The sequence below is a fragment of the Streptomyces sp. NBC_01314 genome (assembly GCF_041435215.1).
Lineage (GTDB): Bacteria > Actinomycetota > Actinomycetes > Streptomycetales > Streptomycetaceae > Streptomyces.
In genome coordinates this window covers 8,160,600-8,619,223 of record NZ_CP108394.1, presented here as the reverse complement: position 1 = coordinate 8,619,223, position 458,624 = coordinate 8,160,600, and the positions used below count along the sequence as shown (strand labels likewise).

396 protein-coding genes, 1 tRNA gene, 5 pseudogenes and 2 riboswitches (2 of these 404 cut by a window edge) are annotated in these 458,624 nt (G+C 70.7%); of the genes and pseudogenes, 179 read left to right on the top strand and 223 right to left on the bottom strand.

All coding sequences use genetic code 11. From position 1 onward, the window contains the following. The 7 genes from OG622_RS37875 to OG622_RS37845 all read right to left on the bottom strand — a co-directional run. Positions 1-309, bottom strand: partial view of a SigE family RNA polymerase sigma factor gene (locus OG622_RS37875; protein WP_371584348.1) — the 5' portion only. Its footprint begins 246 nt before the window's first position; 309 of the gene's 555 nt are visible here — the first part of the coding sequence; the start codon lies at positions 307-309; its stop codon lies off the left edge, out of view. A gap of 187 nt (positions 310-496) precedes the next feature. Continuing rightward, entirely contained in the window at positions 497-721 is a 225-nt protein-coding gene (locus tag OG622_RS37870; RefSeq protein ID WP_371581132.1) for a hypothetical protein, read from the bottom strand. A gap of 131 nt (positions 722-852) precedes the next feature. Further along, entirely contained in the window at positions 853-1,842 is a 990-nt protein-coding gene (gene dapD / locus OG622_RS37865) for a 2,3,4,5-tetrahydropyridine-2,6-dicarboxylate N-succinyltransferase (protein WP_371581131.1), read from the bottom strand. Between the two features lie 136 nt (positions 1,843-1,978). Further along, on the bottom strand, positions 1,979-2,950 hold the full coding sequence (locus OG622_RS37860) for a CU044_5270 family protein (protein WP_371581130.1): 972 nt from the start codon (positions 2,948-2,950) through the stop codon (positions 1,979-1,981). Between the two features lies 1 nt (position 2,951). After that, a complete protein-coding gene (locus tag OG622_RS37855; RefSeq protein WP_371581129.1) occupies positions 2,952-3,572 on the bottom strand; it encodes an RNA polymerase sigma factor in 621 nt (206 codons plus the stop codon). Positions 3,573-3,683: 111 nt separating this feature from the next. Beyond that, entirely contained in the window at positions 3,684-4,220 is a 537-nt protein-coding gene (locus OG622_RS37850) for a TetR/AcrR family transcriptional regulator (protein ID WP_371581128.1), read from the bottom strand. Then, positions 4,220-4,540 carry a multidrug efflux SMR transporter gene (locus OG622_RS37845; protein WP_371581127.1) on the bottom strand — a complete coding sequence of 107 codons (321 nt, stop codon included), beginning with the start codon at positions 4,538-4,540 and terminating at the stop codon, positions 4,220-4,222. The genes OG622_RS37850 and OG622_RS37845 overlap by 1 nt, the downstream gene beginning before the upstream one ends. 293 nt (positions 4,541-4,833) lie before the next feature. Between OG622_RS37845 and OG622_RS37840 the strand changes: the two genes are divergently transcribed. Beyond that, positions 4,834-5,739 (top strand): AbfB domain-containing protein, encoded by a 906-nt coding sequence (locus OG622_RS37840; RefSeq protein WP_371581126.1) that lies wholly within the window; start codon positions 4,834-4,836, stop codon positions 5,737-5,739. A gap of 69 nt (positions 5,740-5,808) precedes the next feature. On the opposite strand, the gene OG622_RS37835 is transcribed toward OG622_RS37840, so the two are convergent. From OG622_RS37835 to OG622_RS37800, 8 genes are read right to left on the bottom strand one after another with little or no spacing between them, the layout of a single operon-like run. Beyond that, positions 5,809-6,141, bottom strand: coding sequence for a metal-sulfur cluster assembly factor (locus OG622_RS37835; RefSeq protein WP_005477879.1), 333 nt, complete (start codon positions 6,139-6,141; stop codon positions 5,809-5,811). Further along, on the bottom strand, positions 6,138-6,608 hold the full coding sequence (gene sufU, locus OG622_RS37830; RefSeq protein ID WP_046704499.1) for a Fe-S cluster assembly sulfur transfer protein SufU: 471 nt from the start codon (positions 6,606-6,608) through the stop codon (positions 6,138-6,140). The genes OG622_RS37835 and sufU overlap by 4 nt, the downstream gene beginning before the upstream one ends. 16 nt (positions 6,609-6,624) lie before the next feature. Then, positions 6,625-7,881 (bottom strand): cysteine desulfurase, encoded by a 1,257-nt coding sequence (locus OG622_RS37825; RefSeq protein ID WP_371581125.1) that lies wholly within the window; start codon positions 7,879-7,881, stop codon positions 6,625-6,627. Then, positions 7,878-8,642: a Fe-S cluster assembly ATPase SufC gene (sufC, locus tag OG622_RS37820; RefSeq protein WP_371581124.1), complete on the bottom strand. Its 765-nt coding sequence runs from the start codon at positions 8,640-8,642 to the stop codon at positions 7,878-7,880. Before sufC ends, OG622_RS37825 begins: the two co-directional genes overlap by 4 nt. Before the next feature lie 7 nt (positions 8,643-8,649). Then, positions 8,650-8,979 carry a non-heme iron oxygenase ferredoxin subunit gene (locus OG622_RS37815; protein ID WP_371581123.1) on the bottom strand — a complete coding sequence of 110 codons (330 nt, stop codon included), beginning with the start codon at positions 8,977-8,979 and terminating at the stop codon, positions 8,650-8,652. Beyond that, complete coding sequence (sufD, locus tag OG622_RS37810; RefSeq protein ID WP_371581122.1) at positions 8,979-10,160, bottom strand: Fe-S cluster assembly protein SufD; 1,182 nt, start codon at positions 10,158-10,160, stop codon at positions 8,979-8,981. The genes OG622_RS37815 and sufD overlap by 1 nt, the downstream gene beginning before the upstream one ends. Before the next feature lie 60 nt (positions 10,161-10,220). Further along, positions 10,221-11,645, bottom strand: a complete 1,425-nt coding sequence (gene sufB / locus OG622_RS37805) for a Fe-S cluster assembly protein SufB (protein WP_371581121.1) — start codon at positions 11,643-11,645, stop codon at positions 10,221-10,223. Next, positions 11,642-12,376, bottom strand: a complete 735-nt coding sequence (locus OG622_RS37800) for a helix-turn-helix transcriptional regulator (protein WP_371581120.1) — start codon at positions 12,374-12,376, stop codon at positions 11,642-11,644. Before OG622_RS37800 ends, sufB begins: the two co-directional genes overlap by 4 nt. A gap of 161 nt (positions 12,377-12,537) precedes the next feature. Between OG622_RS37800 and OG622_RS37795 the strand changes: the two genes are divergently transcribed. From OG622_RS37795 to OG622_RS37780, 4 genes are all read left to right on the top strand, one after another. Next, the gene (locus OG622_RS37795; protein ID WP_371581119.1) at positions 12,538-13,371 is read left to right on the top strand and encodes an aminoglycoside N(3)-acetyltransferase; all 834 of its coding nucleotides are present in this window, start codon (positions 12,538-12,540) and stop codon (positions 13,369-13,371) included. A gap of 10 nt (positions 13,372-13,381) precedes the next feature. Further along, the gene (locus OG622_RS37790; protein ID WP_371581118.1) at positions 13,382-14,305 is read left to right on the top strand and encodes an ABC transporter ATP-binding protein; all 924 of its coding nucleotides are present in this window, start codon (positions 13,382-13,384) and stop codon (positions 14,303-14,305) included. Next, the gene (locus OG622_RS37785) at positions 14,302-15,081 is read left to right on the top strand and encodes an ABC transporter permease (protein WP_371581117.1); all 780 of its coding nucleotides are present in this window, start codon (positions 14,302-14,304) and stop codon (positions 15,079-15,081) included. Before OG622_RS37790 ends, OG622_RS37785 begins: the two co-directional genes overlap by 4 nt. Positions 15,082-15,206: 125 nt before the next feature. Continuing rightward, complete coding sequence (locus tag OG622_RS37780) at positions 15,207-16,220, top strand: heme A synthase (protein ID WP_371581116.1); 1,014 nt, start codon at positions 15,207-15,209, stop codon at positions 16,218-16,220. A gap of 27 nt (positions 16,221-16,247) precedes the next feature. On the opposite strand, the gene OG622_RS37775 is transcribed toward OG622_RS37780, so the two are convergent. The 4 genes from OG622_RS37775 to OG622_RS37760 form a co-directional block, all read right to left on the bottom strand. Further along, positions 16,248-17,015 (bottom strand): nucleotidyltransferase domain-containing protein, encoded by a 768-nt coding sequence (locus OG622_RS37775; protein ID WP_371581115.1) that lies wholly within the window; start codon positions 17,013-17,015, stop codon positions 16,248-16,250. A 44-nt stretch (positions 17,016-17,059) separates the two neighbouring features. Beyond that, positions 17,060-18,166: an amidohydrolase family protein gene (locus OG622_RS37770; RefSeq protein WP_371581114.1), complete on the bottom strand. Its 1,107-nt coding sequence runs from the start codon at positions 18,164-18,166 to the stop codon at positions 17,060-17,062. Positions 18,167-18,223: 57 nt separating this feature from the next. Further along, positions 18,224-18,586 (bottom strand): hypothetical protein, encoded by a 363-nt coding sequence (locus tag OG622_RS37765; protein ID WP_371581113.1) that lies wholly within the window; start codon positions 18,584-18,586, stop codon positions 18,224-18,226. Positions 18,587-18,748: 162 nt separating this feature from the next. Then, positions 18,749-19,738 (bottom strand): heme o synthase, encoded by a 990-nt coding sequence (locus tag OG622_RS37760; protein WP_371581112.1) that lies wholly within the window; start codon positions 19,736-19,738, stop codon positions 18,749-18,751. A 373-nt stretch (positions 19,739-20,111) separates the two neighbouring features. On the opposite strand from OG622_RS37760, the gene tkt reads away from it, so the two are divergent. From tkt to pgl, 5 genes are read left to right on the top strand one after another with little or no spacing between them, the layout of a single operon-like run. Continuing rightward, positions 20,112-22,199 (top strand): transketolase, encoded by a 2,088-nt coding sequence (gene tkt, locus OG622_RS37755; RefSeq protein WP_371581111.1) that lies wholly within the window; start codon positions 20,112-20,114, stop codon positions 22,197-22,199. A 34-nt stretch (positions 22,200-22,233) separates the two neighbouring features. Continuing rightward, positions 22,234-23,352 (top strand): transaldolase, encoded by a 1,119-nt coding sequence (gene tal, locus OG622_RS37750; RefSeq protein WP_371581110.1) that lies wholly within the window; start codon positions 22,234-22,236, stop codon positions 23,350-23,352. Continuing rightward, positions 23,349-24,881, top strand: a complete 1,533-nt coding sequence (gene zwf / locus OG622_RS37745; protein WP_371584347.1) for a glucose-6-phosphate dehydrogenase — start codon at positions 23,349-23,351, stop codon at positions 24,879-24,881. Before tal ends, zwf begins: the two co-directional genes overlap by 4 nt. Continuing rightward, positions 24,878-26,167 carry a glucose-6-phosphate dehydrogenase assembly protein OpcA gene (opcA, locus tag OG622_RS37740; RefSeq protein WP_371581109.1) on the top strand — a complete coding sequence of 430 codons (1,290 nt, stop codon included), beginning with the start codon at positions 24,878-24,880 and terminating at the stop codon, positions 26,165-26,167. The genes zwf and opcA overlap by 4 nt, the downstream gene beginning before the upstream one ends. After that, positions 26,164-26,946 carry a 6-phosphogluconolactonase gene (gene pgl, locus OG622_RS37735; protein ID WP_371581108.1) on the top strand — a complete coding sequence of 261 codons (783 nt, stop codon included), beginning with the start codon at positions 26,164-26,166 and terminating at the stop codon, positions 26,944-26,946. The genes opcA and pgl overlap by 4 nt, the downstream gene beginning before the upstream one ends. A gap of 250 nt (positions 26,947-27,196) precedes the next feature. Here pgl and OG622_RS37730 read toward each other — a convergent pair whose 3' ends face one another. After that, positions 27,197-28,561, bottom strand: a complete 1,365-nt coding sequence (locus OG622_RS37730; protein ID WP_371581107.1) for an MFS transporter — start codon at positions 28,559-28,561, stop codon at positions 27,197-27,199. A 526-nt stretch (positions 28,562-29,087) separates the two neighbouring features. Between OG622_RS37730 and OG622_RS37725 the strand changes: the two genes are divergently transcribed. The 13 genes from OG622_RS37725 to fabG all read left to right on the top strand — a co-directional run bounded on the left by OG622_RS37725 (position 29,088) and on the right by fabG (position 41,229). Further along, a complete protein-coding gene (locus OG622_RS37725; RefSeq protein ID WP_371581106.1) occupies positions 29,088-29,921 on the top strand; it encodes a class I fructose-bisphosphate aldolase family protein in 834 nt (277 codons plus the stop codon). Further along, positions 29,918-31,156 carry a 3-dehydroquinate synthase II family protein gene (locus OG622_RS37720; RefSeq protein WP_371581105.1) on the top strand — a complete coding sequence of 413 codons (1,239 nt, stop codon included), beginning with the start codon at positions 29,918-29,920 and terminating at the stop codon, positions 31,154-31,156. The genes OG622_RS37725 and OG622_RS37720 overlap by 4 nt, the downstream gene beginning before the upstream one ends. Positions 31,157-31,162: 6 nt before the next feature. After that, on the top strand, positions 31,163-32,575 hold the full coding sequence (locus OG622_RS37715) for a class I adenylate-forming enzyme family protein (RefSeq protein ID WP_371581104.1): 1,413 nt from the start codon (positions 31,163-31,165) through the stop codon (positions 32,573-32,575). Positions 32,576-32,716: 141 nt separating this feature from the next. Further along, positions 32,717-32,992: an acyl carrier protein gene (locus OG622_RS37710; protein WP_371581103.1), complete on the top strand. Its 276-nt coding sequence runs from the start codon at positions 32,717-32,719 to the stop codon at positions 32,990-32,992. Next, a complete protein-coding gene (locus OG622_RS37705; protein ID WP_371581102.1) occupies positions 32,989-33,306 on the top strand; it encodes an acyl carrier protein in 318 nt (105 codons plus the stop codon). The genes OG622_RS37710 and OG622_RS37705 overlap by 4 nt, the downstream gene beginning before the upstream one ends. Beyond that, a complete protein-coding gene (locus tag OG622_RS37700) occupies positions 33,296-34,507 on the top strand; it encodes a beta-ketoacyl synthase (RefSeq protein ID WP_371584346.1) in 1,212 nt (403 codons plus the stop codon). Before OG622_RS37705 ends, OG622_RS37700 begins: the two co-directional genes overlap by 11 nt. Beyond that, positions 34,504-35,409: a hypothetical protein gene (locus tag OG622_RS37695; protein WP_371581101.1), complete on the top strand. Its 906-nt coding sequence runs from the start codon at positions 34,504-34,506 to the stop codon at positions 35,407-35,409. The genes OG622_RS37700 and OG622_RS37695 overlap by 4 nt, the downstream gene beginning before the upstream one ends. Continuing rightward, entirely contained in the window at positions 35,396-37,120 is a 1,725-nt protein-coding gene (locus OG622_RS37690) for a class I adenylate-forming enzyme family protein (RefSeq protein WP_371581100.1), read from the top strand. The genes OG622_RS37695 and OG622_RS37690 overlap by 14 nt, the downstream gene beginning before the upstream one ends. Beyond that, entirely contained in the window at positions 37,117-37,671 is a 555-nt protein-coding gene (locus OG622_RS37685) for a hypothetical protein (protein WP_371581099.1), read from the top strand. The genes OG622_RS37690 and OG622_RS37685 overlap by 4 nt, the downstream gene beginning before the upstream one ends. A 3-nt stretch (positions 37,672-37,674) precedes the next feature. Continuing rightward, entirely contained in the window at positions 37,675-38,595 is a 921-nt protein-coding gene (locus OG622_RS37680; protein WP_371581098.1) for an NAD-dependent epimerase/dehydratase family protein, read from the top strand. After that, the gene (locus tag OG622_RS37675) at positions 38,592-38,915 is read left to right on the top strand and encodes a hypothetical protein (RefSeq protein ID WP_371581097.1); all 324 of its coding nucleotides are present in this window, start codon (positions 38,592-38,594) and stop codon (positions 38,913-38,915) included. Before OG622_RS37680 ends, OG622_RS37675 begins: the two co-directional genes overlap by 4 nt. After that, positions 38,912-40,513 carry an MFS transporter gene (locus tag OG622_RS37670; protein WP_371581096.1) on the top strand — a complete coding sequence of 534 codons (1,602 nt, stop codon included), beginning with the start codon at positions 38,912-38,914 and terminating at the stop codon, positions 40,511-40,513. The genes OG622_RS37675 and OG622_RS37670 overlap by 4 nt, the downstream gene beginning before the upstream one ends. Further along, the gene (gene fabG / locus OG622_RS37665; RefSeq protein ID WP_371581095.1) at positions 40,510-41,229 is read left to right on the top strand and encodes a 3-oxoacyl-ACP reductase FabG; all 720 of its coding nucleotides are present in this window, start codon (positions 40,510-40,512) and stop codon (positions 41,227-41,229) included. The genes OG622_RS37670 and fabG overlap by 4 nt, the downstream gene beginning before the upstream one ends. 79 nt (positions 41,230-41,308) lie before the next feature. Here fabG and pgi read toward each other — a convergent pair whose 3' ends face one another. From pgi to OG622_RS37585, 16 genes are all read right to left on the bottom strand, one after another. After that, positions 41,309-42,964, bottom strand: coding sequence for a glucose-6-phosphate isomerase (pgi, locus tag OG622_RS37660; protein ID WP_371581094.1), 1,656 nt, complete (start codon positions 42,962-42,964; stop codon positions 41,309-41,311). 70 nt (positions 42,965-43,034) lie between these two features. Continuing rightward, positions 43,035-44,297, bottom strand: coding sequence for an MFS transporter (locus tag OG622_RS37655; RefSeq protein ID WP_371581093.1), 1,263 nt, complete (start codon positions 44,295-44,297; stop codon positions 43,035-43,037). Positions 44,298-44,472: 175 nt separating this feature from the next. Beyond that, positions 44,473-44,808, bottom strand: coding sequence for an RNA polymerase-binding protein RbpA (locus OG622_RS37650; protein ID WP_003957010.1), 336 nt, complete (start codon positions 44,806-44,808; stop codon positions 44,473-44,475). Between the two features lie 228 nt (positions 44,809-45,036). Beyond that, positions 45,037-45,267: a preprotein translocase subunit SecG gene (gene secG, locus OG622_RS37645; RefSeq protein WP_029181151.1), complete on the bottom strand. Its 231-nt coding sequence runs from the start codon at positions 45,265-45,267 to the stop codon at positions 45,037-45,039. Between the two features lie 131 nt (positions 45,268-45,398). After that, the gene (tpiA, locus tag OG622_RS37640) at positions 45,399-46,187 is read right to left on the bottom strand and encodes a triose-phosphate isomerase (RefSeq protein ID WP_371581092.1); all 789 of its coding nucleotides are present in this window, start codon (positions 46,185-46,187) and stop codon (positions 45,399-45,401) included. A gap of 6 nt (positions 46,188-46,193) precedes the next feature. After that, positions 46,194-47,405 carry a phosphoglycerate kinase gene (gene pgk, locus OG622_RS37635; RefSeq protein WP_371581091.1) on the bottom strand — a complete coding sequence of 404 codons (1,212 nt, stop codon included), beginning with the start codon at positions 47,403-47,405 and terminating at the stop codon, positions 46,194-46,196. A gap of 134 nt (positions 47,406-47,539) precedes the next feature. Next, positions 47,540-48,550: a type I glyceraldehyde-3-phosphate dehydrogenase gene (gene gap / locus OG622_RS37630; RefSeq protein WP_371581090.1), complete on the bottom strand. Its 1,011-nt coding sequence runs from the start codon at positions 48,548-48,550 to the stop codon at positions 47,540-47,542. A gap of 268 nt (positions 48,551-48,818) precedes the next feature. Next, positions 48,819-51,773, bottom strand: a complete 2,955-nt coding sequence (locus OG622_RS37625) for a M14 family zinc carboxypeptidase (protein WP_371581089.1) — start codon at positions 51,771-51,773, stop codon at positions 48,819-48,821. Positions 51,774-51,951: 178 nt separating this feature from the next. Beyond that, positions 51,952-52,941 carry a DNA-binding protein WhiA gene (whiA, locus tag OG622_RS37620; protein WP_371581088.1) on the bottom strand — a complete coding sequence of 330 codons (990 nt, stop codon included), beginning with the start codon at positions 52,939-52,941 and terminating at the stop codon, positions 51,952-51,954. Beyond that, positions 52,932-54,002 carry a uridine diphosphate-N-acetylglucosamine-binding protein YvcK gene (gene yvcK, locus OG622_RS37615; RefSeq protein ID WP_371581087.1) on the bottom strand — a complete coding sequence of 357 codons (1,071 nt, stop codon included), beginning with the start codon at positions 54,000-54,002 and terminating at the stop codon, positions 52,932-52,934. Before yvcK ends, whiA begins: the two co-directional genes overlap by 10 nt. Beyond that, a complete protein-coding gene (gene rapZ, locus OG622_RS37610; RefSeq protein ID WP_371581086.1) occupies positions 53,999-54,898 on the bottom strand; it encodes an RNase adapter RapZ in 900 nt (299 codons plus the stop codon). Before rapZ ends, yvcK begins: the two co-directional genes overlap by 4 nt. A 167-nt stretch (positions 54,899-55,065) precedes the next feature. Beyond that, the gene (uvrC, locus tag OG622_RS37605) at positions 55,066-57,198 is read right to left on the bottom strand and encodes an excinuclease ABC subunit UvrC (protein WP_371581085.1); all 2,133 of its coding nucleotides are present in this window, start codon (positions 57,196-57,198) and stop codon (positions 55,066-55,068) included. A 160-nt stretch (positions 57,199-57,358) separates the two neighbouring features. Continuing rightward, positions 57,359-58,030: a response regulator gene (locus tag OG622_RS37600; RefSeq protein ID WP_371581084.1), complete on the bottom strand. Its 672-nt coding sequence runs from the start codon at positions 58,028-58,030 to the stop codon at positions 57,359-57,361. 307 nt (positions 58,031-58,337) lie between these two features. Beyond that, on the bottom strand, positions 58,338-61,034 hold the full coding sequence (locus OG622_RS37595; RefSeq protein WP_371584345.1) for a PAS domain S-box protein: 2,697 nt from the start codon (positions 61,032-61,034) through the stop codon (positions 58,338-58,340). Between the two features lie 135 nt (positions 61,035-61,169). Further along, positions 61,170-62,573: an ABC transporter substrate-binding protein gene (locus tag OG622_RS37590; RefSeq protein ID WP_371581083.1), complete on the bottom strand. Its 1,404-nt coding sequence runs from the start codon at positions 62,571-62,573 to the stop codon at positions 61,170-61,172. Beyond that, on the bottom strand, positions 62,570-63,964 hold the full coding sequence (locus OG622_RS37585; RefSeq protein WP_371581082.1) for an ABC transporter substrate-binding protein: 1,395 nt from the start codon (positions 63,962-63,964) through the stop codon (positions 62,570-62,572). Before OG622_RS37585 ends, OG622_RS37590 begins: the two co-directional genes overlap by 4 nt. A 205-nt stretch (positions 63,965-64,169) precedes the next feature. Here OG622_RS37585 and OG622_RS37580 point away from each other — a divergent pair, with 205 nt between their 5' ends. The 3 genes from OG622_RS37580 to OG622_RS37570 all read left to right on the top strand — a co-directional run bounded on the left by OG622_RS37580 (position 64,170) and on the right by OG622_RS37570 (position 66,757). Continuing rightward, a complete protein-coding gene (locus OG622_RS37580; protein WP_371581081.1) occupies positions 64,170-64,544 on the top strand; it encodes a response regulator in 375 nt (124 codons plus the stop codon). Between the two features lie 221 nt (positions 64,545-64,765). Next, the gene (locus OG622_RS37575) at positions 64,766-65,743 is read left to right on the top strand and encodes a hypothetical protein (RefSeq protein WP_371581080.1); all 978 of its coding nucleotides are present in this window, start codon (positions 64,766-64,768) and stop codon (positions 65,741-65,743) included. Positions 65,744-65,845: 102 nt separating this feature from the next. Beyond that, the gene (locus OG622_RS37570) at positions 65,846-66,757 is read left to right on the top strand and encodes a carbohydrate kinase (protein ID WP_371581079.1); all 912 of its coding nucleotides are present in this window, start codon (positions 65,846-65,848) and stop codon (positions 66,755-66,757) included. A gap of 84 nt (positions 66,758-66,841) precedes the next feature. On the opposite strand, the gene OG622_RS37565 is transcribed toward OG622_RS37570, so the two are convergent. Next, positions 66,842-67,693, bottom strand: coding sequence for a helix-turn-helix domain-containing protein (locus OG622_RS37565; protein WP_371581078.1), 852 nt, complete (start codon positions 67,691-67,693; stop codon positions 66,842-66,844). Positions 67,694-67,793: 100 nt separating this feature from the next. Between OG622_RS37565 and OG622_RS37560 the strand changes: the two genes are divergently transcribed. Beyond that, positions 67,794-68,366 carry a YceI family protein gene (locus OG622_RS37560; protein WP_371581077.1) on the top strand — a complete coding sequence of 191 codons (573 nt, stop codon included), beginning with the start codon at positions 67,794-67,796 and terminating at the stop codon, positions 68,364-68,366. A gap of 108 nt (positions 68,367-68,474) precedes the next feature. On the opposite strand, the gene uvrA is transcribed toward OG622_RS37560, so the two are convergent. Next, positions 68,475-71,534, bottom strand: a complete 3,060-nt coding sequence (gene uvrA / locus OG622_RS37555) for an excinuclease ABC subunit UvrA (protein ID WP_371581076.1) — start codon at positions 71,532-71,534, stop codon at positions 68,475-68,477. Positions 71,535-71,758: 224 nt separating this feature from the next. On the opposite strand from uvrA, the gene OG622_RS37550 reads away from it, so the two are divergent. Both OG622_RS37550 and OG622_RS37545 read left to right on the top strand, forming a co-directional pair. Next, positions 71,759-72,445, top strand: a complete 687-nt coding sequence (locus OG622_RS37550) for a maleylpyruvate isomerase family mycothiol-dependent enzyme (protein WP_371581075.1) — start codon at positions 71,759-71,761, stop codon at positions 72,443-72,445. Positions 72,446-72,454: 9 nt separating this feature from the next. After that, positions 72,455-73,108, top strand: coding sequence for an MBL fold metallo-hydrolase (locus OG622_RS37545; protein WP_371581074.1), 654 nt, complete (start codon positions 72,455-72,457; stop codon positions 73,106-73,108). 417 nt (positions 73,109-73,525) lie between these two features. Here the strand turns inward: OG622_RS37545 and OG622_RS37540 are convergent, their stop codons facing one another. Next, the gene (locus OG622_RS37540; RefSeq protein ID WP_327346547.1) at positions 73,526-73,771 is read right to left on the bottom strand and encodes a hypothetical protein; all 246 of its coding nucleotides are present in this window, start codon (positions 73,769-73,771) and stop codon (positions 73,526-73,528) included. Between the two features lie 319 nt (positions 73,772-74,090). Between OG622_RS37540 and OG622_RS37535 the strand changes: the two genes are divergently transcribed. The 10 genes and pseudogenes from OG622_RS37535 (at position 74,091) to OG622_RS37490 (ending at position 83,125) form a co-directional block, all read left to right on the top strand. Further along, complete coding sequence (locus OG622_RS37535) at positions 74,091-74,801, top strand: hypothetical protein (protein ID WP_371581073.1); 711 nt, start codon at positions 74,091-74,093, stop codon at positions 74,799-74,801. 25 nt (positions 74,802-74,826) lie between these two features. Further along, positions 74,827-75,723, top strand: a pseudogene (locus OG622_RS37530) (IS630 family transposase); the annotation flags it as partial. Positions 75,724-76,393: 670 nt separating this feature from the next. Then, positions 76,394-78,199: a reverse transcriptase domain-containing protein gene (locus OG622_RS37525; RefSeq protein ID WP_371572569.1), complete on the top strand. Its 1,806-nt coding sequence runs from the start codon at positions 76,394-76,396 to the stop codon at positions 78,197-78,199. Positions 78,200-78,273: 74 nt separating this feature from the next. Continuing rightward, a pseudogene (locus tag OG622_RS37520) lies at positions 78,274-78,474 on the top strand (IS630 family transposase); the annotation flags it as partial. An 8-nt stretch (positions 78,475-78,482) separates the two neighbouring features. Next, positions 78,483-79,118: a hypothetical protein gene (locus OG622_RS37515; protein ID WP_371581072.1), complete on the top strand. Its 636-nt coding sequence runs from the start codon at positions 78,483-78,485 to the stop codon at positions 79,116-79,118. 74 nt (positions 79,119-79,192) lie between these two features. Continuing rightward, a complete protein-coding gene (locus OG622_RS37510) occupies positions 79,193-79,972 on the top strand; it encodes a hypothetical protein (RefSeq protein ID WP_328839840.1) in 780 nt (259 codons plus the stop codon). Between the two features lie 57 nt (positions 79,973-80,029). Further along, positions 80,030-80,236, top strand: a pseudogene (locus tag OG622_RS37505) (hypothetical protein); the annotation flags it as partial. 296 nt (positions 80,237-80,532) lie between these two features. Continuing rightward, on the top strand, positions 80,533-81,432 hold the full coding sequence (locus OG622_RS37500; protein WP_371581071.1) for an ABC transporter substrate-binding protein: 900 nt from the start codon (positions 80,533-80,535) through the stop codon (positions 81,430-81,432). Then, positions 81,429-82,346 carry an amino acid ABC transporter permease gene (locus OG622_RS37495; RefSeq protein ID WP_371581070.1) on the top strand — a complete coding sequence of 306 codons (918 nt, stop codon included), beginning with the start codon at positions 81,429-81,431 and terminating at the stop codon, positions 82,344-82,346. The genes OG622_RS37500 and OG622_RS37495 overlap by 4 nt, the downstream gene beginning before the upstream one ends. Further along, positions 82,343-83,125 (top strand): amino acid ABC transporter ATP-binding protein, encoded by a 783-nt coding sequence (locus OG622_RS37490; RefSeq protein WP_371581069.1) that lies wholly within the window; start codon positions 82,343-82,345, stop codon positions 83,123-83,125. The genes OG622_RS37495 and OG622_RS37490 overlap by 4 nt, the downstream gene beginning before the upstream one ends. A gap of 88 nt (positions 83,126-83,213) precedes the next feature. Here the strand turns inward: OG622_RS37490 and aroQ are convergent, their stop codons facing one another. Beyond that, positions 83,214-83,687: a type II 3-dehydroquinate dehydratase gene (gene aroQ, locus OG622_RS37485; protein WP_371581068.1), complete on the bottom strand. Its 474-nt coding sequence runs from the start codon at positions 83,685-83,687 to the stop codon at positions 83,214-83,216. Positions 83,688-83,788: 101 nt separating this feature from the next. On the opposite strand from aroQ, the gene OG622_RS37480 reads away from it, so the two are divergent. Continuing rightward, positions 83,789-84,835: a S66 peptidase family protein gene (locus tag OG622_RS37480; RefSeq protein ID WP_371581067.1), complete on the top strand. Its 1,047-nt coding sequence runs from the start codon at positions 83,789-83,791 to the stop codon at positions 84,833-84,835. 124 nt (positions 84,836-84,959) lie between these two features. Next, positions 84,960-86,237 (top strand): MFS transporter, encoded by a 1,278-nt coding sequence (locus OG622_RS37475; RefSeq protein WP_371581066.1) that lies wholly within the window; start codon positions 84,960-84,962, stop codon positions 86,235-86,237. A 78-nt stretch (positions 86,238-86,315) separates the two neighbouring features. On the opposite strand, the gene OG622_RS37470 is transcribed toward OG622_RS37475, so the two are convergent. From OG622_RS37470 to OG622_RS37445, 6 genes are all read right to left on the bottom strand, one after another. Beyond that, on the bottom strand, positions 86,316-87,416 hold the full coding sequence (locus OG622_RS37470) for a calcium:proton antiporter (protein WP_371581065.1): 1,101 nt from the start codon (positions 87,414-87,416) through the stop codon (positions 86,316-86,318). Between the two features lie 109 nt (positions 87,417-87,525). After that, positions 87,526-88,533 carry a TerC family protein gene (locus tag OG622_RS37465; protein ID WP_371581064.1) on the bottom strand — a complete coding sequence of 336 codons (1,008 nt, stop codon included), beginning with the start codon at positions 88,531-88,533 and terminating at the stop codon, positions 87,526-87,528. 279 nt (positions 88,534-88,812) lie between these two features. Next, a complete protein-coding gene (locus tag OG622_RS37460; RefSeq protein WP_371581063.1) occupies positions 88,813-90,876 on the bottom strand; it encodes a TerD family protein in 2,064 nt (687 codons plus the stop codon). A gap of 46 nt (positions 90,877-90,922) precedes the next feature. Continuing rightward, positions 90,923-91,501 carry a TerD family protein gene (locus OG622_RS37455; RefSeq protein WP_351412277.1) on the bottom strand — a complete coding sequence of 193 codons (579 nt, stop codon included), beginning with the start codon at positions 91,499-91,501 and terminating at the stop codon, positions 90,923-90,925. Between the two features lie 170 nt (positions 91,502-91,671). After that, positions 91,672-93,801, bottom strand: coding sequence for an excinuclease ABC subunit UvrB (gene uvrB, locus OG622_RS37450; protein ID WP_371581062.1), 2,130 nt, complete (start codon positions 93,799-93,801; stop codon positions 91,672-91,674). A 40-nt stretch (positions 93,802-93,841) separates the two neighbouring features. Beyond that, positions 93,842-94,711, bottom strand: a complete 870-nt coding sequence (locus tag OG622_RS37445; RefSeq protein WP_371581061.1) for an MHYT domain-containing protein — start codon at positions 94,709-94,711, stop codon at positions 93,842-93,844. 280 nt (positions 94,712-94,991) lie between these two features. Between OG622_RS37445 and OG622_RS37440 the strand changes: the two genes are divergently transcribed. Next, complete coding sequence (locus OG622_RS37440; protein ID WP_371581060.1) at positions 94,992-95,864, top strand: glycerophosphodiester phosphodiesterase; 873 nt, start codon at positions 94,992-94,994, stop codon at positions 95,862-95,864. Between the two features lie 84 nt (positions 95,865-95,948). Continuing rightward, a complete protein-coding gene (locus tag OG622_RS37435) occupies positions 95,949-96,503 on the top strand; it encodes a methylated-DNA--[protein]-cysteine S-methyltransferase (RefSeq protein ID WP_371581059.1) in 555 nt (184 codons plus the stop codon). 133 nt (positions 96,504-96,636) lie between these two features. Here OG622_RS37435 and OG622_RS37430 read toward each other — a convergent pair whose 3' ends face one another. After that, positions 96,637-97,065 (bottom strand): VOC family protein, encoded by a 429-nt coding sequence (locus OG622_RS37430; protein ID WP_371581058.1) that lies wholly within the window; start codon positions 97,063-97,065, stop codon positions 96,637-96,639. A gap of 99 nt (positions 97,066-97,164) precedes the next feature. Between OG622_RS37430 and OG622_RS37425 the strand changes: the two genes are divergently transcribed. Then, a complete protein-coding gene (locus OG622_RS37425) occupies positions 97,165-98,070 on the top strand; it encodes a pseudouridine-5'-phosphate glycosidase (protein WP_371581057.1) in 906 nt (301 codons plus the stop codon). 1 nt (position 98,071) lies between these two features. Next, the gene (locus OG622_RS37420) at positions 98,072-98,974 is read left to right on the top strand and encodes a carbohydrate kinase family protein (RefSeq protein WP_371581056.1); all 903 of its coding nucleotides are present in this window, start codon (positions 98,072-98,074) and stop codon (positions 98,972-98,974) included. Between the two features lie 290 nt (positions 98,975-99,264). Here the strand turns inward: OG622_RS37420 and OG622_RS37415 are convergent, their stop codons facing one another. Continuing rightward, on the bottom strand, positions 99,265-100,062 hold the full coding sequence (locus OG622_RS37415; RefSeq protein WP_371581055.1) for a methyltransferase domain-containing protein: 798 nt from the start codon (positions 100,060-100,062) through the stop codon (positions 99,265-99,267). Positions 100,063-100,427: 365 nt separating this feature from the next. Between OG622_RS37415 and OG622_RS37410 the strand changes: the two genes are divergently transcribed. Continuing rightward, positions 100,428-101,555 (top strand): magnesium and cobalt transport protein CorA, encoded by a 1,128-nt coding sequence (locus tag OG622_RS37410; protein ID WP_371581054.1) that lies wholly within the window; start codon positions 100,428-100,430, stop codon positions 101,553-101,555. A 54-nt stretch (positions 101,556-101,609) separates the two neighbouring features. Here OG622_RS37410 and OG622_RS37405 read toward each other — a convergent pair whose 3' ends face one another. The 3 genes from OG622_RS37405 to OG622_RS37395 all read right to left on the bottom strand — a co-directional run bounded on the left by OG622_RS37405 (position 101,610) and on the right by OG622_RS37395 (position 103,089). Next, positions 101,610-102,038 carry a CBS domain-containing protein gene (locus OG622_RS37405; protein ID WP_371581053.1) on the bottom strand — a complete coding sequence of 143 codons (429 nt, stop codon included), beginning with the start codon at positions 102,036-102,038 and terminating at the stop codon, positions 101,610-101,612. A 136-nt stretch (positions 102,039-102,174) separates the two neighbouring features. After that, positions 102,175-102,300, bottom strand: a complete 126-nt coding sequence (locus OG622_RS37400) for a hypothetical protein (RefSeq protein WP_371581052.1) — start codon at positions 102,298-102,300, stop codon at positions 102,175-102,177. A gap of 147 nt (positions 102,301-102,447) precedes the next feature. Continuing rightward, positions 102,448-103,089, bottom strand: coding sequence for a uridine kinase (locus OG622_RS37395; protein ID WP_371581051.1), 642 nt, complete (start codon positions 103,087-103,089; stop codon positions 102,448-102,450). Positions 103,090-103,178: 89 nt separating this feature from the next. On the opposite strand from OG622_RS37395, the gene OG622_RS37390 reads away from it, so the two are divergent. From OG622_RS37390 to OG622_RS37380, 3 genes are all read left to right on the top strand, one after another. Then, positions 103,179-103,862: a DUF2293 domain-containing protein gene (locus OG622_RS37390; protein ID WP_371581050.1), complete on the top strand. Its 684-nt coding sequence runs from the start codon at positions 103,179-103,181 to the stop codon at positions 103,860-103,862. A gap of 167 nt (positions 103,863-104,029) precedes the next feature. Beyond that, positions 104,030-104,509 carry a DUF1772 domain-containing protein gene (locus tag OG622_RS37385; RefSeq protein ID WP_371581049.1) on the top strand — a complete coding sequence of 160 codons (480 nt, stop codon included), beginning with the start codon at positions 104,030-104,032 and terminating at the stop codon, positions 104,507-104,509. Positions 104,510-104,663: 154 nt separating this feature from the next. Continuing rightward, a complete protein-coding gene (locus tag OG622_RS37380) occupies positions 104,664-106,151 on the top strand; it encodes a glutamate synthase subunit beta (RefSeq protein ID WP_371581048.1) in 1,488 nt (495 codons plus the stop codon). Between the two features lie 208 nt (positions 106,152-106,359). On the opposite strand, the gene OG622_RS37375 is transcribed toward OG622_RS37380, so the two are convergent. Then, positions 106,360-106,914: a carboxymuconolactone decarboxylase family protein gene (locus OG622_RS37375; RefSeq protein ID WP_371584344.1), complete on the bottom strand. Its 555-nt coding sequence runs from the start codon at positions 106,912-106,914 to the stop codon at positions 106,360-106,362. 98 nt (positions 106,915-107,012) lie between these two features. Here OG622_RS37375 and OG622_RS37370 point away from each other — a divergent pair, with 98 nt between their 5' ends. Beyond that, the gene (locus OG622_RS37370) at positions 107,013-108,425 is read left to right on the top strand and encodes a PLP-dependent aminotransferase family protein (RefSeq protein WP_371581047.1); all 1,413 of its coding nucleotides are present in this window, start codon (positions 107,013-107,015) and stop codon (positions 108,423-108,425) included. Next, entirely contained in the window at positions 108,401-109,033 is a 633-nt protein-coding gene (locus OG622_RS37365; RefSeq protein ID WP_371581046.1) for a dual specificity protein phosphatase family protein, read from the top strand. Before OG622_RS37370 ends, OG622_RS37365 begins: the two co-directional genes overlap by 25 nt. Before the next feature lie 142 nt (positions 109,034-109,175). Here OG622_RS37365 and OG622_RS37360 read toward each other — a convergent pair whose 3' ends face one another. The 3 genes from OG622_RS37360 to OG622_RS37350 form a co-directional block, all read right to left on the bottom strand. Next, the gene (locus OG622_RS37360) at positions 109,176-109,991 is read right to left on the bottom strand and encodes an SAM-dependent methyltransferase (protein WP_371581045.1); all 816 of its coding nucleotides are present in this window, start codon (positions 109,989-109,991) and stop codon (positions 109,176-109,178) included. A 79-nt stretch (positions 109,992-110,070) separates the two neighbouring features. Further along, complete coding sequence (locus OG622_RS37355) at positions 110,071-110,349, bottom strand: DUF397 domain-containing protein (protein WP_371581044.1); 279 nt, start codon at positions 110,347-110,349, stop codon at positions 110,071-110,073. A gap of 9 nt (positions 110,350-110,358) precedes the next feature. Then, complete coding sequence (locus tag OG622_RS37350) at positions 110,359-111,219, bottom strand: helix-turn-helix domain-containing protein (RefSeq protein ID WP_371581043.1); 861 nt, start codon at positions 111,217-111,219, stop codon at positions 110,359-110,361. Between the two features lie 438 nt (positions 111,220-111,657). On the opposite strand from OG622_RS37350, the gene OG622_RS37345 reads away from it, so the two are divergent. From OG622_RS37345 to OG622_RS37335, 3 genes are all read left to right on the top strand, one after another. Next, positions 111,658-112,356: an ATP-binding protein gene (locus OG622_RS37345; protein ID WP_371581042.1), complete on the top strand. Its 699-nt coding sequence runs from the start codon at positions 111,658-111,660 to the stop codon at positions 112,354-112,356. Further along, positions 112,347-112,817 carry a hypothetical protein gene (locus OG622_RS37340; RefSeq protein WP_371581041.1) on the top strand — a complete coding sequence of 157 codons (471 nt, stop codon included), beginning with the start codon at positions 112,347-112,349 and terminating at the stop codon, positions 112,815-112,817. The genes OG622_RS37345 and OG622_RS37340 overlap by 10 nt, the downstream gene beginning before the upstream one ends. A gap of 319 nt (positions 112,818-113,136) precedes the next feature. Further along, complete coding sequence (locus tag OG622_RS37335; RefSeq protein ID WP_371581040.1) at positions 113,137-115,110, top strand: ABC transporter ATP-binding protein; 1,974 nt, start codon at positions 113,137-113,139, stop codon at positions 115,108-115,110. A gap of 2 nt (positions 115,111-115,112) precedes the next feature. Here OG622_RS37335 and OG622_RS37330 read toward each other — a convergent pair whose 3' ends face one another. The 5 genes from OG622_RS37330 to OG622_RS37310 form a co-directional block, all read right to left on the bottom strand. Then, the gene (locus OG622_RS37330) at positions 115,113-115,298 is read right to left on the bottom strand and encodes a hypothetical protein (protein ID WP_037693204.1); all 186 of its coding nucleotides are present in this window, start codon (positions 115,296-115,298) and stop codon (positions 115,113-115,115) included. Between the two features lie 493 nt (positions 115,299-115,791). Then, positions 115,792-117,201 carry an amidohydrolase gene (locus OG622_RS37325; protein WP_371581039.1) on the bottom strand — a complete coding sequence of 470 codons (1,410 nt, stop codon included), beginning with the start codon at positions 117,199-117,201 and terminating at the stop codon, positions 115,792-115,794. A gap of 231 nt (positions 117,202-117,432) precedes the next feature. Next, the gene (locus OG622_RS37320) at positions 117,433-119,415 is read right to left on the bottom strand and encodes an FUSC family protein (protein ID WP_371581038.1); all 1,983 of its coding nucleotides are present in this window, start codon (positions 119,413-119,415) and stop codon (positions 117,433-117,435) included. A gap of 730 nt (positions 119,416-120,145) precedes the next feature. Further along, positions 120,146-120,877: a hypothetical protein gene (locus tag OG622_RS37315; protein WP_371581037.1), complete on the bottom strand. Its 732-nt coding sequence runs from the start codon at positions 120,875-120,877 to the stop codon at positions 120,146-120,148. A gap of 97 nt (positions 120,878-120,974) precedes the next feature. Continuing rightward, a complete protein-coding gene (locus tag OG622_RS37310) occupies positions 120,975-121,778 on the bottom strand; it encodes a nucleotidyltransferase domain-containing protein (RefSeq protein ID WP_371584343.1) in 804 nt (267 codons plus the stop codon). 512 nt (positions 121,779-122,290) lie between these two features. Here OG622_RS37310 and OG622_RS37305 point away from each other — a divergent pair. Then, complete coding sequence (locus OG622_RS37305) at positions 122,291-123,040, top strand: SDR family oxidoreductase (RefSeq protein WP_371581036.1); 750 nt, start codon at positions 122,291-122,293, stop codon at positions 123,038-123,040. A gap of 254 nt (positions 123,041-123,294) precedes the next feature. Further along, positions 123,295-123,708 carry a RidA family protein gene (locus OG622_RS37300; RefSeq protein ID WP_371581035.1) on the top strand — a complete coding sequence of 138 codons (414 nt, stop codon included), beginning with the start codon at positions 123,295-123,297 and terminating at the stop codon, positions 123,706-123,708. 192 nt (positions 123,709-123,900) lie between these two features. Here OG622_RS37300 and OG622_RS37295 read toward each other — a convergent pair whose 3' ends face one another. After that, on the bottom strand, positions 123,901-124,644 hold the full coding sequence (locus OG622_RS37295; RefSeq protein ID WP_371581034.1) for an aspartate/glutamate racemase family protein: 744 nt from the start codon (positions 124,642-124,644) through the stop codon (positions 123,901-123,903). A 2-nt stretch (positions 124,645-124,646) separates the two neighbouring features. After that, entirely contained in the window at positions 124,647-126,125 is a 1,479-nt protein-coding gene (locus OG622_RS37290) for an NCS1 family nucleobase:cation symporter-1 (protein WP_371581033.1), read from the bottom strand. Between the two features lie 195 nt (positions 126,126-126,320). On the opposite strand from OG622_RS37290, the pseudogene OG622_RS37285 reads away from it, so the two are divergent. Further along, positions 126,321-126,983: pseudogene (locus OG622_RS37285) on the top strand (GntR family transcriptional regulator); the annotation flags it as partial. A 329-nt stretch (positions 126,984-127,312) separates the two neighbouring features. Here the strand turns inward: OG622_RS37285 and pip are convergent. Next, complete coding sequence (gene pip, locus OG622_RS37280) at positions 127,313-128,272, bottom strand: prolyl aminopeptidase (RefSeq protein ID WP_371581032.1); 960 nt, start codon at positions 128,270-128,272, stop codon at positions 127,313-127,315. Between the two features lie 84 nt (positions 128,273-128,356). Continuing rightward, the gene (locus tag OG622_RS37275) at positions 128,357-129,121 is read right to left on the bottom strand and encodes a uracil-DNA glycosylase (protein ID WP_371581031.1); all 765 of its coding nucleotides are present in this window, start codon (positions 129,119-129,121) and stop codon (positions 128,357-128,359) included. A gap of 64 nt (positions 129,122-129,185) precedes the next feature. Here OG622_RS37275 and OG622_RS37270 point away from each other — a divergent pair, with 64 nt between their 5' ends. Continuing rightward, positions 129,186-129,701: an RNA-binding S4 domain-containing protein gene (locus OG622_RS37270; RefSeq protein WP_371581030.1), complete on the top strand. Its 516-nt coding sequence runs from the start codon at positions 129,186-129,188 to the stop codon at positions 129,699-129,701. A gap of 190 nt (positions 129,702-129,891) precedes the next feature. On the opposite strand, the gene OG622_RS37265 is transcribed toward OG622_RS37270, so the two are convergent. From OG622_RS37265 to OG622_RS37255, 3 genes are all read right to left on the bottom strand, one after another. After that, entirely contained in the window at positions 129,892-130,386 is a 495-nt protein-coding gene (locus tag OG622_RS37265) for a DoxX family protein (protein WP_371581029.1), read from the bottom strand. A gap of 213 nt (positions 130,387-130,599) precedes the next feature. Continuing rightward, positions 130,600-131,292 (bottom strand): class I SAM-dependent methyltransferase, encoded by a 693-nt coding sequence (locus OG622_RS37260; protein WP_371581028.1) that lies wholly within the window; start codon positions 131,290-131,292, stop codon positions 130,600-130,602. Positions 131,293-131,388: 96 nt separating this feature from the next. Then, complete coding sequence (locus tag OG622_RS37255) at positions 131,389-132,378, bottom strand: acyltransferase domain-containing protein (protein ID WP_371584342.1); 990 nt, start codon at positions 132,376-132,378, stop codon at positions 131,389-131,391. A gap of 93 nt (positions 132,379-132,471) precedes the next feature. Here OG622_RS37255 and OG622_RS37250 point away from each other — a divergent pair, with 93 nt between their 5' ends. Next, positions 132,472-132,738: a DUF6343 family protein gene (locus OG622_RS37250; RefSeq protein WP_371581027.1), complete on the top strand. Its 267-nt coding sequence runs from the start codon at positions 132,472-132,474 to the stop codon at positions 132,736-132,738. Positions 132,739-132,759: 21 nt separating this feature from the next. Here OG622_RS37250 and OG622_RS37245 read toward each other — a convergent pair whose 3' ends face one another. The 5 genes from OG622_RS37245 to rpsA all read right to left on the bottom strand — a co-directional run bounded on the left by OG622_RS37245 (position 132,760) and on the right by rpsA (position 136,936). Then, the gene (locus OG622_RS37245; protein ID WP_086747400.1) at positions 132,760-133,140 is read right to left on the bottom strand and encodes a tetratricopeptide repeat protein; all 381 of its coding nucleotides are present in this window, start codon (positions 133,138-133,140) and stop codon (positions 132,760-132,762) included. A gap of 49 nt (positions 133,141-133,189) precedes the next feature. Beyond that, complete coding sequence (coaE, locus tag OG622_RS37240) at positions 133,190-133,819, bottom strand: dephospho-CoA kinase (RefSeq protein WP_371581026.1); 630 nt, start codon at positions 133,817-133,819, stop codon at positions 133,190-133,192. A 128-nt stretch (positions 133,820-133,947) separates the two neighbouring features. Next, on the bottom strand, positions 133,948-134,886 hold the full coding sequence (locus tag OG622_RS37235) for a PAC2 family protein (protein WP_371581025.1): 939 nt from the start codon (positions 134,884-134,886) through the stop codon (positions 133,948-133,950). A gap of 122 nt (positions 134,887-135,008) precedes the next feature. Next, positions 135,009-135,368 carry a hypothetical protein gene (locus OG622_RS37230; protein ID WP_371581024.1) on the bottom strand — a complete coding sequence of 120 codons (360 nt, stop codon included), beginning with the start codon at positions 135,366-135,368 and terminating at the stop codon, positions 135,009-135,011. A gap of 65 nt (positions 135,369-135,433) precedes the next feature. Continuing rightward, a complete protein-coding gene (gene rpsA / locus OG622_RS37225; protein WP_371581023.1) occupies positions 135,434-136,936 on the bottom strand; it encodes a 30S ribosomal protein S1 in 1,503 nt (500 codons plus the stop codon). 318 nt (positions 136,937-137,254) lie between these two features. Between rpsA and OG622_RS37220 the strand changes: the two genes are divergently transcribed. Both OG622_RS37220 and hrpB read left to right on the top strand, forming a co-directional pair. Continuing rightward, on the top strand, positions 137,255-138,172 hold the full coding sequence (locus OG622_RS37220) for a class I SAM-dependent methyltransferase (RefSeq protein WP_371581022.1): 918 nt from the start codon (positions 137,255-137,257) through the stop codon (positions 138,170-138,172). Positions 138,173-138,282: 110 nt separating this feature from the next. Then, positions 138,283-140,832 carry an ATP-dependent helicase HrpB gene (gene hrpB / locus OG622_RS37215; RefSeq protein WP_371581021.1) on the top strand — a complete coding sequence of 850 codons (2,550 nt, stop codon included), beginning with the start codon at positions 138,283-138,285 and terminating at the stop codon, positions 140,830-140,832. Here the strand turns inward: hrpB and OG622_RS37210 are convergent. From OG622_RS37210 to OG622_RS37200, 3 genes are all read right to left on the bottom strand, one after another. Continuing rightward, positions 140,822-141,814, bottom strand: a complete 993-nt coding sequence (locus OG622_RS37210) for a DUF3068 domain-containing protein (protein WP_371581020.1) — start codon at positions 141,812-141,814, stop codon at positions 140,822-140,824. The two genes, hrpB and OG622_RS37210, sit on opposite strands and share 11 nt — an antisense overlap. 53 nt (positions 141,815-141,867) lie before the next feature. Next, positions 141,868-142,002, bottom strand: coding sequence for an SPW_0924 family protein (locus OG622_RS37205; protein ID WP_371581019.1), 135 nt, complete (start codon positions 142,000-142,002; stop codon positions 141,868-141,870). 176 nt (positions 142,003-142,178) lie between these two features. Next, the gene (locus OG622_RS37200; RefSeq protein ID WP_371581018.1) at positions 142,179-143,951 is read right to left on the bottom strand and encodes a lytic transglycosylase domain-containing protein; all 1,773 of its coding nucleotides are present in this window, start codon (positions 143,949-143,951) and stop codon (positions 142,179-142,181) included. Positions 143,952-144,327: 376 nt separating this feature from the next. Between OG622_RS37200 and OG622_RS37195 the strand changes: the two genes are divergently transcribed. Then, on the top strand, positions 144,328-145,179 hold the full coding sequence (locus OG622_RS37195; protein WP_371581017.1) for a DUF4184 family protein: 852 nt from the start codon (positions 144,328-144,330) through the stop codon (positions 145,177-145,179). A 792-nt stretch (positions 145,180-145,971) separates the two neighbouring features. Here the strand turns inward: OG622_RS37195 and polA are convergent. Further along, positions 145,972-148,698: a DNA polymerase I gene (gene polA, locus OG622_RS37190; RefSeq protein ID WP_371581016.1), complete on the bottom strand. Its 2,727-nt coding sequence runs from the start codon at positions 148,696-148,698 to the stop codon at positions 145,972-145,974. A 274-nt stretch (positions 148,699-148,972) separates the two neighbouring features. Between polA and OG622_RS37185 the strand changes: the two genes are divergently transcribed. The 9 genes from OG622_RS37185 to OG622_RS37145 all read left to right on the top strand — a co-directional run bounded on the left by OG622_RS37185 (position 148,973) and on the right by OG622_RS37145 (position 158,970). Continuing rightward, complete coding sequence (locus OG622_RS37185; RefSeq protein ID WP_371581015.1) at positions 148,973-151,276, top strand: FdhF/YdeP family oxidoreductase; 2,304 nt, start codon at positions 148,973-148,975, stop codon at positions 151,274-151,276. A 67-nt stretch (positions 151,277-151,343) separates the two neighbouring features. Continuing rightward, positions 151,344-151,808 carry a PaaI family thioesterase gene (locus OG622_RS37180; RefSeq protein WP_371581014.1) on the top strand — a complete coding sequence of 155 codons (465 nt, stop codon included), beginning with the start codon at positions 151,344-151,346 and terminating at the stop codon, positions 151,806-151,808. Between the two features lie 103 nt (positions 151,809-151,911). Further along, on the top strand, positions 151,912-152,334 hold the full coding sequence (locus OG622_RS37175) for a hypothetical protein (RefSeq protein WP_371581013.1): 423 nt from the start codon (positions 151,912-151,914) through the stop codon (positions 152,332-152,334). Beyond that, positions 152,331-152,978: a Tat pathway signal sequence domain protein gene (locus OG622_RS37170; protein WP_371581012.1), complete on the top strand. Its 648-nt coding sequence runs from the start codon at positions 152,331-152,333 to the stop codon at positions 152,976-152,978. Before OG622_RS37175 ends, OG622_RS37170 begins: the two co-directional genes overlap by 4 nt. A gap of 280 nt (positions 152,979-153,258) precedes the next feature. Further along, positions 153,259-154,488 carry a branched-chain amino acid ABC transporter substrate-binding protein gene (locus OG622_RS37165; protein WP_371581011.1) on the top strand — a complete coding sequence of 410 codons (1,230 nt, stop codon included), beginning with the start codon at positions 153,259-153,261 and terminating at the stop codon, positions 154,486-154,488. A gap of 108 nt (positions 154,489-154,596) precedes the next feature. Continuing rightward, a complete protein-coding gene (locus OG622_RS37160; RefSeq protein ID WP_371581010.1) occupies positions 154,597-155,529 on the top strand; it encodes a branched-chain amino acid ABC transporter permease in 933 nt (310 codons plus the stop codon). Between the two features lie 5 nt (positions 155,530-155,534). After that, positions 155,535-157,361, top strand: a complete 1,827-nt coding sequence (locus OG622_RS37155; protein ID WP_371581009.1) for a branched-chain amino acid ABC transporter permease — start codon at positions 155,535-155,537, stop codon at positions 157,359-157,361. Positions 157,362-157,363: 2 nt separating this feature from the next. Further along, the gene (locus tag OG622_RS37150; RefSeq protein ID WP_371581008.1) at positions 157,364-158,257 is read left to right on the top strand and encodes an ABC transporter ATP-binding protein; all 894 of its coding nucleotides are present in this window, start codon (positions 157,364-157,366) and stop codon (positions 158,255-158,257) included. Further along, positions 158,254-158,970, top strand: a complete 717-nt coding sequence (locus tag OG622_RS37145) for an ABC transporter ATP-binding protein (protein ID WP_371581007.1) — start codon at positions 158,254-158,256, stop codon at positions 158,968-158,970. The genes OG622_RS37150 and OG622_RS37145 overlap by 4 nt, the downstream gene beginning before the upstream one ends. An 88-nt stretch (positions 158,971-159,058) precedes the next feature. Here OG622_RS37145 and OG622_RS37140 read toward each other — a convergent pair whose 3' ends face one another. Further along, positions 159,059-159,706, bottom strand: a complete 648-nt coding sequence (locus OG622_RS37140; RefSeq protein WP_371581006.1) for an ANTAR domain-containing response regulator — start codon at positions 159,704-159,706, stop codon at positions 159,059-159,061. Between the two features lie 96 nt (positions 159,707-159,802). On the opposite strand from OG622_RS37140, the gene OG622_RS37135 reads away from it, so the two are divergent. Together OG622_RS37135 and OG622_RS37130 are read left to right on the top strand one after the other, a co-directional pair. Then, a tRNA-Leu gene (locus OG622_RS37135) sits at positions 159,803-159,886 on the top strand. 80 nt (positions 159,887-159,966) lie between these two features. Next, positions 159,967-160,755, top strand: coding sequence for a helix-turn-helix domain-containing protein (locus OG622_RS37130; RefSeq protein WP_371581005.1), 789 nt, complete (start codon positions 159,967-159,969; stop codon positions 160,753-160,755). Between the two features lie 4 nt (positions 160,756-160,759). Here the strand turns inward: OG622_RS37130 and pyk are convergent, their stop codons facing one another. After that, positions 160,760-162,196, bottom strand: a complete 1,437-nt coding sequence (gene pyk, locus OG622_RS37125) for a pyruvate kinase (protein WP_371581004.1) — start codon at positions 162,194-162,196, stop codon at positions 160,760-160,762. Positions 162,197-162,337: 141 nt separating this feature from the next. After that, positions 162,338-163,054: an SIMPL domain-containing protein gene (locus OG622_RS37120; RefSeq protein ID WP_371581003.1), complete on the bottom strand. Its 717-nt coding sequence runs from the start codon at positions 163,052-163,054 to the stop codon at positions 162,338-162,340. Between the two features lie 187 nt (positions 163,055-163,241). On the opposite strand from OG622_RS37120, the gene OG622_RS37115 reads away from it, so the two are divergent. Beyond that, positions 163,242-165,050 (top strand): 5'-nucleotidase C-terminal domain-containing protein, encoded by a 1,809-nt coding sequence (locus OG622_RS37115; protein WP_371581002.1) that lies wholly within the window; start codon positions 163,242-163,244, stop codon positions 165,048-165,050. Here OG622_RS37115 and OG622_RS37110 read toward each other — a convergent pair. The 6 genes from OG622_RS37110 to OG622_RS37085 all read right to left on the bottom strand — a co-directional run bounded on the left by OG622_RS37110 (position 165,047) and on the right by OG622_RS37085 (position 173,028). Next, on the bottom strand, positions 165,047-166,210 hold the full coding sequence (locus OG622_RS37110; RefSeq protein WP_371581001.1) for a GDSL-type esterase/lipase family protein: 1,164 nt from the start codon (positions 166,208-166,210) through the stop codon (positions 165,047-165,049). The genes OG622_RS37115 and OG622_RS37110 overlap by 4 nt on opposite strands. 65 nt (positions 166,211-166,275) lie before the next feature. Further along, a complete protein-coding gene (locus tag OG622_RS37105; protein ID WP_371581000.1) occupies positions 166,276-167,718 on the bottom strand; it encodes a lysine N(6)-hydroxylase/L-ornithine N(5)-oxygenase family protein in 1,443 nt (480 codons plus the stop codon). After that, positions 167,715-169,160 (bottom strand): aspartate aminotransferase family protein, encoded by a 1,446-nt coding sequence (locus tag OG622_RS37100; protein ID WP_371580999.1) that lies wholly within the window; start codon positions 169,158-169,160, stop codon positions 167,715-167,717. Before OG622_RS37100 ends, OG622_RS37105 begins: the two co-directional genes overlap by 4 nt. Positions 169,161-169,368: 208 nt before the next feature. Continuing rightward, a complete protein-coding gene (gene pepN, locus OG622_RS37095; RefSeq protein WP_371580998.1) occupies positions 169,369-171,873 on the bottom strand; it encodes an aminopeptidase N in 2,505 nt (834 codons plus the stop codon). Between the two features lie 90 nt (positions 171,874-171,963). Continuing rightward, positions 171,964-172,560: a two-component system response regulator gene (locus OG622_RS37090; RefSeq protein ID WP_371580997.1), complete on the bottom strand. Its 597-nt coding sequence runs from the start codon at positions 172,558-172,560 to the stop codon at positions 171,964-171,966. A gap of 69 nt (positions 172,561-172,629) precedes the next feature. Then, positions 172,630-173,028, bottom strand: a complete 399-nt coding sequence (locus tag OG622_RS37085) for a chorismate mutase (RefSeq protein WP_371580996.1) — start codon at positions 173,026-173,028, stop codon at positions 172,630-172,632. Positions 173,029-173,111: 83 nt separating this feature from the next. Between OG622_RS37085 and OG622_RS37080 the strand changes: the two genes are divergently transcribed. Continuing rightward, the gene (locus tag OG622_RS37080) at positions 173,112-174,020 is read left to right on the top strand and encodes a hypothetical protein (protein ID WP_371580995.1); all 909 of its coding nucleotides are present in this window, start codon (positions 173,112-173,114) and stop codon (positions 174,018-174,020) included. 184 nt (positions 174,021-174,204) lie between these two features. On the opposite strand, the gene OG622_RS37075 is transcribed toward OG622_RS37080, so the two are convergent. Beyond that, positions 174,205-175,125: an SDR family oxidoreductase gene (locus OG622_RS37075; protein WP_371580994.1), complete on the bottom strand. Its 921-nt coding sequence runs from the start codon at positions 175,123-175,125 to the stop codon at positions 174,205-174,207. A 38-nt stretch (positions 175,126-175,163) separates the two neighbouring features. Then, positions 175,164-175,964: an SDR family oxidoreductase gene (locus OG622_RS37070; protein ID WP_371580993.1), complete on the bottom strand. Its 801-nt coding sequence runs from the start codon at positions 175,962-175,964 to the stop codon at positions 175,164-175,166. Between the two features lie 66 nt (positions 175,965-176,030). Between OG622_RS37070 and OG622_RS37065 the strand changes: the two genes are divergently transcribed. From OG622_RS37065 to OG622_RS37050, 4 genes are all read left to right on the top strand, one after another. After that, on the top strand, positions 176,031-176,849 hold the full coding sequence (locus tag OG622_RS37065) for an enoyl-CoA hydratase family protein (RefSeq protein ID WP_371580992.1): 819 nt from the start codon (positions 176,031-176,033) through the stop codon (positions 176,847-176,849). Beyond that, a complete protein-coding gene (locus OG622_RS37060; protein WP_371580991.1) occupies positions 176,842-177,687 on the top strand; it encodes a CoA transferase subunit A in 846 nt (281 codons plus the stop codon). The genes OG622_RS37065 and OG622_RS37060 overlap by 8 nt, the downstream gene beginning before the upstream one ends. Then, a complete protein-coding gene (locus OG622_RS37055) occupies positions 177,684-178,415 on the top strand; it encodes a CoA-transferase subunit beta (protein WP_371580990.1) in 732 nt (243 codons plus the stop codon). Before OG622_RS37060 ends, OG622_RS37055 begins: the two co-directional genes overlap by 4 nt. Before the next feature lie 107 nt (positions 178,416-178,522). Then, a complete protein-coding gene (locus OG622_RS37050) occupies positions 178,523-179,584 on the top strand; it encodes an NAD(P)H-dependent flavin oxidoreductase (RefSeq protein WP_371580989.1) in 1,062 nt (353 codons plus the stop codon). A 98-nt stretch (positions 179,585-179,682) separates the two neighbouring features. Here OG622_RS37050 and OG622_RS37045 read toward each other — a convergent pair whose 3' ends face one another. The 3 genes from OG622_RS37045 to OG622_RS37035 form a co-directional block, all read right to left on the bottom strand. After that, positions 179,683-180,840 carry an acetyl-CoA C-acetyltransferase gene (locus tag OG622_RS37045; protein WP_371580988.1) on the bottom strand — a complete coding sequence of 386 codons (1,158 nt, stop codon included), beginning with the start codon at positions 180,838-180,840 and terminating at the stop codon, positions 179,683-179,685. A 79-nt stretch (positions 180,841-180,919) separates the two neighbouring features. Further along, a complete protein-coding gene (locus tag OG622_RS37040; protein ID WP_371580987.1) occupies positions 180,920-181,546 on the bottom strand; it encodes a TetR/AcrR family transcriptional regulator in 627 nt (208 codons plus the stop codon). A gap of 14 nt (positions 181,547-181,560) precedes the next feature. After that, positions 181,561-182,349: an SDR family oxidoreductase gene (locus tag OG622_RS37035; protein ID WP_371580986.1), complete on the bottom strand. Its 789-nt coding sequence runs from the start codon at positions 182,347-182,349 to the stop codon at positions 181,561-181,563. Positions 182,350-182,423: 74 nt separating this feature from the next. On the opposite strand from OG622_RS37035, the gene OG622_RS37030 reads away from it, so the two are divergent. Both OG622_RS37030 and OG622_RS37025 read left to right on the top strand, forming a co-directional pair. Next, positions 182,424-183,563, top strand: a complete 1,140-nt coding sequence (locus OG622_RS37030; protein WP_371580985.1) for an acyl-CoA dehydrogenase family protein — start codon at positions 182,424-182,426, stop codon at positions 183,561-183,563. A 31-nt stretch (positions 183,564-183,594) separates the two neighbouring features. Then, positions 183,595-184,572 carry an acyl-CoA dehydrogenase family protein gene (locus OG622_RS37025; RefSeq protein ID WP_371580984.1) on the top strand — a complete coding sequence of 326 codons (978 nt, stop codon included), beginning with the start codon at positions 183,595-183,597 and terminating at the stop codon, positions 184,570-184,572. Here OG622_RS37025 and OG622_RS37020 read toward each other — a convergent pair. Further along, positions 184,550-184,774, bottom strand: a complete 225-nt coding sequence (locus OG622_RS37020) for a hypothetical protein (RefSeq protein WP_371584479.1) — start codon at positions 184,772-184,774, stop codon at positions 184,550-184,552. The genes OG622_RS37025 and OG622_RS37020 overlap by 23 nt on opposite strands. Positions 184,775-184,976: 202 nt before the next feature. On the opposite strand from OG622_RS37020, the gene OG622_RS37015 reads away from it, so the two are divergent. Beyond that, positions 184,977-185,906 (top strand): rhomboid family intramembrane serine protease, encoded by a 930-nt coding sequence (locus OG622_RS37015; protein ID WP_371580983.1) that lies wholly within the window; start codon positions 184,977-184,979, stop codon positions 185,904-185,906. A 195-nt stretch (positions 185,907-186,101) separates the two neighbouring features. Here OG622_RS37015 and OG622_RS37010 read toward each other — a convergent pair whose 3' ends face one another. The 3 genes from OG622_RS37010 to OG622_RS37000 form a co-directional block, all read right to left on the bottom strand. Next, positions 186,102-187,562, bottom strand: a complete 1,461-nt coding sequence (locus OG622_RS37010) for a glutamate synthase subunit beta (RefSeq protein ID WP_371580982.1) — start codon at positions 187,560-187,562, stop codon at positions 186,102-186,104. Further along, a complete protein-coding gene (gltB, locus tag OG622_RS37005) occupies positions 187,555-192,162 on the bottom strand; it encodes a glutamate synthase large subunit (RefSeq protein ID WP_371584341.1) in 4,608 nt (1,535 codons plus the stop codon). Before gltB ends, OG622_RS37010 begins: the two co-directional genes overlap by 8 nt. A gap of 402 nt (positions 192,163-192,564) precedes the next feature. Next, on the bottom strand, positions 192,565-193,293 hold the full coding sequence (locus OG622_RS37000) for a VIT1/CCC1 transporter family protein (RefSeq protein ID WP_371584340.1): 729 nt from the start codon (positions 193,291-193,293) through the stop codon (positions 192,565-192,567). 355 nt (positions 193,294-193,648) lie between these two features. Between OG622_RS37000 and OG622_RS36995 the strand changes: the two genes are divergently transcribed. The 6 genes from OG622_RS36995 to OG622_RS36970 all read left to right on the top strand — a co-directional run bounded on the left by OG622_RS36995 (position 193,649) and on the right by OG622_RS36970 (position 201,325). Next, the gene (locus tag OG622_RS36995; protein ID WP_371580981.1) at positions 193,649-194,752 is read left to right on the top strand and encodes an ADP-ribosylglycohydrolase family protein; all 1,104 of its coding nucleotides are present in this window, start codon (positions 193,649-193,651) and stop codon (positions 194,750-194,752) included. A 542-nt stretch (positions 194,753-195,294) separates the two neighbouring features. Continuing rightward, positions 195,295-196,608 carry an ADP-ribosylglycohydrolase family protein gene (locus OG622_RS36990; RefSeq protein WP_371584339.1) on the top strand — a complete coding sequence of 438 codons (1,314 nt, stop codon included), beginning with the start codon at positions 195,295-195,297 and terminating at the stop codon, positions 196,606-196,608. Between the two features lie 7 nt (positions 196,609-196,615). Then, entirely contained in the window at positions 196,616-197,782 is a 1,167-nt protein-coding gene (locus OG622_RS36985; RefSeq protein WP_371580980.1) for an ADP-ribosylglycohydrolase family protein, read from the top strand. Then, positions 197,779-199,281 (top strand): ADP-ribosylglycohydrolase family protein, encoded by a 1,503-nt coding sequence (locus tag OG622_RS36980; RefSeq protein WP_371580979.1) that lies wholly within the window; start codon positions 197,779-197,781, stop codon positions 199,279-199,281. Before OG622_RS36985 ends, OG622_RS36980 begins: the two co-directional genes overlap by 4 nt. After that, entirely contained in the window at positions 199,278-200,477 is a 1,200-nt protein-coding gene (locus OG622_RS36975; protein WP_371580978.1) for a CaiB/BaiF CoA transferase family protein, read from the top strand. The genes OG622_RS36980 and OG622_RS36975 overlap by 4 nt, the downstream gene beginning before the upstream one ends. Next, positions 200,474-201,325 (top strand): CoA ester lyase, encoded by an 852-nt coding sequence (locus OG622_RS36970; protein ID WP_371580977.1) that lies wholly within the window; start codon positions 200,474-200,476, stop codon positions 201,323-201,325. The genes OG622_RS36975 and OG622_RS36970 overlap by 4 nt, the downstream gene beginning before the upstream one ends. 288 nt (positions 201,326-201,613) lie before the next feature. Here the strand turns inward: OG622_RS36970 and lgt are convergent, their stop codons facing one another. The 11 genes from lgt to hisI all read right to left on the bottom strand — a co-directional run bounded on the left by lgt (position 201,614) and on the right by hisI (position 210,957). Further along, entirely contained in the window at positions 201,614-202,600 is a 987-nt protein-coding gene (lgt, locus tag OG622_RS36965; RefSeq protein ID WP_371580976.1) for a prolipoprotein diacylglyceryl transferase, read from the bottom strand. Between the two features lie 126 nt (positions 202,601-202,726). After that, positions 202,727-203,503 carry a DsbA family protein gene (locus tag OG622_RS36960; RefSeq protein ID WP_371580975.1) on the bottom strand — a complete coding sequence of 259 codons (777 nt, stop codon included), beginning with the start codon at positions 203,501-203,503 and terminating at the stop codon, positions 202,727-202,729. A 153-nt stretch (positions 203,504-203,656) separates the two neighbouring features. Then, on the bottom strand, positions 203,657-204,475 hold the full coding sequence (gene trpA, locus OG622_RS36955; protein WP_371580974.1) for a tryptophan synthase subunit alpha: 819 nt from the start codon (positions 204,473-204,475) through the stop codon (positions 203,657-203,659). Continuing rightward, positions 204,472-205,761 carry a tryptophan synthase subunit beta gene (gene trpB / locus OG622_RS36950; protein ID WP_371580973.1) on the bottom strand — a complete coding sequence of 430 codons (1,290 nt, stop codon included), beginning with the start codon at positions 205,759-205,761 and terminating at the stop codon, positions 204,472-204,474. Before trpB ends, trpA begins: the two co-directional genes overlap by 4 nt. A 247-nt stretch (positions 205,762-206,008) precedes the next feature. Continuing rightward, positions 206,009-206,188, bottom strand: coding sequence for a tryptophan biosynthesis modulator TrpM (gene trpM, locus OG622_RS36945; RefSeq protein ID WP_371584338.1), 180 nt, complete (start codon positions 206,186-206,188; stop codon positions 206,009-206,011). Positions 206,189-206,333: 145 nt separating this feature from the next. Further along, positions 206,334-207,143 carry an indole-3-glycerol phosphate synthase TrpC gene (gene trpC, locus OG622_RS36940; protein ID WP_371580972.1) on the bottom strand — a complete coding sequence of 270 codons (810 nt, stop codon included), beginning with the start codon at positions 207,141-207,143 and terminating at the stop codon, positions 206,334-206,336. A 172-nt stretch (positions 207,144-207,315) separates the two neighbouring features. Then, positions 207,316-207,813, bottom strand: a complete 498-nt coding sequence (locus OG622_RS36935) for a DUF2752 domain-containing protein (RefSeq protein ID WP_371580971.1) — start codon at positions 207,811-207,813, stop codon at positions 207,316-207,318. A 72-nt stretch (positions 207,814-207,885) separates the two neighbouring features. Then, positions 207,886-208,158: an HGxxPAAW family protein gene (locus OG622_RS36930; RefSeq protein ID WP_371580970.1), complete on the bottom strand. Its 273-nt coding sequence runs from the start codon at positions 208,156-208,158 to the stop codon at positions 207,886-207,888. 156 nt (positions 208,159-208,314) lie between these two features. Then, positions 208,315-208,968, bottom strand: a complete 654-nt coding sequence (locus OG622_RS36925; RefSeq protein WP_371580969.1) for a TIGR02234 family membrane protein — start codon at positions 208,966-208,968, stop codon at positions 208,315-208,317. A 52-nt stretch (positions 208,969-209,020) separates the two neighbouring features. Then, positions 209,021-210,499: an anthranilate synthase component I gene (locus OG622_RS36920; protein WP_371580968.1), complete on the bottom strand. Its 1,479-nt coding sequence runs from the start codon at positions 210,497-210,499 to the stop codon at positions 209,021-209,023. Positions 210,500-210,510: 11 nt separating this feature from the next. Further along, complete coding sequence (gene hisI / locus OG622_RS36915; RefSeq protein ID WP_371580967.1) at positions 210,511-210,957, bottom strand: phosphoribosyl-AMP cyclohydrolase; 447 nt, start codon at positions 210,955-210,957, stop codon at positions 210,511-210,513. A gap of 157 nt (positions 210,958-211,114) precedes the next feature. Between hisI and OG622_RS36910 the strand changes: the two genes are divergently transcribed. After that, positions 211,115-211,750 (top strand): TIGR03085 family metal-binding protein, encoded by a 636-nt coding sequence (locus OG622_RS36910; RefSeq protein WP_371580966.1) that lies wholly within the window; start codon positions 211,115-211,117, stop codon positions 211,748-211,750. A gap of 74 nt (positions 211,751-211,824) precedes the next feature. Here OG622_RS36910 and hisF read toward each other — a convergent pair whose 3' ends face one another. The 8 genes from hisF to hisD are packed head-to-tail and all read right to left on the bottom strand — an operon-like array spanning position 211,825 to position 217,611. Then, complete coding sequence (gene hisF, locus OG622_RS36905; RefSeq protein ID WP_371580965.1) at positions 211,825-212,580, bottom strand: imidazole glycerol phosphate synthase subunit HisF; 756 nt, start codon at positions 212,578-212,580, stop codon at positions 211,825-211,827. Positions 212,581-212,626: 46 nt separating this feature from the next. After that, positions 212,627-213,019: a RidA family protein gene (locus tag OG622_RS36900; protein WP_086746281.1), complete on the bottom strand. Its 393-nt coding sequence runs from the start codon at positions 213,017-213,019 to the stop codon at positions 212,627-212,629. 25 nt (positions 213,020-213,044) lie between these two features. Next, entirely contained in the window at positions 213,045-213,767 is a 723-nt protein-coding gene (gene priA / locus OG622_RS36895; RefSeq protein ID WP_371580964.1) for a bifunctional 1-(5-phosphoribosyl)-5-((5-phosphoribosylamino)methylideneamino)imidazole-4-carboxamide isomerase/phosphoribosylanthranilate isomerase PriA, read from the bottom strand. A 2-nt stretch (positions 213,768-213,769) separates the two neighbouring features. Next, positions 213,770-214,432 carry an imidazole glycerol phosphate synthase subunit HisH gene (gene hisH / locus OG622_RS36890; protein WP_371580963.1) on the bottom strand — a complete coding sequence of 221 codons (663 nt, stop codon included), beginning with the start codon at positions 214,430-214,432 and terminating at the stop codon, positions 213,770-213,772. Next, positions 214,423-214,587 (bottom strand): hypothetical protein, encoded by a 165-nt coding sequence (locus tag OG622_RS36885; RefSeq protein WP_371580962.1) that lies wholly within the window; start codon positions 214,585-214,587, stop codon positions 214,423-214,425. The genes hisH and OG622_RS36885 overlap by 10 nt, the downstream gene beginning before the upstream one ends. Continuing rightward, entirely contained in the window at positions 214,584-215,186 is a 603-nt protein-coding gene (gene hisB / locus OG622_RS36880) for an imidazoleglycerol-phosphate dehydratase HisB (protein WP_371580961.1), read from the bottom strand. The genes OG622_RS36885 and hisB overlap by 4 nt, the downstream gene beginning before the upstream one ends. Further along, a complete protein-coding gene (locus tag OG622_RS36875) occupies positions 215,183-216,292 on the bottom strand; it encodes a histidinol-phosphate transaminase (RefSeq protein ID WP_371580960.1) in 1,110 nt (369 codons plus the stop codon). The genes hisB and OG622_RS36875 overlap by 4 nt, the downstream gene beginning before the upstream one ends. Then, positions 216,289-217,611 (bottom strand): histidinol dehydrogenase, encoded by a 1,323-nt coding sequence (hisD, locus tag OG622_RS36870; protein ID WP_371580959.1) that lies wholly within the window; start codon positions 217,609-217,611, stop codon positions 216,289-216,291. Before hisD ends, OG622_RS36875 begins: the two co-directional genes overlap by 4 nt. A 183-nt stretch (positions 217,612-217,794) precedes the next feature. Between hisD and OG622_RS36865 the strand changes: the two genes are divergently transcribed. The 4 genes from OG622_RS36865 to ybaK all read left to right on the top strand — a co-directional run bounded on the left by OG622_RS36865 (position 217,795) and on the right by ybaK (position 221,925). Beyond that, positions 217,795-219,378 carry an oxidoreductase gene (locus OG622_RS36865; protein WP_371580958.1) on the top strand — a complete coding sequence of 528 codons (1,584 nt, stop codon included), beginning with the start codon at positions 217,795-217,797 and terminating at the stop codon, positions 219,376-219,378. A gap of 207 nt (positions 219,379-219,585) precedes the next feature. Next, positions 219,586-220,596, top strand: coding sequence for a hypothetical protein (locus tag OG622_RS36860; protein ID WP_371580957.1), 1,011 nt, complete (start codon positions 219,586-219,588; stop codon positions 220,594-220,596). A 70-nt stretch (positions 220,597-220,666) separates the two neighbouring features. Next, positions 220,667-221,407: an LON peptidase substrate-binding domain-containing protein gene (locus tag OG622_RS36855; RefSeq protein ID WP_371580956.1), complete on the top strand. Its 741-nt coding sequence runs from the start codon at positions 220,667-220,669 to the stop codon at positions 221,405-221,407. Between the two features lie 17 nt (positions 221,408-221,424). Continuing rightward, positions 221,425-221,925: a Cys-tRNA(Pro) deacylase gene (gene ybaK, locus OG622_RS36850; RefSeq protein ID WP_371580955.1), complete on the top strand. Its 501-nt coding sequence runs from the start codon at positions 221,425-221,427 to the stop codon at positions 221,923-221,925. Positions 221,926-222,158: 233 nt separating this feature from the next. Here ybaK and OG622_RS36845 read toward each other — a convergent pair whose 3' ends face one another. The 4 genes from OG622_RS36845 to OG622_RS36830 all read right to left on the bottom strand — a co-directional run bounded on the left by OG622_RS36845 (position 222,159) and on the right by OG622_RS36830 (position 226,188). Beyond that, complete coding sequence (locus tag OG622_RS36845; protein WP_371580954.1) at positions 222,159-222,830, bottom strand: DUF2567 domain-containing protein; 672 nt, start codon at positions 222,828-222,830, stop codon at positions 222,159-222,161. A 34-nt stretch (positions 222,831-222,864) separates the two neighbouring features. Then, positions 222,865-223,689: an ABC transporter permease gene (locus tag OG622_RS36840; RefSeq protein WP_371580953.1), complete on the bottom strand. Its 825-nt coding sequence runs from the start codon at positions 223,687-223,689 to the stop codon at positions 222,865-222,867. A 106-nt stretch (positions 223,690-223,795) separates the two neighbouring features. Continuing rightward, on the bottom strand, positions 223,796-224,821 hold the full coding sequence (locus OG622_RS36835) for an ABC transporter ATP-binding protein (RefSeq protein ID WP_371580952.1): 1,026 nt from the start codon (positions 224,819-224,821) through the stop codon (positions 223,796-223,798). A 143-nt stretch (positions 224,822-224,964) separates the two neighbouring features. Continuing rightward, positions 224,965-226,188 (bottom strand): NYN domain-containing protein, encoded by a 1,224-nt coding sequence (locus OG622_RS36830; protein ID WP_371580951.1) that lies wholly within the window; start codon positions 226,186-226,188, stop codon positions 224,965-224,967. A 242-nt stretch (positions 226,189-226,430) separates the two neighbouring features. Between OG622_RS36830 and OG622_RS36825 the strand changes: the two genes are divergently transcribed. After that, on the top strand, positions 226,431-226,595 hold the full coding sequence (locus OG622_RS36825; protein WP_086755445.1) for a hypothetical protein: 165 nt from the start codon (positions 226,431-226,433) through the stop codon (positions 226,593-226,595). A 104-nt stretch (positions 226,596-226,699) separates the two neighbouring features. Here OG622_RS36825 and dnaE read toward each other — a convergent pair whose 3' ends face one another. After that, positions 226,700-230,239, bottom strand: a complete 3,540-nt coding sequence (gene dnaE / locus OG622_RS36820; protein ID WP_371580950.1) for a DNA polymerase III subunit alpha — start codon at positions 230,237-230,239, stop codon at positions 226,700-226,702. A 213-nt stretch (positions 230,240-230,452) separates the two neighbouring features. Between dnaE and OG622_RS36815 the strand changes: the two genes are divergently transcribed. The 3 genes from OG622_RS36815 (at position 230,453) to OG622_RS36805 (ending at position 233,472) form a co-directional block, all read left to right on the top strand. Next, a complete protein-coding gene (locus OG622_RS36815; protein WP_371580949.1) occupies positions 230,453-231,787 on the top strand; it encodes a DUF2252 domain-containing protein in 1,335 nt (444 codons plus the stop codon). A 120-nt stretch (positions 231,788-231,907) separates the two neighbouring features. Further along, a complete protein-coding gene (locus OG622_RS36810) occupies positions 231,908-232,594 on the top strand; it encodes a hypothetical protein (protein ID WP_371580948.1) in 687 nt (228 codons plus the stop codon). Between the two features lie 77 nt (positions 232,595-232,671). Next, positions 232,672-233,472 (top strand): DsbA family protein, encoded by an 801-nt coding sequence (locus OG622_RS36805; protein ID WP_371580947.1) that lies wholly within the window; start codon positions 232,672-232,674, stop codon positions 233,470-233,472. A 126-nt stretch (positions 233,473-233,598) separates the two neighbouring features. On the opposite strand, the gene OG622_RS36800 is transcribed toward OG622_RS36805, so the two are convergent. Beyond that, positions 233,599-234,231, bottom strand: a complete 633-nt coding sequence (locus OG622_RS36800; protein ID WP_371580946.1) for a hypothetical protein — start codon at positions 234,229-234,231, stop codon at positions 233,599-233,601. Between the two features lie 301 nt (positions 234,232-234,532). On the opposite strand from OG622_RS36800, the gene OG622_RS36795 reads away from it, so the two are divergent. Together OG622_RS36795 and OG622_RS36790 are read left to right on the top strand one after the other, a co-directional pair. After that, entirely contained in the window at positions 234,533-238,027 is a 3,495-nt protein-coding gene (locus OG622_RS36795) for an AAA family ATPase (protein WP_371580945.1), read from the top strand. Between the two features lie 205 nt (positions 238,028-238,232). Continuing rightward, positions 238,233-239,909 carry an alkaline phosphatase gene (locus tag OG622_RS36790; RefSeq protein ID WP_371580944.1) on the top strand — a complete coding sequence of 559 codons (1,677 nt, stop codon included), beginning with the start codon at positions 238,233-238,235 and terminating at the stop codon, positions 239,907-239,909. Between the two features lie 63 nt (positions 239,910-239,972). On the opposite strand, the gene OG622_RS36785 is transcribed toward OG622_RS36790, so the two are convergent. Continuing rightward, the gene (locus tag OG622_RS36785; protein ID WP_371580943.1) at positions 239,973-240,611 is read right to left on the bottom strand and encodes a dienelactone hydrolase family protein; all 639 of its coding nucleotides are present in this window, start codon (positions 240,609-240,611) and stop codon (positions 239,973-239,975) included. Positions 240,612-240,649: 38 nt separating this feature from the next. On the opposite strand from OG622_RS36785, the gene OG622_RS36780 reads away from it, so the two are divergent. Further along, on the top strand, positions 240,650-241,774 hold the full coding sequence (locus tag OG622_RS36780) for a mechanosensitive ion channel family protein (RefSeq protein WP_371580942.1): 1,125 nt from the start codon (positions 240,650-240,652) through the stop codon (positions 241,772-241,774). A 107-nt stretch (positions 241,775-241,881) separates the two neighbouring features. On the opposite strand, the pseudogene OG622_RS36775 reads toward OG622_RS36780, so the two are convergent. From OG622_RS36775 to OG622_RS36755, 5 genes and pseudogenes are all read right to left on the bottom strand, one after another. Continuing rightward, positions 241,882-243,466 (bottom strand): annotated as a pseudogene (locus OG622_RS36775) (Na+/H+ antiporter). 73 nt (positions 243,467-243,539) lie between these two features. After that, the gene (locus OG622_RS36770) at positions 243,540-244,016 is read right to left on the bottom strand and encodes a GNAT family N-acetyltransferase (RefSeq protein ID WP_371580941.1); all 477 of its coding nucleotides are present in this window, start codon (positions 244,014-244,016) and stop codon (positions 243,540-243,542) included. Then, positions 244,013-244,957, bottom strand: coding sequence for an RluA family pseudouridine synthase (locus OG622_RS36765; RefSeq protein WP_371580940.1), 945 nt, complete (start codon positions 244,955-244,957; stop codon positions 244,013-244,015). Before OG622_RS36765 ends, OG622_RS36770 begins: the two co-directional genes overlap by 4 nt. Positions 244,958-245,033: 76 nt before the next feature. Continuing rightward, a complete protein-coding gene (gene lspA, locus OG622_RS36760; RefSeq protein WP_371580939.1) occupies positions 245,034-245,645 on the bottom strand; it encodes a signal peptidase II in 612 nt (203 codons plus the stop codon). An 81-nt stretch (positions 245,646-245,726) separates the two neighbouring features. After that, a complete protein-coding gene (locus OG622_RS36755) occupies positions 245,727-246,593 on the bottom strand; it encodes a TraR/DksA C4-type zinc finger protein (RefSeq protein ID WP_371580938.1) in 867 nt (288 codons plus the stop codon). A 638-nt stretch (positions 246,594-247,231) separates the two neighbouring features. On the opposite strand from OG622_RS36755, the gene ileS reads away from it, so the two are divergent. Further along, positions 247,232-250,375 (top strand): isoleucine--tRNA ligase, encoded by a 3,144-nt coding sequence (gene ileS, locus OG622_RS36750; protein WP_371580937.1) that lies wholly within the window; start codon positions 247,232-247,234, stop codon positions 250,373-250,375. A 322-nt stretch (positions 250,376-250,697) separates the two neighbouring features. On the opposite strand, the gene OG622_RS36745 is transcribed toward ileS, so the two are convergent. From OG622_RS36745 to rsmH, 16 genes are all read right to left on the bottom strand, one after another. Further along, positions 250,698-252,032 carry a DivIVA domain-containing protein gene (locus tag OG622_RS36745; protein WP_371580936.1) on the bottom strand — a complete coding sequence of 445 codons (1,335 nt, stop codon included), beginning with the start codon at positions 252,030-252,032 and terminating at the stop codon, positions 250,698-250,700. Between the two features lie 52 nt (positions 252,033-252,084). After that, complete coding sequence (locus tag OG622_RS36740) at positions 252,085-252,375, bottom strand: YggT family protein (RefSeq protein WP_371580935.1); 291 nt, start codon at positions 252,373-252,375, stop codon at positions 252,085-252,087. 50 nt (positions 252,376-252,425) lie between these two features. Continuing rightward, positions 252,426-253,067: a cell division protein SepF gene (locus OG622_RS36735; protein ID WP_371580934.1), complete on the bottom strand. Its 642-nt coding sequence runs from the start codon at positions 253,065-253,067 to the stop codon at positions 252,426-252,428. A gap of 129 nt (positions 253,068-253,196) precedes the next feature. Further along, positions 253,197-253,916, bottom strand: coding sequence for a YggS family pyridoxal phosphate-dependent enzyme (locus OG622_RS36730; protein WP_371580933.1), 720 nt, complete (start codon positions 253,914-253,916; stop codon positions 253,197-253,199). A 5-nt stretch (positions 253,917-253,921) separates the two neighbouring features. Further along, positions 253,922-254,650 carry a peptidoglycan editing factor PgeF gene (pgeF, locus tag OG622_RS36725; RefSeq protein ID WP_371580932.1) on the bottom strand — a complete coding sequence of 243 codons (729 nt, stop codon included), beginning with the start codon at positions 254,648-254,650 and terminating at the stop codon, positions 253,922-253,924. Continuing rightward, a complete protein-coding gene (gene ftsZ, locus OG622_RS36720; protein ID WP_371580931.1) occupies positions 254,647-255,837 on the bottom strand; it encodes a cell division protein FtsZ in 1,191 nt (396 codons plus the stop codon). The genes pgeF and ftsZ overlap by 4 nt, the downstream gene beginning before the upstream one ends. 279 nt (positions 255,838-256,116) lie before the next feature. Continuing rightward, positions 256,117-256,914 carry a cell division protein FtsQ/DivIB gene (locus tag OG622_RS36715; RefSeq protein WP_371580930.1) on the bottom strand — a complete coding sequence of 266 codons (798 nt, stop codon included), beginning with the start codon at positions 256,912-256,914 and terminating at the stop codon, positions 256,117-256,119. A 59-nt stretch (positions 256,915-256,973) separates the two neighbouring features. Continuing rightward, positions 256,974-258,071, bottom strand: a complete 1,098-nt coding sequence (murG, locus tag OG622_RS36710) for an undecaprenyldiphospho-muramoylpentapeptide beta-N-acetylglucosaminyltransferase (protein ID WP_371580929.1) — start codon at positions 258,069-258,071, stop codon at positions 256,974-256,976. A gap of 6 nt (positions 258,072-258,077) precedes the next feature. Next, complete coding sequence (gene ftsW / locus OG622_RS36705; protein ID WP_371580928.1) at positions 258,078-259,427, bottom strand: putative lipid II flippase FtsW; 1,350 nt, start codon at positions 259,425-259,427, stop codon at positions 258,078-258,080. Positions 259,428-259,515: 88 nt separating this feature from the next. Next, a complete protein-coding gene (gene murD, locus OG622_RS36700) occupies positions 259,516-260,943 on the bottom strand; it encodes a UDP-N-acetylmuramoyl-L-alanine--D-glutamate ligase (RefSeq protein ID WP_371580927.1) in 1,428 nt (475 codons plus the stop codon). Continuing rightward, complete coding sequence (mraY, locus tag OG622_RS36695) at positions 260,925-261,998, bottom strand: phospho-N-acetylmuramoyl-pentapeptide-transferase (protein WP_086750050.1); 1,074 nt, start codon at positions 261,996-261,998, stop codon at positions 260,925-260,927. The genes murD and mraY overlap by 19 nt, the downstream gene beginning before the upstream one ends. Next, positions 261,995-263,425 carry a UDP-N-acetylmuramoyl-tripeptide--D-alanyl-D-alanine ligase gene (gene murF, locus OG622_RS36690; RefSeq protein ID WP_371580926.1) on the bottom strand — a complete coding sequence of 477 codons (1,431 nt, stop codon included), beginning with the start codon at positions 263,423-263,425 and terminating at the stop codon, positions 261,995-261,997. Before murF ends, mraY begins: the two co-directional genes overlap by 4 nt. Positions 263,426-263,429: 4 nt before the next feature. Then, complete coding sequence (locus OG622_RS36685; protein WP_371580925.1) at positions 263,430-265,151, bottom strand: UDP-N-acetylmuramoyl-L-alanyl-D-glutamate--2,6-diaminopimelate ligase; 1,722 nt, start codon at positions 265,149-265,151, stop codon at positions 263,430-263,432. 62 nt (positions 265,152-265,213) lie between these two features. Then, positions 265,214-266,995 (bottom strand): peptidoglycan D,D-transpeptidase FtsI family protein, encoded by a 1,782-nt coding sequence (locus tag OG622_RS36680; protein ID WP_371584337.1) that lies wholly within the window; start codon positions 266,993-266,995, stop codon positions 265,214-265,216. A 191-nt stretch (positions 266,996-267,186) separates the two neighbouring features. Beyond that, positions 267,187-267,834 carry a hypothetical protein gene (locus tag OG622_RS36675; protein ID WP_371580924.1) on the bottom strand — a complete coding sequence of 216 codons (648 nt, stop codon included), beginning with the start codon at positions 267,832-267,834 and terminating at the stop codon, positions 267,187-267,189. Between the two features lie 110 nt (positions 267,835-267,944). Then, the gene (rsmH, locus tag OG622_RS36670; RefSeq protein WP_371580923.1) at positions 267,945-268,901 is read right to left on the bottom strand and encodes a 16S rRNA (cytosine(1402)-N(4))-methyltransferase RsmH; all 957 of its coding nucleotides are present in this window, start codon (positions 268,899-268,901) and stop codon (positions 267,945-267,947) included. A gap of 326 nt (positions 268,902-269,227) precedes the next feature. Here rsmH and OG622_RS36665 point away from each other — a divergent pair, with 326 nt between their 5' ends. The 4 genes from OG622_RS36665 to OG622_RS36650 all read left to right on the top strand — a co-directional run bounded on the left by OG622_RS36665 (position 269,228) and on the right by OG622_RS36650 (position 274,982). Beyond that, complete coding sequence (locus OG622_RS36665) at positions 269,228-269,773, top strand: beta-class carbonic anhydrase (protein ID WP_371580922.1); 546 nt, start codon at positions 269,228-269,230, stop codon at positions 269,771-269,773. A gap of 285 nt (positions 269,774-270,058) precedes the next feature. After that, entirely contained in the window at positions 270,059-271,099 is a 1,041-nt protein-coding gene (locus OG622_RS36660) for an AAA family ATPase (RefSeq protein WP_371580921.1), read from the top strand. Further along, complete coding sequence (locus tag OG622_RS36655) at positions 271,096-272,454, top strand: DUF58 domain-containing protein (RefSeq protein WP_371580920.1); 1,359 nt, start codon at positions 271,096-271,098, stop codon at positions 272,452-272,454. Before OG622_RS36660 ends, OG622_RS36655 begins: the two co-directional genes overlap by 4 nt. Beyond that, complete coding sequence (locus tag OG622_RS36650) at positions 272,451-274,982, top strand: DUF3488 and DUF4129 domain-containing transglutaminase family protein (protein ID WP_371580919.1); 2,532 nt, start codon at positions 272,451-272,453, stop codon at positions 274,980-274,982. Before OG622_RS36655 ends, OG622_RS36650 begins: the two co-directional genes overlap by 4 nt. A 326-nt stretch (positions 274,983-275,308) precedes the next feature. On the opposite strand, the gene OG622_RS36645 is transcribed toward OG622_RS36650, so the two are convergent. The 3 genes from OG622_RS36645 to OG622_RS36635 all read right to left on the bottom strand — a co-directional run bounded on the left by OG622_RS36645 (position 275,309) and on the right by OG622_RS36635 (position 277,491). After that, on the bottom strand, positions 275,309-275,707 hold the full coding sequence (locus tag OG622_RS36645) for a DUF3040 domain-containing protein (RefSeq protein WP_371580918.1): 399 nt from the start codon (positions 275,705-275,707) through the stop codon (positions 275,309-275,311). Between the two features lie 287 nt (positions 275,708-275,994). Then, positions 275,995-276,822 carry a methyltransferase gene (locus tag OG622_RS36640; protein ID WP_371580917.1) on the bottom strand — a complete coding sequence of 276 codons (828 nt, stop codon included), beginning with the start codon at positions 276,820-276,822 and terminating at the stop codon, positions 275,995-275,997. Between the two features lie 129 nt (positions 276,823-276,951). Next, a complete protein-coding gene (locus tag OG622_RS36635) occupies positions 276,952-277,491 on the bottom strand; it encodes an SAV_6107 family HEPN domain-containing protein (protein ID WP_371580916.1) in 540 nt (179 codons plus the stop codon). Positions 277,492-277,665: 174 nt separating this feature from the next. Here OG622_RS36635 and OG622_RS36630 point away from each other — a divergent pair, with 174 nt between their 5' ends. The 4 genes from OG622_RS36630 (at position 277,666) to OG622_RS36615 (ending at position 283,283) form a co-directional block, all read left to right on the top strand. Continuing rightward, on the top strand, positions 277,666-278,616 hold the full coding sequence (locus tag OG622_RS36630) for an ATP-binding cassette domain-containing protein (protein ID WP_371580915.1): 951 nt from the start codon (positions 277,666-277,668) through the stop codon (positions 278,614-278,616). Next, entirely contained in the window at positions 278,588-280,672 is a 2,085-nt protein-coding gene (locus OG622_RS36625) for a YhgE/Pip family protein (protein ID WP_371580914.1), read from the top strand. Before OG622_RS36630 ends, OG622_RS36625 begins: the two co-directional genes overlap by 29 nt. A gap of 35 nt (positions 280,673-280,707) precedes the next feature. Then, positions 280,708-281,340 carry a TetR/AcrR family transcriptional regulator gene (locus tag OG622_RS36620; protein WP_371580913.1) on the top strand — a complete coding sequence of 211 codons (633 nt, stop codon included), beginning with the start codon at positions 280,708-280,710 and terminating at the stop codon, positions 281,338-281,340. A gap of 428 nt (positions 281,341-281,768) precedes the next feature. After that, positions 281,769-283,283 carry a phytoene desaturase family protein gene (locus OG622_RS36615; protein ID WP_371580912.1) on the top strand — a complete coding sequence of 505 codons (1,515 nt, stop codon included), beginning with the start codon at positions 281,769-281,771 and terminating at the stop codon, positions 283,281-283,283. 33 nt (positions 283,284-283,316) lie between these two features. Here the strand turns inward: OG622_RS36615 and OG622_RS36610 are convergent, their stop codons facing one another. From OG622_RS36610 to OG622_RS36585, 6 genes are all read right to left on the bottom strand, one after another. Further along, positions 283,317-284,300, bottom strand: a complete 984-nt coding sequence (locus tag OG622_RS36610; RefSeq protein WP_371580911.1) for a hypothetical protein — start codon at positions 284,298-284,300, stop codon at positions 283,317-283,319. A gap of 56 nt (positions 284,301-284,356) precedes the next feature. Further along, complete coding sequence (gene metF / locus OG622_RS36605) at positions 284,357-285,280, bottom strand: methylenetetrahydrofolate reductase [NAD(P)H] (RefSeq protein ID WP_371580910.1); 924 nt, start codon at positions 285,278-285,280, stop codon at positions 284,357-284,359. A 111-nt stretch (positions 285,281-285,391) separates the two neighbouring features. Further along, the gene (thiE, locus tag OG622_RS36600) at positions 285,392-286,036 is read right to left on the bottom strand and encodes a thiamine phosphate synthase (RefSeq protein ID WP_371580909.1); all 645 of its coding nucleotides are present in this window, start codon (positions 286,034-286,036) and stop codon (positions 285,392-285,394) included. Between the two features lie 127 nt (positions 286,037-286,163). After that, complete coding sequence (locus OG622_RS36595) at positions 286,164-286,529, bottom strand: Rv2175c family DNA-binding protein (RefSeq protein ID WP_286257474.1); 366 nt, start codon at positions 286,527-286,529, stop codon at positions 286,164-286,166. A gap of 107 nt (positions 286,530-286,636) precedes the next feature. Beyond that, entirely contained in the window at positions 286,637-287,866 is a 1,230-nt protein-coding gene (locus OG622_RS36590; RefSeq protein WP_371580908.1) for an NAD(P)/FAD-dependent oxidoreductase, read from the bottom strand. Positions 287,867-287,923: 57 nt separating this feature from the next. After that, a complete protein-coding gene (locus OG622_RS36585) occupies positions 287,924-288,307 on the bottom strand; it encodes a hypothetical protein (protein WP_371580907.1) in 384 nt (127 codons plus the stop codon). Positions 288,308-288,359: 52 nt separating this feature from the next. Next, a riboswitch (TPP riboswitch) is annotated at positions 288,360-288,471 on the top strand. Here OG622_RS36585 and thiO point away from each other — a divergent pair. The 5 genes from thiO (at position 288,469) to OG622_RS36560 (ending at position 294,021) form a co-directional block, all read left to right on the top strand. After that, a complete protein-coding gene (gene thiO / locus OG622_RS36580) occupies positions 288,469-289,644 on the top strand; it encodes a glycine oxidase ThiO (protein WP_371580906.1) in 1,176 nt (391 codons plus the stop codon). It overlaps the preceding riboswitch by 3 nt. 14 nt (positions 289,645-289,658) lie before the next feature. Further along, positions 289,659-289,859 (top strand): sulfur carrier protein ThiS, encoded by a 201-nt coding sequence (gene thiS, locus OG622_RS36575; protein ID WP_371584336.1) that lies wholly within the window; start codon positions 289,659-289,661, stop codon positions 289,857-289,859. A gap of 4 nt (positions 289,860-289,863) precedes the next feature. Continuing rightward, complete coding sequence (locus OG622_RS36570; RefSeq protein WP_371580905.1) at positions 289,864-290,658, top strand: thiazole synthase; 795 nt, start codon at positions 289,864-289,866, stop codon at positions 290,656-290,658. 162 nt (positions 290,659-290,820) lie between these two features. Beyond that, positions 290,821-292,737: a Stk1 family PASTA domain-containing Ser/Thr kinase gene (gene pknB / locus OG622_RS36565; RefSeq protein WP_371580904.1), complete on the top strand. Its 1,917-nt coding sequence runs from the start codon at positions 290,821-290,823 to the stop codon at positions 292,735-292,737. A 372-nt stretch (positions 292,738-293,109) separates the two neighbouring features. Beyond that, positions 293,110-294,021 (top strand): deoxyribonuclease IV, encoded by a 912-nt coding sequence (locus OG622_RS36560; protein ID WP_371580903.1) that lies wholly within the window; start codon positions 293,110-293,112, stop codon positions 294,019-294,021. A gap of 46 nt (positions 294,022-294,067) precedes the next feature. Here OG622_RS36560 and OG622_RS36555 read toward each other — a convergent pair whose 3' ends face one another. Beyond that, entirely contained in the window at positions 294,068-294,715 is a 648-nt protein-coding gene (locus OG622_RS36555) for a sulfite oxidase-like oxidoreductase (RefSeq protein ID WP_371580902.1), read from the bottom strand. A 174-nt stretch (positions 294,716-294,889) separates the two neighbouring features. Here OG622_RS36555 and bfr point away from each other — a divergent pair, with 174 nt between their 5' ends. Continuing rightward, complete coding sequence (gene bfr, locus OG622_RS36550; protein WP_371580901.1) at positions 294,890-295,369, top strand: bacterioferritin; 480 nt, start codon at positions 294,890-294,892, stop codon at positions 295,367-295,369. Between the two features lie 24 nt (positions 295,370-295,393). Here the strand turns inward: bfr and OG622_RS36545 are convergent, their stop codons facing one another. The 3 genes from OG622_RS36545 to OG622_RS36535 form a co-directional block, all read right to left on the bottom strand. Beyond that, positions 295,394-295,636: a bacterioferritin-associated ferredoxin gene (locus tag OG622_RS36545; RefSeq protein ID WP_371580900.1), complete on the bottom strand. Its 243-nt coding sequence runs from the start codon at positions 295,634-295,636 to the stop codon at positions 295,394-295,396. A 163-nt stretch (positions 295,637-295,799) separates the two neighbouring features. Then, positions 295,800-297,149 (bottom strand): class II 3-deoxy-7-phosphoheptulonate synthase, encoded by a 1,350-nt coding sequence (locus OG622_RS36540; protein WP_371580899.1) that lies wholly within the window; start codon positions 297,147-297,149, stop codon positions 295,800-295,802. A gap of 110 nt (positions 297,150-297,259) precedes the next feature. Next, complete coding sequence (locus OG622_RS36535; protein WP_371580898.1) at positions 297,260-298,780, bottom strand: hypothetical protein; 1,521 nt, start codon at positions 298,778-298,780, stop codon at positions 297,260-297,262. Between the two features lie 120 nt (positions 298,781-298,900). Between OG622_RS36535 and OG622_RS36530 the strand changes: the two genes are divergently transcribed. Then, complete coding sequence (locus OG622_RS36530; RefSeq protein WP_371584335.1) at positions 298,901-298,978, top strand: trp operon leader peptide; 78 nt, start codon at positions 298,901-298,903, stop codon at positions 298,976-298,978. 118 nt (positions 298,979-299,096) lie between these two features. Further along, positions 299,097-300,959, top strand: coding sequence for an anthranilate synthase family protein (locus tag OG622_RS36525; RefSeq protein WP_371580897.1), 1,863 nt, complete (start codon positions 299,097-299,099; stop codon positions 300,957-300,959). Between the two features lie 190 nt (positions 300,960-301,149). Here the strand turns inward: OG622_RS36525 and OG622_RS36520 are convergent, their stop codons facing one another. The 4 genes from OG622_RS36520 to OG622_RS36505 form a co-directional block, all read right to left on the bottom strand. Further along, positions 301,150-302,178: a 6-phosphofructokinase gene (locus tag OG622_RS36520; RefSeq protein WP_371580896.1), complete on the bottom strand. Its 1,029-nt coding sequence runs from the start codon at positions 302,176-302,178 to the stop codon at positions 301,150-301,152. A 164-nt stretch (positions 302,179-302,342) separates the two neighbouring features. After that, the gene (locus OG622_RS36515) at positions 302,343-302,990 is read right to left on the bottom strand and encodes a response regulator (protein WP_371584334.1); all 648 of its coding nucleotides are present in this window, start codon (positions 302,988-302,990) and stop codon (positions 302,343-302,345) included. Positions 302,991-303,070: 80 nt separating this feature from the next. Next, positions 303,071-304,315 (bottom strand): MacS family sensor histidine kinase, encoded by a 1,245-nt coding sequence (macS, locus tag OG622_RS36510; RefSeq protein WP_371580895.1) that lies wholly within the window; start codon positions 304,313-304,315, stop codon positions 303,071-303,073. A 62-nt stretch (positions 304,316-304,377) separates the two neighbouring features. Next, entirely contained in the window at positions 304,378-305,190 is an 813-nt protein-coding gene (locus OG622_RS36505) for a lysophospholipid acyltransferase family protein (RefSeq protein ID WP_371580894.1), read from the bottom strand. Positions 305,191-305,465: 275 nt separating this feature from the next. Between OG622_RS36505 and OG622_RS36500 the strand changes: the two genes are divergently transcribed. From OG622_RS36500 to OG622_RS36485, 4 genes are all read left to right on the top strand, one after another. Next, positions 305,466-306,359, top strand: coding sequence for an alpha/beta hydrolase (locus OG622_RS36500; protein WP_371580893.1), 894 nt, complete (start codon positions 305,466-305,468; stop codon positions 306,357-306,359). Next, positions 306,352-307,083, top strand: a complete 732-nt coding sequence (locus tag OG622_RS36495) for a hypothetical protein (RefSeq protein ID WP_371580892.1) — start codon at positions 306,352-306,354, stop codon at positions 307,081-307,083. The genes OG622_RS36500 and OG622_RS36495 overlap by 8 nt, the downstream gene beginning before the upstream one ends. A 199-nt stretch (positions 307,084-307,282) precedes the next feature. Then, positions 307,283-307,906, top strand: a complete 624-nt coding sequence (locus OG622_RS36490) for an RNA polymerase sigma factor (protein WP_371580891.1) — start codon at positions 307,283-307,285, stop codon at positions 307,904-307,906. Beyond that, the gene (locus OG622_RS36485) at positions 307,899-308,969 is read left to right on the top strand and encodes a CU044_5270 family protein (protein ID WP_371580890.1); all 1,071 of its coding nucleotides are present in this window, start codon (positions 307,899-307,901) and stop codon (positions 308,967-308,969) included. Before OG622_RS36490 ends, OG622_RS36485 begins: the two co-directional genes overlap by 8 nt. Here OG622_RS36485 and OG622_RS36480 read toward each other — a convergent pair. From OG622_RS36480 to OG622_RS36455, 6 genes are all read right to left on the bottom strand, one after another. Then, positions 308,966-309,715, bottom strand: coding sequence for an endonuclease/exonuclease/phosphatase family protein (locus OG622_RS36480; RefSeq protein WP_371580889.1), 750 nt, complete (start codon positions 309,713-309,715; stop codon positions 308,966-308,968). The genes OG622_RS36485 and OG622_RS36480 overlap by 4 nt on opposite strands. A gap of 161 nt (positions 309,716-309,876) precedes the next feature. Continuing rightward, the gene (locus tag OG622_RS36475; protein WP_371580888.1) at positions 309,877-310,830 is read right to left on the bottom strand and encodes an ROK family glucokinase; all 954 of its coding nucleotides are present in this window, start codon (positions 310,828-310,830) and stop codon (positions 309,877-309,879) included. 95 nt (positions 310,831-310,925) lie between these two features. Beyond that, positions 310,926-311,465, bottom strand: coding sequence for a DUF5304 domain-containing protein (locus OG622_RS36470; protein WP_371580887.1), 540 nt, complete (start codon positions 311,463-311,465; stop codon positions 310,926-310,928). Between the two features lie 57 nt (positions 311,466-311,522). Continuing rightward, positions 311,523-312,710, bottom strand: a complete 1,188-nt coding sequence (locus OG622_RS36465; protein ID WP_371580886.1) for an ArsA family ATPase — start codon at positions 312,708-312,710, stop codon at positions 311,523-311,525. A 185-nt stretch (positions 312,711-312,895) separates the two neighbouring features. Next, complete coding sequence (locus tag OG622_RS36460; protein ID WP_371580885.1) at positions 312,896-313,336, bottom strand: SRPBCC family protein; 441 nt, start codon at positions 313,334-313,336, stop codon at positions 312,896-312,898. An 83-nt stretch (positions 313,337-313,419) separates the two neighbouring features. Continuing rightward, a complete protein-coding gene (locus tag OG622_RS36455) occupies positions 313,420-314,217 on the bottom strand; it encodes a metallophosphoesterase (protein ID WP_371580884.1) in 798 nt (265 codons plus the stop codon). Between the two features lie 313 nt (positions 314,218-314,530). Here OG622_RS36455 and OG622_RS36450 point away from each other — a divergent pair, with 313 nt between their 5' ends. Continuing rightward, a complete protein-coding gene (locus OG622_RS36450; protein ID WP_371580883.1) occupies positions 314,531-316,330 on the top strand; it encodes a long-chain fatty acid--CoA ligase in 1,800 nt (599 codons plus the stop codon). Between the two features lie 30 nt (positions 316,331-316,360). On the opposite strand, the gene OG622_RS36445 is transcribed toward OG622_RS36450, so the two are convergent. Together OG622_RS36445 and OG622_RS36440 are read right to left on the bottom strand one after the other, a co-directional pair. Continuing rightward, positions 316,361-317,947, bottom strand: a complete 1,587-nt coding sequence (locus OG622_RS36445) for a GMC oxidoreductase (RefSeq protein ID WP_371580882.1) — start codon at positions 317,945-317,947, stop codon at positions 316,361-316,363. Between the two features lie 194 nt (positions 317,948-318,141). Continuing rightward, positions 318,142-319,284 carry a glycosyltransferase family 4 protein gene (locus OG622_RS36440; protein WP_371580881.1) on the bottom strand — a complete coding sequence of 381 codons (1,143 nt, stop codon included), beginning with the start codon at positions 319,282-319,284 and terminating at the stop codon, positions 318,142-318,144. A 198-nt stretch (positions 319,285-319,482) separates the two neighbouring features. Here OG622_RS36440 and OG622_RS36435 point away from each other — a divergent pair, with 198 nt between their 5' ends. Next, positions 319,483-320,712 carry a glycosyltransferase 87 family protein gene (locus OG622_RS36435; protein ID WP_371584333.1) on the top strand — a complete coding sequence of 410 codons (1,230 nt, stop codon included), beginning with the start codon at positions 319,483-319,485 and terminating at the stop codon, positions 320,710-320,712. 98 nt (positions 320,713-320,810) lie between these two features. Here OG622_RS36435 and OG622_RS36430 read toward each other — a convergent pair whose 3' ends face one another. From OG622_RS36430 to OG622_RS36410, 5 genes are all read right to left on the bottom strand, one after another. Next, on the bottom strand, positions 320,811-322,055 hold the full coding sequence (locus OG622_RS36430) for a hypothetical protein (protein ID WP_371580880.1): 1,245 nt from the start codon (positions 322,053-322,055) through the stop codon (positions 320,811-320,813). A gap of 155 nt (positions 322,056-322,210) precedes the next feature. Next, complete coding sequence (locus OG622_RS36425) at positions 322,211-323,242, bottom strand: NlpC/P60 family protein (protein ID WP_371580879.1); 1,032 nt, start codon at positions 323,240-323,242, stop codon at positions 322,211-322,213. Positions 323,243-323,556: 314 nt separating this feature from the next. After that, a complete protein-coding gene (locus OG622_RS36420; protein WP_371584332.1) occupies positions 323,557-324,552 on the bottom strand; it encodes an NlpC/P60 family protein in 996 nt (331 codons plus the stop codon). Between the two features lie 301 nt (positions 324,553-324,853). Further along, positions 324,854-326,197, bottom strand: coding sequence for an NYN domain-containing protein (locus OG622_RS36415; RefSeq protein WP_371580878.1), 1,344 nt, complete (start codon positions 326,195-326,197; stop codon positions 324,854-324,856). A 70-nt stretch (positions 326,198-326,267) separates the two neighbouring features. Beyond that, on the bottom strand, positions 326,268-326,507 hold the full coding sequence (locus OG622_RS36410) for a hypothetical protein (protein WP_037693477.1): 240 nt from the start codon (positions 326,505-326,507) through the stop codon (positions 326,268-326,270). 198 nt (positions 326,508-326,705) lie between these two features. Between OG622_RS36410 and OG622_RS36405 the strand changes: the two genes are divergently transcribed. Both OG622_RS36405 and OG622_RS36400 read left to right on the top strand, forming a co-directional pair. After that, entirely contained in the window at positions 326,706-327,461 is a 756-nt protein-coding gene (locus OG622_RS36405; RefSeq protein ID WP_371580877.1) for a rhomboid family intramembrane serine protease, read from the top strand. Continuing rightward, positions 327,458-327,739 carry an Lrp/AsnC family transcriptional regulator gene (locus tag OG622_RS36400; protein ID WP_037693480.1) on the top strand — a complete coding sequence of 94 codons (282 nt, stop codon included), beginning with the start codon at positions 327,458-327,460 and terminating at the stop codon, positions 327,737-327,739. Before OG622_RS36405 ends, OG622_RS36400 begins: the two co-directional genes overlap by 4 nt. A gap of 219 nt (positions 327,740-327,958) precedes the next feature. Here the strand turns inward: OG622_RS36400 and OG622_RS36395 are convergent, their stop codons facing one another. The 6 genes from OG622_RS36395 to OG622_RS36370 form a co-directional block, all read right to left on the bottom strand. Further along, positions 327,959-329,320, bottom strand: a complete 1,362-nt coding sequence (locus tag OG622_RS36395) for an aminotransferase class V-fold PLP-dependent enzyme (protein WP_371580876.1) — start codon at positions 329,318-329,320, stop codon at positions 327,959-327,961. Between the two features lie 116 nt (positions 329,321-329,436). Continuing rightward, a riboswitch (SAM riboswitch) is annotated at positions 329,437-329,552 on the bottom strand. 194 nt (positions 329,553-329,746) lie between these two features. Then, positions 329,747-330,811, bottom strand: a complete 1,065-nt coding sequence (trpD, locus tag OG622_RS36390; protein WP_371580875.1) for an anthranilate phosphoribosyltransferase — start codon at positions 330,809-330,811, stop codon at positions 329,747-329,749. A gap of 155 nt (positions 330,812-330,966) precedes the next feature. Further along, complete coding sequence (locus OG622_RS36385; RefSeq protein ID WP_371580874.1) at positions 330,967-332,610, bottom strand: cytochrome bc complex cytochrome b subunit; 1,644 nt, start codon at positions 332,608-332,610, stop codon at positions 330,967-330,969. Beyond that, positions 332,607-333,662 carry a Rieske 2Fe-2S domain-containing protein gene (locus OG622_RS36380; protein ID WP_371580873.1) on the bottom strand — a complete coding sequence of 352 codons (1,056 nt, stop codon included), beginning with the start codon at positions 333,660-333,662 and terminating at the stop codon, positions 332,607-332,609. Before OG622_RS36380 ends, OG622_RS36385 begins: the two co-directional genes overlap by 4 nt. Then, positions 333,659-334,468: a c-type cytochrome gene (locus tag OG622_RS36375; RefSeq protein ID WP_371580872.1), complete on the bottom strand. Its 810-nt coding sequence runs from the start codon at positions 334,466-334,468 to the stop codon at positions 333,659-333,661. The genes OG622_RS36380 and OG622_RS36375 overlap by 4 nt, the downstream gene beginning before the upstream one ends. A 98-nt stretch (positions 334,469-334,566) precedes the next feature. Beyond that, positions 334,567-335,187 (bottom strand): heme-copper oxidase subunit III, encoded by a 621-nt coding sequence (locus OG622_RS36370; protein WP_371580871.1) that lies wholly within the window; start codon positions 335,185-335,187, stop codon positions 334,567-334,569. 165 nt (positions 335,188-335,352) lie between these two features. Here OG622_RS36370 and OG622_RS36365 point away from each other — a divergent pair, with 165 nt between their 5' ends. Then, positions 335,353-335,754 carry a hypothetical protein gene (locus OG622_RS36365; RefSeq protein ID WP_371580870.1) on the top strand — a complete coding sequence of 134 codons (402 nt, stop codon included), beginning with the start codon at positions 335,353-335,355 and terminating at the stop codon, positions 335,752-335,754. 33 nt (positions 335,755-335,787) lie between these two features. On the opposite strand, the gene OG622_RS36360 is transcribed toward OG622_RS36365, so the two are convergent. From OG622_RS36360 to coxB, 4 genes are all read right to left on the bottom strand, one after another. After that, positions 335,788-337,131, bottom strand: a complete 1,344-nt coding sequence (locus OG622_RS36360) for an Ig-like domain-containing protein (RefSeq protein ID WP_371580869.1) — start codon at positions 337,129-337,131, stop codon at positions 335,788-335,790. Between the two features lie 130 nt (positions 337,132-337,261). After that, positions 337,262-337,660: a cytochrome c oxidase subunit 4 gene (locus OG622_RS36355; RefSeq protein WP_371580868.1), complete on the bottom strand. Its 399-nt coding sequence runs from the start codon at positions 337,658-337,660 to the stop codon at positions 337,262-337,264. After that, on the bottom strand, positions 337,657-339,396 hold the full coding sequence (gene ctaD / locus OG622_RS36350) for a cytochrome c oxidase subunit I (RefSeq protein WP_371580867.1): 1,740 nt from the start codon (positions 339,394-339,396) through the stop codon (positions 337,657-337,659). The genes OG622_RS36355 and ctaD overlap by 4 nt, the downstream gene beginning before the upstream one ends. Beyond that, positions 339,393-340,352: a cytochrome c oxidase subunit II gene (gene coxB / locus OG622_RS36345; RefSeq protein WP_371580866.1), complete on the bottom strand. Its 960-nt coding sequence runs from the start codon at positions 340,350-340,352 to the stop codon at positions 339,393-339,395. The genes ctaD and coxB overlap by 4 nt, the downstream gene beginning before the upstream one ends. Before the next feature lie 305 nt (positions 340,353-340,657). Here coxB and OG622_RS36340 point away from each other — a divergent pair, with 305 nt between their 5' ends. Further along, a complete protein-coding gene (locus OG622_RS36340; protein ID WP_371580865.1) occupies positions 340,658-342,034 on the top strand; it encodes a cysteine desulfurase/sulfurtransferase TusA family protein in 1,377 nt (458 codons plus the stop codon). A 142-nt stretch (positions 342,035-342,176) separates the two neighbouring features. Here OG622_RS36340 and OG622_RS36335 read toward each other — a convergent pair whose 3' ends face one another. After that, positions 342,177-343,151, bottom strand: coding sequence for a carbohydrate kinase family protein (locus tag OG622_RS36335; RefSeq protein WP_371580864.1), 975 nt, complete (start codon positions 343,149-343,151; stop codon positions 342,177-342,179). A gap of 135 nt (positions 343,152-343,286) precedes the next feature. On the opposite strand from OG622_RS36335, the gene OG622_RS36330 reads away from it, so the two are divergent. Both OG622_RS36330 and OG622_RS36325 read left to right on the top strand, forming a co-directional pair. Further along, positions 343,287-343,496: a hypothetical protein gene (locus tag OG622_RS36330; RefSeq protein ID WP_371580863.1), complete on the top strand. Its 210-nt coding sequence runs from the start codon at positions 343,287-343,289 to the stop codon at positions 343,494-343,496. A gap of 85 nt (positions 343,497-343,581) precedes the next feature. Continuing rightward, entirely contained in the window at positions 343,582-345,336 is a 1,755-nt protein-coding gene (locus OG622_RS36325; protein ID WP_371580862.1) for a hypothetical protein, read from the top strand. 172 nt (positions 345,337-345,508) lie between these two features. Here the strand turns inward: OG622_RS36325 and OG622_RS36320 are convergent, their stop codons facing one another. Next, a complete protein-coding gene (locus OG622_RS36320) occupies positions 345,509-345,865 on the bottom strand; it encodes a HesB/IscA family protein (RefSeq protein ID WP_371580861.1) in 357 nt (118 codons plus the stop codon). Between the two features lie 349 nt (positions 345,866-346,214). Between OG622_RS36320 and nadA the strand changes: the two genes are divergently transcribed. Next, positions 346,215-347,399: a quinolinate synthase NadA gene (gene nadA, locus OG622_RS36315; protein WP_371580860.1), complete on the top strand. Its 1,185-nt coding sequence runs from the start codon at positions 346,215-346,217 to the stop codon at positions 347,397-347,399. 28 nt (positions 347,400-347,427) lie between these two features. Here nadA and OG622_RS36310 read toward each other — a convergent pair whose 3' ends face one another. The 6 genes from OG622_RS36310 to OG622_RS36285 form a co-directional block, all read right to left on the bottom strand. Beyond that, positions 347,428-349,680: a protein kinase gene (locus OG622_RS36310; RefSeq protein WP_371580859.1), complete on the bottom strand. Its 2,253-nt coding sequence runs from the start codon at positions 349,678-349,680 to the stop codon at positions 347,428-347,430. Between the two features lie 118 nt (positions 349,681-349,798). Further along, positions 349,799-352,930: an efflux RND transporter permease subunit gene (locus OG622_RS36305; protein WP_371580858.1), complete on the bottom strand. Its 3,132-nt coding sequence runs from the start codon at positions 352,928-352,930 to the stop codon at positions 349,799-349,801. A 203-nt stretch (positions 352,931-353,133) separates the two neighbouring features. After that, complete coding sequence (locus tag OG622_RS36300; protein ID WP_371580857.1) at positions 353,134-353,820, bottom strand: response regulator; 687 nt, start codon at positions 353,818-353,820, stop codon at positions 353,134-353,136. 22 nt (positions 353,821-353,842) lie between these two features. Then, complete coding sequence (locus tag OG622_RS36295) at positions 353,843-355,084, bottom strand: sensor histidine kinase (protein ID WP_371580856.1); 1,242 nt, start codon at positions 355,082-355,084, stop codon at positions 353,843-353,845. 160 nt (positions 355,085-355,244) lie between these two features. Beyond that, entirely contained in the window at positions 355,245-355,523 is a 279-nt protein-coding gene (locus tag OG622_RS36290) for a hypothetical protein (RefSeq protein WP_326583368.1), read from the bottom strand. Between the two features lie 27 nt (positions 355,524-355,550). Beyond that, entirely contained in the window at positions 355,551-356,351 is an 801-nt protein-coding gene (locus tag OG622_RS36285; protein WP_079081744.1) for a PspA/IM30 family protein, read from the bottom strand. A gap of 334 nt (positions 356,352-356,685) precedes the next feature. On the opposite strand from OG622_RS36285, the gene OG622_RS36280 reads away from it, so the two are divergent. Continuing rightward, positions 356,686-357,315 carry a DUF3043 domain-containing protein gene (locus tag OG622_RS36280; RefSeq protein ID WP_371580855.1) on the top strand — a complete coding sequence of 210 codons (630 nt, stop codon included), beginning with the start codon at positions 356,686-356,688 and terminating at the stop codon, positions 357,313-357,315. 158 nt (positions 357,316-357,473) lie between these two features. Next, the gene (locus OG622_RS36275) at positions 357,474-358,106 is read left to right on the top strand and encodes a class I SAM-dependent methyltransferase (protein WP_371580854.1); all 633 of its coding nucleotides are present in this window, start codon (positions 357,474-357,476) and stop codon (positions 358,104-358,106) included. Between the two features lie 284 nt (positions 358,107-358,390). Here OG622_RS36275 and OG622_RS36270 read toward each other — a convergent pair whose 3' ends face one another. Continuing rightward, on the bottom strand, positions 358,391-358,603 hold the full coding sequence (locus OG622_RS36270) for a hypothetical protein (RefSeq protein WP_371580853.1): 213 nt from the start codon (positions 358,601-358,603) through the stop codon (positions 358,391-358,393). A gap of 126 nt (positions 358,604-358,729) precedes the next feature. On the opposite strand from OG622_RS36270, the gene OG622_RS36265 reads away from it, so the two are divergent. Then, entirely contained in the window at positions 358,730-359,932 is a 1,203-nt protein-coding gene (locus tag OG622_RS36265) for a bifunctional adenosylcobinamide kinase/adenosylcobinamide-phosphate guanylyltransferase (protein WP_371580852.1), read from the top strand. Here OG622_RS36265 and OG622_RS36260 read toward each other — a convergent pair. After that, complete coding sequence (locus tag OG622_RS36260) at positions 359,921-360,880, bottom strand: class I SAM-dependent methyltransferase (RefSeq protein WP_371580851.1); 960 nt, start codon at positions 360,878-360,880, stop codon at positions 359,921-359,923. The genes OG622_RS36265 and OG622_RS36260 overlap by 12 nt on opposite strands. A 193-nt stretch (positions 360,881-361,073) precedes the next feature. Between OG622_RS36260 and cobT the strand changes: the two genes are divergently transcribed. Continuing rightward, on the top strand, positions 361,074-362,192 hold the full coding sequence (gene cobT, locus OG622_RS36255) for a nicotinate-nucleotide--dimethylbenzimidazole phosphoribosyltransferase (protein ID WP_371580850.1): 1,119 nt from the start codon (positions 361,074-361,076) through the stop codon (positions 362,190-362,192). 411 nt (positions 362,193-362,603) lie between these two features. On the opposite strand, the gene OG622_RS36250 is transcribed toward cobT, so the two are convergent. After that, on the bottom strand, positions 362,604-363,452 hold the full coding sequence (locus OG622_RS36250) for a hypothetical protein (protein ID WP_371580849.1): 849 nt from the start codon (positions 363,450-363,452) through the stop codon (positions 362,604-362,606). Positions 363,453-363,522: 70 nt separating this feature from the next. Here OG622_RS36250 and OG622_RS36245 point away from each other — a divergent pair, with 70 nt between their 5' ends. Next, a complete protein-coding gene (locus OG622_RS36245) occupies positions 363,523-364,365 on the top strand; it encodes an adenosylcobinamide-GDP ribazoletransferase (protein ID WP_371580848.1) in 843 nt (280 codons plus the stop codon). A gap of 35 nt (positions 364,366-364,400) precedes the next feature. Here OG622_RS36245 and OG622_RS36240 read toward each other — a convergent pair whose 3' ends face one another. Beyond that, a complete protein-coding gene (locus tag OG622_RS36240; protein ID WP_371580847.1) occupies positions 364,401-365,186 on the bottom strand; it encodes an endo alpha-1,4 polygalactosaminidase in 786 nt (261 codons plus the stop codon). A 466-nt stretch (positions 365,187-365,652) separates the two neighbouring features. Here OG622_RS36240 and OG622_RS36235 point away from each other — a divergent pair, with 466 nt between their 5' ends. The 7 genes from OG622_RS36235 (at position 365,653) to OG622_RS36205 (ending at position 376,565) form a co-directional block, all read left to right on the top strand. Next, entirely contained in the window at positions 365,653-367,200 is a 1,548-nt protein-coding gene (locus OG622_RS36235; protein ID WP_371580846.1) for a leucyl aminopeptidase, read from the top strand. 290 nt (positions 367,201-367,490) lie between these two features. Next, positions 367,491-368,879, top strand: a complete 1,389-nt coding sequence (gene lpdA / locus OG622_RS36230) for a dihydrolipoyl dehydrogenase (RefSeq protein ID WP_371580845.1) — start codon at positions 367,491-367,493, stop codon at positions 368,877-368,879. A gap of 59 nt (positions 368,880-368,938) precedes the next feature. After that, on the top strand, positions 368,939-370,702 hold the full coding sequence (gene sucB, locus OG622_RS36225) for a 2-oxoglutarate dehydrogenase, E2 component, dihydrolipoamide succinyltransferase (protein ID WP_371580844.1): 1,764 nt from the start codon (positions 368,939-368,941) through the stop codon (positions 370,700-370,702). A gap of 301 nt (positions 370,703-371,003) precedes the next feature. Beyond that, entirely contained in the window at positions 371,004-371,645 is a 642-nt protein-coding gene (locus tag OG622_RS36220) for a GntR family transcriptional regulator (protein ID WP_371580843.1), read from the top strand. Positions 371,646-372,084: 439 nt separating this feature from the next. After that, entirely contained in the window at positions 372,085-374,787 is a 2,703-nt protein-coding gene (aceE, locus tag OG622_RS36215; protein ID WP_371580842.1) for a pyruvate dehydrogenase (acetyl-transferring), homodimeric type, read from the top strand. A 156-nt stretch (positions 374,788-374,943) separates the two neighbouring features. Further along, entirely contained in the window at positions 374,944-375,933 is a 990-nt protein-coding gene (locus tag OG622_RS36210; protein WP_371580841.1) for a helix-turn-helix transcriptional regulator, read from the top strand. Between the two features lie 107 nt (positions 375,934-376,040). Beyond that, complete coding sequence (locus OG622_RS36205; RefSeq protein ID WP_371580840.1) at positions 376,041-376,565, top strand: DUF4240 domain-containing protein; 525 nt, start codon at positions 376,041-376,043, stop codon at positions 376,563-376,565. A 75-nt stretch (positions 376,566-376,640) separates the two neighbouring features. Here OG622_RS36205 and OG622_RS36200 read toward each other — a convergent pair whose 3' ends face one another. Both OG622_RS36200 and OG622_RS36195 read right to left on the bottom strand, forming a co-directional pair. Next, the gene (locus tag OG622_RS36200; protein WP_371580839.1) at positions 376,641-376,937 is read right to left on the bottom strand and encodes a hypothetical protein; all 297 of its coding nucleotides are present in this window, start codon (positions 376,935-376,937) and stop codon (positions 376,641-376,643) included. Between the two features lie 103 nt (positions 376,938-377,040). Next, on the bottom strand, positions 377,041-377,778 hold the full coding sequence (locus OG622_RS36195; RefSeq protein ID WP_371584331.1) for a peptidoglycan recognition protein: 738 nt from the start codon (positions 377,776-377,778) through the stop codon (positions 377,041-377,043). Positions 377,779-378,172: 394 nt separating this feature from the next. Here OG622_RS36195 and OG622_RS36190 point away from each other — a divergent pair, with 394 nt between their 5' ends. Continuing rightward, positions 378,173-379,357, top strand: a complete 1,185-nt coding sequence (locus OG622_RS36190) for a MarP family serine protease (protein WP_371580838.1) — start codon at positions 378,173-378,175, stop codon at positions 379,355-379,357. Between the two features lie 78 nt (positions 379,358-379,435). Here the strand turns inward: OG622_RS36190 and OG622_RS36185 are convergent, their stop codons facing one another. Beyond that, positions 379,436-379,924 carry an N-acetyltransferase family protein gene (locus OG622_RS36185; protein WP_371580837.1) on the bottom strand — a complete coding sequence of 163 codons (489 nt, stop codon included), beginning with the start codon at positions 379,922-379,924 and terminating at the stop codon, positions 379,436-379,438. A 136-nt stretch (positions 379,925-380,060) separates the two neighbouring features. Here OG622_RS36185 and OG622_RS36180 point away from each other — a divergent pair, with 136 nt between their 5' ends. Further along, positions 380,061-380,984, top strand: a complete 924-nt coding sequence (locus OG622_RS36180) for a TIGR01777 family oxidoreductase (RefSeq protein WP_371580836.1) — start codon at positions 380,061-380,063, stop codon at positions 380,982-380,984. Positions 380,985-381,446: 462 nt separating this feature from the next. Beyond that, positions 381,447-382,844 (top strand): NAD(P)/FAD-dependent oxidoreductase, encoded by a 1,398-nt coding sequence (locus OG622_RS36175; protein WP_371580835.1) that lies wholly within the window; start codon positions 381,447-381,449, stop codon positions 382,842-382,844. Positions 382,845-382,907: 63 nt separating this feature from the next. Here OG622_RS36175 and OG622_RS36170 read toward each other — a convergent pair whose 3' ends face one another. Beyond that, positions 382,908-384,347, bottom strand: a complete 1,440-nt coding sequence (locus OG622_RS36170; RefSeq protein ID WP_371580834.1) for a regulator — start codon at positions 384,345-384,347, stop codon at positions 382,908-382,910. A 446-nt stretch (positions 384,348-384,793) separates the two neighbouring features. Between OG622_RS36170 and lipB the strand changes: the two genes are divergently transcribed. From lipB to OG622_RS36150, 4 genes are all read left to right on the top strand, one after another. After that, the gene (lipB, locus tag OG622_RS36165; RefSeq protein WP_371580833.1) at positions 384,794-385,585 is read left to right on the top strand and encodes a lipoyl(octanoyl) transferase LipB; all 792 of its coding nucleotides are present in this window, start codon (positions 384,794-384,796) and stop codon (positions 385,583-385,585) included. A gap of 333 nt (positions 385,586-385,918) precedes the next feature. Further along, the gene (gene lipA / locus OG622_RS36160) at positions 385,919-386,884 is read left to right on the top strand and encodes a lipoyl synthase (protein ID WP_371580832.1); all 966 of its coding nucleotides are present in this window, start codon (positions 385,919-385,921) and stop codon (positions 386,882-386,884) included. A 281-nt stretch (positions 386,885-387,165) separates the two neighbouring features. Continuing rightward, positions 387,166-387,369 carry a hypothetical protein gene (locus OG622_RS36155; protein ID WP_371580831.1) on the top strand — a complete coding sequence of 68 codons (204 nt, stop codon included), beginning with the start codon at positions 387,166-387,168 and terminating at the stop codon, positions 387,367-387,369. Positions 387,370-387,526: 157 nt separating this feature from the next. Then, complete coding sequence (locus tag OG622_RS36150; protein WP_371580830.1) at positions 387,527-388,228, top strand: DUF4191 domain-containing protein; 702 nt, start codon at positions 387,527-387,529, stop codon at positions 388,226-388,228. Between the two features lie 74 nt (positions 388,229-388,302). Here the strand turns inward: OG622_RS36150 and OG622_RS36145 are convergent, their stop codons facing one another. After that, a complete protein-coding gene (locus OG622_RS36145) occupies positions 388,303-388,770 on the bottom strand; it encodes an RDD family protein (protein WP_371580829.1) in 468 nt (155 codons plus the stop codon). Between the two features lie 198 nt (positions 388,771-388,968). Between OG622_RS36145 and glnA the strand changes: the two genes are divergently transcribed. Further along, a complete protein-coding gene (gene glnA / locus OG622_RS36140; RefSeq protein ID WP_371580828.1) occupies positions 388,969-390,378 on the top strand; it encodes a type I glutamate--ammonia ligase in 1,410 nt (469 codons plus the stop codon). Positions 390,379-390,524: 146 nt separating this feature from the next. Next, a complete protein-coding gene (locus OG622_RS36135; protein ID WP_371580827.1) occupies positions 390,525-390,782 on the top strand; it encodes a hypothetical protein in 258 nt (85 codons plus the stop codon). Between the two features lie 254 nt (positions 390,783-391,036). Here OG622_RS36135 and OG622_RS36130 read toward each other — a convergent pair whose 3' ends face one another. Continuing rightward, a complete protein-coding gene (locus OG622_RS36130) occupies positions 391,037-391,330 on the bottom strand; it encodes a hypothetical protein (protein WP_371580826.1) in 294 nt (97 codons plus the stop codon). Positions 391,331-391,504: 174 nt separating this feature from the next. On the opposite strand from OG622_RS36130, the gene OG622_RS36125 reads away from it, so the two are divergent. Together OG622_RS36125 and OG622_RS36120 are read left to right on the top strand one after the other, a co-directional pair. Then, on the top strand, positions 391,505-392,452 hold the full coding sequence (locus OG622_RS36125; RefSeq protein WP_371580825.1) for a phosphotransferase family protein: 948 nt from the start codon (positions 391,505-391,507) through the stop codon (positions 392,450-392,452). A 374-nt stretch (positions 392,453-392,826) separates the two neighbouring features. Continuing rightward, positions 392,827-394,008 (top strand): winged helix DNA-binding domain-containing protein, encoded by a 1,182-nt coding sequence (locus tag OG622_RS36120; protein WP_371580824.1) that lies wholly within the window; start codon positions 392,827-392,829, stop codon positions 394,006-394,008. Positions 394,009-394,427: 419 nt separating this feature from the next. Here the strand turns inward: OG622_RS36120 and OG622_RS36115 are convergent, their stop codons facing one another. Together OG622_RS36115 and OG622_RS36110 are read right to left on the bottom strand one after the other, a co-directional pair. Further along, positions 394,428-395,075, bottom strand: a complete 648-nt coding sequence (locus OG622_RS36115) for a DUF4360 domain-containing protein (protein ID WP_371580823.1) — start codon at positions 395,073-395,075, stop codon at positions 394,428-394,430. Between the two features lie 262 nt (positions 395,076-395,337). Further along, positions 395,338-395,652: a hypothetical protein gene (locus OG622_RS36110; protein WP_371580822.1), complete on the bottom strand. Its 315-nt coding sequence runs from the start codon at positions 395,650-395,652 to the stop codon at positions 395,338-395,340. A gap of 176 nt (positions 395,653-395,828) precedes the next feature. Here OG622_RS36110 and OG622_RS36105 point away from each other — a divergent pair, with 176 nt between their 5' ends. The 7 genes from OG622_RS36105 (at position 395,829) to OG622_RS36075 (ending at position 403,427) form a co-directional block, all read left to right on the top strand. Beyond that, on the top strand, positions 395,829-396,188 hold the full coding sequence (locus OG622_RS36105) for an arsenate reductase family protein (protein WP_371580821.1): 360 nt from the start codon (positions 395,829-395,831) through the stop codon (positions 396,186-396,188). Between the two features lie 159 nt (positions 396,189-396,347). Further along, positions 396,348-397,046: a hypothetical protein gene (locus OG622_RS36100; RefSeq protein WP_371580820.1), complete on the top strand. Its 699-nt coding sequence runs from the start codon at positions 396,348-396,350 to the stop codon at positions 397,044-397,046. A 317-nt stretch (positions 397,047-397,363) separates the two neighbouring features. Continuing rightward, the gene (glnII, locus tag OG622_RS36095) at positions 397,364-398,392 is read left to right on the top strand and encodes a glutamine synthetase (RefSeq protein ID WP_371580819.1); all 1,029 of its coding nucleotides are present in this window, start codon (positions 397,364-397,366) and stop codon (positions 398,390-398,392) included. Between the two features lie 106 nt (positions 398,393-398,498). Further along, entirely contained in the window at positions 398,499-399,464 is a 966-nt protein-coding gene (locus tag OG622_RS36090; protein ID WP_371580818.1) for a hypothetical protein, read from the top strand. A 332-nt stretch (positions 399,465-399,796) separates the two neighbouring features. Then, positions 399,797-400,426 (top strand): winged helix-turn-helix domain-containing protein, encoded by a 630-nt coding sequence (locus tag OG622_RS36085; protein ID WP_371580817.1) that lies wholly within the window; start codon positions 399,797-399,799, stop codon positions 400,424-400,426. Positions 400,427-400,558: 132 nt separating this feature from the next. After that, entirely contained in the window at positions 400,559-401,581 is a 1,023-nt protein-coding gene (locus OG622_RS36080) for an NAD-dependent epimerase/dehydratase family protein (protein ID WP_371580816.1), read from the top strand. Positions 401,582-401,858: 277 nt separating this feature from the next. Continuing rightward, complete coding sequence (locus OG622_RS36075; RefSeq protein ID WP_371580815.1) at positions 401,859-403,427, top strand: DUF1996 domain-containing protein; 1,569 nt, start codon at positions 401,859-401,861, stop codon at positions 403,425-403,427. A gap of 105 nt (positions 403,428-403,532) precedes the next feature. Here the strand turns inward: OG622_RS36075 and OG622_RS36070 are convergent, their stop codons facing one another. After that, positions 403,533-403,979: a hypothetical protein gene (locus OG622_RS36070; RefSeq protein ID WP_371580814.1), complete on the bottom strand. Its 447-nt coding sequence runs from the start codon at positions 403,977-403,979 to the stop codon at positions 403,533-403,535. 115 nt (positions 403,980-404,094) lie between these two features. On the opposite strand from OG622_RS36070, the gene OG622_RS36065 reads away from it, so the two are divergent. The 3 genes from OG622_RS36065 to OG622_RS36055 all read left to right on the top strand — a co-directional run bounded on the left by OG622_RS36065 (position 404,095) and on the right by OG622_RS36055 (position 410,078). Then, positions 404,095-407,223 (top strand): alpha-N-acetylglucosaminidase, encoded by a 3,129-nt coding sequence (locus OG622_RS36065; protein WP_371580813.1) that lies wholly within the window; start codon positions 404,095-404,097, stop codon positions 407,221-407,223. Between the two features lie 141 nt (positions 407,224-407,364). Beyond that, positions 407,365-409,314, top strand: a complete 1,950-nt coding sequence (locus OG622_RS36060) for a hypothetical protein (protein WP_371580812.1) — start codon at positions 407,365-407,367, stop codon at positions 409,312-409,314. Between the two features lie 71 nt (positions 409,315-409,385). Continuing rightward, positions 409,386-410,078 (top strand): TetR/AcrR family transcriptional regulator, encoded by a 693-nt coding sequence (locus tag OG622_RS36055; protein ID WP_371580811.1) that lies wholly within the window; start codon positions 409,386-409,388, stop codon positions 410,076-410,078. Here the strand turns inward: OG622_RS36055 and OG622_RS36050 are convergent. The 5 genes from OG622_RS36050 to OG622_RS36030 all read right to left on the bottom strand — a co-directional run bounded on the left by OG622_RS36050 (position 410,075) and on the right by OG622_RS36030 (position 420,177). After that, positions 410,075-410,431 carry a 5-carboxymethyl-2-hydroxymuconate Delta-isomerase gene (locus OG622_RS36050; protein ID WP_371580810.1) on the bottom strand — a complete coding sequence of 119 codons (357 nt, stop codon included), beginning with the start codon at positions 410,429-410,431 and terminating at the stop codon, positions 410,075-410,077. The two genes, OG622_RS36055 and OG622_RS36050, sit on opposite strands and share 4 nt — an antisense overlap. 4 nt (positions 410,432-410,435) lie before the next feature. Beyond that, positions 410,436-412,043 carry a SpoIIE family protein phosphatase gene (locus OG622_RS36045; protein ID WP_371584330.1) on the bottom strand — a complete coding sequence of 536 codons (1,608 nt, stop codon included), beginning with the start codon at positions 412,041-412,043 and terminating at the stop codon, positions 410,436-410,438. 84 nt (positions 412,044-412,127) lie between these two features. Beyond that, positions 412,128-417,557, bottom strand: coding sequence for a pullulanase-type alpha-1,6-glucosidase (gene pulA, locus OG622_RS36040; protein WP_371580809.1), 5,430 nt, complete (start codon positions 417,555-417,557; stop codon positions 412,128-412,130). Between the two features lie 152 nt (positions 417,558-417,709). Further along, positions 417,710-419,092, bottom strand: a complete 1,383-nt coding sequence (locus OG622_RS36035; RefSeq protein ID WP_371580808.1) for an alpha-amylase family protein — start codon at positions 419,090-419,092, stop codon at positions 417,710-417,712. Between the two features lie 221 nt (positions 419,093-419,313). Next, a complete protein-coding gene (locus OG622_RS36030; RefSeq protein WP_371580807.1) occupies positions 419,314-420,177 on the bottom strand; it encodes an oxidoreductase in 864 nt (287 codons plus the stop codon). Positions 420,178-420,251: 74 nt separating this feature from the next. On the opposite strand from OG622_RS36030, the gene OG622_RS36025 reads away from it, so the two are divergent. After that, positions 420,252-420,905, top strand: a complete 654-nt coding sequence (locus tag OG622_RS36025; RefSeq protein WP_371580806.1) for a DNA-binding response regulator — start codon at positions 420,252-420,254, stop codon at positions 420,903-420,905. Between the two features lie 117 nt (positions 420,906-421,022). Here the strand turns inward: OG622_RS36025 and OG622_RS36020 are convergent, their stop codons facing one another. The 4 genes from OG622_RS36020 to OG622_RS36005 form a co-directional block, all read right to left on the bottom strand. Continuing rightward, positions 421,023-422,702 (bottom strand): glycoside hydrolase family 13 protein, encoded by a 1,680-nt coding sequence (locus OG622_RS36020; protein ID WP_371580805.1) that lies wholly within the window; start codon positions 422,700-422,702, stop codon positions 421,023-421,025. 193 nt (positions 422,703-422,895) lie between these two features. Further along, on the bottom strand, positions 422,896-423,807 hold the full coding sequence (locus tag OG622_RS36015) for a sugar ABC transporter permease (RefSeq protein ID WP_371580804.1): 912 nt from the start codon (positions 423,805-423,807) through the stop codon (positions 422,896-422,898). Positions 423,808-423,820: 13 nt separating this feature from the next. Beyond that, the gene (locus OG622_RS36010) at positions 423,821-424,825 is read right to left on the bottom strand and encodes a carbohydrate ABC transporter permease (RefSeq protein WP_371580803.1); all 1,005 of its coding nucleotides are present in this window, start codon (positions 424,823-424,825) and stop codon (positions 423,821-423,823) included. 144 nt (positions 424,826-424,969) lie between these two features. Then, a complete protein-coding gene (locus tag OG622_RS36005) occupies positions 424,970-426,241 on the bottom strand; it encodes an extracellular solute-binding protein (RefSeq protein WP_371580802.1) in 1,272 nt (423 codons plus the stop codon). A gap of 503 nt (positions 426,242-426,744) precedes the next feature. On the opposite strand from OG622_RS36005, the gene OG622_RS36000 reads away from it, so the two are divergent. Both OG622_RS36000 and OG622_RS35995 read left to right on the top strand, forming a co-directional pair. After that, entirely contained in the window at positions 426,745-427,779 is a 1,035-nt protein-coding gene (locus OG622_RS36000) for a LacI family DNA-binding transcriptional regulator (protein WP_371580801.1), read from the top strand. Positions 427,780-427,911: 132 nt separating this feature from the next. Further along, positions 427,912-428,775, top strand: coding sequence for a phosphatase PAP2 family protein (locus tag OG622_RS35995; protein ID WP_371580800.1), 864 nt, complete (start codon positions 427,912-427,914; stop codon positions 428,773-428,775). Here OG622_RS35995 and OG622_RS35990 read toward each other — a convergent pair. Then, a complete protein-coding gene (locus tag OG622_RS35990; protein ID WP_371580799.1) occupies positions 428,765-429,697 on the bottom strand; it encodes a LysR family transcriptional regulator in 933 nt (310 codons plus the stop codon). The genes OG622_RS35995 and OG622_RS35990 overlap by 11 nt on opposite strands. An 82-nt stretch (positions 429,698-429,779) precedes the next feature. Here OG622_RS35990 and OG622_RS35985 point away from each other — a divergent pair, with 82 nt between their 5' ends. Continuing rightward, positions 429,780-430,721 carry a DMT family transporter gene (locus OG622_RS35985; RefSeq protein WP_371584329.1) on the top strand — a complete coding sequence of 314 codons (942 nt, stop codon included), beginning with the start codon at positions 429,780-429,782 and terminating at the stop codon, positions 430,719-430,721. A gap of 27 nt (positions 430,722-430,748) precedes the next feature. Here the strand turns inward: OG622_RS35985 and OG622_RS35980 are convergent, their stop codons facing one another. Next, a complete protein-coding gene (locus tag OG622_RS35980) occupies positions 430,749-433,796 on the bottom strand; it encodes a bifunctional [glutamine synthetase] adenylyltransferase/[glutamine synthetase]-adenylyl-L-tyrosine phosphorylase (RefSeq protein WP_371580798.1) in 3,048 nt (1,015 codons plus the stop codon). Between the two features lie 253 nt (positions 433,797-434,049). Here OG622_RS35980 and OG622_RS35975 point away from each other — a divergent pair, with 253 nt between their 5' ends. The 3 genes from OG622_RS35975 to OG622_RS35965 all read left to right on the top strand — a co-directional run bounded on the left by OG622_RS35975 (position 434,050) and on the right by OG622_RS35965 (position 435,633). After that, entirely contained in the window at positions 434,050-434,481 is a 432-nt protein-coding gene (locus tag OG622_RS35975) for a hypothetical protein (protein WP_371580797.1), read from the top strand. A gap of 102 nt (positions 434,482-434,583) precedes the next feature. After that, on the top strand, positions 434,584-435,099 hold the full coding sequence (locus OG622_RS35970; RefSeq protein ID WP_371580796.1) for a pyridoxamine 5'-phosphate oxidase family protein: 516 nt from the start codon (positions 434,584-434,586) through the stop codon (positions 435,097-435,099). A gap of 81 nt (positions 435,100-435,180) precedes the next feature. Continuing rightward, positions 435,181-435,633, top strand: a complete 453-nt coding sequence (locus OG622_RS35965) for a VOC family protein (protein ID WP_371580795.1) — start codon at positions 435,181-435,183, stop codon at positions 435,631-435,633. Positions 435,634-435,677: 44 nt separating this feature from the next. Here the strand turns inward: OG622_RS35965 and OG622_RS35960 are convergent, their stop codons facing one another. Further along, positions 435,678-436,175: a hypothetical protein gene (locus tag OG622_RS35960; protein WP_371580794.1), complete on the bottom strand. Its 498-nt coding sequence runs from the start codon at positions 436,173-436,175 to the stop codon at positions 435,678-435,680. Between the two features lie 121 nt (positions 436,176-436,296). Next, positions 436,297-437,658 (bottom strand): glutamine synthetase family protein, encoded by a 1,362-nt coding sequence (locus tag OG622_RS35955; protein ID WP_005478482.1) that lies wholly within the window; start codon positions 437,656-437,658, stop codon positions 436,297-436,299. 405 nt (positions 437,659-438,063) lie between these two features. Here OG622_RS35955 and OG622_RS35950 point away from each other — a divergent pair, with 405 nt between their 5' ends. From OG622_RS35950 to OG622_RS35935, 4 genes are all read left to right on the top strand, one after another. Continuing rightward, a complete protein-coding gene (locus OG622_RS35950; RefSeq protein WP_371580793.1) occupies positions 438,064-438,723 on the top strand; it encodes a DUF3105 domain-containing protein in 660 nt (219 codons plus the stop codon). 27 nt (positions 438,724-438,750) lie between these two features. Beyond that, positions 438,751-439,371 (top strand): DUF305 domain-containing protein, encoded by a 621-nt coding sequence (locus tag OG622_RS35945; protein WP_371580792.1) that lies wholly within the window; start codon positions 438,751-438,753, stop codon positions 439,369-439,371. 227 nt (positions 439,372-439,598) lie between these two features. Beyond that, positions 439,599-441,527, top strand: coding sequence for a protease pro-enzyme activation domain-containing protein (locus OG622_RS35940; RefSeq protein WP_371580791.1), 1,929 nt, complete (start codon positions 439,599-439,601; stop codon positions 441,525-441,527). An 84-nt stretch (positions 441,528-441,611) separates the two neighbouring features. Next, complete coding sequence (locus OG622_RS35935; RefSeq protein WP_371580790.1) at positions 441,612-443,366, top strand: NAD+ synthase; 1,755 nt, start codon at positions 441,612-441,614, stop codon at positions 443,364-443,366. A 110-nt stretch (positions 443,367-443,476) separates the two neighbouring features. Here the strand turns inward: OG622_RS35935 and OG622_RS35930 are convergent, their stop codons facing one another. The 4 genes from OG622_RS35930 to OG622_RS35915 all read right to left on the bottom strand — a co-directional run bounded on the left by OG622_RS35930 (position 443,477) and on the right by OG622_RS35915 (position 448,405). Continuing rightward, on the bottom strand, positions 443,477-444,700 hold the full coding sequence (locus OG622_RS35930; protein WP_371580789.1) for an MFS transporter: 1,224 nt from the start codon (positions 444,698-444,700) through the stop codon (positions 443,477-443,479). A gap of 150 nt (positions 444,701-444,850) precedes the next feature. After that, positions 444,851-445,900, bottom strand: coding sequence for an endonuclease/exonuclease/phosphatase family protein (locus OG622_RS35925; RefSeq protein ID WP_371580788.1), 1,050 nt, complete (start codon positions 445,898-445,900; stop codon positions 444,851-444,853). A 184-nt stretch (positions 445,901-446,084) separates the two neighbouring features. Further along, positions 446,085-446,720 carry a TetR/AcrR family transcriptional regulator gene (locus OG622_RS35920; protein ID WP_371580787.1) on the bottom strand — a complete coding sequence of 212 codons (636 nt, stop codon included), beginning with the start codon at positions 446,718-446,720 and terminating at the stop codon, positions 446,085-446,087. Positions 446,721-446,827: 107 nt separating this feature from the next. Next, complete coding sequence (locus OG622_RS35915) at positions 446,828-448,405, bottom strand: MFS transporter (protein WP_371580786.1); 1,578 nt, start codon at positions 448,403-448,405, stop codon at positions 446,828-446,830. Positions 448,406-448,595: 190 nt separating this feature from the next. On the opposite strand from OG622_RS35915, the gene panB reads away from it, so the two are divergent. The 3 genes from panB to OG622_RS35900 all read left to right on the top strand — a co-directional run bounded on the left by panB (position 448,596) and on the right by OG622_RS35900 (position 451,491). Next, the gene (gene panB, locus OG622_RS35910) at positions 448,596-449,462 is read left to right on the top strand and encodes a 3-methyl-2-oxobutanoate hydroxymethyltransferase (protein WP_371580785.1); all 867 of its coding nucleotides are present in this window, start codon (positions 448,596-448,598) and stop codon (positions 449,460-449,462) included. Positions 449,463-449,620: 158 nt separating this feature from the next. Then, the gene (locus OG622_RS35905) at positions 449,621-450,646 is read left to right on the top strand and encodes an ATP-binding cassette domain-containing protein (RefSeq protein WP_371580784.1); all 1,026 of its coding nucleotides are present in this window, start codon (positions 449,621-449,623) and stop codon (positions 450,644-450,646) included. Then, entirely contained in the window at positions 450,643-451,491 is an 849-nt protein-coding gene (locus tag OG622_RS35900) for an ABC transporter permease (protein WP_371580783.1), read from the top strand. The genes OG622_RS35905 and OG622_RS35900 overlap by 4 nt, the downstream gene beginning before the upstream one ends. Before the next feature lie 35 nt (positions 451,492-451,526). Here the strand turns inward: OG622_RS35900 and OG622_RS35895 are convergent, their stop codons facing one another. After that, positions 451,527-454,973 carry a BTAD domain-containing putative transcriptional regulator gene (locus tag OG622_RS35895; RefSeq protein WP_371580782.1) on the bottom strand — a complete coding sequence of 1,149 codons (3,447 nt, stop codon included), beginning with the start codon at positions 454,971-454,973 and terminating at the stop codon, positions 451,527-451,529. Positions 454,974-455,084: 111 nt separating this feature from the next. Between OG622_RS35895 and OG622_RS35890 the strand changes: the two genes are divergently transcribed. Next, on the top strand, positions 455,085-456,488 hold the full coding sequence (locus OG622_RS35890; RefSeq protein ID WP_371580781.1) for a recombinase family protein: 1,404 nt from the start codon (positions 455,085-455,087) through the stop codon (positions 456,486-456,488). A gap of 149 nt (positions 456,489-456,637) precedes the next feature. Then, positions 456,638-457,435: a site-2 protease family protein gene (locus OG622_RS35885; protein WP_371580780.1), complete on the top strand. Its 798-nt coding sequence runs from the start codon at positions 456,638-456,640 to the stop codon at positions 457,433-457,435. 17 nt (positions 457,436-457,452) lie between these two features. Here OG622_RS35885 and OG622_RS35880 read toward each other — a convergent pair whose 3' ends face one another. The 3 genes from OG622_RS35880 to OG622_RS35870 form a co-directional block, all read right to left on the bottom strand. Beyond that, positions 457,453-457,635, bottom strand: a complete 183-nt coding sequence (locus OG622_RS35880; RefSeq protein WP_371580779.1) for a hypothetical protein — start codon at positions 457,633-457,635, stop codon at positions 457,453-457,455. A gap of 87 nt (positions 457,636-457,722) precedes the next feature. Then, positions 457,723-458,451 (bottom strand): NADPH-dependent F420 reductase, encoded by a 729-nt coding sequence (gene npdG, locus OG622_RS35875; protein WP_371580778.1) that lies wholly within the window; start codon positions 458,449-458,451, stop codon positions 457,723-457,725. Between the two features lie 51 nt (positions 458,452-458,502). Next, a protein-coding gene (locus OG622_RS35870) for a hypothetical protein (protein WP_371584478.1) crosses the window boundary here: on the bottom strand, positions 458,503-458,624 show its 3' portion. It continues 112 nt past the right edge of the window; the window shows 122 of its 234 coding nt (coding positions 113-234); the start codon falls outside the window, past its right edge; the stop codon is at positions 458,503-458,505.

Here is a 458,624-nt window from a genome sequence, read left to right as displayed (position 1 = left end):
CACGAGCCGCAGCTCCACACCGGCCGCCCCGTCGGCGGCGCCGTTCTCGGGCGGCTCGGCGACGGTCAGCTCCCGGCGCCGCCACTTCAGCCGCCACCGGCTGACCTGCTGCCGGTACAGGATCCGCCGTACGTACGCCTCCGGCTCGTCGATCCGCTGCCAGCGGCCGGCGGCCTTGATCAGCGCGTTCTGCAGCAGATCCTCGGCGGCGTGCCGGTCCCCGCCGCTCAGCAGCACGGCGGTCTTCAGCAGCGCCGACGACCGTCCGGCCACGAATTCCCGGAAGCTCTCCTGCCCCGCGGCATCCATCGTCACCTTCTCTTCCCTGGCGGGCCCTGTGTCCCGCCCCTGTGCTTTGTGTGACGCGCGGACCCGCGCCCGGCTATGTCACCCCGGAGAAGAAAAGCTGTGGGAGGGATCGTGGAGGGGGCGGAGAACGGTGCGGGCCCGTACGCGCGTGTGCGCGTACGGGCCCGGATTCCCGACGACGGCCGGGTCAGCCCCAGCGGTACCCGTCACCGAACAGCAGGGTGTGCTCCAGCACGTCCTCCATCGGGTCGTCGACCTGGCCGACGTTGACGAGCCCGATGCGGGGGCCGTTGTGCGAGGACCTGTTGGTCTCGTCCGCGTGCGCGGCCCCGGCGGGGAGCCAGCACAGCGTCGCCGCGGCCAGCACCCCCGTGACGACTCGCGCCACGGTCCTCGCCCGGTCGTTCCTCATCCCTCGGCCCCTCATCTCGTCGGCCCCTCATTTCGTCGGCTCGGCTTCTGATCGGACTCCGTGTCCGCCCGTTCATCTGCCTGGACCGTGCGAAGGTCACGCCGAGTAACCCGTACGTGGGGCCGTGGGACTCAGTTGTGGCTGTGAAGGATCTCGTTCAGGCCGCCCCAGACCGCGTTGTTCGGGCGGGCCTCGACCGTGCCGGTGACGGAGTTGCGGCGGAAGAGGATGTTCGAGGCGCCGGAGAGGTCGCGGGCCTTGACGACCTGACCGTCGGGCATGGTGACGCGGGTGCCGGCGGTGACGTAGAGGCCCGCCTCGACGACGCACTCGTCACCGAGGGCGATGCCGACGCCCGCCTCGGCGCCGATCAGGCAGCGTTCGCCGATGGCGATGATGACGTTGCCGCCGCCGGAGAGCGTGCCCATGGTGGAGGCGCCGCCGCCGATGTCCGAGCCGTCGCCGACGACGACACCGGCGGAGATCCGGCCCTCGACCATCGACGTGCCGAGGGTGCCCGCGTTGAAGTTGACGAAGCCCTCGTGCATGACCGTGGTGCCCTCGGCGAGGTGCGCGCCGAGGCGGACGCGGTCGGCGTCGGCGATCCGGACGCCCTTGGGGGCCACGTAGTCCGTCATCCGCGGGAACTTGTCGATGGACGTGACCTGGAGGTGCAGGCCCTCGGCGCGGGCGTTGAGCCGCACCTTCTCGATGTCGTCGACGGCGACCGGGCCGAGCGAGGTCCAGGCGACGTTGGCGAGGAGGCCGAAGACGCCGTCCAGGCTCTGGCCGTGCGGCTTGACCAGGCGGTGGGAGAGCAGGTGGAGGCGGAGGTAGGCGTCGTGCGTGTCGATCGGCTTCTCGTCGAGGGAGGAGATGACCGTGCGGACCGCGACGACCTCGACGCCCCGGCGCGAGTCCTGACCGAGCGCTGCGGTCGCGCCACCGCCCAGCATCTCCGCGGCCCGCTCGGCGGTCAGCCGCTCGGTGCCGGAGGGGCCCGGCTCGGCGGACAGCTCGGGCGCGGGGAACCAGGTGTCGAGAACGGTGCCGTCGGCGGCGATCGTGGCGAGGCCGGCGGCCACGGCGCCGGTGGTACGAGGAGCAGTCGTGTCGGTCATGAGGGCAACCTAACTGTCCGGGGGCTGTACGGGCCAACCCACGGCACGGGCGTCTCAGCGGCCGGGCACTTTACGGACATACGGTGCGGGCGGCCCGCCCACCCCCGTGGGACGGGCCGCCCGGACGCGAGGGGTGTCAGTTGCGTTCGCCCGGCTTGTCCACGACGGCGGTGTCGACGGTTACGCTGCCGCCAATCGTTCTGCCGTCCTGGATCCACTGACTACCGACGACCTGGTACGTCTCGGGGTCCATCAGCCACCGCGTACCGGAGTCCCCGCCGGTGCTCAGGCCGACGAGCTTCCTCCCGACCGCGTCCTCGACCAGGTGGTCGACGACGGAGAGGCCCGGCAGGGTGCCCAGCGCCCGGTACAGGCCGGCCAGGCCCTCGGGGGGCTTGACTTCGGCGTTCAGCAGTTTGCGGATCTCCTCGTAGTCGTTCTCCGCCTGAGTAGCGCCCCTCTGGTCCGTGATGGCGTTCTCCGCGCGCAAAGCCTTCAACGCTCCTTCGGCGTCGGTGGGCAGTGTGGACAGGGCGCGGTACATCTCGACCGGGGTACGGTCGGCGCCCTGCTCAGGGTCCGCGTCGTTGACGTTCACCTTGATCCGCTTGCCGAAGGGGTCACGCTGCTGGCTCGCGCGCTTGACGCCATCGAAGCGGATCCAGTTCTCGCCGAGGTACGACCACTCCCCGTACTCCTCCAGCGTCTTGGGGTCCAGCGCCGCAGCCTCGCCCTCGTCCGTGTCCTTGGTGTAGACCCACTGCTTCGCCCTCGGCTCCGGAACCGTCGGCTGCCCCTCCACGGCCCCCGCCGCCCGCTCCAGCAACTCCGCCGCGCCCATCCCCTTCAGGTCGGCCTCGGTCAGCGCCGCCGGTGCGGTCCACCCGTGGTTCTCCTCACCACCCACCAGCAACGACGCGGTCACCGCCACCACCGTCACCGCCGCCGCGACCTCGACGATGACGAACCTCGGCCGCGCCCACACCCGGCGCCCCCGTCCACCGGCCCGCGCCGTGTCCAGCAGCCGGGCGCGGCCGGGCGCCAGCCGGGCCCGGTCGGGGGCCGGTGCCCCGGCACGCAGCTCCCGCACTTCGGTCAGCTCATCCACGTCAGACCACCTCCGCCGCGTCACCGACGAACGCCGGATCGGCTCCCAATGCCGTACGCACCTTGCGCCGCGCGCGGTTGAGCCGCGAGCGGACCGTTCCCACCGGGATGTCCAGGGCCTGGGCGACCTCCTGATAGCCGAGGTCGGCCCAGGCGACGAGCAGCAGCACGTGCCGGTCCCCCGCCGGGAGCGCCGCCAGCGCCCCGGCGAGCGGTCCCTGCGCGGCCACCCGGCTGTCGGTCTCTTCGACCCAGGTCTGGCTCCAGGACGCCGCGACCGGGTCGTGGCCGGTGCGGGCCAGCGCCTTGAGGGCCCGCACCTCGGTTCGCCGGTGCTTGCCGATGAGGTTGCCCGCGATGCCGTACAACCAGGGGCGGGCGTTGGCGTGGGTCCGGTCGTAGCGGCCGCGGATGCGGAACGCCGTGAGGAAGGTGTCGGCGGTGAGGTCGTCGGCCATGCCGTCACCGAGCCGCCGGGCCACGTACCGGTGAATGTCCGGCGCGTAGCGGTCGTAGAGCCGCGCGAACAGCTCGGGCTGTTCCAGCGACTGGGCGACGACCTCGGCGTCGTCCTCTCCCTGCGTCTCTCCCTGCGCCTGTGCCTGCGGCGGTGGTCCGCTCACCAGGTTCTCCCCCTGCTCGTCACAAGCCCGCCCCTCTGCTCAGCCGTGTTCCTGTCACCTCCTGTTGCCCGATGGACCGAGAAAGGTTCACGCCGTGCGCCGCCGGGTTCCTCAGGGGATCACCCGTGCCAGCACCTCCCGCGCGTACTCCTCGTCGTAGGGCGCCCCCGTCAGCAGTACCTGCAGACAGATGCCGTCGATCAGGGCGACCAGCGCCCGCGCGGTCACCGGGTCGGTGCGGCGGGCGAGCGAGTCGGCGAAGGCCCGGCCCCACTCGTCGGCGACGGGCCGCAGGGCGGGCGTGCGCAGGGCGGCGAGGTAGAGCTCGTACTCCACCTCCAGGCCCGTCCGGTCACCGGCGAACCATTCGCCGCCCAGGGCGGCCAGTTCCGTGGCGAGGTCGGTGCCGGGGTCCCGCAGGGCGTCGCGTGCGGCGACGGTCTTCGCGAACCCCTCGTTGGCCTGCCGCAGGGCGGCGACCATCAGATCGTCGAGGGTCTTGAAGTGGTACGTCGTCGAGCCGAGCGGGACGTCCGCCTCGGCGGCGACGGTCCGGTGGCTGAGCCCGGCGATGCCCTTGTCTCCCACGACCCGGATCGCCGCGGCGATGATCCGCTGGCGCCGGTCGGGGTCGTAACGCCGGGCCATCAGTGGGCGCCTCCCAGGTTCAGCACCACCACTCCCGCGATGATCAGCACGATTCCGGCGACTTTGGGGACGCTCAGCCCCTCCCCGAAGAGCACCAGCCCGAGCGCGGCGACGGCGGCGGTGCCGACGCCGGACCAGATCGCGTACGCCGTGCCGATCGACATCGACTTCAGCGCCTGGGCGAGCAGGACGAAAGAGACGAGGTACCCCACACCGGTGACCAGCGAGGGCCACAACTTGCTGAACCCCTCGCTGTACTTCATGGCGGTGGTGGCGGCCACTTCGGCGGCTATGGCGCCGGCGAGCAACAGATATCCCATGTGTACGATCGTACACATCATGCGTACGGTTGTACACATCGGGTGTACAGGCGTACTTATGGGCGGAATTGGCCGCCCTCGACCGCCAAGAGGCCCTTCTTTCGGGGCCGTTCCGTTATGGAAGCGCTCACTGAAAGGGTCCCCGGGCGCCACTTGGTGAACTACTGTTTCAACGGTCAATCTCCCGGATGCGTGACGACCGCCAGGGTTTTCACACATCGGTGACACGTAACACCCTCCCTGATCCGCATGACGAATTCGCGTCCGCCTGGGCGACGCCGAGGGAACTGCGCATGCCGCCGACAAAGCCCGGACCTGATCCGGACCAGACCCCGCCCAACCTTCCGGTGCTCAGATCCGCGAAGGTGTGGGAGACGGGGGTCGCCCCGAACGACACCCGCATACCGGGCACGCGCCGCCTCTGGCTGGCCGGAGCCCTCGCCCTTGCCGTGGTCTCCTCCTGCGTGACCGCGATCACCCTGCAGGGCTCGGGACCTGACGACTCGTCAGAGAAGAACGGCCGTACCACGGCCGCCGACGACCGGGTCATCCCCACCGTCTCCCTCCCGCCCGAGTCGCCCCCCGCGACCTCGGCACCGGACGGCAAGAGCGGCCTGTCGGAACCGCAAGGCTCCGACGGAGACAAGGACAAGGACAAGGACTCCGGTTCCAAGGACTCCGACTCCTCCGACGACAAGCAGCAGGGCGGCTCGAAGCCGACCGCCGAGCCGTCGAAGACGACGTCACCCACGAAGCGGCCGTCCACCTCTACCTCCCGGCAGTCCGTCCAGGCGGTCAACTACTCGGACCGGTACTGGCATCTGAGCGGGGGCGCGATCCGGCTCGACTCGGTGGGCTCGTACAGCGGAAGCGAGACCCGGGAGGACTCGTCCTTCGCGGTCGTCTCCGGCCTCGCCAAATCCTCCTGCTACTCCTTCAAGATGTCGGACGGCCGCTATGTCCGGCATCAGAACTTCCGGCTCCGGGTCGGCAGCAACGACGGCTCGGAACTCTTCCGGCAGGACGCCACCTTCTGCCCCTCGCAGTCCCCGTACTCGGACGCCGTGATGCTCCAGTCGGTGAACTACCCCGACCGTTTTCTGCGCCACAAGAACTACGAGCTGGTGCTGGACCCGTACGGCTACAACACGACCGGCCGGCAGGACTTCTTCTTCCGCCTGGTGAAGGGTCTCGGCTGAACGGCGTGAAACCCGCACATGGGTGTGGCCCCCGGCGCATCGCCGGGGGCCACACCCATGTCACTGGTCTCAGACGTTGAACCCGAGCGCCCTGAGCTGCTCGCGACCGTCGTCGGTGATCTTGTCGGGGCCCCACGGGGGCATCCAGACCCAGTTGATGCGGAGTTCGTTGACGATGCCGTCCGTGGCGGACTTGGCCTGGTCCTCGATGACGTCCGTCAGCGGGCAGGCCGCGGAGGTCAGGGTCATGTCGATCGTCGCGATGTTCGCGTCGTCGATGTGGATGCCGTAGATGAGTCCGAGGTTGACGACGTCGATGCCCAGTTCCGGGTCCACTACGTCGTACAGGGCCTCGCGGACCTCCTCCTCGGAGGCCGGCTTCATCTCCAGGGTCTCGCTCATGCCGTCTTCCTTTCGACGTCGGCGTCGGCGCCCAGCGCCTGGGCCGTCGCGTCCTTCCACGCCATCCAGCTGAGGAGGGCGCACTTGACCCGGGCGGGGTATTTGGAGACACCGGCGAACGCGACCGCGTCCTCCAGCACCTCCTCCATCGCGTCGTCCGGCTCGATCTTCCCCTTGGACTGCATCAGCTCCAGGAAGGTCTCCTGGATCCGCCGCGCGTCCGCGAGGTCCTTACCGACGAGGAGGTCGTTCAGTACGGAGGCCGATGCCTGGCTGATCGAACAGCCCTGGCCCTCGTACGAGACGTCCCGCACGGTCGTGCCGTCGTACTTCACTCTCAGGGTGATCTCGTCGCCGCACGTGGGGTTCACGTGGTGCACCTCGGCGTCACCGTCCCGCAAGCCCCGCCCGTGCGGGTGCTTGTAGTGGTCCAGGATGACTTCCTGGTACATCGAATCCAGCTTCATGCGATCGCTCGTCCCCTCAGCCGAAGAAGTTCCGTACGTGCTCCAGGCCTTCGACCAGGGCGTCGACCTCGGCCGGGGTGGAGTACAGATAGAACGACGCTCGGGTGGTCGCGGGAATTCCGTAGCGCAGGCAGACGGGGCGGGCGCAGTGGTGGCCGACCCGGACCGCGATGCCCTGCTCGTCGAGGACCTGGCCCACGTCGTGCGGGTGGATGTCGCCGAGCGTGAAGGAGATCGCCGCGCCCCGGTCCTCGGCCGTGGGGGGGCCGATGATCCTGAGGTCCGGGACCTCCGCCAGCCGCTTCACCGCGTACTCGGTGATCGCGTGCTCGTGGGCGAGGATCTTGTCCATGCCGATCGAGTTCAGGTAGTCGATCGCCGCTCCCAGGCCGACCGCCTGCGCGATCGGCGGGGTACCCGCCTCGAACTTGTGCGGGGCGGGGGCGTACGTCGACGAGTGCATCGACACCGTCTCGATCATCTCGCCGCCGCCAAGGAACGGAGGCAGGTCCTCCAGAAGCTCCTGGCGGCCCCAGAGCACACCGATGCCCGTCGGACCGCACATCTTGTGGCCGGTGAAGGCCACGAAGTCGGCCTGGAGCGCCTGCACGTCCAGCGGCATGTGCGGCGCGGCCTGCGAGGCGTCGATGCAGACCAGCGCACCGACCTCCTGCGCCCGGCGCACTATCGCCTCGACGGGGTTGACGGTGCCGAGGATGTTGGAGACCAGCACGAAGGAGACGATCTTCGTCTTCTCCGTGATGACCTCTTCGATGTTGGAGAGGTCGAGGCGGCCGTCGTCGGTCAGCCCGAACCACTTCAGCTTCGCGCCCGTGCGCTGCGAGAGCAGCTGCCACGGCACGATGTTGGAGTGGTGCTCCATCTCCGTGATGACGATCTCGGTCTCGGCGTCCACCCGGTAGGGCTCGTCGGCCCAGCCGAGCATGTTCGCCACGAGGTTCAGCGACTCGGAGGCGTTCTTGGTGAAGATCACCTCGTTGCGGCTGGGCGCGTTGATGAACGCGGCGGCCTTGTCGCGCGCGCCCTCGTACAGCGCCGTGGCCTCCTCGGCGAGCACATGCACACCGCGGTGGACGTTGGCGTTGTAGCACTCGTAGTACTCGTTCAGGGCGTCCAGCACCTGGCGCGGCTTCTGCGAGGTCGCCGCGTTGTCCAGGTACACGAGCTTCTTACCGTCGTGGACCTGGCGGTCCAGGATGGGGAAGTCCTTGCGGATCGCCTCGGTGTCGAGGAGGCCCGGCAGCTGTGTCACGCGGATGCGCCACCCTTCACGTACTTGTCGTAGCCCTCGGCCTCGAGCTGGTCGGCGAGCTCCGGGCCGCCGGACTCGGCGATACGGCCGTTCGCGAACACGTGCACGTGGTCGGGCTTGATGTAGCGCAGGATGCGCGTGTAGTGGGTGATCAGCAGGGTGCCGACGTCACCGGTCTCGCGGACGCGGTTCACGCCCTCCGACACGATGCGCAGCGCGTCGACGTCCAGACCGGAGTCCGTCTCGTCGAGGATCGCGATCTTCGGCCGGAGCAGTTCGAGCTGGAGGATCTCGTGGCGCTTCTTCTCGCCGCCGGAGAAGCCCTCGTTGACGTTGCGCTCGGCGAAGGCGGGGTCCATGTTCAGGCGCTGCATGGCCTCCTTGACCTCCTTGACCCACAGGCGGAGCTTGGGGGCCTCGCCGCGGATGGCGGTGGCGGAGGTGCGCAGGAAGTTGGAGACCGAGACGCCGGGGATTTCGACCGGGTACTGCATCGCCAGGAACAGGCCCGCGCGTGCGCGCTCGTCGACGGACATCTCCAGGACGTCCTCGCCGTCGAGGGTGACGGTGCCGCTGGTGATCGTGTACTTCGGGTGGCCCGCGAGCGAGTAGGCGAGGGTCGACTTGCCGGAGCCGTTGGGGCCCATGATGGCGTGCGTCTCGCCCTGCTTCACGGTCAGGTCGACGCCCTTGAGGATCTCCTTCGTGGCGTTGTCGGCCTCGACGGTGACGTGCAGGTCGTGGATTTCAAGCGTTGCCATGGGTGCCTCAGGACTCCTGGGTGAGGGAGACGAGCACGTCGTCCCCTTCGATCTTTACGGGGTAAACGGGGACGGGGCGCGTCGCGGGAAGGCCGGACGGCTTGCCGGTTCTGAGGTCGAACGCGGAGCCGTGCAGCCAGCACTCGATCTGGCAGTCCTCCACCTCGCCCTCGGAGAGCGAGACGTTCGCGTGGGAGCAGATGTCGTGGATGGCGAACACCTCGCCCTCGGTCTGCACGACCGAGACCGGCGTGCCGTCGAGTTCCACCCGCTTCGGGGTGTCCTTCTCCAGCTCGCTCAGTCCACAGGCGCGTAGATACGTCGAAGAGGCAGTCATCAGACCGTTGCCTCCAGCTCCTCGTCGATCCGGACGAGAAGGCGTTCCTGGATGTCGTCCACGCCGATCTGCTGGACCAGCTCGGCGAAGAAGCCACGGACCACCAGGCGACGGGCCTCGTCGGCCGGGATGCCGCGGGCCATCAGGTAGAAGAGCTGCTCGTCGTCGAAGCGGCCGGTCGCGGAGGCGTGGCCGGCGCCGACGATCTCGCCGGTCTCGATCTCCAGGTTCGGCACCGAGTCGACCCGGGCGCCGTCCGTGAGGACCAGGTTCCGGTTCATCTCGTAGGTGTCGGTGCCCTCGGCCTTGGCCTCGATGAGCACGTCGCCGATCCACACCGCGTGGGCGCCCTCGCCCTGGAGCGCGCCCTTGTAGACGACGTTCGACTTGCAGTGCGGGAGGTTGTGGTCGACCAGGAGGCGGTGCTCCTGGTGCTGGCCGGCGTCCGTGAAGTACAGACCGAAGAGCTCGGCCTCGCCACCGGTGCCGGCGTAGGTCACGCGCGGGTGCAGTCGTACGACGTCGCCGCCGAAGGTGACCACGACGGATTTGAAGGAGGCGTCCCGGCCGATGAGGGCGTTGTGCTGGGCCACGTGCACGGCCGTGTCGTCCCAGTCCTGGACGGAGACGACGGTCAGTTTGGCGCCGTCGCCCAGGACGTAGTCGACGTTGGCGGCGGCCACGGCGTCACCGGTGTGGTCGAAGACGACGACGGCCTCGGCGAAGGCGCCCAGCTCGATCACCTGGTGGGCGAAGGACACCCCGCCCTCGCCGTGCACGGAGATGCGGACGGGCTCGGTGAGCACCGTGTCCTTGGGGACGGTGATCACACCGGCCTGCTCGAACGCCGAGTACGCCTGGGCGGCGACACGGTCCACCGGGGTGCCGGCCCGGCCGAGGCGTGGGTCGTCACGGCCGACCAGCTCGACGGTGACGCCCTCGGGGGCCTGGACGTCGACCTTCACGCCGTCGCCGGTGGCGACGGCGGTGCCGTCGTGCAGCCCGCGCAGCCGCTCCAGCGGGGTGAACCGCCACTCCTCCTCACGGCCGTGCGGGACCGGGAAGTCCGCCACGTCGAAGGACGGGGGCGCGCTCATGCGCGTGGCGACGGTCGATTCGGCGGCCACCGCGATCTGGCCCGCGGTGGTGGACCCCACGGGAATGTTCTGAGCCTCAGCCATGGCTGTCGGTCTGCTCTCTTCCTACGTCAAGAAATCTGGCTACTGCTGGGGAGGACGGTCTTAGCCGACCGCGCCTTCCATCTGCAGCTCGATCAGCCGGTTGAGCTCCAGCGCGTACTCCATGGGCAGCTCCTTGGCGATCGGCTCGACGAAGCCGCGCACGATCATCGCCATCGCCTCGAACTCGGTCATGCCACGGCTCATCAGGTAGAAGAGCTGATCGTCGCTGACCTTGGAGACGGTCGCCTCGTGACCCATGGACACGTCGTCCTCACGGACGTCGACGTACGGGTAGGTGTCGGAGCGGGAGATGGTGTCCACCAGCAGCGCGTCGCACAGCACGTTGGACTTGGAGCCGTGGGCGCCCTCGCCGATCTCGACGAGACCGCGGTAGGACGTACGGCCGCCACCGCGCGCCACGGACTTCGACACGATGTTCGAGGAGGTGTTCGGCGCCATGTGGACCATCTTGGAGCCGGCGTCCTGGTGCTGCCCCTCGCCCGCGAAGGCGATGGAGAGGGTCTCGCCCTTGGCGTGCTCGCCCATCAGGTAGACGGCCGGGTACTTCATGGTGACCTTGGAGCCGATGTTGCCGTCGATCCACTCCATGGTCGCGCCCTCGTACGCCACGGCGCGCTTGGTGACCAGGTTGTAGACGTTGTTCGACCAGTTCTGGATGGTCGTGTAGCGGCAGCGGGCGCCCTTCTTGACGATGATCTCGACGACCGCGGAGTGCAGGGAGTCCGACTTGTAGATCGGGGCCGTACAGCCCTCGACGTAGTGGACGTAGGCGTCCTCGTCGACGATGATCAGCGTCCGCTCGAACTGGCCCATGTTCTCCGTGTTGATACGGAAGTAGGCCTGGAGCGGGATCTCGACCTGCACGCCCTTCGGCACGTAGATGAAGGAGCCGCCCGACCACACCGCGGAGTTCAGCGACGCGAACTTGTTGTCGCCGACCGGGATGACGGTCCCGAAGTACTCCTTGAAGAGCTCCGGGTGCTGCTTCAGCGCGGTGTCGGTGTCGAGGAAGATGACGCCCTGCTCCTCCAGGTCCTCGCGGATCTGGTGGTAGACGACCTCGGACTCGTACTGCGCGGCGACACCGGCGACAAGGCGCTGCTTCTCCGCCTCGGGGATGCCGAGCCTGTCGTACGTGTTCTTGATGTCCTCGGGCAGGTCCTCCCAGGACTCCGCCTGCTTCTCCGTGGAGCGCACGAAGTACTTGATGTTGTCGAAGTCGATGCCCGACAGGTCCGAGCCCCAGTTCGGCATGGGCTTCTTGTCGAACAGGCGCAGGCCCTTGAGACGGAGCTTGGTCATCCACTCCGGCTCGTTCTTCTTGGCGGAGATGTCGCGGACGACGTCCTCGTTGATACCGCGCTTGGCAGAGGCACCGGCCACGTCGGAGTCGGCCCAGCCGTATTCGTAGTTGCCCAGACCCTCGAGCTCGGGGTGGGCAGTCTCCTCGATGGGGAGCGTCATGCGGGGTTCCTCCCGGCGGTACTTGCAGATGCGGTGTCGGTGGCTGTCTTGGAAATTCTGGGGATGAACGTCGTGCAGACGCCATCGCCGTGGGCGATGGTGGCCAGCCGCTGGACGTGCGTACCGAGCAGTTCGGCGAAGAGCTCGGTCTCGGCCTCACAGAGCTGCGGGAACTGCTCGGCCACATGGGCTACCGGGCAGTGGTGCTGGCAGAGCTGCTCACCCTGGTGGGGGTGGGGGGCACTGCGTGCCGTAGCAGCGTACCCGTCGGCGCTCAAGGCCTTGGCCAGGGCTTCGGTCCTGTTTTCGGGGTCCGCCGCCTCGACGGCCTCGCGGTAGGCGCCGCCCTGGGCGGCGACCCGGGAGCGGGCGAAGGCGGCGACCGCCTGCTCCCCGCCCTCCTGGTCCGCGATCCAGCGGAGCGCGTCCGCGGCGAGCTTGTCGTACGACTGGTCGAAGGCGTCCCGTCCGCAGTCCGTCAGGGCGAACACCTTGGCCGGGCGCCCGCGTGTACGAGCGCCGTAGACGCGCTGCTCGCGGGGCTGGACGACGTCGTCGCCGACGAGTGCGTCGAGGTGTCGGCGTACGGCCGCCTGGGTGAGCCCGAGGCGCCCGGCGAGGTCGGCCACGGTGGACGGGCCGTGGGACAGGATGGACCGCGCGACCCGGTTGCGTGTCGACCGCTCCCCGGTCGCGAGTTCCTCCTGCGGAGCCTCGCCAACGTTTTTCACAACGCCATTGTTGCGTAATTCCTCGGAGAGGGGCAAGCCGCGCCCGAACGAGCGGGCGGTGCCGTGCATCACTTAGGTAAACCTAAGCTGACCAGCGGAAACGATCATTGATCGATCAAACGGGTAGCGCCGCGAGGGCCGCTCCGGAAGACTGCCACACCATGTCGACAACCCCTCCCACCGGCCCTCTTGTCACCCGCGCGGGCTTGGCGGCGGACCTGCGCGCCGCCGGTGTCGAGCCCGGTGGGACCCTCCTCGTGCACTCCTCGCTCAGCGCGCTCGGCTGGGTCTGCGGAGGTGCCGGCACGGTCGTCCAGGCACTGCTCGACACCCTCGGTCCGGAGGGCACCCTCGTCGTCCCCAGCCAGACCGGCCATCTCTCGGACCCGGCGCTGTGGGCGTATCCGCCGGTGCCCGAGGAGTGGTGGGAGCCGATCCGGGCGAACATGCCCGCGTACGACCCGGCCACCACACCCACGCGTGGGGTCGGAGTGATCCCCGAGACGGTGCGGACCTGGCCGGGCGCCCTGCGCAGCGCGCACCCCCAGACGTCCTTCGCGGCGATCGGCGCGGGCGCGGCGGCGATCCTCGCGGACCACGCCCCCGACTGCCGCCTCGGCGAGCGCAGCCCCCTGGCCCGGCTGGAGAAGGCGGGTGCCCGGGTGCTCCTGCTCGGCGCGGGCTACGACTCCTGCACCAGCTTCCACCTGGCCGAGTACCGGATCCCCGCGCCGCTGGTCGAGGTCGGCCGGCCGGGCCCGGACGGCTGGGAGGTGGTGACCGAGGTGTCGATCGACTCGGACCGGTTCGACGAGCTGGGGTACGACTTCGAGCGCGACCACGGGATCCCGCGGACCAGGGTGGGCACGGCGGACGTACGTCTGTTCCCGGTGGCCGACGCGGTGGCGTACGCCGAGCGCTGGCTCCCGTTGCACCGTCCCCGTGAGGAGGAGATCTCCGGACCCGGCCGCCTCGGCACCCGGCCGCGTACCTAGACTCGGGCCCATGCGAAGTGACCCCGTGGTCCAGGTCCGGTCCCTGGTGAAACGGTACGGCGACAAGACCGCGGTGGACGGCCTGGACCTGGCGGCCGGGGTGGGCGTCACCGCCGTGCTCGGCCCCAACGGCGCGGGGAAGACGACCACGATCGAGACCTGCGAGGGCTACCGGAAGCCGGACTCCGGCTCGGTGTCCGTACTCGGCCTCGACCCGGCCCACGAGGCCGCCGCGCTGCGCCCCCGGATAGGTGTGATGCTCCAGTCCGGCGGTGTCTACTCCGGTGCCCGCGCCGACGAGATGCTCCGCCATGTGGCCAGGCTGCACGCCCACCCCCTCGACGTGGACTCCCTCGTCGAGCGCCTGGGCCTCGGCAGTTGCGGTCGTACGACCTACCGGCGGCTCTCCGGCGGCCAGCAGCAGCGGCTCGCCCTCGCGATGGCCGTGGTCGGCCGTCCCGAGCTGGTCTTCCTCGACGAACCGACCGCCGGCCTAGACCCGCAGGCCCGCCGGGCCACCTGGGAGCTGGTCCGGGACCTGCGCACGGACGGCGTCTCGGTCATCCTCACCACGCACTACATGGACGAGGCCGAGCAGCTCGCGGACGACGTCGCGATCATCGACGGCGGCAAGGTCATCGCCCAGGGCCCACCCGAGGAGCTGTGCCGGGGCGGCGCCGAGAACACCCTGCGCTTCACCGGCCGCCCGGCCCTCGACATCGGCTCCCTGCTCAAGGCCCTCCCGGCGGACTCCACCGCCGTCGAACTGACGCCCGGCGTCTACCGGGTGACCGGCAAGATCGACCCGCAGCTCCTCGCGACCGTCGCCTCCTGGTGCGCCCAGCACGGGGTGATGCCGGACCGGATCTCGGTGGAACGGCACACCCTCGAAGACGTCTTTCTGGAGCTGACCGGCAAGGAGTTGCGTTCATGAGCGCCAGTACGAGCACGGGCGCGTACACGCCGAAGCCGGGCGCCGCCCCCCTCCCCCGGATGATCGCGGCGCAGGCGGCCCTGGAGGCGAAGATGCTGCTGCGCAACGGCGAGCAGCTGCTCCTGACGGTCGTCATCCCGACCCTGCTGCTGGTGCTGTTCGGCTCGGTGGACATCGTCGACACGGGCGAGGGCAAGGCGGTCGACTTCCTGGCCCCCGGCGTCCTGGCGCTCGCCGTGATGTCGACGGCGTTCACCGGCCAGGCCATCGCCACCGGCTTCGAACGCCGCTACGGCGTCCTGAAGCGGCTGGCGGTCTCGCCGCTCCCCCGCTGGGGCCTGATGACCGCGAAGACGCTGTCCGTACTGGTCACGGAGATCCTCCAGGTCGTCCTGGTCACCGTGATCGCCTTCGCGATGGGCTGGTCCCCGCACGGCAACCCCTTCGCCGTGCTGCTCCTGCTGATCCTCGGTACGGCCGCCTTCTCGGGCCTCGGTCTGCTGATGGCGGGCACGCTGAAGGCGGAGGCGACGCTCGCGGCGGCGAACCTGGTCTTCCTGCTGCTGCTCGTGGGCGGTGGCGTCATCGTCCCGCTGGACAAGTTCCCCGACGCGGCGCAGAGCGTGCTCGGACTGCTGCCGATCTCGGCGCTGTCGGACGGGCTGCGGGACGTCCTCCAGCACGGCGGCGGGATGCCATGGGGCGACCTCGGGATCCTCGCCGTGTGGGCGGTGCTCGGGCTGGGCGCGGCGGCCCGCTTCTTCCGCTGGGAATGACGACACGCTTCCTCCGCCCCGATGCGGTGCCGGGTCCCCCCGGCCCGCGTGAGCGCCGGGTGCGGGGCGCCCGACGGGTGAAAGCCCCGACCCCTCGTGAATACGTGCACAAGCGGCGGCCTACCATGGTGCGCGTGCCGAAAGTGACCCGCGACGACCTCGTCTCCGCTGCGCGCAACCCGCTCGCCTTCATCGCCGAGCGCTGGACCCCGGACCCCAGAACGGTCCGGCGCGCGGCCCTCGCCGCCCTCGTCATGGCGGTGGCCATCGTGGTGACCGGCGGTGCCGTGCGGCTCACCGGGTCGGGCCTCGGCTGCCCGACCTGGCCCAAGTGCACCGACGACTCGCTCACCGCGACCCGGGCGATGGGCGTCCACGGCTACATCGAGTTCGGCAACCGCATGCTGACGTACGTGCTGTGCGCGGCGGTCGGCTGGGCGATCGTCGCCGCGCGCTCCCAGAAGCCGTTCCGGCGTGGCCTGACCAGGCTGGGCTGGACGCAGTTCTGGGTCGTCATGAGCAACGCGGTGCTCGGCGGCATCGTCGTGCTGGTCGGCCTCAACCCGTACACGGTGGCCGCGCACTTCCTGCTCTCCACCGCGCTCATCGCCGTCGCGGCCGTGATGTGGCACCGCACCGGCGAGGGCGACACCGCTCCGCGTCCGCTGGTCGGCAAGGCGGTGCGCCAGCTGGTGTGGGTCCTGGTGGGCGTCACGCTGCTGCTGATCGCGGTGGGCACGGTCGTCACGGGCGCCGGCCCGCACGCCGGTGACTCAAGCAAGGTCGAGCGCATCCCCCTGAACTGGGAGAACGTCACCAAGCTGCACGCGGTCCTGGCCTGGATCGTGGTGACGCTCGCCTTCGCCCTGTGGTTCGTCCTGAAGGCGGTCGACGCCCCGCGTGGGCCGCTGGACCGCACCCGCGACCTGTTCCTCGTCCTCCTCGCCCAGGGCGTCATCGGTTACGTCCAGTACTTCACCGACCTCCCCGAGGCCCTGGTCGGCGCCCACATGTTCGGCTCCTGCCTGGTGTGGATCGCCACCCTCCGGGTGCTGCTGGCCCTGCGCGAACGACCGGCGGACGAGGTGGACCTGCCGGAGCCGGCCGTCGCGGTGACCCCGGTGGCCGCGCGCGGCTGAGGCCTGGGCGGGCCTCCACCCGCAGAGTCAGCCGTACGTCCGTACGAGGTCGTCGATCGCCGGGCCGAGGAACAGCCGGGTCAGCTCGCCCCGGTACGGCACCTCCTCGGCCCGCTGCCCGTAGCGGCGGCGCCTGATGTCCTCGACCACCTCGACGGGTGCGCCCAGGGCGGGCAGCAGGTCCAGGGCCTCGCGCTTGGAGATCAGCCGGCCTTCGCGCAGGGTGACGGTGGCGCGGGCGAAGGTGAGCAGCCCGAAGTCGACCCAGACGTCCTGGTCCCAGAGGTGGGCCCGGTCGGCCAGCAGACGCCGGTACTCCCGCTGGTCGCGGACGACGAAGGCGTCCAGCTCTATGTCCGACACCGGCGGCAGCAGCGCCCCGGGCGGTTCGCCGTGCAGGACCAGGCCGAAGGTGTGCAGCTCACGCCGGGTGACCGGGGTGACCGTCCGCCGGAACAGCTGCCGGTGCGCCCAGGTGAGGTGCCTGCGCTCGGCGTCGCCCGCCGTGCCCGGGGTCAGATACGTGCAGTGCAGCTGGGCGGCGAGCGGCTCGTGACGCAGCCGGGCGTGCAGTCGCCCCGCCCGCCAGGCCGTCCGGGCGGTGACCGGACCGTCCAGGACGGCGATCAGGTCCAGGTCGCTGCGGCCCTCCTGGTAGTCGCCTCCGCCGAGGGAGCCATGGGCCCAGACGGCGAGCGGGGCGAGCTCCCTGAGTTCGTCGAGGAAGCGTTCGACCAGAGCCCGGGTGTCGGTGGCGGAGCCGGGTAAACCGGCGGTCGCGTCGCTGCGTGTCATACGCCCAGTCTGTACAGCGCGTGCGGGCGCCGTACACCCCACTGTCACTCCAGCCCGTACACCCGCCGCGCGTTCCCCGCCGCGATCAGCCCGGCCACGCGCTGCGCGTCCGCCAGTGACCAGGCGCCCTCCGACACCCAGGTCCCCAGCACCCGGGCCAGCGCCTCGCGAAACAGCCGGGCCCCGACCACGTGCAGCTCGGGCAGGCCGTGGGCGCCGCTGGAGAACAGCAGCTTGCCGAAGGGGGCGAGTTCGAGGACCTCGGCGAGTACGGCGGTGGCACGGGCGCCGGTGCGCACGAGTTCGGCGCCCAGGTCGACGTAGACGTGCGGGAACACACCGGCGAGGTGGGCCGCGTGGCGGTGGTACGGGTAGCCGTGCAGCAGGACCAGGTCGGTGCCGAGGCCCGCCGTGGCGCGGGCGAAGTCGGTGAGCAGGACGGGGTCGGTGGCGTCGATGTGCAGGCCCGGTTCGCCGAGACCCGCGTGGAGTTGGAGGGGGCGGCCCGAGGCGACGGCGATCCACAGCAGGTGGCGCAGGAGGACCGGGTCGGTGAGCGCGCCGCCGACCGGCCGGTGCGCGAGCCAGCGCCCCACCGCGCCCCGCACCTCTCCCGGGCCGGGCGGTTCGGGCGCGAACGCCAGGCCGTGCCGTACGCCCGCCACCGACGCGAAGGCGACGGCGTTCGCGGCGGCCGCGTGCACCGACTCGGCGAGATTGGCCAGGAACGACTCGATGGTGCCGGAGGTGTCGGCGACCTGTTCGGCGAGGAGTTCGAGGCGGACGATCTCGTGGGCGTCCGCGTTTCCGGTGGAGGCCATCTCGCCCGGCCCGGTGAGGTCGCCCGGCAGCCCCGTGTCGACGAGATAGGTCGTGATGCCGCTGCCCCGGAGCAGCCTGCGCCCCGCCTCCAGTACGCCCAGTTCGCGGCGCCGGGCCAGATAACGGGCCGGTGGGCAGTGCGGTTCCAGACCCAGGAGGGGCGGGCACCAGCGGCGTACGGCGAAGCCCGTCTGGGTGTCGAAGAAGGTGGTGCCGGGCGCCGGCGGGCCCTCACTGCGGGCGAGGTGGGCCTCGAAGGTGCCGAGGCCCAGCTCCGTTCGCAGTACTCCGTGGCAGTACTGGTCCACTAGGGACGGCGTTTCGATCATCGGGCTCCCCGAGGCTGGACCTGTGAACTCCCACAAGTCCTAACGGGCGAGCCGGGCTCAGGTGTTGCTGTTGCTCGGGCCGCCGACCTGGATTCCGGCCATCCGCGACCACTCGTACGGGCCGGTCTTCACCTTGGCGGCGAACTCGCCGTCGAAGTCCTCGTGGACGGTGACGCCGGACTTCTGCACGGCCGCCTCGGCGATGGCGTAGGTGGGGGCCACGAGGTCGCCCCAGCCGCCGTCCTCACCGACCAGGACGATGCGGGCTCCGAGTTGACCGATGTAGGCGACCTGGGCCTCGGCTCCGCCGTGGGCCTTCGTGAAAGAGGCGATCTGCTTCGCAAGCCTGGCCGCCCTGCGCTCGGCCTTGGCGGCCTGCCGGACGTCGGTGCCCTCGTCAACCTGCTTGGTGTCTGCCATGGCCAGGATGCTACCGATGGGTATGGACAGAGGCCACGGCAGGGCTGCGTGGCCTTGAACACGAAACCCGCGCCCCCTGTTCTTCAGGGGCGCGGGGCTGTTTCGATGTGCGGCTCCGCCGCGTGGGCGCGACGGGCCGCGAACCACCCGCGGCCGAAGGACTCAGCGCAGGAACGGGTCCACCGCCACTGCCACGAACAGCAGCGACACGTAGGTGATCGACCAGTGGAACAGGCGCATTTCCTTGAGCTTGCCGCCGGTCGCGCCGCTCTTCGCGCGGTTCTGCAGGGCGTGCGCCTCCCAGAGCCACCAGACGCCCGTCACCAGGGCCACCGACGTGTAGAACCAGCCCGTGTAACCGAGCGGGGTCAGCATCAGGGAGACCGCGACCATCACCCAGCTGTAGAGGACGATCTGCCGGGCGACCACCTGGTTGGAGGCGACCACCGGGAGCATCGGGACGCCGACGCGGGCGTAGTCGGCCTTCACCTTCATGGAGAGGGGCCAGTAGTGCGGCGGCGTCCAGAAGAAGATGACCAGGAAAAGGATCACCGCGGCCCACGACATCGAGTTCGTGACGGCGGACCAGCCGATGAGGACCGGCATGCAGCCGGCGATGCCGCCCCAGACGATGTTCTGGGACGTACGGCGTTTGAGGATCATCGTGTAGACGACGACGTAGAAGAGGAGCGCTCCGAGCGACAGCCAGGCGGACAGCCAGTTGACGAGGAGGCCGAACCAGGCGGTGGAGAGAACCGCCAGGGTGATGCCGAAGACAAGGCCCTCACGCGGGGTGACCAGGCCGGTGACCAGCGGGCGCTGCGAGGTGCGCTCCATGAGAGCGTCGATGTCGCGGTCGATGTACATGTTGAGCGCGTTGGCGCCGCCCGCGGAGAGGTAGCCGCCGATGGTGGTGGCGAGCACCAGCCAGAGGTCCGGGACACCCTGCTCGGCGAGGAACATCACCGGAACGGTGGTGATCAGCAGCAGTTCGATGATCCGCGGCTTCGTCAGCGCCACGAACCCCTTGACTCGGGCCCCGATCGGCCGCTGACCCCGGCTGCTGTTCGTGTTGCTCGCGCCCAGCTCCCCCAGTGCCTGAAGGGCCTGGGCGGTGCCCCCACCCGATGGACGGGATTCGACGGCCGTCACGCACACCCCTGACAGAGACTCCCAGCAAGCCTCCGGTTGTGAACTCCCCGTGACGGCTCGCGCGTACCACGCCACTGTAGACGTTGCCCAGAGCCGACCTTTCAAGGGGGTGCGGTCGTGTTGGGAGGGGCCGCGCGACGAGCCTCACGCACTTCGGTTGAGCAGTCGGATGAGCGGCTCCGTATTCAGATGTCGAACAGCGGAACCCCCTGGTCTCAGCATGCGAGCCACCGGTCGGGAGGCGGACCTGACACAGTCCCGGCAGTCTGGAACGACTCGAAAAAATGCGCGTTCCTACGGGGGTAGGCTCGACAACGGCCGGTGCCGTGAAGAACACCGGCACGAGACATGTGGAGAGGAGCCCTGACCCAGGGTGAGCACCAAGCCGACCACTACAGACCTCGCGTGGACCGCAGTGGACCAGCGGGCCGTCGACACCGCCCGTGTCCTGGCCGCCGACGCCGTACAGAGGGTCGGCAACGGCCATCCCGGTACGGCGATGAGCCTCGCGCCCGCCGCGTACACCCTTTTCCAGAAGGTGATGCGCCACGATCCCGCCGACCCCGACTGGGTGGGCCGTGACCGGTTCGTCCTGTCCGCCGGTCATTCCTCCCTGACCCTCTACATCCAGTTGTACCTGGGTGGTTTCGGCCTGGAGCTTCAGGACCTGGAGTCCTTCCGTACCTGGGGTTCGAAGACGCCGGGCCATCCGGAGTACGGGCACACCAGGGCCGTCGAGACGACGACCGGGCCGCTGGGGCAGGGTGTCGCCAACGCGGTGGGGATGGCGATGGCCGCCCGCTACGAGCGCGGCCTGTTCGATCCGCAGGCCGCTGTCGGTGATTCGCCGTTCGATCACCACATCTTCGTGATCGCCGGTGACGGCTGCCTGCAGGAGGGCATCTCCGCGGAGGCGTCCTCGCTGGCCGGTCACCAGAAGCTCGGCAATCTGGTCCTGCTGTGGGACGACAACCACATCTCGATCGAGGGTGACACCGAGACGGCTGTCTCCGAGGACACCGCCGGGCGGTACGAGGCCTACGGCTGGCATGTGCAGCGTGTGGAGCCGAAGGAGAACGGCGACCTCGACCCGGCCGCGCTGTACGCGGCGGTCGAGGCGGCGAAGGCGGTCACCGACCGGCCGTCGTTCATCGCGATGCGCTCGATCATCGCCTGGCCCGCCCCGAACGCGCAGAACACCGAGGCCGCGCACGGCTCGGCGCTCGGCGCGGACGAGGTCGCGGCCACCAAGCGGGTCCTGGGCTTCGATGCGGAGAAGAGCTTCGAGGTCTCCGATGAGGTCATCGCGCACACGCGCGCCCTGGGCGAGCGGGGCCGTGAGGCCCGTGCCGTCTGGGACAAGCAGCTCCAGGAGTGGCGCGACAACAACGCCGGGCGGGCCGCGGAGTTCGACCGGATCAGCGCGGGGGAGCTGCCCGCGGGCTGGCAGTCGCACCTGCCGGAGTTCGAGACGGGCAAGAGCGTCGCCACGCGTGCCGCGTCCGGCAAGGTCCTGCAGGCGCTCGGCACGGTGATCCCGGAGCTGTGGGGCGGCTCCGCCGACCTCGCCGGTTCGAACAACACCACGATCGACAAGACGTCGTCCTTCCTCCCGGCGGACAACCCGCTGCCGGAGGCGAACCCCTACGGCCGCACGATCCACTTCGGTATCCGTGAGCACGCCATGGCCGCGGAGATGAACGGCATCGCGCTGCACGGCAACACCCGCATCTTCGGCGGCACGTTCCTGGTGTTCTCCGACTACATGCGCAACGCCGTGCGCCTGTCCGCGCTGATGCACCTGCCGGTGACGTTCGTGTGGACACACGACTCCATCGGTCTGGGCGAGGACGGCCCCACCCACCAGCCCGTCGAACACCTCGCCGCGCTGCGCGCGATCCCGGGCCTGAACGTGGTCCGCCCGGCGGACGCCAACGAGACGGCGATCGCCTGGCGCGAGATCCTCAAGCGTTACACCAAGGAGTTCGGCAAGGGCGCCCCGCACGGCCTCGCGCTGACCCGTCAGGGCGTGCCGACGTACGAGGCCAACGAGGACGCCGCCAAGGGTGGTTACGTCCTGTTCGACGCCGAGGGCGGCGACGCCCAGGTCGTGCTGATCGCCACCGGGTCCGAGGTGCACGTGGCCGTGGAGGCCCGCGAGCAGCTCCAGGCGCAGGGCGTGCCCACGCGGGTCGTGTCCATGCCGTCCGTGGAGTGGTTCGAGGAGCAGGACCAGGGGTACCGGGACAGCGTTCTGCCGCCGTCCGTCAAGGCGCGTGTCGCGGTCGAGGCCGGTATCGGTCTGACCTGGCACCGGTACGTCGGCGACGCCGGTCGCATCGTCTCCCTGGAGCACTTCGGCGCTTCGGCCGACGGCAAGGTCCTCTTCCAGGAGTTCGGCTTCACCGCCGAGAACGTGGCCGCGGTCGCGCGGGAATCCCTCGCAGCCGCCCAGCGCTGACGCTCACACACGACACGTAGGAGATGGAATTTCCATGACAGACGCACTCAAGCGCCTCTCCGAGGAGGGCGTCGCGATCTGGCTGGACGACCTGTCGCGCAAGCGCATCACGTCCGGCAACCTCGCCGAGCTGCTCGACCAGCAGCACGTCGTGGGTGTCACCACCAACCCGTCGATCTTCCAGAAGGCGATCAGCAGCGGTGACGGCTACGAGCCGCAGGTCTCCGACCTCGCCGCCCGCAAGGTCACCGTCGAAGAGGCCATCCGCATGATCACGACGGCGGACGTCCGGGACGCCGCCGACATCCTGCGGCCGGTGTTCGACGCGACCGGTGGCCAGGACGGCCGGGTCTCCATCGAGGTCGACCCGCGCCTGGCGCACAACACCAAGGCGACGGTCGCCGAGGCCAAGCAGCTGGCCTGGCTCGTGGACCGCCCCAACACCCTGATCAAGATCCCGGCGACGCTGGGCGGTCTGCCGGCCATCACCGAGGTCATCGGTCTCGGCATCAGCGTCAACGTCACGCTGATCTTCTCGCTCGAGCGTTACCGCCAGGTCATGGACGCCTACCTCGCCGGCCTGGAGAAGGCCAAGGAGCGCGGCCTGGACCTGTCGAAGATCCACTCCGTGGCGTCCTTCTTCGTGTCCCGCGTGGACACCGAGATCGACAAGCGGATCGACGCGCTCGGCACCGACGAGGCCAAGGCCGCCCGCGGCAAGGCCGGCGTCGCCAACGCCCGCCTCGCCTACCAGGCGTACGAAGAGGTCTTCGACGGCAAGCGCTGGAGCGACCTGGAGAACGCGGGCGCCAACAAGCAGCGTCCGCTGTGGGCCTCGACCGGCGTCAAGGACCCGGCGTACAAGAGCACGCTGTACGTCGACGAGCTGGTCGCGCCGAACACGGTGAACACCATGCCGGAGGCCACGCTGGAGGCCACCGCGGCGAGCGGCGAGATCCGCGGCAACGCGATCGCCGGGACGTACGAGCAGTCGCGTGCCGAGCTGGACGCGGTCGAGAAGCTCGGGATCTCTTACGACGAGGTCGTCCAACTGCTGGAGGAAGAGGGCGTCGAGAAGTTCGAGGCCTCCTGGAACGACCTGCTCAAGTCGACCGAGGCGGAGCTTCGGCGCCTCGCACCCTCGGAGGGCTGAACACCTTGTCGAGCAGCAATCCGCTGCGTGACGCCGCGGACCGACGGCTCCCGCGTATCGCGGGGCCGTCGGGCCTGGTCATCTTCGGCGTCACAGGCGATTTGTCACGTAAAAAGCTGATGCCGGCCGTGTACGACCTCGCCAACCGCGGACTGCTGCCGCCGGGCTTCTCGCTCGTCGGCTTCGCACGCCGGGAGTGGGCCAACGAGGACTTCGCGCAGGAGGTGCACGACGCGGTCAAGGAGCACGCCCGGACGCCCTTTCGCGAGGAGGTCTGGCAGCAGCTCATCCAGGGCATGCGGTTCGTCCAGGGCACCTTCGACGACGACGAGTCCTTCGAGCGGCTGCGCGACACCATCGAGGAACTGGACAAGGCACAGGGCACGGGCGGCAACTTCGCCTTCTACCTCTCCGTGCCGCCGTCCGCGTTCCCGGTCGTCATCCAGCAGCTGAGGAAGCACGGGCTGGCCGATCAGTCGAGCGGTTCGTGGCGGCGCGCGGTCATCGAGAAGCCGTTCGGCCACGACCTGGCGTCGGCCGAGGACCTCAACTCGACCGTGGAAGAGGTCTTCGCCCCGGACCAGGTCTTCCGCATCGACCACTACCTCGGCAAGGAGACCGTCCAGAACATTCTGGCGCTCCGCTTCGCCAACACGATGTTCGAGCCGATCTGGAACCGGTCCTTCGTCGACCACGTGCAGATCACCATGGCCGAGGACATCGGTATCGGCGGCCGCGCCGGCTACTACGACGGCATCGGCGCCGCCCGTGACGTCATCCAGAACCACCTGCTCCAGCTGATGGCGCTGACCGCGATGGAGGAGCCCGCCTCCTTCGACGCGGACGCGCTCGCCGCCGAGAAGACCAAGGTGCTCGGCGCGGTGAAGCTGCCGAAGGACCTGGGCCGGGACACCGTGTTCGCGCAGTACGCGGCCGGCTGGCAGGGCGGCGAGAAGGTCATCGGCTACCTCGAAGAGGACGGCATCGACCGCAAGTCGAAGACCGACACCTACGCGGCGATCAAGGTCGAGGTCGACAACCGCCGCTGGGCGGGCGTCCCCTTCTATCTGCGGACGGGCAAGCGCCTGGGCCGCCGGGTCACCGAGATCGCGGTCGTCTTCCAGCGCGCCCCGCACTCCCCGTTCGACTCCACCGCCACCGAGGAGCTGGGCCAGAACGCGATCGTCATCCGCGTCCAGCCCGACGAGGGCGTGACGGTCCGCTTCGGCTCCAAGGTGCCCGGCACGTCGATGGAGATCCGGGACGTGTCGATGGACTTCGCCTACGGCGAGTCCTTCACCGAGTCGTCGCCCGAGGCGTACGAGCGCCTCATCCTGGACGTCCTTCTCGGCGACTCGAACCTCTTCCCGCGCACCGAGGAGGTCGAGCTGTCCTGGAAGATCCTCGACCCGATCGAGGAGTACTGGGACAGGAGCGGCAGGCCCGCGCAGTACCAGGCGGGCACGTGGGGTCCCGTCGAGGCGGACGAGATGCTCGAACGAGACGGACGGAGCTGGCGCCGGCCATGAAGACAGACCTCACGGACACCACGGCCAGCAAGATCAACAAGGCGCTGGTGAAGGCCCGCCGGGAGATAGGCACCCCGGCTGTCGGCATGGTGCTCACGCTGGTCATCGTGACGGACGAGGAGAACGCGTACGACGCGCTCAAGTCCGCCAACGACGCCTCCCGCGAGCACCCGTCGCGCACGATCGTGGTCATCAAGCGCGTCTCCCGCTCCCCCCGCGACCGCACGAAGTCCCGCCTCGACGCCGAGGTACGGGTGGGTGCGGACGCCGGCACCGGCGACACGGTCGTGCTGCGGCTGTACGGCGAGGTCGCGGACCACGCCCAGTCGGTGGTGCTTCCGCTGCTGCTGCCGGACGCGCCGGTCGTCGTCTGGTGGCCGGTCAACGCGCCGCTCGACCCGGCCCGCGATCCGCTGGGCGCGCTCGGCCAGCGTCGGGTCACCGACAGCTATGCCGCCGAGAAGCCCATCGACGAGCTGCGGACCCGCGCCGACAACTACGAGCCCGGCGACACGGATCTGGCCTGGACCCGGATCACCCCCTGGCGTTCCATGCTGGCCGCCGCGCTCGACCAGGTGGACTGCGAGGTCATCTCCGCGGAGGTGCAGGGCGAGCAGTACAACCCGAGCGTGGAGCTGCTGGCGATGTGGCTGGCGGACCGGCTCCACGTCCATGTACGGCGTGGGGTGTCGGCCGGGCCCGGCCTCAACGAGGTGCGGCTGCTGACCAGCGCCGGTCCCATCCGGCTGTACCGGCCCGCCGGGGGCCTCGCCCTTCTCACGCTGGAGAACCAGCCGGACCGGGCGGTCGCGTTGAAGCGCCGCGAGACGTCCGAGCTGCTGGCGGAGGAGCTGCGCAGGCTCGACCCCGACGACACCTATGCGTCGGCGCTGCGGTTCGGGGTGGACCGGCTGGGAGGCGCGGGGGCGTCGGGAGGTTCGGCGGGCAGTGCGCTCACGGCTGCCACGGCCGCGACGGCCGCTCCGGCAACCGCGTCGGCCGCCGCGGGCGGCGCTCCGGGGGCCTCTTCGGCTTCCGGCTCGGGCTTCGGCTCGGGTTCCGGCTCCGGCTCCGGCTCCGGCTCCGAGTTGGGTTCGGCCGTCGCCCCGGCTGCCGCTCCGGCCCGTACGTCCGCGCCCGCGTTGCCGTCGGCTGCCTCGTCGGGTTCGGTCGCTTCCCCGGGTTCCACGGGATCGGCCGGTTCCGCAGGGACGGCCGGTGACGATGACTACGAGCGGCCCACTCCGGCGCAGATGCCGCCGGTGAAGAAGGCGGCCGCGCCGTGAGTACTCCGCAGTTGGTCGTGCACCGCGACAAGGAGCTGATGGCTCAGGCCGCGGCGGCTCGGCTGATCACCAAGGTCGTGGACGCGCAGGCCTCGCGCGGCTACGCCTCGGTGGTCCTCACAGGTGGCCGCAACGGCAACGGACTGCTCGCCGCGCTGGCGGCGGCACCCGCCCGGGACGCGATCGACTGGGGCCGGCTGGACCTGTGGTGGGGTGACGAACGGTTCCTGCCCGAGGGCGACTCCGAGCGCAATGTCACCCAGGCCCGGGAGGCGCTGCTGGACTCGGTGCCGCTGGACCCGAAGCGCCTGCACGCCATGCCCGCGTCGGACGGGCCGTGGGGTGCCGATGTGGGCGCGGCGGCCGCCGCGTACGCGGAGGAGTTGGCGCGGGCGGCGGGGCCCGAGAACCATGGCTCGGTGCCGACGTTCGACGTGCTGATGCTGGGGGTCGGGCCGGACACCCATGTGGCCTCCCTCTTCCCCGAGTTGCCCGCCGTGCGGGAGACCGAGCGGACGGTGGTGGGCGTCCACGGCGCGCCGAAGCCGCCGCCGACGCGGGTCACGCTGACGCTGCCCGCGATCCGTGCGGCGCGTGAGGTGTGGCTTCTCGCCGCCGGTGAGGACAAGGCGCGGGCCGCGGCCATCGCGTTGTCCGGTGCGGGCGAGATCCAGGCTCCGGCAGCGGGCGCGTACGGGAGGTCGCGGACCTTGTGGCTGCTGGACGCGGCGGCGGCCTCGCAACTGCCCCGGTCGCTGTATCCACCGGCTTCGCCGTGACGGCTTGATCCGCCCCCGCCGCTCCTACCCGTTCCGGTCCTTGAGGGTTGCTGCCCCTTCGACCCGCGCAGGTGGGTTCGGTGGGTGCGGGTGGGTGGGGGCTGGTCGCGCAGTTCCCCCTGAAAGGCACGGGCCGCATCCCGTGCCTTTCGTCTTTCAGCGGTCCGGGGAACTGCGCTGCCAGCCCCACCCACCCGCACCCGTCGGCGAACCGCGACCCTCCCGGCTCTCGGCTCTCGGCTCTCGGCTCTCAGGCGGTGAACTCCTCCCCGCGGGTCTCCGGCAGCGCCAGCAGGCACAGCAGGCTCACCAGGCACAACCCACCCGTGTAGAAGCCGAGCACCAGCGGCGACGACCACTGGCTGTTCAACCACGTCGCGACGAGCGGAGCGAAGCCGCCGCCCAGCGTGTTGGCCAGGATGAACGCCGCCGACGCCCCGGTGTAGCGCAACCTCGCCGGGAACAGCTCCGCGAGAAACGCCGCCACCGGGGAGAACATCACGGCGAGCAGCATGAGCCCGACGGTGTACGCACCGGTGATGACGAGCGCGTTGCCCGAGCTGAGGGACGCGTACATGGGGACGGCCCACACGACGCAGCCGGCCGCGCCCGTCAGCATGACCGGCCGGCGTCCGATCCGGTCGGCGAGCCGGGCGACGGGCAGGGTGATCGCGATCCCGGCCGCCGCCCCGACGCTCGCGGCGGTGAGCATCGTGTTCTGGGGGATGCCGAGCGACTTCGGCCCGTAGGACAGGCTGTAGACGATCGTCAGGTAGTACACGGCCGAGCCGCCGATCGCCGCGCCCGTGCCGAGCAGCAGCCGGCCGGGGTACCGCGAGATGAGCGCACCGAGCGGGAAGCGCGCCGCGGGTGACGCCTCGGACTCCGCCGCCGAGGACGAGCCCTTGAACACCGGCGACTCCGACACCGTCGTCCGCACCCACAGCCCGACCAGCACGAGCACCGCGCTGAGCAGGAACGGCACGCGCCAGGCCCATTCGGTGAAGCCGTCGCGGCCCACGATGTTGAGGGTGGGGAGGATGACGGCGCTGGAGAGCAGGAAGCCGAGGGAGGGGCCGACGTTCGGGACGGCGGCGTACAGCGCGCGGCGACCGGGCGGGGCGTGCTCGGCGGCCAGCAGGACCGCGCCGCCCCACTCGCCGCCCATGCTGACGCCCTGCAGCAGCCGGAGGGTCACCAGGAGGACGGGGGCGAGGAGTCCGGCGCTCTCGTAGGTCGGGAGCAGGCCGACGCCGACCGTCGCGACGCCCATGAGCAGGAGGGACGCGACCAGGGCTCGCCGGCGGCCCAGCCGGTCGCCGATCGTGCCGAACAGGATGACGCCGAGGGGACGGGACAGGAAGGCCGCCGCGAAGGTGAGGAACGCGGCGAGGGTGGAGACGGTCGCGTTGCCGGAGGGGAAGAACGCGGGTCCGAGGACGAGTGCGGAGGCCGTGCCGTAGACGGCGAAGTCGTAGTACTCGATCGTCGTGCCGATGAGGCTGGCGGCGGCGACCTTGGGGGCCTTGCTCGGCTCGGCCGGCGACGAGGACGGTAACGCGACCTGTGCGGGGCCCACGGCCTCGGCGACGGTCTCGGAGGGGGATTCGGGCATGAGGGCTCACTTCCGGTACGCCCGGACACGAATGGTCCGGGCCCAGATGGGGACGGCCACGCATGAAACACGAACCGGAGTGCGGATGTCACCCTAGGCCGGGAAATTCGATTCCCACAAGGAAGGGTCGGAAAAGACCGACCGGAGATGTTCGTCGAATCATTTCGATGGCAGAGTAAGCGTCGATTACACGCGACAACGACATTTAAAGCGGGTAATCCCAGGTAATCCCATGTGATCCCGCTATGCGTGGGGACAGGTCGCCAGAATGCACCACGAACACCACCCTCGGACGCCGTCAACCCGGGGGATCCTGTCAAGTCGCTATCAAATATCTATGTGTTCACGCGCATAAAAATTTGCCGATGGTCACGCCTTGCCAACACCCGATCACCCACGAAATGCTGAAGTCCGGCAGAACTTGAAAGTTCTACGACCATCGTTTTTCGGACATGGAGACCGCATCGGGTCGTCGCGGTTCGACTTTCTGAAATGCGGCCCGCAGAGCCGGGAAGGCGCATTACCCATGCTGAAAACTGGCAAGCCATTACGCTGGAGAAGACTTTCGCTGACCGGCGACGACCGGCATTTGCTCATTCCGCTCGACCACAGTGTTTCGGACGGTCCGGTCGCCCCTGCGGGCCAGTGGGAGAACCTGCTGAGGGAGCTGGTGGCCGGCGGGGCCGACGGGATCATCGTCCACAAGGGACGCGCCCGCACGCTCGCCCCTGACCTCCTCAGGAACTGCGCGCTGGTGGTGCATCTGAGCGCCAGTACGGCCTGTTCCGCCGATGTCGACGCCAAGGTGCTGGTCGGCGATGTCGAGGAGGCGGTGGCACTCGGCGCGGACGCTGTCAGCGTCCATGTGAACATCGGCTCGGACACCGAGGGGCGGCAGCTCGCCGACCTGGGCGCGGTGGCCCGTTCGTGCGACACCTGGGGCATGCCGCTGATCGCGATGGTCTATCCGCGCGGCCCCCGGATCGAGAACCCGCACGATCCCGTTCTCCTCGCGCACGTCGTGAACGTCGCCGCCGATCTGGGCGCCGACATGGTGAAGACCACCGTCGCCCTGCCGCTCGACCGGATGGCCGAGGTGGTGGCCCACAGCCCCATCCCCGTCCTCGCGGCCGGCGGTCCACCGGACGGCTCCGACCTCATCGAGTACGGCACCGCCGTGATGGCGGCGGGCTGCCGGGGACTCGCCGTCGGCCGCCGGATCTTCTCCTCCCCCAACCCCGCCTCCCTGGTGTCGCGGCTCGCCGCGGTGGTGCACGGACACGCCGACGACGACCTCCGTGATCACATGAACATGACAACCCATACCCCTTACTCGACGATCGTGGCAGGTGTCGCATGAGATTCGCGTGGATCGATCTCCGTGAAGTCCCCCGTCCGCAGCTCCAGGCGGTGGTGGACGCTGCCGTCCACGCCCGGATGGCCGGAGTGGTCTCCGCCGACGCCGCGTTGCTGGGGACGCTGCCGCCGACGGTGACCCGGGTGCTGGTGTCCGGGGAGCCGACCGCCCCGGTCGCGAGGAAGGCCGGTGAGAAGGGCTCCGACAAGGGGGGCAAGGAGACCAAGGGCACGGGCGACGCCGCGCCCTCCGGCCCCGGCGAGGCCCTCGCCGGCACCGGGATCGACGTCGTACTGCGGAAGTTCACCACCCAGGACGAGCTGGACGCCCTCGCCGCGGAGAACCGGGCCGCCACCCGTGCGCCCGCCACGGGTGAGCCGGGCAGCCGTACGCCCGTCGCCGGATTCGTCGACGTACGGGACGACCGCACCCTCCAGCTGTCGTGCGTGGGCGCGATGGCACTGCCGTACACGCTGATCCACTTCGCCGATCCGACGAAGATCCCGCTGGAGATCGTGCTCGCGGCGGCCGAGTCGGCCGAGGGCAAGCTGGTGACGGTCGTCGGGGACCTGGAGGAGGCGGCCATCGTCTTCGACGTGCTCGAACGCGGCTCGGACGGCATCCTGTTCACGCCCCGCGGCGCCGACGACGTGTTCGCGCTGGCCCGTCTGCTGGAGGCGACGACACCGCAGCTGGAGCTGTCCACGCTGACGGTGGAGAGCATCCGGCACGTCGGGCTCGGCGACCGGGTGTGTGTGGACACCTGCTCGCACTTCGAGGAGGACGAGGGCATTCTCGTCGGCTCGTACTCGTCCGGTTTCGTGCTCTGCTGCAGCGAGACGCACCCGCTGCCGTACATGCCGACCCGGCCGTTCCGGGTCAACGCCGGCGCCCTGCACTCGTACACGCTGGGCCCCGACAACCGCACCAGCTACCTCAGCGAGGTCGGCTCCGGCAGCGTCCTGCTGGCGGTCGGCGCCGACGGCCGCACCCGGCGGGTGGTGGTCGGGCGGGCCAAGCTGGAGTCCCGGCCGCTGCTGGAGATCCGTACCCACGCGGAGGACGGGCGGCTGGTGAGCCTGACCGTGCAGGACGACTGGCACGTACGGGTGCTCGGACCGGGCGGCAAGGTCCTCAACGTCACCGAGTTGCGGACGGGCGACGAGCTGCTCGGCTATCTGGCGCAGGACAAGCGCCACGTGGGCCTGCCCATCGGCGAGTTCTGCAAGGAGGTCTGAGGCGTCATGGGCGAACTCGTGGCGGCCGCGGCCGGTGAGGACGGGATGGGCGTCCTGGTCCAGCGGCTGTTCGACGCACGGGACGACGGCCTGCCGTACCTGACGCATCAGCGGGAGACCGTCGGCCGGGGCGAGTTACGGGAGCGGGTGGCCAAGCAGGCCGCCGTGTTCGCCGGCTACGACATCGGGCCCGGCAGCACGGTGGGGCTGCGGACGCCGCCCAGTTTCACCCAGGTCGAGGTACTGCTCGCGCTGTGGCGGCTGGGCGCGCAGGTGATGCTGTTCGACTTCCGGCTGAAACCCGCCGAGGTGGACGCGCTCTGCGCCACCTGCCGTCCGCAGTTCATGGTCCGGGCCGGGTCCAACGTCCGGGCGGCGTTCGGCTTCCGGTCCGAGTACGAGGTCGCCACCGAGTGCCGCAGGGCCGGGCGGCCGGCCGACGGCGAACACCGGCTGGTCCAGTTCAGCTCGGGCTCCACCGGACGGCCGAAGGTGATCGGCAGGACCGCCGGGTCGATCGCCGCCGAGATCGAGTCGTTCGCGGCCGTTGCCGGCATGCCCGGCGAGGGCGACCGGCTGCTGCTGCTCAGCTCCACGGCGCACAGCTTCGGACTGCTCGGCGGGCTGCTGCACTCGCTGGCGGCGGGTGTCTCCGTGGTCTTCGCGCCCCGGGTCTCGGCCCGCGACATCCTGCGGACCTCGGCCGACCACCGGATCACCACCCTGTTCGGGGTGCCGATGCACTACGAACTGCTCGCCGCCGCCCTCGATCCGCCCGAGCTGCCCGCGCTGCGGACCGCCGTCTCGGGCGGCGAGCTGATGCCCCCCGAGGTCGCCGCGCGGTTCGCCGAACGGTACGGCGTCACGGTCGGCGAGGCCTACGGCACCACCGAGACCGGCATCGTCGCCATCGACGTCGGCGGCACACTGCGGCCCTCGGTCGGGCGGCCCGCGCCTGGTCTGCTGGTCCGGGAGCACCATGGCGAACTGGACGTCGCGCTCGGCGAGTCGCCGTATCTCTTCGACTCGGGCGGCACCCAGTACACGGACGGCTGGCTGCACACCCGTGACCGAGCCACGGTCGGCGCCGACGGAACGGTCACCGTGGGCGGTCGCACCGACTCCCTCGTCGTCATCGGCGGCCTCAAGGTCGACCTCACCGAGGTCGAGCACGTGCTCCGCGCGCACCCGGCCGTCGAACAGGCGGTTTTGGTCCACGAGGACGTGACCGAGGCGTACGTGGCGGTCGCCGCCGGGGCCGGGAGCCCGTCGGCGGAGGAGTTGCTGCGCTGGTGCCGGGAGCGGCTGGCCGACTACAAGCTGCCCCGCGTGATCCGGCTGATGGAGGCCCTGCCCCGCACGTCGAACGGGAAGCTGGTCCGCCAGGCGGCGACGTTGCGCGAGCGCTGCGCCGGGTAGTGCCGCCCGGTCGAGCCGCTGGGCGGGCCGGGGGCCTTTCGGCCGGTCGTCGTCCTCGGGTCGTCCGTGGCTTGTCGCGCGGTTCCCCGCGCCCCTTCGGGCGCGGACATCTTGCTGGATCCCCCACTGGAGCTACTTATCATGAGCACATCAACACTGGACGCCGAGATCCGTGAGTTCGTCCTGACCACCGTCATCGACGAGATGAACATCCTGCTGAGCCGTGACGGCATCACGGACGAGAGTCCGGTGACCGTCGGCGGGCTGGAGCTGGACTCCCTGAGTCTGATCGAGCTCACACTGCGGCTGGAGTCGCGGTTCGGCGTGGAGATCCCGGACACCGACATCGAGCCGTTGGCCTCGCTGACCCTCGGCGGGCTGGTCACCGAGGTCGTCGGGCGCGGGGCGAAGGCATGAGCGCGGACGCCCCCGCGTCACCGGTCACGGAAGCGTCCGCGCCGTCCGTCATCACCACCGGCACCGTCCGGGAACTGCTGTCCGACCGCAAGATCTTCCCCGGCGTCCCGGACGACCTCGGCGACGACGCCGAACTGGTCCTGGACTCCCTGGGGTTGGTGTGGCTGCTGCATGTGGTGGAGGAGCGGTACGGCCTGGTGGTGGAGCCCGGCGACGAGGACATCGCGGGCCTGACCTCGCTCCGCCGGCTCACCGAGTTCCTGAGCGCGGCCGGGGCGGGTGCGGTGGAGGGGGGTGACCGCGTTGACCGGTGACGTGACGGTGACGGGGTTCGGCGTGCGCACCGCCTTCGGCACGGGTGCGGACGCCCTCCGCCGCGGTGTCTTCGCCGGCGTCCCCTCCTTCGCCCCCACCACCCGCTTCGACACCGGCCCGTACCGTACGCCGATGGCCGCCGCCGCCCCCGACGGCCCCGACGCGGTCGAGGACTGGGCCCTGCGCCATGCCCTCGCACGCTGCGGAAGGGAGGCCCTCGACATGGCGGACCTGCCCCGGGGCACCGGGGCGGCGGTCCTGCTGGGCATCGCGGGCGACTGCACGAGCATCACCAGGTACTGGCGGGACGCGGCGGCGGTGCAGGGGGCCGACGAGAACGCCGGCGCCGTCGGGGACCGGGGCGCGGCGGCTGTCCGGCTCGCCGACGCCGTCCCCGCCCGGCTCGCCGAGTCGCTGGCCGGAGGCCTCGAACTGACCGGCCCCCGGCTCACGTTCACCAACGCCTGTGTCGCCTCCGCCGCTGCGATCATCCACGCCTGTCGGCTGATCTCGTCCGGCCGGATCGACGTGGCGGTGTGTGCCGGCGGCTACCTCGTGGAGGAGGAGACGTTCGGGAAGTTCGACTCGGGGCGGGCGTTGTCCCGTGACGGCATGGTGCGGCCGTTCAGCGCCGACCGCACCGGACTGCTGCTCGGCGACGGGGTCGCGGCCGTGGTGCTGGAGTCCGCCGAGCACGCGCGGCGGCGCGGGGCCCGCCCGCTGGCGGGCGTGGTCGGCTGGGGCGCGGCCACCGACGCCCACCACATCGCGCAGCCGCACCCGGAGGGCGTCGGCCTGGCCCGCGCGGCCCGGCAGGCGCTGCGGCTGGCCGGGGACCCCGACGGGTCGGGCCTCGGCTATGTCAACGCCCATGGCACCGGCACCAAGTACAACGACGGCGCCGAGACCCGGGGGCTGCGCGCCGCCCTCCCGGAGCGGGCCGAGTCGATCCCGGTCAGCTCCACCAAGAGCACCACCGGCCATCTGCTGGAGGCGGCCGGTGTCGTGGAGTTCGTGATCACGATGCTGGCCCTCATGGACGGTGTACTGCCGCCGACCGCCAACTTCACGCGGGCGGACCCGGAGTGCGACCTCGACTACGTGCCGAACCGGCCCCGGCAGGCCGACCTCCGCCGGGCCCTCACCATCAACGCCGCCTTCGGGGGCGCCAACACCGCACTCGTCCTGGAGCGGCCGTGACGACGACGGACAACAGCGGGAAAGCCGCACCGGCAAGCGGCGGGGAGGCGTCGGCCGAGAAGGCACCCCTGCGTTCGCCCCTCGGCGTCCTCACCACCGCCACCGCGACCCACGGCACCGGACGGGACGGCGACATCCGGCTGCCGCGCCTGCCGGGGTTCGTGGAGTCGGCGTTCAGCCCGATGGCGTACGAGGTCGCCGCGCGGTGTCTGACCGAGCGGCCGGGTGGGGGCACCTCCCGCTCGAGCGAAGCCGAGAGTGGGGGAGGCTCCCGTACGGCCGTCGCGCTGCTGAGCCTCATGGGTGACACCACCACGGCCGATCTGGCGAGCCGGCGGGTGGTGTCCGGGCGGGTCCACAACCCGCTGCTGTTCATGCAGTCCACCGCCAACTCCGTGCTGGGGCACATCAGCCGGGAGTTCGGGATCACCGGGCAGATGTTCAGCCTTTCCACCCTCGACGACCCGGTGACCGAACTGCTGGCCATGGCGGACCTCCTCCTGGAGGACCCGGAGCTGGACCAGGTCCTGGTGGTCGGCCTGGAACTGGGCGGCGGCGAGCGGCTGGCCGCCGTGCACCGGGAACTCTCCGCCGACACCGGCCGCCCGGTCCCGGACCTCCCCGAATCCGCCGCCCTGGCGGTGGCCGTCCTGCTGGGCCGCCCCGGTGCCGGCGCGCCCGTGACCATCCGTGCGACGCGGACGTACGACGGCGATCGGTCGGCGGCCTCCGCGCACCCCGGCAGCGTCCAGGGCCTGTTCGACCTGGCCGCCGCCCACCGGCGGCTGCTGCGGGACGGCGGCACCCACGTCCTGGTCACCGAACCCGGGACGCCCGCGTTCCTCCTCGACGCCGAACGGCTCCCGGAAAGAATCGAGACGGAGACCCATGCTCATCAGTAGGCAGGAGCGGGCGCGGATCTGCTCCGACACCGACCTCGGCGCCGGGAACGTCCTGCGGCGGCTGCGGGCGTACGAACGCCCGCTCGACGAGCCGGTGTTGCGGACCGACGGCACCTGGCGGGCACCGGACGGCAGCCGCCCCGAGGTGCTGACGCTCGGGCAGTTGTACGAGGTGGTCGAGACGTACGCGGGCTGGTACGCGGCCCGGGGCGTGCGGCCCCGGGACCCGGTGGCCGTCCACTCCTTCTCGGCCGTCGAGTTCGCGGTGAACTTCCTGGCGCTGACGTCACTGGGCGCCGTCCCGTCGTTCGTCAACGGCAATCTGTCCCCGGAGATCGCCCGGGAGTACGTCCGCCGGCAGGGCGCGGTGGGCGTCTTCACGGACGAGGCACACCGCGAGGTGTCGGCCGACGACGCCAAGGGTTCCGCAGGCAGTACCGGCCCGGGGTTCCGCGTGACCGCCGCCGACATCCGGCCGGAGCACCGCGCGTCGCTTCCGCCGTCGTACCCGTACCGGCACGACCCGTCCGACCCCGTGCTCATCTCCCACTCGTCCGGTACCACCGGCATGCCCAAGGGCGTGCCGCACACGCACCGGACGCTGATGTACGCCCAGGTGCACCGGCTGCGCTTCTCCACCGGCGCCGACATGGAGCGCACGCTGGTGGGACTGCCCGGCGCGCACAACGCGATGGTGGCGACGCTGCTGTACTGCCTGCTGCTGCGCACGGACATCAAGCTGCTCTCCAGCCAGCGCGGCACGGACGTGCTGGACGCCGTCGAGGAGTACCGGCCGACGACCGTGCTGGCCTTCGCCGGGACCTTCGGCGAGATGGCCGCGGAGGATCTGACGTCGCGTGATCTGTCCAGCGTGCAGGTGTGGTTCAACACGGGGGACGCGGCGCACGAGGCGCACATCCGGGCGCTCGTCCAGCACGGCAGCCGTACCGAGATCCGCCGCGACCTGAGCCGCGTCCGGGTCGACGGCTCGGTCTTCGTGGACGGGCTCGGTTCGTCGGAGGCCGGCTACTCCGTCTTCCACAACCGGCACACCAAGGACACCTCGGCCTACTCCCGCTGTGTCGGCAAGCCGATCAGCTTCGCCGAGGCCGCCGTGCTCGCCGAGGACGGCACCCCGCTGCCACCCGGGCAGATCGGGCGCCTGGGCCTCAGGTCGCCCACGCTCACACCCGGTTACTGGAACGACTCGCTCACCTGGAACCGGATGCGGCTCGGCGGCTACTGGCTCACCGGCGACCTCGCCCACCAGGACGAGCAGGGCAACTTCTACCACCTCGACCGGGTCCCGGACGCCGTCCGCACCCGCGCCGGGATCGTCTTCAGCACCCGCACCGAGGAACTGCTCCTGGCCGAGCTGCCCCGGCTCGCCGACTGCACGGTGGTCGGGGTCGCCCCCGACGGCGTACGCGCCGACTGGGACGGCGACGGCGAGGCCGAGGCGTACGCGCTGCTCCAACTCGTCGACGAGAGCGGAGCCGAGGACAGCGGTGAGGGCGACGACGAGGTGTGGACCGGGCGCGTCAACGCCGTGCTGACGGCCGCCGGGTTCCCGCCGGTGACCCGGGCGCTGCGGATGAAGCCCGAGGACGTGGCCAAGGGCGCCACCGGCAAGGTTCTCAAACGAGTGATGCGCGACCGGTTCGCCGCCGACATGGCCACCGCGGTCGCCGCCGAGGAGCAGCACGCATGAGCACGCACCCCGACGCCGACGGCGTCAATCACCGCGCCCGCGCGAGTGAGGCCTACCGGCTGTGGTGGCAGCACGACGCCAACTGGTACCAGGGGGTGGCCGCGCGGTTCGGGCAGGAGGTCGCCAACGAGATCAACGCGGAGGCGCTGGGAAAGGTCGCCCTGCACGTCGGGCAGCGGGTCGCCCGGCTGTACGGGCCGCTCCCGGACACCGGCGACCGCCGCAAGGACCTGGAGGAGCTGCGCCGCCGCTACGACGACTGCGGTGACCGGATGTTCCCGCCGGAACTGCGCAACGCCTCCACCGAGGTCGAGGACGACAACCTGATCGTGCTCACCCTGAAGCGGAACTTCGCGATCACCATGGTCCGGATGGCCGGTTCCCTGGAGGGCTACCGCTGCCCGTGCACCGCCATCCACGCCGGCTGGTCCGAGGGCCTCGGTGTGGCCCTCGCGGAGAACCGGGCCGAGAGCTGTCTACGGGACGGCGACAAGGCGTGCCGTCTGCTCATGCGTGTCTCCACCCCCGTCGCACCCGGTTCGGAGGGCTGAGGCATGCGCGTACTCGTCGCCGGGGCCACCGGAGTGGTCGGGCATCCGCTGGTGGGCGCGCTGCGGGCGCGGGGTCACCATGTGAGCGCGCTGGTACGGCAGGGCTCCCGGGGCCGGGCCCCCGAGGCGGACGAGGTGGTGGTCGCCGACGCCCTCGACCGTACGGCCGTGCTGTCGGCGGTGTCGGCCGCCCGGCCCGAGGTGGTCGTCCACCAGTTGTCGGCCCTGCGGCTGCTGCGCGACGACCCGCCGGGAGCCTTCGCCCTCACCGCGCGGCTGCGCACCGAGGGCACCGCCCACCTGGTCGAGGCGGCCCGCGCGGCGGGCGCGCGCCGGATGGTCGCCCAGTCCATCGCCTTCGCCGCCGCCCCGGCGGGCGAGCCGGTCCTCGACGAGGACGCGCCCCTGTACGTGGACGCCCCCGACCCCGGCTGGGCCTCGACGGTGCGGGCCGTCGCCGAGCTGGAGCGGCAGGTGACGGGCAGTGACATGGAGGGTGTGGTGCTGCGCTACGGCACGCTGTACGGCCCCCGCACTGCGTACGCCCGTACCGGCACAACCTCCGGGTCCGTCCTGGCCGGACGGCTCCCGCTGCCCGGCGGCGGGGCGGGAGTCATGTCGTTCCTGCACGTCGAGGACGCCGTGGGGGCGGCCGTGGTGGGCGTCGAGTCCGACGCCACCGGGGTGTTCCATGTGACGGACGACGACCCGGCCCCCGCCGCGCAGTGGCTGCCGCACCTCGCCCGGATGCTCGCCGCCCCCTCCCCGCGCACGGTCCCCGCGGCCCTCGCGCCCCGGCTTCTCGGCTGGTTCATGGCCCACCAGCTCACGTCCGCGCACGGCGCCGCCAACGACCGGGCCCGTACGGCACTGGGCTGGAAGCCGGCCAGACCGACCTGGCGTGACGGGCTGGGCCAGGAATGACCCGTGCCGATGACGCCCTCACCGTCTGTGTGATCGGCGCCGGTCCACACGGCCTGTCGGTGCTGGAGCGGATCCGCGCCGACGCCGGTGGGGCCGTGCGGCCGGTCGAGGTCCACACGGTCGCCTCCGAGGTGACCCTGTTCACCGACGACAACCACCTGGAACGGGTCTTCGGGCACCTGTCGCGTGCGGCTCCCGCCCTCGGGGTGCCGGTGGAGGGCCGTCGTCTCCGCAAAGCCATGCACGGACACGGATACGAAAACGGAAGCCGGGGCGAGGCCGTCGTGCGCGGTCGCGAGAACTACGGAGCAACGCTGTGACCACCGTGAGCCGGGCGACCGGGAAACCGGCCGCCGCACCCACCCGCTCCTGGCCCGTCCTCCTGGTCGTGGTCTGCGCGCAGATGCTGATCTGGCTGGACACCTCGATCCTCAACGTCGCCGTCACCACCCTCGCCGACCCGGTGAAGGGCCTGGGCGCTACCCCCGGCGAGCTGGAGTGGGTGGCGAGCGCCTACACCCTGGTCGTCGCCGGCACCCTCTTCGCGGGCGGCGCGCTGGCCGACCGTTTCGGCCCCCGGAACACGCTCGTCGCCGGGCTCGCGCTGATCGGTGTGGCCTCCGGCGCGGGCGCGTTCGTGGACAGCCCGGCGTGGCTGATCGTCGCGCGGGCCTTCATGGGTGCGGGCAGCGGTCTGCTCATGCCCGCGACGCTGACGGTCATCGTGCAGAGCACCCCGGAGGACAAACGCACCCGGGCGATCGCGATCTGGAGCTCGTCGAGCGGCCTCGGCGTGGCCGTCGGCCCCGTCGCGGGCGGGGCCCTGCTCAGCCAGTTCTGGTGGGGCTCGGTCTTCCTCGTCAACGTACCGATCGTGGCCCTGTGTCTGGTGGCGGTCGTGGCCGTCGTCCCCGACCTGGGCGGCTCCCACCGCCGGGTGCTCGATCTGCCGGGGCTGGGGCTTTCGGTGCTCGGCCTGGGCGGCGTGGTCTACGGCATCATCGAACTCGGCGGCGGCAGCACCTGGTACGGCCCGCACGTCCTCCTGCCCCTGGTGCTGGGCGGTGTCGTGCTGGCCGTCTTCGTCGCCGGTCAGCGCAGGTCCGCGACGCCGAGCCTGGATCTACGGCTCTTCCGGCAGCCCGGCTTCACGGCCGGCAGTGTGGTCCTGCTGATCGCCTTCATGGCCCTGGCCGGTCACCTGTTCTACGCGGCCTTCTATCTCCAGGGCCCCCGCGGCCTCTCCCCCGCCGACGCCGGAACCGTGATGATCGCCGCCGCCGTCGGCATCGTCCTGGGCAGCCAGGCCTCCCCGGCGCTGAGCCGCCTGCTGTCGGCCCGCTGGACGGTCGCGTCCGGCGTCCTGGCCACCGCCGCCACCTACGTCGCCTACGCCTGGCTCGACGGGCGCACCCCCCTGTGGACCGTCGCCGTACTGCTGTGGATCCAGGGCTTCGGCATGGGCCTGGTCGGCACCCCGGTCACCGCCGTGATGATGCGCGGGGTGCCGCCACAGCTCGCGGGCGCCGGTTCCGCCGTCAACAGCGTCACCCGGCAGGTCGGCGGCACCCTCGGGGTGGCGATGGCCGGCTCGATCCTCTCCGGCGTCTACCGGGACCGGATGGCCGACGCCGAACTGCCCGGCACCGCGCAGGGCCTGTCACCGGCCGGCGAGGAACAGGCCCGCACCTCCGCCGAGGCCGCCCGCTCCCTGGCCGACTCCCTGAACCTGCCCGAGTTGGCGACCACAGCCGACCGCGCCTTCCTCGACGCCATGTACGCCGCCACACTCTCCGTCGCCGTCCTCGCCCTCATCGGGTGCGCGGTGGCCGTCGTGGGTCTGCGCACCCGTGCGGCACCCGAAAACCGAGAACACACGAGGCCGTCGGACCCGGCACCGGAAGGACGGACGCGATGACACGGACGACGACAGCCCGTTCGGTCTTCGTCACCGGCGGGAACAGGGGCATCGGGCTCGCCGTCGCCCGCCGTTTCGCGGCGGCCGGGGACCGGGTCACGGTGACCTACCGAGGCGACGAGCCCCCTGCCTCCGAGGGATTCCTCGCCGTGCGGTGCGATGTGACGGACAGCGGGCAGGTCGACCTGGCCTTCAAGGAGGCCGAGGCCTCCCACGGGCCGGTCACCGTCCTGGTCGCCAACGCGGGCGCCGCCCAGGACCGGCTGCTGGTGCGGATGACCGAGGCGGACTTCACCTCCGTCGTCGACACCAACCTCACCGGAGCCTTCCGCGTCGCCCAGCGCGCGGTACGGGGCATGCTCCGCGCGGGCCACGGCCGTATCGTCCTGGTCTCCTCCACGGCCGCCCTGCGCGGCGCCCCCGGCCAGACCAACTACGCGGCGGCGAAGGCCGGCCTCGTCGGCTTCGCCCGCTCCCTCACCCAGGAACTCGGCCCCCGCGACATCACCTGCAACGTCGTCGCCCCCGGCCTCACCGAGACCGACATGAGCCGCGCCCTCACACCGGACCAGCGCCGTGAACTGCTGCGCGCCACCCCCGCCGGACGTCTGGGCACCCCCGAGGAGGTCGCCGAGGCGGTGGCCTTCCTGGCCGACGCCGGTTATGTACGCGGCGCCGTGATCCCGGTCGACGGGGGCGCCGGGCTGGGGCACTGAGGCCGGCACCGAGGCCGGGTGGGGAGGTGGACGTCGCGCGGCCGCCCGCTTCCCCACCCCGTACGCGCGCCCCGTACGGCTACCGCCGTCCGCGCAGCGCCCGGTACTTGGCGACCAGCGCCTTCGTGGACTCGTCGAGGCCCGGCACCTCCGCGCCCTCCGTCAGCGCCGGTTCCACCCGCTTGGCGAGGACCTTGCCCAGCTCGACGCCCCACTGGTCGAAGGAGTCGATGTTCCAGACGGCACCCTGTACGAACACCTTGTGCTCGTACAGCGCGATCAGCTGGCCGAGGACCGACGGGGTCAGCTCCTTCGCCAGGATCGTGGTCGTCGGGTGGTTCCCCTTGAACGTCTTGTGCGGCACCAGCTCGTCCGGCACCCCCTCCGCCCGCACCTCGTCCGGCGTCTTGCCGAAGGCCAGCGCCTGCGTCTGGGCGAAGAAGTTGGCCATGAGGAGGTCGTGCTGGGCCTTGAGCGTGTCACCGAGCTCGGCGACCGGCTCGGCGAAGCCGATGAAGTCCGCCGGGATCAGCTTGGTGCCCTGGTGGATCAACTGGTAGTACGCGTGCTGCCCGTTCGTCCCCGGCGTGCCCCACACCACCGGCCCGGTCTGCCACTCCACCGGCACCCCGTCCCGGTCCACGTACTTGCCGTTGGACTCCATGTCCAGCTGCTGCAGGTAGGCCGTGAACTTGGACAGGTAGTGGCTGTAGGGCAGCACCGCGTGGGACTGCGCGTCGTGGAAGTTGCCGTACCAGATCCCCAACAGGCCGAGGAGCAGCGGCACATTGGACTCGGCGGGCGCCGTCCGGAAGTGCTCGTCGACCACGTGGAATCCGTCGAGCATCTCCCGGAAGCGGTCCGGACCGATCGCGATCATCAGGGACAGCCCGATCGCCGAGTCGTACGAGTAGCGTCCGCCGACCCAGTCCCAGAACTCGAACATGTTGGCCGTGTCGATGCCGAAGTCCGACACCTTCTCGGCGTTCGTCGACAGCGCCACGAAGTGCTTGGCGACGGCGTCGGAGCCGGCCTTCAGCTCTGTGAGCAGCCAGTCGCGCGCGGAGGTGGCGTTGGTGATCGTCTCGATCGTGGTGAACGTCTTGGAGGCGATGACGAAGAGCGTCTCCGCCGCGTCCAGGTCCCGCACCGCCTCGTGCAGATCGGCGCCGTCCACGTTCGACACGAAGCGGACGGTCAGATCGCGGTCGGTGAAGGAGCGCAGCACCTCGTACGCCATCGCCGGGCCCAGGTCGGAGCCGCCGATGCCGATGTTGACGACGTTCTTGATGCGCCGCCCGGTGTGGCCGGTCCACTCGCCGGAGCGGATGCGCTCGGCGAAGCCGCCCATCCTGTCGAGAACGGCGTGCACACCCGGCACCACGTTCTCGCCGTCGACCTCGATCACCGCGTCGCAAGGGGCGCGCAACGCGGTGTGCAGGACGGCGCGGTCCTCGGTGGTGTTGATCTTCTCGCCGCGGAACATGGCGTCCCGCAGACCGAACACGTCGGCCGCGGCGGCCAGCTCACGCAGCAGCCGCAGCGTCTCGTCGGTGACCAGATGCTTGGAGTAGTCGACGTGCAGATTGCCGACCTCCAGCGTGTACCCGGCGCCGCGCCCCGGGTCGGCCGCGAACAGCTCGCGCAGCTGCACCTCACCCTGCTGCTCCCGGTGCTCGGCCAACGCGGCCCACTCGGGCGTCTGGTTGAGCCTGGTACGGCTTTCTGCGTTCATCTCGGACTTCAGCCTTCTTTCCTACCTGGTCCTGCGTACCTTGCCCCGCTGCCGGTCCCAACTTAATTGATCACGACGGAACACGAGCTGTCGTCCCCTGGTCGTCCGGCTCGACAACAGATACGTCCGCCTTGAGCGCCGGTATCAGCACGGCGACGGACAGGACGAAAAAGGCAGCGGCGAGCAACGCCGGCGTGTTCGCTCCCCAGAGCGTGGCGACCAGCCCGCCCAGCAGGGCGCCCAGCGGCGCCCCGGCCACCCCGACCGTCCGAAAGGCGGAGCCGACACGCCCGAGCAGGTCGACGGGCACCCGCTGCTGCATGAGAGTCGTGGTGTTGACGTTCCACACCATCCCCATGGCCCCGAAAACGGCGAGGCTCACCGCCAGCGTCACCAGGCTGCGCACCGAGCCCATCACGACGAGCGCCCCGATCTGCACCCCACCGGCCAGCAGCACGGCACGCACCCGCCCGACCCGGGCCACCAGCCGTCCGTTCACCGCACCCCCGGCGAGGCCGCCCACCGTGTACGCGGTCGTCACCGCCGCGAACCCGGCGTTGCCCGCGTCCAGCCGGCCGGTCACCAGCAGCACCAGCGTGGCGATGAGGGCGCCCATGCCGACGTTGCACAGCGCGGTCGCGGCGCACAGCCCGCGCAGGGCCCCGTCCCGCCACAGCGTCCGCAGCCCCGCGGCGATCTCCGCGCGCAGGGTGCTGCCCGCGGGACGGGGCTCCCGCTCGGGCGGGGCGGCGCCGAGCGAGGCCACGAGGGCGGCGGCGACGAGGTAGGTCAGCGCGTCCGCCGCGAAGGGGACGGCGGCTCCGGCGGCCAGCAGCAGGGGGACGAGTGGCGCGGCCACCAGCCCACCGGCGATCCGTTGGCCGGTCAGCAACCGGGTGTTGGCGCTGCCCAGGGCGTCCCGGCCCACCAGGGCGGGCAGCAGGGCCGTGGCCGCGTTGTCGAAGAGTGTCTGGAGTGTGGTCAGGGCGAAGGCGAGGGCGATCAGCAGAGCGATCGAGGCGTGGTCGAGGACCACGGCCACCGCGAAGCCCGCCACCAGCAGACCGCGCGTCACATCCACCGTCCACATGGCCCGCCGCCGGTCCACCCGGTCGGCGACGGCGCCGCCCAGCAGTCCGAAGAGGAGCCACGGCACATAACCACAGGCCGCGACCGAGGCGACGAGCAGCGGCTCGTCCGTCAACGTCACCGCGAGCAGCGGCAGCGCGGCCGTACGCAGCGCGTCCCCGAAGCTGGAGAGCACGGCCGCGCTCCACAGCCGTAAGAACGCTCCGCGGTAGGCGGCCGCCGCCCCCTCCTCAGCCCCCGCCATGCGTCCCCCTCACGATTCGTCGATGCACAAACCGTAGAGGGACCCACTGACAATCAGCCTGACCTGCGCAAACGCAAACATCGCGGGCATCACGGGCATCACGAGCCACCCGCCCGAACAACTGCGCCCGAACAACTGCGGCCGGGCACCCTCGGTGCCCGGCCGGTGTCGACTTCTAGATTTCACCCCGCAGTTTGGCGAGCGCCTCGGCGAGGATCGCCTCGCCGTCCGCGTCGCTGCGTCGCTCCCGCACATAGGCGAGGTGCGTCTTGTAGGGCTCGGTGCGCGGTGGGTCCGGTGGGTTGTCCCGGTCCTGTCCGGCCGGGAAGCCGCAGCGCGGGCAGTCCCAGGTGTCGGGGACCTGTGCGTCGCTGGCGAAACTCGGCTGGGTCTCGTGTCCGTTGGAGCACCAGAAGGAGATGCGAAGCCGGGGTGCGGACTCGCCGCGCTCGGCTTCGCCCATCGGCCCCGCCCCGACCCGGCTTCCTCGGATCGCGTTGCCACTTGCCACGGTCGTAACTCCCTGCGTGATGGTGCGGCGAGGCGAGTCGGCGTTTCGCTTCGCTGCGGCGCCTCAGTCTACGTAAGGCCCAACGCGCGTCCAGTGACTGGAGTTACATCCCGCCCACAGACGCAAGCCCCATGATAGGCCGCGTTCGAAGTCGCGTACCCAGCATGGGGCTTTACGTGCGGATTGGTGCGTCCGTGACGCCTTGTCTCGCCGATGTCGGTCTGACGGTCAGTTATTGACCTTCATGAGGATGCCGAGTACGACAATGCACGCGAACCACAGCAGACCGACCACGACGGTGATCCGGTCGAGGTTGCGCTCGGCGACCGAGGAGCCACCGACGGAGGACTGCATACCGCCACCGAACATGTCGGAGAGGCCGCCGCCCTTGCCCTTGTGCATCAGCACCAGCAGCATCATCAGCAGGCTGAACACGATCAGGGCGATCGAGAACCCCATAACCACGGCTGGACCAACTTCCTCGGATCTGGATAGACGACGGGAGGGCCGGGACCGGTCGGCGAGTTCGACACTCGCTTACTGGGCCTCGGCCCCCCGCAAGAGTACGACGTTACGCCGCTAAGGCCTACTCACTGGTCACGGAAGCGCACGATCTTGACGAACTCGTCGGCGTCCAGGGAGGCACCGCCGACGAGGGCGCCGTCGATGTCGGCCTTGGCCATGATCTCGGCGACGTTGCCGGCCTTGACCGAGCCGCCGTACTGGATACGGATCTGGTCGGCGGTCTCCTGGGAGTACAGCTCGGCCAGCTTGCCGCGGATGGCCGCGCAGACCTCCTGGGCGTCCTCGGCGCCGCAGACCTTGCCGGTGCCGATGGCCCAGACGGGCTCGTAGGCGATCACGACGGTCTCGGCGTGCTCGGCGGAGACGTCCTTGAGGCCGCCCTCGACCTGGGCGAGCGTGTGGGAGACGTGGTTGCCCGCCTCGCGGACCTCCAGTTCCTCACCGACGCACAGGATCGGGGTAAGGCCGTGCTTGTAGGCGGCCTTGACCTTGGCGTTGACGATCTCGTCGGTCTCGTCGTGGTACTGACGGCGCTCGGAGTGGCCGATCGCCACGAAGGTGCACTTGAGCTTGGCCAGCATCGGGCCGGAGATCTCGCCGGTGTAGGCGCCCGAGTCGTGGGCCGAGACGTCCTGGGCGCCGTACTTGATCTTGAGCTTGTCGCCGTCGACCAGGGTCTGGACCGAGCGCAGGTCGGTGAAGGGCGGCAGGACCGCGACCTCACAGGCCTCGTAGTCCTTGTCGGCGAGGGCGAAGGCGAGCTTCTGGACGTGCGCGATGGCCTCGAGGTGGTTGAGGTTCATCTTCCAGTTGCCGGCCATCAGGGGCAGGCGGCCCTGTTCCGTAGCGGTCATTGAGGGTCAGTCCTCCAGTGCGGCGAGCCCGGGGAGCGTCTTGCCCTCGAGGTATTCGAGGGAGGCGCCACCGCCGGTCGAGATGTGGCCGAATGCGTTCTCGTCGAAGCCCAGGATGCGCACGGCCGCGGCGGAGTCTCCGCCGCCGACGACCGTGAAGGCCTTGGAATCGAGGAGAGCCTGGGCGACCGCCTTGGTGCCCTCGGCGAAATCGGGGTGCTCGAAGACGCCCATGGGGCCGTTCCAGAAGACGGTGGCGGCGTCGGCGATCTTCGAGGCGTACAGCGCGCCGGACTCCGGACCGATGTCCAGGCCCATCCGGTCGGCCGGCATGGCGTCCGCGGCGACCGCGGCGGGATCGGCCGGAGCCTTGCTCTTCAGGTCCGGGAACGCGGGCGCGACGACGGTGTCGACGGGCAGGACCAGCTCGACACCGATCCGCTCCGCGCGCTCCACGTACTCGGTGACGGCGGCGAGCTGGTCCTCCTGCAGGAGGGAGCTGCCGATCTCGTAACCCTTGGCCTTGAGAAAGGTGTACGCCATGCCGCCACCGATGAGGATGCGGTCGGCCTTGCCGAGCAGCTGGTCGATGACGGCCAGCTTGTCGGACACCTTGGCGCCGCCGAGTGCGACCACGTAGGGGCGCTGGACGTCGTCGGTGAGCTTCTTCAGGACGCCGACCTCGGTGGCGATGAGGTACCCGGCGTAGTGCGGCAGACGGGCCGGCAGGTCGAAGACCGAGGCGTGCTTGCGGTGCACGGCGCCGAAGCCGTCGCCCACGTAGACGTCGGCGAGGGCGGCCAGCTGGTCCGCGAACGCGCCGCGCTCGGCGTCGTCCTTGGACGTCTCACCGGCGTTGAAGCGGAGGTTCTCGACGACCGCGACCCGGCCGTCGGTCAGGCCCTCGACCGTGGCGGCGGCGGACTCACCGACCGTGTCCGTCGCGAACGCCACGTCGGCGCCGAGGAGTTCACCGAGGCGCGCGGCGGCGGGGGCGAGGGAGAAGGCCGGGTCCGGGGCGCCCTTGGGGCGGCCCAGGTGGGAGGCGACGACGACGCGCGCGCCCGCCTCGGCCAGCGCCCTGACGGTGGGCAGCACGGCGCGGATGCGGCCGTCGTCGGTGATGGTCGTGCCGTCGAGAGGCACATTGAGGTCGGCGCGGACGAAGACCCGCTTGCCGGCGACTGGCTCGGCGAGGAGTTCGTCGATCGTCTTCATGGAGAGGGCTCCCGAGGAGGACTTGTGGTGCTCGTGATCGTAAGAGGCCGCATGGGTACGCGAGTCAGGGCCCGGGCGGCGCGTCCCTGCGCCGCACGAGCCCTGACTTCACATGGAGGTGCCTGCTCTGTCGGTCAGAGCTGCGCGCCGACGAAGACCGTGAGGTCGACGAGGCGGTTGGAGTAGCCCCACTCGTTGTCGTACCAGCCGAGGATCTTCACCGTGTTGCCCTCCTGGACCATGGTCAGGGAGGAGTCGAAGGTGCAGGAGGCCGGGTCGCCGACGATGTCCGAGGAGACGATCTCGTCCTCGGTGTAGGTCAGGTAGCCCTTGAGGTCGCCGTCGTCGGAGGCCTTCTTGAACGCGGCGTTGACCTCGTCCTTGGTGACCTCGCGCTGCAGCGTCACGACCAGGTCGGTGGCCGAGCCGGTCGGGACCGGGACGCGCATCGCGATGCCGTCGAGCTTGCCCTTGAGCTGCGGGAGGACCAGCGCGGTGGCCTTCGCGGCACCCGTGGTGGTCGGGATGATGTTCTCGGCGGCGGCGCGGGCGCGACGCAGGTCCGAGTGCGGGAAGTCCAGGATGCGCTGGTCGTTGGTGTACGCGTGGACCGTCGTCATCAGACCCTTGACGATGCCGAAGTTCTCGTCGAGGACCTTGGCCATCGGCGCCACACAGTTGGTGGTGCAGGAGGCGTTGGAGATGACGTGGTGGTTCGCCGGGTCGTACTTGTCCTGGTTGACGCCCATCACGATGGTGATGTCCTCGTCCTTGGCCGGAGCCGAGATGAGGACCTTCTTCGCGCCGCCTGCGAGGTGCTTCGCGGCGTCGGCCTTCTTCGTGAAGATGCCGGTGGACTCGATCACGATGTCGACGCCCAGGTCGCCCCACGGAATGTCCGCGGGGTTGCGCTCGGAGAGCACCTTGATGGTGTGGCCGTCCACGGTGATCGTGTCGGCGGTGTGCGACACCTCGGCCTTGAGACGGCCCAGGATGGTGTCGTACTTCAGGAGGTGTGCGGTGGTCGCGGTGTCACCCAGGTCGTTGACAGCCACGATCTCGATGTCAGCACCCTGCTCCAGCAGCGCGCGGAAGTAGTTACGACCGATGCGGCCAAAGCCGTTGATGCCTACGCGGATCGTCACGAACCGATCTCCTCGTGGTACGCCGGCTCAGTGCCGGCGAGCTGTATGGGATGTCCCCGACCGCCTACGACCCTACCTCCCCCGGGCCCGTCGAGTGACATCGAGATGCCCTATACATGCCGGTGCGGTCCGTACCCGTCGGTAGGGGTACGGACCGCCCTGGTTTTGCAAGCTGATTACCTTTTGAGCGGCCCCCCGATCATCTGATTCCAGACGTCCGGAGGGCCGCTCACGAGGCGTTCTCTCAGCCGTTCGACGCAGTCGGCGCTCAGTTCTTCAGAGCCGTCAGCGCCTTGCCGAGCAGTGCCTTGCGGTCGGCCGCCGCGGGGACCTGCTCCAGGCCGAAGCCCAGCAGCACCGTGTCGTCCGTGGTGACCGCGCCATAGGTCTTGAAGAGTTCACCCGACAGGCCCCAGTCCTTCACCACCGCCGGGCTGCCCGCGGGCGGGCCGGGGGTGCTCCAGGCACCGAGCGACGTCTCGAAGCCCTCGACCGCGCCGGGCGTGCCGCCGATGACGACGGTGGCGTTGTCGGCCAGGACTCCGCGACCGCCGGAGCCGGGGTCGGTGACGTAGCTGAGCGACACCTCGACCTTCTTCCCGGCGTACGCGGAGAGGTCGAACTCGACCTGCTGCCAGCCGTCCGAGGCCCCGGTGAAGCTGTTCCAGGAGCCGCTGGTGCCGCTGGGCGTGCAGCCCCCCGAGCCCAGGGTCAGGTACCGCTTCAGGGCCGGGTGGCCCTGGATGAAGTACCCGGCCTCGCACTCGACGGGCACGGTGGTGGAGGTGGCGCCGCCGGCCTCCGGCAGCGTCGTCCAGTCGTCCGCCCCGGCCGTGTGCGCCTCAAGGAGAGCGTGGTCGTAGCCCTCCTCCGTGCTCCATAGGAGCTGGGTGCGCAGGGCGGGCTTGTCGGCCGCGCTCACCGAGGTGAGGTCGATGGTGCGGGTGAGGCGGTTCCAGGCGTAGTCGGTGTGCGTGGCGGCCGCCATGGACGCGCCCTCGTACGGGCCGTACGGGTTGACGGTCCCGGGGTACTGGCCCGCGCCGGCGCTCTTGAACTGCGGGAACGTCTCCACGGGCAGGGCGTCCGAGGTGACGCCGAACGATCCGGCGGTGTTCAGCGGATTCCCGGGCGCGTCGCCGAGCGTCCCGGTGAAGCCGCCGAGCTTGGCGAGGCCCGCGAAGGCGGTGGCGTTCGGCAGGGAGGTACGGCTGTAGGCACCCAGGTAGTACTGGCTGAAGTCGTTCGACAGGGTGCCGCCGCCGAGGTCGACGGAGCCGCCGGCGCTCTCGCCCGCCTCGATCAGCTTGCCGCCCTCATTCAGGTAGGCGCGCAGTTCGAGCTGGGTGGCGATGCCGGGGCGGACGGCGCCCGTGTAGTGCACGACCTGCTTGAAGTGCTCCAGTACGCCGAGCGCGTCGGGGGCGCCCTGGGTCGCGACGTCCCAGACGAGCGCCTTCTTGCCGTTGGCCTTCAGCGCGTCGACGTAGGCCTGCGTCTGGGTCGCGGTCGCGCCCTCCTCGGCGACGACGAGCGTGTCGGCCTTGGGCCGTTCGGCGATCGTGTACGTGAAGCGCTCACTGGTGGTGGGCTTGCCGCTCTTCGTCTCGCCGGTGAACCAGACCTCGACCTTGTCGCCCGGCTCGCCGTCCCGCACCTTGGCCCGGTACTCGTCGAACCAGAGGTTGTCCTCGCCGCCGAACGTCTCACCGCCCTTCCAGGGCTTGAGCCTCTGGTCGTACGTACGGCCGCGGCTGTTGATCCGGTACTTCAGCTCCTTGTCCTCCACGGACTTGCGGGCGACGACGGAGATCTCCTGCTTCTTGCCGCGCGAGTACGACGTGCCGAAGGAGGCCGGGGTGAAGTCGGGGGCGTCGAGGCCGACCGAGGACTTCGGCCGGTCGGGAGTGACGGCGGACTCGGCGACGGAGAGCGCGAACGGGATGTTCTTCGCGAACTCCTGCTGGATCAGCTTCTCGTCGTCCGGGAACGTGAAGACGGAGGCGCAGTCCTCGGGCTTCCAGGCATCGCCCGGATCGATGTCCGACGCGGTCTGGCAGGTCGACATCTCGGGGGTGAACATCGCCGTGCCGTTGACGTTGGCCGCGTGGCCGTCCGCCTCACCGTTGGTGGTGTACAGCTCGGAGGAGAGCTGGGGGTGGTAGCCGGAGACCGCGGGGTTCTCCGGGGTACCGGCCAGCGCCTTGTAGAGCACGTCGTCCGGGGTGGGGCTGGCCACCTGCCAGCCGACCCCGTAGAGGATGAGTTCGGCGGCGGAGTGGTAGTTGATGCCGTACTCGAAGTCGATGCGCTTCTCGAAGGCGTCCAGGGCCTTTGTCTCGGGCTCCGAGTTGGGGCCGCCGCCGCGGTAGGTCTCGCTGGTGGGGAACGGGGACGAGCCCTCGTTGTCGTAGCCCCACTTGTAGGCGAAGTTGCGGTTGAGGTCGACGCCGTCGCCGACGGTGATGGCGTTGTCGCCGTTGACGTCCCGCACGTTCTTGCGCCACTGACGGTTGGCGGCGTCCCGGTGCGTGAAGTCGTAGCCGTCCGGGTTGGCGGAGATCACGAACCACAGCTCGGTGGAGTCGACGATCTTCTTGATCCGCTTGTCCGTCTTGTAGTTGTCCAGGTAGTGGTGCATCAGACGCCGGGTCATCTCCGGCGTGATCCACTCACGCGCGTGCTGGTTGGACATGTACAGCACGGACGGCTTGACGCCGTCCTTCGTCTTCTTCGCGTCCTTGGTCAGTTTGACCGCGAGGATGTCCTGCCCCTGAAGGGACTTGCCCAGGGAGACCACCTTGGCCAGGGAGGGGTTCTCCTGCCCCGTACGAAGGATCTCCTCCTTGAGGCCGCCGGCGCCGCTGTACGGGCGGTAGACCCCCTCGGCGGCGGCGTCCACACGCGCCTCCGCCTTGCGCGTGAGCTGGTGCTCCCTGAGCTCGACGCCCTGCTCCTCCAGAGCGTCCGCCTGCTTGTCGGTGAGGTAGACCTCCACCGACGCGGTGCCCTTCTCCGGCGCCTGCTCGCTGAGTTCGTGACCGTCCTGTCCGGCCGCGAGCAGCAGCGGTATCTGCTTCTTCGTCACCTCGGCGCGGAAGACCTTGACTTCCTCGGTGTCGGAACCGTCGTTCTCGGCAGCCTGGGCCAGCGGTGCGAGTCCCGCACCACCGCCCAGCAGGAGCGCGCCGGCGGCGAGGATCGATCTCGCTCTTCGTCTCATGAGCCCCCCTTGCGTGGTTCGCCCCACTAGCGAACAGACGCCAGGCTCATGTCAGATCTGAGCCAAGTCAAGGAGGCCTCACAGGCCAATCACGAAATTCACGCAGAAAGCGGAGAACCGGTGCCGACGGCCCCAAGTGGGCCTCGGCACCGGCGAGTTGAGCTCTTCTGGCGTCCTGTCACCCCACCAGGTTTTCGGCCATCTCCTCGGTGATGCTGGCCTCGGTCCCCGGGATGCCGATGTCCGACGCGCGCTTGTCGGCCATGGCCAGCAGCCGGCGGATCCGGCCCGCGACGGCGTCCTTGGTGAGCGGCGGGTCGGCGAGCGCGCCCAACTCCTCGAGGGAGGCCTGCTTGTGCTCCATGCGCAGCCGCCCGGCGGCCGCGAGGTGCTCGGGGACGTCGTCGGCGAGGATCTCCAGGGCTCGGCCCACGCGAGCACCGGCCGCGACGGCGGCGCGGGCCGAGCGGCGCAGGTTGGCGTCGTCGAAGTTGGCGAGCCGGTTCGCCGTGGCCCGGACCTCGCGGCGCATCCGCCGCTCCTCCCACGCCAGCACGGACTCATGGGCGCCGAGGCGGGTCAGGAGCGCGCCGATCGCGTCTCCGTCCCGTACGACGACCCGGTCCACGCCCCGTACCTCGCGGGCCTTCGCCGCGATCGACAGCCGCCGGGCGGCGCCGACCAGGGCGAGAGCCGCCTCCGGCCCCGGGCAGGTCACCTCCAGGGAGGACGAGCGGCCGGGCTCGGTGAGCGAGCCGTGGGCGAGGAACGCGCCGCGCCAGGCCGCCTCGGCATCGCAGGTGGCCCCGGAGACGACCTGCGGGGGCAGGCCGCGGATCGGCCGGCCCCGGCCGTCCACCAGGCCGGTCTGCCGGGCCAACTGGTCACCGCCGGCGACCACCCGGACGACGTAACGGGAACCGCGACGCAGTCCGCCGGGTGCCATCACGATCAGTTCGGAACTGTGGCCGAAGATCTCCAGGATGTCCCGCTTGAGTCTGCGGGCCGCCATCGCGGTGTCTAGCTCCGCCTCGATCACGATGCGTCCGCTCACCAGGTGCAGCCCGCCCGCGAACCGCAGGATCGCCGAGACCTCCGCCTTTCTGCAGCAGGTCCGGGTGACGGGTAGCCGGGAGATCTCGTCCTTCACCGCTGCCGTCATCGCCATGGGCCGATCCTTCCATGCATCCGAAAAATACGGTCGTACGCGGCGGCCAACAGCTCCGGGTCGTGCCGCGGAGATCCATCGGTCCGGGCCACCGGCGCCAGCTCGACCGCGGCGCCGAACCGTTTGGCGGCTTCGGTCAGGGAATCGCGGTCGGGCACGGCGGCCTCGTCGGCCAGCACCACGTCCAGGGCGAGTTTAGGGGCGTGTCGTCCCAAAACCTCCAAATGACGCTGCGGGGAGAAGCCATCGGTTTCTCCCGGCTGCGGGGCGAGGTTCAGCGACAGCACGAGTCGGGCCTTGGTCTCGGTGAGGGCGTCGAGCAGTTCGGGCACGAGCAGGTGCGGGATCACCGAGGAGAACCAGGAGCCGGGACCGAGCACCACCCAGTCGGCGTCGAGCACCGCCGCCACGGCCTCGGGCACGGCGGGCGGGTCGTGCGGCACGACGTGCACGGACTGCACCTCGCCGGGGGTGAGTGCCACGTTGGCCTGCCCCCGGACGGTGTCGACGTCGTCCGGGCGCGCCGGATCGTGCCCCTTGACCAGGGCCTGGAGCTCCAGCGGTACGGCCGACATGGGCAGCACACGGCCCTGGGCGCCCAGCAGCCTGCCGACCAGGTCGAGGGCCTGGACGTGGTCGCCGAGCTGCTCCCACAGGGCGACGATCAGCAGATTGCCGACCGCGTGTTCGTGCAGGTCCCCCTGGGACTGGAAGCGGTGCTGGATGACGCGGGCCCAGGTCTGGCCCCAGTCGTCGTCCCCGCACAGCGCGGCCAGCGCCTTGCGCAGGTCGCCGGGCGGCAGGACACCCAGCTCGTCCCGGAGGCGTCCGCTGGAGCCGCCGTCGTCGGCCACGGTGACGACGGCGGTGAGGTCGCCGGTGATCCGACGGAGGGCGGCGAGCGAGGCGGACAGGCCCATGCCGCCGCCGAGCGCGACGACCTTGGGCTGGGCGCCCCGGCGGCGCGGCCGGGCCCCGCGGGCCTCGGCTGGTCTGTTCGCGCGGCCCTCGGGGGCGACCCGGCGCAGCCTGCTCAGCCGCGCCGTGGTGCGTCCGGTCACTCGCGCCCCATGTCCCGGTGCACGACCACGGTCTCGACGCCCTGGGAGGCGAGGCGGGCGGCGAGCTTCTCGGAGGTGGCGACCGAGCGGTGCTTGCCGCCGGTGCAGCCGACCGCGATGGTCACGTACCGCTTGCCCTCGCGGCGGTAGCCGGCGGCGATCATCTGGAGCAGCTCGGTGTAGCGGTCGAGGAACTCCTTGGCGCCGGGCTGGTTGAAGACGTACGCGGAGACCTCCTCGTTGAGGCCGGTGTACGGGCGCAGCTCCGGGACCCAGTGCGGGTTGGGCAGGAAGCGCATGTCCACGACCAGGTCGGCGTCGACCGGGAGGCCGTACTTGAAGCCGAAGGACATGACGGTGGCCCGCAGCTCGGGTTCCTCGTCGCCGGCGAACTGGGCGTCCATCTTCGCGCGCAGCTCGTGCACGTTCAGGCTGGAGGTGTCGATGACCAGGTCGGCGTCGCCGCGCAGCTCGCGCAGCAGTTCCCGCTCGGCGGCGATGCCGTCGGTGATGCGGCCGTCGCCCTGGAGGGGGTGCGGGCGGCGGACCGACTCGAAGCGGCGCACCAGGGCGTCGTCGGAGGACTCCAGGAAGACGACGCGCCGCGTGACGTGCTTCGTCGCCAGGTCGGCGAGGGAGTCGCGGAGGTTGTCGAAGAAGCGGCGGCCGCGGACGTCGACGACGACCGCGATCCGGGCCACGTTTCCCTGGGAGCGGGCGCCGAGCTCCACCATGGTGGGGATCAGCGCGGGTGGCAGGTTGTCGACGACGAACCAGCCGAGGTCCTCCAGACACTTGGCGGCCGTCGACCGTCCGGCGCCGGACATGCCGGAGATGATGACCAGCTCGGGGATGGCCGCCTCGGGGACCCCGGCTGTTTCGATGCCCGTACTCACGTGTGCTCCGTCTTCCTGTGGCGCCGGGTGCTGCGGGGTATCGTCGTCCGCCGCGCTGTGGGCTTCCCCGCGCTCCGCTGTGTGCTCGTGGTGCTGTTCTTCTGGACGCTCTGAGTGCTCCGGGAGGTCTGGCTGCTCCGGGAGGTCTCGTCGCTCGTCGTGCTCGGTCATGTCTCCTGCCCTCGCCGCCGGTCCGGGGCGCCCGCGGCCACGGACTCCCCAGAGGGGTCCGCCGTCGTACCGGGCTCCTCTTCCTCCATGATCTCTCCAGTGGCCGTGTTCACGGCGGGTGCGGCCGGAGCCGCCTGGGCTAGGGCCGCGGCGATCGTCTCGGCCGTCTTGCGGCCTATGCCGGGAACTTCGCAGATCTGGTCGATCGTCGCGGAACGCAGCTTCTTCAGCGAGCCGAAGTGCTTCAGCAGGGTCTGCTTGCGAGCCTCCCCGAGGCCGGGCACCTCGTCCAAGGGGCTCGCCCGGAAACGCTTGGCGCGTTTGGCGCGCTGGTAGGTGATGGCGAAGCGGTGGGCCTCGTCGCGGACCCGCTGGAGCAGGTAGAGGCCTTCGCTGGTGCGGGGCAGGACCACCGGGTCGTCGTCGCCGGGCACCCAGACCTCCTCCAGGCGCTTGGCGAGGCCGCACACGGCGATGTCGTCGATGCCCATCTCGTCGAGTGCCCGCCGCGCGGCGGCCACCTGCGGCTGACCGCCGTCGACGACGACGAGCTGAGGCGGGTAGGCGAACCGCTTGGGACGGCCGTCGTCGTCCTTGAGACCGCCGGCGGGGCCGCCGAGACCGTCATCGGAGCCGCCGAGGCCGCCGGCGGGACCGTCGAGACCGTCACCGGATGCACCCAGGTCGCCCTGCGCGGTGGAGTCGTCCTCCACCCACTCGCCGGTCCTCTCCTTCTCCGCGAGGTAGCGCTTGAAGCGGCGGGTGATCACCTCGTGCATGGAGCGGACGTCGTCCTGGCCCTCGAACCCCTTGATCTGGAAGCGGCGGTACTCGCTCTTGCGGGCCAGCCCGTCCTCGAAGACGACCATGGAGGCCACGACGTCGTCGCCCTGGAGGTGGGAGATGTCGTAGCACTCGATCCGGAGGGGGGCGCTGTCGAGGTCGAGGGCCTCGGCGATCTCCTCCAGCGCGCGGGAGCGGGTCGTGAGGTCGGAGGCGCGCTTGGTCTTGTGCAGGACGAGCGACTGGTGGGCGTTGCGTGCGACGGTCTCCATGAGCGACTTCTTGTCGCCGCGCTGCGGGATGCGCAGGGAGACATTGGCCCCGCGGCGGCCGGTGAGCCACTCCTGGACGGGCCCGACGGGGTCGGGCAGCGCAGGGACGAGGACCTCCTTGGGCACGGAGTCGCCGGTCTCCTCGCCGTACAGCTGCTGGAGCGCGTGTTCGACGAGATCACCGGTGGTGACGGCCTCGACCTTGTCGGTGACCCAGCCGCGCTGGCCGCGCACGCGTCCGCCGCGTACGTGGAAGATCTGGACGGCCGCCTCCAGCTCGTCCTCGGCGACCGCGATCAGGTCGGCGTCGGTCGCGTCGGCGAGGACGACCGCGTTCTTCTCCATCGCCTTCTTCAGGGCCTCGATGTCGTCGCGCAGGCGGGCGGCGCGCTCGTACTCCATCTCCTCGGCCGCGTCGGTCATCTGCTTCTCCAGACGACGGATGTACGTGCCCGTGCGCCCCGTCATGAAGTCGCTGAACTCGTCGGCCAGTTCGCGGTGGTCCTCGGCGGAGATCCGCTCGACGCAGGGGGCCGAGCACTTGCCGATGTAGCCGAGCAGACAGGGCCGGCCGGTACGGGCCGCGTTCTTGAAGACCCCGGCCGAGCATGTGCGCACGGGAAAGACGCGCAGCAGCAGATCGACCGTGTCCCGGATCGCCCACGCGTGCGCGTACGGCCCGAAATACCGGACGCCCTTCTTCTTGTGACCGCGCATCACCTGCACGCGCGGGTACTGCTCGTTCATCGTGACCGCGAGGTACGGGTAGCTCTTGTCGTCGCGGTACTTGACGTTGAACCGGGGGTCGTACTCCTTGATCCAGGAGTACTCCAGCTGGAGCGCCTCGACCTCCGTGGACACCACGGTCCACTCCACGGAGGCAGCCGTGGTGACCATCGTGCGGGTGCGCGGGTGGAGGCCGGTCAGGTCCTGGAAGTAGTTGGCCAGGCGCTGACGCAGGCTCTTCGCCTTCCCGACGTAGATCACCCGACGGTGCTCGTCGCGGAACCTGTACACCCCGGGGGAGTCCGGAATCTGCCCCGGACTGGGGCGGTAGCTGGAGGGATCGGCCATGCTCCACACCCTACTGGCGCCCGCTGACATCACGGAGCGCCTGCGGACAAGGGCCGGGCCTCCACGGGGCACGGGACCTGTGCCGGTATGCGGCTCCACCGCGTGGGCGGGGCCGGCCGTCCGCGACCCGCGCCCGCCGAACGACCGTCGTCCCCGAGCTCTAGCGCGTCTCCAGGAACGTCAGCACGGCCAGAACCCGCCGATGGTCATCCGGCTCCTCGGGCAGCCGGAGCTTGCCCAGGATGCTCCGCACATGCTTCTCGATCGTCCCCTCGGTCACCCACAGCCGTCTCCCGATCCCCGCATTGGAGCGCCCCTCGGCCATGAGGCCGAGCACCTCCCGCTCACGGTTGCTGAGCATGGACAGCGGATCGTCACGACGCTGCGCGGCCACCAGCTCCTGCACCAGCGACGGATCGATCACCGAACCACCCCGGTGGATGCGGTCGAGGGTCTCCAGGAACTCGTCCACGACAGTGATCCGGCTCTTGAGCAGATAGCCGATACTGCGCCCCCCGGCCAGCAGCTCCAACGCGTCCTCGACCTCGACGAACGCCGACAGGACCAGGATGCCGACCGACGGATACCGTTCCCGGATGGTGCCAGCGGCCTTCAACCCCTCCGTGGACTGGGTCGGCGGCATCCGAATGTCGACGATCGCGATGTCCGGAAGTTCCGTCTCGACGAGGTCCAGGAGCCCGCCGGCGTCGCCGGCCTGGCCCACGACCTCGTAGCCGACGCGCTCGCACAGGCTCGCCAGCCCCTCCCGCAGGAGCACGTCGTCGTCCGCGAGCACCACCCGCCCGCGCACCGGATGTTGATCGGCCTCCATGCTCTCGGTCTCCCCCTTGCCCGACCTGTCCCGTTCGTCCCAACAGCCTGCCTGAACATGGGTCTTACGGCTAGCCGGAAGCCTAGTTGGGGGAGGGCCGGGAAGACACCTGCACGTTTGCCCGCCATGCTCGCAGGTGTGCGGCCGCGGGTGGACCGGCGCCTCTGACGGGAGGCGGCGAGACATCCGCCTGCCCAGGAGCCGGACGGCCGTCTCCGCCGTCCGATTCGACCGCCCGAACGTACGCCCGTACCGAGTCCCGAACTCCCCCCTTTGAACGGGCCTCACCCGCGTACGCTTCGGGCGGTCACGCACGCGGCAGGACAGCCTCCGCGGCCGCCGCGGCCTCTTCGGGTGGTGCCAGCGGCAGGCGCACGCTCAGCGTCGTGCCGCTCCCGGGCGGGCCGGCGACCGTCAACCGGCCGCCGATCGCCTCCACCCGGTCGATGAGCCCGATCAGCCCCGACCCCTTGCCGGGGTCCGCTCCCCCGACACCGTCGTCGCGGATGACCAGCTCCAGCACTCCCGAGCGCTCCTGGGCCGCCACGGTCACCACGCTCGCGCGCGCGTGCTTGACGGCGTTGGTGAGGCTCTCGGAGGTGACGTAGTACGCGGCCACCTCGACCTGTTCCGGGAAGCGGGCACCGGCGAAGGCGAGGTCGAGTTCCACGGGGACTGCGCAGCGGCGGGCCAGGGAGCGCAGGGCTGGGCCCAGGCCGCCCCTGGAGAGAACGGACGGATGGATGCCCCGGGCCACCTGGAGCAGGTCCAGGAAGGTGTCGTCGAGGCCCTTGGCCAGATGGTCCAGCTGCTGGGCGAGTTCCGAGGAAGGGTCCTCCACCAGGGTCTCCGTCATCCGCAGCTCCAACTGCAGGGAGACCAGGCGCTGCTGGACGCCGTCGTGCAGGTCGCGTTCGATGCGGCGTCGGGAGGCGTCCCCGGCCGCGACCACGCGCGCGCGTGAGGCGGCCAGCTGGGCGCGGCTGTCGGCGTTGGCGATCGCGGTGGCGATGAGTTCGGTGAAGTCGGCGAGCCGTGACTCGGTGCCCTCGGGCAGCGGATCGAGGAGCGAGGCCGCCACGACGACTCCCCACAGCCGACCCTCGACAACGATGGGGGCGCCCACGGAGGTGCCCGAGTGGGCGGAGCCGCGGGTGCGGGCCACCTCGTCGATGGTCTTCCGGGCCGCCCCGCGGCGTGTCATACGGACGGCCTCGGCGGCCGTGCCCACGCGCGCGTGCGCGATCCCGAGGACCTTGACGCTGTTGTCGGGCTCGTAGCGCAGTACGGCCGCCGCCGTACCCAACAGGGACGCCACCTCCTCGGCCACCTTCCCGAACACGTCGGCCGGCGGCACGCCGCGCGCGACCGCGGTCGCCACCCGGCGCAGCGCGGTCTGTTCGAGCGAGGCCCGGCGGCTCTCGGTGACGTCGCGGGCGGCGGCGTAGATGAGACCCTCCTCGGGGACCGACCGGGCGCTCCACTGCAGCCAGCGCTCGGTGCCGTCGGCGCGGAGGTACCGGTTCTCGAACTCGGCGACCTCGGTGCCGCCCGCCAGCAGCGTGATGGCGTCACGGGTGATGTCCCGGTCCTCCTCGTGGACGAAGTCCAGGAGCGGCCGGGAGGTCAGCGTCTCGACCGGATAGCCCAGGGTGCGTTCGAAGGCCGGGTTGACGCGTTTGAAGTAGCCGTCGACGCCGCTGATGCAGAGCAGGTCCAGGGAAAGGTTGAAGATGCCCTCCAGTTCCTGTTCGGCCCGTCTGCGCCGGCCGTGGGCCGCGGCGAAGGACGCCATGGTGCCGTTCATGCCGCCCAGCAGCTGGGCCCAGGTGCCGTCGAAGGAGTCGACGTCGGCCCGGTGTGCGAGCCGGCCCGCGTCGATCGCCGTGTTCATGGCCCGGATCTCGCCGGCCAGCCGTTCACTGGTCACCCGCAGCTCACGGAAGGTGTCGGCGACATCGCCGAGCTCGTCGCATCCCGCGTAGCGGATGTCGTACGAGAGGTCGCCGTCCGACAGGGCGCGGGCGCCCTCGGAGACCTGCCCGAGAGGGCGGGTGATCGAGCGGCGCAGGGCCAGCGCGAGCAGGGTGACGAGGGCCAGGACGGCGAGGGAGACGCCCAGTTCGGTGAAGGCCCGGGTCCGTGTGGCGCGCAGATCGCGGTGGGCGGTGGCGTCGAGTTCGCGGGCGGCCCGGTCCTGGATGCCGCGCAGGGCGTCGACGTAGTGCTCCGAGTCGCTGAGCCAGCTGTCGTACGAGGGCCAGTCGGCGGGCCGGGGGTCGGTGTCGGCGAGCAGGTCACGGACCCTGCGGACCTCGCGTCCGGGGACCTGGAAGATCGCGGCGTGCAGTTCGGCCTTCAACTCGTCCGAGGCGGTCAGCTGAAACCTTCTGAGCTGCGATTTCTCCAGTTCGGTCCAGCGGCCCGCGGCGGCGGTGGTGTGCTTCTCGCCGGGTGTGTGGAAGAGGATGGCGAGTTCCGCCCGTTCGCTCCCGGTGGCGGCGACGGCCCGCAGCATCGCCATGTGGGCGTCGGCCGCGCGGCCCGAGGCCCGGGTGGGGCGCCCGGATTCGAGGACGGCGACTATGTCGAGCACCTTGTTCTCTATGGCCCCGTACCGCCGGGTCACGGCTTGCGCGTCCAGCGAGCCGGTGCCCGTCTGGACCCGCAGCGCGTGCAGTTGACGGCGTACGGCGTCGAGGATCCCGGCGACGTCGGGCTCCGGCTGTCGGTCGACGGCCTCCCCGAAGGCCCACCGCAGCGCGTGGTCGGTGATCCGCTGGGCCTCCGAGCGGCCGCGCAGGGTGTCCGGTTCGGCGCTCAGCCGGGCCTCGACCGCGGCGATCCGCTCGCGTGCGACGGCGCCTCCGACCTCGCTGGTCGCGAACGACACCTCGATCGCGGTGTCGAAGTCGCTCAGGGTCCGCGCCTCCTCCCACTGGGCCGTGGCGGCGAACGCGGTGAAGGACAGCAGGACGGTGACCGGCAGCAGGACGAGCAGCATCAGCTTGGGGCCGACCCGCAGCCGCGCCAGGAACGGGACGGTGCCCACGGTCGCCGCGCCGCGGCGGCCCCGCGCCCCGGCGGGGCGCGGGGCGGGAACTCGTTCGCGGGACGGTGGGCGGAGCACGGCCGGGCCTCACGGTCCGGTCGGGGGGTAGTGGCCGTGGTCCGCCAGGTCCTTGTCGACGGCACGCACCGCCTCGTCCAGCGCGGGCTGCACGGCCGCTCCCCGCATGATCTTCGCGAAGGCCCGGGCGAAGGCCTCGGTGATCGCCGGGTAGGCGGGGGTCTGCGGCCGGGGACGGGCCGTCCCGTTGCGCAGCTGTTCTATGTAGAGGCGCCCTGGGCCGCCCTCGGCGAACCTGTCGGCGCGTTCGACCGCGGTATCGGTGGCGGGTATCCCGCCGTTGACGTCGGTCATCCGCAGGATTTCGTCGGGGCGCAGCAGAAAAGCCAGAAAACGCCACACGGCGTCGCCGTCGGCCTCCCCTGCGGGCATGCCCCACTGCCAGGAACCCATGCCGGTGGCGCTGCCCGTGCCGAAGTCGGGCAGCGGCACGATCGCCACGTCGCCCGGGTGCGCCTCGCTGAACTCGCCGTACCTCCAGTGGCCGTTCCAGGACACGGGGCTTCTGCCCTTCTGGAAGGCTCCGGAGTCCTTGTTCGCGTCCACGTATCCCGCCTTCACCCAGCCCTGCAGCGTCGTCAGCGCCTCGACCGACCTCGGCCCGTTGAGCACTCCGTCGGCCGTTCGATAGGTGGAGCGGTCGATCAGGTCGCCGCCCGCCGACCACAGGGCCGGTGCGAACCCGTAGGTTCCCCATTCGGTGCCGGCCCACGGCAGCTGGAGGTCCAGCGGCCTCTCGTGGCCCAGGGTGCGCAGCTTCTTCAGGATGCCGGTGAACTCGTCGGCGGTCCAGGCATCGCCGATGCCCTTCGGGATGCGCACACCCGCCTTCTTGAGCACGGACGGCCGTACGTACAGACCGAGTCCGGAGTCGAACGTACCGAGGCCCCACAGTCTGCCCCGGTAGGTGCCCTGTTCGACGACGGAGGGGAGCAGGTCGGCGCGCAGGGACTCCGGGACGCAGGAGTCGATCGGCCTGAGGCCGCCGGCCCAGGCGTGGCTGAACAGCTTCGGGGCGTCGAAGTCGAGCAGGTCGGGCAGTTCGCCGTCGGCCGCCGCCGTGCGGACCAGGTCGTCGTAGTGGCCGGCCGGGAGGCGGACGAGCCGGACCTTCACATCGTCCTGGGAGGTGTTGAAGGCCCGCACCTGGGCCTGTACGGCCTCCCGTTCGCCGCGTGCCGCCGGCTCGTGGAACCACATCGTGATCTGCGCGGGGACGTCGATCCGCCCGTCGCAGGTCGCGTCGGAGCCCCGCCGGGTGTCCTCGTCGCCGCCCCCGCCCGCGTCGCAGCCGGCGAGCAGCAGCGCCATGCAGAGCAGAAGCGCCGGCAGGGCCCGGCGGGGTCTGTGCGAAGTACCGAGCCGACGGGGCACCCCGCGAGTACTCCGCCGGGGCACGGCGGCACGGGTCATGGTCCGCTCTTCGGGTAACCGTCGTGGGCGGCGAGATCCTGGTCGACGGCCTCGACGGCGTCGTCCAGTGTCTTCTCCGCGGGCGCCCCGGAGAAGACGATGTCGGCGACCGCGTGCGAGAAGGCGGCGGTGACCGCCGGGTACGCCGGTGTCTGCGGCCTGGGCCGGGCGGTGCCGCTCCGCAGCTGCTCGATGAACAGCCGCTCCGCGCCGTCCTCGTCGTACAGCGGGGACAGTTTCACGGCCCTCTCCGTCGCCGGGATCGCGCCGTTGGCCTCGCTCATCCTGGCCACCTGCTCCGGCCGCAACAGGTACTCCAGGAAACGCCACACCGCGTCGCCGTCGGTGCCCCCGGCGGGGATGCCCCACTGCCAGGAACCCATGCCGGTGACGGTACCCGTGCCGAAGTCGGGCAGCGGCACGATCGCCACGTCGCCCGGGTGCGCCTCGCTGAACTCGCCGTACCTCCAGTGCCCCATCCAGGAGATGGGGCTGCGGCCCTTCACGAACGCGCTCCTGTCCTTCTCCTTGTCCCTGTCGACATATCCCTCCTCCACCCAGTTCTGCATGGTGGTGAGGGCCCGTACGGTCTCCGGACTGTTCAGGTACCCGTCGGCGGTGCGGAACTCCCCGGGGTCGATGAGGTCGCCGCCCGCCGACCAGACGGCCGGTGCGAAGGCGTAGGTGTTCCACTCGTCGGCGACCTTCGAGTCGGTGAAGTTCAGGTCGAGCGGCGCCTCGTAGCCCTGCGCGCGCAGCTTGCGCAGGATCTCCGTCAGCTCGTCGGCGGTCCAGGCGTCGTCGACGCCCTTCGGCACCCGGACCCCGGCCTTCTCGAGCACCGACGGCCGTACGTACAGGCCGAGTCCGGAGTCGAAGGTGCCGACGCCCCACAACCGGTCGTCGTAGGTGCCCTGTTCACGGATGGAGGGAAGCAGGTCCTTCCGGGTCTTCGCGGGTACACAGGAGTCGATCGGCTTCAGGGTGCCGGACCAGGCGTAGCTGTAGAGATTCGGGCCGTCGAAGTCGAGCAGGTCGGGCAGGTCGCCGCTGGCCGCCGCGGACAGGACGAGGTCGGTGTACGGGCGCTGTTCGGGCAGGGTGACCAGTTCGACCCGCACCTGCCGCTGGGACCTGTTGAACTCCTTGACCTGGTTCTTCAGCGTGCTCTGCTCACCGCTCTGCCCCGCGTGGAACCACATCGTGATGTGCGCGGTGCCCTCGATCCTCCCGTCGCAGGTCGTGTCGTCCGCCGCCTTGTCGCCCTCGTCCACCCGGCCGTCCGCGTCACCGCCGCTGCACCCGGCCAGGAGCAGCACGACGGCCGCCGCACCCGACAACAGGGCACGGCGAACAGGACGTTCTCCGAGGTCCTGGCGCTGCGTGTTCATCGCACTCCCCCACTCGACCGGACGGCATCGGCCCCCACGGCGGCGACATGCTACTCCTCGTGTCACGTTCGATTCCCTCGGTGAGAGCGAACCCGTTGATCCGGCACAGGACGCCAGCACATTCCGGCTGACGGGAATCCGGCGGCGCCGACTCTTTCCCGCTAGCCGGAATGTGCGCCCGTGACCACCTTGGAAGGCTGTGAGCATGTCCATGCGCTGTCTCATCGTCGATGACAGTGCCCGGTTTCTGGAGGCCGCCCGTACGCTGCTGGAGCGCGACGGGATCCGCGTCGTCGGCGTGGCCTTCACAGGCGCGGAGGCGTTGGCAGGGGCCGCGGAGCTGGCCCCGGATCTCGTCCTTCTGGACATCGACCTCGACGGCGAGAGCGGCCTGGAGCTCGCGCCGAGGCTCGCGCGCACCGCCGCGTGCGTCATCATCCTCACCTCCACGCACCCGCTGGACGACCTCCAGGAACTCGTCGCCGCCAGTCCCGCCCGGGGATTTCTGCACAAGTCGAAGGTCTCGGGGCAGGCGCTGCGGGACCTGCTGAGGCCTGACCGCGGGTCACCAGCGCGTTGAGGATCTTGCCGATGGTGTCCGGCCATGTCACGCGTCAGGTGTTGTCGGGACCTGGTCAACACGCTTCAATGCGGGGGAACCCGGGGCAAGGAACGCCGTCGTACGGATGTGAAGACGGACGGCCGTCCAGGGCCCCCGGCGCCCCGAGCGTCCACCGGGCGCCCCATCGGCCCGCGCGGTCCGACCACCCGTCGCGCTCTTCTCTACAGAAAGGCCCCTGCATGCGGCACGCCACAGAGCACGCGGACATCGCGGCGGTCAGGGACGTCGCCACGGACGTCGCCACGGCGGAGCTGGAATCGGTCCTGCGGGGCGGTCCTTTCCATGTCGCGCTGCGCGCCGCGATAGCCGCCCGCGGCCTGCCGCTGCAACGCGTGCAGCACCATCTGTCGCGCTACGGGGTCAAGGTCGGTGTCACCAGCCTCAGTTACTGGCAGCAGGGCGCCCGGCGTCCGCAACGTCCCGAGTCGCTACGGGCCGTGCGGGCCCTGGAGGAGATCCTCCAGCTCCCGGACGAGTCGCTGATCCGGTTGCTCGCCCAGGCCGACGAGCACCCTGGCCCGGAACGCCCCGCCCGCCGCTCGTACCGCTCCGTCGTGGAGGCCTCCGGCGTCCTGGAACGGCTTTTCACCGGCCTGGAGGTGCCACTCGACGGCGGTGTCCACACCGTCGGCCACCACGAGCGGGTCCGCGTCGGCCCGTGCCGGGAGCTGCTGGGCCGCGAGTCCCAGCACATCGTGCGCGCCCACAAGGACGGTGTGGACCGCTATGTCGCCGTCCATCACGGCGACCCGGGCTGCGCGCCGGAGCGGATGGCCGTCCGCGCGCTGGAGAACTGCCGCAGCGGACGGGTGCGCTGGGACCAGGAGACGGGTGTCCTCGTCGCCGAACTCCTCTTCGACACCCGGCTGCGCAGCGGGGACACCTTCCTCTTCCGCTACGGCTTCGACGACGGCACGGCCGGTGTCTGCACCGAGTACGTCCGTGGCTTCCGGTCCACGGGCGGCCAGTACGCCCTCCAGGTCCGCTTCGACGAACGGGCCCTGCCCGTGCGCTGCCACCGCTTCAGCCAGCACTCCGCCGCGGCCCCCCGCAGCGGCCGGCAGACACTCCCCCTGAGCGGCCTTCACCGCTCGGTCCACCTCGTCGAACCACGGGTACGGCCGGGGATCGTGGGGATCGGCTGGGACTGGGAGTGACCGGCCGCGAGGTGTGGGGCCAGCGCCGACATGACCGGCCGACGCGGTGCGCACGCCCTTTGCGATACTTCCGGCCGAGAGCCCCGAGGAAGGACCCGCCTTGTGATCGTCGTCGCCGGTGAAGCCCTGATCGACCTGGTCCCGCAGGGTGCGGGCGCACTCGTGGATCTGCGGCCGGCGCGCGGCGGCGGCCCCTACAACACGGCCGTGGCGCTCGGCCGTCTCGGCTCCCCCACCGCCTTCTGCTCCCGGGTGTCGTACGACGCCTACGGCGAGTCCCTGCTCAGCGGCCTGCGGGACGCGGACGTGGACGTGGCGTCCGTGCAGCGCGGTCCCGAGCCGACGACCCTCGCCCTGGCCTCGATCGGCGAGGGCGGCTCCGCCCAGTACTCCTTCTACGTCGAGGGCAGCGCCGACCGCCTTTTCGAGGCCCCGGCCCGGCTCCCCGCCGGCACCCGGGCCGTCTCCTTCGGCACCTGCTCACTCGTCCTGGAACCCGGCGCGAGCGCGTACGAGAAGCTGATGCACGCCACCGCCGCCCAGGGCGTGTTCACCGCCCTCGACCCCAACATCCGGCCGGGGCTGATCCCCGACGCGGGCGCCTACCGGGCCCGCTTCAGGAGTTGGCTGCCCTCGGTGTCGTTGCTCAAGCTCTCCGAGGAGGACGCGCACTGGCTGGGCGGCACCCCACGCCGGTGGCTTGACTCGGGCCCCTCTGCCGTCGTCGTCACCCGCGGCGGCGACGGCCTGACCGTCCACACCCGCGCCGGCGCGGAGCACTCCGTACCGGGCGAGAAGATCGACGTCGTCGACACCATCGGCGCCGGTGACATGGTCAACGCGGCCCTCCTCCACGGCCTGTCGGCCTGGGACGCCCTGTCCGACATGGCCCTCGCGTCCCTCGGCACCGACGACTGGACCCGCTTGCTCCGCTTCGCCGCCCGCGCGGCGGCGATCACCTGTTCCCGAGCGGGCGCGGAGCCGCCGTACGCGGCAGAGGTGGGTGAGGTCTGAGCGCTCCCACGCGCGCGGCGGCGTCCTGACCGGGCCGACCGGCGAAGGCCTCGGCCCGCGCGCGGGACCGCTCGTGCGCCGCGTTCAGCCGCTGACCGCGCGCAGGGCGCCCGGTTTGAGGCCGTTGAGGTGGTCGAGGGCGGTGGCCGTGGCCTCGTCGGCCGGGAGGTGGACCATGAGGCGCTGGCCGTCGTCCGGCAGGGCGAGCGTCTCGTACGACAGGCGCAGCCGTCCCGCCTCGGGGTGCTCGATGAGATCCGTGCCGTTGCGCAGCGGCATGGCCGGTACTCCCTTCAGCCGCAGGGTGAACCGGGCTCCCGCGGTGACCGTCAACTCCTCGGCCAGGGCGGCTACATGGGGGTCGTGCAGCGGGGCCTCGTGGCGCAGATGGGCGACCTGCTCGTCGGCGAGCCGCTCCCAGCCCGGGTATACCGTGCGGGCCCGCGCGTCGGTGAACAGATACCGCATGACGTTGGGCGGGTCGCCGTCGAGGAGCCCGAGCGGGCGGGCGAACCGCTCGTAGCCCGAGGTGTGGGCCACGATGTCGCCGAGCCAGTTGAGCAGCACGGCCGGGGTGGGCTCCAGTCGGTCGAGGAGGGCCCGCACGGTGGGCCGTACGGTGTGGGCGGGCGGGGCGGCCGAGCAGAGCATCTTGTCGTCGCCGCTCTCCTTGGCCAGCCGGCGCAGCAGGATCCGGTCCGGCACCCGCAGGCACAGCGCGTCCGCGAGGGCGCCGAGCACCTGGGACGAGGGGTTGCGGTCGCGTCCCTGTTCCAGCCGGGTGAGGTACTCGACGCTGATCCCGGCGAGGGTCGCCAGCTCGGCGCGGCGCAGGCCGGGTGCGCGGCGGCGGGGGCCGGTGGGCAGTCCCACCTCGGCCGGGGTGATGGCCTCGCGGCGGCTGCGCAGGAAGGCGGCCAACTCGTTGTCGCTCACCCGTCGAACGTACAGGGTGTGCCGCCGCTGAGGGTGGCCCTCGCGGTACCACTCTTTCCCCGGCCTCCCTCCCGGGTGTGGAACGCCTGATGGTGGAGGCATGACTCAGGACAACGCGCCCCAGGCGCCGACCGCCACAGCTCTGCCTCTGTCCCCCGGCCACTGGGAACTCGATCCGCTGCACTCCGCCGTGAACTTCACGATCCGGCACCTCGGGATCGCCAAGGTGCGGGGTCGGTTCGTGCGGTTCACCGCCGAGCTGCACGCCGGGGGCACGGTCGACGATGTGCGGGTGGGCGCGGAGATCGCCCTCGCCTCCCTCGACACCGGGAACCCCGACCGTGACGCGCACACACGCTCGGCGGATCTGCTCGATGTCGAGAAACGTCCGTCGATGACCTTCCGCTCGACGAAGGTGCACGGGGCGGGCGAGGAGTGGTCGATGGAAGGGGACCTGACCATCGGGGACGTGACCCGCCCGGTGACGCTCGCCGTCGAGTTCGGCGGGGTCGTGGACTCCCCCGGGGACGGTCGCAGGCATGCCGGGTTCGAGGCGACGGGTGAGATCCGGCGCAGCGACTACGGGTTGGACTTCGGGGCCGGTCTTCTCGGTGATGTTGTCAAGGTCCAACTGGACATGCAGTTCGTCGAACCCGTGGGCCAGGAGGGCTGATCGGTGCAGGGCCAGGGCGGCTGATGGGAGAACGAGCGGTGGCCCGCGGGAAGTTCCCGCGGGCCACCGCACTTTTCCTGATGTGGCAGGACTTTTCGCTCAGGCGTCTCAGGCCTTGCGCGCCCGCGTCGTCTTCTTCGCGGGAGTCGCCTTCTTCGTGGTCGCGGCCGCCTTCTTGGCGACCGTGGTCTCGGTCGCCTGGCTCTTGGCGGCCGTGGTCGTGGTCGTCCGGGCCGTCGCCGTCTTCTTCGCGGTCGATCCGGCGGCGACCGTCTTCTTCGCCGCGGTCCTGCGCGGGGCCTTCACCGGGGCCGCGTCGCTGATCCGGTCGGCGCCGAGAACCTCCCGCAGGAACTTGCCCGTGTGGCTGGCCGGAACCCCGGCGACCTGCTCGGGTGTGCCCTCGGCGATCACGAGACCACCGCCGGCGCCGCCCTCGGGACCCATGTCCACGACCCAGTCGGCGGTCTTGATGACGTCGAGGTTGTGCTCGATGACGATGACCGTGTTGCCCTTGTCGACCAGGCCGGACAGCACCGTGAGGAGCTTGCTGATGTCCTCGAAGTGCAGTCCGGTGGTCGGCTCGTCCAGGACGTAGACCGTGCGTCCGGTGGAGCGGCGCTGCAGCTCGCTGGCGAGCTTGACACGCTGTGCCTCACCGCCGGACAGGGTGGTCGCGGACTGGCCGAGCCGGACGTAGCCGAGGCCGACGTCCTTGAGTGTCCTGAGGTGACGGGCGATCGCGGGGACGGCCTCGAAGAAGTCCGTGGCCTCCTCGATCGGCATGTTCAGTACGTCGGCCACGGACTTGCCCTTGTAGTGGACCTCCAGGGTCTCCCGGTTGTACCGGGCGCCGTGGCAGACCTCGCACGGGACGTAGACGTCCGGGAGGAAGTTCATCTCGATCTTGATGGTGCCGTCGCCCGCGCAGTTCTCGCAGCGGCCGCCCTTGACGTTGAAGGAGAAGCGGCCGGGCAGATAGCCGCGGACCTTCGCCTCGGTGGTCTCGGCGAACAGCTTGCGCACGTGGTCGAAGACGCCGGTGTACGTCGCCGGGTTGGACCGGGGCGTACGGCCGATCGGCGACTGGTCGACGTGCACGACCTTGTCGACGAGGTCGTCGCCGTCCACGCGCGTGTGCCGCCCCGGGACGCTCCTCGCGCCGTTCAGCTCACGGGCCAGGTGCGTGTACAGGATGTCGTTGACCAGCGTGGACTTGCCGGAGCCGGACACACCGGTGACGGCGGTGAAGACGCCCAGCGGGAACGAGACGTCGATGTCCTGGAGGTTGTTCTCCCGGGCGCCGTGCACGGTGAGCTGCCGGGCCGGGTCGAGCGGGCGGCGGATGTCGGGCAGCGGGATGGCCTTCTTGCCCGACAGGTACTGCCCGGTCTGCGACTCGGCGTTGTCGAGGAGTTCCTTCAGGGAGCCGCTGTGTACGACATTGCCGCCGTGCTCGCCCGCGCCGGGACCGATGTCGACGATCCAGTCGGCCATCTTGATGGTGTCCTCGTCGTGCTCGACGACGATGAGCGTGTTGCCCATGTCGCGCAGCCGGACCAGGGTCTCGATGAGCCGGTGGTTGTCGCGCTGGTGCAGACCGATGGAGGGCTCGTCGAGGACGTAGAGCACGCCGACCAGACCGGAGCCGATCTGGGTGGCCAGGCGGATGCGCTGGGCCTCTCCGCCGGAGAGCGTGCCGGCCGCGCGGTTGAGCGAGAGGTAGTCGAGGCCGACGTCGACCAGGAACCGCAGCCGTTCGTTGACCTCCTTCAGCACCCGTTCGGCGATCTTCTTGTCGCGTGGGTTGAGCTTCAGCCGGCCCAGGAAGTCCGCGCAGTCGCTGATCGACATGGCGGCGACCTCGGCGATCGACTTCTCCATGATCGTGACCGCGAGGACGATCGGCTTCAGCCGTGTGCCCTCACAGGTGGGGCAGGGCACCTCGCGCATATAGCCCTCGAAGCGCTCACGGCTGGCGTCGCTCTCGGCCTCGCCGTGCCGCCGCTTCACGAAGGGGACGGCGCCTTCGAAGGCCGTCGTGTACACGCGCTCGCGTCCGTACCGGTTGCGGTAACGCACCTCGATCTGCGTCTTGTGGCCGTACAGCAGGGCTTTCCTCGCGCGCTGCGGGAGTCCGGCGAAGGGGATGTCGGTCCGGAATCCCAACGCGTCCGCGAGGGCACCGATCAGGCGGCCGAAGTAGTCCTTGGTGTGGCCGTGCGACCAGGGGTGGATGGCGCCCTCGTCGAGCGACTTGTCCTCGTCCGGGACGATCAGCTCGGGGTCGACCTCCATCCGCGTACCGATGCCGGAGCATTCCGGGCAGGCGCCGAAGGGCGAGTTGAAGGAGAAGGAGCGGGGCTCCAGCTCCTCGAAGGACAGGTCGTCGTACGGGCAGTACAGGTGCTCCGAGAACATGCGCTCACGCTCGGGGTCGTCCTCGGGGAGGTCGACGAAGTCGAGCACGACCATGCCGCCGGAGAGGCCGAGAGCGGTCTCCACGGAGTCGGTGAGGCGGCGCTTGGCGGAGTCCTTCACCGTGAGGCGGTCGACGACCACCTCGATGGTGTGCTTCTCCTGCTTCTTCAGGGTGGGCGGGTTGGAAAGCTGGATGGTCTCGCCGTCCACCCGTGCGCGGCTGTAACCCTTGGTCTGGAGATCCGCGAAGAGGTCGACGAACTCGCCCTTGCGCTCACGCACCAGCGGCGAGAGGACCTGGAAGCGGCTGCCTTCGGGCAGCTCCAGCACCCGGTCGACGATGGCCTGCGGCGACTGGCGTGAGATGGGTCGGCTGCACTCGGGACAGTGCGGCTTGCCGATGCGCGCGAAGAGCAGCCGTAGGTAGTCGTAGACCTCGGTGATCGTGCCGACCGTCGAGCGCGGGTTGCGCGAGGTCGACTTCTGGTCGATGGAGACCGCCGGGGACAGACCTTCGATGAAGTCGACATCCGGCTTGTCCATCTGCCCGAGGAACTGCCGGGCATAGGAGGAGAGCGACTCGACGTACCGGCGCTGCCCCTCGGCGAAGATCGTGTCGAAGGCCAGCGAGGACTTGCCCGACCCCGACAGGCCCGTGAAGACGATGAGCGAGTCGCGTGGCAGGTCGAGCGAGACGTTCTTCAGGTTGTGCTCGCGCGCGCCACGGACGATGAGACGGTCGGCCACGCCGGTCCGCACCTTTCTTGAGTGAGTGACAGGGGCCGGAGACCCCGTCTTCCACAGACTAGGGGGAGCCACTGACAGCGCCGGTCCTGTTTCCCCGTTCCACAACAATCCCGGGCCTTCCAGCATGCCCGACGCCGCACCCGACCATATAGCACGTGCATTCGATTTGCGGGCGTGGCCGGACTCCTTCACCCGAAAGGTGTGACGGGGCTAGGGTCGGCGGCATGATGGATCACGCGCGTGACCTGGCCTCTGTACGTGAAGCGACGGACCGGCTCCTCACCGCGGCGGCCGAACTGGACAACGCCGCTGTGACCGACCCGTCACGGCTGCCCGGCTGGACCCGCGGTCACGTCCTCGCCCACCTCGCCCGCAACGCGGACGCGCTCGTGAACGTCCTCGAAGGGCGCCCCATGTACACCTCCGGGGAGGCCCGGGACGCGGACATCGAGCGGGACGCGCCACGCCCCCTGAAGGCCCAGCTCGCCGACGTGCACGACAGCGCGGACCGCTTCCAGGACGCCGCCTCGGCCCTTGGGGACTGGTCCCGCACGGTCGAGCTGCGCAACGGGGTCACGGACTCCGCGTCCCGGGTACCGTTCCGGCGCTGGATCGAGATGGAGATCCATCACGTGGACCTGGGGGTCGGGTACGAGCTGGAGGATCTGCCGGAGGACTTCGTGGTGCGGGAGATCGACTTCCTCGTCGACCGTTTCACCGGCCATCCCGAAGTGCCGCGCACCCGTGTGACGGACGGCACGCGCGCGTGGACCACCGGTAGCGCCGCTTCCGGATCCGAGGTGGCGGTGACCGGAACCACGCCGGCGCTCCTCGGCTGGCTCGTGGGCCGCCGCGACGGTGCCGCGCTGCGCGTGGAAGGAGGGGCTCTCCCGCCGCTGCCCCGGCTATAGGCTGCCCCCATGACGTACAGCGGAGCGGTGAAGGTCGGCGGTCCTGCGGATGTGCACGAGCTGCGAGACCTGATGATCTCCAAGGTCGCGGTCGGCCCGATGGACAACAACGCGTATCTGCTGCGCTGCCGCGCCACCGACGAGCAGCTGCTGATCGACGCCGCGAACGACGCCGGCACGCTGCTCACCCTCATCGGTGACGACGGGATCGCGTCCGTGGTCACCACGCATCAGCACGGCGACCACTGGCAGGCTCTCGCCGAGGTCGTGGCGGCCACCGGCGCCCGTACGTACGCGGGCCGGGACGACGCCGAGGGCATCCCGGTGACGACCGACGTGCCCGTCGGTGACGGCGACACGATCCGGGTGGGGCGCGTGGAGCTCACCGCGCGCCACCTGGTGGGCCACACGCCGGGTTCGATCGCCCTGGTCTACGACGACCCGCACGGACATCCGCATGTCTTCACCGGGGACTGCCTCTTCCCGGGCGGCCCTGGCCGGACAACACTTCCGGAAGAGTTCAACTCCCTGATGGACGGCCTGGAGACCAAGGTATTCGACGCGCTGCCCGATGAGACCTGGGTCTACCCCGGCCACGGCAACGACACCACCCTCGGCACGGAGCGGCCCCACCTCGCGGAGTGGCGCGCACGAGGCTGGTAACCGTCCAACGACGACCGCCCCCGTTTCGAAACCGAAGCGGGGGCGGTCGCGCGTTCGGGCCCGTCGGCGCTCGGGCAGCATCTTGCCCCACGGACGGTGGCGTCCAGAGCTCCCTCACCGACGCCGCGGCAGCAGTGACCGCGGGGGGGAGGAACATCTGTGCCAGATCGTGCCGGCCAGGCAGGTTGCAGGATGACCGCCGCCCATGATCAGTTTCGAGGGCTACCCGGCGCGACCCACTCTTCAGGTTGCGCTGCCTCGGCAAAAAGCTCCGGCTCCGGGTCGGCGGCGCGCGGGCGCACAACGCCTGGCGCCGTACGCACGAAGCAGGTAACCGCTGAGTCTTCCTGGCCGCCGTGACGGATGGCCCCACGCTTGGTCACCAAGACCGGGCGGAGGGCCATCCGCTTGTCCGGCTCACAGATCCTCGGTGTCCCGCACGTCAATCTCGCACTCCAGATCGGGAATCACATCGAGCTGCTTCTTCACCGCCTCACGGGCATCACCGTTCAGCGATACCGATACCCCGGCGGGGACGTCGGGAGCGTCCGAGCGGTTGACGGATGCCACGATCGCATCCGGATCCACGTTCTCCAGCGCGTGGAGAACCTCGTCGACACGGTCGTTCCGCACAGTCGTCGAGACGTAGGTACGGACAGTCATGGTGGTCTCCCTGGTAGTAGCCCCACTGCTCCGGCCCGCCACCCGCCGTCCTCGTCGGGCGGGTATACGACCACGGGCGGAAGCCATGCCGCCAGCCTCACCCCGGCGGAGGCAGAGCGCATCCGCACCCGTTTGCGCGAGCACGAGAGGCGTGCCAAGGACGTGCCATCTGCCTGAGACTTCGCAGGTCAAAGCCAACAGACCGCATCCTCTATGCCGCTGGAGGGGCTTAGTTCGAAGCCGAGCGACCCACGGGAAGCAACTTGCCGAGCGGCCGAACTCAAGGGAAGGCTGTGGCGACGACGGACCCCCTGACTGGGTGAAGGAAGACCAACTCCTCGACAGCCTCCTCGGCCACATGATCCGTGACGCTGCCACGCTGGAGATGTACCTGGAGACACTCGTGAAGCTGCTGTGCAACAGCCCCTCTGGGGCACTGCTCATCAGCGGCGAGTCCTCAAGCCGCGTCATCACTGCCTGCCGTGCGCTGGTCGACGCCCTCGACGACATCCCCCAAAACGAGAAGACCGAGTTCCGGACGCTGCTGTCGCAGTCGAAACAAGCATTCGAGCGCCGCCACCCATACGTTCACGGCGCGATCGCCTGGAACGCAGACGGCAAGGGCGCCGTGCGATCACGCCACCTCAAGACCGAGGCCCAGTTCGAGCTTGTCGATCTCGAAGACCTGTCTGCACTCGGTGCAGAGTTCAACCGCCTCACATCAACTGCTCACGAGCGCCTGGGGAAGCTCCTTCCCGCGGTGTACCCCGTGGCCTCGCAATTGCCCTTCTGCTCGGCTTCGCCCAAGAGCAGCAGCCGGCAGTCACCCCGGACTTCCTCGACATCAAGGGCGCGATCACAGCAGCCCACAACGACCTTCCAGAGGCTCGCGACACCGAGGACCGAGAGCAACTCGATCAGCGGCACGACGAGATCAGGGCCCTGCTGTACCTCCTGCACAGGCCCGCGACCGGACCCGCCGCAGCCCACACCGGCACCCTCACCACGATCTAGTGTCCTGAGTCTTTGATTCACTGAAGAAGTAGGCTGGGCTCATGGCGCGTATGGGTCGGCCGACGGTCGAGGTGGTCCTGACAGACGACGAGCGGGATACGTTGCTGCGCTGGTCGCGGCGGGCGACGTCGTCGCAGGCTTTGGCGTTGCGGTGCCGGATCGTTCTGGCCTGCGCCCAGGGTGGCTCAAATACCGTCGTGGGTACGGAACTTGGGGTGCACCCGGTGACGGTGGCCAAGTGGCGCAAGCGGTTCGCGTCCGATCGGCTTCAGGGCCTGTCGGACGAGCCGCGGCCAGGGCCGCCGCGCACGGTGAGCGACGAGAAGGTCGAGGAGGTCGTGGTGCGCACGCTGGAGTCCACCCCGAAGAACGCCACGCACTGGTCGACGCGGGAGATGGCCGAGGCCAGCGGCTTGTCGCAGTCCACGGTCTCCAGGATCTGGCGGACCTTCGGCCTCAAGCCGCACCTGGTGGACACCTTCAAGCTGTCCAAGGACCCGCAGTTCATCGAGAAGGTCCGCGACGTCGTCGGTCTGTACCTGGACCCGCCGGAGCGGGCGATCGTGCTGTGCGTGGACGAGAAGTCGCAGATCCAGGCGCTGGACCGGTCCGCGCCGGTACTGCCGATGATGCCCGGCATGCCCGAGCGCCGCACCCACGACTATGTGCGCGGTGGGGTGACGGCCCTGTTCGCCGCGCTGAACGCTGCGACCGGCGAGGTCATCTCCTCCATCCACCGCCGGCACCGCGCGGTGGAGTTCAAGAAGTTCCTGGCCAAGCTCGACAAGGAGGTGCCCGAGCACCTCGATGTCCACCTGATCTGCGACAACTACGCCACTCGCAAGACCCCCGCGATCCAGAAGTGGCTGCTGGCCCACCCCCGGTTCCATATGCACTTCACGCCGACCAGCGCCTCCTGGTTGAACCAGGTCGTGCGACACGAAGTCGCTTGAGAAGAGTGGGAATCACCAAGGAGGTTCGACGATGTCGAAGGTGTAGACCCGAGCCAGTGCACAGGGCTCGTTCCCGCCTCAGCGTGCGTCGCGAGTGATCGCGGGGTGCGAAGCCTGAGGAAAGGTCCAAGGATTCCCGTTCCATCCGGGGATTACAGGCCGGGAAATGCCGGACGGGTGAATGCGAATGAACCCTTGATGATGCCTCGTCATGAGCACTCTCGCCGATGGGTTGTTTCAGCGGGAGATAGGGACTGGCCATTGAAAAGTGGCAGGCGCCGACCGGAGATATCTGACCGGTCGGGAGTGCACCGCCGTCCCCGGGGTGCAGAGGGCACCCTCCCCGGCAGCACCTCTCTCATGCGGAACGTGACAACCCCGATGGAGTCCAGGCAATAAGTTTCTGGCCTGGTAAGCCAACCGCAAGTAAGGCCCAAATCTCCAGCGGGCGCAGGAAGACCCAGCAAGCGAATGCCGGTGGCCGAAAGGCAGCAGGAAACCGGGAACCACATGCCGACACCTCCGTCGGCGGTTCCCGCATAACTGGCCGGATAGGGGCCGATACCCCGACCTGAAAGGGTGCTGACGTGGGTCTGGTGAGCTTGTGAAGGCACGAAGACCGAAGACACCGGAACCGAAGGAAAAGTTGGACGTCATGACGACACACGCGGCCGGGACGGCGCAAGCCGCAGCGACCGCCGTCGGCATAGCGAACGGACCGGAGGGCGAGATCACCGACTGGCCGTCGATCGACTGGCGGAGGGTCGAGGACGACGTACGGCGTCTGCGGCAGCGCATCTTCACGGCATCGCAGGCAGGAGACCTGGCCAAGGTCAGGAATCTGCAGAAGCTGATGCTCCGCTCCCGCGCCAACGCACTCGTGAGTGTGCGGCGGGTCACGGAGGTCAACGCTGGCCGCAAGACGGCGGGGGTTGACGGGAAAGTCGTCCTGCCGCCCCAGGAAAAGGCCGAGCTGGCCGACTGGGTCCAGCATGGCGCGGCCCCGTGGAAACCCAAGCCCGTCAAGCGGGTGTATATCGCCAAGGCGAATGGAAAACAGCGCCCGCTCGGAATTCCCGTGATCGCTGACAGATGCCTCCAAGCTCTGGCACTGAATGCGCTGGAGCCCGAGTGGGAGGCACGGCTGGAACCGAAGGTCTACGGCTTCCGTCCCGGCCGTGGCTGTCATGACGCGATTGTGGCCATCCACACGACGGCGTGCGGCAAGACCGCCAAGCGCCTGTGGGTGCTCGACGCCGACTTGAAAGCGGCATTCGACCGGATCGACCACGATAATCTGCTCACGTCGCTGGGTTCGTTTCCCGGAAGGGGAATGATCGCCGGATGGCTGAAGGCGGGCGTGGTCGAGAAAGGTTGGTTCGCCCCCACGTTGGAAGGAACTCCTCAGGGCGGGGTGATCAGTCCCGCGTTGTTGAATATCGCTTTGCATGGAATGGGAAAGGCCGCTGGAGTCCGCTACCAGACTCTCGGCAGCGATGCCGCGATTTTGGCGCGTGACTCACCGGTTCTGGTCGTCTACGCCGACGACCTCCTCGCCCTGTGCCACTCGCAGGAACAAGCCGAGGAGGTCAAGGCACGGCTCGCCGCGTGGCTCGCGCCCCGGGGACTGGCTTTCAACGAGGACAAGACGCGCGTTGTCCACCTCGATGAGGGCTGCGACTTCCTGGGGTTCAACATCCGACGCTATCGCGGCAAGTTGCTGACCAAGCCGAGCAACGCGGCCCTGTGGCGGATCCGGGAACGGCTCGCCGCCGAGATGCTGGCCCTGCGAGGGGCCAACGCCGACGCGGTGATCGCCAAGCTCAACCCGATCATCAAGGGCTGGGCCGCCTACTACCGGATCGGGGTGTCCAAGCGGGCGTTCAACTCGCTGGACGCCTACGTGTGGAGGCTGGTCTACAAGTGGGCCAAGTTCTCTCACGCGAACAAGTCGAAGCGCTGGGTGACCGACCGGTACTTCGGCATGTTCAACCCGTTCAGGTATGACAGGTGGGTGTTCGGGGACCGCACCAGCGGTTTCTACCTCTACAAGTTCGCCTGGACGCCGATCGTCCGGCACCGGATGGTGCCAGGAACGGCGTCGACCGACGATCCCACCCTGGTCGACTTCTGGGCCAAGCGGCGTCGCCGCGGCAAACTCCCGCTGGGCAAAGGCACCCTGCATCTATTGCAGAAGCAGGACGGCCGATGTCCAGTCTGCGGAGGGCTGTTGCTGCACGCCGACCACGAGCCGCAAACTCCCGACCAGTGGGAACAGTGGCTCAAGGTCACCCGCACGGCGATCCGGAAACACGCGATCATCGCTGATGCGGGCAACGGCAAGCCGGACAAATCCGCCGCCCCACGTCTGATCCACACCCACTGCCACCGTCGGCTGACCACCGGCATCGGCAAGTCGCCAGCACTTCTGACCAGCCCGCGAGCCATAGAGCTTGCTTGAGCCGGTTGCCTGGAAATCGGGCACGGCCGGTTCTGAGGGGGGACCGCTGCAGCAATGCAGCGGTCCTACCCGACGAGCGCTGGTTCGGCCTGCTGACGGACAAGCAGATACGGCGCGGCGTCCACAAGAACGTGCAGGCCCTGGAGAAAGACATCCGCTCCTGGATCGCCACCTGGAACGAAGATCCCCGACCTTTCGTCTGGACGAAGACCGCCGACGAGATCTTCGAACGCCTCGCCGGATATCTGAACCGAATCAAAGACTCAGGACACTAGGAGATCCCATGGCCACAGACATCGTCATCGAGCTTGGCGACGACCGCGACACCACGTACATCGTGCAGACCGTCCCGACCAGCGATGGCGAGTGCAGCCCCGCGCACAGCAGCTGCGGCAAGCCCGGCGTCCTCGCAGTCTTCCGACAGTTGGAGGACGCCGACATCATCAACCCCCTCGACGCCAGCCTCTCCGGCGAACCGTGGGGAAGGATCAACTACCACCCGGCCAAGTGCGCCGACGAGAAAGAACACATCCACGTCGTCTGGCAGCAGGACCCAATCGTCGTCGACCTGAACGACGCCGTCCGCCTGAACGGCCAGCTGAACCGGCTCGCCCGGCAGGCCGCACGAGAACGGTTCCCCTGGGACTGGGGTAACCGGATCGCGGTCAAAGCGCACCGCCGCTACCTCCGCCAACGCCGGATCATCCTGGGCAATGCGACGTCGTGCACGTTCCCCGCGAAGGCCTTCCATCAGATGGGCCGTGAAGGGCTCGGGACGGTCACTTACTTCGCGGAGGGGCTGGGTGGGGATCTGGATCGGCTGGCGCTCGCGCTGAAGAGGCATCAGACCGCTGCGGCCAAGGCGATCGGCGAGGTCGTCACCGCCCGGGCACGGAACCTGAAGTACGCCTGCCAGTAAAACCAGCGCGCCGCTACTCTGCGTTCTTCAGCAAGGGGGCGCATGACCGATCACATTAGGGAGCGTTTCTTCCGATGACCGCACAGCCCGCACGCCCTGAGCGCAGCGGTCCCGAGACCGCCTCGGTCATGGATGTCTCGCCGTTCAAGCCTTCTCTCGTCAAAGCGGTGTTCAGGGACGTGACCTCGATGCACGTCTCTCGGTCGGCCGCGTGGGCCGCCGCGTCGGTGACGCGGACAGTGCTGACGGAGATCATCGACGGCGCGAAGAGAGCGGCGGCGGCGGAGGCCCGGAAGAAGCTGATTCCCGGGGACCTTCTCTCGGCGATCGACCGGAACGTCGAGCTCGAGGTGGGGGACAAATGGTACGACCACAGCCCGACGTTTCAAGGCCTGACCGGTGTCCTGTACGACGCCGAGGGTGTCATCGTGCCTTCTCGTAAGCGCAGCAGGTCGCGCAAACCGAGTGCTGTGGTCGGCGCCCACAGGTTCGAGGCCGGGGTCAAGAAGCTGCTGTGGAGCCAGGGGGCGACGGCCGTCCCGGCGATGGTCCGCGACCTGGACGGAATCGCGAGCGTGTTCCTGACGGACCTCGCCCGGGACGCGGCCATGGTCGTCCGCGAGGGCGGGGTCAAACGTTTCGGTACGGTCACCCTAGTGATGTCGGGCGAACCGGCCCCACCTCCGTTCCTCAAGGATTCCCTCCGGGCCCTGTCCGCCCGCAGGGGGGACGGGCGGACCATCGGCAGGGATGACATCCTGGCCGCCACCACGATTCAGTTGTTCGGCGGCAACCTCAGGCAGCGAGCCCTCACCGAGGCACGCGAGGCGACACAGAACACTTCGGCCGGCTGAGCGGGTGCGACACAACATCGCCGCCTGCACCCTCATCTGGTACCGCAGACTCGCGCCCCAGGCTTCCCGGGCGGGGTGGGCAACACCCGTAAGGACCCGGAGGCGTTCGCCAGTCTGATCCACGACGTGGAGACGAAGATCTTCGAGGCCCTGCCCGACGAGACGTGGGTCTATCCGGGCCACGGCAACGACACGACGCTTGGCGCGGAGCGCCCGCACCTGCCCGAGTGGCGCGCGAGGCTGGTGAACTCCTCAGTGCTGTAGGGCAGTTGGTGAGGCAACCGGCAGGGGGCGCGGGCACGCTCTCACGCGCCCCGTGTGAATCGAACGCACGCGCCGATGTCACGCGCGCGCTCCCGGCGCGCGCCGTGGCGTAGTCCACTGGAAGCAGGTCCGCACGGGATGACGGCTTCCGCGCGGATGGGCCGCCGGCCTCCAATCCCCGCCCTCGGCCGGCGGCCCCGCCGAGGGTTCACAGGAATGCAACACACGTTCCCAGAATGCGGACAACTGCCTGTGTGACCTCGACAAACAGGACGTCACGCTGTCAATCTCACGCCATGCGTCCTGTCCTGCGAGCCCCGCGCTCCACGCGCCGTGCCGCCTCCGCCGCCATAGCCGCCCTGCTCGCCACCGTCGCGGTGGGCTGCGCCCCGCAGCCGGAGGAGGACGCCTCCGGCTCAGCCTCCTCCTCGGCCTCCGGGGCGTCCTGCGCCAAGGGCGGGTTGGGCACGGAGACCTCCGGCAAGCTGACGATCGCCACCGACGAACCGGCGTACGAGCCCTGGTTCAGGGACGACGACCCGAAGAACGGCGAGGGCTTCGAGTCGGCGGTCGCGTACGCCGTGGCCGAGCAGCTCGGCTACGACAAGGCGGACGTCGTCTGGCAGAGCGTGCCCTTCAACAAGGCGTTCGCGCCGGGCGCGAAGACCTTCGACTTCGACATCAACCAGGTGTCGATCAGCGACGAGCGCAAGAAGGCCGTGGACTTCTCGTCGGGCTACTACGACGTGCGCCAGGCCGTGGTCGCGCTGAAGGGCTCCGCGGCCGCGAAGGCCGCGAGCATCGCGGACCTCAGGAAGCTGCACCTGGGCGCCCAGGTCGGCACCACCAGCCTGGACTACATCGGCGACGTGGTGAAGCCGACCCGGGACGCCGCCGCGTACGCGAAGAACGACCAGGCCAAGTCCGCGCTGAAGAACGGCCAGATCGACGCGATCGTGGTCGACCTGCCGACCGCGTTCTACATCACCTCGGCCGAGGTGACGGACGCGAAGATCGTCGGCCAGTTCGAGAACCAGGGCGGCACACCCGAGCAGTTCGGTCTCGTCCTCGACAAGGGCAGCGCCCTCACGTCCTGCGTGACGACCGCCGTGGACGCCCTGCGTGAGGACGGCACGCTGGCCAGGATCGAGCAGGAGTGGCTCTCCGAAGCCGTCGACGCCCCGGTGCTCAAGTGACGGTCGTGAAGCAGGAGCCCGACCGGGAGGACGCGGACGACGACGGCGACATGCCCGGCGCGGACGACGGTTACGTCCCCTCGCGACGGCGGCTCGACCGGGAGCACTTCAAGCGCACCCGGGCCCGCCGCGCCACGGGCATCGCCGCCCTGTCGACCCTGGTCACGGGCGTCGTCCTCTATCTCGTCGTCGTCAACGCGCCGGGGTGGCCGCGCACCAAGGAGACGTTCTTCAGCGCGGAGTACGCGCGCGAGGCGTTCCCGAAGGTCCTCGAAGGACTGTGGCTCAACGTCCGGCTGCTGCTGATCTGCGGCGTCGCCGTGCTCGTCCTCGGCATGCTCATCGCCGTGGCGCGGACCCTGCGCGGCCCGGTGTTCTTCCCGCTGCGGGCGCTGGCCGCCGCCTACACCGACTTCTTCCGCGGTCTGCCGCTGATCATCAACCTGATGATCGTGGTCCTGGGCGTCCCCGCGCTCAGGCTCCAGGGCGTGACCGTCGACCCGGTACTGCTCGGCGGCACCGCGCTGACACTGACGTACTCGGCGTACGTCGCCGAGGTGTTCCGCGCCGGCATCGAGTCCGTGCACCCCTCGCAGCGCGCGGCGGCCCGCTCGCTGGGCCTCACCAACCGGCAGGCACTGCGGCACGTCGTGCTCCCCCAGGCGGTACGCCGCCAGGTGCCGCCCCTCCTCAACGACCTCGTGTCACTGCAGAAAGACACCGGCCTGGTCTCGATCGGCGGCGCGATCGACGCCGTACGCGCCGCGGACATCATCGCGGGCCGCAGCCTCAACTACACGCCGTACATCGTCGCCGGACTGGTCTTCGTCGCCCTGACCATTCCGATGACCCGCTTCACCGACTGGGTCACAGCCCGGATGGACCGGCAGCGGGCGCAGGGAGGTACGACATGAGCGACACCGAAAACACCGCAGACGCCTCCCAGGGCTCCCCCGTGCTGCGGGTGGAGTCCGTGCGCAAGACCTTCGGCGGCTCGGTCGTACTGCGGGACGTCGATCTGGAGGTCGCCCCGCACACCGTGACCGCCCTGATCGGCGCCTCCGGGTCCGGGAAGTCGACGCTGCTGCGCTGCGCCAACCTCCTGGAGGACATCGACGACGGGGCGATCTGGCTGGACGGCGAGGAGATCACCGACCCGCGCGTCGACCAGGACGCGGTACGCCGCCGCATTGGCGTGGTCTTCCAGTCGTACAACCTGTTCCCGCACATGACGGTGCTGGACAACATCACCCTCGCCCCACGCCGGGTGCACGGCATGGGCCGTGCGGAGGCCGAGGAACGGGCCCATGAACTCCTGGACCGGCTCGGGCTGAACGGGAAGGCGGGCGGGTACCCCGACCGGCTCAGCGGCGGTCAGCAGCAGCGCGTGGCGATCGTGCGCGCCCTGGCCGTACGCCCCCGGCTGCTACTGCTCGACGAGATCACCGCGGCTCTCGATCCGGAGCTGGTGGGCGAGGTCCTGAACGTCGTCCGTGACCTGAAGGGAGACGGGATGACGATGGTGCTGGCCACGCACGAGATGGGCTTCGCCCGCGACGTCGCCGACCAGGTTTGCTTTCTGGACGGAGGCGTGGTGCTGGAACACGGCACGGCGGAGCAGGTCTTCGGCGATCCGCGGCAGGAACGCACGCGGCAGTTCCTGCGACGGATCGTGGAGGCGGGCCGCCTGTAACGGGCGTCCGCCCTGCGGTCGGGCCTTACCACCTCGTTCGTCGGGAGACCGGACCGTCCGCCTCCGCACCCCCCTCGGCGACGGAGCCCTACGCCTCGGCCTTCCCCGCTCCCGCCAGCGCGGCGACCCGTTCCACGCCGAACACATAGCCCTGCACCCCGCAGCCGGCGATGACCCCGTCGGCGCACAGCGAGACGTACGAGTGGTGCCGGAACGTCTCGCGCTTGTGGATGTTGGAGATGTGGACCTCCAGCACGGGCAGCCCGTCACAGGTGTTGAGCGCGTCGAGGATCGCCACGGAGGTGTGCGAGTAGGCGCCGGGGTTGATGACGATCCCGCTGTGGTCGAGCCGTGCCTCATGGATCCAGTCGACGAGTTCGCCCTCGTGGTTGGACTGCCGGAAGTCCACGGTGCCCCCGTGCGCGGCCGCCGCCCTGGCGCACATCGCCTCGACGTCGGCGAGCGTGTCGGAGCCGTAGATCTCGGGCTGACGCTGACCCAGGAGGTTCAGGTTGGGGCCGTTGAGGATCATGATCGGGGCGTTGGCCAGGCTGCGGGGCACGGTTTCTCCGGTCCTTTCGGGGTGGGCGGCCCGTCGGGACCGCTGCTGAACCCCGGTTTATCACGGTGAAACCGTGGAGCAGGAGGCCGTACCCTCCCCGCATGACCACGCCCTCGTATCCTCCCAAGCCCTCCCCCGGCGACCGCGTCGCCGTCCTCTCCCCCGGCGCCGGCCTGCCCGAACTCTTCCCACGGCCCTACGAACTGGGCCTGCGGCGGTTACGTGAGGAGTACGGCCTCGAACCGGTCGAGTACCCGACGACCCGGAAGATGGACACGACACCGCAGCAGCGGGCCGACGACATCCACGCGGCCTTCACCGACCCGGACATCAAGGCGGTGTTCACGTCGATCGGCGGCGACGACCAGATCACCGTGCTGCCGTTCCTCGACCGGGAGCTGCTGCGGGCCAACCCCAAGCCGTTCTTCGGCATGAGCGACAACACCAACCTGTTGGCGTTCCTGTACAACGCCGGAGTCGTCGGCTACCACGGCGGGACCGTGATGACCTCGCTGGGCAGGTCCGTCGCCATGGACCCGCTGACCGCGGACTCCCTGCGCGCCGCCTTGTTCACCTCGGGACCGTACGAACTGCGGCCCGCCGAGCGCTTCAACGACGTCAATCGCGACTGGGCCGACCCGGCGACCTTCGACGCGGAGCCGGACACCGTGCCCGGCACCGGATGGACCTGGGTGAGCCCCGACCGCGTGGTGGAGGGTCGGAGTTGGGGCGGCTGTCTGGAGATCCTCGGCTGGCTGCTGATGGCCGACCGCGAGGTGCCGCGCGACCTGTCCGTCCTCGACGGCGGCGTGCTCGTCCTGGAGACCTCGGAGGACATGCCCAGCGGCGAGGAGGTCTTCCGCACCCTGCGGAACATGGGCGAACGCGGTCTGCTCCAGCGCTTCCCAGCACTCCTGATGGGCCGTCCCAAGGCCTGGTCCTTCGAACAGCCCAACACTCCTGAGGAGGCGGCCCGTTACGCGGCCGGACAGCGGGAGGCCGTTCTGCGCGCCATGCGGACGTACGCCCCCGACACCACGATCGTCTTCGACGTGGATCTCGGACACACCGATCCCCAGCTCGTCATCCCTTACGGGGGCGTGATCCGGGTCGACGGGCTCGCCCGGCGCATCTCGGTGACCTACTGAGACCCGTTGACGCCTCCTGAGCCTCATTGACCTCGAACGGGCCTCCGCACGCCCCCCGTAACCGCCCGTCACCGTGGGTAGTTGACGCGGCATGCAACCTGCACGCACCGTGAAACCGCCCTCCATGCTGCGACTCGCGTCCGCCTCTCTCGCCGGGACGGCCATCGAGTTCTACGACTTCTTCGTCTACGGGACAGCGGCGGCCCTCGTCCTGGGGCCGCTGTTCTTCCCGACGTTCTCTCCCCTGGCCGGGACCCTCGCGGCCTTCGCGACCTTCGGGGTCGGGTTCGTGGCGCGGCCGCTCGGCTCGGTGCTGTTCGGGCACATCGGGGACCGGCACGGGCGGCGGCCGGTCCTCGTCGCCTCGCTGCTGCTGACCGGGGGTGCGACCGTGGCCGTCGGCTGCGTCCCCACGTTCGACTCGATCGGCGTGGCCGCCCCCTTCCTCCTCCTCGTGCTGCGCTTCCTGCAGGGGCTCGGGCTCGGCGGGGAGTGGGGCGGGGCGGTACTGCTGACGGCGGAGCACGCGCCGGCCGATCGCCGCGGGCTGTGGTCGAGCTTCCCTCAGGTCGGGCCCGCGGTGGGGTTCCTGTTGGCCAACGGGGTGATGCTGGCGCTGTCGGCGAGCCTGACGGAGGCCCAGTTCGCCGCCTGGGGGTGGCGGGTGCCGTTCTGGGCGGCGGGCGTACTGGCCCTCGCGGGGCTGTGGCTGCGGTCGTCGCTCACGGAGAGCCCGCAGTTCCTGCAGATCGCCGAGCCCGCGCGCGTGCCGTTCGCCGAGGTCGTGCGCGGCCACTGGCGGCTCGTCCTGCTGACGGCCGGGGCGCTCGCGATCGGATACGCGGTCTTCTACTCGGTGACGACCTGGTCCCTCGCGTACGGAACCGAGCGGCTCGGAGTCAGCCGTACGGTCATGCTGACCTGCATCATGGGTGCCGTGGTGGTGAAGGGCGCGCTGACACCGGTGGCGGCGGTGCTCGGCGACCGGTACGGGCGGCGCCCGCTGTGCCTGATCGGTTGTTCGGTCACCGTGCTGTGGATGTTCCCGATGGTCGCTCTGCTGGCGACCGGTGAACCCCTGCTGATCTTCTTCGGCTTCCTCGTGGCGATGCTCGCGTTCGTCACGATGTTCGCCGTGATCGCCGCGTACTTGCCGGAGCTGTACGAACCCCGGGTGCGCTGCACGGGGGCCGCTGTCGGCTACAACCTCGGCGGGGTGGTGGGCGGCGCCCTGACACCAATCGTAGCCACCGCCGTGTCCCAGGGCGGCCGGGTGCCCTGGGGCGTGGGCGCGTACTTGACCGGCATCGCCCTGCTGAGCCTGGGCTGCTTCGCGCTGCTGCCGGAGACCCGGCCGGTGCCCCTGGCGACGACGGCGGAGGCTGAGGCCGCCGCGGGGTGAGCACCGGCGCCACGTATGCGCGGGCGCCGGTGCCATCGGTTCACCGACACCGGCGCCACGGGTTCACCGACACCGGTGCTACGGGTTCACCGCCAGCTCCAGATACGCCGCGAACAGCACGAGATGGACTCCACCCTGCAGAGGTGTCGCGCGTCCCGGGACGACGGTCAGCGTGGCCACCACGACGGTCAGGGCGAGCAGCACCATGTGGGTGGCGCCAAGGCCGAGGACGAGCGGTCCGGAGAGCCAGACGGAGGCCAGGGCGACGGCCGGGATGGTCAGACCGATGCTGGCCATGGCGGAGCCGAGGGCGAGGTTGAGGCTGGTCTGGACGCGGTCGCGGCGGGCCGCGCGCAGAGCGGCGATGGTCTCGGGCAGCAGCACGAGCAGGGCGATGATCACACCGACGACGGCGTGTGGCAGGCCCGCCGCGTCGACGCCGGACTCGATGGTCGGCGAGACGCCCTTGGCGAGGCCGACCACGCCGACGAGCGCCAGACCGAGCATGCCGAGGCTGATTTTGGCGGTGCGGGCCGAGGGTGCCTCGGCATGGTCGTCCTCGGCGATCACCTCGCCCAGCCGGGTGATGGGCAGGAAGTAGTCCCGGTGGCGCACGGTCTGCGTCGCCACGAACAGGCCGTACAGAGCCAGTGAGGACAGTGCGGCGAAAGTGAGTTGGGCCGTGGAGAACTCCGGGCCCGGCTTGCTGGTGGTGAAGGTGGGGAGCACCAGGCTGAGCGTGGCCAGCGTCGCGACCGTGGCGAGGGCGGCGCCGGTCCCCTCGGGGTTGAAGACCGCGAGTCCGTGGCGCAGTGAGGCGACGAGCAGGCAGATGCCGACGATGCCGTTGCAGGTGATCATCACGGCGGCGAAGACGGTGTCGCGGGCGAGGGTCGCGCTCTTGTCTCCGCCGTCGAGCATCAGGGTCACGATCAGGGCGACCTCGATGATCGTGACGGCGACGGCGAGGACAAGAGAGCCGAACGGTTCTCCGACCCGGTGTGCGACGACCTCGGCGTGGTGGACGGCGGCCAGTACGGCTCCCGCGAGCACCAGCGTCACCAGGGCGACGGCCGCTGCGGGCAGATCACGTCCCCAGGTGAGAGCGAGCAGGACGACCGCGGCCACCGGGACGACATCAGTCCATCGCGTCGTGAGCGACCGGAGCCGAGCGAGCATGCGGTGATCCTTTCAGACGTGAAAGGGCCCCGCACCCGGTGGACGCCGTGGATCTGCGTCTCCCTCGCGCGGGGCCCCATCAGTGATCGCTGTGCGGTACGGGCCTCCGTCAGGCCTCGATGCTGTCCTTCTCGGCGCCGTCAACCTTTTCCCGCGCCGCCTCGGCCTCTGTCTGCGCCTGCTTCTTGGACGCGATGAGGCTGGTGATCGTGGTGACGATCAGGACCGCGCAGATCACCCCGAGCGAGACCGGGATGGAGATCTCCGGTACGTGGACGCCGGACTCGTGCAGGGCGTGCAGCACCAGCTTCACCCCGATGAAGCCGAGGATGACCGACAGACCGTAGGACAGGTGGACCAGCTTCCTCAGCAGGCCGCCGATGAGGAAGTACAGCTGTCGCAGGCCCATGAGCGCGAACGCGTTGGCCGTGAACACGATGTACGGGTCCTGGGTCAGACCGAAGATCGCCGGGATCGAGTCCAGTGCGAAGAGGACGTCCGTGGTGCCGATGGCGAGCATCACGACCAGCATCGGCGTCATGACGCGCTTGCCGTTCTGCTCGATCCACAGCTTGGTGCCGTGGTAGCGGTCGGCGACACCGAAGCGCTTCTCGACGGCCTTGAGGAGCTTGTTCTCCTCCCAGTCCTCCTCCGCCTCGTCGGCCCTGGCCTCCTGGATCAGTTTCCAGGCGGTGTAGATCAGGAACGCGCCGAAGATGTAGAAGACCCAGGCGAAGCTGGAGAGGATCGCCGCGCCCGCGGCGATGAATATCGCGCGGAGCACCAGGGCGATCAGCACACCGACCAGTAGCACCCTCTGCTGATACTGCGAGGGCACCGAGAACTTCGCCATGATCAGGACGAAGACGAAGAGGTTGTCGACGCTCAGGGACTTCTCGGTGATGAAGCCCGCGAAGAACTCTCCGGCCGGCTGGCCGCCGGCGAAGACGAGCAGCCCGAGTCCGAACAGGGCGGCCAGGACGATCCAGACGACCGTCCAGATTCCGGCTTCCTTGATGGACACATCATGAGGCTTGCGGCCGATGAAGAAGTCGACCGTGATGAGGGCGGCAAGGCCCACAACTGTGAGGACCCATAGGGTCGTTGAGACATCCACTGCGCCTCCGGCAGTACGTAACGGCAAATAGCAGCGTCATCGCTACCGGAGGTCTCTTCCACCCGGTCCTCCGAGGCGTTCCACAACGCCTGGTGCCGCCGGGCCGACGCCCCGGGATCAGGGTTGATCCGTATTGACGGGTACGCCGCAGCAAGTAGGGAGTACTCCCCTCCGCACGAAAAGAGTACCCAATCACCAAGACCAGGTAAAGGGCTAGGCAAAGAAAGTATCAAAACTGCAGGTCAGGCAACTTTACGAGAGCTTGGTACGGGGAGTTCCTCACCTGTTCCAGGAGCGGCGGGCCTCCGCGACCCGGGCGAGAACGTCGTACATGACCCGGCTTCCGGGCGGGATGCTCGACGGCTCATACGTCCACGCGTGCCCGACCCATGGGTCGGCGAGATGGTCGTCAGGGGTGGGCGTGAGTCGCATCAGCGAACGCCACAGCGGGTCGAGCAACGGCCCGTAGGCGGCGGCTTCCTGCCGGTCGGCGACCATCATCAGGTGGACGCCGACGGCCGGGCCCTCGTCCGCGAGATAGCGGAGCTGGGTGACGGCGCGGTCGTCGAAGCCGTGCGGGAAGTCGTTGACGATCAGCAGTTGCTCGGCCGTGTCGAAGCCCGGGGGCAATGCGTCGGACGCGCCACCGCGCACCGCCATCTGCACGAGGTCGACGCGCTGGGTGAGCCGCCCCAGGACGTCGGAGACACCCGCGGCTCCGGCAGCGGGCGGTCCGGCGAGCACACCCGCGCCCACCAGCGGTGCCAGCGCGGACGAGCCGGCCCCTGCCGCGTCGACGACGTGGACGGTGAACTCGCCCGGCGGGTAGACCGCGAGCAGACGCGCGGCGAGCGCCACCGCCGTGTCCAGCGCGCGGCGGCGCAGCTCGTCGGAGTCGACGAGCGAGTCGCGCGAGCCGGAGCGGCCGCTGTCGATCCACAGCCCTCGCTCCAGCGGCAGCCGGACCAGCATCGGGATGCGCACGCCCTCGCTCTCCGGCAGATGGAGGTCGCCCAGGCGCAGGGCCATCGGGATCTCCATCGGCACCCGGTAGCCGTGCCAGACCGGGTTGTCCCAGCTCGCGAAGGCCGGGGGCAGCGCGGGCTCGACGACATCGGCCTCGGCCCGGAGCTGGGCGAGGTCGCGGTCGAGGGCGTCCCTGGCCCGGTCGACGAGCTGGGCGTGCTTGGCGCGGGCGGCCTCGCGCGCGGCGTCGCCCCGACCGCTGATGCGGCTGCGCGGGTCGGACAGGACCTTGTCCAGCTCCTGTTCCAGGCGCGACTCGGCGAAGTCGACGGCGCTGCGGTACGCGGCGGTGGTGCGGGCGAGGTCCTCGAACATGCCCCACACCTGGTTGTAGAGCCGCTCCTCCATGGACCAGCCGGTCGCGTCACCGGCGACGGGCCGCGCGGGCTGCCCCGGCAGCGCCGGTGGCGCGGTCGGCGGTGGCGGGGGCGGCGCAGTGGTCTGACGGCCGGGGTGGCTGTAGTTGACGGGGCCGCCGGCGGTGGACGCGGCGGGCTGGGTGCCGACGGACGGGTCGCCCGGGGCAGGGCCACCGTGCTGCGCCGAGGCGTGGTCGGCCAGGGTGGCGTCGGGAGGAGAGCTGTACGGGGGTGTGGTGCCGTACGGGGAGGTGGGCTGGTCTCCCTGCTGCGGCGAGGTGTTCGCGGGCAGGCCCTGGGGTGTCGTGCCGCTCTGGGCCTGGTCGGGGCCCGGCGCCGGGGCGGCCGTCTGACGGGGGCGGTCCGCGTCCGCCAGCCGGGGCGGAGGTGCGGCCACCGAGCGGGCGAGGCCATGGGCCACGGCCTCGTGGATGCTGCCCGCGAGCTGCTGGGCCTGGGGCAGGCCCTGGTCGGTGAGCAGCTCGGCGAGGCCGCCCGCATACCCCTGGCCGACCGCGCGGACCTTCCAGACGCCCTGCCTGCGGTACAGCTCAAGGGCGATGACGGCCGACTCCGCCTCGAGGTCGGTGATGGTGTAGCTGGCGACCTCGGAGCCGTCCAGGCCGGTGACCGCGACGAAAGGGGCGGCGACGGCGCCGAACCGCGCCGGGCCGCTGCTGCCGGACGCCAGGGCGAGCAGCACGGTCACCCGGTGCACGGACGGCGTCAGGGCGTCGAGGTCCACGGCGAGGCGGTGGTCGGCCGCCGCCTGTTTGGGAACCTCGATGCCCGGCAGGGTGGGCGCGCCCGGGTGGGCGACCCACTCCACGCCGTGCACACGGCCGTTCTCGTCCCCGAGGGTGGCCCCGGCCACGATCGGCGTGCCGGCCGAGACGCGGATCTCCAGTCGGACCTCGGGCAGCAGATGGTTCTGCCCCCGGACCAGCTCGGCCGTCATCGACTTCGTCCCCCTGTGTCGCTTGCTGCGTCTGCGTCGTGCTTGCCTACAGGACCGGCAGGATCGCCGGCATGAGGTCCTGGAAGGTGCGGCCGTTGGCGGGCGTACCGATGGCGGTCATCTGCCAGCCCGTGCCCGCGCGGTGCACCTTGGCCATGATCTGGGCCGTGTACTGGCCGCCGCCGGCGAGGGTGTAGCGCGCGAGCTCCTGGCCGTTGGTCTCGTCGACCAGACGGCAGAACGCGTTCTGCACCTCCTGGAAGGTCTGGCCCGTGAAGGAGTTCACGGTGAAGACGATCTGGTCGATGTGGACCGGGATCCGGGCCAGGTCGACGAGGATCGCCTCGTCGTCGCCGCCCTGACCCACGCCGCCGACCAGGTTGTCGCCGGTGTGGCGCACGGAGCCGTCGTCGCTCACCAGGTGACGGAAGAAGACGACGTCGACGGGCTGCTTGTCCGCGAACAGCACGGCGGAGGCGTCGAGGTCGATCTCACGGGTGCGGGATCCGAACAGGCCGCGCCGGGGGGCAGCCTGCCAGCCGAGACCCATGCGTACCGCGGTCAGGCTGCCTCCGTCGTTCTTCTGCAGACTGATGGCCTGACCCTTGGTCATGTTGACGGTCACGCGCTGATTCCCCTCTCGAACTGTCCCCTGTTTCCGTGGAGTCCACGGATGTGCAGCACCTTACGCAGCGGCACTGACATTCCCGCAGCCGGTGTCGCACTTTGTGTCGGTCTTGCAACACAGGGCGCCCGCACGGGAGCGCGCCCCCTCCTCCGGCGCCCGCCCGGCCGTCAGGCCTGGCCCGCCTCCCTCATCTGCCGCAGTTCCTTCTTCATCTCGGAGACCTCGTCCCGCAGCCGGGCGGCGATCTCGAACTGCAGGTCGGCGGCGGCCGCGCGCATGCGCTCCGTCATCTCCTCGATCTGCTGGGCGAGGTCGGCCGCGGGGCGGTCGGTCGGGGCGCTCCCCTTGGCCTTGCCCTTGGCGGACCTGGCCGCCTTGCCACCGAGGGAGGGGACGGGGGCCTTGGCGCCCTTGCCGTCCTTCCCCTGGCGGTAACCCGTGCCGAGAAGCTGCTCCGTGTCGACGTCCTCGCGGGCGATCCGCGCGACGATGTCGTTGATCTTCTTCCGGAGCGGCTGAGGGTCGATGCCGTTCGCCTTGTTGTACGCGACCTGCTTCTCCCGGCGCCGGTTGGTCTCGTCGATGGCCTTCGCCATCGCCGGGGTGATCCTGTCGGCGTACATGTGGACCTGACCCGACACATTGCGCGCCGCGCGGCCGATGGTCTGGATCAGCGAGGTCCCGGAGCGCAGGAAGCCCTCCTTGTCGGCGTCGAGGATCGCCACAAGGGAGACCTCGGGGAGGTCGAGGCCCTCCCGGAGGAGGTTGATGCCCACGAGGACGTCGTACTCACCGGCCCGCAGCTCGCGCAGCAGTTCGACGCGGCGCAGGGTGTCGACGTCGCTGTGGAGGTAGCGGACCTGGATGCCGAGTTCCAGGAAGTAGTCGGTGAGGTCCTCGGCCATCTTCTTGGTGAGGGTGGTGACGAGGACCCGCTCGTCCTTCTCGGTGCGCTTGCGGATCTCGTGCACCAGGTCGTCGATCTGGCCCTCGGTCGGCTTGACGACGACCTCGGGGTCGATCAGGCCGGTGGGGCGGATGATCTGCTCGACGTGGCCGTCGGAGCGGGACAGCTCGTACTGACCGGGGGTCGCCGAGAGGTAGACCGTCTGGCCGACGCGCTTTTGGAACTCCTCCCACTTCAAGGGGCGGTTGTCGAGGGCGGAGGGCAGCCGGAAGCCGTGGTCGACGAGGGTGCGCTTGCGAGAGGCGTCACCCTCGTACATCGCGCCGATCTGGGGAACGGTGACGTGCGACTCGTCGATGACGAGGAGGAAGTCGTCCGGGAAGTAGTCCAGCAGGGTGTTCGGCGGCGAGCCGGGCTCGCGGCCGTCGAAGTGCATCGAGTAGTTCTCCACGCCGGAGCAGGAGCCGATCTGACGGAGCATCTCCAGGTCGTACGTCGTGCGCATCCGCAGTCGCTGGGCCTCCAGGAGCTTGCCCTGCTTCTCCAGCTCCGACAGGCGCTCCCCCAGCTCCTTCTCGATGTCGTTGGCGGCGCGCTCCAGGCGCTCGGGGCCGGCGACGTAGTGGGAGGCGGGGAAGACGTACAGCTGCTGGTCGTCGCTGATGATCTCACCGGTGAGGGGGTGGAGGGTGGAGAGGGCCTCGATCTCGTCGCCGAACATCTCGATGCGGACGGCGAGCTCCTCGTAGACCGGGAAGATCTCGATGGTGTCGCCGCGGACGCGGAAGGTTCCGCGGCTGAACGCCAGGTCGTTGCGCGTGTACTGGATGTCCACGAAGCGGCGCAGCAGCTCGTCCCGGTCGAACTCCGCACCGACCCGGAGGGGGACCATGCGGTCCACGTACTCCTGTGGCGTGCCGAGGCCGTAGATGCAGGAGACCGAGGCGACCACGACGACGTCGCGGCGGGTGAGCAGCGAGTTGGTCGCGGAGTGGCGCAGGCGCTCGACCTCCTCGTTGATCGAGGAGTCCTTCTCGATGTAGGTGTCCGACTGCGGGACGTAGGCCTCCGGCTGGTAGTAGTCGTAGTACGAGACGAAGTATTCGACCGCGTTGTTCGGCAGCAGCTCGCGGAACTCATTGGCCAGCTGGGCGGCCAGCGTCTTGTTCGGCGCCATCACCAAGGTGGGGCGCTGGAGCTTCTCGATCATCCACGCGGTGGTGGCGGACTTGCCGGTGCCGGTCGCGCCGAGCAAAACGACGTCCTTCTCACCTGCTCCGATGCGCTGGGCGAGGTCGGCGATGGCTGTGGGCTGGTCACCGCTCGGCTGGAAGGGGCTGACGACCTCGAGGGGCGCCACCGTGCGTTCGATCTTGGAAACGGGCCGCATGGAATCCACCGTACGACCCCGCACTGACAACGGGCTCCGATCAGCGGTTCTGCGGGGTGCGGGAACTCCGTTCGCGGTGCTCCTGGCCGGTGCGTGACTCCGGACGCCGGCAGGTGTGCGCGGTGGCCTGGGCGGGGATGCCGGGCCGCCGTTCCACCGGGTTCCCGTGGAACCTGCCCATGATCATGAAAGGGTCGAACATCACGACGACGCCCGCGAGGAGCAGGAAGACCAGCGGGCCGATGATCAGCGGGGCGAGCAGACCGGCGGACGAGGAACCGTCGGCCGGGGCCGGGGCCGCGGCGCTGTGCAGATGGACACTGAGGGCGGCCATGCCCGTGTAGTGCATGCCGCTGACGGCGATTCCCATGACAAGGCTCGCGCCGACGCTCCACAGGAAGCCGCGGACCTGTCCGGCGGCCCACAGGGCGGCGATCGCGGCCACCACGGCGATGACGACCGACGCGGCCACGGTGACGGTGTTGTACTCGAGCGTGCCGTTGAGGCGCATACCGGCCATGCCCAGATAGTGCATGGAGGCTATGCCCAGGCCGGTGATGGTGCCGCCGGTGAAGAGCGCGGCCCCGGTCGCCCCCTTGGAGGTGACCATGAAGATGCCGATGCCGACCATGACGATCGCGACGGCGAGGCTGGCGAAGGTGGTCAGGGGGTCGTACTGAACCGGGGTCTGCAGGACCTTGAACCCCATCATCGCCACGAAGTGCATCGTCCAGATGCCGGAGCCGATGGCCGCCGAGCCCAGCGCGAGCCAGCCGATCCGCCAACGGCCGTCGACGAGCATCGATCTGGTGGTGCAGCGCAGGCCGAGCGCACCACCGAGGCAGGCCATGAGATAGGCCACCACCGGTGTGACGAGTCCGTAGCTGAAGCCGTCGACCGTGCCCTGCATTCGCGGCTGCCTTTCCCGCCCTGTCGCGTCCCTGGATTCCCTGCGGTGCCCCCGGCCCCGGGACCGCCACGGCGGTCAGGGGTGTCGCAGAGAGTATGGCCCCCACCGGAATGGTCGAACGATTTTCCGGCAAAGAAACACGCCCTTGCCTCACTTGTGCGGTGCCCGTGAGCGGACTTGGGCAACTCCGTTCAATTCGTGGTCATCCTGCGCCCCTCTGCTGTTGACCCTCTGCTGTCACTCTTGAGCTGACCGTGATCGATCGACGCGAGGAGTACGCATGCACGTGCGCGCAGTTGCCGCCGCGACCACAGCGTTCTTGGGGGCCACCGTGCTCCTGCTCCCCACTCCCGCTGCCGTTGCGGCAGCCGCCGAAGCCGACACTCCGCTGGTCGTCGCGCACCGCGGAGCTTCCGCCTATGCGCCCGAGAACACGTTGGCCGCCGTCGACAAGGCCGACGCGATGGGCTTCGAGTGGGTCGAGAACGACGTCCAGCGCACCAGGGACGGCAGGCTCGTCGTCCTCCATGACGCGACGCTGGCACGGACGACCAACGTCGAGGAGCTCTATCCGGAGCGCGCGCCCTGGAACGTGGCGGACTTCACCGCCGCCGAGATCGCGCGCCTGGACGCGGGCAGCTGGTTCAACGACAGCTACGCGGGCGCGCGCGTTCCGACGCTGGAGCAGTACATGAGGCGCGTGTCACGCAACCACCAGAAGCTCGTCCTGGAGATCAAGAACCCCCAGCTCTATCCGGGCATCGAGCAGGAGACCCTGAAGGTGCTCGGCAACGAGGGCTGGCTCGACCCGGCACACCTCGAGAAGTTGGTGATCCAGAGCTTCGGCGCCGACACCGTCCGGCGGGTCCACGAGCTGCGCCCGGCGGTGAAGACCGGCTTCCTCGGCACCCCTGACATCGTCGACCTGCCCGACTACGCGACGTTCAGCGACCAGATCAACCCCTCGTACACGACCATCTCCGATTCCTATGTGGCCGCGATCCACGCGCTGAAGAGTCCACACGGGAAGCCCTTGGAGATCCTCACCTGGACCGTGAACGACGCGGTCAACGCCCGCCGGGTGGCGGGCTACGGGGTGAACGGCATCATCACCAACAAGCCGGACGTGGTCAGAGAGGCCACGCGGGGCTGACAGGCGGTCCGAGGTCGGTGGTGTGCGTTCCGGGGCGGAGCGCACACCACGGTCGTTGTCAGTGGGGGCCCGTACCGTGGTCCCATGAACAGCCATGCGCAGGACGAGCAGCAGGTCGTGTGGGCCGTCGTCGGCTCGGACATCGGTCCGCTGCTGCTGGCGGCGACGGACGACGGCCTGGTGAACGTCGTGTTCCACGCCACGGACGCGGTGCGCGACCGGACACTCGAGCGGCTCGCCTCCCGCCTCGGCACCACCCCCGTGGAGGCCCCCCGCGCACCCCAGCTGGCCGAGGCGATACGTCAGGTCGAGGCGTACTTCGCGGGCGAGCGGCACGCCTTCGAGCTGCCGCTGGACTGGTCGCTGATCTCCGGGTTCAACCGTCAGGTGCTGCGCGAGCTGGCGTCCGGCGTCGCCTACGGCTCGGTCGTGGGCTATGGCGATCTGGCGCGGCGCGTGGGGCAGCCGGGCGCGGCCCAGGCGGTGGGGGTCGCGATGGGGTCGAATCCGCTGCCCGTGGTGGTGCCGTGCCACCGGGTGGTCGAGAGCGACGGCGGCATCGGGGGGTTCGGCGGCGGACTGGAGACCAAGCGGAAGCTGCTGGCACTGGAGGGGGTGCTTCCGGAGCCCTTGTTCTGAGGCGGCCATGGGTGGGACTTCGCGTGCCCGTGCGTGGCCTGTGCGTGTGAGGTGTCGGAGGCGAGCTCCCTGGCGCGAATCGGTCATCGGTGGTCGTTCCGGCGTGCGGAGACCGGCCGGAAACCGATCATGTTCAGTCGTAGTGCCGGGCCTCGATCACGTTGCCGTCCGGGTCCCGGAAGTAGAAGCTGCGCCGGGCCGGTCCACGTGCGCCGAAAAAGTCGTACGAGAAGTCCGAGACGGGGACCACCCGTGCCTCCAGACGCGTGCGCAGTTCGTCGAAGGCGTCGGCGGGCAGGGCGAGGCAGACATGGTTGACCGGGTGGCCCGCGCTGTCGGCGGCGCCAGGCACCATTCTCATGGTCTCGGCCACGGCCAGCGGCATGAGGTCGAGGAGGGTCTCGTCGTTGAGCCGTACGGAGGGGAAGGGGGCCTTCCCCTCCGCGTACTCGGTGACCCTGACGGGCTCCAGGCCGACGACCTGCTCGTAGAAGTCGGCTGCGGCGATCGGCTCCTGTACCCAGAGGACGACATGGTCGAGACGTGTCGTGTTCTCATTCATGCACCTCAGGCTGGTGTCCTGCACCACAACCCGCAAGGGTTTGGCCGGGCGCGCCGTCCGCCAGGGATGAGGGAAGAACGACAGACAGGAGACAAGCGCGTGCTAGTGGTGTCCGAAGAGGTGCGGGAAGCGGTCGACGCGCGTCGACCCGTGGTGGCGCTGGAGTCCACGATCATCGCGCACGGGCTCCCCCGCCCGCGCAATCTGCAGGTGGCGCTGGAGCTGGAGGAGGTCGTACGGCAGGAGGGAGCCGTACCCGCGACGATCGCCGTGCTCGACGGGCGGCCCCACATCGGCCTCGGCAAGGACCAGTTGGAGCGGGTCGCGAACGAGGACGGCATCCGCAAGCTCGGCCACCGGGACCTGCCCCTCGCGGTGGCCTCGGGGGTGAGCGGCGCGACCACCGTGTCGGCGACCGCCCAACTGGCGGCCCTGGCGGGCGTACGGGTGTTCGCGACCGGCGGCCTCGGGGGTGTGCACCGGGAGTGGACGGTCACCCAGGACGAATCCGCCGACCTGGGGCTTCTCGCACGCACCCGGATCACGGTGGTGTGCGCGGGCGTGAAGTCGATCCTGGACGTCCCGGCCACCCTGCAGCGCCTGGAGACGCTGGGCGTCGCGGTCGCCGGGTACGGCACGGAACGCTTCCCCGGCTTCTACCTGTCCGACTCGGGTCATCCGGTGGAGTGGACGCTCGGGTCGCCGGGCGAGGTCGCGGACGTCATGCGGGCGCAGGACGCGCTCGACGGCCCGCGGTCGGCGCTGATCGTCGCCAACCCCGTGCCCGAGGAGGAGCAGCTCGATCCCGGGCTGCACGCGCGCGTGCTCGCCGAGGCGCTCCAGGCCTGTGAGGCGGAGGGCGTCACAGGGCAGGCGGTCACACCGTTCCTGCTGGGCTATCTGGTACGGCACACCGACGGCGCCTCCCTGAGCGCCAACCTGGCGGCGGTACGCGGCAACGTGCGGCTCGCGTCACGGATCGCGGCGGCCTGGGCCGGGGCGTGACGTGAACGGGGCGTTGCTCGTCGTGGGGGACGTCGTCACGGATGTCGTCGCCCGGCACCGCGGGCCGCTCGCGCCGGGCACCGACACGGCCTCCGCGATCGAAACGCTGCCGGGCGGGGCCGGCGCCAACGTGGCCTGCTGGGCGGCCTACCGGGGCTGCGCGGACGTGCGGCTGCTCGGTCGCGTGGGCATGGACGGGGCCGAGTGGCACGAACGGGAGCTGCGGGCTTCGGGGGTACTGCCCCACCTGGTCGTCGATCCGGACGCGGCTACGGGGACGGTGATCTGCCTGGTCGACACGGGCGACGCGGCCGAACGCACGTTCCTCACCGACAGTGGCGCCGCGCTGCGGTTCGACCCTGACGACTGGTCACCGTCGCTGCTCGACGGGGTCGCGCGGCTGCATCTGTCGGGCTACCTGTTCTTCTCGGAGCCGAGTCGCGCGCTGGTGTCCGTGGCCCTGGAGGCGGCCCGCGCGCGTGGAGTGCCGGTGAGCGTCGATCCCGCGTCGGCGGGGTTCCTCACGCGACTGGGCGTGGACCGTTTCCTCTCGCTCGTCGAGGGGGTCGACCTGCTGTTGCCCAGCCGCGACGAGGCGTGCCTGCTGACCGGACTGCCCGATCCGGGCGACGCGGCGGCCAAGTTGAGCCGTCTCGTTCCCCTGGTCGTCGCCAAGCAGGGCGTCGACGGCGCGCTGGTCGCCCGCGGCGGCAGCGTCGAGTCGCGGATTCCGGCGGCTCCCGCCGCGCCCCGCGACACCACCGGCGCGGGTGACGCCTTCACCGGGGCGTTCCTGGCCGCGCTGCTCGCGGGCGCGGAGGCCGAGGAAGCGGCGGTCGAGGGGTGCGGGGCGGGGGCGCAGGCGGTGGAGAAGGTGGGCGGAAGGCCGCCGACGGCCGGCTGATCCGTGCCCGTGGCCGACCGCGACGTGCGACACACGGCCGGTCGCGACGTACGGCATGTGGTCGAGTGCGATCTGCGGCCCGTGGCTCGCCGCGGCTGCGGGCTGCGGGCTGCGGGCTGCGGGCTGCGGGCTGCGGGCCATAGTCGACTGAGGCCGGTGACGGCAGCCGTGCGGTCGCGCGAGGTCGGCCGCGCGACCGCGGCCGCGTGGGCCGCGTCCGTCACTGTGCGAGCCCGGGGCCTTGGCCGGCCGGTCGAGGCTCTGTGCCTCGCCGGGGTCTGAGCATGCCGTTACGCCTTCCGTCCCCACGCCGAGATCAGTGGCGGGGCGGCGATGTTCATCGCGCCGGAGGCCACGTTGGCCAGATGCCGGTCGATCTCCTCTACCGTGGCGAGGTTCGCCGTGACGAGCGCTTCGCGGAGCTGGGCGATCGTCGCCGACTCCAGCGCGGCACAGGCCGTCGAGGCGATGGGAAAGTGCGCGTCGGCCTCCACACCCCGCAGTCCCGCCGCGCGCAGCAGGCGCGGGAGCCGGCGGCCGTGCGCCGGGTCGATTCCACGTTCGGCGAGCAGCGCGCGGACGGCTTCGCGGAGCCGGTTCGCCAGCTGGTGCTCGGGGCCGGATTCCTCGAGGCAGGCCAGGGGCTGGAGGGCGGGGTCGGCGTCCTCGATCAGGAGCCGTCCGCCGGGACGCAGAGCCTTGATCATCGACAGCAGTGCTCGCTCGCGGTCCGGCGCCTGGGCCAGGGCGAGCCGGGCGTGGACGAGGTCGAAGCCGTCCCCCGGCGGCTGGTCCACGCCCACGTGGTGGACGCGGGCCTCGACCGGGGGGCGGGTGACCGAGGGGACGGCCCATGAGATGTCGGTGTCGGTCGCCATGACCTTGCCGGTCGGTCCGACCTTCTTGGCCAGCCAGGAGACCACGGACGTGCCGCCCGCGCCGACCTCCCAGCATCGCCAGCCGGAGCCCAGACCGAAACCCTCCAGGTGCCGGAACGTCGTGGGGTCGAAGAGCGTGGCGAAGGCGTCGGGGCCCTGGCCCGTCTCGGCCTGCCGGTGGTCGAGGAGATACCCGTCGGTTCGCATCATGCCGCGATCATCCCATTTAGCCGACTTGTCACTAATAGCGACTCTCCAGCAGTCCGCGAGGTCGCCCCGACGGCCACCGGATCGGAGGGCCGGATCGGGATGGCTCCACCGAAGGGCCGGATCTGAACGACCTGATCGGAACGGCTGGATCGGAACGGTTGGATCGGAACGGTTGGATCGGAACGGTTGGATCGGAACGGTTGGATCGGAACGGTTGGATCGGAACGGTTGGATCGAACATGACGTCTACAAGTGAAGCGGAACGTTCCGTTCCCACAGCCTTACCCGGCACTCGTTCGGCCCTGGCAAACTGGCGCGACACGGCACGGAGTGCGGTGCGAGGAGACCCACGCAAGGAGACCCAGATGTCCATGGCAGGGAATCTGCGCAAGGTCGCCGGCCTCGACAAGGTCGGCGGCCTCCGCAGGATGGCACGGCTGGCCCGAAGGCGCCCCCGCGTCGACCTCAGCCATCCGGCCCGCTCCCCGCTGGGCACCTCGGTGGTGAACTGCGTGACGTACCACAAGGGCGTCCGCTCCCCCGGCGGCCGCGATGTCGTCGAGGCCGTCAAGCAGGTCCGCAGGCACGACCACGGCTTCGTGTGGCTGGGGCTGCACGAACCGACGCAGCGGGAGTTCGCCGGCATCGCCGAGCTCTTCGACCTGCACCCGCTGGCGGTCGAGGACGCGGTCGAGGCCCATCAGCGCCCGAAACTGGAGCGGTACGGCGACACACTGTTCGCGGTGTTCAAGACGGTCTGCTACGTCGAGCACACCGAACTGACCGCGACCAGCGAGGTGGTGCACACCGGCGAGATCATGGTCTTCGTCGGCGCCGACTTCGTGATCACGGTTCGGCACGGACGGCACGGCTCTCTCGGCCCCCTGCGCGAGGAACTGGAGGCGGACCCGGAGCAGTTGTCCAAGGGACCGGCCGCGGTGCTGCACGCGATCGCGGACCACGTGGTCGACGACTACCTGAACGTCACGGACTCGGTCCAGACGGACATCGACCAGGTCGAGACCGATGTGTTCGCCGCGAACGGCGCGCGCGTCGACCCTGGGCGCATCTACCAGCTCAAGCGCGAACTGCTCGAACTGAAGCGGGCGGTGGCCCCGCTCGCCCGCCCGCTCCTGGAACTGACCTCACGACCGATCCGGGTGGTCGACCCGGAGATACAAGCCTACTTCCGGGACGTCTCCGACCACCTGCTGCGGGCCACCGAGCAGATCGCCGCGTTCGACGAACTACTGAACTCGATTCTGCAGGCGCACCTGGCGCAGGTCAGCGTCGCGCAGAACGAGGACATGCGGAGGATCACGGCGTGGGCGGCGCTGATCGCCGTGCCGACCATGGTGTGCGGGGTGTACGGCATGAACTTCGAGCACATGCCCGAGCTGCACTGGAAGTTCGGCTATCCGCTGGTCCTGGGAGTCATAGCCACCGGCTGCGTCACCCTCTACCGAGGCTTCAAGCGCAACGGGTGGCTGTGACTCCGTAAGCGGGAGCGGGGGACGAAGCGGGGAGCGGGGAAGCGGTCGGTCGGGTCAGTGCGTCGTGCTCTTCGCGTAGACGCTCTCGACCCAGGCGGCGATCTGGTCGTCCGACAGATGATGGGCCAGGTCGGCTTCGCTGATCATGCCGACGAGACGCTTGTTCTCGATCACCGGGAGCCGGCGGATCTGGTGCCCCTTCATCTCGTCGAGCACCTCACCGATGTCGGCATTGGCGTCGATCCAGCGCGGTGTGCCCTTGGCCATCTCGCCCGCCGTGATCGTCGTCGGGTCGTGTCCCAGGGCGACACAGCCGACGACGATGTCGCGGTCGGTGAGGATGCCGCAGAGCCGTTCGTTCTGGTCGCTGATGGGGAGTGCTCCGACGTTCAGCTGGCGCATCAGCTGCGCGGCGCGGTCCAGGGTCTCGTGTGCGGGGATCCACTGGGCTCCGCGGTGCATGATGTCTCCGGCGGTGGTCATGTAGTACCTCCCGTTGCCGGACGGCCGGCGCGGCGCAGGACGCACCGCTAGTCCCGGCGCCCTACATTCTTGCCGCGACCGGGGTGAAGCGCACTCGGAAGGACACCACCGCGCCCCCGCCGGACCCGGGTGGGCCTCAGGCCGCGAAGTGGACGATCCTCTCCGGAACGACCCGGATGATCACGCGGACCTCGTCGTCCTTCTCCACTGGAGGGTCGACGCCGAACTTGTGCGAGGGCTCGTACGGGAGGCGTTCGTCCACGTCGGGGAATATGCCGGCGATACCGCTGATCTCGGCGGAAATGTAGGGATTGGTCAGTTCGAAGACCGAGAGGCCGACGCGCGGGTCCCGCTGGAACAGGCGGGAGGGTGGCGCCGCCGTCGGCGGTTGTCCGGGCTGCCCCGTGCGTCAACCGTTCCAGGCCGGGTGCCGTGGGTCGTCGGCGCGTACCAGGACATCGGCGGTGCCGGCCGGGTCGGTCTCCGCCGCGTAGCGCTCGAAGGCGGGGAGGGTCCAGTGCTCACCCTCAGGGGTGCGGCGACGCAGGGCGCCCGGGGAGAGGAGGACATGGACGGTCAGATCGAAAGGGAACCAGTGCTTCAGGAGGAGGGGGCCGTGCGTCAGCAGGATCGCGCCGGGCGGGAGTTGGACGTAGGGGCTGCGGGTCGCGCGGTCGGTGGTGGGGTCCCAGAGGTCGGGCAGCACCCGGCCCGTGCCGCCGGGGTCGAGCGGGCCGAAGACCTCGCGCCACAGGGCGGCGGTGTCGAACCAGCCGTCGTAGTACGCCTCCACGTCCTCGTGGCCGTACTCGAACCGGAGCGAGGCGGGCCGGAGAAACCCCTCGGTGCCCACGATGAGCGAGGGTCGACCGCGTATGCGCAGTGCCTCCGACACCCGTACCGCGAGGTCTCCCGGGCGGGCGGCCGGGGCGCCGTCGAAGGCGATGCGCGGCCAGGGCGAGCCGTCGTCCGGCTTCAGGTCGAGGAGGCGGTCGGCGAGGAGGTCGCCGAGCCGTTCCCAGGTGATCGCTTCGATTCGCACACGGCCCATGATGCCGCGCGGCCGACCGCGCCGAGCCGGTGGAGAGGCCGGGCCGACGACCACGTGCCCATGCGGCCACCAGGGGGAATGAATCGCGTATGGCAGCGCTCGCTACTCCCCCGTCCCGTACCGGACTTGTCGTCGTGCAGGCACTCAGGAAGAGGCACTGCGCCGAATGCCGGAGCGGCCCGGTGGCGCTGCTGGTGCTGGAGGAGGGAGCGCCGCGCTGCCTGGACTGCGCGGACCTCGGGCACCTGGTGTTCCTGCCCCGGGGCGACACCGCGCTCACACGGCGAGCCCGGGAGGGGAGTTCGCTGTCGGCCGTGGTCGTACGGTTCAACCGCCGCCGGAGCCGGTACGAGCGGCAGGGCGTCCTGGTCGAGGAGGCGGCGCTCTCCCGCGCCGAGGAACGGTGTCTGGCGGACGCGGAGGCGCGACGCCGCCGTCGACTGCGGGACGCCCGGCGGCGGGCGGCGGAGGACGTGCGCTTCACGGCCGCGTTCGCCACGGAGATACGACGCCTGTTCCCCGCGTGCCCGGCCGAGCGCGCCCGGGAGATCGCCGCCCACGCCTCGTTGCGCGGCAGCGGCCGCGTCGGCCGTAGCGCGGCGGGACGTGCCCTGTCCCAGGTCGCGGTGACCTCGGCGGTCATCGCATCCGTACGGCACGTGGACACGCCGTACGACCGGCTGCTGATGACCGGCGTGCCCCGGCACGAGGCGCGACGTCGGATCGCGGGGCTGGTGGAGACGACACTGCGGGAGTGGCGGGCGGTGGGCTGAAAAGGACCGGATGAAGGGGGTGAGCATCGCTGGAGCGGGTGTTGGACGTTCGCGTAGGGGGGTGCGCATCTCGGCCATGGTGACTGTGACCGTGCGAATGTTCACTTGTGGTGACGGCAGGTGGGATGCAGGGTTCTTGGATTCGGGGGATGGATGTGGGAGCGGACATGATCGATGGGCCGTACTTCGTGCTGACGGTGCTGGGCCTGCTCGGGACGGGGATCGTGGCAGGCGTGTTCTGCGGGTTCTCGACGTTCGTGATGAAGGGGCTGGCGTCGTTGCCGCCCGCGCAGGGCGTGGCCGCGATGCAGGCGATCAATGTGAGCGCGCTGACACCGGCGTTCATGCTCGTGTTCGTGGGTACGGCGGTGCTGTGCGCCGTGCTGGCCGTCGTGACGTTCGTACTGTGGCCGGACGAGGGCAGGGTGGAACTGCTGCTGGGCAGCGCGCTGTATCTGTTCGGCTGCTTCGGGGTCACGATGGTGGCGAACGTGCCGCGCAACGAGACGCTCGCCAAGCTGGACGCGGGCACGGCGGAGGCCGCCGGGTACTGGCGGGAGTACGTGAGCCAGTGGACGAGATGGAACACCGTCCGGTCGGTCGCGTCGGCCGCCGCGGCCCTGTCGTATCTGCTGGCGCTCGCCTGAGGCGGGGGCGGCGGGCGCACCGTATCGTTGCGGGGAGAGAGTGCCGCCCCCAGGCGCGCAGCCTCGCGCTTCGCGCCCCGGCCCTCATGCCGATCCGAGTCCGCCGGTGTACGGCCCTGCCCGTACGCGTACGCCATACGTGAGGGAGACGGCCATGGCCGATCCCAAGGGTTTTCTGACCACCCCGCGCGAGGAGTGGCCCCGTCGGCCCGTGGAGGAGCGGGTGCGGGACTGGGACGAGGTGTATGTCCCGGGGGCGCTTCTGCCGATCATCAGCAAGCAGGCCGACCGCTGTATGGACTGCGGTGTCCCGTTCTGCCACGACGCCTGTCCGCTGGGGAATCTGATCCCCGAGTGGAACGATCTCGTGTCGCGGGAGGACTGGCGGGCGGCGAGCGACCGGCTGCACGCCACGAACAACTTCCCCGAGTTCACCGGGCGCTTGTGTCCCGCGCCGTGCGAGGCGGGGTGTGTGCTGGCGATCAATCAGCCCGCGGTCACCATCAAGAACGTGGAGGTGGCCATCGCGGACCGGGCCTGGGAGGACGGTTTCACGCAGCCGCGTCCGCCCGACCGGCTCTCCGGGAGGACGGTCGCCGTCATCGGCTCCGGGCCCACCGGGCTGGCGGCGGCACAGCAGCTGACGCGGGCCGGGCACACGGTCGCCGTGTACGAACGGGCCGACCGGATCGGGGGGCTGCTGCGGTACGGGATCCCGGCGTTCAAGATGGAGAAGCGGCATCTGGACCGGCGGTTGGAGCAGATGCGGGCGGAGGGCACGAAATTCCGTACGTCGACCGCGGTGGGGAAGGACATCGGCGCGGCTGAGCTGCGGGCCCGGTACGACGCGGTGGTGATAGCCACGGGGGCGACGGCCTGGCGGGAACTGGATGTGCCCGGGCGGGAGTTGGGCGGGATTCATCAGGCGATGGAGTATCTGCCACTGGCCGACCGGGTGTGCGAGGGGGATCTGGCGGTGTCGCCGTTGTCGGCGGCCGGTAAGCATGTGGTGATCGTCGGGGGTGGTGACACGGGGGCGGACTGTCTGGGGACTGCGGTGCGGGAAGGGGCCGCGTCGGTGACGCAGTTGGACATCTATCCGCTGCCGGAGGCTGAGCGCGACGAGGACGTCGATCCGTGGCCGACCTATCCGAAGGTGTACCGGCTATCGGCGGCGCACGAGGAGGCGCGCGACCTCCGGTCGGCGTCGGTGGCGCACGCGGACGCGCGGCTCTTCGCGGCATCCACGCTCCGGTTCACCGGGGACGAGGCGGGGCACGTACGGGCGTTGCACCTGGTCGAGGTGGACGATCGTCGGCAGGCCCGGCCCGGTACCGGGCGGACACTGCCCGCCGATCTCGTCCTGCTCGCGCTCGGGTTCTCCGGGCCGGACCGCCACGACGGGCTCGTCGAGCAGCTGGGGCTGGCCCTCGATCCGCGCGGGACGATCACGCGGGGGCCGGACTTCGCGACCACCGTGCCCGGTGTGTACGCCGCCGGCGACGCCGCCCGTGGGCAGTCCCTCGTCGTCTGGGCCATCGCCGAGGGGCGGGCGGTGGCCGCCGCGGTCGACCACCGGCTGACCGGGACGGAGCGACTGCCGGCACCGATCGGGCCGTACGACCGCCCCATGACGGCGTGACCACTGACCGCGGGGCGGGCAGGCCACCGACCCCGGGGCAAGCCACCGACATCGGGCAGCGGCCGGGTCGGTAACCGCGGGTCGCGCCGTCGGGGTGATCTCCCCTGCGGCGGAGTGGAGTGAGCGGGGTCGGCCCGCTCTTCCGGCAGTCGGGCCGGCCGGAGCGCCGGTGGCCGGGCAGGTCGGCGCCGGGGTCGGGCCGGTCGGTTCAGCGGGTGTCCGTGCCGGCTTGCTTGGTCGTGGAGAGAGCAATGCGGTTCCACGTGTTGATCGTGAAGATCAGGGCGAGGACGTGGGCCAGTTCGGTGTCGTCGAAGTGGGTGGCGGCTTCGGCGTAGATGTCGTCGGGGACGCCACCGTCGGCGACGAGGGTGACCGCTTCGGTGAGGGCCAGAGCGGCCTGTTCGCGGGCGGTGAAGAAGTGCCGGGCCTCCCGCCAGACCGGGATCATGTGGAGCCGGTCCTCGTTCTCGCCTGCCTTGCGGGCGTCGTTGGTGTGCATGTGGAGGCAGTAGGCGCAGTGGTTGATGTGGGAGGCACGGATCTGGATCAGTTCGACCAGGGCCGGGTCGATGCCCTCGCGGGCCGCCGCGTCGAAGCCGATGAGGGCGCGGAAGGCGTTTCGGGCGGACTTCGCGAAGTCGAGGCGAGGAGACGCGGCTACGGGGCCCGCCGTGATGGTGGCGGTCCTCACATCCGTGCCGGTCCTCACATCCGTGCTGTTCCTCGCGTCCGTGCTGTGCATGGCGTCCGTGCTGTGCATGGCGTCCGTCGTGCTCGCCATGTACGTCGTGCTCGTCGTGCTCGTCGTCATGACGATGAATCTATGGGGCGGAAAGACCTGCCATAGGGTGCATTTCCATGGTGGATTCATGGGTCAATTCAGCCGAGCGGATCGGGGCCGATCTGCATCTCGAACTGTCCGGCGGGGGCGGGCGGCGGGCGGCGTTGATCCGGGCGTTGCGGGACGCGGTGCGTGGCGGTCGGCTCCCTCCCGGGACCCGGTTGCCGCCGTACCGTTCGCTCGCCGCGGACCTGGGCGTCGCGCGCAACACGGTCGCCGACGCGTACGCGGAGCTGGTCGCGGAGGGCTGGCTGACGGCACGACAGGGGTCGGGTACGCGGGTCGCCGAACGGGCCGAGCCGCTGGGCGCCCCCGCGCGCGTACCCCGGAAGGCGCCTCCACGCGCGCGTGGACCGTGGCACGATCTGCGGCAGGGCACGCCGGACGCTTCGGCGTTCCCGCGGGCCGCCTGGGCGGCGTCGTACCGCAGGGCATTGACCCAGGCACCCAACGAGGCGTTCGGGCCGGGTGATCCGGCCGGCCGCAGCGAGCTGCGAGAGGCGCTCACCGAGTATCTGGCACGCGCGCGTGGCGTGCGGACCGAGCCGTCGCGGATCGTGATCTGCTCCGGCTTCGCGCACGCGCTCCGGCTGTTGTTCCACGGCCGGGTGCTGCGGGGGCCGGTGGCCGTGGAGTCGTACGGTCTGGGCTTTCATCGTGAGCTGCTGACGGCGGCCTCCGTACGGACGGTTCCGTTGCCGCTCGACGAGGACGGTGCCCGGGTGGACGGGCTGGGCCGGGAGCGGGCCGTGCTGCTCACGCCCGCGCATCAGTTCCCGACGGGTGGGCCGCTGCATCCGGTTCGGCGTGCCGCTGTCGTGGACTGGGCACGCGCGCGTGGCGGGCTGATTCTGGAGGACGACTACGACGGGGAGTTCCGCTACGACCGCAAGCCCGTGGGTGCCGTGCAGGGGCTGGATCCCGAGCGGGTCGTGCACATCGGTTCGGTGAGCAAGAGCCTGTCTCCGGCGCTGCGGCTGGGGTGGATGGTGCTGCCGGAGCGGTACGTGGACGCCGTGCGGGAGGCCAAGGGCGAGCGGGAGGCGTGGGCGAGTGTGCCGGAGCAGTTGGCGCTCGCGGACTTCGTGGTCCGCGGGGCGTACGACCGTCATGTGCGGCGTATGCGGCAGCGGTACCGTGCACGGCGGGACCGGCTCGTCGCGGCCCTCGCCACGCATGCGCCGCACATCGAGGTCACCGGCATCTCCGCCGGGCTGCACGCCGTGCTGCGGCTGCCGCCCGGGACCGAGCGGTCCGCCGTGAAGGCGGCGGCCTGGCGGGGCGTCGCGCTCGACGGCCTTGCGGAGTTCCGGCATCCGGAGGCCACCGGGGAGGCGCCGGACGGGCTCGTCGTGGGGTACGCGACGCCCCCGGAGCACGCGTACGGAGCGGCACTGGAGGCGCTGTGCGGGGTACTGCCGCCCAGGTGAGCGGCGGGCAGCGGGCAGCGGGCAGCGGGCAGCGGGCAGCGGGCAGCGGGCAGGAGCCTACGGACCTGGTCGCCGGGAGGGGGCTCCCGGTGCGGGGCATTCACAACTTCCAGGCCGTCGGCACCGACGGCGAGCTGTGGCGCGGGGCCGTGCCCTCCCCCACCGGCTACCGGGCGCTCGCCGACCTCGGCTTCACCACGGTCGTCGACCTGCGCGCCGAGAACCTGAGCGCCGCCCAGCTCGCTCTGCCGCGCGAGGCGGGCCTCGATGTCGTACGGGTGCCGATGCGCGACGGGCAGACCCCGACGCCGGAGCAGGTGCAGCGCCTGCTCGACACCGTCTCCGCGAGCTCCGGGCCGGTGTTCGTGCACTGCGGCGCCGGCGTCGGCCGTACGGGGACGATGGCCGCGGCCTATCTCGTACGGACCGGGCAGGAGGACTCGGCCGGAGCGGTCTGGCGCAACCTGTCGGTCGGGCCGCCGTCGATCGAGCAGATCTACTACGGGCTGACGCTGGAGCAGGAGCGGGACACCGCGCAGCCGCCGTTGCCGGTGGAAGCGATGAGCCGGCTCGTCGACGCACCGCGCCGCATCTGGTCGTACCTGTAGGCGTCGGCGCGCACCACGGCTCGCCGAGCGCGCGGCTCACTGAGCGCGCACGGCGCGCGAAGGCGCGGCCCAGCGCGCGTGAGGGCGCGGCCCAGCCCCAGAAGGTCTGTGCCGCGCCCTCACGCATGCCGCCGACGAAGCTCTACGGCTTGCGCGCCACCGCGCCGTATCCCGGGATGACCCCGTCGTCCTGGCCGGGGACGGGATCGCCGAGTTCGGGGTGCCAGTGGTGGGGCACCTCGACGCCGGGGTCGACCAGTTCGAGGCCGTCGAGGAAGCGGGTGAACTCCTCGCGGGAGCGCAGGGCCAGGGTGACGCCCGCGGCCTTGAGTTTCTCCGTCGCCACCTTCGACTCCTCCGGGGTGAAGTCGGCGGTGGCGTGGGTGACGACCAGGTAGCTGCCGGAGGGCAGTTCGGACATCAGCCGCTGGACCAGGGCGTGCGCTCCGTCCTCGTCGGAGACGAAGTGCAGCAGCGCGATGAGCGAGAGCGCCACGGGCCGGCCGAAGTCCAGAACCTTCTTGGCGCCCTCGATGACGGCGTGCGGGTCGCGCACGTCGGCCTGCAGATACTCGGTGCGCCCCTCGGGCGTACCGCGCAGCAGGGCCGCCGCGTGGGCCAGCACGATGGGATCGTTGTCGCAGTACACGACGCTCGTCCCGGGGGCGACGCGCTGGGCGATCTGATGCAGGTTCGGCTCGGTCGGAATGCCGGTGCCGATGTCGAGGAACTGCCGTACGCCGTTCTCCGCGAGCCAGCGCGTGGAGCGGTGCATGAAGGCACGGTTGACCTGTGCCATGACCGGCACCCGGGGGTCGAGGGCCAGCATCTGCCTGCCCATGGCCTCGTCGACGGGGTAGTTGTCCTTGCCGCCGAGATACCAGTCGTACATTCGTGCGGGATGAGGTCTGCTCGTGTCGATCTCGACGGGGGGACGCCCGCTCATGACGAACTCCATGGGAATGTGCGGCAGTAGATGATCAACTCAGGGCCAACATAGGGTCATTGACTGAACAACAGGGAGTGCGCAACAGGCCTCAGGACAGGAGGAAGTCAGCCACCCCAGCCTTGGCGCCCTGGATGAAGGCGTTCATCTCGGCGGGCGTGTAGATCAGCGCCGGTCCGTCGGGGTCGGTGGACTGCCGTACGGCGATTCGGCCGTCGGCGAGCTTCATGGCCTCCAGGCAGTTGCCGCCGTTGCCTCCGCTCCAGGGCTTGTGCCAGCCCTCGCTGCCGAGCTCCCGGGCGGGCATGCCGTTGTAGACGCGTGTGTGCGACTGCTTGCGCGTGCGCGACTGCGACTTGATGAGTTCCATTCGGTGTCTTCAGAGCTCCTTGCGGAGATCCCGGAGGATCTCCTTCGTGCGTTGTGCAGTGGCGGCCTGCGCCGCCATGCGGTCCATGACCTCGAGGTGGGTCGCCACCTCGGAGCGGTCGTCCAGGTAGACGGCGCCGGTCAGGTACTCGCTGTAGACCATGTCCGGAAGTTCGGGCATGGCGAAACGGAACAGGACGAAGGGCCCGTACGTGCCGGGGTGCGGTCCTGTGTCGAAGGAAGCGACCTGGAGGGTCACTCGGGTCAGTTCCATGGCCTCCAGCAGTCGGTCGATCTGGGTACGCATGACCGCCGGCCCCCCGACGAACCGGCGCAGGGCGGTCTCGTCCATCACGAACCACAGCCGGGGCGCGTCCTCACGGGTGAGCAGTTCCTGCCGTTGCATGCGCAGGGCGACATGGCGCTCGATGTCCTCGGGCTTGGTCTGGCCGATGGCGCCCGAGGTCATGACGCCACGCGCGTAGTCCTCGGTCTGCAGCAGGCCGGGGACGAAGTGGGGGTCGTAGCCGCGGATCAGGCCGGCCGCGCCCTCCAGGCTGACGTACATCGAGAACCAGCCCGGCAGGATGTCGTGGTAGCGCTGCCACCAGCCGGGTTTGTTGGCGTCCTCGGCGAGCCGGACGAAGGTCGCGGCCTCCTCGTCGCCGACACCGTACGCCTTCAGCAGGAGCTGGAGGTAGGGAATCTTGAGGGCGACCTCGGCGGTCTCCATACGGCGGACCGTGGCGGCGGCGACGTGCAGGATGCGCCCGGCCTCCTCGCGCCGGATGCCCGCGCGCTCGCGCAGGTCCAGCAGACGCCGGCCGAGAACGACCTGGCCGACCGTCGGCGCGGACCGCGGCTCGCTCATCTCGCCCCTCTCTCCTCTGACTCGGCGCTGACCTGCGTCGAATTCCGGGCCGGCCGGTCCCGACAGCCCGGCGGCGCCGTTCGGAGGCCTCGCGCGCCGCGCATGTCCGTGTACACAAACGAACACTGTGCGTGCTTAAGAACGTTGTGCGAGGGATTTCCAACTGGCGCCGCTACACGTGCTGTTGCGTGCAGTGTGCCATGACCGTTCAGAGAGTCATACGGCACTCTGCAATTTCCAGAGTGACACTTGCCAAGTGTTCACGGCGGGGCGATAGTGGCAAGCGTGATTCCGCCCCCTGCGCCGTTAGGAACAGACGCCGCCGGAGACCGTGTCGGTCCCGGTCCGGCCGCCGGGGCGCGCCCCGAGACAATCGCCGAGCGCCGGTTTCGATTCGAGCTGGCCGCGCACCCGGGCGCCGTGGCCCAGGCCCGGCGTGTGACCCGTACCCAGCTCACCGGCTGGGCCCTCTGCGAGGACACCTGCGACACGGCCGCGCTGGTCGTGTCCGAGCTGGTGACCAACGCGATCGTGCACACCGCGAGCACCCAGATCGTCTGCGAGCTGCACGATGGCGACGAGCTGGTGCGCATAGCGGTACGGGACGAGGGCTGCGCTCCGGGTGAGCCGCATCCCTCGCCGCAGCGGCCCGAGGAGGAACACGGGAGAGGACTGCTCCTCATAGAGTCCCTCTGCCGCTCCTGGGGAGCGCAGCCGGTGGGCTTGGGGCTCCTGGTGTGGGCGGACGTGCCGCGTGGGCTCCTCGCCGGCGCGGTCTCCCCCGATTCGGGCGCGAGCACGGTCATGGTCACCGGTATGGCGACGAGCGCGGACACGGCGGCCCGGTCCGATCTGGGCTGGGGCGCGAAGAAGCCGCCGGCTGAGAACCGCGAAGGCGACGCAGAGGCGTTCCGCTTCGCGGGTGCCGAGGGTCGTGCGGGTACCGAGGTCCGCATAGGTACCGAAGTCCGCATAGGTACCGAAGTCCGTAGAGGTACCGAAGTCCGTAGAGGTACCGAGGTGCGCAGAAGTATTGACGGCCGTGCGGTGGCCGGGGGCCGTGCGGGTGCGGAGTGTCGTACGGAAGTCGAAGTCCGGCCGGAAGTCGGACGGCGGACGGGGGCCGAATGGGTGTGAGCGCGTCGATCGGTCCCGCTCGGCCCCCCGGTGGGGGCAGAGTGGCCCGTGTGGTGAGCCTCGACACCCTGACCCGTATGCGCCGCGCCCAGCGTCCCGCGGCGACGCCCCGCCCCATTCCCCTGCCCGATGGCATGACCGCGCCCATGGGCTGCGACGCGGTTGCCGTCCCGGCCCGCTTCGGGCCGATGGTCCTGCCCCGGCTGCCCCGCGTGGGCTGTGTCTACGCCGACAAGGCGCACTGGTGGTGGATCGTGCCGGCCGACTCCGACTACGCCCTGGAGTGGCCGGCTCCGGTGCGCTACACCACCGGAGCGCTGGTCTCCGACGGTTCGGCCGTTCCCGGGCTGATCCTGCGGCCGGAGGGCGCCATTCCCTACACGCCGCCGATACCGCTGTACCTGGCGTTGTGCCGGGTCACTGGGACCACGCCCTCGTGGTCTCGGACGATGACCGCGTAGGGCTCTGCCGGTTGGCCGCGTTACGCGTCGGTGGATTCGCGGTCGGTGGATACGCAGCCGCGGGTCCACGGGGGCTGACGCGCGGTTCCCCGCGCTCCTGTGAAGGATGGCGCCTTCTGAAGCAAGGCGCCATCCGAAGGAAAAGGGGTTCTGAAGGAAAGGGTCTTCGGCCCTTCCTTCACATCCCGGCGTACTCCCTTCTGCCTCTTCGCGCCCCGCGTGCTCCGGGTGAGTGGGGGTCTCGTCGTCGTGCGCTCTGGTCGGGGGCGGGGTGCGCCGGGATAGTGGCCTGTCGGCGACGACTCGGGGGAGGCCATGGGTGGGGAAGGCGCGTGATGGGGGCAAGCCGGAGACGTCGGAGTCGGAGCTGCTGCTGTTCGGGGGGCCGCTGCGGTACGACATGGGCTGGTCGCAGCATGCCAACGCGTTTCTGGAGCTGAATTTCCGAGCGATGGTGCGGCGGCTGCCGTCGCTGCTCGCGTCGAGTTTCCGGCTGGCCTGGCAGGCGGACCGGCGGGCCGCCCGGACCGTACTGGCCGCCGAGACGGGCCGCGGTCTCGCCCAGGCCGTGAGCCTCTTCGCGGTGAACACGATCCTGGCCCGGCTGATCGCGGACGGCACGGTCGAGGAGCGGTTACGGGGAGCCGCCCCCGCACTCCTCACCATCGCGGCCGTGATGCTGGTGTCCAGCCTGCTGCGAGCCGCGTCGACGTACGCCACGGGCCGGCTGGAGCCGAAGGTGGAGCGCGTCGCGACCGAGCTGTATCTGGAGCGGGCGGCGGCTGTCGAGCTGTCCGCGATCGAGGACGACGGCTTCCACAAGCTGCTGGACACCGCGAAGTACGGCGCCCAGTCGGCGCGCCGGATGATCAGCTACTCGGCGCGCGTGGTGAACGCGTTGATCTCTCTGACCGCGGCGGCCGGTGTGCTGACCGTGCTGCACCCGGCCCTCCTCCCGCTCCTCGTCACCATGACCCTGCCGAGCGCCTGGAGCGCCCTGACGATCGCCCGCCGCCGCTACACGTCCTTCCACGCCTGGGTGCAGCACGCGCGCGCGGGATATCTGATCGGCTCCCTGCTGATCGAGCCGGAGGCGGCTCCGGAGATCCGGGTGCACGGCGTCGGCCCGTTCCTGCTGCGCCACTTCCGCTCCATGTCGGAGACGGCGGAGGCCGAGCAGGCGCGCCTTGCCCGGCTGGCGGCCCGTACAGGCCTGTACGCGGCCGTGTGGACCGGGCTGGCGACCGTGGCGACGTACGCGACGCTGGGCGGTCTGCTGCTCACCGGCGCGATGGCGCTGTCCGTGGCGGGTACGGCGGTCATCGCGGTCCGCACCGGCTCCGCCAGCCTCGACACGCTGGTCCTGGAGGTGAACTCCCTCCACGAGGAGGCCCTGTTCGTGGGCGACATGCAGCGCCTGTACGTGGAGGCCGCCAAGCGTGCCATCCCGGAGGGCGGTGATCCGCTGCCCGAGGACCCGCGGGAGATCCGGGTGGAGAACCTGACCTTCACCTACCCGGGCAAGGCCACCCGGCCCGCGCTCAGCGATGTCACCCTGACCGTGCCGCTGGGCAAGATCGTGGCGCTCGTCGGCGAGAACGGCTCGGGCAAGACGACCCTGGTCAAGCTGCTCGCCGGGCTGTACACGCCCGACGAGGGCAAGATCATGTGGGACGGCGTGGACGCGGCGGGCGCCGACCGGCGACAGCTGGCCGAGCGCATCGCGATGGTCGCGCAGGACTTCAAGCGGTGGCCCTTCACGGCTCGCGTCAACATGGCGATCGGGCGTCCCTCGGCGCCAATGACCGAGGAGCGGCTCACCGCGTCCGTCGCGGAGGCCGGGGCGCAGGCCGTGGTGGAGGATCTGCCACGCGGCCTCGACACGCTTCTGGGCAAGGGGTTCAGCGGCGGGCACGAGCTGTCGGGCGGGCAGTGGCAGCGCCTGGGGATCGCGCGAGCAGCGTACCGGCGGGGGCGCATCCTGATCGTGGACGAGCCGACAGCGGCCCTGGACGCCCGCGCCGAGTTGGAGGTCTTCGAGAAGATCCGCGCCCTGGCGGGCACCGGTCAGACGGTCGTCCTGATCACGCACCGGCTGGCGTCGGTGCGCCACGCCGACCTCGTGCACGTCCTCGACCAGGGCCGCCTCGTGGAGTCCGGCACTCCGGACGAACTGCTGGCCACGGGCGGGGTGTACGCGGAGCTGTATTCGCTCCAGGCGGAGCAGTTCGCGGCGAAGGTGCCGACGGGGCAGGCTTCCGCGGCGAAGGTGCCCGCCCCGAAGGCGGGGTGAGGTCAGGCCGACGCGGTCACGGCGGTGTCGGCGCCGCGCACGATGACCAGGAACATGTCCGTCGCGATGTCCATCACGACCTCGGCCTGCTGCCCCTCGAGGCGGGCCGCGTGCGCCAATTCCTCCGCCGGCCACGAGCCGCGCGGCCCACCGGCGGGAAAGCGCCCCAGCACCGTTCGCCCGTTCACCCTGCACCTCCATGTCGCGCTGTACCCGTAGCCCGTGATCCGCAGCTGGGCAGCTTGTAGATTTAAACGCCAACCATGGGGTGAACGGCTCGCGAAGTGACGGTACTGAGACGTAGTTGACACGAGGTCAACGGCGGATCGTGAGGTACCTCTCAGAAATCACACATTTCGGTGACTCTGTGTACCGACTCTTGCACTATTTGTCACTCCTCGTACTCGTCCGTGGAGCCGAGCCTTCGCTCGACGACGCCATGGCCACGGTCAAGGTCAAGGTGGAAAGCGTTGCCGTACGACGAGTACCAGGGCGCCGTGCATCCCATGCGTGCCTCGAAGGGGACGTCGCGTGTGCGGCGCCCGCGACTCGGACGGCGAACATGAAGCGCTGCACGGTCAGTTGACGGCGTTCCTGGCAGAGGTCCAGCAGCTTCGTCGCTCGGCGTTCAGGACGTCCCGCGCGCGTGAGGGTCTTCTCCTTGAGCTGCGGTTTCTTCGCTCAGCGGGGCGGCTTGTCGTAGTCCTGGATGCGGTTGCCGTGGCTGCGGTCGGTGAGCGCGGCCAGGCGGTCCGTGAGTTCCCGAGCGGTCCCGGGCACGTCGACGGTGAGCAGCTCGCGGTCGCGCATCAGGACACGGCCGTCGACGATCGTGGTGCGAACGTCGGCGGAGCGGGCGCTGTGTACCAGGGTGGCGGCGAGGTCGTGCACCGGCTGGGTGTGCGGGCCGCTGAGGTCGACGAGGACGATGTCGGCGCGCCGGCCGGGGGCGAGGCTGCCGATCCGCTCCCCCAGCCCGACGGCCCGGGCGCTCTGCAGGGTCGCGTGGTGCAGGGCCTGGCGTGAGGTCAGCCAGCGCGGGTCGCCCTCGGTGGACTTCTGCACGAGCGCGGTGAGGGCCATGGCCTCCCACACATCGAGGGAGTTGTTGGAGGCCGCCCCGTCCGTGGCGAGCCCGACGGGGATGCCGATACGGCGCAGGGCACGCACCGGGGTCGTGGGCCAGGCGAACTTCAGATAGCCGCGGGGCGCGGTGGCGACGGCCACCGGCCCGGTCGCCCGCTCCAGAACCGGCAGGTCACGCTCGACGATCCCGGTGCCGTGCGCGATGAGCACACCCGCGTCGACGCCGAGCAGGCCGGTGCGCTCCAAAATCTCGATGGGCGTGACGCCGTGCCGGGCGAGGCTGTTGTCGGTCTGATCGCGGCTCTCCGAGGCGTGCAGATGCACCGGGAGGTTGTGCTCGCGGGCGAGTTCGGCGGTCACAGCGAGGTCGGCGCCCTCGACCGTGTAGGGGGCGTGCGGGGCGAGCACGGTGGTGATACGACCGCCGGCCGCGCCCCGGTGCCGCAGCGCGAACTCCAGGGACTTCTCACGGCCTTCGGGCCCCTGCGAGGAGAAGAAGGCCTCGCCCAGGTGCGCCCGCATCCCCGTCTCCTCGACCACGGCGGCGACCGTGTCCATCGAGAAGTAGTGGTCGGCGAAGCACGTCACCCCGCCCCGGATCATCTCCGCGCAGGCCAGCCGGGCCCCCAACTCGACGTCCCGCGCCGTCAGGTTGGACTCGACGGGCCAGATGACGTCGTTGAACCACTCCTCCGCCGGCATGTCCTCCGCGATGCCGCGCAGCGCCACCATCGGCGCGTGCGTATGGCAGTTGATCAGCCCCGGCATCGCGACCTGGCCGCGCGCGTCGATCCGTTCCGCCGTCGTGACCGGAGCCGTCTCCTCCGCCGGCCCGATGCTCGCGATCACCCCTTCCCGTACGACGATCGCGGCGTCCTCGACGAAGGTGATCCCCTCGTGCTCGTCGTGGACGAGAGCGGTGCAGCCGGTGATGACGAGATCGGCGGGAGCCGGGGACGAGGTCGTGGGGCGGGGCGGCGGGGACGGAGACGGAGACGGCGTCATGTGGCCACGGTACGACCGGGGCGTGCTCGGGAGGGATGCGAACCGGGCACCCGTGGGTGGAGGCGTGGGATTCGGCCGTGTCCGCCCGCGCACCACCGGGCCTGCGCGGGCGCACAAGGGGAGCTGCGCAGGCGCACAAGTGGGGGCTCACGAGCGCCTGCTCACGAACGCGTACTCACGAGCGCCTGCTCACGAGCGCGTGCTCACGAGCGCGTGCTCACGAGCGCGTGCTCAAGCGCTCAGGCCCTGCCTCGGCGGTACGTCGGCCAGGTCCGGGGCGTCGGGGAGGCTGATGCCGGCGTGCCTCTGGTGGCGTGCGAGTTCGTCGAGGAGTGCGGTGAGCCGCTCGGTGTGGTGGCGGCTCAGGCGTCCGGTGTCGTCGAGGTGCACGGCGCAGGCGGTGGTGGTGTCGACCAGTCGTTCAAGGATGGCGGCGACCTCGTCGGTGCCTTCGGTGTGCCGGGCCAGGGCGGGCAGTTCGGCTTCGGAGAGGGCGATCGCGGCGCGGGCCCGGGCGAGCGTGCGGTAGGCCTCGCGGCGCAGGGTCCAGCGGGCGGCCCGCTCGTCGGCCTCACCCGGCAGGGCGGCCCCGACGGACACGGTGACGCCGTTGGGGGTGGACGCGCCGCGCGACAGGCCCGTCCCGTTCGCTCCGGAGCCGGCGCCCGGCGCGCACGGCTCGTTCAGGACGTGCACGAGGTAGGCGTGCGCCGCTGTGCCCGCTTCGGTGAGCCGGGCGCGTACGCCCCCGCCTCGCTGCCCCTTCGGTATCGGCAGGTGGCCGACGATCAGGACGATGGCGCAGGCCAGAAGCGTTTCGGCGATGCGGCTCCAGGAGGCCTGAGGGTCGCCGCCGACCATGACGAGGGCGAGGACGAGGACGGTGACGACGGCGGTCTGCGCGGCGAAGTGCCGCGTGGCGACGGGTATCAGCGCCCCGCTGACCGCGACGAGCGCGATGAGACCTTCCGGCCGGGGCAGTACGGCGGCGAACCCGGCGAAGAGCACCGCGCCGAGCACGGTTCCCGCGGCCCGGCACAGCACCCGGGACACCAGCGGCCCCAGGTCGGGCTTGACCAGGAAGACGGCGGTCGCGGGCAGCCAGTACCAGTGCTCGTGGTGCAGCGCTTGTGCCACGGCCGCGGCGGCGCCGAAGGACAGGGCGACCCGCAGCCCGTACTCACGTCCCCCGGACCCGAGGCCGAGCCGGACGAGCGACCCGAGGCTACGGCGGCGGGTGTGCAGTTCGTGTGCGTCGCCGCCCCGGTCGAAGGTCTCGGCGGCGCGCAGGAGCGCGTCGTCGAGGGCGCGCAGCGCCGGCGCCGAGCGGGAGGGCGCGGGCAACGGACCGGTGGCGGTGTTGCCGCGCACGGCCGCGGCGAGCCGCCGGGGCCCTTCGGAGGCCCGGCCGACGACGGCGTCCCCGGCCCAGGCCAGCGCGGTCGCCGCCTCGGCCAGGGGCAGCGCGGCGGTGTACTGGGCGTGCAGCCGTCGCTCGGCCGACGAACTGGCGTACCGCCGCAGCCGGGGTCCGGCGAGCGCGTCCTGGGCATGGTCGAGGGTGGCGGTCAGCGCGGCTCGCCTGGCGATCGCGTCCGGGGTGCCGACGGCGTCCAGTAGCCCGGCGATCGCGTCGTAGACGGCGGCGACGGCGTCCCGTTCCCCGTCGAAGCGGTAGTCACCGGCGGTGAGGACCGCGGGCGTGGGTAGGGCCAGGCGCAGTGCGAGCAGCCATCCGGCGCCGACGAGGTAGGCGAGCGCCCGCTCCCATCCCGGTTCCGGCAAGGGCATTCCGGCCCCGATGGCGGCCGCGACCAGCAGTTGCGTGCCCGCTCCGGACGCCACGAGTCCGACCGCGCTCATACCGCCGGCGAGCAGCCCGAGCGCGGTGAGCAGCAGGGTGAGGACGACGGCGCCGGCGTACTGCCCGGCGTACGTTCCGGCGAGCATCCCCACGGCCCCGGCGAGCGCGGGCACCCCGAGCCGCTGCACGGCGACGCGTCGGCTCCCGGGGCGGTCGTTGATCCCGGCGAGCATGGCGCCGAGCGCCGCGAGGACTCCGACGGAGGGCCGCCCCAGCAGCACGGCCACGAGCAGCAGTGGCCCACCGGCCAACGCCCCTCGCACCACCGCGTTCCAGGGCACCGGTCCCCTCTGCGCACGCAGAGCATGGGCGAGCCAGGGCGGCAGGGCTGGGGCAGCGGGGCGGGACACGGGGCTCCTGTCGTCGGGTGAGGGCGGGGTGTGCCTTCGGGCGACGGCGGCCGGGGCGTTGGCGGTGGCGGTGTCAGCGGCGACGGTTGATGCGCCGACCGATGGCATCGGATGCTGGCTGCTCTCCACCGTAGGGCCCGGACCCGGAGATTCTGGAACGCTCGTATTACCGCGATGTGACGATCCCTGTAGAAGCCATGTTCTTTATGAACGCAACCAGGGAGCGCACGCGTACGGCAGGACGGAAAGGCACGCGAGCCAGGGTGCAAAGGCGACCGCGAGTCATTTCGGAAGGGCGCGCGAGTCATGCCCGTGAAGGGACGTGAGTCATCCCTTAAGGGTGGCGCGAGTCATGCCGGGAAAAAGGTGGGCCCGAGGGCGTAGCCGGCCCCCGGGCCCTGATATGCCGCCCATTGGGCACGCCGCCACGGTAGAGAACCCAGGTCAGTCGTCATGTCGCCGCGTCCTGCCTTTGGACCACCGCGCATCGAGCTGCGCGGGCTGGACTTGAACCAGCACTTCGACGTCCCGGGGCCTGGGCCCGGTCGTTGCGACGATCGGCGGCGAATACTGAGTCTGGAGCAATAGTCTGAGATTGATCGCGGCCCGTCCCCGAGTTCTTCGGCGGGTACGGACCGGTCCGTCACGACAAGCCTCAGCTTCAGCTTGCGCTCCTCGCGCACCCCGCCCGGCTCGAAGGCCGACCGGGGAGTCTGTGAGACTACCCGAACTATCCGAACAGGTAGCCGAACACGGCATCACCGACCCGCTGGTCGACGACGTCCGCGCTGTTCGCTTCCTCCCGTGCGTACTTCACGGCCTGCTGCAACTTCTCGACGCGGTCGAGAATTTCGTTCACGCGCCGGGCGGGCAGGGCTCCGGAGAACTTCACGGTGGTCCAGTAACCCACCGGAATGTCCTCGTAGTACACATCCACCTGGGCGGGGTGCTTGTCGGTCGCCTCGGCCTTCACATGGTTGCGCGGCACCTTCTTGGTACGCACCGTCCGCACGGCCTCGGTCTTCCAGTCGTCGGTGGACGGGTCCTGCGCCCACGCCTCGGAGGCGTCGAGCACGGGCAGCTTCCGCACCAGCGTGTTGATCTCCCCGAGCTGCTTCTCCAGGAAGAGCAGATAGGCCACGGGCACGTCGGCGACGAGCACCCGCCCCTCGACCTTCACGTCCGCCCGCGCCGTGCAGTTGGCCCAGTCCTTCGTGGCGGTCACATCGAACAGCCGGGTGAGAACCCCCGCGGTCTCCCGCAGCACGTCCTCCGCCCGCACCTGCACCCTGGTCGACTCGGGCGGCAACTGCTCACCCTCCTCGTCCTTCGGCTGATAGGTACGCGCGATACCGGACAGCAACGCCGGCTTCTGCAGCCCCTGATGAGCGGCCGTCAGGTCCTGATGGGACTTGGCCTTGACGCCCTTCTCCACTGCGATGATCTGATTGAGTTTCGCCACGTGAGAGACGGTAACAGCGGAAGGGTGATCTCCTCGAAGGATTATTCGCGGGGAATGGGGACTTCGGTTCGCCGTACGGAATTTCTCGTCGCCTGCTCTACCCGGCGGACCGGAAGAGCGCCTCGGCCTCGAAAGCCGCCCGTGTGAGCACCATCGGCTCCGCGCGCAGGCCTTCGACGATGCCGTCGACCGCCCGCAGCCCCGCCCGTTCCAGCAGTCGCTTCTCGTTCGTCACCCACTCCCCGCGCGCCGCCAGCACGCCGTGCGCGGCCTGGGCCGCGGCCGTGGCGATGGCACCGGCGACCTCGGTGAGGCGGCCCTTCGGTGCGTGGTTGGCCTTGGCGTAGGCAAGGGTCGCGTGGGCGGTACCGTGCCAGCGTTCGGCGGCGGACCTGCTGAGGTTCTCCGGGTACGCGGCCGGGCGGGGCAGGTCGCCGCGCAGGACGCGGTTGACGGCCAGTTCGGCGACGAGGAGGTAGCTGGGGATACCGGCGAGGTGGAAGAGGAGGGGCTCCACATGGAAGCGCCCCTCCTCGGCGTTCGCCAACTCCCTTTCGACGACGTCCAGATCGCGGTAGTGGACGTCGACCCGGCGACCGTCGACGGTCAGCCAGGCACCGCCGTTGAAGACGCCCCCGCCCCAGCCGCCGATCTCGGAGACCTCACCCTCCCAGCCGACGGCTCGGAGGTCGGCCGGGTCGAACGAACCCCGGTAGTAGACCGCCAGGTCCCAGTCGCTGTCCGGGCCGTGCGTGCCCTGCGCCCGGGAGCCACCGAGAGCGACGGCACGGACGGTCGGGAGCACGTCGAGACGGTCCGCCAGGTGATCGAGGAACGCGCGGTCGGTGAACTCCCGGCCGTCCTTGTCCCCGCCCCCGTCCCTGTCCCCGGCTGAGGGCATCCAGCCGGTGAGTGCCGGGTCGAGCGGACTGGGGGTGGAGGAAGCCGAACCGGGAAGCTCCGCCTCGCCGCTCTTACTCATCGCCCCTCCTGGACCGGCGCCGTGGCCACACCCCGCCCACCGACGCGCTCAACTCCGCGCCCACCGGCCCTCCTTGCTCGTCATCGTCGTACAGATCCTCAACCGTACCGTCGGACGGCCCCACGGACCGGGTGGTCGGCGGGACGGAGTCGTCCATGCGCCCGGGCGTCAGCCGGTGGTGGGAGTTCGCGCCTCGCACCCCGCGGTCCCGTGCGCTCCGACAAGCCGCGGCTGACCCGGCTCAGCGCGGGAAAGGAGATCCGATCCGGCACGCACTCCCGGCAGATCCGGCACGCACTCCCGGCACAGCAGGACGGGGCGGACCGGGGGCGTTCGCCGAGGCGGCGCCCCGTTCCGAACTGCGGCCTGCTGTGCCGCGGCCGATCCTGATAGGGCGGCGATGACGCCGTACTCAGCAACGGGAGGTCGTGATGGGACGTCTGAGCGAGCGGGTGGCGATCGTCACCGGTGGGGTCGGAGGGATCGGGTCCGCGGTGGCACGGCTCCTCTCGGCCGAGGGGGCCACCGTGGTGGTCGCCGACGTACGCGACGCCGAGGGAACGAGCCTCGCGGCGGAACTCGGCGGCCGGGCGCGCTACCTGGATCTGGACGTCAGCAGCGAGGACGACTGGCAGCGGGCGGTGGCCGAGGTGGAACGCGACCTGGGCCCGGTCTCGGTGCTGGTGAACAACGCGGGGATCGCCGAGTGGGGCTCGATGGAGGAGCAGTCCCTCGCATCGTTCCGCAGAGTCCTCGACGTCAACCTCCAGGGCCCATGGCTGGGCATGCGCGCGGTGGCGCCCTCGCTGCGCCGGGCCGGCGGCGGGGTGATCGTGAACATCTCCTCCCTCGCTGGGCTGACCTCCTACGCGGGCATCGGGTCGTACGCGGCGAGCAAGTGGGGGCTGCGCGGGCTGACGAAGACCGCCGCGCTGGAGCTGGCCCCCGACGGGGTCCGTGTCTGCTCCGTCCACCCCGGCGCCATCCGCACCCCGATGACGGCCGGCTTCGGCGACTCCTACACCTCTGGACAGCCCATTCCCCGGTTCGGTGAGCCCGAGGAGGTAGCGCGCATGGTGCTCTTCGTCATCGCCGACGCCACGTTCTCGACGGGCGCCGAGTTCGTCCTGGACGGCGGCATCCTCGCCGGCCAGCCCACCGTCGTGACCTCGGACGGCTGACCCGACCGCGGCGGAGAAGGGACGGCGAGTGGACAGTCCGTACGGCGGCGCGAGGCCAGGGCCACCGACGGCGGGGTAGGTGCGGGTGCGGCCCTGGCACCGCAGCCGCAGCACCGCAGCACCGCCGACGGCGTGGTGCGGCGGCGGTCGGCAGCAGCGGCGCAGGCACGGCTCGGCCCGGAATTCGGATGCGGTCGCGGCGGAGAATTCGCATGATCACCTGATCGACAGGTTGTCCTCCACCGGGAGCAGTCATGATCCAGCGCGCCACCGTCCCCAGCCTCTTCGCACCGCCCGTCTACTCTCACGCTTCCGTCGTCGAGGCCGGGACGAAGCTCGCCTTCCTCGCCGGCTCCGTTCCGTTGGACGCCGACGGGAATCTGGTCGGGGAGGGGGATCCGGTACGGCAGGCCGAGCAGGTGCTGGCCAACCTCGGGGAGCAGTTGCGGGCGGTGGGCAGCGACTTCGAGCATGTCGCCTGCACCGACGTGTACGTCGTGAGCGACGAACCGGCGGTCCTCTCCGCGGTCTGGGACGTCGTCGAGGCGTCCGGCCTCAGCACCGGCCCCCACTCGTCGACCCTCCTCGGCGTGGCCTGCCTCGGCTACACGGGCCAGCTGGTGGAGATCACGGCGACAGCGGTGGTCCCGGAGTCGCCGGTCCGGTAAGGGGCACGGACGGACGCGGCACGCCTCCGGCCCCACCACGGACGCGGACGGACGTGAGCCGACCCCGGCCCCGCAAGGGGCGCGGGGCACTGCGCACCCAGCCACCCGCAGACCCACATGCCCATATGCCCGCAGCCGCCCACGACAACAAGGAGCCGCCCCTGACCGCGTCCACATCCCCCACCCCTCGACTCACCCGGTCCCCAGGCCCCCCGACGAACCCGCTCCCCCGGCCCCCCAACTCCTCTTCTTCGGCAGCGGCTTCGCATAACCCCCCGCCCGACTGGTGGTCAGCCCCAGCGCCACCAGTGACTCGGCGAGTTTCACGGCCGCCCCCACCCCGTCGACGACCGGCACTCCCAGCTTCTCCCCGACCGTCCGCTGGAGCCCGGTCATCCCGGCGCACCCCAGGACCAGCACCTCGGCCCCGGCGTCCCGGGCCCGCTGCCCGGCCGCGAGGAAGGCCCGGGTGGTGCGGCCGGTGTCGGCGAGGTCGAGGACGCCGAGGCCGGTGCCGACGATCGCCGCGCAGTTGCGGCCCACGCCGGCGGCGTCCAGGCTGTCCTCGATCTGCCCGCAGGAGCGTTCGAGCGTGGTGACGACGCCGTAGCGCCGCCCGAGCAGACAGGCGAGGTGGGCGGCGGCCTCGGTGATGTCGACGACGGGAACGTCCACCAGTTCGCGCGCGCCCTCACGCCCGTGCTCCCCGAAACCGGCCATGACTACGGCGTCGTACGGCTCCTCGTAGGTCCGCAGGGTGTCGAGGACGGCGGCGGCGGAGAGGTAGCTGTCCAGCCAGCCCTCCGCGGACTCGGGCCCCCAGGCGGGGGTCAGTCCGGTCACAGTGGTGCCCGGGCCTGCGGCGGCCCGGGCACCTCGCACGATCTCCTCGGTCATCCCCTGCGTCGTGTTGCAGTTGGTGACGACGATGCGCACGCTCAGCCCTCCACGGCTGCGGGCTCGGCGGGAGCCGGCCCGGCGGCCCGCTCGTCCCGGCACAGCACGGCGTACAGCCCGGCGGCCAGCGCCGTACCGATGAACCAGGAGTACGGGGCGACCTCGCTGAAGGTCGTCACCAGGGCGAGAACCGCCGAGACCGCCGCGGCGGGCAGGAACGCCCACAGCGCCTTGGGGTTGACGCCCTTGCGGTAGTAGTAGCGGGAGCCGGGCGCGGCGTTGAAGAGTTCGTCGACGTCGATACGGCCGCGCTTGACCCAGAAGTAGTCGAGCATGATCACGCCGAACAGCGGGCCGAGGAAAGCGCCCAGGCCGCCGAGGAAGTACTGGACGACGGTGGGGTTGGAGAAGAGGTTCCACGGGGTCACGACCAGCGCCGCGACCGTGCTGATCATGCCGCCGACCTTGAAGGTGATCTTCTGCGGCCAGACGTTGGCGAGGTCGTACGCCGGTGAGACGAAGTTGGCGACGATGTTGACGCCCATGGTGGCGATGGCGAAGGTCAGCGCGCCCAGGACGAGGATCCAGGTGTTGCCGATCTCGGCGACGAGGTGCGCCGGATCGGTGATCGCCTCGCCGAAGACCTCGATCGAGCCCGCCGTGACGATGACGGACACCACCACGAAGGCGGTCGAGTTGATCGGCAGACCCCAGAAGTTGCCCCGCTTGACCGTCCGGTAGTCCGGCGCGAAGCGGGAGAAGTCGCAGAAGTTGAGCATCAGCGTGCCGTAGGTGGCGAGGACCAGCCCTATCGCGCCGAACCACTGCCGCCACTGCTCGCCGACGGAGACCGGGTTGGGGGTCGAGGTGAGGGAGATGGTCCAGCCGGCCTTGGCGAGGATCCAGACGGCCAGCGCGATCATGACGAGCCAGATCGCGGGGCCGCAGAAGTCCTGGAACTTGCGGACCGACTCCATGCCCTGGCTGATGATCAGCGCCTGGATGAGCCACAGGGCGACGAAGGTGCACCAGCCGAGCTGGTGCAGACCCAGGAAGGAGTTGTGGGTCCAGGACTCCAGGCCCGGCCAGGCGGCCAGCAGCATGATGTTGACCGCGACGGACGCGAGATAGGTCTGGATGCCGTACCACATGATGGCGATCACGGCCCGGATGAGGGCCGGGATGTTGGCACCCCAGACGCCGAAGCTGATGCGGCTGATCACGGGGAAGGGCACGCCGTGGCGCTGCCCGATCCTCCCCATCCAGTTCATCCCGATGTAGATGATCACGAAGCCGACGAGCAGCGACGTGAACACCTGCCAGACGTTCATGCCGAGGACCAGCAGGCCCGCGGCGAACGTGTAGTTGCCGAGGTTGTGGACGTCGGACATCCACAGGGCGAAGAGGTCGAAGACCTTCCAGGCCCGCTTGTCGGCGGGGGCGAGGTCCTCGTTGGTGAGGCGGGGGTCGGGGACGAACGCTGTGGTGCCGGTGGCTTCGGCACGGTCGGCGAGGGACACGGGGCCTCCAGGAGCGAGAGGAGACGAGGGGTGGGTGACGGGGACGGGTGCGGGACCGGTGTGGGGGACCAGGAAAGCACCACGCGCTGTTTGGTATACCAAACTGCGCTCATAGTCCTCCCGTCAACCGTTCGGACCGATGTCGCTGTTGTTAACGCCCCGTAAAAGACCCCCGGCGTCGGCGAAGATTGCCTCATGAGCTCCCTGGCTCCGCAAGGAGCGAAGATCGAACCCCTCGGCGCGGTGCGCGAACGTGTCCTGGGCACCCTGCGGCAGGACGTCATCGCGGGGCGCCTGCGTCCGGGCGACCGGCTGGTGGAGCGTGAGCTGGCCGACCGCTTCGGGGTCTCCCGGGTGCCGGTCCGTGAGGCGATCCGCGCGCTGGTCGCCGAGGGCTTCGTCCACTTCGAGACCCCGCGCCGCACCGTCGTCCGCCGCCTCACCCCGGCGGACGTGGCGGAACTCTTCGAGCTGCGCGAGGCACTGGAGGTGTACGCCGCCGGGCTCGCCGCCTCCCGCGCCACCCCGGAGTCCCTCGCGGAGCTGTCGGCGCTGCTCGACCGGGCGGCGGAGGCGACCCGTGCCGGGGACGCCGAGACGATCACTGACATCAACACCCGGTTCCACGACCGCGTCCTCGCCATGGCCGGCAACAGCCTGCTCATCTCCGTCATGGAGCCGGTCGACGGCCGCCTGCGCTGGCTGACCCGCCAGAACACCGAGTGGCCCCAACTCCTCACCGAGCACCGCGAGCTGTACGACGCCATCGCCTCCGGCGACCCCGACCGCGCCCGCCACCACGCCCTCACCCACGTCCGGACCAACTACCGGTCGACAGTGCGGCATCTGTTCGGCGAACACGGCGCCGAGGGCGACAGCCACACGGACGGCGGAGAGATCAAGGACAGCCCAGGCGGCACAGGCGGCACAGGCGGCAGGGACGGCAGGGACGGCAGGGACGGCAGGGACGGCAGGGACGGCGAAGAAAACGCGGATGGCGGGCCGTAGTCCCGGTCCGGCAGTATTCGCAGGTATTCAGGCAGTATTCGCAGGTATACGGCGCGAGTCTCCCGCCTTCCGGGGATACGCCGTGAGTCTCCCGTCACCGCGCGGCTTCCCCGGTATCCGCCGTAGGAAGTCGAGCGCGCACCCAACGCCCCTCTCGGCGTCCCGCCTCCTCGCGGCCCTCAACCCTTGGCGTACTTGTCCGTCGCCGCCACCAGCGCCGTCGCCATGTCCGGCGCGCCCGCGTCGTGTCCCACGTCGTCGATGAGGATCAGCTCGCTGCCGGGCCAGGCGTGGTGCAGGCGCCAGACGATACCGAGGAGGTTGCCGGGGTCGAGGCTGCCCTGGACGAGGGTGCCCGGGATGTCCTTGAGCCGGTGCGCGTCACGCAGCACCACGCCGTCGCCGCCCCCGTCGAGGAAGTGGCCGTTGCCCCAGTAGTGGGTGACGGTGCGGGCGAAGGCGTACCGGAACACCGGGTCCTCGTAGCGTGGCACGGAGCGGGGCGGCAGCGCGGCGATGGCCGTCTCCCAGTCGGTCCAGGCCCGCGCCGCCCGCGCCCGCACCGCCTCGTCGGACGACTCGAGCAGCCGGTTGTACGCCGCCGGCAGGTTCCCGTCCCGCTCGTCCTCGGGCAGCTCTCCCAGGAACCGTTCGAAGGCCTCCGGGAAGAACTGTCCGAGCCCCCTGGTCAGCAGGGCGACTTCGGCGTCGGAGGCCGTGGCGACCCCCGTGAGGACCAGCTCCGTCACGGCCTGCGGATGCGTCTGCGCGTATCTCAGACCGAGGGCCGACCCCCACGACACGCCCCATACCAGCCACCGCCCGATCCCGAGATGCCGCCGCAGCAGCTCCAGGTCGGCGATCAGACGATCCGTCGTGTTGACGCTCATGTCGGTCCCGTACACGCTCGCCAGTGGCGTCGAACGGCCGCAGCCGCGCTGGTCGAGCAGCACGATCCGGTACGCGTCGGGGTCGAAGAGCCGCGGGAACCAGGCGTTGGCCCGGGACCCCGGCCCGCCGTGCAGCACGACCGCGGGCTTGCCCCGCGGATTCCCGCAGACCTCCCAGTACACGCGGTTGCCGTCCCCGACGTCGAGCATGCCGTGGTCGTACGGTTCGATCTCCGGGTAAATGGGCATTGCGCGACCCTAACCGGCGTACGACGGCGGCGGTAGCCGGTTTTCCGCCGGGCCCGAACACCCGGACCGCCCAGGCAGCCTCGACTACGAAGTGACGCTCAGCCCCGCGGACTTCGCCGCCGTACGCAGGACCTCGCGCAGCATGGCAGGGGTCAGCCGGCCGGTGAAGGTGTTGCGCTGACTCACATGGAAGCAGCCGAAGAGGTCCAGCCCGTCGAGCGGTACCTGGGTGCCGTGGCCGAAGAGGGGTCGCGGCCGGGGCACGTCCCAGCCGGCGTCGGCGAGCGCGGGCAGCGCGGCCTGCCAGCCGAAGGCCCCGAGCACCACCACGGCCCGCAGTGTCGGCCGCAGTAGCTCCAACTCCCCGACCAGCCACGGCCGGCACGTGTTCCGCTCCTGGGGCGTCGGCTTGTTGGCGGGCGGCGCGCAGTGCACGGGTGAGGTGATCCGTACGCCGTACAGCTCCAGGCCGTCGTCCACGCCGACCGCCGTGCCGCGCGAGGCCAGGCCCACATCGTGCAGGGCCGCGTACAGCACGTCTCCCGAGCGGTCGCCGGTGAACATCCGCCCCGTCCGGTTCGCCCCGTGCGCGGCGGGCGCGAGCCCGACGATCAGCAGCGCGGCGTCGGGCGGCCCGAAGCCCGGCACCGGCCGCCCCCAGTAGTCCTGGTCGGCGAACGCGGCCCGCTTGGTACGCGCCACCTCTTCCCGCCACTCGACCAGCCGGGAACATGCCCGGCACCCGCTGATCCGCGCGTCGAGCGCGGCCAGCCCGGTGCCCCCACCCCGACCGTCGCCACCTCCGCCGTCGCCGGCGCTGTATCCGTCACCACCACTGCCGCCGCCCATCTCTCCACGGTACGTCCGGTGATCTCCTCCCCTGCGCGGCCGACCGGGGAGCTAAGGTCGAGGCATGGCTTCTGAAGGTACGCAGGAGCGGACGAGCGGTCCGGCCACCACCGACCGGGGTACCGACGGGTCGGCGGCGGTGTCCGCGGCCGCCGAGGCCGCCCGCCCGGCGAACGGCGAGACCGTGCGCGTCGACAGCTGGATCTGGTCCGTCCGCCTGGTCAAGACCCGCTCGATGGGCGCCACCGCCTGCCGGGGCGGCCACGTCCGCGTCAACGGCGAACGCGTCAAGCCCGCCCACGCGCTGCGCGTCGGCGACGAGGTGCGGCTGCGCCAGGCCGGGGGCCACGAGCGGATCGTCGTCGTCAGGCGTCTGATCCGCAAGCGGGTCGGCGCGCCCGTCGCCGCCGAGTGCTACGTCGACAACTCCCCGCCGCCCCCGCCCCGCGAGGCCACCGCCCCCGCAGGCATCCGCGACCGAGGCACCGGCCGCCCCACCAAACGCGACCGCCGCGACCTGGAGCGCCTTCAGGGCCTGCCCGAGGCCGCGAACGCCGAGCGCCATCGCCGCTCCACGTAGGTCGCCGCAGGCAGCCGCAGGCGCCCCGCGAGCACCGGTGAGGGCGCCCCACGCCGACATCCCAGACGCCCCACGTCAGCGCCCCTCCCCGCCACACCACCCGGCGGCGGGCACCGCCGAGAGGCCTCCCGGGTGGTCGCCGGAGAGCCTCTCGGTGATGCCCGCCGCCGGGTGGGCCTGACCGCTGCGGTCACGCCTCCCGTCGCACTCGTCGCACCCACTGCGCCGGCCCGGCCACGTCCTGGCGCCGGGCCCAGGCGATCAGGGCGAGCGGAACGATCAGAATCAGCGGTGTCGCCGCGTACTCCCCGTCGAAGGCGGTGATCTGCGTGATGAACGCCCCCACCATCAGCGCGCTCAGCGACGCCGCCGCGACCGAAGCCAACGCGGGGATCAACAGCCCGATGGCACCCGCCAGTTCGAGCACGCCGATGGTGTACATCCCCGCGCTGCCCCAGCCGAGCGTCTCGAAGGACTCGACGGCCGACGAGTGCGCGATCAGCTTGGGCAGCGCGCTCGCGAACGCGTAGAACAGCGCGAGCACGATCTGCAGCGCGCGCAGCGAGATCCGTGCGCCCTTGCTGCGTGCGGTGCCCTTCGTGCCGGCGGCGGAGGAGGAGGCGGCGGCGGCGGCCAAGGAGGAGTCGGACGCGACGTGGGTGGCGGGATCGGTGGTCTCGGACATGGGATCTCCTGTGTGACGCGGTTCCGTAAGAGCTGTCACAGAAGTAGACCGAGCCGCTCCCCCGAACTCATCGCCGCCCGGCGGACATTCGCGCCACGATCTCCGGCGCCCCCTCCCCCCTCCTCAGCCCCTCGGCCCACCGTCAGCGGCCAACCCACCGTCAGGCACTCAGCCCTTCAGCCCACCGTCAGCCGCCCGCCCCTTCGGCAGCCCTCACTCCACCGGCACCACCTTCACCCACACCCGGTCCTCCGTCAGATACCGCTCGACCTTGAGCCCCGCCTCCCCCAGAGCCTCCTCGAACTGCTCCTTGGTCAGTGGTCGTGCCCTGAACGTCTGGGTCCACTCGCCATCTGGGAAGAAGTACTCCGCGAACACCGAGTCGACCCCGTCCCCGACGGGTTCGACCGAGGCTATGCGGACGGTGAACCCTCGGGGGTCGACCCGTTCCCGGGGCACGTTCGTGTGGTAGTCCTCCCCCTCGCGCTGGATCAGCACGAAGCCCTCGTCCCCGACATGCCGCAGACAGGTCGCGAGCATCCCGCGCCGCACCTCGGGGTCCCCGGTGTGGACGAGGAACGACGCGAGCAGCACCACGTCGAACTTCTCGCCCAGGTCGAGGCCTTCGATCGGACCGCATATCGTGCGGGCCCCGCGCACCCGCTCAAGCATCTCCGCCGACTCGTCGACAGCCGTGACGGTGAACCCCCGCTCGATCAGGGGATGCGTCATACGGCCCACGCCGCTGCCCAGTTCGAGAATGCGCGCGCCCGCGGGTGCGACGCCCGCGATGACCTCCGGCTCGTCGCCCACCGGCAGCCGCGAGTACAGCTCGACCGCGCAGCCGTCCGGGGTGATCGCGCCGGGTCCGGTTCCCTCGTATCCCTCACGCATCTGAATGCTCATATCCGTCCAACGGCCGGGCGGACGCGGACCGTTCCTGTCACAGGTCACCCGATGGGGTGAACATGGGTGCCCCGAGTCGGTCGTGCAGATCGCGCCTCACCAGGCGAACCAGCCATGCCCGCTGTACCAGTGCCCTCCCGCCCGCAGATGATCGGCCACGGCCCGTTCGAGGCTCGTCCGGCGTGGCAGTGTCTCCACCGGTAGGTCCGGGTCCCCGAACACGAAGCGGATCGGCAGGTCGTCCTCGGGTTCGCTGTTGCCGCAGGCGACCCGGAACCGCTCCTGGAAACGGATGATGTTGGCGTCCGCCGGCAGGTACCGCTTCAGCTGTGGGTCGAGGAGCCAGGAGTGGCAGCAGCCCGCCGTGTAGCGCTCGTGCGGGAAGTGCCGCGCGAAGAAGTCACGGGCCGATGTCAGCGACCGGTCGCAGGCTTCCGGTGTCAGGGGTCCCGCGTAGTCGGGTATGTGCAGGTCGAGGCAGGGTTCTCCTGGCTGCAGCGCCAGGCCCGCAGCCGCCAGCGCGACACCTTCCCGGCCGCTCACCCGTGACCGCTGGTACTGCAGCCGACCGAGCTGGAACAGCTCCCCGTGGAAATGCAGCGAGTACCAGCCCGGCGCGACGAGCCCGCCCACGCCGTACCGCCGGCGGTGCAGCACCAGGCCGCGGCCGAGGTCCGCGAGGGTGCGCCGGGAGATGTCGTCGGGGATCCCGCGCTCGCGGTGGTACGCGCGCACGTACGGCAGGGTCGCCACGAAGACGTACACATGGAAGTAGCGGCCGAGCGGGCCCGACTCCAGGGGCAGCGGCAGGAGTCTCAGCCCCTTGCCGATCTTCCCCATGTCCCGCACGAGACCGTCGACGCACCGCCCGAGCAGCCAGGTCGCACCCTCGTCGGCCGCCAGCGTGCGGCGCAGCGCGACCAGCTCGTTGATGTCCTCGTACGGCACGGCGAGGTCGACCAGTACATCCGGCAGCTCGTCGGCCTCCGGCAGCCGCTCCCGCACTCCCGGGGCGCTCTCGCTCTCCTCCAGGCCCTTCAGCCAGTCGGCGAGCCTCACGTCCGCCCGCACCGCGTCCAGCAACACCTTCGCCTCCCCCGTCACACCGCATCGGTCGTCTGGAGAACGTACGAGGCGAGGAGTACGTTTCCGAGTAGGACGAGGAGGAGCGGCGATCCGATGCGTACCGGCAGTGAACCGACGACAGCACGCAGTCCCCTGCGGATGCGGCTCTGGCTGAGCGTATGGGGCCTGATCTGGGCGATCGCCGGAACGACTGCCTTCGCTCTGGTCGGCCGCCCCGGCTGGGCCGCCGCCTGTGGGGTGCTGTGGCTGATCGTCACCGTCGATCTGGCCGTGGTCCTGCGCCATATCCGTCAGGGCCCGCACTACCAGCCGGGCCGCGACATCCCGCCGTACCAACCACCGAGGCAGGGCCACCCGTAGGGGCGAGAGTACGCGCGGCCGTCAGGAGTCGAACCGGGCCGCTTCCAGGTACTGCGGGTTCGGGTCGAGGGCCGCGGCGAGCCGGAAGTGGCGTTTGGCCTGGTCGTCGCGGGCCTGGCGCTGATAGGTGCGGGCGAGGGCGAAGTGCGCGAACGCGTTGTCCGGCTCGCGCTCCAGGACGATGGTGAACTCCAGCTCCGCGGGCCGCAGTTGGGCCGCCGCGAAGAAGGCGCGGGCCCGCAGCAGCCGGGCCGCCGTGTTCTCGGGGTGCTCGGCTATGACCCGGTCGAGCAGCTTGACCGCGCCCCGCGGATCACGTGCGGCAAGCAGTTGCTCGGCAGCGCGGAAGTCGATGACGTGCGTCTCCGGGGTACGTCCGGTGGAACCGCTGGTCTCGGGCACGGCTGAGTCCTTCCCTCGCTGCGAGGGTTCAACGCCCCCTGCGGCCCCGCTATTCCTGTGAGTGTGCGGATCGCTCCCGGGCCGCGTGCGCCCGACGCGTGAGATCCGCCCATACGTCCCGCACCCGCCGCCGCAGGTCTTCCAGGGGCACGTCGTTGTCGATGACGATGTCCGCGATCTCCAGACGCTTCTCGCGGGTCGCCTGGGCGGCCATGCGCGCGCGTGCGTCCTCTTCCGTCATGCCGCGCAGGCGTACGAGACGGTCGAGCTGGGTCTCGGGGGCCGCGTCCACGACGACCACCAGGTCGTACAGCGGGGCGAGGCCGTTCTCGGTGAGCAGGGGGACGTCGTGGATGACGACGGAGTCCTCGGCGGCGGAGCTCTCCAGCTCTCTGGAGCGGGCGCCCACCAGGGGGTGAACGATCGCGTTCAGCGCGGCCAGCTTCTCCGGGTCCGCGAAGACGAGGGAGCCCAGCCTGGGCCGGTCCAGGCTGCCGTCCGGCGTGAGCACGGTCTCGCCGAAGGTCTGCACGACCGCCGCGAGCCCGGGGGTACCCGGTGCGACGACCTCGCGCGCGATGCGGTCCGCGTCGATCAGCACGGCGCCGCGCTCCACGAGCAGCCGCGACACCTCGCTCTTGCCGGCGCCGATACCGCCGGTGAGACCCACTTTCAACATGCCCGGCAGCTTAGGCCCTGCCACTGACACAGCTGTGGGAGACCCTGATTTTCCGGGCCTCCCACAGACCCGGGATCAGGAGCTCCCACAGCCCCGGAGACGGGTCCGGAGGCGGGCCCGCGGAGGACTCAGCCCTCGCCCTCCCGCTCTGCCAGGAACTTCTCGAACTCCCGCCCGATCTCGTCGGCGGAGGGGATGTCGACGGGCTCGGCGAGCATGTTGCCCCGCGTCTCGGCGCCCGCTGCCGCGTCGTACTGGTGCTCCAGGCCCTGCACGAGGGCGACCAGTTCCTCGTCGCCCTCCCGGATCTGCCGGTCGATCTCCGTCTGCGTACGGTGCGCCTCCGTGCGCAGTGCGTGCGCGACGGAGGGCAGCACCAGGCCGGTGGCCGCCGTGACGGCCTCCAGGACGGTCAGGGCGGCGTCCGGGTAGGGCGAGCGGGCGATGTAGTGCGGTACGTGCGCGGCGACGCCGAGCACGTCGTGTCCGGCCTCCGCGAGGCGGTACTCCACGAGGGACTCGGCGCTGCCGGGCACCTGCGCCTCCTCGAAGGGGCTGCGATGGCCCGGGACCAGCTCGGCACGGTTGCCGTGGGGGGTGAGGCCGACGGGGCGGGTGTGCGGCACGCCCATGGGGATGCCGTGGAAGTTCACCGAGAGGCGCACGCCGAGCCGCTCGACGATCTGCTGGACGGCGGCCGCGAAGCGCTCCCACTCCACGTCCGGCTCGGGGCCCGACAGCAGCAGGAAGGGTGCTCCGGTGGCGTCCTGGACGAGCCGTACTTCGAGCGTCGGCTCCTCGTAGTCGGTCCAGCGGTCGCGCTTGAACGTCAGCAGCGGGCGGCGCGCCCGGTAGTCCACGAGACGGTCGTGGTCGAAGCGGGCCACCACCTGGTGGGGCAGTGAACCGAGGAGTCGTTCGACGATCTGGTCGCCCGTCTCACCCGCGTCTATGTATCCGTCGAAGTGGTAGAGCATGACAAGTCCCGCCGACTCCTGGGCGAGCGCCATGTCGACGACGGCAAGACCCTTCGGCTCCCATGCGTACAAACTCTGCGGATCAAGCACTGTGACCGCTCCTCCTCGTGTTCGTACTCCACAACACGGAGCGGGGGCGGGGCATTCCCGGTGACCGTTCCACGCATGCGGCACGCGCCACAACGACCGCCGCACGCGCGCGTGGAGCACGGTCACCGCCTTACCCGTTCCGCGCGGACCTGACGCCCCGTGGCGCCGGGCGGCCTCCCCACGGGGTGTCCGGCCGGGCCGAGGAACTCCGGGACGTGGCCGTGGACATCGGCGCCTCCGCGGTCCGGTGCCGGACCGGTTTCGTCACGCAGGTCGGCCCACCACGTCGCAGAGGTGCACGGCGGCGTCGCGTCGGTGAACACCTTCTCGGGGACGCCCGGTTCGCGGCGGTGGTCGAGGGCGACCATCCACTGCGGGAGACGGGCCGGCCCGGTGTCGAGGTACTTCCCGTCGGCGAACCGGGCGGCCCCGCGACCAAGCCTGTGTCCTGCCGGCCGGGTCCGGCGGCACAGGGAACGCACGTCGGGCCCGCATCCTGGTGGATGCGGGCCCGACGTGTTATCGGCTAGACCTCAGCCGTGTGCGTTCAGCTCTGGCCGCCGGCCAGCTTCTCGCGAAGGGCAGCCAGCGCCTCGTCCGAAGCCAGGGCACCGGAGGTGTCCGCGCCCTCGGAGGAGTACGACGAGCCACCGCCGCCCGCGGCCGGAGCCGCACCCGCGGCGTCCCCGCCCTCGGCCGCGGCAGCGGCGTCGGCCTCGCGGGACTTGATGACCTGGGCCTGGTGCTGCTCGAAGCGCGTCTGCGCCTCGGCGTACTGGGTCTCCCACACCTCACGCTGGGATTCGAAGCCCTCGAGCCAGTCGTTGGTCTCGGGGTCGAAGCCCTCGGGGTAGATGTAGTTGCCCTGGTCGTCGTACGACGCGGCCATGCCGTACAGCGTCGGGTCGAAGTCGACCGTGGCCGGGTCGGCACCGAAGGCCTCGTTGGCCTGCTTCAGCGAGAGGCTGATGCGACGACGCTCGAGGTCGATGTCGATGACCTTGACGAAGATCTCGTCGTTGACCTGGACGACCTGCTCCGGGATCTCCACGTGGCGCTCGGCCAGCTCGGAGATGTGGACCAGACCCTCGATGCCCTCGTCCACGCGGACGAACGCACCGAACGGAACGAGCTTCGTGACCTTACCCGGGACGACCTGACCGATCTGGTGGGTCCGGGCGAACTGCTGCCACGGGTCTTCCTGCGTCGCCTTCAGCGACAGGGAGACACGCTCACGGTCCATGTCGACGTCGAGGACCTCGACGGTGACTTCCTGGCCGACCTCGACAACCTCGGAGGGGTGGTCGATGTGCTTCCAGGAAAGCTCGGAGACGTGGACGAGACCGTCGACGCCACCGAGGTCCACGAACGCACCGAAGTTGACGATCGAGGAGACGACGCCGGAGCGGACCTGGCCCTTCTGCAGGGTCGTGAGGAAGGTCTGGCGGACCTCGCTCTGGGTCTGCTCCAGCCAGGCACGGCGGGACAGGACCACGTTGTTGCGGTTCTTGTCCAGCTCGATGATCTTCGCCTCGAGCTCCTTGCCCACGTAGGGCTGGAGGTCGCGGACACGGCGCATCTCGACAAGGGAGGCCGGCAGGAAGCCACGGAGGCCGATGTCGAGGATGAGACCACCCTTGACGACCTCGATGACGGTGCCGGTGACGATGCCGTCCTCTTCCTTGATCTTCTCGATGGTGCCCCAGGCGCGCTCGTACTGGGCGCGCTTCTTCGAGAGGATCAGGCGGCCTTCCTTGTCCTCCTTCTGGAGAACAAGGGCTTCGATCTCGTCGCCGACCTTGACGACCTCGTTCGGGTCGACGTCGTGCTTGATCGAAAGCTCGCGGCTCGGGATGACACCTTCGGTCTTGTAACCGATGTCGAGGAGAACCTCGTCCCGGTCAACCTTGACGATGACGCCGTCAACGATGTCACCATCGTTGAAGTACTTGATCGTCTCATCGATAGCGGCGAGGAATGCTGCCTCGTCACCGATGTCGTTGACCGCAACCTGCGGGGTGGTGGCGGTGGTCTCGGTGCTGCTCGTCATGTGGGAAAGGGCTCCGGTGCGGACAGTGAGTCGTAGGTACTGCTACGCCGGGAGCCCGTATCGCTCTGAAGAAGCCGGACAGCCAAGGAAGCACCACACCAGCCAAAAAGCCGGTGGCGCCTCGAAAACCGAGGGGACATACGACAGATGCGAGCGCAGCCTGCTACGTCTGAGGTGCGCAGGCCCGCAGCGCAACTTGTAGCATACGGGGGCAGCCAGGCAGGGTCAATGCGCGAAGGCGCACACCCGGGGCGGAACGCCGCATACCCGGCACAAAACCAGTCTCATGAGGCCACACAGGCCTGGGAGACCCCTTTCGTGACACCACCGGAGCGGGTCGCGCCACGCGGGTTACGGAAGAGTACGACGAGGGAGCCAATCATCCAAGAGCCCGAAGTCCACGAAGCCGTCGAGGTCCACGGGGCCCCCGGCGCACCCGAGGCCGACGAAGCGGAGGCCACCCGGCGCGAGGCCGGGGTGACGGAGAGTTCCCGGGCCAACCGGGGCTGGTGGGACCGCAACGCCGACGAGTACCAGATCGAGCACGGCACGTTCCTGGGCGACGACCGTTTCGTGTGGGGCCCGGAAGGGCTCGACGAGGTGGAGGCGGAGCTGCTGGGGCCGCCCGAGGAGCTGAAGGGCAAGGACGTCCTGGAGATCGGCGCCGGCGCCGCGCAGTGCGCGCGCTGGCTGGCCGCCCAGGGTGCCCGTCCGGTCGCCCTGGACCTCTCCCACCGTCAGCTCCAGCACGCCCTGCGCATCGGGGGATCGTTCCCTCTGGTGTGCGCCGACGCCGGCGACCTGCCCTTCGCGGACGGCTCCTTCGACCTGGTGTGCTCGGCGTACGGGGCGCTGCCCTTCGTCGCCGACCCCGTGCGGGTGCTGCGGGAGGTCCGCCGCGTCCTGCGCCCCGGCGGCCGCTTCGTCTTCTCGGTGACCCATCCGATCCGCTGGGCCTTCCCCGACGAGCCGGGCCCGGAGGGCCTGTCGGTCTCCGGTTCCTACTTCGACCGCACGCCGTACGTGGAGCAGGACGACGACGGGCGGGCGGTGTACGTCGAGCACCACAGGACGATCGGCGACCGTGTCCGGGACGTCGTGGCGGCGGACCTGAGGCTGGTCGACCTGGTCGAGCCGGAGTGGCCCGCCTGGAACACCTCCGAGTGGGGCGGCTGGTCCCCGCTGCGCGGGAATCTGATCCCGGGTTCGGCCATCTTCGTGTGCGAGCGGGACTGAAGCGGGACGGGTCCGGCGGGCGACAAGCACGATGAGGAACGCGCGCGTATCGAAATCGAAGAGACACGCGCGCGTGGAGGTCGTTCACCGGGGCGTACGACACTGGGGGCGTGATCCGTTACGACGCCCTGGACGCGCTGCCCGTGCGCGCCGCCCTGCCCGCTCTGGACGACGCCCTGGAGGGGCACGGCACCGCCGTCCTCGTCGCCCCGCCCGGGACCGGCAAGACCACGCTGGTGCCGCTGGCCCTGGCGGGGCTGCTGGACGGCGGGCCGGTACGGCGCGTGGTCGTCGCCGAGCCTCGGCGGATCGCGGCGCGGGCGGCGGCGCGGCGGATGGCGTGGCTACTGGGCGAGAAGGTCGGCGAGAGCGTCGGCTACACCGTGCGCGGCGAACGGGTCGTCGGACGCCGCGCGCGCGTGGAGGTCGTCACGACGGGTGTACTGCTGCAACGGTTGCAGCGGGACCAGGAGTTGCCGGGCGTCGACGTCGTGGTGCTCGACGAGTGCCACGAACGGCATCTGGACGCGGACACGGTGGCGGCGTTCCTGCTCGACGTACGGGGGGCGCTGCGGCCCGAGCTGCGGCTGGTGGCGGCGTCGGCGACGACGGACGCGCAGGGCTGGGCGCGGCTGCTGGGCGGGGCTCCGGTGGTCGCTGCCGAGGGGGTCTCGTACGGGGTCGAGGTGGTGTGGGCGCCGCCCGCTCGTCCGGTGCGGCCGCCGCACGGGATGCGGGTGGATCCGGCGGCGCTGACGCATGTGGCCTCGGTGGTGCGGCGGGCACTGGGCGAGCGGCAGGGGGACGTCCTGTGTTTCCTGCCGGGGGTGGGCGAGATCGCGCGGGTGGCCGGGCAGTTGGGGGACCTCGGTGACGTGGACGTGCTCCAGGTGCACGGGCGGGCGCCGGCGGCCGTGCAGGACGCGGTGCTGGCGGGCGGGGAAAGGCGCCGGGTGGTCCTTGCGACCTCCGTGGCCGAGTCCTCGCTGACGGTGCCCGGGGTGCGTGTGGTCGTCGACTCCGGGCTGGCGCGGGAGCCGCGCGTCGACCACGCGCGGGGGCTCAGCGCGCTGACGACGGTACGGGCCTCGCAGGCGGCCGGACGGCAACGGGCCGGGCGGGCCGGACGCGAGGCCCCCGGCGCGGTCTACCGGTGCTGGACGGAGGCCGAGGACGTCCGTCTGCCGCGCTTCCCCTCGCCGGAGATCAAGGTGGCCGACCTGACCGCGTTCGCCCTCCAGGCGGCCTGCTGGGGCGACCCGGACGCCTCCGGGCTCGCCCTGCTGGACCCGCCCCCGAGCGGGGCGATGGCCGCGGCCCGCAACGTCCTCTCCGCCGTGGGCGCGGTCTCCCCCACCGGTCACGCCACGGACCGGGGTGTGCGCATGTCCCGTCTCGGCCTCCACCCCCGTCTCGCCCGCGCCCTCCTGGACGCGACGCCGTCGGTGGGTGCCGAGCGTGCGGCTGAGGTCGTCGCGCTGCTGAGCGAGGAGCCACCGCGGGAGTACGGCGACGACCTCACCGCCGCGCTACGGACCGCCCGGCGCGGGGGCGACGCCTACGCGGCTCGCTGGCGCACGGAGGTCCGGCGTCTGCGGACCGCGTCGACGTCGGCGCCCTCGGCGGAGGTCGCCGGGGTGGGGGGTGGTTCCCGGCCAGCCGTGACGGAGGGCGGGGCGGGTGGCGGGGAGGAGTGGGGGGTCGGGGTCGTGGTGGCGCTCGCTTTTCCGGAGAGGGTGGCGCGGGGTGGCCAGGGGTCGTATCTGATGGCCTCCGGGACCCGGGCCGAGGTGAGGGAGGCGTCCGGGTTGCGGGGGGTGCCCTGGATCGCCGTGGCTGTCGCGGATCGGGCGGTGGGGGCGGGGCACGCGCGCGTGCGGCTCGGGGTGGCCATCGACGAGGGGATCGCCCGGGAGGCGGCCGGGACGCTGTACAGCCGGGGCGAGGAGGTCGGGTGGAGGGACGGGGACGTCGTCGCTCGGCGGGTGGAGCGGCTGGGGGCCGTGGAGTTGGCGGTGCGGCCGTTGCGGGAGGCGGCGCCCGGGCTCGTACGGGAGGCGTTGCTGGACGGGCTGCGGGTCGAGGGGCTCGGGCTGTTGCGGTGGTCGCAGGATGCCGCGCGGTTGCGGGAACGGCTGGGCTTTCTGCATGCCCGGCTCGGCGCGCCCTGGCCCGATGTGTCCGACAGTGCCCTGCACGCGCGCGTGGAGGAGTGGTTGGAGCCCGAGTTGAGCCGGGCGCGGCGGCGGGCGGACCTCGGGCGGATCGAGGCCGGGGAGGCGCTCAAGCGGCTGTTGCCGTGGGCCACGGGGGACGCCGTACGGCTTGAGGAGCTCGCGCCCGAGCGGATCGAGGTGCCGAGCGGGTCCCGGATCCGGGTCGACTACACACGGCCCGAGCAGCCGGTGCTGGCGGTGAAGTTGCAGGAGATGTTCGGGCTGCGGGAGTCGCCCGTACTGGCCGGGGTGCCCGTGCTGGTGCATCTGCTGTCCCCTGCCGGGCGGCCCGCAGCCGTCACCGCCGATCTCGCGTCGTTCTGGAAGGACGGGTACAGGGCCGTACGTGCGGAGTTGCGCGGGCGGTATCCCAGGCATCCGTGGCCGGAGGACCCGGCGACGGCCGAGCCCACCCGGTACACGAACGCGCGGCTCAGGCGTTGACCGGCTCGGACGCCGGGGGCCTGCTGGACTCCGGTTCGCCGGGCCTGCGGCCGCGGGCCTCGACGTAGAGGGAGAGGGCGAGGAGCAGGATGCCCAGGCCCAGGAAGCCCCAGGGCAGGTAGGACGTCATGAGGAGGACGAGGAGGCGCTGGGACTTCACCAGGTCGACGGTGTGCTCGATGTAGTCCTCGCGCATCTTCACGTGGCCGGCGAAGGCGGTCACCTTCTCGCGGTCGCCCAGGAGCGTGCCACCGCGGAGTTCCTCCTTGTGGATCTCCTCGCCGTAGACGGGGGCTCCGGTGACGGGTTCCACCCAGAACTTGCGGACCGTGGTGTACCAGCGGGTCGTGCCCGTCCCGGCGACCGTCTCCCGGGTGATGCCCTCGACGGGCATGGTCCGGGGGAAGGGCACCTCGGTCCAGGGAATGGTCTGCTCGAAGTAGTAGACCTCGACGCCCCGGAAGTCCTGGGTGCCCTTGTAGTGGATGGGCGCGGTGATCCGGGCCTGGGCGTCGAAGTACTCGTAGTCCCTCTTCTCCGTGAGGAAGGGCCACTTGAATTCCAGGCCCTGCCGCTTCACGGGGTCGCCGTCCACCATCTCGCCCTTGGCGTGCACGGGTTCCTGGGTGTGGGCGTCGAAGATGTAGCGCTCGGGGATCCTGGAGACCATCCTGCCGTCCGGGCCCTGGACGTACGACAGGCCGTCCCAGACGACGACGTCCCGGTCGGTGTTCTTCTCGATCTCCTCGGAGGCCTCCACGTTGCCCTTGAGGGTCTGCACGATGGTGACCTCGGGCACCGTTTTCGCGGTCATCGTGCCGTAGTCGAGGAGGGTCGCGTCCTTCGCCTCCAGGACCATGTCCTGGTACTGGTTCGCCGGGATTTTGGCCAGGTTCGGGAAGGCGTACCAGCGCAGCAGTGGGGACAGGGCGGTGAAGAACACGGCGAGCGCGAGCAGGATCAGGCCGGCCCTACGGCGCATCTCGGCCTCCCTCCCGGGTGGTTGCGGACGTGCGGCCACCCTCGGCTGTGCGGCTATGGATGTGCGGGGACCGTCGTCAGCAACGGTTTCGGTGACGTCTGTCCCGTCGGTGAGCCCAGTGCCGTGATCGTGAACACCAGGGCGAAGGCGAGGGCGAGACCGGTCGCGGCGGCGATCAGGGCACGCATACGGACCTCCCGGCCAGGGCTTCACGACGGGAACCGAACAGGAACTGATACTTCGTCAGGTCCGGCACCGTAGCAACGGCGGGGCGAGATGAGAACACGTCGCGCACACAACAACGGCGCCCTTCTCGGGAGAAGGGCGCCGCCGCGGCCGTACGCAGGGCCGGTGTCGACCAGGACTAGGACTCGCTGGGGCTCGGCGTCACCGATTCGGTGGGCGTGGCCGTCTCGGTCGGCTCGGCCGCCGCCTCCACCTTCAGTTCGAGGGTGAGGATCGCGCCGCCCTCGGTCTCGATGCGGAGCAGGAACGTGCCGGTGGCGTCGTCCGAGTACAGCTTCGGGAGCTTGAGGACGCCGCCCGCGTCGGTCTCCAGGGCCAGGGTGCGTACGGGCTTTTCGTCCGCGCCCTTGAAGTAGGGGCCCTTGTCGTTCTCGGTGGCATCGAGGAGCGACTTGACGAGGGTCGCCTTGGCGGTGACCTTGTCCGCGATCTCGCCCCGGTAGGTGGCCTTGACCTCGATCTGCTCCGCGAACTCCCCGTTGGGGACGCAGGTCAGCGCGGTGGTGCCGGTGCGGGCGAGGGCGTCGGCCCGGCGGGCGGTGACGGTGACCTTGTGGTCCAGGGCGGCCACGGAGCGGCCCACCACGGTGGTGCGGACCGTGACGTCGCCGGTCTTCTCGCCGGCCACGAGCGCGGGGGCGGTGGCTTTGCCCGCGCTGTCGGTGATGACGGTCGCGACCTTCTCGCCACCGGTGAAGGTGGTGTCCGTGCCGCCGACGACGGTGAAGCGGACCCGGACCTTCGCGACGGCCACGCCCGCCTTGGTCTCCGTGCGGGCGACGAGCTTGCCGGTGAAGGTGTCGCCGGCCATGGCCGTGAGGGTCGCCGCGCCCGCGTTCTCCAGGTGGTGCACCGTGTCGGTGGGGGTGGCCGGCGTCGAGGGCGGGGTGGTGGACGGCGGGGGCGGGGTGGTGGTGCCGCCGCCGCCCGAGTCTCCGGTGCCCGGATTGTCCTTCGGCGGTGTGGGGCTGGGGCCGGGGTTCGGCGTGGAGTCGCCGTTGCCGTTGCCGTTTCCACCACTGCCGTTGCTGTTGTTGTTGCCCGTGTTGTTGCTGTTGCCGCCGCTCGGCGTCTCGGGCAGGGAGCCGGTGCCGTCCGGGATCTCGTGGGTGCCCTTGCGGTAGTACTCCAGCCACGTCATGACGGTGTTGTAGTACTCCGTCGAGTTGTTGTAGCTGAGGATCGCGCTGCGCAGGTTGCCGTCGTTCGACAGGTCCCAGTCGAAGCGGCACAGGTAGTGGCCGGCGGCGAGGGCGGCGTCGTAGACGTTGTTGGGGTCCTTGGCGCCGTCGCCGTTGCCGTCGCGGCCCGCCCACTTCCAGGTGGAGGGGATGAACTGCATCGGGCCGACCGCCCGGTCGTGCGTGCTGTCGTCGTCGTGGACGCCGTTGTCGGTGTCGCTGATGTTCGCGAAGCCGTTGCCGTTGAGCGGGGGGCCGAGGATCTTGCCGATCGTCGTGCCCTCGGCGTCGACCTTGCCGCCCTCGGCCTGGCCGGACTCGACCTTGCCGATGGCGGCGAGGAGTTGCCAGGGCAGATTACAGCCGGGCTTGGACTCGCGCAGGGACGCCTCGGCCTTCTTGTAGGCGTCGAGGACGGTCGCGGGTATACCGCGCTCGGAGCCGCCGGTCGTGCCCGAGGTGTCGCCCGTACCCGTCGTGGGGTTGGGGCTGTCGAGGGACGGAAGGTCCGTGTAGTAGCGCGAGTTGCCCGAGGCGGTGTCGTCGGCCAGGGTGCTCATCTCCGGCGAGGGCGCGCCCGCGGCCTGTCTGCCCGCACTGTCGGTGGTCACTCCCGGGGCCTGGGAGGCGGCGAGCGCCGCTACCGTGGCCGCGGCCAGGGCCGTCGTGGCGGCCCCCTTGCGGAGCCTCAAACCGAACTGCGCCGCCATTGAGTGAACCCCTCCCGGTGGTCGAACGCCTGGGCGTTCTTCCCGTCTATTGATGTCACGGGCGTTTCTCCGGTTTCGCCGGACCGGCTTCCCTGCCCAGCTACACGACTCCGGAGGTGCGGTCTTGGTTGCCCTGTTCCGGCATTCCCTTTCCCAGAACTCCGTAGGCCACCACACCGACCGGCGCGACGGCCCAGGCGACCCTATGACAACTTCCTTCGCCCGGACACCCGTTCGTGCCCGATATTCACCTATTGGCCATGTCGGTTTGCTGTCAAGCGGGCACCCTGCGGACGGCGGACACAGGTCGCGCATACTGGCGACCGGTCATCGCCGGGCCGACCATTCCTGCCAAAGCCCGCCACAGGGGGACGATTTGCCCTTCACGCTCAGCCACGCGGCCGCCGTACTGCCCGCCCTGCGGGGGAACGGGACGGGGCGCGGGCGCCTGGTGCCGTCGGTGCTCGTCGCCGGTTCCTTCGCGCCCGACCTGACCTATTACGTGGCGAGTGTCCTGCCCGAGGCCATGGAGTTCGGCGACGTCACGCACTCCTTCGCCGGGGTCTTCACCGTCGACGTCCTCATCACCTGGGCGCTGGTCGGGCTGTGGCTGGTGCTTCGCGAACCGCTGGTCGCGCTGCTGCCGAGGGGGCGACAGGGCAGGGTGGCCGCGCTGGTGCGCTGTGGGGCGGGAGTGCGGCGCCTCAGTCCCTCGGCGGCCCTGTGGTGGTACGTCTCCGCCGCCCTCGGTTCGCTGACCCATGTCGTCTGGGACGCGTTCACACATCTCGACCGGTGGGGGATGCGGCTGTTCCCCGTCCTCGGCGAGGAGATCGCGGGCTCGCCGCTCTACTGGTACCTCCAGTACGGCGGTTCCGCGGTCGCGGCTGTCGTGATCGTCGTCTTCGTCGTGCTGGCCCTGCGCCGGCAGCCGGCGGTCGAGCCCGTGGGCGTGCCCGTGCTCTCCTCGGCCGACCGGTGGGTGGCGGGCGCCGTCATCGGGGGCTGCGCACTGGTCGCGGCCGTACAGCGGGTGGCCCGCTGGTGGGCGTACTGGGGGGCGGTCGCCAAGCCGTACGAGGTGATCCCGACCGTGTGCTTCGGGGCGGGTGCCGGTCTCGTGGCCGGCGTCGTCCTCTACGGCGTCGGCGTCAGGGCCTGGCGCCCGGCTCCCGCCGCTCCGGCGCCCGCAGTCGACGCGGAGGCGGACAGCTCGGCCCGCCGCTGAGTGCCGGGCGCCGTGTCGGGGCTCCACTGGGGACGCGGGGTCTGGCGGCGCGCGGGGCATACGGGGGGACGTGCCCGAGGAGCGCCGCCAGGGGGTGGGTCAGCGGCCAGGGGTAGAGGCTGTGCGGCCGCCGGACGCGCGGGCGGGCCCAGGGGGCCCGGGTGAGGCGGGTTCGCACCCCTGACAGGCGGGTGGCAGCTGTCGCTGTACGGCGGCGGAGCGTGCGTATACCCATGCGGGCATCCTTACGGCTGGGCTCCGGCCGGGGCGCCCTGGTGTGGGCCGGTCGGGTGACGGGGACCGGGCTGGGCCGCGGCACGGCGCGGCGGTGCAGAGGGGGGCGGGCCGTGGGCTCGGCATCGCCGAACAGCACCGCACTGGTTACCCGCCCTGCGCCCTGCCGGCGGACCATTGCTGAGCGGCGAAGAAAGCAACGCGGACCGCACGGGTGGGACCCGTGCACGCACCGATCCGGGCCGGGCGAGGCCCTGCGCACGCGTCGACCCGCCAGGTCGAACCCGGCGCACCCACCGACCCGACCGCGCGAGGCCCGGCATACACGTCGACCCGCCAGGCAGAACCGGGCGCACCCACCGACCCGACCGCGCGAGCCCGGCACACGCACCGATCCGGCAGGGCGCGGCCCGGCGTGCGCCGCGACCCGAACGGATGAGGACCGGCGTGCGCCGCGCCCCGGCAGGTGAGGCCCGGCGTGCGCGCCGATCCGGCAGTGGGGCCCGGCGCATGCTGCGCCGGGCCCCTCCTTCAGTGGCTGGTGTGCCGCCCGAGTGGCTAGTGCGCCGCCGACTCCCAGTCCGGGCCGTGGCCCACCGAGACGTCCAGCGGGGCCCTCAGGTGGACGGCGTCGGCCATTTCGTGGCGGAGGAGTTGTTCGGTGCGGTCGCGTTCGCCGGGGGCGATCTCCAGGACGATTTCGTCGTGGACCTGGAGGAGCATCCGGGAGGCGAGACCGGCCTCGTCCAGGGCGCGGCCGACGTTCAGCATGGCGATCTTGACAATGTCGGCGGCGGTGCCCTGGATGGGCGCGTTGAGAGCCATCCGCTCGGCGGCCTCGCGACGCTGACGGTTGTCGCTGTTGAGGTCGGGGAGGTAGCGCCGGCGCCCGAAGAGCGTCGCCGTGTACCCCGTCGCACGCGCCTCGTCCACGACCCGGCGCAGATAGTCCCGTACACCGCCGAAGCGCTCGAAGTACGCGTCGATCAGGGCACGCGCCTCACCCGCGTCGATGTTCAGCTGCTGGGAGAGACCGAACGCGGACAGCCCGTAGGCCAGGCCGTACGACATCGCCTTGATCTTGCGGCGCATCTCCGCGTCCACCGCCGACGGCTCGACCCCGAACACCTGGGCGGCGGCCGTGGTGTGCAGGTCCTCGCCGGAGGTGAACGCCTCGATCAGGCCCGCGTCCTCGGAGAGGTGGGCCATCACCCGCAGTTCGATCTGACTGTAGTCCGCCGTCATCAGGGACTCGAAGCCCTCGCCGACGACGAAGCCGCGGCGGATGGCGCGGCCCTCGTCGGTGCGGACCGGGATGTTCTGGAGGTTCGGGTCCACCGACGACAGGCGGCCCGTGGCGGCGACCGTCTGGTTGAACGTGGTGTGGATACGGCCGTCCGCGGCGACGGTCTTGATCAGGCCCTCGACGGTGACACGCAGCTTCGCCTGCTCACGATGGCGGAGCATGATCACCGGCAGTTCGTTGTCCGTCTGGCCCGCGAGCCAGGCCAGGGCGTCCGCGTCCGTGGTGTAGCCCGTCTTCGTGCGCTTGGTCTTGGGCAGGCCCAGCTCGCCGAAGAGGACTTCCTGGAGCTGCTTGGGCGAACCCAGGTTGAACTCGTGCCCCACCGCCGCGTGCGCCTCCTTCACCGCCTGCTGCACGGCACCCGCGAACATCTGCTCCATGGCCTCCAGGTGGGCGCGGTCCGCCGCGATGCCGTGGCGCTCCATGCGGGCCAGGAGCGCGGAGGTGGGCAGCTCCACGTCCCGCAGGAGGCCTTCGGCGCCCACCTCCTGCAGGCGCGCGCCGAAGGCCTCGCCGAGGTCGAGGATCGCGCGGGCCTGCACCATCAGCGCGTCGGCCTCGGCGCCCTCGTCCGCGCCGAAGGCCAGCTGACCGTCGGCCGTGGCGGCGGGGGCCAGCTCGCGGCCCAGGTACTCCAGGGAGAGCGCGTCCAGGTCGAAGGAGCGGCGGCCCGGCTTGACCAGGTACGCGGCGAGCGCGGTGTCCATGCCGACGCCCTCGATGGTCCAGCCGTGGTCGGCGAAGACCCGCATCGCGGCCTTGGCGTTGTGGAACACCTTCGGCCTGGCGGTGTCGGCGAGCCAGGCCGCCCACGCGGTCTCGTCCGTCTCGTCCAGTTCGGTCGGGTCGAACCAGGCGGCCGCTCCCCCGGCCGCGGCGAGCGCGATCTCGGTGACCGATCCCGTGCCGAGCGCCCAGGTGTCGACCGTGGTGACGCCGAGGACCTCCGTGCCGTGCTCGGCGAGCCAGGGGGCCAGCTCGCCGGAGCCGAGGACCGTGCCGTCCACCTCGACGCCCGGGGCGGCCGGCTGACCGGCGTCGGCCTCCTCGGCGCCCGGGTCGACGGCCAGCAGGCGCTCGCGCAGCGACGGGTTGCGGATCTCCAGGGTGTCGAGGACCATCGCGACGGCCTTGCGGTCGTACGCGGCGCGCTCCAGCTCGGTGACGCCCTTGGGCAGTTCGACCGTGCGCACCATCTCGGTGAGACGGCGGTTGAGCTTGACGGCTTCCAGGTGGTCGCGGAGGTTCTGCCCGGCCTTGCCCTTGACCTCCTCGACGCGCTCGACGAGATCCGCGAACGAACCGAACTGGTTGATCCACTTCGCGGCGGTCTTCTCGCCGACGCCGGGGATGCCGGGGAGGTTGTCGGACGGGTCGCCGCGCAGCGCCGCGAAGTCCGGGTACTGGGCCGGGGTGAGGCCGTACTTCTCGAACACCTTCTCCGGAGTGAACCGGGTCAGCTCCGAGACACCCTTCGTCGGGTAGAGCACGGTGGTGTGCTCGCTGACGAGCTGGAAGGAGTCCCGGTCGCCGGTGACGATGAGGACCTCGAAGCCCTCGGCCTCGGCCTGGGTGGCGAGCGTGGCGATGATGTCGTCGGCCTCGAAGCCGTCGACCGCGAAGCGGACCGCGTGCATCGCGTCGAGCAGCTCGCCGAGCAGCTCGACCTGACCCTTGAACTCGTCCGGGGTCTTCGAGCGGTTCGCCTTGTACTCGGTGAACTCCTCCGAGCGCCAGGTCTTGCGGGAGACGTCGAACGCGACCGCGAAGTGGGTGGGGGCCTCGTCGCGCAGCGTGTTCGCCAGCATCGACGCGAAGCCGTAGATCGCGTTGGTCGGCTGGCCCGTCGCTGTCGTGAAGTTCTCCGCGGGCAGCGCGAAGAACGCGCGGTAGGCCAGCGAATGCCCGTCCATGAGCATGAGCCGGGGACGGCTGCCGCCGGGGGTGCTGTCGGTCTTCTTCGATCCTGTCTCTGCCACGAACCCGATCCTGCCACGTGCCACTGACAGCCGGACCCCAGGGACGTGTCGAGAACCGGCCGGGCACCGCGTGAGGCCGGCCGCCGACTGCGGACCGGCCGGTCTCCGGCCGTCGGTCGGTCCCGGCCGTCGGTCGGTCCCGGCCGTCGGTCGGCCCAAGCCGGAGGTCGACCCCGGCCGGAGGCCGGCCCTCGTCCGCCGTAGGTCACGCGTGCGAGGATCGGAAGCGTAGCCACACGCCCGAACAGAACGAGCATGCGAATGGGGAGCAGCCATGGCCGGCAAGGCGCCGAAGAGTGATCCGGTTCAGGACGCGCCGCAGGTCGCGGAGCCCAAGCATGCCGCGGCGGGCCTGCCGGCGATCGGACACACGTTGCGGATCGCGCAGCAGCAGATGGGTGTGAAGCGGACCGCGCTGACGCTGCTGCGGGTCAACCAGAAGGACGGCTTCGACTGCCCGGGATGCGCCTGGCCGGAACCGGACCACCGGCACGCCGCGGAGTTCTGCGAGAACGGGGCCAAGGCGGTCGCCGAGGAGGCCACGCTTCGTCGGGTCACTCCCGAGTTCTTCGCCGCCCACAGCGTGGCCGATCTCGCCACGCGGAGTGGTTACTGGCTCGGGCAACAGGGGCGGCTCACGCACCCCATGTACCTCCCCGAGGGGGGCGACCGGTACGAGCCGGTGTCCTGGGAACGCGCCTTCGACATCGTCGCCGAGGAGCTGAAGGCCCTCGCCTCCCCCGACGAGGCCCTCTTCTACACCTCCGGCCGGACGAGCAACGAGGCCGCGTTCCTCTACCAGCTCTTCGCCCGCGAGTTCGGCACGAACAACCTGCCGGACTGCTCCAACATGTGTCACGAGTCATCGGGCTCCGCGCTCTCCGAGACGATCGGCATCGGCAAGGGCAGTGTCCTGCTGGAGGACCTCTACAAGGCCGATCTGATCATCGTCGCCGGGCAGAACCCGGGGACGAACCATCCCCGGATGCTCTCCGCGCTGGAGAAGGCCAAGGCGAACGGCGCGAAGATCATCACCGTCAATCCGCTGCCCGAGGCCGGCCTGGAGCGGTTCAAGAACCCGCAGACCCCGCAGGGCATGTTCAAGGGCGCCGCCCTCACCGACCTGTTCCTCCAGATCCGCATCGGCGGCGACCAGGCCCTGTTCCGCCTCCTGAACAAGCTGATCCTCGCTGAACACGACAGCGCCTCCGGCGCGGGGTCAGGCACGGTGGACGAGGCGTTCATCGCCGAGCACACCCACGGCTTCGAGGAGTTCGCCGAGGCCGCCCGCGCCGCCGACTGGGACGAGACGCTCACCGCGACCGGCCTCACGCGCGAGCGGATCGACGAGGCGCTGCGCATGGTCCTCGCCTCGAAGCGGACCATCGTCTGCTGGGCGATGGGCCTCACCCAGCACAAGCACTCGGTGCCGACCATCCGCGAGGTGGTCAACTTCCTTCTGCTGCGCGGCAACATCGGCCGCCCCGGCGCGGGCGTCTGCCCCGTGCGCGGCCACTCGAACGTGCAGGGCGACCGCACGATGGGCATCTTCGAACGGCCCGCCCCGGCCTTCCTTGACGCCCTGGAGAAGGAGTTCGGCTTCGCCCCGCCCCGGGAACACGGCTACGACGTCGTACGGGCCATCAGGGCCATGCGCGACGACAAGGCGAAGGTGTTCTTCGCGATGGGCGGCAACTTCGTGTCCGCCTCCCCCGACACCGAGGTCACGGAGGCGGCCATGCGCCGCGCCCGGCTGACCGTTCACGTGTCGACGAAGCTGAACCGCTCGCACGCCGTCACGGGCGCGCGGGCACTGATCCTGCCCACCCTGGGCCGCACCGAGCGCGACCTCCAGGGCGGCGGCGAGCAGTTCGTGACCGTCGAGGACTCGATGGGCATGGTGCACGCCTCACGCGGGCGCCTGGAGCCCGCGAGCGGGCAGCTGCTGTCCGAGACGGCCATCGTGTGCCGGCTCGCCCGCCGGGTCCTCGGCGAGGACAGCCGGACGCCGTGGGAGGAGTTCGAGAAGGACTACGCGACGATCCGCGACCGCATCGCGCGCGTGGTGCCCGGTTTCGATGACTTCAACGCGCGCGTGGCCGACCCCAACGGCTTCACCCTCCCGCACGCCCCGCGCGACGAGCGGCGATTCCCCACCGCCACCGGCAAGGCCAACTTCACGGCCGCGCCGGTCGAGTACCCGCGGCTGCCGGAGGGCCGCCTGCTGCTGCAGACGCTGCGCTCGCACGACCAGTACAACACCACGATCTACGGCCTCGACGACCGCTACCGGGGCATAAGGAACGGCCGCCGGGTCGTCCTGGTCAACCCCGAGGACGCACGGGACCTGAAGCTCGCCGACGGCTCGTACGTGGACCTGGTCGGCGAGTGGAAGGACGGCGTGGAGCGCCGGGCCGACGGCTTCCGGGTCGTGCACTATCCGACGGCCCGCGGCTGCGCGGCCGCCTATTACCCGGAGACCAACGTCCTGGTGCCGCTGGACGCCACCGCCGACACCAGCAACACCCCGGCCAGCAAGTCCGTCGTGGTCCGTCTGGAACAATCGTCGACCGACTGAGCGTTTGCTCAGGAGGGCCGGCACCCGATCTCCGGCGGCGCAGGCGATCGACGACGAACGGAGCCCCATGGGCGAGCAGCACCACGCGAAGTTCCCGCAAGAGGTCATCGACGAGTACGCGGCCCTCGGCGTCGACCTGGTCGCGATGTTCTCCGCCGGCCACCTGGGCACCCGTATGGGCGTGCGGATCGTGGAGGCGTCGGCGGACCGCGTCGTCGGGACGATGCCGGTGGAGGGCAACACCCAGCCGTACGGGCTGCTGCACGGCGGCGCGTCCGCCGTGCTGGCGGAGACCCTGGGGTCGGTCGGCTCCATGCTGCACGCCGGCAGCTCCAAGATCGCCGTGGGTGTCGACCTGAACTGCACACACCACCGGGGCGTACGGTCCGGGCTGGTGACCGGTGTCGCCACACCGCTGCACCGGGGGCGTTCGACGGCGACGTACGAGATCGTCATCAGTGACGAGGCCGGCAAGCGAGTGTGCACGGCCCGGCTGACCTGCCTGCTGCGGGACGCCCCGGGCCATGGGTGAGCGGGCGCGGACGTCCGACTGATGCGCGCGGACGTGCGGCGGCACGGGTCGAAGGTCTCCCCACCCCTGGTCCCACACGGCGGACAGGCCCTAGCGTCGGAGCATGGCAACGGGAAGAGCCCTCTGGCCGGGGGCGGTGCTCGGGCCGGCTCTGCTGATCGGCGTCCTGGCCACCGCGTGCACGGAGCCGGGTGCGAGCGGGCCGACGGCCGCGACGGGCGGATCGACGTCCGCGCGGGGCGGCGGCTCACCGTCGCCGTCGGCCACCCCGCCGGAGGAGCTGTGCGCGAAGCTCGTCGCGCACTGGTCACGGCAGACGGTGGACGGCGACACCTACGGGGACTACCAGTCCATGGGACTGTCCAACGGGCAGTACGACATCCTGCGGAAGGTCGTGGACGCGGCACGGGCCGAGAAGAAACGCGCGGGTTCCGCCGCGGCGGAACGCCTGATCGACCGGCGGGCGCGTGCGGACTGCCGGGAGTGGTACCGCTCGGGCGGCCCGGGCGAAGGGCCCTGGCAGTGAGCGGGGTCGGTCCCGTCGAGCCGGGCGAGGGCACACGCGCGTGGGACGTACCGGAAACGGAGCCCCCTCCAGCGCCGCAACCCCCTCGCGGACGGTTCACCCAGGTGTACGACCGGCACCGCCGCGCCGTGCTCGCGGGCGCGGCGGCCGTCGCCGTGCTCGCGGGCGGCGGCTCCCTGTATGCCACCCGGCCGACGCCGGCCCCGACGCCGGAGCCGACGGCGCAGGAGGCGCCGTACCCGTCCCAGGCGGTCGGCGTCAGCTATCTGGGCCCGGTGACCCGGCCCGCCGGGGCACCGCGCACGAGCTTCGGCTTCGAGGTGGAGCTGAGCGTGCGATCCGGCCCCCCTGTCACCGTCGAGCGGATGACCCAGCCCTACGCGGGACTCTCCCTGCGGACGACCCCGGGCACTCCGGTCCGGATCGGGACGGACCATCCCCGAAAGCTCGTCATCACGATGCGCGTCACGGACTGCGGGAAAGCGCCGGAGAACGCCGGACTGCCTTTCCTGGACGTAACTCTACGTAATACGCGCGCAATAGAAGCGCACAGTTTCATCCTGGGTGAGCGCTACGCGAAGGACCTCTCCGACGCCCTTCAAGTCGCCTGCACCAACGATTCCATGTCATCACCAAAAGGCTGAACACTCCTGAACCGACCCGCACCAACCCTGCACGTTCTCACCATGTGGACAGGACGAATCAGCCTGAATTCCGCACAACCACCCACTGAGTACCGCTCTGCATTACCTCGTGTCATAACAAGAGCGTCACAGCCTTGGCCAGACCCTCCTACACGTTCCCCACACACGCTTAGAGTCACGCCCAGTCACCGCGCCAACGGAATCGAAGTCACGTCTTCGGCCCAGCGCTCGACTCGGCCACTTCCAAACAGGAAGGGCCGCGCCAGGGAAAGGACTGACCGTGCGTCAACGTTCGCTCATAGCCATCACCGCCGCGCTGGCGGCGGGAGCACTCACACTCACCGCCTGCGGTTCGCGCGACGACGGCAAAAGCGGCTCGGACACCGGCAGTGGTACCACTGTCGTCATCGGCGTCGACGCCCCGCTGACCGGTGACCTGTCCGCACTGGGTCTCGGCATCAAGAACTCCGCGGACCTCGCCGCCAAAACGGCCAACAAGGACAAGTACGTAGAAGGCGTCACCTTCGAGGTCGAGGCCCTCGACGACCAGGCGCAGCCCTCCTCGGGCCAGCAGAACGCCACCACGTTCGTCGCCAACAAGGACGTCCTCGGCGTCGTCGGCCCGCTGAACTCCTCCGTCGCCGAGTCCATGCAGAAGGTCTTCGACGACGCCAAGCTCGTCGAGGTCTCCCCGGCCAACACCGGCCCGACCCTGACCCAGGGCGCCGACTGGCAGACCAAGAAGGTCCGCCCGTACAAGTCGTACTTCCGCACCGCGACCACGGACGCCATCCAGGGCCCGTTCGCCGCGCAGTACCTGTACAACGACGCAAAGAAGAAGAAGGTCTTCGTCATCGACGACAAGAAGACCTACGGCGCCGGCCTGGCCGGCACCTTCACCGACGAGTTCAAGAAGCTCGGCGGCGAGGTCGTCGGCACCGAGCACATCGACCCCGAGACCAAGGACTTCTCCGCGGTCGCCACCAAGGTCAAGACCTCCGGCGCCGACGTCGTCTACTACGGCGGCGAGTACCCGCAGTCCGGCCCGCTCACCAAGCAGATCAAGGCCGCCGGCGCCAAGATCCCCGTAGCGGGCGGCGACGGCATGTACGACCCGACCTACATCGAGCTCGGCGGCTCCGCCAGCACCGGCGACTTCGCCACCTCCGTCGGCGCCCCGGTCGAGGAACTCTCCTCCGCCAAGTCCTTCATCGCCGACTACAAGTCCGCCGGCTACAAGGAGCCCTACGCGGCCTACGGCGGCTACTCCTACGACAGCGCCTGGGCGATCATCGAAGCCGTGAAGAAGGTCGTCGAGGACAACGACGGCAAGCTTCCCTCCGACGCCCGCGCCAAGATCACCGAAGCCGTGCAGAACGTCTCCTTCGACGGCGTCACCGGCAAGGTCTCCTTCGACGAATACGGCGACACGACCAACAAGCAGCTCACCGTCTACAAGGTCGAAGGCGGGGAGTGGAAGGCGGTCAAGTCCGGCACCTACACCGGCTGATCCCATCCGCACAATCATGAGCCGCGCGGGGCGCTGCACCACAGCGCCCCGCGCGGACTCGCATCCGGTCACATTCGTCGAACGTCCGAAAGTCTCGGAGGACATGCGGTGAACGAACTGCCGCAGCAGCTGGTCAACGGCCTGCTACTAGGATCCATGTACGGGCTGGTCGCCATCGGCTACACGATGGTCTATGGCATCGTCCAGCTCATCAACTTCGCCCACGGTGAGATCTTCATGCTGGGCGGCTTCGGCGCCATCACGGTCTACCTGTACGTGTTGCCCGACGGCACCACCCTGTGGGTCGCACTCCCGCTCATGCTCATCGGCGGCATCGTCGTCGCCGTACTCGCCGCCGTGGGAGCGGAACGCCTCGCCTACCGGCCCCTGCGCACCGCACCCCGCCTCGCCCCCCTCATCACCGCCATCGGCCTCTCCCTGGCCCTCCAGCAAGCGGTGTGGGCCTGGTACCCGGACGCCAAGGAGTCCATCAATTTCCCGCAGATCGACGGCGGCCCCTTCGAAATCGGCAGCGTCACCATCCAGACCGGTGACATCTTCCTGCTCGTCGCCGCCCCGATCAGCATGGCGATCCTCGCCTACTTCGTCATGAAGACCCGCACCGGCCGCGGCATGCAGGCCACCGCGCAGGACCCCGACACCGCCAAGCTCATGGGCATCAACACCGACCGCATCATCGTGGTCGCCTTCGCCCTCGGCGCCGCGTTCGCCGCCGTCGGAGCCGTCGCCTACGGCCTCAAGTACGGCCAGGTCCAGTTCCGCATGGGCTTCATCCTCGGCCTCAAGGCCTTCACCGCGGCCGTCCTCGGCGGCATCGGCAACATCTACGGCGCCATGCTCGGCGGCGTCGTCCTCGGCCTCGCCGAAGCCCTCTCCACCGCCTACATCGCCGACATCCCCGGCATGGAGCAGTTCGGCAGCCAGTCCTGGGCCAACGTCTGGGCGTTCGTACTCCTCATCCTCGTACTCCTGGTCAGGCCACAGGGTCTGCTCGGTGAGCGCGTGGCGGACAGGGCGTGACACCGATGACCACACACACGACCGCATCCCCCGCACCCGCCACCAAGCACGACCACACCCCCAGGGGCCTCGTCGGCATCCCGGAGAACATCGGCCGCGCCCTCGCCACCGGCGGCGGCGCCCTCGCCGTGATCTCCGCCTTCCTCGCCTGGACCTGGACCTCCGCCTTCCCCGGCAACCTCACGGTCAACGGCTACCCCGGCGGCCTCCAGGTCCTCGTCCTCATCGGCGGCGCCCTCACCACCCTCCTCGGCCTCGCCTCCTACGGCGTCAAGGGCCTGCGCTGGCTCATCCCCGCCGGCGCCGACAGCGCGATCAGCCTCGCCGCACTCGGCACCTTCATCACCGCCTGGTACACGGTCATCGCGATCAGCGTCCAGCTCGGCGGCGCCGTCAACCTCGAACCCGGCGCCTACCTCGCGGCCGTCGCCACCCTCGCCGCCCTGCTCGGCGCGCTCTCCCTGCCCTTCGAGCACCCCGAGGCCGAGACCCCCGACCCCGAGGACACCCCGCAGGAACGGATCGCCCGCGTCGGACGCCAGATCCGCGCCCTGATCAAGTCCGCCTTCGCCACCGGCACACCCACACCGGCCCCGAAGCTGCCCGCCTTCGCCGAGATCCTGATCATCGTCGCGGCCATGGCCCTCGGCCTGCTCGTCTTCACCTACGGCATCGGCACCGAATACGACGAACTCTTCGTCGGCTTCCTCATCACCGCCGGCTTCAGCTTCGGCGCCCTCGCCAAAGCCGGCCTCGCCGGCCGCGTCTCCGCCGTCACCTCGAAGCACCGCACCGTCACCATGGCCGGCGCCTTCACCGCCGCCGCCGCCTTCCCCTTCACCCAGTCCGACGACCAGTACGCGACCATCGGCGTCTACATCCTGATCTTCGCCACCGTCGCCCTCGGCCTCAACATCGTCGTCGGCCTCGCCGGCCTCCTCGACCTCGGATACGTCGCCTTCCTCGGCGTCGGCGCCTACACCGCGGCCATGGTCTCCGGCTCCCCCTCCTCCCCCTTCGACATCCACCTGCCGTTCTGGGCCTCCGCGATCCTCGGCGCCATCGTCGCCATGATCTTCGGCGTCCTCATCGGCGCCCCCACCCTGCGCCTGCGCGGCGACTACCTCGCCATCGTCACCCTCGGCTTCGGTGAGATCTTCCGCCTCGCCGTCCTCAACATGGACGGCACCTCCGGACCCGACATCACCAACGGCTCCAACGGCATCTCCTCGATCCCGAACCTCAACATCCTCGGGTTCGACTTCGGCCAGGAACACACCATCGCCGGGTTCACCATCGCCCGATTCGCCAACTACTTCTTCCTGATGCTCGTCATCACCCTCATCGTCGTAGTCGTCTTCCGACGCAGCAGCGACTCCCGCATCGGCCGCGCCTGGATCGCCATCCGCGAGGACGAGACCGCCGCCCTGGCCATGGGCATCAACGGCTTCCGGGTCAAGCTCATCGCCTTCGCCCTCGGCGCAGCCCTCGCCGGCCTCGCCGGCACCGTCCAGGCACACGTCACCTACACCGTGACACCCGAGCAGTACCAGTTCGCCCACGTCGTCCCACCGAACTCCGCCTTCCTCCTGGCAGCGGTCGTACTCGGCGGCATGGGCACCATCAGCGGCCCCCTCGTCGGCGCCGCACTGCTCTACCTCATCCCGGCCAAGCTCCAGTTCCTCGGCGACTACCAGCTCTTCGCCTTCGGCCTCGCGCTCGTGCTGCTCATGCGCTTCCGTCCGGAAGGCCTCATCCCCAACCGGCGCCGCCAGCTCGAATTCCACGAAGACGCCGAAGCACCCACAGTCCTCAGCAAGGCAGGGGCCTGACCATGACCACCGACACCACCACCAAGGACACCGCACCCGGCGCCAACGCACCCGGCGAGACCGTCCTCGACGCCCGCGGCGTCACCATGCGCTTCGGCGGCCTCACCGCCGTACGCAACGTCAACCTCACCGTCAACAGCGGCGAGATCGTCGGACTCATCGGCCCCAACGGCGCCGGCAAGACGACCTTCTTCAACTGCCTCACCGGCCTCTACATCCCCACCGAGGGCGAAGTCCGCTACAAGGGCCAGGTCCTCCCCCCCAAGTCCTTCAAGGTCACCGCGGCCGGCATCGCCCGCACCTTCCAGAACATCCGCCTGTTCGCCAACATGACGGTCCTGGAAAACGTCCTCGTCGGACGCCACACCCGCACCAAGGAAGGCCTCTGGTCCGCCCTCCTGCGCGGCCCCGGCTTCCACAGGGCCGAAGCCGCCTCACGCGAACGCGCCATGGAACTCCTGGAGTTCGTCGGCCTCGACGCCAAAGCCGAACACCTCGCACGCAACCTGCCCTACGGCGAACAGCGCAAGCTGGAAATCGCGCGAGCACTCGCGAGCGAGCCCGGCCTGCTCCTCCTGGACGAGCCCACCGCCGGCATGAACCCCCAGGAAACGCGAACCACCGAAGAACTGGTCTTCGCCATCCGCGACAAGGGCATAGCCGTCCTCGTCATCGAGCACGACATGCGGTTCATCTTCAACCTCTGCGACCGCGTCGCCGTCCTCGTCCAAGGCGAAAAACTCGTCGAGGGCGACAGCGCCACCGTGCAGGGCGACGAACGCGTCGTCGCCGCCTACCTCGGCGAACCCTTCGAAGACGCACCCGGCCAGGACGAGGTCGCCGAAGTCGAGGCCGCCGAAGCACACGCCGCGCCCGGCAAGGAGAACGACCGATGACCCCACTGCTCGAAGTAGAGGACCTCCGGGTCGCCTACGGCAAAATCGAAGCCGTCAAGGGCATCTCCTTCAAGGTCAACGCCGGCGAGGTCGTCACCCTCATCGGCACCAACGGCGCCGGCAAGACCACCACCCTGCGCACCCTCTCGGGCCTGCTCAAGCCCGTCGGCGGCCAGGTCAAGTTCAACGGCAAGTCACTGAAGAAGGTCCCCGCGCACGACATCGTCGCGCTCGGCCTCGCCCACTCCCCCGAGGGCCGGCACATCTTCCCGCGCATGACCATCGAGGACAACCTCCGCCTCGGCGCCTTCCTGCGCAACGACAAGCCCGGCATCGAGAAGGACATCCAGCGCGCCTACGACCTCTTCCCCATCCTGGGAGAACGTCGCAAGCAGGCCGCGGGTACGTTGTCCGGCGGCGAGCAGCAGATGCTGGCCATGGGCCGCGCGCTCATGTCCCAGCCGAAGCTGCTCATGCTCGACGAACCCTCCATGGGCCTCTCGCCGATCATGATGCAGAAGATCATGGCCACGATCGCCGAACTGAAGTCACAGGGCACCACCATCCTGCTCGTCGAACAGAACGCGCAGGCCGCGCTCTCGCTCGCCGACCAGGGCCACGTCATGGAGATCGGCAAGGTCGTCCTCTCCGGCACGGGCTCCGACCTGCTCCACGACGAATCGGTCCGCAAGGCCTACCTCGGCGAAGACTGAGGCACGGCATCACGTACGACGAGGCCCGCGCCCCCTTTCAGGTGGGGGGCGCGGGCCTCGTCGTATGTATACGTGCGCGGGGGCGGCGTCAGTCCTTGGCCGCCTTCTTCTCGTCGGCGTCCAGAATGACGGCCTCCGCGACCTGCTGCATCGACATCCGACGGTCCATCGACGTCTTCTGGATCCAACGGAACGCGGCCGGCTCCGTCAGCCCGTACTCCGTCTGCAGAATCGACTTCGCCCGGTCGACGAGCTTGCGGGTCTCCAGGCGGAGCGTGAGGTCGGCAACCTCGTTCTCCAGCTCCTTCAGCTCCGTGAACCGAGACACGGCCATCTCGATGGCCGGCACGACGTCACTCTTGCTGAACGGCTTCACCAGGTACGCCATCGCACCGGCGTCCCGAGCGCGCTCGACGAGGTCACGCTGCGAGAAGGCGGTCAGCATCAGCACGGGCGCGATACGCTCCTCGGCGATCTTCTCGGCGGCGGAGATCCCGTCCATCTTCGGCATCTTCACATCGAGAATCACGAGGTCGGGCCGGTGCTCCCGGGCCAGCTCGACGGCCTGCTCACCGTCACCGGCCTCGCCCACGACGGAGTAGCCCTCTTCTTCGAGCATCTCCTTCAGATCGAGGCGGATCAACGCCTCGTCCTCGGCGATGACGACACGGGTCGTCAGCGGAGGCACGTGCGACTTGTCGTCGTCGACGGGCTGGGGCGACTCGGGGGCGGTCACGTGGGCTCCTCGTTCGGGGCAGGGGTACTGCTGACAAGAGGGTACCTAGCTGCAGGCCAGTACCGTGACCCGGTATGCTTCCCGGCAGACACTCTCGCCGGGTTGGCGCAACTGGTCGACGCGGAGGTCTCAAACACCTCTGTCCGCAAGGACGTGTGGGTTCGAATCCCATACCCGGCACCGTTAAGCGGATGTGCACGTTCTCGTGAACATCCGCTTTTTGCTGCACACGGTCGCGATCACTGACACAGAGTGGCCGCATGAACTTCCATGGCACTGAGGTGCGACAGAAGGCCCTCACGCTGCTGCGCGGCGGTACGAAGAACGCGGAGGTAGCCCGTCGGCTCAACGTGCCGCTGGGGACGGTCAGTTACTGGAAACATCTTGACCGGGCGAAGCGAGGAGAGTGCCCCGGACGCCACAGCCCGCCCTGCCCACGTTGCGACGAACGAGAACTCGACGAGTCGGCGTACAGCTACCTGCTTGGGCTCTACCTCGGCGACGGTCACATCGTCCAAAACCGCGCGATGCGAGTGCCCAGCCTGTCGATCGCCTGCGCCGATACGCACCCCGGACTCATGGACGAGTGCGAGAAAGCCATGCGGACGGTGTTCCCCGGAAACTCGGTCTGCAGAGTTCGCCGAAAGGGCTGCCGAGAGGTGAAGCTGTACTCCAAGCATCTGCGGTGCCTCTTCCCCCAGCACGGCCCCGGCATGAAGCACGAGCGCACCATCACTCTCGCCCCGTGGCAGCAGGAAATCGTCAACGCTCACCCATGGAAGTTCATCCGAGGCCTCATCCACTCCGACGGCTGCCGCATCACCAACTGGACAACCCGCCTGGTCGGCAGTGAGCGCAAGCGCTATGAGTACCCGCGTTACTTCTTCGCCAACAAGTCCGACGACATCCGGCAGCTCTACACCGACACCCTCGACAAACTCGGCGTTGAGTGGGCGAGCTGCGCCCGCAGCGGAACCCCGTTCAACATCTCCGTCGCCCGCAAAGCCTCCGTCGCCCTCATGGACACCCACGTAGGCCCGAAGTACTAACCCCCTACTTCGGGCTTTCCTCCTCCCCGATGTGATGCACCCGCACCATGTTCGTGAAGCCCGCGACCCCCGGCGGTGAGCCCGCCGTGATCACCACCACGTCGCCCTTCTTGCAGCGGCCGTACTTCAGCAGCAGCTCGTCCACCTGGTCGACCATCGCGTCCGTCGAGTCGACGCTCGGGCCCAGGAAGGTCTCCACGCCCCACGTGAGGCTCAGCTGCGAGCGTGTCGCCGGGTCCGGGGTGAAGGCCAGGAGCGGGATCGGGGAGCGGTAGCGGGAGAGGCGGCGGGCCGTGTCGCCGGACTGGCTGAAGGCGACCAGGAACTTGGCGTCGAGGAAGTCGCCGAGCTCGGCGGCCGCGCGGGCCATCGCGCCGCCCTGGGTGCGGGGTTTGTTGTGCTCGGTGAGAGGCGGGAGGCCCTTCGCCAGCATGTCCGATTCGGCCGCCGCCACGATGCGGCTCATCGTGCGGACCGTCTCCACCGCGTACTTGCCGACGCTCGTCTCGCCGGACAGCATCACCGCGTCCGTGCCGTCGAGCACGGCGTTGGCGACGTCGCTGACCTCGGCGCGGGTCGGCCGGGAGTTGTTGATCATCGAGTCGAGCATCTGGGTGGCGACGATGACCGGCTTGGCGTTGCGCTTCGCGAGCTTGACCGTGCGTTTCTGGACCAGGGGGACCTGTTCGAGGGGCATCTCGACGCCCAGGTCTCCGCGCGCGACCATGATGCCGTCGAAGGCCGCGACGATCTCCTCGATGTTGTCGACCGCCTGCGGTTTCTCGATCTTGGCGATGACGGGGAGTCGGCGGCCCTCCTCGTCCATGATCTGGTGGACGTGTTCGATGTCCCGGCCGGAGCGCACGAAGGACAGCGCGATGATGTCGAAGCCGGTGCGGAGCGCCCAGCGGAGGTCTTCCTCGTCCTTCTCCGACAGCGCGGGTACCGAGACGGCGACGCCCGGCAGGTTCAGCCCTTTGTTGTCGGAGATCATTCCGCCTTCGACGACCCTGGTGTGGATTCGGGGGCCGTCGACCGCCGTGACTTCCAGGGTGACCTTGCCGTCGTCGACGAGGATGTGTTCGCCGGGGCTGACGTCGGCTGCCAGGCCGGTGTATGTCGTGCCGCAGCCTTCGCTGTCCCCTTCCGCCCCCTCTTCCACGCTGATCGTGAAGGTGTCTCCGCGTTCAAGGAGTACGGGGCCTTCGGTGAAGCGGCCGAGGCGGATCTTCGGGCCTTGAAGGTCGGCGAGGGTGCCGACGCTGCGGCCGGTCTCGTCGGTGGCCTTGCGGACGTGTTGGTAGCGCTCGTCGTGTTCGGCGTGGCCGCCGTGGCTGAGGTTGAAGCGGGCGATGTCCATGCCGGCCTCGACCAGTGCCTTGATCTGGTCGTACGAGTCGGTGGCGGGCCCGAGGGTGCAGACGATCTTTGCTCGGCGCATGTTTCGAGCCTATGGCTTACCCGCCGGTAGCGATTTGGTGGGGCGTGACTACTCAACGGCCTTTGGGTGAAGGGTATTTGACAAGTGGTCACAAGGGTTGAAGGTGCCTCGGTCCAGCGGCCCGGGCACTTCTGCGGCAGGTCACAGTTGTGGTGGCAGCATCGTGAAGCGGGCGTTGACCTGTGCGTGGACGCGTTGCCGTTGGGGTTCGAGGTCGAGGGGGGCGGCGGTGGTGTCCTCGGCTCCGGCGATCATGGATCGCATACGGCCGCCTGGGCCGGCCGGGTGGAGGGGTTGGGGTGCCTCCGCGCCGATGTCGGCGAGTTCGACCAGGGCGGCCAGGGAGGTGCCCAGGGCTTCCGCGTACTCCCTGGCGCGTTGTACGGCTTCCCGTACGGCCTGCTGTCGGGCTCGTTTGTGGGCGGGTGAGTCGGGGCGGAGGGACCACCAGGGGCCGTCGACGCGTGTGAGGTCGAGGTCTGCGAGGCGGGTGGTGAGTTCGCCCAGTGCGGTGAAGTCGGTCAGCTCGGCGGTGATGTGGACGCGGCCGTGGTAGGCCTGGATTCTTTCGCCTCTGCTCTTCTCCTTCAGTTCGGGGGTGATGGAGAAGGCGCCGGTCTCCAGGCGTTCGACTGCTTCGCCGTAGGTTTTGACGAGGTCGAGGACGGTGGTGTTGCGGCGGGTGAGGTCGTCGAGGGCGGTGCGCCGGTCCTTGCCGCGGGCGAGGACGGTGATTCCGATGCGGGCTGTCTCGGGGTCGACTTCGAGGTGGGCTTCGCCGCGGACGGCGATGCGGGGTGCGTCGGGGGTGCCGTAGGGGACGGCCGGGGGTTGGGCTTCCTCTGGGCTGGTGGTCATACGTCCCACTCTGTCACCGGTGGTGTGGTCGCTGACCGTGCGGGTCACCAGATCGAAACCTGTGGGGTCTGTTGCGGTGGGGGCGGTACGGGTCAGAATCTACGCGCGTTGTGTCATGTGGCCGTTTGTTCTGCCGACTATTGTCTACGCGCGTTGAGATCGTCCGTTCCTCCGAGGAGTACCCGACATGCCCTTGAACCGCCGGAAGTTCCTGAAGAAGTCGGCCGTGACCGGTGCGGGAGTGGCCATCGCCGGTTCGGCCATGGCTCCGAGTGCGCAGGCGGCCGAGGTGAAGGGTGGCGGGAAGAAGGACCCCGACCGGTACAGGTTCACCGTGATGGGGACGACCGACCTGCACGGCAATGTCTTCAACTGGGACTACTTCACGGACAAGGAGTTCGACGACAAGGCGCACAACGACGTCGGTCTGGCGAAGATCTCCACGCTGGTGAACCGGATCCGCAAGGAGAAGGGGCGGCGGAACACGCTGCTCATCGATGCCGGTGACACCATCCAGGGCACGCAGCTGTCGTACTACTACGCGAAGGTGGACCCGATCACCGCCAAGGGTGGTCCGGTGCATCCGATGGCGCAGGCGATGAACGCGATGGACTACGACGCGGCGGCGCTGGGCAACCACGAGTTCAACTATGGCATTCCGGTGCTGCGGAAGTTCCAGAAGCAGTGTCGTTTCCCGTTGCTGGGTGCGAACGCGCTGGATGCCAAGACGCTTCTGCCGGCGTTCCCGCCGTACAGCATGCACCGGATGCGTGCGTCGCACGGGCGGGATGTGAAGGTGGCGGTGCTGGGGCTCACGAACCCGGGTATCGCGATCTGGGACAAGGCCAATGTGCAGGGGAAGATGACGTTCCCGGGGCTTGAGGAGCAGGCCGCGAAGTGGGTGCCGAAGCTGCGGTCGATGGGGGCGGATGTCGTCATCGTGTCGGCGCACAGTGGGTCGTCCGGCACCTCTTCGTACGGTGATCAGTTGCCGTACATCGAGAACGCGGCCGGGCTGGTGGCCGAGCAGGTGCCGGGGATCGACGCGATTCTGGTGGGGCACGCGCACACGGAGATTCCGGAGTACTTCGTCACCAACAAGGAGACCGGTAAGAAGGTCGTGCTGTCGGAGCCGCTGAAGTGGGGGCAGCGGCTGACGCTGTTCGACTTCGAGCTGGTGTGGGGCAAGGGCCGCTGGGAGGTCGAGAGGGTCGGCGCGCAGGTTCTCAACTCCAACGCGGTGGAGGAGGACCCGAAGATCGTGTCGATGCTCGTTGACGAGCACAAGAAGGTCGTCGCGTACGTCAATCAGATCATCGGTACGAACGCTGCCGAGATGACGTCGGTGGAGGCGCCGTACAAGGATGTGGCGATCATCGATCTGATCAACCACATTCAGGCCGACACGGTGAAGCAGGCCCTCTCCTCCTCCGAGTACGGGTCGCTGCCGGTGTTGTCGCAGGCGGCGGCGTTCTCGCGGAGCGCGGTGATTCCGGCGGGGAACGTCAGCATTCGGGACGTGGCGGGTCTGTATGTCTTCGAGAACACGCTGGAGGCGCGTCTGATGACGGGTGCGCAGATGAAGGCGTATCTGGAGTTCTCGGCGAACTACTTCGTGCAGACGGCGGCGGACGCGGTGATCGATCCGGCGAAGCTGACGAACGCGAACGGGACGCCGGACTACAACTACGACGCGGTGAGTGGTCTGTCGTACGAGATCGATATCGCGAAGCCGGCGGGGTCGCGTATCTCGAACGTGCTGTTCGAGGGGGTGGCGTTGGCGGACGACCGGAAGTTCGTGTTCGCGGTGAACAACTACCGGGCCAACGGCGGTGGCAACTTCCCGCATGTGGCCGCGGCCCAGCTGCTGTGGTCGAACTCGGACGAGATTCGTAACACGATGATCGCGTGGGTGAAGGCGAAGGGGTCGATCGATCCGGCGGCGTTCGCGTCGGTGGACTGGAAGTTGACGCGGAACGGTACGCCGGTCTTCTAGAGGTTCAGGAGTGACAGGTCCACGGCGTCGGCGATGGCTTTCGCGCCGGCGTCGTTGACGTGGAGGCCGTCGCCGCTGTTGAGGTCGTCGCGGATGCGGGTGGGGTGGTCCGGGTCCGCGACGGCGGCGGCGATGTCGATGACGGCGTCGAAGGGGTGGGTGTCGCCGAGGAGCCAGGTGTTGACCTCGGCACGTACGGCTTGACCTTCGTCGGTGTCGTAGCCGGGGTAGACGGTGCCGGCGTAGGGGCCGATGGTGGTGCCGATGGCGGTGAGGCCTGCGGCGTGGAGGCGGTCGGCGAGGGTGGTGAGGCCGGTGATGAGGTCGGCGGCCGTGGGGAGTTTGGCGGGTTCGGGGTAGGCGATGGCGCCGGGCAGGCCGAGGTCGTTGAGGCCGGTGTGGATGATGACGTGGCTGGCGCCGGGTATGTCGAGGACGTCGTGCTGGACGCGGGAGAGCAGGTGGGCGCCGATCTCGTCGGTGAGGAGTCGGTTGCCGGAGATGCCGGTGGCGACGATCCAGCCGTCTGTGAGGCGGTGGCCGAGTTGGGCGGGGAAGCTGCTGCCGGTGCCGGGGGTGGTGGCCATGCCTTCGATCCAGGAGTCTCCGAAGGCGACGGCGATGCGGGTGCTGTCGGGGGCGAGGACGTCGATGCCGGTGACGAAGTGCCCGGTGATCAGCTCGTCGTACTCGTCGAGGGATTCGGCGGTGAGCTGGTCGCCGGGGACGGCGTGGCCTACGTCGTAGGGGTTCGCGGTGTGTGTGGTGAGGCCGGTGTCGCCGGGGAGGTAGAGGCTGAGGGCGAGTTCCCGGCCGGCGGTGACGGTGCCTTCGACGGGGTCGCTGATGGCCTCCTCGCCGGGTGGGACGGTGATGGTTTCGGCGCCGGCGAAGAGGAGGGTGACGTCGGTGGCGGGGTCGATGGCGCTGCCCTCGGTGCGGTGGGCGAGGTGGGCGCCGCCGATGTGGAGGGGTGTGTGGCCGTAGCGGTTGCTGAGGCGGACGCGTAGGGCCTGGCCGCCGCCTGCTGGGCGGAGGGTCTGGCGCACGGTCTGGTCGGTGAAGCTTCGGACCTCGAAGAGTTTGAAGGCTTCGTGGGGGTCGATCACGGCGGAGCGGTGGGCGGCGATCCAGGTGGTGCCGGCGCGGGTGCTGGTCATGGCCCGAAAGGTAGGCAGGTTTCTTGCAGCCGTCACCACTGCTGCCCTACTTCTTTGCTCGTCGATTACCTTACGTCGACGAGTGGGGTCAGTGGGGTGAGGGTTTTCTCCTGCCGGGCGGGCGGGATCTGCGGCCGTGGTCCGAGGCCGAAGGTGGTGAAGGCGGTGCGGCCCGGCAGGGGGTAGGGCTCCTTGCCGGTGAGGGTGTTGAGGATGGTGGCGCTGCGCCAGGCGGCGAGGCCGAGGTCGGGGGCGCCGATGCCGTGGGTGTGCAGTTCGGCGTTCTGGACGTAGACGTGGCAGCCGGCGGCGGTGACGGACGGGTCGAGGATCATCCGGAATCCGTCGTCGACCCGGGGCCGCTCGCGGCTGTCGCGCCGCATGTACGGGTCGAGGCCGGCGAGGACGCGGTCGAGGGGGCGCTCCTGGTAGCCGGTGGCGAGGACGACGGCGTCGGTGGTGAGGCGGGAGCGGGTGCCCTGTTCGAGGTGTTCGAGGTGGAGTTCGACCTTGGTGGTGGCGAGCCGGCCGGCCGTGCGGACGTGCACGCCGGGGGTGAGGACGGCGTCGGGCCAGCCGCCGTCGTGGGTGCGGCGGTACAGCTCGTCGTGGATGGCGGCGATCGTGTCGGAGCCGATGCCCTTGTGGAGCTGCCACTGGGCGGCGACGAGGCGGTCCCGGGTGGGTTCGGCGAGGGCGTGGAAGTAGCGGGTGTAGTCCGGTGTGAAGTGTTCCAGGCCCAGCTTGGAGTACTCCATGGGCGCGAAGGCTTCCGTGCGGCCGAGCCAGTGCAGTCGTTCCCGGCCGGCGGGCCGGTGGCGCAGCAGGTCGAGGAAGACCTCGGCTCCGGACTGTCCCGCTCCGATGACGGTGATGTGTCCGGCGGCCAGGAGGCGGTCGCGCTCGTCGAGGTAGTCCGCGGCATGGATGACGGGCACGCCGGCCGCCTCGACGAGCGGCTTGAGGGGTTCGGGGACATGTGGTTCGGTGCCGACGCCGAGCACGATGTTGCGGGTGTAGGTACGGCCGAGTGCCTCGGCTTCGCCGTCGCCGTCGCCGTCCAGTCGGATGTGGTCGACCTCGAAGAGTTCTCGTTCGGGGTTCCAGCGCACCGAGTCGACCTGGTGCCCGAACCGTAGTCCCGGCAGGTTCTCGGCGACCCAGCGGCAGTAGGCGTCGTACTCGGCGCGCTGGATGTGGAAGCGCTCGGCGAAGTAGAACGGGAAGAGCCGGTCGCGGGTCCTGAGGTAGTTCAGGAACGACCAGGGGCTTTGGGGGTCGGCGAGTGTCACCAGGTCGGCCAGGAACGGGACTTGGACCGTGGCGCCCTCGATGAGGAGCCCCGGGTGCCAGTCGAAGCCGGGGCGTTGCTCGTAGAAGACGGCGTCGAGTTCGGTGAGGGGCTGGGCGAGGGCGGCGAGGGAGAGGTTGGCTGGTCCGATGCCGACGCCGACGAGGTCGCGGGGGGCTTCGGGTTCGCGCTGGTCGTGCTCTGGGGGCGTGCTCATGTGGGGGTGTGTCCTTCGGGGAGTTCTGCGGGTACCGCGAGTTCCGGGGGTGCGGCGAGTTCTGCGGGTGTTGTGGGTGGTGCGAGTTCCGCGAGTTCTGTGGCTTCCACGAGTTTCAGCAGGGTGGTGAGGTCGCCCGGCTGGGTGTGGGGGTTGAGCAGGGTGGCCTTGAGCCACAGTCGGCCGTCGAGTTGGGCGCGGCCTATGACGGCCCGGCCGTCGTGGAGGAGTCGGCGGCGTACGGCGGCGACGGTGTCGTCGGACGCGCCGGTGGGCCGGAAGAGGACCGTGCTGATGGTGGGCCGGTCGTGGAGTTCGAAGCCGGGGTGTGCCTCGACGGTGGCGGCGAACTCCTGGGCGAGAGCGCAGACCTGGTCGACGAGCGCGCCGAGTCCGGTGCGGCCCAGGGTCTTGAGGGTGACGGCGATCTTGAGGATGTCGGGCCGTCGGGTGGTCCGCAGGGACCGGCCGAGCAGGTCGGGCAGGCCGGCCGCGGTGTCGTCGTCCGCGTTGAGGTAGTCGGCTCGGTGTTCGAGTACGGCGAGGTCCGGTGCGTCGCGTACGGCGAGGAGTCCGGCGGCTGCCGGCTGCCAGCCGAGTTTGTGCAGGTCCAGGGTGATGGTGTGGGCGCGGGCGAGGCCGTCGAGGCGGGCTCGGTGCCGGTCGCTGAAGAGGAGGCCTCCGCCGTAGGCCGCGTCGATGTGGAGCCGGGCGCCGTGGGTCTCGCACAGGGCGGCGATCTCGGGCAGCGGGTCGATGAGCCCGGCGTCGGTGGTGCCTGCGGTGGCGGCCACGAGGAGGGGCCCCTGGAGGTGGGTGAGGGCGTCGTCCAGGGTGGCGGGGTCGAGGGTGCCGGCGGGGGTGGGGATGACGACGGGCTCGGGGAGGCCGAGGAGCCAGGCGGCGCGGGGGAGGGAGTGGTGGGCGTTGGCCCCGCAGATGAGGCGTACTCCGGGGTGCGCCTCCCGGGCCAGCAGGAGGGCGAGGTGGTTGGACTCGGTGCCGCCGGTGGTGACCAGCGCGTCGGCGGCGCCGGCCTCCTCGGCCAGCGCCCGGGTCACCAGCGCTTCGAGCGCGGAGGCTGCCGGGGCCTGGTCCCAGGAGTCGAGGGAAGGGTTCAGCACGGAGGCGGCGAGGTCCGCGGCGGCGGCGACGGCCAGGGGTGGTGTGTGGAGGTGGGCCGCGCACAGGGGGTCGGCGGGGTCGGCGGTGCCTGCCGCGAGGGCCCGGACCAGCCGGTGGAGGGCGTCCGGCTCGCCTTCGGCGGGCAGCGCCTCACCGAGTGTGTCCCGCACCTGCGCCGCTACCGCTTCCGGCCCGCCGGCGGGGAGGGGGCCGCCCCGGGCCTCGGTCCCCTCCCGCAACGCGTCGAGCACCGTGTCGAGCAGCGGGCGGAGCGCGCCGGGGCCTCGGGGTCCCGAGGCGAGGGGCGGAGTGGTCATGGATTCCTCCGGAGCACGGGGAATCCCATTTTGTACGCCGATCGGGTGCTGAGCCCGAAAAGGACGTTGATTACAACCAAAAGAGGGTACGAGAGCGTGCCCTGAGCGGCAGCGCGCCTCGAAGGGGCGCGGGGAACCGCGCGGCCGGCCACGGCCGACTGCCGGCCCGCAGAACGCCCGGGCCCCCGCGCGGCCCCCGGAAAACCTTTTACGTCTCCCGCACCCGCAGCGCACGCGCGAGGTCATCCAGTTGATCCACCAGCTTTCGCCGAAGCGCCGGAGTCAGGTTGTCCTGCTGAAGACACCGCTCCCCCAGGTCGAGCGTCTCCGGGTCCACCGCGTACACCGGGAACGCCCACCGCCCTGCGGCTTCCGCGATCGCCGGTCCTCGCCTGGCGGCCAGCGAGACCGCGTCGGCCCAGTAGCGCTCGACGTACTCCCGCAGGAGGGCCGTCTGCTCCGGCTGCCAGAATCCCTGGGCGGTGGCGGTGAACAGGTAGTTGGAGAGGTCGTCGGTGGTGAACATCGCCTCCCAGGCGGCCCGCTTGGCCTCGGGTTCGGGCAGTGCGGCCCGGCAGCGGGCGGCGCCCTCGCGGCCGCTGGCGCTGGGGTCCCGTTCCAGTTCGTCGGCGATCGCGGTGGCGTCGAGCGCGCCGAGGACGGCGAGCCGGCCGAGGACGCGCCAGCGCAGTTCGGGGTCGAGTTCGGGGCCGCCCGGGACCGTGCCGTCGGCGAGCCAGGCGGCGATGGTCTCGGGGTGGGCGGCGACGTCGATGAAGTGGCGTACGGCGGTGAGGCGCAGGCCGGGGTTGTCGCCGTCCTCGGTGCGGCGGATGAGGTCGCGGCACAGGGAGCCGAGGGTGGCCAGGCCGGTGGCGCGCTGTTCGGGGGCGAGGAAGCGGTCGGCGACCTGGGTGGTGGCGAAGGTGAGGACGCCCTGGACGATGGCGAGGTCGCTCTCGTGCGGGAGGTGGGTGCGGGCGGCTTCCAGGTAGGCGGTGGGCGGGAGTTCGGCGTCGCGTACGGCGTCGCGCAGGGCGTTCCAGACGACGGCGCGGGTGAGCGGGTCGGGGAGGCCGCAGAGGTGGTCGGTGACGGCGGCGAAGGAGTCGGGGTCGAAGCGGACCTTGGTGTAGGTGAGGTCGCCGTCGTTGAGGAGGAGGAGTGCGGGTCGTTTGCCGATGGGCTGGTCGGTGGTCTGGGGGAGGTCGAGTTCGACGCGGTCGCGGAGGGTGAGGTGGCCTCGGTCGTCGCCGGGGTCCTGGTCGTAGAGGCCGACGGCGATGTGGTGGGGGCGGCTGCCGGTGCGGTCGACGGTGAGGGTGTGGGTGCCGTCGGCGGCGCGGGTGACCTTGGGGGTGAGGGTGTCGACGCCGGTGGTGCGGAGCCAGGCGTCGGCCCAGGCGTGGACGTCGCGTTCGGTGGCGCCGGCGAGGTTGTCGATGAAGTCGGCGAGGGTGGCGTTGCCGAAGCGGTGGCGGGTGAAGTGGGCGTTGATGCCGGCGAGGAAGTCCTTCTCGCCGAGCCAGGCGACGAGTTGGCGGAGGGCGGAGGCGCCCTTGGCGTAGGAGATGCCGTCGAAGTTGAGAAGGGCGGCCGCGGTGTCGTCGACGTTCTCGGGGGCGACGGGGTGGGTGGAGGGGCGCTGGTCGGCGTCGTATCCCCAGGCCTTGCGGGCGATGCCGAAGTCGACCCAGGTGTCGGCGAAGCGGCTGGCTTCGGTGAGGGTCTGGTAGCCCATGTACTCGGCGAAGGACTCGTTCAGCCAGATGTCGTCCCACCACTTGAGGGTGACGAGGTCACCGAACCACATGTGGGCCATCTCGTGTGCGATGACCATGGCGCGGGTCTGGCGTTCGGTGTCGGTGACGGCGGAGCGGTAGACGAACTCGTCGCGGAAGGTGACGAGGCCGGGGTTTTCCATGGCGCCGGCGTTGAACTCGGGGACGAAGGCCTGGTCGTAGGAGTCGAAGGGGTACGGCTCCTCGAACTTCTCGTGGTAGCGGTCGAAGAGGGCGCGGGTGACGTCGAGGATCTCGTCGGCGTCGGTGTCGAGGTGGGGGGCGAGGGAGCGGCGGCAGTGGATGCCGAAGGGCAGGCCGCGGTGTTCGGTGCGGACGGAGTGCCAGGGGCCGGCGGCGACGGCGACGAGGTAGGTGGAGATCGGCGGGGTGGTGGTGGCCCGCCAGGTGCCGTCGTCGCTCTGTTCGGTGATGCCGTTGGCGAGGACGGTCCAGGCCTCGGGGGCGGTGACGGTGACGTCGAAGACGGCCTTGAGGTCGGGTTGGTCGAAGGCGGCGTAGACGCGCTGCACGTCGTCCAGGAAGAGCTGGGTGTAGACGTAGGTCTCACTGTCGGTGGGGTCGGTGAAGCGGTGCATGCCCTCGCCGGTGCGGGAGTAGCCCATGGCGGCGTCGACGCGCAGTTCGTGTGCGCCCGGGGGGAGGCCCTTGAGGGGGAGGCGGTTGCCGTCGAGGGTCTCGGGGTCGAGGGGCTTTCCGTCGAGGGTGACGGAGCGCAGTTCGGCGGGCTTGAGCTCGACGAAGGTGTCCGCGGCCTTTTTCTTCCCCCGCACGGTGAAGTGGATGACGGTACGGGAGTCGAAGGTCTCGTCGCCGCGCGTGAGGTCGAGTGCTATCTCGTAGCGGTGGACGTCGAGGAGCCGAGCACGGGCTTGCGCTTCGTCGCGCGTCAGTACGGACATGAGGGACATGCTGCCTGATGCCTCTGGCGCAGGACAGGGGCGGGCCTGGTACGCGACCTATGTCCGGTCGCGTGCGCCGTGTGTCCGGTTGTTTGCGGCCTATGCCCGGTCCATGTCCGGTCCGTGGGCGGCCTGTGTGCGCTCCTTCGCGCCGTCGTGCTGTGCGGGGATGCGCCTCCGGTCGCGGTGGTCGTCGGCGGCCCTGAGTTCCTCGTGTTCCTTGAGCTCCTTGAGCTCCTTGAGCTCCTTGAGTTCCTCGTGTTCCTTGAGGCGGGCGCGCAGGTCGCGGATTTCGCGTTCCAGGGTGTGGGAGCGTTCGTGGGCGTCGTAGAGGTAGCGGACCTTGGTGCGCAGGGCCCAGGGGTCGACGGGTTTCATGACGAGGTCGGCGACGCCGAGGCGGAAGGCGGCGGCGGTGAGTTCGGCGTCGGGGCCGAAGCCGGTGAGGAGGATGACGGGGATGTGCTGGGTCTGTTCCACGCCGCGCATGTAGTGGACGACGTCGAGGCCGCTGACGCCGGGCATGCGGACGTCGAGGAGGAGCAGACCGACCCGGCCGCGGAGGACTTCCTTGAGGGCCGCGTCGCCGCTGGTGGCGCGCGTCAGGCGGTGGCCCAGCGGGGCCAGGGCGCTCTCCAGGGCGTACAGGGTGTCCTCATGGTCGTCGACGATGAGGATCCTGGATTCTGACGGCATGACCTCTCACCGCGTGTGGTCGTTCCCTGACAAGGAGTGCTCACGCAGGGTGCCCGTCGGAGGACGTTGTCACTCCCCTGCGTCTGGTGCTGTGCCGGTCGTGCCCGCTGTGCCGTTCAGCGCGTCGTCCGCGATGCGTTCGTGGTGCCGGATGACCTCGGCGATGATGAAGTTCAGCAGTTTCTCGGCGAACGCCGGGTCCAGCTTGGCACTTTCGGCGAGTCCGCGCAGCCGGTTGATCTGTTGCGCCTCGCGGCCGGGGTCGGCGGGGGGCAGTTGGTGCGCGGCCTTGAGGTGGCCGACCCGTTGGGTGCATTTGAAGCGTTCGGCGAGCATGTGGACGACGGCGGCGTCGATGTTGTCGATGCTGTCACGCAGCCGGGTGAGTTCCGCCCGGACCTCCGCGTCGACCTCGTCGGCCGGCGCGGCCGCGGTGTTCGCCGCCTCGTTGGTGTTGCTGGTGGTCATGGTCGTCAGCCTAACGACGCTGCGGCTGGCGGGCCGCACCGGCTTAGAGTGGAACGTATCGAGGCGTCTCTGGGGGTGCGGACGTGGCGAACGGCGGACCTGTCGAGCACGGCTACCCGCATCTGGACACCGTGCGGGAGTCGATCACCGCGCTGTACAAGCGGCTCTCGTACGACACGATCCAGTTGTTCGCCACCAGTGTGGCCCCCGTGGACGTGGCGTTCTGCGACACCGACGATCTCCATCTCGGTGCGCAGCGGGTGGCGCGGGAGCTGGTGCGGCACTATCGGCTGCCGGAAGCCCGGATGGTCGTCGGTTTCCGGGAGATGACCCATGCGGCGAGCGTCGAGCTGGCGGCGGGGCCCGAGTACTTCGTCGAGCTCAACGACCGGTTCCGTACGCACCGCCGGGACATCGGGGCGGCCCTCGCGCACGAGGTCATGCATGTGTATCTGCACCGGCTCGGGCTGTCCTTCCCCGGCACCCGTGAGAACGAGATCCTCACGGACACGGCGGCGACGTATCTGGGGGCGGGGTGGCTGCTGCTGGACGCGTATCGGGAGGACGCCGCGTCGTCGCAGAAGCTGGGGTATCTGACGCCGGAGGAGTTCGGGTACGTGCTGGCCAAGCGGGCGCAGCTGTTCGGGGAGGACCCCTCGGTGTGGTTCACCAGCGCGCAGGCGTATTCCGCGTTCGCGGAGGGCCGGGTGCGGGCTCGCCGGGACGAGCGGGAGCCACCGCTGACGGCAGCGGGGTGGGCGGGGCGGCGGCGGTACGCGCGTGATCGGCGCCATGCGCAGGACCTGCGGGCGGCCTCGCCGGGGGCGGGGGTGCCGTCGGGGGTGCCGTATGTGTTCACGCCTGAGGGGCGGGGGCCGTTGCGGGTGTCGTTTCCCTGTCCGACGTGTCATCAGCGGATTCGGGTGCCGGTTCGGGGGCGGGTTCGGGCACGGTGTGGGTTGTGTCGGACGGTTCTGGAGTGCGACACGTAGGTTTGTGGGGCGCGTGGGAGGGCGTGGAGGGCGTGGTTGGTTCGGTGCGTCCGGCGGGTGTGTGGGTGCGGGTGTGTGTGGGCTTGTCGCGCAGTTCTCCGCGCCCGTTAAAGACCTGGGGCGTAGTTCTGTTGCGAGCCGGAAAGACCTGGGGCGGAGCTTTGTCGCGACGGGAGGCCGCGGCTCAGCCGGACCCGTACACCGGTCCGGGTTTCCGCGCCTCCGCCAGCAGTTTCAGTGCTGTCTCTCCCGCCTCCTCCGGCGTCCAGCGGGCTCCCTTGTCCGTGGTGGGGCCTGCGTGCCAGCCCTCCATGACGGTGATGCGGCCGCCCTCCGTCTCGAAGACCCGGCCGGTGACACCCTCGCTCGCGGCGGAACCCAGCCACACCACCAGCGGGGAGACGTTCTCCGGGGCCATCGCGTCGAAGCCGGTGCCGGGGGCGGCCATCGCCTCGGCGAAGGCGCCCTCGGTCATCCTGGTGCGCGCGGCGGGGGCGATGGCGTTGACCTGGACGCCGTAGCGGGCGAGTTCGGCGGCGGCGACGAGGGTGAGGCCGACGATGCCGGCCTTGGCGGCGCTGTAGTTGCCCTGGCCGAGTGAGCCCAGCAGGCCCGCGCCGCTGCTGGTGTTGACGATCCTGGCGGTGGGTGTGCGACCGGCCCTGGTCTCGGCGCGCCAGTGCGCGGCGGCGTGTTTCAGGGGGAGGAAGTGGCCCTTGAGGTGGACGTGGAGGACGGCGTCCCAGTCGTCCTCGTCGAGGTTGACGAGCATGCGGTCGCGCAGGAAGCCGGCGTTGTTGACGAGGGTGTCGAGCCGGCCGTACGTGTCCAGGGCGGTGCGGACGAGGGAGGCGGCGCCGTCGGTCGTGGCGATGTCCCCGCCGTGCGCGGTCGCTTCCCCTCCCTGGGTGCGGATCTCCTCGACGACCCGGGCGGCCGGGCTGTCGGGGTCCGGTGTTCCGTCGAGTCCGACGCCGAGATCATTGACGACCACACGGGCGCCCTCGGCGGCGTAGGCGAGCGCGTGCGCGCGGCCGAGGCCACGCCCCGCCCCGGTCACAACCACGACGCGCCCTTCACAGAGCCGGTGCGTGCCACTGCTCATCGCGGTTTCCCTTTCTCTTCGTCCTTGTGGGCCGACGGCTATACCTGGTCAGCCGACGGCTGTACCCCGTCTGGCGTCGTCCGTCCCTCGTAGTCCGTCGGCTGTCCCTTGTTGGCCGTCGCCGCGTCCAGGAAGGCCGGGCGTTCGCCGCCGCCGTGGACGAGGAGGGAGGCGCCGGTGATGTAGGCGGCCGCGTCGGAGGCGAGGAAGACAGCCGCGTCACCGATGTCGGAGGGGGTGGCGAGGCGGCCCAGCGGGACCGTTCGGGCCACGGCGGCGATGCCGTGGTCGTCGCCGTAGTGGAGGTGGGCCAGTTCCGTGCGGACCATGCCGAGGACGAGGGTGTTGACCCGTATCTCCGGGGCCCACTCCACGGCCATGGTGCGTGCCAGGTGTTCCAGGCCGGCCTTGGCCGCGCCGTACGCCGCCGAGCCGGGTGACGGGCGGTTGCCGCTCACGCTGCCGATCATCACGATCGCACCCCGGGCCCGCCGGAGGTGTTCGTGGGCTGCGAGGGACACGGTCAGCGGGGCGGTGAGGTTGAGTTCGATGACGCGGGCGTGGCGGCGGGCGTCGGTCTCGGTGAGCGGGCGGTAGGGGGTACCACCGACGTTGTTCACGAGGACGTCCACGCGGGGCAGTTCGGCGAAGAAGCGGTGCACGGCGTCGGGGTCCCGTACGTCCAGCGGTATGAACTCGGCTCCCTTGAGCGGTACTTCGGGCGGACGGCGGGCGCAGGTCACGACCTCGGCGCCGGCTTCGGCGAAGGCTCGGGCGATGCCGGCGCCGACGCCGCGTGTGCCGCCGGTGACGACGGCGAGCTTCCCGTTGAGCCGCATCCGCTGCTACCTTCCGCACAAGAGACACACCAAACAAACGTTAGGTGGAAGGTAGCTGATGCTCCGATGAGTGTCTCCACCTCGTCCCCGGAAAAGGGGATCTCCGTCGTCACGGTCGACTTCCCGCCGGTGAACGCGCTGCCGGTGCGCGGGTGGTTCGAGCTGGCCGAAGCCGTGCGCGGGGCGGGCCGTGATCCCGAGGTCCGATGTGTCGTACTGGGCGCGGAAGGGCGCGGGTTCAACGCCGGTGTGGACATCAAGGAGATCCAGGCGGCGGGGCAGCAGGCGTTGATCGGCGCCAACCACGGCTGCGCCGAGGCCTTCGCCGCCGTGTACGAGTGCGAGGTGCCGGTGATCGCCGCCGTGCAGGGGTTCTGTCTGGGCGGCGGCATCGGGCTGGTGGGCAACGCGGACGCGATCGTGGCGAGCGAGGACGCGACCTTCGGGCTGCCCGAGCTGGACCGGGGCGCGCTGGGCGCGGCGACACATCTGGCCCGGCTGGTGCCTCAGCATCTGATGCGCGCGCTGTACTACACCTCGCGTACGGCGACCGCCGCCGAGCTACGGGCGCACGGCTCGGTGTGGCGGGTCGTACCGCGTCCCGAACTCCCCTCTGCCGCGCTGGAGTTGGCGCGGGAGATCGCCGCGAAGGACGGTCGGCTGCTCCGGCTGGCCAAGGCCGCCATCAACGGCATCGATCCCGTCGACGTCCGCCGCAGCTACCGCTTCGAGCAGGGGTTCACCTTCGAGGCGAACCTCAGCGGTGTCGCCGACGAGGTCCGCGACACCTTCGGGAGGGCCGGGAGAGCCGGAACGGCGGGGGCGGCAAAAATCGAGCGTCCGCAGGGCGAGGGAAGCACGGCAGAGGAGGGCCTCGGTGAGTGACAAGTCGATGACCGCCGACGAGGCCGTCTCGCGGCTGGCGAGCGGGATGACCCTCGGCATCGGTGGCTGGGGCTCGCGCCGCAAGCCGATGGCACTGGTGAGAGCACTGCTCCGGTCCGAGATCACCGATCTCACCGTCGTCTCGTACGGCGGCCCGGACGTCGGCATGCTCGCCGCCGCCGGACGTATCCGGAAACTGGTCGCCGCCTTCGCCACCCTCGACTCCATCCCCCTCGAACCCCACTTCCGCGCGGCGCGCGAGCGGGGCGCGTTCGAGCTGATGGAGGTCGACGAGGCGATGTTCATGTGGGGACTACGGGCCGCCGCGAACCGGCTGCCCTTCCTACCGGTACGGGCGGGCATCGGCTCGGACGTGATGCGGGTCAACCCCGGCCTGCGGACCGTGACGTCGCCGTACGACGACGGGGAGAGCTTCGTCGCCATGCCCGCGCTGCGCCTGGACGCCGCGTTCGTGCACGTCAACCGGGCCGACCGGCAGGGCAACGGCCAGTATCTGGGTCCGGACCCGTACTTCGACGACCTCTTCTGCGAGGCGGCCGACACGGCGTACGTGTCGTGTGAACGGCTCGTGGACACGGCGGAGTTGACGAAGGAGGCCCCGCCCCAGTCGCTGCTGGTCGCCCGCCATGTGGTGACGGGCGTGATCGAGGCCCCCAACGGCGCGCACTTCACCTCCTGCGCCCCCGACTACGGCCGGGACGAGGCCTTTCAGAAGACCTACGCGAGCACCCCGTGGGAGGACTTCGCCGAGCGGTTCCTGACAGGTGACGAGCATGCGTACCGATCGGCCGTGCGGGCGCACAAGGAGGGCCCATGAGTGGAGCGACCCGCGCCGAGTACTGCGTGATCGCCTGTGCCGAGGCCTGGCGCGGGGGCGGTGAGATCCTCGCCAGCCCCATGGGCCTCATTCCGTCCCTGGGCGCGCGCCTCGCCAAGCGCACGTTCTCGCCGGACCTGCTGCTGACCGACGGCGAGGCACTGCTCGTCGGCCTCGACGGCACCGTCGAGGGCTGGCTGCCCTACCGGCGGCACCTGGCCCTGGTCACCGGCGGCCGACGGCACGTGATGATGGGCGCGAGCCAGATCGACCGGTACGGCAACCAGAACATCTCGTGCGTCGGCGACTGGGCGAAGCCGAGGCGACAGCTGCTCGGGGTGCGGGGCGCGCCGGTCAACACCCTGAACAATCCGACGAGTTACTGGGTCCCGAGGCATTCGAGGCGGGTCTTCGTCGAGAAGGTCGACATGGTGTGCGGGGTCGGCTACGACCGCGTGGCCGAGCATCGGGGCGCCGCCCGCTTCCACCACCTCCCGCGTGTCGTGTCCGACCTCGGGGTCTTCGACTTCGCGACCCCCGACCACGCGATGCGGCTGGTCTCGCTGCACCCGGGTGTCACGGTCGGGCAGGTCGAAGAGGCGACGGGCTTCGCACTCGCCGTCCCGGACGAGGTGCCGCCCACGCGTGAACCGACCGAGGCCGAGCTGAGGCTGATCCGCGAGGTGATCGACCCGGAGAACACGCGTGCGCGCGAGGTCGGCGGCTGACGGCAGAGGCGGAGGCCCGAGAGACAGGCACAGAAAGGGCACAGAAAGGGCGGAGGCTGATGCGGCGGCCGACGGAAGAGGAGGCGGCCGACAGAGGAGGAGTGACGATGGAAACGGCTCTGACCCGGCTCGTCGGCGTCCGCCGTCCGATCGTGCAGACCGGCATGGGCTGGGTGGCCGGCCCCCGTCTGGTGTCCGCGACGGCGAACGCGGGGGCCCTCGGCATCCTGGCCTCCGCGACGATGACGCCCGCGCAACTCCGGGACGCCGTACGGGAGGTGAAGTCCCGTACGGACGGGGCGCCCTTCGGGGTGAATCTGCGGGCCGACGCGGGGGACGCGCGGGAGCGTGTGCGGATCATCGTCGAGGAGGGCGTCCGGGTGGCGTCGTTCGCGCTCGCCCCGTCCAGGGAGCTGATCGCCGAACTCAAGGACGCGGGTGTGGTCGTGATCCCGTCCGTCGGCGCGCGGCGGCATGCCGAGAAGGTGGCGGCGTGGGGTGCGGACGCGGTGGTCGTGCAGGGCGGCGAGGGCGGCGGGCACACCGGGGAGGTGGCGACGACCGTACTGCTGCCGCAGGTCGTGGACGCCGTCGACATCCCCGTCGTCGCCGCCGGCGGCTTCCACGACGGGCGCGGGCTGGTGGCCGCGCTGGCGTTCGGGGCGGCCGGGGTGGCGATGGGCACCCGGTTCCTGCTCACCTCGGACTCGACGGTGCCCGACGCGGTGAAGGCCCGCTATCTGGCCGCCACGGTCAAGGACGTCACCGTCACCAGGGCCGTGGACGGACTGCCGCACCGCATGCTCCGCACGGAGTTCGTGAGCGCGCTGGAGGCGTCCGGCCGTACGCGCGCCCTGGCGCACGCCGTGCGCCACGCGGCCGGCTTCCGGCGGCTCTCCGGGCTCACCTGGCGCCGTATGGTCCGCGACGGCCTCGCCCTGCGGCACGGCAAGGACCTCACCTGGAGTCAGGTCCTGCTCGCCGCCAACACACCCATGCTGCTCAGGTCCGCGCTGGTGGACGGCCGTACGGACCTGGGGGTGATGGCGGCCGGGCAGGTCGCCGGGGTGATCGACGACCTGCCGTCGTGCGCGGAGCTGGTGGAACGGATCATGAAGGAGGCGGAGGAGGCGCTGACGTCGTTGGGGCGGCTCGGCGCCGCTCAGTGACCGTCACCGCCACCGCCACCCACTGACGGTGGCCGTCACCGCCACCCACTGACCGTCGCACCTCCGCTCGGTGACGTCGCACCTCCGCTCGGTGACCGTCACAACCGCTCGATGATCGTCACGTTCGCCTGCCCGCCCCCCTCGCACATCGTCTGGAGCCCGTACCGGCCGCCCGTGCGCTCCAGTTCGTGCAGGAGGGTCGTCATGAGCTTGGCTCCGGTCGCGCCCAGAGGGTGGCCGAGGGCGATCGCGCCGCCGTTGACGTTGACCTTCTCCGGGTCGGCGCCCGTCTCCTTCAGCCAGGCCAGGACGACCGGCGCGAAGGCCTCGTTGATTTCGACGAGGTCGATGGCGTCGAGGGTGAGGCCGGTCTTCTTCAGGGCGTACGCGGTCGCCGGTATCGGCGCGCTGAGCATGCGGATGGGGTCCTCACCGCGTACGGAGAGGTGGTGCACGCGGGCGCGCGGGGTCAGCCCGTGCTCCCGTACGGCGCGTTCGGAGGCGAGGAGGAGCGCGGCGGCGCCGTCGGAGACCTGGGAGGAGCAGGCGGCGGTGACGGTGCCGCCGTCGATGACCGGCTTCAGGGCGGCCATCTTCTCCAGGGAGGTGTCCCGGCGGGGCCCCTCGTCGACGGTGACATCCCCGTACGGCACGGTCTCGCGCGCGAAGCGGCCCTCGTCGACGGCCCGTACCGCCCGCTGGTGGGACCGCAGCGCGTACTCCTCCTGGTCGCGGCGGCTGATGCCCCACTTCGCGGCGATCATCTCGGCGCCGGCGAACTGGTTCACCGGCCGGTCCCCGTACCGCGCCCGCCACCCCTCGCTGCCCGCGAAGGGCCCGTCCGTGAGCCCGAGCGGTACGGCGGCCTGGCGGGAGGCGAAGGCGATGGGGATCATCGTCATGTTCTGGACGCCGCCCGCGACCACCAGGTCCTGGGTGCCGGAGAGCACGGCCTGGGCGGCGAAGTGCACGGCCTGCTGCGAGGAGCCGCACTGCCGGTCGACGGTCGTACCCGGCACCTCCTCGGGCAGCCCGGCCGCCAGCCAGCTGGTCCGCGCGATGTCACCGGCCTGCGGTCCGACGGTGTCCAGGCAGCCGAAGACGACGTCCTCCACGGCGGCCGGGTCCACGCCCGCGCGTGCGACGAGCGCTTTGAGGGCGTGCGCGCCGAGGTCGGCCGGATGGATTCGGCCGAGCCCTCCCCCGCGCCGCCCGACGGGCGTCCGGACCGCTTCGACGATGTAGGCCTCGGCCATGGCAACTCCCCTGACGTCAACGGTTGTTCACATACGGCTCCGCACGTGCCGCGTTCACGTACCGCTTCACGTACCGATTTCACGCACCGCTTTCACGTACGGCGATCCCGTCCAGAACCATTGACAGGTACTGTCGGGCGATCTCTTCCGGGCTGTACTTTCCGTTGGGCTGGTACCAGGACGCGGCGACCCAGACCGTGTCGCGCACGAAGCGGTAGGTGACCCTCGTGTCGAGGTCGGCCCGGAACTCTCCCAGGGCGACCCCGCGCTCCAGCGTGGACAGCCACGCCTTCTCGAACTTGGTCTGCGACTGCTCCAGAAAGAAGAACCGCCGCTCCTGGGCGATCAGTTGCTTCGCCTCGTTCTGGTAGATCTGGACGGCGGCACAGTGCCGGTCGATCGCCCGGAAGGACTCGGCGACCAGGGCTTCGAAGGTCTCCCGGGGACCCGTTTCGGCATCCAGGACGGCGTCGTACCGGTCCCAGAGTTCGTCGAGGAAGGTCCGCAGAATCTCCTCGAGCATCGCGTCCTTGGACGCGAAGTAGTAATAGAGGCTGCCCGCGAGCATGCCCGCGTCGTCCGCGATCCTGCGTACGGTGGTGGCGTTGTACCCCTGATCCGCGAAGACCCTCGCGGCCCTGTCGAGGAGTTCACCACGACGGGCGGGCGCTGCGGCGGTCGTCCGGGGCTTCTTCTTGGTCGGCACGCTGTTCAATGTCCTTAGGGGTGCTGGTTGCTGACGGAGACGATCTCACCCGTCATGTACGAGGAGTAGCCGGACGCCAGGAACACGATCACGTTGGCCACCTCCCAGGGTTCGGCGTACCGCCCGAAGGCCTCCCGCGCGGTCAGCTCGGCCAGCAGCTCGGGGGTCGTGACCTTCACGAGGTGCGGGTGCATGGCGAGGCTGGGCGACACGGCGTTGACCCGGACCCCGTACTCGGCCGCCTCGGCCGCCGCGCACCTGGTCAGCGCCATCACGCCCGCCTTCGCCGCAGCGTAGTGCGCCTGGCCGGCCTGGGCGCGCCAGCCGACGACGGAGGCGTTGTTGACGATCACGCCGCCACCGCTCTCCCGCATCAGCCGCAGGGCGGCCCTGGTGCACCGGAACGTGCCGTTCAGTGTCACGTCCAGCACCTTGGACCACTGCTCGTCGGTCATGTCCACGAGATCCGAGGTGCCCCCGAGGCCCGCGTTGTTGACGACGATGTCGAGCCGTCCGTGCAGCCGGACGCCCGCCTCGAACAGCGCCCGTACCTGATCCTCGTCGGTCACGTCGCACGGCACCGCCTTGACGGACTCCGCTCCGAACTCGCCCGCCAGTTCGGTCTCGCACTCCTTGAGTCTGCGCGCGTGGGTGTCGCTGATCAGTACGCGGGCGCCTTCCTCCAGGAAGCGTCGCGCGGTCGCTCCGCCGATGCCCGCGCCGGCCGCCGCGGTGATCACGGCGGTGCGGCCGGTGAGCAGGCCGTGGCCGGGGAGGTACGTCGGAGGCTCGACGTTGTTCATGCGGGCACGCTAACCTACCAAACACTTGTTAGGGAAGACCGAAACGTTCGGCAGGCAAAGAAGGGCTGTGCCCCATGGACCTCGCCCATTCCCCCGCCGACGAGGCCTTCCGCGCCGAGGCCCGCGCATGGCTGCGCACCCATGTCCCGCCCGATCCGCTCCCCTCCCTGGAGACGGAGGAGGGCTTCGCCGCCCACCGCGTCTGGGAGGCCGAACTGGCCGCCGACCACTGGTCGGTGGTGGACTGGCCGACCGCGTACGGCGGCCGCGACGCGGGCCTGCTGCGCCGGCTGGTCTTCGAGGAGGAGTACTACGCGGCGGGCGCGCCTGGCCGCGTCGGCCAGAACGGCATCAGCCTCCTCGCTCCGACCCTCTTCGACCACGGCACGCGGGAGCAGCGGGATCGTGTGCTGCCCCCCATGGCCTCCGCCGAGGTGGTGTGGGCCCAGGCCTGGTCGGAGCCCGAGGCCGGGTCCGACCTCGCGTCGCTCACCTCCAGGGCCGTGCGCGCGGACGGCGGCTGGCTGCTGACCGGCCAGAAGACCTGGTCGTCGCGCGCCGCCTTCGCGGACCGGGCGTTCGGCCTGTTCCGCAGCGAGCCGGGCACCCCGAAACCGCACCAGGGCCTGACGTATCTGATGTTCGACCTGCGCGCGCCGGGCGTGACGGTCCGTCCGATCGGCCGCCTCGACGGCAAGCCCGCCTTCGCCGAACTCTTCCTCGACGACGTGTTCGTCCCGGACGACGACGTCATCGGCGAGCCCGGCCAGGGCTGGCGCGTCGCCATGTCCACCGCCGGCAACGAGCGCGGTCTGACGCTCCGCCCCCCGGGCCGCTTCCTGGCCTCCGCGAACCGGCTGTTCGATCTCTGGCAGGCCCAGGGGAGCCCGGCGTCCGCACACGACCGTGTGGCCGACGCGTTGATCGGCGCCCGCGCCTACCAGCTCTTCACCCACGCGGCCGCCTCCCGCTTCCTGGAGGGCACGCCGGTCGGCCCCGAGTCCAGTCTGAACAAGGTCTTCTGGTCCGAGTACGACATCGCCCTGCACGAGACGGCACTCGAACTGCTGGGCGAGGAAGGTGAGTTGACGGACACCGACTGGTCCGAGGGCTATGTCTTCTCTCTCGCCGGCCCGATCTACGCCGGCACCAACGAGATCCAGCGCGACATCATCGCCGAGCGCCTCCTCGGCCTGCCGAAGGGCCGCCGCTGATGTGTGACCTCATCCTGAAAGGCCGCCGCTGATGCGTTTCCTCCTCGACACCGAGCAGCGGGCGTTCGCCGAGTCCCTGGACGCCATGCTGACGGCCGCCGACACGCCGTCCGTCGTACGGGCCTGGGGGCGCGGGGAGCACGGTGCGGGGCGCGCACTGTGGTCCCGTATCGCAGAAGCCGGCGTGTTCGCGCTGGCGGCGCCGGAGGCGTTCGAGGGGGTCGGGCCCCTGCCCGTCGAGCTGGCCGTCGCCTTCGTCGAGTTGGGGCGGCACGCGGTGCCGGGTCCGCTCGTGGAGACGGCCACTGCGGCGGTCCTGCTGGCCGGTCTGGAGGACCCGGTCCCGGCCGGGCGTCTGCTTCCGGCGCTGGTGTCCGGGGAGGCCATGGCCACCGTGGCGCCGTCACCGGAGTCGTACGCGCTGGACGGGGACGTGTCTGCGACCCGCCTGTCGCTCGACCTGGACACAGGTGAACTGCGCCTCTCCGCCGGCCACGGCCCGGTCCGCCGCTCCCTGGACCCGGCCCGCCGTCTGGCCCCGCTCTCCCCCGGCGGCGAAATCCTCGCCACGAGCCCGCCCTCCCTCGCCGCGGCCCTCACCTGGGCCCGTCTCGCGGTCGCCGCCCAGGCCCTCGGCGTCGGGCTGGCACTGCTGGACAGGACGGTGGCGTATGTCAGGCAGCGGACCCAGTTCGGCGTGCCCGTTGGTTCGTTCCAGGCGGTGAAGCACCGGCTGGCGGACGCGAAGGTGGCCCTGGAGTTCGCGCGTCCGCTGGTCTTCGGGGCGGCCGTCACCCTGGACCCGGCGGATGTCGCTGCGGCCAAGGTGACGGCGTGCGAGGCGGCGTACACGACCGCGCGCACCGCGCTCCAGCTGCACGGCGCGATCGGTTACACGGCGGAGTGCGACCTGTCGCTCTGGCTGACCAGGGCCCGAGCGCTGCGGACCGCGTGGGGCGGCCCGGCCGAGTGCCGCAGCACGGTCCTCAGTGGTGGTCGCCGCCGGTGATCTCCCGGTACTCCTCGGCCGTCGACGACCGGCCCGACCTCGTACGGCGGGTCCTGGTCGTGCCGGGTGAGCGAGAACAACTGCTGCTGCGAGAGCGGCCCGTGCTGACGGGCGCGTTGCGGGGCCGGTCGAGGAGGTGGTGCTCGCGCCTGTCGCCCGTGATCCACGCTTCGACGAACGGGTGGACGCCGATGGCCGGCATGATCAGCGAGACTGGAAGAGGAAGAAGGGCCACCGGCGACCGCCCCGTCCAGGAGGCCCCCGTTGACCTCAGGGCTCTGCGGGAGACCCGAGGCCATGGCATCCCACAGGCCCCCTCCCCACTCACCCCTGGTCGTTCGCTATTTTGTTTGCCGCCGTCCTCACCGGCTCGTCATCAGCCCCGCACCCTCAAGGAGCCGGCCGTGGAACCCGAGTCCCCGTCGTCGTCCGAGTCCGCCGTCACCACCTGCTATCGCCACCCGAAAGTGGAGTCGTACGTCCGCTGCACGCGCTGCGAGCGGTTCATCTGCCCTGACTGCATGCGCGACGCGGCCGTGGGCCACCAGTGCCCGGAGTGCGTGGCGGAGGGCGCGAGAACGGTCCGTCAGGCCCGCACCGCGTTCGGCGGCAGGATCTCGACCGTCCCGCTGGTGACGTACATCCTGATCGGCCTGAACGTCGTGGCCTACGTCGCCGAACTGATCCGCCCGGAGGTCGTGGACGATTTCGCGATGCTGGGCCGGGGCCTGCTCGGCTCGGACGGCCTCCACTACGTCTGGCAGAGCGCCTATCCGGCCGACTTCCACGTCGAAGGCGTGATCGACGGGGAGTGGTACCGCCTACTTACCGGCGCCTTCCTCCACCTCTCGCCCACCGAGGGCACGTTCGGCATCCTGCACATCGTGATGAACATGGTCACGCTGTGGAACGTCGGCAGGATCGTGGAGTCCCAGCTCGGCCGCACCCGCTACCTCGCCCTGTACCTGCTCTCGGCCCTCGGCGGCTCCGTCCTCGTCCTCCTCCTCGCCCCCGACTCCAGCACGGTCGGCGCCTCCGGCGCGATCTTCGGCGTCTGCACCGCGTACTACGTCCTGGCCCGCCGCCTGGGCGCGGACCCGGCCGGCATCAACCGCTTCATGGCGGGCCTGCTGGTGTGGCTGGTCATCTCGGCGGTCGTGACGTCCTGGCAGGGCCACCTGGGCGGTCTGCTGACCGGCGGCCTGATCGCTCTCGCGTTCGCCTACGCGCCTCGGAACCGACGGCGGGTACTCGTGCAGGCGGGGGCGTGTGCGGCGGTGCTGACGGTGCTGGTGGTGCTGGCGCTCGCCAGGGTCGCGGCCATGACGGCCTGACCGAGCGGTGTCCGCCGGGCAGCGGGCCTTCCGCTCCCGGCGGTCCCCGGACCGGTCCCCGGACATGCGACGGCGCCTGCCCAGTCGTCCGGTCGGGGACTGGCGGGCAGGCGCCGTCTGTGTTCCGTACGCCGTTGTACGGGACGTGTGGGGGTGACCGTCAGGTCACCGTCCTTCTCTGAACCGTCAGCCGGATCAGACCATCAGCGAGCGGTCCGTCGGCCGGATCGGCGCCGGCAGTTCGCTCGCCCCCGTGAGGAAGCGGTCGCAGCCCCGAGCCGCGGAGCGGCCCTCGGCGATCGCCCACACGATGAGCGACTGACCGCGGCCCGCGTCACCGGCCACGAACACACCCGGCACGTTGGTCTGGAAGTCGGCGTCGCGGGCGATGTTGCCGCGCTCGTCGAGGTCCAGGCCGAACTGGTCCACCAGGCCGTTGTCACGGTCGGTGCCGGTGAAGCCCATCGCCAGCGTGACCAGCTGGGCGGGGATCTTGCGCTCCGTGCCCGGCTTCGAGGTCAGCCTGCCGTCGATGAACTCGACCTCGGCGAGGTGCAGGAACTGCACGTTGCCGTCCTCGTCGCCCTCGAAGTGGGTGGTGGAGACGGAGTAGACCCGCTCGCCGCCCTCCTCGTGCGCGGAGGTGACCTTGTAGAGCATGGGGAAGGTCGGCCACGGCTGGTTCGCAGCACGGTCCTCGCCCGGCTGCGGCATGATCTCCAGCTGCGTCACGGAGGCCGCGCCCTGGCGGTGGGCCGTGCCCACGCAGTCCGCGCCCGTGTCACCGCCGCCGATGACCACGACGTGCTTGCCCTCGGCCGTGATGGGGGGCGCCACGAAGTCGCCCTCCTGGACCTTGTTGGCCAGCGGCAGGTACTCCATGGCCTGGTGGATGCCGGTCAGCTCACGGCCGGGGACCGGAAGGTCACGGGCGGTGGTGGCGCCCGCGGCGATGACGACGGCGTCGTACCGCTTCCTCAGGTCCGTCGCCTTGAGGTCGCGGCCGATCTCGATGCCCGTACGGAAGCGGGTACCCTCCGCGCGCATCTGCTCGATGCGGCGGTTGATGTGCCGCTTCTCCATCTTGAACTCGGGGATGCCGTAGCGCAGGAGGCCGCCGACGCGGTCCGCGCGCTCGTACACCGCCACCGTGTGACCGGCGCGCGTCAGCTGCTGGGCGGCTGCCAGGCCCGCCGGGCCCGAGCCGATGACCGCGACCGTCTTGCCGGACAGGCGCTCCGGGATCTGCGGCGCGACATCACCGCTGTCCCACGCCTTGTCGATGATCGAGACCTCGACGTTCTTGATGGTGACGGCCGGCTGGTTGATGCCGAGCACGCACGCCGACTCGCAGGGCGCCGGGCACAGACGCCCGGTGAACTCCGGGAAGTTGTTCGTCGCGTGCAGACGCTCCGACGCGGCCTCCCAGTCCTCGCGGTAGGCGTAGTCGTTCCACTCGGGGATGAGGTTCCCGAGCGGACAGCCGTTGTGACAGAACGGGATGCCGCAGTCCATGCAGCGGGACGCCTGCTTCGAGATGATCGGGAGCAGCGAACCCGGGACGTAGACCTCGTTCCAGTCCTTCAGGCGTACGTCGACGGGGCGGGACTTGGCGACCTCGCGCCCGTGGTTCAGAAAGCCCTTCGGGTCAGCCATTGATCGCCGCCTCCATCATCTTCTCGGTGATCTCGGTCTCGGAGAGACCGGCCTGCTCGGCGGCGGCCTTGGCGGCGAGCACTGCCTTGTACGTGCTGGGGATGATCTTGCTGAAGCGTTCCACGGCGACGGGCCACTCGGCGAGCAGCTTCTCGGCGACCGTCGAGCCGGTCTCCTCGGCGTGGCGGCGCACCACGTCGTGCAGCCACTGCTTGTCGGTGTCGTCGAGGGCCTCGACGGCGCCCAGGTTGCCGACGTTGACGTTGTCGCGGCTCAGGTCGATGACGTACGCGACGCCGCCCGACATACCGGCCGCGAAGTTGCGGCCCGTCTCGCCGAGGACGACGGCATGGCCGCCGGTCATGTACTCGCAGCCGTGGTCGCCCACGCCCTCGGAGACGACCGTCGCGCCGGAGTTGCGGACGCAGAACCGCTCACCTGTACGACCGCGGAGGAACAGCTCGCCGCCGGTCGCGCCGTAGGCGATGGTGTTGCCCGCGATCGTCGAGAACTCGGCGAGGTGGTCGGCGCCCCGGTCGGGACGGACGATCACACGGCCGCCGGAGAGGCCCTTGCCGACGTAGTCGTTGGCGTCGCCCTCCAGGCGCAGCGTGACACCGCGCGGCAGGAAGGCACCGAAGGACTGGCCCGCCGAGCCCGTGAAGGTGATGTCGATGGTGTCGTCGGGCAGACCGGCCCCGCCGAACTTCTTCGTCACCTCGTGGCCGAGCATCGTGCCGACCGTGCGGTTGATGTTGCGGACCTTGACCTGGGCGCGGACCGGCTGGGCGTCGGTGGCGTCCGAGGCGGCGAGGGCGTCGGCGGCGAGCTTGATCAGCTCGTTGTCGAGGGCCTTCTCCAGACCGTGGTCCTGCTCGATCACCTGGTGGAGCGCCGCGCCCTCGGGCAGCTCGGGCACGTAGAAGAGCGGCTCCAGGTTCAGGCCCTGCGCCTTCCAGTGGTCGACCGCGCGGGCGACGTCGAGCGTCTCGGCGTGGCCGACGGCCTCCTGGATGGAGCGGAAGCCCAGCTCGGCGAGGATCTCGCGGACCTCCTCGGCGATGAACTCGAAGAAGTTCACGACGTACTCGGCCTTGCCGGAGAACCGGTCACGGAGCGTCGGGTTCTGCGTGGCGATGCCGACCGGGCAGGTGTCCAGGTGGCAGACGCGCATCATGACGCAGCCGGAGACGACCAGCGGCGCGGTCGCGAAGCCGAACTCCTCGGCGCCGAGCAGCGCGGCGATGACCACGTCACGGCCGGTCTTCAGCTGGCCGTCGGTCTGCACGACGATGCGGTCGCGCAGGCCGTTGAGGAGCAGGGTCTGCTGGGTCTCGGCGAGGCCGAGCTCCCAGGGGCCGCCCGCGTGCTTCAGCGAGGTCAGCGGGGAGGCGCCCGTACCGCCGTCATGGCCGGAGATGAGGACGACGTCCGCGTGTGCCTTGGACACACCGGCCGCGACCGTGCCCACGCCGACCTCGGAGACCAGCTTCACGTGGATCCGCGCCTGCGGGTTCGCGTTCTTCAGGTCGTGGATCAGCTGGGCCAGGTCCTCGATGGAGTAGATGTCGTGGTGCGGCGGCGGGGAGATGAGGCCCACGCCCGGCGTCGAGTGACGCGTCTTCGCGACCCACGGGTACACCTTGTGGCCGGGCAGCTGACCGCCCTCACCGGGCTTGGCGCCCTGGGCCATCTTGATCTGGATGTCGTCCGCGTTGACCAGGTACTCGGAAGTCACACCGAAGCGGCCGGAGGCGACCTGCTTGATGCTGGACCGGCGAGCCGGGTCGTACAAACGGTCCGGGTCCTCGCCGCCCTCACCGGTGTTGGACTTGCCGCCCAGCTGGTTCATGGCGATGGCGAGGGTCTCGTGCGCCTCGCTGGAGATCGAGCCGTACGACATGGCGCCGGTCGAGAACCGCTTGACGATCTCGGAGGCCGACTCGACCTCGTCGATGGAGATCGGCTGCCGCTCCCCGGTCTTGAAGCCGAACAGGCCGCGCAGCGTCATCAGGCGCTCGGACTGCTCGTTCACACGGTCCGTGTACATCTTGAAGATGTCGTAGCGGCGCGTACGCGTCGAGTGCTGCAGGCGGAAGACCGTCTCCGGGTCGAACAGGTGCGGCTCGCCCTCGCGCCGCCATTGGTACTCGCCGCCTATCTCCAGGGCGCGGTGGGCCGGCGCGATGCCGCTGGCCGGGTACGCCTTGGCGTGGCGGGCGGCAACCTCCTTGGCGATGACGTCGATGCCGACGCCGCCGATCTTGGTGGCCGTGCCGATGAAGTACTTCGCGACGAACTCGTCCGCGAGGCCGACGGCCTCGAAGACCTGGGCGCCGCGGTAGGAGGCGACCGTGGAGATGCCCATCTTCGACATGACCTTCAGAACGCCCTTGCCGAGGGCGTAGATCAGGTTGCGGATGGCCTGCTCGGCCTCGATGTCGGAGAGGAACGTTCCGGCGCGGACGAGGTCCTCGACGGTCTCCATCGCCAGGTACGGGTTGACGGCCGCGGCGCCGAAGCCGATGAGCAGGGCGACGTGGTGGACCTCGCGGACGTCACCGGCCTCGACCACCAGGCCCACGTGGGTGCGCTGCTTGGTGCGGATGAGGTGGTGGTGGACGGCCGCGGTGAGCAGCAGCGACGGGATCGGCGCGTGCTCGGCGTCCGAGTGGCGGTCGGAGAGCACGATCAGCCGGGCGCCGTTGTCGATGGCGGCGTCGGCCTCGGCGCAGATCTCCTCGATGCGCGCGGCGAGGGAGCCGCCGCCGCCGGAGACCCGGTAGAGACCGGAGAGCGTGGCGGCCTTCATACCGGGCATGTCGCCGTCGGCGTTGATGTGGATGAGCTTGGCCAGCTCGTCGTTGTCGATCACCGGGAAGGGCAGGGTGACCGAGCGGCAGGAGGCTGCCGTGGGCTCCAGCAGGTTGCCCTGCGGGCCGAGCGAGCTGTGGAGCGACGTGACGAGCTCTTCACGGATCGCGTCCAGCGGCGGGTTGGTGACCTGCGCGAACAGCTGGGTGAAGTAGTCGAAGAGCAGTCGCGGACGGGCGGACAGCGCGGCGATCGGCGAGTCCGTGCCCATCGAACCGAGCGGCTCGCCACCGGTCTTGGCCATCGGCGCGAGGATGACGCGCAGCTCCTCCTCGGTGTAACCGAAGGTCTGCTGGCGGCGGGTGACCGAGGCGTGGGTGTGCACGATGTGCTCGCGCTCGGGCAGGTCGGAGAGCTCGATCTCCCCGGCCTCCAGCCACTCGGCGTACGGCTGCTCGGCGGCGAGGCCGGCCTTGATCTCGTCGTCCTCGATGATGCGGTGCTCGACGGTGTCGACGAGGAACATCCGGCCGGGCTGCAGACGGCCCTTGCGGACGACCTTGGCGGGGTCGATGTCGAGGACGCCGACCTCGGAGCCGAGGACGACGAGGCCGTCGTCGGTGACCCAGTAGCGGCCGGGGCGCAGTCCGTTGCGGTCGAGGACCGCGCCGACCTGCTTGCCGTCGGTGAAGGTGACACAGGCCGGGCCGTCCCAGGGCTCCATCATCGTGGAGTGGAACTGGTAGAAGGCGCGGCGTGCCGGCTCCATCGTGTCGTGGTTCTCCCACGCCTCCGGGATCATCATCAGCACGGAGTGCGGCAGGGAGCGGCCGCCGAGGTGGAGCAGTTCCAGGACCTCGTCGAAGGAGGCCGAGTCGGAGGCGTCCGGCGTACAGATCGGGAAGATCCGGTCCAGCTTCTCCGCGGGGCCGAACAGGTCGGAGACCAGCTGGGACTCGCGGGCCACCATCCAGTTGCGGTTGCCCTTGACCGTGTTGATCTCGCCGTTGTGCGCGACGAAGCGGTACGGGTGGGCGAGCGGCCACGACGGGAAGGTGTTCGTGGAGAACCGGGAGTGCACGAGCGCGATCGCGGAGGCGAAGCGGCGGTCGGACAGGTCCGGGAAGAAGGGCTCCAGCTGGCCGGTGGTCAGCATGCCCTTGTAGACGATCGTCCGCGCGGACAGCGAGGGGAAGTAGACGTCGACCTCGCGCTCGGCGCGCTTGCGCAGCACGAAGCTCTTGCGGTCGAGGTCGATGTCCGTGGCGGGCACGTCCGCCGCGTCGGAGACGAAGACCTGACGGAAGGAGGGCATCGTCGAGCGGGCGGTGGCGCCGAGCAGCCCGGGGGCGACGGGCACCTCGCGCCAGCCGAGGACGGTCAGGCCCTCGTCGGCCGCGATGGCGTCGATACGGGCCGCGGCCTCGTCCGCGCCGTGCTCGGGCAGGAAGGCGATACCCACGGCGTACGAGCCCGCCTCGGGCAGCTCGAACGCGGCGACCTCACGGAAGAACGCGTCGGGAACCTGCGACAGAATGCCGGCGCCGTCGCCGGAGTCGGGCTCGGAGCCCGTGGCACCACGGTGCTCCAGGTTGCGAAGAACCGTGAGCGCCTGCTCGACCAGCGCATGGCTCGCCTCGCCGGTGAGGGTGGCCACGAAGCCGACGCCACAGGCGTCGTGCTCGTTGCGGGGGTCGTACATACCCTGCGCAGCAGGGCGAGCATCCATGAAGGACCACTTCTGGCCATTCGTGGAGTGCTGGGACGGCTGGCGCGGCGTACGCATCGGCTCTCCCGTCGTCGTCATTTGGCTGGGGTACCTCCCAGGCCCTGAAGGCTCTGGGGGAGCGATTGCCGAGGGACGACGCTGGCCCTCTGCGCAAAGTGCAAAATTTCGTGCAGGTTACATGATGGAGCGATTCTCGGGAACCGGATACTTCGTCCCAACATGCGGACGCCACGGGCGCGGAGGGGGTGCCGCGCACAGTGGCGTGATCAGGGGGGAGCCGACCGGACAGATCAATGTCGGTCGACCGGGGGCGCAGGAGGCGGCGTCGCCCACTGCTTCAAGGTGCTTACAGGCGTCTTTGCCCGCGGCGCTTACGGCTCATGCCCAGCGGTTAAGCATTCGAAACCGCCTGGTAACGACTACTTATGCGGTCCCGCGCATACGTAGCCATCCGATCCATCATACGGCCGCGCCGAACAGGCTGCCCAGGGCGTACGTCACACCCGCCGCGGCACCCCCGAGGGCGAGCTGCCGCAGGCCGCTGAACCACCAGGTCCTGGCCGTCACCCTGGCCACCACCGCGCCGCACGCGAAGAGCCCCGCGAGTGCCACCAGCACGGCGGGCCACAGCGCGCCCGCACCGAGCAGGAACGGCAGTACGGGCAGCAGGGCGCCCAGCGCGAAGGAGCCGAAGCTCGACACGGCGGCGACGGCGGGCGAGGGAAGGTCGCCGGGATCGATGCCCAGTTCCTCGCGGGCGTGGATCTCCAGGGCCTGCTCGGGATCGCGCGACAACTGCCGCGCGACCTCGCGGGCGAGCCCCGGCTCGACCCCACGGCTCTCGTAGAGCGCGGCCAGCTCCGTCTCCTCGTCCTTGGGGTACTTGCGCAACTCCCGCCGCTCGACGGCGAGTTCGGCCTCGACAAGGTCCCGCTGCGAGGCCACGGAGGTGTATTCGCCGGCGGCCATGGAGAAGGCCCCGGCGGCGAGCCCCGCGAGCCCGGCGACGACGACCGCCTCCCGGCCGGCCGACCCGCCGGCGACACCGGTCATCAGCGCCAGGTTGGACACGAGTCCGTCCATCGCCCCGAACACGGCGGGCCGCAACCAGCCGCCGTTCACGTCCCGGTGGGTGTGGTTGTCACGGTGCGCCTCGTGCAGCGCGGCCTCGGTGTCGATGATCGCCACGGTCAAGCCCCTTTCCTCACGTCGAACGTACGCTCGGAAAATCGCTTCTGCCAGCAAGGAAGGCCGTACTTACCCGAGTCGGCGGCTGTTCGAGAAACCATTGCCGCTCATTCGTACATGGCTCTGCACAGATGTCGACCGGGTGATACGGAGGCGTTCCGGCAGCCGGTCGGGCACCCGATGTGGCAGAGATCTTCACAGCGGAATCCTCGATCTCCGCATCTCCACATCTCCACATCTACGGATCTACGGATCTACGGATCTACGGATCTACGGATCTACGGATCTACGGATCTCCCAGAGCGGATCGACTGCCCACAGGGTCAGACCTGCCCCAGGGCCAGAGAGGCGCCATATGCCTTCCATCGCCTGCATTCCTTCGGTTCCGGCGCCGGGGGACGCCACCGACCTCCGCGAGCGGGCACGCGGAGCCATGCTCGGGCTCGCTGTCGGGGACGCGCTGGGGGCGCCCGCCGAGAACATGAAACCCTCCGAGATCCGCGCGCGCTGGGGGCGCATCACGGGGTACGTGGCCGAGCATCCCGCGGGCACGGACGACACCGAGTACGCCATCTTCTCCGGGCTGCTGCTGGCCCGGCACGGCTCCGCGCTCACCGTCACGCATGTGGAGACGGCGTGGCACCAGTGGATCGCGGACCTGGACGAGGGCCCGTTCCGGGGCGCCGGCTTCAGCGAACGCGGCACCCTGGAGAACCTCCGCCGGGGCCTCGCCGCGCCGATCTCCGCCCAGCACCGGCACGCCTGGAGCGACGGACTGGCCATGCGCGCGGCCCCCTTCGGCGTCTTCGCGGCGGGCCGCCCGGCGGAGGCCGCCCGGCTGGTCGCCATCGACGGCTCGGTCAGCCACGACGGCGAGGGCATCTACGGCGGCCAGGCGGTCGCGGCGGGAGTGGCGGCGGCGATGGCGGGCGCCCCCACGATCGCCGTGGTCGCCTCGGCCCTCGCCGTGGTCCCCGACGACTCCTGGACGGCCCGCTCCCTGCGCCGGGCGGTGGCCGTCGCCCACCGCGGCGAACGCGCGGTCCGATCCGCCGTCGTCATCGGCGGCTACCCCTGGACCGACCTCGCCCCCGAAGCCGTCGCCCTCGCCTTCGGCGCCTATGCGGCGGCCGACGGCGACTTCACCGAGTCGGTGCTGACGGCGGTGAACATGGGCCGCGACGCCGACACGACCGCGGCCGTCGCCGGCGCCCTGGCCGGAGCGACCCGGGGCGCGTCCTCGATCCCGCCCGAGTGGGCCGCCGCCATCGGCCCGGCGCGAGGCAGCTGCCTTCCCTCCATGGCGGGCCACCACGTCCTTGACGTGGCCGAACTCCTGGTCCCCGGCGAGGGCGGCAAATGGGGCACCACCGCCCCCCTCCACCACGAGGAGCGGCCCTCCCCACCTCCGACCGCCTTCACCCTGGCCCCACCCACCACATCGGAGACCCCCTCATGACCCCACCACCGTGGGACGGATCCCCCTCCACCGCGACACCAACGCCCTACGACGAGACAACCCGCACGACGCCCCCCGGACCGGGCGACGCGACGACACTCACGGCAACACCCGGACCGGACGAGGGGACGACGCGTACGGCCACACCCGGACCAGGCGACGGGACCACGCGTACAGCAACACCCGGACCGGGCAACGCCACAACACACACGGCCACACCCGGACCAGGCGACGCGACGACGCGTACGGCAACACCGGCAGCGTCCAACGAGACCGGACATGCGGCGACACCCGGGCCGAACAACGACACCACACCCCACACGGCGCCCACCTCGTGCGCAGCGGCGAACACCCCAGGCGGGACCGGCCTCGCTGCCGCGGCGAAGCCGATCATTGCCGAGCGCACGGCCGTGGCGACGTCGATCAGCCCTGAACCCGAGGTCACGGCAAAGCCGACCGATCCCGACCCCGGGGTCGCGGCGCAGCCGACCGAACCCGAACGCGTGGTCGTGGCGCAGCCGACCGACGCCAATCCCGTGGTCGTGGCGCAGCCGACCGACACCGCGCCCCCGATCCCGGTGAAGCCGATCATCCCCGAACCCGCGGTCGCCGACGGTGAGGTCGCCCCGCCGGGGCCACCCGCACCCGACGACGAAAGTCGCACGGGTGGTGCGGGTGGGAGCAGGCCGAGCGAAGGCGAAGCCGAGGCCGAGGCCGTTGCGGCGCACCCCCCGGAGGGCCACCGTATCGAGGGCCTCCTGTTGGGCCTGGCCGCAGGCGACGCCGCCGGCTGGCCCGCCGCCCGCCACCGAGCCGCCCGTATGCCGGAGTGGACCCGCCGCCTGACCCGCGAACTGGACACCTTCGCCGAGCAGAACGCCACCACCACCCTCCCGGTCCCCATCGCCCTCAACCAACCCCCCGAGCCCCTGCGCCTCGGCCCCTCCGACGACGCGGAATGGGCGGCGTTCGCCGCAGAGGCCCTCCTCCGCGCCGGCGACGCGGCCGCCCTCGGCGACCTCAGCCTGGAACGCCGCACCCGCGCCTCGATCGACCTCTCCTGGAACGCCGTGGCCAGCGAGATCGCCGCCGCCGCCGAACGCGCCCCCGAGGTCGAGTCCGCCGTACTCCCCCTGCGCGCCCGCATCTCCGTACGCGCCGGGCTCGGCAACCTCGCCACCGGCCTCCGCCCACCCGCCACCGGCCACGACAACCCGCACTACTTCGACGACGCGGCCTGCGTACGCGCCTGCGTGCTCGCCGTGGCCCACCCGGGCGACCCCCGACGCGCCGCCGATCTCGCCGAGTTCGACGCCCGCTACACCCAGGACGGCGACGGCGTGCACGGCGCACGCGCGATGGCCGCCGCGCTCGCGCTGGCGCTCGTCGGCGCCGACGTCAACGACTGCACGGCAGCGGCCCTGGCCGAACTCCCCGCCGAAACAGAGATCGGCCGCAACGCCCGTCACGCCCTGGACCTCGCCCACCGCCACAAAAATGAAGGAACATTCGCCCTGGTCCCGCTCCTGGAGCACCAGATCGTCGACCACGTCTACAGCTACGGCATCGCCGCCGCAGAGACCGTCCCCGTGGCCCTCGCCCTGGCCACCGCCGCCGAGGGCCGGATCGCCGAGGCCGTCCCCGCCGCCGCCTGCCTCTCCCGCGTAGCCGACTCCGCCCCCGCCCTCGCCGGCGCCCTGACCGGCGCGCTCGGCGGCGCGGCCGCCATCCCCGACGCCTGGCGGGGCGCCTGCCGCACCCTCTCCGGCTGCGCACTCCCCCGCCTCACCGGCACCGATCTCGTACACCTCGCCGAACTTCTCGCAGCCACGGAACTCGCCACCCCAGGAGGATGATTCGGGCATGACGCCCTCAAACGACCCCCCCACCGCAGTCACCCTCGAAGAGCGCATCACCGGTGCCCTGGTCGGCGCCGCCGTCGGCGACGCCCTCGGCGGCCCGGTCGAGGGCTACACCCCGGAGCAGATCGTCGAACGCCACGGCGGCCGCGTCCACGGCATCGTCGGCCCCTGGAACGGTGACGAGTGGCGCACCGCCCGCCCCATCGCGCCGTACCACAAGGGCGACGGCCACGTCACCGACGACACCTTGATGACCCACGCGCTGGTCCGGGTGTACGACCACGTACGCGACCACCTGGACGCGTACGCCATCGCCGAGCACCTGGTGCCGGACATGATGACGACCCCGCGCTGGATCCCCGAACTGGAGGCGGAGGCCCTCCCCCTCCAGCGGGTCTTCCTCGCCGAGAAGTGGCTGGTGGCCCGCCTCCACTACGGCCACATCGACCCCCGCGAGGCCGGCACCGGCAACATCGTCAACTGCGGCGCCGCGATGTACATGGCCCCCGTCGGCCTGGTCAACGCCGCCGACCCGCCCGGCGCGTACGCCGAGGCCCTCGACATCGCGGGCGCCCACCAGTCGTCGTACGGCAGGGAGGCGGCCGGCGTGTTCGCGGCCGGGGTCGCGGCGGCGTGCGCGCCGGGCGCGACCGCGGAGTCGGTGATCGAGGCGTGCCTCGCCCTGGCGAAGGACGGCACCCGCGCGGCGATCGAGGCCGTGTGCGAGGTGGCCCGCCACCACACGGACTTCGAGTCGGCGCTACGACCGCTCCGCGAGGCGGTGGCCCCGTTCGACACGGTCGGCCCCGACTACCGCGCTCCCTCGCTCGGCGCCCGCCGCCCCTCCCGCATCCATGCGATCGAGGAACTCCCCATCGCCCTGGGCATGTTGCTCGTGGCCCGCGGCGACTACCGCCACGCGGTGCTGGGTTCGGTGAACTACGGCCGCGACTGCGACTCGATCGCCACGATGTCGGGAGCGCTGGCGGGAGCACTGGGCTCGGAGATCCCGTCCGACTGGGCCAAGACGGTGGCGGAGGCCAGCCGCCTGGACCTGCACGCCCCCGCCACGGCCCTGACTGCGGTCACCCTCCAGATTCACGCCCAGGACGTACACCGCCGACGCGCCCACGAGGCCGCCTTCACCACCCTGGCCCCCCTGCGGTGACCCCCCTCCGCCTCACGTGGGTCCAACCGGAAGACCTCCTGGGCCACGAACTCCACCAGGCGGTCCAGGACGGTCGCGAGCCGTCGGCCGTCGCCGCCCGCTGGCGAGGAGCGGGCGGCCCCCCGGCCCCGCCCCGCGTCGGCGCATCCCCGCACCGGACGTCCCGCTACTTGCGCCAACTCGCCGAGGACCTGCTGGACGAACTGGCAGACCTACCCAGCAGCTTGGCGGAACACGAGCCGACCGAGCTGAGCAGGATCAAGGCGTTGTGCCCGAATTGGCCGATGCGCCCGGCCGAGCCCACCGGTCCGGCTGGGCCGACCCGTCCCGGCCACCCCACCCACCCCGCTCAGCCTGCGGGCAGTCGTGCCGCCGGGGCGGCACGGGTGGGCGCAGGCGGCACCCTGCAAGCGCAGGCGCGCGACACCCTCCCCACCCCGGCCGCATACACACCGCGCCTCGAAGCCGCCTGGCTGGGCCGCGCCGTCGGCTGCCTCCTCGGCAAACCCGTCGAGAAGCTCCCCCTCCCCGCGATCCGCCAACTCGCCCGGGCAACCGGCAACTGGCCCCTCACCACCTGGTTCACCGCCCGTGGTGTCCCCCCGGAACTCCTCGCCACCCACCCCTGGAACCGACGCTCGGCCCCCACCTCCCTCGCCGAGAACATCGACGGCATGCCCGAGGACGACGACCTCAACTACCCCCTCCTCAACCTCCTCCTACTCACCCGTTACGGCCGCGACTTCACCACCACGGACGTGGCACGGCTCTGGCTCGACGAACTCCCCGCGGGCCGCACCTTCACCGCCGAACGCATCGCCTACCGCAACCTCCTCACCGGCATCGACCCACCCCACACGGCCCGCCACCGCAACCCGTTCCGTGAATGGATCGGCGCCCTGATCCGGGCCGACGTCCACGGCTGGACCAACCCCGGCGACCCGGCGGCCGCAGCGGAACAGGCCCACCGCGACGCCGCCCTCACCCACACCGCGAACGGCGTCTACGCGGCGATGTTCATCGCGGCCGCCATCGCGGACGCGGCCACCGGCACCCACGACATCCACCACTGCCTGCGCACCGGCCTCAAGGTCGTCCCCCCGAACTCCCGCCTGGCAAGAGGGATCGACCACGCTCTCCGACTCGCCACCGCCCAGCGCGACTTCGACACGGTCGTCGACGAACTCCACGCCACCTACGCCGACCACCACTGGGTCCACGCCATCCCCAACACGGCCCTGCTCACCGCCGCCCTCGCCCACGCGGACGGCGACTTCACGGCCTCCATCTGCCGTGCGGTGTCGGGCGGTTGGGACACCGACTCCAACGGCGCGACGGCGGGCAGCATCGCCGGCCTCCTGACCGGCTCCCCGGACGCGCTCCCCGACCGCTGGACGGCCCCTCTCAAGAACCGCCTGGCCACCTCGATCGCCGACTTCAACGGCGTCGGCTTCGACACCCTGGCCCACCTCACCCTCCGGGAGACCCCCCACCCATGACCCAGGCGTACGACCCCCCGCTCTCCCACCTCCGCGTCCTCGACCTCGCCACCCTCTTCGCCGGCCCCCTCGCCGCCACGATGCTCGGCGACTTCGGCGCGGAGGTCATCAAGGTCGAACACCCCACGAAGCCGGACCCGTCCCGCGGCCACGGCCCGTCGAAGGACGGCGTGGGCCTGTGGTGGAAACTGCTGGGCCGCAACAAGCGCACAGTGACGCTGAACCTCTCCACCCCCGGCGGCCGGGACACCCTCCTCCGCCTCGCCGCCACCGCCGACGTGATCATCGAGAACTTCCGCCCCGGCACCCTGGAGAAATGGGGCCTGGGCTGGAAGGAGCTGTCGGCGGCGAACCCAGGTCTTGTCCTGGCCCGCGTCACCGGCTTCGGCCAGTTCGGCCCGTACGCGCACCGCCCCGGCTTCGGCACGCTCGCCGAGGCGATGAGCGGCTTCGCCGCGATCACCGGCGAGCCGGACGCCCCACCGGTCCTGCCCCCCTTCGGCCTCGCCGACTCGATCGCGGGCCTGGCGACGGCGTACGCGGTGATGACCGCTCTCGCCGCGCGTGACCGGACCGGCGAGGGGCAGACGGTCGACATGGCGATCATCGAGCCGATCCTCACCGTCCTCGGCGCCCAACCCCTCTGGTACGACCAGCTCGGCCACGTCCAGCCCCGTACCGGCAACCGCTCCGCCAACAACGCGCCCCGCAACACCTATCGCACGGCGGACGGCTCCTGGGTGGCCGTCTCCACCTCGGCCCAGTCGATCGCGGAACGGGTGATGCGCCTGGTCGGCCGCCCCGAACTGATCGACGAGCCCTGGTTCGGTTCGGGGGCGGAACGGGCCCGCCACGCGGACGTCCTGGACGAGGCGGTCGGCGCGTGGATCGCCCGCCACACCCGCGAAGAGGTCATCGAGGTGTTCGAGAAGGCGGAGGCGGCGGTGGCCCCCATCCAGGACATCAGAGAGGTGATGACCGACCCCCAGTACCGGGCCCTGGACACCATCACCACCATCGACGACCCCGACCTCGGCCCCCTGCGCATGCAGAACGTCCTCTTCCGCCTCTCCGCCACCCCCGGCGCGATCCGCTGGGCGGGCCGCGCCCACGGCGCCGACACGGACTCGGTCCTCACCGAACTGGGCCTGTCGGAACCGGACATCGAGACCCTCCGCCAGGAGGGCGCCCTGTGACCTCATGGCCGACACCTGTCCCCCTGACCTGGCTGTACGTCCCCGGCGACCGCCCGGAGGTGGTCACCAAGGCCCTGGCGTCCGGCGCGGACGTGGTGATCGTGGACCTGGAGGACGCGGTGGCCCCCGACCGCAAGGCCTACGCCCGCGCGGCCACAGCCGAACTCCTCTCGGCCCCGCCCCCCGTCCCGGTCCACGTCCGCGTGAACGCCCTGACCACCCCGGAAGCCGAACAGGACCTCAAGACCCTCTCCCCCCTTCCCGGCCTGGCGGCCCTCCGCCTCCCGAAGATCACATCCCCTTCGGACGTCGCCGCCGTCGCGGAAAGAACCGCCCCCGCCGAAGGCGGAGCGATCCCTCTGTACGCCCTCCTCGAATCGGCCCTGGGGGTGGAACGTGCCTACGACATCGCCACGGCCCATCCCGCCCTCCGCGGCATCGCGCTCGGTGAGGCGGACCTCCGCGCCGACCTGGCCGTCCAGCACGATCCGGCCCTCGACTGGTCCCGTTCCCGAGTGATCGTCGCCGCACGCGCGGCAGGGCTCCCCTCGCCGGCCCAGTCGATCTACCCGGACACGAAGGACCTCGACGGCCTGGCCACCTCCTCCGCCCACGGCCGCACCCTCGGCTTCCTGGGCCGCGCCGCCATCCACCCCCGCCAACTCCCGGTGATCGAACGCGCCTATGCCCCGACCCCGCAGGAAGTGGAATCAGCCGAGGAAACCCTCAAGGCGGCGACCACCACGCCCGGCGCCCAGGCCCTCCCTGACGGCCGCTTCATCGACCCGGCGGTAGTGGCCGCCGCCCACAGAACCCTGACCCTGGCCAGCCGCCCCACCAGACACTGATCCACCCCCGCCGCCCCTCCCTCATGCAGCAGCTGCGCCCCTTGCCTTCTTCGGCGGCACGCAGGGCCGTCGTCTCCAGGCCCGCAGGTCCTGGTCTTTCAGGGGCGCGGGGAACTGCGCGAGAAGCCCCACCGAACCCGCACCCGCCCCACGACCTCAGTCACCCCGACCCGACCCGCCCGTCTCTCCATCCGCCCCCAAACTCAAAGACCCACCCGCCCTGAATGGGGCGGGTGGGTGGGGAACATCCGACGCCGAGCGGCGGATCACAGCAACCGGAGCGATACGTCAGCTCTTCTCGGCGGACTCGGCCTTCTTCTCGCCCCCGGAGTCGGGGGCGGCATCCGCCTTCTTCTCTTCCTTCGCATCGGCCTCACCCGAGGGCTCCGCCGACTCCGAGCCCTCGTCCTCCTCCTGCGCGCCCTTCTCCAGGTCCCCAGCGGCAGCGCCCTCGTCGGAGTCAGCCGGCTCGACGACCTCTTCCCGCCCAGGCCGCTTCCGGGCCGACAGGACGATGTAGATCACGGCGAGGATGAAGACGAACAGCGCGGTCCAGTTGTTGAGGCGCAGCCCGAGGATGTGGTGGGCCTCGTCGACCCGCATGTACTCGATCCAGAACCGCCCCACGCAGTACGAGGCGACGTACAGCGCGAACGCCCGCCCGTGCCCGAGCTTGAAGCGACGGTCCGCCCAGATGACGAGGAACGCGACACCGACGCACCACAGCGACTCGTAGAGGAAGGTCGGGTGGTACGTGCCCGGCAGCCGCCCGTCCGTGGAGGACGTGATCTCGACGGCCCACGGCAGATCCGTCTTCTTGCCGTACAGCTCCTGGTTGAACCAGTTGCCCCACCGCCCGATCGCCTGTGCGAGGGCGATACCGGGTGCGACGGCGTCGGCCCACGCGGGCAGCGGGATGCCACGCCGCCGGCAGCCGATCCACGCGCCCACCGCGCCGAGGGCGATCGCGCCCCAGATACCGAGCCCGCCCTCCCAGACCTTGAAGGCGTCCACCCAGTCACGGCCCTCGCTGAAGTACAGCTCGTAGTCCGTGATCACGTGGTAGAGCCGTCCGCCGACCAGGCCGAAGGGCACGGCCCAGACCGAGATGTCGGCGACCGTACCGGCCCGTCCGCCCCGCGCGACCCAGCGTTTGTTGCCGAGCCAGACGGCTACGAAGACCCCGATGATGATGCAGAAGGCGTAGCCGCGCAGCGGGACGGGACCGAGGTACAGCACCCCGCGCGACGGGCTGGGAATGTAGGCAAGTTCCATGGCAGGGTCGACGCTACCCTGCCGGGCCCGGCCGACGGCAGGCAGCCCGGCAACGGGTCCATAACGCCGTACCCCTACCGCCTTGACGCCCCACGGCCCCCTGCAGCCCCTCGGCTCACACGCGACTCACCCCTGGGCCTTCGCCTCCACCATCTGCTTCAGCTTGGCGGGGGTCATGGACTGGTCCGCGTAGATGTTGGTGCCGTTGAGGAAGACACTCGGGGTGCCGGAGAAGCCGCCCTTCTGGAAGGCCTCGTTCGACTTGGCGACCCAGCTGTCGTGCGGGCCGTCCTCGACGCAGGTGCGGAAGGCGGCGGTGTCCAGCCCGTCCACCTTCTTCGCCAGGTCGAGGAGCTTGGCCTCACTGGCGAAGTCGTCGCTCGTCTCGGCGGGCTGGTTCTGGTAGAGCACGTCGTGGTACGCCGGGAACCTGCCCTCGTTCTGCGCGCACGCGGCGGCGTTGGCGGCCTTGCGGGAGCCGCTGCCGCCCATGTTCCCGTCGATCAGGGTGGCGAGGTGGTACTCGACCTTGAGCTTCCCGGCCTCGGTCAGCTCGTGGATCGTCGAACGGTAGGCGTCCTCGAAGGACTTGCAGGCCGGGCAGCGGAAGTCCTCCCACACCGAGAGGGTCGACTTCGCGCCGGCGTCCCCCACGGGGATCGCGAGGCTGTCCTCGCCGTTGGCCCCCGAGGGCGCCACGACCGGGCCCGCGGTGTCGGCGTCGTCGTCCTTGCCCGCGTTCGCCGCCACGACGCCGATCACTGCGGCCAGGCCCAGCACGCACAGCACCGAGGCGCCCACGATCAGTACCCGACGGCGCTTCTCGGCGGCCTTCTGCTTCTCGCGCTCCTCCGCCAGCCGTTCACGGGCGGTGCGCTTTCCCTCACGGTTCTTCTCGCTCACATCCCGCAGAACGAACCGGGGAGGCGCACAGCGCCTCCCCGGCCCCACTTCCACCCGTTCGAGTGAGCGTATTGCCCGTTACGTCCAGCGATTCCCGTACGACAAACGGGTGAACGTCACGAGCCCCCTTGGCGCGCCGGGTCGCACGCCCGATCACACGCCCCGGCGTACGCCCTTCGCGAGCTCGCCCGCGAGTTCCCGTACGGCGTCCAGGCCGGCCGCCTCGTCGGGGGCGTCCAGCATCCGCTTCACGAACGCGGAGCCGACGATCACGCCGTCGGCGAACCCGGCGACCTCGGCGGCCTGCTCGGCGTCGGAGACACCGAGGCCCACGCAGACCGGCAGGCCGGACCCCGTGGCCCGGGTTCGCTCCACCAGGTCCTGGGCCTGCGCGCCCACCGACTTCCGGGTTCCCGTGACACCCATCAGCGAGGCGGCGTAGACGAAGCCGCTGCCCGCCGCGGTGATCTCGGCGAGGCGGGCGTCCCTGCTGCTGGGCGCGACCACGAAGACGGTGCCGAGACCGTGCTTCTCCGCGTGCTCCCTCCACAGCGCCGACTCCTGGACGGGCAGGTCGGGCAGGATGCAGCCCGCGCCGCCCGCCTCCGCGAGCTCGGCCGTGAAGCGCTCGACGCCGTAGCGGTCGATGGGGTTCCAGTACGTCATGACGAGGACGGGCTTCCCCGTGGCCTCGTAGGCCTCCCGCACCGTGCGCATCACGTCCGCGATCTTGACGCCACCGCGCAGGGCGATGTCGTCGGCGGTCTGGATGACGGGACCGTCGAGGACCGGGTCGCTGTGCGGCAGCCCGACCTCGACGACGTCGGCGCCGCCCTCGAAGACCGCCTTGATGGCGGCGATACCGCCGTCGACGGTCGGGAACCCGGCCGGCAGATAGGCGATGAGCGCGGCCCGCCCCTCCGCCTTGGCGGCGGCGAGGGTGTCACTCAACAGCTGGATGTTGCCGCTCACTTGGCGTCCCCCTCGATCTCGGCGAGATCGGCCGCGTCGGCGGCGACCTCGGCGTCGGCACCGGTTTCGTACAGGTCGAAGTAGCGCGCGGCCGTGTCCATGTCCTTGTCGCCGCGCCCGGACAGGTTGACGATGATCAGCCCGTCCTTGCCCAGCTCCCTGCCGACCTCCAGGGCGCCGGCGAGCGCGTGGGCGCTCTCGATCGCCGGGATGATGCCCTCGGTGCGCGACAGCAGACGCAGCGCCTGCATGGCCGCGTCGTCGGTGACCGCGCGGTACTCGCCGCGGCCGCTGTCCTTGAGGTAGGCGTGCTCGGGGCCGATGCCCGGGTAGTCGAGGCCCGCGGAGATCGAGTACGGCTCGGTGATCTGCCCTTCCTCGTCCTGCAGGACGTAGGAGCGCGAGCCGTGCAGGATGCCGGGTTCGCCGGCGGTCAGCGTGGCCGCGTGCTCACCGGTCTCGATGCCGTGACCCGCGGGTTCGCAGCCGATGAGGCGTACGTCGGCGTCCGGGATGAAGGCGTGGAAGAGCCCGATGGCGTTGGACCCGCCGCCCACGCAGGCGACGGCGGCGTCGGGCAGCCGTCCGGCGCGTTCGAGGATCTGCCGCCGTGCCTCGACCCCGATCACCCGGTGGAAGTCGCGGACCATGGCGGGGAAGGGGTGGGGCCCGGCCACGGTCCCGAACAGGTAGTGCGTGCGGTCGACGTTGGCGACCCAGTCCCGGAACGCCTCGTTGATGGCGTCCTTGAGGGTCCGGGAACCGGACTTCACGGCGACGACCTCGGCGCCCAGCATCCGCATGCGGGCGACGTTCAGGGCCTGCCGCTGGGTGTCGATCTCGCCCATGTAGATCGTGCAGTCGAGGCCGAAGAGCGCGCAGGCCGTGGCGGTGGCGACGCCGTGCTGGCCCGCGCCCGTCTCGGCGATGACCCGCGTCTTGCCCATGCGCCGGGTGAGCAGGGCCTGCCCGAGCACGTTGTTGATCTTGTGCGAACCGGTGTGGTTCAGGTCCTCGCGCTTGAGGAAGACCCGCGCGCCACCGGCGTGCTCGGCGAACCTCGGCACCTCGGTGAGCGAACTGGGCCGCCCCGTGTAGTGCACGAGCAGATCGTCGAGCTCACGCGCGAACTCGGGGTCGTGCTTCGCCTTGTCGTACTCCACGGCGACCTCGTCCACGGCGGCGACCAGCGCCTCCGGGATGAACTTGCCGCCGAACGCGCCGAAGTAGCCTTCGGCGCTGGGAACCTGACCCTCGGGGTCGGGAATGAAGAACTCACTGGACATGCGGTTACCTCGCAGGGGCACAGCCCCGGGTTGGTCGGACGATGGGTTCACCGTGATCGCGTACACGCCGCGCTGAGAGCCGCAGTCGGGGCTCACCGTCGCGAACGGTCGTCGGACCTCGCTCCGGTGGCAGTGATTCCGCCGCGACGGCGCACGCCCGTACGGCGTACCGGCGGTGCCGTACGACCGGAGCCCCCGCACGGGGGTCCGACAACGGCACGTCGCCGTGCGCGTGGCGCGGCTCAGCTCATCGCAGGTGACGCGTCCGGGGCCATCGCATGCCGTTCACCTGGCCCGGCTCGTCGCCGATGACGTACCGGACCCGGCGCCCGTGGACCCGGCGGGCGGGCGCCCGGCAGCCACGGGGACGGCACCCGCGTGCGAGGCGGGCGTAGGGGTCCTTGGTCGTCATGGAGATCGAGAACATCGGGGTACAGCCTACCGGCCCCGGATCACCCATGTGGGTGGCCTCGGCCGATACGGTCGACATGGCCGCCTCCGCGCACCCCGACGCCCCGGCGGGGGCGAACCCCGGCCGGTCGGCGGCGAAGGCGCGGTCGGTCATGGTCGGGTCAGCCCCGCCCGTGCCGCAGCGCCGGGTGCTCGCCCGCGGCGACGAGGTCGGCGACGGCGGTCCTGGGGTCCTTGCCGGTGACGAGGGACTCGCCCACGAGGACCGCGTCGGCGCCGGCGTTGGCGTAGGCGATGAGGTCGTGCGGGCCCCGGACACCGGACTCGGCGATCTTGATGACGGAGTCGGGGATCTCGGGGGCGACCCGCTCGAAGGTGGTGCGGTCGACCTCGAGGGTCTTGAGGTTGCGCGCGTTGACCCCGATCACCCGGGCACCGGCGTCGACCGCGCGTTCGACCTCGTCCTCGTCGTGGACCTCGACGAGCGGGGTGAGCCCGATGGACTCGGCACGCTCGATCAGCGACTCCAGCGCCGGCTGGTCGAGGGCCGCGACGATCAGCAGGACGACATCGGCGCCGTACGCCCGCGCCTCCCACAGCTGGTACGAGGTGACGATGAAGTCCTTGCGCAGGACGGGGATGTCCACGCGAGCGCGGACCGCCTCCAGGTCGGCCAGCGAGCCGCCGAAGCGGCGCTGTTCGGTGAGGACGGAGATGATCGCCGCGCCACCCGCCTCGTAGTCGGCCGCGAGAGCGGCCGGGTCGGCGATCGCGGCGAGCGCGCCCTTGGAGGGGCTGGACCGCTTGACTTCGCAGATCACCTTGACGCTGTCGCCGCGGAGCGCGGCAGCGCCGTCCTTGGCCGCCGGAGCCTTCGCCGCGCGCTCCTTGAGCTCGTCGAGGCTGACGCGCGCCTGCCGCTCCGCGAGGTCGGCACGGACTCCGTCGATGATCTCGTCGAGCACACTCACGCGAGCGGCCCCCTTTCAGACGGTGGAAATCGGTGACAACCTTTGACGGTCATGTATTGACAGTCGAGCGGTTCCCAGAGTTCTGGCAGTTCATTGTGATGGTATCCGGAGGAGGGCGTGGGCCTCACATCCGGTTGACGACGGTCCCACTACCTGGACGTTCACCGTTTGATCAAGGATGGAGCCAGCCGCCGAAGGGCAGGTTCCGGACAACCGTGAAGACCAGCGCCAACACGCCGAGCGACCACATCTGTACGGGTCCGAGCCGGAGGCGCAGGGATCGCCCGCGCGCCGCATGGACCACCCAGACGGTCCACAGCACCGCGAAGCCCACGAAGCCCGCCACGGCCAGCGCGTTGTCGGTGAGGGCGGTCGCGACGTCCCCGTGCGCGAAGGCGTGGGCGCTGCGCAGACCGCCGCAGCCGGGGCAGTAGAGACCGGTGAAGCGCCACAGCGGGCACACGGGGTAGTGGCCGGGTTCGTTGGGGTCCACGGTCGCGACGTACGCGAAGGCCCCGCCCACGGCCACGAGCACCCCGGCGGGCACCCGGAGCGCGCGTGACGTGCGCCCCAGGTCACGACCGGGGCCGCTGGTCGCGGCGGTCGCATCGGCCGTTTCGGCACGCGACGGCGGCGCGGTCGGCTGAGTCTCGGCGTTCACACACCGCATTCTGCCCCGCGCGGGCCGTACGCGCGCCCGAGGGACGGCTCCGCGGTCGCGGAACCGCCTCTCACACGGACGTCAGCTCTTGGCGCCGGCCGGCTCCGGGGTCGTCGCCGGCCGGGTGCGTACCGCCGCGTTCTCGTACACGGCGTGCGCGTCCTTCGGCTGGCCCATGCCCATGGCGCGCATGACCATGCCGACGACGCCGCCGAGGACGGTGATGACCATGCCGGCCCAGAATCCCAGCGGCTGGGCCATCACCATGTAGGCGCCCGAGACGCAGAAACCGATGAAGGCGATGGTGACGCCGGTCCAGGCGGCCGGGGTGTGACCGTGGCTGCTGCCCGCCATGACTTGCTCCTCGTTGTTCATTGCGCGGTGCTCGATGCGTGTCGCTCGATGCCTGTGCTGAGTCGGACGCTCGTCGTCCATTGTCCCGTACGAGTACGAGTGCCTTGAGCGGGGGTGTCCACTCCGGCGTTCCGGGGGTCGTGCCGTCCGTGCGGTCTAGGCCGGGTCGGGTCCCGTCGGGTCCTCGCCCCGGTCCAGGGCCTTCCACATGTCCTCGGGCCGGTCGGGGTCGACCGGCTCGGCCTTGCGGGGCCGGGGGGTGCCGTCGCGTTCGTAGCGGCCGGACATCGCGGGCCACAGCCCTCCGTAGCGGAGCGCGAGCAGCCCGGCGAGCAGGATCAGCGCGCCACCGGCGGCCGCGACGTACGGCCAGCCGGTGTGGCTGAGCGCGCCGACGGTCGCGGCGGTGTCGCCGGAGGCCTCGGCCGCTTTGTCGTCGAGCGCCGAACTGTCGTACGCGCCGAGCAGCGCGGCGGCCACCGTACCCGCCCCGGAGAGGGCGAGCAGGGCGGCGACCAGGACGCGCCCGGACCGGCGGACGGCGAAGACGGCGACGAGCGCGGCGAGGCCCACGACGGCGAGGGCCGCGGGCACGCCCGTGACGTCGCTGCCCTGGGCGGTCAGCGGGAAGGCGCCGCCGGCCACCGAGATGGTGCCCTCCGACCAGCGCTGGCGGCTGGCGAGCAGCGCGACGGCCGCGCCGAGGGCACCGCTGAGCAGCGCCAGGCCGAGGCTGCGCCGGCCGGCGCGGACGGACGCGGGTTCGGATCGGGGGTGAGGTACGTGAGGTACTGCGGTCACGTACCCCACTATCGCCTGCCCCCCGGGTGGGTTGTCACCCGGGGCTGACGTGAGAAGCGCCCTATTGTCCGAGCCGGTTGGCCGTGTGCACCGCGCGCAGGACCGCCGCCGCCTTGTTGCGGCACTCGGTGTCCTCGGCGAGGGGGTCGGAGTCGGCGACGATTCCGGCGCCGGCCTGGACGTATGCCGTGCCGTCACGCAGCAGTGCCGTGCGGATGGCGATGGCCGTGTCGGAGTCGCCCGCGAAGTCGAGATAGCCGACGCAGCCGCCGTACAGGCCCCGACGGGACGGCTCCAGCTCGTCGATGATCTGCATGGCACGCGGCTTCGGGGCGCCGGAGAGGGTGCCGGCGGGGAAGCACGCGGTGAGGACGTCGAAGGCCGTACGGCCCGCCGCGACCCGGCCGGTGACGGTGGACACGATGTGCATCACGTGCGAGTACCGCTCGACGGACATGAAGTCGACGACCTCGACCGAGCCCGGTTCGCAGACGCGGCCCAGGTCGTTGCGGCCCAGGTCGACGAGCATCAGGTGCTCGGCGCGCTCCTTGGGATCGGCGAGCAGCTCGTCGGCGAGGGCCTGGTCCTCCTGCGGGGTCGCCCCCCGGTGCCGGGTGCCGGCGATGGGGTGGACCATGGCGTGCCCGTCCTCGACCTTGACCAGGGCCTCGGGGGAGGAACCGACGACGTCGAAGCCGTCGAAGCGGAACAGGTACATGTACGGGGACGGGTTGGTCGCCCGGAGGACGCGGTAGACGTCCAAGGCGCTTGCCGTGCACGGCGTTTCGAAGCGCTGGGAGGGGACGACCTGGAAGGCCTCGCCGGCCCGGATGCGCTCCTTGATGTCCTCGACGGCCTCCTGGAAGTCGGGGCCGCCCCACAGCGCGGTGTACTCGGGCAGCTCCGAGGGCGGCAGGGCCGCCGGGGGCTGGGCGACGGGCCGGGCGAGATCGGCCTGCATGGCGTCGAGGCGGGCGACGGCGTCGGCGTGGGCCTCGTCGATGCCCGTGTCCAGGTCGTTGTGGTTGATGGCGTTGGCGATCAGCAGGACCGAGCCCTCCCAGTGGTCCATGACCGCCAGGTCGCTCGTCAGCAGCATGGTCAGCTCCGGCAGCCGAAGGTCGTCCCGCTCGCCGGGGCCGATCTTCTCCAGGCGGCGCACGATGTCGTAGCCGAGGTAGCCGACCATGCCGCCGGTGAAGGGGGGCATGCCCTCCTGGTGGGGGGTGTGGAGCGCCTCGATGGTGGCGCGCAGGGCGGCCAGGGGGTCGCCGTCCAGGGGGACACCGACGGGCGGGGTGCCGAGCCAGTGTGCCTGGCCGTCGCGGGCGGTGAGGGTGGCGTGGCTGCGGACGCCCACGAAGGAGTAGCGGGACCACGAGCGGCCGTTCTCCGCGGACTCCAGCAGGAAGGTGCCTGGGCGCTCGGCGGCGAGCTTGCGGTAGAGCGCGACCGGGGTGTCGCCGTCGGCGAGGAGCTTGCGGCTGACGGGGATGACACGGCGGTCACCGGCCAGCTTGCGGAACGTCTCGAGGTCCATGGCGGCTGACCTTACTGATCCAGTGACGGTACGTCGGAATCGGCGCCGCCCTCGACGGCCTTGAGGACGTCCTCGTCGAAGCAGGTGCGGGCACCGGTGTGGCAGGCGGCGCCGACCTGGTCGACCTTGACGAGGACGGTGTCGGCGTCGCAGTCCAGGGCGACGGACTTCACCCACTGGAAGTGGCCGGAGGTGTCGCCCTTCACCCAGTACTCGCGGCGGCTGCGCGACCAGTACGTGCAGCGGCCGGTGGTGATCGTGCGGTGCAGGGCCTCGTCGTCCATCCAGCCGAGCATGAGCACCTCACCGGTGTCGTACTGCTGGGCGATGGCGGGCAGGAGCCCGTCGGCGCTGCGCCTGAGGCGCGCGGCGATCTGGGGGTCCAGCGCGCTGGGAGTGCCGGGGCCGGAGGGGGCTCCGGGGCTACGGGGGCTGCTGGAGGACGGCGTGCTGGTCATGCGTGCCATTGTGCCGCGCCGCGCCGGCCGGCCCGGTCCGTTGTCCACAGGCCGGACCCTCTTGTCGTACGAACGGCACCCCGGCCGGGCAGCCGTCGCCACGCGTCGGCCGGACCTGCGCTGGGCGGAGCGGTGGCCCGGTCGTAGGCTGGCTGCCATGTCGACCCATGCCAAGCGTGAACGGCTTCTCTTCGCCGACCTGTTGGAGACCGCGGGCCCTGAGGCCCCCACCCTGTGCGAGGGCTGGACGACCCGTGATCTGGCCGCGCACGTGGTCGTGCGCGAGCGCCGCCCCGACGCCGCCGGGGGGATACTCATCAAACAGCTCGCGTCGCGCCTGGACCGGGTGATGGCGGAGTTCGCCGCGAAGCCCTACGAGGAGCTGATCCAGCTCGTCCGCACCGGTCCGCCGCGTTTCTCGCCCTTCTCCCTCAAGCAGATCGACGAGGCGTCGAACACGATCGAGTTCTACGTCCACACCGAGGACATCCGCCGCGCCCGGCCCGAGTGGTCCCCGCGCGAGCTCGACCACGTCTTCCAGGACGCCCTCTGGTCCCGCCTGGAGCGCACCGCCCGCCTCATGGGCCGCGGCTCCCCCACCGGCCTGGTCCTGCGCCGCCTCGACGGCCAGACGGCGGTGGCCCACCGCGGCGCCCCCGTCGTCACCGTCTCCGGCGAGCCCTCCGAGCTGCTCCTGTTCCTCTACGGCCGCCAGCAGGTCGCCGACGTCGAACTGGACGGCGACAAGGAGGCGATCGCCAAGCTGCACGCGACGAAGCAGCTGGGGATCTGAGCAGGCCTCGCCGTACGCCCCGACGGAGAACCCCGGCCACCCTGAAGGCGGCCGGGGCTCTACGGAGCGCGACGTCACCGCACAGCGTGTCCCGCTCCCCGCAGTGCTTCCTTGACCTCGCCGATGCGCAGGTCGCCGAAGTGGAAGACGGAGGCGGCGAGGACGGCGTCGGCGCCGGCCTCGATGGCCGGGGAGAAGTCGGCTAGGCGTCCCGCGCCGCCGGAGGCGATGACGGGGACCCTGACGTGCTTGCGGACGGCGGTGATCATCTCCAGGTCGTAGCCGTCCTTGGTTCCGTCCGCGTCCATCGAGTTGAGCAGGATCTCGCCGGCGCCCAGTTCGGCGGCCCGGTGGGCCCACTCGACGGCGTCGAGGCCGGTGCCCTTGCGGCCGCCGTGCGTGGTGACCTCGAAGGATCCGGCTTCCGTACGGCGCGCGTCGACGGAAAGGACCAGCACCTGGCGGCCGAAGCGCTCGGCGATCTCGCGGATGAGGTCGGGGCGGGCGATCGCCGCCGTGTTGACGCCGACCTTGTCCGCGCCGGCCCGCAGCAGTTTGTCCACGTCCTCGGCCGTGCGGACGCCGCCGCCGACCGTCAGCGGGATGAAGACCTGCTCGGCGGTGCGGCGCACCACGTCGTACGTGGTCTCGCGGTTGCCCGACGAGGCGGTGATGTCCAGGAACGTCAGCTCGTCGGCGCCCTCGGCGTCGTACACCTTCGCCATCTCGACGGGGTCGCCCGCGTCGCGCAGGTTCTGGAAGTTGACACCCTTGACGACCCGGCCGTTGTCCACGTCCAGGCAGGGGATGACTCGGACCGCCAGGGTCATGAATCCACGGCTCCTTAGGAATGACCTGGGAAAGGCCCGCGAAGGCCTAGCCTCTGAATGCTTCGATCTCTACTTCGACAAGGATGCGCGGGTCGACGAACCCTTCCACGACCAGCAGGGTCGCGGCCGGACGCACCGGGTCGAAGATCTCCTTGTGGGCCCGCCCCACGTCTTCCACGTCCCGCATGTGGGTCAGGTACATCCGCGTACGGATCACGGACCCGGCACCGAGCCCGAACTCGCCGAGCGCCTCGACCGCGCTGGTGAAGGCCACCTTGGCCTGTTCGTACGGGTCGCCCTCCCCGTACAGCACATCGCCCCTGAAGGCCGTCGTGCCCGCCACCAGCACGCGGTCGCCCGCCGCGACGGCGCGCGCGAAACCGAAGGACTCCTCCCAGGGACTCCCACTCTGCACACGCCGTACGGCTTCGGACGTCATGACACCGCGTCCATTTCCGGGACAGTCACGCCACAGCCTCCAGGGCCTCTTCCAGGGTGAACGCCTTCGCGTACAGGGCCTTGCCGACGATGGAGCCCTCGACACCGAGGGGCACAAGCTCGGCGATGGCCCGCAGGTCGTCGAGGGACGACACGCCGCCGGACGCCACGACCGGGCGGTCCGTCGCGGCGCACACGTTGCGCAGCAGCTCCAGGTTGGGGCCCTGGAGGGTGCCGTCCTTGGCGATGTCCGTGACGACGTAGCGGGCGCAGCCCTCCTTGTCGAGGCGCTCCAGCGTCTCGTAGAGGTCACCGCCGTCGCGGGTCCAGCCGCGGCCCTTCAGCGTCGTACCGCGCACGTCCAGCCCCACCGCGATCCTGTCGCCGTGCTCGGCGATGACCTTGGCGACCCACTCGGGGGTCTCCAGGGCGGCGGTGCCCAGGTTGACCCGGGTGCAGCCGGTGGCCAGGGCCTTCGCCAGGGAGGCGTCGTCCCGGATGCCGCCGGACAGTTCGACCTTGATGTCCATCGCCCGGGTCACCTCGGCGACCAGGTCCCGGTTGTCGCCGGTGCCGAACGCGGCGTCCAGGTCGACCAGGTGCAGCCACTCGGCGCCCGCGCGCTGCCAGGCGAGGGCTGCCTCCAGGGGGGAGCCGTAGGAGGTCTCCGTGCCGGACTCGCCGTGGACGAGCCGGACCGCCTGGCCGTCGCGGACGTCGACGGCGGGAAGGAGTTCGAGCTTTGCCATGGCTACAGGGTTCCGATCCAGTTGTTCAGCAGCTGCGCTCCGGCGTCGCCGGACTTCTCGGGGTGGAACTGGGTGGCCCAGAGGGCGCCGTTCTCGACGGCCGCCACGAAGGGCTTGCCGTGGGTCGACCAGGTGACCTTGGGGGCGGTCAGCGCGGGGTTGTGCGTCTCCAGGGACCAGTCCTGGACGGCGTAGGAGTGCACGAAGTAGAAGCGGGCGTCGGCGTCCAGGCCGGCGAACAGCCGCGTGTCGGCCGGGGCCTCGACGGTGTTCCAGCCCATGTGCGGCACGATCTCGGCCTGGAGCGGCTCGACGGCGCCGGGCCACTCGTCGAGGCCCTCGGTCTCCACGCCGTGCTCGATGCCGCGCGCGAAGAGGATCTGCATGCCGACGCAGATGCCCATCACCGGGCGGCCGCCGGAGAGCCGGCGGTCGATGATCCAGTCGCCGCGCGCCTCCTTCAGCCCCTTCATGCAGGCGGCGAAGGCGCCGACGCCGGGCACCAGCAGCCCGTCCGCGTTCATGGCCCTGTCGAAGTCACGCGTTATCTCGACCTCGGCGCCCGCGCGCGCGAGGGCGCGCTCGGCGGACCGCACGTTCCCGAAGCCGTAGTCGAAGACGACGACCTTCTTGGCGCTCTTCTTGGACGCGGTGCTCAATTCCACACCTCCAGCCGCATGATGCCCGCGACGAGACACATCGCGGCGCCGATCGAGAGCAGGGTGATGAGGCTCTTCGGCATGTCCTGCTTGGCGAACGAGATGATCCCGCCGACCAGGAAGAGGCCGACGACGATCAGGACGGTGGAGAGGCCGTTCACAGCGCGCCCTTCGTGGAGGGCAGGATGCCGGCCGCGCGCGGGTCGCGCTCGGAGGCGTAGCGCAGGGCCCGCGCCAGCGCCTTGAACTGGCACTCGACGATGTGGTGCGCGTTGCGCCCGTAGGGCACGTGCACGTGCAGCGCGATCTGGGCCTGGGCGACGAACGACTCCAGGATGTGCCGGGTCATCGTGGTGTCGTACTCGCCGATCATCGGCGCCATCTTCTCGGGCTCGGTGTGCACGAGGTACGGGCGGCCGGACAGGTCGACGGTGACCTGGGCGAGGGATTCGTCCAGTGGGACCGTGCAGTTGCCGAAGCGGTAGATGCCCACCTTGTCGCCGAGGGCCTGCCTGAAGGCGGCGCCCAGCGCGAGGGCGGTGTCCTCGATGGTGTGGTGGGAGTCGATGTGCAGGTCGCCGTCGGTCTTCACGGTCAGGTCGAACAGACCGTGGCGGCCGAGCTGGTCGAGCATGTGGTCGTAGAAGCCGACCCCGGTGGAGATCTCCGTCCTGCCCGTGCCGTCGAGGTTGATCTCGACGAGCACCGAGGTCTCCTTGGTGGTCCGCTCTGTTCTGCCGACGCGGCCGTCGCGACTCATGCGCTCTGCTCCTTCTTCAGTTCACGTACCGCGTCGAGGAACGCGTCGTTCTCGGTGGGAGTTCCGGCGGTGACCCGCAGCCATCCCGGTACGCCGTTGTCCCGGACCAGGACGCCCCGGTCGAGAATCCTCTGCCAGACCTCGTGCGCGTCCTCGAACCTGCCGAACTGCACGAAGTTCGCGTCGGAGTCGGTCACCTCGTAGCCGACGGCGCGCAGTTCGGCGACGAGCCGGTCCCGCTCCGTCTTCAGCTGTTCGACATAGCCGAGGAGGGTGTCGGTGTGTTCCAGCGCGGCCAGCGCGGTCGCCTGGGTGACGGCGGAGAGGTGGTACGGCAGTCGTACGAGCTGGACCGCGTCCACGACCGCCGGGTGCGCGGCGAGGTAGCCGAGGCGCAGACCGGCCGCGCCGAAGGCCTTGGACATCGTCCGCGAGACGACGAGGTTCGGCCGCCCGTCGAGCAGCGGCAGCAGTGAGTCGCCGTGGCTGAACTCGATGTACGCCTCGTCGACCACCACCATCGACGGCTTGGCCGCCTGCGCGGCCTCGTACAGCGCGAGGACGGTCTCCCGTGAGACCGCGGTGCCCGTGGGGTTGTTGGGGGTGGTGATGAAGACGACGTCCGGCCGGTGCTCGGCGATCACCTGCTCGGCGGCGGCGAGGTCGATCGTGAAGTCGTCGCGCCGCGGACCGGAGATCCAGCCGGTGCCGGTGCCCCGCGAGATCAGTCCGTGCATCGAGTACGAGGGCTCGAAGCCGATGGCGCTGCGGCCGGGGCCGCCGAAGGTCTGCAGGAGTTGCTGGATGACCTCGTTGGAGCCGTTGGCCGCCCAGACGTTCGTCGGATCGACCCCGTATCCGGACGTCTTCGTCAGGTACTCGGCGAGCCGCGTCCGCAGCTCCACGGCGTCCCGGTCCGGGTAGCGGTTGAGGTGCCGGGCCGCCTCCCGCACCCGCTCGGTGATCCGCTCGACCAGCGGCTCGGGCAGCGGGTACGGGTTCTCGTTGGTGTTCAGCCGTACGGGGACGTCGAGCTGGGGCGCGCCATAGGGGCTCTTGCCGCGCAGCTCGTCCCGTACGGGGAGATCGTCGATTCCGAAGCTCACTTGCCAGGTACCTTCCAACCGAACCTTGCCTTGATCGCCGCGCCGTGCGCGGGCAGGTCCTCCGCCTCCGCCAGCGTCACCACGTGGTGCGCGACCTCGGCCAGCGCGTCCTTCGTGTAGTCGACGATGTGGATGCCGCGCAGGAAGGACTGGACGGACAGACCGGAGGAGTGGCAGGCGCAGCCGCCGGTCGGGAGCACGTGGTTGGAGCCGGCCGCGTAGTCGCCCAGCGAGACCGGCGCCCAGGGGCCGATGAAGATCGCGCCCGCGTTGACGACACGCTCGGCGACCGCCGCGGCGTCGGCCGTCTGGATCTCCAGGTGCTCGGCGCCGTACGCGTTGACGACCCTGAGGCCCTCGTCGACGCCGTCGACCAGGACGATCGCGGACTGCCGACCGGCCAGTGACGGGCGAACCCGGTCCTCGATGTGCTTGGTGGCCTCGACCTGCGGCTCCAGCTCCTTCTCGACCGCGTCGGCGAGGGCGATGGAGTCGGTGACGAGCACGGCGGCCGCGAGCGGGTCGTGCTCGGCCTGGCTGATCAGGTCGGCGGCGACGTGCACCGGGTCGGCGGTTTCGTCCGCGAGGACCGCGATCTCGGTCGGGCCGGCCTCGGAGTCGATGCCGATGACGCCGGTGAAGTACCGCTTGGCGGCCGCCACCCAGATGTTGCCGGGGCCGGTGACCATGGGGGCGGGCGGGCAGGACTCGGTGCCGTACGCGAACATCGCGACGGCGGTGGCGCCACCGGCCGCGTACACCTCGTCGACGCCGAGCAGCTCGCAGGCCGCGAGGATCGTGGGGTGCGGGAGCCCGTCGAACTCGGCCTGCGCCGGGGAGGCGAGGGCGATCGACGGGACACCGGCCTCCTGCGCCGGGACCACGTTCATGATCACGGACGAGGGGTACACCGACCGGCCGCCGGGGGCGTACAGGCCTACGCGCTCGACCGGTACCCACTTCTCGGTGACCGTGCCACCGGGGACGACCTGGGTGGTGTGCGTGGTGCGGCGCTGCTCGTGGTGGACGATGCGGGCGCGGCGGATCGACTCCTCCAGGGCCGCGCGGACGGCCGGGTCGAGCTGTTCCAGCGCCTGCGTGAGGGCCTCGGCCGGGACCCGTACGGAGGTCAGGCGGACGCCGTCGAACCTCTCCGCGAAGTCGATCAGCGCCGCGTCGCCCCGATGATGCACGGCCTCGCAGATCGGACGCACCTTCTCCAGGGCGGCCGAGACGTCGAAGTCGGCTCGGGGCAGCAGGTCGCGCAGGGCGGGGCCCTCGGGGAGGGCGTCACCGCGCAGATCGATTCGGGAGATCACAGGGCCAATTCTCTCAGACCCGCGCGGGCGGCCGTCCGCGCGTTCCAATGGCTGATACGGGCCCGCGCGGGAACCCGGAAGATCCTCTTCACGTCTTGTGTTCAGGGTGTGACTCAGCGGGCATCACCAGCGTAAACAGTTGCGTGATACACGCGAGTACGGAGGACGGGGGAAGGAAGAGCAGTGAGCGAGGGTGTCGGCCTCCGGGACGACGGAGACCTGCCGGAGGACCTGACCGCCGCCGAAGCGGGCATGTGGCAGGCGTTCCGCAACGGCAGCGTGTACGACTTGCGCGACGGGGACATCGCCGTGGATGACCCGCACGGCGGCCACCCCTGGGGGCCCGAGCGCACCGTCCGGGCGCGGATCGTGGCCTGGCTGCTGCTGGACGGGCCGCCCGCGCTGGCCGGGCGGGTGTCCGCGCTGAAGCTCGTCGGCGTCCAGATCCAGGGTGTCCTGGAGCTCGCGGGCGGCCAGGTGGTGCCGTACGTGGAGATGAAGGGCTGCCGGTTCGAGAAGGAGATCCTGCTGCCGGAGGCCCGGTTCACGACCGTACGGCTGGTGGACTGCTCGGTGCCCCGGCTGGAGGCGGCCCGGCTGCACACGGAGGGCGATCTGCATCTGCCGCGCTGCCGGTTCCACAACGGGGTGCGGCTGGCGGACGCCCACATCGGCACCGATCTGCTGCTCAACCAGGCGGTCGTCTACCGCGACCGGCACGGCCGCTCGCTCTCCGCCGACGGGCTGACCGTGGCCCAGGACTTTCAGGCCGAGATGCTGGAGTCGCACGGCGAGCTGAGCCTGCGCGGCGCGACCGTCGGCGCCTCGCTCAGCCTGCGCGGCAGCCGGCTCGCCAACCCGTACGGCCGCCTCGCCCTGAACGCGCCCCAGCTGACCGTCGAGCGCACCCTCTATCTGACCCCGGCCGGCATCGGCAATCCGCTGCACACCAGCGGCAGCACGCCCGCGCGCGGCACCCGCGTGCAGCGGTTCGACTGCCAGGGCGGGATCCGGCTGGACGACGGGCGGTTCGGTGACTCCGTCGACCTGGAGCGGGCCCGGTTCACCTTCACGGATGAACAGGAGCTGTCCCTGCGCCGCGTCCAGGTGCCCGAGCTGCGGTTTCTCGGCGACCGGCCCGAGCGCGGCAAGGTCGTCCTGTCGGGGGCCCGCGTCGGCGTCCTGATCGACAGTTCGGGGAGCTGGCCCGGCCCCGGCAACCTCCACATGGGCGGCTTCCAGTACGAGACCCTCGTGCCGCGCGACCGGTTCCCGCTGGCGAGACGGCTGGAATGGGTGGCGGCGGCGACCGCCGAGTACAGCCCGGAGCCGTACGAGCGGCTGGCGACCGTGCTGCGGGCCGGCGGGGACGACGAGGGGGCCCGTGAGGTGCTCCTCGCCAAGCAGCGCCACCGGCGGGAGAACCTGCCGCTCGCGGCCAAGCTGTGGGGCCACGCGCAGGACTGGACGGTCGCGTACGGGTACCGGCCGGGCCGGGCCGCGGTGTGGATGGCGGTGCTGTGGGCGCTGACCTCGCTCGCCTTCTCGCACGCGGACCCTCCGCCGATGAAGAGCGGCGAGCACCCGAACTGGAGCCCCTCCCTGTTCGCCCTGGATCTGCTGCTGCCGATCGTCGACCTCGGTCAGGTCGGTTACTGGCAGCTGCGCGAGGGCTGGCAGTGGCTGGCCGCGGTGATGATCATCCTGGGCTGGATCCTCGCGACTACGGTGGCGGCGGGCGCCACCCGGCTCCTGAGCAGGAACTGAGCGGTTCTCTCCGGAGGCCGCTCAGTGTTCCGGACCTTGATCCGGGCGGCAGACAACAGTCTGGTCGGCTGGCAGACAACAGTCTGGTCGGCAGACAACCCAAAGCTTCTTCCCACCGTCTTGATACCGAAACCATCGATCGTGTGACCACGATGGCGAGAACCCGGTACGCGAGAGCGGCACCGGCTCAGGCGCGAAGGGGGTGTCATGGGTCCGCTGCGCGCGCTCGTCCGTACCGCCCGGATGGCACGTCACACCTCACGGCTCGCCGCCGGTCTGGTCACCGACGACGAGGTACTGCTCGACGCCCCCGACGAGCGGCTCGGGCCCGTGCTGCTGGCGGCCGGCCGCGGTGAGTACGCACCCGCGGCGAAGCTGCTGGCGACCACCCGGGAAGCCGCCGAGTGGGAGAACCGCGACCGGTACGCGTTACGGCTCGCCGCCTTCGCCCGCGCGCGCGACGAGTGGCTGCGGGCCTGGCAGGCGGCCGCCCCGCACGACCCGGACGTCCTGCTGATCCGGGCCGAGCTGGCGGTGGCCCGTGGCTGGCACTCCCCCGCCCGGGTCGAACTGCTGCGCGAGGTGAACCCGTTGATCGCCGCGGCCGCCGAGGGTGAGCCGCGCGACCCGGTGCCCTGGCGGATCGCCCTCGACCACGCCCGGGGCACGGGCCTCGGCCACACCGGCTTCGAGCAGCTGTGGGCGGAGGCGGTCCGCCGCTCCCCGCACCACTACGGCTGCCACGTCGCGGCCCTGAAGTACCTGTCGGCCGCCTGGTACGGCTCGCACCGCGAGTGCTTCGACTTCGCCGAGCGGGCCGCCGAGGACGCGCTCCCCGGCTCCCTCGTCCGCGCCCTGCCGGTACGGGCGGCCCTGGCATACCTCACCGAGGGCGGCGGGGCCTTGATCCCCCGCGCGCGTCTGGACGCGGCGGCGGACGGCGCGATCGCGCTCTCCGCCGAGTACGAGCCGAGCGACCCGTGGCCCGCCGAGGTCCGGAATCTGCTGGCCTACGTCCTGGTCCGTCTGGAGCGCTGGCAGGACGCCCTGGCTCAGCTGCGCGTGATCGGCCCGTACGCCACGTCCTTCCCGTGGGACCGGGTGTCGGACGATCCGCTGGGCCAGTTCCTCCAGCTGCGGGACGGCGTACGGCTGGAAGTGGCGTGCTCGATCCCGCTGCGCGCGCGGTCGGAACGGCCGACACGAGCCGGGGGTTAGGTCTCACCGGAGGTCACCAAACGAGTACGGCCGAACGCGCGCGCCCCGACGCCCATTAGGCTCTGGCCTCGTGACCACCGTCCGGCTGCCGCTCTTCCCCCTGAACTCGGTGTTGTACCCGGGGCTCGTGCTTCCTCTGAACATCTTCGAGGAGCGCTATCGCGCCATGATGCGCGAGTTGCTGAAGACCCCCGAGGACCAACCCCGCCGCTTCGCCGTCGTCGCCATCCGCGACGGACACGAGGTCGCGCCGAGTGCCCCCGGCATGCCGGATCCGACCGCCCTGCCCGACCGGGGCCCGACCGCGGGCTTCGGCGACGAACCGACCAAGGCGTTCCACTCCGTGGGCTGCGTCGCGGACGCGGCGACCATCAGGGAACGCGACAACGGCACGTACGAGGTCCTCGCGACCGGGACCACCCGGGTGCGTCTGCTCTCCGTGGACGCCTCGGGCCCGTTCCTCGTGGCGGATCTGGAGGAGCTGCCGGAGGACGCGGGCGACGGGGCGGGCGCGCTGGCGGAGGGCGTCCTGCGGGCGTTCCGCCAGTACCAGAAGCGGCTCGCGGGCGCCCGGGAGCGCTCGCTGTCGACGGGCGCCGACCTCCCGGACGAGCCGGCCGTCGTGTCGTACCTGGTCGCCGCGGCGATGATGCTCGACACACCCGCCAAGCAGCGGCTCCTGCAGGCCCCCGACACCGCGTCCCGCCTGCGCGACGAGCTGAAACTCCTGCGCGCCGAGTCCGCCATCATCCGTACTCTGCCGTCGTTGCCCGCGTCGGAGCTGACGCGGAGCCCGACGAGCCTCAACTGACGTACACGAGAAGGCCGATGGCGAAGAAGTCGAAGAAGCAGCAGGCAGGCGGCACGCCCGCGACGGTGGCCCTGAGCACGGCGGGCGTGGAGTTCACCGTGCACGCCTACGAGCACGATCCCGCGCACCCGTCCTACGGCGAGGAGGCCGCGGAGGCGATGGGCGTGTCCCCCGAGCGGGTCTTCAAGACCCTGGTGGCGGATGTCGACGGCGCGCTCGTGGTCGCGGTCGTGCCGGTGGCGGGTTCGCTGGACCTGAAGTCGCTGGCGACGGCGGTCGGCGGCAAACGGGCGGCGATGGCCGACCCCACCCTGGCGGAGCGCACGACGGGCTATGTCCGGGGCGGTATCTCCCCTCTCGGACAGCGCAGAAAGCTCCGCACGGTGCTGGACGCCTCCGCGGACGCCCATGACACGATCTGTGTCTCGGCCGGCCGCCGCGGCCTGGAGGTCGAACTGTCCCCGCGGGACCTTGCGAAGCTCACGGAGGCGGTCGCCGCGCCGATCGGCCGCGCGTGACGCCGGGTGCGGTCCCTGGGGTTCGCGTCGGAGCTCGGGGCGGTCGGTTCGTCGGCGGGTGCGGGTCCGGTGGGGGCTGGTCGCGCAGTTCCCCGCGCCCCTGAAAAGCAGGGGCTGCGCCCCGTGCTTTTCGGCCCGCAGGGGCCGTGTCCTTCAGGGGCGCGGGGAACTGCGCGAGAAGCCCCACTCACCCGCACCCGCCGACGCCCCGACCCGATCGGCGCCCAGAAACGTCACGCGACCGGCGCCCCGTACCCGTCCTTGGCCTGCTCATCCTCGAACAACTCGGGATCCCGCGGCCCGAACAACGCGGTCAGCCCGAGGTGCACCAGCAACGCCGCCAGCGGCCACGCCAGCAGCGCCCCCTTCGCGGCGAGCTTCAGCGGCGCGGAGAACGTCACCCCCTGCCCGACCTCCTTGGCCCGTGCCGCGACGTCTGTCTCGGGTCCGAGCCAGACCCCGAGCCGCCACGCCACCACGGCGCCCAGCAGCCCGCCGACCGTGAGCGCCACGACGAGAGGCACCCCGCCGCGCCGACGCAGCACAAAGACGACGAGTGCGCTCAGCGCGCCCGCGCCCAGCGCCAGCAGTATGAACGTTCCGTCGACGCCGACGGCCTGCTCGCCCTCGGTGTCCTTGAGATAGACCGCCGATCCGTCGGAGACGAGCGGTACGTGCGGTGCGAGCCACCACCACAGGAGCCCGAGCAACGCGCCGCCGAGCAACGCCATGACCGCGGTGACGACGGCGGCCTCGATCAGTTCGGTCCTCGTCCCGGGACCGGCCGGCTTCTGCGGCTCGTACCAGAGTTCCGCCGCGCCCCCGCCGCTGGTGGGCGGCGGACCCCAGGGGTCGTTCGGGGACTGGTTGTGCGGCGGTGGCGGAGGAGTCAACGGTGCGGTCACACTGCCATCGTGCCAGGCGCGGCTGAGTGCCGCGTCACCGGACGGCGGCCCGCCGGTACGCCCAGGTGGCGACCGCGAGCGAGACGACCCCGACCCCCGCGCACACGGCGAGGTCACCGAGCACGAACGCCCAGTCGGGGTGCGGCCCGAAGGTCCGCGCGAAGGCCTCCACGCCGTATGTCGAGGGCAGCAGGTCCCGCGCGAACCGGATGAAGCCCGGCATCCGGTCGGCCGGCAGTACGCCCAGCAGCAGCGCCGCCGACATGCCCAGCTGTCCGAGCACGGTGGCGAGTTCCGGGCGCGGGGCGAGCAGGCCCAGCGCGGCGCCCAGCCCGGCGAGCGCGGCCCCGGCGAGCGGGATCACGGCGACGAGCACCCAGAGGTGGGTCAGCGGCAGCCCGAAGAGCACACAGCCGAAGACGGCGGTCACGACGGTCCCCGGCACGGTGAAGGAGGCGTACGCCCCCGCCGCGCCCAGCACCACCGCCGCCGGCGGCACCGGCAGCGTCGCGTAGTGGTCGAGCCCGCCGCTGGAGCGCAGCTGCCCGAAGTACTGGGCCAGCAGGTTCAGCGCGACGAAGGCGACGACGAGTACCGCCGAACCGGCGACCACGGCGTGCGCCTCGGCCCCGCCGTCCACCACTCCGCGCATCAGGATCATGATCCCGATCGACTGGAAGGTGGCCACGAACAGCAGCGGGATCCGTGCGACCCGCGCCCGGGAGAGCTGCGCCCGGTACACGGCGCAGAGCGACGGCCACAGGCGCGCGCGGGGCCCGAGCTCGGCGGCCGGGAGCTCGACGCGCTCCTCGGCGGCCAGAGCCTGGCCCGGCAGGATCTCGGCGGGTACGACACTCACGTCGAGCGGCTCCTCTTGGCTTCGGCTGTCGCCCATTTTCGTACGGCCGCGGCAGCCCTGCCGTTCACATCCGCACCGACTGTTCTCCGGCACACGCCCGCGTCCCTCACCCCTTGACCAGTCCCCGTGCGCTGCCCGCGCTGCCGCCGAGCGCCAGGTAGACGTCCTCCAGGCTCGGCGTGGCGAGGGTGAAGTCGTCGAGCGCCACGAAGGCGGCGCCCCCGGTCACCGTGGCCACCACGGCGCGCGCCTCCTCGGGGGCGAGCCGGAGCGTCCATCGGCGCCCGGACTCCACGGCGCGCGGGCGCAGCGCGGCGACCTCGGGCACGTCCAGCGGGGCCTTCTCCCGCCACACCAGCTCGACGCGCACCTCGCCCGCGACCTGTTCCTTCAGTCCGGCAGGCGTGTCGCAGGCGATGACCCGCCCCTTGTCGAGGACGGCGACGCGGTCGAGCACGGTCTCCGCCTCGATGACGTTGTGGGTGACCAGCAGGACGGTGGTGCCGGACTCGGCCCGCCGCCGGTCGACGGCGGCCCACACGGCCCGCCGGGCCACCGGGTCCATGCCACTGGTCGGCTCGTCGAGCACGAGCAGCGGCCGCTCCCCGACGAGCGCGGTGGCGAAACAGGCGAGCCGCCGCTGCCCGCCGGACAGCTTCTTCAGGGGCCGTGCGGCGAGCCCGGTCAGTCCCAGCTCCTCCAGCACCGCGTCCCGCTCGGCCCGCGCCCGCCGTACCTCCAGCCCGCGCAGCCGCCCGGTGGTCTCCGCGGCGAGCGCCACGGTCAGCTCGTCGAGGGCGGTCGACTCCTGCCCCAGGTAGGCGAGGATGCGCGAGGCCCGCTCCGGATGCCGCACGATGTCGTGGCCCAGGATGTCGACGGTGCCGTCGTCGGGCCGCATCAGCCCGGTCAGCTGCCGTACGAGAGTGGTCTTGCCCGCCCCGTTGGGCCCGAGCAACCCGAAGATCTCCCCGCGCCGGACCTCCAGCGCCACCGCGTCGTTGGCCCGTACCTCGGGAGTTCCCGGCGTGCCCCGCCGCCCCCGCGTCGCGGGATACGTCTTGGTGAGCCCCCGCACAGCACACACGACATCCCGACCGTGCCGGATCGCCTGTGCCGTACGCGTACTCACGAGGGTCGAGCCTACGGGGTCCGGGGTGCCGATTTTCCTCCGGGTCACCCAGCCGCGCCCTGGAGAGTCGCGGGAAACCGCGCGACCGGCCCCGACGAACCCACACGCGGCCTCGAACACGCGCCCCGACCTATGGGGCGCCCTTACCGCTCCCCCGCCGGCGCGTGCTCGACCCCCGTACGCACATCGATCTCCCGCCAGAACCCGGCCCTGATCGCGTACCGGTCGCGCTCATCGATCTGGTCGTCCTTGTGCGCCAGCAGCCCGAATCGGGCCGCGTACCGCAACAGCTCCCCGTCGACCCGATGCGGCACCCGTGGATACATCGCCGACAGCTTCTGCAGATGCGACTCATCGGTCAGCCGGGCCATCCACCGCCGAGCGAACACCTGCCCGACCTCGAAGGGGTCGCCTCCGACTGTCGTGATGTCCTCCTCCCGGTCGGCCCACCGCTGCTCCGCCGTCGTCAACTGCGCCAGCGTCGGCATGGCCGCCGCCTCCGGCGGCTCCGCCGCGCCCCCGGGCCGGTCCACCCACCCCTTGTCGGAGGACCATCGCAACGTGGCCGTCGCCGGATGCTGCGATGCGGGCGCCCCTGGCCCCCGCATCGCCGCCAGATCCTTCGGCGTCGGTACGCCCTTGTGCGTGGCCGCCCGCTCCTCGGCCCCGTCGCGCGCCCCATCCGCCGTCGAGGCGTGTTCGGGCTCTCTCGGCGTCCGCTCGGCGGCGGTCGCGAGGGACGACTCGGGCAGCGGCGCCGACAGGATCGCGGCGATCTCCGGTCGCGGCACCGACTGCGGCGCGCAGCCCCCGCCGAGGTCCTTGGCCCGTACGGCCTTGGTGATCCAGATCCGGTCGAGCACGCGCCGCTCGTCGGCTTCGGCGACCAGGTCCTCGGACTGGTTGTAGTCGCCGTCGGCGGCCTGCACGGCCCACAGGTGTACGGCGACGCCGTGCTCCTTGGCGGCCATCATGCCCGGCAGCAGATCCCCGTCGCCGGTCACGAGGACCACGTCGGAACAGGCGCGGTTGCGGGCCAGTTCGGTCAGTTCGGCGTGCATGGCGGCGTCGACGCCCTTCTGCGCCCACCGCCCGTCGCTCCGGGTCAGCGCGCCGAGCCGGACGGTCACGCGGGGCATCACGCGCAACCGTCGGTGCTCGGGCTGCGGGACGCGGTCGGGGGCGCCGTCGAACCAGTAGATGCGCAGCAACGGCCGCTCGGTGTCGGCCTCGGCGCGCTCGCGCAGCCCATGGATCAGGGCGGTGTGATCGACGGTGATGCGGGAGCGGGAGGGTTCCCCGGCGAGGAGGCTGGCAGCCGCGCCGAGCAGATACCCGGCGTCCACCAGGACGATGCAGCGGTCCACGCGATCCACCCTCTTTCCGGGAGGTTTGCTTCGGGCTTCCTTCGAGTCTGCCCGACCGCGCGGAGGTTAACGGCCGGAACTCGATCTTCGGCGTGGCGTATCGGCCGCGCGCCCCTTCGGTACGGCGCACTGTCCGACAACTCTCGTCACGGACGGTGTTTTTTCGAAATGCGAACCTTGTCATGCTATGTGAGTCTGGTCGCGGCCCTGGCCCCTAGATCCCCCTCAGGAGGCAGATCACCATGGCCAAGAACAAGAAGCAGGACCGCAAGCAGCCGCAGTCCGAGCGTGGTCAGCAGGAGGCCCAGCAGTCCTCGCTGGAGTCGCAGGCCGAGCAGCGCGCGACCCAGGTGACCCCCGGCGACATGGCCCGCAAGGGTCGGCAGAAGCGCTTCGGTCACAACTGACATCCGCGGAAAGGGCTGTTGCAGCCCGTACACACCAAGGGGCGCGTCCGGAACACCGGATGCGCCCCTTGCACGTTCACGCCCACCGGCCTGACGAGGCCCGCTCAGCCGGCCAGGCAGGACGGGCCGAGCAGCACCTTCAGGTCGCCGAACAGGGCCGGGTCCGGCTTCACCCGGTGCCGGTCGAGGCGCAGCACGGTCGTCTTGGTCGGGCCCTGGAGCCTGATCCGGACCTCGCTGTCGCCCTTGTGGTGGCTGAGGATCTCACCGAGCCGGCTGACCATGGGCGGGGTGACGCGGGTGGCCGGGATGGTGAGGATCACCGGCGCGTTGGTGCCCGCGTTCGACAGGTCGGGGACCTGCATCTCCATCGAGACCAGCCGCGGCACCTCCTCGCGCTTGTCGAGGCGGCCCTTCACGAACACGACCGCGTCCTCGACGAGTTGGGTCGAGACGAGCTGGTAGGTCGCCGGGAAGAACATGCACTCGATGGAACCGGCGAGGTCCTCCACCGTGGCGATGGCCCAGGCGTTGCCCTGCTTGGTCATCTTGCGCTGGAGACCGGAGATGATGCCGCCGATGGTGACGACCGCGCCGTCCGCGTGCTCACCACCGGTGAGCTGGGCGATGCCCGCGTCGGCCTTGTCGGAGAGCACGTGCTCCAGACCGAAGAGGGGGTGGTCGGAGACGTAGAGGCCGAGCATCTCCCGCTCCTGGGCCAGGAGATACGTCTTCTCCCACTCGTCGGTGGTGAACTCGACGTCGAGTCCGAAGCCGGGCTCGCTGGTCTCCTCCTCGCCCATGCCGCCGAAGAGGTCGAACTGGCCCTCGGCCTCCTTCCGCTTGACCGCGACCACGTTGTCGATCATCGGGTCGAAGTGCGCGGTGAGGCCCTTGCGGGTGTGCCCCATCGTGTCGAACGCGCCCGCCTTGATCAGCGACTCCGTGGTGCGCTTGTTGCAGGCGACCGCCTCGACCTTGTCGAGGTAGTCGGGGAAGGAGGCGTACTTCCCCTTGGCCTTGCGGCTGCGGATGATCGACTCGACCACGTTCGTACCGACGTTGCGCACGGCCCCGAGGCCGAAGAGGATGACGTCGTCGCCCTGGGCGGCGAAGTTGTGCTCGGACTCGTTGACGTTCGGCGGAAGCACCTTGATGCGCATGCGCCGGCACTCGTTGAGGTAGACCGCCGACTTGTCCTTGTCGTCCTTGACCGAGGTGAGCAGCGCGGCCATGTACTCGGCCGGGTAGTTCGCCTTCAGATAGCCGGTCCAGTAGGACACGAGCCCGTACGCGGCCGAGTGGGCCTTGTTGAAGGCGTATCCGGCGAAGGGGACCAGCACGTCCCACAGGGCCTTGATCGCCTCGTCGCTGTAGCCGTTCTTCTTGGCGCCGGCCTGGAAGATGGTGAAGTTCTTCGCCAGTTCCTCGGGCTTCTTCTTGCCCATCACGCGTCGCAGGATGTCGGCCTCGCCGAGCGAGTAGCCCGCGATGATCTGGGCGGCCTTCTGGACCTGCTCCTGGTAGACGATCAGGCCGTAGGTGACCGCCAGGACCTCCTCCAGCGGCTCCTCCAGCTCCGGGTGGATCGGCGTGATCTCCTGGCGCTTGTTCTTGCGCTCCGCGTAGTTGATGTGCGAGTTCATGCCCATCGGGCCCGGCCGGTAGAGGGCCGAGACGGCGGAGATGTCCTCGAAGTTGTCGGGCTGCATCTGGCGGAGCAGCGAGCGCATGGGGCCGCCGTCGAACTGGAAGACGCCGAGGGTGTCACCGCGGCAGAGCAGTTCGAAGGTCTTGGGGTCGTCCAGCGGGAGGGCGAGCATCTCCAGGTCGATGCCCTTGTTGGCCTTCACCATCTTGATGGCGTCGTCCATGATCGTGAGGTTGCGCAGGCCCAGGAAGTCCATCTTCAGCAGGCCGAGCGACTCGCACTGCGGGTAGTCCCACTGTGTGATGGTCACACCGTCGGTGTGCCGCACCCAGATCGGGGCGTGGTCGACGATGGGCTCGCTGGACATGATCACGCCGGCCGCGTGCACACCCATCTGCCGGACCAGGCCCTCGACGCCCTTGGCGGTGTCGATGACCTTCTTCACGTCCGGTTCGTTCTCGTACATTCCCCGGATCTCGCCCGCTTCGCTGTAGCGCGGGTGGGAGGGGTCGGTGATGCCGTTGAGGTCGATGCCCTTGCCGAGGACGTCGGCGGGCATCGCCTTGGTGAGCCGGTCGCCCATCGCGTACGGGTAGCCCAGCACGCGCGCGGAGTCCTTGATGGCGTTCTTCGCCTTGATCTTGCCGTACGTGCCGATCATGGCGACCTTGTCGGCGCCGTACTTCTCCGTCACGTACCTGATCACCTCGACGCGCCTGCGCTCGTCGAAGTCGATGTCGACATCGGGCATGGAGACGCGCTCGGGGTTGAGGAACCGCTCGAAGATCAGACCGTGCGGGATCGGGTCGAGGTCGGTGATGCCCATGGCGTACGCGACGATCGATCCGGCGGCGGAACCGCGGCCGGGGCCGACGGCGATGCCCTGGGTCTTGGCCCACATGATGAAGTCGGCGACGACGAGGAAGTACCCCGGGAACCCCATCTGGATGATGACGTCCATCTCGTACTCGGCCTGCTTCTGGCGGTCGTCGGGGACGCCGCCGGGGAAGCGGCGCTCCATCCCGCGGCGGACCTCTTCCTGGAACCAGGTGATCTCGGTGAAGCCTTCGGGGATGTCGAACTTCGGCATGAGGTTCTTGGCCTCGAACATGCCGGAGGTGTCGATCTGTTCGGCGACCAGCAGGGTGTTGGCGCAGCCCTCCTGCCAGGCGTCCGAGGAGTCGACGGCGTACATCTCGTCCGTGGACTTCAGGTAGTAGCCGGTGCCGTCGAACTTGAAGCGGTCCGGGTCGGAGAGGTTCTTGCCGGTCTGGATGCACAGCAGGGCGTCGTGCGCGGTCGCCTCGTGCGCGTACGTGTAGTGCGAGTCGTTCGTGACCAGCGGCGGGATGCCGAGCTTCTTGCCGACGCGGAGCAGGTCCTCACGGACCCGGTGCTCGATGTCGATGCCGTGGTCCATCAGCTCCAGGAAGTAACGGTCCTTGCCGAAGATGTCCTGGTACTCGGAGGCCGCCTTCACCGCCTCGTCGAACTGGCCGAGGCGCAGCCGGGTCTGGAGCTCGCCGGAGGGGCAGCCGGTGGAGGCGATGAGCCCCTCGGACCACTGGGAGATGGTCTCCTTGTCCATCCGGGGCCACTTCTGCAGCCAGCCCTCGGCGTACGCGTCCGAGGAGAGCTTGAAGAGGTTGTGCAGGCCCGTCCTGTTCGCCGCCCAGATCGTCTTGTGCGTGTAACCACCCGAACCGGACACGTCGTCCCGCTTCTGGTGCGGCTGGCCCCACTGGATCTTGCGCTTGTTGCGCCGGGACTCGGGGGCGACGTACGCCTCGATGCCGATGATCGGGGTGACGCCGGCCTTCTTGGCGGTGTGGAAGAAGTCGTAGGCCCCGTGGAGGTTGCCGTGGTCGGACATGGCGATATGGGTCATGCCCATCTCGTTGCACGCGTTGAACATGTCCTTGAGCCGCGCGGCACCGTCCAGCAGCGAGTACTGGGTGTGGACGTGCAGGTGCGTGAACGGCGGCTTTGACACGGCTTCGGCCTCCAAGGGACACAGGGGAAACAAGCGTGAACGACTTCCCCACGGGCTGCGGACAGTCTGGGGGACAGCGTCGAAGTCTATGCCTCGGGACTGACACCGCGAGGCGTGTCCCCCGTACCTTTCAGGGGGCGTCGCGGGCACTCGCGCGCGCCCTCGCACGTTGAGAAGTCGACTCACCCGTGATCCACCAGGAGGCACCCAGCGATGTCGGTTCCGCAGCTCAACGACGAGCGACGCGGCGAGGAGATCCTCGCCGTCTTCGACACCGCGTTCGGCCAGCTCCTGGCCGCCGACCCGGCCGCGTTCCGCGTGAAGTTCCGGAAGATGGCGGCCTCGGCCTTCGCGTTCTACCGGGGTACGGCGTGCCTGTTCTACAAGGATCTGGACGACGAGAAGGCCTCCGGTCCGTACCTGGACGAGCGCACCTCGCGCGTGTGGATCCACGGCGACCTGCACGCGGAGAACTTCGGCACGTACATGGACTCCACGGGCCGCCTGATCTTCAACGTGAACGACTTCGACGAGGCGTACGTCGCCCCCTTCACCTGGGACCTGAAGCGCTTCGCCGCCTCCGTGGCGCTCATCGGGTACGCGAAGGCGCTCGGCGACGAGCAGATCACCGAGCTGGTGGAGACCTACGCGGCCGCCTACCGCGAGCGGATCCACGCCATCGCGACCGGCGCCAAGCGGGACGAGGTGCCTCCGTTCACGCTGGACACCGCCCAGGGCCCGCTGCTGGACGCGCTGCGCGACGCCCGCTCGCTGACCCGCTTCGGTCTCCTCGACTCGATGACGGAGATCCGTGACTTCGAGCGTCGCTTCGCGCCCGGGGGCGGCTCGATCGAGCTGGACGCGGCGACCCGCTACAAGGTGCTGGCCGCCTTCGACGGCTATCTGGAGACGCTCCCGGAGTCCTCGCTGACCCGCCCGGACTCCTACCGGGTGAAGGACGTCGTCGGCCGCCGGGGCATCGGCATCGGCTCGGCGGGACTGCCGTCGTACAACATCCTGCTGGAGGGGCAGAGCGACGCCCTGGAGAACGACGTCGTGATCTACATCAAGCAGGCCCAGACCCCGGCCGTCTCCCGCCACATCACCGACCAGCGGATCCGTGACTACTTCGAGCACGAGGGCCACCGCACGGTGATCTCCCAGCGGGCTCTGCAGGCCCACGCCGACCCGTGGCTGGGCTGGACCGAGCTGGACGGCGCCGGGCAGCTGGTCGCCGAGGTGTCCCCGTACGCGGTGGACCTGGACTGGAGCGACATCGACGACCTGGACGAGATCGCGACGGTCGTCGCCGACCTCGGCCGGGCCACGGCCACGATGCACGCGGCGGCGGACGACCTGACCGGGCAGTCCCTGGTGCCGTTCTCCACGGAGCGGGCCATCGACGCGGCGATCGCGGCCGACGAGGAGGGCCTCGCACCGCTCCTGGTGGACTTCGCGCACGCGTACGGAGCACGCGCGCGTGCGGACCACCAGATCTTCGTCGACCTCTTCCGCAACGGCCGGATCCCCGGCCTGCGGAACCACTGAGACCCCGGCGAATTCCCGAGAACCCTCCCCGCAGGCCACCACCGAGACAGGAGGCGTCGCGTACTCACAGGGACCTTTTAGCGGTCCCTTACGTGCGTACGTGGGACACTCTCCGACGCCATGGACATATCCGGGACCCACCTCAGAGCCGTACGCGCGGCGCTGTTCACGGCGGTCGTCGTGACGCTCAGCACCACGTCGCACGTACTGCTGTCCAGGGTCCCGCTCCCGCTCACCGCCGTCGCCGCGATCGCCGCCGCCGTGTTCCTCGTCGCCTACGCGCTGGCCGGCCGCGAGCGCGACTTCGGGCGGATCGCCGGTGTGCTGATCCCACTGGAGCTGACCGCCGACACGGTGTTCACCACGGGCCAGCACGCCTGTTACGGCGAGGCGGGCGGCCCGATCACCGGTCCGCTGCGCCAGGTCGGGCTGGACATGCTGTGCGGCGGCGGCAGTGTGGGCGCACCGCTGGCGCGGGTCGCCGGCGGCTCCGAGCGGGCGGCGGCGCTGCTGGCGGGCGCCGGTCCGGGCGCCGCCTGGCTGCTGCTCGCCGCGCACATCGGCGTCGGTCTGCTGGCCGCCGCCTGGCTGCGGCGCGGCGAGCGTGCGCTGGCCCAGCTGTTGGACGCCGCGGTCGCCGCCGGCTTCCGGCCGCTGCTGATCGCGGTCGCCGTGGTCATGGTGCGGCCCCTGAAGGCGCAGCACCGGCCGACGCGCACCGCGCACCGTACGGCCAGTGCCCGCACCCTTCTCCACACGCACTCCCTGGGACGGCGTGGACCGCCGTGCTCGGTCACCTTCGCGTGACCACCTCCTGAGCACGAGCACGTCCCCCACCACACGCATCCGCGCACCCCGTGTGCGCGTCCCCAGGGAGTTCACCCATGAGCAAGCGGAACAGCAGCGCGGCGAAGTCGGCGGCCCGTGAGCGCCTGCGCCTGGAGCGCGAGCGTCAGGCCAAGCGCGCGAAGGTCAGGCGGCAGGCGATCGTGGCGGGCTCGATCGTCGCGGTCCTCGCGATAGCCGGCGGCATCGGCTACGCCGTCGTCCAGAACAACCAGCCCACCAAGTGGGAGGCGGCCGCCAAGGCCACGGTGGTCGCCCCGGCCAACACCTCGGGCAAGAACGGCACCACTGTGCTGATCGGTGACTCCACGTCCGACAACGTGGTCCATCTGTACGAGGACCCGCGCTGCCCGGCCTGCGCCGGCTTCGAGCAGACCGTCGGCGAGACCGTCAACAAGGGCATGGACGACGGCGACTACAAGCTCTCCTTCACGCTCGGCACCTTCCTGGACGGCAACCTCACCGGCGAGGGCTCGAAGAACGCGCTGAGCGCGCTCGGGGCCGCCCTGAACGTCAGCCCCGAGGCCTTCCTCGACTACAAGGCCGCGCTGTACTCGACGAAGTACCACCCGGAGGAGTCCACCGACGAGTTCGCCAAGGACAGCTATCTGATCAAGGTGGCGAACACGGTCGACGCGCTGAAGAACAACAAGAAGTTCCAGGACGCCGTCGAGAAGGGCACTTACGACGCCTGGGCGATGAGGATGAGCAAGTCCTTCACCGACGCCGACGGGGTCAAGTCGACCCCCACCATCAAGATCAACGACAAGACGATCACCAACCCGTCCACGGTCGCGGAGTGGGAGACGGCGCTCAAGGACGCGGGCGTCACCAAGTAGCCGCCGCACGGCACGCGTGAACGGGCGGGGCCCCGGAGCGGATCTCCCCGCGGCCCCGCCCGACCGACGACGGCAGCGGCTACGGCGCGGCTACGGCGGCTACGGCGGCTACGGCGGCTACGGCGGCTACGGCGCGATGTACGGCTTGACGCGCTTGCGGTAGTCCTCGGGCCGGACCTCGTTGTAGTACTTGTCGGCGTCCTCGTCGTCCGAGGTGAAGATGTACACCGGGCACTCGTCGGACTCGGCCTTGCCCGTGTGCCCGTACTGCTCCTTGCCGGTACGCGCCTCGACGACCCGCACCCGGTACGAGGTGTTGTACGTCCGGATCTTCAGCGGCTTGCCGTCGGCCTCCATGTCGCAGACCTTGCCGGTCGCGGTGGCCTTGGTGCGCTCCACGCAGACGACCAGCTCCGCCTTCTCCGGCTTGTCCTCGTAGCCGAGGAACCAGCCCTTGGGGAAGTCGCCGTCGACGGGCACGCTGCTCGTCCAGCCGTCGCCGGTGCTGTTCATGAGCTGCGCCGGGTGCACGGTCTTCTTCGTACGGTCGTAGGCGGGCAGCCCCTCGAAACCGAGCCCGTCCGTGCAGACCCGCTCCAGGTCCTGGGTGGTCAGCGGCACCTCCGGTCCGTCGGCGGCGGCCCCGGCCGACGACGACCCGCCGCCGCTCCCGCCCCCGGTGGTTGCGGCGGGTGACGAACACCCGCACAGGACCAGGCCCAGCACTCCGGCGGCGACCCATATCGGGGCACGCTGCATTGACGACCTCCCTGCCGAAAGAAAAAGAAGCAGGCAGGGCATGTTCCCCCGGGCCATGCCCTGTCCCCCCTGCCCTGCCGAAACAGAAGCGTGCCGGACGCCGGGCCCCCTGGTATCGGGGAAGATCCCCCATGTAGTTGTGCGACCTCTGTGGAGCCGGGGGCTACCCTGTACGCGCCTCGAAGGCGCTTTCGAGAGGTGCCCGGCGGGGGTGCCGTACGGGTGCGTACGGGTGCGTACGGGGTTGCCACCACCATCCCGACAGGGCGCAGGGGGCCTGGAGTTGTCGTCGTTCTCTTTGATGCCGTCGTTCTCGTCGTTCTCGTCGTTCTCGTCGTTCTCGTCGTTCTCGTCGCTGTCGTCGCTGTCGTCGCTGTCGTCGCCCGCTCTGATCGGCAGGGAAGCGGAGCGGGACCTTCTGGCGGCTGCCGTCCGGGCGGCCCGGGAGGGGCGGGGCTCGTCGGTGTTCGTGCTGGGCGAGCCCGGTATCGGCAAGTCCCGGCTCGTCGAGGAAACCGCGTCCGCCGCCGCCGGCGCCGGGGCACGGGTGCTGCGCGGGCGGGCCGCGTCCGCCGGGCGCGCGGTGCCGTTGCGTCCGCTGGCGGAGGCGGTGTTCTCGGGGTTACGGGGCGACGGGGCGCCCTCGGACGGGGACCTGGGCCTCTACGAGCCCCTGCTGTCCCGGCTGTGCGGGCTGGCACCACAGGACGGCGCCCCGCTCGTCGGGTACGCCGAAGCGGTGCTCCGGCTCCTGCACGTCCTCGGCCGGGACGGCGGCTGCGTCCTGGTGCTGGAGGATCTGCACGACGCGGACGCCGACACGCTCGCCATCGTCGACTACCTGACGGACAACCTCTCCGGCCAGCGGGCCGTCCTGCTGGCCACCCTGCGCGGCGAGGCCGGCCCGGCACTGGACCTCGCCGAGGCCGCCACCTCCCGTCGTACGGCCCGTACGGTCCGCCTCGCCCGCCTCGGAGCGGCCGGCACCGCCGAACTGGCCGCCCGGTGTCTGGGCCACAACACCGCCGAGGACGTCCCGGCGGCGGTGCTGCACCGGCTGCACGCCGTTTCCGAGGGCGTTCCCTTCGTGGTGGAGGAGCTGCTGCGTGCCATGGTCGACGGCGGCTCCCTCGTCCGGGACGGGGGCTCCGGCTGGACGGTGACCGGTTCGCTCGACGCCGGTGTCCCCGACACCGTCGCCGCCGCGGTTCTCCAGCGCGTGGACCAGCTGTCACCGCCCGGCATCGCCCTGCTGGAGGCGGCGGCGGTCCTCGGCAGACGCTTCCCCGTGGACATCGCCGCCCGCGCCGCGGGCCTGGACCACGCCACCGCCCTCACCCAGCTCCGCCACGCGGCCCACGCCCACCTCGTGTCCGGCGCCACCACGCCGTCGGAGCCGGGCTGGCACACCTTCCGCCACGCCCTGACCGCCGACGCCATCACCGGACGGCTACTCCCGCCCGAACGCGCGGCCCTCTGCCTGGCCGCGGCGGACGCGATCGAGGCGGCGAAGGGGGTGGGCCGCGAGAAGGCACGGAGTGAGGGGGCGGTTCTTGAGGGGCCGAGCCCTGACGGGGTGAGCCCAGAGGAGCCGCGCAGCGAGGAGCCGGACCTCGGCGGGGCGAGCCGCGAGGGAGTGAACCCTGCGGGGGCGGGCCTCGACAGGGCGAGCCTTGGAGGGCCGACCATCGGCGGGGACGCCCCGACACGCCCGGGCACCCCGAGCACAGCGGACCTCGACACGCCGAGCACGGCAGACCTCGCCGACCCGAGCACGACAGACCTCGACACGCCGGCCACGCGGAACGCCCTCGGCCACGAGCCGGCCGGCCTTCCCGTCCCACCGCCCCGTGGCCGCGAGACGGCCGGCTCCCCCGCTCCCCCGTCGACGGAGCCCGACACCCCCGTCGTACTCGCCCCGCCCGCCGTACCCGGCGCCGCCCGCACCCTGACCCCGCCCGCCGATCCGAACGCCCCCCACCGACCGCTCGATGGCGCGGACGCCGGCGACGACCTGTACCGCCTCGCCGCGGAGCTGTGTGTGGCCGCCGGCCGGCCGGCGCGGGCGGCCGTGCTGCTCACACGGGCCGGCAAGCAGGCGGTCGCGCGGGGTGCGTTGCTGACCGCCGTGGAACTCCTCGACCGTGGCCTGGAGTTGACCGCGGACACGCCGGACGCGCCGCCCGAGGCCGTGGCCCTGCTGCTGGAGGAACTGCTCAACACGCTGATCCTGACCGGTGACGTACGGCGCGTGCCCGAACTCGGGGATCGGCTGGACCGTGTCCTGACGGTGTGGGGCTCGCCATCCACCCGACGGGCAGCGGGCTTCCTGACACGCGCGCGGGCCGCGGCGACCGCCCAGCAGTGGGAGGAGGGCCTGACCGCCGTACGGCAGGCGAGGGACCTGCTCGGCGACACGCCCGATCCGGCGTCCCGGGCCGCCCTGGACGCGGTCGCCGCCCACCTGGTGCTCAACTCGCAGCGCCCGGACCGGCTGGAGAACGCCCGCGCGCTCGCCGAGGGGGCCGTCGCGACCGCCGAGGAGGTGGTGCTGCCGGAGGTGGCGTGCAAGGCGCTGAACATGCTCGGCTACTGCCTGCGGCCCCAGGACCTCGGCGAGGCGGAGGATGCGTTCGCACGGCTGGTCGCCATCGCCGAGGCCCACGCGCTGCCGGTGTGGCGGATCCGCGGCCTGCTGGAACTGGGCGTGCTCGACCGCGTCCGGTTCACCGGCACGGACCGGCTGCTCGCCGCTCGCGGGGCCGCCGAGGAGACCGGCGCGGTGCTCATGACGGCCTGGGCCGACATGCATCTGACCCTCGCGCACATCCTGCGCGACGAACACGACCGGGCGACGGAGTCCGCGCGTCGGCTCCGGACGACGGCCCACAGACTGCGGCTGCGCGAGGTGGAGCTGATCGGCGCCGGCGTGGATGGCATCATCGCCGCCTCGCTCGGGGAGCGGGAGAAGCTCGACGCCACCCTGCGCACCCTGGAGCGCGCGCTCGCCGGCCGGAGCGCCGGGGCGCTCTGGGGCTACGCCGACACCTCCGTGTGGGGCTGGGCCCAGGGCATCTGCTCCCTGCTGCGGGAGGAGACCGACCGCGCGCTGGCCGAGTTCACCGAGGCGGACGGCGTCATGCGGGCGCTGCCCAGCACCGGTGGTGTCACCGGCTTCCTCGGCCCGTACCTCCTGCTGCGCACCCTGCGCGGTGCGACCGACTGGACCGAGCTGGACGGCCCCGGCACCGAACGGCTCACCCAGGTCCACTGGGACCGCCCCTTCGCCGGCTGGTCCCGGGCCATCTTGCTGGGCCGCGAGGGCCGGGCGGCCGAGGCCACCAAGGCGGCGGAGGAAGCCCTGGCCGGGACCCACGGCATCCCCTTGGCCGCCCATCTCTGTCTGCGCCTGGGCGCCGAGGCCGCACTCGCCGACGGCTGGGGCCGGCCCGTGGAATGGCTGCGCGCCGCAGAACAGTTCTTCCACGAGCGGGGCACGACCCGGGTGTCGGCCGCGTGCCGGGCGCTGTTGCGCGACGCCGGCTCCCCCGTGCCGCGCCGCCGCCAGGGCCACGACGCCGTCCCGCAGGAACTGCGGCGCGCGGGGGTGACCGCCCGGGAGTACGAGGTCCTGCGCCTGCTCGGGGCCCGACTCGGCAACCAGGAGATCGCCGAGCACCTCTTCCTCTCCCCCCGCACCGTCGAGAAGCACCTCGCCAGCCTCCGCGACCGCACCGGCCGCCCCGACCGCGCCGCCCTCATCGCCCTGGCCAAGCGGTACGCCCACGAGCGGTGACCGACGGGCCGCCCCAGGACGACCGCCCAGGTCGATCGACGGCGCATCAGCCCACGCGGCCTGCGGCGAACGCGGCACGAACGGTGGCGGGGAGGCCGCCCGTCCCGGCTCGCCGACCGACGAACAACCCACGGCCGTCTGAACATTGAGCGGATTACGGCCGCTGTCTTACCTCCGGCCCTACCGATCAGTAATCTCGTCGGCCGTGACCAGTCGCAGATCTCACTCCAGCCCCGACTCCCCCGCCCAGCCCACGGGTTCGTCCGCCCCGAGCCGCCGTACGGTCGTCAAGGCGGCCGCGGCCGGAGCCGTTCTCGCGGCACCGCTGGCCGCCGCGATCCCGGCGGGTGCGGCCGAAGCACCCGTCTTCCTGCACGGCGTCGCCTCCGGTGACCCACTGCCCGACGGGGTCCTGCTGTGGACCCGGGTGACGCCCACCGCCGCCGCGATACCCGGCTCCGGACTCGGCCCGGACGTCAAGGTCGGCTGGACCGTCGCCCTGGACAAGGCGTTCACAAACATCGTCGCGAAGGGCTCGACGACCGCGACCGCCGCCTCCGACCACACCGTCAAGGCGGACGTACGCGGCCTCGCACCCGCCACGAACTACTGGTTCCGCTTCTCGGCCGGCGGCACCGGCTCGCCCGCCGCCCGCACCCGCACCGCCCCGGCCGCCGACGCCACCACCGCCGGCCTGCGCTTCGGCGTGGTCTCCTGCGCCAACTGGGAGGGCGGCCACTTCGCCGCCTACCGCCATCTGGCGGCGCGCGGCGACCTGGACGCGTGGCTGCACCTCGGCGACTACATCTACGAGTACGGCACCGGCGAGTACGGCACCCGCGACAAGGTCGTACGGCGGCACGCGCCGACCCACGAGATCGTCTCCCTCGCCGACTACCGCGTCCGGCACGCCCGTTACAAGACCGACCCGGACCTGCAGGCCCTGCACGCGGCCGCGCCGGTCGTCGCCATCTGGGACGACCACGAGATCGCCAACGACGCGTGGTCGGGCGGCGCCCAGAACCACACCGGAGGCACGGAAGGCACCTGGGCGGCCCGGCAGTCGGCGGCCAAGCAGGCGTACTTCGAGTGGATGCCAGTGCGCCCGGCGATCGCGGGCACCACCTACCGCCGGCTGCGTTTCGGCAAGCTCGTCGACCTGTCGCTCCTTGACCTGCGGTCCTTCCGCTCGCAGCAGGTGGGCGTCGGCGACGGCGAGGTCGACGACCCGGACCGTACGCTGACCGGCCGGGCCCAGCTCGACTGGCTGAAGGCCGGGTTGAAGTCCTCCGACACGACCTGGCGCCTGGTCGGCAACTCGGTGATGATCGCCCCGTTCGCCCTCGGCAACCTCACGGTCGACCTCTTCGAACCCCTCGCCGAGCTGCTGGGCCTGCCGAAGGAAGGGCTCGCCCTCAACCCCGACCAGTGGGACGGATACACCGACGACCGCCGCGAACTCCTCGCCCACCTGCGGCAGAACGCGATCCGCAACACGGTCTTCCTCACCGGCGACATCCACATGGCCTGGGCCAACGACGTGCCGGTCAATGCCGGTACGTACCCGCTGTCGGCCTCCGCCGCCACCGAGTTCGTCGTCACCTCGGTCACCTCCGACAACCTCGACGACCTCGTCAAGGTCCCCGAGGGCACCGTCTCCGCGCTGGCCTCCCCGCTGATCCGCGCCGCCAACCGGCACGTCCACTGGGTCGACACCGACCGGCACGGCTACGGCGTCCTGGACATCACCGCCGCGCGGGCGCAGATGGACTTCTACGTCCTCTCCGACCGCACGAGGGCCGACGCGACGTCGTCCTGGGCGCGCTCGTACCGGACGCGGAGCGGAACGCAGAAGGTGGAGCGGACGTACGACCCCGTGTGACCGGCGTACCGACCCCTCGCGGGCCTCACCGGCACATGGCGCGCAGAGCTCAGAGCTCAGAGCTCAGAGCGAATCCAGGAAGCCGAGCGCCACCCGCCAGGTGGCCTCGGCGGCCTCCTCGTCGTAGTCCGGCAGCCCGGGGTCGGTGTAGAGGTGGCCGGCACCGGCGTATCTGTAGACCTCGACGTCGGCGCCGGCCTTGCGTATCTGGAGGTACCAGGCGCTCAGCCAGTCGTCCGGCTCGAAGGGGTCGGGCTCGGCGACGTGCAGCTGGACGGGCAGGTCGTCCACGGACGCGGTGGCGGCGATGTCCGACGTGCCGTGCAGAAGCAGCAGCCCGCGCGCGTTCTTGTCACCCAGGGCCAGGGTCTGCGCGGTCGCGGCGCCCAGGGAGAACCCGGCGTAGACGAGCCCCCGCCCCGAGTAGGGCGCGGCGGCCAGGACCGCGCGCTTGAGAAGCTCCTCTCTGCCCAGCTTCTCGTTGAAGGCCATGCCGTCCTCGACCGTGTCGAACGTCCGTCCGTCGAAGAGGTCGGGGGTCCACACCTCGTGTCCGGCGGCGCGCAGCCGGTCCGCGGCCTCGCGCACCGCGGGCCTCGGACCATAGGTCGAGTGGAAGAGCATGATGTTCATGAGGCCATGGTGCCAGCCGGGTCCGACAACGGACCCCGGCGCCCGTACCCCGAGGGCGGCAGAAGTCACATGTTCATGACCCCGCGCGGCCGGTTACGTTCGAAGGCATGGAGAATCTACTCCGCCCATTGATCGTCATCGGCGGCTCGGTCGTCCTCACGCTGCTCATCGGCTGGACGACCGACCTGCTGCTGCGCAAGGCGGACCAGCGGCACCACGAGACACCTCTGTGGGGCCTGCTGCGCCGCGGTCGCATCCCCTACCAACTGGTCCTGTGCGCGGCCTTCCTCAGAGCGTCGTACGACGAGGCGCAGTTGCTGGAACAGCACCGGACCGCCATCGGCCGCGCCCTGACGCTGGTGCTGATCGGTGCGACGGCCTGGCTGGTGATCCGGATCGCGGCGGCGATAGTGGAGACGACATACAGCCGTTACGCCCGCGCCCACCGCGATCCGGCCCGGGTGCGCCGGGTGCGCACCCAGGTGACGCTGATCATGCGGGTGGTCGCGGCGATCGTCGGGGTGGTGGCCGTGGCCTCGATGCTGCTGACCTTCCCGGCGATGCGCGCGGCCGGTGCCTCACTGCTGGCCTCGGCCGGGGTCCTGGGCATCGTCGCCGGTATCGCCGCGCAGTCCACACTGAGCAACATCTTCGCCGGGCTGCAGATCGCCTTCGGCGACATGGTCCGCCTCGGTGACGTGGTCGTGGTGGAAGGCGAGTGGGGCACGGTCGACGAGATCACCCTCACCTTCTTGACGGTCCGCACCTGGGACGAGCGCCGCATCACGATGCCGGTGTCGTACTTCACCTCGAAGCCCTTCGAGAACTGGTCCCGCGGCGGCTCCCAGATGACCGGCACGGTGTTCCTCCATGTCGACCACGCCGCGCCGCTGCCCGCGATGCGCGAACGGCTCCGCGACATCCTCCGTTCCTGCCCCGCCTGGGACGGCCGCCACTACGACCTGACCGTCACCGACGCGACCCCCTCCACCATGGAAATCCGCGCTCTCGTCACCGCCAAGGACCCGGACGACCTGTGGACCGTCCGCGTCACCGTCCGCGAACAGCTCATCCACTGGCTCACCGAGAGCCACCCGTACGCCCTCCCCCGCGTCAACACCGCCGACGCGCTCCTCCCCCCGAACCACCCCAACGGCCACACGGACGCCCTGTCCCCCCGCCTCACGCGAGGCCGCGTCCACGAGCCGCCGAGGTCGACGGGCAGGGGATGAACCCGGCAGGCAGCCGGGCGCGGTCCCGGGCACGAACCCGCGCCCGGCGCCCCGCCTCTCCACCGGGAAGTGCCCGGCGGGGCGCGGGTGGGCGGGCGACGGCCGGTTCAGCGAAGGCTGCGTACGTCCAGATGCCGCAACACCCGATCCACCACCTCGGGATTGGCCCCCGGCTCACTGCGCGCGGCCAACACCTCATGCCGAGCCGCACTCAACATCTCCCCTGGATCCGCCGCATCCTCCGAAGCCGCCGCACCCGCTGCTCGTGCCCCTCCCGCCGCTCGTCCTCCCCCACCTCCGGACTGATCCGCACCCCGATCTCGAAGGCCCGCCGCAACAACCGCTCGGACATCTCCTCCGGCAGTTCCTCCGCCTCCTCGATCTCCTTCAGCCGCCGCTTCGCCGCCTTGGCCGCCCGCACGGCCAACACCTTCTCGAACTCCTTCTCGGCCCCCTCGTCGGCCCGCACCCCCAACCGCCGCACCAGCCACGGCAGGGTGAGCCCCTGAAGCACGAGCGTCGCCATGATCACCCCGAACGCGATGAACACGATCTCGTCCCGGTCCGGAAACGGCGCCCCGCTCTCCGTCTCCAACGGAATCGCGAGCGCCAGCGCCACGGACGCCACCCCCCGCATACCCGACCACCACATCACCACGGTCTCCCGCCATGACGTCGGGATCTCCTCGTCGTAGTCCCGCTTCGCGTGCCACCGCCGAGCGAGCCACGCGGCCGGCAGCAACCACAGCAGCCGTACGAGCACCACGACGACCACGACGGCCGCCGCCCAGCCGAGCATCTCGCCCCACCGCCCGGACGCCGTACGGATCGCGTTGTGCAGCTCCAGCCCGATCAGCCCGAAGGCGACGCCGGTGACCAGTGTGTCCACTACGTCCCAGACGGTGTGCCCGGCGAGCCGCGTCAGCACGTCGTCCGCCCCGAGCGCGTACTCCGCGAGGAACAACGCGGTCGTGAGCACCGCGAGGACCCCGGACCCGTGCAGTTCCTCGGCCATCACGTACGACGCGTAGGGCACGAGCAGGGTCAGCCCGATCTGCAGGGTCGCGTCCTCCAGGAAGTCCATCAGCTTGTTGGCGGCCCAGCCGAGCGCGACCCCCACGGCGACGGCGACGACCGCCGACAGCACGAGCTGGAGCGCGGCGCGGGGCCACGAGAAGGTTCCGCTGACGGCGGCCGCGATGGCCACGTGGTAGAGCACGATGGCCGTGACGTCGTTGAAGAGGCCCTCGCCCTCCAGGATCGACACCAGCCGGCGCGGCAGCCCGAGCTGTCCCGCCACGGCCGTCGCCGCCACCGGGTCGGGCGGCGCGACGAGGGCGCCGAGCGCCACGGCCGCCGCGACCGGGAGTCCGGGCACGATCGCGTTCGCCACGGCTGCCACCGCGGCGGTGGTCACGAACACCAGGGCCACGGCCAGCAGGAAGATCGGCCGCAGATTCGCCGTGAACTGCCGCCAGGACGTGCGTCGCACCGCCGCGTACAGCAGCGGCGGCAACAGCAGCGGCAGGATGAGTTCCGGCGGGATCTCCACGTTGGGCACGAAGCCGGGCACGGCGAGCGCGATGCCGAGCAACGTCATCAGTACCGGCGCCGGCAGCTTCAGCCGCTCCCCCACCGGCACACTGACCACGGCCCCGACCAGCAACACGAAAACAGGGCCAACTGATCCATGGGGGCGCTCCGCTGGTGCTAGACGATCAAGACCGGCCAGATGCCCAGGGTGCCCCACCCGCGCCCGCGCATGCTAAAGCGTCCGCCGCATCGCCCGATGGGGTATCCCCGCGTCCAGGAACTCCGCCCCGTACGCCACGTACCCCAGCCGCTCGTAGAACCCCAGCGCGTGCGTCTGCGCCCCCAGATCCACCGCGGTCAGCCCACGCTCCCGCGCCGCCTCCTCGACGGCCCGCACCAGCGCGACCCCGACGCCCAGCCCCCGGGCCTCCCCCACCACCGCGAGCCGCCCCAGGGACCCCACACCGGCAGCCCCACCGGTCTTCCCGGCGGCGGCCTCCCCGTGCAGCAGCCGCCCCGCCCCGAGCGGCACCCCGTCGTCCCGTACGGCGAGCACGTGCACGGCCCCGGCGTCGTACGCGTCGTACTCCAGGTCCTCCGGCACCCCCTGCTCGGCGACGAAGACCTCCTTGCGCACCGCGAAGCACGCCTCGCGGTCGCCGGGATCGTCGGCGACGCGCACCACGTAGGACACCGGCACGGGACTCACGCGTAGGTCTCCTCCCGCACCTTGTCGAGGGCCTGCTGCAGATCCGCGGGGTAGTCGCTCTCGAACTCGACCCAGCTCCCGTCCCCGGGGTGCTCGAAGCCGAGCCGTACGGCGTGCAGCCACTGGCGGGTGATGCCGAGCCGCTTGGAGAGCGTCGGGTCGGCGCCGTACGTCAGGTCGCCGACGCACGGGTGGCGGTGGGCGGCCATGTGGACGCGGATCTGGTGGGTGCGCCCGGTCTCCAGCTTGATGTCGAGCAGCGAGGCGGCCCGGAACGCCTCGACCAGGTCGTAGTGCGTGACCGACGGCTTGCCCTCGGCGGTGACGGCCCACTTGTAGTCGTGGTGGGGGTGCCGTCCGATGGGTGCGTCGATGGTGCCGCTCGTGGGGTCGGGGTGGCCCTGGACCAGCGCGTGGTACCGCTTGTCGACCGTCCGCTCCTTGAACTGGCGCTTCAGCGACGTGTACGCCCGCTCCGACTTGGCGACCGTCATGAGGCCCGAGGTGCCCACGTCGAGCCGGTGCACGATGCCCTGGCGCTCGGCGGCGCCGGACGTCGAGATCCGGTACCCGGCGGCGGCGAGCCCTCCGATGACGGTCGGTCCGGACCAGCCGGGGCTGGGGTGCGCGGCCACGCCGACCGGCTTGACGATCACGAGCACGTCGTCGTCGTCGTGCACGATCTCCATGCCCTCGACCGGCTCGGCGACGATCTGCACCGGCGCGGGCGCCTGCGGCATCTCGACCTCCAGCCAGGCCCCGCCGTGCACGCGCTCCGACTTGCCGACCACCGACCCGTCGACCGTGACCTTCCCCGAGGCGGCGAGGTCGGCCGCCTTGGTACGGGAGAAGCCGAACATGCGGGAGATGGCGGCGTCGACACGCTCGCCCTCCAGGCCGTCGGGCACGGGCAGGGTACGGATCTCGGGAATCGTGCTCACCCGTCGAGTATGCCGGACGGGTGAGTGCCGCCCGACCGTGCCTGTGGACAACTCCCCCGACGCGGCCCTCCCGCTCTCAGTCCTTGTGGACGGTCCCGTCCGGGTCGAGCCCCCGGAACGACAGCAGCACGATGAGCACGCCGCCGCACACGATGGCCGAATCCGCGAGGTTGAACACCGCGAAGCCCTTGGGCGCGATGAAGTCGACGACCGCGCCCTCGAAGACGCCCGGCGAACGGAAGATCCGGTCGGTGAGGTTGCCCAGCGCACCGCCGAGCAGCAGGCCGAGCGCGATCGCCCAGGGCAGGCTGTGGAGCTTGCGGGCGAGCCTGGCGATCACCACGATCACGATCGCCGCGATCACCGTGAAGATGATCGTGAAGGCCTCGCCGAAGCCGAAGGCCGCGCCCGCGTTGCGGATCGCCTCGAACTTCAGCCAGTCCCCGATGATCTCGATCGGCTCGTGGTGCTCCAGCTTGGCGACCACGATCATCTTGCTGACCAGGTCGAGCGCGTACGCCAGCGCGGCGACCCCGAACAGCACGGCGACACGCCTCTTGCCGCGCGGACGCGCGGCGGCGTCCGCCTGCTCCTCCGCGGCACCGTTGTCGCCGTCGGACTGCTCCGGGTCGGCGCCCGCCGCCTCTGGAATGTCCGGCGTACCGATGATGCGCTCCGCCTCTGCCACGTGAGTCCCTCAACCTAGGTTCCTGACTGAGGACAAAGGTACGACACGACCCTCACGGACCAGGGGCTCAGGCGGCGATCACTAGCGGCGTTCCTGCCTCTGCTTGCACTCCACGCAGAGCGTGGCGCGAGGGAAGGCCTGCATCCGTGCCTTTCCGATCGGATTGCCACAGTTCTCACAGAGCCCGTACGTGCCCGAGGCGAGCCGGTCCAGGGCGCGCTCGGTCTGGTCGAGCATCTCGCGCGCGTTGTGGGCGAGCGACAGCTCGTGCTCGCGCGTGATGTTCTTCGCGCCGGTATCGGCCTGGTCGTCGCCCGCGCCGTCCCCCGAGTCCCGCATCAGGCCCGTGAGCGACCGCTCGGAGGCCTCCAGCTCGGCCCGCAGCCGCGCGGCCTCGGACTGCAGCTCGGTCCGGGCCTCGACGACCTCGTCCGGGCTCCAGGGGTCCTCACCGGGGCGTACCGCGAGCTCGCCGGGCTCCACCGCGGCGGGCCGTGCCTTCGGGACGGCGGAGGGCTTCCTCTTCGCCGCCGTAGCCGTACCAGGAGTGTTCTTCGCAACCACCGTCGTGGCTCCCGTCGTCTCGGCGGCCTCGGCCGCGCCCGCCTTCTTGACCATGCTCTTCTTCGCAGAGGGACCCTTGGCCGCGCTCTTCGCCGTGCTCTTCCCGACCGCGCTCTTCCCGGTGGCGGCCTGCTCCGCCACCACCTGCTCGGCCGTCGCGACCTCCCCGGCCGTCGTCGCCCTCCTGGTCGCGGTCTTCTTCACGGCCGTCTTCCTGACGACCGCCTTCTCGGTCCCGGCCTTCTTGGCCACCGCCTTCCTCGCCACCCTCTTCGTGCCGGCCGCCTTCACCGCCACGGCCTTCTCACCCTCGCTTGCGCCGCCCGAGGCCACCGTGGGTCTGCCGGACGCCGACTGCTGTTCGGCGGTCTTCTTCGCCACCATGGCCGCGGCCCCTTCACATATTGTGATCTTGCACGCGAATCGTGCTGGGACGATAAATCGACCGGAGCCCCTCGGCAACGGGGCAGACCACCCATTCCCACCGCCCCGCGACCGTCGCGCAGCGAGCCTGCAAGCGTTGTGCCCAGCTCCCCGCCGGGTATTCCGCCCCGCCGGACGTCCCAGGATCCGGACGCCCGGCCCGCTCCATTCGGGTCATGCCGCAGGTCACCGCACCCCCGGCCGACATACCGCCCGAATGCCCCCACCGCAGCCCTCCCCCGGCCCCGGAAAACCGGTCGGCCGCTGTCCGTGCGGCCCCGTACACTGGGCGGAGCGAGAAGCGTGGATGGGGACGAGTAGCGTCGTACGCAGCCCAGAGCGACCCGGGGACAGTGGAAGCCCGGGGGCGAGCGCGATGTGAAGATCACCCCGGAGCCGCCGGAAGAAAGCCGCTGCCCGCGAGGCACGGCGAGTAGACCCGGTATCGCGACCCCAATGAGGGGGCTCACCGGCGCGTACAGCGCACAGGGGAGCCAAGGAGGGTGGTACCGCGGGAGCGCGCCGCACACGGCGTACGAAGGATCGAAGCTCTCGTCCCTCCGACGGAAGGCAGCAAGTCCGTTGGAGGAAGCCCGCTCATGACAGAGCCGACGTACCGCCAGGTGCCCGCCCAGGTCGATCTGCCCGCGCTCGAGCACGCGGTGCTCGACTTCTGGCGCGAGCAGAAGATCTTCTCCAAGAGCCTGGAGCAGTCCGAGGGCCGCCCCGAGTGGGTGTTCTACGAGGGCCCACCCACCGCCAACGGCATGCCGGGCGCCCACCACATCGAGGCGCGCGTCTTCAAGGACGTCTTCCCCCGCTTCCGCACGATGCGCGGCTACCACGTGGCCCGCAAGGCCGGCTGGGACTGCCACGGCCTCCCCGTGGAGCTGGCGGTCGAGAAGGAGCTCGGCTTCAACGGCAAGAAGGACATCGAGGCGTACGGCATCGCCGAGTTCAACGCCAGGTGCCGCGACTCCGTGACCCGGCACACCGACGCCTTCACCGAGCTGACGACCCGCATGGGCTACTGGGTCGACCTCGACGACGCCTACCGGACCATGGACCCCGAGTACGTCGAGTCCGTCTGGTGGTCGCTCAAGGAGATCTTCAACAAGGGTCTGCTGGTCCAGGACCACCGCGTCGCCCCCTGGTGCCCCCGCTGCGGCACCGGCCTGTCGGACCACGAGCTGGCGCAGGGCTACGAGACGGTCGTCGACCCCTCGGTGTATGTCCGTTTCCCGCTCACCTCCGGTCCGCTCGCCGGTGAGGCCGCGCTCCTGGTGTGGACGACCACGCCGTGGACGCTGGTGTCCAACACCGCGGTCGCCGCCCACCCCGAGGTCACCTACGTGGTCGCCACGGACGGCACGGAGAAGCTCGTCGTCGCCGAGCCGCTCGTCGCCAAGGCGCTCGGCGAGGGCTGGGAGACCACCGGCCAGACCTTCACCGGCGCCGAAATGGAGCGCTGGACCTATCAACGTCCGTTCGAGCTCGTAGAGTTCCCCGAGCCCGCCCATTTCGTGGTGAACGCGGAATACGTGACGACCGAGGACGGTACGGGTCTGGTCCACCAGTCCCCCGCCTTCGGTGAGGACGACCTCAAGGTCTGCCGCTCGTACGGCCTGCCCGTGGTCAACCCCGTGCGCCCGGACGGCACTTTCGAGGAGGACGTTCCCCTCGTCGGCGGTGTCTTCTTCAAGAAGGCGGACGAACAGCTCACCGAGGACCTCCAGCAGCGCGGCCTGCTCTTCAGGCACATCCCGTACGAGCACAGCTACCCGCACTGCTGGCGCTGCCACACCGCGCTCCTCTACTACGCGCAGCCGTCCTGGTACATCCGCACCACCGCCGTCAAGGACCGTCTCCTCCAGGAGAACGAGAAGACCAACTGGTTCCCGGACTCGGTCAAGCACGGCCGCTTCGGCGACTGGCTGAACAACAACATCGACTGGGCGCTCTCCCGCAGCCGTTACTGGGGCACCCCGCTGCCGATCTGGCGCTGCGAGGAGAACCACCTCACCTGTGTGGGCTCACGCGAGGAGCTGACGCAGCTGTCCGGCACCGACCAGTCGCAGCTGGACCCGCACCGCCCGTTCATCGACGCGGTCACCTTCACCTGCCCCCAGGACGGCTGCGGCGGCACCGCCACGCGCGTCCCGGAGGTCATCGACGCCTGGTACGACTCGGGTTCGATGCCGTTCGCACAGTGGGGCTACCCGTACAAGAACAAGGAACTCTTCGAGTCCCGCTACCCGGCCCAGTTCATCAGCGAGGCCATCGACCAGACCCGCGGCTGGTTCTACACGCTGATGGCCGTCGGCACCCTGGTCTTCGACAAGTCCTCCTACGAGAACGTCGTGTGCCTCGGCCACATCCTCGCCGAGGACGGCCGCAAGATGTCCAAGCACCTGGGCAACATCCTGCAGCCGATCCCGCTGATGGACCAGCACGGCGCCGACGCCGTCCGCTGGTTCATGGCGGCCGGCGGCTCCCCCTGGGCGGCCCGCCGCGTGGGCCACGGCACCATCCAGGAGGTCGTCCGCAAGACGCTCCTCACGTACTGGAACACGGTCGCCTTCCAGGCCCTGTACGCCCGCACGTCCAACTGGGCGCCCAGCGCGGCGGACCCGGCCCCGGCCGACCGCCCGGTCCTGGACCGCTGGCTGCTGTCCGAACTCCACGCCCTCACCGACCAGGTGACCGGCGCCCTGGAGGCCTACGACACCCAGCGCGCCGGCAAGCTCCTCTCGGCGTTCGTCGACGACCTGTCCAACTGGTACGTGCGCCGCTCGCGTCGCCGTTTCTGGCAGGGCGACAAGGCCGCACTGCGCACCCTGCACGAGGTCGTCGAGACGGTCACGAAGCTGATGGCCCCGCTGACCCCGTTCATCACCGAGCGGGTCTGGCAGGACCTGATCGCGCCGGTCTCCCCGGGCGCCCCCGAGTCGGTGCACCTGGCGTCCTGGCCCGAGGCCGACCTGTCCGCGATCGACCCCGAGCTGTCCAGGCAGATGGTCCTGGTCCGCCGCCTGGTGGAGCTGGGCCGCGCCACGCGCGCGGAGTCGGGCGTCAAGACCCGCCAGCCCCTCTCGCGCGCCCTGGTGGCGGCGACGGGCTTCGACTCCCTCGACCGCGAACTGCACGCGCAGATCACGGAGGAGCTGAACGTCAGCTCGCTCGCCTCGCTCTCCGAGGTCGGCGGCTCGCTGGTGGACACCACCGCCAAGGCCAACTTCCGCGCCCTGGGCAAGCGGTTCGGCAAGCGCGTCCAGGACGTGGCCAAGGCCGTCGCGGGCGCCGACGCGGCCGCCCTGTCGCTCGCCCTGCGCGAGGGCACGGCCTCGGTCCAGGTCGACGGCGAGACCATCCCCCTCGCCCCCGACGAGGTCATCATCACGGAGACCCCGCGCGAGGGCTGGTCGGTGGCCTCCGACTCTGGCGCCACGGTCGCCCTCGACCTGGAGATCACGGAGGAGCTGCGCCAGGCGGGCCTGGCCCGCGACGCGATCCGCCTGATCCAGGAGGCCCGCAAGAACAGCGGCCTGGACGTGGCCGACCGTATCGCCCTCCGCTGGACGGCAACGGACCCGGCGGTCACCGCGGCCCTGACCGAGCACTCGGCCCTGATCGCCGACGAGGTCCTCGCCACGGACTTCGCCGGGGGCGAGGCCGACGCCACGTACGGCACGCCCTTCACGGACGAAGGCCTGACCCTGACGTTCCGCCTGCGCAAGGCATAGGGACGGTCGTGCTCGCCTAGCTGCGGGCAATCGTGCCGCCAGGGGCGGCACAGGCGGCACGGGTGGGCGCAGCGGCACCCGGCGAGCGCCGGTGAGTGAACGCCACCCCCGCCGCGCCGCACCCACCGGCAACCGAGAAGGCCTGGGGCACCGAAGAAATCCGGCGCCCCAGGCCTTCGGCGTTGCGTCCGCCACACATCCGCGCGCATCCCCGCACAACCGCCCCACCCCCGGATCTCGCGCAGCAAAAGGGCGGGGCCCCGGAGAGAAATCCGGGGCCCCGCCCTGAACGCTGCCGACGCCTACGGCGTACCAGTAGTCGTCAGTTGTCGTCCTCGTCGATGAGGAACCCGCGCATCGGCGAGGGAGCCTGCCCCATCGGGGAGGGACCCTGCGGCCGGACCGGAGCCATCGGCTGGGTCATGGCCGGCGACATCTGCTGCTGACCGCCGTAGGAGGGCGCGGCCGGAGCAGGGCCGCCGCCCATGCCTCCACCCATTCCTCCACCCATACCGCCCGGGTTTCCGCCGTACGACGGGGCGCTCGCGCCGGCCGGAGCCATGGAGGGCGCCGGGGACGGCGGCAGCGACGCGGTCGCCGGGGTACGCGGCGGGGCCAGCGAGTCGTCCGCCTGGGTCTCCAGCTGACGTAGCTGCGACTCCAGGTACGACTTCAGACGCGTGCGGTACTCGCGCTCGAAGCCACGCAGGTCCTCGACCTTGCGCTCCAGCGTGGCGCGGGCGGACTCCAGGGAGCCCATCGCGACGCGGTGCTTCTCCTGCGCGTCCCGCTCCAGGGCGTCGGCCTTGGCACGGGCGTCCCGCTCCAGACCCTCGGCGCGGCTACGGGCCTCGCCGACGATCTTGTTGGCCTCGGAACGGGCCTCGGCGATCGCCTGGTCGGCGGTCTGCTGGGCCAGCGAGAGCACACGCGCGGCACTGTCGCCGCCGGGACCCTGACCGGGGCCGCCCATCGGACCACCCATGGGACCGCCCATCGGGCCGCCCATCTGCTGCATGGGAGGCTGGCCTCCCATGGGGCCCTGCCCCATCTGGCCCTGGCCCATCTGGCCCTGCATCTGGTTCTGCATCTGGCCCTGGCCCATCTGGCCCTGGCCCATCTGCTGCTGCATCTGGCCTTGACCCATGGGGCCCTGGCCCATCGGTCCCTGACCCATCGGGCCGGGACCCTGCTGCCCACCCTGGCCACCAGGGCCGGCGGGCAGCTGCGGAGCACCGCTCGGCAGCTGGGGCGGGCCACCCATGGGGCCCCCCATCTGCTGCGGCGGGCCCGATATCCCAGCGGGTACGGGTCCACCGGGACCGCGCATACCCTGCTGCTGCATGCCACCTTGCTGCATACCGCCCTGCTGCATACCGCCCTGCTGCATGCCACCTTGCTGCATGCCGCCCTGCTGCATACCGCCCTGCTGCTGGTCCTGAGGCTCTGGAGGCTTGCGCATGTTCTGCTGGTTCTGGGCAGCAGCGCGCGTGGCCGCCGCCAGTTTGGCGCGCAGATCCTCGTTCTCGCGTAGCAGTCGCGTCAGTTCGGCTTCGACCTCGTCGAGGAAGGCATCGACCTCGTCCTCGTCATAGCCTTCTCGGAGGCGGACGGTCGTGAACTGCTTGTTCCGCACGTCCTCGGGGGTCAACGGCATCTCTTCACCTCAACGTAGTCATCGGCAGTCGGCAAGACCGGATCGTCCACAGTCACCTCGCGAGTCCCCCCACGATGGTGATCAGGATGTAGACGATGATCATCAGTACGAAGAAGGACAGGTCGAGCGCCACGCCCCCGAGACGCAGCGGCGGGATGACCCGCCGCAGAAGCTTGAGCGGTGGATCAGTGACAGTGTAGGTGGCCTCCAGAACGACCACCATCGCCTTGCCGGGTTGCCACGAGCGGGCGAACTGGAACACGTAGTCCATGACCAACCGGAAGATCAGCACGATGAGGAAACACATCAGAGCGACCCAGAGCACTTGCCAAACCACGCTCATGATCCGTGCTTCCCTCTCCCCTGCTCCATACCGTGTTCCGGTCGTGCGTCTCAGCTCTGGTTGAAGAACCCGCCCTCTGCGATGCGGGCCTTGTCCTCCGCCGTGACATCGACGTTAGCAGGCGACAACAGGAACACCTTCTGCGTCACCCGCTCGATGCTGCCGTGAAGACCAAACACCAAACCGGCCGCAAAGTCGACAAGTCGCTTCGCGTCCGTGTCGTCCATCTCAGTCAGATTCATGATCACCGGGGTGCCCTCACGGAAGTGTTCCCCGATGGTACGGGCCTCGTTGTAGGTCCGCGGGTGCAACGTGGTGATCCGGTAAGGCTCCCGCTCGGACACGACCTTGGGCATGATCACCGGTGCGTTCTTCTCCAGACTCGAACGTTCTTGTGTGATGGATGCCACGGGCGCGATCCGGGCGGGTCGCACCGATTCCGCGGGAAGCGAAGTGGCGTGCGACACCGGTTCGCGTTGCATCGGGGGCTGCACCACTCGCACCGATTCGTCCCTTTGGGACTGATGTGGCTGGTGCGACTGATGTACCGGCTCATGCCGCCGGTGGTCCCGCTCGGGTTCCGGGTCGAGCTCGGGCTCGAAATCGTCATCGGGGTCGAATCCCCTGCCGTCGTACCCATCGTCCTCCACGAGGCCGAGGTAGACCGCCATCTTGCGCATCGCGCCGGCCATGCTCTGAGTCCTCCGCTCTGTGGTGGATCGACTGACGACTTCCCAAGTGCCCGTGATCCACGAGGTCGTTGCGCCCGCCTCTCGACGGAATGACCATATTTTCTGCTGTGGTCCGACTTCTTGGCGACGTTACCCGAGCCTGGGACGGACTCCGAGTACCGCAGTGCCGACGCGTACATGTGTCGCTCCGGCAGCCACGGCCTCCTCTAGGTCCGCACTCATCCCTGCGGAGACCATGTTCGCAGCCGGATGGGCTCGGCGCAGGTCGGTCGACAAATCCATCAACCGCTCGAACGCGGCCCGTTGCCGTCCGGCGTACGCCCCGGTGAGCGGCGCGACGGTCATCAGACCATCGACCCGCAGCCCCGGCGCCCCCGCAAGGAGGTCGGCCAACTCTTCGATTCCGTCCGGCCCCACACCTCCTCGCTCTCCCCGGCCGCCCGCGTCGGCGTCGAGCGCGACCTGGATGAGACATCCCACCTCACGCCCGACCCGAACGGCCTCTTTCGACAGAGTCGTGACAAGCCTGGAACGATCGACGGACTGCACGAGATCCGCATAACGCACCACAGAACGGACTTTGTTGGTCTGCAACTGCCCCACGAAGTGCCATACAAGGGACAGATCGGAGCATTCGGCAGCCTTGGGCGCCGCGTCCTGGTCCTTGTTCTCGGCGACATGACGCACACCGAGTTCCGACAGGATCCGCACATCGTCGGCCGGGTAGGTCTTGGTCACCACGACCAGGGTGACCTCGTCCCGCTTACGCCCCGCGGCCGCGCAGGCCGCCGCGATGCGACCCTCCACCTTCGCCAGGTTTCCGGCGAGTTGTGCCCTACGGTCCGTCATGCCCATCAGTCCAGCCAGACATATCCCGCGAGTCGCCCTGTGGCGCGGTCGCGGCGGTACGAGAAGTGGTCACGCGACTCCAGCGTGCACACCGGCGACTGCTCCCGGTCGCGCACACCGAGGCGCTCCAGCTGTGTGTGCACTCCGGCGCACACATCGACCGAGGGGGTGCCCCAACTGGTCTCGGCGTACGCCGCCGGCTCGACGGTGGCCACCTCGGCGCGCATCGCCTCGGGTACTTCGTAACACCGGCCGCAGACGGCGGGGCCCGTGCGGGCGACGATCCGGGCAGGGTCGGCGCCGAGCTCGGTCATGGCCCGTACGGCGGCGGGGACGACCCCGGCGACCATGCCGGGCCGGCCCGCGTGGGCGGCGGCCGCGACCCCGGCGACGGGGTCGGCCAGCAGAACGGGTACGCAGTCGGCGGTGAGGACGGCGAGCGCGAGACCGCGCCGAGTGGTGGCGATCGCGTCGACGGACGGGATGTCGTCCGAGCCCCACGGTGCGTCGACCACGGCCACGTCCGCGCCGTGCACCTGGTTCATCCAGACGACCCGGTCCGGTTCCAGACCCAGCGACTTGGCCGCCAGCTCCCGGTTCGTCGTCACGGCGCCGGCGTCGTCCCCGACCGCGCCGCCGAGGTTGAGCTCCTCATACGGAGCGGCGCTCACCCCGCCCCACCTGTCGGTGAAGGCGAAGTGCGCGCCGCTCACGTTCTCGCGCTGTCCTATCACTTGAGGAAGTCCGGCACGTCCAGCTCCTCCGCCGCACTGTCCGAGTAGGACCGGGACGGCGGGACGGGCGGGGCGACCTGAACCTCGTTCACCGGCTCCGGGGCGGGTGCCGGCTCCTCCTTCGGCTTGACGCTGCCGAGCGAGCCGAAGGACGGGCGGGTCTCGGCGGGGCGCACCGGCGCCGGCTCCTCGCGCTTGGCCGCGGCCGAGCCGAGGATGTTGTCCCGCTTGGGCGGGGGCTGGCCGCCGTCGAAGCCGGCCGCGATGACCGTGACCCGGACCTCGTCGCCGAGCGCGTCGTCGATGACCGCTCCGAAGATGATGTTGGCCTCGGGGTGCGCGGCCTCGCTGACCAGCTGCGCCGCCTCGTTGATCTCGAACAGACCGAGGTCGGAGCCACCGGAGATGGAGAGCAGCACGCCCCGGGCGCCGTCGATGGACGCCTCCAGGAGCGGCGAGGAGATCGCCATCTCGGCGGCGGCCACCGCGCGGTCGTCGCCGCGGGCCGAGCCGATGCCCATGAGGGCCGAACCGGCCTCGGACATCACGGACTTGACGTCGGCGAAGTCGAGGTTGATCAGACCGGGCGTGGTGATGAGGTCGGTGATGCCCTGCACACCGGAGAGCAGGACCTGGTCGGCCGACTTGAACGCGTCCAGAACGGAGACCTGGCGGTCCGAGATGGACAGCAGTCGGTCGTTCGGGATGACGATGAGGGTGTCGACCTCCTCGCGGAGCTCGGCGATGCCGTCCTCGGCCTGGTTGGCGCGGCGGCGGCCCTCGAAGGTGAAGGGGCGGGTGACCACGCCGATGGTGAGGGCGCCCAGCGAGCGGGCGATGTTGGCCACGACGGGCGCGCCGCCGGTGCCGGTGCCGCCGCCCTCGCCGGCCGTCACGAAGACCATGTCGGCCCCCTTGAGGACCTCCTCGATCTCCTCGCGGTGGTCCTCGGCCGCCTTGCGGCCGACGGCCGGGTTGGCGCCGGCGCCGAGTCCGCGGGTGAGTTCACGGCCGACGTCGAGCTTGACGTCGGCGTCGCTCATCAACAGAGCTTGCGCGTCGGTGTTGATGGCGATGAACTCGACGCCCTTGAGACCGACCTCGATCATCCGGTTGATGGCATTGACACCACCGCCGCCGACACCGATGACTTTGATGACTGCGAGGTAGTTCTGCGGTGCTGCCACGTCGAAGGCCTCTCGCCTCGAGTTACGTGTCGCCGCCTCGCGAGGTACCCGCGAAGCGCCGACTGATGCCGAAGTGGGACGGTCCGAACGCCGACCCGAACCCTAACGCTGAAGTTTAGGGTTACCAGTGTGACTGTTCTTTGGACTCTTCCGAACAGGACACTAAGTCGACAAGTGGCGCACGTTCAACGAACACGCCGAACCTCCCGTTTTTCTTTTCACCCTATGTGATCAGCCATAGCCGTGCCCAACCAGGGTGCTGGCCTGCGCAGATGTGCGTCAACTCCCTGCTGACGCGGGCGCGGTGGGAACGCTCACGTCGAAGTGCCCCGCGTCCGGGGCGGCTTTCATCAGAGCGGTGAGCGCGCGGGCCTTCGCGCGCCCCTTCTCCGCACTGCCCCACGCGACCGTACGGGCTCCGGTCAACCCCAACGAGATGGAGTCGTAGGAACGGACCTTGACGACCAGGGTGTCGTGCGCGAGCGCGGCCGGAACGGCGTCGGCCACCCGCACGGCCTCCCGTACGAGCCGGTCCTCGCCGAATCGCCGCGGACCGGCGGCCGACGAACCCGACCGGGACACCGCCAATTCGAGTACGGGTACGCCTTCCGGGGCGTGCGAAACCGTGGCAAAACGCACACCTTTCGCGTCCACTTCGACGTACTTGCCCGAATTTCCGGCCGCTTCGACAACCAGGACCGGAGTACGTTCGCTCACTTTCAGCCCGATTTCGTGGGGCCAGGATCGAACGACCTCGACCGAGTCGATTCGGGGCAGTTCATCGAGCAGTCGTGACTCGATCCCGTCGAGGTCGACGGAAATCAGCGGATCATCCAGCGGCACACCGGCGGCCTCGCGCACCTGGGCCTCGGTCAGTACGCGGGTACCCGACACGGACACCCGCGTGGCCCGCAGCCAGGAGGAGCCGTACAGGGCCCAGACCGAGGCTCCGCCGACCAGCACCAGGGCGACCGCGGCGGCGATCAGCCCCCGGGGGTCGGGGAGCCGTCGCCGCGGCGGCGGGCCGGGGTCCAGATCCTCGTCTGCGCCACGTTCGGCGGTGGTCGGTCCGGCCACGCCCACTCCCTCTCCTGGCTCGGTTCACCGCCGGGGCGCCTCACTCGCCGATCAGTTCCCTAGCGGCGTCCACGCTTGGCTGCGATCGCCTCGTACACCATCCCGACGAGCAGGTCGTCGGCGTCCCGGCGGCCGAACTCACTGGCCGCGCGGGACATCTCGTACAGCCGGTGCGGGTCGGCGAGGACGGGCAGGACGTTCTGCTGCACCCACTGGGGCGTCAGTTCCGCGTCGTCGACCAGCAGTCCGCCACCGGCCTTGACCACCGGCTGGGCGTTCAGCCGCTGTTCGCCGTTGCCGATGGGCAGCGGGACATAGGCGGCCGGGAGCCCGACGGCGGAGAGTTCGGCGACGGTCATCGCGCCCGCGCGGCAGAGCATCATGTCGGCCGCGGCGTACGCGAGGTCCATCCGGTCCACGTACGGTACCGGGATGTACGGAGGCATTCCCGGCATCTGATGCACCTGCGGCAGTTCGTTCTTCGGGCCGACCGCGTGCAGGATCTGGATCCCGGCCTGCTGGAGGTAGGGCGCGACCTGCTGGACGACCTCGTTGAGGCGGCGGGCGCCCTGGGAGCCGCCGGAGACCAGCAGAGTCGGCAGATTGGGGTCGAGGCCGAACAGTGCGCGCGCCTCGGGGCGGGCGGCGGCCCGGTCGAGGGTGGCGATGGCACGGCGCAGCGGGATGCCGATGTAGCGGGCGTCACGGAGCTTGCTGTCCGGGGTGGAGACGGCGACCTGGGCCGCGTACCGGGAGCCGATCTTGTTGGCGAGACCGGGGCGCGCGTTGGCCTCGTGGACGATGATCGGCACGCCGAGGCGCTTGGCGGCGAGGTAGCCGGGCAGGGCGACGTAGCCGCCGAAGCCGACGACGGCGTCCGCCTTGGTGCGCTCCAGGATCTGCTCGGTCGCCTTGATCGTGCCGCGCAGCCGGCCGGGCACGGTGATCAGCTCGGGGGTGGGCTTGCGTGGCAGGGGTACGGCGGGGATCAGCGCGAGTTCGTAGCCGCGCTCGGGGACGAGGCGCGTCTCGAGGCCGCGCTCCGTGCCCAGGGCCGTGATGCCCACGGTCGGATCCTGCCTGCGCAGGGCGTCCGCGAGCGCGAGCGCGGGCTCGATGTGACCGGCGGTTCCGCCACCGGCGAGTACGACATGCACCGAAATTCACCGCTCTCCGGACGAACGTGCCAAGGCACGCCGTCGCATCGTGTTCCATCTCCCGGGCCCCGAAGGGCCGCCGCCACGCTTTCTACCAAAGCGGGGTTGCCGCATGGCGAGCGCCGCCCGTGCGGCGGGCTCGTCGCGCGCGAACGCGATCAACAACCCGATGGCGAACATGGTCGGCAGCAGGGCGGAACCTCCGTAGGAGAACAGCGGGAGCGGGACTCCGGCGATCGGCAGCAGACCGAGCACCGCACCGATATTGATCACTGCCTGAGCGGTGATCCAGGTGGTCACGCCTCCCGCGGCATACCTGACGAAGGGTTCCTCCGTGCGTCCGGCCACGCGGATACCCGCATAGCCTAGAGCCGCGAAGAGGGCGAGCACCGACAGCGTCCCCGCGAGGCCCAGTTCCTCACCGGTGACGGCGAAGATGAAGTCGGTGTGCGCTTCCGGGAGTTGGCCCCATTTTTCCACACTGGCACCGAGCCCGGAGCCGAAGATTCCGCCCGAGGCAAGGGCGTAGATGCCGTGCACGGCCTGCCAGCAGTCGGCCCCGTCCGTACGGGGTTCGGTGGCTCCGATGCAGGCCAGGCGGGCCATGCGGTTCTCGCTGGTCCTGATGAGGACGAACCCGATGAACCCGGCGATGGACAGCACGCCCACGAAAAGCCGCGTCGGCGCCCCCGCCAGCCACAGCAGGCCGAACAGGATCGCCGTGAGAATGATCGCGGTTCCCATGTCGCCGCCGAGCATGATCAGCCCGAGGAGCATGAACGCCACCGGAACGAGCGGCACCAGCATGTGCTTCCACTGGGTCAGCAGATGCTTGTCCTCCTTGCGGGCCATCAGGTCGGCGCCCCACAGCACGAGCGCCAGCTTGCCGAACTCGCTGGGCTGGATCTGGAAGGAGCCGCCGATGGCGATCCAGTTCTGGTTGCCGTTGATCGACTGCCCTATTCCGGGCACCTGAACCAGGGCCATCAGGAACACACAGCCGGCCAGCAGCGGGTAGGCCAGCGCCCGGTGCAGCTTGACCGGCATCCGCGAGGCCACGAGCAGCAGCGTGGTGCCGATCGTGGCCGCGAGGAACTGCTTGCGGAAGAAGAAGGTCCCCGGCAGCGACTTCTGCAACGCCGTGATCTGGGAGGCCGAGTAGACCATCACCAGACCCAGCACGGTGATCAGCAGACTGCCGCCGAGGATCAGGTAGTACGCGGTCAGCGGCCGGTCCCACGCCTTGCGTGCCCGGGTGAGGAACCGCCGCACGGGGTTCTCCCGCGGCGGTCGCGAGAGCGGCGGCCGTCGTGTGACGCGCTGGAGGGGCGCACGGCTCGTACGGCTACTCGGCATCGGGGGCGCCTTCGCCGCCGACCGACCACATCCGTGTCACGCGTCCCTCCCAGTTTCACCCGGCGCCGCCAGGCGAAGCCGGGCCGGGTCAGCCGTCCGCGGAGGAGAGTTCGCGCACAGCCTCCGCGAACGCGTCCCCACGCTTGTTGTAGTTGACGAACATGTCCATCGACGCGCAGGCCGGCGCCAGGAGCACCGTGTCACCCGCCCGCGCCAGCGTCCGCGCCTCGCGGACGGCGGCGAGCATCGCCCCAGTGTCGGTCCGGTCGAGGTCGACGACCGGCACTTCGGGCGCGTGTCGCGTGAGCGCTTCCCGGATCAGCTCGCGATCCGCTCCGATCAGCACGACGCCCCGTAGCCGCCCGGCCGCACCGGCGACGAGTTCGTCGAAGGTGGCACCCTTGGCGAGTCCGCCCGCGATCCACACGATCGACTCGTACGCCGCCAACGAGGCCTGCGCGGCGTGCGTGTTGGTGGCCTTGGAGTCGTCGATGTACGCGACGCCGTCCACGTCGGCCACGTGCGCGATGCGGTGCGCGTCCGGCGTGAAGGCCCTCAGCCCGTCCCGTACGGCCGCGGCGGGCACCCCGAAGGCCCGGGCGAGGGCCGCCGCCGCGAGGGCGTTGGCGATGTTGTGCGGGGCCGGCGGGTTCACGTCCGAGACCTCGGCGAGTTCCTGGGCGTTCTTCTGCCGGTTGTCGACGAAGGCGCGGTCGACCAGGATGCCGTCCACCACGCCGAGTTGGGACGGCCCCGGTGTGCCGAGCGTGAACCCGACGGCCCGGCAGCCCTCCTCGACGTCCGCCTCGCGCACCAGGTCCTCGGTGGCCTTGTCGGCCACGTTGTAGACACACGCGACCCGATTGCCCTCGTAGATGCGGCCCTTGTCGGCGGCGTAAGCCTCCATGGAGCCGTGCCAGTCGAGGTGGTCGGGGGCGAGGTTGAGGACGGCGGCGGAGTGGGCGCGCAGGGAGGGCGCCCAGTGGAGCTGGTAGCTCGACAACTCGACGGCCAGCACGTCGTACTGCTCGTCGCCCAGGACGACGTCCAGCAGCGAGACCCCGATGTTGCCGACGGCGGCCGTGCGCAGGCCCGCCGCCGTCAGGATCGAGGCGAGCATCTGGACGGTCGTGGTCTTGCCGTTGGTGCCCGTGACGGCCAGCCAGGGGGCTGCGTCCGGTCCCCGCAGCCGCCACGCCAGCTCGACGTCGCCCCAGATCTCCAGACCGGCCGCACGGGCCGCCGCGAAGAGCGGTTTATCGGGTTTCCAGCCGGGGGTCGTGACGACGAGTTCGGTGCCCTCCGGCAGGGTTGCGCCGTCGCCGAGGCGCACGGTGATGCCGAGCGCCTCCAGGTCCGCCGCCTGCGCCCGGGCGCGCTCGTCCTCGCCGTCGTTGACGACCGTGACGGTGGCGCCGAGGCCGCGCAGGACCTTGGCCGCCGGGATGCCGGAGACACCGAGCCCGGCGACGGTGACACGCCTGCCCTGCCAGTCGGTCACTTGTCGGCCGCCCATCCCGCGTAGAAGAGGCCCAGTCCGACGATCACGCAGATGCCCTGGATGATCCAGAAGCGGACCACGACAAGGACCTCGGACCACCCCTTGAGCTCGAAGTGGTGCTGGAGCGGGGCCATGCGGAAGACGCGCTTGCCGGTGAGCTTGAACGAGCCGACCTGGATGACGACCGACATCGTGATGAGGACGAACAGACCGCCGAGGAGCGCGAGCAGCAGCTCGGTGCGGGAGCAGATCGCGAGACCCGCGAGCGCGCCGCCCAGGGCCAGCGAACCGGTGTCACCCATGAAGATCTTGGCCGGCGAGGTGTTCCACCACAGGAAGCCGAGGCAGGCGCCCATCAGCGCGGAGGCCACGATCGCCAGGTCGAGTGGATCTCGTACCTCGTAACAGGCGCCCGGGTTGGTCAGGGTCAGCGTGTTGGCGCAGGACTCCTGGAACTGCCAGACGCCGATGAAGGTGTACGCGCCGAAGACGAGCACGGAGGCGCCGGTGGCGAGGCCGTCCAGACCGTCGGTCAGGTTCACGCCGTTCGACATGGCGAGGATCATGAACAACGCCCAGATGACGAACAGCACCGGGCCGATGGTCCAGCCGAAGTCCTGCACGAAGGAGATCTTGGTGGAGGCCGGGGTCTGGTCGCGGACGTCCGGGAACTGCAGCGCGAGGACCGCGAAACTGATGCCGACGATCAGCTGGCCGGCCATCTTGGCCTTGGCCCGCAGACCGAGCGAACGGCGCTTGACGATCTTGATGTAGTCGTCGAGGAAGCCGACGAGGCCCATGCCGCCCATCAGGCCGAGCACCAGCAGACCGGAGAAGGTCGGCGGCTGGCCCGTGATCACCTTGGCGAGGAAGTACGCGACGATCGTCGCCAGGATGAAGGCGATACCACCCATCGTCGGCGTACCGCGCTTGCTGCCGTGCGTGCGCGGGCCGTCGTCGCGGATGTACTGGCCGTAGCCCTTGCGAGCCAGCAGCTTGATCAGCAGCGGGGTGCCGACCAGGGTCAGAAAGAGACCAATGACTCCTGCGAACAGGATCTGCTTCATCATCGGGCGGCAACCTCACCCTCGTTGCCGCTGTCGAGCAGCGCCTGCGCCACGCTCTCGAGCCCGACCGACCGGGACGCCTTCACGAGTACGACGTCTCCCGGGCGCAACTGACTGCGCAACAGGTCGACCGCCGCCTGTGCGTCGGACACGTGCACCGACTCCTCACCCCACGAACCCTCGTTATATGCGCCCAGTTGCAGCCAGGACGCTTCCCTGCCCCCGACCGCGACGAGCTTGCCGACATTGAGCCGGACGGCGAGCCGTCCGACCGCGTCGTGCTCGGCGAGCGATTCGTCCCCGAGCTCGGCCATCTTGCCGAGCACCGCCCACGTACGTCCCCCATGTGCCTGTGCGGCCTTGCCCATCGCCGCGAGCGCGCGCAGAGCGGCTCGCATGGACTCGGGGTTCGCGTTGTAGGCGTCGTTGACGACCGTCACGCCGTCCGGGCGCTCGGTGACCTCCATGCGCCAGCGGGAGAGGGAGCCCGCCTCGGAGAGCGCGGTGGCGATCTCGTCTGCGGACATGCCCAGCTCATGGGCGACGGCGGCCGCGGCGAGCGCGTTCGACACGTGGTGCTCACCGTACAGGCGCATGGTCACATCGCTTGCACCGGAGGGTGTGTGAAGCCTGAACACGGGCTGTCCGGCGTCCGTGAGCGTCACGTTCTCGGCGCGTACGTCCGCTTCGCCGGACTCTCCGAAGAAGATCACCCGGGCCTTCGTACGGGACGCCATGGCCCGGACGAGGGGGTCGTCGGCGTTGAGGATCGCGGCGCCGCCCTCCTCCGCGGACGGCAGGGCCTCCACCAGCTCGCCCTTGGCCTGCGCGATCTGCTCACGGCCGCCGAACTCGCCGATGTGGGCGGTGCCGACGTTCAGCACGAGGCCGATCCTCGGCGGGGTCAGGCCGGTGAGGTAGCGGATGTGGCCGACGCCCCGGGCGCCCATCTCCAGCACCAGGAAACGGGTCTCCTCCGTGGCGCTGAGCGCGGTGAGGGGCAGCCCGATCTCGTTGTTGAGGGAGCCGGGCGTGAACACCGTCGGCGCCTTGCGCCGGAGTACCTGTGCGATGAGGTCCTTGGTGCTGGTCTTGCCCGCGGAGCCGGTGAGGGCCACGAGGGTGGCACCGAGCTTCTGGACGACGTGCCGGGCGAGGGCGCCGAGCGCGGCCTGGACGTCGGTCACGACGATCGCGGGCACGCCGACGGGACGGGACGCCAGCACAGCTGCCGCACCCGCCTCGACGACCGCGGCCGCGTAGTCGTGCCCGTCCACGCGCTCGCCCACGAAGGCGACGAAGAGGCTGCCGGGCTCCACTTCACGGGAGTCCCGGACGACCGGTCCGGTGACCTGCGCCGACGGATCCGGTATGTCGTGCGTCTGCCCGCCGACGACTTCTGCGATCTCGGCGAGGGAGAGGGCGATCACAAGTTCATCCCTGGGTCTGCTGGATAGCTTCGCGAAGCACCTGGCGGTCGTCGAAGGGACGTACCACGCCGGCGATGTCCTGGCCCTGCTCGTGGCCCTTGCCCGCGACCAGCACGGTGTCGCCCGGCTGTGCGCGGGCCACCGCCGCGGTGATCGCGGCGGCCCGGTCCTCGAAGAGGAGGACGTCGCCGCGCTCGTGCGCCGGCACGGACGCCGCGCCTTCGAGCATGGTCGCGAGGATCGCCAGGGGGTCCTCGGAGCGGGGGTTGTCGGAGGTCAGTACGGCGGTGTCGGAGAGCCGGGCCATGGCGGCGCCCATCGGCGCGCGTTTGGTCCTGTCCCGGTCGCCGCCGCAGCCGAGCACGACGTGCAGGCTGCCCTCGGTGACCTTGCGCAGCGCCTTGAGGACCGACTCGACGGCGTCCGTCTTGTGGGCGTAGTCGACGACCGCGAGATACGGCTGCCCGGCGTCCACGCGCTCCAGCCGGCCCGGCACACCCGGTACGGCGGCGATGCCGTCGGCAGCGGTCTGCGGGTCGATCCCGGCGACGGCCAGCGCGGCGACGGCCGCCAGGGTGTTGGCGACGTTGAAGGAGCCCGGCAGCGGCGCCCGGGCGGTGATCCGCTCGCCCTTGGGCCCGACCACCGTGAACGTCGAGTCCATCGGCCCGACCTGGACGTCCTCTGCGCGCCAGTCGGCGTCCGGGTGCCCCTCGGCGGAGAAGGTGACGATTGGGACGGTGGCTTCGTCGACGAGCCGGCGGCCGTACTCGTCGTCGAGGTTGACGACGCCGAGCCTGCTGCGTTCCGGTGTGAAGAGCTGTGCCTTGGCCCGGAAGTAGTCCTCCATGCCGGAGTGGAACTCCATGTGCTCCGGGCTGAGGTTGTTGAAGACCGCCACGTCGAAGACGCAGCCGTCGACCCGGCCGAGGACCAGCGCGTGGCTGGACACCTCCATGACGACCGAGTCGACACCGCGTTCACGCATGACCGCGAACAGGGCCTGGAGGTCGGTGGCCTCGGGGGTGGTCCGCTCGGACTTGATGCGCTCGTCGCCGATGCGCGTCTCGACCGTGCCGATGAGACCCGTGGAGCGCACGGTCCGCAGACCGCCCTCGACGAGGTACGCGGTGGTGGTCTTACCGGAGGTGCCGGTGATGCCGATCTGGAGCAGGTCGCGGCCCGGGTGACCGTAGATCGTGGCCGCCAGCCCGCCCATCCGCGCGCGCGGGTTCTCCACGACGAGCGCGGGGAGCCCGGTGGCGGCGACGCGCTCGGCGCCGCTCGGGTCGGTGAGCACGGCGACGGCGCCGAGGCCGACCGCCTGGTCCACGAAGTCGGCGCCGTGCAGCCGGGCACCGGGCAGGGCGGCGTACACGTCGCCGGGACGGACGGACCGCGAGTCATGGGTGATGCCCGTGACCTCCGCGGCGCTCCCCGGCTGCTCGGCACCCACCTGGCCGGCGAGCTCCGCGAGGGGTGTGGCGGAGACCTGGATCGGCCTGGGCGGTCCCGGATATGTCACGGGAACGTCCTTCTGGGTGGTTTGGGACTGATCAGCGTGTGGCACGGCGGTGAGCGTACCGGGCACACCCCCGCCGGAGCCAAAGGCGAGCCCGCGCGGAGCGCGGTCCGGCAAGGGCGGTGAGGCGGGACGGGTGGGCGAGGGATTGTGCGAGCGGGGCTGCGCCCCGCGGTTCCCGGGGTCGGGAGTGATCATGGTCACGAGTCGGTTCCTGGCTGGTCGCGCTGATCGGCGGGTGGATCAGGATGTGGTCAGGAGGCGGTTCAGGGTGTGAAGGCGACGGGCAGGTTCGCGGGCTTCGCCCCGGTGGGCGGAACCTGGAGGGTCTTCAGGGCGAACTCCATGACCTCCTTGTAGATGGGGCCACAGATCTGGCCGCCGAAGTAGTTGCCCTTGGTGGCGTTCTGGATCGCGCAGTAGACGGTGATCCTCGGGTTGTCGGCGGGCGCGAACCCGGCGAACGACGAGGTGTAGCCGCGGTATCTGCCGGTGGCCGGATCCACACGGTTGGCCGTACCCGTCTTGCCCGCGACCCGGTAGCCGGGGATGCGCGCCCTGGTGCCCGTGCCCTCCTCGTCGTCCACGACGGACTCCAGCATCCGGGCGAGGCTCTTCGCCGTCTTCTCGCTCACGACCCGGCTCTTCTCGGGCTTCGGAGCGGGGGTGAAGCGGCCGTCCGGCCCCTTCGTGCCTCGTACGAGGGTCGGTTCGACGCGTACGCCGCCGTTGGCGATCGTCGAGTAGACGGAGGCCGCCTGCATGGCGTTCATCGACACACCCTGACCGAAGGGAATCGTGTACTGCTGCGAGGTCGACCAGTCGTCGGGCGCGGCGAGGATGCCCTTGGTCTCGCCGGGGAAGTCGAGGCCGCTGTAGCCGCCGATGCCGAACTTGCGCAGGTACGAGTGGAGGATCCTGTTGGACTCGCGTTGGTTCCTGCCCAGTTCGCCGGTGGCGAGGATGGTGCCGATGTTGCTGGACTTGGCGAGCACGCCGTTGAGCGTCAGGTACCAGGTCTGGTGGTCGATGTCGTCCTTGAAGAGCCGGTCGCCGCGGTGCAGCCGGTTGGGCACGGTGACGTGCGTACCCGGCGTCGCGACGTTCTCCTCCAGCACCGCGGCCATCGACATGACCTTGGCGGTGGAGCCGGGCTCGTAGGCGTCCTGGAGGGCCGCGTTGCCCAGCGCGTCCGGGTCGGCCTTCGTGAGGTCGTTCGGGTCGAAGCTGGGCGAGTTTGCCATGGCGAGGACCTCGCCGGTGCGGGTGTCCTGCACGATCACGTAGCCGCGGTCGGCCTTGGACTTCTTCACCTGCTCGGTGATGGCGTTCTGCGCGGCCCACTGGATGTCGCGGTCGATGGTCAGCTCGACGTCGGAGCCGGCCACGGCGGGCGTCTCGGTGGAACCCGCGGTGGGCACGAGACGGCCGCCGGACTGGGCGTAGCGGATCTTGCCGTCCTTGCCTGCCAAACGGTTGTTCAACTGCTGCTCGATGCCGCCGCCGCCCTTGCCCTCGGCGTTGACCCAGCCCAGTATCCCGGCGGCGAGGTCGCCGTTGGGATACACGCGCTTGCTGCTGGGCTCCTGGAAGACGCCGGCCAGGACGTTGACCGTGCCCTTCTCGTCCTCGGCCCGCTGGACGAGCGCGGACTTCAGGTCCCTGATCTGGTTCCAGACCTGGGGGGTCTGGCGGCGGGCGAGGAGCACATAGCGCGTGTTCTTGGTGCGCAGCCTCTCGGTGAGCGTCTCCTGGTCCGCGCCGAGGATCGGCGCGAGGAGCGCGGCCGCCTGCTCGGGTCCGTCGTCGATCCTCAGCTGCTCGCGCGTGAACATCGTCGGGTCGGCCGTGATGTCGTTGGCGTCGGTGCTGATCGCCAGGGCGACGCCGTTGCGGTCGGTGATCCCGCCCCGCTCGGCGGCCAGCACCCGGCCGACGTACCGGTTCCGGTCGGCTTTGGCCGCGTACTCGCTCGCGTCGACGGCCTGCACCTGCAGCAGCCGTACGACGAAGGCGATCATCACCAGGGTCAGCGCGAGGCTCACCATGCGCAGTCGCGGGCGCGGGCTGCCCAGGCGGATGGTGCGGGCGGCCGGCGGCCGGGGCGAGGCCGGGCGGCGCTGCGCGGCGGGGCGGGAACCGGGGCCCGGCCGGCGCTGCTGGCCGCCCGGACGCACGGGCCGGGCGGGTCCGGGTACGCGGCGGCGGGGGGGCTGCCTGCCTGAATCGGCCACTTCCGTCACCTGCCGGGGGTCGTCGGGAGCTGGGTGGACTGTACGAACGGGCTGGTGGGTGGGGGGGTGGGCGTGGGGGTGCCCGCGGGCTCCGGCGTCTGCGGCGTCTCCGGCGACGGCCGGGACGGCTGAGGCGGCTGGGACGGCGGAGGCGGCTGGGACGGCGTCACAGTGGCCGAGGGCCTGGACGGGGGCGTGGATGTAGGGGTGGGGGTGGGCGTGGGGCTCGCGGGCGGGCCGGGGTCGAGGACCTCGGGCGCGAGGACCAGCGGCATACGGGCCACGGACTGCTGGGCGGCGCTCGGTACGCCCTTGACCGTGCCGTCGGGGTTCAGGAAAGCCGGGTCGCCCCCTGGGACCATGCCCAGCTCGCGGGCGCGGCGCTGAAGCGCGTCGGGCGCGGAGTAGGCGTCCACGTCCCGTTGGAGCGCCTGTTCCTCGTCGGTGTAGCTCTTCACGTCGTCCTGGAGGTCGTCGAGCTTGAACGACCCTTCACTGAGCGCGGAGTTCAGCACGAGGAGGCCGATGAGGCCGCCGCCCAGCAACAGCACGACGAGAAGGACGAACGGGGTGCGTGCGGCTCCCTTGGCCCGCACCGGCAGGAGCCGCGCGAGACGGGCGGCCCGGCCCCTCAGTTCGGGTTTCCTGTTCACACGCCCTCCCTGTGAGTCCGGTTTCCGGACTCAACCACCGTCCCCGCGAGTTCGCTTTTCGGACTCACTCACCGTCACCTCTCACGCACCGTGTGCGGCCGCCTTACGCCTCATTCGAGGTTCTCCCGCACGCGTTCCGCTCCGCGCAGGCGCGCGGGGGCCGCGCGCCGGTTCTCGGCGACCTCTTCCTCGGTGGGAAGTTCGGCACCACGGGTGAGGAGCTTGAGCCTCGGCTGGTAGCGCTCGGGGACCACGGGCAGTCCGGGGGGCGCGGTGGTGGCGGCGCCCGCCGCGAACACCTGCTTGACGAGGCGGTCCTCCAGCGAGTGGTAGGACAGGACGGCGATCCGGCCGCCGACCGCGAGAGCCTTCACGGCGGCGGGGATCGCCCGCTCCAGGACGGTGAGTTCGCCGTTGACCTCGATGCGCAGCGCCTGGAAGGTGCGCTTGGCGGGGTTGCCTCCGGTGCGCTTGGCCGCCTGCGGCAGGGAGTCGCGGATCAGTTCGACGAGGCGGGCACTGTCGGTGAAGGGCTCCTTGTCGCGCTCGCGCACGACCGCGGAGACGATCCGCTTGGCCTGCTTCTCCTCGCCGTACGCCCGGAGGATCCGGACGAGTTCGCCCGGCGCGTAGGTGTTGAGGACCTCGGCCGCGCTGATGCCGGTCGTCTGGTCCATCCGCATGTCGAGGGGGGCGTCCTGGGAGTACGCGAAGCCCCGGTCCGCCTCGTCGAGCTGCATGGAGGAGACACCGAGGTCGAACAGGACGCCCTGGACGCGCGGGAGGCCCAGGCGGACGAGCACGTCGGGGAGTTCGTCGTAGACGGCGTGCACGAGGGTGGCGCGCTCACCGAAGGGGGCGAGCCGTTCACCGGAGAGGCGCAGGGCCTCCTTGTCCCGGTCGAGGGCGACGAGCCGCGCCTCGGGGAATTGGGTGAGGAGGGCCTCGCTGTGGCCGCCGAGGCCGAGTGTGCAGTCGACCACCACCGCGCCGGGCTCCGTGAGTGCCGGGGCCAGCATGTCCAGGCACCGCTGGAGCATGACGGGGACGTGGCGGCTGTTGCTCAAGGGGCCCTCTCAGGTCCGGCGCGAGCCGCACGTACGCGCCGCGCACGCGGGGAGACGCCGGGCTGTCACCGGTTCTCCTGGGAATTTCAGTCCAACAGGGGGCCTCGCCCCCGCTCCGCGTCACTCTAGTCCACGGCCTATCCCGGTCAATCAACCGGCCTGCGCGTCGCGACACCGGCCCCGCGCGAACCCGCGAATCCGGAGAAATCACCCGCACGACTGCGATCCGGCCACTCCTGTGGGTTACCTCACAACAAACGTCAATGACGTTCTTTGTCCTCTCTCACAAGGCGCTCCCAACGGGCGTGACCAGTACCGTCTTGGCTATGACGACCTCCGCAGCAGTTCCCACAGGCCCCGAAGGCGCCATATCCGACGGCACGGTCACCGATCGCCTCGTCGAGGCGAACCAGCAGTACGCGGCCGCGTTCGCCGACCCCGGAATGGATGCCCGCCCCGTCCTCCGCGTCGCGGTCGTGGCCTGCATGGACGCCCGCCTCGACCTGCACGACGCGCTCGGCCTGGAGCTGGGCGACTGCCACACCATCCGCAACGCGGGCGGCGTGGTGACCGACGACGTGATCCGCTCCCTCACCATCAGCCAGCGCAAGCTCGGCACCCGCAGCATCGTCCTCATCCACCACACCGGCTGCGGCCTGGAGTCCCTCACCGAGGACTTCCGCACCGAGCTGGAGGCGGAGGTCGGCCAGCGCCCGGCCTGGGCGGTGGAGTCCTTCCGGGACGTGGACCAGGACGTGAGGCAGTCCATGCAGCGGGTGCGCACGAACCCGTTCCTGCTGCACTCGGACGACGTGCGCGGCTTCGTCTTCGACGTCAGGACGGGCCTGCTGCGGGAGATCGACCCGGCCTGAGCCCCGTCGAACCGGGCCTTCGGGACCGTCCTCCTACCGCCCGAGGACGGTCCTCCACAGCCCCGGTTTCCTGTCAATCTGCTGGCATCTCGACTCCTAAAAGGCAGCAAAACGGATATATCGTGGACCGTTATCCACAGGCGAGTGACACGGATTGGTAACGGCAGCAAGAATGCGGATGTGACGTCACGCTGAGCAGTTCACGCGTGGTGTCCGTGTTTCGGGGTGGGCCGGTCCGCATCGCAGAGCGACGGCCCGGAGAAAGAACGGGCCGAGGAGGGCCGGGTGACGACCTATGACGATCGAGCGAGCCTCACTGATCTGACCAGCACTGTGGAGCGAGTCCGCAGTTCGGTCGAAGGAGTGATCGAGGGCAAGCCTGAGGTCGTACGGCTTTCGCTGACAGTGCTGCTCGCCGAGGGGCATCTTCTGATCGAAGATGTGCCCGGCGTCGGCAAGACCATGCTGGCCAAGGCGCTGGCGCGGTCCATCGACTGCTCGGTACGGCGTATCCAGTTCACGCCGGACCTGCTGCCCTCGGACATCACTGGTGTGTCCATCTGGGATCAGCAGCGTAAGGAGTTCGAGTTCAAGCCGGGCGCGATCTTCTCTCAGATCGTGATCGGCGACGAGATCAACCGAGCCTCGCCGAAGACGCAGTCCGCGCTCCTGGAGTCCCTGGAGGAGCGCCAGGTCACGATCGACGGCACGACGTACGAGCTGCCGAGCCCCTTCATGGTGGTGGCCACGCAGAACCCGGTGGAAATGGAGGGCACCTACCCACTGCCGGAGGCGCAGCGGGACCGCTTCATGGCCCGTGTCTCCGTCGGCTACCCCAGCCCGGAGGCCGAGCTGCGGATGCTCGACGTCCACGGCGGGGCCTCGCCGCTGGAGGACATGCAGCCGGTGGCGCACGCGCACGAGATCATGAAGCTGATCGAGACCGTCCGCAATGTGCACGTCGCGGAAACAGTCCGGCGGTACGCGGTGGATCTGGTCGGCGCCACCCGCAGTCACCCGGACCTGAGACTCGGCGCCTCTCCGCGTGCCACGCTGCATCTGCTGCGCGCCGCGAGGGCGACCGCCGCCCTGAGCGGCCGGGAGTACGCCCTGCCGGACGACATCCAGTCGCTCGCCGTGGCCATCCTCGCGCACCGGCTGCTGCCCACCGCCCAGGCCCAGCTCAACCGCCGTACGCCGGAGCAGGTGGTGCAGGAGATCCTCCAGCGCACGCCCGTACCGCAGGCGCCCCAGGTGCAGAGCGGCTTCGGCTCGGTCCACGCCACGCCCGCGTATCCGCAGCAGCCGCCGCGGAGGCTTGGATGACCACCGGCGGGCCGGCGCCCGCCCCGGAGCAGGACAAGGGCGGGCTGCGCACGGCCCTCACCGGCCTCACCACACGAGGGCGCTCCTTCCTGGCCGCCGGCATAGCGGCCGCGATATGCGCGTACGTCCTCGGGCAGAGCGATCTGCTGCGGGTGGGCCTGCTGCTGGCCGTGCTGCCGCTGGTCTGCACGACCGTGCTGTACCGCACCCGCTACCGGGTCGCGGGCAGCCGTCGGCTCTCCCCCGCGCGGGTGCCGGCCGGCAGCGAGGCCCGCGTCCATCTGCGGATGGACAACGTCTCGCGGCTGCCCACCGGGCTGCTGATGCTCCAGGACCGGGTGCCGTACGTGCTCGGTCCGCGCCCGAGGTTCGTGCTGGACCGGGTGGAGGCGGGCGGCCGCCGCGAGGTGTCCTACCGCGTCCGCTCCGATCTGCGCGGCCGCTATCCGCTGGGCCCGCTCCAACTGCGTCTGACCGACCCGTTCGGCATGTGCGAGCTGACCCGGTCCTTCGCGACGTACGACACGCTGACGGTCATCCCACGCGTGGACGCGCTGCCGCCGGTGCGGCTGAGCGGGGAGGCGAAGGGATACGGCGACGGTCGGCAGCGCTCGCTGGCGCTGGCCGGCGAGGACGACGTGATCCCGCGCGGGTACCGGCACGGCGACGACCTGCGCCGGGTGCACTGGCGCTCGACCGCGCGCTACGGCGAGTTGATGGTGCGCCGCGAGGAGCAGCCGCAGCGCGCCCGCTGCACGGTGCTGTTGGACACCCGGGCCGAGGCATATCTCGGCGCGGGCCCGGACTCGGCCTTCGAGTGGGCCGTCTCCGGCGCCGCCTCCATGCTGGTCCACATGCTTGAACGAGGCTTCTCCGTACGGCTGTTGACGGACACCGGCAGTTCGGTGCCCGGCGACGGTGCGGACGGGTTCGCGGGCGCCAGCCAGGAGTCCGCGGATGCGGCGGGGCTGATGATGGACACCCTCGCGGTGATCGACCACTCCGACGGCGCGGGCCTCTCCCCCGCGTACGACGTGCTGCGCGGCGGCAACGAAGGGCTGCTGGTCGCCTTTCTCGGCGACCTCGACGAGGAGCAGGCGACGGTGATCGGCAAGATGCGTCAGCGCAGCGGCGGGGCGGTCGCCTTCCTGCTGGACAGCGAGGCGTGGACGACCGAACCGGGTGAGGTGCCGGGTGCCGGGAGTGCGAGCGAGGAGTCGCTGCGTCTGCTGCACGAGACGGGCTGGACGGCTGTGACCGTGCCGCGCGGCGCCTCGCTGACGGACCTGTGGCGGCAGGCGGACCAACAGCGCACCGGTGTGCTGTCCGGGAGCGGCATGGAGGGACGGTCGTGAGCGGGCGGGCAAGGCTGGCGCTGTGCGCCTGGGCCGCCACGATCATGGCGGCGTGCGCACTGCTGCCGCTGGTCGACCCGGCGACCTGGATCTTCCAGGCGGCCCTCATGCTGGGTGTGCAGACCGGCGTGGGAGCGCTCACCAGGCGGGTCCCACTGGCCCGGCCGCTGACGGTGGCCGCTCAGGCGCTGGTCACGCTGATGATGCTGACGCTGGTCTTCGCCCGGGAGCAGGCGGTGGCCGGGATCGTCCCCGGCCCGGAGGCGTTCCAGCACTTCGCGACGCTGCTGCAGACGGGCGCCGACGACGTCGGGCGGTACGCGATCCCGGCGCCGCTGAGTGACGGCATCCAGCTGATGATCATCGGCGGGGTGATGGTGATAGGCCTCCTGGTCGACGCGCTCGCGGTGACGTTCCGCAGCGCGGCCCCGGCCGGTCTGCCGCTGCTCGCGCTGTACTCGGTCGCCGCGGGGCTCTCCGACGGCGCCGCGTGGCTGTGGTTCGTGCTGGCCTCCGCCGGCTATCTGCTGCTGCTCCTGACCGAGAGCCGCGACCGGCTCTCGCAGTGGGGCAGGGTCTTCGGCGGAGCGTCCCACGGACCGCGCACGGAGTCCGCGGGCGGCGCCGTGGCCCCGGTGCGCACCGGGCGGCGCATCGGCGCGGTGGCGCTGGGCATCGCCCTGGTGGTGCCCCTCGGACTGCCCTCCCTCGACGGGGGGCTTCTGGACGGCACGGGCGCCGGCATCGGCGCAGGCTCCGGTGGCGGCGGCACGATCGCCGCGGTGAACCCCGTGGTGGCGTTGAGCGGCAGCCTGAACGTGGACGAGGACCGCCAGGTGCTGTCCTACCGCACCAACACGGACAACCTGCAGGAGATGTACCTGCGGATCGTCTCCCTGGACAAGTTCGACGGCACCTCCTGGACGCCGACCGAGCGCTCCATCACGGGGGTGCCGGACGGGTTCGGCACCCCGGTCGGCCTCGCCCCCGACGTCAAGCGGACCTCGATCGAGACCCGGATCGTCGCGGCCAAGGACTACGAGCAGAACTGGCTGCCGATGCCGTACCCGGTCACCAGCGTGGACATCGACGGCGACTGGCGGTACGAGCCCGTGGGGCGCACTCTCGTCGGTGACCACGGCCAGGACACCAAGGGTGCCCAGTACAAGGTCGAGAGCCTGATCGTGCAGCCCACCTCGGAGCAGCTGGCGTCGGCGCCGGAGCCGCCGCCGTCCCTGCGGCGGGAGTACACCAAGGTGCCGGCCTCGCTGCCGTCGGTGGTGGCGCGGACCGCACTGGAGGTCACCAAGGGCGCGACGAACAACTACGAGCGGGCGGTGAAGCTGCAGGACTGGTTCGCGTTCAGCGGCGAGTTCACGTACGACACCGAGGTGCGGTCCGGCACGGGCGCGCGTGCGATAGCCCGGTTCCTCCAGGAGAAGGAGGGCTTCTGCGTCCACTTCTCGTTCGCGATGGCGTCGATGGCCCGCACGCTGGGTATACCGGCCCGGGTCGCCGTGGGCTTCACCCCAGGCGCCCCGCAGACGGACGGCACGATGTCGGTGGGGCTGCGGGACGCGCACGCCTGGCCGGAGCTGTACTTCGAGGGTGTGGGCTGGACCCGTTTCGAGCCGACCCCCAACCGGGGCTCGACTCCTCAGTACACGGTGCCGGAGGACTCCGGCACGGACGGCCTGCCCGAGGTGCCCCGGCCCTCGCAGTCGGCTTCCACGGCGCCGTCGGCCGAGCCGTCGGCGAACGCGAGCTGCACTCCGCAGGAGGTGAAGCTGGAGGCCTGCGCGAGCGAGTCCGCGGCGGCCGTGGCGGGTTCGGACGACGAGGACCGCTCGTTCTGGGGTCTGCTGTTCTTCTCGCCCTGGACCCTGCTGATCCTTCCGGGGGCGCTCCTGGTGCTGGCGATCCCGTTGCTGCCGATGCTGTGGCGGCTGCGGGTTCGGTCCGTACGGCTGGGCGCGCATGACGGTGCGGTGCCGAAGGGGGCCCCTGGGCCCGCTGCCGCGCGGGAGGTGGCCGAGGAGGCGGGCGGCCCGGAGGGCTTCCTGGCGCCACCGGACAGAGCCACCGGGTACGGCCGAACGGAGGCAGCCGCGGCTCATGCGCTGGCCGCCTGGCAGGAGGTCACCGACACGGCGTGGGACTACGGGATCGCGCCGGACGAGTCGCAGACGCCCCGCAAGGCCGCCGCGCGGATCGTGCGGCTCGGGGAACTCGAACCGTCGGCCGCGGACGCGGTGCACCGGGTGGCGGCGGCGGTGGAGCAGGTCCTCTTCGCTCCGCGTCCGCAGGTCCCGGCGGGCCTCGCCCGGGACGCGCACCAGGTCGGCAGCGGCCTCCGGGCGCACGCCGGCCGCCGGACGAAGCTCCGGGCACTGCTGCTGCCGCGTTCGACCATCCGGGTGGCCTGGGCTCTCTCCGCCCGCTGGGCGCGGACCACGGACGAGCTGCTGTCCCGCATCCCGACGCTACGGCTGCCCTGGCGACGCCCCTCGCCGAGCCAGAACAACTAGCGGCTCCGCGTCCGTCTGCCCCCGCCGGTTTCGCCCGGCGGGGGCAGACGCGCGTACACGCGTGTGTCGTGCGGACGGGCGTGTGCGGGGCCCGGCTCCCCGCACAGCCGGATAGCCGTGACTGCGATGTGCCGGGTAGCCGTCACCAAAGGAAGCGCGGCCGTGATCGGCGACCGCTCGACGAGCCGCGACCACTCGACGGGGGTCGACCGCTGGACGAGCCGCGTCCGTTCGATTTTCGGGCGCACGTGAAGGGTGACCGCCCCTGGGGTGGTCACCCTTCGTCCGTGTTCAGCTGTGGCTGTCGGATCGGCGCTCCGGCGGGCTCAGTGGCCGCCCTGCTCGTCACGACGGCGCTGCCAGCGCTGTTCGATTCGGTCCATCATGGAGCGGCGCTGTCGTGTCTGACGCGCACCGGTGGAGCCTGTGGCACCGGTGGGCTGTTCACCCGGCTTGGGGGCCTTGCGCCAACCGGTGACGGCGAGCACGGCGCAGCCCAGCATGACGAGGAACCCCACCACACTGACCCAGATCTGCTGTGCGACCATTCCGGCCATGAGGAGCGCGATACCCACTAGAAAGCCCGCGACCGCCTGGTAGACCCGCCGCCGGGTGTACGTACGCAGCCCGCTTCCCTCAAGCGCTGACGCGAACTTGGGATCTTCGGCGTACAGCGCTCGCTCCATCTGCTCGAGCATGCGCTGCTCGTGCTCTGAGAGCGGCACGGAGTCCTCCTCATCGTGCGGTCGCCGGGGCGACCCGGGGGGTCCTCTTCAGGATAGGCAGGGAATCGCCCCCTTGAAACCCGCCCCTCTACGCCAATTCGCCAACCGGAACCCGCCATGGCACCCCGACCCGCTGAGGTGTGAATTCCCCAGCGGACGGCCCGTCATGCCGGAACGGCCTCCCTCGATCATACGGCTCCGAGCGCGCGATCGGGGGGCCTGTGGCGTACTCCATCCGCCGCCGAGCCCCTGATCAGCGGGTCACCCTCATGCGCGCCGGGGACGAATCAGGACTCAGCGACCCCTCGCGTCTCGCCCAGCACGTGAAGTTGCGTGGCCACGGAGTGGAAGGCGGGCAGTTCGGCGACCGCCGCCTCCAGCTTGAGCAGGGCGTCCAGGGCGCCGGGCTCGGTGTCGACGAGGACGCCGGGGACCAGGTCGGCGAAGACCCGGACGCCGTGCACGGCGGCGACCTCCAGGCCCGCACCCTCGACGAGCGCGGTGAGCTGCTCGGCGGTGAAGCGGTGGGGAACCGGATCACCCTCGCCCCAGCGTCCGTTCGGGTCGTCGAGCGCCTGCCGGGCCTCCTTGAAGTGCCCGGCGAGGGCCCGCGCGAGCACCGCGCCGCCCAGGCCGGCGGCGAGCAGGCTGAGCACGCCCTCGGGGCGCAGCGCGGCGACCGCGTTGCCGATGCCTTCGGCGGGATCGTCCACGTACTCCAGGACGCCGTGGCAGAGCACGGCGTCGTACCCGCCGCGCTCGACGACGTCGAAGAGGCCGTGCGCGTCGCCCTGGACGCCCCGCACCCGTTCGGCGACGCCGGCTTCGGCGGTTCGGCGCTCCAGCGCGAACAACGCGTTCGGGCTGGGGTCGACGACGGTGACGCGGTGGCCGAGGCGGGCCACGGGCACCGCGAACTTGCCGCTGCCGCCCCCGGTGTCCAGCACGTCGAGCGACGCACGTCCCGTGGCCTTCACCCGGCGGTCGAGGGCGTCCTGGAGGACCTCCCAGACCACGGCGGTACGGAGGGAGGCGCGGGGTCGGGAGGGATCGGAGCGCAGCGACGTCGTCTGGGAGTGGTGGTGGGAGACGGGTGGGCGCATCGGGTCCGACACGGCAGTTGACTCCTCGGGCGGCACCGCCTGGCGTGCGGCGGGGCGATGGGCTTGCGTCTCCGCCGGGCCCGGGGGCGCGGTGGAGGGTGCTGATGCCCCAACCCTAATGGGCGGCGCCGGGGCGGTCGGTCAGCCCGCGTCCGGTATCCCCGGGGTGCCGTCCCGCCGGGGCTGGGGCAGCACCGGCTGGAGCACCAGCATCCGCTCGACGAGGCGCAGGAACATCGCCACGTCGCGTATGAGGTCGTCGGCGTCCCGTGCGCTCGCCGCGCCCTGGATGTCCGCCTCGGCGCGCGCGCGGCGGGCGGCGCCGGAGGCGAACAGCGCGCTCCACTCGGTGAGTTCGGGCGCTATCTCGGGGAGCACTTCCCAGGCGCTCCTGATCTTGGCGCGGCGCTTCGGGGTGAGTTCCGGGCGGCCCCGGGCGGCGAGCACCGCGGCGGCGGTGCGCAGGGCGGCCAGGTGGGCGGTGGCGTACCGCTCGTTGGGCGTCAGGTGGCCGGACGCCTCGTCGAGTCCGGAGCGGGCCTGGGCGAGCAGGTCGAGGGCGGCGGGCGGGGCCGTCGCCCTGCGCAGCACGGGGTGCACGTCGCCCGGCGGGCCGGTCAGTGAGGGGGCAGGGCCGGTGGCACGGCGCCGGTTGGCGGCTGCTGCGTGGTGGCTGGCCATGACGAACCTCCTGTCGTCTGCGGACGGCACGCCCTGACACGAGGTGCCGTATGTGCCCATCGTGCGGTATGCCACTGACAATCCGTTCTGACCTGCCCTTTTGCTTCGATCAGAGGTTCGGAGTAGTTTCTGCACTGACCAGTCAGTACAAAAGCACGGAGAGGCTTGGGGGACATGGCAGAGCCAGGGGAGACGGACGCCGGGCAGGGGACGGCCCGCGGTGTCGCCGTCGGTGCCGAGGGGTTCGGCCTCAAGGGGCCGCGCGGCTGGGCGTTCCGGGGTGTGCGGTTCGGCGCGGAGGCCGGCTCGCTGGTCGCGGTCGAGGGGCCGTCCGGGTCGGGCCGGACCTGTCTGCTGCTCGCGCTCACCGGGCGGATGAAGCCGAGCGAGGGCGAGGCGACGGTCGGCTCCCTGCGGCTGCCGAAGCGGATGGCGGCCGTGCGCCGGATCAGCGCCCTCGCCCATGTCCCCGGTGTGACCGACCTCGACCCGGCTCTGACCGTCGGGGAGCACCTGCGCGAACGGGCACTGCTGCAGCGGCGGTTCGACGGCTCCCTGCGCGGGCTGCTGCGCCCCCGGGCCGAGCGCGCCGCCGAGGCGAAGGGCCGGATCGAGGCCGCCCTGACCGCGGCCGGACTCGACCGCGAGGCCCTGCCCAAGGGCTCCAGGACCGCCGTGCGCGACCTGGACCGGATGGAGGCCCTGCGGCTGTCCGTCGCCCTCGCGCTCGTCGGCCGACCCCGGCTGCTCGGCGTCGACGACACCGACCTGAAGCTCTCCGACGCCGAACGGGCCGAGATGTGGACCCTGTTGAGGTCCCTCACCGAGTCCGGGATCACGGTGGTGGCGGTGTGCGGCGAGGCCCCGGAAGGAGCGGTCGTCGTGTCGACGGGGCCGGACGGAGGCGCACGCGCGCGTGAGGGCGTACGCGAAGCCTCCGAGCCCGACAGCGAAACCGCGACGGACACCGGCGCGGACACCGGCACCGGCGCAGGTACGAGTGCTCGTACGGGTGCCGGTGCCGGCACCGGCGAAGACGGCAACAACAACGACGACACCCACGACAACACCGACAACACCGACAAGGAGACGGCCGATGCGCTCGCCGAGACTCGCCGCGCTTGAGCTCAGGCGCTTCGGCCGGGGGAAGCTGCCGCGCGCCGCGCTGGTCTCGCTCCTGCTGCTGCCGTTGCTGTACGGGGCTCTGTACCTGTGGTCCTTCTGGGACCCGTACGGCCGTCTGGACCGCGTCCCCGTGGCGTTGGTGAACGACGACAAGGGGGCGTCGGTCGGCAAGGAGAGGCTGACCGCGGGCGACGACATCGCCGAGGGGCTGCGGGAGAGCGACACCTTCGAGTGGCACCGGGTGAGCGCCGCCGAGGCCCGTGCGGGCGTCGAGGACGGCACGTACTACCTGTCGCTGACCATGCCGAAGGACTTCAGCGAGCGGATCGCGTCGAGTTCCGGGGACGTGCCGGAGACCGGCGCTCTCCAGGTGCGGACGAACGACGCGAACAACTACATCGTCGGGCAGATCTCGCGGACGGTGTTCTCTGAGGTGCGGACGGCGGCGTCGACGAAGGCCTCACGGTCGTTCCTGGACCGGATCTTCATCTCGTTCTCGGACATCCACGGGAAGACCGAGGAGGCGGCGGACGGCGCCGACGACCTCAAGGGCGGCATCGACAAGGCGGAGAAGGGCTCCAAGGACCTCGCGGACGGCCTGAAGACGGCCAAGGAGGGCAGCGGGGAGCTGTCCGGCGGGCTGAAGGACCTGGACGAGGGCGCGGGTGACCTGGAGGACGGCGCTCAACAGGTCGCGGACGGCACCGGCAAGCTCGCCGACAAGGTCGGCGCCGCAGCGGACCAGGTACGGCCCTTCCTGAAGGAGAACGGCGACACGATCGCCGACACCGCCACCCTGGTCGCCGACTCGGCGGCCACGATCCGGGACCACCTCGACGCGTTCGTCGAGACGGCACCGGCCGCCGCGACCGGCACCCGTGCCGCCGCGGACACCCTGGACGACGTCCACAAGAGGCGCTGCGAGGAGGCCGTGCTGCCCGACACGGCCTGCGCGGACCTGAAGAAGGCCAAGGACGCGGCGGCGGAGGCGGCCGTGCTCGCCGAGGACGTCAACACCGTGGTGAAGAACTACGACGGTGACATCAAGGCCTTCGACAAGGACCTGGAGACCCTGGAGAAGCAGGCCCGCGCCCTGGCGAAGGCGGCGCCCACCCTGTCCACGGACCTCGACGACGCCGTCGCCAAGGTGAACGCGCTCGACAAGGGCGCCACGAAGGTCGCCAAGGGTGCCAGCACGCTCCACACGGGCCTCGGCACCGCGAAGACCGGCGCGGAGGACCTGGACACCGGCGTCGGCACCCTCAAGACGGGCGCGGTCGACCTCAAGGGCGGCATGTACAAGCTGGCCGACGGCTCCGGGAAGCTCGCGGGCGGCCTGCACGACGGGGCCGAGCAGATCCCGGACTACGACGAACGGGACCGCGACCGGCGTACCGAAGTGATGGCCGACCCGGTGCGGTTGGCCAACAGGGACCTGCACAAGGCGCCCAACTACGGCACCGGGTTCGCCCCGTACTTCATCCCGCTGTCCCTGTGGGTGGGCGCGATGGTGGCGTACATGCTGATCCAGCCGCTCAACCGGCGGGCCCTCGCGGCGGGCGCCCCGGCGTGGCGGATCGCGCTGGCGGGCTGGCTTCCGGTGGCCGCCCTGGGTGCGCTGCAGACGGTCGCGCTGATGGCGGTGCTGCACTGGGCGGTCGGCCTGGAGATGGCGCGGGCGGCCGGGACGGTGGGCTTCCTGTTCCTGGTGACGGCGTGCTTCGCGGCGATCGTGCAGTGGCTCAACGCCCGTTTCGGGGCGGCGGGCCGGATCCTCGTCCTCGCCTTCCTGATGCTGCAGTTGACGTCCGCGGGCGGCACGTATCCCGTGCAGACCAGCCCGGACTTCTTCAACGCGGTCCATCCCTTCCTGCCGATGAGCCATGTCGTCGACGCCCTCAGAAGGCTCATCACGGGCGGCGGTCTGGGCCCTGTCCGGGACGCCTGCGCGGTTCTGGTGGCCTTCACCGTCGGCGCCCTCGCGCTGACCGCCCTGTCCGCCCGCCGCAAGCAGGTGTGGACGCTGGACCGGCTGCACCCGGAGTTGAGCCTGTGACCGCGCACGGCACGGTTCCTGTGACAATCAGGGCCATGGAAAGCAGCAACGCCCCCGGCGGCGCAGGCGGGGGCCGCCGCGAGGCGACCCGGCAGAAACTCTACGAGGCGGCCGTCACCCTCATCGCGGAGCAGGGGTTCTCCGCGACCACGGTGGACGAGATCGCCGAGCGCGCAGGCGTCGCCAAGGGCACCGTCTACTACAACTTCGCAAGCAAGTCGGTCCTCTTCGAGGAGCTGCTGCGGCACGGCGTGGAACTCCTCACCGCCTCCCTCCGGGAGGCCGCCGAGCGGACCGCGCGGGAGGGCGGCAGCAGGGTCGCCTCCCTGGACGCGATGATCCGCGCCGGACTCCACTTCATCGACCGCTACCCGTCCTTCACCCAGCTCTACGTGGCCGAGCTCTGGCGCACCAACCGCGCCTGGCAGTCCACGCTGATGGTCGTCCGGCAGCAGGCGGTCGCGGTCGTCGAGGGCGTGCTGCGCGAGGGCGTCGAGGGGGGCGAGCTGAGCGACGAGATCGACATCGGCCTGACGGCGTCGGCCCTGGTCGGCATGGTCCTGGTGGCCGCCCTGGACTGGAAGGCCTTCCAGCCGGATCGCTCCCTGGACGATGTCCACGCCGCGCTGTCCCGGCTGCTCCAGGGCCGGGTGAGCGGAAACCGCTGACCGGACCGGAGCACGGACGAGGGCGCCGGTTCGAACCGGCCGCGTCCCCCGCGGCCACCTCGAACCGGCGCTTTCCCGTATCCCCCGTATCCCCCGTACTCCCCCGTGCCTCGCTCCCGCCGACCCATGTCGACGGAAGGAGCGGTAAGAGCGAGAGCCGTTCCGCCGCCCCGTGCCGGCGGTACCGGAGCCGCGCCCCTTCCCGTGCCTCCACTCTCCCGTTCCCGCAGGTGGGAGCCCATCCGTACGCGTACTCATCTCCCCGGCTGAGTACGGGTACTCAGCCCTGCGTACTCACCCCCAGACCTCTCTGTTGCCAACTGGTGACGATCGCGTCCGCGTTCCTACTCCCCGCAGTCGCCGAACAACCGCGCCCCGAGCCATCCCACGAGATCGAACTGTCAGTGGCGGCCGATAAAGTCGCTGCCATGGCAAGAATCGCGGTGATCGGCGCCGGCCTCGGCGCGATGGCAGCCGCCGCCCGGCTGGCCGTCGCGGGCCACAGCGTGGTGGTGCACGAGAGCACGGCGACCTACGGCGGAGCCGTGGGCCGCTTCGAGCGCGAAGGCTTCGCGTTCGACACGGGCCCGGGGCTGCTGCCACTGCCCGCCGTCTACCGCGATCTGTTCCTCAAGACCGGCAAGGAACCGCTGGAGAAGTGCGTCGACCTGGTCCAGGTCGACCCGGCGGCCCGGCACGTCTTCGCGGACGGCACGGACCTCCTGCTTCCCAACGCCTCACGCGCGGGCGTGGTCGCCGCCCTGAACACGGCGCTCGGCTCGGACGCGGGCGACCGCTGGGGCGACTTCCTGGTGCGCGCCCGCGAGGCCTGGGACCGTACCCGGCGGCCCCTCCTGGAGGAGCCGCTGTGGCCCGACCGGCAGGTGCTCGCCGAGCGCGAGCCCTACCCCTCGGTGCCCCACAGACGGCTTCTGCGCACCCGCCGCGCCGGCACGCTCGCCGAGGTCGGCGCGTGGGAGCTGCGCGACCCCCGGCTGACGGCCCTGCTGGAGAGTCACGCCCTCGCGTACGGGCTGGACCCCAGGAACGTACCGGCGAGCGCGGCGGTCCTGCCGTACCTGGACCACGCCTTCGGGACCTGGTACGTCCGGGGCGGCATACGGGAGTTGGCGCGGGCGCTGTACGAGCGGTGCCTGGCCCGGAAGGTCGAGTTCGTCTTCGGTGCCGAGGTCACGGGGATCGTCGAGAAGGACGGCCGGGCGGCCGGGGTGGAGCTGGCGGACGGTGCGGTGACCGAGGCGGACTTCGTGGTCGCCGGGGTCGCGCCCGAGGCGCTGAGCCGATGGGTGCGGCAGTCGGCCGTACGGAGTGCGGGTGACGTACCGGCCCAGCGGGGGGCGACGAGCCGTCTGACCGTGCTGCTGGCGCTGCGTGGCCGCCGACCGGACGGCGCTGCGCACCGGACGGTGGTGCACACGGAGGACCGCGAAGGTGAGCTGGACCTCCTGTTCGGCCCTTCCCCCGGAATGGTCGCGCGGCCCACGGTGACGGTGCTGCGCCCCGACGATCCGGGACTGGTGCCGGACTCCGAGCATGAGGCGGTCACGGTCACGTGCGCGGTCCCCGCCGAACCCGACCGGAGCCGGGCCGACGCGGACGTCGTCGATCAGCGGGCGGAGCGGCTGATCGCCACCGCCGAGCGTGCCGTGCCCGACCTGCGCGAGCGCCTTCTCTGGCACGAGGTCCGCACCCCGGCCGACATCGCGCGGACGACCGGTGCGGAGGGGGGCGCGGTTCCGGCGCCGGCGCTCGCCGCGGCCGACGGCCGCCTGCTGCACCCGTCCAACACCACCGCGACACCGGGTCTGTTCACCGTCGGCGGCTGGTCCCACCCCGGCGGCGGCCTCCCGCACGCCGGGATGTCGGGCGCGCTGGTGGCCGGACTGATCGTGGAGGGACCGGACTTCCGCGGTTCACAGTGAGCCGCCGGGGCTCAGCGGGATTCCGGTGAGCCTTCAGAAACGGTACTGCTGCTCGTCGTAGCCGCTCTGGCCGTTGCCGCTCTGGCCGTTGCCGTTCTGGCCGTTGCCGTTCTGGCCGTTGCCGTTGCCCTGGTGCGGGTCCTGCTGGTCCGCCGGGAGGCCGGAGCCGAACGGGTCGAACGAGTCGTCGGTGTTGCGCTGCTGCGGGACCCAGACACCGCCGGGCGGGGTCTCGCCGCCGTAGCCGCCGTTGCCGTACTGGTCCTGGACGTAGCCCTGTTGACCGTATCCCTGCTGGCCGTAGGACTGGTCGTACGAGGCCGTGGCGTCGTACGTCTGCGTGCCGATGTACGGGTCGGAGTAGGCGGCGTACTGCTGCTGGTTCGGGTCGTAGCCGTAGCCCTGCTGGTCGTAGCCGTAGTAGGCGAAGGCCTCGTCCTGCGCGGACTGGTCGGCGGTCGCGTAGGGCTGGTCGGGGGCGCCGGCGTAGGCGTTGTCGTCGCGGTAGACGCCGTAGGTGTTGGTGTCGTCCGGCAGGGGCTCCGGGGAGTAGACGGCGGCCGCGGAGGGCGTGGACTGCGGGCGGACGAACACGTCGTCGTCGCGGTCGTCGTCGAGCGGGTCGCCGCCCTGGCGGTACGTTCCGGCCGCCGTGGACTCCAGGTCCATGACCTGCTGAGTCGAGTCCTGACGGTCGGGTTCGCCGCGCCGCCGCTTCTTGCCGGCCTTGGCCGGCCTGGCGCCGTCCTCGCCCTCATCGGAGCGCGGACGGACGGCCCAGCCGGCCTCGAAGCCGCGACGGAAGGAGAGGGTCACGTAGGTCTGCCCGGCCGCGAACCCGATCGCGCCCAGCGCGATGACGATCACGTTGGGGATCAGCACACCGAGGACGACGCAGAGGAAACCGGCGAAGGCGAGCAACCGCCAGCGCAGACGCGCCTTGTACTGCAGCAGCACCTCACCCAGCAGCCACAACGCGACGACACCGAACGCGATATAGAGGACCGTCCAGCCCATGTACGCCCCTCTCCCTGTGGCCGCTACGCAGTGTGTCGTACGCGAGTGCGACCGGTCTAGGCCCGTGGTGGATGGTGCGGGCCCAGGTTCTCGTAGATTTCCAGTGTCGCAGTGGAGTTGTTCAGGGTGATGAAGTGAAGTCCGGGGACTCCTTCGTCCAGCAGCCTCGCGCAGAACTCCGTGGCGAACTCGATGCCAATGGAGCGTACAGCGGCCGGATCGTCTTTGGCTGTGACGATCCGCTCTTTCAGGGCGTTCGGGATGGCGGCGTTGCTGAGTTGCGGCAACCGTTCCAGCATCTTCACGCTGGTGACGGGCATGACCTCGGGAATGACAGGGGTTTCGCAGCCGGCCTTCGCGACCGCGTCTCTCAGACGGAGGTACGACTCCGGGTGGAAGAACATCTGCGTGATCGCGTAGTCGGCGCCGGCTCGGCACTTGTCGACGAAGCGCGCCACGTCACTGTCCCAGTCCGGGGACCGCGGGTGCATCTCCGGGAAGGCCGCGACGCCCACGCAGAAGTCGCCCGACTCCTTGATGAGCCGGACGAGTTCGGCGGCGTACGTCAGTCCCTGCGGATGTGCGATCCACTCGGCCATGGGGTCGCCGGGCGGGTCGCCGCGGACCGCGAGCATGTTGCGGATCCCGGCGTCCGCGTACTGGCCGATGATGTTGCGCAGCTCGGCGATGGAGTGGCTGACCGCGGTGAGGTGGGCGACCGGGGTGAGGGTGGTGTCGGCGGCGATCTGCTCGGTCGCCTTCACCGTGCCGGCCCGGGTGGAGCCACCGGCGCCGTACGTCACGGAGACGAAGCTGGGGGCGACCGCCTCGATCCTGCGGAGGGCGTTCCACAGGTTCCGCTCGCCCTTCTCCGTCTTGGGCGCCCAGAACTCGAAGGAGTACGTGGTCCTGCCCGTGGCGAGCATGTCGCGCACGGTGCGTGCGTGATCAGTCCTGGTGGAAGCGGTTCCTAGGGCCATACCGGCAGGTTAGTCAGGTCACGGCCGTCACCCAACCAGAGCTGGGATATTTGTCCGCTTTGCCGACCTGTTGTCCACGCCTTGGACAGCCGCGGTCCGGGGGCGGGGCGGCTAGAGGCTGCGCAGGCGCTTGGTGAACTCCGCCGCGGCGGATCCGGGGTCGTCCGCCTCCGTGATCGCCCGCACGACGACGGCCCGGCGGGCGCCCGCCTCGACGACCTCGTCGAGGTTGCCGAGGTCGATGCCGCCGATGGCGAACCAGGGGCGGTCGGTGCCGAGGGCGGCGGTGTACCGCACGAGGTCCAGGCCGGGGGCGTGGCGGCCGGGCTTGGTGGGGGTGGGCCAGCAGGGGCCCGTGCAGAAGTAGTCCACGCCCTCCTGGACGGCCGCGGCGGCGGCCTCTGCCTCGGCGTGGGTGGAGCGGCCCATGAGGACGTCGGCTCCGAGGACGGCGCGGGCGGCGGGGACGGGGAGGTCGCCCTGTCCGAGGTGCAGCACATCCGCGCCGATGGCGTGGGCGACGTCCGCGCGGTCGTTGACGGCGAGCAGCCTGCCGTGCCGGCGGCAGGCGTCCGCGAAGACCTGGAGGTGCTCCAGCTCCTCGGCCGCCTCCATGCCCTTGTCGCGGAGCTGCACGATGTCCACGCCGGCGCCCAGGACCGCGTCCAGGAACTCCGGCAGGTCACCCTGGCGCTTACGGGCGTCCGTGCAGAGGTAGAGCCGGGCGTCGGCGAGCTGTGCGACGGCGTCGGGCATGCGTCGGTCCCCCGTTGGCGGTGCGTTGTCAGTGCGGCGTACGGGAGCCGAGGCCCGCGAGGGGCACGGCTCCCGTACGCCGCACAGGTGGCTGCGTCACTATTTTTCGGTGCTTCAGGTGTTTCGGTCAGACGGCGAGCGCCTGGGCACGGCGCTTCACCTCCGTGCCGCGATTCTCGCTCAGGGCCTGGGCCGGGGTGCCGGGCAGGCTCGGGTCCGGAGTGAAGAGCCACTCCAGCATCTCTTCGTCGGTGAAGCCGTCGTCCCTCAGCAGGGTCAGGGTGCCGGTCAGGCCCTTGACCACCTTGTCCTCGTCGATGAAGGCGGCGGGGACGTGCAGCGCGCGGTTCTCACCACGGCGTACGGCGATGAGCTGGCCTTCCTTCACCAGCTGCCGCACGCGGGTCACCTCGACGTCCAGCATTTCTGCGATGTCGGGGAGGTTCAGCCACGCGGGGACGAGAGCATCGATCTTTGCGTCAATCTCGGTCACGTCTCCAAGACTGCCATCTGGGACTGACAGTGGGTAGCCGGGCCGCCCCGACGAAAGCCGACAGGGGGTACGCGGAGCGCCGGACGGCGGGGAAACGCGCCCGCCCGCTACGCCGTCGCCGCCTTCAGGGGCCTGGCCGGGTCCTCCAGCAGCTCCGGGTTCATCGGCGTGCCCGCCTCGATCAGACGGCGGCCCTGGGCCAGGTCGCGGGGGCGGCCCACCGCCAGGAGGGCGACCAGTCGGTGCTCGCGGAGCCAGCAGACCGACCAGGCGGCGCCGGTGGGGTCGCCGCGCCGGACCATGGTGTCGGCGGAGGCGTGGTGGCCGGCGTACTGGACGAAGCGGCCGAACTGCTCGGACCAGAAGTAGGGGACGGGATCGTAGGCCTCGGGGGTCTCGCCGACGATGTTCGCGGCGACCGTGCGCGGGCCCTGGAGGGCGTTGTCCCAGTGGTGGACGAGGAGGCGCCGGCCGTACCTGCCCGAGGGGAAGGAGGCGCAGTCGCCGACGGCGTAGACGTCCGGTGCGGAGGCGCGCAGGTGGTCGTCGGCCACCACCTCGCCGTGTGCGCCGAGTTCGATGCCCGAGTCCTTCAGCCAGGCCGTCGCGGGGCGCGCGCCGATCCCCACGACGACCGCGTCGGCCGGCACCCGGGTGCCGTCGTCCAGGACCACCGTCCCGGGCTCGACGCGCTCCACGCGCGCGTGGGTGCGCAGGGTGGTCCCGCTGTCGGCGTACCAGGCGGTCATCGGCGCGGCCACCTCCGCCGGGAGCGCGCCCGCGAGCGGGCGGTCGGCCGCCTCGACGACCGTCACCGCGCAGCCCGCCTCGCGCGCGGCCGTGGCGAACTCGGCGCCGATCCAGCCCGCGCCCACGACCACGATGTCGTGCTGCCGGGCCAGCACGGGCCGCAGCCGCTCGGCGTCGTCCAGGGTCCGCAGCAGATGCACCCCGGGCACGCCCTCGGCGCCCGGCAGCCGGATCGGTTCCGCGCCGGTCGCGAGGACGAGGAGGTCGTACGGGACGGGCCCGGCGGCCGTGTCGAGTTCGTGGTCGGCGAAGCGCAGGCCCGACACCTCGCGGCCCAGCCGGAGTTCGATGCCGAGCGCCTCGAAGTCGACGTCGAAGGCGGAGCCCTCGGCCTTGCCGAGCAGCACGGCCTTGGAGAGCGGCGGCCGGTCGTACGGCTGGTGCGGCTCGGCGCCGATCAGCGTCACATCGCCGGTGAAGCCCTTCTCACGCAGGGCGACCGCGGTCTGCACGCCGGCCATGCCCGCGCCCACGACGACCACGCGCCGCGCCGGCGTTCCGCCCCTGTGCTGCGTCTGCTCGCTCACCCGGTCACCATAGACAACTGACATTCGGTCAGTCAGGGAGCCGGGTGGACCCGCCGTTCAGCGGGTGGGTCGACGGTCGCTCTCCGTCGGCCGGCCCGCGGTCTCGTCGATCTGCTCCACCACGCTCGTACCGCTGCCCGGCCGCGACTCCCACTCCCAGGTCTCCTCCAGCCGGACCCGCCCGTCGGCCAGCTCGACCACCAGGGACCGGCAGTGCCCGGACGCGGTGGTCCCGTCGGTCTTCAGCTGTACGTACCGGAAGTCCAGCCGGTCCCCCACGCGCGTGCCCACGAGGTGACCGCGCACGACGTCACCGCCCGCGTACTCGGCCCAGATCTCGCCGTCCCCCTCGTGGTACGCGAACCGGGTGCGGGTGCCCACCTGACCTGGGGCCTGGTCCGCGACCGGGGCGAGGACGAGACCGTCGAGCGAGCGGACCATGAGCGGAGGCTCCCTTACTGGGACGAACGGCGAGGGCTAAGGTGGGCCAACGTAGAGCACTCGCGGGAGCCCGGACGCACCGGGCTGAGAGGGAGGCTGGCGGCCTCCGACCGTACGAACCTGATCCGGGTCATGCCGGCGAAGGGAGGGGCTGGACGCCCATGTCGCGTACGCACACGTCAGACGTCCTCGTCGTGGGGGGCGGAATCATCGGGCTCGTCACGGCGTGGCGGGCCGCGCGGCGCGGTTTCGCCACGGCCGTGGTCGATCCCGCGCCCGGCGGCGGGGCCGCGCAGGTGGCGGCCGGGATGCTCGCCGCGGTCACCGAACTGCACTACGGCGAGCAGACGCTGCTGGGGCTCAACCTGGAGTCCGCGCGCCGCTACCCGGACTTCGCGGCCGAGCTGACGGAGGCGACCGGCCTCGACCTCGGCTACCGCCGCTCGGGCACCCTGGCCGTCGCGCTCGACGCCGACGACCGCGCCCACTTGCGCGAACTGCACGCCCTGCAGCGCCGGTCGGGCCTGGACTCGGAGTGGCTGAGCGGCCGCGACTGCCGCCGTCTGGAGCCGATGCTCGCGCCGGGCGTGCGCGGCGGACTGCGGGTCGACGGGGACCACCAGATCGACCCGAGGCGGCTCTCCAGGGCCCTCGTCGCGGCCTGCGAGCGCGCCGGCGTCATATTCCACCGGAGCTGGGCCGAGGAGCTGTCGGTGGTCCGGGAGCGGGCCGCAGGGGTCCGGGCCGGTGACGGTGACCGGCTGTCCGCCGGGCAGGTCGTCCTCGCCGCGGGCAGCCTCAGCGGGCGGCTCGCCGGGGTCCCGGACGACGTGCTGCCCCCGGTGCGACCGGTGAAGGGGCAGGTGCTGCGGCTGACCGTGCCGAAGCAGTACGCGCCCTTCCTGAGCCGTACCGTGCGGGCCGTGGTGCGCGGCAGCCATGTCTACCTGGTGCCGCGCGCGAACGGCGAACTGGTCGTCGGCGCGACCAGCGAGGAGCAGGGCTGGGACACCACGGTGACCGCGGGCGGGGTGTACGAACTGCTGCGGGACGCCCATGAACTCGTCCCCGGGATCACCGAACTCCCGCTCACCGAGACCCGCGCGGGCCTGCGCCCGGCCTCCCCCGACAACGCGCCGCTCCTCGGCCCCTCCGGGCTCGACGGCCTGGTCCTCGCGACCGGCCACCACCGCAACGGGGTGCTCCTCACCCCGGTCACCGGCGATGTGCTGGCCCATGTGCTGACCACCGGTGAACTGCCGGAGGAGGCCCGCGCCTTCACACCCTTGCGGTTCCGCGCCGGCGCGGCCCGTGAACTCCTGGAGCAGCCCGTATGAGCGCCACCGGGACACTGACCGTCCTCGTCAACGGGGAGCGTCGGCAGATCGCTCCGGGCACGGCCCTCGACGCGCTCGTGCGGACGCTCGCCCCGTCGCCCGCCGGTGTCGCCGCCGCGCTCAACGAAACCGTCGTCCCGCGCGCGCGGTGGACGACCACCGCCCTCGCCGAGGGGGACCGCGTCGAGGTCCTCACAGCCGTCCAAGGAGGCTGATCCCATGGCAGACGACCCCTTCGTCCTCGGCGGTACGACGTACTCGTCCCGTCTGATCATGGGCACCGGCGGGGCGCCGAGCCTCGACGTCCTGGAGCGCGCGCTGGTGGCCTCCGGCACGGAGCTGACGACGGTCGCGATGCGCCGCGTGAACGCGTCCGTGCACGGCTCGGTCCTGTCCGTGCTCGACAGGCTCGGCATCCGGGTGCTGCCCAACACGGCCGGCTGCTTCACGGCGGGCGAGGCCGTGCTGACGGCCCGCCTCGCGCGCGAGGCGCTCGGTACGTCCCTGGTCAAGCTGGAGGTCATCGCCGACGAGCGCACGCTGCTTCCCGATCCGATCGAACTGCTCGACGCGGCCGAGACGCTCGTCGACGACGGTTTCACCGTGCTGCCGTACACGAACGACGATCCCGTGCTCGCGCGCAAACTGGAGGACGTGGGCTGTGCCGCGATCATGCCGCTCGGATCGCCCATCGGGTCCGGGCTCGGCATCCGCAACCCGCACAACTTCCAGCTGATCGTGGAGCACGCGCGCGTGCCGGTGATTCTCGACGCGGGTGCCGGTACGGCGTCGGACGTCGCTCTCGCGATGGAGCTGGGGTGCGCCGGGGTCATGCTCGCCTCCGCCGTGACCCGGGCCCAGGAGCCGGTCCTCATGGCCGAGGGCATGCGGCACGCGGTCGAGGCGGGGCGGCTGGCGTACCGGGCGGGCCGCATCCCCCGTCGGCACTTCGCGGAGGCGTCGTCGCCGGGCGAGGGGCTGGCGCGGCTGGATCCGGAGCGCCCCGCGTTCTGAGTCGGATCTCACGCCACCCGCCCCCCACTCGAACAGCCGAACGAGTTTCGCCGCGCGCCCGCCTGTCACAGCCCTGCGCTCCGGGTCACAGCTCTGCTGCAGTACGTCTCCGGTACCACGCGACTTATGGGCCTGTCGGCGGCGGCTCGTACACTCACCTGCGTGGACACGACCCTTCAGGACCCGCTTGTCGGCCATGTGCTCGACGGCCGGTATCGAGTCGAGGCGCGGATCGCGGTCGGCGGCATGGCCACGGTCTACCGGACCGTGGACACCCGCCTCGACCGTGTGCTCGCGCTCAAGGTGATGCATCCGACGCTGGCCGCGGACCGGACGTTCGTCGAGCGGTTCATCCGTGAGGCCAAGTCAGTGGCACGGCTGTCCCACCCGAACGTGGTGGGGGTCTACGACCAGGGCACCGACGGCCCGTACGTCTATCTCGCGATGGAGTACGTCGCCGGCTGCACCCTCCGTGACGTGCTGCGCGACCGCGGGGCGCTGCAGCCCCGCGCGGCGCTGGACATCCTGGAGCCGGTGCTCGCCGCGCTCGGCGCCGCGCACCGCGCCGGGTTCGTGCACCGGGACATGAAGCCGGAGAACGTGCTGATAGGGGACGACGGCCGGGTCAAGGTCGCCGACTTCGGGCTCGTACGGGCCGTGGACACCGTCACCAGCACCACCGGCACCGTCCTCGGCACCGTCTCCTACCTCGCCCCCGAGCAGCTGGAGCACGGCACCACCGACACCCGTGTCGACGTGTACGCGTGCGGCGTGACGCTCTACGAGATGCTCACCGGCGGCAAGCCGCACGGCGGGGAGTCCCCCGCGCAGGTGCTGTACCACGCGCTGCACGACGACGTGCCGCCGCCGTCGGCCGTCGTGCCGGGGCTGCCGTACGAGCTGGACGCGCTGGTCGCCTCGGCGACCGCGCGCAATCCGGAGCTGCGGCCGTACGACGCCGTCGCGCTGCTCGCGCAGACGCTGGACGCGCGGGCGGGGCTGAGCGACGAGCAGCTGGACGCGGTGCCGCCACAGGCGACAGCCGCGGGCCATGACAACGCGGACGACCGGACGAGCGTGATCCCGCGCTCGCTGTCCGTGTCGCGGTCGGTGGCGCCGGAACCCGACCTCCACAACCGTACGAGCCGGTTCGAGTCGCCTCCGCCGCCACCCCGGCGCCCGCGCAACGCCCCGGCGCCCCGCCGCGGGCTGCTGGCGGTCGTCGTCGCGGTACTGCTCGTCCTCGGTGTGGGTGGGGGCGTCTGGTACATCAACTCGGGCCAGTTCACACAGGTCCCGGCCGTGCTGCAGCAGAGCCGGGCGGACGCCACGAAGCGGCTGCAGGGCGCCGGGCTGGACGTCGACGTCGAGCAGGCGTTCAGCGACACCGTGAAGCGCGGCAGGGTGATCAGCACCGACCCGGCGCCCGGGGAGCGGATCCGGGACAACGACATCGTGACGATAACGATCTCCAAGGGCCCGGAGACCGTGAAGGTGCCCGACCTGAAGGGGAACCGGCTGGACGCGGCGAAGGGCCAGCTGAAGGACGACGGGCTCGAACCGGGGCTGGTGACAAGGGAGTTCAGCGACGAGGTCATCCGGGGACAGGTGATCGGCACCGAACCGGGCTCCGGCACCGAGATCTCCTCGGGCTCCGCCGTCAGGATCGTGGTCAGCCGGGGCGCCCCGGTGGAGGTGCCCGAGCTGTCCGGTTCCTCGGTCGACGACGCCACCGCCCAGCTGAAGGAGGCCGGCCTCAAGGTGAAGACCGCCTCGAAGCAGGTCAACTCCGAGTTCGACAAGGGGCTCGTGGCCGAGCAGTCGCCGGGCGCGGGCAAGCAGGTCGGCGAGGGCGACACCGTCACCCTGACGATCTCCAAGGGCCCCGTGATGGTCGAGGTCCCGGACGTCGTGGGCGACAGCGTCGACGAGGCGACCCGGAAGCTGCGGGACGCCGGCTTCGAGGTCGAGGAGGACCGGGGCATCCTCGGATTCTTCGCCGACGAGGTGAAGGGCCAGTCGGTGGACGGCGGCGACACGGCGGCCAAGGGATCGAAGATCACGATTGAGATCGGCTGACCGACGCCGGGCCGGACCGGCCGTTCGGGATCATCCGCCGGGCCGGACCGGGGCCGGCCGGACCGGGGCCGGCCGGACCGGGGCCGGCCGGACCGGGGCCGGCCGGACCGGGGCCGGCCGGACCGGGGCCGGCCGGACCGGGGCCGGCCGGACCGGGGCCGGCCGGACCGGGGCCGGCCGGTTGGGATCGGCCGGCCGCCGGGGCCGACAGAGGTGGTCGGCCGTGCGGGAGTCACAGGCAGCAGAAGTGTCCGGACGAAAGTTGCGGGAAGCAGACCCGTCCGGACGGAAGTTACCCGGAGCAGGGGCGTCCGGGCGGCAGCCGTCGAAGCTGCCGGTCGGGCGCCGCGGGTCGCATGACACCCTGGTGCCGTGAGCACTCAGCAGTCCTCCGGCCTCTCCGGCCCGCCCTCCAGCCTCCCCGGCCCGTCCCGGAACCCCGTCGGCGGGCATATCCCCGTCGCCGGTGGTCTGAACTCCGTAGGGCTGACGTACGCCCGTGAGCTCAGGGCCGAGACGGTCCAGGTCTTCGTCGCCAATCCGCGCGGCTGGGCGACTCCGGTCGGGAACCCCCGGCAGGACGAGGAGTTCCGGGCGGCCTGTGCCGAGGAGTCGATCCCCGCATACGTGCACGCGCCCTATCTGATCAACTTCGGGTCGCACACCGAGGCGACGGCGGAGAGGTCCGTGGAGTCGATGCGGCACTCGCTGCGCCGGGGGCGGGCGATCGGCGCGCTGGGCGTGGTCGTGCACACGGGGAGCGCGACCGGCGGGCGGGACCGGTCGGTGGCGCTGAAGCAGGTGCGTGAGTATCTGCTGCCGCTGCTGGACGAGTTGACCCACGACGACGACCCGTTCCTGCTCCTGGAGTCGACGGCGGGCCAGGGGGCTTCGCTCTGTTCGCGCACCTGGGACTTCGGGCCGTACTTCGAGGCGCTGGACTCCCATCCCAAGCTGGGCGTCTGCCTGGACACCTGCCACATCTTCGCGGCGGGACACGATCTGACCGGGCCGAGCGGTATGCACCAGACCCTCGACCTGCTGGTGGACACCGTCGGCGAGGGCCGGCTGAAGCTGATCCACGCCAACGACTCCAAGGACGTGGTCGGCGCCCACAAGGACCGCCACGAGAACATCGGCTCCGGCCACATCGGCGAGGACCCGTTCCGTGCCCTGATGACCCACCCCGCCACCGAGGGCGTCCCCCTGATCATCGAGACACCGGGCGGCAAGGAGGGCCACGCGGCGGACGTGGAGCGCCTGAAGAAGCTCAGGGACGGCTGACGCCCGGTCTCGGACCGTCAGGACCGCGTCAGAACCGCCAGGACCCTCAGAGTTCGGGGCCGTCCCCCGGCTCCTCCTGGTACGAGTAGCGCTGTTCCTGCCAGGGGTCGCCGACGTTGTGGTACCCGCGTTCCTCCCAGAAACCGCGGCGGTCGGCGGTCATGTACTCGATGCCGCGGACCCATTTGGGGCCCTTCCAGGCGTACAGGTGGGGGACGACGAGGCGGAGCGGGAAGCCGTGTTCGGCGGTGAGGAGTTCGCCGTCCTTGTGGGTGGCGAAGATCGTGCGGTCGTCGGCGAAGTCGGCGAGGCGGAGGTTGGAGCTGAAGCCGTACTCGGCCCACACCATCACATGGGTGACCTCGGGGCCGGGCGGCGCGGTGCGCAGGATCGTACGGGCCGGAATGCCGCCCCACTCGGCGCCGACCATGCTGAACTTCGTCACGCAGTGCAGATCGGCCACGACCGAGGCGTACGGCAGGGCGGTGAACTCCTCGTGGGTCCAGCAGTGCTTCTCGCCGTCGGCGGTGGCGCCGAAGACCCGGAAGTCCCAGCGCTCGGGGCGGAACTTGGGGACGGGCCCGTAGTGCGTGACCGGCCAGCCGCGCTGGAGGCGCTGTCCCGGCGGAAGCTGCGACGGTGGCGCGTTCTCAGATGCGCGATCTCCTGATGCGCGTTCCACCGGCTGACCCATGACTCCATCCTGACAGACCTCGAGTGGTGCACATGACCAGGGTCCACCCGACCCGGACATTTAGAACTAAGGCTGCACTTACTTACTAAGCTTGCACTTACTGGACGATCTTCGGCAGCGGTGCAATCATCGCGGCGCAACCTCCCCATTCCCGCTTGGTAAGGAGCTTCCGCGATGCAGGGCGACCCCGAGGTCCTCGAATTCCTCAACGAGCAGCTGACCGCGGAGCTCACCGCGATCAACCAGTACTTCCTGCACGCGAAGATGCAGGAGAACTTCGGCTGGACGAAGCTCGCGAAGTACACGCGTCACGAGTCGTTCGACGAGATGAAGCACGCGGAGGTGCTCACCGACCGGATCCTGTTCCTGGACGGGCTGCCGAACTACCAGCGACTGTTCCACGTCCGGGTGGGCCAGACGGTCAAGGAGATGTTCGAGGCCGACCGGCAGGTCGAGGTCGAGGCGATCGACCGCCTCAAGCGCGGCATCGAGGTGATGCGCAACAAGGGTGACATCACCTCGGCGAACATCTTCGAGTCGATCCTCGCGGACGAGGAGCACCACATCGACTACCTCGACACCCAGCTGGAACTGCTGGAGAAGCTCGGCGACGCGCTGTACATCGCGCAGCTGATCGAGCAGCCGGAGAGCTGAGCCCACGCAGGGCCACCTTCAGGGCTACGCGGCTTCCTCGAGTTCGTCGAAGTCGGAGAGCACCCGCTGCGTCCGGTCGGCCAGGTCACGGGACGGGCACGCGCCCCTGCCCAGGATCGCCTGGATCCGGCGTACGCATGAACCGCAGTCCGTGCCCGCCTTGCAGGCCGACGCGATCTGGCGAGGCGTGCAGGCGCCGTCCGCCGCGTGCTTCTTGACCTGCTGCTCGGTGACGCCGAAGCAACTGCAGACGTACACGCGGTCCACCTCCCGCCGGGGTCGATTGCTGGCGCCACCCCGATGATCGGTGAGGCTAACCTAACCTTACCCGGCAGGCCGGAACCGCAAAAGTGGAGTGGGGCGCGGATCGTCTGTGATCCGCGCCCCACCTCATGCCCCTGTAACAGGCGCACCCACTGCTGATCTGCTACTAGTCCCGGTACAGCTCCGCGACGAGGAACGCCAGGTCCAGGGACTGGCTGCGGTTGAGCCGGGGGTCGCAGGCGGTCTCGTAGCGCTGGTGCAGGTCGTCGACGAAGATCTCGTCGCCGCCGCCCACGCACTCGGTGACGTCGTCGCCGGTCAGCTCCACGTGGATGCCGCCCGGGTGGGTGCCGAGGCCCTTGTGGACCTCGAAGAAGCCCTTGACCTCGTCGAGTACGTCGTCGAAGCGGCGGGTCTTGTGGCCGGAGGCCGCCTCGTAGGTGTTGCCGTGCATCGGGTCGGTGATCCACGCGACGGTCGCGCCGGAGGCGGTGACCTTCTCGACCAGCTCGGGCAGCTTGTCGCGGACCTTGTCCGCGCCCATGCGCACGATGAAGGTGAGCCGGCCGGGCTCGCGGTCCGGGTCGAGGCGCTCGATGTACTGCAGCGCCTCCTCGGCCGTGGTCGTCGGGCCGAGCTTGATCCCGATCGGGTTGCGGATCTGCGAGGCGAACTCGATGTGCGCGTGGTCCAGCTGGCGGGTGCGCTCACCGATCCACACCATGTGCGCCGACACGTCGTACAGGTGCCCCGTGCGCGAGTCCACGCGGGTCAGCGCCGACTCGTAGTCGAGCAGCAGCGCCTCGTGCGAGGAGAAGAACTCGACGGTGCGGAACTCCTCCGGGTCGGCCCCGCAGGCGTGCATGAAGTTCAGCGCCTGGTCGATCTCGCGGGCGAGCTGCTCGTAGCGCTGGCCGGACGGGGACGACTTCACGAAGTCCTGGTTCCAGGCATGCACCTGGCGCAGGTCGGCGTAGCCGCCGGTGGTGAAGGCGCGGACCAGGTTGAGCGTGGAGGCGGAGGCGTTGTACATCCGCTTCAGGCGCTCGGGGTCCGGGATGCGGGACGCCTCGTCGAAGTCGAAGCCGTTGACCGAGTCGCCGCGGTAGGTCGGCAGGGTCACGCCGTCGCGGGTCTCGGTGCCCTTGGAGCGCGGCTTGGAGTACTGCCCGGCGATACGGCCGACCTTCACGACCGGCACGGAGGCCGCGTACGTGAGGACGGCGCCCATCTGGAGCAGCGTCTTCAGCTTGTTGCGGATGTGGTCGGCCGACACGGCGTCGAAGGCCTCGGCGCAGTCGCCGCCCTGGAGGAGGAACGCCTCTCCCTTGGCGACGGAAGCCATCCGGGCGCGCAGCTGGTCGCACTCGCCCGCGAAGACGAGCGGCGGATACGACTCGAGCTCCGCAACGACTGCGCGCAGAGCCTCGGTGTCGGGGTACTCGGGCTGCTGCGCCGCGGGCAGGTCTCGCCAGGTGTTGCCAGCGCTCGCGCTGGACTTAGCGTTCACGGTCACGACGTCCACATTACGGGGTCGTGTCGGGCGTCCATCCCATTGCTCATCAAGTGAGACGAACCCCGCTCGATCGGAGCGGGGTTCGTCGGGTCGCCGGCGTGGGGCCCGCGTCAGTGCAGGTTCATGACCGCGCTGTCGTCGAAGCCCACGGCGAAGACCGTGCGCAGCGAGAGGTTGGCGGCGTTGTCGTAGCCGTCACAGGCGTTCTTCTTCTCGTCCGGCTCCTCGACGGCCTTGAACTCGTGGGGGTAGCTCGTGCGCAGGCTCGTACCGGGGCAGATGTGTTCCGTCAGCCCCCACAGCTCCTCCACCTGGTCCGCGCCGAGCTTCGGCCAGTAGCTCAGGGCCTGGGGTGTGCCCACCGCCCAGTTCCCGTTGGCGTACACCGTGTCGCCGACCGTGCGGTTGCACGCGGTGGTGGCCCGGGTGTCGCCCACCCAGGTGCGCGAGAACACGGCGGGCTGGAGGGCGCAGCCCTTGTGGAAGGCGAAGTTCAGCAGTCCGGTGCTGTCGGTCCAGGTCATGCCGCCCTGCAGTCCCACATAGCGGGACGCGGCGTAGGCGTCCTGGATCACGGTCTTGCCGCCGGACATGTTCAGCAGCCCGGGATAGGTCGAGGCGCTCGTCGGATTGAGCTGGTAGCGCACCACCCGGCCGCCCGCGGCGCTGCCGAACCACTCGCCGGTGACCAGCTTGTACGGGCTGCCCCCGGACTTGTCGAGGGAGAGCCAGGAGTAGCACAGGGAGTCGGCGTCGGGCGTGCCGTTCACGGCGTCCGCGTCGCACGCGCCGGAGGGCGGCGGGGAGGCCTGCTTGTAGTAGTGGACCTGCGGCAGCACGTACGGGTAGCCGCAGGCGCTGGACTTTCCGGAGCTGTCGATGCCGTAGGAGTTGAGGCCGGAGCCGTAGGTGTCGACCTTGCCGAGCTTGTTGATGTCGAAGACGCGGATGCCGTTGGAGGTGTCCGTGACGTAGAGGTAGTTGCCGTACCAGACAAGGCCGCCGCCGTGGCCGGTGACGAACTTGAAGTCCGCGCCGCCCTCCGTCGGCTCGGCGAGCAGGATGTGGCGGTACTTCTTGGTGTCACGGTCGATGAGGGTGAGCTTGAGCAGGTTGTTCGTCTTGCACTTGTCGTTGGCCTCGTAGTCGCCGGCCGCGTTGGTCTTGAACGTCTCGTAGTGCCAGGCGACCGCCGTGACGCGTTTGTCCTGGATGGCGCCGTCGGCTCCGTCGGCGGTGCCGGTGCTGCTCATGCCCTGCGGCCACCAGCGCGGAGTGGTGTCGTCGCCGTGCGCCGAGGACCAGCACCAGGCGACCTTCCTGTTCACCGGCGGCAGGGCCTTCGTCTCGTCGCCGGCGCACGCGCGCATGGTGCGCAGGTTCATCCAGGGGTCGGTCGCCCCGGAGGAGTCCGTCGTGTAGTTGGTGGTGACGACGTCCGCGAGGTCGGCGTCGGCCAGCTTGCCGTCGAGGGTGGTCGCGGCCGACACGGTGCTCGTGTCGGTCATCTTGAACCTGTCGCCGCTGAGCGTCAGCTTCGTCACCACCGGCTCGTCCGCGGCCGCCGCGGGTTGTCCGGTGAGCCCGGCGAGCAGGGCGGCCGCCGCCGCGACGAAGGCCAGGGGCCTCATTCTCCGTATGAGTGACACACTCGCCCTTCCGTATCCGCAAATCGACTAGAACATGTCAAAGATCGAACCGAGAGTGATCATAAGGAGAACCTCCGACAGGATCACGTGAGTTCACGGGAGATGTCCGGTAAGGTGCCGCGCATGTTCGCGCACTCGATCCAGAACTGGTGGTGGACCGCTCATCCGGCGGCCCACTGACTGCGCGTACGCAAGACTTCGCGAAGGCCGCCCGAGGGGCGGCCTTCGGTGTTTCCAGGGCCCGGCCGCTCCTCCCCGATCACCGCGACGACCGTGATCCCCCAGGGAAGAGGAACCCATGGACCTGACCCGGCTGCTGTCCGACGACCGCCCGTTCGCCCTGCTGCGCCGCCGCACACCCGGCCTCCACGACCACGACACGGTGGAGCTGCTCATCGGCCCGGTGACCACGTGCGAGCGGCTCGCCGACATCCCCGAGGAGGGGCTGGCGCTCGTGCCCTTCCGGCAGATCCGCGAACGCGGCTTCGACGTCCGTGACGACGGGACGCCCCTGTCGGTGCTGGTGCCGGAGGAGTCGTACGGGCTGCCGCTGGAGCGGGTCCTCGCGGAGCTGCCCGCGCATGACGTCCGGGTCGAGGGCGGGGGCTTCGACGTGGACGACGAGGAGTACGCGGAGATCGTCGGCCGGGTGCTGCGCGAGGAGATCGGGCGGGGCGAGGGCGCGAACTTCGTGATCCGGCGGACGTACGAGGGCACCGTCCCTGGCTTCGGCCGCGCCGACGCGCTCGCGCTGTTCCGGCGCCTGCTGGAGGGCGAGCGGGGCGCGTACTGGACGTTCGTGGTGCACACCGGTGAGCGCACGCTCGTGGGTGCCAGCCCGGAGGTGCACGTCCGGATGTCCGGCGGGACGGTCGTGATGAACCCGATCAGCGGGACCTACCGCTATCCGGCCGAGGGGCCGACGCCGGAGGACCTGCTGGCCTTCCTCGCCGACGGCAAGGAGATCGAGGAGCTCTCGATGGTCGTCGACGAGGAACTCAAGATGATGTGCACGGTCGGGGACATGGGCGGGGTCGTGGTCGGGCCCCGGCTGAAGGAGATGGCGCACCTCGCGCACACCGAGTACGAGCTGCGCGGGCGGTCCTCCCTGGATGTGCGGGAGGTGCTGAGAGAGACGATGTTCGCCGCCACGGTCACCGGGTCGCCGGTGCAGAACGCGTGCCGGGTGATCGAACGGCACGAGGTGGGCGGGCGCGGGTACTACGCGGGAGCGTTGGCGCTGGTGGGGCGGGATTCCGGGGGCGCGCAGACCCTCGACTCGCCGATTCTGATCCGTACCGCCGACATCGCGGCGGACGGGCGGCTGAAGGTGCCGGTGGGGGCCACGCTCGTCCGGGGTTCGGATCCGGCGGGCGAGGTCGCCGAGACGCACGCGAAGGCGGCGGGGGTGCTGGCGGCGCTGGGCGTACGGGCCGGTCGGGCGGGGCGGGAGCGGGTGCGGCCGCAGTTGGCGGAGGACCCTCGGGTGCGGGCGGCCCTGGACGGGCGGCGCGCCTCACTGGCGCCGTTCTGGCTGCGGATGCGGGAGCGGACGGCCGAGCTCACCGGGCACGCGCTCGTGGTGGACGCCGAGGACACGTTCACCGCGATGCTCGCGCATCTGCTGCGGTCGTCGGGGCTGGAGGTGTCGGTACGGCGGTACGACGAGCCGGGGCTGCGGGAGGTCGTGCGCGCGCATGAGGGCGTGGTGGTGCTGGGGCCCGGGCCCGGGGATCCGGGGGATCTCGACGACCCGAAGATGCGGTTCCTGCGGTCGCTGACCGCCGAGGTCGTGCGGGGGCATCGGTACGGGGTGCTGGGGGTGTGTCTCGGGCATGAGCTGATCGCGGCGGAGTTGGGGCTGGGGATCGTGCGGAAGGAGGTGCCGTACCAGGGGGCGCAGACCGGGATCGATCTGTTCGGGCGGGAGGAGACGGTCGGGTTCTACAACAGCTTCGTGGCGTACTGCGATGACGAGGCGGCGGCAGAACTGGCGGCGCGTGGGGTCGAGGTCAGCCGCACCGTGAGTGGGGAGGTGCATGCGCTGCGGGGGGCCGGATTCGCGGGGGTGCAGTTCCATCCGGAGTCCGTGCTGACGTTGGACGGGGTGTCGGTGGTGCGTGAGTTGGTGGCGGGGGTTCAGTCCCTGCGCGCGCTCTAGGGTTCCTCGCCCCCGCCGCCCCTACCCGTCCCCTCCCCAGGGGCATCCCCAGGGGCGCTGCCCCAAAAGCGAAAAGCAGGGGCCGCAGCCCCTGCTTTTCAGGGGCGCGGGGAACTGCGCGAGCAACCACACACCACCCGCACCCGCACCCGCCGACGCACCCCACCCTCCACGCCATGCCGCGGCGGGCTCAGCCGAAGAAGACGCTGATTTCGTCGTACAGCTCGGGGTCGACCGTCTTCAGCTTGGCCGTCGCGTCGGCGATGGGGACGCGGATGATGTCCGTGCCGCGGAGGGCGACCATCTTGCCGAAGTCCCGGTCACGCACGGCGTCGATCGCGTGGAGGCCGAAGCGGGTGGCGAGCCAGCGGTCGAAGGCGGAGGGGGTGCCGCCGCGCTGGACGTGGCCGAGGACGGTCGTACGGGCCTCCTTGCCCGTACGCCTCTCGATCTCCTTGGACAGCCATTCGCCGACCCCGGAGAGGCGGACGTGGCCGAAGGAGTCGAGCGAACCGTCCTTGAGGACCATCTGGCCGTCCTTCGGCATGGCTCCCTCCGCGACGACCACGATCGGCGCGTACGACGCCTTGAAGCGGGACGTCACCCAGGCGCACACCTTGTCGACGTCGAAGCGCTGTTCGGGGATGAGGATGACATTGGCACCGCCGGCCAGGCCGGAGTGGATGGCGATCCAGCCGGCGTGACGGCCCATCACCTCGACGACGAGGACCCGCATATGGGACTCGGCGGTGGTGTGGAGGCGGTCGATGGCCTCCGTCGCGATGCCGACCGCCGTGTCGAAGCCGAAGGTGTAGTCCGTGGCCGAGAGGTCGTTGTCGATCGTCTTCGGGACGCCCACGCACGGCACGCCGTACTCGTCCGACAGTCGCGCGGCCACACCGAGCGTGTCCTCGCCGCCGATGGCGATGAGCGCCTCGACCTCCTGCTTGGCGAGGTTGTCCTTGATACGGCGGATGCCGTTCTCCTGCTTGAGCGGGTTGGTGCGTGAGGAACCGAGGATGGTGCCACCGCGGGGCAGGATGCCGCGGACGGCGGGGATGTCGAGGCGGACGGTGTCGTTCTCGAGCGGACCCCGCCAGCCGTCCCGGAAGCCGACGAAGTCGTAGCCGTACTCCTGCACGCCCTTGCGGACGACGCCCCGGATGACGGCGTTGAGCCCGGGGCAGTCGCCGCCTCCGGTGAGTACTCCGACGCGCATGGAAATGTCCCTTCGCCGCAGTTACCTGGTGAAGCCACGCTAAAGGTGATCCAGGTCACTTCAACATGAACGGGAAGGTCAATTCCGGCGAATTACCGCCCATTGAGGGTGAGTTGAGCGGAGTTGATCAACTCACCTTCACCCTATGGGGTGATTCGTGGCGTTTACTCGTCGTCGAGACCACGCTCTATGGCATAGCGGACCAGTTCCACCCGGTTGTGGAGCTGGAGCTTGCCGAGAGTGTTCTGGACGTGGTTCTGGACCGTGCGGTGCGAGATCACGAGGCGTTCGGCGATCTGCTTGTAGCTCAGCCCCTTGGCGACGAGCCGGAGCACCTCGGTCTCGCGGTCGGTGAGCTGCGGCGCCTTGGGCTCGTCGGCGCCCGGCGCGGGGGCCGGCTCGGAGGCGAGGCGGCGGTACTCGCCGAGGACCAGGCCCGCCAGGCCGGGGGTGAAGACGGGGTCGCCGACCGCGGTGCGGCGTACGGCGTCGGTCAGCTCCTCGGTCGAGGCGGACTTCAGCAGGTAGCCGGTCGCGCCGGACTTCACCGCCTCCAGTACGTCCGCGTGCTCCCCGCTCGCCGACAGGACCAGCACCCGCAACGCCGGGTTCGCGCCCACCAGTTCCTTGCAGACCTGCACCCCCGGCTTCGCGGGCAGGTTCAGGTCCAGGACGAGGACGTCCGGAGCTGCGGCGCGGGCGCGCCGCACCGCCTGCTCGCCGTCGCCCGCCGTCGCGACCACGTCGAAGCCGGCGTCGGCCAGGTCACGGGCGACGGCGTCCCGCCACATGGGGTGGTCGTCGACCACCATGACCTTGATCGGGCCGCTCCCGCCGGACTGTGCCGGTCCGTCCGCCGACCCGCCGTTCCACATGCTCTCCACGCGCTCCGTCACCGCTTCTCCGCCTTCCCCCGTACGCCTTTCGGCCCCTGTGCGGCCTTGGGCACCTTCAGTTCGACTTCCGTGCCCTGGCCGGGCACCGAGATCAGTTCGGCCGTACCGCCGATGTCGCGCAGCCGTCCCCGGATGGAGAGGGCCACTCCGAGCCGTCCCTCGCCCTCCGCCCGGGCGAGCCGTCCCTCGGGGATGCCGGGGCCGTCGTCCCGTACGGTCACGACGATCTCGTCCGGCCAGTCCTCGACCAGGATCCAGGCACGCGCCCCGTCTCCCGCGTGCTCGCGCACATTGTCCAGGGCTGCGCCGACGGCCGCCGCCAGCTCCCGCGCGGCCCGCGGGACGAGCGGCACCGGGCCGCCGGGCTCGGAGAAGGTGACCATCGCGCCGGCGTACGGGGCGAGGAGCGCGCGCAGGTCCACGGGGCCCCCGGCGTCGCCGTCGCCGGCCTGTTCGTCCACCGCGCGTACCAAAGCTCCCTGGGCCGCGTCCTGCGAGATCCGGGAGACGGGGACCAGGCCGCCGGAGACCAGGGTGCGCAGGGCGACCTCCTGCTCGCCGGCCATCCGGCCCAGCTCGGCGGCCTCGCCGCCGAGGGCGTTTCCGCGCCGCTGGACCATGGCGAGCACCTGGAGAACGCCGTCGTGGATGTCCCGGGCGAGGCGTTCCCGTTCGCGGGTGGCGGCATCGACCTCCAGGGCGCGGGCGAGGGTGCGCTCGGAGGCGCGGGCGACCTCGACGACGTATCCGATGGCTATGGAGACGAACCAGACCAGCAGCACGTTGTGGATGGTGTCGCGGGTGGGGGCGCCCCGGTGGATCAGGTTGGCGACGGCGACGAGCGTGGAGGCGAAGGCGGCCCAGCGCCAGCCGCCCTTGACGGCGAACGCCAGCACCGCGCCGGCGGTCCATATCGACGGGAGCGTCGGGCCTCCGGCCTCCACCCGCACGGTCGAGTCGGCGAGACGGGTGAGCATGATGCCGACGATCGCGATGGTGAGGTCGGCCGCGAGGAACCGCTTGGTGCAGCTGGCCGCGCCCGCCACCTTCGGCAGGGTCGCCAGCGTCCAGCCGGCCAGCACCGCGAAGTAGGCGACGGCCAGCCAGGGGCGCTCGAACTTGTCGTAGGCGCTGACGAAGAGGCCGATCGCGTAGATCATCGTCAGGATCCGGTAGCCGGTGAGCGCTCGCCACAGCGGCTGCTCGACCGACATGCGCATGACTCGCTCACCCTCAGGCATATCCCCCACCCCACCCACGACGATCGCGTCCGGGAACGCGACCGTACCCGGGAACACGGCCGTTACGAAGCCGGCCGGTCCCTGTCCGCCCGGGTCTCCGCCTGTTCCTGCCGGCCCTCGGCCGTCTGCTGCTTGGCCGTCCGTTCCTTCTCGACCTTGGCGAGGGCGGCCCTGGCGGCCCTGTCGGCCTCCTTCTCGGCCTTGGCCGCGTCAGCGATCCGCCGCTTGGCGGCGGTCGCGTAGATGTCGACGTACTCCTGGCCGGAGAGCTTCATGATCTCGTACATGACCTCGTCGGTCAGCGCCCGCAGGACGAAGCGGTCGTGCTCCATGCCCTGGTAGCGGCTGAAGTCGAGGGGCTTGCCGATGCGGATGCCGGGGCGCATCACCTTCGGCAGGACCTTGCCCGGTGGCTGGATCTTCTCCGTGTCGATCATGGCGACCGGGATGACGGGCGCGCCGGTGGCGAGGGCCACGCGGGCCAGGCCACCGGGTTTGCCGCGGTAGAGCCGGCCGTCGGGCGAGCGGGTGCCCTCGGGGTAGATGCCGAACAGCTCGCCGCTCTCGAGGACCTGTATGCCGCTCCTGATCGCGGCCTCACCCGCGCCCCGCGCGCCGGAGCGGTCCACCGGGAGCTGGCCGACGCCCTTGAAGAAGGCGGCCGTCAGCTTGCCCTTGATCCCCGGGGTGGTGAAGTACTCGGCCTTCGCGATGAACGTGACCTTGCGGTCGAGGACCGCGGGGAGGAAGAACGAGTCCGAGAAGGAGAGGTGGTTGCTCGCGAGGATCGCGGCGCCCTCGGCCGGGATGTTCTCCAGGCCCTCCACCCAGGGCCGGAAAGTGACCTTGAGCGGTCCGCCGATAGCGACCTTCATCGCGCCGTACAACAACCGAGTGCCTCTCTGTGAACCGTGGATCAGACCTTAACCCGGACGCCCGAAGAAGAGTCCGACAGGTCCGGCCGGTGTCGGGGCCCCCTCACGGTTCCCCCGGCTCCCCCGCCCGCTTCCCCACCGGCCCTTCCCCCGTCCCCCACCGGCACCTTCACCTGTCCTCCACCGAGCGAAGCCCCTGGTCGGTGTCAGAGCGGTCGCGTACGGTGAACCACATCCGGACTTTCACACCCTTCTCATGAACAGGAGACCGAACCGTGCCGGTCCTTCCTGGAGCCGAGCCGTACCACCACGAGGGCGGGGAGGTCGGTGTCCTCCTCTGCCACGGATTCACCGGGTCACCCCAGTCCATGCGCCCCTGGGCGGAGTATCTCGCCGCGCGGGGATCGACCGTCGCGCTGCCCCTGCTGCCGGGACACGGCACCCGCTGGGAGGACCTCCGGCTGACCGGCTGGCAGGACTGGTACGCGGAGGTGGACCGCGAGCTGCGGGCCCTGCGTGATCGCTGTGCGCACGTCTTCGTGGCGGGGCTGTCCATGGGCGGCGCGCTGGCGCTGCGGCTGGCCGCGAAGCACGGGGACGCGGTCGACGGCGTGATGGTCGTCAACCCGGCGAACAAGGTGCACGGCCCGGCCGCGCACGCCCTCCCGCTGCTCCGGCACTTCGTCCCCACCACGAAGGGCATCACCAGCGACATCGCGAAGGAGGGCGTCGAGGAGCTGGGGTACAGCCATGTGCCCCTCCACGCGGCGCACTCGCTGCGCAACTTCCTCCGTCTCGTCGACGGCGAACTGCCCCAGGTGACCCAGCCGTTGCTGCTGCTGCACAGCCCGCGGGACCATGTGGTGCCGCCCGTCGACTCCGAGCGCGTCCTCGGCCGGGTGTCGTCGACCGACGTCACGGAGATCCTGCTGGAACAGAGTCACCATGTCGCGACGTTGGACCACGACGCGGGCCGGATCTTCGAGGAGAGTCACGCTTTCGTCACCCGGCTCGTGGCGGGGTCCGACGCGCGGCGCGTGACGGACTCCGGGGAGGCACACGTGAAGGAGTCCGACGCGGAATCCGTACAGCAGTCTGATTCGGGGTCCGCGGAGCAGATCGGTCCGGGATCCTTGGAGCAGAGGGAAGGGACGGCCACTGGTGGCTGAGCACGACTCCGAGCGTGAGCCGGAGGAGAAGGGAGCGCCTCTCGGCGAGCGCCACGGCGCATCGCAGGGCGACTCCCCGGGCGGCTCCTCGGGCAGCTCCGCGGGCTCCTCGTCCGGCGAGACGCCGTCCGAGGAGCAGCACGTGGGCAAGGAGCAGCACGTGCCGTTCGACGAAAACGCGGCCTGGCAGGCCATCGTCGCCGGGTTCGGCAACGAACCGCCGGACCCGCCCGGCACCAAGCCGTTCAGGTCCGTGGAGGACCTGGCCCTGCTGGAGGCCGAGCCGGAGGAATCCCCGGGCACGTCCCCCGATGCGGCCGCCGGCCCCGCGGCTCCCAGGCCGCTGGGCAGCTCGGTCGCGTTCGCCCCCGGCGTCGGCTCGGGTCCGCGCGACTACAGCGTGCCCGACGCGGTCGGCGAGGACCTGGACAAGGGCGACAGGAGCGGGGACGCCGACGACGAGGACGAGGACGGTGAGGGCCACTTCGTGCCGCCCGAGCCGCCCCCGCTGCCGGAGGCCGACGTGACCGCCAAGTTCGCCTGGCTGGGGGTGCTCGGCGGCCCGGTCCTGTTGCTGCTCGCCGTCCTTCTCGGCTGGGAGATGACCTGGTGGCTCACCACCCTGGGCATCGGCGGCTTCCTCGGCGGCTTCGCCACACTGGTGATGCGGATGAACGGCGACGACGAGGACGACGACGATCCGGGCCGGGGAGCGGTCGTCTGACCCCACCACCGCTGTACGAGGGCCCGTCCGGGAGAGTTCCGGGCGGGCCCTCGCCGTTGCCCTGCGACGGGGTCGCGGAGATCTGTCGCCGTCGCCGTGCGACGGGATGGAACTCGATTCCGGTGAACGGCGAAGTACGGGTGTACGACCTGAACGAGCCCAGGTCTTCGAGGCGTTCAGACGAACGAAAGGAGCCCCGATGACCGTCGGACCGCCGGGCGTCGGCACCCGCGACGGGGACCGCGAGGAAAGTGATGCCCGCGTGATCGAGCGGTCCCGGGACGAGCCCGAGCTGTTCGCCGTCCTCTACGACCGGTACGCCGACACCGTGCATCGTTACGCGGCACGGCGGCTCGGCCCCGAGGGGGCGGAGGATCTGATGGCGGAGACCTTCGTCACCGCCTTCCAGCGGCGGTACACGTACGACCTGGATCGGGCCGACGCCCGCCCCTGGCTGTTCGGTATCGCCACCAACCTCGTGGGCCGGCACCGCCGGGCCGAGGCGCGCCGGTTCCGGGCGCTCGCCCGGCTGCCGGAGCCGGTGGAGCACGAGGAGGCGGTCGCGGACCGGGCGGTCGCCAGGGCCGGTGCCACGGAGGTGCGCCGGGAGCTGGCCGCCGCGCTGGCCGGGCTGTCCGCCCGGCACCGCGACGTGGTGCTGCTGGTTGCCTGGGCCGGCCTCGACTACGAGGAGGCGGCCCGCGCCCTCGACGTGCCCGTCGGCACGATCAGATCCCGGCTGAACCGGGCTCGCGGCAGATTGCGCGAAGCACTGGGCGGATCCGATCCGACCGCTTTCCGAGAGGCAGACGCCCATGCGTGACATCGACGACCAGAGGGACCTGCGGGACCTCGCCGACTTCGACGCGGGGGCTCCCTCACTGGACGACGAGGCCCGGCGGCGGGGGCGGGCCCGCCTGCTCACCACGATCACCGCGCCGGGCCCGGACCCGGCGAGGCGTACGGTCTTCCGGCCCGGCTCGGCGGTACGCAGCCGCCCCGTTCTGCGTATCGCCCTGGCCGCGGTGGTCGCCGGCGCGGTCACGGCCGGTGTCCTGGTCACCGTACGGGACGGCGACGGTGCCGGCCGGGGGACGACCGCGAAGCCGCCGGTGGTGAGCCTGCCGCCGATGCGGAACGCGAGCGCCCGGACCGTGCTGAACGGGGCGGCCGTGTACGCACGCAGACACGAGAAGCCGGTCAGTCCTCGGGACGACCAGTTCGTCTACACCAAAGAGATCATCAAGGAGACCGACCAGAAGACGGGGAAGACGAGGACACACGTCTCCGAGAACTGGCGCTCCGTGGACGGCTCCAAGCGCTCCTGGGTCATGGAGCTCAGCAAGGGGTGGTGGTCGCCGCCGGACGACGGCAACGGGACCAGCTGGCCGCCACAGGAGTGGGGCAGGCTGCAGAAGCTGCCGACCGACCCCGAGCAGCTGATCCTCGCGATCCAGAACGACTGGGCTCCGGGCAACGAGGAGAACACCTCGCTGAAGAACATCACCGAGGAGCAGTGGTGGCAGATTTACTACCTCATCGGCGGACTGCTCAAGCTGGTCCCCGTGATGCCCGAAGGGCTGCGGCCGGCGGCGTACGAGGCGCTCGGGATGGTGCCGGGTGTCAAGGCGGTGCCGAACCAGAAGGACGCCAAGGGACGCGTCGGCGTGGCCATCGTGTACGACGACCCGGCCCGGCCCCCGGGGTCGCGGGGCTACAGCAGCAACCACTTCATCTTCGACCCGACGACCTACGCCTTCCTCGGCTTCCGTGACGAGCGTTCCTCGGGCGGCGGCAAGAACATGAAGACGTACACCCAGCTCTCGTATCTGGACAGTTGGGCGATCGTCGACAAGGTCAAGCAGTATCCGTCCGCCGCGGGCTAGGACTCGGCGGGGACTCGGAGGGCGGCCAGGACCGGCAGGTGGTCCGTGGCCGCCCTCAGGTCGTCCTCGGAGATGCCGGGGTGGTCGAGGGGGACGCCGCAGCCGAGGACCTCGATGCCGGGGGTGGCCAGGATCGCGTCGATGCGCTGGTGGGGGTCGGTGGGCGTGGAGCTGTACTCGCCGCCCCAGGGGGCGGTGGTCCAGCAGTCCTGGAGTCCTCCGGCGAGGCGGCGGAACGTGCGACCGTCCGGTCGCTCGTTGAGGTCGCCGCCCGCGACCGCGTGTGTCACGCCCAGGCCGGCCAGGTGGTCGAGGAGCAGGCCGCCCTGCTCGTACCGCTCGTCCTTCTGCAGGGAGAGGTGGCAGGACAGGACGCCGAGGCGGGCGCGGCCGAAGCGGACCACGGCCGTGGCGAAGCCGCGTCGGTGCAGACCGGGGGTGAGGGGCAGGAGCACGTCGTCGGCGTGCTCGACCGTGGCGCGGAGGTTGCACAGCAGCGCCGGGCCGGAGGCGGTGGCGCCGCCGGAGAGGGTGACCAGCTGGGAGGCCGCCGCGAGCCTGGCGAGTTTCTTGCGCCAGCGGAAGAAGCGGGGGGCTTCCTGGATGAGGACCAGGTCGGGGGCGCAGGCGGTGATCACTCGGGCGAGGGCGTCTGTGTCGTCCCGCATGGAGCGGATGTTGTAGCTGAGGACGCGGATGGTTGCCGAACCGTCGGGGTTCGTGCGGGAGTTGGGCAGCGGCGTCATGTGGATCAATGTACGCGGCAGCACTCCGCCGGGAGAGCCGAGAGACCGTGGGTCGTTCGTTCGGCTGACGGCCGGCGGGGGTTGGTCGCGCCCACACGGCGGAGCCGCATGTCGATACGTCCCCGCGCCCCTGAACGGGGCGCGGGGACGGCGGCCGGTGTCTACATGATCGGGTCGGGTTCTCTCGCCAGGTCTGCCGCGCCCACCAGGCCCGCCTCGTTGCCCAGTTGGGCGGCGATGACCTCGGCCACCGGGCGCCAGTTGCCGCCCACGAGCCAGCGCTTGTAGGACTTGCGGATCGGGTCGAGGACCAGTTCGCCCTCGTCCGACAGGCCGCCGCCCACGATGAACGCCGACGGGTCGAAGAGGGAGGCGAGGTCGGCGAGGCCGGCGCCGGCCCAGCGGGCGAGTTCGCGGTAGGAGTCGACGGCCACGGGGTCGCCCTGGCGGGCGGCCATGGAGATGTGCTTGCCCTCGATGCCGTCGGGCGTGCCGTCGCCGAGGCCGAGGAGGAGTTCGGCGTTCTCGGGGGTGGCGTTGGCGCGCTGCTTGGCGTAGCGGACGAGCGCCCGGCCCGACGCGTACTGCTCCCAGCAGCCCTGCGAGCCACAGCCGCACTGCAGCCCGTCGGGAACCACGCGGATGTGGCCGAACTCGGCGGCGACGCCGTAGTGGCCGCGGCGCAGCTTGTTGCCGATGATGATGCCGCCGCCGAGGCCGGTGCCGAGGGTGATGCAGATGACGTTGCGGTGGCCCTTGCCGGCGCCGAACTTGTATTCGCCCCACGCGGCGGCGTTGGCGTCGTTCTCCACGACGACCGGCAGGCCCACGCGGGCTTCGACCTTCTCCTTGAGCGGCTCGTTGCGCCAGTCGATGTTGGGGGCGAAGTAGACCGTCGACCGCTCCCGGTTGACGTAACCGGCCGCGCCGATGCCGACACCGACGATCTCGTGTCCGGCTCGCGCGCCCTCGACGGCGGCGGCGATGGCGTCCACGATCGCCTCGGGCGTGCCCGGGGTCGGCACCTTGTGGGTCGAGAGGATGTTGCCTTCCTCGTCGACCACACCGGCCGCGATCTTGGTACCGCCGATATCGACGCCGATGGTGAGTCCCATGAATCCCTCAGTTTCGGTCGAGCCCCGCTACGGCCAACCGTACCCGAGGCCCCGCCCAGGGACTCCCGGCGTCCGCCGGGCGGACGCGCCCGGCGTCAGTCCAGGTCGATGCGCTCTCCGGGGCCCGGATCGTCGCCCTGATCGCGGTCTTCCCGGTGGGCGGTGTCCCGGTTCGTCCAGCGTCGCTCCTGGGCCTCGACGGCGGAGCGGTACGCGGCGAGCAGTTCGCCGCCGGCGGAGGCCAGATGGTCGAAGACGTCCGGGTTGCGTTCGATGACGGGTTCGACGGCGGCCTTGGCCTGTCGGACGACCTGGTTGACCATCTGCTGGGCCGCGCCCCCGGCGACCGCGCCGAGCAACGGCGACTGCAGCCCGGACAGCTTCTCCGCGACGGTGTCGACCAGCTTGCGCAGTTCCTCGGCGGCCGAGCCCGGCGGCGGGCCGTACTTCGCCCGGCGGCGGGCCTTCTCCGCGACGAGGTCCTCCTCGCACGCGGTCGCCCAGGCGTCGGAGTCGGTCGCGCGCACCCGGTCGGTCACACGCACCCGGTCGGTCGCGCGGGTCTGCTCGGCCGACCGCGCCTCCTCGGCCGCGTCCTGACGACCGGCGTCGGACGTGGGGCGCTCTTCGCTCATGGCGGGCTCCTGCCTACGGTTCGTACCTTCGACGTTACCCGAACGGGCGTATGGCGTTCACCGTGTCCGGGGCCACAACCGCGGGTCCGGCGCGAAACGGATCCTCAGCTCGCCGTCGCGCAGGGCCGCGCCGTCGACCGTGCAGCGGCGCAGTGCCGACGGCAGCGGAACAATACGGCGGAACTGCCCGGCCGTGACGACCAACTCGTCGCCGCGCCGGACGAGATCCAGCTCGTCCCGTATCGCGCCGGGCAGCGGGATGTGCCACACGAGCACGCCCTCGTCCCCGAGGTTGTCGGTGACGGTCCACTCGACGCGGGCGGGAACGTCACCCGCACCGGGGACGTGCAGGGCGGCGAGGTCGTCGTCGCCGCGGGGGTCGTGGCCGAGGTGGGCGACGCCCCGTACGGGCCGGGCCCCGGGTACCGAAGGGGCCTCCTCCCATTCCGCCAACGCCTTGCGCTGCTGGGCGACGAGGCCGGCGAGCCAGGCGTCGTGCGTGCCCTCGGGCAGGACGCGGTTGGCGATCAGCATGTCCACGGGCAGGGCCCGCAGGGCGAGTCCGACGCTCGCGAGGCGCACATGGTCGGCGCCGGCCGGGCCCGGCTCGGCGACCAGCCGCACACTTGTCCCCGGGTCCTCGACGACCGCCGCGACGGCGGCCAGTTCGACGTCCCACCGGGCGGCCGTCTCGAACAGCCACTCGGCGGGCATCGGCACCCCGGCGAGCCGCCCCAGGACCGGCCGCAGCGCACGGGCCGCCTGCCGCTCGGGCGGCAGGAGCCGCCGCAGATACCGGCGGAGTTCCTCGGGGAGACCGAGCAGGGCGAGTGCCTGCGGGGCGGGCGGCAGATCGACGACGAGCAGGTCGTACGCCTCCGACAGCGCGGCGTCGCGCAACGCACGCAGCAGGGCGAGCTCCTCGGCGCCGGGCAGGGGTGTGAGTTCCTCGGCGTCCAGCCGGGCCGCCCCCAGCAGAGCGAGCACGGACGTGGCCCGCTCCTGGAAGGCGACGAGATCATCCCGGAAGCGCTCCGCCGCGTCGGGCCGCCACGCGGTGAGCTCCGGCGTGACCCGCACGGGTTCCGCCCCGGTCGCCACCCCGAGCACCGCCCCCAGGCTGTCGACCGGGTCCGCGCTCAGCACGAGCGTCCGCACGCCCTCGCGGGCAGCCTCGACGGCCGTGGCCGCGGCGACCGTCGTACGGCCGCTGCCGCCTTGCCCGGTGATCAGGATGGTGCGCATGAGGGTGAACGGTAACCCAGCGGGACCCTTCCCTCCGCCGCCCAGGCACCCGGAGCCGGGGCCGGGCGGCAGGGAGGCGCCCACCGGCGCTGACAGGGCGCGGGAGGGACCCCATCGCCCAGCGGCCCAGCGGCACGGCTGCCCGGCTGCCCGGCTGCCCGCAGCCAGGACAGCGGCTCGGAGGCCTAAACGCCCGATTCCACCCGCTTCTTCAGCCCCGCCAGCGCGCGGTCGATGATGACCTTCTCCGCCTTGCGCTTGATCATGCCGAGCATCGGGATCTTGACGTCGACAGTCAGCTGGTACGTCACCTCGGTGACCGAGTCACCGACGGGCTTCAGGATGTACGACCCGTCGAGCGACCGCAGCATCTGGGACTTGACCAGCGTCCAGGACACCTCGTTCGTCCCGGTCCAGGTGTACGCGAGGGTCTGGTCGTCCTTGATCGCGCCCGCGTCCATGACGAGCCGGACCTGTTCGGCGCGGCCCTGACCGTCGCTCTTCAGCACCTCCGCCTCCTTCACCTCGCCCGTCCAGTCCGGGTAGCGGGCGAAGTCGGCGATCACGCCCATGACCTCGGCCGCCGCAGCCTCGATCGTGATGCTCGAACTGGTGAATTCCGCCATCGCGGTGGCTCCTCCAGAGACTGTCCGGTGAGGGAGGTGGGTGCGCACGTCTGTGCAGCGTGAAGGCTACCGCTTACGGAGGCTCACCATTCCAGCGCCCACGGCTTCCCGGTCCCCGCGAAGTGCCCCACGTTCACACACTCGGTCGCCCCGATCCGCATCCGGCGCGCCAACGGCTGGTGGACATGCCCGAACAGCGAGTACCGGGGCCGGGTCCTCCGGATCGCCTCCAGCAGCGCCCGGCTCCCCCGCTCGAAGCGGCGCGCCACCGTGTCGTACACCAGCTCGGGAACCTCCGGGGGGATGTGCGTGCACAGCACGTCCACCTCTCCGACCGCCTCGATCTTCGCCGCGTACTCCTCGTCGCTGATCTCGTACGGCGTTCGCATGGGGGTACGGAGTCCGCCGCCCACGAAGCCGAAGACCCAGCCGCCGATCTCCACCCGTTCGCCGTCCAGCACGGTCGTCCCCGGGCCCGCGTACTCGGGCCACAGTCTCGGCATATCGACATTGCCGTACGTGGCGTACGTAGGCGTGGGGAAGGCCGCGAACATCTCGGCGTACTGTTTGCGGACGGCCTTCTCGATCACTGCGGAGCGCTCCTCCCCCACGCCCGCCCACAGCCGGACCCCGAGTTCGCGCGCCTCCTCGAAGCGGCGGGCGGTGCGCAGTTCGACGAGCCGGGTGGCGTTCGCGGCGCCGAACAGGTCCGGGAAGATGCCGCGGGAGTGGTCGGCGTAGTCGAGGAAGAGGACCAGGTCACCCAGACACACCAGGGCGTCGGCGCCCTCACCCGCTGCGGCCAGGTCGCGTGCGTTGCCGTGCACGTCGCTGACCACGTGAATGCGCGTCCTGTCGTTACCGCCCGGTGTGCGTGCCATGGCGATCAAGCGTAGGCGTGTGTGGCATACGTGAACAGAGCCGATCGGACGTGCGGTTACTGGCCAGTCGGCAAGTGAGGGGATTATTCTTCCCGGGAGAACCCCACATGTGTGACGCGAAGAACATCTCGCCCGACCCCCCTCGCGTAGAGGCCATACCGACGGGTAACGTCCGGGCAGTCCAGTTGTGCTCAGGTTTTCAACCAGTAGGAACCGAAGAACCAAAAGGGGACCTGAGCGCTCTCCCGGCCTTGGACCGCACCGTCGCAGCACACAGAGTCGTGGCGCCGGCGCCCTATGAGGAGCAGCAGTCTTGCGCGAGTTCAGCCTTCCGGCTTTGTACGAGGTCCCGACGGACGGCAATCTGACGGACATCGTCCGTAGAAACGCCGCGCAGCATCCCGATGTCGCCGTCATCGCCCGCAAGGTGGACGGCGTCTGGCAGGACGTCGACGCCGTCCAGTTCCTCACCGAGGTGCGGACGGCCGCGAAGGGGTTCATCGCCGCCGGGGTCCAGCCGGGCGACCGGGTCGCGCTGATGTCCCGTACCCGGTACGAGTGGACCCTGCTGGACTTCGCGATCTGGACGGCCGGCGCCGTGACCGTGCCGGTGTACGAGACCAGCTCGCCGGAGCAGGTGCAGTGGATCCTCGCCGACTCGGGCGCGACCGCCATGATCGTGGAGCTGGACGGGCACTCGGCCACCGTCGAGTCGGTGCGCGACCGGCTGCCCGCGCTGAAGCACCTGTGGCAGATCGAGGGCGGCGGTGTGGAGGAGCTGGGCCGACTCGGCCAGGGCGTCACCGACGAGGCCGTCGAGGAACGCAGCTCGATGGCCAAGGCCGACGACCCGGCGACCATCGTCTACACCTCCGGCACCACCGGCCGCCCGAAGGGGTGCGTCCTCACCCACCGCAGCTTCTTCGCCGAGTGCGGGAACGTGGTGGAGCGGCTGCGGCCCCTGTTCCGTACGGGCGAGTGCTCGGTGCTGCTCTTCCTCCCGCTCGCGCACGTCTTCGGGCGGCTCGTGCAGGTCGCGCCGATGATGGCGCCGATCAAGCTGGGCACCGTACCGGACATCAAGAACCTCACCGACGAGCTGGCCTCCTTCCGGCCGACGCTGATCCTCGGCGTGCCGCGCGTGTTCGAGAAGGTCTACAACTCGGCGCGGGCCAAGGCGCAGGCGGACGGCAAGGGCAAGATCTTCGACAAGGCCGCGGACACGGCGATCGCGTACAGCAGGGCGCTGGACACCGCGTCGGGCCCGGCCCTCGGCCTGAAGATCAAGCACAAGGTGTTCGACAGGCTCGTCTACAGCAAGCTGCGCACGGTGCTCGGCGGCAAGGGCGAGTACGCGATCTCGGGCGGCGCGCCGCTGGGCGAGCGCCTGGGCCACTTCTTCCGCGGGATCGGCTTCACGGTCCTGGAGGGCTACGGCCTGACGGAGTCCTGCGCGGCCACCGCGTTCAACCCCTGGGACCGGCAGAAGATCGGTACGGTCGGGCAGCCGCTGCCGGGTTCCGTCATCCGGATCGCGGACGACGGGGAGGTGCTGCTGCACGGCGAGCACCTGTTCCAGGGCTACTGGAACAACCCGGGCGCGACCGAGGAGGCGCTGGCCGACGGCTGGTTCCACACCGGTGACATCGGCACCCTCGACGAGGACGGCTACCTCAGCATCACCGGCCGCAAGAAGGAGATCATCGTCACCGCGGGCGGCAAGAACGTCGCCCCGGCCGTGATCGAGGACCGGATCCGGGCGCACGCCCTGGTCGCGGAGTGCATGGTGGTGGGCGACGGGCGGCCCTTCGTGGGCGCGCTGGTCACCATCGACGAGGAGTTCCTGGGCCGTTGGGCCGCCGAGCACGGCAAGCCGGCGGGCTCCACCGCGGCGTCGCTGGGCGCGGACGCCGATCTGACCGCGGCCGTGCAGGCCGCGATCGACGACGGCAACGCCGCGGTGTCGAAGGCGGAATCGGTGCGGAAGTTCCGCATTCTGTCCTCCCAGTTCACGGAGGAGTCGGGCCACCTGACGCCGTCCCTGAAGCTCAAGCGGAACGTGGTGGCGAAGGACTACGCGGACGAGATCGAGGCGATCTACCAGAAGAAGTAGTCACCGGAAGTAGTCACACACGTACGACGGTCATGGCGCGGCGTCCTCCACGAGGACCCGCGCCATCGTGCGTTCGGCGAGCGCGGTGATCGTGACGAACGGGTTCACCCCGATCGAGCCGGGCACCAGCGAGCCGTCGGTGACGTACAGCTTCGAATACCCCTTCACCCTCCCGTAGTTGTCGGTCGCCTTCCCCAGTACGCAGCCGCCCAGCGGGTGGTACGTGAAGTCGTCGGCGAACACCTTGTTGGACGAGCCGAACAGGTCGGACCGGTAGATCGTGCTGTTGGCCGCGTTGATCCGGTCGAAGAGCTTCTTGGCCATGGAGGAGGAGACCGCGCTCTGGGCGGCGCTCCAGCCGAGCTTCGCCGAGTCGCTCGCGGTGTCGTAGGTGAAGGAGGCGCGCTCCGGGTTCTTGGTGATCGCCAGATAGAGGCTGACCCAGTGTTCGAGGCCGGTGGGCAGCGGGGCGATCTCGGCGAAGACGGGGTTGGCGGTGTTGGCCCAGTCGTCGATGCCCATGACCGGCATGGTCGACTGGTTCGCCCCGACGGTGTCCCACAGATGGTTGGCCCGTCCGAGCATCACGTTGCCGTTCGAGCCCCAGCCGGCGCCGACGCTGGCGTCCAGCGCGGGGAGGGTGCCCTTCGCCCGCGCGCGGACGAGGAGTTCGGTGGTGCCGACGCTGCCGGCGCCGAGGAACAGGTAGGTGCAGCCGTACTCCTTGGTCTCGACGACCGTGCCCGTGCCGTCGATACGGTCGACGGTGACGACGTACGTCCCGTCGCTCAGCCGGCGGATGCCCCTGGCCCGTTCCATGGTGTGGATGGTGACGTTGCCGGTGCCGAGGGCGGCGGCGAGGTACGTCTTGTCGAGGCTCTTCTTCCCGTGGTTGTTGCCGTAGATGACCTCTCCGGCAAGGGCCGATCTGGTCGCGGTGCCGGCCGCCTCGCGCCGCATGTAGTCGAAGTCGTAGACGCTCGGCACGAAGGTGGTCCGCAGGCCGGCCTTCTCGGCGTGGGCCCGGGAGATCCGGCTGAAGCGGTACCACTCCGTGGACTCGAACCACGCGGGGTCGATGGTGTTGACGCCGAGCATGGCGCGGGCGCGCGGGAAGTACGTGGAGTACATCTCGGTGGTGTCGACGGCCGGGAACTGCTCGGCGAAGTACGACTGGAGAGGGGTGACGGCCATGCTGCCGTTGACCAGGGAGCCGCCGCCGACGCCGCGCCCCAGGAAGACCGACATGTTGGCGTAGCGGACGCGGTCCAGGACTCCGGGGTAGGGGTTGATGTCCTGGTTGACGACGTCCAGCCAGAGGAAGGTGGCGAGCGGGGCCTCGGTCCGGGTCCTGAACCACATGGACCGGTCGTCCGGCTCCTTGGTCGAACAGAAGATCTTCCCGTCGGAGCCCGGGGTGTTCCAGGCCTTGCCCATCTCCAGGACGAGGGTGCGGATGCCGGCCTGGCCGAGCCGGAGGGCGGCGACGGCGGCGCCGTAGCCCGAGCCGATGACGATGGCGGGGGCGTTGTCGACCGCGTCGGGCTCGGCCGCCCGGGCGGACTGGAGGCCGATGCGGGTGAGGCCGAGGGTGGCCGCCGTCTGCAGGGCGGCCATACCAAGTATGTGACGTCTCGTCAGCTGACGCTGCATCAGTTTTGCTGTCATGTGCGCAGCATGTGCGGATTTTCGGGCTCCGGCTAGGGGCTCCGCCGGGCAGGACGCCCCTTACTGGGGTGCCGGGTGCTCCTAAAAGGCGACTTCCGGTCGTCTTGTGGCTGGTCGCGCAGTTCCCCGCGCCCCGCACGGGCCTACAGCAACGATTTCAAATTTTCTGCCAACAGGTCCCAGCGCCATTTCTCCTCGACCCACTCCCGTCCCCGCTGTCCCATGCGTCCCCGCAGCTCAGAGTCGCCGAGGAGGGCGACGAGGCGTTCGGCGGCGTCCGTCGGGGAGTCGCCTCGTACGACCCAGCCGGTCTCGCCGTCGAGCACGGCGTCGGGGGCGCCGCCGGAGTCGCCCGCGACGACGGGCAGTCCGGTCGCGGAGGCCTCCAGGTAGACGATCCCCAGTCCCTCGACGTCCAGCCCGCCCCGGCGGGTGCGGCACGGCATGGCGAAGACGTCACCGGCGCCGTAGTGGGCGGGCAGCTCGGACCAGGGGACGGCGCCGGTGAAACGGACGGACCCGGCGACCCTCGTCTCGTGGGCGAGCCGGCGCAGCTCCTTCTCGTACGGTCCGCCGCCGACGATCAGCAGCACCGCGTCCGGCTCCTTGGCCAGGATTCCGGGCATCGCCCGGATCAGCGTGTCCTGCCCCTTGCGGGGCACGAGCCGGGAGACGCAGACGACGACCGGCCGGTCGGTGAGCCCCAGCCGGGCCCGGACCTCCGCGCCGCCGGAGCCGGGGTGGAAGGTCTTCTCGTCGACGCCGGGCGGCAACTGGACCATGCGCCCGGCCGCGCCCGGCGTGAGAGCCGTGGTGATCCGGGAGCGCGTGTACTCGCCCAGGTAGGTGATCGTGTCCGTGCCCTCGCCGATCCGCCGCAGCAGCTGCCGGGCGGCGGGCAGTTGCGCCCAGCCCGCCTCGTGGCCGTGCGTGGTGGCCACCAGCCGCTTCGCGCCCGCCCGGCGCAGCGCGGGGGCCATCAGGCCCAGCGGGGCCGCCGCGCCGAACCACACCGACGTACAGCCGTGCTCCCGCAGCAGCGAGACCGCGCGGCGGGTGACGAGGGGCGTCGGCAGCAGCATGGTCGTCCGGTCGCGTACGACGGTGAAGGGCTGCTCGTCGTCGAAGGCGGCCGTCGCCTCGACGCCCTCCCGGCTAAACTTCCACGTCGAGGCGTAGACGACGATCCGCTCGGGGTCCAGCCGTAGCGCCATGTTGTGCAGAAAGGCCTGGATACCGCCGGGCCGGGGCGGGAAGTCGTTGGTCACGATCAGGGTCTTGTCCATCGCCGCCGACCCTACCGAACCGGCGTCGGCCCGCCGCCCCCAGGCACATCCACAGCGCCACGGGCACATCCGCACCGGACCCGGCCGGGCTTCACGGCCGCTTCACAGGCCGGCGGGGGATCATGTCCCCCACAGGCGCGCAGCGCGGCGTGGACAGACGTCGGCGGACAGGGACGGACAGGGACTCACGTGGCTCAGATGGACATGACGGGCTCTCGACGGCTCCCGTTCGGGCTGCTGACGCTCTGGGGCGCCACCCGGCTGCTCCTGCTGCTGTTCGTCTTCAAGGTGTACGTGTTCCCCGGCCCGGACGTCACCAGCGACGTCTCGGTGATCTACCAGGGCTGGTACGAGACCCTGCGCACAGGAACGTATCCCCTGGACGACGTCACCTGGCAGTACCCGCCCGCCGCCGCCCTCGCGATCCTCTCCCCCGCGCTGCTGCCCTTCCTGGACTACGCGTCGGCGTTCTTCGTCCTCGCCTTCCTCGCCGACCTGGTCGTGCTCGCGCTGCTCCTGTACTCGGGCGCCCGCCCCGGCAGGACATGGCGCGGTGCCTGGGTGTGGGTGGTGGGCCTGCCGCTGCTCGGCCCTACCGCGTACGCCCGCTACGACGTGATGGTGACGGCGGTGGCCGTCGGGGCCCTCCTCGCCGGGAGCCGTCATCCGCGCGCGATGGGGGCGCTGACGGCCTTCGCGGCCATGCTGAAGGTCTGGCCGGCGCTGCTGCTCCTGGGCGCCCGCGACCGCGCTGCCTGGGCGTGGGCGGCGGGCACCGGCCTCGCCGTGGCTGTGCTCTTCGCCGTCTCCATGCCTGGCGCCTTCGCCTTCCTGACGTTCCAGCGGGACCGGGGCACCGAGGTGGAGTCGCTGGGCGCCCTCGTCTTCCATGTGGCCCGGCAGTTCGGCTGGGACGGCGAGGTGCTGCTCAACTACGGCTCGGTGGAGTTCCTCGGCGACCACGTCGACACCGTCAGCAAGGCGGCCCTGCTGCTCAGCGGGACGGCGTTCGCCTGGCTGCTGCTGTGGCGGGTGCGGGCCCGGCGGTTCGCGCCGCACACCCTCGCGGACGCGGCGTTCGTGGCCGTGCTGATGTTCACGGCCACCAGCCGGGTGATCAGCCCGCAGTACATGGTGTGGCTGGTGGGCCTGGCCGCGGTGTGCCTCTGCTTCCGCGCGAGCCGTATGGGTCCGCCCGCCGCCCTGGTTCTGGCGGCGTCCTTCGTGACCGTCCTGGAGTTCCCGGTCTGGTTCGCCCACGTCGTCGCCAGCGACGCGCTGGGCGTCACCCTCCTCTTCGTCCGCAACGGCCTTCTCGTCCTCGCGGCCCTGCTCGCCGCGTTCGAGCTGTGGCACGACACGGTGCGGCCCGCCCCGGCGCCGCTGCCGGATCCGCCGGCCCGCGCCAAGGAGCCACTGGGTTCCTGAACCCCACGCGGGTCGGTTCGCCGGCCGCGGGCCGGTGGGGGCTTCGCGCGGTTCCCCGCGCCTCTGGACGGCCCTTCGGGCCGTTCCGCCCCCGCGGCTCAGCCCAGCCGATCCCGCACGTACTCCCGCCACCGCTCGGTGAACTCGTCGACCGTCGTGCCCAGGACCTCCTTCAGCGCGCCCTCCACCGCCCCGGCCCGCTTCCCGTGTGCGCCGACGGTCCGGTAGAAGGCGTCGAGGCGTGCCTCCCCCCAGTCGTCGGCGATCAGGCGGCAGGCCAGCCAGCCGCTCTCGTAGGCCTGGGCGAGCTTGCCCGAGTCGTCGGAGAAGCCGAAGTCGGAGTCGGCGGGCAGGGCGGCCGGGGCCCGGCCCTCGGCGACGGCACGCCGCAGTTCGGGGGCCACCTCGGGGACCGTGCGGCCGGTCGTGCGGTAGCCGACCCAGTCCGCGTAGCCCTCGGAGAGCCAGAGAGGGGTGGCGGCGGCGGTATGGGCGCGGGTGGCGACGTGGGTCGTCTCGTGGGTGAGGACGACCTGCTTGCCGAGGCCGCCCAGGACGGCGTACGCGTCGGGGTTGACGACGATCCGGTCCGCCGGCGCCTTCGCCGTGCCTCCCCCGGCCGCTGTCCCGGAGGACGCCCCGTTCACTTGGCTCACCTCGCCGGTGGTGACCGCCGCGATCCCCCGGTACCCGGACGCGGGCGCCCCCAGCAGCCCCGCCATCTCCTCCAGCGACTCCGGCACGACGACCAGGACCCGCCGGGCCCACTCCTCGCCCCACGCCTCCGTCACGGCGGGCACGGCCCGGTCCGCCAGCCCGGCGTACTCCCGCAGGGCCTGCGTCGGCCACCCGACCCCCAGCACCAGGCTCCGCTCCCCGCGCACAGCCCGAATCCGCCCCTGCTCCCACAGCTGTTCGGTGCCCTCCTTCGAGGGCTCGTCGGCGGCGACCCGCCACGCCCCGTCGTCGTCCCGGACGAGGGTCAGTGTCCGTACGGCGGTGACGGGCGCCTTGTCGTAGCCGCGTATCCGGTAGCGGAGGGCCGCCTCGGCCGTGGCCCGGTCGCCGGAGCGGTGGAAGGCGGTGAGGTCGTACGACCAGGAGGAGAGCGGCAGGCTGCGGAGGTTCGCGAACTCGGCAGCCCCGGTGGCCAGTTGGCCAGCGACCGTGGATGCCGGCGCCTCGGTGGCGCGGTACGCCGTCCCGTCCCGCTCCAGGACCGCCGAGGCCCGCCGGTCGAGCATCCGCCGCACGTCGGCGCGGGCCTCGTCGGGCGCCGCGTTGCCGCCGCAGCCGACGAGAAGGGCGAGTGCGAGCGCGACCGCCGAGGGAACCGCGACCACCGAGGGAACACTTCCGCGGCCCGGGACAGCCCCGGGCCGGACACACGTGGTGCGCCTTCGACCAGCCACGTTCCCGATCGTACGGGGGCCGTGTCGCCGAACGGCAGGGCGGCCCGGGTCCCGACCGCCCCGCGAGGGCCGGGACCCGGCGGCGGTCAGGGGCGGGTGACCGACGTGATCGGCATCATGCCGACGGGGTCGTAGCGGACCGGGGCACCGGGGTAGGGGGCGTGAATGACCTGGCCGTTGCCCGCGTACATGCCGACATGGCTGGCGTCGGCCCGGTAGGTGACGAGGTCGCCGGGCTGGGCCTGGGAGAGCGGGACCTGGGTGCCGGCATACCGCTGGGCCTGCGAGGTACGCGGCAGGCCCACGCCGGCCTGTCCGTACGACCAGACCATGAGACCCGAGCAGTCGAAGCCGTCGGGGCCGCTGGAGCCCCACACGTACGGCTTGCCGAGGGCGGAGCGGGCGGCGGCGACAGCGGCGGCGGCGCGGCCGTTGGGGGCGGCGGCGCCGGCGAGGTCGGGCATGTCGGTCCGGCCGGAGCCGGTGGAACGGGAGGCGCGGTCGTACTCGGCGCGCTCCTCGTCCGGGAGGGAGTCGAGCAACCGCCGGGCCGCCGCGAGCTTCCCCTCGACGGCCCGCTTGTGCTGGGCGACGGCCTTGCGGCTCTTCTCCAGCTCGGCGAGCTTGCCACCGGCCTCCGCGCGGTTCTGGGAGAGGTCGCGCATGGCCTGCCGGAGGTCGTGGAGTTCGCCCGCCTGGTGCGCGTTGATGCGGTACAGGGCGGCTGCCGTGTCGAGGTAGTCGTCCGGATCGTCGGAGAACAGCAGGGCGATCGACGGGTCGACGCCGCCGGAGCGGTACTGGGCACCCGCGAGCGAACCCAGCGACTCCCGCATGACGTTGATGCGGTCCTGCTGCCGGGCGATGGAGTCCTGCGCGATGCCGACCTGGTCGCGCAGCTCGTCGGCGCGCTCGTCGGCCTTGTTGTAGGCCTCGGTGGCCCGCTCGGCCTCCTCGTACAGCCGGTCCACCTCGGCCCGGGTCTTGTCGTGCGGCGCGGCGGCGGCCGACTGGGCGGGGATGGCGCCGAGGGCGGCGGCAGCGGCGGACAGCACACCGAGGGCGGCGGCAGCGCCCCGGTCGAACCCGGACGGTACAAGGCGACTGTGGGACACCACGGGAAGCCGCACTCCCTTCGACGGTGGACAGGGCCCTCCCTCGGGTCCGCGGCGGCGACCCCGGTCCGGGGTGCACTCACGGCGAGTGAGGGAAGCGCGGCCGACAGTAGCCGCGCGACCGTGTCCCGGCCAAAGACCTCCGCGGCCACACAGCGTGACCTCAGGCCCGGTGCCCAGGTCACCAGCGGGGAAAGGGGTCAGCACGAGGTGCGGAAATTCGCCCGTTCGGGCGGTGCGGTGTCCTGATCTTGAAGAAAAACAGAACTGATCGTCACACGGTGTGACGATCAGTCCTGTTCAAGCCGGTGCGGGTGTCATCCGCCGATGCGGACACCGAACTGGAAGGTGCCGATGGTGCTCATCGACTCGTAGCGGACGTTCTTGCCCGGGTACGGAGCGTGCAGGACCATGCCGTTGCCCGCGTAGAGACCGACGTGACCCAGGTCGTTGAAGAAGACCAGGTCGCCCGGCATGAGTTCGCCGCGGCCGATCCGGGGGCCGTCGTTCGCCTGCGTGTACGTGGTCCGGGTGATCGACACACCGGCCTGGGCGTAGGCCCACTGGGTCAGCCCGGAGCAGTCGTAGGAGTTGGGGCCGCTGCCACCGGAGACGTACGGCTTGCCTTCCTGGGTGGCGGCGGCGGCGAGAGCGGCGGCACCGCGATCGGAGGCGGCCACCTCGTTGCCCAGGTCGACGCGTTCCCCGGCGTCGCGGCTGGCGCGGGTCTCCTGCTCGTCCAGGTCGGCCTTCTCCTCGGCCGTCAGGGAGTTGAGGAGCTTGTTCGCCGCGGCAAGCTTGCTCTGGACTTCCTTCTTTTTCTCGGCCAGGGTCTCGCGGGTGTCCGCGAGGTCCTCCAGCTTCTCCGTGGCCTCCTGGCGCTGCTGCGCGAGCGTGCGCTGCTTCTCCTGGACCTTCTTCAGCGACTCGACCTGCTGGCTGGTCAGCTGGTCGAGCGTGGCGGCCTTGTCCAGGTAGTCGTCCGGGTCCGCGGAGAGGAAGAGCTGGATCGAGGAGTCGATGCCGCCCGAGCGGTACTGGGCGCTGGCCGCCAGGCCTATGCCCTCACGCAGCTCGTTGAGGTCTTCCTGACCCTTGGCGACGTTGTCCTGGATCGCGGAGATCTCCTTCTCGAGCTTCTCCTGCTTCTCCTCGGCCCCGTTGAGCTTGTCGGTGGCCCGCCCGGCGTCCTCGTAGAGCTTGTGGACCTTGGCCTTGACCTCGTCCTTGCTCGGCTTCTCCGCGGGCGCGGCGTTGGCGGCCTGCGAGCTCAGGGCCACGGCAGCGGCGGCGGCAGTCGTGAGCACGGTCACACGCGCACGGCTCGGCTGCTTCGGTCGACGGTGGGACGCCACGGTAGGTGAACTCCTTCATGTGAGCGACCGGCCGGCGGGGACTCCGGCGACGATCACCCGTTCAGAGGTTTGAGCCCAGACCCTAGTGACCTAATGGTGATCACTTCAAATCCCCCACAGGAAAAATCCCGCCCCACGGCGCACAATTTACACTCAACGCACATGCGGTAATGCTCGGTTGACGCTACGTTGCGCAACATTTCTGCCAATTCGGTCATAGCGCCTGTTCGTTACTGTTGCGGCGGACCGTACCCAAGGGTCACGAAAGACGCTTGAGGAGCACCACGGACGCCACCGGGCGGGCCCCCGCCTTGGCGATCCCGTCGGCCACCTCACGGTCGGTGGAGGCGACGATGACCGGCCGGCCGGGCGGCTCGGCGCGCACCAGCTGGCGGATCAACTCGTCGGCGGTGACACCCGGCTTGGAGAACAGCACCCGCACCCCGCGCGGCGGCGCGAGCAGCACCGGCGCGGCCAGCTCGGCCCCGTCGAAGACACAGGTGACCTCGGCGCCGGTCTGCGCGGCGAGCTGGGAGAGCTGCCCGAGGAGCCGCAGCCGCTGCTTCTCCAGCGGCATCTGCGGATAGCCGGTCTTGGTGACGTTGTAGCCGTCGACGACGAGATGCGCCTGCGGCAGCGCCAGCAACTGGTCCAGGATCGCCGGGTCGTTCTCCGACAGCGCGCGGGCGGCGATGTCCTTCGGGGTCATCCGCCCCGGCTCGACCGCGTCGACGGTCTCGGCGGGCCGTACGGAGACCGGCGGCAGCGCCAGCTCCCGCCGCAGCCCCTGGGCCGCCTCCAGCACGGTGTCCAGCAGCAGCCGTACGCGCATGTCCTCGACGCTGCGGCCCTCGCGGGCGGCCCGCCGGGCGGCCTCCAGGGCGGCCTCCGCCTCACCGAGCCGGGCCTTGACCCGCCGGCTCTCGCTCTCGGCGGCGGACACCTGGGCGTGGCTCTCGGCGCGTACGGTCTCCATCTCGGCGTGCAGCTTGCGCAGGGCGGCCTCGCCACGCTTGACGTCGCTGAGGGCGGCCCGGAGCTTGCGGTGCATCGAATCGGCCTCCTTCTTGACCGACTCCAGCTCCGCGCGCAGCCGTTCCGTCTCGGCCTTCGTATGGCCGCGGGCCTCGGCGAGCTGTTCCCGCAGCCGCTCCAGCTCGGCCCGGCTCTCCTCGTCGACCCGCTCGGCGTCCGCCCGCAGGGCCTCCTCACCGGCGGCGGCGACCAGCTTCACCCAGCCCGTGGGGCGCAGCACGTAGGCCGCGGCCGCCACGTCCAGCGGATCCGCGGCCGGGGGCGGCGCGCCCGTGTCGAGGGCGCCGGCCAGCTCCGGGTGGGCCTCCCGGAACCGCTCCCCGATCCGCTGTCTGAACAGCGTGTCGCTCTCCACGGCGGCCGCCATCGCGTTCCCGGCGAACCTCACCCGGCGATTCGGGGTGAACCGGGCATACTGCCTGAGCTGTGCGGGCAGTTCGGCGACGGTCAGTCCGCCGAAGCCGTCGGAGACGATCTGCACGACCCGCTTGCGGACGCCCTCGGGCAGCGGACGGTCGAGCACCTCAGCGGTACCGTCGCCCGGCCCCCCGCCTGCGCTCTCCACCATCCGTCACACCCCATTTCTCAGCGGGGCCCTCCCCACTCTCGACTTCGCTCGAGCGGGGGGACCCCCGTCCTCAGGAGCCGGCGCCCGGCCTGTCCACGAGTTCCACCTGGTCCACGGCGTTGCACCAGCGGCAGCGCACCGACTCGATGGTCTCACTGACCACGTCGCGCTCCTCGACCTTGGGCTGCCCGGCGAGATCGAGGTGAACGTACTCGACGACCTTCGACGAGCGGGTCACGTCGAACCGCGTGAGGTTGCCACAGAGCGTGCAGCGCCAGCGGGTCGTGTCCGTCGGCAGGGGAACCGTCATCGTGGCTGCTCTTCCTTCTTCCAGTCTCGGTGAAGCGCCGGCGTACCGGTGCGTATGGCTCGTAACCCTACGGCCTGACCGGTACCGGACGCCCGTTCGCCTGCGGCGGCGCCGCCGATTGCCCCCGGCGGCGAGGCCGTCCGTGACCGGCGGCGAGGCGGTCTGTGCCGGTGAGTCCTGTTACGTCATGCTCTGTTAGTGATCGGCAAGTGGAGCACCTCGGCCGCGCGGGCCGTACGAAACGAGTCGGCACCGGTGACATACGGGCTGATCGCCGTCTGCTGTGCGATCTTCCTGATCGGACCGGCGGCCGGCTTCAACCCCGTGTACGGCACCGGGGACGAGCTGCTCGCCGCGCAGCGGGCGTACTTCCGCCGCTGGGGTGTCGTCCCCGACGGACTCTTCGGCGGCACCCCGCGCGCCGCGCTCACCCCCCTCACCGCACTGTTCGTCCACGGCAGCTGGCTGCACCTCCTCGGCAACATGCTCTTCCTCTTCGTCTTCGGGGCGATGGCCGAGGAACGCATGGGTCATGTGGAGTTCGCCCTCTTCTACGTGGGCTGCGGCTATCTCGCGCTGGTGGCGTACGCGGCGGCACACGCCGGGTCGCCGCAGTCGCTGGTCGGCGCGTCGGGGGCGATCTCCGCGGTCCTCGGCTCGTTCCTCTTCCTGTTCCCCGGGGCGCGGGTGACGAGCCTCCTGCCGTTCCTCCTCTTCCTCCCACTGCGGTTTCCGGCGTGGGTGACCCTGCCGTTCTGGGTGAGCCTGCAGTGGCTGGCCGCGGGGCGGCAGACCTCGGGGCCGGGCGTCGCCTATCTGGCGCATCTGGTGGGGTTCGGACTGGGGTTCGCCTACGCGTGGGGGCGTTATGGGCGTAGGGCTAGAGTGACTGCGCCAGCGGACGCCTCAGAGAACGTCCCAGCTCCGGCCCCCGAGGGAGAGAAACAGCCGTGATCACCGCGATCGTGCTCATCAAGACCAGCGTGGACCGGATTCCGGAGATCGCGGAGTCGATCGCCGCGATCGAATCCGTGACCGAGGTGTTCTCCGTGACCGGTACGTACGATCTGGTCGCCATGGTCCGGGTGAAGGAGCACGAGGACCTCGCGGACGTGATCCCCGGCCGCATCAGCAAGATTCCGGGGGTGCTGGGGACGGACACGCATGTCGCGTTCCGCGCCTACTCGCAGCACGACCTCGAGGCCGCCTTCGCCATCGGGCTGGACGGCTGAAGCCTGGCGTTCGGATCATGCCGGTTTCGGGCTGCGCCGCCTGATGACCGCCGGTGAGCGGGGCGGTGGGGGTACCTCCCGCGCGAACGCGGCCAGGGTCCCCCCACGCCGTTCAGGCACCGTTCAGACAGTGGGCGGAGTGCGTGCCACGCCCCGCGGCCCAGGCCTGATCCGATCGGCAGGACCTGGCTCCCCGCGCGGCCGGGTCCGGCGGCGGGGTCAGACCGCCGGGACGCAACGGCCGTCCTCCGTACGGTAGTTCCACTGCGCGCCGTCCCGCACGAGCTCCTTCACCGCGCCCACGAACCGCTCCACGTGCTCGTCGGGGGTGCCCGCGCCGAAGCTCACCCGGATCGCGTTGAGGGACCGCTCGCCGGGCGCGGCCTCGGGGGCGCCGCACTCGCCCTGGGTCTGCGGGTCGCTGCCGAGGAGGGTGCGGACGAGGGGGTGGGCGCAGAAGAGCCCGTCGCGTACGCCGATGCCGTACTCGGCGGAGAGCGCGGCGGCGAAGTGGGAGCTGTTCCAGCCCTCGACGACGAAGGAGAGGACGCCGACGCGCGGGGCGTCGTCCCCGAAGAGGGAGAGGATCCGCACCTCGGGCACCTCGGCGAGTCCGGCCCGTACGGCGTCGATCAGATACCGCTCCCTGGCGACCAGCGTGTCGAACCCGGCCTCGGTGAGGGCCCTGCAGGCGGAGGCGATGGAGTAGGCGCCGATGACGTTCGGCGAGCCGGCCTCGTGGCGGGCGGCGGTCTCGTGCCACTCGACGTCCACGCCCCCGTCCGTACGCCGGGTCACCTTGCGGGAGGCGCCGCCGCCCGCGAGGTAGGGGTCGGCTTCGCGCAGCCAGTCGGCGCGCCCGGCGAGCACGCCGGCCCCGAACGGGGCGTACAGCTTGTGCCCCGAGAAGGCGACCCAGTCCACGTCCAACTCCCTTACGGAGACGGAGTGGTGGGGTGCGAGCTGGGCCGCGTCGAGCACGATCCGCGCGCCGTGCGCGTGCGCGACGGCGGACAGCTCACCCACCGGCCAGATCTCCCCGGTGACGTTGGAGGCACCGGTGACACACACCAGCGCCGGCCCGTTCGGGTCGCGGTCGGCCAGCGCGGTCTCCAGGGTGGCCACGGCCTCCTGGTGCGTACGCGGCGCGTCCAGGTACGTCACCCGCGCGTTCCGCCAGGGCAGCAGCGAGGCGTGGTGCTCGGTCTCGAAGACGAAGACCTGGCAGTCGGCGGGGAGTGCCTGGGCCAGGAGGTTCAGGGAGTCCGTCGTCGAGCGGGTGAAGATCAGCTGGTCGTCGGTCCGGCAGTCGAGGAACTCCGCGACGGTCCTGCGGGCGTTCTCGAAGAGGTCGGTCGACAGCTGGGAGAGGTAGCCGGCGCCGCGGTGGACGCTGCCGTAGTAGGGCGCGTACGCCGCCACGTCGTCCCACACGCGCTGCAGGGCGGGGGCGCTGGCCGCGTAGTCGAGGGCGGCGTAGGTGACTTCCCCGCCGGTGACGAGCGGGACGGTGACATCCCGGCCCAGAACGGGCAGCGGGGCACAAACGGACTGGTCGGCGGCAACAGTGGAGACAGACATGGCGAACTCCCGTGAGGGGCATGCCGAAGGAGGGCATGCGGAAGAAGAGAAAAGGGTGCGCGGAGGCGGGGCTCGGCGGCCCTATCGCATTCGCTTGCTCACGGAAGACTCCCTCGAAACCGCGCTTGCCGTAGACCTCGCTGCCTACGACCCGGTCTTCACCCGGGGCACCCCGCCACGGAAGGAGGGTTGCCGGACAGCCAGCCGGGGCTTTGGGCTGTCACTCATGACCTGAACAGGAACGTACTGAAGTGATCGCCACGCCGCAACTTCTGTCCGGATGACGGGATGAGGGCGCCCAGCAGCTCGGGGGTACGGCTCCGTGGGGCGAGTACAGGTGAGTTGGGGTGTTCGCGCAGTTCCCCGCGCCCCTGAAGGGCCTGCGGGCCCTTCAGAGGCGCGAGAAGCCCCACCCATCGGCAGTCGCTACGCGTTGGTCGCCGCGACCCATCGTTCGAGAACCCGCAGGGCCGCCCCCGAGTCGATCGACTCCGCGGCCTTCGCCATCCCGACCCGCAGCTGCTCCGCCAGAGAAGTCGTCCCCGGCTCAAGGGCCACCAACGCCGCCGCCGAGTTCAACAGCACCGCGTCCCGCACCGGCCCCGTCTCCCCGCCCAGCAACCGTCGCGCGACATCCGCGTTGTACGACGCGTCAGCCCCCCGCAACGCCTCCACGGGCACCATCTCCAGGCCCACGTCACGGGGATCGAAGGCCTCCTCGGTGACCTTGCCGTCCCGGACGACCCACACCCGTGACGTGGCCGTCGTCGTCAGCTCGTCGAGTCCGTCGTCGCCCCGGAAGACCAGCGACGAGTTGCCCCGCTCGGCGAAGACGCCCGCCATGATGGGCGCCATCCGCGGATCGGCGACACCGACCGCCTGGGCTCGCACCTTCGCCGGGTTGGCCAGCGGCCCGAGCGCGTTGAAGACCGTCCGGATGCCCAACTGCCCTCGCGCGGCGGCCACATGACGCAACGCCGGATGGAACTTCACGGCGAAGCAGAAGGTGATCCCGGCCTCCTCGGCGACCTCGGCCACCCGCTTCGGCGTCAGTTCCAGATTGACGCCCAGCTTCTCCAGCACATCGGACGCCCCGGACGCCGACGACGCGGCCCGGTTGCCGTGCTTGACGACCTTCGCGCCCGTACCGGCGACGACGATCGACGACATCGTGGAGATGTTGACCGTCTTCGCGCCGTCACCGCCCGTACCGACGATGTCGACGGTCTTCCCCGCCACCTCGATCACATTGGCGTGCTCGTACAGCGCCTCGACAAGTCCGGTGATCTCGTCGACCGTCTCCCCCTTGGCCCGCAGTGCCACGACGAACCCGGCGATCTGCGCGTCCGTCGCCTCGCCGCGCATGATCTGGTCCATCGCCCAGAACGTGGCGCCGGCGTCCTGGTCCTGCCCGGACAGCAGCGCGTTCAGCACCGCGGGCCAGGAACGGCCCGCCGCGGTGTCGCCTCCAGCGGGGGTCACAGCGCTCATAGCCGCTCCGGGGTGTCTCAGCCGCGGGCAGGGAATGCCACGCGGACCGTGAAATCACTGATGCGCCCACCCTATCCAGGTCGGAGCACGGCGAAGGGCCCCCGTCCGAAGATCGGACAGGGGCCCTTCGACCGTGGTGCGGCGAAGCGAAGCGATCAGTGGTGGCCGTGGCCGCTCGTGATCTCCTTGTACTCCTCGACGGTGGGCTTGGCGATCTGGCTGTCCTCGCCGTAGTAGCCCTTGCTCAGCTTGGCGCGGAGCTTGCCGAGGGGCGTGGTCTTGCGGGCGACACCGTTCTCGTCGACCGCGGCACCGATCTCGGCCGGCGCGTACTGCTCGTGCGCCGTGAGCGTGTGCAGCTGCTCCTGGCTGAGCGGCTCGTGGACCTCGATGAACTCACCGTGCGGCAGGCGCTTGATGATGCCGGTCTCGCGACCGTGCAGGATCTTGTCCCTGTCCCGGCGCTGCAGGCCGAGGCAGATGCGCTTGGTGACGATGAACGCGACGACCGGGGCCACGAAGAACGCGATCCGGACGAACCAGGTGATCGAGTTGATCGACAGGTGGAAGTGGGTCGCCCAGAGGTCGTTTCCACCACCGATCAGCAGGACCATGTACCAGGTGATCCACGCGACGCCGAAGGCCGTACGGGTCGGGGCGTTGCGCGGGCGGTCCAGGATGTGGTGCTCGCGCTTGTCGCCGGTGACCCAGGACTCGATGAACGGGTAGACGGCGATCGCGACCAGGACCAGCGGGAAGATGATCAGCGGGATGAACACGCCCAGGACGAGCGTGTGACCCCAGAGGTTGATCTCCCAGCCCGGCATGACACGGATCAGGCCCTCGGAGAAGCCCATGTACCAGTCGGGCTGGGCGCCGGTCGACACCTGGTCCGGCCGGTAGGGACCCATGGTCCAGATCGGGTTGATCGTGGCGATCGCCGAGATGACCGCGATGACACCGAAGACCAGGAAGAAGAAGCCTCCGGCCTTCGCCATGTACACGGGGAGCAGCGGCATGCCGACGACGTTCTTGTTCGTCTTTCCGGGGCCCGCGTACTGCGTGTGCTTGTGGTAGAAGACCAGGATCAGGTGCGCCACCACGAGGCCGAGCATGATGCCCGGCAGCAGCAGGATGTGGACCGAGTAGAAGCGGGCCACGAAGTCGCCGCCCGGGAACTCTCCGCCGAAGAGGAAGAACGACAGGTACGTGCCGACGATCGGCACGGACAGGACCGCGCCCTCCATGAAGCGGACACCGGTGCCGGAGAGCAGGTCGTCCGGGAGCGAGTAACCGGTGAAGCCGGTGAACATGCCCAGGACGAACAGCAGGAAGCCGAACAGCCAGTTGACCTCACGCGGCTTGCGGAACGCACCCGTGAAGAACACGCGCATCATGTGCACGAACATGCCGGCGAGGAAGACCAACGCGGCCCAGTGGTGGATCTGCCGGATCAGCAGACCACCGCGCACCTCGAAGGAGATGTGCATGGTCGAGTTGAACGCCTCGGACATCAGCTGACCCTGCAGCGGGACGTAGCTGCCGTGGTACTCCACCTCGTTCATCGACGGGTGGAAGAACAGCGTCAGGTACACACCCGTGAGGATGATGATGATGAAGCTGTAGAGGCAGATCTCGCCCAGCATGAACGACCAGTGGTCGGGGAAGATCTTGCGCATGTTGGCCTTGGCCAGGGAGTAGATCCCAAGCCGTCCGTCGGCCCAGTCGGCGACGCGCTCGCCGGCCGGTGCCTTCTCGCGCTTGTCGCGCGCGTCGGTGGTGGTGCTCGTAGTGCTCATCCGCGCTCCCAGAAGGCAGGACCGACGGGCTCTTCGAAGTCGCCGACCGCTTGGAGGTAGCCGTCTTCCCCGACGGTGATCCTCAGCTGCGGCAGGGCGTGACCCGCGGGGCCGAAGATGACCCGGCCGCCGTCGGCGAGGTCGAAGGTGGACTGGTGGCAGGGGCAGAGCACGTGGTGCGTCTGCTGCTCGTACAGGGAGATCGGGCAGCCCACGTGGGTGCAGATCTTCGAGAACGCCACGATGCCCTCGTGGGACCACTCCAGCTCGCGCTTGTCCTTGAAGTCGTCCGGCTGGATCCGGACGATCATCAGGGCGTCCTTGGCGATGTTCTTCTGGAAGTCGTGGTCGTGCTCGCTCAGGCCGTCCGGCATGGCGAAGGTCAGCGACCCCACCGCGACGTCCGAGGGACGCAGCGGCTCGTTGGTGTTCATGTTGACGAGCTTCTTGCCCTTGGCCCAGGTGGTGTGGCGCAGCTTGGTGCCGGGCGCGGGGCCGAGGCCGCCGAGCAGGAAGACACCGGAGAGCGGGAACAGGGACAGCGCGCCGAACATCGTGGTGCGGATCAGCTTGCGACGGCCGATCACCGACTCCTTGGCGCCTTCCTTGAAGTCGGCCAGGACCTTGGCCTTGACCTCGGGCGCGGCCTCGATCGGGTGACGCTCGTCGGCGACCTCCACGTCCGACATCAGCGTGCGGGCCCAGTGGACCGCGCCCGCGCCGATGCAGAACAGCGACACGCCGAGCGTCATACCCAGCGCGAAGTTCAGCGCGCTGATATGACCGATCGGGAAGACGTAGATCGACTTTTCGACGTCGATCGCCAGGTACGAGGCGATGAAGGCGACGGTGGCCAGCATCGACACCGTGAACAGCAGGGCGACCGTGCGCTCGGACCGCTTCGCGGCCCGCTCGTCGATGTCCTGGACACGGTGCTCGTGGGGCGGGAGGCCGGGGTCCGCGAAGGGGTTCTTCTCGTCCGCGACCTTGACCGCGCCGTGCGCGTCCTGCTCGATGGGCAGGTTCTCTTCTGGAATCTCTTGACTACTCATGACTTCTTGGCCTTTGCGGTCCGAGCGGCGACCCAGACGGCGATGGCGATCAGCGCGCCGAGCCCGAACACCCAGCCGAAGAGACCTTCGCTGACCGGGCCGAGCCCGCCGAGGCTGAGGCCACCGGGCTCCACGGTGTCGTCGCCGTTGACCGCGTCGAGGTACGCGATGATGTCCTTCTTGTTCTCCTCCGACAGCGTGGTGTCGGGGAAGGACGGCATGTTCTGCGGGCCCGTCTGCATGGCCTCGTAGATGTGCTTCGGGTCGACACCCTCAAGGTCCGGCGCGTACTTGCCCTCGGACAGCGCACCCCCCTTGCCGGTGAAATTGTGGCACTGCGCGCAGTTGGTGCGGAACAGCTCGCCGCCCTCGGCGATGTCCGCGCCCTCGGGGTCGTACGCGTTCTCGGTCGGGATCTCCGGACCGGCGCCCAGCGAGGAGATGTACGCCGCGAGCTGGTCGATCTCGGCCTGCGAGTAGGCGACCGGCTTCTTCGGGATCTGCGCGCCCGGCTGCTGGGCCGGCATACGGCCGGTGCCGACCTGGAAGTCGACGGCTGCCGCGCCCACACCCACCAGGGACGGGCCGTCGGTGGTGCCCTTACCGCCGGTGCCGTGGCAGCTGGCGCAGCCCACGGCGTAGAGCTTCTTACCCTCCTCGATGCTGAGGGTCTGAGCGGTCTCATCGGCCGCGGCCCGGGGCGCGGGCGCGAAGGCGGTGTACAGCCCCCCGGTGGCCGCCAGCGCGATGAGTAGGACGACGAACGCCGCCAGCGGATGGCGTCGTCGTGCGGAGAGCTTTTTCACGGATTACCCCGGTGTCAGGATCTTCTGCGTCGGTGCTTCTGGAAGGGTCGTTCTCGGTGCGAGGCAGGCGTTCGGTCAGCCCGGCCCGGCCGCCCGCTCTACTTGATCATGTAGATCGTGGCGAAGAGGCCGATCCAGACGACATCGACGAAGTGCCAGTAGTAGGACACGACGATGGCCGCGGTCGCCTGTTCGTGGGTGAACCTCTTCGCCGCGTAGGTGCGTCCGAGGACCAGCAGGAAGGCGATGAGACCGCCCGTCACGTGCAGGCCGTGGAAGCCGGTGGTCAGATAGAACACCGAGCCGTAGGGGTCGGACGAGAGCGACAGGCCCTCGTGCTTGACCAGCTCGGTGTACTCGAAGACCTGACCGCCGATGAAGATCGCACCCATCACGAACGTGACGATGAACCACATCCGGAGCTTCTTCACGTCCCCGCGCTCGGCGGCGAACACGCCGAGCTGGCAGGTGAGGGAGGAGAGCACCAGGATCGTGGTGTTGGTCGCCGAGAACGGGAAGTTCAGGGTGTCGGCCTTCTCGGCCCAGAAATCCGGACCGGTCACCGATCGCAGGGTGAAGTACATCGCGAAGAGGGCCGCGAAGAACATCAGCTCGGAACTCAACCAGATGATGGTTCCGACGCTGGTGAGGTTCGGCCGGTTGACCGACGGGTGCGCGTGCCCGGTTTCTACTGTCGTTGCTGTCGCCACGACCGACATTATGTCGGTCGCTTATCCCGCCCTCACTCCGGGGGGTGCCGTTCGGAGTGTTGCTTCCCTCCATACCGGTGCTGACGTGGTGTTCGAGGGAGTAGCATCCGCGCATCGGGCCCTGTCCGTCTTGTTGTCCGTACGACGTCCGATCTTCTGCGTAACGGAGGAACAATGCAGCCGACCGCCACGGTGCTGGTCTACAGCGACGACTCCAACACCCGGGAGCAGGTGCGGCTCGCCACCGGCCGCCGCCCCGCTCCGGATGTTCCCGCCGTGGAGTTCTTGGAGTGCGCGACACCCGCCGCCGTCATCAAGGAGCTGGACAGGGGCGGGATCGACGTCTGTGTGCTCGATGGTGAGGCTGTGCCCATGGGGGGCATGGGGGTGTGCCGGCAGATCAAGGACGAGATCTTCGAGTGCCCGCCCGCCCTGGTGCTGATCGGGCGGCCGCAGGACGCGTGGCTCGCGACCTGGAGCCGGGCGGACGCGGCGGTGACCCTGCCGGTGGAGCCGGTCGAGTTCGCGTCGGCGCTGGCCTCGCTGCTTCGCAGGAAGCAGCCGTTGAGCGCCTAGTCGCGCGCCTGCCCCTGAAGGGGCCGCACGGCCTCACACCGACTCCGGTCTCAGGCGGGCCTGCACCTGGGGGCCCGGTACTTCCTCGGTGCCGCCGACCAGGGCGCTGCCCTCGCGCCAGTTCTTCCAGTCGAGGTTCCAGTCGCCGTAGCCGTTGCCGAAGGGGGCCATGGTGTCGCCGGCCGAGTTGACGACCTGGACGATGTCGCCCTCGTTGATGGTCTCGTAGAACCACTGGGCGTTGCCGGAGCTCATGCCGGTGCAGCCGTGGCTGACGTTCGCGTACCCCTGGGAGCCGGTCGACCAGGGGGCCGCGTGGACGTACTCGCCGCTGTTGGTGACCCTGACGGAGTGGTGGACGGTCAGGTCGTAGAAGTCCGAGGCACCTATGCTGGCGCTGGTCATACGAACGGTACCTTCCTTGGCCAGGACGACTTTGACGCCGTTGCGGGTGTCGTAGCCCGGCCTGCCGGTGGTGACCGGTATCTCCTTGATGACCTGGTCGTTCTTGTAGACCGTCATCCGGTGCGACGAGGCGTCCGTGACGGCGACTATCTTGGCGCCGGTCGTCAGCTCGATGGGGTCGGCCTTCCCGCCCCAGAGCCGGTCGCCGATCTTGAGGTTCTCCAGGTTGCTGTGCACGCGGATGGTGGCGTCGGCGGGCCAGTACTCCTTCGGGCGGTAGTGGAGCGTTTTGTCGTCCACCCAGTGCCAGGCGCCTTCCGCGGCGGGGGTGGAGTCCACCTTGAGCGCGCGTTCGACGACGGACCGGGCGGCCTTGTCCTTCACCGGCCGGCTCAGTTCGGCGGTGACGGGCTGGCCGACGCCGTACCTGCCCTCCTCGGGGCCGAAGGTGACGTCGAGGCGCTTCTTGGTGAGGGGGCGGCCGGTGTCGAAGGCGAGGGTCTCGCGGCCGGGGGCGCCGTCCTCGTCCTCGGTGCTCACACGGACCGTGTAACGGGCGTTGGCGGCGAGCGGTGAGGTGGAGTGCCAGCGGTCTCCATCGGCGGAGAGTTCGCCCGCCACGTAGCGGCCTGCGGCGTCCACGGCGGTGACGTCGGTGATGCGGCCGTCGTCATCCGCGGTGACTTCCAATGGCTTGTCGGGGTCGGCCTTCTCGCCCTCCTCGCTGGGCGTGTTGAAGGAGACCTGGTCGGCCGCGTCGTACGGCTTGCCCGAGAGCGGGTGGCCACCGGAACCGCAGGCGGTGACGCCCGCTCCCAGGGAGACCACCAGCAGGGTGCAGCTGACGACCGTGCGGTTACGGCGCGGGCGCGCCGGTGTCGAGAGCCCGGGCGCGCGAAGGCCCGAAGGGTCGAGCACGGTCGGGCTCTCGACACCGGCTGTGGCGTCCCTGAAGGATTCTGATGTGCTCATGAGTTCAACGTAGGAACGCCTGTCAGGCGCGGCGCGCCGAGTAGGCCGAGTGAGCTACGTACGGCGTGGCAAACGGGGGAAGCCCGGACCTCCTGTGGGAGTGTCCGGGCTTCCGTGCGCTCTGCGCGTGTTACTGGTTCTGGCTTTCTCCGCGGTAGTACTCGAAGACCCAGCCCCACAGGCCGATCAGGATGATCGGGGTGGAGAAGTACAGCAGCCACCAGCCGAAGACGATGCCCATGAAGGCGAGCGCGCCGCCCGTGGCCAGGGCGAGAGGCTGCCAGCTGTGCGGGCTGAAGAAGCCCAGCTCACCGGCGTCGTCCGCGACGTCGGCCTCCTTGTCGTCCTGCGCGCCCACGTCGACCCGCCGGGCCGTGAAGGCCAGGTAGTAGCCGACCATGATGCACAGGCCGAAGGTCAGGAAGAGCGCCGTGGTTCCGGCCGGCTCCTTCGACCACACGCCGTAGACGATCGCCATGGCGAGCACGAAGACGCTCAGCCAGATGAACATCTTGCCTTGGACCTTCACTTGCCGGCCTCCTTGCCGCTGGTCGCGAGCTCGTTGGCCGCCGGGCCGCCGTGCGCGAGCTGCTCGAGCGCGGCGATCTCCGGGTGGTGCAGGTCGAACGCCGGGGATTCACTGCGGATCCGCGGCAGGGTGAGGAAGTTGTGCCGCGGCGGCGGGCAGGACGTCGCCCACTCCAGCGAACGGCCGTAGCCCCACGGGTCGTCGACCTCGACCTTCTTGCCGTACTTGGCCGTCTTCCACACGTTGTAGAGGAACGGCAGGATCGACAGACCGAGTACGAACGAGGCGATCGTGGAGATCGTGTTCAGTGCGGTGAACCCGTCGGCGGCGAGGTAGTCCGCGTAACGACGCGGCATGCCCTCCGCGCCCAGCCAGTGCTGGACGAGGAACGTGCCGTGGAAGCCGATGAACAGCGTCCAGAAGGTCATCTTGCCGAGCCGCTCGTCGAGCATCTTGCCCGTCATCTTCGGCCACCAGAAGTGGAAGCCGGAGAACATCGCGAACACGACGGTGCCGAACACCACGTAGTGGAAGTGCGCCACCACGAAGTACGAGTCCGAGACGTGGAAGTCCATCGGCGGCGAGGCCAGGATGACACCGGTCAGACCACCGAAGGTGAAGGTGATCAGGAAGCCGGTGGCCCAGAGCATCGGTGTCTCGAAGGACAACGATCCCTTCCACATCGTTCCGATCCAGTTGAAGAACTTCACACCGGTCGGTACGGCGATGAGGAACGTCATGAAGGAGAAGAACGGTAGGAGTACGCCACCGGTGACGTACATGTGGTGCGCCCACACCGTGACCGAGAGGCCCGCGATCGCGATGGTCGCGCCGATCAGACCCATGTAACCGAACATCGGCTTACGGGAGAAGACCGGGATGACCTCGGAGATGATGCCGAAGAACGGCAGGGCGATGATGTACACCTCTGGATGGCCGAAGAACCAGAAGAGGTGTTGCCAGAGCAAGGCGCCGCCGTTGGCCGCGTCGAAGACGTGCGCACCGAACTTGCGGTCCGCCTCCAGGGCCAGCAGCGCCGCCGCGAGGACGGGGAAGGCGAGCAGGACCAGGACACCGGTCAGCAGCACGTTCCACACGAAGATCGGCATGCGGAACATGGTCATGCCGGGCGCGCGCATGCAGATGATCGTGGTGATGAAGTTGACCGAGCCGAGGATCGTGCCGAAGCCGGAGAAGGCCAGACCCATGATCCACATGTCGGCGCCGATACCCGGGCTGCGGACCGCGTCCGACAGCGGGCTGTAGGCGAACCAGCCGAAGTCGGCCGCGCCCTGCGGGGTGAGGAAGCCACCGACCGCGATGAGCGAGCCGAAGAGGTACAGCCAGTACGCGAACATGTTCAGCCGCGGGAACGCCACATCGGGCGCGCCGATCTGCAGCGGCATGATCCAGTTGGCGAATCCGGCGAACAGCGGCGTCGCGAACATCAGCAGCATGATCGTGCCGTGCATCGTGAACGCCTGGTTGAACTGCTCGTTCGACATGATCTGCGTACCCGGGCGGGCGAGCTCGGCACGCATCAGGAGCGCCATGACGCCACCGATGCAGAAGAACGCGAACGACGTGACCAGGTACAGCGTGCCGATCGTCTTGTGGTCGGTGGTCGTCAGCCACTTCACCACGACGTTGCCAGGCTGCTTGCGCCGTACCGGAAGCTCGTCTTCGTACGAGCCCTCGGCGGCGGCAGCACCCTGAGGTTCGTTGATGATGCTCACAGCTGGTTCACCTCCCGGTCCTTCTCGTGCTGCGTCTGCTCGATGCCCGCCGGGACGTAACCCGTCTGACCCTTCTCGGCCAGCTCCTTGAGGTGCTGCTCGTACCGCTCCTGGGAGACGACCTTCACGTTGAAGAGCATCCGGGAGTGGTCGACGCCGCACAGCTCGGCGCACTTGCCGAGGAAGGTGCCCTCCTGATTGGGCGTCACCTGGAACACGTTGGTGTGGCCCGGGATGACGTCCTGCTTCATCAGGAACGGCACCACCCAGAAGGAGTGGATGACGTCACGCGAGGTGAGGACGAAGCGGACCGTCTTGCCTTCCGGCAGCCAGAGGGTCGGGCCGGGGTTGCCGGTCTGCGGGTTCTTGTCACCGGGGGTGCCGCAGGTGTACACGCCGCCCGCGTTGTCCGGGAACTGCTTCTTCCACTTGGTCGGAATCGCGTCCAGGTTCTCGTCGGTCTTCGCGTCACCGGTCGAGCCGTCGACGTTCTCGATGTAGTTGAAGCACCAGCTCCACTGGAAGCCCACCACGTTGACCGTGAGGTCGGGCTTCTTCGACGTGTCGAGGAGCTTCGACTCGTCGCGGGCGGTGAAGTAGAAGAGCACCGAGACGATGATCAGCGGGACGACCGTGTACAGCGCCTCGATGGGCATGTTGTACCGGGTCTGTGGGGGAACTTCGACCTTGGTGCGGCTGCGCCGGTGGAAGAAAGCACTCCACAGGATCAGGCCCCAGACCAGTACGCCCGTGGCGAGCGCGGCGGCCCACGAACCCTGCCAGAGGGAGAGGATCCGAGGAGCCTCTTCCGTGGTCGGGGTGGGCATACCAAGGCGGGGAAAGTCCTTGTATGTGCAACCGGTGGCGGTCGCCAGGACCAGGCCCGCGGTCAGTGCCTGCAGCAGCTTCCGCCGCATCGGGCGCCGCGGAGAGCGGTCGGAGCCGTTGGGACTCACGTAGCGCCTTCCCGAGAGTCTCGCCCGCGCGGTGTGGCTGCGGCCTTCTCGCTGGTCGGTCGCCGCCCTGCGACGGGCAGGGGTTTGGATGTTTATGCGGACCAAACCCTACTGGACGCGATTTGGGGTCGCGCGGGGAGGGGGTGCCAACTCGCCGGGGGTCACGCCGGGCGCCTAATAGCTCGGGACTTCGGGTGTTTTGACGGGTGCGCGCGCGTTGTGGTTGTTCGCACCCACGCGGCGGAGCCGCGCATGTGGCAGCCCCGCGCACCGTTTCCGCCGAGCCCAGGCTTTAGCGTTGCCCCGTGGCCTACTTCGACTCCGCTTCTTCCGTTCCCCTTCATCCCGTCGCCCGGCAGGCGCTGGTGGCTTCGCTGGACGAGGGGTGGGCCGATCCGGCGCGGTTGTACCGAGAGGGGCGGCGGGCGCGGTTGCTGCTGGACGCGGCTCGGGAGGCCGCCGCGGAGGCCGTGGGGTGCCGGGCGGACGAACTGGTCTTCACCTCGTCCGGGACCCGGGCCGTACATGCCGGGATCGCAGGCGTGTTGGCCGGACGGCGGCGGGTGGGACGTCACCTGATCGTGTCGTCGGTCGAACACTCTTCGGTACTCCACGCCGCGGAGGTGCACGAGGCCGACGGCGGGACGGTCACCCGGGTGGCGGTGGAGCGCACCGGGTCGGTGGCCGCGTCCTCGTACGTCGAGGCCCTGCGGGAGGACACCGCGCTCGCCTGTCTGCAGTCGGCCAACCACGAGGTGGGGACGGAGCAGCCGGTGGCCGAGGTGGCGGCGGCGTGCCGGGCGGCCGGGGTGCCGTTGCTGGTGGACGCGGCGCAGTCGCTCGGGTGGGGGCGGGTGAGCGGGGACTGGTCGGTGCTGACCGCCAGTGCCCATAAATGGGGCGGCCCGTCCGGGGTCGGGCTCCTCGCCGTACGGAAGGGTGTGCGGTTCGCGGTGCGAGGGCCCGCCGACGAGCGGGAGTCGGGGCGGGCCGCCGGGTTCGAGAACATCCCGGCGATCGTGGCGGCCGCCGCCTCGCTGCGGGCCGTACGGGCGGAGGCGGACGCGGAGGCCGTGCGGCTGCGGGAGTTGACGGAGCGTATCCGGGCGCGGGTGCCGTCGCTGGTGCCCGATGTGGAGGTGGTGGGCGACCCGGAGCGCCGGCTGCCCGGGGTGGTCACCTTCTCCTGTCTCTATGTCGACGGGGAGACGTTGCTCCACGAGCTGGACCGCGAGGGCTTCTCCGTCTCCTCCGGCTCCTCCTGCACGAGCAGCACGCTGACGCCCAGCCATGTACTGCGGGCCATGGGGGTCCTGAGCGAGGGCAACGTACGGGTGTCGCTGCCTCCGGGCGCGGCGGAGGAGGACGTCGAGCGGTTCCTGTCGGTGCTGCCCGGTGCGGTCGCGGCGGTCCGGGAGAAGGTGGGGCCCGCGGCCCCCGCGACCGTCCTGCGTGAGGACGTCCTCGTCGTGGACGCGCTCGGCAAGCGCTGCCCGATCCCCGTCATCGAGCTGGCGAAGGTGATCGGCGACGTCCCGGTCGGCGGCACGGTCCGCGTCCTCTCCGACGACGAGGCGGCCCGTCTGGACATCCCGGCGTGGTGCGAGATGCGGGAGCAGGAGTACGTGGGAGAGGAGCCGTCGGAGCGGGGTGCGGCGTACGTGGTGCGAAGGCTGACTTGACGGGTTGCCCGCGCCCCCATTGTTTTCAGGGGCGCGGGGCTGTGTCGAAATGCGGCTCCGCCGCGTGGGCGCGGCCGGCCACGACGGACCCTCGGCCGACGACGCACCGCCGCCGGCGACCCGAGGGTCGCCGAGTCCCGCCTCAGCCGAGGTGCGTACGGACCTCTTCCGCCGCCTCGTCCCCGTACGCCTTCGTGAACCGGTCCATGAAGTTCGCCCGCCGCAGCTGGTACTCCTGCGTACCCACGGTCTCGATCACGAGCGTGGCGAGCATGCAGCCGACCTGGGCGGCCCGCTCCAGCGAGACGCCCCAGACCAGCCCCGAGAGGAACCCCGCGCGGAACGCGTCGCCGACACCCGTGGGCTCGGCCTTGCGCTCCTCCTCCGGGCAGCCGACCTCGATCGGGTCGTGACCGGCCCGCTCGACGCGTACGCCCTGCGCGCCGAGCGTGGTCACCCGGTGGCCGACCTTCGCGAGGATCTCCGCGTCCGACCAGCCGGTCTTGGACTCGATGAGGCCCTTCTCGTACTCGTTGGAGAAGAGGTAGGTGGCGCCGTCCAGCAGTATCCGGATCTCGTCACCGTTCATCCGGGCGATCTGCTGGGAGAAGTCCGCGGCGAACGGGATGTTCCGGGAGCGGCACTCCTCCGTGTGGCGGAGCATCGCCTCCGGGTCGTCCGCGCCGATGAGGACGAGGTCGAGGCCGTCGACGCGGTCGGCGACGGTCTTCAGCTCGATGAGGCGGGCCTCGCTCATCGCGCCGGTGTAGAAGGAGCCGATCTGGTTGTGGTCGGCGTCCGTGGTGCACACGAACCGGGCCGTGTGCAGCGTCTCGGAGATGCGCACGGAGGCGGTGTCCACACCGTGCCGGTCGAGCCACGCGCGGTACTCGTCGAAGTCGGAGCCCGCCGCACCGACCAGGATCGGGCGCGTACCGAGCTGTCCCATGCCGAACGCGACGTTCGCGCCGACACCGCCCCGGCGTACGTCGAGCTGGTCGACGAGGAAGGACAGGGAGACCGTGTGCAGCTGGTCCGCGACGAGTTGGTCGGCGAAGCGGCCCGGGAAGGTCATCAGATGATCGGTGGCGATGGAGCCGGAGACTGCGATACGCACGGCGAGGACACGCTCCTGCGAAGGAAGAGGGGATTGACAGTTCACGCTACCGGGTTGCTCGCCCGCTCTGAAGCAGGCAAAACTACCCGATAGTAGGTCTTTCTTCGCGAGGTTCGTGGTGCGTACGGTGCGGTTATGACGAACCCCAAGATCCACGGCACCGTTCCGTTCGACCTGGACGGCGGCCTCGCGGCGCTGCGCGGTGACTGCGCCCGGATGGCTCCGCACTGGGCGGCCCCCACGAAGGTCATTACGGCTCCGGTGTCCCCTTCGCTCATTCACGGGGTGACGGTGCCGGCGACGTCCGCGCGACTGGTGGACGCGATGCGGGAGTACGGCGACTGAGGGAACCGTCGGCTCCTCCGCCGCGTCCCATCGCTGTCCCTCGTATAGGGGATGCGGTGTACGACCTTGCCGAAGGAGCGATGCGGTGAACCCCGAGCGACCCGACAACCCCGAGAACCCGGACGAGGGCCCCGAGCCCGACGCCGCCGAGGAGATCAGGGCTGCCGGGGCTGACGTCACCGAGGCCGACGTGGCCGATACGGCCGACCGGGCCGATGAGGCTGCGGCTGCGGCTGCGGCTGCGGCTGCGGAGAGTGACGTGGATGGCCAGGGTGTGGCCGTTGACGGTGACGACGGCCCCGGTGACGACGACGGCAGCGACGGCGACGGCGGTCACGTCGTGGACGTCGGCGGTGCCGAGCGGCCGCGTGGGCGGCGATCCCGGGTGGCCGTAGCGTCCGTGGCCGCCGCGGTGCTGCTGGTCGGGGGTGGTGGGGCGTTCCTCGCCACCACCGCGTCCGGCGGGTCCGGGGGCGACGACAAGGGCTCCGGCTCACCCGGCGGTGACGGCACTCCCCCGCCGCTCGCGCTCGACGGATACACCGACGGCGGTTCGAACGGCATCGCGCCCGGTGAGCCCAACCCCAACGGGGTGACCTATCGCGCGGGCGACGACCTGCCCGAGGGACCCGGCTCGGCTCCGGTGTACTCGGTCAAGGGCGAGGTGACGGCCGCCGAGGTGGCGCGGCTCGCGAAGGCGCTCGGGGTGGAGGGCAAGCCGACGCCCGAGGGCGAGGCCTGGCAGGTGGGGGTGGCCGGGGACGGTTCGGGACCGGTGCTCCACGTGAACAGGCAGGCGCCGGGGACGTGGACGTTCAACCGGTACACGCCGGGCACCGACAACTGCCAGAAGGTCGACGTCTGCGCGTCCGGCGGTTCGGCCGAGGGCGGCGACCCGGTGAGCGAGGCGGTGGCCAGGAAGGCGGCGGCACCCGTCCTCAAGGCCGTCGGCCAGGACGACGCCAAGCTCGACGCCACCCAACTGATGGGCGCCGTACGAGTGGTGAACGCCGACCCCGAGGTCGGCGGGCTGCCCACTTACGGCTGGTCGACCGGCGTACAGATCGGCGCCGACGGCCACGTGGTCGGCGGCAGCGGCAACCTGAAGTCGCCGGTGAAGAGCGACACGTATCCCGTCGTGGACGCGGAACGGGCGCTGGAGCTGATGAACGGCTCCGGGCAGGGCGTCGACACCGGGCGCGGCGGCATCGGCGGCTGCACCGGTCCCGTACCGCTGGAGGGCGAGAACGGGGCGGTCGCCGAGAGCGGGACGGTCGTGGCGGACGAAACGCCGTGCGAGGCGGTGACCAGGCTGCCGAAGCCGGAGACGGTCGCCGTCGAGAAGGCGGTGTTCGGGCTCGCCTCTCACCATGTGGACGGCCTCCCGGCCCTGGTGCCGTCCTGGATGTTCGAGGTGCGGCCGACGGGGGCCGAGGACTCCTACACGGTGACGCATCCGGCGATCGACCCGAAGTATCTGGCCGCCCCCGAGCCCCGCTCGGAGCCGACCGAGAAGCCCGGCGAGCCGGGTGACACGCCATCCACCGGTCCGTCCTCGCGTGATGTGCGGATCCAGGGCTACAAGGTCGACGGCGACGAGCTGACCGTGGCCTTCTGGGGCGGGGTGTGCAGCGACTACTCGGCCTCGGCGGGCGAGGAGTCGGGCGAGGTGACGGTCACCGTGACCGACACCCCGTGGGAGGGCAAGGTCTGCATCATGATCGCCAAGGCGGTGGAGCGGACGGTGCGGCTGGACGAGCCGCTCGGCGACCGGAAGGTGGTCGGGTCGGACGGCAGGGCGATCCCGGAGGGCGGGATCGCGGAACTGGAGCCGCGGTAACCGCCGCCGCGGCGGGCGGCGGCCGGGCGGGCGGAGGGATGCGCGGCCTCGGCTGAGCGGGCATACGAGCCGTAGGCGAGCGGGCATACGAAGGCGGCGTCCCCTCGGAGGGGACGCCGCCTTCGTCATACCTGATCGTCGCCGTACGCGTACCGCTGTCGCGGGCGGGAGCTCAGCTGAAGGAGTCGCCGCAGGCGCAGGAGCCCGTCGCGTTCGGGTTGTCGATGGTGAAGCCCTGCTTCTCGATGGTGTCGACGAAGTCGATCGTGGCGCCGCCCAGGTACGGGGCGCTCATGCGGTCGGTGATGACCTTCACGCCGTCGAAGTCCTTCAGGACGTCGCCGTCGAGCGAGCGCTCGTCGAAGAAGAGCTGGTAACGCAGGCCGGAGCAGCCGCCGGGCTGAACGGCGACGCGCAGCGCCAGATCGTCACGGCCTTCCTGGTCGAGCAGGGCCCTGACCTTGGCCGCGGCGGCGTCGGTCACGATGATGCCGTCGGTGACGGTGCCGGTCTCGTCCGATACGGACATCTACATCTCTCCCGGGTTGTACGGAGACTGCTTGCCGACGGGTGCAACCGCCGGAGCCCCGGATTCATTCCGGGCCGCGCGAGTTTCCCTCGCGTCTCTCTTCATGCTCGCACATGGTCCGCGACACCGGCACCGGGTCGCCCGGGGCTGTGGACAACCCCACGCGACGTAGGCGGTCCCAGCGGTCCGGTGCGTCCGCCGGGATTCATGTCACATCGACAATATGGGCATCGTCAAAGTGACGTGAAGCGGTTATGATAGATAGCGTCAATTCGACGAAAAGGATAGCCCGGATGTCCCGCCGACCCTCACCCGGGCGGCGAGCCGCAGAACAGAAAGGGTGCGTGCCGTGACCACCGCCCAGACCCAGGAGCTCGACGTACAGCCGACGCCCCTCGCCCTGCTGCTGCTCGGCCGCGAGGCCGACCCGAGGAGCGAGCGGGGTGTCGAGTGTCCGGGTGACCTTCCCTCCCCGTCCGACCCCGACCTTGTGGAGCGCGCCCGCGCGGCCAAGGAGAAGCTCGGGGACAAGGTCTTCGTGCTGGGCCACCACTACCAGCGCGACGAGGTCATCCAGTTCGCGGACGTCACGGGCGACTCCTTCAAGCTGGCCCGGGACGCGGCGGCGCGGCCCGAGGCCGAGTACATCGTGTTCTGCGGTGTGCACTTCATGGCCGAGTCGGCGGACATCCTCACCGGCGACGACCAGAAGGTCGTCCTGCCGGACCTGGCCGCAGGGTGCTCCATGGCCGACATGGCCACCGCCGAGCAGGTCGCCGAGTGCTGGGACGTGCTGACCGAGGCGGGCATAGCCGAGCAGGTCGTGCCCGTCTCGTACATGAACTCCTCCGCCGACATCAAGGCCTTCACCGGCAAGCACGGCGGCACGATCTGCACCTCGTCGAACGCGAAACGGGCCCTGGACTGGGCCTTCGAGCAGGGCGAGAAGGTCCTGTTCCTGCCGGACCAGCACCTGGGGCGCAACACCGCGGTGCGGGACATGGGGATGTCGCTCGACGACTGTGTCCTCTACAACCCGCACAAGCCGAACGGCGGGCTCACGGTCGAGCAGCTGCGGGCCGCGAAGATGATCCTGTGGCGGGGGCACTGCTCGGTGCACGGCCGCTTCAGCCTGCAGTCCGTGAACGACGTACGGGAGCGCATTCCGGGCGTGAACGTCCTCGTCCACCCCGAGTGCAAGCACGAGGTCGTGGCGGCGGCGGACTACGTCGGGTCGACCGAGTACATCATCAAGGCGCTGGAGGCCGCTCCGGCCGGTTCCAAGTGGGCCATCGGCACCGAGCTGAACCTCGTCCGGCGGCTGGCGAACCGTTTCGCGCCCGAAGGCAAGGAGATCGTCTTCCTCGACCGCGCGGTCTGCTTCTGCTCCACCATGAACCGCATCGACCTTCCCCACCTCGTCTGGACCCTGGAGTCCCTCGCCGAGGGCACCCTCGTCAACCGCATCGAGGTCGACAAGGAGACGGAGACGTTCGCGAAGCTGGCGCTGGAGCGGATGCTGGCGCTGCCGTAGCCCATGGCCCGCTTACCCCGACGCGCGCTCACCCCGATACGGGCTCCCGGTCGGGGTGGGCGGGGTCGAGGGAGAAGAGCGTGCCGTCGGAGACGGCCACGACCAGCGCTCCCTCGTGGGGCAGCGCCCGGGGAGCGCCTTGGACCGACCAGGTCGGCGTGGCACGGGGCAGCGTCTCCCACAGCAGGGTGCCCTTGAGCCTGTCGAGCGCCGCGACCCTGCCGGTGTCGCTGGCCAGGTAGACGGTGCCCGTCACGGCGTCGTACCCGGGCTCGCCCGGCCGTTCCAGACTGGTCCTGGTCCGCCACAGCAGCTCGCCCGTGTGCGGTGACACGGCAGTCACCTGACCGCCGGACCGGGTGAACACCAGCATGCCGTCCGTCAGGGCCGCCCGGCCCCGCCCGTTCTCGCCCGGCTGCGTCATCACTCGGGTACCGGTCTCCAGGTCCTGGAGCAGGATCGTGTCGTACGTCGGGTCGCTGCCGCGGGTCGCGTCGGTGTATTCGGTGCCGTCCGCGACCAGGACCAGGTCTCCCTGCTTCGCGCCGAGAAGGACGCTGTTCAGCGGCACCTTCACGGTCCTGGCCGAGCCGTCGGCGCGGTCCACGACCAGGACCCGGGATTCCGGGTTCGCCGCCTTGGCGTCCCGGGTCACCGGCCGACAGTGCGCGTACGTGCCCGCTCCGGCCGTGGTGAACGTGCAGTGGTGGCCGGCGGGCATCCGCAGGGACCAGCGCTCGGCGCCCGTGCGCGGTGAACGGGCCGTGACCGTCACACCGTCGGGTTCGGGGGTGAGGACGAGGTCGCCGGTCAGGGCCGGGGCGATCTCGGTGATGTCCACCCGACGGGTCCACAGCCGCTCCCCGGTGTCCGCGTCGAGGGCTACGAGATCGACCGGGTCCACCACGGGTTCGCCGCTGAAGACGGTCTGCTGCACGAGGACGGTCCCGTCCCGGACGCCGAGGACCGAGGCGTAGTACCGATCCCGCTCGTGGGTGGCCGGTACGAGGTCGGCCCGCCAGACGGTCTTTCCGGTCCTGCCGTCGACGCGGATGGGGAGGACTCCCTCGCCCCCGCAGTAGACAGCGTTCCCGTGCACCTGGCAGGAGGGGGCGCCGCCGGCGCCGCCGTCCTTCGAGGGCAGCGGCCCGTGGGTACCGGCCGACGCCTTCGCGAACACCGTCGTCTGCCAGGGCTGCCAGCCGCTGGGCGGGGCCGTCCAGCGGGAGGTCGGGGACGGCGCGGGTGCCGCCGTGTCGGTCGTCCGCACGCCACCCGGTCCCAGCAGATAGGCCGTCAGCCCGAGGACCAGCGCGCCCACGGTGCCGGTCGCGGCGAGCAGGGGCCGGACACGGCGTCGGCGGGCGGGCCGCGGGGCCGGTCCGGGGTACGTCGTGGGACCCGGGCGGGGCTCCGTCGCGACGTCCTGGGTGTCCGTGCGGGGCGTCACCGGCGGCAGGTCGCCCGGCTCCGGCTCCGGCAGGGCGTCCGCGAACTCCTGGGCCAGTTCGTCGAGTCCGGGCCGGTCGGCGGCCTTCTTGGCCAGACAGCGTTCCAGAACGCCGCGCAGCGGCCCGTCCACCCCGTCCAGCACGGGTGCGTCGTGCATCACCCGGTAGGCCGTCAGATAAGGGCTGTCCGCGTCGAAGGGGCCCCGCCCGGTGACGGCGTACACCAGGAGGGTCCCGAGCGAGAAGACGTCCGAGGCCGGGCCGGCCGTGCGGGCGTCGGTGAGCTGTTCCGGCGACATGAACGGCGGGGTGCCGATCATCTGTCCGGTCTCGGTCAGATTGAGGTTCTCCGTCGCGCGGGAGATGCCGAAGTCGATGACGCGGGGGCCGTCCTGCGCCATCAGGACGTTGGCCGGCTTCAGGTCCCGGTGCACCACACCGGCCCGGTGGATCTCCCGCAGCGCCTCGACGAGTCCCAGGGCCAGGGGGCGCAGCTCGGTGACGCGGAGCGGGCCCCGGTCGCGGATCCGCTGGGCGAGCGAGCGCCCGGGCACGTACTGGGTCGCCATCCAGGGGCGTTCCGCCTCCGGGTCGGCGTCCACGACGGCCGCGGTGAAGGCGCCGCTGACCTTGCGGACGGCCTCGATCTCCTGCCGGAACCGGGCGCGGAAGACGGCATCCTGGGCGTACTGGGCGTGCACCACCTTCACGGCGACCTCGCGGCCGGAACGTGCCCGTGCCCGGTAGACGACGCCCATGCCGCCGTTTCCGAGCCGGTCGACCACTTTGTACCCGCCGACCGATCTCGGGTCGTCGCTGTGCAGGGCCACGCCCGAGTCCCTCCCCCGTGAAGCGGTTCGAGGCACAGGATACGTAACGCCGGTGCACGGACGGCCGGGTCCCGAACCCGCACGGTTCGGGACCCGGCCGCTTTGGGCCTCGGGGGCGTCAGACCCCGGCGGGCTCCGGCTTCTCCGACTCCGGCTTCTGCGACTCGGTCGGCTCGGACGGGGTGCCCGAGCGCTTCAGGGCCTTCTTCTTCGCCCGTCGTTCCTTACGGATCTCGACCATCGTGTAGAGGGTCGGGACCAGGAGGAGGGTCAGCAGCGTCGAGGTGATCAGGCCGCCGATGACGACCACCGCGAGGGGCTGGGCGATGAAGCCGCCCTCGCCCGTGATGCCGAGGGCCATGGGCAGCAGCGCGAAGATCGTCGCCAGCGCCGTCATCAGGATGGGACGCAGACGGTGGCGTCCGCCCTCGATGACCGCCTCCACCGTGCCGTAGCCCTGGCGGCGGTACTGGTTGATCAGGTCGATCAGCACGATCGCGTTCGTCACCACGATGCCGATCAGCATCAGCATGCCGATCATCGCGGGGACACCCATGGGCGTGCCGGTGATGATCAGCAGGCCGATCGCGCCGGTGGCCGCGAAGGGGATCGAGACCAGCAGGATCAGCGGCTGGACCAGGGACCGGAAGGTCGCGACCAGCAGCATGAAGACGATCGCGATCGCCGCGAGCATCGCGAGACCGAGGGAGGCGAAGGCCTCGTCCTGGTCCTGGGAGACGCCGCCGATGTCGGCGGTGGCACCCTCGGGAAGCTTCAGGGCGTCCAGCTTGGCGGTGAGGTCGGTGCTGACCGCGCCGGTGTTGTCGCCCTTGGGTTTCGCCGTGATCGTCGCGGCCCGCTGGCCGTCGATCCGGGTCATGGAGACCGGGCCGTCCACCAGCTCGACGTCCGCGATGTCCCCCAGCTTCACCGCGCCCAGCGGCAGGTCCCGCAGCTCCTTGAGCGTCTCGGCGGGGTTCGCCGACTTGATGACGACGTCCCGCTCGGTGTCGTCGAGGACGGCCCGGCCGCTGGTCGTACCGCGGACGGCCTGGGAGACGGCGGCGCCGAGGGTCTGGTCGTCGAAGCCGGCCGCGGCCGCCTTGTCGGTGGCCCTCACGGAGATGCGGGGCACGCTCTGGGCGAGGTCGCTGGTGACGTCCGTGACGTTGTCCATCGTCGAGACCGCGTCGCGGACCTGGTCGGCGGCCTCGCGCAGGACATCGCCGTCGGCGGCCTTCACGACCACGCTGAGGTCCTGGCTGCCGAAGGCGTCGCCGACCGCGACGGTCGTCGTACCGACCCCGGAGAGCCCGGCGAGGCCCTTCTCGATCGTGTCCTGGACGTCCGCGGCGGTGACCGAGTCGTCCAGCATGACGCTGTACGAGGCCTGGTTGGAGTCGGTGCCACCGCCGAACGCGGCCAGGAAGCCGGAGGAGCCGACGGTGACCTGGTAGTCCTTGACGCCCTTGGTGTCGGCGAGCAGCTTCTCGACCTTCTTGGTCTGCTCGTCGGTCGCCGCGAGGCTCGTGCCGGGCTTCAGCTCCTGCTTGAGGCTGAGGACCTCCTGGTCGCCCGGGTCGAAGAAGTTCGTCTTCAGCAGCGGGGCCATGCCGAACGTGCCGATCAGGACGACGGCCGCGACGGCCACACTGGTCAGCCGGCGGCGGGTGGCGAAGCGCAGGACGGGGACGTAGAAGCGCTGGAGGCGGCTCTTCGCCTCCTTCTCCTCGGCCGTACGGCGGGCTTCCTCGGCGTCCTCGGGCGTGCCCTTCGGGGCGCGCAGGAACCAGTACGACAGCACCGGGACCACGGTCAGCGAGACCACGAGAGAGGCCAGCAGGGCCGCCGTGACGGTCAGCGAGAAGCTGCCGAACAGCTGGCCGACCATGCCGCCGGTCAGGCCGATCGGGAGGAAGACCGCGACGGTCGTCAGGGTGGAGGACGTGACCGCGCCGGCGACCTCGCGGACCGCCTTGAGGATCGCCTCCTCGCGCTCCTCGCCGTAGCCGAGGTGACGCTTGATGTTCTCCAGGACGACGATCGAGTCGTCGACGACCCGGCCGATGGCGATGGTCAGCGCGCCGAGCGTCAGCATGTTGAGGGAGAGGTCACGGGTCCACAGGACGATCAGCGCCAGGACCACCGACAGCGGGATGGACACCGCGGTGACGAGGGTCGAGCGGATCGACGCCAGGAAGACCAGGATGACCAGGACCGCGAAGAGCAGACCGAGGGCTCCCTCGGTGGTCAGGCCGTCGATGGACTTGGAGACCGCCGGACCCTGGTCGCTGACCACGGTGACGGTGGCGCCGGAGCCCAGGTCGCGGCGCATGTCCGACAGCTTGTCCTCGACGGCCTCGGAGATGGCGACCGCGCTGCCGTCGCGGTCCATGGTGACCATGACCGCGAGGCTCGGCTCACCGTTCGTCCGGGTGATGGAGTCGGCCTTGGCCTGCTCCTCCTTGACGGCGGCCACGTCGGCGAGACGTACGGGCTTCTTGGCACCCTCGCCACGCACCATCAGGTTCTCGATCTGCTCCAGCGAGGTGTAGCCGCCGCCGACCTGGACGGTGCGGTTGGCGCCGTCCTCGTCGAAGGAGCCCGCGGGAACGGTGACGCCGCCCGCCTGGAGGGCCTGGGAGAGGGCCATCGTGGTCAGGCCCGCCTTCGCCAGCTTCGCGTCGTCGGGGGTGACGGCGACCTGGAGATCGCGTACGCCGTCGACGGTGACCTGGCCGACGCCGTCGATGCCTTCGAGCGTCGGCACGACGGTCCGGTCGAGCTGGTCGGCCAGGGCCTGCTGGTCCTCGTCGGAGGAGACGGCGAGGACGACGGTCGGCATGTCGTCCGTCGAGCCCGCGATCACCTGCGGATCCACGTCGGCCGGCAGCTGCGCCCGGACCCGGTTGACGGCCTGCTGGACATCGGCGACGAGCTGGTCGGTGCCGGGCCCGTAGTCGAAGGACGCCATGATCAGGGCATTGCCCTCGCCGGCGGTGGAGGTGACGCCCGTGATGCCGTCGACGGCTTCGAGGCTGTCCTCGATGGGCTCGACGACCTGCTTCTCGACCACGTCCGGGGAAGCGCCCTGGTAGGGCGCCAGCACGGACACCATGGGCAGTTCGATGGTGGGCAGCAGCTGCTGCTTGAGCTGGGGTATCGCGATCGCCCCGAAGACGAGCGCGATGATCGACATCAGACCGACGAGGGCCCGTTGTGCGAGGCTGAACCGAGACAGCCAGGACATGGGTCAGGGTCTCTCTTCCGTGGCGTGAGCGGAGGACGAACGCCCATGCCACATGCGGCTTGGATCCCCCATGTGTCGCTCGTGTGAAGCGGATGTGAGCGCTCACCTCATACCCTGGGCCATGGGGGACCCCCGTTCCCTCGCTCCGCAGGGCCATTTCCTTATGCCGCGCATACTCCGGGTGGAGTAGTGCCGGACCGCTCTCAGTCCACCCGTGGGCGTACCAGCCCCGATTCGTACGCGAAGACCACCAGTTGGGCCCGGTCGCGGGCGCCGAGCTTGGCCATGCCCCGGTTGACGTGTGTCTTCACGGTCAGCGGGCTGACCTCCAGGCGCTCGGCGATCTCGTCGTTGGAGAGCCCGCCCGCGACCTGTACGAGCACCTCGCGCTCGCGGCTGGTCAGCGTGGCGAGGCGCGCCGAGCGGGCGGCGGCACCCTCGCCGTCGGCCGAGTCGTCCGGCTGGGCGAGGAAACGGGCGATCAGGCCCTTGGTCGCGGTGGGCGACAGCAGGGCCTCACCGCCGGCGGCGATCCGGATCGCGTTCAGCAGTTCCTCCGGCTCGGCGCCCTTGCCGAGGAAGCCGGAGGCGCCGGCGCGCAGCGACTGCACGACGTAGTCGTCGACCTCGAAGGTGGTGAGGATGACGACACGGACCTGGGCGAGCGTCGGATCGGCGCTGATCAGGCGGGTGGCGGCCAGCCCGTCCGTGCCCGGCATCCGGATGTCCATCAGTACGACGTCCGCCCGCTCCTCCTTCGCGAGCCGCACCGCCTCCGCCCCGTTCGACGCCTCCCCCACCACCTCCATGTCCGGCTCCGAGTCGACGAGCACCCGGAAGGCACTGCGCAGCAGGGCCTGGTCGTCGGCGAGCAGGACACGGATCGTCATACGGGGTCCCCCGGGGCACTGGTCACGGTCGTACGGCTTCCGCGGCGGTCGTTCGGGTCTTGAGCGGCAGGATCGCATGGACGCGGAAGCCGCCGCCGTAGCGGGGGCCGGTGGCGAGGGTGCCGCCGAGCGCGGTGACGCGTTCGCGCATGCCGAGGAGGCCGTGCCCGCCGCCGCCGTCCGCCTCCTCACCCGCGCCGTCCGTGGTCGCCTGCCCGGTGCCGTTGTCCAGGATGGTGATCTCCATGTTCGGGCCTACGCGTACGACGCTGACCTCGGCCTTCACTTCCTGGCCCGCGTGCTTGCGCACATTGGTGAGGGCTTCCTGGATGACGCGGTACGCGGCGAGGTCGACGGCTGCCGGCAGGGTCACCCCCTGGTCGGCACGGGCCACCTCGACCGCCAGGCCCGCGCTGTGGAAGGTGCCGACGAGTTCGTCGAGCCGTACGAGGCCGGGGGCGGGCTCGGTCGGGGCCTCTGGGTCCCCGGACTGGCGGAGCAGGCCGACGGTGGCACGGAGTTCGTTGAGTGCGGAGCGGCTGGCCTCGCGGACGTGGGCGAGGGCCTCCTTGGCCTGGTCGGGCCGCTTGTCCATGACGTGCGCGGCGACTCCGGCCTGCACGTTGACCAGGGCGATGTGGTGGGCGACGACGTCGTGCAGGTCTCGGGCGATCCGCAGACGCTCCTCGGCGACCCGGCGGCGGGCCTCCTCCTCACGGGTGCGCTCCGCCCGTTCGGCGCGTTCCCGGATGGCGTGCACGAAGTCGCGGCGGCTGCGTACGGCGTCCCCTGCCGCGGCGGCCATGCCGGTCCAGGCGAAGATGCCGACGTTCTCCTGGTCGTACCAGGACAGGGGGCCGGCGAGCATGGCCGTACCGGTCAGCACGGTCATCGTGAGCAGGCCGACGCGCCAGGTGGTGGGGCGGTCGGTGGTGGAGGCGACGGTGTACAGGGCGATGACGGCGGACATCGCGACGGGCGCGCGCGGGTCACCGGTCACCAGTTCGGCGACGGCGAGGGCGGAGGTGGCGGCCAGTACGGCCATGGGTGCGCGGCGGCGGGCGATCAGGACGGCGGCGGCCGACACCATCAGCACGAAGCCGAGGCCGTCGGGGGTGCGGGCGCCCCACTTGTCACCGTGCTCGGCGTGGGGGTCGACGAAGGCGCCCGCGACCATCGCGACGAGGACGCCCACGGCGAGGGCCGCGTCCAGTGCGGTGGGGTGTGCTGTCAACCAGGCCTTGGCGCGCTGGAAGGTGCTCACGGAGCTTTACCCAACGGGGTTCTCGCAGGTGGGCGAACGGATGGATCGTTCCTCGGGTGCGGGTGCGGGTGCGGGTGGGCGGGGGCCGACCGCGCGGTTCCCCGCGCCCCAGGAAGACGGGGGCCGCTCCCCGTGCTGTTCGGCCCGGACGTGCGGCCGGTCACCCCGGGATCAGGCCGTCGTCGCTCAGCATCTCCCTGACCTCCTCCAGCGTCGCGTCCGGCGCCGGGAGGATCAGTTCCGAGGGCTCCAGGGAGTCGTCGGGCAGGGGCGTGCCCAGCTCTCGGACCTTGTCCAGGAGGGCGTGGAGGGTGTGACGGAAGCCCGGTCCGTCGCCGACCTCCATCTCCGCCAGGAGTACGTCGTCCAGCTTGTTCAGCTCGGTGAAGTGGACGTCATCCAGCCTCACCTGCCCCTCCCCCATGATCCGTACGATCATGTCGCCCTCCTCGGGGACGAGAGACACCTACTTGTCGAAGCGCGGAGTGTCCTGCCGCTGGGACTGCTGCTGCGGGGCCGACTGGCCCGTGCCGCCCTCGATGGCCTGCTGCTGTGCGGACGGGCCGCCCGCCAGCTCCGCCTTCATCCGCTGGAGCTCCAGCTCGACGTCCGTACCGCCGGAGAGGCGGTCCAGCTCGGTCTGGATGTCGTCCTTGTGCAGGCCGGAGGAGTCGTCGAGGGCACCGGAGGCGAGCAGCTCGTCGATGGCGCCGGCGCGGGCCTGGAGCTGCGCCGTCTTGTCCTCGGCGCGCTGTATGGCGAGACCGACGTCGCCCATCTCCTCGGAGATTCCGGAGAACGCCTCGCCGATCCGGGTCTGGGCCTGGGCGGCGGTGTACGTGGCCTTGATCGTCTCCTTCTTCGTACGGAAGGCGTCGACCTTGGCCTGCAGACGCTGCGCGGCGAGGGTGAGCTTCTCCTCCTCGCCCTGGAGAGTGGAGTGCTGCGTCTCCAGGTCCGTCACCTGCTGCTGGAGCGCGGCACGGCGCGAGAGCGCCTCGCGGGCCAGGTCCTCACGGCCCAGCGCGAGCGCCTTGCGGCCCTGGTCCTCCAGCTTCGACGACTGGGACTGCAGCTGGTTGAGCTGGAGCTCCAGGCGCTTGCGGGACGTGGCCACGTCGGCCACGCCTCGGCGCACCTTCTGGAGCAGCTCCAGCTGTTTCTGGTACGAGTAATCAAGGGTCTCGCGCGGGTCCTCGGCCCGGTCAAGGGCCTTGTTCGCCTTCGCGCGGAAGATCATCCCCATACGCTTCATGACACCGCTCATGGGCTTCGCGCGCCCCCTTCTGACGGACTCCAGCTCACAGGTCTGCGACAGAACCCACAGTACGGGCCCTGCTTCTATTACCGCACTGTTCGGGGACCGATGCGCTCATCCCCAAGGACGACTGTGTACGGCACCGCTCCGGCGTAGGGAGTAGGTGTCTCCCGGGGTCTTGTACGGGCCGACCCCCGGAATACCTCGGACCCCCTACGGACGAACCGTCACCGCGCTCCCCCTTTTCCGGGTTTCCCGGGTTGCCCCGAACACTTTCGCCCCACCTCTGTCTCCAGTACGGACGCCGGGTGTTGCCGGATCGTTCCCCAGTCGGCTGGGGTCCATGCCCCGGCACCCCGTACCCTTGGGTTTTGTGTTCCGTAGCCGCGCCAAGAGCGAGAAGGAATCGGCCGCCGACAAGGCGGCGGTGACCAACTCCCAGCAGACCCGTCACCCGCAGGCCCCCAAGGGGCGGCCCACTCCCAAGCGGAGTGCGGCCCAAGGCCAGCGTCGTAGCGTTGCCAATACGCCGACGACGCGCAAGGAGGCAGCCAAGCGCTCCCGCGACGAGCGCCGCTCCGCCATGGAGAAGCAGCGTCAGGCGCTGGCAACCGGCGACGAGCGCTATCTGCCCGCACGGGACAAGGGCCCCGTGCGCAGGTTCGCCCGTGACTTCGTGGACTCGCGCTTCCACATCGCCGAGTTCTTCCTGCCGCTGGCCGTGCTCATCCTCGTGCTGAGCATGGTGCAGGTGGCGTCACTGCAGAACATCGCGCTGCTGCTGTGGCTGTTCGTGATCGTTCTGATCGTGGTCGACTCGATCAGCCTCGGGTTCCGTCTGAAGAAGCAGCTGAACGAGCGCTTCCCCGACGCGAACAAGAAGGGCGCCGTGGCCTACGCCCTGATGCGCACGCTCCAGATGCGTCGCCTCCGGCTGCCGAAGCCGCAGGTCAAGCGCGGAGAGCGGCCCTGAGCACGACCGCTTTCTCCGGAGGTGCCGCTCAGGCCTGGCTGAACCGGCTGGGCACGCTGCGTGAGGTCGTACGACAGGAGCTGGTCTCCCGGCAGGTCGACGAGCAGATAGCCGGACGCTTCCCGGTCGGGCAGCGGCTCCGGGTCCTCGACGTGGGCATGGGTCAGGGCACGCAGGCCCTGCGGCTGGCCCGGGCCGGGCACGCGGTGACCGGCATCGAGCGTGAGGCGAAGCTGATCGCCGTGGCCCGGGAGGCGCTCGCCGCCGAGCCCGAGGGCATCCGGGGCCGGGTGCGGATCGTCGAGGGCGACGGCCGGGACACGGGGGTCCACTTCCTGCCGGGCAGTTTCGACGTGGTCCTCTGTCATGGGGTCCTGATGTACGTCGAGGAGCCGGACGCGCTGCTGGCGGGACTGGCGCGGATGCTGGCGCCCGGGGGGCTGCTGTCGCTGCTCGTACGGAACGGCGACGCGCTCGCGATGCGGGCGGGGCTGGCCGGGGACTGGGCGGGGGCGCTGGCCGCCTTCGACACCACCGCGTACCGGAATCGGCTCGGCCTCGATGTGCGGGCGGATCGGCTGACGACACTGACGGACGCGCTCGCGGGGATCGGGGCGCCGTTGCACGCGTGGTACGGGGTGCGGGTGTTCACGGATCTGGCCGCGGACGATGCGGGGGTTCCTCTTGACGGGGATCTGGACGCGTTGCTCGCCGCTGAGGAGCGGGCGGGGCGGACGGATCCCTATCGGCGGGTCGCGGCGTTGCTGCACCTGTGCGGTGTGCGCGGCTGAGTTTTTGTCTCGCCCCCGCGGCCCCTACCCGTCCCTCCCCCACCAGGGGCTGCGCCCCTTCGACCCCCATCCGCGGGTTCGGTGGGGGCTGGTCGCGCAGTTCCCCGCGCCCCTGAAAAGCAGGGGCTGCGCCCCTTGCTTTTTCGGCCCGAAAGGGCCGTAGGCCCTTAGGGGCGCGGGGAACTGCGCGGCCAGCCCCCACTCGGCCGCGGACGACGAACGCACCCGTCCCGCGGGGTTCGGGGCGGAGCCCCGGGTGGGAGCCCCGCCCCACCGCGGAGCGGCTACGCGTCCTGGGCGTTCAGGCTCATCGGGCCGTAGATCTTCGTCGTGTCCTCGGAGAGGTGGACCTGTTCGGCGCCGCCCTCCAGGAGTTCCTTCCAGTGTTCCCCGATCCACGACTCGGCGTCCCCCTGGGTCGTGAACTCCTCGGGCTGGACCGCGGGCTGGACCTCAGTCCCGTCGGCCTTCTCGAACCGCCACGTCCATGCCGCCATGTGAGCCTCCGTAAGTACCGGCCCGGCACCGCACACAGGGTGCCAAGCAAGATCCGGTTCCTCCCTTGAGCCTAGTCGGACGCACAAGATCTGCGGGTGTTCATCGGGACACGCGAAAATCGGGGCGTGGAACTGACTTTGCTCGGCACCGGCGCTCCCGCGGGGCTTCCCCGCCCCGACTGTCCGTGCGCGGCGTGTGCGACCGCGCTCGGTGATGCCGCGCGCGGGGCGACCGCGCTGCTCGTGGACGGCACACTGTTGCTCGACCTCACTCCGGGCGCCGCCCTCGCGGCCGCGCGCGCCGGGCATTCGCTGACCGGTGTGCGGCAGGTACTGCTGTCGCATCCGCACGACGGGCCCGCCGTGGAGGTGCCGGCGGGGCTGCCGCAGCCGGGGCGGGTGCCGGACGGGCGGGAGCTGGCGCTGCTGACCGGGCACCGGGTGCGGGCGCTGGCACTGGACGCGCCGGGCACGGGGTACGCGGTGTCCGGGCCGGGCGGGCAGCGGTTGCTGTATCTGCCGCCGGGGGGCGCGCCGGCCGGGCTGGAGGAGCGTTCGGTGGAGCCGTACGACATGGTGCTCGCCGATGTCCTGGGGCGTCCGGACGCGCTGGCGCGGCTGCGGAGGGTGGGTGCCGTCGGGCCGACGACCGATGTCGTCGCCGTGCACATCGACCACGACGTGCCGCCGGACGGCGAGTTGCCGCGCCGGCTCGCGGCGGCGGGCGCGCGCGCCGTGCCGGACGGGACGACGCTGGCGGTGGGCGCCTACGAGGACGTGCCCGATGTGCCGCGCCGCACGCTGGTGGTCGGCGGGGCGCGGTCCGGGAAGTCGGTGGAGGCCGAGCGGCGGCTGGAGGCGTTTCCGGACGTGCTGTACGTGGCGACCGGCGGGACGCGCACCGGCGACGGGGAGTGGGCCGCACGGGTCACCTCCCACCGTGAGCGGCGGCCCGGCTCCTGGCACACGGTCGAGACCTGCGACCTGGTCCCGCTGCTGAAGGACGACGGGGCGCCGCTGCTCGTCGACTGTCTCTCCCTGTGGCTGACGGACGCGATGGACTCGGTGGGGGCGTGGGACGACGCGGAGTGGGCCGGCGGCGGGGAGCGCGCGCTCCGGGCGCGTGTCACCGAGCTGACCGACGCCGTGCGGCACACGCGCCGCACGATGGTCGCCGTCTCGAACGAGGTCGGCTCCGGCATCGTCCCCGCCACCGCCTCCGGCCGCCGCTACCGCGACGAACTCGGACGGCTCAACGCGGCCTTCGCGGCGGAATGCGAGCACGTGTTGCTGGTGGTGGCGGGGCAGTCTCTGTCCCTACGGGGCTGAGGCGGACGGACCGGGCCAGGGCGGCGGAGGGGTCGAGGAGAGCGGTGGGAGGTCGGCCACCGGGGCTGGGGGCACTGCGGGGGCGGTTGGTTGTGCGGTGCGGCGCGCGAGGATGCGGTGGGCGCGCGGCGGGAGGGGGGTGCAGGGGCGGGTGGTGAGGATCTCGTAGCCCAGGGACCGCAGTTCGGAGAGCAGGTTGCGCAGGGGGATGAGGTGGAGGGGGCGCAGGCCGTCGTGCGGCTTCCAGAACCGGCGGCTCCTGAGGGACCGCGTGCCGAACGGGCGGGCCCGGTCCGGGACTTCGAGGAGGAGGTGGCCGCCGGGACGCAGGACGGTGTGGGCGGCGCGGAGTTCCTCGCGGGGATCGGCGGTGTGTTCCAGGTGGTGGAACATGCTGACCACGTCGTAGCGGGCACGCAGCCGCGCGGTGATCTCCGGATCGGTGAGCAGGCCCTGGTACGCCTCCTCCACCCGCCCGGCCTCCCAGGCCTGTTCGATGCGCCGGGTCGGGTCGAGGCCGTCGAAGGAGGTGTACGGGTGGATCTCGCGCGCGGCCTCCGGGAAGTGGCCGTGGCCGGTGCCGACGTCCAGCCAGCTCTCCGGTTCGAGGTACGCCCGCAGCGCGCGGGCGGCGGCCCGGTGATGCCGGCGGAGTCGGCGGCCCCGGCGCCCTGCGAGGATCGCGCTGATGTCGTCCTCGACGGGGTGCTGGTGGTGCCGGAGCAACAGCCCGTCCGCGGTGGGCCGGGGGTTCTGGAAGGCGTGGGCGCAGTCCCGGCACTCGTCGACCACGAACGTGCCCGGCGTGCGCCGGCTCCCTTCCGGCGCTCGCACCCGCGTACGCAACTGCCGTGAACCGCACCACGGGCAGTCGCCCCGGCGCGGTTCGTGGAAGGGGTCGGCTCCCGAGGCGGGTCGGCCGGGCTCCGGCCGCGGGGTGGGGGGCATGGCGGCTCCTGGGGAACGACGGGATCGCGTACGCGACCGGGACGACGACGTACGGACATTCGCACCGAAAAGGTACGTACGTGAGCGTGATCCCGGGTGCAATGACGTGCCGGTGGCGCGGTGGGACGTTCGTACGCCGTGGGGTCACGGTGTGGCGCGGTCGTGTTCGATCGCTGCCGGTACTGTTCGGCGAATGAGCTCGCTTAATCTCGACGACTTCACCGATCTGATCGAGCGCCCCGACGGTGGGGTGCGCCGCGACGCCGAGGCTCGGCGGGAACGGCAGATCGTGCCGCCCGGGGCACTGGGCCGCCTCGACGAACTGGGTGAGTGGCTGGCGGCGGCACAGTCGGCCGTGCCGGTGCGGCCGATCGGCCGGGCCCGTGTGGTGCTGTTCGCGGGCGACCACGGGATCGCCGAACTCGGCGTCTCCGCGCGGGCCGCGGGCACCGCGGACCAGCTGGTGCGGGCCGTCCTCGACGGCGCCAGCCCGGTGGCGGTGCTGGCCCGGCAGCTCGACGTACCCGTACGCGTGGTGGACCTCGCGCTCGACTGCGACCCGGAGGCGCTGCCCGCGGAGGTCGTACGGCACCGGGTGCGGCGCGGGTCCGGGCGTATCGACGTCGAGGACGCGCTGACGAGGGAGGAGGCGGAGGCCGCGTTCCGGGTGGGCGTCGCCCTCGCGGACGAGGAGGCGGACTCCGGGACCGACCTCGTCGTCCTCGGCGATGTGAGCGTCGGCGGGACCACGGCGGCGGCGGTTCTCGTCGCCGGGCTGTGCGGGACCGACGCGTCCGTCGTCACCGGGCGGGGCGGCCGGGCGATCGACGATCTGGCGTGGATGCGCAAGTGTGCGGCCGTACGGGACGCTCTGCGGCGGGCCCGGCCGGTGCTCGGTGACCAGTTGCAGTTGCTCGCGACCGTGGGCGGGGCGGATCTCGCGGCCATGACCGGGTTCCTGTTGCAGAGCGCGGTGCGGAAGATGCCGGTGATCCTGGACGGTGTGGTGTCCGCGGCCTGTGCGCTGGTCGCCCAGCGGGTCGCCTTCCGGGCGCCGGACTGGTGGCTGGCCGGGCAGAGCAGTGGGGAGCCGGCCCAGGCCAAGGCGCTGGACCGGATGGCCATCGAGCCGCTGTTCGACCATGGCGTGAAGGTCGGGGAAGGGGCGGGGGCGCTGCTGGCGCTGCCGCTGGTGCGGGCCGCTGCGGCGCTGGCGGCGGAGCTGCCGGAGCGGGAGCTGCCGGAGCCGGAGCCGGCCAAGCCGGAAGAGGCCGAGGAGAAGAACCTCGGCGAGGAGTACGACGCGACCTAGAAGTGACCCGGGAGCGGTGCGGGGGCGGATGCGGGGGCGTCACGTACGGCCGGTTCGGCACCGTCGGACCGGCCGTCCTGGTTGCCCACCGTCGCGGCGGAAATGAATGCCGAGCGGCGGATCCGAGCGGGAGACAGACCCCTCGGACGCGCGAGTCGTGGACACCGGGCCGTCGGTGGCCGTGGTGGGGCACGCCGTGTTCGTGGGGTGCCGCTTCCGGGCGTGCGTGACGGCGGGCGCGGCTGACGAGGTGCCGGTCGTCGAGGTGCTGGTCGTCGTGGCGATGATCATCGAGGTGCCGGTCGTCAAGGTGCCGGTCGTCGAGGTGCTGGTGAAGGAGAACCTCGCGGGCAAGGAGCATCTGGCGGCGATCGCGGCGGTGCTGGTGGGGTGCGGGGCCGTGGCCGTACGTCAGCGGCGCTCCGGCGGATCGGCCGGTTCCGACGGGCCGGTGGGGCCGGACGAACGGGAGGGGCCGGCGGGGAGCGCGGGGCGGGCCGCCGATACCAGTTCCGGTGGTGCCACGTCCGGGGTGCCGCCGATCCAGTCCTGAAGGCGGCGGCTGGGGCCCGTCCAACGGCGGTCGTGGCGGTAGGCACGCTTCCAGGACCGGGCGCGGGTGCGTGGGCGGCGGCGGTAGAAGCGGCGGGCCCAGGCGGAGGTGGGGCGGGCCAGGCGGACGGCGCCGATGACGGCGATGAACGGGATGACCACGCCGAAGATCGCCGTGCGGGCCTTGCCCTTGGCGAGGGCGATCAGGGCGATGAGGAAGTTCGTCCCCATGCTGACCATGACGGCTCCCCGGTCCTGGAGCTCCTCGTCGTCGAGGTCGTCGACGCCGAAGGGGAGGAAGCCGACCAGCATCAGGCCCACCAGGGCCGCCGTCAGCACGACCACTTCGACGCTCTGGCGGCCCGCCTCGCTCCAGTACACGTCGTCGAGGTGCAGGATCAGCGCGAACTCGTCCAGCACCAGGCCCACGCCCATGCCGAACAGCACGGCGGAGATCAGCGCGCCGAAGCCGTGCCCGTCGCCGGCCACCGAGCCGAAGCCGCCGATGACGGTGAGGACGACGCCGGGGACGACGTGGTGGATGTGCACGCCGCCGCTGCCGCTGATGTTGCGGAAGGGGCCCTTGCCCGCACGGATGAGGCGGGTGACGACCCGGGTGATCAGGAATGTCAGGACGAACGCGGTGAGTGCGAGAAGCAGGGGCAGTTTGCCCGGCTCGATGATGTTCCGCTCCCACCAGTGACCCATATGCGAACTTTATCCATCACCGCCCCTGGCCGCCGCCGAGCCCACCCGCCGCGCCGGGTAGCCTGCGCCGGTGTCCACGACCCCCGAGCCCCCGGACGACGAGCCCGTGTCCCCGAAGTCCGTGTCCCCCAAGTCCGGGCGCGCGTTCTCCGACGGCCCGCGTTTCGCGTTCGGCACCCTGACCGTGCTGCCGGTGGCCGTTCATCGCTGGGACCGCGAGGCCGCGCGCGCCGGGATGCTGTGCGCGCCCGTCGCCGGACTGGTCGTCGGGCTGGGCGCGGCCGTGCCCGGCGGGCTCCTCCTGCTCCTGGGGGCCGGTCCGCTGCTCGCCGCCGTGGCCTCCGTCGCCGTACCAGCCGTACTCACCCGGGGCCTCCACCTGGACGGGCTCGCCGACACCGCCGACGGGCTCGGCAGCGGCAGGCCCGCCGAGGACGCCCTGCGGATCATGAAGCAGTCGGACATCGGGCCGTTCGGGGTCGTCACCCTCGTCCTCGTACTGCTGGCCCAGGTCGCCGCGCTCACCGAGGCGTACGGCGAGTCCTGGGCGCTGGGCGCGCTCGCGACGGCCGTGTCGGCGACCACCGCGAGGCTGGCCCTGACCCTGGCCGCGCGCGCCGGCGTACCCGCCGCCCGGCCGGAGGGGCTGGGGGCGGCGGTGGCGGGGGTGGTGCCGGTACGGGCCGCACTGCTCGTGGCCGTCCTGGTCGGGTGCGCGGCGGCGGGCGCGGGGGCACTCCTCGGGCCGTACGACCTCGGCCGCGCGGCCCTCGCGGTCGTCCTCGCCTGCGGTGCCGCCGAACTCCTGCTCCGCCATTGCGTACGGCGGTTCGGCGGCGTCACCGGTGATGTGTTCGGCGGCCTGGCGGAGACCGCGGCGACGGCGGCCCTCGTCGTGTTCACCCTGGGGTGAACACGACGTGATCCCCGAGCTGATCACCGAGGTGATCAACAGGCCTTCCGCCACACCCCCAGTTCCCACTTCTTCAGCAACGAGCTGAGCTCCAGGCGCCGGGCCTCGGGACAGAAGTCGCCTGTTCTCATCTCGTACTCGACGTGGAAGACGGCCTTGCCGGCCTCGATGAACGGGGTCAGGTCGTCGCACTCCCCGTACTGGGCGCACTGCTCGTTGACGGCGAAGTCGAAGTCGTCGACGAGTTCCGGGATCTGGTCGAGGTCGTTCTTCAGGCCGACGGCGAGGCCCCGTTCGTGGGCGAGGCGGGCGATGAGACGGTTGTAGCGGAGCTGGTCGGCGGCCGTGAGGGGGAAACCCGTCCTGTTGCGGTAGCCGTCCATGTTGTCGGGCTCGACCGCGTCGAAGCCCTTCTCCGCGCACATGTCCATGCGGGCGGCCATCAGGGGTTCGAGGACGTCGGTCTCGCGGATGTCGAGCCAGCGCTCGCCCTCCCAGCCGTTGCCCTTGCCCAGGACCCGGTCCGGGAACGTTTCGGCGTCCGGGCGCCAGTCCTCCCAGGCGCCGGTCGACAGATAGCAGATCACCTTGCGGCCGTCGTCGTGCAGCCCGGCGACCGTGTCGGCGGAGTGGTCGAAGCCGTCGATGTCGTACACGGGGACGTCGACGGAGGTGTCCAGGCGCCCGCTGAGCTGCCACTGCCACTCCGTGCCCGGCTCCGGGCGCCAGCGGGCGCCCGGCTTGTCGTCGGAAGCGGCAGTGCACCCCACCGCCAGCAGGAGCAGGGACAACAGGGCCCTGCGGGCGAGAACGCGGGTCATCGGACGGGCTCCAGGGCGTGCGTACGTGCGGCGGCGCGCGGCAACTTACCCCCAGGGATGAGTTGATCACTCACTGGCGGGATGAGTGTGACCCAGGTCATGGCATACGAGGCACGAGAATGGCCATGCAGCCGCACAGGGGTGAACACCCGCAGGGGTGATCGAAATCGGCCGCCGACGCTACGCGCGGAGACCGTCGGCGCTACGCGCGAAGACCATGGAGCCGCGACACCGACCCGGCGACAAGGGATCCCCCTATGCCGAAAACATGGGGATCTCCCTGCCCGTCCGGAGCGGAAAGTCGGGGAGGCTGGTCGCAGCGGACGCCGTACGGACGGCGAGAGCGCAACCGGCCCACGCCCCAGGTCCGATGGGCCGAACAAGGGCCTAGGCTCGTTCTCGGCACGTCGACCCATCACCATCCGTTCGGCCACCGAAACTCAATCGGAAGCGAGATTCCACCACCGTGACTGCTCTCACTCTCAGCACCGCCGCCGCGCCGGGCCTCCGTGCCGACGCGATCGTGGTCGGTGTCGCGAAGGGCCCTGCATCTCGGCCTGGGGGCCTGGTCGTCGCGCCGGGTGCCGAGGCCGTGGACAAGGCCTACGACGGCAAGCTGGCCGACCTCCTGGAGACCCTCGGCGCCTCGGGCGCGGAGGGCGAGGTGACGAAGCTGCCCGCGCCGTCCGGCTTCAAGGCGCCGCTCGTGGTGGCGGTGGGCCTCGGCGCGGTGCCCGAGAAGGACGGCTCGTTCGGGGCGGAGGCGCTGCGCCGCGCGGCCGGTGCCGCAGCCCGTGCCCTGTCCGGTACGAAGAAGGCCGCGTTCATGCTGCCCGTCGAGGACGCCGACGCCGTGGGCGCCGTCTCCGAGGGCGCGCTGCTCGGCGCGTACTCCTTCGACGTCTACAAGGAGAGCGCGCCTTCGAAGAACGCCGCGAAGGCGAAGAACGGCAAGGCGCCGCTCGCCGAGGTCACCCTGCTCGGCGCGAAGCCCCGCGACAAGGCCCACAAGGCGGCCGCCGAGCGCGCGATCGCGGTGACCGAGGAGCTGAACCGCGCCCGCGACCTCATCAACACCCCGCCGAACGACCTCGACCCCGAGGCCTTCGCCGCCGTCGCGCAGACCGCGGCCAAGGAACACGGCATCAAGGTGACCGTGCTCGACGAGAAGGCGCTCGCCAAGGGCGGCTACGGCGGCATCCTCGGCGTCGGCGCGGGCTCCGCGGCCACGCCCCGGCTGGTGCAGCTGTCGTACACCCACGCCAAGGCGAAGAAGCACCTGGCGTTCGTCGGCAAGGGCATCACCTACGACTCGGGCGGCATCTCGCTCAAGCCCGCCGGGCACAACGAGACGATGAAGTGCGACATGAGCGGCGCGGCCGCCGTGTTCGCCGCGGTCGTCGCCGCCGCGCGCCTGGGCCTAGAGGTCAACATCACCGGCTGGCTCGCCCTCGCCGAGAACATGCCGTCCGGCTCCGCCACCCGCCCGGGTGACGTGCTGCGCATGTACAGCGGCAAGACGGTGGAGGTGCTGAACACCGACGCGGAGGGCCGGCTCGTGCTGGCCGACGCGCTCGCCAAGGCGTCCGAGGACAAGCCGGACGCGATCATCGACGTGGCGACGCTGACCGGGGCGATGATGCTGGCGCTGGGCAACCGGACGTTCGGGATCATGGCGAACGACGACGCGTTCCGCTCCGCGGTGCACGAGGCCGCGGAGGAGTCGGGGGAGCCGGCGTGGCCCATGCCGCTGCCGGACCACCTGCGCAAGGGGATGGACTCCCCGACCGCCGACATCGCGAACATGGGTGAGCGGTACGGCGGCGGGCTCGTCGCCGGGCTGTTCCTGAAGGAGTTCGTGGGCGAGGGCATCACCTGGGCGCACCTGGACATCGCGGGGCCGGCCTTCAACGAGGGCGGTCCCTTCGGGTACACGCCGAAGGGCGGGACCGGGACCGCGGTGCGGACCCTGGTGCGGCTGGCCGAGCGGGCCGCCTCCGGCGACCTGGGGTGATGGTCGCCCGGGAGCTCGATGCCTGAGGAGCGCGGGCGACTGCGGGCCGGCCGCGGCCGGTCGCGCGGTTCCCCGCGCCCCTGAAAGGCACGCTGTCCCGCTGCCCCGTCACATCTGAGCGTGTGGTGTCTCACACCCCGGCCCGGCGTCTCGTTCGCCGTCGACAAGTGCGAAGATGGGGCTCGGCAGGACAGGGCCCCCACCACAGGGCCGAAGAAGAGCGGCCGGACACCAGCCGCCGCGCGGTCATGGACGACCGGCGTACGGCGTACATGCATGGAGGACGTGACGTGGCGAACGACGCCAGCACCGTTTTCGACCTAGTGATCCTCGGTGGTGGTAGCGGTGGTTACGCCGCGGCCCTGCGCGGGGCTCAGCTGGGCCTGGACGTCGCCCTGATCGAGAAGGACAAGGTCGGCGGCACCTGCCTGCACCGGGGATGCATTCCCACGAAGGCCCTGCTCCACGCGGGCGAGATCGCCGACCAGGCCCGCGAGAGCGAGCAGTTCGGTGTGAAGGCCACCTTCGAGGGCATCGACGTCCCCGCCGTGCACAAGTACAAGGACGGCGTGATCTCCGGCCTGTACAAGGGTCTGCAGGGGCTCATCGCCTCCCGCAAGATCACCTACATCGAGGGTGAGGGCCGCCTCTCCTCCCCCACCTCCGTCGACGTCAACGGCCAGCGCGTCCAGGGCCGTCACGTCCTGCTGGCGACCGGCTCCGTGCCGAAGTCGCTGCCGGGCCTGGAGATCGACGGCAACCGAATCATCTCCTCGGACCACGCCCTCGTCCTGGACCGGGTGCCGAAGTCGGCGATCGTCCTCGGCGGCGGTGTCATCGGCGTCGAGTTCGCCTCCGCCTGGAAGTCCTTCGGCACCGACATCACGATCATCGAGGGCCTGAAGCACCTCGCCCCGCTCGAGGACGAGAACTCCTCCAAGCTTCTTGAGCGCGCCTTCCGCAAGCGCGGCATCAAGTTCAACCTGGGCACCTTCTTCTCGAAGGCCGAGTACACCCAGGACGGTGTCAAGGTCACGCTCGCCGACGGCAAGGAGTTCGAGGCCGAGCTGCTGCTGGTGGCCGTCGGCCGCGGGCCCGTCTCCGCCGGTCTCGGCTACGAGGAGCAGGGCGTCGCCCTGGACCGCGGCTACGTCCTTGTCGACGAGTACATGCGGACGAACGTCCCGACCATCTCCGCCGTCGGTGACCTGGTCCCGACGCTCCAGCTCGCGCACGTCGGCTTCGCCGAGGGCATCCTGGTGGCGGAGCGTCTGGCCGGCCTGAAGGCCGTTCCGATCGACTACGACGGTGTCCCCCGGGTGACGTACTGCCACCCCGAGGTCGCCTCCGTGGGCATCACCGAGGCCAAGGCCAAGGAGATCTACGGTGCGGACAAGGTCGTCGCTCTGAAGTACAACCTCGCGGGCAACGGCAAGAGCAAGATCCTGAACACCTCGGGCGAGATCAAGCTCGTCCAGGTCAAGGACGGTGCCGTGGTCGGCGTCCACATGGTCGGCGACCGCATGGGCGAGCAGGTCGGCGAGGCCCAGCTGATCTACAACTGGGAAGCGCTCCCCGCCGAGGTCGCCCAGCTCATCCACGCCCACCCGACGCAGAACGAGGCGCTCGGCGAGGCCCACCTGGCCCTCGCGGGCAAGCCGCTGCACTCGCACGACTGACCCTCGGTCGACGAAGCGACGATCCAGACTTCCGCAATCGTTAAGGAGCAACCGAAACCATGGCGGTTTCCGTAACCCTTCCGGCGCTCGGCGAGAGCGTCACCGAGGGCACCGTCACCCGCTGGCTCAAGGCCGAGGGTGAGCGTGTAGAGGCCGACGAGCCGCTGCTCGAGGTGTCGACCGACAAGGTCGACACCGAGATCCCCTCCCCCGTCGCAGGCATCCTGGCGTCCATCAAGGTCGCCGAGGACGAGACGGTCGAGGTCGGCGCCGAGCTGGCTCTGATCGACGACGGCACGGGCGTGCCCGCCGCCACCCCGGCCCCCGCGGCCGAGGAGGCGCCGGCCCCGGCCCCCGAGCCCGCCGCTGCCGCGCCCTCCACCGAGCAGGCCGCCCCCGCGCCGGCCCCGACCGCCGAGGCCGCTACCGGCGCCGGCTCCGCCGAGGGCACCGACGTGGTCCTCCCGGCGCTCGGTGAGTCCGTCACCGAGGGCACTGTCACCCGCTGGCTCAAGGAGGTCGGCGACTCCGTCGAGGCCGACGAGCCGCTGCTCGAGGTCTCCACGGACAAGGTCGACACCGAGATCCCGGCGCCCACCTCCGGTGTGCTCCTGGAGATCACGGTCGCCGAGGACGAGACCGCCGAGGTCGGCGCCAAGCTGGCCGTCATCGGCGCCCCGGGTGCCGCTCCGGCGGCTGCTCCGGCTCCGGCCGCACCGGCTCCGGCGCCCGCCGCCGCTGCCCCGGCCGCCCCCGCGGCTCCGGCTCCGGCCGCTCCGGCCCCGGCGCCCGCCGCCGCTGCTCCGGCCGCACCGGCTCCCGCGCCGGCCCCGGTCACCCCGCCTCCGGCCGCTGCCGCCCCGGCCGCGTCCGCCGCCGCCAAGGCGACCGACGAGGGCGCGTACGTCACCCCGCTGGTGCGCAAGCTCGCCGCCGAGAACGGCGTCGACCTGGGCACAGTCAAGGGCACCGGCGTCGGCGGCCGTATCCGCAAGCAGGACGTCGTCGCCGCCGCCGAGGCCGCGAAGGCCGCTGCCGCCGCTCCGGCGCCGGTCGCCGCCGCTCCGGCCGCCAAGAAGGCGCCGTCCCTGGAGGCCTCGCCCCTGCGTGGCCAGACCATCAAGATGCCGCGCATCCGCAAGGTCATCGGCGACAACATGGTCAAGGCGCTGCACGAGCAGGCCCAGCTGTCGTCGGTCGTCGAGGTCGACGTCACCCGTCTGATGAGGCTGCGCGCCCGGGCCAAGGACTCCTTCGCGGCCCGCGAGGGCGTGAAGCTCTCCCCGATGCCGTTCTTCGTCAAGGCCGCGGCCCAGGCGCTGAAGGCGCACGCGCCCATCAACGCCCGGATCAACGAGGGCGAGGGCACGATCACCTACTTCGACGCCGAGAACATCGGTATCGCGGTGGACTCCGAGAAGGGCCTGATGACCCCGGTCATCAAGGACGCGGGCGACCTCAACATCGCCGGCATCGCCAAGGCCACCGCCGATCTGGCGGGCAAGGTCCGGGCCAACAAGATCACGCCGGACGAGCTCTCCGGCGCGACCTTCACCATCTCCAACACCGGTTCGCGCGGCGCGCTCTTCGACACGATCATCGTGCCGCCGAACCAGGTCGCGATCCTCGGTATCGGCGCCACGGTCAAGCGCCCCGCCGTGATCGAGACGGAGGAGGGCACGGTCATCGGCGTCCGCGACATGACGTACCTGACCCTCTCCTACGACCACCGTCTGGTCGACGGCGCCGACGCGGCCCGTTACCTGACGGCCGTCAAGGCGATCCTGGAGGCGGGCGAGTTCGAGGTCGAGCTCGGCCTGTGACGCCTCTGAACAGGGGCTTCTGAACAGAGGCCGCTGAGCACGGTACGGCGGTGCCCCGCCCGGAGTTCTCCGGGCGGGGCACCGGTGCGTTCACGCCCGCTCGACGCACGCGGGGAACCGGTCGCCGAGCCTGGCCGGTACGGGTCTTTACAAACCGGCCGCCACGGGAACGTGTAAGTCTCGTCTCACCTGCGCGAAAGCACCCCCGTGCGTCTCTCCCCCGAAGGGCCCCGGCTCTATTGTCTAGAGGTCAACGCCCTTGGGGCTCGTCCCCCGCCGGTCCCCCGCCGAAGGAGCCCTCATGACCACCGCGCCCGTCGTCCACTCGCTGCGCGAACAGATCCGCGAGCACATCGTGGAGGGGATCGTGAGCGGGCGGTGGAAGCCGGGCGAGCGGATCGTGGAGCGGCGGATCGCGACGGAGCTGGAGGTCAGCCAGACTCCCGTGCGGGAGGCGCTGCGCGAGCTGGAGTCGCTGCGGCTGATCGAATCCGCGCCGAACAAGGGCGTACGGGTGCGGAATCTGACCGCCGCCGACCTGGAGGAGAGCTACCCGGTGCGGGCCGGCCTGGAGGCGATCGCGGCGGAGCTGGCGGCGGAGCGGCTGGCCGAGGACTGCTCGGCGCTGGAGCCCCATGTGGCCGCGCTGTACGAGGCGGACCGCAACGCCGACGGCACGTCGCAGGTGCGGCACACGGTGGCGTTCCACCGCGAGCTGGTGCGGGCGGCCGACAACTCGGTGCTGCTGCACACCTGGGAGGGCCTGGGCATCGAGGTCTTCACGGCGCTCAGCATCCGCTGGCTGGGCACGGTGCAGCAGTCCTATGCCGAGGAGCACGAGGAGCTGGTCGCGGCGTTCCGTCGCCGCGACCCGCGGATCGCGGACCTGGTCAAGTCCCACGTCCTGGGCTGCGCCCCGCACACGGACGACGAGTCGGCCTAGCCCTGGCCTAGCCCGTCGAGGGTGCGTTTTCGGCTGCGGGTGAGTGGGGGCTGGTCGCGCAGTTCCCCGCGCCCCTTGACGGCATGGGTCGCGTCCGGGGTTTTCAGGGGCGCGGGGAACTGCGCGAGCAACCACGACGTACCCGCACCCGCCAACGCGCCGAACCCCCTACCCCTTGAGCGCACCCCCGCTCAAACGCCACCTCACCTGCACAAACCCCGGCCCACCCGGCACCCGGTGTCTCCGCCGAAGGCACCCCGTGCCGACTTTCTCGAGATCAAGAGATTTTGCCCGCGACCCTTTGATCGATCATCGATCAGCGGGTTACAGTCGCGGCGGGCTTCTACCGAAGCCCATCGCCCTGTCCTGCCAAAGACCAAGGGCAACCCCCGAACCCTTACCGATGAGGGAACCCCCTTCGACTGAGGAAGGCGGCGCTATGACCGACTCCCACGCCATCCAGCCGAGCGCGCTCGACCAGCTCCCCGACCGCGATCCGGAGGAGACCGCCGAATGGCAGGCCTCGCTGGACGCCGTCACCAAGGCGGCCGGGCCGCACCGCGCGGCGTACCTGATGCGGCGCACCCTGGAGCGTGCGGAGGGCAACGGCATCGCGCTGCCCAAGCTGCTCGAGACGGACTACGTCAACACCATCCCGACCGCCGCCGAGCCGGGCGTGCCCGGTGACGAGGCGATCGAGCGCCGTATCACCGCGTGGAACCGCTGGAACGCGGCCGCGATGGTCACCCGTGGCTCCAAATACGGCGTCGGCGGCCACATCGCCACCTTCGCCTCCGCCGCCTGGCTCTACGAGACGGGCTTCAACCACTTCTTCAAGGGCAAGGAGGCCGACGGCTCGGGCGACCAGCTCTACATCCAGGGCCACGCCTCCCCCGGCATCTACGCCCGCGCCTTCCTCGACGGCCGGCTGAACGAGTCCCAGCTGGACAACTTCCGCCGCGAGTCCGGCGGCAACGGCCTCCCGTCGTACCCGCACCCCCGCCGCCTGCCCTGGCTGTGGGAGTTCCCGACGGTGTCGATGGGCCTCGGCCCGCTGTCCGCCATCTACCAGGCGCGCTTCAACCGCTATCTCACCAGCCGCGGCATCAAGGACGTCTCCGACTCCCACGTCTGGGCGTTCCTCGGCGACGGCGAGATGGACGAGCCGGAGTCGACGGCGGCACTCGCTCTGGCCTCCCGTGAGGGTCTCGACAACCTCACCTTCGTCATCAACTGCAACCTGCAGCGCCTCGACGGCCCGGTCCGCGCGAACTTCAAGATCGTGCAGGAGCTGGAGGCCCAGTTCCGCGGCGCCGGCTGGAACGTCGTCAAGTCGCTCTGGGGCTCGGCCTGGGACGAGCTGTTCCGGCTCGACACCACGGGCGCGCTCGTACGCCGCCTGCGCGAGGTACCCGACGCGCAGGTGCAGACGTACCAGACCCGTGACGCCGCCTACATCCGCCAGGACTTCTTCGGCAAGGACCCCGCACTCGTCGAGATGGCGAAGCTGCTGAGCGACGACAAGATCGTCGAGTGTTTCCACCTGTCCCGCGGTGGTCACGAGTCGCGCAAGGTGTACGCCGCCTACAAGGCCGCCGTCGAGTTCAAGGGCGCGCCGACCGTCATCCTGGCCCAGACCGTCAAGGGCTTCACGCTCGGTGAGGGCTTCGCGTCGAAGAACGCCAACCACCAGATGAAGAAGCTGTCGGTGGACGAGTTCAAGCAGATGCGGGACCTGCTCGAACTCCCCATCAGGGACAGCGACTTCGTCGACGGGGTCGTGCCCTACGGCCACCCGGGCGCCGACTCCGCCGAGGTCCGCTACCTCCAGGAGCGCCGCGCCACCCTCGGCGGTCCGGCCCCGGCCCGCCGTACGCACGCGCTCGCCCCGCTGCCGGCCGCCGCCGACAAGACCTTCGCCGCCTTCGACAAGGGCTCCGGCTCGCAGAACGTGGCGACGACCATGGCCTTCGTCCGGCTGATCAAGGACCTGGTCCGCGACAAGCAGACCGGCAGGCGCTGGGTGCCGATCGTCCCCGACGAAGCGCGCACCTTCGGCATGGAGTCGCTCTTCCCGTCCCTCGGGATCTACTCCCCCAAGGGCCAGACGTACGAGCCGGTCGACCGCGACCAGCTGATGTACTACAAGGAGGCCAAGGACGGCCAGATCCTCAACGAGGGGATCACCGAGGCCGGTTCCATGGCGGACTTCATCGCCGCGTCCACCGCGTACTCCACGCACGGTGAGGCGATGATCCCGTTCTACATCTTCTACTCGATGTTCGGCTGGCAGCGCACGGCCGACCAGATGTGGCAGCTCGGCGACCAGCTCGGCCGCGGCTTCCTCGTCGGCGCGACGGCCGGCCGTACGACCCTGACGGGCGAGGGCCTCCAGCACGCCGACGGCCACTCCCCGGTGATCGCGGCGACGAACCCGGCGGCGCTGACGTACGACCCGGCGTTCGCGTACGAGGTCGCGGCGATCGTCAAGGACGGTCTGCGCCGGATGTACGGCGAGGCGGCCCCGGGTGAGGACCAGAACGTCTTCTACTACCTGACCGTCTACAACGAGCCGATGCCGCAGCCCGCGAAGCCGGCCGTCGCGGGTGTGGACGAGGGCATCGTCAAGGGCCTGTACCGCTTCAACACGGCCGAGTCGGCGGGGCTGTCCCCGGTGGCGAACGCCCCGCGCGTCCAGCTGCTCGGCTCCGGCACGGCGATCCACTGGGCCCTTCAGGCACAGAGACTCCTCACGGAGGAGTGGGGCGTGGCGGCGGACGTCTGGTCCGCGACCTCCTGGAGCGAGCTGCGCCGGGACGCGCTGGAGGCGGATGCGGCGCTGCTGCGGGGTGAGGAGCGGCTGCCGTACGTCCGTCAGGCGCTGCAGGGTGCCGAGGGGCCGGTGTTGGCGGTCTCCGACTACATGCGGCAGGTTCCCGACCAGATCGCGCAGTGGGTCGAGCAGGACTACTCCTCGCTCGGTGCCGACGGCTTCGGTATCTCCGACACCCGTGAGGCGGCCCGCCGTCACTTCGGCGTCGACGCCGAGTCCGTGGTCGTGGCCGCCCTCGCCCAACTCGCCCGCCGCGGCGAGGTCAAGGCGACGGCGGTGAAGGAGGCGCGGGAGCGGTACGGGCTGTGACACCGGCGGGGGCGACGGGGGTTTTCCCGCGCCCCCGCCACCTCTGCCCGTCCCCGCCCGTCCCATCCCCAGAGGCTGTGCCCCTGCCTTTTCACGGCCCGCAGGGGCGGCGGGGGCGCGATCTCTGGCGTCGTCGGGGCCCGGCATCATGGGCGTATGCGTGCCGCCCGGCTGATCAAGATGGTGTTGTTGCTCCAGTCCCGGCCCTCCATGACCGCAGCCGAACTCGCGCGGGAGCTGGAGGTGTCCGAGCGGACCGTCACACGGGACGCCCAGGCGCTGTCGGAGGCGGGGGTCCCGGTGTACGCGGACCGGGGGCGGGCCGGGGGGTACCGGCTGATCGGCGGATACCGGACGCGGCTGACGGGGCTGGCCCGGAGCGAGGCCGAGGCGCTGTTCCTCAGTGGTGTGCCCGGGGCGCTGCGGGAGATGGGTTGGGAGGACGCGGCCTGCGCCGCCCGGCTGAAGGTCTCGGCGGCCTTGTCGCCCTCCCTCGGCGATGCCTCCCGTACGGCCTCCCAGCGGTTCCACCTCGACGCACCGAGCTGGTTCGCGGAGCCGAAGACCCCTGAGCTGCTGCCCGCCGTGGCGGACGCGGTGTGGGACGACCGCCGGATCGTCGCGCGGTACCGCAGGGGTGACGGCGAGGTCGGGCGCGAGCTGGAGCCGTACGGTCTCGTCCTCAAGGCAGGCGTCTGGTACCTGTGCGCCCGTGTCCCCCGCGCCGACGACGGCACCGCCTCCTTCAGGACCTACCGCATCGACCGCTTCCTCTCCGTCGACGCCGGCGGCGACCGCTTCACCCGCGACGAGGAGTTCGATCTGCCGGCCTACTGGGACGGGCAGACGGAACGGTTCGCCCGGTCGATCCTGCACGCCGAGGTCGTCGTACGACTTTCGGCCGAGGGGGTGCGGAGGCTGCCGCACGTCGTGGATCCCGTCTCGGCGCGTGACGCCCTGACGGCGGGCGACACCCCCGACGAGCACGGCCGGACGACCGTCACGCTCCGGGTCGAGTCGGAGAATGTGGCGCACGCCCAGCTCACGGGGCTGGGGCCGGAGGCCGAGGTGCTGGCCCCCGAGAGCCTGCGGGAGCGCTTCGCGGGCGACGCGCGCCGGCTCGCCGGGCTGTACGCGACGCCTTGAAGTCCGCTTGAAGTCCCCCTGAGGTCGCGGAGAACACCGGGCCGGAGATAACAATCCGCCGTCCTCCGCGTGCGTCCCACCCGCCCAGGCACGATGCTGGACCAGTGATGGACGAGACGGAGTTCTGGGAGTTGGTGGACACGGCCCGCGAGGACGCCGAGGGCGATCCCGAGGACCAGGCCGACCTGCTCGTGGAACGGCTCGGCCGACTGGACCCGGAGGCGGTGCTGGACTTCGCCCGGCACTTCGAGTCCCGTTACAACCGCGCCTACACCTGGGACCTCTGGGGCGCCGCCTGGGTGCTGCTCGGCGGAGCCAGCGACGACGCGTTCGACTTCTTCCGGTGCTGGCTGATCGGCCAGGGCCGGGAGGTCTTCGAGGGGGCGGTGCACGACCCCGACTCGCTCGCCGGTCTGCTGGACGACTTCGACGAGGAGATCGACGGGGACGGTGAGGAGCTGGGCTTCGCCGCGGACGAGGCGTACGAGCAGCTCACCGGTGTCGTCGCCCCGGATCTCGGCATCCCGCCCCCGCCCGGCGAACCCGAGGGCGCCCCCGTCGACTTCGAGAACGAGTCCGCGCTCGCGGAGCGCTGCCCGAAGCTCTGGGAGCGTTTCCGGACCCAGGGCTGAACCAGGGCCGGCCCGGGGCTGCACCGGGGCCGCCCCAGGACCTGTCCGGCGGAGCGTTCGAGTTCGAGGGGCGGTTCAGGCGCGCAGCCCGCGGCTCGACGGGCGCGGCAGGTACGCGTACTGCTCGGTGGTGTACGGCTGGGCGTGGTGGCGTCGTTCCTTGCCCGGGGCCGGGTGCTCGGGGGCCGAGGCCCCGTGCAGGGGCGCGGAGTTGGCGCGGTCCAGAGCGGACGCGGTGACGGCGGACGGGCCGAGCACGACGACGGCGGTCGCGCAGGCCACCGTCCAGGGGCTCCGCAGGGCCGAGGACCAGGACCTCTTCGGACCGCGGGACGCGTTCTTCGTACGGCTGCCGATCATTTTCCCCACCACTTTCCCCACCTCCGGTCGGCTGACACCGATGAAGTTAGGGCGCGGATCTTGGAGAAGTCTGTGAGACCCCGGCGCGCTGTCTGTGAACCTGATGAGATCCGTCTCAACGCCGTCCCTGGAGGCGTGCCGCCAGCTCCCTGATCGCGGGCAGGCGTTCCGCGAGGGCCGCGCCCGGGCAGCTGGTCATGTAGCCGTCGCTGTGGCCCGCGAGGGTGGGCAGCAGGGCGGTGGTGCCGGCGGCGTAGCGGCTGAGGCTGTTGCTGGAGGTGAGCTTGACGCTGCCGCGGGGGTCGCTGTCGGAGAGGCCGAGTTTCCAGGCGGCGAGGGCGGCGATCGCGTCGGTCATGGCCTGGGGGACGGGGACGCCGGCGGTGAAGGTACCGAGGGCGGCGATGCCGGTGGTGCGGTGGTTGAAGCCCTGGGTGTGAGCGCCTGTGACGGGGCGGTCGACGCCGCCCGCGCGGCCCTCGTAGATGGTGCCGCAGCGGTCGACGACGAAGTTGTAGCCGATGTCGTCCCAGTTCTTCGCGCCGGTCTGGCCGGCGTACAGGTGGCGGATGATGTGGGGCGCGTCGGCGCAGTCGTAGCCGTTGGGCGAGTCCGTGTGGTGGACGAAGACGGCAACGACCTCGTCGTCGTAGCGGGCGGGCGGCTGGCTGGGTGGCTCCTTCTCCAGCTCCAGCCAGCGGGCCCTGGGCACGATGGGCGGCCGGGGCGCCTGGTGCGGCGCGGGCCGGGCGGCCTCGGACCGGTCCGAGCGGGGCCCCGTACGGTCCACACCGATCACGCAGATCACCAGTGCCAGGACGGCCGCCAGTCCGGGCAGACAGGCCAGCAGCAGGAGGACGGGCCGTGGCAGGTCGACGCGCTCCCGGGCCAGGCGCAGACGGTCGCGGGAACGGCGCAGTCGCTCGCGGACCGGGCCCGGGGCGCGCGGGGTCCGTGTGCGGCGGTGCCCCACGCGGAGCAGCCGCCGTATTCGCGCCCCCCGTGACCTCCGGAACACACGCATGTCCCCAGAGTCACCCGGATGTGCTCCGGCCGCGATGTGGGGTGGGCCACCCGGTGGAAGCGGATGGAACCAACGCCGTGGTCCGGGACGTTTTTACTGTTCCAGGCGGATGTGCCGCGGTGGTGGCCGGTTCGCGCGGGCCATCGGGGTGCAGTGGGGGGCGTAGCTGATCACTGCGCCCGTCGCGCGCGTACTACAGGGTTCCTAGAGAGAGGCGGTTGGAGTGGACGTGCTCGACATCCTGCTGATGCTGGTGATCCTGGCCTACGCGGCATCGGGTTACCGTCGCGGCCTGGTAGCGGGATGTGTGTCCCTCGCCGGTTTCGTGGGCGGCGCGGCGATAGGCGTCTGGGTACTGCCCTGGATGATGGAGCTGGTGGAGGCGGGCACCCCGGCGGCGACGGTCACGGCGGTGCTGACGGTACTGGTGCCGGGGGTGATCGGGCACGAGCTGGCGGGCCGGCTGGCGCTGCGGCTGCGCCGGGAGATCGACCGCAGTCCGCTGCGGGTGGCCGACGGCGTCGGCGGGGCGGCGGCCAACACGCTCGCCGTGCTCATCGTGGCGTGGGTGGCCGCGAGCGTCCTCGGGGCGTCCTCGTCGGCGGTGGTGACCAACTCGATCCGTAACTCGGCGCTGCTCGGCGCCGTGCAGGACACCATGCCGGAGACCACCCCGGCCTGGTTCTCGGACGCCACCTCCGCGCTCACCGAGGCGGGCTTCCCGCAGGTCTTCAACCCGTTCGAGAACGAGGCGACGGCCGAGGTCGCCAAGCCCTCCGGCGACAGCGTCACCGCGGCCGCGACCGGCGCCGCCAAGCGGAGCACGGTGAAGATCGAGGGCGTCGCGGGCACCCAGGGCCGCGAGGGCAGCGGTTTCGTGTACGCCACCGAGCACGTGATGACCAACGCCCATGTGGTGGCGGGCATCGACGATCCGAGCGTGCGGGTGGGCGGCGTGGGCAGGGCGTACGAGGCGAAGGTCGTGCTCTTCGACCCCGACAAGGACGTGGCGGTCCTCTACGTCCCGGGGCTGAAGGCCCCGCTGCTGCGCTTCGACGACGGCGCCAAGCGCGGTGACGCGGCGGTCGTGGCCGGTTATCCGGAGGACGGCGGCCTCGACCTCCAGGCGGCCACGGTCGCCAGCCGTATCGACGCGACCGGCCGGAACATCTACAACACCGACTCGGTGACCCGCGACATCTACTCCATCCGCTCCACCGTCCGCCCCGGCAACTCCGGCGGCCCGCTCCTCACCACCGAGGGCCAGGTCTTCGGCGTCGTCTTCGCCCGCTCCACCTCCGACGCGGAGACGGGTTACGTCCTCACCGTGGACGAGGTCGTCCCGGACGCGGAGCGCGCGGCGAACGCGACGGCGGCGGTGGACACGGGCGACCTCGTGACGTCATGACCTCGTGACGTCACGACCTGGTGACCGGATGACCGGGTGACCTCGTGCGGGGCGCGTTCGGTGGCGGGTGCCGTCGGGTCAGAGCCGACGGCCCATCAGAACGTCGTCCACGTACGCCCCGTCGAGCAGGAACTCCTCCGGCAGGATTCCCTCCACGGCGAACCCCTCGGACTCGTAGAGCTTCCTGGCCGCGGTGTTGTGGCCGAGGACCCGCAGGGTGAGCCGCCGGGCGCCACGGTGGCGTGCCTCGTCCTGTACGGCGCGCAGCAGCGCCCGTGCGACGCCCGCCCCGCGCGCCCGCTCGGCGACGACCAGGCCCTGGATCTGGCCGACGTGCTTGTGGCAGGCGAGGTCGGAGGACAGCGCGAGACGGACGTACCCGACGACGGTGCCGCCGAGTTCTGCGACCAGGTGGTCGTGGGGGGCGTGACGCTCGTCGAAGAACGGCTGGTACGGCTGCGTGGGGCGGTCCTGGACGGAGTGCAGCGTGGACCAGGAGTCGCGGTCGAGTCGGCCGAGCGTGTCCTCGTCGTCCGCGGTCGCGGCGCGTATGTGCGGAACGGGCATGGCGGCCACTTTATAGCGACGGCACGGCTGTTCGGGGGCCGTCAGGGGCGGTGGTGGGTGCTCGCGGGTGGCGGCCCTGGGCGTCCAGGCCGCCCCCGGGTCCGCACTCTCGCCGCGCGCCGGGCAGGATGGGGGCATGACCGTTGAATCGCCCGTTGCGCCCGGTTCTCGTATCGCGATCGCCGGGGCGTCCGGCCTGATCGGTTCGGCGCTGGCCCGCTCCCTCACCGACGACGGCTACGAGGTGCTCCGGCTCGTGCGGCGGGCGCCCCGGGCGCGCGGTGAGGTGCGCTGGGACCCGGACGCGGGACAGGTCGACATGGCGGGGCTCGCGGGGTGCGCGGCCGTCGTCAATCTCGCCGGCGCGGGGGTCGCGTCCCGCCGCTGGACGGAGTCGTACAAGGCGACGATCCGCAACAGCCGGGTGCTCGGCACCAGGACGCTCGCCGAGGCCGCCGCCGCCCTCGACACACCGCCGAGCGTGTTCGTCAACGGCAGCGCGATCGGCTTCTACGGCTACACGGGCGACCGGGTCGTGGACGAGTCGGCGGAGCCGGGGTCGGAGTTCCTGTCCTCGTTGTGCGTGGAGTGGGAGGGGGCGACCGAGGCCGCGCGGGAGGCCGGGATCCGCACGGCGTTCGCCCGTACGGGGCTGGTGGTGGCCGGGGGCGGGGGTGCCTGGGGTCCGCTGTTCCCGCTGTTCAAGGCCGGGTTGGGCGGGCGGATGGGGAACGGCCGCCAGTACTGGAGCTTCATCTCCCTGCACGACGAGGTCGCCGCTCTGCGCCACCTCCTCTTCACGCCGTCGCTGTCCGGGCCGTTCAACCTGACCGCGCCGGCCCCGCTCACGAACCGCGAGATCACGGCGGCCATGGGCCGGGTCCTGCACCGGCCCACCCTGTTCACCGTGCCCGCGCCCGCGCTGCGGCTCGCTCTCGGCGGGGTCGCGGGCGACGTCCTGGGCAGCACGCGGGCCGTTCCGACGCGGTTGCTGGAGTCGGGCTTCGCGTTCACGTATCCGGAGATCGACGAGGCGATCCGGGCGGCGGCGGGCCGCTGAGGGGGTGCGTTGTCGGGTGCGGGTCCGGTGAGGGCTGGTCGCACAGTTCCCCGCACCCCTGAAAAGCAGGGGCTGCGCCCCGTGCTTTTCAACCCGCAGCTCGGTCGCCTATCAGGCCCACGGCCCCGTTGACTTTCAGGCTCGCGGCTCCGTCGCCTTTCGGGCCCGCAGACCTGTCGTCTTCCAGACCCGGAGGGGCCTGGTCCTTCAGGCCCGGAGGGGCCTCGTCTTTCAGGGGCGCGGGGAACTGCGCGGCCAGCCCCCACCGGGCCCGCAGCCGCCCGACAACCGCGGTCCCCCGAACGCCCGGCGCACACGCACCCCGCCCATGCCCCCGTGCGAGGTCACACGCTCCTTCCCCCGAACCGGCCCCCACCTTCACTCTCGTGCCGAACTCAGGTATTTCAGAAGGGTGTTGGGGGCATCACGTTTCCAGCAGCCGCGCGACCTCGGGAGGGGCACGTGCTTGAGTCGGTGCACCAGTCGGCGTTCCCGGCGGACACGGAGGACGTGGACGTCATCGTCATAGGAGCCGGCGTGGCCGGCCTCGCTGCGGCCGGACATCTGACCAGGGCGGGGCTGAGGACCATCGTCCTTGAGGCCGCCCCCGCCGTCGGCGGCCGTATGTCCACCGAGAAGATCGACGGCTTCCGCCTCGACCGGACGACGCAGTTGCTCTCCACGTCGTACCCGGAACTGCGCCGCACGCCGGGCCTGGGCACCCTGCCCCTGCGTCCGTTCGCCCCCGGCGTCCTGCTGCACGCCGACGGCCGTCATCAGCGCGCCGGCGCCACCCCTGTCCTGCGAAGCGCGAGGGGCGCACTCACGGCCGCGCGCGCCCTCGCAAGCGCCCCCAGGCTCCCCCGGAACCAGGGCCGCCCCCAGGCCCGTTCCGGGGGCATCCGGCCCGGCCGGCTGGGCGCGCCCGCCGACCAGTCCCGGCTGGCCATGGCCCTGGCCCGGCTCGCCGCGACCGCGCCCGAGCGGCTCCTGACCCGGGTCGAGGCCCCGGTGGCCCAGGCGCTGGCGACCCGGGGTTTCCCGCCCCGGACGATCGACGGATTCGTCCGCCCCCTGCTGGCCGCGCTGCTCGCCGACCCGGCGCTGCGCACTTCGAGCCGCTGTGCCGACCTGGCCCTGCACACCTTCGCGACGGGCCGGCTGTGCATCCCGGAGGGCGGCGCCGACACGCTTCCGGAGCTGCTCGCGGCGGCGCTGCCGCCGGGCTCGGTCCATACCGGAGTCCAGGTCACCGCGATCAGCACGACCTCGGTGACGACCGCGCACCACGGTGAACTCACCTGCCGTGCGGTGGTGCTGGCCACGGACGCCCGGTCGGCCGCCGAACTGCTCCCGGGGCTACGGGTTCCGGGGTTCCACCCGGTGACGGTGCTGCACCACGCCACGGACGAGCCCCCGTTGACCGAACCGGCGCTGCTCCTCGACGCCGACCGCAGCGGGCCCGTCTCGCACACGGCGGTCATCAGCCAGGTCGACCCGAGCCGGGCACCGGCGGGCCGCGCCCTGATCACCTCGACGGTCCTCGGCACTCCCCCGGACCCCGCGCACCTCGACGCCACGGTCCGCGCCCAACTGGCCCGTCTCTACCGCACGTCCACGACCCGCTGGGAACTCCTCGCCGCATACCACGTCCCCGAGGCCGTCCCCGCGATGCCCGCGCCGCACGACCTGCGCCGTCCGGTACGCCTCCTGGCGGGCCTCTACGTCTGCGGCGACCATCGCGACACCAGCACCGTCCAGGGCGCCCTGCATTCCGCCCGCCGAGCCGCCCACGCCGTCCTGACCGACCTGGACGCCCGCCCGACGTACCTGGAGGAGCCGCTGGAGACGGCCGCCTGAGACTTGTGGGCAACGCTAGGGCGCCCGGCATGCGACCGGGCGCCCCCGACGCGGATCGCACGCCTACCCCAGCGCCGCCACCTTGTCCCGGTATCCCCTCACCGGTGCCGCGTCGCGGTACGGCTCCAGACGGCGTTCGAAGTCGCGGACGTACTCCACGGCTCGTACGGACCGCATCTCGGCGGCCTGCCCGGCGGCTTCCGCGCCCAACTGGCAGGCCTGGTCGAGTTCGCCGAGGCCGAGGCGGGCGGAGGCGAGCACGACGCGGCTGAAGAGGCGGCTGCGGGCGTAGGCGGGGGCCCGCAACTGCAGGGAGCGTTCGGCGTGCTGGGCCGCGGCCCGGTACTGCTGGAGGTCGCGGTGGCTGTGGCCGAACTCGTCGGCGAGCTGGGCCTCGTCGAAGAACCGCGCCCAGTACGGGACCTCGTCCCCGGGGCGGGCCGTCTCCAGGGCGCGCTCGGCCCGTACCAGCGCGGCCGTGGAGGCCCGCACCTCGCCGAGCACCGCGTGCCCCCGCGCCTCGACGGAGTGCAGCAGCGACTGCACCACCGGCGGCACGGCCGACCCGACACCCTGCTGGGCGACGCGCGCGAGCTGCACGGCCTCCCGGCCGTGGCCCAGGTACACCGCCTGACGGCTCATGGTGACGAGCACGTACGCCCCGTACGCCCGGTCCCCCGCCGCCTGCGCCAGCCTCAACGCCTGCACGAAGTACCGCTGGGCGAGCCCGTGCGCGCCGATGTCGTACGAGGTCCAGCCCGCCAGCCGGGTGAGGTCGGCGGCGGCCGCGAACAGCCGTCGGCCGATCTGCTCGCCATAGGCGCCGCGCAGCATGGGTTCGGCCTCGTGTTCCAGGTAGCGCACGAGGGCCTGGCGGGCGTGGCCGCCGCCGTACGCGTCGTCGAGGGCGCGGAACAGCTCCCCCACCGAGCGGAGGGCGGCGATGTCCCCGCCGGTGACCCTTTGGCCGGGGCCGCGCTCGGTCTGGCTGCGCTGCCGGGGGACGACCGGGCGGCCCTGCGGGGGAACCCGGGTCGCGCCCGGATCACCCCGGCCCACGCGGTCGTCGGCGCGGCCGATCAGCCAGTCGCGGCTGGGCACGACCAGCCCGGCCGGGGTGAACGCGATCTTGCGGAGCTCGGCATGGCTGCCGGAGTCCTTGCGCCACAGCCCGCCGACGATGTCGATGGCCTCCTCGGGGGTCGCGGCGAACTCCAGGCCCGCGTAGACGGGGGCGCAGGCGTCCAGTCCGAGGTCCTGGGCGGTGAGCCGGCGGCCGAGGCGTCGGGTGAACACCTCGGCGATGAGTGCGGGTGTCGTCCCCCGGGGCTGCTGACCACGCAGCCAGCGGGTGACCGAGGTCTTGTCGTATCTGAGGTCGAGGCCGTGTTCGAGACCGAGCTGGTCCACACGGCGCGCTAGTCCCGCGTTCGAGAACCCCGCTTCTGCGATGAGGGCGGCGAGCTGGCGGTTGGGGGTGCGCTGCGCGGGTCGTTCCGTCATCTGCGGTGCGGTCTCCTGCCTTCCGGGTGTTGGCGGGGTTTCCCGGATTGCCTGGTGAGAAGCCTTTTGCGGCCTTGTGAACGGCGCGAATGTAGCGGAGAGTAAACGCCTCATCGCACACTTCCGCACCCATTCATCCGATCGTGTGAGGATTCGCCGCACGGCTGACGTGGCCGACCTCCGACACGCGCCGGCGGGGCCCCTCGTACGCCCGGCGGCCACGGCATACGCCGGACGCCCGCCGCCGACTCCGCGCCCGGTACGACGGAGGCCGCGCGCCGGGGCGGACGGCGAAGCCGGGGTGCCGCCGGGGTGCCGGCGGAGGCCGCTCGAACAGTGCCCGGTCGTACGGTCGTACAGTGGCTTGGGCGCGCCACGCGCCTGACAGAGCCATCAGGGCTATCGCGGTGCCTCCCTCGGCGGTACCGCCGAGGGAGGCACTTGCCGTGAGTGGGTTGCGGTTCGTTCGCATGGGGTTCGACACGGAGGCCGTCGAGTACCAGGAGGCGTGGGACGAGCAGCGCCGGGTGCACGCGGCACGCTTCGCCGACGAGATCGCCGACACCGTGCTGCTCCTGGAGCACCCGCCGGTCTACACGGCCGGCCGGCGCACGGCCGACAACGAGCGCCCCCTCGACGGCACCCCCGTCATCGACGTCGACCGCGGCGGCAAGATCACCTGGCACGGTCCGGGCCAGCTGGTGGGCTACCCGATCCAGAAGCTCCCACGCCCGGTGGACGTGGTGGCCCATGTACGGCGGCTCGAAGAGGCCCTGATCCGTACGTGCGCGGAGTTCGGGGTGGAAACCACCCGGGTCGAGGGCCGCAGCGGCGTGTGGGTGCTCGGCGATCCGGTCGAACGGCGGCTCGGCGGGCTCTCGCTGGACCTGGACCCCCGGATGACCGACGACGAGTTCGATCCGCGGATGAACGGGCCGGAGTACGCGCCCTCCAACGCCGGGCAGCGCCGCGAGGACCGCAAGATCGCGGCGATCGGCATCCGGGTCGCCAAGGGCGTCACCATGCACGGATTCGCGCTCAACGTGAACCCCGACAACAAGTGGTTCGACCGCATCATCCCCTGCGGGATCCGCGACGCGGGCGTCGCGTCCCTGGCGGGCGAACTGGGCCGGGACGTCACCATCGCCGAGGTGCTGCCGGTGGCCGAGCGGCATCTGCGGGACGTACTGGAGAGCGCGGAGCTGAAGCCGCGCGAGGTGGAACGGGCGTCGGCGTAGTCCGCGTCCGGGCGCGGCTTCCGGGCGCGGCTTCCGGGGACGCGTTCTTCGGGTGCGGGTCCGGTGGGGCTTCTCGCGCAGTTCCCCGCGCCCCTGAAAAGCAGGGGCTGCGCCCCGTGCTTTTCAGGCCCGCAGGGCCTGCGTCTTTTTTGGGGCGCGGGGAACTGCGCGAGAAGCCCCCACCCGCCCGCACCCGAAGAACCCACCCCTCGGGGTCGCGGCGGGGGCGAAAGGGAATGCGTCCCACAACCGCAAGGTTGCCCACCCCGGGAACCGAGAACCGTACGGGCGTACCCTGGTGGACGCCGAAGAATCGAAGCACAGGGAGCCGATGTGTCCGCAGTCGCACCCGACGGACGCAAGATGCTGCGCCTGGAGGTCCGGAACAGCCAGACCCCCATCGAGCGCAAGCCCGAGTGGATCAAGACCCGGGCGAAAATGGGTCCCGAGTACACGAAGATGCAGAGCCTCGTGAAGAGCGAGGGCCTGCACACGGTCTGCCAGGAGGCAGGCTGCCCCAACATCTACGAGTGCTGGGAGGACCGTGAGGCGACGTTCCTCATCGGTGGTGACCAGTGCACCCGGCGCTGCGACTTCTGCCAGATCGACACCGGCAAGCCCGAGGCGCTCGACCGCGACGAGCCCCGCCGCGTCGGCGAGTCCGTCGTCACCATGGACCTGAACTACGCCACCATCACCGGCGTCGCCCGTGACGACCTCCCCGACGGCGGCGCCTGGCTGTACGCCGAGACGGTCCGGCAGATCCACGAGCAGACGGCTCGGCGCGAGGACGGCCGGACCAAGGTCGAGCTGCTGGCGCCCGACTTCAACGCCGTACCGGAGCTCCTGGAGGAGGTCTTCGCCTCCCGCCCCGAGGTCTTCGCGCACAACGTCGAGACGGTCCCCCGGATCTTCAAGCGCATCCGCCCCGGCTTCCGCTACGAGCGCTCCCTGAAGGTCATCACCGAGGCCCGTGACTACGGTCTGGTCACGAAATCGAACCTGATCCTCGGCATGGGCGAGACCCGCGAAGAGGTCAGCGAGGCGCTGAAGCAGCTGCACGACGCCGGCTGCGAGCTGGTGACCATCACCCAGTACCTGCGTCCGAGCGTCCGCCACCACCCCGTGGAACGCTGGGTCAAGCCGCAGGAGTTCGTCGAGCTGAAGCAGGAGGCCGACGAGATCGGCTTCTCCGGCGTGATGTCCGGCCCGCTGGTCCGCTCCTCGTACCGCGCCGGACGCCTGTACCAGATGGCCATCGAGAAGCGCGGATCCTACATCGCCTCGCAGGCCGTCTGACCCCTTCGCCGACCACTCCGCCAAATGGCACGGAGTGCCATCAGGTCGTGTGAATCCCAGCACAAGTAGCTACTCGCCAGTAATGGCCGATTGGCCGCGGTCCTGACAGTCCTCGCAGATGAGGGCACTGTCAGGGCCGCGTCGGGGTTTAAGGGCTCCACACCGAGGCTTCACTGTCGTTTGACCGGTCGGTCATGCCCTGGTAACACCAATCAGTGACCCTGGTTTCACACCCGGTACAGGGTCCTAGCCAGAGCAGCCATCCCGAGGGGGGACCTCCCATGCAGGCCGCACCCGTTCGCGCCACCCCGATCCCGTCGTTCAGCGATGCACTCCGTGCCGTCGAGTCGCTGCTCATGAGCAGCGGTCAGCGCACCGCCCGTCGCAACGCCTGGACCTCCGTCCTGGAGGACCGCCGCCGCGCCAAGGACCGTGTCGAGGTCGAGCGCGTCCTCGAAGCGGCCGTCGCCGCGCGCACCTCGTAACCCCCGGCTCCTCCCCGCACCACCCCGTCTCCGCACGACGGCCGCTCCAGGCCGGCACCGCCGCCGCCCGGCGCCGCTTCCCCAGCGCAGCCCCGGTCTCCGGTCCCCACCGGCACCGCCGTCGTCCTCGCTTCCCCGGACACGTAGACTTCGTGGCATGGCGAGGAAGGAACCCGCAGCGGACGCTGCGAACCCCGGGCGACTCAAGCAGATCGCTCTGACGTACAAGATGACCCGCAAGGCCGACAAGAAGATCGGTCTTGTACTCGCGGCTGTCGGAATCTTCACCTTCGGTGTCTTCCTTGCGATCGGTTTCTTGATCGGTCACCCCATCTATCTCGGCGTTCTGGGCCTCCTGCTCGCCTTCCTCGCGACGGCGATCGTCTTCGGACGGCGGGCTGAGCGGGCCGCGTTCGGGCAGATGGAGGGCCAGCCGGGTGCGGCGGCCGCGGTGCTGGACAACGTGGGCCGTGGCTGGACCACGACACCCGCGGTGGCGATGAACCGCAGCCAGGACGTGGTGCACCGGGCCGTGGGCAAGGCCGGCATCGTCCTGGTCGCCGAGGGCAACCCCAACCGGGTCAAGAGCCTGCTGGCCGCCGAGAAGCGGAAGATGGCCCGCATCGTGGCGGACGTCCCGGTGCACGACCTGGTCGTGGGCACCGGCGAGGACCGGACCGAGCTGAAGAAGCTCCGCACGACCATGCTCAAGCTGCCGCGCGTCCTGTCCGGCCCCCAGGTGACCGCCACCAACGACCGGCTGCGCGCCATGGGCGACCTGATGAGCAACATGCCCCTCCCCAAGGGCCCGATGCCCAAGGGCATGCGCATGCCCAAGGGCGGCCCGAAGTCCCGCTGACGACCCTGTACGACGATGGGGGCGCCCGGAGTGATCCGGGCGCCCCCATTGTCGTACCAGCCGTCGTACCGGCGTCAGATCCGCACCTCCACCGTGCGCGCCAGCCGGTCGTGCAGGCCCCGGCCGTCGCGGTCCCAGACCAGGGCGGGGATGGCGAGGCACAGCAGGGCCGTGCGGAGGAGGGCGCGCCAGGGGTTCACGGTGCCGGTGTCCTGGGCGACGACGCGGAGGCCGAAGAGGCGCTTGCCCGGGGTGAAGCCGACCGTGCCCAGGGTGAGGGCGTGCAGCAGGAAGAGGATGAGCAGGGCCCAGTTGCTGGCGGCCTGGTCGTAGCCGTCGGTGATCAGGCCGTATGCGATCAAGAGGCAGAGGCCCCAGTCGACGGCGAGGGCGCCGAGACGGCGGCCGGGGCGGGCGATGGAGCCGGGCCCCTCCTCCGGGAGACCGAGCTGCTCTCCCCTGTATCCGAAGTCGACTCCGGCGTCCTCCGCCGCCGCGCGGGGGCCGGAGAGCCACGATCCGAGTGCTTGCCTCTTGTCCACCCGCCCACCGTACTGCGACCGTTTTGCCATGTGGACAGGTGGGGTGCGGGGCGGGATGTCCGGTTAACTTGTGCGAAACAAATGGGTCACGTACGAGAAATCACCCGTCCCTAGTGTCGACGACAGCGTGTGCCACCGCACTGGCAGCACGAACGAACTACCACCCCGGCAGGTGACGTCGGGAGTAGGAGGAGCTGGATGTTCCAGAACGCCGACGAGGCCAAGAAGTTCATCGCGGACGAGGACGTCAAGTTCGTCGACGTCCGCTTCTGCGATCTGCCGGGTGTGATGCAGCACTTCACGCTGCCGGCGACGGCCTTCGACCCGGACGAGGAACTGGCCTTCGACGGCTCCTCGATCCGCGGCTTCCAGGCCATCCACGAGTCCGACATGGCGCTCCGCGCCGACCTGTCCACCGCGCGTGTCGACCCGTTCCGCAAGGACAAGACGGTCAACATCAACTTCTTCATCCACGACCCGATCACGGGCGAGCAGTACTCCCGTGACCCGCGGAACGTGGCGAAGAAGGCCGAGGCGTACCTGGCGTCGACCGGTATCGCGGACACCGCGTACTTCGGTCCCGAGGCCGAGTTCTACGTCTTCGACAGCGTGCGCTTCGCGACCGGCGCGAACGAGTCCTTCTACCACATCGACTCCGAGGCCGGCGCCTGGAACACCGGTGCGGTCGAGGACAACCGTGGTTACAAGGTCCGCTACAAGGGCGGTTACTTCCCGACCCCGCCGGTCGACCACTTCGCCGACCTGCGTGCCGAGATCTCCCTGGAGCTGGCCGCCTCCGGCCTCCAGGTCGAGCGTCAGCACCACGAGGTGGGCACCGCCGGCCAGGCCGAGATCAACTACAAGTTCAACACGCTGCTCGCCGCGGCCGACGACCTCCAGCTCTTCAAGTACATCGTGAAGAACGTGGCCTGGCGCAACGGCAAGACCGCGACCTTCATGCCGAAGCCGATCTTCGGTGACAACGGCTCGGGCATGCACGTCCACCAGTCGCTGTGGACCGGCGGTTCCCCGTTGTTCTACGACGAGGCCGGTTACGCGGGTCTGTCCGACATGGCCCGCTACTACATCGGCGGCATCCTCAAGCACGCGCCGTCGCTGCTCGCCTTCACCAACCCGACGGTGAACTCGTACCACCGTCTGGTCCCGGGCTTCGAGGCGCCGATCAACCTGGTGTACTCGCAGCGCAACCGCTCCGCGGCCATGCGTATCCCGATCACGGGCTCCAACCCGAAGGCCAAGCGCGTCGAGTTCCGCGCGCCCGACTCCTCCGGCAACCCTTACCTCGCCTTCTCCGCGCTGCTGCTGGCGGGCCTGGACGGCATCAAGAACAAGATCGAGCCGGCCGAGCCGATCGACAAGGACCTGTACGAGCTCGCTCCCGAGGAGCACGCGAGCGTGGCGCAGGTCCCGACCTCCCTCCCGGCGGTCCTCGACTCCCTCGAGCGCGACCACGAGTTCCTCCTCCAGGGCGACGTGTTCACGCCGGACCTGATTGAGACGTGGATCGACTTCAAGCGCACGAACGAGATCGCGCCGATCCAGCTGCGTCCGCACCCGCACGAGTTCGAGCTGTACTTCGACGTGTGATCGAGCCCGCGAGCCCGCGCTTCACGCGTGAGGTTCCGATCGGCCGCTGAGTCGTTCGACGGCGCCCCCGCCCCCGTTTCTCGGGACGGGGGCGCCGTCGTATGGTTCTGGCACGGCTGTTCGAGAGAGAACGGGGAGACACGGGGATGCCCGAACAGGACGACGACGAGCGCGAGTTCGACATCAGGTGGGCGGACAACGCCGAGCACAAGGAGCCCTCCGCCCGGGCCCGGATGCTCGCCGCGCGTTGGAAGGAGAACCCGCCCGCACCTCAGCCCTTCCGCGCCGCCCCCGGCCGGGCCGGACCGCGCCGGTCCTCGTGGGTGTCGACGGTGATCGTCTTCGGATGCATGGCGGGACTCATCGCGCTGATCGGCTACCTCAACTATCGGTCGACGTACTGAGCCCTGCCCCGCCTGGGACCGATCGCGGATGACTGCGTGCGGATGCCCGGCCGCACCACCGTGGACGGTTCCTCCGAAGGGTGCCGCCGGGCGCGTACGCGTCTGGTGGACGGGGCAGCGGCGCGGTGCCGCCCGGCTGCGGATCGAACCCGGGCCGAGTCGGTGGTTCCCGGATCGGGGGTGCCCCGCGGCTGTGAACCGCCCCGGGGCACCCTGCCTGCTCGCTCGTCGGCTCGTCGCTCCGGTTTCCTTCGCTACTTGACGCCCTTGTCGCGGGCCTGCCGACGGGTCTCGGAAGGCCGTTCGCGGCGGTAGCGGCGCTCCCACTTCGCCTGCTGGTCACGGCGATCGCGGTAGGCGCGGTAGGAGGCGGGTGCCGGGCCGCCGCTCGCCGGAGGTCCGGACGAGGACGCCGTCGACGAGCCTCCCCCCGTGCGGCCGTAGCGGACGTACAGGTAGAGCAGGGCGACCGCGGCCAGCCAGAGGACTTGGTTGGAGAAACCCATGACGACCAGAACCGCGGTCGCCGAAAGGATCAAGGTGCCCATGACGGGACTCCTCGGAACGTGGCGTGGGTGATGACTGTGCGTGGAAGAGTAGCCCCGGGGCCGGAAAGTGATGCCCGTTCTGCGTGAGCCCTGTGTCCGGGACTCCACCGCACATGTCCAGGATGCTCGGGTGACGGGAGCGGGGGCATCCCATTTATCGGAGATGCTGGCCCCATGGAACTCGACGATCAGGAGTGGGCGGCGACCCGTACCTGGGTGGACAAGCAACTCCCGGAAGGCCGCACCGTACGGAACTGGACGGATCTGCGCGGCGGTTGGACCTCGCGGATGCGCCGGCTGACCCTCGACGACGGGACGGGGCTCGTCCTGCGGTCGTTCGTGAAACCGTTCTTCCGACTGCATGCTCCGGGGCTGCTGAACCGTGAGGCCGCGATACTCACGCTGCTCGCGCCGTACGACGACATCCCCGTGCCACGCCTGTACGCCGTCGACCCGACCGCCGAACTCACCGGTCATCCCTCGCTGTTGATGTCCCTACTGCCGGGGTCGGTGCGGGTCGAGGAGGACGCGGACCTGGAGGCGCGGCTGGATCTGCTCGCCGGGCAGCTCGCGCGGATCCACGCGGTCGTACCGGAGGAACGGCCTCGCACGTACCAGGCCTGGACCTCGCCCGAGCGGGTCACCACGCCCGGCGGGCCGTTGTGGGAGCGGGCCGTGGACGTGATCCGACGGGAGGCACCGGCGTACGAAGGGTGCTTCCTGCACCGGGACTTCCATCCGGGGAACGTCCTGTTCACGGGCACGGACGGCGGCACGGGCGGAGGTGGGGACCTGCGGATCAGCGGGGTCGTGGACTGGGTGGAGACCTCGTGGGGGCCGGCGGATCTTGATGTGGCCCACTGCTCGACCGCGTTGGCGTTGTTGTACGGGGCGGAGTACGGGGTCGGGTTCCGTGAACGGTATGAGGCACGGGGTGGGCGTCGACTGGCCCAGGATCAGGACCACTTGTACTGGCGGCTGCTGGACGCGCTCGCCTACGCGCCCGACGCGGAGAAGTTCGGGGCGCCCTGGCAGGAACTGGGGCGGACGGATCTGACGCCGGAGACGCTGGGGGCGCGGCTGGAGGCTTATGTGGGCGCGCTGTTGGAGCGGTACGCGTAGCAGGGCGGGACGAGGGGCGGGACGACGGACCCGGTGGTGGCGGCGAAGGCGAGCGGTTCACACGTCCGCTGTCGCCGTCACCACGCCCGCCGCGACCGCTGCGACCGCCGCGACCGCCGCGCCGAGGGCGGCGTGGTTTCCCTGACGGTCTGTTCGGCGTAGCGGAGGGTGAAGCCGGAGCGAGGGCGTGGTCGAGGTGTCCTTGGGCCGAAACTTGGAGGGCTTCGGGTCGTGGGGCTCCGAGGCTTGAGGGCCTTGGGGCTTGGGGGCCTGGGCTTCCGGGGGCCGAAAAGACTCCCCGACTACGGGGCTACGGGGCTACGGGGCCACAGGGTTTTGCGAACGGACGCGGCGCATGAGTGGAGGCGGGCGGCATGGGTGACGGGCGGCGGTATGTCGGGGTGGCCGAGCGGCGGGCGCGGTTGGGGTTGCGGCAGCGATTGGCCGGATCTGTGCGGGTGGCGGGCCCGGAGGAGGTGGCCGATGCGCTGGTCGCGCTGCACGGCTCCGATCCCGCGACGGTGCATCTCGCGGTGGGCGCACGGCTCGCCGATCCGGGGCGGACCGTGGCAGATACCGAGCGGGCGCTGTACACGGACCGCACGCTCGTCCGCATGCACGGCATGCGGCACACCGTGTTCGTGTTTCCCACGGAGCTGACCGCCGTGGTGCACGCCTCGACCGGCATCACGGTCGCCGCGAAGGAGCGGGCCGCGTTGCTGAAGGCCATGGCGGCGGCCGGGGCCCCGGACGCGGCCTGGCTGAAGGAGGTCGAGGAGTCGGCGCTGGCCGCGCTGGCCCGGCGCGGCCAGGCGACCGCGTCCGAACTCGCCGAGGACGAACCGAGGTTGCGGCAGCGGTTCGTGTACGCGGCCGGGAAGAGCTACGAAGGGACGCACTCCGTCTCGACACGGCTGCTGAAGGTGCTGGGGGTGGAGGGCAGAGTCGTCCGGGGACGGCCGCTCGGCTCCTGGACGTCGAGCCAGTTCCGCTGGGCCCTGGCCCCCGCGCACCCCGAGTTGGACGTGGCCGAGGCGCAGGCGTCCCTGCTGGGCCGGTGGCTGGCGGCCTGCGGCCCGGCGACCGAGGCGGACCTGAAGTGGTGGACGGGGTGGCGTGTCACCGAGGTCCGCCGGGCGCTGGCGGCGATCGGGGCGCGGGCCGTGACGCTGGACGAGGGCACGGGGTTCGTGACCGCCGACGACGAGGCACCGGTCGCCGGCCCCTCCGAGCCCTGGGCCGCTCTCCTTCCCGCCCTCGACCCGACAGCCATGGGCTGGCAGCAACGCGACTGGTATCTCGCCCCCGAACTCCGGCCCGCCCTCTTCGACTACAGCGGCAATGTGGGCCCGACGGTGTGGTGGAACGGCCGGGTGATCGGCGGGTGGGCCCAGCGGGCCGACGGGGAGATCGTCTGGCGGTTGCTGGACACGGGAGGGGTGGGGCGGGAGGCCGAGGAGGCGATCCGTGTGGAGGCGGTGCGGCTTCGGGAGTGGGTGGGTTCCACGAGAGTCACGCCGCGTTTCCGGACGCCGTTGGAGAGGGAGTTGGCGTGATTTTCGCGGAAGAGCGGCGGGGATCCGTTGTGTGGCGTGCGCGGGTGGTTCGTGGTTGCTCACGCAGTTCCCCGCGCCCCTGAAAAGCAGGGGCTGCGCCCCGTGCTTTTCGACCCGCCGGCCGAGCCGTCGCTTCCAGCCCCGCAGAGCCGTCGTCTTTCAGTCCCCCGCAGAGCCGTCGTCTTTCAGCCCCGCAGGGCCATCGCCTTCCGAGGCCCCGCAGAGCCCGCTCTTTCAGGCGCCAACCCTGGTCTTTCAGGCCCGCCCGCCCTGGTCTTTCAGGGACGCGGGGAACTGCGCGGCCGGCCCCCACCGGCGCGCGGACGCACAACCCGCCGAGGGGGCCTGGGGGCGCAGCCCCCGGTGGGGTCGGTACAAGCGCCGGGTGCCCGAGAACCACGGGGCACCCGGCAACCGGCTCACCCGGTGGGGCACTCCTTCCACGCCAAGTGATAGATCGTGCTGATGTCACCGTCCGTCGAGTCCATGGTCATGAAGCTCGTGGTGCTGGCCGGCGACGACCCCCGGTTGACCCGCAGCTCGGTGTTGATGTTGAAGTTGCGCTCGACTCCACAGGGCGCCCACACCAGTTGGGCCCAGTCGGTCTCGTCCGTGGTCTGCCAGTTGTCCTCGTAGGGACCGTTGAACGCGTGGGTTCTGGAGGCCGTGTCCGGGGAGCCCTGGAAGTAGTACGAGGCCTTCTCCGTGCCGCTCGCGCCGCGCTGCAGCGAGGCGAAGCCTCGGTAGTCGACGCTGGCGATGGCGTAGGTGAAGCCGCCTGGCACATGGACGATCAGGTTGAGCTGGCAGTTCTTGCGGAACGCGGTGGACGGGGCGCCGCCGCCGACCTGTGCGAGGTAGTCGCTGTAGGTCACCGTGAACGCGGTGTTGTCCGGTGAGACGGCGACCGCGGCCGTGCCCTGGGGACAGCCGGAGCCGTTCACCGTGGCGACCTTGATGACGATCTTGTCCGGGGGCGGGTCCTCGAAGGGGGACTCGGCCTGCGCGGGAAGCGCACTGGCGAACAGGGCGGCTACGGCGCCGCCCAGGAGGAGACCACGAACCATGGGGGGTTCTCCGATCAGAGTCATGCACATGTCAATAGGCATGCACGTGGACCCCGCAGTCTGTGAAGCAGCCGTGAAGACCGAGGGGCGACCGCATCGTATGGACCCCGGGCGGGCAGGGCTAGAGCGATCTCCGGCCAACCCTGGCGGCCGGAGATCGCCCTCCCCTCCCCCACTCCCCCCAACACGCCGGTGCCGCCCACCCCCCGCGGAGTGGACGGCACCGGAAAATCCGTCGGCCGGCGTCAGCGGCCGTGCCGCATCAGCGGCTGTAACGCATCAGCGCCCGCACCATGTGGCACGTGGTGTCCGACGGCGGGTGCACACCGATGACCTCCGCCGTGCTCCGGATCGTCTCGTTGCGTGCCTGGTTCGGCACATGGACCCCGGAGTCGAGCAGGGCGATCGCGAGGCGCATGGCCTTCAGACGCCGGTTGTGGGTGACGTACCAATCACGCGGACGGCCCGGCGGCAGCGTGTGCTTCACCACCGGCGCGTAGGGCAGGTCGAGCAGGACGGGATGCTGGACGGTGGACTGGGTGGGCAACGGCTTCGACTTCAGTGCGGCAGCGGGCACGGACATCCTCCTGTCGCGGTCTGGGCATCGACGGAATCCCCCGTCGACAACCCTCGAACACTGCTTCTATTTTACTACTCCCCACTGACAATCGCCCCTGGCCAGAAGGCTCCTGAGGGGTCCTGTGACAGAGGTGGAACACGGGTTTTCGCGCCCGGTTGGCTACGGTGGGCGGCATGGAGATCTGGATCAATCCGGCCTGTTCCAAGTGCCGCAGCGCCCTCAGCCTGCTCGACGCCGAGGGCGCCGACTACACCGTCCGCCGCTACCTGGAGGACGTCCCGAGCGAGGACGAGATCCGCGCCGTACTGGACCGGCTCGGGCTCGAACCGTGGGACATCACCCGCACCCAGGAGGCCGCCGCCAAGGACCTGGGCCTCAAGGAGTGGGCGCGGGACGCCGATGCGCGCGACCGGTGGATCAAGGCGCTCGCCGAGCACCCGAAGCTCATCCAGCGGCCGATCATCACCGCACAGGACGGCACGGCGGTGGTGGCCCGCACGGACGAGGCGGTGCGGGACGCTCTGTCCAGGTAGCGGGTGGTTCGGACGGTCGTGCCCCAAGCTTCGTATGACGTGGGTTGCTTGAGAGTTCGCTGTGACCGTTGAGCAGCTTCGTTCGACATCTCGTACGTAGCGGCGTACTCGTCCGATCCGGTGGCCGATCCGAAGGCACGCCGGGAACAGGAGGCGCGCATGTCGCGTAGGAGAACGCTCAGCACGAAGAAGAAGGTCGCATTGTTCGTGACCGCGGCGGCGGTGGCGGGAGGCGGGGCCTTCGCCATGGCGGCCACGTCGAACGCGGCGCAGTCCGCTGCGGAGTCCAGCGTCTGTCAGGGGCTGGCCACCGCGCTCGGCAACAACGAGCGGTTCATCGCGGACCAGAGGGCGAGGCCCGACGCCCAGTCGGCGGCCCGGATCGCCAACCGCGAGGCGGTCATCGCCCAGATCGAGGTCCAGCAGGGCGCGTCGGACTGCGTGGTCGGGGAGTCGGCTCAGGACTCCCAGGCCGCACAGTCCGCACAGCCGTCCGCGCCGGCCACGGAGACCGGGGGGTCGGCTCAGGACCCCCAGGGCGACGAGGCCGCGGGGAACGCGGGTGCCGGAAACGCGGGCGGCGCCGGGGACACGGGGAACGCAGGGGCCGGTGAGCAGGTCTGCGACGGCTCCACCGTCACCCTCTCCGGCGAGGACGGCGCCCCTGCCGCGTCCAGCAACGAGTTCCCGGCCGGTACGAAGCTGCGGGTGACCAACCTGGACAACAACAAGTCCACGACCGTCGAGGTCACCTCGGTCTCCGGCAGTTGTGTCCTGCTGAACGACTCCGCCTTCGAGCAGGTCCGGGAACCCGGCAAGTTCCTGATCCGCCGCGCGCTGATCGAGAAGGTGGGGTGACGCCGGCCTGGACGGCGGCGCGTCAAGGTACGAAGCGGGCCTGCTCGTAACGGTGAGGTGACGAGCAGACGACCGTCGTCCAGGGAGGCCGGCCACCGCGCGGAGCGGTGGCCGGCCTCATGTCGCCGTCCGACCAGCGCGTCCACCAGGACGTGAGTCGCGCCACAGCGACCCCAGGTAACACGGGGTTCACATTCGAGCAACGACCGGGAAATCGCGCGTTGACAGGCTGCCCGGCATCAGCGCGGCGTTTCAGTGCCGCAGCGCCGCAGCACCCGCACATGCGCCTAGTGACACACCCCCGAAGGATGAGGCCCGTGACCTTCAAGGCTGAGTACATCTGGATCGACGGCACCGAGCCGACGGCCAAGCTCCGTTCCAAGACGAAGATCCTGGCCGACGACGCCAAGGGTGCCGAACTTGCGATCTGGGGCTTCGACGGGTCCTCCACCAACCAGGCCGAGGGGCACTCCTCGGACCGCGTGCTCCAGCCGGTCTTCTCCTGCCCGGACCCGATCCGCGGCGGCGACGACATCCTCGTGCTCTGCGAGGTCCTCAACATCGACATGACGCCGCACGAGTCCAACACCCGTGCGGCGCTGCGCGAGGTCGCCGAGAAGTTCGCCGGCCAAGAGCCGATCTTCGGCATCGAGCAGGAGTACACCTTCTTCCAGGACGGCTCCCCGCTCGGCTTCCCCAAGGGCGGCTTCCCGGCCCCCCAGGGCGGCTACTACTGCGGCGTCGGCGCCGACGAGATCTTCGGCCGTGACATCGTCGAGGCCCACCTGGAGAACTGCCTGGAGGCCGGTCTCGCCATCTCCGGCATCAACGCCGAGGTCATGCCCGGCCAGTGGGAGTTCCAGGTCGGCCCGGTCTCCCCGCTGGAGGTCTCCGACCACCTGTGGGTGGCCCGCTGGCTGCTCTACCGCACCGCCGAGGACTACGACGTCGCCGCCACCCTCGACCCCAAGCCGGCCAAGGGTGACTGGAACGGCGCGGGCGCACACACCAACTTCTCCACGAAGGCGATGCGCGAGGGCTACGACGCGATCATCACCGCGTGCGAGTCGCTGGGCGAGGGCTCGAAGCCGCTCGACCACGTCAAGCACTACGGCGCCGGCATCGACGACCGCCTGACCGGTCTGCACGAGACCGCCCCGTGGAACGAGTACTCCTACGGTGTCTCCAACCGTGGCGCCTCGGTCCGTATCCCGTGGCAGGTCGAGAAGGACGGCAAGGGCTACATCGAGGACCGTCGCCCGAACGCCAACGTCGACCCGTACGTCGTGACGCGGCTGATCGTCGACACCTGCTGCACCGCGCTCGACAAGGCCGGCCAGGTCTGATCCGTACGGGCCTTTCCGGGCCTGTCGGTCCGAGTTCCCGAGAGGGCGTCCACCGATCCGGTGGGCGCCCTCCGGCGTTGTCGGTGGGGCGTGCCATGGTGGAGGCATGAAGATCCACGGGGGCGACGGCCCGAGCGACACGAGCGAACTCGCCATCAAGGTCGAGACGGAGAACTGGGAGAAGCACGCCCGGATCCCGGCCGAGCGGCTGCGCGAGCTGGTGTGCCGGATCGGGGACAAGGGCGACCGTTTCCTGGTCGTGCAGCGGATACCGGACGTCCCGGACGTCTTCATCCAGGTCTGGCACGAACAGACCGACGACGGCACCGGCGGCGAGTACCAACTGGAGCACCGGGAGGACCGCGACCGGTTCTTCGGGGCGGTCCTCACCGACCCGGAGCGGGTCGCCGAGGCCATGACGGGCTGGGCGCGGCGGACGCCGGGCTGGGAGACCGGGATCGACTGGACTCCGCTGGACCACGACGCCCCCGAGGAGGTGCCGGAACTCCCGGACGACGTACGGGAGCACGTCGAGGAGCGGGTGCGGGAGCTGCTGCGCTGCGGTTACGACAACCGTGCGCGGCTGAGCGAGGCCGCCGAGGAGGATCTGGTCGACGGCGACACGCGGCCCGTCTCCCGCGCGCAGGCCCGGCAGCTCGTCGACCGGCTCTGGGTGGAGCGGCTCGCCGAGCAGGAGACCTGGGACGGGGTCACCGACCCCGAGCGGATCACCCGCGCCTTCGAGACACTCGGGGCGGCGCACGGCATCACCGCCCGGGAGAACTTCACCTGCTGCCGCAACTGCGGCACCACCGAGATAGGCGCCGAAGGCGCGCCGGACGCCCGGGGTTTCGTGTTCTTCCACTCGCAGTGCACGGAGAGCGCCGCCGCCGGGTCCGGACTGATGCTGCTGTACGGCGGGTTCGACGACGACGCCGAGACCACGACGGCGGTCGGGCAGCAGGTCGTCGCGGCGCTCGCGATGGAGGGACTGTCCACGCAGTGGGACGGTGATCCCACCAAGGCCATCACCGTCACCCCGCTGGACTGGCGGAAACGCCTGGTCGGATGAGGTCACGACACGCCCCTGTCATGTCAAAGAAGCGTCCAAGCAGTGAGAGGAGGCTCCTGCAGCGGGCGTGTGTCTGCTTCAATGGAGCCATGGCCAGCTTCCAGAACCGACGCGCGACGGGTCGTCACGACCTCGAGCCCTTCTGGCCTTCCCGTCAGCACCACGACTTCGACCGGGTGTGTTGCCGCGCGATGAACGCGCCGGCCCTCTAAAGCCGTACACCCCGGCCTTCGGTCGGCGCGGAACGACGTACGTCCCTCGGCGGGGCCGATCACGAACTCGGCCGCCGAGGTCTCCCGGACGAACCTCTCGCGCGAAAGAGCTGACCTCTCATGGCGAACACCCGTTCTTTGTCGACCGCCACCCCGCTGACCTCCGCGTCGGGCCCGGCCCCCGTCGCCGTCCCCTCAACCAGCGTCTCCCCCCGGCACCGGCTGCGTGCCGTGGGCCGGGACGAGGTCGTGGACATCACGGACTTCCTGCCGCCGGGCGCGACGTGGCTGCCCGCTCCCCAGCACACCCTGCCCACGCTGCCGGGCCGACCGCCGATGGTCGGCTACCTGGTGCTGATGCCGGCCGACCAGCAGCCGTCGGTGCTGCCGTTCGCGGTCGCGGACGAGAGGCCCGCCGACCACGTCGGCCCCGGTGCCGGTTCCGTCGAGGTCGGGGACGAGCTGGTCCGCGTCGACACCGTGCAGCGCACGGCACAGGTCGGGGGGCGGCCGCTCGACCTCACCTATCTGGAGTTCGAACTCCTCGCCCATCTCGTCGCCCATCCGAACCGGGTGCACACCCGCGACCAGTTGGTCACCACGGTGTGGGGCTACGGGCATGTGGGCGACGGGCGGACGGTCGACGTCCACATCGCCCGGCTGCGCCGCAAGTTGGGCGCGGAGTTCCGCCAGGCGATCCAGACGGTACGGCGGGTCGGGTACAAGTACACGCCCCCGCTGAGCCGTTGACGGCAGGTCCGCTCACTCCGGCCCGGCAGATCCTCCGAAGCCGGAGCTTCTCAGGCCGGAGCTTCTCAGGCCGGATCTCCTGAGAGCAGATTTCCGTTCCGTACCGGCCGCCCGGCGGGCAGAGTCGGCGGTATGAGACTTCTGATGCTGGGTGGTACGGAGTTCGTGGGCCGCGCCGTCGTGGAGTCGGCGCTGGCCCGTGGCTGGGAGGTGACCGTCTTCCACCGGGGGCGGCACGCACCTCCGGCCGGGGTGCGGTCGCTGCTGGGCGACCGCACCGCACCGGACGGGCTCGCGGCGCTCGTCGACGCCTCCACCGCCGGCTCCGCTTCCGGCGGGGGCGGGTGGGACGTCGTCGTCGACACCTGGTCGGCGGCGCCGCGAGCCGTTCGGGACACCGCGCGGCTGCTGTCCGGCGTGGCCGAACGGTATGTGTACGTGTCGAGTTGCTCGGTGTACGCCTGGCCCCCGGCCGCCGGATACGACGAGCGGGCACCCCTGGTGGACGGTGCGTCGGCCGAGGCCGACGGGACGGACTACGCCCGCGACAAGCGGGGCGGGGAGCTCGCCGCGGTCGAGGCGTTCGGCGCCGACCGCTCGCTCCTCGTGCGCAGCGGGCTGATCCTCGGACCGTACGAGAACATCGGCCGGCTGCCCTGGTGGCTCACCCGTGTCGCCCGGGGCGGACCGGTCCTGGCGCCGGGCCCCCGGGACCTCCCCCTCCAGTACGTCGACGTCCGCGATCTCGCCGCCTGGATTCTCGGCGCCGCGGACCAGAGGCTGAGCGGCGCCTACAACCTGATCAGCCCCACGGGCACGACCACCATGAGCGAACTGCTCGACGCTTGTGTGCGGGTGACCGGCGGGGCCGCCGAACTCCGCTGGACCGCGCCGGAGCCGATCCTCGACGCCGGGATCGAGCCGTGGACGCAGCTGCCGGTATGGGTGCCCGAGGGGAGCGACCTGCACGACGCGCTGCACAGGGCGGACGTGTCACGGGCCGTACGGGACGGGCTGCGCTGCCGGGGCGTGGAGGAGACCGTACGGGACACCTGGGAGTGGCTGACGGGGCTCGGCGGGGTCGCGCCGCGACGACCGGACCGCCCGGCGGTGGGACTGGACGCGTCGGTGGAGGCGAAGGTGCTGGGCGCCTAGCAGACAAATCGGCATGCGGGCGGCGGTTCTCGCGTATCTTGGCCAGGGCCGCCGAAACACCCCTTCACGGACCCCACCAGGGGCCGCCACCGCGCACACGCCGTAGGGGGGTGGCAACTCCTGGTGTCTGCCGGGGCGTTGAAACCAGTTTGTCCCACGAATCTCTCATCAATTTCTGAGTCGCCTGAACACTCCTGGGACTTACTTCGTATTCGATGGAGCCGCTTCACTCCTGTCGGGCGCCTCGATAGCCCCGCAAGGAAGTCAGAGGAGTTCCATGGGACGCAACACACGCAAACGACGTTCGCCGCTGGCCGTTCGGGCCATTGCCGCATCCGCGGCGCTCGCGGTCGCGGGCGGCGGCCTGGTCTGGGCGAACTTCTACGCCTCAGCGGGCGAGTCGAAGTCGAAGCAGAACAGCACACTGGCCGCCGCGCAGGTGGCCACCATCGCCTGCCCGGACGTCGGCCAGAAACTGACGAACGTACCCACCAAGGCGCGTGCGGGGGTCGCCAAGGAGCTGGCGCTGCTGGACCGGCAGATCACCGAGGCGTACAAGCGCCTGGCTGACACGCGCCAGGCCCAGGCGGGCGACGCCAACTTCGTCAACAACGCCATCCTCGGCCCGCTGAAGTCCAAGCGGACCGCCACCATCGACCGGATCGGCATCAACATCCGGCGCGTGGGCGGCCAGGCTCCGCAGGGCATGGCCCAGCTCGCCGCCTGCCAGGGCAAGGGCGACCAGGCTCAGACCAACGCCGGCGGGGGCCAGGGTCAGAACCAGGGCGGCCAGGGCCAGAACCAGGGCGGCAACCAGGGCGGCCAGGGTCAGAACCAGGGCGGCCAGGGTCAGAACCAAGGCGGCAACCAGGGCGGCCAGGGTCAGGGTCAGGCCGCCAACGGCCAGGGCGGCAACGGCCCGGTCGCGGGTGACTTCCAGGACATCACCCAGGTCCAGCCGAACGGCGGCCCGAAGGGCGTGAACGGAAACGGTCTCGCCGCGAACGGCAACGGCGGTTCCAAGGGCACGTTCACCACGAGCTGTGGCGTCAACAAGAACGAGCTTCGCAACTCGGACAACGTGATCGTCGCTCCCGGTGTCAGCAACGGTGCCCAGCACCAGCACGACTACGTCGGCAACCAGAGCAACAACGCCTTCGCGAGCGACCAGGACCTGGCCAACGCGCAGACCTCCTGCCAGAACCAGGGCGACAAGTCGTCGTACTTCTGGCCGGTGATCCGTATCCAGGACGGTTCCAACGACATCGACGCCAACGCCCCCGGCGGTGGCGTGGACAAGAACGTCGGCAAGATCGTCGAGCCGAGCCAGGCCCAGCTGAAGTTCGTCGGCAACAAGACGGCCAACGTCGTCGCGATGCCGACGGCCCTGCGCATCATCACCGGTGACGCGAAGGCCTTCGTGAACGGCCTGAACAACGCGAACACGAACTGGAGCTGCACCGGCTTCGAGGACCGTCAGCTGACGGACAAGTACCCGATCTGCCCGCAGGGCAGCTCCGTGGTGCGGACGACCTTCTTCCAGAGCTGCTGGGACGGTCAGAACATCGACAGCGCCAACCACCGCACGCACGTGGACTTCGTCGAGGCGAACGGCAGCTGCTCGAACGGCTTCCAGGCCATTCCCCAGCTCCAGGTCCGACTGGTCTACAACGTGCCGGCCCCGCAGATCCAGAACGGACAGGTCGTGAAGCCCTTCGCGGTCGACTCCTTCCCGGAGAACCTGCACAAGCCGATCACCGACCACAACGACTTCATCAACTTCTTCAGCCAGGACGCGATGAACAAGATGGTCCAGTGCATCAACGGCGGCCAGAACTGCAAGTAGTACCGAAGCGCTTCTGAGCCACTGAAGAAGCCGGCGGTGGGATCTCCCACCGCCGGCTTCGTCTTGCCCGGACCGCGTCCGCGCCGCTGACCGCGTCTCGCGCGGTCAGCCGCTGTGGCTGTTGTGGCTGCCACCGGGGTTCATGTGCTCGGACCCCTCCTGCAGGTCCCCGCCGAGCGTTCCCTGCAGTCCGTTGACCGTCTTCTTCTCGCCGACGGCGACCCACTTGCGGCCGACGAGGTAGTAGCCGCCGTAGTCCTTGGCGCCGGAGAGCCACTCCGCCTGGCCGCGGTCGGTGGCGAAGGTCGCGAGGACGAACTTGCCGTCGAAGTCGCCGTCCTTGTTCGTGCAGAGGGCCTGGCGGATGGTGTCCGCGTCCGTCTGCATGTCCGGCTTGCAGCCCACCTCGCCCGCGATGTGCTCCAGCGTCCCGGACGCCGTCTTGGGGACCGCGGCCTCGGCGTCGTCGGCCGCTCCGCAGCCGGTCAGCACCAGCAGGGCGGCGACCGCTCCGGCAGCGCTGCCCGCAAGCCTCTTCCTCGTCAAACTCATCCGTACCTCCGGGTCCGTTCAGGCGACATGAACGCGCCAGCTCCGTGCACACCGTTGTTCACGGACGATCGCCCCGTTAGCGTGCCGCCACTGTCGACACAGGGGGCACACAGACATGAACAGTCCGTCGCGACGCACGGTGCTGGGCTCGGCCGGTGTCATCGGCCTCGGAACCCACCTGCGATGGTCGGTCCCGGCCCACGCCGCAGAGAGCCCCGACGAGGGCCCCGCCTTCGATACGGCTCCCGCGCGGTCCGCGCTCAATCGGCTGCTGCCCGGTCATGCCGGACAGTTCCGGCTCAGTCTGCTCGACCGGAGCGGCACCGTCGACCGGTTCCGTGTCACAGGCACCATCGGACGCATCCAGGTCCAGGCCACCACACCGGCCACTCTGCTCATGGGCGTGCACTGGTACCTCAAGTACGTCTGCGGGGCCCACCTTGCCTGGAACGGCAGCCAGCTGGACCTCCCGAGCCGCCTCCCCGCGCCCGCCCGCCCCCTGGAGAGATCCACCGCCCTCCCCCACCGCTTCGCCCTCAACGACACCAACGACGGGTACACCGCCCCGTACGCGGACTGGTCGTACTGGGAGCACCAGATCGATCTCCTGGCGGCCCACGGCTGCAACGAGGTGCTGGTCATCGCGGGTATGGAGGCCGTCTACCACCGGCTGCTGAAGGACTTCGGGTACTCCGACGAGGAGTCCCGGGCGTGGCTGCCCGCCCCCTCGCACCAGCCCTGGTGGCTGCTGCAGAACCTGTCCGGCTACGGCGGCCCCCTCTCCCCCGAGCTGATCGCCCGCCGGGCCGCGCTGGGCCGGCGCATCACCGACCGCCTGCGGGAGCTGGGCATGTCCCCCGTGCTCCCCGGCTACTACGGGCACGTCCCCAAGGAGTTCGTGGAGCGCAACGGCGGTGACGCGCACATCGTCCCGCAGGGCATCTGGCACGGCTTCGAACGCCCCGACTGGCTGGATCCGCGCACCGACTCCTTCGCCCGCGTCGCCGCCTCCTTCTACGGCCATGTGAAGGACGTGTTCGGCGAGGCGGCCCACTTCAAGATGGACCTCCTGCACGAGGGCGGCACGGCGGGTGACGTGCCCGTCCCGGACGCGGCCCAGGGCGTGGAGCGTGCCCTGCAGAAGGCGCACCCGGGCGCCACCTGGGTGATCCTCGGCTGGCAGGAGAACCCGCTGCCCGAACTGCTGGACGCCATCGACAGGTCGAAGATGCTGATCGTCGACGGTGTCTCCGACCGCTACGCCAGTGTCACCGACCGCGAACGCGACTGGGGCGGCACCCCGTACTGCTTCGGCACGATCCCCAACTTCGGCGGCCGTACGACCATCGGGGCCCGTGCCCACCTCTGGAACGACAAGTTCTTCGCCTGGCGGGACAAGGCGGACAGCGCGCTGGTCGGTACGGCGTTCATGCCGGAGGCCACCGACCGCGACCCGGCGGCCTTCGAGCTCTTCTCCGAACTGGCCTGGACACCGGGGAAGATCGACCGGGCCGTCTGGTTCTCCTCGTACGCCGACTTCCGGTACGGCGGCCGCGACGACTTCGCCCGCGGGGCCTGGCGGGCGCTGCACGACACCGCGTACCAGCAGCGGGCCGTGGAGCGCAGCGACCCGCACGACTCCCTCTTCTGCGCCCGCCCCGACCTCGCCGCCGACCGCGCCGCCGAGTACGCGCCGAGGACGCTGACGTACGACCCCGGCCGTTTCGACGCGGCCCTCGCCGGGCTGCTGGGCGTGGCGGGTGGGCTGCGCGGCAATCCGGCGTACCGGTACGACGTGGTGGATGTGGCGCGGCAGGCGCTCGCGCACCGCAGCCGCCAGTACCTGCCGCAGCTGCGGGCGGCCTACCGGCGCAAGGACCTCGACACGTTCCGTGCCCTGTCCACTCTCTGGCTGCGGCTGATGCGGCTGTCGGACGAGGTCACGGGTACGAACACGGCGTTCCTGCTGGGCCCGTGGGTGAACGACGCGCGGCTGATGGCGACGGACGACGCCGAGCGGGCGGAGTTCGAGCGGACGGCGAAGGTCCTGATCACGGTGTGGGGCGGGCGGGCCACCTCCGACACGGGTGATCTCCACGAGTACGGCAACCGGGAGTGGAACGGCCTCATGGCCGACTTCTACGTCCCGCGCTGGCAGAAGTGGCTCGACACCCTGGAGGACGCGCTCGCCACGGGGACCGCTCCGGCGGCCGTGGACTGGTTCGCGTTCGAGGAGCCATGGACACGGGAGCGCGCGGACTACCCGCTGCGGCCGGTGGGCGACGCGTACCGGACGGCGGCGCGGGTGCGTGACGTGCTGGCGCGGGCGCCGTACCAGGGGACCCTGACCGTCACCGCGGAGCCGCCGGTGCTGCCGCCCGGCGGGAGTGGGCGGCTGTCGGCGGTCTTCCGCAATGTCAACGGGCTGCTGGCCACCGGGCAGGTGGACTTCGCCCTCGGCGGCTTCGACGGGACGGCCGAGCCGGAGGGGCCGACATCGTTGCCGAGCGTTCCGGCGGCCGGGTCGGGGACGGTGCGCTGGCGCGCGGACGCGCCGGACGCGCCGCTGGACCGTCCGCTGCGGCCGCTCCCCTACACGATCACCGTCCAGTACGGTCCGCGCGGCGAGGACCGGGTCGAGGGGCGCATCGACGGAACGCTGTTCGAGGCGGGGCCGGTGGGTTCGGGGTGGAACACGTACACCAACACCGGGGCCGTCTTCGGGCAGCTGGAGGACCGGTTCGCGATCGATGGTGGCGGGGCGGATCTGTGGCGGGGTACGGCGGAGTTCGGCACGCTCTATCGGGCGGGGGCGCTTCGGGACGGTACGTCCGTCACGCTCCGGGTCGACTCCCAGGCGGCGACCGGGAACTGGGCCCGGGCCGGGATCGTGGTGCGGAACAGCCTCGGTGGGGCCGGGTCGGCGGGGTTTCTGAATCTGGCGGTCACTCCGGCCAACGGGGTCGTGTTGTCCTACGACAGCACGGGGGACGGGACGCTCGACACGTATCGGCGGATCACCGGGGTCAAGGCGCCGGTGCTGTTGCGGTTGAGCCGGACCGGCACGGGTTCGTACACGGGTGAGTGCTCCACCGACGAAGGCGTGACCTGGCGGGTGGTGGCCACGGTGACCGTGCCGGGGGCGGCGAGTGCGGGGCAGGACGTGGGGTTGTTCATGAGCGCGACGAATGGGGGGAACGGGACGCGGGGGTTGGTCGAGTTCAGCGGGTGGTCCCTGACCTAGCTCGCGTGAGGGGCGCGGGGAACTGCGCGAGCAACCCCCACTCACCCGACACCCGCCGACGTACACGCACCCCATAGGCGCCCCGCCCAACCCGGCGGAGCGCTCAGGTGACCATCTGACGATTCGCTCGTTTTGCTGAACGTGCAGTCACAGGATGTCGCCCCGCCCCCCGCATCTTCCCGCGCCCAGGAGTCGGTCGTGGACGTCGAGCAGGCGGAGGCCGCGCTCGTCGAGCACTATCCGCGCCTGGTCCGGCTCGCCTATCTGACGTTGCCGCCGAGCCTGGGCCGGAACCGCCGTGTGCTGACGGCACACGCGCTGACGCAGCGGGCGCTGCCCCGAGGCCGTAGGCCGACGACGCTCATCCCGGCGCAGTCGACGGGGGCGGTGGCGGGCCGGGAGCGCAACCCCGGGTACGTCCTTGTCCGGCTGCGAGTCGTCCGCACCGCCCTGGAAGCGGGCCTGCCGCTGCGGCGCAGGGCGTGGCCGAAGCGGTCCCAACTGCCGCCGCCGCTCCCGCAGGTGTGGGGCCTGCGGCTCTTCCCCCGTTCGGGCGGCGCCGACGAACTGGCCCTGGACCAACGGCTGTCGGCGCTCACCTCCCCGGCCCGCGCGGCCTACGTCCTGCGCGGTCTGGAGAAGCTCCCCGACCCGGCGATCATGACGCTCCTCGAAGAGGCCGGCGTCGACGATCCGGCCGCGGCGCTGAAGGAGGCCGGCTCCGTGCCGGCGCAGCAGTACGCGCTGCTCACCTCCCCCGAGTACGACCCCTGTTCACTGCACGCCCGCCCCACCGATCTGATGCGGCGCCGCCAGCACATGAAGGCCGCGCTGGCCGCCACGGCCGCCGTGGTCGTGTGCGGGGCGCTCCTCGGACTGCCCGGGGATGCCTGGGGGCCCGACGGCGCGGCGGCACCCTCGTACGCGCGGAACCCGGCGGCCCAGGCGGCCCTCGATCCGGGGCGGTTGACCACGGCGACGGCCACGGCGTGGCAGGCGACGGGGCGCAGCGACTTCACCACCTGGCCCGCGCGCGGCGATCTCGTCAAGGACAAGGCCCTGCTGCGGCGGGCCCTCGCGGTCTGGGCCCGCCCCGGCGAGTCCGTGCAGGTCGCGGTCACCCTCGGTACCCAGGCCGGGCCCACGCCGGGGCCGCCGCAACTACTGTACGCGGGCAAGGTCGACAACCTCCGGGTCGTCCTGCTCCACGACGGCCTGCGCATCGCCCGGTACGCCGAGCCCCTCGACGACCCGGGCGTGGCCGCCCTCGACCTGACCCGGGTCGACGGGGCGACCGGCGCCGGCGCGAGCGCCCTCGTGCTGGGCCGGGCCGACGGCAACGTCCGCTATCTGACGGCGCCCTGGGTGCGCGGGGCGGCCGTACGGGATCTGGCGAAGCCGGACGTCCCGGTGCGGAAGCTCGCGCTGACGAAGGACGGGACGACGGCCCCGTTCGCCGCCCCCGCGATGCGCACCGGGGAGTGCCGTTCGTGGGACGTCCTGCAGCTGACCGATGCGACGGGCGGTACCCGGCTGCTTACCGACCTGTTGGAGGTGGCCCCCGCGCACCTCACGGTCGGCCGCCCGTCGGCCGCCGCGCCGGGTCGTGACGCGTCCGCCGCGCCGGCCCTCTGGGCGCCGTTCGCCTGCTCCCTGGCCGCCGTGCGGTCGCAGGGTGTGCGGACCGTGAACGCCTGGCAGTTCGCCCGCCAGCCGCTGCCCGACGGCAGCGGCCGGGCCGACTGGGTGTGCACCCGTACCGAGACGTGGCGGGGCGCGGGAACCCGGGCACTGACGCAGTTCAACACCCCGGCCGGCGCGTACGTCACGGCCGCCGCCGACGAGGTCCCCGCCTGTGGCCCGGCCGACCCGCACGTCCTGGCCGCCGGCCCCTGGAAGTCCGCGGCCGGCGACTCGTACCTGCTCGCCGCCGGCAGCAAGGGCACCGTCTCCGTCGCACTGAGCGGCGGGGTGAGCGGTTCGGCCCGGGGCAACCTCCTCGCCGTACCGGCCGAGGAGGGCGCGCGGGCCGAGTTGACGGGCACGCTGGCGAACGGCCGCAAGATCAGTGGACTTCAGTCGGCCCAGTGACCGCTCGCGGAGCGAACACCGCAACGCCATCCAGTCCATGGCAGGCTGGAATCAATCGGTAAGGTGTTCGTATGCGAACCGGTGCGCGCCGCAGGATGGGTGTGGAGGAGCGGCGGCAGCAGTTGATCGGGGTGGCCCTCGAACTGTTCAGCCGACGCTCGCCCGACGAGGTCTCCATCGACGAGATAGCGTCGGCGGCGGGCATCTCACGCCCGCTCGTCTACCACTACTTCCCGGGCAAACTCAGCCTGTACGAGGCCGCTTTGGCGCATGCCTCCGACGATCTCGCGAACCGTTTCGTCGAGCCCCGTGAGGGCCCGCTCGGCGCGCGGCTGCTCCGCGTCACGCACCGCTTCTTCGCCTTCGTCGACGAGCACGGCCCCGGTTTCTCCGCCCTGATGCGCGGCGGCCCGGCCGTCGGCTCGCCCCGCACGAACGCCCTCATCGACGGTGTACGCCAGGTCGCCTATGTCCAGATCCTGTCGCACCTCGACGTCGACGCCGCGCCCGCCCGTCTCGAACTCGTCATCCGCTCCTGGATCTCCCTGGCCGAGTCCACGGCCCTGATCTGGCTGGACGGCCGCCGCATCCCGAGGGAGGAGCTGGAAGTCCAGCTCGTCCACGACTTCGCGGCCCTGGCGGCGGTGAGCGCGGCCCAGGACGAGGAGATGGCGGCCCTGCTCCGCGCAATCCTCGCCGACGAGCCGCAGGACGGCCCGTTCAGCGATCTGGCCGGGCGCCTGGTGGCTTTGGGACGCGCCTAGATCTCGAACTTCCGGTATGAGGGATCAAGGTCCCGGACCTCCGCCGACGCGTGAAACGCCAGCCCCGCCGAGAGCTTCACGTGCTCCCGAAGCAGTTCCAGCACGTTCTCGGTGAGCGTCACCTTGGTCTCGTCGGTCCGCCCGGCGAGCAGCCCGAGCGCGACGTGCACGATCGCGTGGCCGTCCGTGTCGGGTCCGACCACCGTGTCCTCGGTGGCCCGGAACCGCGTCTTGCACGCCTCCGGCTTCGCGGCGGCGGTCCGTACGACCTCCTCGTGCAGGGCCTTGGCGAACGCGGGCCGGTCGAAGCCCTCGGAGAGAACGGCGGAGTAGTCAACAGTGATCTGCGGCATGAGGTCACCCTAACCGCAGCCGCAACGCCAGCATGGCGATGTCGTCCTCCCGGTCCCGCCCGAAACAGTGCAGCAACGTGTCGCACAGCGCGACCGTCCCGGCCGGGGCGTCCGCCGCGGCGGCCCGCAACTGTTCCAGGGAGAGCGAGAGATCGATGCCCCGGGTCTCGACGAGCCCGTCGGTGACCATGAGCAGCCGGTCCGCCGGCCCCAGCACCGTCTGTGTGGGGGCGGGCCGGTCGAGGCCGAGCCCGAGGAGCGGTCCGGCGGCCTTCACGTACTCGGCCTCTCCCGAGTCCCGGACGATCAGCGGCGGGATGTGGCCCGCGTTGGCGATCCGTACGCGCCCGCTGTCCGGCTCGACGAGGGCGAGACAGACCGTGGCGGTGACGTCGGGGTGGTAGTGCTGGAGCATCCGGTCGAGCCGCCGGGCGAGTGCCGCGGGGTCGGACTGCTCCACGCAGTAGGCGCGCAGTGCGTGCCGGATCTCGACCATCACGGTGGCCGCGTCCAGCGAGTGCCCGACGACGTCACCGACGGCGGTGAGGAGGCCGCCGGGGGTGGACAGGGCCGCGTAGAAGTCGCCGCCGATCTCGGTCTGCCGGGAGGCGGGGACGTAGCGGACGACCACTTCGAGGCCGGGGAACTCGGGCACCCGCTTCGGCAGGAAGCTGTGCTGGAGGGTGAGCGCGACATGGCGCTCGACCTGGTACATGAGGAGGGGCTGCGCGGCCAGGGCGGTGGCCTGGGCGAGACGGGCGACCAGACCCGTGGCGTCGGCTGCGGTGCCGCGGGGGCCGCGCACGGGTGTGGCGACGCAGACGGGCGTGCCGCTCTCGGTGCGGGCCAGGACCAGCCGGGCGTCCTCGGTGATGCCGGGCCGGAAGAAGCCCGGGGGCCACAGGGGTGCGGGGACGACGGTGTCGTGCGGTCCGGGGTCGCCGTCGGTGACGCGGCGGATGAGCCGGGCCACGGCGTCGTGCGCGCCGGTGTCGGGGAGGGTGGTGCGGGCTCGGGCCCGGGAGGTGCCGCTGTAGAGGTGGCCGTCCTCGCCGAGCACGAACACCGCGGCGGGTGACCGGGTGAGCCGGGCCGCCCCTTCGGCGGCGGCTCCGGCGAGCTCTTCCAGGGTGCGGGCGGCCTGGACGTCGACGATGGTCTCGGACAGCAGGGTGAGCCGTCGCACGAGGGCCTCGGCGCCGTTGCGCATACGGGCGCCGCGCACGGCCGCGCGGACGACCGCCTGGATCTCCTCCGGTTCGGCGGGGACCGTCAGATAGGCCTCGCCGCCCGCGTCCAGTCCCCGGCAGCGGTCGCTGGGGGCGACGGCCGCGGCGGAGAAGTGGACGACGGGCAGGGCGGCCATCGGGGGCCGCGCCTTGAGCCGGCGGCAGAGTTCGAAGCCGCTCATGTCCGGGAGGCCGACGTCGACGAGGGCCACGTCGGGCAGGGCTCCCGAGCGGAGCCGCAGGTCGAGTTCGGCGAGCGCCTCACCGGCGCTGGCGACGGGGACGACGCTGTGCCCGGCCCGGCGCAGGACCGCGCCCATCGCGTACCGGCCGGCGACCGCGTCGTCGACCACCAGCACCGTGGTGCCTGCTTCGTCGGCCATCAGGCTCATGAGGCTCTCGTCGTCGCTGAAGCTCGGGGTGGTGCGGGCCGTCCCCTCTCCGCCCGCACCACCCAAGCTAGCGGCCTACCGGTCGGATCGTGCGAATACCGCCACGGTCCGCCCCGGAACGACGAACGTCCCCGATTCCGCTTCGTACGACGAGGTCCGGACGGTAGAGTCCGCACCCGCCGCCTGTACGTGGTGCAGGGCGTATCCCGTCCCGGCCAGGTCGTCCACGGTCTGCTTCCGCTTCTCGGGGGTGGCGTTGAAGACGACGACGAGGTCGCCGAGTTCCATGGTGATCACGCCCGGTGTCTCGTCCTTCCCCGACAGCGGGAACGACAGTTTCGACTGCACCTGGCCTGCCGTGTCGAGGGAGAACACGTCCTCCGTCGTACGGATCCTCAGCAGGTCCCGGTATGCCGCCGAGGCTCCCTCGATCTGTGCGCAGCCGACCTCGACGGAGGTCAACAGGGGTTTGGCGTAGGGCCACTTGGACTGGTTGTCGGCCGCGAGGGGCAGCCCGCGCCCGAAGCCGTTGCCGTCCCGGCAGTCCCAGTGGATCGCGTTGAACCAGTCGCCGCTGTCGTACGAGTTCCGGTCGAGCGACTTGGATCGCAGCAGGTCGGTGCCGGCCTGGGAGAGCGCCGGGCCCTGCGAGAGGGCGGCGGTCGCCATGGCCAGGACCTGCATACGGGCCCGGTCGGCCGCGCTCGTCGACCTGGGCAGCTTGAAGGCCAGCGCGTCGAACAGGGACTCGTTGTCGTGCGCGTCGACGTAGGCGAGGGCGTCGCCGGGGACGGCCGCGTATCCGGCGGCGGCCCCGTTGTAGTCGACCTCGGAGCCCTTGACCTCCTTGCCGTCGGTGTCGGTGAACCGGTAGTTCGCGAGGTTGCCGCTCAGCCCGACCTTGATGAGGTCCTGGTAGTGCAGCAGCCGTGCCTTCTGCTCGGCCGGAGTGCCGTTGCCGTCCGAGGAGTTGGGCTCGGTGTAGAGACCGGACGCGAAGCCCTGGACGCCCGGGTCCTCGTCGAAGGGTCCGCCGCCGCGCACCGCGTCACGGGCCCGGTCGGAGAAGGTCGCGATGCCCGTCCCGGCCATGTTCTTCTGCGTGGCCTGGGGGAAGCGCGCGTCGTCGGCGACCTCGCCGAAGTTCCAGCCCTCCCCGTACAGGATGATCTTCTTCCCGTCGACGCCGTCCTTCTTGGGCGTCAGCGCGTCGAGTGCCTTCCTGACCGCCAGGATGTTGGCCTTCGGGTGGTGGCCCATCAGGTCGAAGCGGAACCCGTCGACCTTGTACTCCTTGGCCCAGGTGACGATCGAGTCGACGACGAGCTTGCCCATCATGGTGTTCTCGGGCGCGGTGTTGGCGCAGCAGGTGGAGGTGGCGACCGAACCGTCGGCGAGGAGCCGGTGGTAGTAGCCGGGGACCACCTTGTCGAGGACGCTCTTGTCGGCCTGGCCGCTCGCCGGGGTGTGGTTGTAGACCACGTCCAGCACGACCCCGAGGCCGTCGCCGTTGAGCGCCTTCACCATCTTCCGGAACTCGAACGTACGCCGCGTACCGTCCGGGTCGGTCGCGTACGAACCCTCCGGGACGGTGTAGTGGTAGGGGTCGTAGCCCCAGTTGAACCCGTCCTTCGCCGCGGCCTTCGCCACGCACTCCTGCTGCTGGTCGGAGTCGGCGGCGTACGAGCCGAGGTCGCAGTCGGCGGTCGCCCGGTCGGCCTTCCTCTCGGGGATGGTGGCGATGTCGGCGACGGGGAGGAGATGCACGTACGACGTCCCGGCCTTCGCCAGTTTCCGCAGATGCTTCGAGCCGTCGCTCCCCCGGTCGGTGAAGGCGAGGTAGGTGCCCTTGTCCTTCACGGGCACGGTCTTGTCGTCGATGGAGAAGTCCCGGACGTGCAGCTCCTGGATCTGCGCGTCCTTGAGCGGTACGGCCTTGGGCTTGGTGTACGACGACCAGCCGGCCGGGGCGAGGGACTTGTCGCCGAGGTCGACTACGAGGCTGCGCTCGGAGTCGGCGGTCAGGGCGACGGAGTACGGGTCGGTGACCTTGTTGGTGACGACCTCGGCGACGCTCGGGGCCCACACCTTCACGACGTACCGGTAGGGCTTGTTCTTCCAGGACTTCTCACCGGTGACGGACCAGACGCCTGTGGTGTCGTTCCGCTTCATGGGGAGCGTCCTGCCGTCGAGGTCGAGCGAGACCTTCCGGGCGGTGGGCGCCCAGACGGCGAGCGTGGGGCGGCCGTCACGGAAGGTCGGGCCGAGGTCCGCGTCCGCCGCCGCTCCGTACAGGTCGTCGAGTACGCCGGCGATCTGTACGCCCGTCGCCGTGAGTACGGCCCCGGTCGCCGCGCGCTGGGAGGCGACGAGCTGGCCACGCAGGGCCTCGCGGACCCGGTCGCGGTCGCGCGGGTCGACGGTCCAGGCGGTGTACGACTTCAGGTGCGGGAACCTGGCCTTCTGGGCGTCGGTGAGGGCCGACTTGGTCAGGCGGAGCCACCGCTCGTCGGTGCTGGTCAGCGCGGAGTCCTTCGCGGCGATGGAGCCGGTGCGGGAGTACAGCAGTTGGGTGGAGGCGGCGGTGTCGTCGCCGTTCCAGGCGACGGTGTTCCGGTCGATCCAGACCGCCTTGGAGGTGGCCAGGTCGAGGGTGGCCGCGCTGCCCGCCGGCTGCGGGAGCAGGTACTTCTCCTGGCCGTTGAGGAGCCAGACCTCGTGGCCGTCGGCCTTGAGGTCGAGTGCCTGATCGGTGGGGAGGTCCTTCTCGTCGCCCTTGTGGAGGATGTAGCTGAGGCTGGTGGCCCCCTCGGTGAGCGGCACCTCGAAGACGGCGCCGTAGGCGTCGGTCCGCACCGGCTCCAGGGGCTTCGACCAGTCCGTGGGGTTCGCGGCGCCGGACCAGACGTGCAGGCCCCAGCCGTCGTAGTTCCCGTCGGCACGGTGGTGGTGGAGGACGGCCTTGGTCTTGTCCTGCTCCGGGTAGTCGGCCGTGGGCTTCTCCGTCAGTACGGACTCCTTGCCCTGCTCGACCCAGATCTCACCCGTCTTCGTGACGTCGATCGAACGGTCGGCGGAGACGTCCTTGTTGCCGTCCTTGTCGATGACGAGGTAACTGACGTTCGAGGCCCCGGGCTTGAGCTTGACGTAGGCGAAGGCGCCGTACGCGTCCCGCCCGATGAAGTCATGGCCGTCCGGCCAGGTCGTCCCCTCCCCGTCGGCGATGTCACCCCAGGCGTACAGCCGCCAGTCGGTGTAGTCGCCGTCGGCGCGCTTGTAGTGGACGACCGCGTAGTCGCGCGAGGAGGCGGTGGGGGTCTCGGGGGCGGGCGGGGTGCCGGTGGTGGAGGTCGCGGTGGCGCTCGCCGTGCGTCCGGTTCGATCGATCACCACTGCCTTGTACCGCAGGACCGTTCCCGGCGGAACCTCCTCCCCGATGGTCTGGGTGACCTTGTAGGGGGCGTGGTCGGCGGAGCCCAGCGTCTTCCACCTGCCGTTGCCGACCTGGGCGGCGAAGACGACTCGGTTGAGCTGTCCGCCGTCGACGTCGGCGCCGATTTCGACCGTGCCCGTGGCGCCGGTGGCCGGGCCGGTGAGCGTGAGGGACGGCTCGGTGGCGGGCTTCGCGAGCGGGCCTGCGGCCTTGAGGACGATCGCGGACCCGGCCGGGACGGTGACGGTGACCTTCTTGTCGGCGCCGCTCGTCACGTTGGCGTCGGTCCCGTAGAGGCCCTTGAAGACCATGCGGGCGGAGCCGGTCGCGAAGGTGGCGTTCTTGGCCTCGCCCGCGTTGTTGAAGGCGACGACGTACTCGGTGCTGGTCTTGGCATCGGTGCGGGAGAAGGCGTAGACGCCCGCCCCGTCGGCCGCGTAGCGCTCGGTCTGGACGCCGTCGGCGAGAGCCGGGTTGGTCTTGCGGAGCTTGGCGAGAGCACTGATCCGCTGGTAGAGCGGTGCTCTCGTGTCGTACGCGTCGGAGGCGTGCGTCCGGTCCGTGCCGAGCTGGTCGTCGTCCAGGTAGTCGGCGACCTTGGAGGCGAACAGCGTCTGGCGGGCGTCCTTGTCGCCGCCCGCGCCGGTGAAGCCCTGTTCGTCGCCGTAGTAGATGACGGGGTTGCCGCGACTGAGGAACATCAGCTCGTCGGCGAGCTCGGCCTTCTTGATCAGCTGGGCGTCGCTCGCCCCCGCGTCGTCCTGTTTGAGGAAGGTCCCGATGCGGCCCATGTCGTGGTTGCCGAGGAAGGTGACCTGCTCGTACGCGTTGGCCTTGTCGGTCGTGTACTTGTAGTCGTCCCCGAAGACCGAGGCGAGCCGCTGCGCGCTGCCGCCCTGGGAGGCGTACGCCCGTGCCGCGTCCTGGAAGGGGAAGTCGAGCGTGGAGTCGAGGCGGCCCTGCGTGACGTACGGGGAGGTCACGGAGGTGTCGGCGGAGTAGACCTCGCCGAACATGAAGAAGTCGTCGCGGCCCTTCTTCGCGGCGTACGCGTCGAGCGCGGTGGCCCACTGGGTCCAGAACTCCGTGTTGACGTGCTTCACGGTGTCGATCCGGAAGCCGTCGATGTCGAAGTCCCGCACCCACTTCTCGTAGATCTTCTCCATGCCGGTGACGACCTCGGGCCGCTCGGTCCACAGGTCGTCCAGCCCGACGAAGTCGCCGTAGGTGGCGGACTCGCCGGCCCAGGTGGAGTCACCACGGTTGTGGTACATGGTCGGGTCGTTGAGCCAGGAGGGGACCTTGGCGTTCTTCTTGGCGGCGGGGGCGACGGGGGTCCGGGGGAAGGAGTCCCGGTCGACCTTCGGGAACTTCTCGCTCCCGTCCGCGTGGTCGGCGTCGTCGAAGGGCTCGCCGTCCTTCGTCAGATACGGGAAGGCGCCCTTGGAGAGGTAGTCGTAGGACTTCTCCTCGTAGTCGACGACGTCTGCGGTGTGGTTGGTGATGACGTCGAAGAAGACCTTCATGCCCTTGGCGTGGGCCTTGGAGATCAGGGTCTCCAGGTCCTTGTTGGTGCCGAAGTGTGGGTCGACCTGGGTGAAGTCGGTGATCCAGTACCCGTGGTAGCCGGCGGAGGCGTTCTCCCCGGTGCCCTGGACGGGCTGGTTCCTGAAGATGGGCGCCATCCAGAGGGAGGTCGTGCCCAGGCCCTTGATGTAGTCGAGCCGCTTGGTCAGTCCCTTGAGGTCACCGCCCTGATAGAAGCCCTTGTCGGTGGGGTCGTAGCCGGTCGCGAGGCGCGAGCCGGTCAGGCCGCCCTTGTCGTTCGCCCTGTCACCATTGGCGAAACGATCCGGCAGGACGAAGTAGAACTGTTCGCGGGTGAGGTCGTGACGGGCGGCGGTCTTCGCCAGCTTCGCGTCGGACGGAGGTGCGGGCGCGGTCGCGGCCCCGGCCACGAGGGGCTGGACGAGCGCTGCGGTCAGCGCGGTCACGGTGACCGCGCCGACCGCCGCGGCCCGTCCGGCGTGGGTGGTACGGCGCCTCGACGGCGTCGGCCATCTCGGTATCACAGATGGACTCCTTGCGATGACGGCTCTGGTGGGTCCGACCCCGCGCGACCGTATCGCCGCCGAAAGCTTTTCAGCAAGAGGCTTGAAAGTAACGGAAAGAGCTTTCAGGGAAACTTTCGGGCGCGCTTGTCGCGGCCGGCGGGTGGAGCCCCTCAGCAGGTGGACTTGCCGGCGTAGATCGCGAGGGCGGTGTTGGCGCCGAGGGTGGCGGTGAACCGGCCCGAGCCGTTGACGGTCACCGTCGTGTTGCTCTGCACGTCGCAGTACGTCCCGGCCGCGAGGGAGGTCTGGTACGTGCGGCCGAGGCTGCTCGACTCGTGATTGACGGCCACGAAGCCCTTGCTGCCGCGCCCGAAGGCGATCGCGTCGCCCCCGTTGTCCCACCAGTTCGTGACGGCCTCACCGCGGGTGGCGTTGCGGAAGGCGACCATGCGCATGATCTCCGGCCAGGCGTGCTGGCACTTCCAGCCGTCCTGCCAACAGGCGTTGACCGTACCGCCGTTGGGCGGCCCGGCGTCGGTGGAGGAGAACTCGTAGCCGGAGTTGATGTCGGGCGCGCCGTACGGGTACGCCAGCATGAAGACGTTGGCCATCGTGTAGGTGGCGCCGTCCTTGTAGCTGAGGGTGGAGCCGTTGCGCTCGGTGTCGTGGTTGTCGACGAAGACCCCGGCGACCGAGCCGCTCATGTACCCCCAGCCCTCGCCGTAGTTCTTGAGGTAGGCGAGGTTCTCGTTGTTGAAGACCCGCTTGAGGTCGAAGGCGTACCGGAACTCCTGTACGTCCCCGTTGCCCGTGTACTCGCTCGGCTGGACGGCCTCCCCGGCCCCGTGGATGGCCTCCTGCTTCCAGTACACGGACGTGTTGCTCAGCCGCGACTTGATGTTGGCGAGGTCGGCGGCGGGGATGTGCTTGGCGGCGTCGATCCGGAAGCCGTCGACGCCGTACCCGAGCAGGCTGTTCATGTACCCGGCGACGGCCGACCGGACGTACTCCTCACCGGTGTCCAGGTCGGCGAGGGTGACGAGCTCGCAGTTCTGGACGTTGGCGCGGTTGGTGTAGTCGCTGACGGTGGAGGTGCAGTCGTCGAAGTCGAAGGAGGAGTAGAGGCCGGGGTAGTCGTACTTCGTGTACGACGACCCCCCGGTGCCGGTGCCGCTCCCCGCGGACATGTGGTTGACGACGGTGTCGACGACGACCTTGACGCCGGCCGCGTGGCAGGTGTCGACCATGTTCCGGAAGGCGGTGGCGTCACCGAGCCGCCCGGCGATCCGGTAGCTGACCGGCTGGTACGACGTCCACCACTGCGAGCCCTGTATGTGCTCGGCGGGCGGCGAGACCTGGACGTATCCGTACCCGTTCGGCCCGAGGGTGTTGGCGCACTCCTTGGCGACGGAGGCGAAGCTCCACTCGAACAGGACGGCGGTGACGTCCTTGGTCCCGGGGGGCGACGCGTACGCGCTTCCCGCGGGCACCGCGAGCGCGATCGACGCGCCCGCCGCGAGAGCGAGCGCACCGGAGAGGGTTCTGCTGGTCATGTGTGGGGTCCTTCTCCATTGAAGGGATCCGAAGGGGAGGGGCCGGGGGCCGAAGGGCGGCCCACGCACAATCGGTTGCCGTTTCTTGCTGCAAGATGGCTGAAAACTTTCAGCCGACAGGAAGGTACGAGTCCGCTTGTCGCACGGTCAACCCTCCGGACACACCTTCTTCACGCCCCCGAAATCTCTTCACAGGGTGGGGCGTTGGGGACCGGGTGGCGTCAGGAGAGGTCCGCGAGATCCTCTCGGGTGAGGGTGATCGAGGCGGCGGCGGTGTTCTCCTCCAGGTGGTCGAGGGAGCCGGTGCCGGGGATGGCCAGCGTGACGGGAGAGGCGGCGAGCAGCCAGGCCAGGGCGATCTGCGGGACCGTGGCGCCGTGTCGTTCCGCGACCTCGGTGATGCGGTCGCCGGTGAGGTCGGTGAGGCCGCCGCCGAGCGGGAAGAACGGCACGTAGGCGATGCCGGCCTCCTCGCAGGCGGTCAGGAGATCGGTGTCGTCGCGCTTGTCGGCGTGGAAGTGGTTCTGGATCGCCGCGACGGGCGCGATCGCGCGGGCCTCGGCGAGGTGGCCGACGCCGACGTTGCTGAGACCGAGATGACGGATCACCCCCTCCTCGCGCATCGCGGCCAGGACCTCGAAGCGTTCGGCGACGGACTCGCCGTGGGGTGGCAGCCCTACGCCCCCGATGCGCAGATAGACCAGGTCGAGGCGGTCCACGCCGAGGGTTTCGAGGTTCTCCTCGACCAGCGGACGCAGGTCCGCGGGGTCGGTGGTCGCGGCGAGGCCGCCCTCGGGGGTACGGGCCGGGCCGACCTTCGTGGCGATGACCAGGTCGGCCGGGTAGGGCTGGAGGGCCTCGCGGATCAAGGCGTTGGCACGGACGGTGCCGTCGCCGCTGGTGTAGAAGGCGGCGGTGTCGATGTGGTTGACGCCCAGTTCGACCGCACGGCGCAGGACGGCACGACCGGTCCGGGGATCGCGAGCCGGGCCGTGGAAGGTGTTCGTGGGCAGGCGCATGGCCCCGAAGCCGACGCGGTTGAGCGGAAGGTCGCCACCGAGGCGGAAGCAGTCGTCTTTGTTCATGAACTCAGCCTCAGCGAGAGGCTGTTCGGTCCGCGAACCGCTGGCAGGTTGCTGCCATCGGGCAGAATGGCGACGTGGCAGAGATCGTGACGATCCGCGGTGACCTGGAGCTCCTCACCCGTACCGAGCGGCTGTTCTCCTCCGTCCAGGAGGAGTTCGTCTGTGCCGCCCGCGACCTCGACACCTGGCCCCGCCCCGAAGCCCGCCGGACCGCCCGTGCCCGGCTACGAGGCAGCGGCTCTCACCGGGTCCGCAAGCTGCTCAGCCCGGCCGCGCTGGCCGACGAACACAGCCGTGCGCACCTGAGCGAACTCGCCGACCGGGGCGCCCTGGTGCGGATCGCCGCCACCGCCCTCCCCCACGAGACGATCATCGTCGACCGCCGCTTCGCGATCCTGGCCGGCTCGCACTCCGCCGGCGGCCGCGAGTACACCCTCACCACCGCCCCCACCCTGGTGGGCGGCGTGTACGCCCTCTTCGAAGCCGCCTGGGAAACGGCCACCGACCTCAAGGCCTTCCTCCGCGGCGGACAACCCCGCCTCGACGCCGAGAGCCGGAAGGTCCTGCGCGCACTGGGCTCGGGAGCCACCGACGAGACCGCCGCCCGACAACTCGGCATGTCCGTACGAACCTACCGCCGCCGGGTCGCCGAACTGCTCGACACGTTCGACGCGGGGTCACGGTTCCAGGCGGGGGTGCGGGCGGGTGAGCTGGGGCTGAGCGGCTAGGCCCGCTGGGTTCACGGCGGGATCAGCCGGGGCGTGGCCACCACGCCCCGGACCCAGGCCCACGGAACGCGGGAGGCTCGCCACCCGAACCGGGTGGCGAGCCCCTCGATTGCCCGGTCAGACGGTCGTCCACCAGACCGTTGTGTCCCCCGGCAGCTTCGTCTCGTCCTCGGCTGTGGTCAGCTCGCCGCTGGCGAGCAGGACGCGGCCGTACGCGGGGATCGTGACCGTCTCGCCCGTCGTGTTCGCGACGCACACGAAGTCCCCCCGGCGGAAGGCCAGGACACCTGCGGGCGCCTTCAGCCACTCGACCGAGTCGCCCGCGCCGAGACCGGGCTCCTCGCGGCGGACGGACAGGGCGGTGCGGTACAGCTCCAGGGTCGAGCCCGCGGCGCCCGTCTGGGCCTCGATGCTCAGGTCGCCCCACTCGGCGGGCTGCGGCAGCCAGGAGCCGCCCCCGCCGAAGCCGTACGACGAGCCGGACCGGGTCCACGGGATCGGGACGCGGCAGCCGTCGCGGAAGCCGTCCTGGCCGGCGCCCCGGAAGTACGCCGGGTCCTGGCGGACCTCGTCCGGGAGGTCGACGACGTCGGGGAGGCCCAGTTCCTCGCCCTGGTAGACGTAGGCCGAGCCCGGGAGCGCCAGCATCAGAAGGGAGGCCGCGCGGGCGCGGCGCAGGCCCAGTCCGCGGTCGCCCGCCAGGCGGATCTGTGTGCCCAGGCCCGGTCCGTTCGCGAAGCGGGTCGCGTGGCGGGTCACGTCGTGGTTCGACAGGACCCAGGTGGCTGGGGCGTTGACCGGGCGCATCGCGTCCAGCGTGCGGTCGATGACGACCTTCAGCTCCGCCGCGTCCCAGTACGTGCCCAGGTACTGGAAGTTGAAGGCCTGGTGGAGTTCGTCCGGGCGGACGTAGTTCGCGGTGCGTTCGACCGTCGGGGTCCACGCCTCCGCCACGAAGATGCGCTCCCCCGCGTACTCGTCCAGCACCAGGCGCCACTCGCGGTAGATCGCGTGGACGCCGTCCTGGTCGAAGAACGGCATGACATCGTTGCCCAGCAGTTTCAGCTGTTCGTGGGCGCCGAGGTCCGGGAGGCCGGCCGCTTTCACCAGGCCGTGGGCCACGTCGATGCGGAAGCCGTCCACACCCATGTCGAGCCAGAAGCGCAGGACGGAGCGGAACTCGTCGCCGACCGCCGGGTGGTCCCAGTTGAAGTCGGGCTGTTCCGGGGCGAACAGGTGCAGGTACCAGGCGCCCGGGGTGCCGTCCGGCTCCGTGACCCGCGTCCAGGCGGGGCCGCCGAAGATGGACTCCCAGTCGTTCGGGGGGAGTTCGCCGGACGCGCCCTTGCCCTCGCGGAAGTGGTAGCGGTCGCGCAGCGGCGAGCCCGGGCCCTCCGCGACCGCCCGCCTGAACCACTCGTGCTGGTCGGAGGAGTGGTTGGGAACCAGGTCGACGATGATGCGCAGACCCAGGTCGTGGGCGTCGCGGATCAGGGCGTCCGCGTCCAGCAACGACCCGAACATCGGGTCCACCGCGCGGTAGTCGGCGACGTCGTAGCCGGCGTCGGCCTGGGGGGAGGCGTAGAAGGGGCTGAGCCATACGGCGTCGATGCCGAGGTCGCGCAGGTACGGGAGCCGGGAACGTACGCCCTCCAGGTCGCCCATGCCGTCGCCGTTGCTGTCGGCGAAGCTGCGCGGATAGACCTGGTAGATCACCGCGTCGCGCCACCAGTCGCTGCGCTGGGCGACGGTGGCGGCGGAGGTCGGGGCCGTGTCGGCGGAGTGCTGCTGGCTCATGGCGTCCTTGGTGCGTAAGGGAGTCATCGGGTCAGAGGTAGATACGGGACGGGTGACAGAGGCGGCCGCGGTGTCAGCGGGGTCGGATCGGCACCGCGGCCGCCACCCGCGCCTCAAGGGGCGCGGGGAACTGCGCGACCAGCCATGACGAGAGCCGCGGACAAACTACGGCCCGTCGCGGCTCAACCGGCGGTCAGCCCTTGGTGCCGCCGGCCGTCAGCCCGGTCACCAGGTTCTTCTGCACGAGGTAGAAGAACGCGGAGACGGGGATCGCGACCAGTACGGCGGTGGCGGCCATCAGGTTGCGCTGGGCGTCGTGTTCGCTGACGAAGCTCTGCAGGCCGACGGCGAAGGTGTACTTCGTGTCGGACAGCATGAACGTCGAGGCGAACGCGACCTCCCCGAACGCGGTGATGAAGCTGTAGAACGCGGCGACCGCGAGGCCCGGCTTGGCGAGCGGCAGGATCAGCCGTGCGAACGTGCCGAAGGGGGTCAGCCCGTCGACGCGTCCGGCCTCGTCGATCTCGAAGGGGATCGTGTCGAAGTAGCCCTTGAGCAGCCAGGCGCAGTACGGCACGGCCGTCGAGCAGTAGACGAGGACGAGGCCGAGGTAGCTGTCGATGAGCTTCAGTTCCGACAGGATCTCGTACATCGGGACCATCAGTACGGCTACCGGGAACATCTGCGTGACCAGGAGCACCCACATGAACTTCCGGTAGCCCGGAAAGCGCATGCGGGAGACCGCGTAGCCGGTGGTCGCCGCGATCAGCACCCCGATGACGGTGGTGCCGAGCGAGACGACGAGGGTGCTGACCAGCCAGTCGAAGAACGGTGTCTCCTGGAGCACGTACGAGTAGTTGGCAAATGTCATCTTGCCGAAGATGCGCCCGGGATGCAGGTAATCGTCCTTGTCCGGGCCGAGGGACAGGAACAGCAGCCAGGCGATCGGGAAGAGCGCGGCCAGACTCGCCACGATGAGGATCGCGTGGGAGGCGATGGCCCCGGCGAGGCTGTTCTCGCCGCGTCGGCGCGTGCCGCGGGGCGCGGTGGTCCGCGCGGCCGACCGGTCTTCCGGAGCCGTGGTCTTGACGGTCGTGGTGCTCATGGGGGCTCCTGCCTCAGATCGCGAGCTGCTGCTCATCGCGGTTCAGCCAGCGGCGGTAGACGGAGGTGAAGACGATCAGGATGGCCAGCAGCAGGATGCCGTAGGCCGCCGACTGCGCGAAGTCACGCGGCTGTTGTCCGAAGCCGAGGTAGTACGCCCAGGTCACGAGGATCTGCGCTTCGGGCGCGGTGTCGCCGAACAGCAGGAAGATGACGGCGAACTGGTTGAACGTCCAGATGATGCCGAGGAGTACGACGGTGGAGCTGACGGACCTCAGGCCCGGCAGGGTGACGTAGCGGAAGCGCTGCCAGGCACTCGCGCCGTCCATCTCCGCGGCCTCGTACAGGGACGTGTCGATGGACTGCAGTCCGCCGAGCAGCGAGACCATCATGAACGGCACACCGCACCACGTGTTGACCATGATCGCGGCGAACCGCTGCCAGAAGGTGTCCTCCAGCCACAGCGGGGCCGGCAGGTGCAGCGCTTCGAGGCCGGCGTTGATGACACCGCCGTCGGCGAGCATGAACCGCCAGCCGAAGACGGTGACGAAGGTGGGCACGGCCCACGGCAGGACCAGGATCAGCCGGTAGAAGGTGCGGCCGCGCAGCTTCTGGTCGAGCAGCAGCGCGAGGCCGAGCCCGATGACGTAGTGCAGGGCGACGCAGAGGGCCGTCCAGACGATCGTCCAGACGAAGTGCGACCAGAAACGGTCGTACGAGGTCGGGCCCCACAGGATGTCGGCGTAGTTGTCGAGGCCGATGAACTCGTAGGTGGCCTTGATGTGGTTGACGCCGATGGTGCGCGCCGAGTTGAGGCTGTTGGCGTTGGTGAGCGTGAGATAGAAACCGCGCGCCAGCGGATACAGCACCAGGACGCCGAGCACGACGACCACCGGGGCGATCATCGCGTACGCGTACCAGTACCGCTGGTACGACTGCCTCAGACGCGTCAGCCGGCCCGGGCGCCCGCCCGGTTCACCTCGGCGCTTGCCGGTCGCTCGGTCGATGGCGACTGTCATCGTTCGACACCTTCTGGAAGATCACTGGCAATCACTGACAGGTCAGGGGCTGGGCGGCCCTGGGCCGGGCCGCTCCGGGGACAGGCCGGTGACCGCCGCATCCGTTCCCCGAGGGTCCGGGGAGAACGCGGCGGTCACGCGGGATCACTTGCCGAAATCGGGGACCAGCTTGGCGATCGCGGTCTCCGCGTTGCCCAGGCCCTTGTCGAGGGACTCCTTGCCGCCGGCGACGGCGAGCAGCTCGGTGTCGAGCGGGCCCCACAGCGAGCTGTACTCGGGCAGCTCGGGGCGCGGCTGGGCGGCGGCGAGGACGGTCTGGTAGCCGGCGATGCCCGGGTCGGCCTTGACCTCGGTGGTGTAGGCGTCGTCACGCGTGGGCAGCGTGGAGTTCTTCAGGGCGATGGTCTCCTGGGACTTCGCCGAGGTCATGAAGTTGACGAACTTCAGCGACGCCTCCTGGTGCGCCTTGTCCGAGCCGGCGTAGACGGACAGGTTGTGGCCGCCGGTCGGGGCGCCCGCCTTGCCGGTGGAGCCGGCCGGGACGGTGGCGATGCCCAGGTTGGCCTTGTCCTTGAACGCCGAGCCCTTGTAGAAGTTGGTGATCTCCCACGGGCCCTGGACGATCGAGGCGACCTTGCCGTTGACGAAGGCGTCCTGGATGTGGGCGTAGGCGTCGGCCGTGGTGTCCGCCTTGTGCAGGCCCTTGCCGTCGAAGAGGTCCAGCCAGGTGCCGTACGCCTTCTTCGCCTCGGCGGAGTCGACGGTGATCTTCTTGGCGGCGACGTCGACGGTGTCGGTGCCCTCGCCGTAGAGGAAGGACTGGGCGTAGTAGGCCTGGGTGGAGCCCCAGTAGCCGTCGACGTCGGTCTTGTCCTTGATGGTGGCGGCGGCCTTCTTCAGGTCGTCCCAGCTCCTGGGGGCCTCGGTGATGCCGGCCTTCTCGAAGAGGGCCTTGTTGTAGACCAGTGCGAGGGTGTCGGTGACGAACGGGACGCCGTAGGTCTTGCCGTCGTACTGGGCCTGCTTGATCAGGCTGGGCTGGAACTTGTCCTGGTCCTTGAGGGCGTCGGTGCCGTCCAGCGGCAGGAAGAAGCCCTTCTTGGCGAAGGCGGGGGTCCAGCCGACCTCGGAGCGCAGGATGTCCGGGGCGCCCGTGGCGCCGGCGGCGGTGTCGAACTTGTTCTGCGCCTGGTCGAAGGGCACGTTGACGTACTTGACCTTGATGTCCTTGTTGGCGGCCTCGAACTCCTTGACCAAGGCCTTGTACGTCGGTGCCTCATTGGTGGCGTTGGAGGTGTCCCACCAGGTGATGGTGACCGGACCGTCGGCCGAGTCGCCGCTGTCGCTTCCGCCGCAGGCCGTCGCCGTGAGGGCGATCGACGCCACCAGCGCGGTGGCCGCTATGCCACGCCGCATGAGATCTCCTTGAGGGTGAAAGCCCGTGTGCTTGGGGCCGGCCAGGGCCCCTGGGAGGGCCCCGTCCGCCGCTCCCGCTGCCGGGGCGTCGTTGCCGCCGCCGGGCGTGGCCGAACGTAACAGCGATGTAAGCCGGACGAAAGACCTTGCTGCAAAAAAGTGCAAGAACCGGCGATGGTTACCCCGCCGCGACCCATGTCCGACCACCCCGGAACCCAGTATCCAGGCCGCTCAGCGAGCTTGGAGGCGGCCATGAAAGACTCTGCAAGTCCTTGCCACGACGCGCGCGTACGGCAATCATCACTCTGTCAGCGTCTTGCGCATTGCGGATTGCGGAAACCACCCCTTCCGCGCAGGGGCGCCCCCACGGACACCGACCAGAATCACGAGGGACCGCGATGACGCAGCAGCCCGCAGCGGGCCGCACCCCGGGCCGCGCCCCCGCCCGCACCCGGCGCCGAGCCGGTGGGCAAGCGCAGGCCCGGCCGGTACAGTCCAGTGCTGTGACCACACGGCTTGCCGACATCGCAGCCCAGGCGGGGGTCAGCGAGGCGACTGTCAGCCGCGTCCTGAACGGGAAGCCGGGCGTCGCCGCCACCACTCGCCAGTCCGTTCTGGCCGCCCTCGACGTCCTGGGCTACGAGCGGCCCGTACGGCTGCGTCAGCGCAGCGCGGGCCTGGTGGGCCTCATAACCCCGGAGCTGGAGAACCCCATATTCCCGGCCCTGGCCCAGGTCATCGGCCAGGCTCTGACCCGGCAGGGCTACACCCCGGTCCTCGCCACCCAGACCCCCGGCGGTTCGACGGAGGACGAGCTGACCGAGATGCTCGTCGACCGCGGTGTCGCCGGCATCATCTTCGTCTCCGGTCTGCACGCCGACACCTCGGCCGACATGCAGCGATACGAGCAGCTGCGCGCCCAGGGTGTGCCGTTCGTCCTCGTGGACGGTTTCTCGCCGAAGGTGCAGGCGCCCTTCATCTCGCCGGACGACCGGGCGGCGATGTCCCTCGCGGTGACGCATCTGGTGTCCCTCGGGCACACTCGGATAGGTCTGGCCCTGGGCCCCAAGCGCTTCGTCCCGGTCCAGCGCAAGATCGAGGGTTTCGTCCGGACGATGCAGGACCAGCTGGGCCTGGCGGCCGCGACGGTCGAGTCCGAGTTCGTCCAGCACTCCCTTTACACCCTGGAGGGCGGCCAGGCGGCGGCCCTGGCGCTCATCGACCGGAAGTGCACGGCGGTGGTGTGCGCGAGCGACATGATGGCGCTGGGCGCGATCCGGGCGGCCCGGCAGCGGGGCCTTCAGGTGCCGCAGGACGTCTCGGTCGTCGGTTTCGACGACTCCCCCCTGATCGCGTTCACCGATCCCCCACTGACGACGGTCCGCAAGCCGGTCCCGGCGATGGGGCAGGCCGCGGTGCGTACGTTGCTGGAGGAGATCGGCGGGACGCCGGCGCCCCACAGTGAGTTCGTGTTCATGCCGGAACTGGTGGTGCGGGGGTCGACTGCTTCGGCTCCTGGGGACCGGAGTCGTACCTAAGACGGAGAAAGCGGGGAGCGATGCGATACGTGCGGAGGAGATGCCCGTCCGCCCTACCCCGACGGACGTGCGTGATGAACCCGACCAGAGGATGATCGGTGAGGTGCGGCTTTTCTGGCAGACTCTGTGCCCATGGGTGACTCAACCGTGACGACGCTGGAGGAAGGCCGGGAGCAGGCCGCCCCGCGGTCCGTCACGGGCACGCCGGGGCAGGGGTCTCTGCACCGGCTGAGGGCTCCGCGTCGCCCTCGTCTCTGGTTCGAGATCCTGCTGATCGCGGTGAGTTACTGGACGTACTCCCTGATCCGCAACGCGGTCCCCGAGCAGAAGACGCAGGCGCTGAGCAACGCCGACTGGATCTGGAAGGTGGAACACCACCTCGGGATCGCGGTCGAGGAGACGATCAACCACTCCGTGAACTCGGTGACATGGCTGATCGTCGGCATGAACTACTACTACGCGACCCTGCACTTCATCGTCACGCTCGGTGTCCTTGTGTGGATCTACCGTAGTCATCCGGGTCGCTACGCGGCGACACGTCTGGTGCTCTTCGCCACCACCGCGGTGGCACTGGTCGGCTACTTCTTCTACCCGCTGGCCCCACCCCGCCTGATGGCCAACGAGAGCTTCATCGACACGGTCGTCGTGCACCAGACCTGGGGCTCGATGGCCTCCGGCGACCTGAAGAACATGTCGAACCAGTACGCGGCGATGCCGTCGATGCACATCGGCTGGTCCCTGTGGTGCGGGTTGACGATCTTCGCGCTGGCGTCGGTGCCGTGGGTGCGTGTGCTGGGCCTCCTCTACCCGACGCTGACGCTGGTCGTGATCGTCGCCACCGCCAACCACTTCTGGCTGGACGCGGTGGGCGGCATGATCTGCCTCGCCTTCGGGTTCACGGTGGCCCGGGTCTGGTACGGGGCGTTGCCGTACGCGCTGCCGCGCCAGGTGGCGGGGAGGGCCGTGGAGCCGGAGCTGGAGCCGGTCAAGGCGTAGTGCCGGGGGCGGGTGCCGCCTGTCGCGGGCCCGAGGCCCTGACGGCGTCCCGCAGCGCCCGTACGAAGGTTCTCAGGGCGGGCTGCGGCGGAGCCGTCTCGCGTACGGCCACGTGGATGGAGCGCTGGGGTTCCGGGTCGGCGAGGCGGCGTACGACGACGTCCGGGTGGGGGCTGCCGAGGCCGAGCCGGGGGATGAGGCCGACGCCCAGTCCGGCGGCGACGAAGCCCTGCGCGGTCGCGTAGTCCTCGCTCTCGACGACGAACCGGGGCCTGAATCCGGCCGCGGCACACGCGTCCAGCTCGGCGTCCAGGCAGGGCCCCGGCGACTCGCTGCCGACCCACGGCTCGTCGGCGAGGTCGGACAGTTCGAGGGCGGGCCGGTCGGCGAGGGGGTGCGCGGTGGGCAGGACGGCGAAGTAGGTGTCGTCGAGCAGGTGCAGCAGCCGTACGCCCTCGGGGGCGGACCCGCGCGGCAGTACGACGAGCGCGAGGTCGGCCCGGCCTTCCCTGACGGCCGGGAGCGGGTCGTCGGGGTCGATGAGCTTCAGCTCGACCTGAACGCCGGGGTGCTCGGCGCGCAGCCGGGCGACGGCGGGGGCCACCAGGGAGGCACCCACCGTGGCGAAGTAGCGCACGGCGAGGTGTCCCGTGCGCCCCGCCCGCAGATCGGCCAGCGCGGTCTCCGCCTCGGCGACCTGGCGGCCGATCGTGCCGGCGTACTCGGTGAGCAGCAGCCCGGCCTGCGTGGGCCGCACCCCGCGCCCGACCCGCTCCAGCAGCGCGGTCCCGGCCTCCTTCTCCAGCGCGGCGATCTGCTGGCTGACCGCCGAGGGGGTGTAGCCGAGGGAGGTCGCGGCGGCCGTCACCGAGCCGCTGGTCACCACGGTCCTGAGCACCTGCATACGCCGCACATCGAGCATGTAGCTCAGCTTAAAGGTATGTGCACCATCTTTCGCTTGTCCTTATGGGTCAAGGCGCCCGATCGTTGAGCCCATGCCTCCCATGCCTCTCGCGTCCACACTCCGTATGGCCGTGCTCGCCCTGCTCTGGGGCTCCGGCTTCCTCTGGATCAAGCTCGCCCTCAACCACGGTCTGTCCCCGCTCCAGATCACGGTCACGCGGTGCGCGCTGGGTGCCGGGGTGCTGCTGGCGCCGGCCCTCGCCGCACGTCAGCGGCTGCCGCGCGACCGGCGGGTCTGGGGCCATCTGCTGGTGGCGGCCTTCTTCTGCAACGCCCTGCCGTTCGCGCTCTTCAGCATCGGCGAGCAGACCGTCGACTCGGGCACGGCGGGCGTCCTCAACGCGACCACACCGCTGTGGGCCCTGCTCCTCGGCCTCCTCCTCGGCACCGACCGCCCCCTCTCCCCCGCCCGCCTCACCGGCCTGCTCCTCGGCTTCGCCGGAGTCCTGCTGATCTTCGCGCCCTGGCAGCGGACGGGGCTGATGACCGGCGGCGCGCTCGCCCTGCTCGGGGCGGCCGTCAGCTACGCGGTGGCCTTCGCGTACATGGGCCGCCATCTGACGGGCCGCGGCGCGCCCCTCGCGGTCTCCGCCGCGCAGCTCCTCACGGCGACGGGGTGGACGGCGCTCGCGCTGCCCGCCGGGAACCCGGGCACAGCCGGGGTGGATGCGACCGCCCTTGTCGCGGTCACCGTCCTGGGGATCTTCGGCACCGGGGTGACCTTCTACCTCAACTACCGTCTGATCGAGGACGAGGGCGCGACGAGCGCGGCGACGGTCGGCTATCTGCTGCCGGTCGTGTCGGTCGCGCTGGGGGCGCTGTTCCTCGACGAGCGGGTGGGGCCCCGGGTGATCGTGGGAATGGTCGTGGTGCTGGCGGGGGTGGCGCTGACCCGGCAGCGCGGGGGGTCGGCGGGCCGGACCCCGGTACGGCCCCGTCCGGCCGCCGCTCCGGTGGCCGATCGGCCGGTGGTGCGGTCGTGAAGCCGGTGCGACCCTCCCGCCGAGGCGTCACCCCCCGTAGAACAACTCGTCCACCACGCCCCGGGCCCGCCGTGTGATCCGGCGATAGTCGTCGAGCATGTCGCCGACGTGCCCGGGGCCGTACCCCAAGTACCGGCCCACGGCGGCGAGTTCGCGACCGTCGGACGGGAACGTGTCGCCTGCCCGGCCCCGTACGAGCATCACGGCGTTGCGTACGCGGGTGGCCAGCACCCAGGCCTCGTCCAGTATGGCCGCGTCCTCGGCGCTCACCAGGTCGGCCGCGTGAGCCGCGGCCAGGGCCGCGCGGGTGCGGGTCGTGCGCAGGCCCGACACGCCGTGGCCGTGCCGGAGTTGGAAGAGCTGGACGGTCCATTCGACGTCGGACAGGCCGCCGCGGCCGAGTTTGGTGTGGAGGGTCGGGTCGGCGCCGCGCGGCATCCGCTCCGACTCCATACGAGCCTTCAGGCGCCGGATCTCGCGTACGGCGTCGTCACCGAGTCCGTCCGCCGGGTAACGCAGTGGATCGATGAGCTCGATGAAGCGGCGGCCCAACTCCTCGTCGCCTGCGACGGGTTCGGCGCGCAGCAGCGCCTGCGACTCCCAACCCAGCGACCAGCGGCGGTAGTAGGCCTCGTACGACTTCAACGTCCTCGCCACAGGACCCGACTTGCCCTCGGGGCGGAGGTCCGCGTCGATGAGGAGGGGCGGGTCGGCGCTCGGGAGCTGGAGCAGGCGCCGCATCTCGGCGACGACCGCGTTCGCGGCGCGGGCCGCCTCCTGCTCGTCGACACCCTCCCTCGGCTCGTGGACGAACAGGACGTCGGCGTCGGAGCCGTAGCCCAGTTCGTGGCCGCCGAAGCGGCCCATGCCGATGACGGCGAAGAGGGTGGGGAGGGTGTCGCCCCAGCGGTCGCGGACCACGGCACGGAGGGTGCCCGCGAGGGTCGCGGCCGTGAGGTCGGAGACCGCGCCGCCGACGAGGTCGACGAGGGCGCCCTGGTCGGATGGGGGTCCCCCCGTTCGAGCGAAGTCGAGAATGGGGGAGGCCGGGGACGCCTCGGTGCCGTAGGAACCCACGATGTCCATGGCGGCCGTACGGAAGAGTTCCCGGCGGCGGACGCCACGCACGGCCGTGACGGCCTGTTGGGCGCCGTCTGCGCGGCCGACGGCGGAGAGGATCTCCTGTTCCAGATGGGCGCGTACGCGGGGTTCGAGCCCGCCGACGCCACCGGCTACGCCGTCCCCGTCGCCGAGGAGGGAGACGGCCTCGGGGGCGCGCATGAGGAGGTCGGGGGCGAGGCGGCCGGCGGAGAGCACGCGTGCCAGGTTCTCCGCGGCGGCCCCCTCGTCGCGCAACAGCCGCAGATACCAGGGGGTTCTGCCGAGGGCGTCCGAGACCTTGCGGAAGTTGAGGAGCCCGGCGTCCGGGTTGGCCGAGTCCGCGAACCAGCCCAGCAGGACCGGCAGCAGCGTGCGTTGGATGGCGGCCTTGCGGGAGACGCCGGAGGCCAGGGCCTCCAGGTGGCGGAGGGCGGCGGCCGGGTCGGCGTAGCCGAGGGCGACCAGGCGTTCGCTGGCCGCGTCGGCGCTCAGCCTGGTCTCGCCGGGGGCGAGTTGGGCGACGGCGTCGAGGAGCGGACGGTAGAAGAGCTTCTCGTGCAGTCGGCGTACGACGGCCGCGTGGCGTCGCCACTCGCGGTTCAGCTCGGCGACCGGATCGGTGCGCAGGCCGAGCGAACGGCCGATGCGCCGCAGGTCGTTGTCGTCCTCGGGGACGAGGTGGGTGCGGCGCAGGCGGTAGAGCTGGATGCGGTGTTCCATGGACCGCAGGAAGCGGTACGCGGCGTCGAACTGGGCCGCGTCCGCCCGTCCCACGTACCCGCCGGCGGCGAGCGCGCCCAGCGCGTCGAGCGTGGTTCCGCTGCGCAGCGAGGTGTCGCCGCGCCCGTGTACGAGCTGCAGCATCTGCACGGCGAACTCGACGTCCCGCAACCCGCCGGGACCGAGCTTGAGTTGACGGTCGACCTCGGCGGCCGGGATGGTCTCGACGACCCGGCGGCGCATGCGCTGCACGTCGGCGACGAAGTTGTCCCGCTCGGCCGCCTTCCAGACCAGCGGTTCGAGCGCGGCGACGTACTCCTCGCCCAGTTCGAGGTCCCCCGCGACCGGCCGGGCCTTCAGCAGCGCCTGGAACTCCCAGGTCTTCGCCCATCGTTGGTAGTACGCGAGATGACTGCTGAGTGTGCGGACGAGCGGGCCGTTGCGCCCCTCCGGCCGCAGGTTGGCGTCGACGGGCCAGATGCTGCCCTCGACGGTCGTCTCGGAGCAGATCCGCATCATGTGCGAGGCGAGGCGGGTGGCCGCCCGGATCGCCTTCTGCTCGTCGGCCCCGTCCGCCGTCTCCCCCACGAAGATGACGTCGACGTCGGAGACGTAGTTGAGCTCATGACCGCCGCACTTGCCCATCGCGATCACCGCGAGCCGGCACAGCGCCGCGTCCTCCGGCGCGGCGGCGCGGGCGATCGCGAGGGCGGCGCGCAGCGTGGCGGTGGCGAGGTCGGCGAGTTCGGCGGCGGTCTGGGCGAGGTCCGTCGTACCGCAGACGTCACGGGCGGCGATGGAGAGCAGACAGCGGCGGTAGGCGACCCGCAGCGAGACCGGGTCGGTGGCCTCCGCGAGCCCCTGCTCGAACTCCTCGACGCCCGGATGCAGGTCCTGCGCCTCGTACGTCACGAGCGCCTGCCAGTCCTGCGCGTGCCGGGCCAGATGGTCGCCGAGCGCGGCGGACGCGCCGAGCACCCCCAACAGCCGGTCCCGCAGCGGCTTCGCCGCTATCAGCGTGTCCAGCACCGCCCGCCGCGCCGTACGGTCCGGCTGCGCCTCCAGCAGCCGTACGAGACCCAGCAGCGCGAGGTTCGGGTCGGCGGTCGCCCCCAGCGCGTCCAGCAGCACCGGGTCGTTCCGTACGGCCGACAGTTCCTCGCTCTCCAGCAGCCGCTCGGCGGCGCTCGGATCGGTGAAACCGTGCCGCAGCAGTCGCGAGAACGTGCTGCTCCTGCGCCCCGGCGCCGTCATCCAGGCCTCCCGTCGGATCAAGCCCGCTCGTCCGCTCACCCGATCGCCCGACTCCGTCGATCAAGGTCGTACGGGCTTGAGCCTAACCGGAGAGCCTGGGAGAAGCGCCGGTCGGCGGGGTGCGGGTTCGGTGGCGCCGAGAGGTTCCACGGAGCCCTGGCCGGGGCGGCCCACCGGTGCCGCTGTCCCGGCGGGCCGCTCAGTCCGGTGTTCACGGCCCGTCTTTCGCCATGTCCACGGCTACTCTGCCGAGGTGGGTGACGAAGAGGACAGCGGGAACGGCTCGATACGGCGTCGTTCGTGGGGGACGGTTCTGTCGTCGGAGCCGGTGGTGACCACCGCCCTGCTGGAACTCGCCGGTCTCGCCGTCTACGGAGTCGTCACGCTGGTGGGGTGGCTGTTCGGGTCGGCGCCCAACCCCCATCTCGCCGCGTTCACCGCGACCATCGCCGCGGCCGGGCCCGCGATCGAGCTGTACCGCGAGGGGCGCCCGCCGCGCCGGCTCGCCGTCGTCGCCGCCCTGCTGGCGCTGGCGGCGTTGAGCCTGCTCGGGGCCGCGGCGACGAACTGGGCCCTGCCCCCAGCGGCCGACCCGGGCATCGGTCTCCTTGTCGGCTGTCTCTTCGCGATGCCCGCCGGTGTGGCTGTGCTGGCCCGGTTCATCGGCGGGGAGGATCCCGCATGACATCGAGGTGCGGAGCACGCCGGCGAACTGTGGGATGAGTTTCGGCGCTCTGTGGAGTCTGCCCTTTGACGACAGGCACCCGGTGACAGGAAGAGACACCTCATGTCCGACACCAGCACACCGCAGACCCGGCTCGACCCCCGCTACAGCGACCCGGACGCCGCCGCGATCCCCTGGCCGGAGGCCGAGGCGCGACTGTCCGGCGCCGGGCTGTTCTGGATCTCGACGGTGCGGCCGGACGGGCGGCCGCATGTGACGCCGTTGCCCGGCGTGTGGTCTCAGGGGGCGCTGCACTTCTGTACGGGGCCGGAGGAGCGGAAGGCGAGGAACCTCGCGGAGAACCCGCACGTCGTGCTGACGACCGGCACGAACACCTGGGACGAGGGCTACGACCTGGTGGTGGAGGGAGAGGCCGTACGTGTGAGCGATGACGGTCGGTTGCGGGAACTGGCCGTCGCGTGGGAGGCGAAGTACGGCAGTTTCTGGCACTTCGAGGTGCGCGACGGGTGTTTTCAGCACGGTGCGGGGCGGGCTTTCGTCTTCTCGGTGGCGCCCGCCACCGTTTTCGGCTTCGGTAAGGGGGAGCCGTTCAGCCAGACGCGGTGGCGGTTCGGCTGAGGCGAAGGCTCGCGCAACAGCACGAAAGCCACGAAAGATGTGGACAGGCACTCCCGTCAACGGCGACCTGGAGGACCAGGGATGCAGTACACGCTCGAAGTGATTCCGCTGCCCGTGAGCGACATCGACCGGGCCCGGGACTTCTACCGGGACAAGGTCGGTTTCCATGTCGACGTCGACCAGGAGGTCATGCCGGGCATGCGGATCGTCCAGCTGACTCCCCCGGGGTCCGGCTGTTCCATCGCTCTCGGCGACGCCATCTGGGACATGGCCCGGGGCCCGAAACCGGCCCCCGGCGCGTACCAGGGCCTCCAGCTCTGCGTCGCCGACATCAAGGCCGCCCACGCCGAACTCCTCGAACGCGGCCTCGACGTGTCCGAACCCGTCCAGTACGCCCCCGACGACGGCGCCACCTTCATGTACTTCAAGGACCCCGACGGCAACGGCTGGGCGGTCCAGGAGTACCGCCGCAGGGTCACGGAGCCACTGCACCGGGTGCTGGCGGACCTGGCGGACCTGGCGGAGCAGCCGTAACACCAGGAGCAGCGGTAACACCAGGGGAGAGCGGCGGTCGCGCGTCAGACGGTCCCGGTCGCGGCGTACCGGCAGCCTTCGAGGCGGCGGTACCACCAGACCCGGGGCCGCCACTGCCGCCGGGCGTCGGTGAACGGGTCCGGCAGGGTGCGTTCCAGATAGCGGAGGTCGAGCGACGCGACCATGCGGCCCAGTTCGGCGCGGGGCCGTGGGGGCAGGTGGCGCAGGACCGTGCCGAGCATGTCGCGGACGTGCCTGATGTCCCTGAGGGCGCAGGCACGGCACCCGCAGTCGTCCAGGAACGGATAGCGCGGCCGGCGTCCCGGCGCCCCCACGAAGGCTCGGTAGCGCCGCAGGGCGTAGGCGGTCATGCCGGGGAAGACGTCGTAGTCGGTCGAGAGCGCCTCACAGCGGTGTACGGCGGCGCTGGTACGGGCCGACAGTCCGTGGATACGGGTCAGCGGTGGGCTGTCCCGGCTCAGGGGCCGGTCTGCTCGGAGCCGCTGGGCGGCGCGCAGCGCGCCGGGCCGATTACGCGGCATCGGCCTTTCGTAGGTGTGCGTTCAGAGGCATGGCGATCATCATGCCGGTTCCCGCCGGCACGCGGAAGGGGAGCCCAGCGACCTGGACTCCCCTTTCGCCGTGCACGGCTTCCGCCCGGCGCTACAGCACCGGCAGGTTCTTCCGCAGCTCGAAGGCCGTCACCTCGGAGCGGTACTCCTCCCACTCCTGGCGCTTGTTGCGCAAGAAGAAGTCGAAGACGTGTTCGCCCAGCGTCTCCGCCACCAGGTCGCTGCGCTCCATGAGGGACAGGGCCTCGCCCAGGTTCTGCGGGAGGGGCTCGATGCCCATCGCGCGGCGTTCCGCGTCCGAGAGGGCCCAGACGTCGTCCTCGGCTCCCGGCGGGAGCTCGTAACCCTCCTCGATGCCCTTGAGGCCGGCGGCCAGGAGCATCGCGTACGCCAGGTAGGGGTTCGCGCCGGAGTCCAGGGAGCGGACCTCCACCCTCGCCGAGCCCGTCTTGCCGGGCTTGTACATGGGGACGCGGACCAGGGCGGAGCGGTTGTTGTGGCCCCAGCAGATGTACGAGGGGGCCTCGCCGCCGGCGCCGGCGGTGCGCTCGGAGCCGCCCCAGATGCGCTTGTAGGAGTTGACCCACTGGTTCGTCACGGCGGCGATCTCGGCCGCGTGCTTCAGCAGGCCCGCGATGAAGGAGCGGCCGACCTTGGAGAGCTGGTACTCCGCGCCCGACTCGTAGAACGCGTTCCGGTCGCCCTCGAAGAGCGAAAGGTGCGTGTGCATGCCGCTGCCGGGGTGCTCGCTGAACGGCTTCGGCATGAACGTCGCCTGGACGCCCTGCTCCAGCGCCACCTGCTTCATGACCAGGCGGAACGTCATGATGTTGTCCGCCGTGGAGAGTGCGTCGGCGTAGCGCAGGTCGATCTCCTGCTGGCCCGGCGCGCCCTCGTGGTGCGAGAACTCGACCGAGATGCCCATGGACTCCAGCATGGTGATCGCCTGGCGGCGGAAGTCCATGCCGACGTTCTGGGGGGTGTGGTCGAAGTACCCGGAGTTGTCGGCCGGGGTCGGGCGGGAGCCGTCCGTCGGCTTGTCCTTCAGGAGGAAGAACTCGATCTCGGGGTGCGTGTAGAAGGTGAAGCCCAGGTCGGAGGTCTTGGCGAGGGCCCGCTTCAGCACATACCTCGGGTCCGCGAAGGACGGGGAGCCGTCCGGCATGAGGATGTCGCAGAACATCCGAGCGGTGCCGGGGGCCTCCGCACGCCACGGCAGGACCTGGAAGGTCGACGGGTCCGGCTTGGCGATCATGTCGGACTCGTACACCCGGGCGAAGCCCTCGATGGCCGAGCCGTCGAAGCCGATGCCCTCGTCAAACGCCTGTTCCAGCTCGGCGGGGGCCACGGCGACGGACTTCAGGAAGCCCAGCACGTCCGTGAACCACAGGCGTACGAAACGGATGTCGCGCTCCTCCAACGTACGGAGCACGAACTCCTGCTGCTTGTCCATCTTCCGCTTCCACCCATTCCTTGCTGGTCAGGCCGCCTTGCTCCCGAGCCGCGGGAGGCGGTCGGGCACCTGAGCATCCCACCACAACACCATTTCATGCGCGTTGCGCACCTTGATCGGCAAACCGACCTCCAGTCGAACGCCCGGCATACGGCGGGTGTACCTCCCGAGGTGTACCTCCCGCTGTGGGGGTGTACCGCTCGCTCCGCCGCTCAACCGCTCTACCGCCCATCTTGCCTGCTCGCGCCGACATCCGTAACGCCCGTGTCGTTCCGTGGGCGGGCCGGGGTGCCGAGGGGGCAGCATGGGAGGCGGGATCCCTCGTTTACGAGAGGGAGCGGATCAACTTACGATCAGCTGATCCGACCGTCCCATCCGACCCATCCCCCACTAAGGACACCACCCATGGCCGCCAAGACCAACAGCAGCGGGGACCGCAAGGCGCGCATCGAGGCGATGCGCCGTGCCGAGCGCTCCCATGAGCGCCGGACCCGGATCCTCACGATCGGCGCCAGCGTGCTGATAGTCACCGGCCTCGTCGTGGGCGGGACGGTCCTGATCCGCTCGCAGTCCGACGACAGCAGCAGCACCGCGAGCGACTCCAAGGCCACGGGCAAGTGGAAGACCGGGTCGGACGGCGTCAAGACCTGGAGCACCAAGCTCACGCAGAACCACGTCACCAAGACCGTGAAGTACCCGATGGAGCCCCCGGTGGGCGGTGACCACAACCCGGTCTGGCAGAACTGCAACGGCGACGTCTACGACAAGGCGATCAAGAACGAGAACGCCGTGCACTCCCTGGAGCACGGCGCGGTCTGGGTCTCGTACAACGGCAAGGCCTCCGAGGCCGACGTGAAGGCGCTCGCGGAGAAGGTCAAGAAGACCCCGTACACGCTGATGAGCCCGGTCGAGGACCAGAAGGACCCCATCATGCTCAGCGCGTGGGGTCACCAGCGCACGGTGACGAGTGCGAAGGACCCGAACGTCGACAAGTTCTTCGAGGCGTACGTCCAGGGTGAGCAGACTCCCGAGCCGGGTGCCGCCTGCACCAACGGCCTCTCCTAGCGGCAGCGGCCTGGCACAGTGGGAAACATGAAGCACATCGGTTGGATCGCCTCCGGGGCCGCGGCGGTGCTCGTCGCGGCCGGGGCGATCACTTACGCGGTCGCCGACGGCGACGAGTCCGGGCTGAAGGCCCCCGCCGCCGACTCCGCCGACGCGGGGTTCGCCCGGGACATGGCCGTCCATCACCAGCAGGCCGTCGAGATGTCGTACATCGTGCGCGACCGGACGGACGACGAGGAGGTCCGGCGGCTCGCGTACGACATCGCGCAGACGCAGGCCAACCAGCGCGGCATGATGATCGGCTGGCTCGATCTGTGGGGCCTGCCGAAGGTGTCGTCGCAGGAGCCGATGGCCTGGATGGGCATGGGCGGGATGGCCTCCGGCGAGGACGGTTCGCTGATGCCGGGCATGGCCACCAATGCCGAGATGGAGAAGCTCGGCAAGCTCAACGGCAAGCAGGCCGAGATCTTCTTCCTGCAGTTGATGACCGACCATCACAAGGGCGGCGTCCACATGGCGGAGGGCTGTGTCTCCAAGTGCGCGGTCGGCGTGGAGAAGAAGCTCGCGCAGGGCATGGTCAACGCCCAGGAGTCCGAGATCTCGTTGATGACGGGCATGCTCAAGGACCGGGGAGCCGCGCCGAGGTAGCCCTCGGGTCGAGGTGACCGGTCATCCCCGAAGCCCCAGGGACGTATGCCGCAATTCCCTTGCGCACACGGTTCCTTGGGGCTTCCGTACGCTTCCATACGTTCGCTTGGGGGGTTCTTGGCCCAGCCCTGCCCGCCACCATTCCCTGGCATGAACGGTTCATCGCGAGAGTGACCACCGTTGGGTGATCCACTCGCGACGAACCGCATTCCAGGGGGTTCCTTCCCATGAGATCCAAGAGGTCCACAGGGGCCGTGCTGCTCGCCGGCGCGCTGGCGCTGGGCACACCCGTGGCCCATGCCTCGACCGACCCGGGCCGGGACACACTGCTGGGGACCAGACCGGCGTGGGCGACGGCCGGGGCCGACGCGGGTGCCGCCGCCGACGGCTCCCGGGTGTCCGCCCGTGTCTATCTGGCCGGCCGGGACGCGGCCGGACTGGCGGCGTACGCCAAGGCCGTGTCCGACCCGTCGTCGACGTCGTACGGGAAGTTCCTGAGCGCCGCGCGGACGCGGGCGCGCTTCGGGGCGACCGCGGCGCAGGTGGCGGCGGTGCGGACATGGCTCAAGGACGCCGGGCTCACCGTCACCGGCACGAACCGGCACTACATCTCGGTGACGGGTGAAGTGACCGACGCCGAGCGGGCGTTCGGCACGCAGCTGCACAACTACCGCAAGGACGGCCACACGTACCGCGCCCCGGCGAAGACGGCCTCCGCGCCCGCCGGTCTGAACGGGGCCGTGCTGACCGTCACCGGCCTGGACACCGCCCCGCACGTGGCCACCCACGACGACCAGCTTCCCCCGCCGGACACGGTGTTCCGCAACGCGGGGCCCTTCTCCTCCTCCTACGGCTCGAAGACCGCGAGCACCCTGCCCGACGCCTACGGCACGAAGATCCCGTACGCGGTGCGGGGATACACGGGCGGACAGCTGCGGGCGGCGTACGGGGCCGGGAGCCGTACGGGCAAGGGGGTGCGGGTCGCGATCACGGACGCGTACGCCTCGCCGACGATCGCGTCGGACGCGGCCACGTACGCCGGGAAGCACGGTGACGCGGCCTACCGGGGCGGGCAGTTGCGGCAGGTGCTGCCGAAGAAGTACACGGCGACCAAGGAGTGCTCCGCGTCCGGCTGGTACGGCGAGGAGACCCTCGACGTGGAGGCCGTGCACGCGGTCGCGCCCGCCTCCGACATCGTGTACGTCGGAGCCGCGTCCTGCCACGACGACGACCTGATCGACTCGCTCGGGAAGATCGTCGACGGGCGTCTCGCCGACATCGTCTCCAACTCCTGGGGCGACATCGAGGCCAACCAGACCCCGGACCTCGCCGCCGCCTACGACCAGGTGTTCCAGCTGGGCGCGGTCGAGGGCATCGGCTTCTACTTCTCCTCCGGGGACAACGGCGACGAGGTCGCGAACACGGGGACCAAGCAGGTGGACACGCCGGCGAACTCGGCGTGGGTGACGGCGGTCGGCGGTACGTCGCTGGCGGTCGGCAAGGGCGACTCGTATCTGTGGGAGACCGGCTGGGGCACGCTGAAGGCCACGCTGTCCGACGACGGCGAGAGCTGGACGGGCTTCCCCGGCGCCTTCACGTCCGGCGCGGGCGGCGGGACCAGCCGGACCGTGCCGCAGCCCTTCTACCAGCGGGGTCTCGTGCCGACGGCGCTCGCGACGGCGAACGGGGGCGCGCCGATGCGTACGGTGCCGGACATCTCGGCGATCGCCGACCCGAACACCGGGTTCCTGGTCGGGCAGACGCAGACCCTGCCCGAGGGCGGGCAGGCGTACGGCGAGTACCGGATCGGCGGCACCTCGCTCGCCGCGCCGGTCGTCGCAGGCGTCCAGGCACTGGCCCAGGAGGCGCACGGCGGCCGTCCGCTGGGCTTCGCCAACCCGGCGATCTACGCCCGGTACGCCTCGCCGTCGTACGGCGCCAGGGTCTTCCACGATGTCACCGACGATCCGACGGGCGGCCCCGGGCTCGCGGTGGCCCGTGTCGACTTCGTCAACGGCTACGACACGGCCGACGGGCTCGCCACCTCCGTACGCACCCTGGGCGCCGACAGCTCGCTGCACGCCGTGCGCGGGTACGACGACGTGACCGGGGTGGGATCGCCCGCCCCGGGTTATGTGGAGTCGTACCGCCGGTAGAGATCACGGGAGGATCTGTGGGGCGCCGCAAACGTGGGGCGCCCCACACCCCATTGCGTCGCATTGACGATTACACTGGGCGCCGTGCCTCAACTTCGTCTCGCTTTGAATCAGATCGACTCGACGGTCGGCGACATCGCCGGGAACGCCGAGGCGGTGGTCCGCTGGACCCGGCACTCCGCCGAGCAGGGAGCGCATCTGGTGGCGTTCCCCGAGATGGTGCTGACCGGGTATCCCGTCGAGGACCTGGCGCTGCGCCAGTCCTTCGTGGAGGCCTCCCGCTCCGCGCTGAAGGCGCTCGCCGCGCGGCTCACCGAGGAGGGTTTCGGGGAGTTGCCGGTGGTCCTCGGTTACCTCGACCGTTCCGAGTCCGCCTCGCCGAGGTTCGGCCAGCCGGCGGGCGCCCCGCGCAACGCCGGGGCGGTGCTGTACCGGGGCGAGGTGGCGCTCACCTACGCCAAGCACCACCTCCCCAACTACGGCGTGTTCGACGAGTTCCGCTACTTCGTGCCCGGCGACACCATGCCCGTCGTACGGCTGCACGGCGTCGACATCGCCCTCGCCATCTGCGAGGACCTCTGGCAGGACGGCGGCCGTGTCCCGGCGGCCCGGTCCGCCGGCGCCGGACTGCTGCTCTCCGTCAACGCCTCGCCGTACGAGCGCGACAAGGACGACACCCGCCTCGAACTGGTCCGCAAGCGCGCCCAGGAGGCCGGCTGCACGACCGCGTACCTGGCGATGATCGGCGGGCAGGACGAGCTGGTCTTCGACGGCGACTCGATCGTCGTCGACAAGAACGGCGAAGTCGTCGCGCGGGCGCCGCAGTTCGCGGAGGGGTGCGTCGTCCTCGATCTGGACCTCCCCAGGGCCGCCGCCGACCCCGTGACGGGTGTCGTCGACGACGGGCTGCGCATCGACCGCCTCGTCATCTCCGAGGAGCCGCTGCCCGCGTACGAGCCGGAGCTGGCCGGCGGATACGCGGAGCGTCTCGACGACGACGAGGAGGTGTACTCGGCGCTGGTGGTCGGACTGCGGGCGTACGCCGCGAAGAACGGCTTCCGGTCCGTCCTGATCGGTCTGTCCGGCGGTATCGACTCGGCGCTGGTCGCGGCGCTCGCGTGCGACGCGCTGGGCGCGCAGAACGTGTACGGCGTGTCCATGCCGTCGAAGTACTCGTCGGACCACTCCGAGGGCGACGCGGCGGAGCTGGCGCGCCGGACGGGCCTCAACTTCCGTACGGTGCCGATCGCGCCGATGTTCGACGCGTACATGGCTTCGACCGAGCTGACGGGCCTGGCCGAGGAGAACCTCCAGTCGCGCCTGCGCGGCACGCTCCTCATGGCGATCTCCAACCAGGAGGGCCACATCGTCCTCGCGCCCGGCAACAAGTCGGAGCTGGCGGTGGGGTACTCGACGCTGTACGGCGACTCGGTGGGCGCGTACGGCCCCATCAAGGACGTGTACAAGACGTCGATCTTCCGCCTCGCCGAGTGGCGCAACCGGGCGGCGGCGGAGCGCGGCCAGACCCCGCCGATCCCGGAGAACTCCATCTCCAAGCCGCCGAGCGCGGAACTCCGTCCCGGGCAGGTCGACACCGACTCCCTGCCGGACTATCCCGTCCTGGACGCGATCCTGGAGCTCTACGTCGACCGCGACCAGGGCGCCGACGCGATCGTCGCCGCCGGGTTCGACCGCGAGCTGGTCGTCAAGACGCTCCGCATGGTCGACACGGCCGAGTACAAGCGGCGGCAGTACCCGCCGGGGACGAAGATCTCGCCGAAGGGGTTCGGGAAGGACCGGCGGCTGCCGATCACGAACCGGTGGCGCGAGCAGGCGTAGGTGCCGGGTTCTTTCGCCCCCGCCGCCCCTACCCGTCCCTCCCCCTCAGCTCAGGGGCTGTGCCCCTTCGCCCCCTCCGGCGCCTTATGGCTCGGAGGGGGTCGCCCGCTTCAGACGCGAACCGTCTCCGACTCCCCCGGCACGTGGGACGCCACCACACGCCCGCGCTGCGGCGTGGTGACGGGCGCCCGGCGGGTGTCGACCGCGTAAGCCACGCCCGCGACCGCCAGGCCGATCACCGCGAGGCCCGCGCCCACGGTCGCCGGGGCCGTCGCGCCGAGGCCGGCCGTCAGGGCGAGGCCGCCGATCCAGGCGCCGCCGGCGTTCGCGAGGTTGAAGGCGGCCTGGTTGGCGGAGGAGGCGAGGGAGGGGGCGGTGGCGGCCTTCTCCATGACCATCAGCTGGAGGGGCGAGCCGGTGGCGAAGGCGGCGACGCCGAGGAGCAGGACGGCCAGGGCGGCGCTCCACTGGGCGGACATCAGGACCGGGAACAGGGCCAGGACGAGGATCAGTGACGCCAGGCCGCCGAACAGCGTGCCTCGCAGGGAGCGGTCCGCGAGGCGGCCGCCGGCCAGGTTGCCGATGGTCGCCCCCACGCCGAACAGCGCGAGCAGCAGGGTCACGCTGGTCCCGGCGTACCCGGCGGAGTCCGTGAGCATCGGCGTGATGTAGCTGTAGGCGGAGAAGAGGGCCCCGAAGCCGGCGACGGTCGTGCCGAGGGCGAGCCAGACGGGGAGCGAGCGCAGGGCACCCAGTTCGCCGCGCAGGCCGGCCGTCGGGGCGGCCGCGCGGTCGTGCGGGAGCAGCAGCGCCAGGGAGGCGATGGCCGCCAGGCCGATCGCGCTCACGCCGAGGAAGGTGATCCGCCAGCCGAAGTCCTGGCCCACGAGGGTCGCGGCCGGTACGCCGGCGACGTTGGCGATCGTCAGGCCCAGGAACATCAGCGAGACCGAGCGGGCCTTGCGCTCGGGTGCCACGAGGGTGGTGGCGACTACGGCGCCCACGCCGAAGAAGGCGCCGTGCGGCAGACCGCTGAGGAAGCGGGCGGCGAGCAGCCAGTGCTCGTCGGGGGCGAGGGCGGAGAGCGCGTTTCCGACGACGAAGAGGACCATCAGCCCGATCAGGACCTTGCGGCGGGGCAGCCGGGCCGTGACCGCGGCGAGCAGCGGGGCGCCGATGACGACACCCAGCGCGTACGCCGAGACGAGGTGGCCGGCGGCGGGGATCGAGATGCCGAGGTCGGCCGCGACCTCGGGAAGGAGGCCCATGATGACGAACTCGGTCGTGCCGATTCCGAAGGCGCCTACGGCGAGAGCGAGCAGGGCCAAGGGCATGGCGGAGAGACCTTTCAATGACAGCGGGAGGGCAGGAGGAGGGCAGGAGGAGGGGAATCGGATTCGGGTTCCCATCGTAAGTTCACCGACGGAACAAACTCGAACCCGGACCCTGTCCCCTCCGCGCCCCCGACCGTCCCACCAGCGCCGTCAGCTCCCGGACGTGTCGATCGTCACCCGCGCCGCCACCGGCAGATGGTCGCTGCCCGTCTCCGGAAGGGTCCAGGAGGCCGTGGGTTCCATGCCCCGGACCATGATCTGGTCGATACGGGCCATCGGGAACGACGCGGGCCAGCTGAAGCCGAAGCCGCTGCCCGCCGCGCCCTGGGTGGAGCGCATCTGGGCGGTGACGGCGTTCAGGGCGCGGTCGTTCATGGTGCCGTTGAGGTCGCCGAGGAGGGCGACCTGCTGGATCGGCTCGTCGGCGATGGCCTCGCCGAGTGCGTTGGCGCTCTTGTCGCGCTGGCGCGCGGTGAACCCGGCCTCCAGCTTGACCCGTACCGAGGGCAGATGGGCGACGTACACGGCGACCGGCCCGTCCGGCGTCGCCACCGTCGAACGCATCGCGCGCTCCCAGCCGAGCTTGATGTCGACGGCCTTGGTGTCACTCATTCGGTACTTGCTCCACAGCCCGACGGTGCCGACGACCTCGTGGTACGGGTACGTCGCCGCCAGCGCCTTCTCGTACACCGGCATCGCGTTCTCGGTCAGTTCCTCCAGCGCCACCACGTCCGCGCCGGAGCCGGCGACCTCGTCGGCCGTGCCGGACGGGTCGGCGTTGTCCGCGTTCACGTTGTGGGTGACGACGGTGAAGTCACCGCCGCTGCCCGTCTTACTGGTGACCAGCCCGCCGAAGAGGTTCAGCCAGACGACCGTGGGCACCAGGAGCGCGATGAGCGCGGTCGCCGATCTACGGACCAGCGCGAGGATGAGCAGCAGCGGGATCGCGATGCCCAGCCAGGGCAGGAACGTCTCGGTCAGGCTGCCGAGGTTGCCGACGGCGTTCGGGACCTGGGCGTGCAGCACCATCAACAGCGCGACGAGGCCCGCGAGAACGGCGAGGACGATGCCGCGCCGCCAGATCCGCCGATCCTCTCTCCAGCCGCCGAAGAGGCGGCTCAGCAGGCGCCGAAGCCGGGATTGTTCGGGGCCCTGACCCGTGCCGCCGCCGCCCGTCTCCGTCATGTACGCCTGCGCCATACCGTCCTCACAACCTGCCGTGCACTTCGTCCCCCCGCGCCTAAAGACCCTAGGGGATGATCGCCGTCGATCCTGCCGCCACATGGCGGTCGTACGGGAACGAGGACGAACAACCCGCTGTTCGGAGTTCCGGACCGGCGGACAGGTCCTGACGTCTGTAACGAAACGCGCACATCAACGTGACTCACTTCGCAGGAGGACGAAGCCCTGCGAGCACCGTGTCGACGATGTTCTCCGCGAGTTCCTCGGGGAGGGGGGCGTCCGGGCGCATGACGGTACGGACGAGCATGGGGCCGAAGACCAGGTCTCCGACGAGGTCGAGGTCCACGTCGGCGCGGAGTTCGCCGTTGTCCCGGCCCCGGCGCAGGACATCGGCGAGGGCCCGGCGGCGGGGGGCGACGACGTCCGCGTGATAGGCGTTCCAGATCTTGGGGCTGCTCTTCATCTGGGCGATGACGTTGTGCAGGATCGCCGACGGCCGGTTGAGCAGCCCGCGTTGGCGTGCCGCCTCCAGGAAGACGACCAGGTCGTCGCGCATCGAGGTGCCGGGCAGTACGGGGTCCGGGGGTTCCGCGGCGCGCAGTACGTCGACGAAGAGCGCCTCCTTGCCGCTCCAGCGGCGGTAGATGGTCGCCTTGCCGACGCCGGCTGTGCGGGCCACCCGTTCGATCGACAACTCCGAGAGCGGCACGCCCTCTTCGAGGAGTCTCATCACGCTCTCGACGATGGCCCGCTCCACGGCCTCGCTGCGGGGCCGCCCGCGTCCGGGGCTCCCGTCCCGGACCCGCCCGTCTCCGGCGTGGCTCTCGGCGAGGCTCAAGGTCGACTCCGTCTCTGTGGTTCTCCGGGGCCGGCGCTGTCGTGCTCCGGTGTCCGGGGTGATTCTCTCCCGCGTACGGCAGTGGGGTGCCGTACGCGGGATGCCGGTCAGTGGTCCGCGGCCACCAACTCCGTCTCGTCCTTGCCCTCTTGGCCGCCCTTCGTCCGTCCCGGCAGGAACACCGCCATGGTCACGGCGCCGATCAGGGCGATGCCGGCTCCGCACAGGGCGGTCACGTGCATGGCGTGCAGGAAGGCGTCGTGGGCCGGGCCGACCAGGGCCTCGCCCCGCTCGCCGAGGCGGGCGGCGAAACCGAGGGTGGCCTCGATGGACTCGGCGGCGGCGTGCGGGGCACCGGCCGGCAGTTTGTCCTCGATGCCGCCGCGGTAGGCGGTGGACAGCACCGAGCCGAGGACGGCGATGCCGAGGGCGCCGCCGACCTGGCGGAAGGTGTTGCTGAGCGCCGACGCGGAGCCGGCCTTCTCGCGGGGCAGCGCCTGCATGATGACGACGCTCAGCGGGGTCATCACGTGCGCCATGCCCACGCCCATGAGGAAGAAGATCACTTCGAGGATCCAGATCGGCGTGTCCGCGTCGAGCACGGCGAACGCGGCCAGCGTTCCGGCGATCAGCGTCATGCCCGCCGTGCACACCGCGCTGTTGCCGAAGCGGTCCACGACGAGGCGGGCGCGCGGCGCGAAGAAGAGCTGCGCGACGGCCAGCGGCAGCATCAACAGGCCGGTCTGGAGCGGGGAGTAGCCACGCACGGTCTGGGTGTAGAACACGGCGAAGAAGGTCACGCCCATCAGCGCGAAGAAGACCACGCCGATGACGCCGATGGCGGTCGAGAACACCTTGTTCTTGAAGAACGAGATGTCGATGGACGGGTGGTCGCTGCGCTTCTCGAAGACGACGAAGGCGGTGAGGACCGCGAGGCCGGCCGCGATGGTCGCGAGGACCGTGACATCGGTGAAGTCGGCGAGCTGGCCACCGCGGATGATGCCGTAGACGAGGAGCACGAGGCCGACGACGGAGAGGACCACGCCGACGGGGTCGATACGGCCGGGGGCGGGGTCGCGCGAGTCGGGCACCAGCCAGATCATCAGGCCGAGCGCGAGGACGACGATCGGCACGTTGATCAGGAAGACCGAGCCCCACCAGAAGTGGTCGAGGAGGACGCCTCCGGTGATCGGGCCGATGGCGATGGCGAGGCCGACGCCGCCCGCCCAGATGCCGATGGCCTTCGGCTGCTCGTCCCGCTCGAAGACGTTCATCAGGACGGCGAGGGTGGCGGGCATCACGAAGGCCGCGCCGAAGCCCATCACCGCGCGGAAGACGATCAGCTCGGCCGGGGAGCCCGACATGGCGGCCAGAGCCGAGCCGATGCCGAAGACGACGAGTCCGCCGAGCAGCACCTTCTTGCGGCCGAGCCGGTCGCCGAGCAGGCCCGCGGAGAACAGCAGCCCCGCGAAGACGAGCGTGTAGGCGTTGATCGCCCACTCCAGCTCGCTCTGGGTGGCGCCGAGGCCGGTGGGCTCCGGGGTGGAGATCGTCTTGATGGCGACGTTGAGGATCGAGTTGTCGAGCACCACGATCAGCAGGCTCAGCATCAGTACACCGAGAATCACCCAGCGGCGCCGGTGCACCGCCGCCGGTACGCGGGGGTCAGGGACTGCGGTAGTCATGGCGTCGACCCTAGACCAATTTCGATACGGGACCGTCTCGTATCGTAAATCTTTTACCCGGCTCTTACGTGCCGGGTGCCTGAACGGTCACATCGACCTGCCCTAGCCGTCTCCTGCCCGAGGTGCCACCATGGAAGCGGTCCGGGGACGCCGTCAGGGTGCCTCGAGATGACATGAAGGAGCTGTAGCGATGACACAGCTTTCGGCTGCCCAGACGAAGCCGTCCGACAGCGGCAAGGCGCTGTACGGGGGCAAGGGCACCCGCCGTATCACCGTCCGGGACATCGCCCTCGCCAAGGAGCGCGGCGAGAAGTGGCCCATGCTCACCGCCTACGACGCGATGACCGCGTCCGTCTTCGACGAGGCCGGCATCCCGGTCATGCTCGTCGGCGACTCCGCGGGCAACTGCCACCTCGGGTACGAGTCGACCGTGCCCGTCACCCTCGACGAGATGACCATGCTCTCCGCTGCCGTCGTACGGGGCACCAGCCGTGCCCTGATCGTCGGCGACCTGCCCTTCGGCTCCTACCAGGAGGGCCCGGTGCAGGCGCTGCGCTCGGCGACCCGGCTGGTCAAGGAGGCCGGGGTCGGCGCGGTCAAGCTGGAGGGCGGCGAGCGGTCGCACCGCCAGATCGAGCTGCTGGTCGAGTCCGGCATCCCCGTCATGGCCCACATCGGCCTCACCCCGCAGTCCGTCAACGCGATGGGCTACCGCGTGCAGGGGCGGGGCGAGGAGGCCGCGCAGCAGCTGCTGCGCGACGCCAAGGCCGTCCAGGACGCGGGCGCGTTCGCGGTCGTCCTGGAGCTGGTTCCGGCGGAGCTGGCGGCGGAGGTCACGCGCGTGCTCCACATCCCGACCGTCGGGATCGGCGCGGGCGCCGACACCGACGCGCAGGTCCTCGTGTGGACCGACATGCTCGGGCTGACCGGGGGGCGGATGCCGAAGTTCGTGAAGCAGTACGCCGATCTGCGGGCGGTCATGGGTGACGCGGCGAAGGCGTTCGCCGAGGACGTCGTGGGCGGGACGTTCCCGTCGGAGGAGCACTCCGTCCACTAGGCCCGAGGGCCGTTGAGCCACTGCGGTACTCCCCGCAGCCCGCCGATCTTCCCCCGTCGGCGGGCTGCGGCCTTGTTCGCGCACGCGTGTCGGTGCCCCGTCGGTCGTGTAGGTGGGCTGTCGGTGGTTTGTCGGTGGGGCCTGGGACCGTCGTCCTCATGACACGAATCGACAAGAACGCCGGCGGCGCGAAGGGCGCTGTCGCCGTGCGGGGGCTGGTCAAGCATTACGGGGAGACCAGGGCGCTGGACGGTGTCGACCTCGATGTGCGTGAGGGCACGGTGATGGGGGTGCTCGGCCCGAACGGGGCGGGCAAGACGACGCTCGTGCGGGTCCTGTCCACGCTGATCACGCCCGACGCGGGGCACGCGACGGTGGCCGGCTACGACGTCGTACGCCAGCCGCGGCAGTTGCGCCGGGTGATCGGGCTGACGGGACAGTACGCGTCCGTGGACGAGAAACTGTCCGGCTTCGAGAACCTGTACATGATCGGCCGGCTGCTCGACCTGCCCCGGAAGGAGGCGAAGAGCCGCGCCACCGGTCTGCTGGAGCGGTTCTCGCTGACCGACGCCGCCGGACGCCCGGCGGCGACGTACTCCGGCGGTATGCGGCGGCGGCTGGACCTGGCCGCGTCCATGATCGGTAGCCCGGCCGTGCTGTACCTGGACGAGCCGACGACCGGCCTCGACCCGCGGACGCGGAACGAGGTGTGGACCGAGGTGAAGCGCATGGTCGGCGACGGCGTGACCGTGCTGCTGACCACGCAGTACATGGAGGAGGCCGAGCAGCTGGCCTCCGAGCTGACCGTGATCGACAAGGGCAAGGTGATCGCGGGCGGCCGTATCGAGGAGCTGAAGGCCCAGGTCGGCGGGCGTACGCTCCGGGTCCGGCCGGCCGATCCGGCGCATCTGCGGCCGCTGGCCGGGGAGTTGGACGGCCTGGGCATCACCGGGCTCGCCACGACCACCGTGGACCCCGAAACCGGGACCCTTCTCGTGCCGATCCTCAGCGACGAGCAGCTGACCGCGGTCGTCAGCGCGATCACCGCGCGCGGCGTCACCATCGCCTCGATCAGCACCGAACTGCCCAGCCTGGACGAGGTGTTCCTGTCCCTCACCGGCCACAGGACCGGCGCGACGCAGGACGCCGTCTCGTCCCCCGCTTACGAAGAGGTCGCCGTATGAGCGCCGCCACCACCGTTCCCACGACCGGTGAGACCATCGAAGCCGGTCAGACCGGTCAGGCCGACGGCCGGATCGGGCTGCGGGCCCATGCCCGGCACACCGGCGCGCTCGTCCGGCGCAATCTGCTGTGGATCCGGCAGGACCCCGAGTCGATGTTCGACGCGGTCCTGATGCCGATCGTGTTCACCCTGCTCTTCGTGTACGTCTTCGGCGGCTCCATCGGGCAGGCGCTGGGCGGCGGCCAGGAACAGTACGTGCAGTACGTGGTGCCGGGGCTGATGGCGATGATGGGCATGAACATCGCCATGGGCGTCGGCACGGGCTTCAACGAGGACTTCCAGAAGGGGGTCATGGACCGCTTCCGGTCCCTGCCGATCGGCCGGTCCTCGGTGCTGCTCGCGAAGATCTCCGTCGAGCTGCTGCGCATGCTCGTCGCCACGACCATCCTGCTGACCGTCGGTGTCCTCATCGGCTTCGACATCACCAGCTGGCCGGGGCTGTTCGGCGCGGTGGGCCTGGCCGTCGTCTTCGGCTCGTCCCTGATGTGGATCTTCCTGGTGCTGGGCGTGACGATGAAGAACGCGCAGTCCGTGCAGGCGATGGGCTTCCTGGTGCTGTTCCCGCTGCAGTTCGGCTCGTCGATCTTCGCGCCGACCCAGTCCATGCCGGGCTGGCTGCAGGCCTTCACCGACTACAACCCGCTGTCGTCCCTCGCGGACGCCGCGCGCGGGCTGATGACCGGTGGGCCGATCACCCACGACCTGCTGGTCACGCTCGGCTGGTCGGTGGGGCTGACGGCGGTGATGGCACCGATCGCGATCCACAAGTTCAAGACGAAGAGCTGACCTCCGAGGCCGTGGCGCAAGGGTGACGGCAGAGGTCAGACGAGGGCGGCGGCCTCCTCCAGGGCGAGGGCGCCGCCCTCGGCGTACGCCCTCTCGTAGGCCGCGTCGTCCAGCCCGGCCCGCGTCACGGCCTCGGCCTTGGCGCGCGCCTCGACCTCCATCGGGCTGGAGAAGTGGCCGGGCGGCAGCAGCGCGTCGGCGGCGCCGAGGATCCGGGCCGCGTCGGGGGCGCGGACGCCGCCGTCGACCCCCGCGACGGAGATGGCGGCGGTCACGAGATGGATGGCGGGCATATGGGGCGCGACCGTCAGGGACAGCCGGTCCAGGCTCCGCTCCAGCGCCCGGCGCATCAGCGGCAGCGCCTCCTCGTGGCGTCCGTCCATCGCCTCCAGCCAGCCCTCGACGCCGAGGACGAACCCGGCGAAGAGCACGAAGTCGGCGGCCTGGAAGTCCTCACGCAGCAAGGTGAGCTGCTCGCGGGCCTCGGCCGGGCGCCCGCTGCGGCCGAGCCGGACGGCGAGGAAGAGGCGGGCGATGGGCACCGCCTCGCGGGCGACGGCGCGGCGCCCGGGCGCCAACACGTCGAACAGCATCTTCTCGCCGCGCTCCACGTCGCCGCCCTCTATGTACGCACTGCCGAGCCGGACGCCGAGGACTCCCAACTGGGCGTTGGCGCCGAGCCGTTCGGCGTACCCGATGGCCCGCTCGTAGTCCGCGGCGGCGAGCGCGAACTCGCCCCGGCGTTCCAGGGACTCGCCGCGCGCCGAGAGCGCCTCGGCGGCGCCCCAGGCGTCCCCGAGCCGGTCGAAGATCTCCAGCGCCTCGTCGGCGTCCGTGATGGCGTCCCCCGCCCAGTCGCTGCGGTTGGCGAGGATGTTGGCCCGCGTCTGCAGGGTCTGCGCCAGCTCCCAGGTGAAGCCGAGTTCGCGGCAGGTGCGGATGTTGGAGTCGAGGATGGCCCGCAGCCGGTCCATGTCGCCGGTCAGCAGGACGGCGTAGAACCACATGAAGCCGGGGAAGCGGCACGTCTGCGGCTGGCCCGGTCGGTAGGTCTCGCTGATGACCCGCAGCTTCTCCTGGGCCTCGGAGGTCTGCCAGGCGGGCAACTCCATGTCCATGCAGGCCAGATGGACGAGGTGCACCCCGCGCCGGGCCTCGTCTAGGACGGCCGGACTCATCGGCGGCGGGCTGTCCACGGCGCGTCCGCGCAGGTCCGGGACGCGGCGCGCGGGCGCGGTGAAGGGGTGCGGGCCGAGCTCCTTGACCTGCGCGGACCAGTGCCGGGCCTCGGTCTTCAGATCGCGCATCTGCCAGTACCAGCACAGCGACAGCGTCAGGCAGAGCGCCTCCTGCTCGTCCCGCTCGGCGACGGCGTACCTGAGGGCGGTGCGGATGTTCTCGTACTCCAGCTCCAGCAGTTCGATCGCGGCGCGCTGGCCGGAGCCGCGCAGCAACGGGTCGGTGGCGCGGACGAGTTCGCGGTAGTACGTCAGGTGCGCGCGTGCGGCGGTGGGGCGGGTGCCCGTCTCGTCGAGCCGTTCACCGGCGTACTCGACGACGGTCTCCAGGAGTCGGTAGCGCATCTCGCCGCCCCCCGTGCCCGTGCCGCTGCCCGCCGAAGGGGCCGCCACGACGAGGGACTTGTCGACGAGCGAGCCGAGCGCCTCCAGCGCGGCGGGACCGCAGACGGCCTCGGCGGCGGCCAGGTCGCAGCCGCCGGCGAACACCGACAGCCGCCGCAGTACGTACCGTTCGTCCTCGTCGAGCAGCTCCCAGGACCAGTCGACGACCGCGCGCAGGGTCTGCTGCCGGGGCAGGACCGTACGGCTGCCGGAGGTGAGCAGCCGGAAGCGGTCGTCGAGGCGGTCGGCGATCTGGCGGGGCGTCAGCATACGGAGCCGGGCGGCCGCCAGTTCGATGGCGAGGGGGAGTCCGTCGAGGCGGCGGCATATCTCGGCGGCGGCCTCCGGGTCGGCGGCGACGGTGAAACCGGGCCGGGCCGCCGCTCCCCGGTCGGCGAGCAGGCGCAGCGCGTGGGGTTCCGTCAGTGGTTCCACCGGGCGCAGCAACTCCCCCGGTACGCCGAGGGGTTCGCGGCTGGTGGCGAGCACGGTCAGCGTCGGGCAGCGCTGGAGCAGCTGGTCGACGAGGTGGGCGGCGGCGTCCACGACGTGTTCGCAGTTGTCGAGGATCAGCAGCATGCGGCGTCCGGCGCAGTGTTCGGTGAGACGGGCCAGCGGGTCGTCCTGGCGGTCCGCCGCGACACGCATCTCCTCGGCGCCGGCGCCTCTCAGTACGGTCTCGCGGGCGCCGAGGGCGGTGAGCACGGCCTCCGGGACGTTCGCCGGGTCGTCGACGGGGGCGAGTTCGACGAGCCAGACACCGTCCGGCATGGCTTCGGCCACTGCGTCGCCGGCCTCCTGGGAGAGGCGGGTCTTGCCTGCGCCGCCGGGGCCCAGGAGGGTCACCAGGCGGGTGGCGGTGAGGTCGTCGCGGATGGTGTCGATGTCCGTGTCGCGGCCTACGAAGGAGGTGAGGCGGGCGCGGAGGTTGCCTGGGGGGCGGGTGGGGTGGGGGTGTGGCTGCGGATGCGGGTGCGGACTGGAGTTCTCGCCCCCGCCGCCCCTGCCCGTCCCTCCCTCACCAGGGGCGCTGCCCCTTCGACCCCGTGGGGTGGATGGGGTGAGTGGTTGCGTGCGGGTTGGTGGGGGCTGGTCGCGCGGTTCCCCGCGCCCCTGGCGGGGCGCGGCCCCGTCTGAGTTCAGCAGGTCTTCGTGGAGGCTGCGCAGGGCCGGGCCCGGGCTCGTGCCCAGGCGGTCCGCCAGGAGGGTGCGGACCTCTTCGTAGGCGGCCAGGGCCTCGGCGGCGCGGCCGGTGTCCCGGAGGGCACGGAGGCGGAGGGACTGGAGGGCTTCGTCGAGGGGGTGGGTGTCGCAGAGGGCGGTGAGGTCGGGGAGGGCGGAGTCGGGCCGGCCCAGGGTGAGTACGGCGGTGAGGCGGGTGCGCTGGGCGTCGAGGCGACGGGTCTCCCAGCGGGCGGCCTCGGCGGCCCGGTCGGGGAGGTCGGCCAGGGGCGGGCCCTGCCAGAGGGCGAGGGCGTCGTCGAGGACGTCGGCGGCCTTGGCCGCGTCGCCGTCGGCGAGCGCGCGGGCCCCCTCGTCCGCGAGGCGTTCGAAGCGGTGCAGGTCGATGTCGTCCCGGGCGGCCGCGAGACGGTAGCCGCCGTTCACCGACTCGACCGCCTCGGGGCCGAGAGCCCGGCGCAGGCGACCGACCAGCGCTTGCAGCGCGCCAGGGGCGTCGGCGGGCGGATCGCCGGCCCACACCTCGTCGACGAGCGCGGTCGCGGGCACCGTACGCCCCGGCCGCAGCGCGAGCACGGTCAGCAGGGCGCGCAGCCGGGCGCCCCCGACCGGGACGGGGGTGCCGTCTGCTTGCAGTGCCTGGGTGGTGCCGAGGATGCGATAGCGCACGGGGTCCATTCTCACCCGCCCCATAGCCCTGGAGGACGTACTCCCTGCCGTCGGGGAAGACCCAAGCAAGAATTTACCTAACTCTCAGTTTGTTAGATACAAACACGCTAGCCTCATGCCATGGCGCGATCTCCCAGGGCACTCATCGCCGTCCGATTGACCGTCCACACCGAGTCGACGACCAGCCCTGAACGGCAGCTCGAAGAGTGCGAGTCCTTCTGTGAGCTGCGTGGCTGGGAGATCGTTGGCGTTGCGAGCGATCTATCCGTCTCCGCCACCACGGTGCCACCGTGGAAGCGTCCAGAACTGTCCCGGTGGCTCGACGACCGCGCACCCGAATTCGACGTCATCGTCTTCTGGCGACTCGATCGGTTCGTTCGCCGAGTCGGTGATCTGCACCGGATGATCGAATGGGCCGAGAGCCATGGCAGCAAGGGGCTAGTTTCCGCCACCGAACCGTTCGATCTCACAAGTTCGACGGGAAAGGAGACGGCCACCATGATCGCCACATTCGCGCAGATGGAAGCCCGCGCCGCTGCCGAGCGGGTCGCATCATCGCGTGCGCACCTGCTCACGTCCACACGATGGGGCGGAGGTTCACCTCCTTTCGGCTATCGCACCTTCGCAAAGGACAGCGCCCGATACCTGGAGATCAACCCGGAGACAGCAGACATCGTCCGGGAAGCCGCTCGACGCGTCATCGGCGGCGAGCCGGTCAACGCCATCTGCCGAGACCTCGAAGAACGCGGGGTGCCATCCCCTGCGGACACATATCAACGGAACAAGTCCGGCAAGGACTTCGTCTGGTACCCCCGCACGCTGAAGGGAATCCTCACCTCCCCCACTCTGCTGGGCTGGAAGACACGAAGCGAGGATGTCCCCGGTAAGAAGTACAAGAAGCGCGTCCTGGTTCACGACCGGGGCGGGTACCCCATCCGCGTTGCCGAAGCGGTGCTGGACCAGGACGTCTTCGACTGCCTTCAGGACGCCCTGGCCGACTCCGCCTCCCCGGTCGGCCGACGCTCCACGACACCCAGGACCCCGCTCCTCAACGTGATCAAGTGCGGAGGGTGCGGCAAGAACCTTCAGCTTCACACGTCCAGAAAACGGCGTAAGGACGGGACGTACCGGGTCACCGAGAAGATCCGCTGCCTTTCACGAGTCGGCTCCCCGGCGTGCCCCGGCTATGTGTTCCTGCCTGACGAGGAGATCCTCACGCCCGTACTGCACATGCTGGTCGAAGCAGTCGGAGATGTGCCTGTCACCCGCCGCGTATACGTTCAACGTGCCGACGCCAAGGGCGAGTCGACGAATCCGTCACATACTGCCGATGAGGACCACTGGCGGTTCGTGCCGCTCGGTACCACCTTCGTCGAACGGTGGCAGAGCATGGGAGTCACCGAGCTCGGTGAGGATCTGATCCACGCCGGCGTCACTGTCAGATGTCACCCCCGAGAACTCGGCGGCCATGTTCTGGAAATGCCCGAAGACTTCCGAGAGCGTCTTGCGAAGTTTCTGAGGTAGTCGCCGGGCCTCACGAAAGGCGCGGTCCAAACTCCCGCCAGGCTGGCCCATTCCGGGAAACTCAAAGCCCCGCGAGACGTTGTCCTCATGTTCACCAGCACGGCCGAAGTTTCCCCCCAGCTCGGCCCTACGTACCAGGAGCCTCGCCCATGACCACCGCTTCCCGAACGAGCGAACAGCGGATCAGCCCCGTCTTCCTCGGAATCACTGCCATCACGGCAATCACCGGGTGGGCGGTATGGAGTGGCTTCGCGTCGTCTCCAGGGCTTGCCGTCTTCCTCTTCGTCACCTCGGCCTGGGTGATCTCTCTGTGCCTGCACGAGTATGCACACGCCCGCACCGCGCTGCACGGGGGCGACATCACCGTTGGCACGAAGGGCTACTTGAGCCTCAATCCTCTCGTCTATACCCACCCTCTGCTCAGCATCGTGCTGCCCGTCGTCTTCGTGATCATGGGTGGAATCGGTCTGCCCGGTGGCGCGGTGTTCATCGAGCGCGGCCGTATCCAGGGCCGCTGGAAGCACAGTCTGATCTCGGCGGCGGGACCGCTGACGAACGTCCTGTTCGCGGCCGTCTGTACCGCGCCCTTCTGGCTGGGCGTCACGGACGGCGTGCCGGCGGCGTTTCTCTTCGCCCTCGCCTTCCTCGCGATGCTCCAGGTCACGGCCGCGATCCTGAACTTCCTGCCGGTGCCCGGCCTGGATGGCTACGGCGTCATCGAGCCCTGGCTGTCGTACAAGATCCGCCGCCAGGTGGAGCCGCTCGCGCCCTTCGGTCTGCTGCTCGTCTTCGCGGTGCTGTGGATCCCGGCGGTCAACGGGGTGTTCTGGGACGTGATCGACGCGTTCATGCGCGGCCTGGGGATCGAGGACCAGCTGTCCGACTGCGGCTACTGGCTCTACCGCTTCTGGCGCGAGGACAGCGACATCTGCCTCACCGGGGTGTGAGGGGACGGCCGCGTGGCTCAGCCGGTGGCGGACCGGCGCTCCAGCTTCGCCTTCCGCGCGTAGTACCAGGTCATGTTGGATGACAGGCCGGCCATCAGCACCCACACCACTCCCAGCCAGCTGCCCCGGCTGAAGGAGACCACAGCGGCGGTGACCGCGAGGAGACAGACGATGAGCGCGTAGACGGCGAGGCGGGGCATGGGGGTCGGCTCCTGACAGGACGGTCGGGTCGGACGAGGTGATACGGCGTCCAGTGTCCCCCATGCCCGAGGGCGTACACGCGTCGGCTACACGTCGGTCAGACGGAGGCCCGCGTGGGCCTTGTAGCGGCGGTTCACGGAGATCAGGTTGGCGACCAGGGACTCGACCTGGTGGGCGTTGCGCAGCCGCCCGGCGAAGATGCCCCGCATGCCGGGGATACGGCCCGCCAGCGCCTGAACGATCTCGACGTCCGCGCGCTCCTCGCCGAGGACCATGACATCCGTGTCGATCTCCTCGATCTCCGGGTCTTCGAGGAGGACGGCGGAGAGGTGGTGGAAGGCGGCGGTGACCCGCGAGTCCGGCAGCAGGGCGGCGGCCTGCTCGGCGGCGCTGCCCTCCTCCGGCTTCAGCGCGTAGGCGCCCTTCTTGTCGAAGCCGAGCGGGTTGACGCAGTCGACGACGAGCTTGCCGGCCAGTTCCTCGCGCAGCGATTCGAGGGTCTTGCCGTGCCCGTCCCACGGCACCGCCACGATCACGATGTCGCTGCGGCGGGCGGTCTCGGCGTTGTCGGCACCCTCGACTCCGTGTCCGAGTTCCCCGGCGACGCCCTGCGCACGGTCGGCCGCCCGCGACCCGATGATCACCTTCTGGCCGGCCTTGGCGAGGCGGTAGGCGAGGCCCTTGCCCTGCGGCCCGGTGCCGCCGAGCACGCCGACGACGAGCCCCGACACGTCCGGCAGGTCCCAGGGATCCTTGGCCGGGGCCTTCGCGGGGACCTTCGCGGCGGGCTGCTGTGAACTGTCAGTAGAGGTCATGGGCCGACTTTACGTGCGCGCCCTTCGCCGGTGGCGGCGAGGTGAGCGCGTTCACGGGGATACGGCTGCTCCGACTCCGGTGAGGTACGCGAGCGGGAGACGGCGGAAGGTGATCGTCTCGTACGCGCCGAAGTCGCCTGTCTCGTAGAGCAGTCCGACGGTGTCCGTGTCGA

What these genes read in the sequence shown, in the direction of transcription:
- OG622_RS37870 (WP_371581132.1), bottom strand. Translation starts at nt 721, where the DNA reads ATGAGGAACGACCGGGCGAGGACCGTGGCGCGAGTCGTCACGGGGGTG.
- dapD (WP_371581131.1), bottom strand. Translation starts at nt 1,842, where the DNA reads ATGACCGACACGACTGCTCCTCGTACCACCGGCGCCGTGGCCGCCGGC.
- OG622_RS37850 (WP_371581128.1), bottom strand. Translation starts at nt 4,220, where the DNA reads ATGGCCCGGCGTTACGACCCCGACCGGCGCCAGCGGATCATCGCCGCG.
- OG622_RS37845 (WP_371581127.1), bottom strand. Translation starts at nt 4,540, where the DNA reads ATGGGATATCTGTTGCTCGCCGGCGCCATAGCCGCCGAAGTGGCCGCC.
- OG622_RS37840 (WP_371581126.1), top strand. Translation starts at nt 4,834, where the DNA reads ATGCCGCCGACAAAGCCCGGACCTGATCCGGACCAGACCCCGCCCAAC.
- OG622_RS37835 (WP_005477879.1), bottom strand. Translation starts at nt 6,141, where the DNA reads ATGAGCGAGACCCTGGAGATGAAGCCGGCCTCCGAGGAGGAGGTCCGC.
- sufU (WP_046704499.1), bottom strand. Translation starts at nt 6,608, where the DNA reads ATGAAGCTGGATTCGATGTACCAGGAAGTCATCCTGGACCACTACAAG.
- sufC (WP_371581124.1), bottom strand. Translation starts at nt 8,642, where the DNA reads ATGGCAACGCTTGAAATCCACGACCTGCACGTCACCGTCGAGGCCGAC.
- OG622_RS37815 (WP_371581123.1), bottom strand. Translation starts at nt 8,979, where the DNA reads ATGACTGCCTCTTCGACGTATCTACGCGCCTGTGGACTGAGCGAGCTG.
- sufD (WP_371581122.1), bottom strand. Translation starts at nt 10,160, where the DNA reads ATGGCTGAGGCTCAGAACATTCCCGTGGGGTCCACCACCGCGGGCCAG.
- sufB (WP_371581121.1), bottom strand. Translation starts at nt 11,645, where the DNA reads ATGACGCTCCCCATCGAGGAGACTGCCCACCCCGAGCTCGAGGGTCTG.
- OG622_RS37795 (WP_371581119.1), top strand. Translation starts at nt 12,538, where the DNA reads ATGTCGACAACCCCTCCCACCGGCCCTCTTGTCACCCGCGCGGGCTTG.
- OG622_RS37790 (WP_371581118.1), top strand. Translation starts at nt 13,382, where the DNA reads ATGCGAAGTGACCCCGTGGTCCAGGTCCGGTCCCTGGTGAAACGGTAC.
- OG622_RS37785 (WP_371581117.1), top strand. Translation starts at nt 14,302, where the DNA reads ATGAGCGCCAGTACGAGCACGGGCGCGTACACGCCGAAGCCGGGCGCC.
- OG622_RS37780 (WP_371581116.1), top strand. Translation starts at nt 15,207, where the DNA reads ATGGTGCGCGTGCCGAAAGTGACCCGCGACGACCTCGTCTCCGCTGCG.
- OG622_RS37775 (WP_371581115.1), bottom strand. Translation starts at nt 17,015, where the DNA reads ATGACACGCAGCGACGCGACCGCCGGTTTACCCGGCTCCGCCACCGAC.
- OG622_RS37770 (WP_371581114.1), bottom strand. Translation starts at nt 18,166, where the DNA reads ATGATCGAAACGCCGTCCCTAGTGGACCAGTACTGCCACGGAGTACTG.
- OG622_RS37765 (WP_371581113.1), bottom strand. Translation starts at nt 18,586, where the DNA reads ATGGCAGACACCAAGCAGGTTGACGAGGGCACCGACGTCCGGCAGGCC.
- tal (WP_371581110.1), top strand. Translation starts at nt 22,234, where the DNA reads ATGACAGACGCACTCAAGCGCCTCTCCGAGGAGGGCGTCGCGATCTGG.
- opcA (WP_371581109.1), top strand. Translation starts at nt 24,878, where the DNA reads ATGAAGACAGACCTCACGGACACCACGGCCAGCAAGATCAACAAGGCG.
- OG622_RS37730 (WP_371581107.1), bottom strand. Translation starts at nt 28,561, where the DNA reads ATGCCCGAATCCCCCTCCGAGACCGTCGCCGAGGCCGTGGGCCCCGCA.
- OG622_RS37725 (WP_371581106.1), top strand. Translation starts at nt 29,088, where the DNA reads ATGCTGAAAACTGGCAAGCCATTACGCTGGAGAAGACTTTCGCTGACC.
- OG622_RS37720 (WP_371581105.1), top strand. Translation starts at nt 29,918, where the DNA reads ATGAGATTCGCGTGGATCGATCTCCGTGAAGTCCCCCGTCCGCAGCTC.
- OG622_RS37715 (WP_371581104.1), top strand. Translation starts at nt 31,163, where the DNA reads ATGGGCGAACTCGTGGCGGCCGCGGCCGGTGAGGACGGGATGGGCGTC.
- OG622_RS37710 (WP_371581103.1), top strand. Translation starts at nt 32,717, where the DNA reads ATGAGCACATCAACACTGGACGCCGAGATCCGTGAGTTCGTCCTGACC.
- OG622_RS37705 (WP_371581102.1), top strand. Translation starts at nt 32,989, where the DNA reads ATGAGCGCGGACGCCCCCGCGTCACCGGTCACGGAAGCGTCCGCGCCG.
- OG622_RS37690 (WP_371581100.1), top strand. Translation starts at nt 35,396, where the DNA reads ATGCTCATCAGTAGGCAGGAGCGGGCGCGGATCTGCTCCGACACCGAC.
- OG622_RS37685 (WP_371581099.1), top strand. Translation starts at nt 37,117, where the DNA reads ATGAGCACGCACCCCGACGCCGACGGCGTCAATCACCGCGCCCGCGCG.
- OG622_RS37680 (WP_371581098.1), top strand. Translation starts at nt 37,675, where the DNA reads ATGCGCGTACTCGTCGCCGGGGCCACCGGAGTGGTCGGGCATCCGCTG.
- OG622_RS37675 (WP_371581097.1), top strand. Translation starts at nt 38,592, where the DNA reads ATGACCCGTGCCGATGACGCCCTCACCGTCTGTGTGATCGGCGCCGGT.
- fabG (WP_371581095.1), top strand. Translation starts at nt 40,510, where the DNA reads ATGACACGGACGACGACAGCCCGTTCGGTCTTCGTCACCGGCGGGAAC.
- pgi (WP_371581094.1), bottom strand. Translation starts at nt 42,964, where the DNA reads ATGAACGCAGAAAGCCGTACCAGGCTCAACCAGACGCCCGAGTGGGCC.
- OG622_RS37655 (WP_371581093.1), bottom strand. Translation starts at nt 44,297, where the DNA reads ATGGCGGGGGCTGAGGAGGGGGCGGCGGCCGCCTACCGCGGAGCGTTC.
- secG (WP_029181151.1), bottom strand. Translation starts at nt 45,267, where the DNA reads ATGGGGTTCTCGATCGCCCTGATCGTGTTCAGCCTGCTGATGATGCTG.
- tpiA (WP_371581092.1), bottom strand. Translation starts at nt 46,187, where the DNA reads ATGACCGCTACGGAACAGGGCCGCCTGCCCCTGATGGCCGGCAACTGG.
- pgk (WP_371581091.1), bottom strand. Translation starts at nt 47,405, where the DNA reads ATGAAGACGATCGACGAACTCCTCGCCGAGCCAGTCGCCGGCAAGCGG.
- OG622_RS37625 (WP_371581089.1), bottom strand. Translation starts at nt 51,773, where the DNA reads ATGAGACGAAGAGCGAGATCGATCCTCGCCGCCGGCGCGCTCCTGCTG.
- whiA (WP_371581088.1), bottom strand. Translation starts at nt 52,941, where the DNA reads ATGGCGATGACGGCAGCGGTGAAGGACGAGATCTCCCGGCTACCCGTC.
- uvrC (WP_371581085.1), bottom strand. Translation starts at nt 57,198, where the DNA reads ATGGCCGATCCCTCCAGCTACCGCCCCAGTCCGGGGCAGATTCCGGAC.
- OG622_RS37600 (WP_371581084.1), bottom strand. Translation starts at nt 58,030, where the DNA reads ATGGAGGCCGATCAACATCCGGTGCGCGGGCGGGTGGTGCTCGCGGAC.
- OG622_RS37595 (WP_371584345.1), bottom strand. Translation starts at nt 61,034, where the DNA reads ATGCTGCTCGTCCTGCTGCCGGTCACCGTCCTGCTGTCCTTCACCGCG.
- OG622_RS37590 (WP_371581083.1), bottom strand. Translation starts at nt 62,573, where the DNA reads ATGACCCGTGCCGCCGTGCCCCGGCGGAGTACTCGCGGGGTGCCCCGT.
- OG622_RS37585 (WP_371581082.1), bottom strand. Translation starts at nt 63,964, where the DNA reads ATGAACACGCAGCGCCAGGACCTCGGAGAACGTCCTGTTCGCCGTGCC.
- OG622_RS37580 (WP_371581081.1), top strand. Translation starts at nt 64,170, where the DNA reads ATGTCCATGCGCTGTCTCATCGTCGATGACAGTGCCCGGTTTCTGGAG.
- OG622_RS37575 (WP_371581080.1), top strand. Translation starts at nt 64,766, where the DNA reads ATGCGGCACGCCACAGAGCACGCGGACATCGCGGCGGTCAGGGACGTC.
- OG622_RS37560 (WP_371581077.1), top strand. Translation starts at nt 67,794, where the DNA reads ATGACTCAGGACAACGCGCCCCAGGCGCCGACCGCCACAGCTCTGCCT.
- OG622_RS37550 (WP_371581075.1), top strand. Translation starts at nt 71,759, where the DNA reads ATGATGGATCACGCGCGTGACCTGGCCTCTGTACGTGAAGCGACGGAC.
- OG622_RS37545 (WP_371581074.1), top strand. Translation starts at nt 72,455, where the DNA reads ATGACGTACAGCGGAGCGGTGAAGGTCGGCGGTCCTGCGGATGTGCAC.
- OG622_RS37540 (WP_327346547.1), bottom strand. Translation starts at nt 73,771, where the DNA reads ATGACTGTCCGTACCTACGTCTCGACGACTGTGCGGAACGACCGTGTC.
- OG622_RS37525 (WP_371572569.1), top strand. Translation starts at nt 76,394, where the DNA reads ATGACGACACACGCGGCCGGGACGGCGCAAGCCGCAGCGACCGCCGTC.
- OG622_RS37515 (WP_371581072.1), top strand. Translation starts at nt 78,483, where the DNA reads ATGGCCACAGACATCGTCATCGAGCTTGGCGACGACCGCGACACCACG.
- OG622_RS37510 (WP_328839840.1), top strand. Translation starts at nt 79,193, where the DNA reads ATGACCGCACAGCCCGCACGCCCTGAGCGCAGCGGTCCCGAGACCGCC.
- OG622_RS37500 (WP_371581071.1), top strand. Translation starts at nt 80,533, where the DNA reads ATGCGTCCTGTCCTGCGAGCCCCGCGCTCCACGCGCCGTGCCGCCTCC.
- OG622_RS37490 (WP_371581069.1), top strand. Translation starts at nt 82,343, where the DNA reads ATGAGCGACACCGAAAACACCGCAGACGCCTCCCAGGGCTCCCCCGTG.
- OG622_RS37480 (WP_371581067.1), top strand. Translation starts at nt 83,789, where the DNA reads ATGACCACGCCCTCGTATCCTCCCAAGCCCTCCCCCGGCGACCGCGTC.
- OG622_RS37475 (WP_371581066.1), top strand. Translation starts at nt 84,960, where the DNA reads ATGCTGCGACTCGCGTCCGCCTCTCTCGCCGGGACGGCCATCGAGTTC.
- OG622_RS37470 (WP_371581065.1), bottom strand. Translation starts at nt 87,416, where the DNA reads ATGCTCGCTCGGCTCCGGTCGCTCACGACGCGATGGACTGATGTCGTC.
- OG622_RS37460 (WP_371581063.1), bottom strand. Translation starts at nt 90,876, where the DNA reads ATGACGGCCGAGCTGGTCCGGGGGCAGAACCATCTGCTGCCCGAGGTC.
- uvrB (WP_371581062.1), bottom strand. Translation starts at nt 93,801, where the DNA reads ATGCGGCCCGTTTCCAAGATCGAACGCACGGTGGCGCCCCTCGAGGTC.
- OG622_RS37445 (WP_371581061.1), bottom strand. Translation starts at nt 94,711, where the DNA reads ATGCAGGGCACGGTCGACGGCTTCAGCTACGGACTCGTCACACCGGTG.
- OG622_RS37440 (WP_371581060.1), top strand. Translation starts at nt 94,992, where the DNA reads ATGCACGTGCGCGCAGTTGCCGCCGCGACCACAGCGTTCTTGGGGGCC.
- OG622_RS37435 (WP_371581059.1), top strand. Translation starts at nt 95,949, where the DNA reads ATGAACAGCCATGCGCAGGACGAGCAGCAGGTCGTGTGGGCCGTCGTC.
- OG622_RS37430 (WP_371581058.1), bottom strand. Translation starts at nt 97,065, where the DNA reads ATGAATGAGAACACGACACGTCTCGACCATGTCGTCCTCTGGGTACAG.
- OG622_RS37415 (WP_371581055.1), bottom strand. Translation starts at nt 100,062, where the DNA reads ATGATGCGAACCGACGGGTATCTCCTCGACCACCGGCAGGCCGAGACG.
- OG622_RS37410 (WP_371581054.1), top strand. Translation starts at nt 100,428, where the DNA reads ATGTCCATGGCAGGGAATCTGCGCAAGGTCGCCGGCCTCGACAAGGTC.
- OG622_RS37405 (WP_371581053.1), bottom strand. Translation starts at nt 102,038, where the DNA reads ATGACCACCGCCGGAGACATCATGCACCGCGGAGCCCAGTGGATCCCC.
- OG622_RS37395 (WP_371581051.1), bottom strand. Translation starts at nt 103,089, where the DNA reads ATGGGCCGTGTGCGAATCGAAGCGATCACCTGGGAACGGCTCGGCGAC.
- OG622_RS37390 (WP_371581050.1), top strand. Translation starts at nt 103,179, where the DNA reads ATGGCAGCGCTCGCTACTCCCCCGTCCCGTACCGGACTTGTCGTCGTG.
- OG622_RS37385 (WP_371581049.1), top strand. Translation starts at nt 104,030, where the DNA reads ATGATCGATGGGCCGTACTTCGTGCTGACGGTGCTGGGCCTGCTCGGG.
- OG622_RS37380 (WP_371581048.1), top strand. Translation starts at nt 104,664, where the DNA reads ATGGCCGATCCCAAGGGTTTTCTGACCACCCCGCGCGAGGAGTGGCCC.
- OG622_RS37375 (WP_371584344.1), bottom strand. Translation starts at nt 106,914, where the DNA reads ATGCACAGCACGGACGCCATGCACAGCACGGACGCGAGGAACAGCACG.
- OG622_RS37370 (WP_371581047.1), top strand. Translation starts at nt 107,013, where the DNA reads ATGGTGGATTCATGGGTCAATTCAGCCGAGCGGATCGGGGCCGATCTG.
- OG622_RS37360 (WP_371581045.1), bottom strand. Translation starts at nt 109,991, where the DNA reads ATGGAGTTCGTCATGAGCGGGCGTCCCCCCGTCGAGATCGACACGAGC.
- OG622_RS37355 (WP_371581044.1), bottom strand. Translation starts at nt 110,349, where the DNA reads ATGGAACTCATCAAGTCGCAGTCGCGCACGCGCAAGCAGTCGCACACA.
- OG622_RS37350 (WP_371581043.1), bottom strand. Translation starts at nt 111,219, where the DNA reads ATGAGCGAGCCGCGGTCCGCGCCGACGGTCGGCCAGGTCGTTCTCGGC.
- OG622_RS37340 (WP_371581041.1), top strand. Translation starts at nt 112,347, where the DNA reads ATGGGTGTGAGCGCGTCGATCGGTCCCGCTCGGCCCCCCGGTGGGGGC.
- OG622_RS37325 (WP_371581039.1), bottom strand. Translation starts at nt 117,201, where the DNA reads ATGACGCCGTCTCCGTCTCCGTCCCCGCCGCCCCGCCCCACGACCTCG.
- OG622_RS37310 (WP_371584343.1), bottom strand. Translation starts at nt 121,778, where the DNA reads ATGCCCTCAGCCGGGGACAGGGACGGGGGCGGGGACAAGGACGGCCGG.
- OG622_RS37305 (WP_371581036.1), top strand. Translation starts at nt 122,291, where the DNA reads ATGGGACGTCTGAGCGAGCGGGTGGCGATCGTCACCGGTGGGGTCGGA.
- OG622_RS37300 (WP_371581035.1), top strand. Translation starts at nt 123,295, where the DNA reads ATGATCCAGCGCGCCACCGTCCCCAGCCTCTTCGCACCGCCCGTCTAC.
- pip (WP_371581032.1), bottom strand. Translation starts at nt 128,272, where the DNA reads ATGCCCATTTACCCGGAGATCGAACCGTACGACCACGGCATGCTCGAC.
- OG622_RS37275 (WP_371581031.1), bottom strand. Translation starts at nt 129,121, where the DNA reads ATGGGCGGCGGCAGTGGTGGTGACGGATACAGCGCCGGCGACGGCGGA.
- OG622_RS37270 (WP_371581030.1), top strand. Translation starts at nt 129,186, where the DNA reads ATGGCTTCTGAAGGTACGCAGGAGCGGACGAGCGGTCCGGCCACCACC.
- OG622_RS37265 (WP_371581029.1), bottom strand. Translation starts at nt 130,386, where the DNA reads ATGTCCGAGACCACCGATCCCGCCACCCACGTCGCGTCCGACTCCTCC.
- OG622_RS37260 (WP_371581028.1), bottom strand. Translation starts at nt 131,292, where the DNA reads ATGAGCATTCAGATGCGTGAGGGATACGAGGGAACCGGACCCGGCGCG.
- OG622_RS37250 (WP_371581027.1), top strand. Translation starts at nt 132,472, where the DNA reads ATGCGTACCGGCAGTGAACCGACGACAGCACGCAGTCCCCTGCGGATG.
- coaE (WP_371581026.1), bottom strand. Translation starts at nt 133,819, where the DNA reads ATGTTGAAAGTGGGTCTCACCGGCGGTATCGGCGCCGGCAAGAGCGAG.
- rpsA (WP_371581023.1), bottom strand. Translation starts at nt 136,936, where the DNA reads ATGACGAGCAGCACCGAGACCACCGCCACCACCCCGCAGGTTGCGGTC.
- OG622_RS37210 (WP_371581020.1), bottom strand. Translation starts at nt 141,814, where the DNA reads ATGCGCCGTAGGGCCGGCCTGATCCTGCTCGCGCTCGCCGTGTTCTTC.
- OG622_RS37205 (WP_371581019.1), bottom strand. Translation starts at nt 142,002, where the DNA reads ATGCGTGCCCTGATCGCCGCCGCGACCGGTCTCGCCCTCGCCTTCGCC.
- OG622_RS37200 (WP_371581018.1), bottom strand. Translation starts at nt 143,951, where the DNA reads ATGGCGGCGCAGTTCGGTTTGAGGCTCCGCAAGGGGGCCGCCACGACG.
- OG622_RS37185 (WP_371581015.1), top strand. Translation starts at nt 148,973, where the DNA reads ATGGCCGGCAAGGCGCCGAAGAGTGATCCGGTTCAGGACGCGCCGCAG.
- OG622_RS37180 (WP_371581014.1), top strand. Translation starts at nt 151,344, where the DNA reads ATGGGCGAGCAGCACCACGCGAAGTTCCCGCAAGAGGTCATCGACGAG.
- OG622_RS37175 (WP_371581013.1), top strand. Translation starts at nt 151,912, where the DNA reads ATGGCAACGGGAAGAGCCCTCTGGCCGGGGGCGGTGCTCGGGCCGGCT.
- OG622_RS37155 (WP_371581009.1), top strand. Translation starts at nt 155,535, where the DNA reads ATGACCACACACACGACCGCATCCCCCGCACCCGCCACCAAGCACGAC.
- OG622_RS37150 (WP_371581008.1), top strand. Translation starts at nt 157,364, where the DNA reads ATGACCACCGACACCACCACCAAGGACACCGCACCCGGCGCCAACGCA.
- OG622_RS37145 (WP_371581007.1), top strand. Translation starts at nt 158,254, where the DNA reads ATGACCCCACTGCTCGAAGTAGAGGACCTCCGGGTCGCCTACGGCAAA.
- OG622_RS37130 (WP_371581005.1), top strand. Translation starts at nt 159,967, where the DNA reads ATGAACTTCCATGGCACTGAGGTGCGACAGAAGGCCCTCACGCTGCTG.
- pyk (WP_371581004.1), bottom strand. Translation starts at nt 162,196, where the DNA reads ATGCGCCGAGCAAAGATCGTCTGCACCCTCGGGCCCGCCACCGACTCG.
- OG622_RS37120 (WP_371581003.1), bottom strand. Translation starts at nt 163,054, where the DNA reads ATGACCACCAGCCCAGAGGAAGCCCAACCCCCGGCCGTCCCCTACGGC.
- OG622_RS37115 (WP_371581002.1), top strand. Translation starts at nt 163,242, where the DNA reads ATGCCCTTGAACCGCCGGAAGTTCCTGAAGAAGTCGGCCGTGACCGGT.
- OG622_RS37110 (WP_371581001.1), bottom strand. Translation starts at nt 166,210, where the DNA reads ATGACCAGCACCCGCGCCGGCACCACCTGGATCGCCGCCCACCGCTCC.
- OG622_RS37105 (WP_371581000.1), bottom strand. Translation starts at nt 167,718, where the DNA reads ATGAGCACGCCCCCAGAGCACGACCAGCGCGAACCCGAAGCCCCCCGC.
- OG622_RS37100 (WP_371580999.1), bottom strand. Translation starts at nt 169,160, where the DNA reads ATGACCACTCCGCCCCTCGCCTCGGGACCCCGAGGCCCCGGCGCGCTC.
- pepN (WP_371580998.1), bottom strand. Translation starts at nt 171,873, where the DNA reads ATGTCCCTCATGTCCGTACTGACGCGCGACGAAGCGCAAGCCCGTGCT.
- OG622_RS37090 (WP_371580997.1), bottom strand. Translation starts at nt 172,560, where the DNA reads ATGCCGTCAGAATCCAGGATCCTCATCGTCGACGACCATGAGGACACC.
- OG622_RS37085 (WP_371580996.1), bottom strand. Translation starts at nt 173,028, where the DNA reads ATGACCACCAGCAACACCAACGAGGCGGCGAACACCGCGGCCGCGCCG.
- OG622_RS37075 (WP_371580994.1), bottom strand. Translation starts at nt 175,125, where the DNA reads ATGAGCAGTGGCACGCACCGGCTCTGTGAAGGGCGCGTCGTGGTTGTG.
- OG622_RS37070 (WP_371580993.1), bottom strand. Translation starts at nt 175,964, where the DNA reads ATGCGGCTCAACGGGAAGCTCGCCGTCGTCACCGGCGGCACACGCGGC.
- OG622_RS37065 (WP_371580992.1), top strand. Translation starts at nt 176,031, where the DNA reads ATGAGTGTCTCCACCTCGTCCCCGGAAAAGGGGATCTCCGTCGTCACG.
- OG622_RS37055 (WP_371580990.1), top strand. Translation starts at nt 177,684, where the DNA reads ATGAGTGGAGCGACCCGCGCCGAGTACTGCGTGATCGCCTGTGCCGAG.
- OG622_RS37050 (WP_371580989.1), top strand. Translation starts at nt 178,523, where the DNA reads ATGGAAACGGCTCTGACCCGGCTCGTCGGCGTCCGCCGTCCGATCGTG.
- OG622_RS37045 (WP_371580988.1), bottom strand. Translation starts at nt 180,840, where the DNA reads ATGGCCGAGGCCTACATCGTCGAAGCGGTCCGGACGCCCGTCGGGCGG.
- OG622_RS37035 (WP_371580986.1), bottom strand. Translation starts at nt 182,349, where the DNA reads ATGAACAACGTCGAGCCTCCGACGTACCTCCCCGGCCACGGCCTGCTC.
- OG622_RS37030 (WP_371580985.1), top strand. Translation starts at nt 182,424, where the DNA reads ATGGACCTCGCCCATTCCCCCGCCGACGAGGCCTTCCGCGCCGAGGCC.
- OG622_RS37025 (WP_371580984.1), top strand. Translation starts at nt 183,595, where the DNA reads ATGCGTTTCCTCCTCGACACCGAGCAGCGGGCGTTCGCCGAGTCCCTG.
- OG622_RS37020 (WP_371584479.1), bottom strand. Translation starts at nt 184,774, where the DNA reads ATGCCGGCCATCGGCGTCCACCCGTTCGTCGAAGCGTGGATCACGGGC.
- OG622_RS37010 (WP_371580982.1), bottom strand. Translation starts at nt 187,562, where the DNA reads ATGGCTGACCCGAAGGGCTTTCTGAACCACGGGCGCGAGGTCGCCAAG.
- gltB (WP_371584341.1), bottom strand. Translation starts at nt 192,162, where the DNA reads ATGCGTACGCCGCGCCAGCCGTCCCAGCACTCCACGAATGGCCAGAAG.
- OG622_RS36995 (WP_371580981.1), top strand. Translation starts at nt 193,649, where the DNA reads ATGCCTTCCATCGCCTGCATTCCTTCGGTTCCGGCGCCGGGGGACGCC.
- OG622_RS36985 (WP_371580980.1), top strand. Translation starts at nt 196,616, where the DNA reads ATGACGCCCTCAAACGACCCCCCCACCGCAGTCACCCTCGAAGAGCGC.
- OG622_RS36975 (WP_371580978.1), top strand. Translation starts at nt 199,278, where the DNA reads ATGACCCAGGCGTACGACCCCCCGCTCTCCCACCTCCGCGTCCTCGAC.
- lgt (WP_371580976.1), bottom strand. Translation starts at nt 202,600, where the DNA reads ATGGAACTTGCCTACATTCCCAGCCCGTCGCGCGGGGTGCTGTACCTC.
- trpB (WP_371580973.1), bottom strand. Translation starts at nt 205,761, where the DNA reads ATGTCCAGTGAGTTCTTCATTCCCGACCCCGAGGGTCAGGTTCCCAGC.
- trpM (WP_371584338.1), bottom strand. Translation starts at nt 206,188, where the DNA reads ATGTTCTCGATCTCCATGACGACCAAGGACCCCTACGCCCGCCTCGCA.
- OG622_RS36935 (WP_371580971.1), bottom strand. Translation starts at nt 207,813, where the DNA reads ATGCGGTGTGTGAACGCCGAGACTCAGCCGACCGCGCCGCCGTCGCGT.
- OG622_RS36930 (WP_371580970.1), bottom strand. Translation starts at nt 208,158, where the DNA reads ATGGCGGGCAGCAGCCACGGTCACACCCCGGCCGCCTGGACCGGCGTC.
- OG622_RS36920 (WP_371580968.1), bottom strand. Translation starts at nt 210,499, where the DNA reads ATGGACCTCGAGACGTTCCGCAAGCTGGCCGGTGACCGCCGTGTCATC.
- hisI (WP_371580967.1), bottom strand. Translation starts at nt 210,957, where the DNA reads ATGACCAGCACGCCGTCCTCCAGCAGCCCCCGTAGCCCCGGAGCCCCC.
- OG622_RS36910 (WP_371580966.1), top strand. Translation starts at nt 211,115, where the DNA reads ATGTCGACCCATGCCAAGCGTGAACGGCTTCTCTTCGCCGACCTGTTG.
- hisF (WP_371580965.1), bottom strand. Translation starts at nt 212,580, where the DNA reads ATGACCCTGGCGGTCCGAGTCATCCCCTGCCTGGACGTGGACAACGGC.
- OG622_RS36900 (WP_086746281.1), bottom strand. Translation starts at nt 213,019, where the DNA reads ATGACGTCCGAAGCCGTACGGCGTGTGCAGAGTGGGAGTCCCTGGGAG.
- priA (WP_371580964.1), bottom strand. Translation starts at nt 213,767, where the DNA reads ATGGCAAAGCTCGAACTCCTTCCCGCCGTCGACGTCCGCGACGGCCAG.
- hisB (WP_371580961.1), bottom strand. Translation starts at nt 215,186, where the DNA reads ATGAGTCGCGACGGCCGCGTCGGCAGAACAGAGCGGACCACCAAGGAG.
- OG622_RS36860 (WP_371580957.1), top strand. Translation starts at nt 219,586, where the DNA reads ATGGGTCCGCTGCGCGCGCTCGTCCGTACCGCCCGGATGGCACGTCAC.
- ybaK (WP_371580955.1), top strand. Translation starts at nt 221,425, where the DNA reads ATGGCGAAGAAGTCGAAGAAGCAGCAGGCAGGCGGCACGCCCGCGACG.
- OG622_RS36825 (WP_086755445.1), top strand. Translation starts at nt 226,431, where the DNA reads ATGGCCAAGAACAAGAAGCAGGACCGCAAGCAGCCGCAGTCCGAGCGT.
- OG622_RS36815 (WP_371580949.1), top strand. Translation starts at nt 230,453, where the DNA reads ATGTCGGTTCCGCAGCTCAACGACGAGCGACGCGGCGAGGAGATCCTC.
- OG622_RS36810 (WP_371580948.1), top strand. Translation starts at nt 231,908, where the DNA reads ATGGACATATCCGGGACCCACCTCAGAGCCGTACGCGCGGCGCTGTTC.
- OG622_RS36805 (WP_371580947.1), top strand. Translation starts at nt 232,672, where the DNA reads ATGAGCAAGCGGAACAGCAGCGCGGCGAAGTCGGCGGCCCGTGAGCGC.
- OG622_RS36800 (WP_371580946.1), bottom strand. Translation starts at nt 234,231, where the DNA reads ATGCAGCGTGCCCCGATATGGGTCGCCGCCGGAGTGCTGGGCCTGGTC.
- OG622_RS36795 (WP_371580945.1), top strand. Translation starts at nt 234,533, where the DNA reads ATGCCGTCGTTCTCGTCGTTCTCGTCGTTCTCGTCGTTCTCGTCGTTC.
- OG622_RS36780 (WP_371580942.1), top strand. Translation starts at nt 240,650, where the DNA reads ATGGAGAATCTACTCCGCCCATTGATCGTCATCGGCGGCTCGGTCGTC.
- OG622_RS36755 (WP_371580938.1), bottom strand. Translation starts at nt 246,593, where the DNA reads ATGGTGGCGAAGAAGACCGCCGAACAGCAGTCGGCGTCCGGCAGACCC.
- ileS (WP_371580937.1), top strand. Translation starts at nt 247,232, where the DNA reads ATGACAGAGCCGACGTACCGCCAGGTGCCCGCCCAGGTCGATCTGCCC.
- OG622_RS36745 (WP_371580936.1), bottom strand. Translation starts at nt 252,032, where the DNA reads ATGCCGTTGACCCCCGAGGACGTGCGGAACAAGCAGTTCACGACCGTC.
- OG622_RS36740 (WP_371580935.1), bottom strand. Translation starts at nt 252,375, where the DNA reads ATGAGCGTGGTTTGGCAAGTGCTCTGGGTCGCTCTGATGTGTTTCCTC.
- OG622_RS36735 (WP_371580934.1), bottom strand. Translation starts at nt 253,067, where the DNA reads ATGGCCGGCGCGATGCGCAAGATGGCGGTCTACCTCGGCCTCGTGGAG.
- OG622_RS36730 (WP_371580933.1), bottom strand. Translation starts at nt 253,916, where the DNA reads ATGACGGACCGTAGGGCACAACTCGCCGGAAACCTGGCGAAGGTGGAG.
- ftsW (WP_371580928.1), bottom strand. Translation starts at nt 259,427, where the DNA reads ATGCCGAGTAGCCGTACGAGCCGTGCGCCCCTCCAGCGCGTCACACGA.
- murD (WP_371580927.1), bottom strand. Translation starts at nt 260,943, where the DNA reads ATGGGCGGCCGACAAGTGACCGACTGGCAGGGCAGGCGTGTCACCGTC.
- mraY (WP_086750050.1), bottom strand. Translation starts at nt 261,998, where the DNA reads ATGATGAAGCAGATCCTGTTCGCAGGAGTCATTGGTCTCTTTCTGACC.
- OG622_RS36680 (WP_371584337.1), bottom strand. Translation starts at nt 266,995, where the DNA reads ATGGTGAGCCTCGCGCTGACCCTGGTGATGATCGCCTTCGTCGTACGG.
- OG622_RS36665 (WP_371580922.1), top strand. Translation starts at nt 269,228, where the DNA reads ATGACGACCTCCGCAGCAGTTCCCACAGGCCCCGAAGGCGCCATATCC.
- OG622_RS36655 (WP_371580920.1), top strand. Translation starts at nt 271,096, where the DNA reads ATGACCACCGGCGGGCCGGCGCCCGCCCCGGAGCAGGACAAGGGCGGG.
- OG622_RS36635 (WP_371580916.1), bottom strand. Translation starts at nt 277,491, where the DNA reads ATGGCCAGCCACCACGCAGCAGCCGCCAACCGGCGCCGTGCCACCGGC.
- OG622_RS36630 (WP_371580915.1), top strand. Translation starts at nt 277,666, where the DNA reads ATGGCAGAGCCAGGGGAGACGGACGCCGGGCAGGGGACGGCCCGCGGT.
- OG622_RS36625 (WP_371580914.1), top strand. Translation starts at nt 278,588, where the DNA reads ATGCGCTCGCCGAGACTCGCCGCGCTTGAGCTCAGGCGCTTCGGCCGG.
- OG622_RS36620 (WP_371580913.1), top strand. Translation starts at nt 280,708, where the DNA reads ATGGAAAGCAGCAACGCCCCCGGCGGCGCAGGCGGGGGCCGCCGCGAG.
- OG622_RS36615 (WP_371580912.1), top strand. Translation starts at nt 281,769, where the DNA reads ATGGCAAGAATCGCGGTGATCGGCGCCGGCCTCGGCGCGATGGCAGCC.
- OG622_RS36610 (WP_371580911.1), bottom strand. Translation starts at nt 284,300, where the DNA reads ATGGGCTGGACGGTCCTCTATATCGCGTTCGGTGTCGTCGCGTTGTGG.
- metF (WP_371580910.1), bottom strand. Translation starts at nt 285,280, where the DNA reads ATGGCCCTAGGAACCGCTTCCACCAGGACTGATCACGCACGCACCGTG.
- thiE (WP_371580909.1), bottom strand. Translation starts at nt 286,036, where the DNA reads ATGCCCGACGCCGTCGCACAGCTCGCCGACGCCCGGCTCTACCTCTGC.
- OG622_RS36585 (WP_371580907.1), bottom strand. Translation starts at nt 288,307, where the DNA reads ATGGTCCGCTCGCTCGACGGTCTCGTCCTCGCCCCGGTCGCGGACCAG.
- thiO (WP_371580906.1), top strand. Translation starts at nt 288,469, where the DNA reads ATGTCGCGTACGCACACGTCAGACGTCCTCGTCGTGGGGGGCGGAATC.
- OG622_RS36570 (WP_371580905.1), top strand. Translation starts at nt 289,864, where the DNA reads ATGGCAGACGACCCCTTCGTCCTCGGCGGTACGACGTACTCGTCCCGT.
- OG622_RS36555 (WP_371580902.1), bottom strand. Translation starts at nt 294,715, where the DNA reads ATGGGTCAGCCGGTGGAACGCGCATCAGGAGATCGCGCATCTGAGAAC.
- bfr (WP_371580901.1), top strand. Translation starts at nt 294,890, where the DNA reads ATGCAGGGCGACCCCGAGGTCCTCGAATTCCTCAACGAGCAGCTGACC.
- OG622_RS36535 (WP_371580898.1), bottom strand. Translation starts at nt 298,780, where the DNA reads ATGAGGCCCCTGGCCTTCGTCGCGGCGGCGGCCGCCCTGCTCGCCGGG.
- OG622_RS36530 (WP_371584335.1), top strand. Translation starts at nt 298,901, where the DNA reads ATGTCCGGTAAGGTGCCGCGCATGTTCGCGCACTCGATCCAGAACTGG.
- OG622_RS36525 (WP_371580897.1), top strand. Translation starts at nt 299,097, where the DNA reads ATGGACCTGACCCGGCTGCTGTCCGACGACCGCCCGTTCGCCCTGCTG.
- OG622_RS36520 (WP_371580896.1), bottom strand. Translation starts at nt 302,178, where the DNA reads ATGCGCGTCGGAGTACTCACCGGAGGCGGCGACTGCCCCGGGCTCAAC.
- OG622_RS36515 (WP_371584334.1), bottom strand. Translation starts at nt 302,990, where the DNA reads ATGGTGGTCGACGACCACCCCATGTGGCGGGACGCCGTCGCCCGTGAC.
- macS (WP_371580895.1), bottom strand. Translation starts at nt 304,315, where the DNA reads ATGCCTGAGGGTGAGCGAGTCATGCGCATGTCGGTCGAGCAGCCGCTG.
- OG622_RS36505 (WP_371580894.1), bottom strand. Translation starts at nt 305,190, where the DNA reads ATGAAGGTCGCTATCGGCGGACCGCTCAAGGTCACTTTCCGGCCCTGG.
- OG622_RS36490 (WP_371580891.1), top strand. Translation starts at nt 307,283, where the DNA reads ATGACCGTCGGACCGCCGGGCGTCGGCACCCGCGACGGGGACCGCGAG.
- OG622_RS36485 (WP_371580890.1), top strand. Translation starts at nt 307,899, where the DNA reads ATGCGTGACATCGACGACCAGAGGGACCTGCGGGACCTCGCCGACTTC.
- OG622_RS36480 (WP_371580889.1), bottom strand. Translation starts at nt 309,715, where the DNA reads ATGACGCCGCTGCCCAACTCCCGCACGAACCCCGACGGTTCGGCAACC.
- OG622_RS36475 (WP_371580888.1), bottom strand. Translation starts at nt 310,830, where the DNA reads ATGGGACTCACCATCGGCGTCGATATCGGCGGTACCAAGATCGCGGCC.
- OG622_RS36470 (WP_371580887.1), bottom strand. Translation starts at nt 311,465, where the DNA reads ATGAGCGAAGAGCGCCCCACGTCCGACGCCGGTCGTCAGGACGCGGCC.
- OG622_RS36465 (WP_371580886.1), bottom strand. Translation starts at nt 312,710, where the DNA reads ATGCGCACCATCCTGATCACCGGGCAAGGCGGCAGCGGCCGTACGACG.
- OG622_RS36460 (WP_371580885.1), bottom strand. Translation starts at nt 313,336, where the DNA reads ATGGCGGAATTCACCAGTTCGAGCATCACGATCGAGGCTGCGGCGGCC.
- OG622_RS36455 (WP_371580884.1), bottom strand. Translation starts at nt 314,217, where the DNA reads ATGGCACGCACACCGGGCGGTAACGACAGGACGCGCATTCACGTGGTC.
- OG622_RS36445 (WP_371580882.1), bottom strand. Translation starts at nt 317,947, where the DNA reads ATGGCCGCCCTGCAGACGGCGGCCACCCTCGGCCTCACCCGCATCGGC.
- OG622_RS36440 (WP_371580881.1), bottom strand. Translation starts at nt 319,284, where the DNA reads ATGGACAAGACCCTGATCGTGACCAACGACTTCCCGCCCCGGCCCGGC.
- OG622_RS36435 (WP_371584333.1), top strand. Translation starts at nt 319,483, where the DNA reads ATGGACATGACGGGCTCTCGACGGCTCCCGTTCGGGCTGCTGACGCTC.
- OG622_RS36415 (WP_371580878.1), bottom strand. Translation starts at nt 326,197, where the DNA reads ATGGTGGAGAGCGCAGGCGGGGGGCCGGGCGACGGTACCGCTGAGGTG.
- OG622_RS36410 (WP_037693477.1), bottom strand. Translation starts at nt 326,507, where the DNA reads ATGACGGTTCCCCTGCCGACGGACACGACCCGCTGGCGCTGCACGCTC.
- OG622_RS36395 (WP_371580876.1), bottom strand. Translation starts at nt 329,320, where the DNA reads ATGTCTGTCTCCACTGTTGCCGCCGACCAGTCCGTTTGTGCCCCGCTG.
- trpD (WP_371580875.1), bottom strand. Translation starts at nt 330,811, where the DNA reads ATGAGCGCTGTGACCCCCGCTGGAGGCGACACCGCGGCGGGCCGTTCC.
- OG622_RS36385 (WP_371580874.1), bottom strand. Translation starts at nt 332,610, where the DNA reads ATGAGCACTACGAGCACCACCACCGACGCGCGCGACAAGCGCGAGAAG.
- OG622_RS36380 (WP_371580873.1), bottom strand. Translation starts at nt 333,662, where the DNA reads ATGAGTAGTCAAGAGATTCCAGAAGAGAACCTGCCCATCGAGCAGGAC.
- OG622_RS36370 (WP_371580871.1), bottom strand. Translation starts at nt 335,187, where the DNA reads ATGTCGGTCGTGGCGACAGCAACGACAGTAGAAACCGGGCACGCGCAC.
- OG622_RS36365 (WP_371580870.1), top strand. Translation starts at nt 335,353, where the DNA reads ATGCAGCCGACCGCCACGGTGCTGGTCTACAGCGACGACTCCAACACC.
- OG622_RS36360 (WP_371580869.1), bottom strand. Translation starts at nt 337,131, where the DNA reads ATGAGCACATCAGAATCCTTCAGGGACGCCACAGCCGGTGTCGAGAGC.
- OG622_RS36330 (WP_371580863.1), top strand. Translation starts at nt 343,287, where the DNA reads ATGACGAACCCCAAGATCCACGGCACCGTTCCGTTCGACCTGGACGGC.
- OG622_RS36320 (WP_371580861.1), bottom strand. Translation starts at nt 345,865, where the DNA reads ATGTCCGTATCGGACGAGACCGGCACCGTCACCGACGGCATCATCGTG.
- OG622_RS36305 (WP_371580858.1), bottom strand. Translation starts at nt 352,930, where the DNA reads ATGTCCTGGCTGTCTCGGTTCAGCCTCGCACAACGGGCCCTCGTCGGT.
- OG622_RS36300 (WP_371580857.1), bottom strand. Translation starts at nt 353,820, where the DNA reads ATGACGATCCGTGTCCTGCTCGCCGACGACCAGGCCCTGCTGCGCAGT.
- OG622_RS36290 (WP_326583368.1), bottom strand. Translation starts at nt 355,523, where the DNA reads ATGATCGTACGGATCATGGGGGAGGGGCAGGTGAGGCTGGATGACGTC.
- OG622_RS36285 (WP_079081744.1), bottom strand. Translation starts at nt 356,351, where the DNA reads ATGAGCGGTGTCATGAAGCGTATGGGGATGATCTTCCGCGCGAAGGCG.
- OG622_RS36280 (WP_371580855.1), top strand. Translation starts at nt 356,686, where the DNA reads ATGCCCCGGCACCCCGTACCCTTGGGTTTTGTGTTCCGTAGCCGCGCC.
- OG622_RS36275 (WP_371580854.1), top strand. Translation starts at nt 357,474, where the DNA reads ATGGGTCAGGGCACGCAGGCCCTGCGGCTGGCCCGGGCCGGGCACGCG.
- OG622_RS36270 (WP_371580853.1), bottom strand. Translation starts at nt 358,603, where the DNA reads ATGGCGGCATGGACGTGGCGGTTCGAGAAGGCCGACGGGACTGAGGTC.
- OG622_RS36260 (WP_371580851.1), bottom strand. Translation starts at nt 360,880, where the DNA reads ATGCCCCCCACCCCGCGGCCGGAGCCCGGCCGACCCGCCTCGGGAGCC.
- cobT (WP_371580850.1), top strand. Translation starts at nt 361,074, where the DNA reads ATGAGCTCGCTTAATCTCGACGACTTCACCGATCTGATCGAGCGCCCC.
- OG622_RS36250 (WP_371580849.1), bottom strand. Translation starts at nt 363,452, where the DNA reads ATGGGTCACTGGTGGGAGCGGAACATCATCGAGCCGGGCAAACTGCCC.
- OG622_RS36240 (WP_371580847.1), bottom strand. Translation starts at nt 365,186, where the DNA reads ATGACCCGCGTTCTCGCCCGCAGGGCCCTGTTGTCCCTGCTCCTGCTG.
- sucB (WP_371580844.1), top strand. Translation starts at nt 368,939, where the DNA reads ATGGCGGTTTCCGTAACCCTTCCGGCGCTCGGCGAGAGCGTCACCGAG.
- OG622_RS36220 (WP_371580843.1), top strand. Translation starts at nt 371,004, where the DNA reads ATGACCACCGCGCCCGTCGTCCACTCGCTGCGCGAACAGATCCGCGAG.
- aceE (WP_371580842.1), top strand. Translation starts at nt 372,085, where the DNA reads ATGACCGACTCCCACGCCATCCAGCCGAGCGCGCTCGACCAGCTCCCC.
- OG622_RS36210 (WP_371580841.1), top strand. Translation starts at nt 374,944, where the DNA reads ATGCGTGCCGCCCGGCTGATCAAGATGGTGTTGTTGCTCCAGTCCCGG.
- OG622_RS36205 (WP_371580840.1), top strand. Translation starts at nt 376,041, where the DNA reads ATGGACGAGACGGAGTTCTGGGAGTTGGTGGACACGGCCCGCGAGGAC.
- OG622_RS36185 (WP_371580837.1), bottom strand. Translation starts at nt 379,924, where the DNA reads ATGCCCGTTCCGCACATACGCGCCGCGACCGCGGACGACGAGGACACG.
- OG622_RS36180 (WP_371580836.1), top strand. Translation starts at nt 380,061, where the DNA reads ATGACCGTTGAATCGCCCGTTGCGCCCGGTTCTCGTATCGCGATCGCC.
- OG622_RS36170 (WP_371580834.1), bottom strand. Translation starts at nt 384,347, where the DNA reads ATGACGGAACGACCCGCGCAGCGCACCCCCAACCGCCAGCTCGCCGCC.
- OG622_RS36155 (WP_371580831.1), top strand. Translation starts at nt 387,166, where the DNA reads ATGCAGGCCGCACCCGTTCGCGCCACCCCGATCCCGTCGTTCAGCGAT.
- OG622_RS36150 (WP_371580830.1), top strand. Translation starts at nt 387,527, where the DNA reads ATGGCGAGGAAGGAACCCGCAGCGGACGCTGCGAACCCCGGGCGACTC.
- glnA (WP_371580828.1), top strand. Translation starts at nt 388,969, where the DNA reads ATGTTCCAGAACGCCGACGAGGCCAAGAAGTTCATCGCGGACGAGGAC.
- OG622_RS36135 (WP_371580827.1), top strand. Translation starts at nt 390,525, where the DNA reads ATGCCCGAACAGGACGACGACGAGCGCGAGTTCGACATCAGGTGGGCG.
- OG622_RS36130 (WP_371580826.1), bottom strand. Translation starts at nt 391,330, where the DNA reads ATGGGCACCTTGATCCTTTCGGCGACCGCGGTTCTGGTCGTCATGGGT.
- OG622_RS36125 (WP_371580825.1), top strand. Translation starts at nt 391,505, where the DNA reads ATGGAACTCGACGATCAGGAGTGGGCGGCGACCCGTACCTGGGTGGAC.
- OG622_RS36120 (WP_371580824.1), top strand. Translation starts at nt 392,827, where the DNA reads ATGGGTGACGGGCGGCGGTATGTCGGGGTGGCCGAGCGGCGGGCGCGG.
- OG622_RS36115 (WP_371580823.1), bottom strand. Translation starts at nt 395,075, where the DNA reads ATGGTTCGTGGTCTCCTCCTGGGCGGCGCCGTAGCCGCCCTGTTCGCC.
- OG622_RS36105 (WP_371580821.1), top strand. Translation starts at nt 395,829, where the DNA reads ATGGAGATCTGGATCAATCCGGCCTGTTCCAAGTGCCGCAGCGCCCTC.
- OG622_RS36100 (WP_371580820.1), top strand. Translation starts at nt 396,348, where the DNA reads ATGTCGCGTAGGAGAACGCTCAGCACGAAGAAGAAGGTCGCATTGTTC.
- OG622_RS36090 (WP_371580818.1), top strand. Translation starts at nt 398,499, where the DNA reads ATGAAGATCCACGGGGGCGACGGCCCGAGCGACACGAGCGAACTCGCC.
- OG622_RS36085 (WP_371580817.1), top strand. Translation starts at nt 399,797, where the DNA reads ATGGCGAACACCCGTTCTTTGTCGACCGCCACCCCGCTGACCTCCGCG.
- OG622_RS36080 (WP_371580816.1), top strand. Translation starts at nt 400,559, where the DNA reads ATGAGACTTCTGATGCTGGGTGGTACGGAGTTCGTGGGCCGCGCCGTC.
- OG622_RS36075 (WP_371580815.1), top strand. Translation starts at nt 401,859, where the DNA reads ATGGGACGCAACACACGCAAACGACGTTCGCCGCTGGCCGTTCGGGCC.
- OG622_RS36070 (WP_371580814.1), bottom strand. Translation starts at nt 403,979, where the DNA reads ATGAGTTTGACGAGGAAGAGGCTTGCGGGCAGCGCTGCCGGAGCGGTC.
- OG622_RS36065 (WP_371580813.1), top strand. Translation starts at nt 404,095, where the DNA reads ATGAACAGTCCGTCGCGACGCACGGTGCTGGGCTCGGCCGGTGTCATC.
- OG622_RS36055 (WP_371580811.1), top strand. Translation starts at nt 409,386, where the DNA reads ATGCGAACCGGTGCGCGCCGCAGGATGGGTGTGGAGGAGCGGCGGCAG.
- OG622_RS36050 (WP_371580810.1), bottom strand. Translation starts at nt 410,431, where the DNA reads ATGCCGCAGATCACTGTTGACTACTCCGCCGTTCTCTCCGAGGGCTTC.
- OG622_RS36045 (WP_371584330.1), bottom strand. Translation starts at nt 412,043, where the DNA reads ATGGCCGACGAAGCAGGCACCACGGTGCTGGTGGTCGACGACGCGGTC.
- OG622_RS36035 (WP_371580808.1), bottom strand. Translation starts at nt 419,092, where the DNA reads ATGACCAGCAGAACCCTCTCCGGTGCGCTCGCTCTCGCGGCGGGCGCG.
- OG622_RS36030 (WP_371580807.1), bottom strand. Translation starts at nt 420,177, where the DNA reads ATGAACAAAGACGACTGCTTCCGCCTCGGTGGCGACCTTCCGCTCAAC.
- OG622_RS36020 (WP_371580805.1), bottom strand. Translation starts at nt 422,702, where the DNA reads ATGAGCCAGCAGCACTCCGCCGACACGGCCCCGACCTCCGCCGCCACC.
- OG622_RS36015 (WP_371580804.1), bottom strand. Translation starts at nt 423,807, where the DNA reads ATGAGCACCACGACCGTCAAGACCACGGCTCCGGAAGACCGGTCGGCC.
- OG622_RS36010 (WP_371580803.1), bottom strand. Translation starts at nt 424,825, where the DNA reads ATGACAGTCGCCATCGACCGAGCGACCGGCAAGCGCCGAGGTGAACCG.
- OG622_RS36005 (WP_371580802.1), bottom strand. Translation starts at nt 426,241, where the DNA reads ATGCGGCGTGGCATAGCGGCCACCGCGCTGGTGGCGTCGATCGCCCTC.
- OG622_RS35995 (WP_371580800.1), top strand. Translation starts at nt 427,912, where the DNA reads ATGGGTGACTCAACCGTGACGACGCTGGAGGAAGGCCGGGAGCAGGCC.
- OG622_RS35990 (WP_371580799.1), bottom strand. Translation starts at nt 429,697, where the DNA reads ATGCTCGATGTGCGGCGTATGCAGGTGCTCAGGACCGTGGTGACCAGC.
- OG622_RS35985 (WP_371584329.1), top strand. Translation starts at nt 429,780, where the DNA reads ATGCCTCTCGCGTCCACACTCCGTATGGCCGTGCTCGCCCTGCTCTGG.
- OG622_RS35980 (WP_371580798.1), bottom strand. Translation starts at nt 433,796, where the DNA reads ATGACGGCGCCGGGGCGCAGGAGCAGCACGTTCTCGCGACTGCTGCGG.
- OG622_RS35970 (WP_371580796.1), top strand. Translation starts at nt 434,584, where the DNA reads ATGTCCGACACCAGCACACCGCAGACCCGGCTCGACCCCCGCTACAGC.
- OG622_RS35965 (WP_371580795.1), top strand. Translation starts at nt 435,181, where the DNA reads ATGCAGTACACGCTCGAAGTGATTCCGCTGCCCGTGAGCGACATCGAC.
- OG622_RS35960 (WP_371580794.1), bottom strand. Translation starts at nt 436,175, where the DNA reads ATGCCGCGTAATCGGCCCGGCGCGCTGCGCGCCGCCCAGCGGCTCCGA.
- OG622_RS35955 (WP_005478482.1), bottom strand. Translation starts at nt 437,658, where the DNA reads ATGGACAAGCAGCAGGAGTTCGTGCTCCGTACGTTGGAGGAGCGCGAC.
- OG622_RS35950 (WP_371580793.1), top strand. Translation starts at nt 438,064, where the DNA reads ATGGCCGCCAAGACCAACAGCAGCGGGGACCGCAAGGCGCGCATCGAG.
- OG622_RS35945 (WP_371580792.1), top strand. Translation starts at nt 438,751, where the DNA reads ATGAAGCACATCGGTTGGATCGCCTCCGGGGCCGCGGCGGTGCTCGTC.
- OG622_RS35940 (WP_371580791.1), top strand. Translation starts at nt 439,599, where the DNA reads ATGAGATCCAAGAGGTCCACAGGGGCCGTGCTGCTCGCCGGCGCGCTG.
- OG622_RS35930 (WP_371580789.1), bottom strand. Translation starts at nt 444,700, where the DNA reads ATGCCCTTGGCCCTGCTCGCTCTCGCCGTAGGCGCCTTCGGAATCGGC.
- OG622_RS35925 (WP_371580788.1), bottom strand. Translation starts at nt 445,900, where the DNA reads ATGGCGCAGGCGTACATGACGGAGACGGGCGGCGGCGGCACGGGTCAG.
- OG622_RS35915 (WP_371580786.1), bottom strand. Translation starts at nt 448,405, where the DNA reads ATGACTACCGCAGTCCCTGACCCCCGCGTACCGGCGGCGGTGCACCGG.
- panB (WP_371580785.1), top strand. Translation starts at nt 448,596, where the DNA reads ATGACACAGCTTTCGGCTGCCCAGACGAAGCCGTCCGACAGCGGCAAG.
- OG622_RS35905 (WP_371580784.1), top strand. Translation starts at nt 449,621, where the DNA reads ATGACACGAATCGACAAGAACGCCGGCGGCGCGAAGGGCGCTGTCGCC.
- OG622_RS35900 (WP_371580783.1), top strand. Translation starts at nt 450,643, where the DNA reads ATGAGCGCCGCCACCACCGTTCCCACGACCGGTGAGACCATCGAAGCC.
- OG622_RS35895 (WP_371580782.1), bottom strand. Translation starts at nt 454,973, where the DNA reads ATGGACCCCGTGCGCTATCGCATCCTCGGCACCACCCAGGCACTGCAA.
- OG622_RS35890 (WP_371580781.1), top strand. Translation starts at nt 455,085, where the DNA reads ATGGCGCGATCTCCCAGGGCACTCATCGCCGTCCGATTGACCGTCCAC.
- OG622_RS35885 (WP_371580780.1), top strand. Translation starts at nt 456,638, where the DNA reads ATGACCACCGCTTCCCGAACGAGCGAACAGCGGATCAGCCCCGTCTTC.
- OG622_RS35880 (WP_371580779.1), bottom strand. Translation starts at nt 457,635, where the DNA reads ATGCCCCGCCTCGCCGTCTACGCGCTCATCGTCTGTCTCCTCGCGGTC.
- npdG (WP_371580778.1), bottom strand. Translation starts at nt 458,451, where the DNA reads ATGACCTCTACTGACAGTTCACAGCAGCCCGCCGCGAAGGTCCCCGCG.